Annotated in this window: 333 protein-coding genes and 4 pseudogenes; 157 read left to right on the forward strand and 180 right to left on the reverse strand. The window is 72.3% G+C overall.

What is annotated here, in order from left to right; genetic code table 11:
* Positions 1 to 108: 108 nt before the first annotated feature.
* The 4 genes from AC0NH5_RS08750 to AC0NH5_RS08765 form a co-directional block, all read right to left on the reverse strand.
* Positions 109 to 759 carry a hypothetical protein gene (locus tag AC0NH5_RS08750; protein ID WP_474401734.1) on the reverse strand — a complete coding sequence of 217 codons (651 nt, stop codon included), beginning with the start codon at positions 757 to 759 and terminating at the stop codon, positions 109 to 111.
* 116 nt (positions 760 to 875) lie between these two features.
* Positions 876 to 1,337 carry a tetratricopeptide repeat protein gene (locus AC0NH5_RS08755; protein WP_474401736.1) on the reverse strand — a complete coding sequence of 154 codons (462 nt, stop codon included), beginning with the start codon at positions 1,335 to 1,337 and terminating at the stop codon, positions 876 to 878.
* Entirely contained in the window at positions 1,334 to 2,038 is a 705-nt protein-coding gene (locus AC0NH5_RS08760; RefSeq protein ID WP_474401738.1) for a glycosyltransferase family 2 protein, read from the reverse strand. Before AC0NH5_RS08760 ends, AC0NH5_RS08755 begins: the two co-directional genes overlap by 4 nt.
* A 37-nt stretch (positions 2,039 to 2,075) precedes the next feature.
* Positions 2,076 to 2,720 carry a YdcF family protein gene (locus AC0NH5_RS08765; RefSeq protein ID WP_474401740.1) on the reverse strand — a complete coding sequence of 215 codons (645 nt, stop codon included), beginning with the start codon at positions 2,718 to 2,720 and terminating at the stop codon, positions 2,076 to 2,078.
* Between the two features lie 128 nt (positions 2,721 to 2,848).
* Between AC0NH5_RS08765 and AC0NH5_RS08770 the strand changes: the two genes are divergently transcribed.
* Entirely contained in the window at positions 2,849 to 3,334 is a 486-nt protein-coding gene (locus AC0NH5_RS08770) for a SigE family RNA polymerase sigma factor (protein ID WP_474401742.1), read from the forward strand.
* Positions 3,331 to 4,035, forward strand: a complete 705-nt coding sequence (locus AC0NH5_RS08775; RefSeq protein ID WP_474401743.1) for a hypothetical protein — start codon at positions 3,331 to 3,333, stop codon at positions 4,033 to 4,035. Before AC0NH5_RS08770 ends, AC0NH5_RS08775 begins: the two co-directional genes overlap by 4 nt.
* A 74-nt stretch (positions 4,036 to 4,109) precedes the next feature.
* Here the strand turns inward: AC0NH5_RS08775 and AC0NH5_RS08780 are convergent, their stop codons facing one another.
* Together AC0NH5_RS08780 and AC0NH5_RS08785 are read right to left on the reverse strand one after the other, a co-directional pair.
* On the reverse strand, positions 4,110 to 5,222 hold the full coding sequence (locus AC0NH5_RS08780; RefSeq protein WP_474402378.1) for an epoxide hydrolase family protein: 1,113 nt from the start codon (positions 5,220 to 5,222) through the stop codon (positions 4,110 to 4,112).
* A gap of 11 nt (positions 5,223 to 5,233) precedes the next feature.
* Positions 5,234 to 5,620, reverse strand: a complete 387-nt coding sequence (locus AC0NH5_RS08785; RefSeq protein ID WP_474401745.1) for a cupin domain-containing protein — start codon at positions 5,618 to 5,620, stop codon at positions 5,234 to 5,236.
* 79 nt (positions 5,621 to 5,699) lie between these two features.
* On the opposite strand from AC0NH5_RS08785, the gene AC0NH5_RS08790 reads away from it, so the two are divergent.
* On the forward strand, positions 5,700 to 6,038 hold the full coding sequence (locus tag AC0NH5_RS08790) for a hypothetical protein (protein WP_474401747.1): 339 nt from the start codon (positions 5,700 to 5,702) through the stop codon (positions 6,036 to 6,038).
* Positions 6,039 to 6,133: 95 nt separating this feature from the next.
* On the forward strand, positions 6,134 to 6,619 hold the full coding sequence (locus AC0NH5_RS08795) for a hypothetical protein (protein WP_474401749.1): 486 nt from the start codon (positions 6,134 to 6,136) through the stop codon (positions 6,617 to 6,619).
* Between the two features lie 7 nt (positions 6,620 to 6,626).
* Here AC0NH5_RS08795 and AC0NH5_RS08800 read toward each other — a convergent pair whose 3' ends face one another.
* Positions 6,627 to 7,439 (reverse strand): helix-turn-helix domain-containing protein, encoded by an 813-nt coding sequence (locus AC0NH5_RS08800; RefSeq protein ID WP_474401751.1) that lies wholly within the window; start codon positions 7,437 to 7,439, stop codon positions 6,627 to 6,629.
* 69 nt (positions 7,440 to 7,508) lie between these two features.
* Between AC0NH5_RS08800 and AC0NH5_RS08805 the strand changes: the two genes are divergently transcribed.
* On the forward strand, positions 7,509 to 7,934 hold the full coding sequence (locus AC0NH5_RS08805; RefSeq protein WP_474401752.1) for a DUF6157 family protein: 426 nt from the start codon (positions 7,509 to 7,511) through the stop codon (positions 7,932 to 7,934).
* A gap of 24 nt (positions 7,935 to 7,958) precedes the next feature.
* On the opposite strand, the gene AC0NH5_RS08810 is transcribed toward AC0NH5_RS08805, so the two are convergent.
* Positions 7,959 to 9,053, reverse strand: a complete 1,095-nt coding sequence (locus tag AC0NH5_RS08810) for a winged helix DNA-binding domain-containing protein (RefSeq protein WP_474401753.1) — start codon at positions 9,051 to 9,053, stop codon at positions 7,959 to 7,961.
* Positions 9,054 to 9,188: 135 nt separating this feature from the next.
* Here AC0NH5_RS08810 and AC0NH5_RS08815 point away from each other — a divergent pair, with 135 nt between their 5' ends.
* Entirely contained in the window at positions 9,189 to 10,433 is a 1,245-nt protein-coding gene (locus tag AC0NH5_RS08815) for a zinc-dependent alcohol dehydrogenase (RefSeq protein WP_474401755.1), read from the forward strand.
* 295 nt (positions 10,434 to 10,728) lie between these two features.
* Here AC0NH5_RS08815 and AC0NH5_RS08820 read toward each other — a convergent pair whose 3' ends face one another.
* The 5 genes from AC0NH5_RS08820 to AC0NH5_RS08840 form a co-directional block, all read right to left on the reverse strand.
* A complete protein-coding gene (locus AC0NH5_RS08820; RefSeq protein WP_474401757.1) occupies positions 10,729 to 11,460 on the reverse strand; it encodes a dienelactone hydrolase family protein in 732 nt (243 codons plus the stop codon).
* Between the two features lie 39 nt (positions 11,461 to 11,499).
* A complete protein-coding gene (locus AC0NH5_RS08825; protein ID WP_474401760.1) occupies positions 11,500 to 11,925 on the reverse strand; it encodes a DUF1810 domain-containing protein in 426 nt (141 codons plus the stop codon).
* The gene (locus AC0NH5_RS08830; protein WP_474401761.1) at positions 11,918 to 12,313 is read right to left on the reverse strand and encodes a ChaB family protein; all 396 of its coding nucleotides are present in this window, start codon (positions 12,311 to 12,313) and stop codon (positions 11,918 to 11,920) included. The genes AC0NH5_RS08825 and AC0NH5_RS08830 overlap by 8 nt, the downstream gene beginning before the upstream one ends.
* Positions 12,300 to 13,370 (reverse strand): glycoside hydrolase family 32 protein, encoded by a 1,071-nt coding sequence (locus tag AC0NH5_RS08835; protein WP_474401763.1) that lies wholly within the window; start codon positions 13,368 to 13,370, stop codon positions 12,300 to 12,302. Before AC0NH5_RS08835 ends, AC0NH5_RS08830 begins: the two co-directional genes overlap by 14 nt.
* 131 nt (positions 13,371 to 13,501) lie before the next feature.
* Positions 13,502 to 14,476 carry an SDR family NAD(P)-dependent oxidoreductase gene (locus AC0NH5_RS08840; protein WP_474401765.1) on the reverse strand — a complete coding sequence of 325 codons (975 nt, stop codon included), beginning with the start codon at positions 14,474 to 14,476 and terminating at the stop codon, positions 13,502 to 13,504.
* A 170-nt stretch (positions 14,477 to 14,646) separates the two neighbouring features.
* On the opposite strand from AC0NH5_RS08840, the gene AC0NH5_RS08845 reads away from it, so the two are divergent.
* The 3 genes from AC0NH5_RS08845 to AC0NH5_RS08855 are packed head-to-tail and all read left to right on the forward strand — an operon-like array spanning position 14,647 to position 16,286.
* Positions 14,647 to 14,991: a hypothetical protein gene (locus AC0NH5_RS08845; protein ID WP_474401766.1), complete on the forward strand. Its 345-nt coding sequence runs from the start codon at positions 14,647 to 14,649 to the stop codon at positions 14,989 to 14,991.
* Between the two features lie 43 nt (positions 14,992 to 15,034).
* Entirely contained in the window at positions 15,035 to 15,844 is an 810-nt protein-coding gene (locus tag AC0NH5_RS08850) for a MerR family transcriptional regulator (RefSeq protein WP_474401767.1), read from the forward strand.
* Positions 15,845 to 15,887: 43 nt separating this feature from the next.
* Complete coding sequence (locus AC0NH5_RS08855; RefSeq protein ID WP_474401769.1) at positions 15,888 to 16,286, forward strand: VOC family protein; 399 nt, start codon at positions 15,888 to 15,890, stop codon at positions 16,284 to 16,286.
* Between the two features lie 12 nt (positions 16,287 to 16,298).
* Here AC0NH5_RS08855 and AC0NH5_RS08860 read toward each other — a convergent pair whose 3' ends face one another.
* The gene (locus AC0NH5_RS08860; RefSeq protein WP_474401771.1) at positions 16,299 to 17,210 is read right to left on the reverse strand and encodes a LysR substrate-binding domain-containing protein; all 912 of its coding nucleotides are present in this window, start codon (positions 17,208 to 17,210) and stop codon (positions 16,299 to 16,301) included.
* 72 nt (positions 17,211 to 17,282) lie between these two features.
* On the opposite strand from AC0NH5_RS08860, the gene AC0NH5_RS08865 reads away from it, so the two are divergent.
* Entirely contained in the window at positions 17,283 to 18,209 is a 927-nt protein-coding gene (locus AC0NH5_RS08865) for a DMT family transporter (protein ID WP_474401773.1), read from the forward strand.
* Here AC0NH5_RS08865 and AC0NH5_RS08870 read toward each other — a convergent pair.
* Positions 18,169 to 19,110: an aldo/keto reductase gene (locus AC0NH5_RS08870; RefSeq protein ID WP_474401775.1), complete on the reverse strand. Its 942-nt coding sequence runs from the start codon at positions 19,108 to 19,110 to the stop codon at positions 18,169 to 18,171. The two genes, AC0NH5_RS08865 and AC0NH5_RS08870, sit on opposite strands and share 41 nt — an antisense overlap.
* Before the next feature lie 50 nt (positions 19,111 to 19,160).
* Between AC0NH5_RS08870 and AC0NH5_RS08875 the strand changes: the two genes are divergently transcribed.
* Complete coding sequence (locus AC0NH5_RS08875; RefSeq protein ID WP_474401776.1) at positions 19,161 to 19,523, forward strand: MerR family transcriptional regulator; 363 nt, start codon at positions 19,161 to 19,163, stop codon at positions 19,521 to 19,523.
* A complete protein-coding gene (locus tag AC0NH5_RS08880; protein WP_474401778.1) occupies positions 19,520 to 19,858 on the forward strand; it encodes a VOC family protein in 339 nt (112 codons plus the stop codon). Before AC0NH5_RS08875 ends, AC0NH5_RS08880 begins: the two co-directional genes overlap by 4 nt.
* Positions 19,859 to 19,933: 75 nt before the next feature.
* Here the strand turns inward: AC0NH5_RS08880 and glgX are convergent, their stop codons facing one another.
* The 3 genes from glgX to AC0NH5_RS08895 all read right to left on the reverse strand — a co-directional run bounded on the left by glgX (position 19,934) and on the right by AC0NH5_RS08895 (position 24,872).
* On the reverse strand, positions 19,934 to 22,042 hold the full coding sequence (glgX, locus tag AC0NH5_RS08885) for a glycogen debranching protein GlgX (protein WP_474401780.1): 2,109 nt from the start codon (positions 22,040 to 22,042) through the stop codon (positions 19,934 to 19,936).
* Between the two features lie 246 nt (positions 22,043 to 22,288).
* The gene (locus tag AC0NH5_RS08890; protein ID WP_474401781.1) at positions 22,289 to 22,711 is read right to left on the reverse strand and encodes a hypothetical protein; all 423 of its coding nucleotides are present in this window, start codon (positions 22,709 to 22,711) and stop codon (positions 22,289 to 22,291) included.
* A gap of 943 nt (positions 22,712 to 23,654) precedes the next feature.
* Positions 23,655 to 24,872: an ROK family protein gene (locus tag AC0NH5_RS08895; protein ID WP_474401782.1), complete on the reverse strand. Its 1,218-nt coding sequence runs from the start codon at positions 24,870 to 24,872 to the stop codon at positions 23,655 to 23,657.
* A gap of 91 nt (positions 24,873 to 24,963) precedes the next feature.
* Between AC0NH5_RS08895 and AC0NH5_RS08900 the strand changes: the two genes are divergently transcribed.
* The 5 genes from AC0NH5_RS08900 to AC0NH5_RS08920 all read left to right on the forward strand — a co-directional run bounded on the left by AC0NH5_RS08900 (position 24,964) and on the right by AC0NH5_RS08920 (position 30,663).
* On the forward strand, positions 24,964 to 26,232 hold the full coding sequence (locus tag AC0NH5_RS08900) for a DUF1479 domain-containing protein (RefSeq protein ID WP_474401784.1): 1,269 nt from the start codon (positions 24,964 to 24,966) through the stop codon (positions 26,230 to 26,232).
* Between the two features lie 97 nt (positions 26,233 to 26,329).
* Entirely contained in the window at positions 26,330 to 27,538 is a 1,209-nt protein-coding gene (locus AC0NH5_RS08905) for an alpha/beta hydrolase family protein (RefSeq protein ID WP_474401785.1), read from the forward strand.
* 44 nt (positions 27,539 to 27,582) lie between these two features.
* Complete coding sequence (locus tag AC0NH5_RS08910) at positions 27,583 to 28,245, forward strand: Crp/Fnr family transcriptional regulator (RefSeq protein ID WP_474401787.1); 663 nt, start codon at positions 27,583 to 27,585, stop codon at positions 28,243 to 28,245.
* A 603-nt stretch (positions 28,246 to 28,848) separates the two neighbouring features.
* On the forward strand, positions 28,849 to 29,544 hold the full coding sequence (locus tag AC0NH5_RS08915; RefSeq protein WP_474401790.1) for a hypothetical protein: 696 nt from the start codon (positions 28,849 to 28,851) through the stop codon (positions 29,542 to 29,544).
* A gap of 144 nt (positions 29,545 to 29,688) precedes the next feature.
* On the forward strand, positions 29,689 to 30,663 hold the full coding sequence (locus AC0NH5_RS08920; protein ID WP_474401792.1) for a cation diffusion facilitator family transporter: 975 nt from the start codon (positions 29,689 to 29,691) through the stop codon (positions 30,661 to 30,663).
* Here AC0NH5_RS08920 and AC0NH5_RS08925 read toward each other — a convergent pair.
* Complete coding sequence (locus AC0NH5_RS08925; protein ID WP_474401794.1) at positions 30,641 to 31,699, reverse strand: glycoside hydrolase family 43 protein; 1,059 nt, start codon at positions 31,697 to 31,699, stop codon at positions 30,641 to 30,643. The genes AC0NH5_RS08920 and AC0NH5_RS08925 overlap by 23 nt on opposite strands.
* A gap of 541 nt (positions 31,700 to 32,240) precedes the next feature.
* On the opposite strand from AC0NH5_RS08925, the gene AC0NH5_RS08930 reads away from it, so the two are divergent.
* The gene (locus tag AC0NH5_RS08930; protein WP_474401796.1) at positions 32,241 to 33,029 is read left to right on the forward strand and encodes a response regulator transcription factor; all 789 of its coding nucleotides are present in this window, start codon (positions 32,241 to 32,243) and stop codon (positions 33,027 to 33,029) included.
* An 88-nt stretch (positions 33,030 to 33,117) separates the two neighbouring features.
* Here the strand turns inward: AC0NH5_RS08930 and AC0NH5_RS08935 are convergent, their stop codons facing one another.
* From AC0NH5_RS08935 to lanKC, 6 genes are all read right to left on the reverse strand, one after another.
* Positions 33,118 to 34,881 carry an ATP-binding cassette domain-containing protein gene (locus AC0NH5_RS08935; RefSeq protein WP_474401798.1) on the reverse strand — a complete coding sequence of 588 codons (1,764 nt, stop codon included), beginning with the start codon at positions 34,879 to 34,881 and terminating at the stop codon, positions 33,118 to 33,120.
* Entirely contained in the window at positions 34,874 to 36,562 is a 1,689-nt protein-coding gene (locus tag AC0NH5_RS08940) for an ATP-binding cassette domain-containing protein (protein WP_474401800.1), read from the reverse strand. Before AC0NH5_RS08940 ends, AC0NH5_RS08935 begins: the two co-directional genes overlap by 8 nt.
* Positions 36,559 to 38,646, reverse strand: a complete 2,088-nt coding sequence (locus AC0NH5_RS08945) for a prolyl oligopeptidase family serine peptidase (protein WP_474401801.1) — start codon at positions 38,644 to 38,646, stop codon at positions 36,559 to 36,561. Before AC0NH5_RS08945 ends, AC0NH5_RS08940 begins: the two co-directional genes overlap by 4 nt.
* Positions 38,647 to 38,768: 122 nt before the next feature.
* Positions 38,769 to 38,900 carry a SapB/AmfS family lanthipeptide gene (locus tag AC0NH5_RS08950; protein ID WP_474401803.1) on the reverse strand — a complete coding sequence of 44 codons (132 nt, stop codon included), beginning with the start codon at positions 38,898 to 38,900 and terminating at the stop codon, positions 38,769 to 38,771.
* A 61-nt stretch (positions 38,901 to 38,961) separates the two neighbouring features.
* A complete protein-coding gene (locus AC0NH5_RS08955; protein WP_474401806.1) occupies positions 38,962 to 39,093 on the reverse strand; it encodes a SapB/AmfS family lanthipeptide in 132 nt (43 codons plus the stop codon).
* Positions 39,094 to 39,101: 8 nt separating this feature from the next.
* Positions 39,102 to 41,747: a class III lanthionine synthetase LanKC gene (lanKC, locus tag AC0NH5_RS08960; protein ID WP_474401807.1), complete on the reverse strand. Its 2,646-nt coding sequence runs from the start codon at positions 41,745 to 41,747 to the stop codon at positions 39,102 to 39,104.
* Between the two features lie 502 nt (positions 41,748 to 42,249).
* Between lanKC and AC0NH5_RS08965 the strand changes: the two genes are divergently transcribed.
* Both AC0NH5_RS08965 and AC0NH5_RS08970 read left to right on the forward strand, forming a co-directional pair.
* Positions 42,250 to 43,107: an alpha/beta hydrolase gene (locus tag AC0NH5_RS08965; RefSeq protein ID WP_474401809.1), complete on the forward strand. Its 858-nt coding sequence runs from the start codon at positions 42,250 to 42,252 to the stop codon at positions 43,105 to 43,107.
* A 41-nt stretch (positions 43,108 to 43,148) separates the two neighbouring features.
* Positions 43,149 to 44,174: a LacI family DNA-binding transcriptional regulator gene (locus AC0NH5_RS08970; RefSeq protein WP_474401811.1), complete on the forward strand. Its 1,026-nt coding sequence runs from the start codon at positions 43,149 to 43,151 to the stop codon at positions 44,172 to 44,174.
* 116 nt (positions 44,175 to 44,290) lie between these two features.
* On the opposite strand, the gene AC0NH5_RS08975 is transcribed toward AC0NH5_RS08970, so the two are convergent.
* From AC0NH5_RS08975 to AC0NH5_RS08995, 5 genes are read right to left on the reverse strand one after another with little or no spacing between them, the layout of a single operon-like run.
* A complete protein-coding gene (locus AC0NH5_RS08975) occupies positions 44,291 to 44,926 on the reverse strand; it encodes a hypothetical protein (RefSeq protein ID WP_474401813.1) in 636 nt (211 codons plus the stop codon).
* A 39-nt stretch (positions 44,927 to 44,965) separates the two neighbouring features.
* Positions 44,966 to 45,781, reverse strand: a complete 816-nt coding sequence (locus AC0NH5_RS08980) for an ABC transporter ATP-binding protein (RefSeq protein WP_474401815.1) — start codon at positions 45,779 to 45,781, stop codon at positions 44,966 to 44,968.
* Positions 45,778 to 46,812, reverse strand: a complete 1,035-nt coding sequence (locus AC0NH5_RS08985; protein WP_474401817.1) for a FecCD family ABC transporter permease — start codon at positions 46,810 to 46,812, stop codon at positions 45,778 to 45,780. Before AC0NH5_RS08985 ends, AC0NH5_RS08980 begins: the two co-directional genes overlap by 4 nt.
* A complete protein-coding gene (locus tag AC0NH5_RS08990) occupies positions 46,809 to 47,852 on the reverse strand; it encodes a FecCD family ABC transporter permease (RefSeq protein ID WP_474401819.1) in 1,044 nt (347 codons plus the stop codon). Before AC0NH5_RS08990 ends, AC0NH5_RS08985 begins: the two co-directional genes overlap by 4 nt.
* Positions 47,852 to 48,889, reverse strand: a complete 1,038-nt coding sequence (locus AC0NH5_RS08995; RefSeq protein ID WP_474401821.1) for an iron-siderophore ABC transporter substrate-binding protein — start codon at positions 48,887 to 48,889, stop codon at positions 47,852 to 47,854. Before AC0NH5_RS08995 ends, AC0NH5_RS08990 begins: the two co-directional genes overlap by 1 nt.
* 221 nt (positions 48,890 to 49,110) lie before the next feature.
* Between AC0NH5_RS08995 and AC0NH5_RS09000 the strand changes: the two genes are divergently transcribed.
* From AC0NH5_RS09000 to AC0NH5_RS09025, 6 genes are read left to right on the forward strand one after another with little or no spacing between them, the layout of a single operon-like run.
* Positions 49,111 to 51,924, forward strand: a complete 2,814-nt coding sequence (locus AC0NH5_RS09000) for a WD40/YVTN/BNR-like repeat-containing protein (protein WP_474401823.1) — start codon at positions 49,111 to 49,113, stop codon at positions 51,922 to 51,924.
* Positions 51,925 to 51,941: 17 nt separating this feature from the next.
* On the forward strand, positions 51,942 to 52,799 hold the full coding sequence (locus AC0NH5_RS09005; RefSeq protein ID WP_474402380.1) for a carbohydrate ABC transporter permease: 858 nt from the start codon (positions 51,942 to 51,944) through the stop codon (positions 52,797 to 52,799).
* A complete protein-coding gene (locus tag AC0NH5_RS09010) occupies positions 52,796 to 54,124 on the forward strand; it encodes an ABC transporter substrate-binding protein (RefSeq protein ID WP_474401825.1) in 1,329 nt (442 codons plus the stop codon). Before AC0NH5_RS09005 ends, AC0NH5_RS09010 begins: the two co-directional genes overlap by 4 nt.
* A gap of 4 nt (positions 54,125 to 54,128) precedes the next feature.
* Positions 54,129 to 55,229, forward strand: coding sequence for an ABC transporter ATP-binding protein (locus AC0NH5_RS09015; RefSeq protein ID WP_474401827.1), 1,101 nt, complete (start codon positions 54,129 to 54,131; stop codon positions 55,227 to 55,229).
* Positions 55,230 to 55,261: 32 nt separating this feature from the next.
* The gene (locus tag AC0NH5_RS09020) at positions 55,262 to 56,131 is read left to right on the forward strand and encodes a carbohydrate ABC transporter permease (RefSeq protein ID WP_474402382.1); all 870 of its coding nucleotides are present in this window, start codon (positions 55,262 to 55,264) and stop codon (positions 56,129 to 56,131) included.
* Between the two features lie 58 nt (positions 56,132 to 56,189).
* Positions 56,190 to 56,720 carry a hypothetical protein gene (locus tag AC0NH5_RS09025; protein WP_474401829.1) on the forward strand — a complete coding sequence of 177 codons (531 nt, stop codon included), beginning with the start codon at positions 56,190 to 56,192 and terminating at the stop codon, positions 56,718 to 56,720.
* Between the two features lie 12 nt (positions 56,721 to 56,732).
* On the opposite strand, the gene AC0NH5_RS09030 is transcribed toward AC0NH5_RS09025, so the two are convergent.
* The 6 genes from AC0NH5_RS09030 to AC0NH5_RS09055 all read right to left on the reverse strand — a co-directional run bounded on the left by AC0NH5_RS09030 (position 56,733) and on the right by AC0NH5_RS09055 (position 65,160).
* Positions 56,733 to 57,131, reverse strand: coding sequence for a Fur family transcriptional regulator (locus AC0NH5_RS09030; RefSeq protein WP_474401831.1), 399 nt, complete (start codon positions 57,129 to 57,131; stop codon positions 56,733 to 56,735).
* A gap of 95 nt (positions 57,132 to 57,226) precedes the next feature.
* Complete coding sequence (locus tag AC0NH5_RS09035) at positions 57,227 to 57,979, reverse strand: class I SAM-dependent methyltransferase (RefSeq protein WP_474401833.1); 753 nt, start codon at positions 57,977 to 57,979, stop codon at positions 57,227 to 57,229.
* Positions 57,980 to 58,050: 71 nt separating this feature from the next.
* Positions 58,051 to 59,262 carry an aminotransferase class V-fold PLP-dependent enzyme gene (locus AC0NH5_RS09040; protein ID WP_474401835.1) on the reverse strand — a complete coding sequence of 404 codons (1,212 nt, stop codon included), beginning with the start codon at positions 59,260 to 59,262 and terminating at the stop codon, positions 58,051 to 58,053.
* A 1-nt stretch (position 59,263) separates the two neighbouring features.
* A complete protein-coding gene (locus AC0NH5_RS09045; RefSeq protein ID WP_474401837.1) occupies positions 59,264 to 60,583 on the reverse strand; it encodes a pyridoxal-phosphate dependent enzyme in 1,320 nt (439 codons plus the stop codon).
* Entirely contained in the window at positions 60,580 to 62,013 is a 1,434-nt protein-coding gene (locus AC0NH5_RS09050) for a type III PLP-dependent enzyme domain-containing protein (RefSeq protein ID WP_474401839.1), read from the reverse strand. Before AC0NH5_RS09050 ends, AC0NH5_RS09045 begins: the two co-directional genes overlap by 4 nt.
* Before the next feature lie 198 nt (positions 62,014 to 62,211).
* Complete coding sequence (locus AC0NH5_RS09055) at positions 62,212 to 65,160, reverse strand: glycosyl hydrolase (RefSeq protein ID WP_474401842.1); 2,949 nt, start codon at positions 65,158 to 65,160, stop codon at positions 62,212 to 62,214.
* A gap of 256 nt (positions 65,161 to 65,416) precedes the next feature.
* Here AC0NH5_RS09055 and AC0NH5_RS09060 point away from each other — a divergent pair, with 256 nt between their 5' ends.
* Together AC0NH5_RS09060 and AC0NH5_RS09065 are read left to right on the forward strand one after the other, a co-directional pair.
* Positions 65,417 to 66,157, forward strand: a complete 741-nt coding sequence (locus AC0NH5_RS09060; protein WP_474401844.1) for a GAF and ANTAR domain-containing protein — start codon at positions 65,417 to 65,419, stop codon at positions 66,155 to 66,157.
* Between the two features lie 123 nt (positions 66,158 to 66,280).
* Positions 66,281 to 67,813, forward strand: a complete 1,533-nt coding sequence (locus tag AC0NH5_RS09065) for a diguanylate cyclase domain-containing protein (protein WP_474401846.1) — start codon at positions 66,281 to 66,283, stop codon at positions 67,811 to 67,813.
* Here the strand turns inward: AC0NH5_RS09065 and AC0NH5_RS09070 are convergent.
* From AC0NH5_RS09070 to AC0NH5_RS09080, 3 genes are all read right to left on the reverse strand, one after another.
* On the reverse strand, positions 67,791 to 68,654 hold the full coding sequence (locus AC0NH5_RS09070; protein WP_474401848.1) for an aminoglycoside phosphotransferase family protein: 864 nt from the start codon (positions 68,652 to 68,654) through the stop codon (positions 67,791 to 67,793). The genes AC0NH5_RS09065 and AC0NH5_RS09070 overlap by 23 nt on opposite strands.
* Positions 68,655 to 68,737: 83 nt before the next feature.
* A complete protein-coding gene (locus AC0NH5_RS09075) occupies positions 68,738 to 68,938 on the reverse strand; it encodes a hypothetical protein (RefSeq protein WP_474401850.1) in 201 nt (66 codons plus the stop codon).
* Between the two features lie 123 nt (positions 68,939 to 69,061).
* Positions 69,062 to 69,922 carry a helix-turn-helix transcriptional regulator gene (locus tag AC0NH5_RS09080; RefSeq protein WP_474401852.1) on the reverse strand — a complete coding sequence of 287 codons (861 nt, stop codon included), beginning with the start codon at positions 69,920 to 69,922 and terminating at the stop codon, positions 69,062 to 69,064.
* 97 nt (positions 69,923 to 70,019) lie between these two features.
* Between AC0NH5_RS09080 and AC0NH5_RS09085 the strand changes: the two genes are divergently transcribed.
* The 4 genes from AC0NH5_RS09085 (at position 70,020) to AC0NH5_RS09100 (ending at position 73,469) form a co-directional block, all read left to right on the forward strand.
* The gene (locus AC0NH5_RS09085; protein WP_474401854.1) at positions 70,020 to 70,742 is read left to right on the forward strand and encodes an SDR family oxidoreductase; all 723 of its coding nucleotides are present in this window, start codon (positions 70,020 to 70,022) and stop codon (positions 70,740 to 70,742) included.
* 1 nt (position 70,743) lies between these two features.
* Positions 70,744 to 71,127, forward strand: a complete 384-nt coding sequence (locus tag AC0NH5_RS09090) for an Atu4866 domain-containing protein (protein ID WP_474401856.1) — start codon at positions 70,744 to 70,746, stop codon at positions 71,125 to 71,127.
* Between the two features lie 153 nt (positions 71,128 to 71,280).
* Entirely contained in the window at positions 71,281 to 71,616 is a 336-nt protein-coding gene (locus AC0NH5_RS09095; protein WP_474401858.1) for a hypothetical protein, read from the forward strand.
* Between the two features lie 296 nt (positions 71,617 to 71,912).
* Entirely contained in the window at positions 71,913 to 73,469 is a 1,557-nt protein-coding gene (locus AC0NH5_RS09100) for a flavin-containing monooxygenase (RefSeq protein WP_474401860.1), read from the forward strand.
* Positions 73,470 to 73,531: 62 nt separating this feature from the next.
* Here AC0NH5_RS09100 and AC0NH5_RS09105 read toward each other — a convergent pair whose 3' ends face one another.
* The 12 genes from AC0NH5_RS09105 to AC0NH5_RS09160 form a co-directional block, all read right to left on the reverse strand.
* On the reverse strand, positions 73,532 to 74,155 hold the full coding sequence (locus tag AC0NH5_RS09105) for a DJ-1/PfpI family protein (RefSeq protein WP_474401862.1): 624 nt from the start codon (positions 74,153 to 74,155) through the stop codon (positions 73,532 to 73,534).
* A 36-nt stretch (positions 74,156 to 74,191) separates the two neighbouring features.
* Positions 74,192 to 75,157 carry a GlxA family transcriptional regulator gene (locus AC0NH5_RS09110; protein WP_474401864.1) on the reverse strand — a complete coding sequence of 322 codons (966 nt, stop codon included), beginning with the start codon at positions 75,155 to 75,157 and terminating at the stop codon, positions 74,192 to 74,194.
* Between the two features lie 129 nt (positions 75,158 to 75,286).
* Complete coding sequence (locus AC0NH5_RS09115) at positions 75,287 to 75,967, reverse strand: hypothetical protein (protein ID WP_474401866.1); 681 nt, start codon at positions 75,965 to 75,967, stop codon at positions 75,287 to 75,289.
* A 58-nt stretch (positions 75,968 to 76,025) separates the two neighbouring features.
* Complete coding sequence (locus AC0NH5_RS09120) at positions 76,026 to 77,054, reverse strand: glycoside hydrolase family 5 protein (RefSeq protein ID WP_474401868.1); 1,029 nt, start codon at positions 77,052 to 77,054, stop codon at positions 76,026 to 76,028.
* 33 nt (positions 77,055 to 77,087) lie between these two features.
* On the reverse strand, positions 77,088 to 79,334 hold the full coding sequence (locus AC0NH5_RS09125; protein ID WP_474401870.1) for a rhamnogalacturonan lyase family protein: 2,247 nt from the start codon (positions 79,332 to 79,334) through the stop codon (positions 77,088 to 77,090).
* Between the two features lie 70 nt (positions 79,335 to 79,404).
* The gene (locus AC0NH5_RS09130; protein WP_474401872.1) at positions 79,405 to 80,298 is read right to left on the reverse strand and encodes a carbohydrate ABC transporter permease; all 894 of its coding nucleotides are present in this window, start codon (positions 80,296 to 80,298) and stop codon (positions 79,405 to 79,407) included.
* A gap of 15 nt (positions 80,299 to 80,313) precedes the next feature.
* Positions 80,314 to 81,285 carry an ABC transporter permease gene (locus tag AC0NH5_RS09135; protein WP_474401874.1) on the reverse strand — a complete coding sequence of 324 codons (972 nt, stop codon included), beginning with the start codon at positions 81,283 to 81,285 and terminating at the stop codon, positions 80,314 to 80,316.
* 8 nt (positions 81,286 to 81,293) lie between these two features.
* Positions 81,294 to 82,823: a type 2 periplasmic-binding domain-containing protein gene (locus tag AC0NH5_RS09140; protein WP_474401876.1), complete on the reverse strand. Its 1,530-nt coding sequence runs from the start codon at positions 82,821 to 82,823 to the stop codon at positions 81,294 to 81,296.
* Positions 82,820 to 83,494 (reverse strand): YesL family protein, encoded by a 675-nt coding sequence (locus AC0NH5_RS09145; RefSeq protein WP_474401878.1) that lies wholly within the window; start codon positions 83,492 to 83,494, stop codon positions 82,820 to 82,822. The genes AC0NH5_RS09140 and AC0NH5_RS09145 overlap by 4 nt, the downstream gene beginning before the upstream one ends.
* A gap of 144 nt (positions 83,495 to 83,638) precedes the next feature.
* Complete coding sequence (locus AC0NH5_RS09150; protein ID WP_474401881.1) at positions 83,639 to 84,058, reverse strand: ATP-binding protein; 420 nt, start codon at positions 84,056 to 84,058, stop codon at positions 83,639 to 83,641.
* The gene (locus AC0NH5_RS09155) at positions 84,058 to 84,408 is read right to left on the reverse strand and encodes an STAS domain-containing protein (protein ID WP_474401883.1); all 351 of its coding nucleotides are present in this window, start codon (positions 84,406 to 84,408) and stop codon (positions 84,058 to 84,060) included. The genes AC0NH5_RS09150 and AC0NH5_RS09155 overlap by 1 nt, the downstream gene beginning before the upstream one ends.
* Before the next feature lie 62 nt (positions 84,409 to 84,470).
* Positions 84,471 to 86,696 carry a SpoIIE family protein phosphatase gene (locus AC0NH5_RS09160; protein ID WP_474401885.1) on the reverse strand — a complete coding sequence of 742 codons (2,226 nt, stop codon included), beginning with the start codon at positions 86,694 to 86,696 and terminating at the stop codon, positions 84,471 to 84,473.
* Between the two features lie 22 nt (positions 86,697 to 86,718).
* Here AC0NH5_RS09160 and AC0NH5_RS09165 point away from each other — a divergent pair, with 22 nt between their 5' ends.
* The 4 genes from AC0NH5_RS09165 to AC0NH5_RS09180 all read left to right on the forward strand — a co-directional run bounded on the left by AC0NH5_RS09165 (position 86,719) and on the right by AC0NH5_RS09180 (position 89,734).
* The gene (locus tag AC0NH5_RS09165; RefSeq protein WP_474401887.1) at positions 86,719 to 87,009 is read left to right on the forward strand and encodes an ATP-binding protein; all 291 of its coding nucleotides are present in this window, start codon (positions 86,719 to 86,721) and stop codon (positions 87,007 to 87,009) included.
* A 93-nt stretch (positions 87,010 to 87,102) separates the two neighbouring features.
* Positions 87,103 to 87,909 carry an SAM-dependent methyltransferase gene (locus AC0NH5_RS09170; RefSeq protein WP_474401890.1) on the forward strand — a complete coding sequence of 269 codons (807 nt, stop codon included), beginning with the start codon at positions 87,103 to 87,105 and terminating at the stop codon, positions 87,907 to 87,909.
* A gap of 204 nt (positions 87,910 to 88,113) precedes the next feature.
* Positions 88,114 to 88,608, forward strand: a complete 495-nt coding sequence (locus AC0NH5_RS09175; protein ID WP_474401891.1) for an NUDIX hydrolase — start codon at positions 88,114 to 88,116, stop codon at positions 88,606 to 88,608.
* Positions 88,609 to 89,074: 466 nt separating this feature from the next.
* Entirely contained in the window at positions 89,075 to 89,734 is a 660-nt protein-coding gene (locus AC0NH5_RS09180; RefSeq protein ID WP_474401894.1) for an MSMEG_1061 family FMN-dependent PPOX-type flavoprotein, read from the forward strand.
* A gap of 10 nt (positions 89,735 to 89,744) precedes the next feature.
* On the opposite strand, the gene pdxR is transcribed toward AC0NH5_RS09180, so the two are convergent.
* Entirely contained in the window at positions 89,745 to 91,121 is a 1,377-nt protein-coding gene (pdxR, locus tag AC0NH5_RS09185) for a MocR-like pyridoxine biosynthesis transcription factor PdxR (protein ID WP_474401897.1), read from the reverse strand.
* A gap of 66 nt (positions 91,122 to 91,187) precedes the next feature.
* Between pdxR and AC0NH5_RS09190 the strand changes: the two genes are divergently transcribed.
* Positions 91,188 to 92,366, forward strand: coding sequence for an MFS transporter (locus AC0NH5_RS09190; protein ID WP_474401900.1), 1,179 nt, complete (start codon positions 91,188 to 91,190; stop codon positions 92,364 to 92,366).
* Between the two features lies 1 nt (position 92,367).
* Here the strand turns inward: AC0NH5_RS09190 and AC0NH5_RS09195 are convergent, their stop codons facing one another.
* Complete coding sequence (locus tag AC0NH5_RS09195) at positions 92,368 to 92,997, reverse strand: isochorismatase family protein (RefSeq protein WP_474401902.1); 630 nt, start codon at positions 92,995 to 92,997, stop codon at positions 92,368 to 92,370.
* Positions 92,998 to 93,096: 99 nt separating this feature from the next.
* Here AC0NH5_RS09195 and AC0NH5_RS09200 point away from each other — a divergent pair, with 99 nt between their 5' ends.
* Positions 93,097 to 94,074 carry a GlxA family transcriptional regulator gene (locus AC0NH5_RS09200; RefSeq protein WP_474401905.1) on the forward strand — a complete coding sequence of 326 codons (978 nt, stop codon included), beginning with the start codon at positions 93,097 to 93,099 and terminating at the stop codon, positions 94,072 to 94,074.
* A gap of 9 nt (positions 94,075 to 94,083) precedes the next feature.
* Here the strand turns inward: AC0NH5_RS09200 and AC0NH5_RS09205 are convergent, their stop codons facing one another.
* The 3 genes from AC0NH5_RS09205 to AC0NH5_RS09215 all read right to left on the reverse strand — a co-directional run bounded on the left by AC0NH5_RS09205 (position 94,084) and on the right by AC0NH5_RS09215 (position 96,448).
* On the reverse strand, positions 94,084 to 94,740 hold the full coding sequence (locus tag AC0NH5_RS09205) for a TetR/AcrR family transcriptional regulator (protein WP_474401907.1): 657 nt from the start codon (positions 94,738 to 94,740) through the stop codon (positions 94,084 to 94,086).
* Positions 94,737 to 95,162, reverse strand: a complete 426-nt coding sequence (locus tag AC0NH5_RS09210; protein ID WP_474401909.1) for an ester cyclase — start codon at positions 95,160 to 95,162, stop codon at positions 94,737 to 94,739. Before AC0NH5_RS09210 ends, AC0NH5_RS09205 begins: the two co-directional genes overlap by 4 nt.
* Positions 95,163 to 95,824: 662 nt before the next feature.
* Complete coding sequence (locus tag AC0NH5_RS09215; protein WP_474401911.1) at positions 95,825 to 96,448, reverse strand: maleylpyruvate isomerase family mycothiol-dependent enzyme; 624 nt, start codon at positions 96,446 to 96,448, stop codon at positions 95,825 to 95,827.
* A gap of 161 nt (positions 96,449 to 96,609) precedes the next feature.
* Between AC0NH5_RS09215 and AC0NH5_RS09220 the strand changes: the two genes are divergently transcribed.
* On the forward strand, positions 96,610 to 98,193 hold the full coding sequence (locus AC0NH5_RS09220; RefSeq protein ID WP_474401913.1) for a methyl-accepting chemotaxis protein: 1,584 nt from the start codon (positions 96,610 to 96,612) through the stop codon (positions 98,191 to 98,193).
* Positions 98,194 to 98,349: 156 nt separating this feature from the next.
* On the opposite strand, the gene AC0NH5_RS09225 is transcribed toward AC0NH5_RS09220, so the two are convergent.
* Together AC0NH5_RS09225 and AC0NH5_RS09230 are read right to left on the reverse strand one after the other, a co-directional pair.
* Positions 98,350 to 98,793, reverse strand: coding sequence for an MASE4 domain-containing protein (locus tag AC0NH5_RS09225; protein ID WP_474401915.1), 444 nt, complete (start codon positions 98,791 to 98,793; stop codon positions 98,350 to 98,352).
* A 201-nt stretch (positions 98,794 to 98,994) separates the two neighbouring features.
* Positions 98,995 to 99,690 (reverse strand): MBL fold metallo-hydrolase, encoded by a 696-nt coding sequence (locus tag AC0NH5_RS09230; protein WP_474401917.1) that lies wholly within the window; start codon positions 99,688 to 99,690, stop codon positions 98,995 to 98,997.
* A 3-nt stretch (positions 99,691 to 99,693) separates the two neighbouring features.
* Between AC0NH5_RS09230 and AC0NH5_RS09235 the strand changes: the two genes are divergently transcribed.
* Together AC0NH5_RS09235 and AC0NH5_RS09240 are read left to right on the forward strand one after the other, a co-directional pair.
* Entirely contained in the window at positions 99,694 to 99,846 is a 153-nt protein-coding gene (locus AC0NH5_RS09235; RefSeq protein WP_474401919.1) for a hypothetical protein, read from the forward strand.
* Positions 99,847 to 99,914: 68 nt separating this feature from the next.
* Positions 99,915 to 101,363: an MFS transporter gene (locus AC0NH5_RS09240; protein ID WP_474401922.1), complete on the forward strand. Its 1,449-nt coding sequence runs from the start codon at positions 99,915 to 99,917 to the stop codon at positions 101,361 to 101,363.
* On the opposite strand, the gene AC0NH5_RS09245 is transcribed toward AC0NH5_RS09240, so the two are convergent.
* Together AC0NH5_RS09245 and AC0NH5_RS09250 are read right to left on the reverse strand one after the other, a co-directional pair.
* Positions 101,364 to 103,883 carry an ABC transporter permease gene (locus AC0NH5_RS09245; protein WP_474401924.1) on the reverse strand — a complete coding sequence of 840 codons (2,520 nt, stop codon included), beginning with the start codon at positions 103,881 to 103,883 and terminating at the stop codon, positions 101,364 to 101,366. It abuts the gene before it with no gap.
* Entirely contained in the window at positions 103,883 to 104,647 is a 765-nt protein-coding gene (locus tag AC0NH5_RS09250) for an ABC transporter ATP-binding protein (protein WP_474401926.1), read from the reverse strand. Before AC0NH5_RS09250 ends, AC0NH5_RS09245 begins: the two co-directional genes overlap by 1 nt.
* Before the next feature lie 146 nt (positions 104,648 to 104,793).
* On the opposite strand from AC0NH5_RS09250, the gene AC0NH5_RS09255 reads away from it, so the two are divergent.
* Positions 104,794 to 106,011, forward strand: coding sequence for a sensor histidine kinase (locus AC0NH5_RS09255; RefSeq protein ID WP_474401928.1), 1,218 nt, complete (start codon positions 104,794 to 104,796; stop codon positions 106,009 to 106,011).
* The gene (locus AC0NH5_RS09260; RefSeq protein WP_474401930.1) at positions 106,008 to 106,655 is read left to right on the forward strand and encodes a response regulator transcription factor; all 648 of its coding nucleotides are present in this window, start codon (positions 106,008 to 106,010) and stop codon (positions 106,653 to 106,655) included. The genes AC0NH5_RS09255 and AC0NH5_RS09260 overlap by 4 nt, the downstream gene beginning before the upstream one ends.
* On the opposite strand, the gene AC0NH5_RS09265 is transcribed toward AC0NH5_RS09260, so the two are convergent.
* Both AC0NH5_RS09265 and AC0NH5_RS09270 read right to left on the reverse strand, forming a co-directional pair.
* Complete coding sequence (locus tag AC0NH5_RS09265; protein ID WP_474401932.1) at positions 106,645 to 107,199, reverse strand: hypothetical protein; 555 nt, start codon at positions 107,197 to 107,199, stop codon at positions 106,645 to 106,647. The two genes, AC0NH5_RS09260 and AC0NH5_RS09265, sit on opposite strands and share 11 nt — an antisense overlap.
* Before the next feature lie 23 nt (positions 107,200 to 107,222).
* Positions 107,223 to 108,074, reverse strand: coding sequence for a helix-turn-helix domain-containing protein (locus tag AC0NH5_RS09270; protein WP_474401934.1), 852 nt, complete (start codon positions 108,072 to 108,074; stop codon positions 107,223 to 107,225).
* A 122-nt stretch (positions 108,075 to 108,196) separates the two neighbouring features.
* On the opposite strand from AC0NH5_RS09270, the gene AC0NH5_RS09275 reads away from it, so the two are divergent.
* The 7 genes from AC0NH5_RS09275 (at position 108,197) to AC0NH5_RS09305 (ending at position 115,474) form a co-directional block, all read left to right on the forward strand.
* Positions 108,197 to 108,877: a response regulator transcription factor gene (locus AC0NH5_RS09275; protein WP_474401936.1), complete on the forward strand. Its 681-nt coding sequence runs from the start codon at positions 108,197 to 108,199 to the stop codon at positions 108,875 to 108,877.
* A complete protein-coding gene (locus AC0NH5_RS09280) occupies positions 108,877 to 110,649 on the forward strand; it encodes a sensor histidine kinase (RefSeq protein ID WP_474401938.1) in 1,773 nt (590 codons plus the stop codon). The genes AC0NH5_RS09275 and AC0NH5_RS09280 overlap by 1 nt, the downstream gene beginning before the upstream one ends.
* Before the next feature lie 127 nt (positions 110,650 to 110,776).
* Complete coding sequence (locus tag AC0NH5_RS09285; RefSeq protein ID WP_474401940.1) at positions 110,777 to 111,511, forward strand: SDR family oxidoreductase; 735 nt, start codon at positions 110,777 to 110,779, stop codon at positions 111,509 to 111,511.
* A complete protein-coding gene (locus tag AC0NH5_RS09290) occupies positions 111,511 to 112,401 on the forward strand; it encodes an SDR family oxidoreductase (RefSeq protein WP_474401942.1) in 891 nt (296 codons plus the stop codon). The genes AC0NH5_RS09285 and AC0NH5_RS09290 overlap by 1 nt, the downstream gene beginning before the upstream one ends.
* Before the next feature lie 78 nt (positions 112,402 to 112,479).
* Complete coding sequence (locus AC0NH5_RS09295) at positions 112,480 to 113,616, forward strand: efflux RND transporter periplasmic adaptor subunit (protein ID WP_474401945.1); 1,137 nt, start codon at positions 112,480 to 112,482, stop codon at positions 113,614 to 113,616.
* A complete protein-coding gene (locus tag AC0NH5_RS09300) occupies positions 113,613 to 114,314 on the forward strand; it encodes an ABC transporter ATP-binding protein (protein ID WP_474401947.1) in 702 nt (233 codons plus the stop codon). Before AC0NH5_RS09295 ends, AC0NH5_RS09300 begins: the two co-directional genes overlap by 4 nt.
* Entirely contained in the window at positions 114,311 to 115,474 is a 1,164-nt protein-coding gene (locus AC0NH5_RS09305) for an ABC transporter permease (protein WP_474401950.1), read from the forward strand. The genes AC0NH5_RS09300 and AC0NH5_RS09305 overlap by 4 nt, the downstream gene beginning before the upstream one ends.
* Here AC0NH5_RS09305 and AC0NH5_RS09310 read toward each other — a convergent pair.
* The gene (locus tag AC0NH5_RS09310) at positions 115,420 to 116,322 is read right to left on the reverse strand and encodes a helix-turn-helix domain-containing protein (RefSeq protein ID WP_474401952.1); all 903 of its coding nucleotides are present in this window, start codon (positions 116,320 to 116,322) and stop codon (positions 115,420 to 115,422) included. The genes AC0NH5_RS09305 and AC0NH5_RS09310 overlap by 55 nt on opposite strands.
* A gap of 136 nt (positions 116,323 to 116,458) precedes the next feature.
* Here AC0NH5_RS09310 and AC0NH5_RS09315 point away from each other — a divergent pair, with 136 nt between their 5' ends.
* The 9 genes and pseudogenes from AC0NH5_RS09315 (at position 116,459) to AC0NH5_RS09355 (ending at position 123,095) form a co-directional block, all read left to right on the forward strand.
* Complete coding sequence (locus tag AC0NH5_RS09315) at positions 116,459 to 117,145, forward strand: DUF6081 family protein (RefSeq protein WP_474401955.1); 687 nt, start codon at positions 116,459 to 116,461, stop codon at positions 117,143 to 117,145.
* Positions 117,146 to 117,296: 151 nt separating this feature from the next.
* Entirely contained in the window at positions 117,297 to 117,947 is a 651-nt protein-coding gene (locus AC0NH5_RS09320) for an adenylate kinase (protein WP_474401958.1), read from the forward strand.
* Between the two features lie 44 nt (positions 117,948 to 117,991).
* Positions 117,992 to 118,693 (forward strand): DUF309 domain-containing protein, encoded by a 702-nt coding sequence (locus AC0NH5_RS09325; protein WP_474401962.1) that lies wholly within the window; start codon positions 117,992 to 117,994, stop codon positions 118,691 to 118,693.
* Positions 118,694 to 118,795: 102 nt separating this feature from the next.
* Positions 118,796 to 119,488, forward strand: coding sequence for an SGNH/GDSL hydrolase family protein (locus AC0NH5_RS09330; protein WP_474401966.1), 693 nt, complete (start codon positions 118,796 to 118,798; stop codon positions 119,486 to 119,488).
* Positions 119,489 to 119,575: 87 nt separating this feature from the next.
* On the forward strand, positions 119,576 to 120,262 hold the full coding sequence (locus tag AC0NH5_RS09335; protein ID WP_474401967.1) for a DUF2306 domain-containing protein: 687 nt from the start codon (positions 119,576 to 119,578) through the stop codon (positions 120,260 to 120,262).
* Positions 120,263 to 120,323: 61 nt separating this feature from the next.
* A complete protein-coding gene (locus AC0NH5_RS09340; protein ID WP_474401969.1) occupies positions 120,324 to 121,352 on the forward strand; it encodes a hypothetical protein in 1,029 nt (342 codons plus the stop codon).
* A gap of 364 nt (positions 121,353 to 121,716) precedes the next feature.
* A complete protein-coding gene (locus AC0NH5_RS09345) occupies positions 121,717 to 122,145 on the forward strand; it encodes a DUF6086 family protein (RefSeq protein WP_474401971.1) in 429 nt (142 codons plus the stop codon).
* Between the two features lie 3 nt (positions 122,146 to 122,148).
* A pseudogene (locus tag AC0NH5_RS09350) lies at positions 122,149 to 122,465 on the forward strand (IS701 family transposase); the annotation flags it as partial.
* Positions 122,466 to 122,618: 153 nt separating this feature from the next.
* A complete protein-coding gene (locus tag AC0NH5_RS09355) occupies positions 122,619 to 123,095 on the forward strand; it encodes a hypothetical protein (protein WP_474401973.1) in 477 nt (158 codons plus the stop codon).
* Positions 123,096 to 123,326: 231 nt separating this feature from the next.
* Here AC0NH5_RS09355 and AC0NH5_RS09360 read toward each other — a convergent pair whose 3' ends face one another.
* On the reverse strand, positions 123,327 to 124,091 hold the full coding sequence (locus AC0NH5_RS09360; RefSeq protein WP_474401976.1) for a hypothetical protein: 765 nt from the start codon (positions 124,089 to 124,091) through the stop codon (positions 123,327 to 123,329).
* 209 nt (positions 124,092 to 124,300) lie between these two features.
* Between AC0NH5_RS09360 and AC0NH5_RS09365 the strand changes: the two are divergent.
* Positions 124,301 to 125,255 (forward strand): annotated as a pseudogene (locus AC0NH5_RS09365) (transposase); the annotation flags it as partial.
* Positions 125,256 to 125,306: 51 nt separating this feature from the next.
* Here AC0NH5_RS09365 and AC0NH5_RS09370 read toward each other — a convergent pair.
* Genes AC0NH5_RS09370 through AC0NH5_RS09385 form a run of 4 tightly spaced genes read right to left on the reverse strand, consistent with a single transcriptional unit; the run spans position 125,307 to position 127,508 of the window.
* Entirely contained in the window at positions 125,307 to 126,068 is a 762-nt protein-coding gene (locus AC0NH5_RS09370; protein ID WP_474401980.1) for an ABC transporter permease, read from the reverse strand.
* Complete coding sequence (locus AC0NH5_RS09375) at positions 126,068 to 126,814, reverse strand: ABC transporter ATP-binding protein (RefSeq protein WP_474401983.1); 747 nt, start codon at positions 126,812 to 126,814, stop codon at positions 126,068 to 126,070. The genes AC0NH5_RS09370 and AC0NH5_RS09375 overlap by 1 nt, the downstream gene beginning before the upstream one ends.
* A complete protein-coding gene (locus AC0NH5_RS09380) occupies positions 126,814 to 127,182 on the reverse strand; it encodes a DUF1048 domain-containing protein (RefSeq protein ID WP_474401985.1) in 369 nt (122 codons plus the stop codon). The genes AC0NH5_RS09375 and AC0NH5_RS09380 overlap by 1 nt, the downstream gene beginning before the upstream one ends.
* Positions 127,179 to 127,508, reverse strand: coding sequence for a PadR family transcriptional regulator (locus AC0NH5_RS09385; protein ID WP_474401987.1), 330 nt, complete (start codon positions 127,506 to 127,508; stop codon positions 127,179 to 127,181). The genes AC0NH5_RS09380 and AC0NH5_RS09385 overlap by 4 nt, the downstream gene beginning before the upstream one ends.
* Positions 127,509 to 127,666: 158 nt before the next feature.
* Here AC0NH5_RS09385 and AC0NH5_RS09390 point away from each other — a divergent pair, with 158 nt between their 5' ends.
* The 6 genes from AC0NH5_RS09390 to AC0NH5_RS09415 all read left to right on the forward strand — a co-directional run bounded on the left by AC0NH5_RS09390 (position 127,667) and on the right by AC0NH5_RS09415 (position 132,904).
* Positions 127,667 to 128,209, forward strand: a complete 543-nt coding sequence (locus AC0NH5_RS09390) for an EXLDI protein (RefSeq protein WP_474401989.1) — start codon at positions 127,667 to 127,669, stop codon at positions 128,207 to 128,209.
* Between the two features lie 191 nt (positions 128,210 to 128,400).
* Positions 128,401 to 130,020 carry a sensor histidine kinase gene (locus tag AC0NH5_RS09395; RefSeq protein ID WP_474401991.1) on the forward strand — a complete coding sequence of 540 codons (1,620 nt, stop codon included), beginning with the start codon at positions 128,401 to 128,403 and terminating at the stop codon, positions 130,018 to 130,020.
* A 310-nt stretch (positions 130,021 to 130,330) separates the two neighbouring features.
* Positions 130,331 to 130,762: a hypothetical protein gene (locus AC0NH5_RS09400; protein WP_474401994.1), complete on the forward strand. Its 432-nt coding sequence runs from the start codon at positions 130,331 to 130,333 to the stop codon at positions 130,760 to 130,762.
* Positions 130,759 to 131,361 carry a TetR/AcrR family transcriptional regulator gene (locus AC0NH5_RS09405; RefSeq protein ID WP_474401996.1) on the forward strand — a complete coding sequence of 201 codons (603 nt, stop codon included), beginning with the start codon at positions 130,759 to 130,761 and terminating at the stop codon, positions 131,359 to 131,361. The genes AC0NH5_RS09400 and AC0NH5_RS09405 overlap by 4 nt, the downstream gene beginning before the upstream one ends.
* Positions 131,362 to 131,391: 30 nt before the next feature.
* Positions 131,392 to 132,360 (forward strand): aldo/keto reductase, encoded by a 969-nt coding sequence (locus AC0NH5_RS09410; RefSeq protein WP_474401998.1) that lies wholly within the window; start codon positions 131,392 to 131,394, stop codon positions 132,358 to 132,360.
* Between the two features lie 37 nt (positions 132,361 to 132,397).
* Positions 132,398 to 132,904, forward strand: a complete 507-nt coding sequence (locus AC0NH5_RS09415) for a hypothetical protein (RefSeq protein ID WP_474401999.1) — start codon at positions 132,398 to 132,400, stop codon at positions 132,902 to 132,904.
* Positions 132,905 to 133,003: 99 nt separating this feature from the next.
* Here AC0NH5_RS09415 and AC0NH5_RS09420 read toward each other — a convergent pair whose 3' ends face one another.
* The 4 genes from AC0NH5_RS09420 to AC0NH5_RS09435 all read right to left on the reverse strand — a co-directional run bounded on the left by AC0NH5_RS09420 (position 133,004) and on the right by AC0NH5_RS09435 (position 138,993).
* The gene (locus AC0NH5_RS09420) at positions 133,004 to 133,807 is read right to left on the reverse strand and encodes an alpha/beta fold hydrolase (protein ID WP_474402001.1); all 804 of its coding nucleotides are present in this window, start codon (positions 133,805 to 133,807) and stop codon (positions 133,004 to 133,006) included.
* Positions 133,808 to 133,815: 8 nt separating this feature from the next.
* Positions 133,816 to 134,649 (reverse strand): alpha/beta fold hydrolase, encoded by an 834-nt coding sequence (locus tag AC0NH5_RS09425; protein WP_474402003.1) that lies wholly within the window; start codon positions 134,647 to 134,649, stop codon positions 133,816 to 133,818.
* Positions 134,650 to 134,728: 79 nt separating this feature from the next.
* Positions 134,729 to 137,479, reverse strand: a complete 2,751-nt coding sequence (locus tag AC0NH5_RS09430; RefSeq protein WP_474402005.1) for an ATP-binding protein — start codon at positions 137,477 to 137,479, stop codon at positions 134,729 to 134,731.
* Between the two features lie 113 nt (positions 137,480 to 137,592).
* Positions 137,593 to 138,993, reverse strand: a complete 1,401-nt coding sequence (locus AC0NH5_RS09435; protein ID WP_474402007.1) for a glucose-6-phosphate dehydrogenase — start codon at positions 138,991 to 138,993, stop codon at positions 137,593 to 137,595.
* An 87-nt stretch (positions 138,994 to 139,080) separates the two neighbouring features.
* On the opposite strand from AC0NH5_RS09435, the pseudogene AC0NH5_RS09440 reads away from it, so the two are divergent.
* Both AC0NH5_RS09440 and AC0NH5_RS09445 read left to right on the forward strand, forming a co-directional pair.
* A pseudogene (locus tag AC0NH5_RS09440) lies at positions 139,081 to 139,221 on the forward strand (permease); the annotation flags it as partial.
* A gap of 57 nt (positions 139,222 to 139,278) precedes the next feature.
* Positions 139,279 to 139,956 (forward strand): SDR family oxidoreductase, encoded by a 678-nt coding sequence (locus tag AC0NH5_RS09445; RefSeq protein ID WP_474402009.1) that lies wholly within the window; start codon positions 139,279 to 139,281, stop codon positions 139,954 to 139,956.
* Positions 139,957 to 140,026: 70 nt separating this feature from the next.
* Here AC0NH5_RS09445 and bla read toward each other — a convergent pair whose 3' ends face one another.
* A complete protein-coding gene (bla, locus tag AC0NH5_RS09450) occupies positions 140,027 to 140,986 on the reverse strand; it encodes a class A beta-lactamase (protein WP_474402385.1) in 960 nt (319 codons plus the stop codon).
* Positions 140,987 to 140,993: 7 nt separating this feature from the next.
* Here bla and AC0NH5_RS09455 point away from each other — a divergent pair, with 7 nt between their 5' ends.
* Positions 140,994 to 141,248, forward strand: a complete 255-nt coding sequence (locus tag AC0NH5_RS09455; RefSeq protein WP_474402393.1) for a hypothetical protein — start codon at positions 140,994 to 140,996, stop codon at positions 141,246 to 141,248.
* A 74-nt stretch (positions 141,249 to 141,322) separates the two neighbouring features.
* On the opposite strand, the gene AC0NH5_RS09460 is transcribed toward AC0NH5_RS09455, so the two are convergent.
* Complete coding sequence (locus tag AC0NH5_RS09460; protein ID WP_474402010.1) at positions 141,323 to 142,855, reverse strand: MFS transporter; 1,533 nt, start codon at positions 142,853 to 142,855, stop codon at positions 141,323 to 141,325.
* A 99-nt stretch (positions 142,856 to 142,954) separates the two neighbouring features.
* Between AC0NH5_RS09460 and AC0NH5_RS09465 the strand changes: the two genes are divergently transcribed.
* The gene (locus AC0NH5_RS09465; protein ID WP_474402012.1) at positions 142,955 to 143,437 is read left to right on the forward strand and encodes a CGNR zinc finger domain-containing protein; all 483 of its coding nucleotides are present in this window, start codon (positions 142,955 to 142,957) and stop codon (positions 143,435 to 143,437) included.
* Positions 143,438 to 143,478: 41 nt separating this feature from the next.
* On the opposite strand, the gene AC0NH5_RS09470 is transcribed toward AC0NH5_RS09465, so the two are convergent.
* The 3 genes from AC0NH5_RS09470 to AC0NH5_RS09480 are packed head-to-tail and all read right to left on the reverse strand — an operon-like array spanning position 143,479 to position 145,620.
* On the reverse strand, positions 143,479 to 144,321 hold the full coding sequence (locus AC0NH5_RS09470; protein ID WP_474402014.1) for a DUF1028 domain-containing protein: 843 nt from the start codon (positions 144,319 to 144,321) through the stop codon (positions 143,479 to 143,481).
* On the reverse strand, positions 144,318 to 144,842 hold the full coding sequence (locus tag AC0NH5_RS09475) for an Imm21 family immunity protein (RefSeq protein ID WP_474402016.1): 525 nt from the start codon (positions 144,840 to 144,842) through the stop codon (positions 144,318 to 144,320). The genes AC0NH5_RS09470 and AC0NH5_RS09475 overlap by 4 nt, the downstream gene beginning before the upstream one ends.
* Positions 144,843 to 144,876: 34 nt before the next feature.
* Positions 144,877 to 145,620 carry an SAM-dependent methyltransferase gene (locus AC0NH5_RS09480; protein ID WP_474402018.1) on the reverse strand — a complete coding sequence of 248 codons (744 nt, stop codon included), beginning with the start codon at positions 145,618 to 145,620 and terminating at the stop codon, positions 144,877 to 144,879.
* Between the two features lie 79 nt (positions 145,621 to 145,699).
* Here AC0NH5_RS09480 and AC0NH5_RS09485 point away from each other — a divergent pair, with 79 nt between their 5' ends.
* The gene (locus tag AC0NH5_RS09485) at positions 145,700 to 146,005 is read left to right on the forward strand and encodes an antibiotic biosynthesis monooxygenase family protein (protein WP_474402020.1); all 306 of its coding nucleotides are present in this window, start codon (positions 145,700 to 145,702) and stop codon (positions 146,003 to 146,005) included.
* A gap of 7 nt (positions 146,006 to 146,012) precedes the next feature.
* Here the strand turns inward: AC0NH5_RS09485 and AC0NH5_RS09490 are convergent, their stop codons facing one another.
* On the reverse strand, positions 146,013 to 146,624 hold the full coding sequence (locus AC0NH5_RS09490; protein WP_474402022.1) for a hypothetical protein: 612 nt from the start codon (positions 146,622 to 146,624) through the stop codon (positions 146,013 to 146,015).
* 284 nt (positions 146,625 to 146,908) lie between these two features.
* Positions 146,909 to 147,355 carry a MarR family winged helix-turn-helix transcriptional regulator gene (locus AC0NH5_RS09495; RefSeq protein WP_474402024.1) on the reverse strand — a complete coding sequence of 149 codons (447 nt, stop codon included), beginning with the start codon at positions 147,353 to 147,355 and terminating at the stop codon, positions 146,909 to 146,911.
* 50 nt (positions 147,356 to 147,405) lie between these two features.
* Between AC0NH5_RS09495 and AC0NH5_RS09500 the strand changes: the two genes are divergently transcribed.
* Complete coding sequence (locus AC0NH5_RS09500; RefSeq protein WP_474402026.1) at positions 147,406 to 147,822, forward strand: nuclear transport factor 2 family protein; 417 nt, start codon at positions 147,406 to 147,408, stop codon at positions 147,820 to 147,822.
* 608 nt (positions 147,823 to 148,430) lie between these two features.
* Here AC0NH5_RS09500 and AC0NH5_RS09505 read toward each other — a convergent pair.
* From AC0NH5_RS09505 to AC0NH5_RS09520, 4 genes are all read right to left on the reverse strand, one after another.
* Positions 148,431 to 148,877: an OsmC family protein gene (locus AC0NH5_RS09505; protein ID WP_474402028.1), complete on the reverse strand. Its 447-nt coding sequence runs from the start codon at positions 148,875 to 148,877 to the stop codon at positions 148,431 to 148,433.
* Between the two features lie 44 nt (positions 148,878 to 148,921).
* Positions 148,922 to 151,321: an MMPL family transporter gene (locus tag AC0NH5_RS09510; RefSeq protein WP_474402031.1), complete on the reverse strand. Its 2,400-nt coding sequence runs from the start codon at positions 151,319 to 151,321 to the stop codon at positions 148,922 to 148,924.
* Between the two features lie 39 nt (positions 151,322 to 151,360).
* Entirely contained in the window at positions 151,361 to 151,996 is a 636-nt protein-coding gene (locus AC0NH5_RS09515) for a TetR/AcrR family transcriptional regulator (protein WP_474402033.1), read from the reverse strand.
* An 83-nt stretch (positions 151,997 to 152,079) separates the two neighbouring features.
* Positions 152,080 to 152,748: a ThuA domain-containing protein gene (locus AC0NH5_RS09520; RefSeq protein ID WP_474402034.1), complete on the reverse strand. Its 669-nt coding sequence runs from the start codon at positions 152,746 to 152,748 to the stop codon at positions 152,080 to 152,082.
* 134 nt (positions 152,749 to 152,882) lie between these two features.
* On the opposite strand from AC0NH5_RS09520, the gene AC0NH5_RS09525 reads away from it, so the two are divergent.
* Positions 152,883 to 153,671: a maleylpyruvate isomerase family mycothiol-dependent enzyme gene (locus AC0NH5_RS09525; protein WP_474402037.1), complete on the forward strand. Its 789-nt coding sequence runs from the start codon at positions 152,883 to 152,885 to the stop codon at positions 153,669 to 153,671.
* Positions 153,672 to 153,688: 17 nt separating this feature from the next.
* Here AC0NH5_RS09525 and AC0NH5_RS09530 read toward each other — a convergent pair whose 3' ends face one another.
* From AC0NH5_RS09530 to AC0NH5_RS09550, 5 genes are all read right to left on the reverse strand, one after another.
* A complete protein-coding gene (locus tag AC0NH5_RS09530; protein WP_474402039.1) occupies positions 153,689 to 154,690 on the reverse strand; it encodes a LacI family DNA-binding transcriptional regulator in 1,002 nt (333 codons plus the stop codon).
* Positions 154,691 to 154,775: 85 nt separating this feature from the next.
* The gene (locus AC0NH5_RS09535) at positions 154,776 to 157,331 is read right to left on the reverse strand and encodes an alpha-L-rhamnosidase (RefSeq protein WP_474402041.1); all 2,556 of its coding nucleotides are present in this window, start codon (positions 157,329 to 157,331) and stop codon (positions 154,776 to 154,778) included.
* Between the two features lie 34 nt (positions 157,332 to 157,365).
* Positions 157,366 to 158,199, reverse strand: coding sequence for a carbohydrate ABC transporter permease (locus tag AC0NH5_RS09540; RefSeq protein ID WP_474402043.1), 834 nt, complete (start codon positions 158,197 to 158,199; stop codon positions 157,366 to 157,368).
* 3 nt (positions 158,200 to 158,202) lie between these two features.
* Positions 158,203 to 159,087 carry a carbohydrate ABC transporter permease gene (locus AC0NH5_RS09545; protein ID WP_474402045.1) on the reverse strand — a complete coding sequence of 295 codons (885 nt, stop codon included), beginning with the start codon at positions 159,085 to 159,087 and terminating at the stop codon, positions 158,203 to 158,205.
* Positions 159,088 to 159,148: 61 nt separating this feature from the next.
* Complete coding sequence (locus AC0NH5_RS09550) at positions 159,149 to 160,462, reverse strand: ABC transporter substrate-binding protein (protein ID WP_474402047.1); 1,314 nt, start codon at positions 160,460 to 160,462, stop codon at positions 159,149 to 159,151.
* Between the two features lie 262 nt (positions 160,463 to 160,724).
* On the opposite strand from AC0NH5_RS09550, the gene AC0NH5_RS09555 reads away from it, so the two are divergent.
* Entirely contained in the window at positions 160,725 to 161,744 is a 1,020-nt protein-coding gene (locus AC0NH5_RS09555) for a LacI family DNA-binding transcriptional regulator (RefSeq protein ID WP_474402049.1), read from the forward strand.
* Positions 161,745 to 161,754: 10 nt separating this feature from the next.
* Here the strand turns inward: AC0NH5_RS09555 and AC0NH5_RS09560 are convergent, their stop codons facing one another.
* From AC0NH5_RS09560 to AC0NH5_RS09590, 7 genes are all read right to left on the reverse strand, one after another.
* On the reverse strand, positions 161,755 to 163,656 hold the full coding sequence (locus AC0NH5_RS09560; RefSeq protein WP_474402051.1) for an adenylyl cyclase: 1,902 nt from the start codon (positions 163,654 to 163,656) through the stop codon (positions 161,755 to 161,757).
* Between the two features lie 120 nt (positions 163,657 to 163,776).
* A complete protein-coding gene (locus tag AC0NH5_RS09565) occupies positions 163,777 to 164,676 on the reverse strand; it encodes a LysR family transcriptional regulator (protein WP_474402053.1) in 900 nt (299 codons plus the stop codon).
* A 106-nt stretch (positions 164,677 to 164,782) separates the two neighbouring features.
* Entirely contained in the window at positions 164,783 to 165,967 is a 1,185-nt protein-coding gene (locus AC0NH5_RS09570) for a cytochrome P450 (protein WP_474402055.1), read from the reverse strand.
* 9 nt (positions 165,968 to 165,976) lie between these two features.
* A complete protein-coding gene (locus AC0NH5_RS09575; RefSeq protein WP_474402057.1) occupies positions 165,977 to 166,918 on the reverse strand; it encodes a PDR/VanB family oxidoreductase in 942 nt (313 codons plus the stop codon).
* Positions 166,919 to 167,003: 85 nt separating this feature from the next.
* Positions 167,004 to 167,753: an IclR family transcriptional regulator gene (locus AC0NH5_RS09580; protein ID WP_474402059.1), complete on the reverse strand. Its 750-nt coding sequence runs from the start codon at positions 167,751 to 167,753 to the stop codon at positions 167,004 to 167,006.
* A gap of 84 nt (positions 167,754 to 167,837) precedes the next feature.
* Entirely contained in the window at positions 167,838 to 168,893 is a 1,056-nt protein-coding gene (locus tag AC0NH5_RS09585) for a hypothetical protein (RefSeq protein WP_474402061.1), read from the reverse strand.
* Positions 168,886 to 169,227, reverse strand: coding sequence for a PadR family transcriptional regulator (locus tag AC0NH5_RS09590; protein WP_474402063.1), 342 nt, complete (start codon positions 169,225 to 169,227; stop codon positions 168,886 to 168,888). The genes AC0NH5_RS09585 and AC0NH5_RS09590 overlap by 8 nt, the downstream gene beginning before the upstream one ends.
* A gap of 110 nt (positions 169,228 to 169,337) precedes the next feature.
* On the opposite strand from AC0NH5_RS09590, the gene AC0NH5_RS09595 reads away from it, so the two are divergent.
* Positions 169,338 to 170,129 carry an SAM-dependent methyltransferase gene (locus AC0NH5_RS09595; protein ID WP_474402065.1) on the forward strand — a complete coding sequence of 264 codons (792 nt, stop codon included), beginning with the start codon at positions 169,338 to 169,340 and terminating at the stop codon, positions 170,127 to 170,129.
* A gap of 84 nt (positions 170,130 to 170,213) precedes the next feature.
* Positions 170,214 to 170,636 carry a hypothetical protein gene (locus tag AC0NH5_RS09600; protein ID WP_474402067.1) on the forward strand — a complete coding sequence of 141 codons (423 nt, stop codon included), beginning with the start codon at positions 170,214 to 170,216 and terminating at the stop codon, positions 170,634 to 170,636.
* 276 nt (positions 170,637 to 170,912) lie between these two features.
* Here the strand turns inward: AC0NH5_RS09600 and AC0NH5_RS09605 are convergent, their stop codons facing one another.
* From AC0NH5_RS09605 to AC0NH5_RS09620, 4 genes are all read right to left on the reverse strand, one after another.
* Entirely contained in the window at positions 170,913 to 172,892 is a 1,980-nt protein-coding gene (locus AC0NH5_RS09605) for an APC family permease (RefSeq protein ID WP_474402069.1), read from the reverse strand.
* Between the two features lie 169 nt (positions 172,893 to 173,061).
* A complete protein-coding gene (locus AC0NH5_RS09610) occupies positions 173,062 to 173,841 on the reverse strand; it encodes a hypothetical protein (RefSeq protein ID WP_474402071.1) in 780 nt (259 codons plus the stop codon).
* 41 nt (positions 173,842 to 173,882) lie between these two features.
* The gene (locus AC0NH5_RS09615) at positions 173,883 to 175,088 is read right to left on the reverse strand and encodes a PP2C family protein-serine/threonine phosphatase (protein ID WP_474402073.1); all 1,206 of its coding nucleotides are present in this window, start codon (positions 175,086 to 175,088) and stop codon (positions 173,883 to 173,885) included.
* A gap of 514 nt (positions 175,089 to 175,602) precedes the next feature.
* Entirely contained in the window at positions 175,603 to 176,400 is a 798-nt protein-coding gene (locus tag AC0NH5_RS09620) for a hypothetical protein (protein WP_474402076.1), read from the reverse strand.
* Positions 176,401 to 176,748: 348 nt separating this feature from the next.
* Between AC0NH5_RS09620 and AC0NH5_RS09625 the strand changes: the two genes are divergently transcribed.
* Positions 176,749 to 178,041, forward strand: a complete 1,293-nt coding sequence (locus tag AC0NH5_RS09625; RefSeq protein ID WP_474402078.1) for a GAF domain-containing protein — start codon at positions 176,749 to 176,751, stop codon at positions 178,039 to 178,041.
* A gap of 57 nt (positions 178,042 to 178,098) precedes the next feature.
* A complete protein-coding gene (locus AC0NH5_RS09630; protein WP_474402081.1) occupies positions 178,099 to 178,440 on the forward strand; it encodes a VOC family protein in 342 nt (113 codons plus the stop codon).
* Here the strand turns inward: AC0NH5_RS09630 and AC0NH5_RS09635 are convergent.
* From AC0NH5_RS09635 to AC0NH5_RS09655, 5 genes are all read right to left on the reverse strand, one after another.
* Entirely contained in the window at positions 178,437 to 178,922 is a 486-nt protein-coding gene (locus tag AC0NH5_RS09635; protein WP_474402083.1) for a MarR family winged helix-turn-helix transcriptional regulator, read from the reverse strand. The genes AC0NH5_RS09630 and AC0NH5_RS09635 overlap by 4 nt on opposite strands.
* A gap of 22 nt (positions 178,923 to 178,944) precedes the next feature.
* Positions 178,945 to 180,009 carry an alkene reductase gene (locus AC0NH5_RS09640; protein ID WP_474402085.1) on the reverse strand — a complete coding sequence of 355 codons (1,065 nt, stop codon included), beginning with the start codon at positions 180,007 to 180,009 and terminating at the stop codon, positions 178,945 to 178,947.
* A gap of 107 nt (positions 180,010 to 180,116) precedes the next feature.
* Complete coding sequence (locus AC0NH5_RS09645) at positions 180,117 to 180,692, reverse strand: HdeD family acid-resistance protein (protein ID WP_474402087.1); 576 nt, start codon at positions 180,690 to 180,692, stop codon at positions 180,117 to 180,119.
* A 10-nt stretch (positions 180,693 to 180,702) separates the two neighbouring features.
* A complete protein-coding gene (locus AC0NH5_RS09650) occupies positions 180,703 to 180,939 on the reverse strand; it encodes a hypothetical protein (protein ID WP_474402090.1) in 237 nt (78 codons plus the stop codon).
* A gap of 103 nt (positions 180,940 to 181,042) precedes the next feature.
* Positions 181,043 to 183,715 carry a helix-turn-helix transcriptional regulator gene (locus AC0NH5_RS09655; protein ID WP_474402093.1) on the reverse strand — a complete coding sequence of 891 codons (2,673 nt, stop codon included), beginning with the start codon at positions 183,713 to 183,715 and terminating at the stop codon, positions 181,043 to 181,045.
* Between the two features lie 219 nt (positions 183,716 to 183,934).
* Here AC0NH5_RS09655 and AC0NH5_RS09660 point away from each other — a divergent pair, with 219 nt between their 5' ends.
* Positions 183,935 to 184,333 (forward strand): DUF7144 family membrane protein, encoded by a 399-nt coding sequence (locus AC0NH5_RS09660; RefSeq protein WP_474402096.1) that lies wholly within the window; start codon positions 183,935 to 183,937, stop codon positions 184,331 to 184,333.
* Between the two features lie 14 nt (positions 184,334 to 184,347).
* Here the strand turns inward: AC0NH5_RS09660 and AC0NH5_RS09665 are convergent, their stop codons facing one another.
* Positions 184,348 to 185,307, reverse strand: coding sequence for a formylglycine-generating enzyme family protein (locus AC0NH5_RS09665; RefSeq protein WP_474402099.1), 960 nt, complete (start codon positions 185,305 to 185,307; stop codon positions 184,348 to 184,350).
* Entirely contained in the window at positions 185,304 to 186,806 is a 1,503-nt protein-coding gene (locus tag AC0NH5_RS09670) for an arylsulfatase (protein ID WP_474402101.1), read from the reverse strand. The genes AC0NH5_RS09665 and AC0NH5_RS09670 overlap by 4 nt, the downstream gene beginning before the upstream one ends.
* A gap of 124 nt (positions 186,807 to 186,930) precedes the next feature.
* On the opposite strand from AC0NH5_RS09670, the gene AC0NH5_RS09675 reads away from it, so the two are divergent.
* The 3 genes from AC0NH5_RS09675 to AC0NH5_RS09685 all read left to right on the forward strand — a co-directional run bounded on the left by AC0NH5_RS09675 (position 186,931) and on the right by AC0NH5_RS09685 (position 191,829).
* Entirely contained in the window at positions 186,931 to 187,890 is a 960-nt protein-coding gene (locus AC0NH5_RS09675) for an HAD family hydrolase (RefSeq protein ID WP_474402103.1), read from the forward strand.
* A 64-nt stretch (positions 187,891 to 187,954) separates the two neighbouring features.
* Positions 187,955 to 189,163: an MFS transporter gene (locus tag AC0NH5_RS09680; RefSeq protein WP_474402106.1), complete on the forward strand. Its 1,209-nt coding sequence runs from the start codon at positions 187,955 to 187,957 to the stop codon at positions 189,161 to 189,163.
* Complete coding sequence (locus tag AC0NH5_RS09685) at positions 189,160 to 191,829, forward strand: winged helix-turn-helix domain-containing protein (RefSeq protein WP_474402109.1); 2,670 nt, start codon at positions 189,160 to 189,162, stop codon at positions 191,827 to 191,829. Before AC0NH5_RS09680 ends, AC0NH5_RS09685 begins: the two co-directional genes overlap by 4 nt.
* Before the next feature lie 9 nt (positions 191,830 to 191,838).
* On the opposite strand, the gene AC0NH5_RS09690 is transcribed toward AC0NH5_RS09685, so the two are convergent.
* On the reverse strand, positions 191,839 to 193,173 hold the full coding sequence (locus AC0NH5_RS09690) for a neutral zinc metallopeptidase (RefSeq protein ID WP_474402110.1): 1,335 nt from the start codon (positions 193,171 to 193,173) through the stop codon (positions 191,839 to 191,841).
* Positions 193,174 to 193,394: 221 nt separating this feature from the next.
* On the opposite strand from AC0NH5_RS09690, the gene AC0NH5_RS09695 reads away from it, so the two are divergent.
* Complete coding sequence (locus AC0NH5_RS09695; protein WP_474402113.1) at positions 193,395 to 193,838, forward strand: DUF7144 family membrane protein; 444 nt, start codon at positions 193,395 to 193,397, stop codon at positions 193,836 to 193,838.
* A 153-nt stretch (positions 193,839 to 193,991) separates the two neighbouring features.
* On the opposite strand, the gene AC0NH5_RS09700 is transcribed toward AC0NH5_RS09695, so the two are convergent.
* The 7 genes from AC0NH5_RS09700 to AC0NH5_RS09730 are packed head-to-tail and all read right to left on the reverse strand — an operon-like array spanning position 193,992 to position 199,434.
* On the reverse strand, positions 193,992 to 194,996 hold the full coding sequence (locus tag AC0NH5_RS09700; RefSeq protein ID WP_474402115.1) for a sensor histidine kinase: 1,005 nt from the start codon (positions 194,994 to 194,996) through the stop codon (positions 193,992 to 193,994).
* Complete coding sequence (locus tag AC0NH5_RS09705; RefSeq protein WP_474402118.1) at positions 194,989 to 195,684, reverse strand: response regulator transcription factor; 696 nt, start codon at positions 195,682 to 195,684, stop codon at positions 194,989 to 194,991. Before AC0NH5_RS09705 ends, AC0NH5_RS09700 begins: the two co-directional genes overlap by 8 nt.
* Positions 195,681 to 196,109: a hypothetical protein gene (locus tag AC0NH5_RS09710; protein WP_474402121.1), complete on the reverse strand. Its 429-nt coding sequence runs from the start codon at positions 196,107 to 196,109 to the stop codon at positions 195,681 to 195,683. Before AC0NH5_RS09710 ends, AC0NH5_RS09705 begins: the two co-directional genes overlap by 4 nt.
* The gene (locus tag AC0NH5_RS09715) at positions 196,106 to 197,377 is read right to left on the reverse strand and encodes a molybdopterin-dependent oxidoreductase (RefSeq protein WP_474402123.1); all 1,272 of its coding nucleotides are present in this window, start codon (positions 197,375 to 197,377) and stop codon (positions 196,106 to 196,108) included. Before AC0NH5_RS09715 ends, AC0NH5_RS09710 begins: the two co-directional genes overlap by 4 nt.
* Positions 197,350 to 198,087, reverse strand: coding sequence for a methyltransferase domain-containing protein (locus AC0NH5_RS09720; RefSeq protein ID WP_474402126.1), 738 nt, complete (start codon positions 198,085 to 198,087; stop codon positions 197,350 to 197,352). Before AC0NH5_RS09720 ends, AC0NH5_RS09715 begins: the two co-directional genes overlap by 28 nt.
* Before the next feature lie 31 nt (positions 198,088 to 198,118).
* Positions 198,119 to 198,778 (reverse strand): TIGR04282 family arsenosugar biosynthesis glycosyltransferase, encoded by a 660-nt coding sequence (locus AC0NH5_RS09725; protein ID WP_474402128.1) that lies wholly within the window; start codon positions 198,776 to 198,778, stop codon positions 198,119 to 198,121.
* Positions 198,775 to 199,434 (reverse strand): glycosyltransferase family 2 protein, encoded by a 660-nt coding sequence (locus AC0NH5_RS09730; protein ID WP_474402130.1) that lies wholly within the window; start codon positions 199,432 to 199,434, stop codon positions 198,775 to 198,777. Before AC0NH5_RS09730 ends, AC0NH5_RS09725 begins: the two co-directional genes overlap by 4 nt.
* Before the next feature lie 133 nt (positions 199,435 to 199,567).
* Here AC0NH5_RS09730 and AC0NH5_RS09735 point away from each other — a divergent pair, with 133 nt between their 5' ends.
* The 4 genes from AC0NH5_RS09735 to AC0NH5_RS09750 are packed head-to-tail and all read left to right on the forward strand — an operon-like array spanning position 199,568 to position 203,399.
* On the forward strand, positions 199,568 to 200,605 hold the full coding sequence (locus tag AC0NH5_RS09735; RefSeq protein WP_474402132.1) for an NAD-dependent epimerase/dehydratase family protein: 1,038 nt from the start codon (positions 199,568 to 199,570) through the stop codon (positions 200,603 to 200,605).
* Complete coding sequence (locus AC0NH5_RS09740; RefSeq protein WP_474402134.1) at positions 200,584 to 201,942, forward strand: hypothetical protein; 1,359 nt, start codon at positions 200,584 to 200,586, stop codon at positions 201,940 to 201,942. The genes AC0NH5_RS09735 and AC0NH5_RS09740 overlap by 22 nt, the downstream gene beginning before the upstream one ends.
* Positions 201,943 to 201,952: 10 nt before the next feature.
* The gene (locus AC0NH5_RS09745) at positions 201,953 to 202,495 is read left to right on the forward strand and encodes a redoxin domain-containing protein (protein ID WP_474402136.1); all 543 of its coding nucleotides are present in this window, start codon (positions 201,953 to 201,955) and stop codon (positions 202,493 to 202,495) included.
* A 1-nt stretch (position 202,496) separates the two neighbouring features.
* Complete coding sequence (locus tag AC0NH5_RS09750; protein WP_474402138.1) at positions 202,497 to 203,399, forward strand: cytochrome c biogenesis CcdA family protein; 903 nt, start codon at positions 202,497 to 202,499, stop codon at positions 203,397 to 203,399.
* A gap of 21 nt (positions 203,400 to 203,420) precedes the next feature.
* Here the strand turns inward: AC0NH5_RS09750 and AC0NH5_RS09755 are convergent, their stop codons facing one another.
* The 3 genes from AC0NH5_RS09755 to AC0NH5_RS09765 form a co-directional block, all read right to left on the reverse strand.
* Positions 203,421 to 204,314, reverse strand: coding sequence for a flagellar M-ring protein FliF C-terminal domain-containing protein (locus AC0NH5_RS09755; RefSeq protein ID WP_474402140.1), 894 nt, complete (start codon positions 204,312 to 204,314; stop codon positions 203,421 to 203,423).
* Positions 204,315 to 204,490: 176 nt separating this feature from the next.
* Complete coding sequence (locus AC0NH5_RS09760; protein WP_474402142.1) at positions 204,491 to 206,122, reverse strand: ABC transporter permease; 1,632 nt, start codon at positions 206,120 to 206,122, stop codon at positions 204,491 to 204,493.
* Positions 206,119 to 207,012, reverse strand: coding sequence for an ABC transporter ATP-binding protein (locus AC0NH5_RS09765; protein WP_474402144.1), 894 nt, complete (start codon positions 207,010 to 207,012; stop codon positions 206,119 to 206,121). The genes AC0NH5_RS09760 and AC0NH5_RS09765 overlap by 4 nt, the downstream gene beginning before the upstream one ends.
* A 223-nt stretch (positions 207,013 to 207,235) precedes the next feature.
* Between AC0NH5_RS09765 and AC0NH5_RS09770 the strand changes: the two genes are divergently transcribed.
* The 13 genes from AC0NH5_RS09770 to AC0NH5_RS09830 all read left to right on the forward strand — a co-directional run bounded on the left by AC0NH5_RS09770 (position 207,236) and on the right by AC0NH5_RS09830 (position 224,159).
* The gene (locus AC0NH5_RS09770; protein WP_474402146.1) at positions 207,236 to 207,658 is read left to right on the forward strand and encodes an SPW repeat protein; all 423 of its coding nucleotides are present in this window, start codon (positions 207,236 to 207,238) and stop codon (positions 207,656 to 207,658) included.
* Positions 207,659 to 207,744: 86 nt separating this feature from the next.
* Positions 207,745 to 209,364 carry a methyl-accepting chemotaxis protein gene (locus AC0NH5_RS09775; protein WP_474402149.1) on the forward strand — a complete coding sequence of 540 codons (1,620 nt, stop codon included), beginning with the start codon at positions 207,745 to 207,747 and terminating at the stop codon, positions 209,362 to 209,364.
* 94 nt (positions 209,365 to 209,458) lie between these two features.
* Positions 209,459 to 210,928, forward strand: a complete 1,470-nt coding sequence (locus AC0NH5_RS09780; protein ID WP_474402152.1) for a GGDEF domain-containing protein — start codon at positions 209,459 to 209,461, stop codon at positions 210,926 to 210,928.
* Between the two features lie 94 nt (positions 210,929 to 211,022).
* Positions 211,023 to 212,471, forward strand: coding sequence for a choice-of-anchor M domain-containing protein (locus AC0NH5_RS09785; RefSeq protein WP_474402154.1), 1,449 nt, complete (start codon positions 211,023 to 211,025; stop codon positions 212,469 to 212,471).
* A 67-nt stretch (positions 212,472 to 212,538) separates the two neighbouring features.
* Positions 212,539 to 213,621: a WxL protein peptidoglycan domain-containing protein gene (locus AC0NH5_RS09790; RefSeq protein ID WP_474402156.1), complete on the forward strand. Its 1,083-nt coding sequence runs from the start codon at positions 212,539 to 212,541 to the stop codon at positions 213,619 to 213,621.
* Positions 213,618 to 215,237: a TIGR03773 family transporter-associated surface protein gene (locus AC0NH5_RS09795; protein WP_474402158.1), complete on the forward strand. Its 1,620-nt coding sequence runs from the start codon at positions 213,618 to 213,620 to the stop codon at positions 215,235 to 215,237. Before AC0NH5_RS09790 ends, AC0NH5_RS09795 begins: the two co-directional genes overlap by 4 nt.
* 71 nt (positions 215,238 to 215,308) lie before the next feature.
* Entirely contained in the window at positions 215,309 to 215,959 is a 651-nt protein-coding gene (locus AC0NH5_RS09800; RefSeq protein ID WP_474402161.1) for a choice-of-anchor M domain-containing protein, read from the forward strand.
* Complete coding sequence (locus AC0NH5_RS09805; RefSeq protein ID WP_474402163.1) at positions 215,956 to 216,552, forward strand: choice-of-anchor M domain-containing protein; 597 nt, start codon at positions 215,956 to 215,958, stop codon at positions 216,550 to 216,552. Before AC0NH5_RS09800 ends, AC0NH5_RS09805 begins: the two co-directional genes overlap by 4 nt.
* A gap of 54 nt (positions 216,553 to 216,606) precedes the next feature.
* Positions 216,607 to 218,124: an anchored repeat ABC transporter, substrate-binding protein gene (locus tag AC0NH5_RS09810; protein ID WP_474402165.1), complete on the forward strand. Its 1,518-nt coding sequence runs from the start codon at positions 216,607 to 216,609 to the stop codon at positions 218,122 to 218,124.
* A gap of 17 nt (positions 218,125 to 218,141) precedes the next feature.
* The gene (locus AC0NH5_RS09815; RefSeq protein WP_474402167.1) at positions 218,142 to 219,092 is read left to right on the forward strand and encodes a choice-of-anchor M domain-containing protein; all 951 of its coding nucleotides are present in this window, start codon (positions 218,142 to 218,144) and stop codon (positions 219,090 to 219,092) included.
* Positions 219,089 to 219,823, forward strand: coding sequence for an anchored repeat-type ABC transporter ATP-binding subunit (locus tag AC0NH5_RS09820; RefSeq protein WP_474402170.1), 735 nt, complete (start codon positions 219,089 to 219,091; stop codon positions 219,821 to 219,823). The genes AC0NH5_RS09815 and AC0NH5_RS09820 overlap by 4 nt, the downstream gene beginning before the upstream one ends.
* Before the next feature lies 1 nt (position 219,824).
* Positions 219,825 to 220,679, forward strand: a complete 855-nt coding sequence (locus tag AC0NH5_RS09825; RefSeq protein ID WP_474402172.1) for an anchored repeat-type ABC transporter permease subunit — start codon at positions 219,825 to 219,827, stop codon at positions 220,677 to 220,679.
* A 234-nt stretch (positions 220,680 to 220,913) separates the two neighbouring features.
* Positions 220,914 to 224,159, forward strand: coding sequence for a choice-of-anchor M domain-containing protein (locus AC0NH5_RS09830; protein WP_474402174.1), 3,246 nt, complete (start codon positions 220,914 to 220,916; stop codon positions 224,157 to 224,159).
* 57 nt (positions 224,160 to 224,216) lie between these two features.
* Here AC0NH5_RS09830 and AC0NH5_RS09835 read toward each other — a convergent pair whose 3' ends face one another.
* Positions 224,217 to 227,417 carry a LamG-like jellyroll fold domain-containing protein gene (locus tag AC0NH5_RS09835; RefSeq protein WP_474402177.1) on the reverse strand — a complete coding sequence of 1,067 codons (3,201 nt, stop codon included), beginning with the start codon at positions 227,415 to 227,417 and terminating at the stop codon, positions 224,217 to 224,219.
* A 103-nt stretch (positions 227,418 to 227,520) separates the two neighbouring features.
* Positions 227,521 to 228,579 (reverse strand): tartrate dehydrogenase, encoded by a 1,059-nt coding sequence (locus AC0NH5_RS09840; protein WP_474402179.1) that lies wholly within the window; start codon positions 228,577 to 228,579, stop codon positions 227,521 to 227,523.
* A gap of 110 nt (positions 228,580 to 228,689) precedes the next feature.
* Between AC0NH5_RS09840 and AC0NH5_RS09845 the strand changes: the two genes are divergently transcribed.
* Together AC0NH5_RS09845 and AC0NH5_RS09850 are read left to right on the forward strand one after the other, a co-directional pair.
* Positions 228,690 to 229,493: an MEDS domain-containing protein gene (locus AC0NH5_RS09845; protein WP_474402183.1), complete on the forward strand. Its 804-nt coding sequence runs from the start codon at positions 228,690 to 228,692 to the stop codon at positions 229,491 to 229,493.
* Complete coding sequence (locus AC0NH5_RS09850; protein ID WP_474402185.1) at positions 229,490 to 230,443, forward strand: anti-sigma factor RsbA family regulatory protein; 954 nt, start codon at positions 229,490 to 229,492, stop codon at positions 230,441 to 230,443. Before AC0NH5_RS09845 ends, AC0NH5_RS09850 begins: the two co-directional genes overlap by 4 nt.
* A 161-nt stretch (positions 230,444 to 230,604) precedes the next feature.
* Here the strand turns inward: AC0NH5_RS09850 and AC0NH5_RS09855 are convergent, their stop codons facing one another.
* Entirely contained in the window at positions 230,605 to 230,997 is a 393-nt protein-coding gene (locus tag AC0NH5_RS09855; RefSeq protein WP_474402187.1) for an STAS domain-containing protein, read from the reverse strand.
* A gap of 350 nt (positions 230,998 to 231,347) precedes the next feature.
* Here AC0NH5_RS09855 and AC0NH5_RS09860 point away from each other — a divergent pair, with 350 nt between their 5' ends.
* From AC0NH5_RS09860 to AC0NH5_RS09880, 5 genes are all read left to right on the forward strand, one after another.
* Positions 231,348 to 232,397, forward strand: a complete 1,050-nt coding sequence (locus AC0NH5_RS09860; RefSeq protein ID WP_474402189.1) for an arabinan endo-1,5-alpha-L-arabinosidase — start codon at positions 231,348 to 231,350, stop codon at positions 232,395 to 232,397.
* Positions 232,398 to 232,405: 8 nt separating this feature from the next.
* A complete protein-coding gene (locus AC0NH5_RS09865) occupies positions 232,406 to 233,863 on the forward strand; it encodes a family 43 glycosylhydrolase (RefSeq protein ID WP_474402191.1) in 1,458 nt (485 codons plus the stop codon).
* A gap of 59 nt (positions 233,864 to 233,922) precedes the next feature.
* On the forward strand, positions 233,923 to 236,196 hold the full coding sequence (locus AC0NH5_RS09870; RefSeq protein WP_474402193.1) for a beta-L-arabinofuranosidase domain-containing protein: 2,274 nt from the start codon (positions 233,923 to 233,925) through the stop codon (positions 236,194 to 236,196).
* 104 nt (positions 236,197 to 236,300) lie between these two features.
* Positions 236,301 to 237,749, forward strand: a complete 1,449-nt coding sequence (locus AC0NH5_RS09875; protein ID WP_474402195.1) for a GGDEF domain-containing protein — start codon at positions 236,301 to 236,303, stop codon at positions 237,747 to 237,749.
* Between the two features lie 94 nt (positions 237,750 to 237,843).
* The gene (locus tag AC0NH5_RS09880; protein WP_474402197.1) at positions 237,844 to 238,662 is read left to right on the forward strand and encodes a DUF4142 domain-containing protein; all 819 of its coding nucleotides are present in this window, start codon (positions 237,844 to 237,846) and stop codon (positions 238,660 to 238,662) included.
* Positions 238,663 to 238,668: 6 nt separating this feature from the next.
* On the opposite strand, the gene AC0NH5_RS09885 is transcribed toward AC0NH5_RS09880, so the two are convergent.
* Positions 238,669 to 240,162 carry a hypothetical protein gene (locus AC0NH5_RS09885; protein ID WP_474402198.1) on the reverse strand — a complete coding sequence of 498 codons (1,494 nt, stop codon included), beginning with the start codon at positions 240,160 to 240,162 and terminating at the stop codon, positions 238,669 to 238,671.
* Between the two features lie 330 nt (positions 240,163 to 240,492).
* Here AC0NH5_RS09885 and AC0NH5_RS09890 point away from each other — a divergent pair, with 330 nt between their 5' ends.
* Positions 240,493 to 241,461 (forward strand): quinone oxidoreductase family protein, encoded by a 969-nt coding sequence (locus tag AC0NH5_RS09890; protein WP_474402199.1) that lies wholly within the window; start codon positions 240,493 to 240,495, stop codon positions 241,459 to 241,461.
* 43 nt (positions 241,462 to 241,504) lie between these two features.
* Here AC0NH5_RS09890 and AC0NH5_RS09895 read toward each other — a convergent pair whose 3' ends face one another.
* Positions 241,505 to 242,410 (reverse strand): SDR family oxidoreductase, encoded by a 906-nt coding sequence (locus AC0NH5_RS09895; protein WP_474402202.1) that lies wholly within the window; start codon positions 242,408 to 242,410, stop codon positions 241,505 to 241,507.
* Positions 242,411 to 242,526: 116 nt separating this feature from the next.
* Between AC0NH5_RS09895 and AC0NH5_RS09900 the strand changes: the two genes are divergently transcribed.
* Positions 242,527 to 243,156 carry an SbtR family transcriptional regulator gene (locus AC0NH5_RS09900; RefSeq protein WP_474402204.1) on the forward strand — a complete coding sequence of 210 codons (630 nt, stop codon included), beginning with the start codon at positions 242,527 to 242,529 and terminating at the stop codon, positions 243,154 to 243,156.
* Positions 243,157 to 243,343: 187 nt separating this feature from the next.
* Positions 243,344 to 244,087 carry an ATP-binding protein gene (locus AC0NH5_RS09905; RefSeq protein ID WP_474402206.1) on the forward strand — a complete coding sequence of 248 codons (744 nt, stop codon included), beginning with the start codon at positions 243,344 to 243,346 and terminating at the stop codon, positions 244,085 to 244,087.
* A 7-nt stretch (positions 244,088 to 244,094) separates the two neighbouring features.
* On the opposite strand, the gene fahA is transcribed toward AC0NH5_RS09905, so the two are convergent.
* The 5 genes from fahA to AC0NH5_RS09930 form a co-directional block, all read right to left on the reverse strand.
* Positions 244,095 to 245,321: a fumarylacetoacetase gene (gene fahA, locus AC0NH5_RS09910; protein WP_474402208.1), complete on the reverse strand. Its 1,227-nt coding sequence runs from the start codon at positions 245,319 to 245,321 to the stop codon at positions 244,095 to 244,097.
* Positions 245,318 to 246,175, reverse strand: a complete 858-nt coding sequence (locus AC0NH5_RS09915) for a hypothetical protein (protein ID WP_474402210.1) — start codon at positions 246,173 to 246,175, stop codon at positions 245,318 to 245,320. The genes fahA and AC0NH5_RS09915 overlap by 4 nt, the downstream gene beginning before the upstream one ends.
* Complete coding sequence (locus AC0NH5_RS09920; RefSeq protein ID WP_474402212.1) at positions 246,172 to 247,377, reverse strand: cupin domain-containing protein; 1,206 nt, start codon at positions 247,375 to 247,377, stop codon at positions 246,172 to 246,174. The genes AC0NH5_RS09915 and AC0NH5_RS09920 overlap by 4 nt, the downstream gene beginning before the upstream one ends.
* Positions 247,378 to 247,435: 58 nt before the next feature.
* Positions 247,436 to 248,656, reverse strand: a complete 1,221-nt coding sequence (hppD, locus tag AC0NH5_RS09925; protein ID WP_474402215.1) for a 4-hydroxyphenylpyruvate dioxygenase — start codon at positions 248,654 to 248,656, stop codon at positions 247,436 to 247,438.
* Positions 248,657 to 248,808: 152 nt separating this feature from the next.
* Positions 248,809 to 249,624, reverse strand: a complete 816-nt coding sequence (locus AC0NH5_RS09930) for an SAM-dependent methyltransferase (protein ID WP_474402217.1) — start codon at positions 249,622 to 249,624, stop codon at positions 248,809 to 248,811.
* Positions 249,625 to 249,900: 276 nt separating this feature from the next.
* Here AC0NH5_RS09930 and AC0NH5_RS09935 point away from each other — a divergent pair, with 276 nt between their 5' ends.
* Entirely contained in the window at positions 249,901 to 250,479 is a 579-nt protein-coding gene (locus tag AC0NH5_RS09935; RefSeq protein WP_474402219.1) for an RNA polymerase sigma factor, read from the forward strand.
* Positions 250,433 to 251,158, forward strand: a complete 726-nt coding sequence (locus AC0NH5_RS09940; protein ID WP_474402221.1) for an anti-sigma factor — start codon at positions 250,433 to 250,435, stop codon at positions 251,156 to 251,158. Before AC0NH5_RS09935 ends, AC0NH5_RS09940 begins: the two co-directional genes overlap by 47 nt.
* A gap of 206 nt (positions 251,159 to 251,364) precedes the next feature.
* Here AC0NH5_RS09940 and AC0NH5_RS09945 read toward each other — a convergent pair whose 3' ends face one another.
* Positions 251,365 to 251,568 (reverse strand): hypothetical protein, encoded by a 204-nt coding sequence (locus AC0NH5_RS09945; RefSeq protein WP_474402223.1) that lies wholly within the window; start codon positions 251,566 to 251,568, stop codon positions 251,365 to 251,367.
* 231 nt (positions 251,569 to 251,799) lie between these two features.
* Here AC0NH5_RS09945 and AC0NH5_RS09950 point away from each other — a divergent pair, with 231 nt between their 5' ends.
* From AC0NH5_RS09950 to AC0NH5_RS09960, 3 genes are all read left to right on the forward strand, one after another.
* The gene (locus tag AC0NH5_RS09950; protein WP_474402225.1) at positions 251,800 to 252,297 is read left to right on the forward strand and encodes an N-acetyltransferase family protein; all 498 of its coding nucleotides are present in this window, start codon (positions 251,800 to 251,802) and stop codon (positions 252,295 to 252,297) included.
* Between the two features lie 140 nt (positions 252,298 to 252,437).
* A complete protein-coding gene (locus AC0NH5_RS09955; RefSeq protein ID WP_474402228.1) occupies positions 252,438 to 253,187 on the forward strand; it encodes an alpha/beta fold hydrolase in 750 nt (249 codons plus the stop codon).
* 281 nt (positions 253,188 to 253,468) lie between these two features.
* A complete protein-coding gene (locus tag AC0NH5_RS09960) occupies positions 253,469 to 254,698 on the forward strand; it encodes a L,D-transpeptidase (RefSeq protein ID WP_474402230.1) in 1,230 nt (409 codons plus the stop codon).
* Positions 254,699 to 254,708: 10 nt separating this feature from the next.
* On the opposite strand, the gene AC0NH5_RS09965 is transcribed toward AC0NH5_RS09960, so the two are convergent.
* Positions 254,709 to 255,221: a pyridoxamine 5'-phosphate oxidase family protein gene (locus tag AC0NH5_RS09965; RefSeq protein ID WP_474402231.1), complete on the reverse strand. Its 513-nt coding sequence runs from the start codon at positions 255,219 to 255,221 to the stop codon at positions 254,709 to 254,711.
* Positions 255,222 to 255,264: 43 nt separating this feature from the next.
* Here AC0NH5_RS09965 and AC0NH5_RS09970 point away from each other — a divergent pair, with 43 nt between their 5' ends.
* Positions 255,265 to 255,786: a GNAT family N-acetyltransferase gene (locus tag AC0NH5_RS09970; protein ID WP_474402233.1), complete on the forward strand. Its 522-nt coding sequence runs from the start codon at positions 255,265 to 255,267 to the stop codon at positions 255,784 to 255,786.
* Positions 255,787 to 255,792: 6 nt separating this feature from the next.
* Here AC0NH5_RS09970 and AC0NH5_RS09975 read toward each other — a convergent pair whose 3' ends face one another.
* From AC0NH5_RS09975 to AC0NH5_RS09985, 3 genes are all read right to left on the reverse strand, one after another.
* Positions 255,793 to 256,476: a DUF6069 family protein gene (locus tag AC0NH5_RS09975; protein ID WP_474402235.1), complete on the reverse strand. Its 684-nt coding sequence runs from the start codon at positions 256,474 to 256,476 to the stop codon at positions 255,793 to 255,795.
* A gap of 5 nt (positions 256,477 to 256,481) precedes the next feature.
* A complete protein-coding gene (locus AC0NH5_RS09980) occupies positions 256,482 to 257,480 on the reverse strand; it encodes an RNA polymerase subunit sigma-70 (protein ID WP_474402236.1) in 999 nt (332 codons plus the stop codon).
* A 64-nt stretch (positions 257,481 to 257,544) separates the two neighbouring features.
* Positions 257,545 to 257,976 carry an MmcQ/YjbR family DNA-binding protein gene (locus AC0NH5_RS09985; RefSeq protein WP_474402237.1) on the reverse strand — a complete coding sequence of 144 codons (432 nt, stop codon included), beginning with the start codon at positions 257,974 to 257,976 and terminating at the stop codon, positions 257,545 to 257,547.
* A 132-nt stretch (positions 257,977 to 258,108) separates the two neighbouring features.
* On the opposite strand from AC0NH5_RS09985, the gene AC0NH5_RS09990 reads away from it, so the two are divergent.
* The gene (locus AC0NH5_RS09990; RefSeq protein ID WP_474402238.1) at positions 258,109 to 259,263 is read left to right on the forward strand and encodes an endo-1,4-beta-xylanase; all 1,155 of its coding nucleotides are present in this window, start codon (positions 258,109 to 258,111) and stop codon (positions 259,261 to 259,263) included.
* Here AC0NH5_RS09990 and AC0NH5_RS09995 read toward each other — a convergent pair.
* Positions 259,260 to 259,730 carry a MarR family winged helix-turn-helix transcriptional regulator gene (locus AC0NH5_RS09995; RefSeq protein ID WP_474402240.1) on the reverse strand — a complete coding sequence of 157 codons (471 nt, stop codon included), beginning with the start codon at positions 259,728 to 259,730 and terminating at the stop codon, positions 259,260 to 259,262. The genes AC0NH5_RS09990 and AC0NH5_RS09995 overlap by 4 nt on opposite strands.
* A 73-nt stretch (positions 259,731 to 259,803) precedes the next feature.
* On the opposite strand from AC0NH5_RS09995, the gene AC0NH5_RS10000 reads away from it, so the two are divergent.
* Both AC0NH5_RS10000 and AC0NH5_RS10005 read left to right on the forward strand, forming a co-directional pair.
* A complete protein-coding gene (locus AC0NH5_RS10000) occupies positions 259,804 to 261,543 on the forward strand; it encodes an FAD-binding oxidoreductase (protein ID WP_474402242.1) in 1,740 nt (579 codons plus the stop codon).
* Entirely contained in the window at positions 261,540 to 262,454 is a 915-nt protein-coding gene (locus tag AC0NH5_RS10005) for an LLM class flavin-dependent oxidoreductase (RefSeq protein WP_474402244.1), read from the forward strand. The genes AC0NH5_RS10000 and AC0NH5_RS10005 overlap by 4 nt, the downstream gene beginning before the upstream one ends.
* A 78-nt stretch (positions 262,455 to 262,532) precedes the next feature.
* Here AC0NH5_RS10005 and AC0NH5_RS10010 read toward each other — a convergent pair whose 3' ends face one another.
* Together AC0NH5_RS10010 and AC0NH5_RS10015 are read right to left on the reverse strand one after the other, a co-directional pair.
* On the reverse strand, positions 262,533 to 263,774 hold the full coding sequence (locus AC0NH5_RS10010) for an NAD(P)-binding domain-containing protein (protein WP_474402387.1): 1,242 nt from the start codon (positions 263,772 to 263,774) through the stop codon (positions 262,533 to 262,535).
* A 13-nt stretch (positions 263,775 to 263,787) separates the two neighbouring features.
* Positions 263,788 to 264,336, reverse strand: a complete 549-nt coding sequence (locus AC0NH5_RS10015) for an OsmC family protein (RefSeq protein WP_474402246.1) — start codon at positions 264,334 to 264,336, stop codon at positions 263,788 to 263,790.
* A gap of 88 nt (positions 264,337 to 264,424) precedes the next feature.
* On the opposite strand from AC0NH5_RS10015, the gene metX reads away from it, so the two are divergent.
* The 4 genes from metX (at position 264,425) to AC0NH5_RS10035 (ending at position 271,060) form a co-directional block, all read left to right on the forward strand.
* Positions 264,425 to 265,609, forward strand: coding sequence for a homoserine O-acetyltransferase MetX (metX, locus tag AC0NH5_RS10020; RefSeq protein ID WP_474402248.1), 1,185 nt, complete (start codon positions 264,425 to 264,427; stop codon positions 265,607 to 265,609).
* Positions 265,610 to 265,611: 2 nt separating this feature from the next.
* Entirely contained in the window at positions 265,612 to 266,916 is a 1,305-nt protein-coding gene (locus AC0NH5_RS10025; protein WP_474402250.1) for an O-acetylhomoserine aminocarboxypropyltransferase/cysteine synthase family protein, read from the forward strand.
* On the forward strand, positions 266,913 to 267,392 hold the full coding sequence (locus tag AC0NH5_RS10030; RefSeq protein WP_474402252.1) for a CoA-binding protein: 480 nt from the start codon (positions 266,913 to 266,915) through the stop codon (positions 267,390 to 267,392). The genes AC0NH5_RS10025 and AC0NH5_RS10030 overlap by 4 nt, the downstream gene beginning before the upstream one ends.
* A 155-nt stretch (positions 267,393 to 267,547) precedes the next feature.
* A complete protein-coding gene (locus AC0NH5_RS10035) occupies positions 267,548 to 271,060 on the forward strand; it encodes a hypothetical protein (RefSeq protein ID WP_474402254.1) in 3,513 nt (1,170 codons plus the stop codon).
* A gap of 10 nt (positions 271,061 to 271,070) precedes the next feature.
* Here AC0NH5_RS10035 and AC0NH5_RS10040 read toward each other — a convergent pair whose 3' ends face one another.
* Complete coding sequence (locus tag AC0NH5_RS10040) at positions 271,071 to 271,394, reverse strand: hypothetical protein (RefSeq protein WP_474402256.1); 324 nt, start codon at positions 271,392 to 271,394, stop codon at positions 271,071 to 271,073.
* Entirely contained in the window at positions 271,391 to 272,677 is a 1,287-nt protein-coding gene (locus tag AC0NH5_RS10045; RefSeq protein WP_474402258.1) for a S8 family peptidase, read from the reverse strand. Before AC0NH5_RS10045 ends, AC0NH5_RS10040 begins: the two co-directional genes overlap by 4 nt.
* Before the next feature lie 170 nt (positions 272,678 to 272,847).
* Between AC0NH5_RS10045 and AC0NH5_RS10050 the strand changes: the two genes are divergently transcribed.
* Both AC0NH5_RS10050 and AC0NH5_RS10055 read left to right on the forward strand, forming a co-directional pair.
* The gene (locus tag AC0NH5_RS10050; RefSeq protein ID WP_474402260.1) at positions 272,848 to 273,144 is read left to right on the forward strand and encodes a hypothetical protein; all 297 of its coding nucleotides are present in this window, start codon (positions 272,848 to 272,850) and stop codon (positions 273,142 to 273,144) included.
* A 32-nt stretch (positions 273,145 to 273,176) separates the two neighbouring features.
* The gene (locus AC0NH5_RS10055; RefSeq protein ID WP_474402262.1) at positions 273,177 to 275,057 is read left to right on the forward strand and encodes a RiPP maturation radical SAM C-methyltransferase; all 1,881 of its coding nucleotides are present in this window, start codon (positions 273,177 to 273,179) and stop codon (positions 275,055 to 275,057) included.
* Here the strand turns inward: AC0NH5_RS10055 and AC0NH5_RS10060 are convergent.
* From AC0NH5_RS10060 to AC0NH5_RS10070, 3 genes are all read right to left on the reverse strand, one after another.
* Complete coding sequence (locus AC0NH5_RS10060; RefSeq protein ID WP_474402264.1) at positions 275,008 to 276,621, reverse strand: S41 family peptidase; 1,614 nt, start codon at positions 276,619 to 276,621, stop codon at positions 275,008 to 275,010. The two genes, AC0NH5_RS10055 and AC0NH5_RS10060, sit on opposite strands and share 50 nt — an antisense overlap.
* Before the next feature lie 21 nt (positions 276,622 to 276,642).
* Positions 276,643 to 277,218: an RNA polymerase sigma factor gene (locus tag AC0NH5_RS10065; protein ID WP_474402266.1), complete on the reverse strand. Its 576-nt coding sequence runs from the start codon at positions 277,216 to 277,218 to the stop codon at positions 276,643 to 276,645.
* Between the two features lie 147 nt (positions 277,219 to 277,365).
* Positions 277,366 to 280,215, reverse strand: coding sequence for an AfsR/SARP family transcriptional regulator (locus tag AC0NH5_RS10070; RefSeq protein ID WP_474402268.1), 2,850 nt, complete (start codon positions 280,213 to 280,215; stop codon positions 277,366 to 277,368).
* 203 nt (positions 280,216 to 280,418) lie between these two features.
* Between AC0NH5_RS10070 and AC0NH5_RS10075 the strand changes: the two genes are divergently transcribed.
* The gene (locus AC0NH5_RS10075) at positions 280,419 to 282,848 is read left to right on the forward strand and encodes a M14 family zinc carboxypeptidase (RefSeq protein WP_474402269.1); all 2,430 of its coding nucleotides are present in this window, start codon (positions 280,419 to 280,421) and stop codon (positions 282,846 to 282,848) included.
* Positions 282,849 to 282,917: 69 nt separating this feature from the next.
* Here AC0NH5_RS10075 and AC0NH5_RS10080 read toward each other — a convergent pair whose 3' ends face one another.
* Complete coding sequence (locus tag AC0NH5_RS10080) at positions 282,918 to 283,823, reverse strand: hypothetical protein (protein WP_474402271.1); 906 nt, start codon at positions 283,821 to 283,823, stop codon at positions 282,918 to 282,920.
* A 132-nt stretch (positions 283,824 to 283,955) separates the two neighbouring features.
* Between AC0NH5_RS10080 and AC0NH5_RS10085 the strand changes: the two genes are divergently transcribed.
* Positions 283,956 to 284,363 carry a rhodanese-like domain-containing protein gene (locus AC0NH5_RS10085; RefSeq protein ID WP_474402273.1) on the forward strand — a complete coding sequence of 136 codons (408 nt, stop codon included), beginning with the start codon at positions 283,956 to 283,958 and terminating at the stop codon, positions 284,361 to 284,363.
* 148 nt (positions 284,364 to 284,511) lie between these two features.
* A complete protein-coding gene (locus AC0NH5_RS10090; protein ID WP_474402275.1) occupies positions 284,512 to 284,664 on the forward strand; it encodes a hypothetical protein in 153 nt (50 codons plus the stop codon).
* On the opposite strand, the gene AC0NH5_RS10095 is transcribed toward AC0NH5_RS10090, so the two are convergent.
* The 5 genes from AC0NH5_RS10095 to AC0NH5_RS10115 form a co-directional block, all read right to left on the reverse strand.
* Positions 284,643 to 284,879, reverse strand: coding sequence for a 2Fe-2S iron-sulfur cluster-binding protein (locus tag AC0NH5_RS10095; RefSeq protein ID WP_474402278.1), 237 nt, complete (start codon positions 284,877 to 284,879; stop codon positions 284,643 to 284,645). The two genes, AC0NH5_RS10090 and AC0NH5_RS10095, sit on opposite strands and share 22 nt — an antisense overlap.
* The gene (locus tag AC0NH5_RS10100) at positions 284,876 to 285,739 is read right to left on the reverse strand and encodes an FAD binding domain-containing protein (RefSeq protein ID WP_474402279.1); all 864 of its coding nucleotides are present in this window, start codon (positions 285,737 to 285,739) and stop codon (positions 284,876 to 284,878) included. The genes AC0NH5_RS10095 and AC0NH5_RS10100 overlap by 4 nt, the downstream gene beginning before the upstream one ends.
* A 90-nt stretch (positions 285,740 to 285,829) precedes the next feature.
* Entirely contained in the window at positions 285,830 to 287,113 is a 1,284-nt protein-coding gene (locus AC0NH5_RS10105) for a serine hydrolase domain-containing protein (RefSeq protein ID WP_474402280.1), read from the reverse strand.
* A 23-nt stretch (positions 287,114 to 287,136) separates the two neighbouring features.
* The gene (locus AC0NH5_RS10110; protein ID WP_474402281.1) at positions 287,137 to 287,685 is read right to left on the reverse strand and encodes a hypothetical protein; all 549 of its coding nucleotides are present in this window, start codon (positions 287,683 to 287,685) and stop codon (positions 287,137 to 287,139) included.
* 9 nt (positions 287,686 to 287,694) lie between these two features.
* On the reverse strand, positions 287,695 to 288,843 hold the full coding sequence (locus AC0NH5_RS10115) for a zinc-dependent alcohol dehydrogenase (RefSeq protein ID WP_474402282.1): 1,149 nt from the start codon (positions 288,841 to 288,843) through the stop codon (positions 287,695 to 287,697).
* 125 nt (positions 288,844 to 288,968) lie between these two features.
* Between AC0NH5_RS10115 and AC0NH5_RS10120 the strand changes: the two genes are divergently transcribed.
* Together AC0NH5_RS10120 and AC0NH5_RS10125 are read left to right on the forward strand one after the other, a co-directional pair.
* On the forward strand, positions 288,969 to 289,532 hold the full coding sequence (locus AC0NH5_RS10120; protein ID WP_474402283.1) for an RNA polymerase sigma factor: 564 nt from the start codon (positions 288,969 to 288,971) through the stop codon (positions 289,530 to 289,532).
* Positions 289,532 to 290,506 (forward strand): CU044_5270 family protein, encoded by a 975-nt coding sequence (locus AC0NH5_RS10125; RefSeq protein WP_474402285.1) that lies wholly within the window; start codon positions 289,532 to 289,534, stop codon positions 290,504 to 290,506. The genes AC0NH5_RS10120 and AC0NH5_RS10125 overlap by 1 nt, the downstream gene beginning before the upstream one ends.
* A gap of 119 nt (positions 290,507 to 290,625) precedes the next feature.
* On the opposite strand, the gene AC0NH5_RS10130 is transcribed toward AC0NH5_RS10125, so the two are convergent.
* Positions 290,626 to 291,609, reverse strand: coding sequence for an NAD(P)-dependent alcohol dehydrogenase (locus tag AC0NH5_RS10130; RefSeq protein WP_474402388.1), 984 nt, complete (start codon positions 291,607 to 291,609; stop codon positions 290,626 to 290,628).
* Between AC0NH5_RS10130 and AC0NH5_RS10135 the strand changes: the two genes are divergently transcribed.
* Positions 291,544 to 291,684: a hypothetical protein gene (locus tag AC0NH5_RS10135; protein WP_474402286.1), complete on the forward strand. Its 141-nt coding sequence runs from the start codon at positions 291,544 to 291,546 to the stop codon at positions 291,682 to 291,684. The two genes, AC0NH5_RS10130 and AC0NH5_RS10135, sit on opposite strands and share 66 nt — an antisense overlap.
* A 99-nt stretch (positions 291,685 to 291,783) precedes the next feature.
* Here AC0NH5_RS10135 and AC0NH5_RS10140 read toward each other — a convergent pair whose 3' ends face one another.
* Entirely contained in the window at positions 291,784 to 292,512 is a 729-nt protein-coding gene (locus AC0NH5_RS10140) for an SDR family NAD(P)-dependent oxidoreductase (protein WP_474402287.1), read from the reverse strand.
* Positions 292,513 to 292,626: 114 nt separating this feature from the next.
* On the opposite strand from AC0NH5_RS10140, the gene AC0NH5_RS10145 reads away from it, so the two are divergent.
* Together AC0NH5_RS10145 and AC0NH5_RS10150 are read left to right on the forward strand one after the other, a co-directional pair.
* Positions 292,627 to 293,751, forward strand: a complete 1,125-nt coding sequence (locus tag AC0NH5_RS10145; RefSeq protein WP_474402288.1) for a glycoside hydrolase family 12 protein — start codon at positions 292,627 to 292,629, stop codon at positions 293,749 to 293,751.
* Positions 293,752 to 293,808: 57 nt separating this feature from the next.
* Positions 293,809 to 294,444: a trimeric intracellular cation channel family protein gene (locus AC0NH5_RS10150; protein ID WP_474402289.1), complete on the forward strand. Its 636-nt coding sequence runs from the start codon at positions 293,809 to 293,811 to the stop codon at positions 294,442 to 294,444.
* A 63-nt stretch (positions 294,445 to 294,507) separates the two neighbouring features.
* Here AC0NH5_RS10150 and AC0NH5_RS10155 read toward each other — a convergent pair whose 3' ends face one another.
* The gene (locus AC0NH5_RS10155; RefSeq protein ID WP_474402290.1) at positions 294,508 to 295,410 is read right to left on the reverse strand and encodes a LysR substrate-binding domain-containing protein; all 903 of its coding nucleotides are present in this window, start codon (positions 295,408 to 295,410) and stop codon (positions 294,508 to 294,510) included.
* A gap of 69 nt (positions 295,411 to 295,479) precedes the next feature.
* Between AC0NH5_RS10155 and AC0NH5_RS10160 the strand changes: the two genes are divergently transcribed.
* Positions 295,480 to 296,109 carry a LysE family translocator gene (locus AC0NH5_RS10160; RefSeq protein ID WP_474402292.1) on the forward strand — a complete coding sequence of 210 codons (630 nt, stop codon included), beginning with the start codon at positions 295,480 to 295,482 and terminating at the stop codon, positions 296,107 to 296,109.
* On the opposite strand, the gene AC0NH5_RS10165 is transcribed toward AC0NH5_RS10160, so the two are convergent.
* Both AC0NH5_RS10165 and AC0NH5_RS10170 read right to left on the reverse strand, forming a co-directional pair.
* Positions 296,106 to 296,240 carry a hypothetical protein gene (locus AC0NH5_RS10165; protein WP_474402293.1) on the reverse strand — a complete coding sequence of 45 codons (135 nt, stop codon included), beginning with the start codon at positions 296,238 to 296,240 and terminating at the stop codon, positions 296,106 to 296,108. The two genes, AC0NH5_RS10160 and AC0NH5_RS10165, sit on opposite strands and share 4 nt — an antisense overlap.
* 103 nt (positions 296,241 to 296,343) lie before the next feature.
* Positions 296,344 to 296,991 carry a sensor histidine kinase gene (locus tag AC0NH5_RS10170; protein ID WP_474402294.1) on the reverse strand — a complete coding sequence of 216 codons (648 nt, stop codon included), beginning with the start codon at positions 296,989 to 296,991 and terminating at the stop codon, positions 296,344 to 296,346.
* A gap of 30 nt (positions 296,992 to 297,021) precedes the next feature.
* Here AC0NH5_RS10170 and AC0NH5_RS10175 point away from each other — a divergent pair, with 30 nt between their 5' ends.
* Positions 297,022 to 297,657, forward strand: a complete 636-nt coding sequence (locus tag AC0NH5_RS10175) for a response regulator (RefSeq protein ID WP_474402295.1) — start codon at positions 297,022 to 297,024, stop codon at positions 297,655 to 297,657.
* 37 nt (positions 297,658 to 297,694) lie between these two features.
* On the opposite strand, the gene AC0NH5_RS10180 is transcribed toward AC0NH5_RS10175, so the two are convergent.
* Positions 297,695 to 298,930, reverse strand: a complete 1,236-nt coding sequence (locus AC0NH5_RS10180; protein WP_474402297.1) for an Nramp family divalent metal transporter — start codon at positions 298,928 to 298,930, stop codon at positions 297,695 to 297,697.
* Between the two features lie 111 nt (positions 298,931 to 299,041).
* Here AC0NH5_RS10180 and AC0NH5_RS10185 point away from each other — a divergent pair, with 111 nt between their 5' ends.
* Positions 299,042 to 299,959, forward strand: a complete 918-nt coding sequence (locus AC0NH5_RS10185) for a manganese catalase (RefSeq protein ID WP_474402298.1) — start codon at positions 299,042 to 299,044, stop codon at positions 299,957 to 299,959.
* Positions 299,960 to 300,008: 49 nt separating this feature from the next.
* On the opposite strand, the gene AC0NH5_RS10190 is transcribed toward AC0NH5_RS10185, so the two are convergent.
* From AC0NH5_RS10190 to AC0NH5_RS10205, 4 genes are read right to left on the reverse strand one after another with little or no spacing between them, the layout of a single operon-like run.
* Positions 300,009 to 300,452, reverse strand: coding sequence for a hypothetical protein (locus tag AC0NH5_RS10190; protein WP_474402300.1), 444 nt, complete (start codon positions 300,450 to 300,452; stop codon positions 300,009 to 300,011).
* A complete protein-coding gene (locus AC0NH5_RS10195; protein WP_474402302.1) occupies positions 300,424 to 300,618 on the reverse strand; it encodes a hypothetical protein in 195 nt (64 codons plus the stop codon). The genes AC0NH5_RS10190 and AC0NH5_RS10195 overlap by 29 nt, the downstream gene beginning before the upstream one ends.
* Before the next feature lie 8 nt (positions 300,619 to 300,626).
* Entirely contained in the window at positions 300,627 to 300,812 is a 186-nt protein-coding gene (locus AC0NH5_RS10200; RefSeq protein WP_474402303.1) for a hypothetical protein, read from the reverse strand.
* Positions 300,813 to 300,853: 41 nt separating this feature from the next.
* A complete protein-coding gene (locus AC0NH5_RS10205; protein WP_474402305.1) occupies positions 300,854 to 301,147 on the reverse strand; it encodes a hypothetical protein in 294 nt (97 codons plus the stop codon).
* Between the two features lie 293 nt (positions 301,148 to 301,440).
* Here AC0NH5_RS10205 and AC0NH5_RS10210 point away from each other — a divergent pair, with 293 nt between their 5' ends.
* Complete coding sequence (locus AC0NH5_RS10210) at positions 301,441 to 301,902, forward strand: hypothetical protein (protein ID WP_474402307.1); 462 nt, start codon at positions 301,441 to 301,443, stop codon at positions 301,900 to 301,902.
* Between the two features lie 146 nt (positions 301,903 to 302,048).
* On the opposite strand, the gene AC0NH5_RS10215 is transcribed toward AC0NH5_RS10210, so the two are convergent.
* Complete coding sequence (locus AC0NH5_RS10215; RefSeq protein ID WP_474402308.1) at positions 302,049 to 302,765, reverse strand: hypothetical protein; 717 nt, start codon at positions 302,763 to 302,765, stop codon at positions 302,049 to 302,051.
* A 154-nt stretch (positions 302,766 to 302,919) separates the two neighbouring features.
* Here AC0NH5_RS10215 and AC0NH5_RS10220 point away from each other — a divergent pair, with 154 nt between their 5' ends.
* Complete coding sequence (locus AC0NH5_RS10220) at positions 302,920 to 305,235, forward strand: putative bifunctional diguanylate cyclase/phosphodiesterase (RefSeq protein ID WP_474402309.1); 2,316 nt, start codon at positions 302,920 to 302,922, stop codon at positions 305,233 to 305,235.
* 205 nt (positions 305,236 to 305,440) lie between these two features.
* Positions 305,441 to 307,780, forward strand: coding sequence for a glycoside hydrolase family 9 protein (locus AC0NH5_RS10225; RefSeq protein WP_474402389.1), 2,340 nt, complete (start codon positions 305,441 to 305,443; stop codon positions 307,778 to 307,780).
* A 56-nt stretch (positions 307,781 to 307,836) separates the two neighbouring features.
* Here the strand turns inward: AC0NH5_RS10225 and AC0NH5_RS10230 are convergent, their stop codons facing one another.
* Positions 307,837 to 308,922: a phosphotransferase gene (locus AC0NH5_RS10230; RefSeq protein WP_474402311.1), complete on the reverse strand. Its 1,086-nt coding sequence runs from the start codon at positions 308,920 to 308,922 to the stop codon at positions 307,837 to 307,839.
* 197 nt (positions 308,923 to 309,119) lie between these two features.
* On the opposite strand from AC0NH5_RS10230, the gene AC0NH5_RS10235 reads away from it, so the two are divergent.
* The 3 genes from AC0NH5_RS10235 to AC0NH5_RS10245 are packed head-to-tail and all read left to right on the forward strand — an operon-like array spanning position 309,120 to position 312,316.
* A complete protein-coding gene (locus tag AC0NH5_RS10235) occupies positions 309,120 to 309,797 on the forward strand; it encodes a vWA domain-containing protein (RefSeq protein ID WP_474402313.1) in 678 nt (225 codons plus the stop codon).
* A 48-nt stretch (positions 309,798 to 309,845) separates the two neighbouring features.
* Positions 309,846 to 310,694, forward strand: a complete 849-nt coding sequence (locus AC0NH5_RS10240) for a protein phosphatase 2C domain-containing protein (RefSeq protein ID WP_474402315.1) — start codon at positions 309,846 to 309,848, stop codon at positions 310,692 to 310,694.
* Positions 310,691 to 312,316, forward strand: a complete 1,626-nt coding sequence (locus tag AC0NH5_RS10245; RefSeq protein WP_474402316.1) for a protein kinase family protein — start codon at positions 310,691 to 310,693, stop codon at positions 312,314 to 312,316. Before AC0NH5_RS10240 ends, AC0NH5_RS10245 begins: the two co-directional genes overlap by 4 nt.
* A gap of 832 nt (positions 312,317 to 313,148) precedes the next feature.
* On the opposite strand, the gene AC0NH5_RS10250 is transcribed toward AC0NH5_RS10245, so the two are convergent.
* On the reverse strand, positions 313,149 to 313,523 hold the full coding sequence (locus AC0NH5_RS10250) for a hypothetical protein (RefSeq protein WP_474402318.1): 375 nt from the start codon (positions 313,521 to 313,523) through the stop codon (positions 313,149 to 313,151).
* A gap of 61 nt (positions 313,524 to 313,584) precedes the next feature.
* Between AC0NH5_RS10250 and AC0NH5_RS10255 the strand changes: the two genes are divergently transcribed.
* Positions 313,585 to 316,506, forward strand: a complete 2,922-nt coding sequence (locus AC0NH5_RS10255) for a CHAT domain-containing protein (RefSeq protein ID WP_474402319.1) — start codon at positions 313,585 to 313,587, stop codon at positions 316,504 to 316,506.
* Between the two features lie 118 nt (positions 316,507 to 316,624).
* Here the strand turns inward: AC0NH5_RS10255 and AC0NH5_RS10260 are convergent, their stop codons facing one another.
* Complete coding sequence (locus AC0NH5_RS10260) at positions 316,625 to 317,020, reverse strand: nuclear transport factor 2 family protein (RefSeq protein ID WP_474402320.1); 396 nt, start codon at positions 317,018 to 317,020, stop codon at positions 316,625 to 316,627.
* 42 nt (positions 317,021 to 317,062) lie between these two features.
* A complete protein-coding gene (locus AC0NH5_RS10265) occupies positions 317,063 to 317,518 on the reverse strand; it encodes an N-acetyltransferase family protein (RefSeq protein WP_474402321.1) in 456 nt (151 codons plus the stop codon).
* A 62-nt stretch (positions 317,519 to 317,580) separates the two neighbouring features.
* On the opposite strand from AC0NH5_RS10265, the gene AC0NH5_RS10270 reads away from it, so the two are divergent.
* The 3 genes from AC0NH5_RS10270 to AC0NH5_RS10280 all read left to right on the forward strand — a co-directional run bounded on the left by AC0NH5_RS10270 (position 317,581) and on the right by AC0NH5_RS10280 (position 320,296).
* Entirely contained in the window at positions 317,581 to 318,090 is a 510-nt protein-coding gene (locus tag AC0NH5_RS10270) for a DUF4262 domain-containing protein (RefSeq protein WP_474402323.1), read from the forward strand.
* A gap of 106 nt (positions 318,091 to 318,196) precedes the next feature.
* Entirely contained in the window at positions 318,197 to 319,255 is a 1,059-nt protein-coding gene (locus AC0NH5_RS10275; RefSeq protein ID WP_474402325.1) for a spore photoproduct lyase family protein, read from the forward strand.
* 261 nt (positions 319,256 to 319,516) lie between these two features.
* Entirely contained in the window at positions 319,517 to 320,296 is a 780-nt protein-coding gene (locus AC0NH5_RS10280; protein WP_474402327.1) for a class I SAM-dependent methyltransferase, read from the forward strand.
* A 38-nt stretch (positions 320,297 to 320,334) separates the two neighbouring features.
* Here AC0NH5_RS10280 and AC0NH5_RS10285 read toward each other — a convergent pair whose 3' ends face one another.
* From AC0NH5_RS10285 to AC0NH5_RS10295, 3 genes are all read right to left on the reverse strand, one after another.
* Positions 320,335 to 321,441: an alpha/beta fold hydrolase gene (locus tag AC0NH5_RS10285; RefSeq protein WP_474402329.1), complete on the reverse strand. Its 1,107-nt coding sequence runs from the start codon at positions 321,439 to 321,441 to the stop codon at positions 320,335 to 320,337.
* A gap of 167 nt (positions 321,442 to 321,608) precedes the next feature.
* Complete coding sequence (locus tag AC0NH5_RS10290; protein WP_474402331.1) at positions 321,609 to 322,859, reverse strand: erythromycin esterase family protein; 1,251 nt, start codon at positions 322,857 to 322,859, stop codon at positions 321,609 to 321,611.
* Between the two features lie 50 nt (positions 322,860 to 322,909).
* Entirely contained in the window at positions 322,910 to 323,830 is a 921-nt protein-coding gene (locus tag AC0NH5_RS10295; RefSeq protein ID WP_474402333.1) for a helix-turn-helix domain-containing protein, read from the reverse strand.
* Between AC0NH5_RS10295 and AC0NH5_RS10300 the strand changes: the two genes are divergently transcribed.
* Positions 323,829 to 324,251 (forward strand): hypothetical protein, encoded by a 423-nt coding sequence (locus AC0NH5_RS10300; RefSeq protein ID WP_474402335.1) that lies wholly within the window; start codon positions 323,829 to 323,831, stop codon positions 324,249 to 324,251. The genes AC0NH5_RS10295 and AC0NH5_RS10300 overlap by 2 nt on opposite strands.
* On the opposite strand, the gene AC0NH5_RS10305 is transcribed toward AC0NH5_RS10300, so the two are convergent.
* The 3 genes and pseudogenes from AC0NH5_RS10305 to AC0NH5_RS10315 form a co-directional block, all read right to left on the reverse strand.
* Positions 324,238 to 324,651, reverse strand: coding sequence for an NUDIX domain-containing protein (locus tag AC0NH5_RS10305; RefSeq protein ID WP_474402390.1), 414 nt, complete (start codon positions 324,649 to 324,651; stop codon positions 324,238 to 324,240). The two genes, AC0NH5_RS10300 and AC0NH5_RS10305, sit on opposite strands and share 14 nt — an antisense overlap.
* Positions 324,652 to 324,655: 4 nt before the next feature.
* Entirely contained in the window at positions 324,656 to 325,288 is a 633-nt protein-coding gene (locus tag AC0NH5_RS10310) for a lipoprotein (protein WP_474402336.1), read from the reverse strand.
* A gap of 31 nt (positions 325,289 to 325,319) precedes the next feature.
* A pseudogene (locus AC0NH5_RS10315) lies at positions 325,320 to 325,487 on the reverse strand (VOC family protein); the annotation flags it as partial.
* A gap of 308 nt (positions 325,488 to 325,795) precedes the next feature.
* On the opposite strand from AC0NH5_RS10315, the gene AC0NH5_RS10320 reads away from it, so the two are divergent.
* On the forward strand, positions 325,796 to 327,250 hold the full coding sequence (locus AC0NH5_RS10320) for a glycoside hydrolase 5 family protein (RefSeq protein WP_474402337.1): 1,455 nt from the start codon (positions 325,796 to 325,798) through the stop codon (positions 327,248 to 327,250).
* Here the strand turns inward: AC0NH5_RS10320 and AC0NH5_RS10325 are convergent.
* On the reverse strand, positions 327,184 to 329,127 hold the full coding sequence (locus AC0NH5_RS10325) for a SpoIIE family protein phosphatase (protein ID WP_474402339.1): 1,944 nt from the start codon (positions 329,125 to 329,127) through the stop codon (positions 327,184 to 327,186). The two genes, AC0NH5_RS10320 and AC0NH5_RS10325, sit on opposite strands and share 67 nt — an antisense overlap.
* A 171-nt stretch (positions 329,128 to 329,298) precedes the next feature.
* The gene (locus AC0NH5_RS10330; RefSeq protein ID WP_474402391.1) at positions 329,299 to 329,613 is read right to left on the reverse strand and encodes a type II toxin-antitoxin system PemK/MazF family toxin; all 315 of its coding nucleotides are present in this window, start codon (positions 329,611 to 329,613) and stop codon (positions 329,299 to 329,301) included.
* A 183-nt stretch (positions 329,614 to 329,796) separates the two neighbouring features.
* Between AC0NH5_RS10330 and gndA the strand changes: the two genes are divergently transcribed.
* A complete protein-coding gene (gene gndA / locus AC0NH5_RS10335) occupies positions 329,797 to 331,233 on the forward strand; it encodes an NADP-dependent phosphogluconate dehydrogenase (protein WP_474402341.1) in 1,437 nt (478 codons plus the stop codon).
* A 156-nt stretch (positions 331,234 to 331,389) separates the two neighbouring features.
* Here the strand turns inward: gndA and AC0NH5_RS10340 are convergent, their stop codons facing one another.
* The 3 genes from AC0NH5_RS10340 to pgm form a co-directional block, all read right to left on the reverse strand.
* Positions 331,390 to 332,856 (reverse strand): MFS transporter, encoded by a 1,467-nt coding sequence (locus AC0NH5_RS10340; RefSeq protein ID WP_474402343.1) that lies wholly within the window; start codon positions 332,854 to 332,856, stop codon positions 331,390 to 331,392.
* Between the two features lie 175 nt (positions 332,857 to 333,031).
* Complete coding sequence (locus AC0NH5_RS10345) at positions 333,032 to 335,332, reverse strand: putative bifunctional diguanylate cyclase/phosphodiesterase (protein WP_474402344.1); 2,301 nt, start codon at positions 335,330 to 335,332, stop codon at positions 333,032 to 333,034.
* 87 nt (positions 335,333 to 335,419) lie between these two features.
* On the reverse strand, positions 335,420 to 337,060 hold the full coding sequence (pgm, locus tag AC0NH5_RS10350; RefSeq protein WP_474402346.1) for a phosphoglucomutase (alpha-D-glucose-1,6-bisphosphate-dependent): 1,641 nt from the start codon (positions 337,058 to 337,060) through the stop codon (positions 335,420 to 335,422).
* A gap of 152 nt (positions 337,061 to 337,212) precedes the next feature.
* Between pgm and yaaA the strand changes: the two genes are divergently transcribed.
* Complete coding sequence (yaaA, locus tag AC0NH5_RS10355; protein ID WP_474402349.1) at positions 337,213 to 338,016, forward strand: peroxide stress protein YaaA; 804 nt, start codon at positions 337,213 to 337,215, stop codon at positions 338,014 to 338,016.
* Positions 338,017 to 338,028: 12 nt separating this feature from the next.
* Here the strand turns inward: yaaA and AC0NH5_RS10360 are convergent, their stop codons facing one another.
* A complete protein-coding gene (locus AC0NH5_RS10360; protein WP_474402350.1) occupies positions 338,029 to 338,604 on the reverse strand; it encodes an FKBP-type peptidyl-prolyl cis-trans isomerase in 576 nt (191 codons plus the stop codon).
* 257 nt (positions 338,605 to 338,861) lie between these two features.
* Here AC0NH5_RS10360 and AC0NH5_RS10365 point away from each other — a divergent pair, with 257 nt between their 5' ends.
* The 3 genes from AC0NH5_RS10365 to AC0NH5_RS10375 all read left to right on the forward strand — a co-directional run bounded on the left by AC0NH5_RS10365 (position 338,862) and on the right by AC0NH5_RS10375 (position 345,894).
* Entirely contained in the window at positions 338,862 to 339,743 is an 882-nt protein-coding gene (locus AC0NH5_RS10365; RefSeq protein ID WP_474402351.1) for a hypothetical protein, read from the forward strand.
* Between the two features lie 26 nt (positions 339,744 to 339,769).
* Positions 339,770 to 344,251 (forward strand): MMPL family transporter, encoded by a 4,482-nt coding sequence (locus tag AC0NH5_RS10370; RefSeq protein WP_474402352.1) that lies wholly within the window; start codon positions 339,770 to 339,772, stop codon positions 344,249 to 344,251.
* A gap of 230 nt (positions 344,252 to 344,481) precedes the next feature.
* Positions 344,482 to 345,894, forward strand: a complete 1,413-nt coding sequence (locus AC0NH5_RS10375) for an SDR family NAD(P)-dependent oxidoreductase (RefSeq protein WP_474402353.1) — start codon at positions 344,482 to 344,484, stop codon at positions 345,892 to 345,894.
* 82 nt (positions 345,895 to 345,976) lie between these two features.
* On the opposite strand, the gene AC0NH5_RS10380 is transcribed toward AC0NH5_RS10375, so the two are convergent.
* From AC0NH5_RS10380 to AC0NH5_RS10410, 7 genes are all read right to left on the reverse strand, one after another.
* Positions 345,977 to 346,600 (reverse strand): hypothetical protein, encoded by a 624-nt coding sequence (locus tag AC0NH5_RS10380; RefSeq protein ID WP_474402354.1) that lies wholly within the window; start codon positions 346,598 to 346,600, stop codon positions 345,977 to 345,979.
* A gap of 186 nt (positions 346,601 to 346,786) precedes the next feature.
* Positions 346,787 to 347,659, reverse strand: a complete 873-nt coding sequence (gene yidC, locus AC0NH5_RS10385; RefSeq protein WP_474402392.1) for a membrane protein insertase YidC — start codon at positions 347,657 to 347,659, stop codon at positions 346,787 to 346,789.
* A 176-nt stretch (positions 347,660 to 347,835) separates the two neighbouring features.
* Positions 347,836 to 348,120, reverse strand: coding sequence for a DUF6412 domain-containing protein (locus tag AC0NH5_RS10390; protein ID WP_474402355.1), 285 nt, complete (start codon positions 348,118 to 348,120; stop codon positions 347,836 to 347,838).
* 70 nt (positions 348,121 to 348,190) lie between these two features.
* Positions 348,191 to 348,628: a VOC family protein gene (locus tag AC0NH5_RS10395; RefSeq protein WP_474402356.1), complete on the reverse strand. Its 438-nt coding sequence runs from the start codon at positions 348,626 to 348,628 to the stop codon at positions 348,191 to 348,193.
* A 14-nt stretch (positions 348,629 to 348,642) separates the two neighbouring features.
* Positions 348,643 to 349,641 carry an SWIM zinc finger family protein gene (locus tag AC0NH5_RS10400; protein ID WP_474402357.1) on the reverse strand — a complete coding sequence of 333 codons (999 nt, stop codon included), beginning with the start codon at positions 349,639 to 349,641 and terminating at the stop codon, positions 348,643 to 348,645.
* A gap of 68 nt (positions 349,642 to 349,709) precedes the next feature.
* Positions 349,710 to 352,709 carry a DEAD/DEAH box helicase gene (locus tag AC0NH5_RS10405; protein ID WP_474402359.1) on the reverse strand — a complete coding sequence of 1,000 codons (3,000 nt, stop codon included), beginning with the start codon at positions 352,707 to 352,709 and terminating at the stop codon, positions 349,710 to 349,712.
* 84 nt (positions 352,710 to 352,793) lie between these two features.
* Positions 352,794 to 353,237, reverse strand: a complete 444-nt coding sequence (locus AC0NH5_RS10410; RefSeq protein WP_474402361.1) for a DUF5990 family protein — start codon at positions 353,235 to 353,237, stop codon at positions 352,794 to 352,796.
* Between the two features lie 71 nt (positions 353,238 to 353,308).
* On the opposite strand from AC0NH5_RS10410, the gene AC0NH5_RS10415 reads away from it, so the two are divergent.
* The 4 genes from AC0NH5_RS10415 to AC0NH5_RS10430 all read left to right on the forward strand — a co-directional run bounded on the left by AC0NH5_RS10415 (position 353,309) and on the right by AC0NH5_RS10430 (position 358,624).
* Complete coding sequence (locus AC0NH5_RS10415; protein WP_474402362.1) at positions 353,309 to 354,073, forward strand: arginase family protein; 765 nt, start codon at positions 353,309 to 353,311, stop codon at positions 354,071 to 354,073.
* Between the two features lie 21 nt (positions 354,074 to 354,094).
* Complete coding sequence (locus AC0NH5_RS10420) at positions 354,095 to 355,120, forward strand: alpha/beta hydrolase (protein ID WP_474402363.1); 1,026 nt, start codon at positions 354,095 to 354,097, stop codon at positions 355,118 to 355,120.
* A gap of 28 nt (positions 355,121 to 355,148) precedes the next feature.
* Positions 355,149 to 356,387 (forward strand): ATP-grasp domain-containing protein, encoded by a 1,239-nt coding sequence (locus AC0NH5_RS10425; RefSeq protein ID WP_474402364.1) that lies wholly within the window; start codon positions 355,149 to 355,151, stop codon positions 356,385 to 356,387.
* 80 nt (positions 356,388 to 356,467) lie between these two features.
* Positions 356,468 to 358,624 carry a glycoside hydrolase family 9 protein gene (locus tag AC0NH5_RS10430; protein ID WP_474402365.1) on the forward strand — a complete coding sequence of 719 codons (2,157 nt, stop codon included), beginning with the start codon at positions 356,468 to 356,470 and terminating at the stop codon, positions 358,622 to 358,624.
* The last annotated feature ends 86 nt before the right edge of the window (positions 358,625 to 358,710 follow it).

Here is a 358,710-nt window from a genome sequence, read left to right on the forward strand (position 1 = left end):
ATGCCAGCCGGCTGGCGACCGTCCACGCAACGGCGCCTTGATCACGTGGATGAGCGCCAGCCTCCTGCGGGGCTCGGCCGGTCTTCGCATGACCCGGGGTCGGCAGGGTCAGTGGAGGTCGGCGCCCGCGCGGCGGATGCCGAAGTTGCGGCAGATCAGGTCGGTCACCGCCGTGGACATCGCCTGCGGGTCGCCGCCGGTGGCGCTCCACAGCAGGGCCGCAGCCGTTCCGTCCACCCGCACCGTCACCGCTGGCAGGCTGCGCGTCTCGGCCCACTGCGCGGGAGCGAAATGGGCGGGAGCGAACTGTGCGGGCGCGGGCTGCCCGGGGGCGAACTGTCCGGGCGTCGGCTGCCCGGACGCAAACTGTCCGGGCGCCGACGCGTGGCCGGTGGGGGCCGGTGCGACGGGTGGCGTGACCTTCTGGCAGGTCAGGCAGCCACCGGTGATGCCGGCCAGGACGTAGCCGGTCACCGCCCCGCGGTTCACCGGCTTCCACTGCCGGTCGCCGCACCCGGAGCAGGAGACCCCCGGCAGATATGCCGTCGCGGTGGCGTGCGCCGCCGCCGCCTCGCGCGCGTCCTCGCCGGTGAGCGCCAGCCACCGGGGCTGCGCGCCGCCCGGAGCGCACGCCCAGTAACGCTGGGCGCGTGCGAATCCGTCGGCTCCGGCGCCGGGGCGGCGCCGCAGCGCCAGGGTGAGCAGCACCCGCCCGTCCGGGCCGGTTGTCAGCGTGAAGCGGTCGGCCTGTTCGATCACGGCTGGATCATCGGCACGCCACCGGCCGGGTCGAGGGAAACAAGACACCGGGCAGATCGCGGAGATCAGCCACCGGCCGGGTGGAGCGGCCGAGCCACCGGCCGGGTCGAGGGAGATCAGCCGTCGGACAGTTGCCGTGTCAGGCGCTCCAGGCCGTCGCGGATCAGCCTGCCGTAGTCGTCGTCGCCGAGCGCGCCCATCCCCGCCTCGGCCTGCCGCAGGTGCGCGCGGGCCCGGTCGAGGTCGCCAAGCCTGCGGTAGCAGTCGCCCAGGTTCAGGTGCAGCGACGGATAGAGGCCGGCCACCGGCAGGGTGACCCCGGCCTGCGCCAGCCGGTCGTCGGCGAGCAGCCCGGCCGCCGCCAGCGCACGCTGGTCCCAGAGCAGCTCGTCGTGGACGTCGTCCTGCACGTCGGCCATCGCGTGGGCGAGCACGCAGACGTGCAGCGGGTCGCCCCGTTCCCCGCCGATGTCCGCCCAGATCCGCGTGAACAGGTCGCGGGCGTCGTCCCGCCGGCCCCGGTGGTGGTGCAGCGCCACCCCTTCGTTGACGCGGGCCATCGTCGGGTCGGTGTTCATCGGCGGACGGTGGCCGCCGGCGCGCTGACGGCGTGCCGCATCAGGGTGCTGAGCACCCGCGCGGAGTCCGCGATGCCGCGGAAGTGGGAGCCGGAGTTGCCGTCGAGATAGGTGGTCGCGATGGGGACCTCGGCCAGCCCGCAGCCGCTGCCCGCCACCACGACGAGCGCGTTCATCTCGTAGTCGAAGCGTTCGCCGGGTACCGCGCAGAGGCGTTCCAGCAGCGCGGCGGGATAGGCCCGCAGGCCGGTCTGGGTGTCCGACACGGTCCGGCCGGTGACCGCCTGGAACAGCCGCTGGACGACGTGGTTGCCGAGCCGGCTGCGCGGTGGCATCCGGTCGAACCGGCGTACGCCGAGCACCGTCAGCCCCCGGCCGGTGCGCTCGGCCACGGCGTGGATGTCGGCGACCGCGTGCTGGCCGTCGCTGTCCGCGGTGACCACGTCGAGGCCGGGGTGTGCGGTGATCGCGTGCCGGAAGCCGATCTTGAGCGCCGCGCCCTTGCCCCGGTTGTCCGGGTACCGCAGCACCGTGCAGCCGCGGTCCCGGGCGATCGCCATGACGGCGTCGGCGCCCGGCCCACTACCGTCGTCCACCACCACCACGGTCGCCGGGTCCCGGCCGTCGCGCAGCAGGTCGCCGATCAATGAGACGAAGTGTTCCCCGGGCCGGTGGACGGGCAGCAGGATGACCGCGCTCACATCATCTCCTTCGGTGTTGCTGATGTTGCGAGGGCTGTTACCCCGCCGCGCGGCGCCGGTACCCCCTTTGCTCCGCGTCGCGCAGGAAACCCACCATTCGGCGTTCTCTGCGCAGCAGGACTTCGGGCCGCCGGGCGCCGAGGAACCCGAGCCGAGCGGCGAACAGTGCCCTCCGGTCGTCGTGTTGCTCCCCGTCGCGGGCCGGGATGTCCAGCAGAGCGGGGCCGCGCAGTCCGAGCACCTTCCCGGCGAGGAAACGCACCCGCGGTAGGTGCCAGTCGTGGGTGACCAGGCCGAGTGGCCGCCGCGCGTCGAACGCGTACCCGCTCAGCAACCGGTCCTCGACGGTGTGCAGCAGGTTCTCCAGCGTGCTGCGGGACCGGGTCTCGGCGTACAGGTCGGCGTGGGTGTCGAGGCCGGCGAGCCGCGCGGCCCGCAGCATGAGATCGCCTTCCCGGGCCCCCTCGGGTGGCCGGTCGGCGCCGAGGCTGGCTTCGGCCCACCCACCCGTGAAGATCACTCGCGGCCGGTGCGGCCCGGCGGCCGCGGCGACGTAGCGCTGGGCGGCGCGCACCCGCTCCAGGCCCGGCGCCGTCAGCTCCCAGCCCGCGCCGGTCCACCGGACGCCGCGCCCGAACACCAGCAGCACCGCCGCCGTTCCACCATCCCGACTCGCCGTCACGACGAAGAAGCCTACGTCGCCACCGGGGAGACGCCTGGCGTGCGCCGACGATGCTGGAACTTCGCGGCGGCGGGACTCAACCTTCCGGTCCCCTGCCGCGTTCACCACGCGGGAGTGGGGAGGCCGAATTGAGTGAGGACGACTTCACGGCGTTCGCCGTGGCGAGCGGTCCCCGGCTGATGCGGTTCGGGGTGCTGCTGTGCGGCGACCCGGTGCAGGCCGAGGATCTGACGCAGGAGGCGTTGGCGCGCGTCTACGTGCGCTGGGGCCGGCTGCGTGCCGCCCACCCGGAGGCGTACGCGCGCCGCGTCATGGTCAACCTGCAGACCAGCTGGTGGCGGTCGCCGTGGTCGGCCCGCCGGGTCAGCGGCTCGCACGACCCCGAGGCGGCGGACGCCTACCGCGAGGTGCACGACCGGCAGGTGGTGCTGGCGGCGTTGCGGCAGCTGCCGGCCCGGATGCGCGCGGTGGTCGTGCTCCGCTACTGGATGAGTCTCACCGAGCAGGAGACCGCCGACGAGCTGGGCGTCTCGCTCGGCTCGGTGAAGAGCCAGGCGTCGCGCGGGCTCGCCCGTCTGCGGGACCTGCTGAGCACCGCGGAAGGGGTGCGATGAACGACGAGGAGATCACCGCCCTGCTGGACCGGGCGGCCGGCGACGGCGCCCTTCCCGACGGCTTCGCCGCGCGGGCCGAGAAGAGAGGACGCTCCCTGCGACGGCGCCGGCTTTCTGCCGCCGGCGCGGCCTTGGTACTGCTCATGCTTCTCCCGCTGTGGTACGCCCGGAGCACGGCCCCGCAGCCCGCCCCGGTGGTGGCGAACCCGATCGTGCGGGAGTTCACCGCGCAGCACGGCCGGGCGGCCGACGTGGTGCTGGCCACCTCGCACGGCGCCGCCGAGGTCGTGCTGCTGCGCGAGCAGGCCGGCGAGGTGGACCGCGGCCTAGGCATGGAGGTGGTGTCGGTCTGGTTCCGCTCCGGCGGCGGGCCGTTCCGGCAGGTCTCCAGTTACGTCGCGTACGGCGCGGGCTGTTACGACGACGACCCGGTCTGCCGGGAGCTGGGCCGCGGCACCGGCTTCTTCGCCGCGATCGTCACCGAGGCCGGTGAGGTGTTCGCGGTGGTGATGGCGCCGTCCGGTCGTACCCTCGCCGGTTTCGACTTCCGGGGTGAGCCGAGGCTCGCCGCGACCGGGACGATGACCCGGCTGCCGTTGCGGGATGCCCGGGCGGCCTGGGACCTGCGCCCGGTGGTGCGGCTGCCCGACGGCCGCGAATACCGGATCATGGTGCCGGTCGGCGGCGTGATGCAGGGCTGATCACCGCACCGCCCGCCGGTGCGGTGACACGGGCCGATCACCGCACCGCCCGCCGGCGCGGTGATCCCGGCCGATCAGCGCACCGTCCGGAAGAACTCGCGCAGGTCGTCGACGAGGAGGTCGGGCACCTCGAGGGCCGGGAAGTGGCCGCCGCGGTCGTGCTCGGCCCAGTACCGCAGGTCCGGGTAACGCCGCTGCACCCATCGCCGGGACGGCCGCGGCACCTCGGCCGGGAAGATCGACGCGCCGGCCGGGGTGGGCACCGGGGTGGCCTCGGTGCCGTCGATCCAGGCGGACACCTGGTCGATGCTCTCCGCGTAGAGGCGCGCCGCGGACGCCGCCGTCCCGGTCAGCCAGTACAGGGTGACCTGGTCGAGGATCCGGTCGTGGTTGAGGTCGACGTCACTCCAGGCCAGCATCTTCTCGGCGATCCACGCGCACAGCCCGGCCGGCGAGTCGACCAGGCCGTACCCCACGGTCTGCGGCGCCGTCCGGTGCACCTGCGAGTAGGCCGACGAGTCACGCCCCCGCCGCGCCATCTCGTCGAGCGCCGCCCGCTCCGCATCGGTGAGCTCGTCCGCACCCGCCGGATCCGGCCCGGCCAGCGGCGGAACCAGGTGGATCCCGGCCACGTGGTCCGGGTCGGCGACCGCCAGCTCACTGGAGACGCTGGTCCCCCAGTCACTGCCCGCCGCGCCGTACCGGTCGTGGCCGAGCGCAGCCATCAGCTCGGCCCACGCCGCCGCGATCCGGGTGACGCCCCAGCCCGGTGACGCCGGCTTGCCGCTGAAGCCGTAACCGGGCAGCGACGGGATCACCACGTCGAACGCGTCCGCCGGATCGGGCGGATCGGTGAGCGGCGCCACCAGTGGGAGCCACTCCAGCACCGAGCCCGGCCACCCGTGCGTCAGCACCAGCGGCAGCGCCCCGGGATGCCGCGACCGGGCGTGCAGCACATGCACGTCCAGCCCGTCGACGGTGACCAGGTATTGCGGGAACCGGTTGAGCCGCGCCTCCGCGGCCCGCCACTGGTAGCCCTCCGCCCAGTACCCGCAGAGGTCCTGCACCACCTCGAGGTCGATGCCCTGCCCGGGCGACGGCGACGGTTCCGGCCACCGGGTCCGCGCCAGCCGGCGCCGCAGGTCGGTGAGGTCTCCCCGCGGCACCCGCACCCGGAACGGCTTCATCACGTCACCCATCATCCCTCGACCGGGTCGCCCCACTCCGTCCCGCCGGTGGCGGTGACGGCCAGGTGGACGAAGACGCTGTCCGGGGCCGCCCCGTGCCAGTGCGGCACCCCCGGGGCCACGTGGACCCAGTCGCCCGCCGCCAGCTCGCGCGGCTCGTCCAGGCCTTCCCACTGCACCAGGCCCCGGCCGGAGACGACGACCAGGGCCTGCTCGCCGGAGTGCACGTGCCAGTGGGAACGGGCGCCCGGGGCGTACGCGAACCGGTGTCCCCGCATGCCGCCGGCCCGCTGCCGGGTGAGAATCTCCGCCTGCCAGACGCCCCCGTCGAATTTGCCGGCGTCCGCCGGCGGCGACGGGACCGAGCCCTCCGCGACGATCCTGAATTCTTCGCTCATGCCCTGATCATGCCGCCGCCGCGGTGGCCGGCAACACTGCCCGGGTTGCGCCGGCCCGGCCGGGGGAAGGTAGATGGTCATGGTTCTGGTGAGGAAGGGCACCCGGGTGATCACCGTGGACGGGCTGGCGTACCGCTGGCGGGTCCGCAAGCGCCCGGCGTACGCGCAGGCCGTGGCGCAGTCACCGCTGTCGTTCGCGGTGGAGCGGGCGGACCGGCGGGGCGCCGTGCTGATCGCCACGATGCCGAACGCGCACCCGAGCAACTGGCTGCACGCCGCCTCCGCGCCGGTGGTCCCGGCGATCGTCGCGGCGGTGATCCGGCAGGCCCAGCAGCGGGGCTGGCGGCCGGACCGTCCGGGGCCGGCCTTCTCGTTCGCGGTCGGCGACGACATCTGGTCGGAGACCGCGCGGTCGTAGGGGCCACGGACAGTGAGCGGCAGCTGCCGGGCCCAGATCACACCACACCCTGCCGGGCGGCAGGCGCGACGCGCACATGGGTAGCCTTCCGCCTCATGCGCAGATCCACCACCGCTGCCGTCTTCCTGTGCACCCTTCTCGGGCTGTTCGGCTGCGCCTCCAACGACATCGCCGCCGCACCCGGTGGCGCGCCGACCGCACCGGCCATCACCCCCGGCCTGGACGACGGCACCCGGACCACCTGCATCCTGGCCCGTGAGGCGACCCTCGGCGAGAACGGCCGGGACCTCGACGTGGCGACCGGCAAGGACATCGTCGCCGCCGGCAAGACCTCGCAGAGCAGCCTGATCACCAGCGCGGTCAACGTGCTGGAGTCGGCGGTCCTGCGCGCCGAGGCCGCCGCCGGCACCGCCGACGAGCCCGCGGTGACCGCCGAGGTCAGCCCGGCCATCCTCAAGGTGCAGACGATCTGCCAGGACACCGACTCGCTGAAGTCGAGCATCCAGTCCCCCGGCACCGGCGGTGGCGGCGAGCCGGGCGCCAAACCGGCGCAAACGGCCGCCGCCACCAGCCGGGCCTGAGCGACGGTCAGGCCCGGCGCAGCTCTCTCAGGTATTCGCCGGGTGTCGTGCCCACCGCGGACCGGAAGTCGTTGACCAGGTGCGACTGGTCGGTGTAGCCGAGGCGGGCGGCGATGTCCGCGGCGCCCGCCGCACCGTCGACGGCGAACTGCCGGGCGACCTCCTGCAGGCGCACCCACCGCCGGACCCACGCCGGCCCCTGCCCGATCGTCTCGCGCAGCGCCCGCTGCACCGTCCGGGCCGAGACGCCGGGTGGCAGCGGCTCGTCGCGCTGGATCGCGGCCACCACGTCGTTGGCGAGCAGCTGCCGTGGGGTCGGTGGCCGTTCGGCGGCCATCGCGCTGATCAGCTCGGTGGCCCGGGTGATCCGGGAGGCGACGTCGGGCGCGTCGGCGACCGCCCGCATCAGGGCGTACAGCCGGGCGTCCAGCGCGGGGACGACAGCCAGGGTCCGGTCCGCCACGGCCGCCGGGGTCAGGTCGCTGACCACGGCGAGCCCGGCCGGGCGCAGCCGGACGGCGAACACCGCTCCCCGGCCGGTGATCTCCCGCCGCCACGTCCGGCGGTGCACGCCGGTGACGATCAGTTCGGCGGGGACGTGGCCGGTCTCGACGGTCAGGGTCACCGCCGGGTCGGTGATCACCCGCTGCGAGATCCGTTCGGCGTACGGCAGATGCCACGTCACGGTCCAGAAGTGGTCCACCACCGCGCCGATGCCGGCATCGGCCTCGTGAAAGGTCGCTGCGTAGCGCGGCAGGTTGCCCGGATGCAGCACCCCGGACCGGTCGGCCGGGTCGATCGGCCGGGACGTCGTCGCCATGGCGCCAGGTTGACAGCCCGTGTCGCAGAACTCCAAGACCGCCGGGCCGCGCCGGGACAGGATGACGCCATGCACAGCACCGACTACGTCAACACGTTCATCCTGGTCGCGGAGGACAGCACCGCGCCGGGCGCGTCCGTCCCGCCGGCCCGCGCCACCCCGAGCGTCGCGGAGCTCACGTTCCGCATGATCAGCGAGGGGCCGTACCGGCACACGTCCGACGACGTGATCTTCACGGTGTGGGCGGACCGGCGCGGCATCGCGGAGCAGGACCGGGCGGCGGCGCGGCAGGAGTTCTTCGCGAAGGGCCAGCCCTGCCTGCGGTCGAGCGACCTCGCCAAGCGGTACGGCTGGGGCATCCACGCGGACGCCACCGGGCGGGTCGCGCTGGTCGCCGTGGGCACCGCCGAGTACGCGCAGCTGGCGGCCGGGCGCGCGACGGACGGAACGGCGGTCACCGTCACCCGTGCCATGCGCACCAGCCGTCGCGGCTGACCCGGCGCGCTCCAGCCGCCGGAGCTAGCTCGGCGGCGCGAGTACGACCTGGTGAGCGACGCCCGGCGCGTGAAACGTCAGCAGGGCTGCTCCCTCCTCCTCCACGTCGTGGCGTTCCGCCGCGGTCAGCTGCCGGAACGGCCGGACGGTGAGCACCGCGCCGCCCCGGGACTGCGTGAGCCGCCAGGTGGCCGCGACGAAGCCGTCCACCAGCACCGACCGGGGCTGTTCCATGTTCGCGCCGCCCCAGCCCTGCACCGTGTAGTCGACGGTCACCACCCGGCTGCGGTCGGCGTGTGAGAGCAGCAGGTTGTCGAAGTCGTAGAGGAACCGCACCGGCGCCGGGGTGCCCGGATCGGGCCGCGGCGCGTCGGGCAGGTCGAACAGTTCCCGGCCGGCCGGGTCCCGGAACGTCACCAGCCGGGGCCGCAGCCGGTCGGCGACCTCGGCCAGCCTGGTCAGCCCGGACCACTGCTGCGCGTCCTTCACGGTCGCCGGCCCGAACGCCGCCAGGTAGCGCAGGAACAGCTCGTCCACCGACGGCGCCGCGTCCATCGGCTCGGGGAACGGCACGTGCGCGGGCCGCCCGCTGCGCCCCCACACCCCGCGCGGCGGCACCTGGACCAGCGGCAGCCACGCCCGGGCGGCCTGCGCCAGCGCCGCCGGGTCGTGCCCGGGGAACGACGGCGCCAGCGCCCGGCCCAGCTCACTGAAGATCATCGGCTGCTCGGCGAGCGCCTCCCGCGCCGCCGCCACCAGGCGCTCCCGGTCCACGCCGGTCAGGTGCCGCCCGAACACGCCCATGGTGCTGCGCACGATCACCGGTTCGACGAGCGGCCGCATCCACCGGCAGTCCGCGACCGTGACCAGGTGGATCGTCGAACGCATCAACGCCATCCGGACGAGGGCGCCGTCGGTGAGCAGGCGTGCGGTCGCCTCGGGTTCATACCCGTCGAGGCGGCTCCACAGGCCCACGTACCAGGTGTGCGGGGTCTGCGCCTGCAGCCCGCCGAGCCGGCTCAGCGCCGCCGGCACGCTGAGCGAGGCCCGCCGCAGCAGCATCTGCCGGTCCAGGGTGGCGCGGTTGAGGGCGCGCTGGTCGAGCGTTCGCACGGTCACCCACCGAACGGTAGTACCGATAGCGGTCACTTCCCGGCCGCAAGGAGGGCGCCCGATCCCTTCCCGTCGGCATTGATCGATGGCACCATGCGAGCACGGCATGCCCCGTGCCGGCGCCGACGCTGTGGAGGGTCGATGCGTGCCGTCCTCGCCGACCTGTCGATCCCCCGTTACGTGCTGACCGCGGCCGCGCAGACCCTGCCGCGCGGTGTGGGCAGCCGGGCCGGCTGGGGTCCGGCCGGGCTGCTGTCGCTCCGCGGCGACCTGCCCGAGCCGGCGCTGCCCGACGCGCCCGGCTGGGTGCGGCTGCGGCCCGAACTGTCCGGCATCTGCGGCAGCGACACCGCCGTCGCGCACGCGAAGTCGTCACCGGTGCTGAGCGCGTTCTACTCGGCGCGGCGGCAGATCCTCGGCCACGAGATCGTCGCCGTGGTCGAGTCGGCGGGACCGGGCGTCACCGCGGTCCGCGAGGGGGACCGGGTGGCGCTGGACCCGGTTCTGTCCTGCGTGCACCGGGGTTTCGCGCTTTGCCGATCGTGTCGCGACGGTCACCCGTACGTCTGCGAACGCTTCGATCAACCAGGCACCACCGGATGCGCGTCGCCCACCCAGGGTTTCGACGCCGCCCTGGGCGGCGGCTGGGGTGAGGTGGTCGTCGCCCACCAGACGCAGCTGCACCCGGTCGGCGCCGTCCCGTCCCGCCGCGCGGTCCTCGCCGAACCCGCCTCGATCGCGCTGCACGCCGCGCTGCGCTGGCCCCGCCGCGGCGACCGCGCCGTGGTGATCGGCCCCGGCACGATCGGGCTGCTGCTCGTGGCCGCCCTGCGCCGTCTGCACCCCGACCTGGACATCACCGTCGTCGGCCCGGGCACGGCCGCGCTGGGCAAGGGCGCCACCCGCTGCTTCGGCCCGGGCCCACAGGTGGTCGCGGCCCTGGCCCGCGAACACGGCGGGCGGCTGCTGCGGCCCCGGCTGACCCGCGTGCCGCTGCTCTCCCCCGGCGTCGACGTGGTCTTCGACTGCGTCGGGCAGAGTTCCACCGTCGACCTGTCGCTGCACCTGCTGCGGCCGACCGGGATGCTGGTGCTGGTCGGCAGCGCGGGACGGCAGCGGGTGGACTGGTCGCTGGTGTGGAACCGCCAGCTCACCGTGCAGGGGACCGTCAACTCCGGTCCGGAGGAGTCCCTCGACGGCCGGCCGGCGATGGCGCAGATCGTGCAGTGGCTGGGCGATCCGGGCTTCCCGGTGGACGACCTGGTCACCCACACGTTCGACCTGGCGGACTGGCAGTCGGCCCTGGCCACCGCGTCAGCCGGGCCCCGCGCCGGAGCGGTGAAGGTGACTCTGCGCCCCAACCCTTCCGTCCCGCTCGTCGACTGAACAGCTCCAGTACCGATCCCCCAGCGCTCGGCCCGCTCCCGCGCCCATCGCCCTCCTTCTGCCGCGCCGACCCCCAGCGCTCGGCCCGCTCCGCGCTGACCCTCCAGCCGGCAACGCCCGGCTGACGCCGGCGCATGATCCTTTGGCCCGGGATCGTGCGTGAATGTAAGCCGGCGCCTCCACCGCCCGGCCGCGGCTCAGCCGGAGAGCGGCCGACCGGGCGGTTAGCGGCCGGGCAGCCTGGCGGTGGGCGGTGGGCGGTGGGCGGTGGGCGGTGGGCCCGGCGGACGGGAGGTCAGCGGCCGCTGAAGAACGAGACCGCCTCCGTCAACGCCAGATCAGTGAGCACCGGATCATGCCGCCCGCCCACGTCCCGCATGAACGCATGCTCCCCACCCTGATAAACGTGCAGCTCCACGTCCTCGAGCCCGGCCTCGTACAACGCCGACACCGTCCGCAGCCGCGCCGCAGCCGGCACATGCGGATCCTGCGACCCGAAGACGATCATCAGCCGTCCCTGGATGGCCCCGGCCTGCGCGAGCGACCCCGGATCGTCCGCGCCGAGCCCACCGTTGTGCAGCCCCGTCGGATAGAAGCACACCGTCGCCGCCACCCGTGGGTCCATCGCGGCCCGGAACGCCAGGTGCCCTCCGATGCAGAAGCCGGTCGCGTACAGTTCGGTCACGTCCGGCCGCGCCGACAGGTGGTCGAGCACCGCCGCCCGGTCGGTGTCGAAGTGCGCGGTCGTGGTCGCTGCCGCCCCTTCGAGGCCGGCCTGCTTGCCCGCGTCGTCGAACTCCAGCGCCACTCCCGCCAGCGACGTCCGCGGGTAGATCTCCGGAACGGCCACCACGAACCCGTACGACGCCAGCCGCCGCGCTGTCCGCAACGTGGACTCGGTCAGCTGGAAGATGTCGGTGTAGAGCAGCACCCCGGGCAGCGGCCCGTCCCCGGACGGGCGCACCACGATCGTCCGGATCGAGCAGTCGGGCGCCGGCACCCGTACCTCTTCCTCATGCAGCTTCATGCCGCCGACCTTAAGGCCGCCGCGGTCCCAGGCCCGCGGCTACACCCGATTGAGGCCCAGAAGATCGCGGGTCCGCTGGTCGGGACCGTCGTAGTACCGGTCGAGCACCTGCGTGAACAGCGCGGGCGAGGGGGCCGCCGCGGCGAACAGCGTCATCGACGAGCGCAGCTTCAGGTCGTCGGGGTGTCCGAAGATCTGCGCGGCGGACCGGCCGGTGACCGAGAGCAGCGCCGTGCAGCATTCCTCGAGCCGCGGCCCGAGCACCGGGTGCGCCAGATAGGCCCGTGCCTCGTCCAGGTCCCGGATCGCGAACTCGCGCGCCGTCGGGCTGGACCCCAGTCCGGCCAGCTGGGGGAAGACGTACCACATCCAGTGGCTCCGTTTGCTGCCCGCGCGGAGTTCGCCCAGGGCGCGTTCGTGGACGCCGGCGCCCTGGGCCTGCACGAACCGCTCGAGGTCAGCCACGCGCCCGCCGGGTCGCGCGGTCGTTGGCCTTCTGGATGGCCTCGACCAGCTCCGGCTTGGTCATCCGGGACCGCCCGGTGACGTCGAGCTTGCGGGCCACCTCGAGCAGGTGCTCCTTGGTCGCGTTGGCGTTCACCCCGCCGGCGGTGTCCGCCTCGGTGCCGCGCCCGCCGGCGGCCTTGGCGTCGCTCGGGCCCTTCTCGTCCTTCGGCTCCCAGTGGTCGCCGACCTTCTCGAAGGAGTGTTTGACGGCCGAGAACGCGGTGCGGTGCGCGCGCTCGCCCTCGCCGTACTGGTCGACCGCCGAGTCGTGGGTCTTGATGAAGGTTTCCTGTGCCTTCTTCGGGGACCGCTTGAGGGTCTCCGGCAGTTCGTCACGTCCAGGCATGGGGTCCTGGTTGCCCGGTGCGCCCGCCGCCAAACCGGGCGACCCGCACGCCGGCGGGCCCGGGCGCGGGGCGGCGGGCCACGCCGAGCCCGCTGACGCCTTCGACGGTCACTTCGACGATGTCGGCGTCGGCGAGGACCAGGGTTTCCGCGCCGGCCGGCATCCGCAGGATCACCTGGCCGTTGTCGCGGACCTCGCCACCGGCGGCGGTCAGCCCGCTCGCTCCGTTGATCAGGTAACGGTCGAGGTGGGGATGCGGGGTGGCGATCAGGTGCTCCGCGCGTACCGAAAGGATCCAGGGAAGGCTGAGCGTGCCCGCCCAGGCCGACCCGGACGGTGCCGCCGCGTCTCCCAGGCGGGCCAGCGCGCAGCGGCGCCCGGCCGCGTCGACGAAGGTCACCGCGGGCCCGAGATGGCCGCGGCCGAAGATCCCCCAGTTGCGCGCGGTGAACGCCCGGCCGTCGTAGTCACCGATCGCGTAGGTGGCGCGCTCACCGCTGGTCACCAGCAGCACCCAGGCGCCGTCCAGCGGGAAGAGCCGCGGGCAGCTCCACTCCTGCGCACCGGAGATCAGCGGCCCGTCGTACGCCCAGCTCAGCGTGTTGCCGGACGAGTACTGATGCACCGCGCCGCCGCCTGCCAGCAGCATCCGCCACTCGTCGCCGGTCCACCACACGTAGGGGTCGCGGATCTCCGGCACGCCGTCGGGCATCGGCACGTCGAGCACGTCCTGCCGGCCGGCGAGCCGGGTCCCGATCACCTCGCCGTGCCGCGCCGAGAAGACCGTCGGGCCGTCCGGGCCGGCGACGACGGTGCCGCAGTGCGGCTCGGTGGGCGGCGGGACGACGGCCTGTTCGGTCCAGAGCACCAGGTCGTCGGAGACCGCCGAGCCCCAGCCCGGGGCGCCGCCGGGCACCGCCGGGTCCGGCCGGTGCTCGTAGTAGAGGTGGTACTGCCCGTCCGCCGGCAGCACCCCGAACAGGTCGCCGACGTGACCGGTCCGCGGCGCGAAATGCACCCGCGGGCGCAGGCCCGGGACGCGAGGTGCGGGTTCCATGCCTCTGCGTAACACCCCCGGCGGACGGACACCAGAGGGTCAACGGCAGATTCTTTTCGCCTACGACCGGAGCACCCCTGTGGGCGGTGCGCCGGTACGACCGGAGCACCCGCCCCGGGCCACCGGAACGGTCAGCCGCGCCGCTTCGTGAGCCGTCCCGCCACGAGGACCCCGGCCAGCGCCACGCCGACCAGCGCGCCCGCGCCGGCCCGGCCCCGCCACGGCTGGCCCCAGATTCCGTGCAGGCCCTCGGTCGCCGGCGGCGTGGGCGCGAAGACGTTGCCGTCGTGCGGGGCCACCGCCTCGCGGGACAGCCCGCCGACACCCATCAGCGGCCCGACCAGCGCGTCGTACAGCGCGGGCGTGGCCACGAAACCGAACTGGATGAGCCGGTTCGCGAGGCCGACGGTCACGGTGCCGCGCGGCCGGCGGGCGCACCGCAGGATCGCCGCGGCCACCTTCTCCGGCGAGTCCACCGGGGGCGGCGGCTGGCCGTACCGGCCCGCGAAGTTCGCCGCGTTGCGGTAGATCGGGGTGTTCACCGAGCCGGGCGAGACCAGGCAGACGTGGATGCCGGGGGCGTCGCGGGTCTCCAGCCGCAGCGCCCGGACCAGCGCCCGCAGTCCCCACTTGCCCGTCACATAGGAGCTGGTGTACGGCGTCACGACAGTCCCGAGCAGCGACCCGGTGTAGATCAGCACCCCGCGGCCCTGTGCCCGGAACCGGGCCAGCGCCGCCCGCGCCACCGTCGCTGCGCCGAGCACGCCGGTGGTCACCACCCGCTCGAACACCTCGGCCGGTACGTCCTCGAACCGTCCGTACGCCATCACCGCCGCCGTGTGCACCCACACGTCGACACCGCCGTACGCGCTGACGGCCGTCTCCGCCACCGCGTCCACGGTTTCCGCCTGCATCACGTCGGCGACCGCCACCTGCACCTGCGCCCCCGCGGCCCGGCACTCGGCGGCGACCGCTTCCAGCGGCACCCGGGAGCGGGCGGCCAGCACCAGCCGGGCGCCCTGCCGCGCGTACGCCAGCGCGGTGGCCCGGCCGACGCCGCTCGAGGCGCCGGTTATCACGACTATGGGCTCGTTCCGTACGACCACCGAGGTTCTCCTGCCAGCCGGATTCCCGCCGCACCTCCTGTGCCCTGACGGGCCCTCTTCACACCCGGGTGACGCGGCTCTCAGCTCCGGGGCCGGTCCGCCGATCAGGACGACGAGCACCGAACCATCCATCCACCCGGCCCGGCACCGGCCGCCGCGAGGAGCTGACCATGACCGGCCTGATCTGGGACCGCGCCGTCACCCACCGGGGCGAGGGCGTCGGCGACCGCCACCTGCGCGCCCTGCTGCTGGTGCACGGCATGGTGACCAACGGCGGCGCCGAGCACGCCGCCGCCACGCTCACCGCCGCGAACTTCGAGTCCGCGGCGGCCGCCTGCCACTATTTCGGCCTGCCCGATCTCGCCGCCGTGATGCTGGAGCTGCCGGCCGCCGGGCACACCAGCACCGAGGCCCTGCACCTCAACGACGCCTACCGCACGCTGGTCCCCGGCGACGCGGTGCTGTTCGACGCGTTCGCCCTGCGGTACGCCACCACCCCGCACGATTTCGACTGAACCGCTTGCCTCTCCTGTTACCGCAAGGGTCACGCTGGTGGGCATGTTGTCGATCAGCGAGTTCAGCGAGATGTGCCACCTGACGCCGCAGGCGCTGCGGTTCTACCACGCCGAGGGCCTGCTCGTGCCGGCCGAGGTGGACGAGCGGACCGGCTACCGGATGTACGCGTTCGCACAGGTCGAGCAGGCCATGCTGATCACGCTGCTGCGGGACGCCGGGATGAGCGTCAAGCTGGTGCGGCAGGCCCTGGACGAGCCGGATCAGGCGATCGTGATGCTCGGCCGGCACCGCGACGAGGTGCATCGGCAGCGCGCCGCCCAGGACGAGGCGATGCAGGCAGCCCTGGCGGTCTTCGACGCGCAGCCGCAGCCGGAGCTCCGGCACGTGCCGGCCACGGCCGTGGTGGCCCGGCTGGTGCCCGGGACGCCGCTCGGGCGTACCGCGCAGGAATGGGCACAGGCCGAAATGATGATCGCGGCCGCCGAGGCCGAGCTCGTGGAGGCGGTGCGGAAGGCGGGCGGCACGTGCACCGGCCGGCCGTGGCGGAGCGTCGCACTGGAGAATCCCCGGATCCTCGACGGGGAAGGCCCGTTCTGGCTGGTGAAGGTGCCGGTGGCCGAGGCTGGGCTGCCGGGCGACATGGTCGTGCAGCGGCAGGAGGCCGCCGACGAGCTGCAGATCTTCATGCCTGGGCGGAACACCATGGCCAAGTACTGCACGGTCGTGCTGCGCCTGCTCGATGTCTCGGCGCGGCACGGCGACGGCCGGATCGCGAACCTCGCCCGCCTGCGCATGGAGGTCCACGAGGACGGTGTACTGAGCTGTGCTCCTCTCGAACACCCGCGGTCCTGACCAGGTCCCGCGCCGCCGGCGGCGCAGCCGATAGCATCGGGCGATGGCTGCGATCGCACAGATCTCTCTCGGCGTGACCGATCCGGACCGCGCCGGCGCCTTCTGGGCCCAGGCCCTCGGCTACGTCCGGCGGCAGCCGCGCTGGGCGGGCGACGACTGGATCGTGCTCGAACCGCCGCCCGGCGCGGTGGGCGCCCCGATCGCCATGGACACCAGCGAGAGCCCGGCGCCCGACCTCCCCCGGATCCACCTCGACCTGGACGCCGGCGACTCCGACCTCGACGACGAGGTGGACCGCCTGGTGAAGCTGGGCGCCCAGCGGGTGGACTGGCCCTTCTATCCCGAGCCGGGTGAGCAGCATCCGGAGGAGCCGCCCTACGTGGTCCTCGCCGACCCCGAGGGCAACCGCTTCTGCGTCGCCGGCCGCCGGCACGCCCGATAGCGCGCCGCGGTTCTAGAGCAACCGGCCGGCCCGCGCCCGCACAGCCGTCAGGAAGGCGGTCAACGCCGGGGCCTCCGGGCTCTCCCGGGTGACGGTGAACAGCCGCCGCCCGAGGCGGGACTCGGCCACGTCCCGCACGGCCAGCGCCGGGTCGTGACCCACCGGCAGCGTCAGCTCGGGCAGCAACGCCACGGCGCCGCCGATGCGGACCAGCTCCAGCTGCACGTCGGCGTCACCGGAGCGGTGCCGGATGTCGGGTTCGAACCCGCCGAGTCCCCGGCAGGTGCCGACGACCATCGCGTGATGGCCGGTGGACTCCTCCGACGCCGCCCACTGTTCGTCCCGCAGGGCCGTGATCGGTACCGGCCCACCCGCCGCCGCCAGCGGGTGCGCGGCCGGCAGCACCACCCGCAGCGGCTCCTCGAGCAGCAGCGCGAGCCGCAGGCCGGGCGGCCGGGGCCGGGGATGCCCGTCGTACTCGTCGCTGATCACCAGGTCGACGCTGCCGAGGCGCAATCCCGGCAGGGCCTGCTCCAGCTCCAGCTCGGAGATCTCCACGCGAACCTGCGGATGCGACCGCCGGACGTCGCTCAGCGCGGGCACCAGCAGACGGCGCGCGGTGGACTGCACTCCCCCGGCGCGCACGGTTCCGCGTACCTCCGAAGCCAGCGCGGCGAGATCGGCCTGCGCCGCCTCGGCCGCCGCCAGCAGGATCCGGGCATGCTGCGCCAGCAGCCGCCCGGCGTCGGTCAGCCGGACGCCGCGCCCGGCCTTCTCCAGCAGCGCCGTGCCGGCGTCCTTCTCCAGCAGCGCGAGCTGTTGCGAGACCGCCGACGGGCTGTATCCGAGCGCTGCGGCGACCGCCCCCAGCGTGCCCCGCTCCTCGAACTCGCGCAGGAACCGCAGCCGCCGCAGATCGAACATGCACAAACTCTAACCAATGTTCTCCATGAATCATCACTGGACCTGAACGGTCTGTGGGCCGACGCTGGAGACATGGGACCGTTCCTCTGCCTCGTCTCCGCCGCCTGCTTCGGCGCGATGGCCGTCTTCGGCAAGCTCGCCTACGACGCCGGCGTCACCACCAGCACGCTGCTGCTGATCCGTTTCGGCCTGGCGGCCGTCGCCCTCACGACGGTCCTGCTGCTGCGCCCGGAGCTGCGACCCGGCCGGCCGGTCGCGCGCCGCGCGCTGGTCACGGCCGTCGGCCTGGGCATCTTCGGGTACGCCCTGCAAGCCTCGTTGTTCTTCACAGCCCTGCGGATGATGGACGCGTCGCTGCTCTCGCTGATCCTCTACACCTACCCGGTGCTGGTCACCGTGGCAGCCGTCCTGCTGGGCCGCGAACGCCTCACCCCGCGGCGGGCCGTCGCCCTGCTCGCCGCCTCGTGCGGCACCCTGCTGGTCCTGCTCGGCGCCGGAGCCGTCGCGTTCCACCCGACCGGCGCCCTGCTGGCGTTCGGGTCGGCCCTCACCTACACCGCTTACATACTCGTCGCCGACACCGTGGTGCACCGCATGCCCCCGGTCCTGCTGTCGGCCCTGGTGATGACCGGCGCGGCGGCTGCCTTCGCGGTGGCCTCGGCCCTCACCGGCGGCGCCGACCCCGGCTTCGAGCCCACGGGCTGGCTCTGGCTGCTGTGCATCGCCGGCATCTCCACGGTCGGCGCCATGCTCACCTTCTTCGCCGGCCTGCGCCGCACCGGCCCCTCCACAGCCGCCATCCTGTCCACCTTCGAGCCCGTGGTGACGATGGTCCTGGCCGGCGTCGTCCTCGGCGAGTCCCTGACCGGCGTCCAGCTGGCCGGCGGCGCCCTGGTCCTGGCATCGGTGGCTGTGCTGCAGCTCCGGAACCGGGAGGCCCGCCGGCCGGACGCCACGGTCAGGCCGCCGAGTCCAGCTTGGCGCGCTGCGCGTCGCTGAGCCGCACCTCCCGGGCGCCCATCGCCTCGCTGACCTGGGCGGCCGTCGTCACACCGACGATCGGGGAGACGGCGACCGGCCCGCCGGCCAGCCAGGACAGCACCACCTGGTTGCGGGTGGCGCCCACCTCCGCGGCCACCTCGTCGAGGGCGGCGAGCCGTCGCTCGGTGCCGGGGTGGGCGTAGGCGTCCGGCAGCGGCCGGTCCGGGCGGGTGTATCCCCCGTCGAGGAGCGTGTTGTACGCCCACAGCCATTGACCGGTCGCGGACACGTAGTCGAACGTCTCCGGCCCGGCGTGCACGTGACCGCTCTGCGGCAGCCCCACCCCCGGCAGCGGCTGCAGGTACGACCATCGCAGCTGCATGGTCGTGTACCCCACCAGCCCCCGGGCCGCCGCGATCGCCCGCGCCTGCTCGACCCGCCACGCCGGGTGGTTGGACGCGCCCAGCCGTCCCACGCGCCCGTCCGCGACGAACCCGCCGAGCGTCTCGACGGTCTCCTCCAACGGCGTGGCGCGGTCCTCGATGTGCGCCCAGTAGAGGTCGACACTCTCGGTCTGGAGCCGGTCGAGGCTTTTCGTCAGAGCGTTCCGCAGCGCCGGCCCGGACAGCCCCTCCACGTGGTCGGGGTAGCCGTTCGGGATGCTCGGCTCCGCCCCCGCCTTCGTGCTCAGCCGCACCCGTTCGCGCATCCCGGCGCGCTTGCCCAGCCACCGGCCGATGATCGCCTCGCTCTGCCCGCCGAGGCCGCTCGGGTCCATCCACCACGAATAGTTGTTCGCCGTGTCGATCCACTCGCCGCCGAGCTCGGCGAACTGGTCGAGCAGGTCCACCGACTGAGACTCGTCGATCCGGGTGCCGAACGCCAGCGCGCCGAGGACGATCGTAATCTTCGTTGCCATGACCGATAGCCTGGGTGCTGGAGCGCGCTCCAGGTCAAGGGGGATTGTTCATGCCATACAAACCGGGTGAGGCCGCCGACCGGATCGGTGTCAGCATCGACACGATCCGCTACTACGAGAAGATCGGCCTGCTGCACGGCATCCGGCGGGACTCGGGTGGCCGCCGGGTCTTCTCCGACGACGACCTGGGCCGGCTCGGCCTGCTGCGCTGCCTGCGCGACTCCGGCATGCCGATCGCCCGGCTGCGCCGTTTCGCCGAGCTGCTGCAGGGCGGCGACGAGACCAACGAGCAGCGGGTCGCACTGCTGGAGGAGCACGACCGGGAGATCGACGAGAAGGTCGCCCAGCTGCGCCTGGAACAGCAGCGCGTCCACGAGAAGATCAAGTGGTACAGGTCGGTGACCGCCGGATGAGGGCCTGGGTCAAGAGCATCACCTTCGACTGCACCGACGCGCTGGTGATCGCCCGGTTCTGGGCCGAGGCGCTCGGCGGCGACCTGGACGGCGACTCCACCAGCGAGAAGGCGTTCGTCCGGGCGCCCGGCTGGGGCGGCCCGAACCTGTGGTTCCAGCGGGTCCCGGAGGAGAAGACGGCCAAGAACCGGATGCATTTCGACCTGCGCGCCCCGGACAGCGACGTGCCCGCCGAGGTCGAGCGCCTGGTGAAGCTCGGCGCCACGGTCGTGACGCCGGGCGACATCACGGTCCTGGAAGACCCCGGCGGCAACGTCTTCTGCGTGGAGGGCTGAGCCCCTTCCGGCGGTACGCGTGAACAGTCCCGTCCCCGGCCCGGCCGATCAGGCCGGACCGGGGCGGGAACCCGGTCAGTAGCGGCAGCGCATCACCGCGAGGCTGTGCCGGACCACCTTGATCTGGGAGCCCGCCTTCGCCGTCTTGCGCCGCCCGGCCAGCAGCGGGTCGGCAGTGTTCGCCATCAGCTCCCACGTCCGCCCGTAATCGCGCGCCGGCAAGGTGAACGCCATGTCCTCGTCGAGCGGGTTGAACAGCAGCAGGAACGAGTCGTCGCGGATCTCCTCGCCGAGGCTGTCCCGCTCCGGGATCCCGTGCCCGTTCAGGAACACCGTCATCGTCATGCCGCTGCGGGTGGTCCAGTCCGCCTCGGTCATCACCTCGCCGTCGCGGCGCAGCCAGGCGATGTCCGGCAGCTTCGAGTCGCCGGCCGGCTCGCCGGTGAAGAACCGGCGGCGCCGGAAGATCGGGTGCTCGGCACGGATCTTCAGCAGCCGGTGCACGAAGCCGGTGAGCACGTCGTACTGCCGGGCGTCCTGCCAGTCCACCCAGCTCAGCTCGTTGTCCTGGCAGTAGACGTTGTTGTTGCCCTGCTGGGTGCGGCCCAGCTCGTCGCCGTGGGCGATCATCGGCACGCCCTGGCTGAGCAACAGCGTGGCCAGAAAGTTGCGCTTCTGCCGCTCCCGCAGCGTGACGATCTCCGGGTCGTCGGTGGGGCCCTCCACACCGCAGTTCCAGGACCGGTTGTGGCTCTCGCCGTCCCGGTTGCCCTCGCCGTTGGCATCGTTGCGCTTGTCGTTGTACGACACCAGGTCGTGCATCGTGAACCCGTCGTGCGCGGTCACGAAGTTGATCGACGCGATCGGCCGGCGGCCGTCGTCCTGGTACAGGTCGGAACTGCCGGTGAACCGGGACGCGAACTCGCCGAGGCTGGACTGCTCGCCACGCCAGAAGTCGCGGACGGTGTCGCGGTACTTGCCGTTCCACTCCGTCCAGTTCGGCGGGAAGCCACCGACCTGGTAACCGCCGTCGCCGACGTCCCACGGCTCGGCGATCAACTTGACCTGCGACACGACCGGGTCCTGGTTGACCAGGTCGAAGAAGGCGGCCAGCCGGTCCACCTCGTGGAACTCGCGGGCGAGCGCGGCGGCCAGGTCGAACCGGAAGCCGTCCACGTGCATCTCGGTCACCCAGTACCGCAACGAGTCCATGATCAGCCGCAGCGACTCGTGGTGCCGCACGTTGAGGCTGTTCCCGGTGCCGGTGGTGTCGTAGTAGTAGGACTTGTCCTGGTCGACGAGCCGGTAGTAGGCCGGGTTGTCGACGCCCCGGAACGACAGCGTCGGCCCCAGGTGGTTGCCCTCGGCGGTGTGGTTGTAGACGACGTCCAGGATCACCTCGATGCCGGCCTGATGCAGCGCCTTCACCATGGCCTTGAACTCCTGGACCTGCCCGCCGCCGCCCGGGAACGAGGAATATCCGGCGTGCGGGGCGAAGAAGCCGATCGTGTTGTAACCCCAGTAGTTGGTCAGCCCACGCTCGACCAGCGTGCTGTCGTGCACGAACTGGTGCACCGGCATCAGCTCGACCGCCGTCACGCCGAGGTTCTTCAGATACTTGATCATCACCGGGTGGGCGAGGCCGGAGTACGTGCCGCGCACGTCCTCCGGGATGTCCGGATGCCGGATCGTCATGCCCTTGACGTGCGCCTCGTAGATCACCGTCTCGTACATCGGGATCTTCAGCGGCCGGTCGTTGCCCCAGTCGAAGTACGGGTTGATGACCACGGACTTCGGGGTGAACGGGGCCGAGTCGGCGTCGTTGAACGAGTTCGGGTCGCCGAACTGGTACGAGAACAGCGCCGGGTCCCAGCGGTAGTCACCATCGGTCGCCTTCGCGTACGGGTCGAGCAGCAGCTTGCTCGGATTGCAGCGCAACCCCCGCGACGGGTCGTAGGGGCCGTGCACGCGGTACCCGTACCGCTGCCCGGGCACCACCCGCGGCAGATAGCCGTGCCAGACCAGTGCCTCACGCTCGGGCAGGTCGATCCTGGTCTCCTTGCCGTCCTCGTCGAACAGGCACAACTCGACCCGTTCGGCCGCCTCGGAGAAGATCGCGAAGTTGGTTCCGCCGCCGTCGTACGTGGCACCCAGCGGGTAGGGGTTTCCCGGCCAGATATGCATGACGCCACGATTCCACTCCGCGTCACCCGGGAAACGTCCTGATGTTGTGAACAACATCCCGCGTGTCAACGTCAGTTCCGGACAGTGGGGCCTTCAACCAGCCGAATCGCATCGTCGACGGTCCACTCCATCCCGGTCGGATCCCAGGAGACAATCACCTGGCGTGACCCGCCGCACAGCCCGTAAGCCATCCTAGGAGACTGGGCTGATTGTCTTTGCTCTGCGGACCTGCGGTGCGGGCGTTGTTCAGGAAGCGACGTGGCCCTCTACAACGGACTTCCCCATCACACTCCGGCCCTGGGGATCCGAGTACACGAACGACCAGTTTCCGTGCGGGGAAACGACGGTCTTCAGGGTGACGACACCGGGTATGCGATATGTCAGTTCGCGGCCCGCATTCGACGGTGCACCCCCGCCGAACTGACAATCGACAGTTTCGCCCGCACCGATGTCGTCCACCTGACGCCAGATGCCTCCCTCGCATCGGGCGCCGACGATGCGATGGTAATCATCATCGTCCACGCCGGCACCTGGCTTGACCATCATTGCCAGAGCCACGTCACGATGGACGCTGAGATGATCCACCACGTATGACTCTTCTTCCAAAGAAGCCAGGCGCAGGGCATCCTTCGCTGTGAACGGCGGGAATGTCATCAGCACACCAATCATCACTGCACGTGCCCGGAAGTCCCGTGATCGGGCCGGTTATCCGCCTGGCCTGCGGGCCCTGGGACGGCCCCATGGGACTTCCGGGCATGGTACCTGCGTACCAGCGAAGCGGCCATCGTCAGACGCGTGCCGCCTTGAGGGTCACCAGACAGGCTTCCGACTGCAGATCCGCGAGACACCCGGGCAGTCCCGGAAGAAGGTAGAGCCGGTACGAGCTCGAGATATACCTACACGTGTACTGCGTGTACCTGCCGCTGTTCACATATGCCCTGCCCGAGGCCTGACAGGGGCTCAGAGAATTGAAGCGGAGACCGGTGTACTCCCACGGGGGCATGGGGGGCGGCGGGTCGAGCGTGACGCCACGCTCCGCCGGCGCACTGGACGTAATTGTCGCTGCGATCGCCGGCGAACCTGCGAGAACCGACGTGGCGGAAAGGCCCAGGATGGTGGCGAGCAGTGTTGCGAATAATGCGATGAAGCGCTTCGTGCGATTCACGATTACCTCCCGTGTGGTGAGTTCGTGGCAAGCTCCTGCCCGAATCGATCACCAATCTCTCACTGACGGACATCGATAGTCAACAGTGACCGGGTGACATCCCGATCCGCTTCAATGGTCGCCTACTGCGAGTCATGTGCACTGCTGATACGCATTCATGTTCGTAAATTATTACTGATGAAGGAATCACGCCCGCTCGGGCAACATGATCTCGATAGGGTGAAGGTATGGTGGCGCATCAATCCGCGCCGATGACCACCAATGAGATGGATCGCCCGTATTGCGGCGACTTGCTCTGGTAGTGCTCCCATTCTGGGCGAAGCACCATGTGACTGAAAGTCACGACCCGCCAGGTGGGTGGGCAACTCCGCCCCTGCGATTGCCGGACGCGGTCAGCTGATCACCGTGGACGACAAGAGCGATTTGACCGCCTCCAGGCGCCGGGGCTCAGGAGGTAAGGACTGTGGCGCGCAAGTGGCGCAGCGCGGCGTTTCGCACACCGGCCAGGGCCGGCTCGCCGGTGCGGGCGGTGGCACGTACGGGCACGTGACGTGGCATCCGGCCGATTGCCGCGCGGATGTCGTCGACCAGTGCCGGGCCCCATGAACCGCCGATCACCACCTCCTGCGGGTCGGCGAGCGCGATGATCGCGGCCACCACGCCGGCGACTGCGGTGGCGAGCGCCTCGCGTGTGCCGGGAAGGGCGATCGCTCTGCTCAGCCGATCGACGTCGATGGCGGTCGTCCCGTCGCGCCGGAGTCCGAGGTGGGCGAAGACCTCGATGAACCGGATCGCGGCGCCGCCCGGGCCGGTCGTCAGCAGGTGGGCGATCTCCCCGGTGAGTCCGGACCGTCCGCGCCGGATCTCGCCGTCGTTGACGATCGCGCAGCCCAAACCCTCGCCGAGGTAGAGGTAGGCGAAGTCGCGCAGCCCGGTCGGGCCCGGGCCGCCGACGGGCTCCGGTGCGACGGCGCTGACGCGCTCGGCGGTGGCTGCCCAGTTCACGTCGTTGTCGACGATGACCCGGGTGACGTAGGGGGTCAGGATGGCGACCGGGTCGAGGGCGCCCACCAGGAACGGGGCGTCGGGAAGCTGGACCAGGCGGCCGGTGGCGCGGTCCACGGGGTCGGCGGCGCTGACCACGGCGACCCGGACAGGCTGGGCGACCGCGCCCCGCACCTCGGCTGCGGCCGAGGCCAGCGCGGCGGAGACCTGATCCGGGTGAGCCGGCCGATCGACCGGGCGCTCGGCGCGGGCGAGGGTGTCGCCGAACACGTCGAGGGCTTCGGCGACGACGCCTTCCGGGGCGATGGTGACGGCCAGCGCCACGCCGAGCGCCGGCGCCAGACTGTAGTAGGAGCCCACCCGGCCGCGGCCCCGCCCGCCCGGGGTCCGTTCGCCGGTGTCGGCCACGAGTCCGCGGTCGGTCAGCCGGCGCACGCTCTCCCCCGCGGTCGGCTTGGAGATGCCGGTCTCGGCGGCCAGCTCGGCGCGGGTCAGGCGCCGGTGCCGCAGCAGCGCCCGCAGCACCTGCGCATCGGTCGCCGCCTTGACGAGGTCCGGCGCCGCCTTGAGCAGATCCGGCGCCTCGGCCAGGTCCGGCGCTGCCCTTACCAGGTCCGGCGCCGGCCCGGCGACGGCCGGCGGGAGCTTGGCGGAATCCACGTGCCGATTCTAGTCAGGGGCCTTGCCTGGAAAGCGCGGCACCACCTACAGTCGTTCAAGTAAGGACACTTGACTTGAAAGGAGTCGCGCTGTGACGACGACACTGCCGCACTGGGAGGAGGCCCCCGCCGACCTCCGGGCCGCCACCCGCGAGATCAAGACGGCGCTGCGCGAGCGGATCGCCGCGTCCGGCCGCACCGTCGACGAGGTCTTCGCCGTGGTCGAGCAGCGTGTGCAGGCCGCGATCGACGACATCACCGCCACCCGCCGGCGGGGTGAGCAGGTCTGGCCTGTCATCGAGTTCGCCGACATCGCGGCAGGCGCGGTGACTGCCGCCCAGGTGGCGCTGCTGCGGCGACGCGGGTGCCTCGTCGTGCGCGGGCACTTCGAGCGTGACCAGGCGCTGCGGTGGGATCAGGAGATCGTCGACTACGTCGAGGGCAACCGGTTCTTCGAGAACTACCGTGGGCCCGGTGACGACTTCTTCGGCAGCGTCGGCTCCAAGCCGGAGATCTATCCGATCTACTGGTCGCCGGCGCAGATGCAGGCCCGGCAGAGCGAACGCATGGCGACGGTGCAGGCGTTCCTGAACAGCCAGTGGAAGCACGAGTCGGACGGCGTGCGGTGGTTCGACCCGGAGCGGGACTCGCTCTATCCGGACCGGATCCGCCGCCGGCCCGAGGGCGCCGACTCGGCGGGCCTGGGCACCCATCTCGACCCCGGCACCTTGGACCTGTGGATGACCCAGGCCTACCAGCAGGCGTTCCGGCACTTGTTCGACGGCAGCGTCGAGCAGTACGACCCGTGGGACGCCGCCCACCGCACCGCCGGCCCGCAGTACCCCGGATCGACCATGTGCTCGGCGTTCCGCACGTTCCAGGGCTGGACCGCGCTGTCCGACATGGACCACGACCAGGGGGTGCTGCACACGGTGCCGATCCCGGAGGCGATGGCCTATCTGATGCTGCGCCCACTGCTGAGCGACGTCCCGGACGACGACATGTGCGGCGTCACCGTCAACCAGGTCTTCCCGGCCGGGCACAAGTGGCACGCCCCGCTCATGGAGGCGCTGACGGGCATCCCGGACGTCCGGGCCGGTGACTCCGTCTGGTGGCACTGCGACATGATCCACAGCGTCGCGCCGGTCGAGGCGCAGCGCGGCTGGGGCAACGTCATGTACATCCCGGCCGCACCGTGGTGCCCGCGCAACGAGGAGTACGCGAAGTCGGTGCGCGAGGCGTTCCTCAGCGGGGAGAGCCCGACCGACTTCCCGGCCGAGCACTACGAGCGGGACTGGCCGAACCGCTTCCGGCCCGACGACCTGAACGCGATCGGCCGCCGGGGCCTGGGCCTGGAGTAGGGCGCGGGGCCGGGACGCCGGGGTGGTGCCAGGACTACCCCACAGACTCCACTGCGGGGTAATGCCTGCCCGGGCCACCTCCGGTTGGCTGAGAGGCATGACGACGACATACGATCCCTCCCGCAGAGCCGCCACGATCGTGGCCACGGTCGCGGTGGCGCTGGCCGCCGGCATCGTCCCGCCGGTGCTCACGGCCGGGCCCGCGGCGGCCACCATCGCCGAGCCCGCCACCGCTGGGGCCGGGGCGACCGCATCGCCTTTCGCGTTGCCGGCGCCGTCCGGCCCGTACGCCATCGGTCGTGACGTCCTGCATCTCGTCGATCGAGCCCGGCGCGATCCCTGGGTGCCCGGCCGCCCGCGGGAGCTGATGGTGTCGATGTTCCATCCGGCGGCGCAGCGGCCGGGCCGGCCCGCGCCGTACCTGACCACGACCGAGGCCGGCATGTTCCTCGAGGACCGTGGCCTGACCGGCGTGGTCGCCGCGGAGGCGCTGGCCGGCACCGCCACCACCGCGCGCGGCAAGGCACGCCCCCGGCCCGGCCGCTACCCGCTCGTGGTGCTCTCCCCCGGTTTCACCCTGCACCGGCACACGCTGAGCAACCTGGCCGAGGAACTCGCCAGCCGTGGGTACGTGGTGGCCGCGATCGATCACGCCTACGAGTCGTCGGGCACCGCCTTCCCGGGCGGGCGGACGCTCCCGTGCACCGCCTGCGATCTTGCCGAAGGGCGCGAGGGCTACGCGGCGGTCGCCGAGGGACGGGCCCGGGACGTCTCGTTCCTGCTGGACCGGCTGACGTCGCCCCGGCCCGCCTGGCGGCACGCCGGCCTGATCGACAGGAGCCGGATCGGGCTGGCCGGCCACTCGATCGGCGGCGCCGCGGCCTCGGCCACCATGGCGGCCGACCGGCGGGTCCGGGCGGGCATCAACATGGACGGTACGATCATGAGCCCGGTGCCGGGCGACGGGTTGGACGGGCGGCCGTTCCTGCTGCTCGGCACCCCCGCGCACAGCCCCGGCACCCGTCCCGACGAGACCTGGGACCGGGACTGGCCGAAGCTGGACGGCTGGAAGCGCTGGCTCACCGTGACCGGGACGGGTCACCTGGACTTCAGCGACGTCGCGTTCCTGGCCGACCAGGCCGGGCTGCCGGACGACGGCGGCTCGCCCCTGCCGGGCGCACGGACCGCACAGGTCGTACGCGATCATGTCAGCGCGTTCTTCGACCTGCATCTGCAGGGCGTGCCGCAGCCGCTGCTGGACGGACCGGCGGCGGCCTATCCGGAGGTGGTCTTCCACCGGCCGTGACCACGCCGGTTGCCCGGGAGCCCGATGTGCCCTACGAATAGGGCATGACATGGGCCCCGGGCTCCTTCGTGGACTGTCTCACCGAGTCCGACCGGGGTGAACTGTTGCGCCTCGGCACCTCCCGCCGCCTGCCGTCCGGCAGGCGGCTGTTCGTCGAGGGCGACCGCGACGACCACGTCGAGGTGCTCGAGGACGGCTTCGTGAAGGTGACGACGCTGGTCAGCGGGCCGGAACAGCTCATCGCCATCCGGCTGCCGGGCGACGTGGTGGGCGAGTTGGCCGCCGTCTCCGGCGCCGAGCGCACGGCGACCGTCACCGCCTGCGGCGTGGTCACGGCGACCGTGGTCACCGGCGCGGCCTTCCGGGGCTTCCTGGGCCGGCGCCCGCTGGCGGCGGTGCAGCTGACGGCGGCGGTCGGGCGGCGGTTGCGCTGGGCGAACATCCGGCGAGCGGACTTCACCGCGCATCCGGTCGACGTGCGGCTGGCCCGGGTCCTCGCCGATCTCGCCGAGTGGACCGGCAGGCCGGACGACGCCGGCGGCGTGCGGATCGGCGTGGACCTCAGCCAGGTGGAGCTGGCCGAGCTGATCGGGGCGGCCGAGGACCCGGTGCAGAAGGCGCTGCGGACGCTGCGCGAGGCCGGCCTGGTGCGGACCGGGTACCGGCGGGTGACCGTGCTCGACGGTGACGCCCTTCGCGAGTACTGATGGCCGACCTGCCTGAATGACGGGGCATGAATTGCTTTCCGATTCCGCCGCCCGCCGGCCGGGAAACGCATTTCGAAAAGAACCCGCTCCACAGCGGAATGCCTCCGGTGGCACCCGATCATTCCATGCTGGACCGGCCCGTTCGGCCGACCGGTGCCGTCGATCATCGGGTGGCCCGGTCGCATCGGCTGCAGGTAGAGCTCCACCGTCCGCACCCGTCCGGCTGAAAGGGCGCTCCATGGTGGGCACGCCCCCATTCGCCCTGGTTCCTGGGATAAACACGCTGTTACGCTCACGCGAGCGGGCTCTTGTCAACGATGAGCGAATTGGATTTCGGGGACTGAGGTAAAGATGTCCGATCCTGACCAGTCGCGTGAACTCGGGCCGGCTCCGCGGCAGCCGGAGGAAAAGCCCACCGGGGTCCCGCTCTCGTCCTTCACGCCGTTGCCGTCGACCTTCCCGCCACCACCGGCATTCACACCGCCGCCGCCTGCCTTCACGCCACCACCGGCATTCACACCGCCGCCTGCCTTCACGCCGGCCCCTCCGGGCACGGCGCCGCCCCCGGGTCCGGCTTATCCGCCGCCGCCTTATCCAGGCCCGGTGGCGGCGCCCGGTGCGGGTCGCCGGACCTGGCAGCTGATGGTGGGAGCAGCGGCGGCCGGGGCGCTGGCTGTCGCGCTCGTGGTGTTCCTCGTGATCGAGCCGGGCGATCCGGGCCCGGCCGACAATCCGGCGACGCAGGTGGCCGGTGGCGAGGCGGCGAACGCCGGACCGGGCACGCCGTTGACCGAGGAGCAGGCCACGACGGACCCGGCCACCGACGAGCCGGTTCCCCAGGACACCGTCCCCCAGGACCCGCTGGCGGCCACCGAGGACGCCACGGCGGACGACGCGGCGCTCGCCACCCTGGAGGAGACCTATCGCAGCGACCTGGCGACGGTCAGCTTCAACGGCCAGTTCGCCGCGCAGCTGGCGTCGAAATATCCGGGGATCACCGATGCGCTGCAGGTCACCGAGAGCGGGTCGAACACCTTCCGGGCCGTCGACATCCTGGCCGAGCACCAGCGGCTGCGCACGGACAACAGCGACGCCGAACACCCGGTGGTCCTGCTGAAGAGCACCGATTACGGCAAGCGGCGGACCGACAACGGCAACTTCTACTGGATGACGTTCGCGGTCGGCGAGTTCCCGGACCGGCAGGCGGTGGTGGACTGGTGCGACAACCAGTTCGCCCATCTCGGCGAGGCCGAACGGGCCAACCAGTGCGTGGTCGCCCGGCTGCGGCCGGCGGCATGAGCACCTGGCCGCGCGGTCACCGGGTCAACCTGGTCCGGCACGCGTGGACCGTACCCAGAAGTCTGTTGCCAAGCGAGTGTTTCTGCAGGTGGTTGGCGTTTGCCACATTGTCGCACGCCTAGTCCGCGGCGTACCCTCGTCGGCATGGGCCACCACGGAGTCCCGCATTCCCACGACACCGCCGACAAGGTCGACGACGCCCTCGCATCGTCCCGCGACGGCATGCGAGCCCTGTGGATCTCTCTCGCCGGGCTCGGGGCCACCGCGGCGCTGCAGGCGCTGGTCGTCGTGGTCTCCGGCTCGGTCGCGCTGCTCGGCGACACGCTGCACAACGTCGCGGACGCGCTGACCGCGGTCCCGCTCGGCATCGCCTTCTGGGTGGGCCGGCGGGCGGCGACCCGCGCCTACACCTACGGGTTCGGCCGGGCCGAGGATCTCGCCGGCATCGTGATCGTCCTGGTCATCGCCGGTTCCGCCGCGGCTTCCGCCTGGTTCGCGGTGGACCGGCTGCTCGAGCCGCGCGCGATGACCCACCTGCCGTGGGTGTTCGCCGCCGGCCTGATCGGGTTCGCCGGCAACGAGCTGGTCGCCCGCTACCGGATCGCGGTGGGCCGGCGGATCGGCTCGGCGGCCCTGGTCGCCGACGGCCTGCACGCCCGCACCGACGGGTTCACCTCACTCGCCGTGGTGCTCGCCGCCGCCGGCGCCGGACTCGGATGGCAGTGGGCCGACCCGGTCATCGGCCTGGCCATCACCGCCGCCATCCTGTTCGTGCTCAAGGACGCGGCCCGCGAGGTCTACCGGCGGCTGATGGACCGGGTCGACCCCGACCTGGTGGACCGCGCCGAGCACGCGCTGCGCCACGTGCCCGGCATCCGCGACGTCTCCGGGCTGCGGCTGCGCTGGATCGGTCACCGCCTGCACGCCGAGGCCGCGATCGTCGTGGACGCCCGGCTCAGCCTGCTCGACGCCCACGGCATCGCCGCCGACGCCGAGCACCAGCTGAGCCATCACGTGCCGCGGCTGACCGGCGCCACCGTGCACGTCGACCCGGACAGCCACCCCGGCGACCACCACCACGCCGGGCTGGCCGGGGTCACTCGAAGAACTTCAGGCTGAACCCGGTGTCCGAGGTGGCTCCCGGCACGTTCGCCCGGGAGTACGTGGTGTTGCCCCACCACGCGAACGTGCCGGTGTGCCAGTACCGGTTCGCCCACGCGTACGGCATGCCCTTCGGCACCGCGTGATACATCATCGGGAACCGCGGCCCGGCCGGCGGGCTGGTCGCGATGTCGCCGTTGAGCAGCACGAACGTGTGGTGGCCCGGCCCGTTGGCATACACCGTCGGGTCCCAGCCCGGCATCATCGTGGCCCGGTTCGAGCCGAACAGGCAGCCGTTCGACTTGTACCAGTCCCACACGTTCGCAGGGTCACCGCCGGCCCGTAGCCGCAGATCGGCGAGGCAGTACTGCTCGCTCCAGCTGCCGTTGGCGGAGTACACGATGTGCAGCTGCCCGTTCGGGTCCCGGATCGCCTCCGGCGCCTCGTTGATGAACGGATTGCCGACCACCCGCTCCCAGCCCTCCCGCGGCTGCGAGATCACGAACCGCGGCCCGGTCGTCGCGGTCGGGCTGCTCATCCGGGCGAGGTACAGGTTCTGCTCGACGTTGGTGTCACCCGCCCAGCCGGACCAGACGAACCAGCGCTGCCCGTTGTGCACGACCATGGTGCCGTCGATCGCCCACTTGTCGTCGGGCAGCGCCATCCGGGTCGCGGCGGTGTAGCCCGCGGTCGCGGTGGCCGAGCTGATCACGTACATCCGATGGGCGGCGCCGCGCCCGGCGGCGAAATAGATGTAGTAGCGCCCGCCGTCGTAGTGCACCTGCGGCGCCCAGACCTCGCCGAGGTCTCCGGTGTCGGTCCACACCTGATGGGCCGCGGCGGTGGCGAGGCCGTCCGGCGAGGAGGCCTGCCGGACGGCGATGCCGCGATCGCCGACCGATTGCACCCCGACGTAGGTGCCCCCGACGCGCAACACGCTGGGGTCGGCGGCGCGCAGGGTGGTCCGGCCGGCTGCGGCCGGCCGGGCTTGGAGCAGGGTCAGAGTCAGCAGGGGTACGGCGATGAGGGCGATGAGCCTGCGGGGGATCCTCATACCTCAGCAGTGCAGCACACGCCGGTGTCGCATGGCCAGGCCCACGCCCGGCCGCGCGAACGATCAATTCTGTTCGCCCTTTTCCCGGGCACGGATTCGCCGCAGATTCTCGCACCGCCCGGACATTGGCCGAAGATCGGCATGCTGTCGTCAATCGGACTCCGATCGGCGCCTCCCCGACTTGCGAAATGCGGAACGGTGCGCCGACTCCTTTATCGAGATCCCCGGGGAATCCGCCCTGGAGCGGGATCCGGGCGACACCCTGCCGCTCAGCAACCCGGTTGCACCTGGCCGTATAGCAGATCAATATCGTCAATGGCACCCTGGGGGCAGCCGTCGATGCGGTTGCCTTATCGAGGCACGTAAATTCCGAAGGAACCACACCTGAGCAATGAATTGGACATTTCGGGAATTACAATCCGAACCTGCTGACCGGAACCTCAAAGGAGCGACTTACCGGGCCGGAGAGCCTCTATAGGTAATAGGATCCTCGCAATGCGCAGTACTTTCCCACTGGAAACCACCGTCCGGAGGTAGCAATGTGCGCCCGGAGAACCGTATCCCCCGCTCGACCGGGATTTCCCGGGCCGCGACGAGACGAACCGACGACCCGCGGCGCATCTTGATCTCCGGCGCCCGCAACACCCGGCAGGTGCGGGAGAAGGATCGCGGTTCCGTGCCGCCACCTGGTGCCGCGGCGCCACCAGCGGGAGTCGCACCGATCACGGTCGCTCTGGGGCATCGCAGTCCACTGGTGGCGGCGGCGCTGTCCACCACGCTCACGCAGCTGACGGACATGCATGTCGTCGTGGAGTCGTGCTACGACGAACTGCTGGCCCTGGCGCGGCGCCGGGAACCCCGCGTCGTCGTCATCGACCACGACCTGGCCGACACGGTGGCGGTCACCGAGTTCTGCTGCCACCTGCGCACGGCGCTGCCCGCGACCCGGGTACTGGTGATCACCGATCACAAGCGCTCCGGGGGCATCCTGAACCAGCTGGTCAAGCTCGCGCCCCAGGTGGGACTGATCGACACGCAGGCCGCTCCGGCCGATCTGGTCGCCGCCATCCGCCGGCTCGCCGACGGTGAGCCGGTGCTCGACGCCAGGATGGCGCTGGCCGCCTTCACCGCGGACCGCAACCCGTTCACCGCCCGCGAGCGTGAGGTCCTCCAGCTGGCCAGTGGGGGCGCGCCGGTCTGCGACATCGCCGCCAAGCTCCACCTGAGCAAGGGGACCGTGCGCAACCACCTGTCCCGGGTTCTCACGAAGACCGGCGCCCGCACCAGGATCGAGGCGATCCGCATCGCCCAGGAAGCCGGCTGGGTCTAGGGTCACACCGATATCATGAACCCGACATAAGGGATGAAACACCGCCGCGGATGGCGCGGTGCCGGAACCCCGGGGCGTATCGTCTGTGTCAGCGGGCGTCCCGGGTGACCGACACCCGTCCGGGATGCCCGCCATCGTGGAGCCGCCACGAGCCGGCGGACTCGACCGGCGGCGCCGCTTCCCACCGGCCCAGCAGATCGCGGTACAACGGCGAGGCCGCGGCCACCGTGGCGTGATCGCCGATCACCGCGTCCACGCCGTCGAGCACCAGCACCCGCCGGCCACGCAGCGCCGAGCTGATCCGATGGGCGATGACGACCAGGGTGCCGCGGGCGGCGAACGCCTCCTCCGCGCGCCGCTCCGCCTGATGGTCGAGGTGACACGTCGCCTCGTCGAGGACCACCACCGGGGCCGGCGACAGATGGGCCCGCACCAGGGCGAGCAGCTGCCGCTCGCCGGCCGACAGGTCACCGGGCCGCACCGTGGCACCGAGGCCGCCCAGCCGGTCGACCAGCTCGGTGGCGCCCACCGCCCGCACGGCCTCGTCGATCTGTGGCGGCGCCGCGTCCGGGCGTAGGTAGGTCAGGTTGTCCAGCACCGTCGCGCTGAACACGTACGCCTCCTGCGGGATCAGCACACGGTTGCGGGCGCGGTCGGCGGGCGACAGGTCGGCCGGATCCACGCCGCCCAGCAGGACCGAACCCTCGTCCGGGCGGACCAGGCCGCACAGCAGGGCCGCCAGCGTGGACTTGCCGATGCCGCTGGGGCCGACGACGACGAGGTGATCGCCCTCCGGGATCGTCAGACTCAGCCGGCGCAGCACCGGCTCGGAGTGCGGGCCGTACGCGAACGTCACGTCTCGCAGCCGTATCTCGTGTCCCGCGGGCGGCGGCGTGACGGGGTTGGCCGGCGGCGGCGCCGCCGCGGCGTCCAGGATCCGCCCGAGCGTGATCACCAGGCGCAGGCCGCTGCCGCCGATCCCGTCGATGAACGCCTTGAGTGCGGGCTGGAGGCCGAACAGGACGTACGTCAGGCCGCCCATCACCTCGCCGGCGCTCAGGCCGGTGCCGGTCAGCCGCTCCACGGCGACCAGCAGCATCAGCAGTGGCAGCCAGCCGCCGACGGCGAAGCAGAGGACGCGCAGCACGGCCACCCGTGCCAGGGCCCGCTCGGCGGTGGCGTGCTCGGCGATCGGCGCACCGGTCAGCTCGGCTGCCTGGTCCTCGGCGCCGGTGGCCACCACGTCCCGCAGCCCGGCCAGGACAGCGCCGGACGCGGTGGCGACGTGCTCCTCCGCGTGGACCGAGGCCCGGTACCGGCTGACCGACAGACCCAGCGTGCCGGCGAACGCCGCCACACCGAGCAGGAACGGCGGCAGGATCACCAGCACGATCATCGGCGCGAGCGCGAGCAGGCCGACCACGGCCGCCGCCATCGACACCAGGAAGCCGCGCAGGACGACGATCATGCCGGCGTACGTGTCACGCACCACCTCGACCTGGCGGGTCAGCCGGGCCAGCGCTCCGTCGTCGGCAACGCCGTTCACGCCGGCGTACAGCGCGCCGGAGACCACCCGGCGCACCAGGTCGTCACGCAACGGCTCGACCAGGTCGCCGAGCCGCAGGTAGACCTGACGGGCGCCGAGGGACCCGGCAGCGGCCGCCGCCAGCAGCGCCAACAGCCAGCCGATCCCGGTCAGCGGCTCGCCGGCCAGGAAGCCGTCGTCCACGGCGCGGGCGACGGCGAGCCCGGAGAGCGCGACCGGCAGGGCCTCCGGCACCGACCAGCCGGCCAGCACCAGCAACGGCCGGCGTCGCAGGGCGGCCACGGCGAAGCGGAGCTCCCTACGCATCGGGCACCGCCCCGAAGACCGCCCGATAGGCCGGCCGGCGCCACAACTCGTCGTGGCGGCCCACCGCCCGGACCCGGCCGGCTTCCAGCCACACCACCAGGTCGGACCGGGCGGCGGTGTGCGCACGGTGCGTGACGACCAGGCGGGTACGGGTTCTGGCGCCGGGCGCCGGGCCGTCCGGCGGCTCACCGATCAGCGCCGCGGTCACCTGCATCTCGGTCACCATGTCCAGACTGGACGTGGCGTCGTCGAGCACCAGCAGCCGCCCGGCGTGCCAGGCGCGGGCCAGGCCCAGCCGCTGCGCCTCGCCCCCGGACATCGGCGCCCGGGCCAGTGGCGTGTCGTAACCCTCGGGCAGCCGGCTCAGGAACGCGTCCGCGCAGACCGCTTGGGCCGCCGCGCGGACCGTGCCCGCCGGCCGGCCGGCGCCGATCGCCGCGGCGACCGACGTGCCCACCAGCACGGGGCGTTCGAAGGCACAGCCGACCGCCTCGCGAAGCGCGGCGTGGGTGAGCTCGCCGAGCGGCACGCCGTCGAGCAGCACCGCGCCCGCGTCCGGGTCGCGCAGCCGGGCGGCGAGAGCGGCCAGGACGGACTTGCCCGCACCGGACGATCCGACGACGGCGACGGTGGCGCCGCCGGGAAGGTCGAGGTCGACGGCGGCGAGCAACGTCTGCCGCTCCTCCCGGACGGTCACGCCGCGCAACTGCAGCCGGCCCCGGCCGCCGGGCAGGGTGCGCGTGCCGTAGCGGACCGGCTCGACCGCGAAGACCTCGTCGGCCCGGCGGCTCCCGGCGCGGGCATGGGCGAGCTGCCCGAAGACGCCGGTCATCCCGCCCAGCCCGGCGCCGATCACGGCGTACTGCCCGGCGGCGAACAGCTCCCCGGGGCTGATCCGCCCGGCCACCAGCGCCAGTCCACCGGCGATCAGCACCGCCACGAGCACCGCGGGCCCGGCGATGCCGGCCTGGGCCAGCGACCGCGACAGCACCTCCCAGGTGGCCCGGCCGTGCCGGTGCAGGCCGGGCAGCGGTGTCAGCACCCGGGCTGTCTCCTGGTCCAGGGTTCCGGCGGCGGCGATGGTGCGCGCCCCGGCCAGCGCCTCGGCCAGCAGGGCCGCGAGCCGGCCCTGGACCTGCTGGTAGCCGGTGACCACCTGGGCGGTCCGCCGGGCGTAGGCGCCGAGCACCAGGGCACAGAGCGCCGAGCCGGCCAGGAACGCCGCTCCCAGCCACACGTCCATGAGGGTGAGCAGCACCAGACTGCCCAGCGGGGGCAGCACCGTGGTCACGACCGACACCAGGCTGATGCCGGCGTACGACGCCTCCACCGCGTTCCCGGACACCCGGCTGACCAGGTCGCCCACCTCGAAGCGCCGGGCCCGGCCCGGGCCGATCGCCAGCAGGTGCCGGACCAGCCGCCCGCGCAGCCAGGCGGTGCCGGTGGCGGCACAGGTGGTCATGGTGAAGGACTCGGCCGCCTCGGCCACCGTCCCCGCCACGATCAGGGCGGCTGCCAGGGCGACCCACCGGCTGCCGTTCCCGCCGACGGTGGCGTCCACCGCCCGGCCGAGCACGGCGGGCAGGGCGAGCACGACGGCGCTGCCGGTCAGGCCGGCCACGCCGAACAGCCACAACGACGGACCGCCCCGCCGCAGGACGGCCCGGAACGTCGTGGTCACGGCCGGCCCGCGTACCGGGGCGCGGGGGCCGGCACCGGCGGCCGCAGCCCGGTGTACGACGCCAGGAAGGCCAGCATGTCGGCCGCGAGCCCGACCGACCGGCCGGCCGACCGGGCGCCGTGGCCGACCTGCTCCTCGCGGCGCAGCAGCACCTGGCCATCCCCCACGGAGGCGTGCTGGAGGGCGGCGCACATCTTGCGGGCGTGCAGCGGGTCCACCCGGGTGTCCCCGTCGAAGACGGTGAAGAGCACGGCCGGGTACCGCGTGCCGTCCTGAACGCGGTGGTACGGCGAATAGGCCAGCAGCGCCCGGGCCTGTTCCGGGTCCCGCACGGATCCGTACTCGCCGCGCCAGCGGGCGCCGAGCCCGGACAGCTCGTACCGTGCCATGTCCAGCACCGGGGCCGAGCAGACCGCGGCGGCGAACAGGTCCGGCCACTGGGTGACGGCCGCGCCGACCAGCAGGCCCCCGTTCGACTCCCCGCAGATCGCCAGGTGGGCGGGCGTGGTGAACCCGTCGGCGATCAGCCCGCGCGCCACCGCGGCGAAGTCGTCGAAGACGTTCTGCTTGCGGCCGAGCATGCCGGCCCGATGCCACTGCGCGCCCTCTTCCCCCCCGCCCCGCAGGTGCGCGAAGGCGACGGTGCCGCCGGCCTCGACCCAGGCCAGCGTGTAGGCGGAGTAGGAGGGGGTCAGCGGGATGCCGAACCCGCCGTAGCCGTACAGCAGGGTGGGCCGCGGCCCGTCGCCGGCGTCCGGGCCGGTGAGCACGACCGCCCGGATCCCGGTGCCGTCCGCCGACCGATAGACCGGACGGTGCGTTCGCACCCGCTCGGCAGCCTCGGCGACGGCGCCCCGCGGCCGGCACGGCAGGGTGCGGACGTCGCAGTGCAGCACGCTCTCGGGCGTGACGTGGTCGGTGTAGGTGAACCACAGCTCGTGACCCGGCTCGGGCCGGGTGCACAGCGGTCCGACGGTTCCCGCGCCCGGGATCGGCACGTCGCCGAGCACTTCGCCGGTGTCCAGGTCGTGCAGGGCGATCTCGCCGAGGGCGTGGCGGATGCGGGTGATCGCGAACAGCGGGCGGGGCAGCTCGGGGCCGTCCAGGATCGCGAAGTCCGCCAGCACCGCCGCCGGGTCCGGCGGCACCAGGTCACGCCAGTGGGCGGGCTCCGGCCGCGCGGGGTCGCCGACGCAGAGCCGGCCGCGCGGGGCGGCGAGGTCGGTCAGCACGTAGAGCCGGCCGTCGCGTCCGACGGTCAGCACGGTGCGCGCGTCCGTACCCTCCTGCACCGTCCGCAGCCGGGGTGTCTCCGGGCCGGCCGCCGACAGATCGGCCAGCCAGAGATCGTTGCCGGGCCGGCTGCCGGAGGTGGCCGACACGCTCAGCCAGCGCCCGTCCCGGCTGAGGTCCACGCCGTAGGCGTCGGTGTCCGCCCGGCCCGCGCCGAAGATCAGCACATCGGTGTCGATCGGCGCGCCGACCCGGTGCAGGTACACCCGGCGTTCGCGATCGGGCCGCGGCCCGTCGCTGCGGACGTAGTAGAACGCCGTGCTGTCCGGCAGCCACGCGACCGGCGAATAGCGGCAGCCGCTGATCGGCCCGTCCACCGGTGTTCCGTCGTGGGCGTCGAGAAGGTGGAGCACCGCCTGTTCCGACCCGCCACGGGACAACTGGCAGGCGACGAGCCCGCCGTCCGGCGACGGATGCCACTGGTCCAGCGTGGTGGCGCCGGAGGGGTCGACAGCGACCGGGTCGAGCAGGGTCACCTCCGCGCCGTCCGGCTCACGCACACTCAGCGCGGGATGGTCCCGGCCGCGGTCCCGGCGCAGGCGGAAGCACCGGTCGCGGCGCCACACCGGCACGCCGGCGGTGGGCACAGCGGTGAATTCCGCGATCAGGGCCCGGAAGTGGTCCCTGCCGGGCAGCCGCTCGGCGGACTGGCGCCAGAGCAGATCCTGAGCCGCCTGCCAGGACCGGACCGCCGGATCCGCCGGATCCTCCAGCCATCGGTACGGGTCAGCGACCGCCCAGCCGTGCAGGTCGTCGGCGACCGGCTCCCGTCGTGCGGGCGGATATCGCATGCGTCCCTCCCCTCTCCACGCCGGAGGGTGCCCGGCGAACCGGGCACCCTCTACTGCGACGACGGGTTGCGCACCACCGACACCGCGGTGCGATCCCGACGTGGCGAAGCCTCAGCCGCCGGTCAGTGGCAGGCGGCGACGCTCAGGTTGCTCGGCTTGACCGAGCCGCAGGTCAGCACCGTGAGGGTGCTGCCGCCACCGCCGCCACCGCCGCCGGTGGGGGCTTCGAGTCCCTGCAGGTCGAGAAGTGCCATTGCGTCACGTCCTTGTCGTAGGTGGTGCCTGGATCAGTGGATGGGAAACCAGCGGGTGGTTCTAGTGACAGGCCGCCACGCTGAGGTTGCTCGGCTTGACCGAGCCGCAGGTCAGCACCGTGAGGGTGCTGCCGCCGCCACCCCCACCGCCGCCGGTGGGAGCATCCAGACCCTGCAGGTCGAGAAGTGCCATGTTCGTATTCACCTCCTTTCGTCGCTGGTCGGGGTGAGCCGGTCCGGGGTGGCCGCGGCTGCGACTTGCGGGCCGCTGTCTGCCGGGCCGCCGGACGGCTCGAGGAAGGGAAGGGAGACCGGCCGGTCGTGCAGCACGGTTCCGAGTGCGAAGAGGACTCCGGCCGTCCCGGTTCCGAAGTCCATGGAGAGGCGCATCAGCTGGTTGCCGGGGAAGGCCAGGCCGCCGCCGTACGGCAGGGCGTGCAGGTTCAGCCGTTCGACCTGCTCCGCGATCCCGGCGGTGCTCTCCTCAGGGCGCAGACCCGTCCCGAGGGCGGCGATGATGCCGGCGCGCCCGGTGAACAGGCCGCTCTGCACGAAATATCGGGAGTGGGTGACCAGGCGGGCCGAACGCAGCGCGGACGCGAGCTCGTCGTCCGGCCGGTGACGCAGGTACCGCTCGAGCACCAGCGCGATCCCGATCGAGCCCTCGTCCAGGTAGGGCAGAGTGCGCCAACCCTGGTTGACCTGCAGCGAGCCGTCCTCACCGGGCACACAGCGGCGCAGGTCCTGGCGCAGGGCGACAGCCGCCCGGTCGAGGAACGCCGGATCGCCGGTGGTCTCATGAGCCCGCAGGAACAGCAGGGCCGAGCCGGCCGAGCCGTAGAACAGCCCGGCGCGCGGGTGGGTGCCGCCGCTGACGTCGGGGACGTCCTCCACCCGGCCGAGCCGGTCGGCACACAGGTCCGCCATCCGCAGGCCATGGTCGGTGAAGGTCCGGTCGCCGGTGGCGGCACCGAAGTGCAACAGGTTGAGCGCCGTTCCGGCCAGCCCGGAGAAGAGGTCCTGCCCCAGGGTCTGCCAGTTGCCGCGCAGACAGATGTCCAGCGCGTCCAGCGCGTCCTGATGATGACCGAGGGCCCGCAGGACGTAGGCCACACCGTGCAGGCCGTCGTAGAAGCCCGCACCGGTGCCCGGCGGCGGATCCAGCGCCCGTTTGCGCAGCCAGTCCTCGTGGTCGGGGACGGTACCGGCACCCACCGCGGCCAGCGTGTGCAGCACACCGGCCGCGCCGTACGCCAGGTTGATGCCACCGCCCGGCTCGAACTGGGCGATGTCGCCCGGGAAGAGCCGGTCGTCGCGGCTCGGGGTGGCGGTGACCAGGATGGCGCGCCGCATCGCGTCCCGCAGCGCGGGCCAGGCACCGGGATCGGCCGTGGGCATCGGCAGGCCGGCGAGCGGCGCGCCGGGCTCCTCGCCGGAGGACCCGATGATGGTCCGCACCGCCCGGTCCAGGACGCCGGCCGGCAGCGGGAAGGTGCCGGCGACGAGCTCGGCCAGATGCGCGGCCTTGGCCCGGTGCACCGGCAGCATGATGGTCGTCTGCGGTGCGAACAGTCCCAGATGCAGGCAGGCCAGGGCGTACTCGTCGATCTGGACGCCCTGCCGGTCGCGCGGGGCGCCGTAACCCGGGTGGGCGAGTGCCGACCGGGACGCGTCGGCCGCGAGGGTGGACACCTCGAAATCGATCAGCACCACCCGGCCCTCGGCGGTGACCAGGATGTTGTCCGGATGCAGGTCGCCGAAGACCACGCCACGCCCGTGCAGCAGCCGGACCGCCTCGGCCACCCGGTCGATCATCTCCAGCGCCCAGCGGGTGTACGCGGCGATCGACTCGGGTGAGCAGTCGGCCCGGGTGAGCGGGTACCGCTGCACCATCAGCCGCTGCAGCGGGTTGCCGTCGATGAACTCCTGGACCAGGAACTGGTGATCGCCGAGCGTGAAGTAGTCCACCAGCTTCGGCACCACGTCCAGCCCGGCGAGCTGCCGCAGGATGTCGCGCTCATGAGCCAGCCGGGCGATCGCGTCCCGGTCCGCCACGTCCAGCCCGGCGAACGGTCGGGCCTCCTTCAGCACGACCTGCTGATCGGTGCGCAGGTCCCGGCCGAGATAGACGCCGCCGCTGTTGGAGAACTGCAGCACGCTCCCGATCCGGTACGGCAGGCCCTCGGTGGTGACCGCGTTGCGGGCGGCCAGATGCGGTTCGAGGAACGCGGGCAGCGGCACCCACGGCGGCAGCGCGAACGTGGCGCCGCGGACGTCCGGGACCAGGTCGCCGTCCGGGCCCTCGATCGCCAGGACCCGCTCGCCGTTGTCACCGAGGCAGTGCCGCTCGGTGAAAGCGCCGTACCGGACGAACACCGGGCCCGCGCCGTACCGCAGGTCACTGAGGATGTACGGGCCCTGCACCCCGGCGAGCAGCTCGTCGAGCTCCCGGACGATCGATTCCAGCCGGCTCTCGTCCGGCGGGTAGATGGTGACCAGTTTGCCGCTGGACCCGCGGAAGGCCGACTTGGCGTTGAACATGACCATGACCGGACGGCTGCGCAGGAACTTGAACGGGATCCGGTGTGCCGTGCAGTAGTCCCAGACGACGGCCAGGGCCCGCTCGGCGTCGTCGATGCGCGCCGAGACGTGCACCTTCCAGCCCTGGGGCCGCACCGCCTCGCCGGCCGGCGCGTAGTGCATCCAGGTGTCGGTGTCCTGGTGCTCCCAGCCGGTGGGCAGCGGCCGCGCGCAGACCTCGAAGTCGGGGTGCTGCGCCTGGCTGCGGTCGAGCCGCTCGTAGAAGTGCCGGTCGGTGAGGCAGTAGACCTCGTACTGCTCGATCACGACGCCGCCCTCCCGAGCTCGGCGGGCTGTCCCGCGCCGCGAAGACGCTGCGGCGACGCGACGTCGACCGGCCCGCGCCTGCGGCCGGGATGCGCCATCGCCGGCAGCAGGCAGAACCCGGTCGGGGCCGGCTGCTCGTACGGCTCAGGGAATGTCCCCTGCCTGTCGCCCGCATCGATCATGGTCGCTCGCCCCCTCATCGGCTCTGCCACCATCCTGTCGGCCGCCGAGGGTCACTCCTAGTAGCAGTCGTCAGGACTCAAGCGTGAGAATCACCGGTCCAGCCGTGAATTCCGCACGCATCGACGATGCGCTTCCCAGCCCGACGTGCTACGGGGCGCTCGCTTCATCACGTCATCGACCCGCTGCGCCGGTCCTGAACGCGGGCGGAGGGAGGCATGAAGCCCAGCAGCGGGAGGATCTTCGCCTCGACGTCCCGGGTTCAGAGCGAGGATTCGGTCTACCGCGCGGCGACCGGATGCACGGCGGGTAGCCTGGCGCGATGTCGAGTTGGCAGATGCGGGGCGTCGCGGTGTTCACCCGTCTGGCCTACCGGCGCAGGTTCGCCACCGAGGCGGCCGGGCTGCGCACGCTGGCCCGTGCCAAGGGCCCGTCGGCTCCCCCGGCCCGGCTGACCCGGCGTTTCGACGTCACCCGGGACACCGTCCGGGGCTTCGGCGTCTACCGGGTCGCCGGTTCGAAGCGTGCGGACCGGACGGTCGTATATCTGCACGGCGGCGCCTACACCAGCGAGATCGTCTCCCAGCACTGGTCGCTGGTCGCCCACATCGCCGCGAAGACGGGCTGCGACGTGTACGTGCCGATCTACGGACTCTCCCCGCACCACCACGGCTTGGAGGCCCTCGACCTGGTCACCGAGCTGATCGGCATCCTCGGCCGGCCGTGTTACCTCGCCGGCGACTCGGCCGGCGGCGGCCTGGCGCTGCTCGCGGCGCAGGCGGTGCCCAGCGGTGTCACCGGGTTGACCCTGCTCGCGCCGTGGCTCGATCTGACCATGTCCAACCCGGGCATCGACGCCATCGAACCGTACGATCCCTGGCTCGCCCGTCCCGGTCTGCGCCCGCTGGCCGCCGCCTGGGCCGGGGGTCTGGCCCTGGACGATCCGCGGCTGAGCCCGATCCACGGCGACCTGGACCACCTGCCGCCGTTGCAGATCCTGGTCGGCACCCGCGACATCACTCTCGCCGACTGCCGCACCCTGCGTGACCGGCTCCCGGCCACCGCCGAGGTGACCTATCACGAGGAGCCCGGCGCGTTGCACGTCTATCCGCTGCTGCCGGTGCCGGAGGCGAGGGCCGGCCGCCGCGCGATCGTGGAGCACATCCGCGCGGCCCGGTGATGCGACACTTATCCGTCATTGCCGATGGAACGGGGACATCGATGACGGATGAGAGAGTGACCGGCAAGAAGGTGACCATGGCCGCCATCGCGCGGGCCGCCGGCGTCTCGGTGCCGACGGTGTCGCGGGTGCTCAACGGCCGCGGCGGGATCGCCCCGGACACCCGTGACCGGGTCGAGCGCATGCTGCGGGAGCACGACTACCGGGTGCGCTCGACGCGGCGCCCCTCCTCCACCGGCCTGATCGACGTGGTCTTCCCGGGATTCGACTGCGCCTGGGAGAGCGAGCACCTGATCGGCATCGAGCAGGTCGCGGGCGAGGCCGGCGTCGGTGTCGTCGTCACCACGCTGAACCGTCCGGGCATCCGGGCCGAGCAGATGGTGCGGCTGGTGCGCGCGGGCCGCAGCGACGGCGCCATCCTGGCCGCCGGCAGCGGTGGGCATCCGCTCGGCGCGGCCCTGGAGAGCCTGAGCGTGCCGGTGCTGGCGCTGGACCCGGACGTCGGGTTCCGTTCCGGGCAGCCCGCGATCATCGCGGCCAACCGCTCCGGGGCGCGGGAGCTCACCGAGCATCTGATCCTGCTCGGTCACCGCCGGATCGGCCTGGTCGCGGGCACCGGCCGTCTGGAGTGCACCTCGGCGCGGCTGGCGGGGTTCGAGGAGGCGATGCGCGACGCCGGCCTGCACGCCGACCCGGCGCTGATCGAGTGCGGCGACTTCGAGTTCGACTCCGGGCTGGTCGCGGCCGAGCGGCTGCTGGACCGCGCGCACCCGCCGACCGCGATCTTCGCGCAGAGCGACAACATGGCCGCCGGCGTCTACCGGGCGGCCCGGCAGCGCGGCATCGCGATCCCGGAGCAGCTCAGCGTGGCCGGTTTCGACGACCTGCCGGCGTCGCGGTGGATGTCGCCCCCGTTGACGACGGTGCGCCAGCCGCTGCGGGAGATGGGCCGTCTGGCGGCCCGGACCATCCTGCGGATGGCCGACGGGGAGATCGCCGACGCTTCGCGACGGGAGATCGAGACCCAGTTGATCGTACGCGAGAGCACCGCCCCACCCTCGCGCTGACGACCGTGGTCAGGAAGCTGGTCCCGGCCCGCGCGCCAGAGCCAGGGCGATCGCGGCCGTTCCGGCTGCGGCGGCCAGCCGGACGCCGCGGGGCCGGCCGGCCGTCAGCGCGGTGGTCAGCAGTCCCAACCGGAGGCGAGGGCGAGTGCGGTCCCGCCGCGACGGCTCACGGCGACCGTGCCGGCCACCGCCGCGGACGCGGTCAGCAGCCCGGCCGTGCAGGCGGCCACCGTGCGCGGTGCGGTGCTGTCCGCCCCGGCGGCGACCGCGCCGGCCGCGATGTTGACCGTGCTCGCCAGGGCCGTCCAGCCGAGCAGGAGGCCGGTGGCGGCCGGGGTGGCCGCCACGAGCCCGGTCGCCGGGGGGACCCGCTGCAACCTGGCGTGCGCCGTTGCGGCAAGGGCGGTGGCCACCGGCAGCAGGTACGGCGTCAGCCCGAACTGGTTCCGTCGGGCCGCGACCGACCAGGCCGTGTTCACGGCATAGGCCCCGGCCAGCGGCCAGCCGACCAGCCGGCTCATCGGGTCGCCACGGCCGCCCGGCAGGCACTGGCCGAGTGCCGACACCGCGCAGCCGGCGAAGATCGGCCCCCACACCGCGAAGGCGTAATCCGGTGGCGTGATGACCATGTCGTACCTCCCGGTCTGCTCGCCCTCACCGAGCAGGGCTCCCAGCGTCGGGGTGGTGATGAACGCGGCGCACGAGCCGGCGAGAGCCAGCGTGCGGAGGCGGTCGGTGCGGTCCGGGCTCATCGCACCACCGTAGGCGCTCGGGCCGGCGGCCTCAGCCGCTCACTGTGCCACGTCGGCGCGGACGTGGTGCCGCCCGATCGGCAGCATCAGCGGCTTGCCCGAGACCGGGTCGATGATCACCTGGCTGTCCAGGCCGAACACCGCCCGCACCGCCTCCTCGGTCAGCACCGCCGCCGGGTCGCCGGCCGCGTGCAGCCCGCCGTCGGCCAGGGCGATCAGGTGGTCGGCGTACCGGGCCGCCATGTTGAGGTCGTGCAGCACCATCACGATCGTGGTGCCGCGGTCCCGGTTCAGGTCGGTGAGCAGGTCCAGCACCTCGACCTGGTGGCTGACGTCGAGGAACGTGGTGGGCTCGTCCAGCAGCAGCAGGTCGGTCTGCTGGGCGAGGGCCATCGCGATCCAGACCCGCTGCCGCTGGCCGCCGGACAGCTCGTCGACGGAGCGTTCGGCGAGGTCGGCGGTGTGGGTGGCGTCCAGCGCGGCCGCCACGGCCCGGTCGTCCTCGCGGCTCCACCGCTGGAGCAGCCGCTGGTGCGGGTGCCGGCCCCGGCCCACCAGGTCGGCGACGGTGATGCCCTCCGGGGCGATCGGCGACTGCGGCAGCAGGCCGAGGGTGCGGGCCAGCTCCTTGGCCGGCATCCGGTGCACCTGCCGGCCGTCCAGCAGCACGTGCCCGGTGCGCGGGGCGAGCAGCCGCGACATGGACCGCAGCAGGGTGGACTTGCCGCAGGCGTTGGCGCCGACGATCGCGGTGATCCGGCCGGGCGGCACCAGCAGGTCGAGCGACTCGATGACGACGCGGTCGCCGTACCCGACGGTCAGCTGTTCGACGGCGAGGGAATGGGTGGTGGTCACAGGGAGCCTCCCGCGCGGTTGGTGCGGACCAGCAGATAGATGAGGTACGGGGCGCCGAGGACGCCGGTGATCACGCCGACCGGGTACCGGGTGTCGAAGGCGAACTGCCCGGCGAAGTCGGCGACCAGCACCAGCAGCGCGCCGACCAGCGCCGACGGGATCAGCAGGGAGCCGCCGGGGCCGAACAGCCGGGCCGCGATCGGGCCGGACAGGAACGCGACGAACGCGATCGGGCCGGTGGCCGCGGTGGCGAAGGCGATCAGGCCGACGGCGGCGACGATCACCAGGATCCGGGTACGTTCCAGCCGGATGCCCAGGGCGGCCGCGGTGTCGTCGCCGAGCTGGAGCATCGACAGGTTCCGGGACTGGCTCAGCAGCAGCGGGCCGAGCACGACCATGGCGAGAAGGACCGGCACGACCTCACCCCAGTCGGAGCCGTTGAGGCTGCCGTTGAGCCAGCGCAGCGCCGCCTGGATGTCCCACTGGTCGCCGCGGTCCAGCACGTAGGACGTGGCGCTGTAGAGCATCGCCGAGATGCCGATGCCGATCAGGACGAGCCGGGTACCGGCCACCCCGTCCTTGAAGGACAGCACATAGATGATGATCGCCACGCCGAGGCCGGCGACGATGGCGAACACCGAGACGCCGGTCTCGCCGAGGCCGAGCACGATGATGGCGAAGGCGGCGGCGGCTCCCGCGCCGGAGCTGATGCCGATGATGTCCGGGCTGGCCAGCGGGTTGCGGAGCATGGTCTGGAAGGTGACGCCGCCGATGCCGAAGCAGAGGCCGGTGAGCAGGGCCAGCACCGCCCGTGGCAGGCGTAGCCGGCCGACCGTGAAGGAGGCGCCGGGCACCGTCTCGCCGAGGATCACCCGCAGCACCTCGCCGGGGCGGTAGAAGGTCTGCCCCACCATGAGCGAGACTGCGAAGGCCGCCACGATCAGCGCGGCGATGACCAGCAGCACGGTCCGCCGCCGCAGGGTGCGCCGGACCCGGCCGTGGGTGACGGCCTCGAGGGTCGTGGTGCTCACAGTTCGCGCACTTTCTGCCGGCGGACGACGTAGATGAAGAACGGCGCGCCGATCAGCGCGGTGATGATGCCGACCTCGATCTCGTCGGGCCGGTTGACCACCCGCCCGATCACGTCGGAGGCGGTGACCAGTACCGCCCCGGTGAGGGCCGAGAACGGCAGTAGCCAACGGTGGTCGAGGCCGACCAGCAGCCGGCAGAGGTGCGGGACGATCAGCCCGACGAAGGCGATCGGCCCGGCGACGGCGGTGGCCGCGCCGCACAGCACGACAGCGCCCAGGGCAGCCGTGCCGCGGACCAGCGCGACGTTCTCACCGAGGCCGGCGGCCAGGTCGTCGCCGAGCGCCAGGGAGTTCAGCGGTTTCGCGGCGAGCAGGCAGATGGCCGTGCCGGCGATCAGGAACGGCAGGACGTGCCGGATGCTGTCCCAGCCGGCGCCGCCGACGCCGCCGACCCGCCAGGACTGGAAGTTGTCGGCGATGTCGCCGCGCGGCAGCACCACCGCGGTGACCAGCGAGACCAGGGCGGCGGAGGTGGCCGCGCCGGCCAGGGCGAGTTTCAGCGGGGTGGCGCCGCCGCGGCCGAGCGACCCGACGACGTAGACGAAGACCGCGGCGAGCGCGGCGCCGGCGATCGCGGCCCAGATGTACGAGGTGGCGGTGGCCAGCCCGAACGTGGTCATGCCGATGGCGATGGCCAGGGTGGCGCCCATGTTGATGCCGAGGATGCCGGGGTCGGCGAGCGGGTTGCGGGTGACGCCCTGCATGACGGCGCCGGACAGGCCGAGCGCCAGGCCGACGACCACCGCCAGCGCGGTCCGCGGGATCCGTTTGACGACGGCGGCCTGGTTGAGGGTGTCGTCGGCGCCGCCGAGGGCCGCGGTGATGTCGGGCCAGCCGACGATGCGGGAGCCGACGGCGACCGACGCCACCATGATCAGGAACAGGGCGGCGAGGACGACCAGCAGCCAGGCCGCGCGGAGCCGGGCCGGGCGTCGCAGCGCGGCGACGTCCGGCCCGGCGGTGGTCTCGACGTGCGTCATCAGAGCTTGTCGGCGGCCTTGGCGAGCAGCTCGACGTAGTCGTTGAGCACGAACGGGATGGCGAGCGGGGTGGGGTTGGCGGCGGTGGCCACCGGGGTGCTGCCGGGCAGCGACACGACCGAGCCGCGCGCGACGGCCGGGATCTTGGACAGCAGCGGGTCCTTCTGCAGGGTGCCGAGCAGGGTGCCCTCGGCGTCGCCGTAGGTCACGATGATGTCCACGTCGCTGAGGTTCTGCACCTGCTCGGCGCTCTGGGTGAGGCTGAACTGGTCGGTGGCGGCGGACGCCTTCGCGATGCTCTCCGGCTGCTTGAGCCCGAGGTCGGTGAAGAACTGCACCCGGGTGTCGTGGGTGGTGTAGAAGCTGATCTTGCTGAGGTCGCTCGGGTCGACGTGGGTCAGGAACATCGCCGACCTGCCGGCGAGCTTCGGGTGCTTGGCGACCGCCTCGGTCATCTGCTTCTCGGTGTCGGCGATCAGCTTGTCGCCCTCGGCGGCCAGGCCGAGGGCCCGGCTCTCCAGCTTGATGCTGTCGCGCCAGGCGGTGGCCCACGGCGCCTGCGGGTACGCGACCACCGGAGCGATCTCGCTGAGCTTGTCGTAGTCCTGCTTGGTCAGGCCGGAGTAGGCGGCCAGGATGACGTCCGGCTTGGTGTTCGCCACGCCCTCGAAGTCGATGCCGTCGGTCTCGTCGAACAGCACCGGGGTCGGCGCGCCCAGTTCCTTGAGCTTCGCGGCGTCCCAGGGCAGCAGGCCGTCGCCGTCCTCGTCGCCGAAGTTGGCCTTGGCGTAGCCGACCGGGACGACGCCGAGCGCGAGGGGCACCTCGTGGTTGGCCCAGTTGACGGTGGCCACCCGCTCCGGCTTCTTCTCGATCGTGGTGGTCCCGAAGAAGTGGGTGATGGTGACCGGGAACGACGCGGTGGCGCTGCCCGAGGTGGCCGGGGTGTCGTCGGTGTCGGACGAGCCACCACAGGCGGTGAGCGCCAGGGCGGTGGTGGCGGCGACTATGCCGGCCAGGAACCGGGATGCACGCATATCGACAAGCTCCACTTCATTAGGTAAGGCTGGCCTAAGCTAGCAGCAGACCTGGCACTTCGCATGATCATGTGTTCGAGCTGTGACCTGCGGCACCGCCTGCGGCAAGCGACGGAAGCGGACCAACCCGGCAGAGACATTGGCATCCATCTCTAGATCTGGAATCCTCCGACAGGACGCCCCCGCACTGTGGCGGTGGCAACGGAAGGGGCGATGATCTCGTGACCCGACGACGTCGGCAGATCTTCATCGGAGCACTGATCGGAACCCTGGTGGCCACCACCGGCGTGGCCGGGCTCCATCTGGCCGGGACGCCGGTCCCGGCGGCACGGGCCGCGGCCACCAGCAGCGGCGAGATGCCCGGCGCCATGGGCGCCCACCTGGCCCGCATGCGGCAGGCCGCGCCCAACGGCGGTGTGCTGGACACGCCGGGCGCGCTCGGCCAGGGCGAGTTCGACGAGCGGGCGTTCCCTGCGGAGACCATCTCGGTCGCCCAGGTGGACCGGTCCCGGTCGGCGTTCGCCGCGGCGGACGGCCGGGCCGTGCCGAGCGGCCGCAGCCAGCAGGGCCGCTGGTCGAACATCGGGCCCAGCGAGGCGCTCTACCCGTTCACCGAGTTCCGCAACGCCTACAACTACGTGCCGAACGAATACGTGGCCGGCGGCCGGACCACCTCGATCGCGATCAGCCACCGCTGCCTGCCCGGCTTCTGCCGCGCCTACATCACCCCGGCCGGCGGCGGCGTCTGGGCCACCCTGGACATCCTGGCCGCGAAACCGAAGTGGATCTATCTGGGCGGCCCGCTCGGCATCAACGCGGCCGGTGCGGTCACCATCGACCGCAACGACCCGACCGGCCTGACCATCTACGTCGGCACCGGCGAGGCCAACATCTGCGCCTCCGGCTGCGTCGCCGGGGTGGGGCTCTACCGGTCCACCAACGGCGGGCTCACCTGGCAGGGACCGCTGGGCAAGAAGGAGCTGAGCGGCAAGGGCATCGGCGAGATCATCGTCAAGCCCGGCGACCGCAAGACGCTGTACGTGGCGACCACCACCGCACTGCGCGGCATGTCCAGCGTCTGCTGCAGCGGCATCACCCGCCCGGTGCCGGACGCCGCCAAGTGGGGCCTCTACAAGTCGACCGACTCCGGCCGCAGCTGGAAGTTCGTGCACAACGGCTCGGCCGACCCGGCGCAGTGCACCGGCAGCGCCGAGGAGTGGGCGAACTCCTCCACCTGCTCACCGCGCGGTGTGCGGCACATCGAGCTGGACCCCGGCAACAGCGACATCGTGTACGCCTCGTCGTACGCCCGTGGCATCTGGCGCTCACCGGACGCCGGGACCACCTGGACGCAGATCAAGCCGTCGCTGGCGCCGACCGTCTTCCAGACCCGGGCGTCGTTCGACGTGACCCGGCTGCCGAACGGCAAGACCCGGATGTACGTCTACGAGGGCAACATCGGCACCCCGTACTCGCGGCTGTTCCGCAGTGACGACGTCGCCGCCGGCGCCCCCGCCTTCGCCGACCTGACCAGCCCGAACGTGGCCGACCCGGGCTACGCGACCTACAACCAGTGCGGCGCGCAGTGCTGGTACGACATGTTCGTGCACACCCCGGACGGCCACCCCGACGTGGTCTACACCGGCGGGTCGTACGTGTACGGCGAGACGATCGCCAACAAACGGGCCGTGGTGCTCTCCACCGACGCCGGCGTGAGCGGCACGGACATGACGTTCGACGGCACCGACGAGCTGCACCCCAACGGCCTGCACCCGGACCAGCACGACATCGTCGTCAACCCGCGCAACCCGTTCCAGTTCTTCGAGGCCAACGACGGCGGCGTGATGCGCTCCAGCGGGAAGTTCGTCGACCGCTCCCAGTGGTGCGACGCCCCGGAGCGGGCGCTGACCGCGCCGCAGCTGGTGCGGTGCCGGCAGATGCTCTCGCGGATCCCGTCGAAACTGGAGGACGTCAACGAGGGCCTGTCCACGCTGCAGTTCATGAGCCTGTCGGTCAGCCCGCACGACGCGAACCTGCTGCAGGGCGGCACCCAGGACAACGGCACCTGGGAGAACAAGGGTCAGAAGCGCCGCTGGCTGAACACCATCATCGGCGACGGCGGCCAGTCCGGCTTCGACGTGGCCCGCCCCGAGTTCCGCTTCCACACCTACACCGGCGTCCAGATCGAGGTGAACTTCGACAACGGCGACACCGGCGACTGGATCTACGTCGGTGAGCCGATCGACGCGCAGCCGAACACCCAGTTCTACGCCCCGGTGATCAGCGACCCGAAGGTGAGCGGCACGATGTTCGCCGGCACCGGGCTCAGCGCGTACCGGACGAAGACCTTCGGCCTCGGTGACCGCAGCATCGAGGAGGCGAACCGGATCTGCAACACCTGGACCGGCACGTTCGAGGAGCAGTGCGGCGACTGGGAGCAGCTCGGCGCGACCGCGCTGACCGACGCCATCTGGGGTGACAAGGCCGGCGGCGCGATGGCGGCGATCGAGCGCAACCCCGGAGACACGTCGACCGCGTGGGCGGCGACCACCACCGGGCGGGTGTTCGTGTCCCGCAACGTCGACGCCGAACCGGCCTCGGCGGTGCAGTGGACCCGCATCGACGACGACCGGCAGCTGCCCAACCGTTTCGTCAGCAGCATCTACCCCGACCCGAAGAACCTGGACCGGGCCTGGATCTCCTACAGCGGCTTCAACTCGAACACGCCGGCCACCCCGGGTCACGCGTTCGAGGTGACGGTCGCCGCCGACGGGGCGTCCACCTGGGCCGACCGGTCGTACAACCTGGGTGACCAGCCGTTGACCGACCTGGTGCGCGACGACGTGACCGGCGATCTGTACGCGGCCACCGACTTCGGCGTGCTGCGCCTGCCCAGCGGCACGAGCGCCTGGGTGCGCGCCGCGGCCGGGATGCCGAACGTCGAGGTCACCGGCCTCACAGTGGTGCCGGGTAAGCGCATTCTGTACGCCGCTTCGCACGGCCTGAGCGCTTGGAAGCTGGGGCTGAAGCGGTAGTGCGTTCCACCACGGTGGTGAGGGGCCGGCGGCACGGCCCCTCACCTCTTCCGTCTCGTGCCGCCCGGCTGTGGCGCTCCCTCGGCGCGGTCTTCGTGGTGCTCGTGTTCGTGCCCCCGTTGCTGCTGCTGGTGTCCGGGTCGCTGACCGAGCCGGGGCAGCCGCCGCCACCGACGCCGCAGCTCGTCCCCGATCCGGTGTCCGGCGTGGGATACGAGCAGGCGTTCGCGCTGGGAGGGCTGGCCCGGGCGACGCTCAACTCGCTGGCCGTCGCGGTGCTGGCCGTGCCGTTGAGCGTGCTCGTCGCCTCGTGGGCCGGTTTCGCCCTGGCCCGGGTGTCGCGGCGGGTCACCGCGGTGGTGGTCGCGGCGTCCCTGCTCGCGCTGATGGTGCCGGCCACCGCGCTGCTGCTCCCCCGCTTCGTGATCTTCCGGTCGCTGGGGCTGACCGACACGCTGGTCCCGCTGCTCGCGCCGGCCCTGCTCGGCGCCTCCCCGCTGTACGTGCTGATCTACTACCTGGCGTTCCGGGCCCTGCCGGCCGACCTGTACGACACATGCCGGCTCGCCGACCTGACGCCGATGCAGACCTGGTGGCGGTTCGCGCTGCCGGTGGTCCGCCCGGTGACCGCCGGGCTGACCGCGCTGAGCTTCATCCTCACCTGGTCGAACTTCCTCGACCCGCTGGTCTACGTCTACGACCGCGACCTGTTCACGCTGCCGCTCGCCCTGCGGTCGCTGTCGGTGCTCGACCCCACCAACTTCCCGGTCTTCCTGGCCGGCGCGGTGGTCGCCACAGCACCCCCGGTGATCGTGTTCGTGCTGGCCCAGCGCTGGTTCCTGCATTCCGACGACCCGACGGGACGGCATCCTTGACCAGACTGCGACACGTGGCCGCGCTGCTGGTGTGCGCGCTGCTGGCCGGCGCCTGTTCCAGCCCCGGCAGCGACCAGGAGGCCACGGCGCCGGTGCGCCTGCTCGTGTTCGGCGCGCCGGAGGAGCTGGCGGCGTACCGGACACTCGTCGACGCGTACGGCAAAGCCCATCCGGACCGGCAGGTGCAGCTGGTCGAGGCCAGCGACCGGGAGGACCTGATCGCCCGGCTGGCCACGTCCATCGCCGGCGGTGAGCCGCCGGACGTGTTCCTGATGAACTACCGGTTCTACGGCCAGTTCGCCGTCAAGGACGCGATCGAGCCGCTCGACGACCGCATCGCCGCCTCCGGCACCGTCGAGGAGGCCGATTACTACCCGGTGGCGATGGACGCCTTCAAGTGGCAGGGCCGCCAGCTGTGCCTTCCGCAGAACGTCTCCAGCCTCGCCGTCTATTACAACCGGACCCTGTTCGAGAAGCACGGCGTCGCCCTGCCGAAGCCCGGCTGGACCTGGAACGACTTGCTCACCACCGCGACCTCGATGACCCGTGACGCGCAGGGCGGCGTCATCCGGGCGACCGAGAGCGAGGGCGCAGCCCGGCGGCCGGCCGTGCACGGGCTGGGCATCGAGCCGTCGGTGATCCGGCTCGCGCCGTTCGTCTGGTCCAACGGCGGCGACATCGTCGACGACCCGGCCCGGCCCACCCGGCTCACCCTCGACAACCCGGCCGCCCGCGAGGCCCTGAAGAACCTCGTCGACCTGCGCCTGGCGTACGGGGTGGTGCCGACCGACGAGGAGGTGGAGGCTGAGGACGACGAGTCGCGGTTCAGCAACGGGCGGCTGGCGATGCTGCTGTCGTCACGGCGCTCCACCACCACGTTCCGGTCGATCACCGGTTTCGAGTGGGACGTCGCGCCGCTGCCGGTCTATCGCGAGCCGGTCGGCATCCTGCACTCCGACGCCTACTGCATGACCCGTGGCGGCCGGAACAAGCAGGCCGCGTGGAACTTCCTGGAGTACGCGATCAGCGCGGACGGCCAGCGGACCATCGCGGCCACCGGGCGTACCGTGCCGTCGCACATCGAGGTCTCCACCAGCACCGCCTTCCTCGGCCCCGCCCAGCCGCCGCGCAGCGCGAAGGTCTTCCTCGACGCCATCCCCACGGTGCGCGCGCTGCCCACGGTCTCCACCTGGCCGGAGATCGAGGACGTCACCGGCGGCATCCTGGAGAACGCGATGTACCGCGGCGACCGTCTGGACGACGTGATCCGCCAACTCGACGAACAGACCCGGCCCCTGTTCGCCCGCGGGGAGTATCCGCGATGATCAATTGATGACCGCTGGACTACGTCTGATCAATGTCTCGGCCGCGTACCGGCAGGCGCCGGTGCTGCACGACCTGGACCTGGAGGTGGCCCGCGGCGAGTTGCTCGTCGTGCTCGGACCGTCCGGCGCGGGCAAGAGCACGCTGCTGCGCGTGGTCGCCGGCCTGCACCCGGCCACCGGCGGACGGGTGCTGATCGGCGACCGCGACGTCACCGGTCTGCGCCCCGGGCTGCGCGACGTGTCCATGGTGTTCCAGTCGTACGCGCTGTTCCCGCACCTCACCGCGCTGGACAACATCAGCTTCGGTCTGGAGGTGCGCGACGTGTCCCGCACGGTGGCCCGGCAGCGGGCCGCCGCGGCGGCCGGCATGGTCGGCTGCGCGCACCTGCTGGACCGGCGGCCCGGCCAGCTGTCCGGTGGCGAACGGCAACGGGTCGCGCTGGCCCGGGCCCTGGTCCGCGAACCGGAGCTGTTCCTGCTCGACGAGCCGCTGTCCAACCTTGACCTGGAACTGCGCACCGAGACGCGCGGCGAGCTCAAGGCGCTGCACGCGCGGCTCGGGGTCACCACCGTGCACGTCACCCACGACCAGACCGAGGCCCTGGTGCTCGCCGACCGGATCGCGGTGCTGCGCGACGGCCGCCTCGAACAGCTCGGCACCCCGGACGAGATCTGGCGCACCCCGGCGACGCTCTTCGTGGCCCGATTCGTGGGTTCCCCGGCGATGAACGTGCTGCCCGCGGACGGTCCGATCCGGCCTGACGGCGGGCCGGCGGCTCCGGCGCCGGGACACCGGATCGGCTTCCGGCCGGAGGCGGTCCGGCTGGAAGCCGGCGGTACGCCCGAGGCGGACCGGCACGGAGCCGGCGGCATGCCCGGGGCGGACCGGCACGGGGCCGGGGGCACGGCCGGAACGATCGAACGCATCGACGTGGTCGGGGAGGACGCTCACGCGTACACCCGCATCGCCGAAGGCCTGCCGTTGATCGTCGCCCGGGTGCCGGCGGCGGACCGCCCGGCCGTCGGCGACCCGGTCCGCGTCTCCGTCGGCTGGGCCGGCGTGCACCTGTTCGACGACGCCGGCCGGCGGGTGAACGCCGCGTGACCCGCGACCGGGGCCACCACGGGCTCACCCTGATGCTCGCGCCGTACCTGCTCGGGCTGGCCGGGCTGGTGCTGCTGCCGTTCCTGGTGACGCTCGCGCTGGCGTTCACCGACTACGACCTGATCCGGCCGCCCGAGTGGATCGGCGGCGCCAACTTCACCGCGCTGACCGAGGACCCGATCTTCCGGACCGCGCTGGTCAACTCGCTGGTGTTCGGCGCGATCGCGGTGCCGCTGCGGCTGCTGATCGCGCTCGGCCTGGCGCTGCTGCTGCACCGCCGCGGCCCGGTCGCCGGCACCGCCCGCACCGCCGCGGTGCTGCCCACCGCGGTCCCCGAGATCGCGTACGGCCTGCTCTGGCTGTGGCTGCTCAACCCGCTGTACGGGCCGATCAGCCAGGTGCTGCGCGTCGGCGGGCAGAACGGCCTGACCGTTTTTGGTCGCACCCCGCCGCAGTGGCTGACCGACCCGGTCGACGCCCGCGCCGGCATCATCCTGATGAGCCTGTTCACGATCGGCGAGACGTTCGTGATCCTGCTCGCCGCGCGGCGGGCGCTGCCGCGCGACGTCTATGAGCTGGCCGCGCTGGAGGACGCCACCGCCTGGGACGTGGTGCGCCGGATCACGCTGCCGCTGATCGCCCCGGTGCTGGGGCTGCTGCTGGTCCGCGACGCCATCGGCAGCCTGCAGTTCTCGTTCGTGCCGGCGCTGGTGGTGACCGACGGCGGGCCGCCGCCGTACGCCACCACCTATGTCCCGTTGTTCGCCTACCGCACCGCGTTCGAATACCTGCGGTACGGCTACGCCGCCGCGGCCACGCTGGTCATGCTCCTGCTGACGGTGGCCGCCGTGGCGGTGCAGTGGCGACTGCTGCGGCGTTACGGTCGTTTCACCGGTGGGTGAGAACCGGGAGCCGCGCGGCCGCCGGTCACGTCCAAAGGCGATGGAAGGTGCGAGGGCCATGCGTTATCTGATGATCCTGCTGTTCGCCGGGGGTGTGCTGGCTCCGCTGGCCGGCTGCGGGTCCGGGGATCCCGACCGGACGCCGGCCGCTCCGGCCGGCAGCGCCGGGTCCACGGTCCCGCCGGCCGCGCCGCCGCCGAGCACAGGCGGCACACCGGGCACACCACCGCGGACCGAGGCCACCACACCGGAGGAGCCGGTGGGAACCACTCCGGCGATGCCGCCGGGCACCACGCCGCCGAAGAATCCGCCGGGTACCACGCAGCCCCGCCCCGGCGACCCGCCCGGGCCGGGCGAGCTGCCGGGCGGGCTGCCGCACGGCGAGCGCACGGTGACCGGTGTCGTCGAGCGGACCGGGGACTGCACCACGCTGCGGGTCGGCGCCCGGCGATGGGGACTGGCCGGCACGATCGCGGAGAAACTGACCGCCGGTGACCGGGTCACGGTCGTGGGCCAGGTGACCACCGCCGACCCGGCGTGCGCCGGATCGGACGTACTGCGGACGCTGATCGTGAGCCACGCGAGCTGAGGCCCAGGCTGATCAGGCGGCGCAGGCGCGGCAGTCGCCGAAGATCTCCAGGGTGTGGCCGACGTCGGTGAAGCCGTGTTCGGCGGCGACCTCGTCGGCCCAGCGCTCGACGGCCGGGCCGGCCACCTCGACGGTCTTGCCGCAGCCGCGGCACACCAGGTGGTGGTGATGGGTGCGGCTGCACAGGCGGAACAGCTGTTCGCCGCCGGGGAGCCGGGTGGTGTCCGCGTCGCCGCCGTCGACCAGCATCTGCAGGGTTCGGTACACCGTGGTCAGTCCCACCTTGGCGCCGCGCTCGCGGAGCATCAGGTACAGCTGCTGGGCGCTGCGGGCGCCGTCCACCTCGCGCAGCAACGCCACGACCTCCGCTCGCTGGCGGGTGCTGCGGGTGGCGTTCGGCGTGGTGTTCACGGTGCGGGGCTCCGTCGCGGGTGGGCCACGCGGGCGGCGCGGCGATCCCGCAATTATGCAGTAGTGACGATGTGATCAGCCGTCACCGGCGGTGGTCAGGCGATCGCGGCGATCGCCGCGTGGGCGCCCCACCGCCACACGACGCCGGCCTCGGCGAACCCGGCGTCGCGGGCCGCGTCGCGGTGCCAGTCCACCGGCGGGGCGAACTCGGCGGGGACCCGGTCACCGAAGATCGCCTGCCGTTCCCGCACCAGCGGCCGCAACGACTTCTCCGCGCGTACGGCCTGCCACCACCGGGTCCATGCCATGCCGGCCGCGGCCTCGTCCGCCGCCGGGTGCAGGCGCTCCATGACGGCGCCCAGGCCGGGTTCGGGCATCAGGTCGGCGACGAGCAGCAGGCCACCGGGGCGCAGGACCGACCGTGCGGAGCGGTAGAGGGCGCGGGCCTGCTCCGGAACCAGATAGTGGATGGTCATCACCGTGGTCACCAGGTCGTAGGGGCCGCCGGGAGCAACCGTCTGCGGCCAGGACGCCTCCAGATCGGCCCGGTACAGGTCGATCCGCCCGCCGGCGCCCGCGGCGGCGAGCGCGAGCAGGACCGGGTCGAGATCGGCCAGGCCCACCGCGGCGCCCGGCCAGCGCCGGGCCATCCGTTCGGTGAAGACGCCGGGGCCGCCGCCGAGATCGAGCACCCGTCCGGGCGCCCCGCCGCAGACGGCCTCGGCGACGGCCAGCATCGCCGCCTCACAGCTCGGCGCACCGGGCAGGAAACCGGCCATGACCTCGTCCCAGGCGGTACGCCACCGGCCGACGACCGCCGCGTCGAGAAGCGGGACCACGGGAACCATCGACAACCTCGGTACGGGTGAGCGGACGATCAACGCCGCCTACTGTAACGGATGTCGTTTTCAGTAAGTTGTCATTCGGCGGCCAGGGCGGTCAACAGATCCACCAGGCGGTCGATCTCCTCGACCGTCGTGTAGACGTGCGTGCTCACCCGTACCGACGAGGTCTTCTCGCCCTCCCCTGCCTGGCAGTGGCCGTCGGCCCGGACCAGGAATCCCTCCGCCGCCAGGATGAAGCCCAGGTCGTTGGAGCCGATCCGGCGATGGCGGAAGGTCACGATGCCGTGCCGCTGCTGCACCGGCGAGTCGGCGGCCAGGCTGCGCTGACAGCCGAGCACCTCATACGCGGGCAGGCGGTGCAGGGCGTCGGTCAGCCGGGCGCCGAGCGCGACCGTCCACCGGGCGATCCGGTCCACCCCGGCCGCGTCCAGCCAGTCGAGCGCCGCGGCCAGGCCCACGATGCCGCTGGTGTTCGGGGTGCCGCTCCACCCGCCGGGGGCGAAGCGGGCGCCGCGCCGGTTGGCGGCCCAGACCACGCCGGTGCCCGGCAGCGCCATCGCCTTGTGCCCGGAGAAGACCACGAAGTCGACGTCCAGGCCGGCCACCGACACCGGCAGGTGCCCGACGGCCTGCGCGGCGTCCAGGCAGATGACGGCGCCGGGAGCGGCGGCGCGGATCCGGCCGACGTTCATGTCGCCGCCGTAGACGTGGTGCACGTGGGTGGTGGCGATGAACCGGGTCCGCTCGGTGACCATCGCGGCCAGCGCCCGGTGGTCGTAGTCGCGGGCCGGGTCGTAGGGCATCGGGCGCACCCGCACCGCGACGCCCTGCCGGGCCAGCGTGTCCACCGCCTCCTGCCAGGGCAGCGTGTTCGCTGAATGGTCGGCGAACGGCACGATGATCTCGTCGCCGTCCCGCAGGTGGCCGGTCAGCCAGTCCCGGGCGACCAGCCGCAGCCCTTCGGTGGCGCCGCTGACGAAATGCACGCCGGAGCGGTCCGGCTCGGGGTCGCCGAGGAACCGGCGCACCCGCTGCTCGGTGTCGCGGATCCGCTCGGTGGTCCGGTTGGCCCACGGGTAGGTACCGCGGCCCGCGTTGGCGTTGCCGGTGGTGAGGTATTCCATGACCGCGTCGAGGACGGGCTGCGGCTTCTGCGCGGTCGCGGCGCTGTCGAGGTACGCCTGGCCCGGGTTGCCGGCGATGATCGGGAACTGCGCCCGCAACCCGGCCTGCCAGGTGCGCAACTCGTCCGGGAAGGCCGGGCCGTGGTGGTAGCCGACGGCCACGTCAGTCCCGTACCAGTTCCGCGCCGGCGTCGCGCCAGGCGATCACGCCGCCTTCCAGGGACCGGGTGTCGGGGTGGCCCATCCGGGTGAGCAGAGCGGCGTACCGCGCCGACTTCTGCCCCACCGGGCACACCAGCAGCACCGGGCGGCTGCGGCCGAACGGCAGGCCGCCGTGCAGCATCTCGCCGAACAGGTCGTCGACGATGTTGACCGAGCCGTCGATGTGCAAAGCGCGGTAGGCGAACGGGCTGCGCAGGTCGATCACGACCGGGTTCTCCTTGTCGATCCACTCCTGCGCGTCGGCCACCCCGATGGTCGGCGCGGCGGCGAGGTCGTCCTCGGTGAGGGTGCGCACCGAGTGGGCCCGGTCCGGCTGCTGGAACAGCGCGGGCCGGCGCTCGCGCAGGTAGCTCAGGTAACTCTCGACCCGGTCGCAGACGATGAACACGGCCGTCCGCCGCTCGGTGAGCCCCGCGTCGATCCGGCGCAGGTGGCGCACCGCGCCCTGATAGGCGCCGCCGCCGGTCGGCCCGGCCAGCGTCCCGCAGCGGCGCACCAGCGTGAGCAGCCCGTCGATGGCCTCGTCGGAGCTGACCGCCTCGATGGTGTCGTAGACGCCCGGGTCGAAGAGCCCGACCTCGTGCACCTCGTCGATGTCGCGGATGCCGGGGATGAAGTCGGACTTCTCGGCGACCAGGCCGACCACGGTGACGTCCGGGTTGTGCTCGCGCAGCACCCGGGCCACGCCGGTGGACGAGCCCGCCGTCCCGACACAGGCGATGAAGTAATCGGGCGCGCGGCCGTCCAGATCGGCGATGATCTCGGGTCCGGTGCCGTGCACGTGGGCCTCGACGTTGAGGTCGTTGAAGTACTGGTCGGTGTGCAGGTACCCGCCGCCGGCCGCCGACACGGTCCGGTACATCCGGGTGAGCGGGTCGTCGGTGTCGCTGGGGTCGAGGCATTCCGACTGACCGGGCAACTCGTCGATCTGTGCGCCGAGCAGCAGCAGAAGGTCCTTGATCTCGGGCACCTTCATCCGGTTCGTGACGCTGCGGAACGGCAGGCCGTGCATGCCGGCGATCAGGGCGAGGGCCTTGGCGGTGTTGCCGCTGGAGAGCTCGACCACGGTCTCGCCGCGATCGGCGGCGCCGTCGAGGCGATGCCGGATCATGTTCCAGGACGCCCGGTCCTTCACCGAGCCGAACGGGTTGAACAGCTCCATCTTCGCGTACAGGTCGATGTTGCGAAGGCCGTGCACAGCCGCGTCGATGCGCACCAGTGGCGTGTTGCCGATGACGTCGGTGACGCTGTCGTACCTCACCCGGTCTCCTCCCGGCCCGTGACGGGCCAGTACTGCTCGTCCAGACGCCACCGCCAGCCGCCACCACCGGAGTAGGCCGCGACCGTGCGCGCGGTGGGCTGCATCAGCGCGTCGCCGGCGCTGAAGTCCATGAGATAGCCGGCCGTGTTCGCGAACACCAGCAGATCGCCGGGGCGCGGCCGGTGCGGCAGCCGCACCCGGCGCCGGGTCAGCATGTCGGCCTCCAGGCAGAGGTTGCCGGCCAGGTAGACGCCGGTGGGCTCGGCGGGCCCGGGCGCACCGCGCGGCACCAGCAGCGGGTCCATCAGCACGCCGTGCTGCTCCAGCGCGACGTCACCGCCGTTGGCGCCGACCCGGACCAGATCGTCGCGCACCTCCTCGACCCGCACGACCACGGCGCCGCACTGGTCGAGCAACGCCCGGCCGGGCTCCACGTGCAGGTCGTAGAGGCTGTCCAGCAGCAGCGTGCCGAGCGGGCGGCGCTGCGCGGCGGACTCGGTCGTGAGCAGCCGGTCCAGATAGGCCGGACCGGCGACACTGCGGTGCGCCGGATAGACGCTCAGCGTCCCGCGCACCGTGCCGCCCTCGTTGCGCAGCCCGTACCCATGGTCGTTCCAGGTCAGCGGCGCCCGCCGGCCGAGCACCGCGCCGGTCAGCTCGGTCGTCCAGGCCTCCCACTGCCGGGAGTCGGCCAGGTAGTTGACGCCGAAGCCGCCGCCGGCGTCGATCGCGCGGGGACGGAAGCCGTGCTCGTGGGCCTGTTCCATGGCCAGCAGGCAGCCCTCGAGCGCGGTCGCCTTCTCCGGCAGCCCGACGGTGTCCAGGTGATAGGCGACGCCGAGGAGGTCCAGCCGGTCGCGGTACTTGTCCAGGGTCTGCCACAGTGGACCGAGGTCGTGCGCCGGGATGCCGAAACGGCTGGCGCGGGTCATCACGTTGGTGCCGGTGGAGGTGAAGCCGGACAGGCGGGCCATCACCCGGACAGCGGGCAGGCCGTGCGCCGCGACGATCCCGGCCAGGTCGCCCAGCTCCGTGACGGAGTCGGCGTTGACGATCACGCCGGTGCGTGCGGCCAGCCAGAGGAACTCGCGGCTCTTCGGACCGGTGGCCATGATCCGGTCAGCGGTGAACCCGGCGCCGAGCGCGTGCTGCAGCTCGCCCAGCGATGCCACATCGATGCCGGCGTCGGTGGCGGCCAGGCTGCGGACCAGGGCGTGCGACCGGTTCGCCTTGTGGGCGAAATAGATGCCGCCGCTGAGGTGGTGCGCCCGGTAGACCTCGCGGAAGGCGGCGACGTTGCGGGCCAGCTGGTCGGGGAGCACGAGGTTGAGCGGGGAGCCGAGCATGTCCACCAGCTGGTGCAGCCAGGCGTGTTCGTCCAGGAGGGACCGCAGATCACCTTCGACGCGCGGTGGCAGATCAGGCGTCATCACACTCCTCTGGTCTGCGGTCGGCCCGGCTCCCCCAACGTAATTCAAGATGCCTTGTGGACCAAGAGGATCATGACCCTAAAGTGACCATTCGGCTACGGCATGCAACGTTGCGCATATCGGCACCCGTCACAACGTGCCGGTCGCGGCACGAAGCCGCCCGGGCGCTATGCCCGGGCGGCTCGGTGTCGGACTGCCTTACTGGTACGGCAGGGTCACTGTGGAGAGCGCCCCCAGGGACACTGTGCTGGGCGCGGAGCCGATGGCGCTCCAGATCTCCACCTTGACGGTGCCGTTCGCCAGGTTGCCGAGGGCTCCGGTCGCGGTGACCTGGCCGACGGCGTCGGTGTACCGCTCCCACCCGGTGACCGGGTCGGTGGCGAAGTAACGGTACGTCTCCACCCGGTCGAAGCTGCCGTTGCCGGTCAGGTCGTACGAGACCCGGACCTGGGTGGCGTTGCCCACTGACGCACCGGAGTCCACCGAGAGGCTGAACGCGGTCGCCGCGCCGGACCGGTATGCCAGGTTCAGCCCGCTCGCGGTGAACGTGGTCGGCGAGTGCGGCTGGTTGTCGTTGACGCCCGTCGACCTGGCCACCGTGGCGGTGCCGGCGCTGCCCGCGGCGCCGGCCAGGGCACCGGCGCTCTGCAGGTACCGGACCGCTCCCCCACCGGCCGGCGGCGTGGAGGTGGTCGGCGTCGGTGTCGGGCTGGTCGGCGTCGGGCTGGTCGGGCCGGTGGGGGTCGGGCCGGTGGGGGTTGGGTTGATCCCGCCGCCGGTCGCGTTGCCGCCGGACCAGTTGACCGCGCCGCTCGCCACCGTCCGGCCGGCGGGCACGGAGAGCACCCTGCCGTCCGAGAAGGTCACCGTGAGCGCCGCGTTGGTGATGTTGGAGGCGACGTACGTCCGGGCGCCGTTCTTGCTGAACACCCGGTACAGCGGGTGGTTCGCGGTGACAGTGAGATCGCTCGTCCCGAGCGCGGCGAGGTTGCGGATCCAGTGGAACGTGTGCGCCTTGGTCTCACCCTCCTCGGGGGTGTACCCGCTGTTGGCCCGGAACTTGGCCAGCGCCGCCTCGCCGTCGCCGGTCGCCAGGTACTGCCATGCGATGTCCTGCCAGAGTGCCGGTTCCCGGCCGGCGTTGGTGACCATCTCGGCGTAGTTGCGCTTGACGTACGCCGGGTCGTCGCCGAAGTAGAAGTGCCCGCCGGTGACCGGCAGCATGTTGATGCCGTGGATCTGCTCGGGCGCGGAGGCGAACCAGGTGGAGTACGCGCCGCCGTCACCCCAGACCATCCCGACGGTGCCGTGCCCGAACGCGGCCGGGAAGTTCTCGTTGCGGGTGTCGAACCAGTACTCGTTGATGGCGGCCTGCTGGGTCGTCCAGATCCAGATGCCGGCGTCGCGGATGGTGCTGTTGCCGGTCGCCTGTCCCCACTGGATCAGGGCGTTGGCGAAGTTCATCCCCTCCGACGAGGACTCCTGGTTGTTGCCGGCGAAGAACGCGCCGTGCCCGGCCGCCCAGTCGTGGCCCGCGAAGATGTCGAAGTCACGCAGGTACGGGAACCGGTTGTCGCCGCGGTCGTAGTTGTTGGCGTCGCGGATCAGCAGGTCCACCATGCCGCCGTACCGGGAGTTCGCGGCCCAGGAGGGGTCGAACTTGGCCAGTGTCGCGGCCGCGGCGATGTAGTAGCCGTAGTGGAAGTGGTGATCGTTGAGTTCGGCGTCCGAGCCGTACGACGCGGGGTAGCCGATCAGCGTGCCCCAGTTCCGGTCGTAGTAGAACAGCCGCTGCGACTTGCCCTGGGTGGCGGTGAACCACTCGGTCAGCTGGGCGCGGATGGCGGCCAGCGCGGTGTCCCGCACGTCGGTGCGGCCGAGCTGGTCGGCGATCTCCGCGATCCGGGCGCCGATGCCGAGCGCCTTGCCGGTCCAGTACGTGTCGCTCTTCGTCACGTTCACCGGGTTGTTCCTGACCTGGTCGAGATATCCGTTCAGCGTGCTCAGGTCGGATCCGGCGCCGGTGGCCACGGCGGGCACCTCGGGCAGCACCCCGTTGTAGACCGCGGAGGTGGTGAACGACGAGGCGCCGACGAGGTTCTTCATCGCGCCGCGGGCGGTGACGTAGGTCTGCGGGATCGGCGTCGCGCCGGTCAGGGCCCGCCACTGGTGCGGGTAGAGCCCGATCACGGTTCCGGTGCCGGAGCCCTCGCGGGCGGTGGTGGTGTACGCGTACGTGGTGGTGACCCGGCTGGCGGCCTGGTTGTAGGCGTACGACACCCGGGTCCCGGTCACGTGGTTGTGGGCGTACGTGCCGTAGCTGGTGGCCAGCGCGGTCTTGTCCGCGGTGCTGGTGGCCGGCGTGGTGGGCAGCACGGCGATGGAGAAGTACCCCTTGCCCGCCAGCGAGGAGGTGATCACGGTGCCGTTGACCGACCAGGTGGCTCCGGCCGGCGCGTACGCGACGTAGTCCTTGCCGGCGACCGAGTACCCGATCCGGGAACCGCTGTTCGACCAGATCGTCGGGGTGCTCTTCGCGGTGATCTGCGCGTTGCCGCCGGTGACCTGGAAGTACGCGAACGGCAGCCCGTGGCCGATGATGGCCTTCATGGTGCGGGTGCCGTCGCTCCAGTACGGCGTGACGGTCCAGTCCGTCCAGGAGTCGACCAGGGTCCGCGGCGCGTTCAACCCGGCCACCCCGGCGGTGAAGTTCTCCTGGTAGAGGTAGTGGTACTCCCCCACGCCGGTGGACGAGCCACTGATCTGCGGCGTGGTGGTGTACGAGAAGCCCAGCCCGCCCGCGGTGGTGTCGTAACTCGCCGGGTGGGCGTGCAGGTTCTCGCTGTACGCGCAGTCGAACTTCTTGAACACCAGCGACGACCACCAGTCGTTGGTCGGCACCGGGCCGGCCGGGGCGTTGGCGGTCATGAACTGGCGGGGGTTCGTGGACAGGTCCCCGCAGCCGGCCGGCAGGCTCGCGCCGGCCGGCAGGGTCTCGGTGTAGCTGCCCGCGCCGACGGGGGCGGCGTCTGCCGTGCCGGCGAGGGCGACCGCGGTGAGCCCGCCGGTGATCGCCGCGGCGAGCGCGACCACGAGGGCGCGGCCGGGAGTTCCTCTCGTTCGTGAGCGTCCGACGACAGATCCCATCACGCCTCCACTGATTCCACCTGCGGCAACTGTCCGTGAGAGCGCTCTCTCGTGTCAGGAACTGTAGGGGCGGCAAAGCATGTCGTCAATGTTTCCCATCGATTAACGAAGCGACCCGAAAACGGCGCGGCGCAGCCGGGTGGCGAGCCGGCCGGGACCACGTCCAAAGGTGTCCGCGTCCCGTTGAGACCGTGGACCCGCGTGTCGAATCCTCCCTCCGGGTGATCACCACGGTCCGCTACGGAGGGAGGCCCGGATGACGCAGCGAGCTGAGGGCGCCGGCACTGACGTCGATCCCCTGGCCGAGGCGATCGTCACGCTTGCCGAAACACCCGACGACGTGAGCGGCATCGACCGTCGGCTCGCATCGATCGCCCAGTTGGCCGTCGACCGGGTCCACGCCGCTGACTACGCCTCGGTCACCGTGCTCCGCGACGACACCTACAGCACGGTCGCCGCGAGCAGCGCGGTCGCCCAAGCCGTCGACGACGCGCAGTACGACGAGCAGGACGGCCCCTGCCTGCAGGCACTGGCACAGGGCGTCCCGTTCACCGTGCCCGACCTGACCACGACGATCAGGTGGCCCCATTTCCGCGAGACGGCCGTCGGCCTGGGCCTGCACGCCTCCGTGTCGCTCCCCGTGTTCGTCGGCAGCGGCAGGACCATAGCCGCACTCAACCTCTACGGGCGTGATCCCTTCGCCATGGCTCCACTGATCGTCGGAGTGTGGACCGTCTACCGGCCGGACCGGCCGCTGCCCGGCGACCGTGCGGATCTGCCACCCCTGGACGCCGGCGGCGAGGAACTGATCGCCGGGTTCGCCGAGGCCCTGACCGTCCGGTCGACCATTCAACGCGCCGTCGGCATCATCATGAGCCGCGACCAGGTCACCGCCGAGGTCGCCTACCTCACGCTGCGGCTGCACGCCGCGCAGGAGGGGATCGGCCTGCGCGCGGCGGCCGGCGAGGTCATCGCCGGCGGCGATCACCACCGGTAGTGGCCGTGGACTTCGTATGGGGTACCGCGCCGCGGAGCACTCAAGCCGGGGGCGGCCGTGCCGATGGTGGAGCAGTCAACCGGCACACCCGGGACTGTCGCGCGGAAAGGCTGGGAGGTGGCCATGCGGAAAGATCTTCTTCTGGCCCTCCTGGTCCTGTCGACCGCCGCGGTCCTGCCGGTCTTCGCTTTCGGCAGCGCTCCGGCAGCTGTGCTCCTTCCGCTGTACTGGGTGTTGCTGTTGATCTTTCAGGCCGCGTTCGCCGTCTCGGCGGCGCGGGTCGCGCGGCACTGTCGCGTCGGTGAGCGCGACGAACGGGCCCGCGCCGGACGACGGTTCTGGCGCTACGCCGCGGCGGCCTTCGCGATCATGGCCGCGGGAGATCTGATCCAGCTGGCCCGCGTCGTCCACGGTCCGCCCGACCGCGCGGCGATGATGGGGACCGAGCTGCTGCTGGCCACCGTCGTCGTGGGCACGCTGTTGCTCACCACCGGCCTGCTGCGTCATCCCGGCCGCACCGGCAGCCCGCAGGAACAGGCCCGGCTGCGGCTGGACACCGCCACCGTGCTGGCCGGTGCGGCGACGTTCGGGATCCTGGTCGTCCAGGTCCCGGCCGGCCCGACAGGGGCCGCCTGGGCCGTCCAGTTCCTCATCACGCTGCTGATCCAGCCGGTGCTCTTCCTGGTGCTGATCTTCGGGGTGCTCCGGCTGACCTTCGGCGGGATGAGCCCCTTCAGCGGGCGTGTGGGCACGCTGCTGGGGCTGGCCGCGCTGTCCCAGGCGGTCACGCAGGCCATCCCCGAGGGGGTGTACCTGACGAACGGCCACGCCAACTTCTGGGCGTTCGGGGCCAGCCTCCTCGGTCCCGGGCTGGCCGCGGTCGGCGCGCGGATGCAGGAACGCCACGGCCGGACGACACCCGCGGACCCGGCGATCCGGCCGGATCGCCCGTTCAGCCGGCTGCCGTACGCCGCGATGGCGGCGACCTGGGTGCTGGCCGCCTGCATCCTGATCGGCCAGGGGCTCGGCGCGCGCTCCGTGGCCGTCCTGGCCGGCACGATGGTCACCACCGCGCTGATCGTCTGCCGCCAGCTCCAGGCCTTCCAGCACATCAACCGGCTGCTGCGCGAACGCGACGACCTGGCGGCCCGCCTCAGCGACCTGGCGTTCCGTGACGGCCTCACCGGGCTGGCCAACCGCACGGCCTTCCTCGACACGCTGGCCCGCTGCCTGTCCGGCGGCGCCGCGGTGACGGTGCTGCTGATCGACCTGGACAAGTTCAAGCCGGTCAACGACACCTTCGGGCATGCCACCGGCGACCGGCTGCTGATCGAGGTCGCCCGGCGCCTGCGGGAGCAGGCGGGTGACAGGATCACCGTGGCCCGGCTGGGCGGCGACGAGTTCGCGATGCTCGCCACCGGCCTGACCGCCGGGGCCGTCGGCGAGCTGGCCGCCCGGGTGCGGGACGCACTGTCCGGAACTGTTCACATCGACGCGGCGAGCGTGCCGCTGAGCGGCAGCGTCGGCGTGGCCACCGGCACCGGCGCCGACCACGACGCGGACGGCCTGCTCCACGCGGCCGACATGGACATGTACGCCCAGAAGCACCACGCCGTCCGCGAGCCGGCCGCGGTCAGGCTGACAGGACCGCGGTGAGCTGCCGGGTGGTCTGCGCCTTCACCCAGGGATCGGTGGCCGCATAGGCCCGATAGGCCAGCACCCCGCCGATCAGCGATCGTCCTCTCCCCCGCGCCCAGGTCGCCTCGTCGACGGCCAGCGTCTCGCGGAAGGCGTCCCGGGCCCGGCCTTCCAGCAGGGTGAACGCCATCATCAGGTCCCGGGCCGGATCGCCACGTCCGAGGCCTCCGAAGTCGATCACGGCGCTGACCTCGCCGTCCCTGGTCAGCAGGTTCCCGGTGTGGAAGTCGCCGTGGTACCAGACCGGCGGCCGGTCCCAGGCGGGCGCGGAGACCGCCTCCCGCCAGATCGCCAGCAGCGAACGAGCGTCGAACGCGTGCGCGATGTCCGCGATCGCGGCGCGCATCTGGTCGTCGTGATCGGCGAGCGGCTGGTCCGGCTCGACGGCCGCGGGAAGGTCGGCCGACTGCAGAGCGGTCAGAAACCCGGCGAGCCGCAGCGCCGTCTCGACGGACTCCCCGAGATCCTCGTAACGGGCCACCGCACCGGCCAGCCACCGGGAGACACCCCAGGCCCACGGATAGCCGAGACCGGGTTCGCCGACGGCCACCGGCTCGGGGATCGCCAACGGCAGGCACGGCGCGAGCCGTGGCAGCAACCGCAGTTCCTTGGCCGCCTGGCGGATCGCACCATCGTGGCGGGGAAGCCGCACGGACAGCTCCGACCCGAGCCGGTAGATGACGTGGTCGGACCCGCCCGGCGAGACCCGGCGCAACGGGAGTCCGGCCCATTGCGGGAACTGGCTGTCGACCAGCCGCCGGGCCAGCCGCTCGTCCGCTTCGAAACGTTCGATCGTCACGCACCCATGACAACTGATCTTCGGTGCGGTGTCGACCCCCGGGGGGCAGCCGAGCCCGCTGAGCCCGGCTGCACCCGGCAGGGTCAGCCGCTGCGGCGGTTGCCGTACTGGCGCGGGCTCTGCACCGTACCGGAACGGATCTGGCGTTGTCCGGAAGCGCTCGGGCCGGGCTTGGCCGACGTCTTGCCCTTGGCCCGGCGGGCCGCACGGTTGGCGAAGGGCTCGGGGGTCTCCTCGGTCTCGGTGTCCGGTTCCGATCCGGGGTCCGCGGCAGGCTCGGTCATCGATGTCTCCTTGTGCTGTTCGGAACCGGACGACTCACCACCGGCCGGCGAAACGCGACTTCCGCGATGCGCTGACCGTAACGCAAGCCCGGCCGGCGTCGCGCCCGGAACCACCGGCGGCGCTCACCGGGCCGGCGCCGGTGCCGGTGCGGGGGCCGGCAGCTCGGCGGCGACCGTCCCCAGCAGCGCCAGTGCCTGCGCCGACGGACTTCCGGCCTCGGCCTGGTAGACGACGAGTTGCTGGCCCGCCGCGCCGCCGACGGTGAACGAGTCGTACGTCAACGTCAGCTCGCCGACCTCGTGGTGGTGGAAGACCTTCGCCTCGTGCGCCTTGCCCCGGACGTCGTGCCGGGCCCACAGCCGGCGGAACTCCGGGCTCTTCAGCGAGAGCTCGCCGACGAGCTCGGTGAGCCGGGCGTCGTCGAGCAGGTCACCGGCGGCGGCGCGGAGCGCGCCCAGGGTGGACCGCGCGACCTGCTCCCACCGGGGGTAGAAGGAGCGGGCGGCCGGGCTGAGGAAGACGAACCGGACGAGGTTGGGCTCGTCCTCCGCGAACACCTCGGCGAACAGGGCGCGTCCCAGCCGGTTGGCGGTCAGCACGTCCATCCGGCGGTCGATGATCAACGCGGGGGTGTGCAGCCAGCCGTCCATCAACCGCAGCAGGCTCGGCCGGACGGTCTCCCGCGGGCGCCTGAGCAGCGGGCCGCGACGGGTCCGGGCCAGCCGGTGCAGATGCGCCACCTCCTCCGGATCGAGTCCCAGGGTGCGGGCCAGCGCGTCCAGCACCTGCCCGGAGGGGTGCTGCTCGCGGCCCTGCTCCAGCCGGGTGTAGTAGTCGGTGCTCACCCCGGACAGCTGGGCGACCTCCTCGCGGCGCAGGCCCGGTGTCCGGCGCAGGCCGGACGAGATCACCCCGGCCTGTTCCGGGCTGGTCGTCTCGCGGCGGGCCCGGAGGAACCCGCCCAGCGCATTGGTGCCGTCCATGGCCCCAACATAACGCCGCGACACCTGTCGTCCGGCCGCCGTGCCTGGGTGTGACGCACCCTGCCGGACCACCGCCGGAGGCCGGAGGGTGGGACCCATGGAATCTTCAACGAAGGTCGTGCTGGTCACCGGCGCCAGCAGCGGGATCGGCGAGGCCGTCGCGCTGCGCCTGGCCGGCGAAGGACATCAGGTGCTCGCCGGTGCGCGCCGGGCGGACCGCCTCGCCGCGCTCGCGGAACACCACGACACCATTCGGGTACGCCAGCTCGACGTGACCGACCGCGCGGACGTCGCGGCGTTCGTCGACAGCGCGGTCGCCGAGTTCGGGCGGGTCGACGTGCTCGTCAACAACGCGGGCGTGATGCCGCTGTCCCGGCTCGACGCGCTGCTGGTCGACGAGTGGGACCGGATGCTCGACGTCAACGTCCGGGGCCTGCTGCACGGCATCGCGGCCGTGCTGCCGGTGTTCCGGCGCCAGGACAGCGGCCACCTGGTGACCGTCGCCTCGGTCGGGGCGCACGAGGTGGTGCCCACCTCGGCGGTGTACTCGGCGACGAAGTTCGCCGCGTGGGCGGTCACCGAGGGCCTGCGCCTGGAGGCCGACCCGAGCCTGCGGGTCACCACGATCACGCCCGGCGTCGTCGAGTCCGAGCTGGCCGAGTCGATCAGCGATCCGGTCGCCCGGGACGCGATGAAGGAGTACCGCCGCAACTCGATCCCGCCGGACGCGATCGCCCGCGCGATCTCGTTCGCCATCAGTCAGCCCGCGGACGTCGACGTCAACGAGATCATCGTCCGCCCGACCCGGCAGCGGGGCTGACATGGCCGGCCGGAACCGGCGCGGAGTTCCCGAGGCGATCACCGCCCTGTCCGCGACGATGGCCCTGGCCGCCTGCGGCACGCAGGCCGCACCGGCCGGGACGACACACCCGTACGCCGGGATGTGGGTCACCGTCGACAACCACATCCGCCAGGAGTTGCTCCCCGGCGGCCGGTACGACGAGGCGCGCGGCACCCGGGCGAGCGCCTACACCGGACGGTACGAGGTGCGCGGCGAGCACATCGACTACTGGGACGACAGCGGGTTCACCGCTGACGGCCGCTTCGACGGTGACGTGCTCCACCACGGCGGCTATCTGTTCTACCGCGAGGGCAGCGCGGCCCACCGGCGGGCCGTCGCGACACGCGGGTCCACCGGGCCGTGATCGGGCCGGCGGGCGACACTGCGGGCTGACCGGCACCGTGCGGCGGTTTCGCCACCCCGGGCGGTGGGCACCAGGTTCGCAGCAAGGCGGCGGGCCGACGGTTCACCAGGTAGGACCTCAACCGCCTACTACACACGAGTCGGAGAATTCTTCATGCGTATCGTCAAGTTGGCCGCCGGCCTCGCCGTCGGCTACGTGCTCGGCAGCCGGGCCGGGCGGGAGAAGTACGAGCAGATCGCCGCGACGGCCCGCAAGGTCAGCGCCCACCCGAATGTGGTGCAGGCGCAGGAGAAGGCGAAGAGCCTGCTCAGCAGCGACACGAGCACCGGCGGCGGCCCCAGTGCCGGCACCGGCACCAGCACCGCGACGTTCGACACGGCGGACACCGCCCGGCCGGCCTCCGTGAGCGCCGTCGGCACCGGCCCGGCACCGCGCAAGCGGACTCCGCGCGCCACCGGCTCCGACGTGACGGGCACTTCCTCGCTGTAACGCCGCGGTACCGCAGCCGCACCGCGACAGGCCTGGTCCGGGTTCTCCCCGAGCCAGGCCTGATCCTTGTCGCCGTCCATCCGGCATCCTCCTGCCCGGCGAGAAGAACCTGTGGAATGGTGGGGTCGTCCGCGCGACGGTTGACGGCGGCATCGACCGGTTTCGCTCGATAGCGCTCGGCGGATATGACGTGCGGTCCGCGGATAGCCGCCGCCACGCCGCGCTCGTTAACTTTCTGGGACCGCGGCCGCTCCTGCCGGCGCGGCGGACGGATCGGTCACCGCCGGGAGGTTGTCATGAGGATCGCCGTTGTTGGTGCCGGCTTCGCCGGCCTGAGCTCGGCGAAGGTGCTGCGGCAGTGCGGCTTCGACGTCACGGTCTTCGAGCAGGCGCCGGACGTGGGCGGGGCGTGGAGCCGCACCCGGCGGTACCCCGGACTGTGCACGCAGAACAACAAGGGCACGTACCACCTCAGTGACCTGGCGATGCCCAGGCACTACCCGCAGTGGCCCACCGGCGAGCAGGTCCAGGAGTACCTGGAGCGGTACGTGCAGCTGTTCGACCTCGGCGGGGCGTTGCGCCTGTCCACCGAGGTCGTCTCCGCGGAACTCGTGGACGGCGAGGCGGCGTGGCTGATCACCTCGCGGCCGGCCGGCACCGGCGAACCAGGGACCCCGGAGCGGTACGACCATCTCGTCGTCGCCAACGGCATCTTCTCCGATCCGCTCGTCCCGGATTACGCCGGTCGCGCCGAGTTCACCGCGGCCGGGGGCCGGGTGCTGGCCGCGAGCCGGTTCCACGACCTGGAGTCGGCCCGGGGCCACAACGTGGTCGTCGTCGGTTACGGCAAGTCGTCGTGCGACGTGGCCGTCGCCGTCAGCGAGGTCGCCGCGCGGACCAGTGTGGTCGCCCGGGAGCTGCTCTGGAAGATGCCCCGGAAGCTCGGCGGCGTGCTGAACTACAAATACCTGCTGCTCACCCGGATGGGCGAGGCGCTGTTCCGGTACATCGAGCCGAAGGGCTTCGAGCGGTTCCTGCACGGTCCCGGCAACGGCGTGCGCCAGGCCATGCTGGACAGCGTCGGGTCGATCGCGACCCGGCAGCTCAAGCTGGCCGAGCTGGGCCTGGTGCCGCGCGGCTCGTTCGAGGACATCGCCCGCAGCACCGTGAGCCTGGCGACCGACGGCTTCGTCGCAGGTGTCGCCGATGGCCGCATCACGGTGCACCGCGACCAGGTGATCAGCGAGCTGGTGACCGACGGCGGGCAGCCGGCCGCCCGCCTCGCCGACGGCACGGTGCTCCCGGCCGACCTGGTGATCTGCGGGACCGGGTTCCGCCAGCACGTGCCGTTCTTCGACGCGGCGCTGCACGCCCGCCTCGAGGACGGTGCGGGCAACTTCATGCTGTACCGCCAGATCCTTCCGCTCGACGTCCCGCACCTCAGCTTCGCCGGCTACAACTCCTCGTTCTTCAGCCCGCTCAGCGCGGAGATGGCGGCGGTGTGGACCGCCGCCCATCTGCGCGGCGGGATCACGCTGCCGCCGGCGGAGCGGATGCGCGCGGAGGTGCGGGCCCGCCTGGCCTGGATGGCGCGGCGCACCGACGGCCGGCACGCGCGGGGCACGAACGTCATCCCGTTCTCGATGCACAACATCGACGAGGTGCTCGACGACCTCGGGCTCAACCTGGGCCGTCTGACCCGGGCCCGGCAGTGGCTGTTGCCCGTCGACCCGCGTTCGTACCGGAAGGTGACATCCCGCATGATCCGGCGCACCGCCACGACGGCGAACCGGCCGGCGGCACCCGCACCCGTCGCCGGGGCACCGGACCAGCAGCCCGCGGCACAGGTATAGCGCCGGCGCCCGGCCACCGGATCAGGCTCGGCGCGGTCGCGGCAGGCTCCGGCCGCGCTCCATCACCGGATCAGGCTCAGTGCGGCCTCGACCAGCTCCGGCGCCGCGCCGGCCGGAGAACCGGCCTGGTACGGCGGTTGTGGGTCGTACTCGATCGCGAGTTGCACCGCCTGGGCGGTCCGGTCGCCGGCGGCCGCGCCGAGCAGCGACAACGCCATGTCGATCCCGGCCGACACCCCGGCTGCCGTGAGGATGTCGCCGTCGCGGACGATCCGCTCGCCGACGGGGACGGCGCCGACGCCGGCGAGCCGGTCCAGCAGGCCCCAGTGGGTGGTGGCCCGCCGGCCGGTGAGCAGACCGGCCGCGCCCAGCAGGAACGAGCCGCTGCACACCGACGTGGTCCACCGGGCGTGCCGGTGCGCCGTGGCGATCCAGTCGAGCAGCGCCCGGTCGGCGAGCGCGTCCGTGGTGCCGGGGCCGCCGGGCACCACCAGCACGTCGGGATCCGGCAGGTCCCGGAAGGCGACGGCAGCGCTGATCGTGAAGCTGCCGGCGTCGTCGGTCACCGGCCCCGGCTCGGCGGCGACGAAGCTGACCCGCCAGCCCGGGGCGAAGGCGAAGACGGTGTACGGCCCGATCGCGTCCAGGGCGGTGAACCGGGGGTACAGCGCGATGGCGACGTGCATGAGATCTCCTGTCGTCGAGGCGTGGTGAAGCCGGGCTCATCGAGGCGCGGTGAAGCGCCGCCGGTATTCGCCGGGAGCGACCCGCCACAGTCGCTGGAACGTGCGGAACAGCGTCTCCGGCGTGCCGATGCCGGTCTCCCGGGCGATCCGGTCGAGCGGATGGTCGGTGGTCTCCAGCAGGCGGCGGGCGGCCTCGGCCCGGCTGCGCTCGACGTACCGGCCGGGCGGCATCCCGGTCCGCTCGGCGAAGACCCGGGCGAAGTGGCGTTCGCTGAGCCCGGCGCGCCGGGCCAGCGCCGGGACGCTCAGGTCGGCCCCGGGGTTGCCGTCGATGTAGGCGTGCAGCGCGCGCATCGGCTCGTCCGGGGCCGCCGCGGCCGCCCGCATCGGCGCGCTGAACTGGCTCTGGCCGCCCGGCCGGTGCAGATAGACCACGAGGCCACGGGCCACGTCGCGGGCCAGGTGGGCGCCGTGGTCGTCGGCGACCAGGGCCAGCGCCAGATCGATGCCGGCGGTCACCCCGGCGGAGGTCCACACCGGCCCGTCACGCTGATAGATGCGGTCCGCGTCGACGGTGACGTCGGGGTGGCGGTCGGCGAGCTCGCCGGCGGCCAGCCAGTGCGTGGTGGCCCGGCGCCCGGTCAGCAGGCCGGCCTCGGCGAGCAGCAACGCCCCGGTGCACACCGACGCGGTGCGCCGGGCGAGGGCCGACAACCGGCCGAGCTGCCCGATCAGGGTCCGGTCGGGCAGGTGCCTGCGCACGGACAGCCCACCGACGACGATCAGCGTGTCGATGTCGCCGGTGACGTCCGCCAGCGCCGTCCGCGCGTCGACGCCGATGCCGGTGTTCGCGGTGACCGGGCCGGTCCGGGCGGCGGCGACCTCGATGCGGTACCCGTCCGGCCGGGCCAGCAGCGTGGCGGTCGCGAACACGTCGGCGGGGCCGGCCAGGTCGAGCAGCTGGAATCCGTCGAAGGCCACGAAAACGATCCGGCGTTGCATGGATTCATCGTGGTCGTCCGGCGCGGCAGGCAGCAATGCCGCAGGTATTACGGATTCAGCCATGCCCTGGCCTCGGGTGGCCTCCGGCCATGCTGGACGACGACTGGCGGCCGGGTGCGCATCCGGGCGTCACAGCGCCGGGAAGGCCGCCCCGTCGTTGAGCTGCTTCACGAGGGTGAGAACGGCGTCCCGCCCGCCGTTGGCGTCCAGCCATCGCTGGACCCGGCACGCCGCCTTCGCGTACACCTGCTGGTCGGCGCCGGCGGCCTTGAGCCAGGCGAGCAGCGTCTCCGGCAGGGGGCCGTCGAACGGAACCCGGCACCGGTCGCCGAGATACCGCGGGTCGTCGGAGACGACGACAGCGAGCCCCTCGTCGAACCACTGCGGAACCTCGCCGTCCAGCCGCTCGTGCAGCTCGACGTGCGCCATCTCGTGCGAGGCGATCACTGTGTCGAGCCCGCGCGGGGACAGCATGACGGCACGGTTGAGAACGGCGACGCCTTTCTCGCCCCCGCCGCCGATCCGGTCGTAGCACGCTTCGGTGAAGCAGGCGATCACCCGCGGTGCGGACTCACGGCCGCCGTAGAACTCCTCGACGCGCCGGCCGGCGTCGGCCGCCAGGGCAACGAGCTGATCTTTCTGTACGGCCGTGAGGCCCCGTTCGCTGTAGACACCCTCGCTCACCCGCGTGAGCCGGTAGCAGCCGGGACAGGCCGTCGCCGCGACGGCCGGATAGGCCAGGGCCAGCGCGCCGACCGCCAGCAGCACCACGAGGATGCCACCGGCGGCCCAGCGCAGAGGTTTCCGCATCCGGCGATCGTAGAGTGCCGGGAGCTCCCGCGGGTGCTGGTGAAGGTGGGGCCGGCGCTCAGAGGCCCCACCCGTACCGGACCCGGTCGTGGCCGGAGGGGTTGCGGACAGTCAGGTTGAGGCTGGTCCCGCTGCCGCTGAGGGCGAACATCGAGTACCAGTCGTACCCGGAGCTGCCGGTGGGTTTGCCCCCGGCAGCCGGCCAGTAGGTGCCGCCCATCTGGTTGTCCCGCATGACCTGGGTGACGGCGCGGAGATGGCGGACGAAGTTGTCGGTGCTGTTGGCGTCGGCGTAGTTGAGCCCGTTGTCCATGGGTGAGCCGAACTCGGTCACGACGGCGCGGGAGGCGCAGTTGCCCAGGCGGGTCCGGATGTGACTGCGGAACGCGTCGTAGGTCATCGCGCTGTACATGAAGGCGTAGTGGTGGAAGGAGAGCAGCGTGCCGCTGAAGCGGCTGTCGTTGCACACGTCGCGCAGGTCCTGGCTGTAACCGGTGCCGCCGATCAGGGTCCGGGCGGGCACGGCCGAGTAGTGATAACTGAGCCAGGCGGCGGCGACGTTGCGCCACTCCGCCGAGGTGTAGCCGTGCGGCTCGTTCATCGGCTCGAAGTACACGTTGGTGTTCGCGCCGTACGTGCTGGTCACCCGGGACCACATGGTGTTCCAGGCGGCGACGTTCGTGACCCTGCCGCCGGAGGCCGCGCCGTCCTCCCAGTAAGCCAGGATGACCTTGAAGCCGCGCCCGGTGGCGGCGTCGATGGCGCCCCGGTACGCGTTCCACCACGTGGTGCCCACCGTGTGGGTGTTGATCGGCAGCCGGACGGTGTTGACGCCCATCGCGGCCATGTCGTCGTAGAGGGCGTTGGCCTTGGCCCGCACGGTCGCGTTGCTGTCGGACGAGCTCAGGCCCTGCACGACGAGCGGGCCGGTGCTGAAGTTGTCACCCAGCACCGCCCAGTTCATTCCCCGGAACTGCCGGGTGGCAGCGGTGGCGGGTGCGGCGGCGACAACGACGCCACCCAGTGCTGTCAGCGTGGCCAGCAGGGCCGTCCCCCACCGGCGGCTCCACGATGTGGTCCGTTTCATGGAAGGCTCCATTCCTCGGTCGAGTGCCGGTGGTCAGCGGACGTGGATGTCGGGTCGCGGCGGGGTGGACATGCCGTCGCCGAGGAAGAAGCTCGGGTGCGGCGGCTGGTTGTAGGCGGTGTTCTGCCAGGCGACGGCCACCCGGTACTGAGGGTCGTGCAGCAGGGTGTAGATGCGGGTGCTGGTCGGGTTCGGGGTGCTGTAGACGCGCAGGGCGGCGTTGTCGTCGCGGGGCAGCACGATCTCCTCGCGCCAGTCGCCGAACAGGTCCCCGGACAGCGACGGGGTGGATTTGGTGCCGTTGATCGAGTGCGCGCCGGAGGCGGTGAGCAGGCGCGTGTCGCCGCCGGTGCCGTACTTGTCGACGTGGTTGCCGTCCAGCAGCTCGCGGACCGGGTCGGCGTCCCACCAGGCGAGGAAGTTGTAGCTGCCGGGGTTGCGGCCGACGCTGCTGCCGGCGGCGTTGAACAGGTTGGTCAGGCCGGTGCCACCGCCCCAGAACTCGGCGCCGGGGTTGCCGGCGTAGATGTCGCCGGCCACGCCGCGGGCCGGACCCTCACAGTTGCAGGTGTTGTTCTTCTGCATGATCACGGCGCCGGTCGAGGCGTCGCGCAGGGTGGCCGCGGCGCCGGAGCTCTGTTCGTGGATCTGCCAGATCTCCTTGCCGGTGCGGCCGGGCACGAAGTCACTGACGTGCAGGGCGTCGCCGTGGGCGTAGAAGTTGGTGGTGTAGCGGCCGGTGCCGTTGGCGTTGATCGTCATGCCGCCGTAGATGATCTCGTCGGTGCCGTTGCCGTCGACGTCGGCGACGGACAGCGAGTGGGCGCCCCGGCCGGTCCACTGGCTGCCGGCGCTGCTGGAGTCGAACTTCCACCGCATGGTGAGCTGCCCGTTGCGGAAGTCCCACGCCGCGAGGGTGCTCTTGGCGTAGTAGCCGCGGCCCATGATCAGGCTGGGTCGCTGCCCGTCGAGGTACGCGGTGCCGGCCAGGAACCGGTCGCCGCGGTTGCCGTAGTTGTCGCCCCAGTCGCTGATGTTGCCGCGCGCCGGCTGGAAGTTCACGGTGGACAGCACCGCGCCGGTGAGCCCGCTGAACATGGTCAGATATTCGGGGCCGGTCAGGATGTAGCCGTCGGCGTTGCGGTGGTTGGCGCCGGCGTTGCCGATGACCTGCCCGGTGCCCGAGACGGTGCCGTCGCCGGTCTTGACCGCGAGCTCGGCCCGGCCGTCACCGTCGTAGTCGTACACCTGGAACTGGGTGTAATGGGCGCCGGCCCGGATGTTGCGGCCGAGGTCGATACGCCACAGCCGCTGGCCGTTGACCCGGTAGGCGTCGATGTAGACGTTGCTGGTGACGCCGGACTGGGAGTTGTCCTTCTGGTCGCTCGGGTCCCACTTGAGGAACAGCTCGTACTGGCCGTCGCCGTCAGCATCGCCGACACTGGCGTCGCCGGCGGTGTAGTTGCTGCCCGGCCGGGAGATCGGCACGTCGAGGAAGTTGCCGCCACCGAACCGCAGCGAGGACTCGGACGCCGCCTGTTCCGCACCGTTCACCACGGCACGAACGGTGTAGGAGGCGTCAGCCGGAGCGCCGGCGTCCAGGAAGTTGGTCGAGTTGGTGATCGGCGCGGAGTTCACCCTGGTCGAGCCGCGGTAGACGTTGAACCCGGTGGTCGCGGCCTCATATCCGAACAGCCGCCACGACACCAGGTTGGCCGACCCGGACCGCACGCTGATCAGCCCACGGTTCAGGTCCTCCATCTGCCGTCCGGAGCTGGACGGCGGCTGGCTCGTGGGCGGCGCAGACGAGGGCGGTGCCGAGGAGGGCGGCGGCGCGCTCGTCGTGGGCCCACCGGTCGGCGGGACGGACCCCGTGCAGGGCGTGCCGTTGAGGACGAAGGCGCCGGGGATCGGGTTGCTGCCGGTCCAGGAGCCGTTGAACCCGAAGGTGGCGGTCGCGTTGGTGGCGATGCCGCCGTTGTGGCTCACATTGGTAGCGGTGACCTGCGCGCCGCTCTGGGTGACCTGGGCGTTCCAGGCCTGGGTGACCGTCTGCCCAGCGGTGTACGACCAGGTCAGCGTCCACCCGGCGATGGGGTCGCCGAGGTTGGTGACGGTGACGCCGGCGCCGAAGCCGCCCTGCCACTGATTGCTGATCGTGTAGTCGACGCGGCACCCGGCGGCGGCCGAGGCCACCGTCGCCGTGATGACGCCCGCACCGGTGACCGCCAGCGCGGCTCCGGCGGCGAACAGTGTCGCACCTTGTCTGCGAGAGAACATGTGGAGACTCCAAACCTGGGGATGGCGGGATCCGGGGGCTTCGGGGAAAGCCCGGGATCGTGCGGTGTCGTCACTCCTTGACGGAACCGATCAGGACTCCTTTCGCGAAGTGCTTCTGCAGGAACGGATAGACGAGCAGGATCGGCAGGGTGGCGATCACGACGACCGCGAACCGCACGCCCTGTTCCGGGAAGGCGGTCCCGGCCAGCGTGTCGAGCACGTTCGCCGAGTCCGCGTTCGGTGCGGTGAGCTGCCGGACCAGCACCTGCAACGTCCACTTGTCGCTGTCGGAGATGTAGAGCAGCGGCGACATGTAGTCGTTCCAGATGCCGACCGCGTAGAACAGCGAGAACGTGGCGATGATCGGCTTGGACAGCGGCAGCACGATGCGCAGGAACACGTCGAGGTCGTTGGCGCCGTCGATGCGGGCCGCCTCCTCCAGGGCTTCCGGCAGCGCCTGGAAGAACGTCTTCACGATGATCAGATAGAACGGGTTGATCGCCAGCGGCAGGATCAGCGCCCAGTACGAGTCGAGCAGCCCGAGGTCGCGCACCACCAGGTAGGTGGGGATCATGCCGCCGCTGAACACCAGCGTGAAGATCACCAGGTTGAGGACGAGCGTGCGGCCCGGCAGGCGGCCCTTCGACAGCGGGTACGCCATCGTGAGCGTCAGCGTGACCTGGACCAGCGTGCCGACGGCCGTCACCGCGACGGTGGTGAGCAGGGCGCGGACGAAGGTGTCGGTGCCGAAGACGAAGTCGTACGTGGTCGTGACGACCTTCTCCGGCCACAGGAAGAACGGCCGGGAGGCGATCTCGGCCTCGCCGGCGAACGAGCCGGCGAGCACGTACAGCAGCGGCAACACGGTCACTGCGGCGAGGCCGAGCAGGAACACGACGTTGAGAACGTCGAAGAGCCGGCTGCCCCGGGTGTCGTGGTGGCGGACTCTGCGGTCGACTGTCATGGTCGCTGGGCCTCCTCAGTACAGTCCGCGTTCGCCGAGGCGCTTGGCCAGCCAGTTCGAGCCGAAGATCAGGACCACGCCGATCAGGCCCTTGAACAGGCCCACCGCGGTGGAATAACTGAAGCTGCCCTGGGTGATGCCAACGAGGTACACGTAGGTGTCGAAGACCTCCGCCACCGAGCGGTTCAGCGACGTCGTCATCAGCCAGATCTGCTCGAAGCCGGTGTCCATCAGGTTGCCCGAGGCGAGGATGGCCATGACGACGATCGCCGGGCGGATCGCCGGCAGCGTGATGTGCCAGAACTGGCGCCACCGCCCGGCGCCGTCCACCCGTGCCGCCTCGTACAGCTGGGTGTCCACGGTCGCCAGCGCGGCCAGGTAGATGATCGTGCCCCAGCCGGTCAGCTTCCACAGCTGCTGGATCACGATGATCGGCCGGAACCAGGCCTCCTGCGCGACGTAGTCGAGCTTGCGGCCGCCCACCACCTGATGGATCACGTCGGCCAGCACCCCGTAGTCGACGGAGAGCAGCAGATAGGTCAGCGAGGCCACGATCGTCCAGGACAGGAAGTACGGGATGTAGATCATCGACTGCACCGCTCGTTTGACGATGCTGTTCCGGAGTTCGTTGAGCAGCAACGCCACCACGATCGGCGCCGGGAAGACGAAGACCAGCACGAGCAGCGCCAGAACCCCCGTGTTGATCATCAGCCGGGCGAAGTCGGGGCCGGTGAACAGCGCCTCGAAGTGCTTGAGGCCCACCCAGGGGCTGTCCGCGTACCCGAGGAAGGGCAGGTAGTCCTGGAACGCGATGGTCAGGCCGTACATCGGCAGGTATTTGAAGATCAGGAAGTACGCCAGGCCCGGCAGCAGCATCAGATAGAGCCACCGGTGACGCCAGAACCGGGCCGCGCGGGCGGCGGGCCGTACCGGCGGACCGGTTCGGGGCGTCTCCGGAGCCTTGCCGGGAGCGAGATCAGTGGCCATCGGGCGCGCTACTTGGCCAGTTCGTTGATCTCTTGCACGATCGCGGTGCCGCCGCCGTCGTACCATCGCTGGATCTCGGCCCGCAGCTGGTCCTCGGTGATCGTGCCGGACAGGTACTTGACGCGGGCGTCCGGGATGATCGGATCGAGCGTGGCGCCCTTCGCGACCTGGGTCGGGGCGAGCATCCCCTGCGCCGGGTTGTGCACCGCGGTCCGCAGGTCCTCCTCCATCAGCGGGGTGAAGCGCTCGAGCAGCCGGCGCTTCGGCTCCTCGGCCGGCTTCCACGGATACGTCTCCACCCCGAGACTGCGCCGGGTGCCCAGCTGCACGAAGGCGTTCTGCACGTCGTTCTGGACCATCTTCACGGCCGGGTCGTCCTGGTTGACCGGGACCGCGTACTCACCCTGCAGTTCGTAGTTGCGTCCGGCGATGCCGTTGGTCAGCAGCGCCGTGCCCTCCGGGGACTGGAGCTTGTCCAGCACCTGGAGCAGCTGGTCCAGCTGTTCCTCGGTGCGGATGCGCTGCTTCGAGATCGCCAGCGAGTCGCGGTACCCGGTGAACGGCGCGGAGAACTTCCGGCCGTCGGCCCGCTTCAGGTTGCCGACGATCGTCACCTTGTCGGCGTCCTTCGGGTCCTTCTCCTTGAACAGGTCGAACAGCTGGGTGGAGCGCAGGTTGACGTCGATGATGATGCCGCCCTTGCCCTGGACGAACGGATCCATCCAGTTGGCCGTGTCCAGCGTCGCGAAGTCGGGATTGACCAGGCCCTCGTCGATCCACTTCTTCAGCTCACGGTTGGCCGTGCGGAACTCCTCGGTGTCGAACCCGGGCACCAGCTTGCCGCCGCGGTCGCCCCAGCCGTTGGGCGCGCCGAACCACGTCTCGAACACGTCGTACGGGCTGGAGCTCGCGTAGGCGGCGGTCCACTTCGGAATGATCAGGCCGTACGTGTCCTTCTTGCCGTTGCCGTCCGGGTCCTGCTCGGTGAACGCCTTGGCGACCCGGTAGAGGTCGGGCACCGACTCCGGCTCGGGCAGGCCCACCTTCGCCAGCCAGTCCTTGCGGATCGAGACGGCGGAGCGCAGCAGTGGACGTACCCGGTAGATGCTCAGGGTCTTGCCGTTGACCTCGACGTTGCGGGCGGTCTGCGGATCGGCCGGCCGCAGATGCGGATATCTGTCGAGCTTGCCGGTCAGATCCCAGAAGGCGCCGGCCTCGGCGGTCCGCACGAAGGCCGGCGCCTTCTCGTTGACGACCATGACGTCCGGGATGTCGTTGGACCCGAGCGTCACGTTGACCTTGTCGGGGTAGTCGGCGTTCGGCACCCATGTGACGGCGAGCTTCTTGCCGATCAGCGTCTCGACGGCCTTGTGGATCTCACCGTTCGGATCGGGGGCGGTGCCGAACAACGGCGCCATCACGGTGATCGTGTCGAGTGAGGCCGTCGTGTCGTCGTCACCGCAGGCGGTGAGGGCGAGGGCCGCGGTGAGCGAGAGCGCGCCGGCCAGCAGCCGGCGGCGTGCGGTGTTCGTCGTCATCGGTTCCGTTCCGCTCGTAGACGCGCCTCGTTCTCGGCGAACAGGCGCAGGCAAAGCCAGGTGTTCAGCTGGATCCAGCCGCCGGCCGCGACGGCCGGCAGAAGGAACGGGAACGCCACGCAGGCGTACGCGGCCGCGGTCATCACGAACACCAGCAGGACGGACGCCGCCGGCCGGGTGAGGGCGAACAACGAGGCCTTGGAAAAGCAAGCGGCGGTACGCACGTCGTAGTGCACCGCCATCGGCAGCAGATAGGCCGTCACCACCGCGGTGGCCGCCAGGGCGGCGAGGGTGACCAGCGCAGGCACCCTGGCGGCATCGCCCATCGCGGCGAACCACACATAGTTCGTCACCAGGAAAGCGCTTGCCCCGACGGGCGGCAGAACGAGCGCGGTGCCCCGGAGGAAGTTCCGCCGGCAGGAGACGACGAACGCGGGCCACATTCGAAACGTTTCATCCATGGCGTGCCTGCGGGCCAGATCGTACGCGGCGAAGGTGGCCGGGCCGATGCCCAGCAGACCGAGACCGGCAACCGTGAACAGCCACCAGAGCAGGTTCAGCTTCGCCGCCCAGAGCACCTCGTCAGCGGCCTCGTACAGCCTGATCACCAGAGGCTGCGCGGGCCTGATGGCCGGCCTGCCGAGAAGGCCCTGCACAGCATGCCCTCGCATGACCATCCCCTCCGCGATCGGCGCACACCGCCCAACCACTATGGGAACGCTCCCAGCTGGTGGGTTGTCAGACAGTGTTGCGATTCAATCGAAGGATGTCAATCGGTGTTCGCTGATGTGCGGTTGCCGGGACCCGGTCGGCGCTCAGGAGGCTTCTTCCCGGCGCGACCCGATCACGAAGGCCATCCGCACGATGGTGCCGGCCTCGCCGGCCATGGCGGTCACCTCGTCACACAGGCGCTCGACGATCGGGAGTCCGCGCCCGCCCACCGCGTCCCGGGCCGGCATGGCGCGGCCGAAGGCACGCATCGGCCCGCTGTCGACGACGTCGCAGAACAACCGGCCGTCATCCGCCCAGATCCGCACCTCGCCACCGCCGGCGGTGTGCTGCAGGGTGTTGGTGACCAGCTCGCTGACACACAGGGTGAGACAGCCGGCCCGTTCCGGATCCAGTCCCAGCCGCAGGGCGCGCAGGTGCACGAACGCGCGGACAGTCGGCAGATCGGCGACAGCACTGTAGGCGAAGGTGTCGCCGCGGCGCAGTGCGGGATGCGGTTCGCTCATCATGAGGCTTCTGGTGCGGGGGTACGTGAACCGTCTGTTCCGGTGGGTGGCCGCAGCAGCTCGATGACGCCGGTGATCTCCAGGATCGTCGCGACGGTGCCGGTGGCGTTGACCACGTGCAGGGCGCCGGCCCGGCCGCGCGCGGCCTGGTGCGCGGACACCAGCGCGTGCAGCCCGCTGGAATCCAGGAACCGCACGTCCGCGAGATCGACGACGACCAGCGGGACGGCCTCCACCGCGGCCCGCAGAGTTGCCGTCATCTCGTCGCGACTGCGCAGGTCGCAATCGCCGGCCACGGACAGGATGATCTTCTCCTGATCCGCGGTGGTCCGTACCTGGAAATCCGACATGACGGGCCGCGCGGCTCCCTTCCCGGGAGTGAGATGAGAACGCCAGTGAATCGTCGTCAGCATCATGGGCGTGCGGCGTTGCTGTCAACCGCGCGGCCGGGCTGGTCGGACGGGGTGGCGGCAGCCGCCTCCGCGACGTGCGCCTGCGTGAACCGGACGCACAGGACCACGGTGTCGTCGTCGAGCGGCTCATCACCGGCCATGTGCCGCAAGAGGTGGTCGCACAACGCCTCGGCGTCCGGCAGGCCCGAGGTCGCCGCCGCGTCGGCGAGCCGCCGCAGGCGGTCCGCGACGTGCTCACCGTGACGCTCGATGAGGCCGTCGGTGTACCAGACCAGGACGGCCGACTCGGGCATGACCCGGGTGCTCTGCCGGCGGCCGGCCCGGCCGACCCCGAGCGGCAACGACCGGCCCTCCCACAGGAACTCCGCACCGGCGTCGGTGACCAGCAGCGGCGGCATGTGCCCCGCGCACGCGTAGCGCAGCAGCCGGGAAGCGGGATCGTAGTCGGCGAACCCGACGGTGGTCATCGCCGCGTCGGCGATGAGCATGCTGGCCCGGTCCAGATCCTCGAGCACCTCGGCGGGTCCGGCCCCGGTCTGTGCGACGATCCGCACCGCTGACTGCAGCCGCGCCATCGCGGCGGCCGCGGCCAGGTGATGCCCCACCACGTCGCCGACGGCCAGCCCGACCCGGCCGCCCGGCAGCGGGAACACGTCGTACCAGTCGCCGCCGACCTGATGGGCCACGTCGGCCGGGCGATAGACGGCGCCGACCCGGATTCCCGGCAGGCCGTCGGACAGCACCGGCAACAGCGCCCGCTGCAGCTGCTGGGCGGCGTCCAGCTCCCGCTCGTAGTGCTGCGCCCGGCGCAGGGCCTGCCCGGTGAGACTGGCCAGCGCACCGGCGAAGGCCAGGACGTCGGCGTCCACGCCGTGCTCCCGATGGAAGCTGAACGACAACGAGCCCAGCGGGGTCCCGTCCTCCGCACGGACCGGGACGCAGACACTGCTGTGGATGTCGAGCGCCCGGTACGCCTGCGCCAGGTGCGGGTAGGCCGCCGCGACGTCGTCCCAGCTCTGATGGACCACCGGCCGCCCGGTGCGGATCGCGTCGGTGTGCGGGGTGGCGTCGTCCAGCCGCATCCGCTGATAACGCTCGGCCAGGTCGGCGGGCCGCGGCGTGGCCCACATGACGATCGTGTCGTCGTCGGGACCGATGATCCCGACACTGCCGTGATCGGCGAGCAGGCCGATGCCCTCCCGCACGATGGCCTCGGCGATCGCGTCCGAGGTGCCGGCCTTCGCCAGATCCGTCGTCAGCACCTGCAGCGCGTGCAGCCGCAACCGGGCGGCCCGCTCGATCGAGGTGTCCCGCCGGGCACGGTCCCGTTCGGCCGCGCCGACCGCGAGGAACCAGGCGCCCAGAATCGTGGTGGCCAGGAACACCTGCAGGGTCAGCGTCTTCACCTGGTCGGAGGAGTCCAGCGCCGCCCACGGGCCGTGGCCGGTGGCGGTCATCAGGTTCGCCGCCACCGTGGTCGCCATCCCGGCGCTCAGCGTGACCATCAGCGGCTGGCTGAACGCCAGCAGGAACAGCACCGGGATCGGCAGATAGAACAGCGGCACGTCGTGCGGCCAGAACCCGATCACCGTCGCGGCCGCCGCCGCCCCGGCGCCCAGCACCCAGCGGTCCCAGCGTGGCCGTTGCCCGCGGCTGTAATACCAGGTCAGCACGCACCCGGCCACGGTCAGCACACCCGTGGCGTCGCCCGCCCAGAACGACAGGAACGACTGGGGCCACGAGTGGCCGGGCCCGGCCGCGAGCGTCGTGGCGCCGATCAGGGCGCCGACCACCGGGGCGGCGCCGACACAACAGCCCAGGAACGTCACCAGGGTCCGGCGCTGCAGCAGGTTGACGTCGCCGGTCACGTACCGGCGCAGCAGCAGGGCCCCGACCAGGGGCTCCGCCGTGTTGGCCAGCGCGAAGCCCCACACCCACCGCGGCGACAAGCCGTTGGACACGTCCACCACGATCTCGGTGACCGCCACCGCCGCCAGGATCCACGGCCACCGCCGGCGCGGGTTCAGCACCAGAGCCGACAGGGTGACACCGGCCGGGAGGAACAGCACCACGATCGACGGCGCCCCGAAGCCGAGGAAGGCCAGCGACGCGCCCGCCGCGTAGGCGAGCATCACCACGCCCAGGACCAGCCACAGCGGCCACGGGCGCACCGACGAGGCGCGACCGGCTGTGCCGGTCGTGTCGTCGAGCACGGTCGCAGACATCGGGGCTCCACGGCTGGGCGTGATGGTGCGGCTCACGCTACGGCAGACCGGGCACACCGGGAATCACCTGCCCCCACGCCGCGGTTCTCCCTCGCCTGTCGGCCCGGAACCCGCTCACAGAGTCCTGTCCCGTGTTTGGCTCACAAGGCTCCACCGCTGCAGCGAGACCCGCGAACGGCGCATCCCCGGCGCCGGACTCGGCCTGGCGATCAGCCGGGCGATCATCGAACGCCACCACGGCAGCATTCAGTACATTCCCGGCGAAATACCGGGCACCCGGATCAGTGTCCGCCTGCCCGCCGTCCGGTCCTGACCTCTCCCGGGGGACGCGCGTCCTTTGTGGATCGGTCTATGCTGGCGCCGAATCATCGGATGCCCGGAGTCACAGTCGACCGGGAGTCATGGGATGCCGGAGGAAACACGCGTGCCGAACGACGAGCAGCAGCACCCGACGCTGGACACCTCCGTCCCGCAGACCGCACGGATCTGGAACTATCTGCTGGGCGGCAAGGACAACTTCGCCGCGGACCGGGAAGTCGGCGACCAGATCCTCGTCGGCCAGCCGGCGCTCGCCGAGAACGCCCGCCTCAGCCGGGCCTTCCTCGTGCGCGCCGTGCGCTACCTGGCCGGTGAGGCCGGCGTGCGCCAGTTCCTCGACGTCGGGACCGGCCTGCCCACCGCCAACAACACCCACGAAGTGGCCCAGTCCGTGGCCCCCGAGAGCCGCATCGTCTACGTCGACAACGACCCGCTCGTCCTCACACACGCGCGCGCGCTGCTCACCAGCCACCCCTCGGGCGCCACCGACTACATCGACGCCGACATGCACGACATGGACCTGGTGCTGCGCGAGGCCGGCCGCACGCTCGACTTCTCCCAGCCGGTGGCGGTCCTGTTCATGGGCGTCCTCGGCCACGTCGAGGACGACGCCGTCGCGCGGGCCATGGTGCGCAAGGCCATCGACGCCGTGCCGTCCGGCAGCTATCTGGCCCTCTACGACGGGACGGACATCTCCCCCGAGGTCGTCGAGGCGGCGCGCATCTGGAACGAGTCCGCGGCCCTGCCGTACCACCTGCGCAGCCCGGAACGCCTGGGACAGCTCCTTGAGGGTCTCGAACTGGTCGACCCTGGAGTGGTGTCGGTGACCCGGTGGCGGCCGGATTCGGAGGAGCGGGAGATCGATCAGTATTGTGCGGTCGCTCGCAAGCCGTGAACGGTGCCCGGTGTCCCTGACGGGACCGCTTCGCCTGCGATCTTTGCCTCCGGCGGGAATTCCCCCACCACCTGAGGGCGCTGAGCCGGCGCTGGCGCATGGTCCCGGCCGAAGGATCATGCGTGGTCCCGCACCGACAGGGCGGCGCGGCCGCCGGCACCGATGAGGCACGCGGACCGGCGCTCTTCACCGAGAATGCTCGATGTGTCCTCACTGAATCTGCGTCACTCGGTCCGCGCGATCATCCTCACCGACGACGAGCGTGTCCTGCTCTGCAGGCATCTCCTCGCCGATCCGCCCGGAACAGCGGTGTGGGCGCCACCGGGCGGTGGGATCGAGACGGGCGAGACGCCTCTGGCAGCGCTTCGCCGGGAACTGCGCGAGGAAGTGGGGCTCGCCCTCGACGCCGAGCCACCCCACGTGTGGCACCGGACGGTGATCGCCCCTGGCCATGTGCCGGGACACGACGGGGCGATCAACGACTACTTTCTGGTACGGACCTCGGCGTTCCCGCCGCGGGGCACGATGTCCGCCGAGGAGCTCGCCGAGGAGAACATCGCCGAGCTGCGGTGGTGGCCGGTGCGGGAGATCGCCGGCTATCGCGGCCCCGACCTGTTCGGGCCGCGCGGCCTCGCCACACTGCTCGCATCGCTGATCGCTGACGGCGTTCCGGCGGAACCGATCCCGCTCACCTGGTGAGCCCGCCCGCTCGGCGGCCGCGCCCATCGAATCTTCTGGGTCGCTGCCTGAGGACGAGCCGGCGCGAACGACCGGATCGTTGGGGGGCCGACGCGGCCGCCCGGCGCTGCCCAGACCAGAGGCCGGTCCGGCACGGCCTCGCCGCGCCCCGAGTCGTTGGTGACGGTCAGTGGCACCAGTTCGGGCCCGGCGGCGCTCGCGGTGGGGGCCACCGCCGCGACACCTGCGACAGCGACGGCCGCCACGGCGGCTCGGAGCAGGGATCCGCGGTTCAGGCGCACATGCACTCCACGGTGCGGCCCCCTGGTGGCACGGGCCTGGCGAGCCGGGGTCCCGCGCCGGCCGGGCGCTTCGGAGGCGGACAGGGAAGGGGGATGCGCCCGACCGTGACGCTCCGGTCGAGGGCGAGCTCACTCAGCGTCGCGAGGGGCTGCTGCCGCCGGTACCGTCGATTAGGGTCGGCGGCATGAAACCAGCACTTGATGCCAGTGCCTTCGACTCGCTGCGTCTCGACGCTGTGCCGGACCAGGAGGCGCTGCGCCGGGTCTACGAGCATCCCACCGAGGCGGCCGTGCGGAAGCAGATGACCGACCTCACCGAGGAGGCCCGCCGGCTGATCGCGTGCGCGTCGCTGGTCCTGATCGCCAGCGTGGACGACCGCGGCAACTGTGACGTCACCCCGCGCGGCGGCCCCGCCGGGTTCGTCTCGATCCTGGACGCGCGGACCGTGGCGATCCCGGACGCGACCGGCAACAAGCGTCTGGACACTCTGCAGAACGTCATCGCCACCGGGCGGGCCGGGCTGCTGTTCGTCATCCCGGGACGCGCCACGACGCTCCGGGCGAACGGCCGGGCCTGCGTCTCCACCCGCCCCGAGCTGCTGTCCCAGCTGACCGCCGTGGGCAAGCCGCCGGCCAGCGCGCTGGTGGTGGGCATCGAGGAGGTCTACCCGCACTGCCCGAAGGCGCTGCTGCGCGGCGGGGTCTGGAAGCCGGAGCAGTGGCTGCCGGCCGACGCCCAGCCCACCTCCGCCGAGGTGACACTGGCCCAGCTGCGGATGCCCGGCCTGACGATCGCCGACATCGAGCAGCGGGAGGCGGACGCGCTGAAGTACCGGTACGAGTAACGGGCGCCTGTCAGCCCCGGACCACGCGGGCGAGCTCGTGCACGCCGTCGCGGATCCGGGCCTCGGACATCTGCGCGTACCCGAGGATCAGGGTGGCCGGATGATCCCGGCCGGACCGGTAGTCGGCCAGGGTACCGAGCCCGATCCCGGCCGCTTCGGCGGCCGCACGGATGGCGGCCTCGTCACCGGGCAGCTCGACGGTGACGTGCAGCCCGGCCGCGATGCCGCGCACCCGGGCGGCGGGCAGCTCGGCGGCCAGCGCCGCGATCATCACGTCCCGGCGGGCGCGGTAGCGCAGCCGCATCCGGCGCAGATGCCGGTCCAGGTCGCCGCGGTCCAGGAAGCGGGCGAACGCCAGCTGTTCGATCCGGGCGGTGCCCTGGTCCGACAGCATCCGCTCGTGCCGGATGCCCGCGGCCAGCGCGGGTGGCACGACAGTCCAGCCGAGGCGCAGGGCCGGCGCGAGGACCTTGCTGGCCGTTCCGGCGTACACCACACGGTCGGGGTCCAGGCCTTGCAGCGCGCCCACCGCCGGCCGGTCGTAGCGGTACTCGGCGTCGTAGTCGTCCTCGATCGCCACCGCGTCGTGCTGCCGGAGCCAGGCGATCAGCGAGGCACGGCGCTCCGGCGCGAGCACCACGCCGGTGGGGTGCTGATGGGCCGGGGTCAGCACCACCGCCTGCACGTCCGCGGCGTCCAGCAGATCCACCCGAAGACCACGATCATCAACGGGTACGCGCACCGGCTCCAGCCCGGCCCGGGCCGCGATGTGGTCCTCCTCCCCGCTGCTCGGGTCCTCCAGCGCGATCCGCCGGGCGCCGCGGGCGGCCAGGGCCCGGCAGACCAGCCCCAGGCCCGGCAGGTAGCCGTTGGTCACGACCACGCACGCCGGCTCGGCGACCACGCCGCGGACCCGGCCCAGGTACCCGGCGAGGCTCTCACGCAGCGCGTCCACGCCGAACGGGTCGCCGTACCCCAGATCGGCGGCGGTGATCCCCATGACCGCGTCGTGCAGACACCGGGCCCAGGCCTCGCGCGGGAACGCGGAGACGTCCGGGCGGGCCGGCCGGAAGTCGAAACGGATCGGCGGCGGCGCGGTCGTCGCCGGCCGGGATCGCGGCCGGCCGGCGGGCAAGCGGAACGGGCCGTCGGCCACCCGGGGCCGGGCGCCCTGCCGCAGCGTCAGATAGCCCTCGGCGGCGAGCTGGGCGTACGCGTCGACGACCACTTTGCGGTTGATCCCGAGCTGCGCCGCGAGGTCACGGGTGGACGGGACCGGGGTGGCGGCACGCAGGCTGCCGTCCCGGATCGCGGCGCGGAACTGCCCCTCGATCTGGGTCCGCAGGGTGCCCGGCCGGTCCCGCGACACGGTGAGCAGGAACTCCAACTGGACCCCTCTCTCCGCATCTGACTGGAACTGTTTTTCGGACCAGTCAGCGCCCAGCGTAAAGGCATGCTCTTCGCCACGTCGGTCCTCGCCCGCCTGCCCCTCGCCACCTTCAGCCTCGGCGTCCTGGTGCACGCCGAACAGCTCACCGGGTCGTACGCCGCCGCCGGAGCCACCGCGGGCGCGCTCGCCGTGGCGCAGGGCGCCGGCGGCCCGCTGCTGGGCCGCCTGGTCGACCGGCGGGGGCAGACCGTCGTGCTGCTCGGCTCGGCACTGACCGCCGCCGCGGCGCTCAGCACCATGGCAGCGGTCCCGGACGACGTCCCGCTGGGCGTCCTGATGCTGCTGGCGGCGCTGATCGGGCTGGCCACCCCGCCGGTCGGCGCCTGCCTGCGCACCCTCATCCCGCTGCTGCGGCCGGGCGCGGTGCAGCAACGGCGGGCGTACGCGGTGGACGCGGCAGCCACCGAACTGACCTGGGTCTCCGGCCCGCCGCTCGCCCTGGGCGTGGGCACCCTGGCCGGATCGGGCACCGCGCTCACCGCGGCCGGCGTGGTGCTCGTCCTCGCCACCACCCTGTTCGCCCTCTCCCCCGCCTCCCGGAACTGGCGTCCCCGGCCGGTCACCCGGACCCGCCGCGGCAGCGCCCTGGCCTCGCCGGCGCTGCGCGTGCTGATCACCGTGCTCGGCGGGGTGGGCGTCCTGTTCGGCGCCACCGAGGTGGCGGTGACCGCGGCGGCCGGTCCGGCGGCCGGGCTCATGCTCGGCCTCTGGGGGGCCGGCTCCCTCGCCGGCGGGGTGGTGGCGGCCCGGCTCGGCGGCGGCGCGGCGGCCGGCCGCGGCTTCACCCTGCTGCTGGCCGCGCTCGGTGCCGGCCACCTGCTGCTGATCACGGCGTCGGCCGCCCCGCTCGCGTTCGCGGTGACGATGGTGGTGGCCGGCTCGATGATCGCGCCGATCCTGGCCAGTTCGTACGCCATGGTCGACGGCGCCGCCCCGGCCGGCACCACCACCGAGGCGTTCGCCTGGCTGGCCACCGCGACCGCGGTCGGCACGTCGATCGGCGCCGCCGCCGGCGGGGCGCTGGTCGACGCGGCCGGGCCGGGCGCCGCGTTCACCCTGGCGGGCGCCGCGGCACTGTTGGCCGCGGCGGTGTCGGCGGCGCGCATCACGCCGGCCAAGGCTCCGGAAGCAGCCGGCCAGGTCGCCCGCGACGGGCAGCAGGTCTCGCTGGATCAGCCGTAGATCACGCCTGGCCGGCGCGCTGCGCACCCGTCACGGCGGAGGCACCGAGGTCGGGCCTGGGCAGCGGCTGCTTCGCGGCGACAGCGCCGGCCCAGGTCACGGTGTCGGCGACGGCCGCGAAGTTCGAGTTGAACAGGGCCATCAGCGTCGTGTGCACCGTCTTGGCGTCGGCGAAGCCGGCCCCGTTGGCGATGTTGATCGCGCCGGTGGCGTCGGAGAGCACCTCGGCGGCCAGCCCGTGGGTCTCGGCCTCGGCGGCGGAGGCCAGCACACAGTTGTTGGTCATGTAGCCGACGAGGGTGATGGTGTCGATGTCGCGGTCCCGCAGCCACGCGAGCAGGTCGGTGCCGGCGAACACGGTGCCGTACTGCTTCACGATCGGCTTCCACTCGTCCGTGCGGCGGTTCTCGATCTCCGGGTGCAGTTGGAAGCCGGGCCGGGTGGGGTTGAACACGGGCGCGTCCTCGCCCATCGTGTGCTGCACCACGACGACGGGGAGGCCCGTATCGGTGGCCGTGTCGATCGCCTGCGCGATCCGCGGCAGCGAGTCGGTGTGCGGCGGGTACTGGATCTCCAGCGGGCCACCGAAGTACTCCTGCTGCACATCGACGATGACGAGGGCGCGGTTCATGGCGAGTGTGCTCCTTGGTGTCGGGGACGGCATCACCTCGAGTGTGCGGGCGGGACGCGGCGCGGACCATTGGCACACGTGCGGCGTTACGATGGTTTCGTGCCAACCTCCGGGGACGCCGTGCGCATCGCTGTCTACGCCTTCGACGGCGTCACGATGTTCCACCTGTCCGTGCCGCAGCTCGTCTTCGACGAGGTCACGCGCCAAGGCCTCGGCGACTGGAGGACGGTGCTCTTCGCCGGCCGGGCCGGGTCGATCCGGACCGCTGAGGGCTACCCCATCGGTGAGGTGCTGGGCCCTGCGGCGGCCGAGGAAGCCGACGTGGTGGTCGTGCCGTCCTGGTTCGAGGACGGTCGCGCCACCGATCCGGCACTGCGGCGAACCCTGACGAGAGCCCACGACCGCGGCGCCACGATCGCCGGGCTGTGTCTCGGGGCCGTCGCCGTCGCCGATGCGGGCCTGCTGTCGCGGCGCACCGCGGTGACGCACTGGCAGGCCGTCGACATGCTCGCCGCCCGGCACCGCGACATCGACGTGGACGCCTCCGTGCTGTACATCGACCACGGCGACGTGCTGACCTCCGCGGGCACCGCCTCCGCACTCGACGCCTGCCTGCACCTGGTGCGCGGGAGGCTCGGCGCCGCTGCCGCCAACCGGGTCGCCCGAAGCCTGGTGGTGGCCCCACATCGTGAGGGCGGGCAGGCGCAGTACATCGAACGGCCGCTCCCCGAGCAGACGGTGAACGATCCGATCGGTGCCGTGCTCGACTGGGCGCTGCGGCACCTGGCGGAACCCCTGCCGGTCGAGCGGCTGGCCGGCGTCGCCCACCTGAGCCGGCGCACCTTCATCCGGGCATTTCAGGCCGCCACCGGGGTCACGCCGGCGGTCTGGGTGCGGCACCGGCGCCTCGACGAGGCGCGCCGGCTGCTGGAGTCGACCGACCTGCCGATCGACCAGGTCGCGGCCGCCTGCGGCTTCGGCAGCACGGTCACCCTGCGGCAGTCCTTCGCGGCGGCCTTCGCCACCTCACCGTCGGAGTACCGCCGGCGCTTCGACGCCCGCACCGCAGGCCCTTGATCTGCGGGCTCAGCCCGGGGGTAGCAGCGCGTGGGCCACCGTGTCGGTCAGCCAGGCCTCGTACCGGTCGAGACTCCACCCCCGCTGATGAACCAGTCGAAGGGGAACGTCCGGCGAGGTCAGCGTCCACAGGAGATCGGCCGCCTCGCCGGGGGTCAGGCCGGCCCGCAGACCGAATCGTTCGTGCAGGAGGGCGACGATGGCGGTGGTGCCGGTGGCGCGTTCTTCCTCGATCGTGTCGAGAAAGGCGCGGACCTCGGGGTCGCCGGCCGCTCCCTCGGCGAACATCAGCGGCAACAGCGGGCCCGCCCGTTCGTACATGTCCCGGCCCAGGCGGGCATAGAGCGCGAGGAACCGGCGGGGCTCGGTCGCCGCCCGCATCGCCCGCACAGTCGGCCGCTGCATGATCGGGATGGGCTCGTCGTCACCGGCCAGCAGAGTGTCGTAGACGGCCTTGAGGATTGCCGCCTTGCCGCCGACCGCGTTGTAGACCGTCTGCACGCTCACCCCGGCCCGGCCGGCGATCGCCTCGATCGTCGCGCCGGCGTAGCCCCGGCGCAGCAGCAGCTGCCGGGCGGCGTCCAGGATCCGCTGCCGGGTGGCGCGGCGCTGCTCGGCCCTGATCTCACTCGAATACCGCCGGGCAGCCGCCACGCCTCTGGTCACCGCATCGCGACAGGCTCGGGCGTCGGGAGGGCCCCGACCTGCCACAGCATGCTGAGTTCGTCGCGCACGCCCCAATGCTCGACCAGCACGCCACCGGCCTGCCGGTAGAGGTGCATGGTCGGCATCGCGTACGGCCGGCCGGTCGCGGGGAAGCCGAGATGATCGCTGTTGTGGAATCCGTGGGCGGTGGCCCGGACGGCGACCTTGTCGCCGGCCGCGACCACGTCGTGCACCTCGTACCGCAACCGCAGCACCTCGCTGAGGAAGCCGAGGATCCGCAGGTAGCCGGCGCGGCCCTGCGGCGCCCACGGCGGCGCGCCGTGGTCGACGAAGTCCTCGGCGACCAACGGGCCGGCGCGTTCGACGTCGCCGGCGGACAACGCGTCCAGCAGCTGGCGGGCGAGTTTCTCAGTAACGTTCATGGGTTCCCCTCCGTAACGGTCCGGTGGAACCACGCTCCACCGCATCGTAGGGGACGGGCAATCTCGCTGGAGAGATACGCTGTCGCGTTCCAGCCAATCTGCCGACCGGTGCCGTCTCGTCCCTTCGGTTGCCGTTCGCGATTGCCGAAGAGCCGAGCCTCTCAGAACAACGGGAAGTCGCTCGCCGGCTGTTGAACCGGCACCGCGTCGCTGATCCGGCCGAGTTCAATGAGGTGCCCGGCCAGAACTCTCCGGGAGCCGCCTTGCTGTTCGAGGACGGCGACGGCTTCCTCGGCGCGCCCGGCGCCGGCCGGCAGGGTGCCGGGGACGCTGTTTCCCGGTGGCCGGCGGCCACACAGACCTGTTCCACCTCGTCGCCGGCGACCATCACGAAGCCGGCAACCCGCCCGTCGACCCGCGCCACGGCCGTGTCGGTGACGCGCTCGGCGGCCCGCCGGTGGAACGTGTCCGCGGCGCGGGGCGGCCAGTTCGCCGGGCACGTTGCCCAGATGTCCGTCACGCCACCCGGACTCCCCGACAGCCCGCGACGGCGACGACGTCGTCCTCGGTGGCGGGGCGCAGGTCGACCGGCATCCGCCGGCCCTATCGGGACCGCTCCCGGCCGGGCGGGGAGCATCGGCGGGGCGAGGCGGGCAGCGTGGTCACGGGGTCAGCCGGCTGCTCAGCTCGGGCAGCCCGGCTCCACCGAGGTCCGGCAGGAACGCGCGGCGGCCGGCCATCACCATGACCAGGGACAGCAGGGGCCCGCGGATCTCGGGGCCGGCGCCTTGCTGGAAATCCGCGTCCGTTGCGCGTACGGCCAGGCCTTTGATCAAGGTCTTGCTGTTGACCGCGAAATCCCTGGTGGCGAAGAAGTGAGCGACGGCGAGCAGGCCCGCGGCGTCGGGGTCGTGCCGCAGCCCGAGAGGCTTGCGGATGTCCGCACCGTGGACGATGAGCTCGCCCAGCCCCGCCGGGGAGGACCTGACCGGCAACGCGATGGGGCCGACATGGCGGAACCGTTCCAGCGTCTCCCGCGGGTCGGCGCCGCGAAAATCGTCGAGACGCCGCCGGTTGTGCACGTCCGGATCGAACCGGGCCGCGATCATGCTGCGGATCCACCCCCACCGGGTGGTCGTCGCGGCCGCGCCGAGGTGGGCGACGACCTCCTCGACGTCCCAGTCCCCGCACAACGTGGCCGAGCGCCACTGTTGCGGACCGAGCCCGCTGAGGTCGTCGACGAGCGCGGCAAGCTCACGCTGCTGGATCAGCGAGAAGTCGGTCATGCCGCGACGATAGCGATCTCCCGGGCGCATACCCGTGACGGTGACGAGTCGAGCCTCACGAATCCTCACGGTCGCGGGCCGGGTGCCGATGGGTCGCCTATCCGGATCATGCCGGAGAGCCGAGATCATCAAAAGGTACGAACGGAACAGATATGAGGAATGTGACCATCGGACGTCGCCTGGGGGCGGGGTTCCTGGTGATCGTGCTGGCCATGGTCGCGTTGGTCGTCGTCGGCGTCGCCCAGGTCAACAAGATCAACGGCGAGCTGACCGTCATCAACGACGTCAACGCCGTCAAGCAGCGCTACGCGATCAACTTCCGCGGCAGTGTGCACGACCGGGCCATCGCCATCCGTGACCTGGTGTACGCCACCACCGCCGACGAGGTCGCCCAGGAGAAGGCGCTGATCGCTGAGCTGGCCGGCAAGTACGCCGACTCGGAGTCGAAGATGAACGCCATCTTCGCCGACGCGTCGAAGGTCAACGACGCGGAACGGGCCGCCCTGGCGGCCGTCCTGGCAGTGCAGGACAGCACCAATCCGCTGGTGGAACGCATCACCGAGCTGCGCGAGGACGGCCGGCGCGCCGAGGCGGTCGCGGTGCTCAACAGCGAGGCCAAGCCGGCGTTCGTCGAATGGCTGCGCGTCATCAACGTCTTCATCGACATGGAGGAGGCGCAGAACAAGACGGAGACCGCCACCGCACGCGACATCGCGGACAACTTCCTGATGGTGATGGGCCTGCTGCTGCTCGCCGCCATCGCCATCGCCATCGCCATCGCCTGGCGCGTCTCCCGCAGCATCACCCGCCCGCTCGGCGAGGCCGTCGACGTGATGGCCGCCGTCGCCGGCGGTGACCTGACCCGCCGCATCGACGTCCGCTCCGCCGACGAGGTCGGGCAGATGGGCACCTCGGTCAACACCGCGCTGGAGTCGCTCGGCACCGCCATGCGCCGGCTGGCCACCGGCGCCGAGACGCTCAACACGACCAGCGACCGGATGGGCCGCCTGTCGGCCCAGCTCGCCGACGGCGCCCAGCAGTCGTCGCAGCAGGCCGACCTGGTCGCCGCCTCCGCCGACGAGGTGTCGCGCAACGTGCACACCGTCGCCGCGGGCTCGGAGGAGATGGGCACGTCGATCCGGGAGATCTCGCACAGCGCCAACGAGGCGGCCACCGTGGCCGCCCAGGCCGTCACCGCCGTGCAGACCACCACCGCGTCGGTGTCCCGGCTCGGCGCGTCCAGCCGCGAGATCGGTGACGTCGTCAAGACCATCACCAGCATCGCCGAGCAGACCAACCTGCTCGCCCTCAACGCCACCATCGAGGCGGCCCGCGCCGGCGAGTCCGGCAAGGGTTTCGCCGTGGTCGCCGGCGAGGTGAAGGACCTCGCCCAGGAGACGGCCCGGGCCACCGAGGACATCGCCCGCCGCGTCCAGGCCATCCAGGCCGACACCGCGGGCGCCGTCTCGGCGATCCAGCAGGTCGCCGACGTGATCGAGCAGATCAACGCCTACCAGACGACCATTGCGTCCGCGGTCGAGGAGCAGACCGCCACCACCAACGAGATCAACCGCAGCGTCGGCGAGGCGGCGAGCGGCTCCGGCCGGATCGCCGCCAACATCGGCAGCGTGGCGGCGGTCGCCCGGACCACCACCGACCTGGTCAACCAGTCGGAGCAGGCAGTGGGCGAACTGTCCCAGGTGACCGGCGAACTGCGGGCCCTGGTGTCCCACTTCCGGTTCTGACTCTTCACCTGACGAACGAAGCCCGAGAACGCGGCCGTCGGCCGGTGAGCGGACAGCTCACCGGCCGGCGCCGCTTGTCACACCGGCCCGGTACCGCGTCGCCGTGCTGCTCGGCGGGCCGTCCGGCTACCCCGGCCGGGCCATGACGGCCGCCTGCTATTTCCCGGCGACGTCGGCGATGGTCGCGACGAGGCGGCTCAGGGACTGCCCCTTCGTGAGGTACGCGGCGGCGAGCGGAGCGGCCTCGGCGGCCGACCAGGTGGGCGGTGTAGAAGATCGCCGGGAGGTCGGCGGTGGCCGCGCGTCGGCGGCGCGCAGCTCACGGTTGCGGCCGGCGAACTCGGCGGCGGTGGTGCGGACCTGCCGGTAGAGGCGGGTCACCTCGTGCAGCAGCGCGCTGAGCACCACAAGCGCCGCGATCAGCGCGAGCAGGCGGGCGCCGTACCAGCCGATGGTGAAGCGGGACCGGGCGAGCAGGGTCAGCACCGAGTCACCGCAGGACGCGGTGACCGCGACGAAGGCCCAGGCTTCCAGGCAGCGGGTGACACCCCGGCGGAAGCGGGTCGCGGCCAGCGCCAGAGCGAGGAGCGAACCGAGCACGACGGTTTCCTTCAGCAGCCGAAGGATTCGCCGATGACACACACCGTGTCCCTCTTCGTGCCCTTGTGCTTCCCAGATGCGCGGCCCGACGACCGGCTCGCTGCCGTCATCCCGCCCCCGGGCCGGGTGCACCCACCCGCCCGGAGCCGTCCCGGGACGGAGCCGCCGGACGGCCGGACAGCCCTGCCTGCCGGCCCGGCATCAGGCCTGACCGGCTAGGCGCTCGACCTGCCCCTCGTGCACGTCGCTCACCCACTCCCAGCCGGGTTTCGCCGACGCGCCGATCCGCGGATCGTCGGGCACGGCGCCGTCCCGCAGGGCCAGCATGTACGCGCGGTCCCGCTCGATCCGTGCCTGGATCCGGCCGGCTCCGCCGACTGACCCGTGGCCCGGGACGAGGACGTCGACGCTGCCGGCCACGTCCTCGAACAGGCGCAGCGCCGCGAGGTACTCCTCGATCATCGGGCCGGCAGTGCCGGTCAGGTCGAGCAACGGGATCAGGACGTCGGAGAGCATGTCGCCGGCGACGAGCACCCCGCGTTCCTCGATGAGCAGCGCCGCATGACCCGGTGCGTGCACCTGATGCTCGATGATCCGGACCCGGGGGCCGTCCCACGGGATCCGCGCGACGCCGGGTGGCAGCGCGGTGATCTCGCCGAGCAGGTCCAGCGGCACGTGCTCGGCGATGCCCGTCGGCTCCAGGTGCTCGGCGATGTGGGCCTTCGCGCCCGGCTCGGACAGCTGATCCTGCACCGAGGCCGCACAGCGGGCCGTGCCGTAGCGCGGGGCCGCACCGAACCGGGCGTCCCAGAGCAGGTGATCCCAGTGCGGGTGCGTCGAGAAGCCCGCGACGACGGTATCGCCCAGGCCGGCCAGGTCGTCGGCGAGGCAAACCATCTCGTGGTCCTGCACCCCCAGGTCGACGAGCAGGACGCCGGCGCGGCCACCACGACGACGGCGTTGCTCTGGCAGAACTCGCTCTCGTGGACCAGCACACCGTCAGCGACCTGCGTCAGCACGGCGACCCCTTCGGCTTGTGGTGGCGACCGCTGACCGGGACGCTAGCGCCGAGCGGTTGCAGCTTGCAAGCACTATGGCGGGAAGCGCATAGCTTGGTCCCCGTGGGAGTCCCGACCGGCACCGAACCTCGCGGGCGGCGCCCGTACCTGGTGCTCGCGATCTGCTGTGCCGGCGTGGTCGTCGTGGTGCTGGACATCGCGAGTGTCAACGTCGCGTTGCCCGCGATCCGCCGGGACCTGCAAGCCTCGGTGTCCGGCCTGCAGTGGACCGTCGACGCGTACGTCGTGGTGCTGGCGCTTCTGCTGGTGCCGGCCGGATCCGCCGCCGACCGATGGGGCCGCCGCCGGGTGTTCCAGCTCGGCCTGGCGACGTTCGGGCTCGGGTCGCTGCTGTGCAGCCTGGCCCCGAGCATCGGCTGGCTGATCGCGGCACGCGTGCTGCAGGCCGTCGGCGGCGCCATGCTCAACCCGGTGGCCGCGGCCATCGTCGGGACCACCTTCGCCGACCCGGGCGGGCGAGCCCGGGCCATCGGCGTGCTCAGCTCGATGACCGGCCTGTCCCAGGCGGCCGGCCCGATCATCGGTGGCGCGCTGGTGGGCGGTTTCGGCTGGCACGCCATCTTTTGGATCAACGTGCCGATCGTGGTGGCCGCGATAGCCGGCGCCGCCTGGTTCGTTCCCGAGTCGCGTGCCGCGCGGGCACGCCGGTTCGACCCGGCCGGCCAGGCCCTGGTGGCCCTGACCCTCGCCGGTGTCATCTTCGCGATCATCGAGGCTCCCCGGTTCGGCTGGACGTCCCCGATCATCCTCGGCCTGCTCGCTCTCGCCGTGCTCGCCTTCCTGGGCATCCTCGCCTATGAGCCGCGCCGCGCCGACCCGTTGCTGGACCTGCGCCTGTTCCGCAGCAGGCCGTTCGGCGCGGCCATCGGCATCTCGCTGTTCGGCATGTGTGGTTTCGGCGCCTTCCTGTTCGTCACCACGCAGTACCTGCAGACGGTGCGCGGCCTGTCCCCGCTGACGGCCGGCCTGAGCCTGCTCCCGGTCGGCATATCGGTCGCGATCGTCTCTCCGTTGACCGGCCGGCTGGTCGCCGCCCGCGGCCCGCGGCTGCCGCTGGTGGTGTCCGGCGCCGCGCTGGCCGCGGGCGGCGCCGCGTCGTTGTGGCTGGGACCGGCCACCCCGCTGCCGGCGGTCCTCGCGACATATCTGCTGTTCGGCATCTTCCTGGGTACCGTCATCGCCCCGGTCACCACCACCGCGCTGTCCGGGATGCCCCGCTCGATGGCCGCCTTGGCCACCTCGCTGCCGTCCGCCGCCCGCCAGACCGGTACGGCCCTGGGTGTCGCGATCTCCGGGACCATGGTGGCCTCGGCCCTGACCCGCGGCGGCGCGGCCTTCACCCCCGCCTCGCACACCGTGTGGTGGCTGACCCTCGGGCTCGGCGTCGCCGTCCTGGTCCTGGCTCTGGCCGGCACCGGGCGGCGGGCCGCACACAGCGCCGGCCGGGCGGCGGCCCTCTTCGCGGAGATCGACAGGCCGGGACGCCGTTGACTACTGCCGTCCGTTGATGTCCTCGGCCGGGTCGCGGCGCAGCAGTGCCCGGCCCGGGAGCAGTGTGGCGACCAGCCCCAGCGCGACCGCACCGAGCAGGATCAGGGCGTACGTCCCAGCGGCGAAGCGCGGCGTGCCCGCTCCGACCATCCCGATGCTGAACCCGGTCAGTGTCAGCAGGGCCGCGGCGGTGCCCAGCACCCCGGCGATCGCCACGATCAGGGCCAGTTCCCAGTGCAGCACCTCGAGGACCTGGCGACGGGTCGTACCGATCAGCCGCATCAGGGCGAACTCCCGGGTCCGGTCGCTGATGGCCATCGCCAGCGTGTTGACCACGGCGATCGCCGTGAAGGCGATGATCAGGCCCATGAACACCAGGTTGACCTCGGTGTTGGTCTGCTGCCGCGCGGACAGCGCCTGGTCGTGGCCGGAACGGCCGGTGACCGTGAGTCCCGGGAACCCCTGGAGCTGCGCGCGGATCCGGTCCGGTGACACCGCACCCGTGACGAGGACCGTCCGGGCCAGCGGGTTGTCGACATGGCCGGCGACGTCCTCGTGCGGCAGCAGCACATCACCGAATCCGAGGCCGCGGCGGTAGACCGCGGCCAGCCGGAACTCCGCCCTCGCCCCGTCGCCCATGGTGACCGCCACCGGGTCGCCGATCTGGCGGCCCCGCACCGCCTGGTCGCTCATCGCGATGCTTCCGCGGCCGAAGCGTTCCAGCGATCCCGACGTCACGTCCGGATCGATGGCCCGGGCGAGACCGGCGGACGTCAGCCCGTGCGCCGCGAGTTTGTCCCGGCCGGCCCAGACCGTGGTGGTCAGCACCGCGGTGGTCGCGGTGACGCCCGGCAGGCGGCCCAGCGCATCGGTCGCTGCCGCGGGCACACCGATCCCGTTCGCGAAGACCACGTTGTCCGCCTTCATCCCGGCTCTCGCCTCGTGCTGCGCGGCGCCGCCGAGCGTGACCGGCACGAACAGGATCGTCGAGGTCATCCCGATGAGCAGGGCCAGCGGCGTGACGGCCGACGCGACCCGGCGGCTGTCGGCCCGGCAGGTGAGCGCCGCCAGATATGCCCCGGCCCGGAACGCCCGCAACGGCACACTCAGCAGCGCGACGGCGCCGCGCGTCAGATGCGGGCCGAGGAGCGCCACCGCGATCATCCACGCCAGCACGCTGAGATAGGTCACCGGCATCGCGGCGGGTTCGGTGTGCAGGGCGGTCAGCAGCACGGTGAGGCCGGCCGCCAGCACCGTGCAGAAGGCGCCGGCCAGCACCCGGCCGAGACCGAGTGCCCGCCGCTCGACGGCCGCCTCGGCCAGCGCCTCCGCGGGTTTGATCCGCGCGGTGCGCCGGGCTGTCACCCGGGCCGCGACGAACGCGGCGCCGACGGTCGCCACCATCGCCCCGATGATCGGCAGAGGGCTGCGGGCCAGGTGCAGGGTGTCCGGGATCGCACCCAGCGACACGAACCTCGCCCGGATCACGGCCGCCGCCGGGAACGCCAGCAGCGCCCCGGGAAGCGCGGCGAGCAGGCCCAGCAGCAGCGCCTCCCGGCTGATCATCGTGCGGACCTGGCGCGGCGTGGCGCCGATCGCCCGGAGCAGGGCGAGCTCGCGGTAGCGCTGCTGGATCGCGAGGGCGAACGTGCCGGCCACCACCAGCATCGCCACGATCAGCGCGGTGCCGGCCAGGGCGCCGCCCATGCTGGTCAGCTTCACCCGGGCGGACGCCGCGTCGACGAACTCCACCTGCCCCCGGTCGTCACCGGTCGTGACCACGGCCCCGGTCCCGGCCACCGCCGCCTCGACCTGCTCGGCGCTCACCCCGAACACGCCGTACGCCGCCACCGTGCCGTCATGGCCGGCCAGCGCGCGGGCCTCGGCCGCGGTGAAGAACAACGCCGACTGCCGGCCGGCCGGGCGGACGATCCCGGTCACCCGGTACGACCTCGGCGCGGACGTCGACCGGATGACGGCCCGGTCGCCGGCCTCGAGTCCTGCGCGGCCGGCGAGGTCGGCGTCCAGCACCACGTCGCCGTCGGCGGCCGGCTGCGTCCCGGACACCAGCGTGTACGGGGTGAGCCCGGCCGACGACCAGCCGTGCCCCCACGTCGCTGTGCCGTCGGCGCCGGCGACGAGATCGCCGTCCGCACCGGCCACGCCGGCCGGGAAGATCAGGTCTTCGACCACCCGTGCCCCCGGTAACCGGGTGAGCCGGTCGCCGACGGATGCCGGCAGCCAGGCCCGCTCGCTCAGCGCCTTCGACTTGGTCTTGGACTTGCTCCTCGACTCGCCGTCCTTCTCCTTGGTCTTGACCTCGGTCCAGCGGATCTGCTGATCGGCGGCGACCACGATCGGGGTCCCGGCGTACCGCTGTGCCGGGATCGATCCGCGGATGCCGGTCTCCAGCAGCACGCCACACGCGCCGACGATCAGCGCGGCACAGAACAGCGCGAGGAAGCCCGCGAGCGCGGAACCCTTGCGCTGCCTCAGCGTCGCCATGGTGAGCCGGAACATCAGGATCCTTCCCCGAGGTGCGCGATGCGGTCGGCCACCTGGTCGGCGGACAACCGGGAGGCGACCTCGACGATGCGCCCGTCGGCGAGGAAGACGACGTCGTCGGCACAGGACGCCGCGACGGGGTCGTGGGTGACCATCACGACCGTCTGGCCCATGCCGTCCACCGTCTCGCGCAGCAGGGTGAGGATGTCCCGCGCCGTGCCGGTGTCCAGCGCGCCGGTGGGTTCATCGGCGAAGATCACCTCCGGCCTGGTGATCAGCGCCCGGGCGATGGCGACCCGCTGCTGCTGTCCACCGGAGAGCTGCGCCGGCCGGTGCCCGTCGCGGTGCGCCAGCCCGACCCGGGCCAGGACGTCCGCCAGGTGATCCGGATCGGCCCGGCGGCCGGCCAGCCGCAGCCCGAGGGTGATGTTCTGCCGCACGGTCAGGGCGGCGAGCAGGTTGTACGCCTGGAAGACGAAACCGATGCGGTCACGCCGCAGCCGGGTGAGGCCGTCCTCGGAGAGCTCCGCCAGGTCGGAGCCGGCCGGCCCGAGGTACACCGCACCCGACGTGGGCCGGTCGAGGCCGGCCGCACAGTGCAGGAAGGTGCTCTTGCCCGATCCGGACGGACCCATGATCGCGGTGAACGTCCCGCGCCGGACGGCGATCGAGACGTGGTCCAGAGCGGTGACCGCCGCGGCCCCCGCGCCGTAGACCTTCGTCACCGCGTCCATCCGGACGGCGGCCTCCACTGTGGTGGCTGGTGCGGTGCGGGCCATCGTCGTTCCCCTTCCCCCATGTGCCGGCCGGGTGGCCGCGGTTTTCACTCTTCCCGCCTGCCGGCCCGGCGTCGATCATGGCTACCCATAGGTTTGCGGCCCCGGAGCACCGGGCCACGCCGGTGGTCGCTGTTAGGATTCCGGCGATGCTGCCGGTCGCTGCGAGGTCTCTGCTGTTCCTCGCCGCGGGCCTGTTCTTCGGCCCGGTCGCCTTCGCCTGGAGCCTCGCGTCGACCATCGTGGCCGGTCTGCTGGCGCTGACCCAGCTGGGCGGTCCGGTGTTTCTGGGGGCCACCTGGGTGACCCGCCGCCTCGCCGGTCTCGAACGGTCCCGGGCGTCTTTGGTCCTGGGCGCCCCGATCGACTCGCCCTACGTGCCGGTCGAGGCCGGCACCATCGGCCGGCGGGTGGCCGGTGTCGTGGTGCAACCCGCGACCTGGCGTGACCTGGCCTGGCTGATCGTGGTGTTCCCGGTGAGCCTGGTGTCCGGGATCCCGGCCGTCGTCTGCACGGTGGTCGGCGTCGCCGCGACGACCGCTCCACTGTGGGCCTGGGCGGTGCCCAATCCCACCGCCCCCGTCCCGATGAACCTGATCATGCTGACCTGGCCCGGCCGGTGCCTGCTCGCCGTCGCCGGGCTGCTGTCACTGTTGGTGGTGGCCCGGCTCGTCCACCTGCTGGCCCGCGTCCAGGCCCGGGCCGCCCGGGCCCTGCTGGCGCCGGGCCGGCACCGGCATCTGGTCGACGAGACCGCCCGCCTGAGCGCGTCCCGCCGCCGGGTGGTCGACGCGCAGGCCGCCGAGCTGCGCCGCATCGAACGGGACCTGCACGACGGCGCGCAGGCGCGGATCGTCGCGGCCGGCATGACCCTCGCCCTGGCAGCGCGCAAGCTGCGCGACGGGCACGCCGCGACGCCCGACGTCGACCTGGCCCGCCGGCAGCTCGACGACGCGCTCGGCGAGCTGCGCAGGCTGGTACGCGGCATCCACCCGCCGATCCTCACCGACCGGGGCCTGCACGCCGCGGTGGTGGCTCTGGCCGGCGACAGCCCCCTGCCCGTCGAGATCAACGCTGATCCGGCGGTGCGCCTGCCTGTCGCGGTGGAGTCGGCGGCCTACTTCGTGATCGCCGAAGGCCTGGTCAACGCCACCAAACACGCGGAGGCCACCACCTGCTCCGTCACCATCGGCCGGACCGGCGACCGCGTCACCGTGACCGTCTCGGACGACGGGCTCGGCGGCGCGGACGCGCGCGGATCCGGCCTGGAAGGCCTGCGCCGCCGCATCGAGGCGCTCGGCGGCGAACTGACCGTGACCAGCCCGGCCGGCGGTCCCACCGCCCTGCACGCGGAGATCCCCCTGTGACCCGGATCGTCATCGCCGAAGACCTGCTCCTGCTCCGGGACGGCATGGCCCGGCTGCTCACCGATACCGGCCACACCGTGGTCGCGGCGGTCGGCACCGCCCCGGAACTCATCGAGGCGGTCACCGAGCACCGTCCGGATCTGTCCATCGTCGACGTCCGGCTGCCTCCCGACTTCCGCGACGAGGGCTTGCGGGCGGCCCTCCGGCTGCGCGCCGACGATCCGGGCGCCCGGGTCCTCATCGTCTCCCAATACGTCGAGCGGACGTACGCCCAGGAGTTGCTCGCCGACGGTCGCGGCGGCGTCGGCTACCTGCTGAAGGACCGGGTGACAGCCCTCGACGACTTCCTCGACGCGGTGGAACGGGTCGCCGCCGGCGGCACCGCCATGGACCCCGAGGTGATCCGCCGGCTGGTCGCCCGGACGAGCCGCAACCCGGGCATCGCCGGGCTCACCCCCCGCGAACGTGAGGTCCTCGGCCTGATGGCGCAGGGCCTGTCCAACTCGGCGATCTGCGCGGCCCTGTTCCTGGCGCCGGTGTCCGTGGAGAAGCACATCGGCAGCATCCTGACGAAGCTCGCTCTGCCGCCGGACAACGACGCCAATCGACGGGTGCTGGCCGTCCTCGCGTACCTCAACCAGTGAAGGCCGCCCGCTTGCAGGCCTCCATCTTCGGTGAGCTGATGTCACCGTTCGGGCCGACCGAGGTGAGGCCGAACTCGCCGGTCTCCGGGTCCGGGGCGGTCAGCTGGTAACCCGCCTCCTTCGCGCACCGGTACCACTCGCGCTGGTTGTCCTTGAACGCCGACGGGTCGGTCCGCCGCACATGCTCCTCGAAGAACTCCGGCTGCTGGGGCAGACACGCCTTCACCGCCGGTTCGGTCTCGTCCACGCCCTTGTAGAGCGACAGGTACGTGTCCGGGCCACCGGTGTAGACGGACGGGTTCTCCTTGTGCAGGCAGGCGGCCCAGGGCAGGGCGAGCTTCTTGAGGTCCTCCTCGGTGGCGTCGATCGGCACGATCGGGCGCTGGTTCCCGACGGCGGGGGCGCTGCTGGGCGCGGGTTCGCTGCGCAGGGACGCCACTTGCGGAGCGCCCGCCTGCGCGCCGGGCCGGTCCTCGGCGCCGGAGCAGCCGCCCAGGAGGACGAGCAGGCTCAGCGCCACGAAGGTTCCTTTGATCCGAGACATGGGCGCACGGTCGCAGAGGAATGTCAGGGAAGTGTCAGGTCGCCGCCGGCATTGCGGAACTCGGCGGGTGACAGCCGTCGTTCGGCCCGGAAGGCGGCCGCGAACTGCCCGGCACTGCGGTAACCGCACATCCCGGCGATCCGCGCCACGCTGTAGTTGGTGGTCCGCAGCAGGTCCGCGGCGGCGTTCATGCGCAGGCGGCGCAGATATCGGTACGGGGTGAGCCCGGTGGTCCCCGCGAACGCCCGGATGAAGTGGAACTTGCTGACGTTGGCGACCCCGGCCAGCTCGTCGACGGTGAGGTCGTCGCCGAGCCGGGACCGCATGTACTCGTCGAGCCGCCGTACCTCCGCGGCGCCCAGCGGCAGCGCGGCCGTGGCCGGCCGGAGCTGGGAGCGGGGCAGGCCGAAGGCGAGGTGGGTGACCAGCGCCTGAGCGAGCGAGTCGGCGTACACGGCGGGCGCGCCGGCGTCCAGGGCGCTGCCGAGCGCACGCGCCCCGGCCAGCAGGAACGGATCGTGCACGGTGAGCGCGTCGGGCAGCGCGGCGCCGCCCGCCGCGGCCGGGTCGAGGTGCAGGTGCAGCGACTCCATCGGCGCGCTGCCGGTGCTGCGCCAGCGCAGCACGCTGCGGTTGCCCGGCGCGGTCAGACCCAGCGAACCGGGCCGGTATCCGGTGTGGCGCCAGGACCGGCCGTGCCTGCTCTCGATCCGGTACCGGCCGCTGGTGACCAGCACCAGCAGCAGCCGATCCGAGCCGGACCCGAACTCGTCGGCGTGCGCCGGGTCGGCGTACCGGCGGGCCTCGACGGTGTGCCAGCCGAGGCCGGCACTGGAATGGAGCAGCTTCGCGGGCAGTCCCGCCGACACGTCCATGGCCTCAGCGTGCCAGCGATCCGGATCACCGCAATGACGCCGGTCACGGCCGGCGACGGCGCATCATGAGGAACTTGTTAGGTTTTCCGCGCCCGGTCCACGTCGCTCCTATAGTCGTCGCCGTGTGTGCATATCTGCTGGTCGCGGAGGATGACCGGGGCCAGGCCGAGGTGCTGCGCCGTTATCTGGCCGCCGAAGGTCACGAGACGGTGGTGGTGCACGACGGCCGCGCCGCCCTGGAGCAGGTGCGCCGCCGCCCACCGGATCTACTGGTGCTCGACGTGATGATGCCCGGTCTCGACGGGCTGAGCTTGTGCCGGATCCTGCGCCGCGAGTCCGAGGTCCCGATCCTGATGCTCACCGCACGCGCCGGCGAGGACGACCTGCTGACCGGGCTGGACCTGGGGGCCGACGACTACCTCACCAAGCCGTACAGCCCGCGCGAGCTGCTGGCCCGGGCCCGGGCGCTGCTGCGCCGCAGCCGGGGCGGCGCGGTGGTGCTGACCGTCGGCCGGCTCACCGTCGACACCGCCCGCCATCAGGTCACCGCCGACGGCAGAACGGTGGACTGTACGCCGGGCGAGTTCGCCATCCTGGCCGCGATGGCCGCGCAGCCGGACCGGGTGTTTACCCGCGCGCAGCTCCTGCAGCACACCAACGGCGTCGAGCGGGACTCGATCGAGCGCAGCATCGACGTGCACGTCCTGAACCTGCGCCGCAAGATCGAGCCGAGCCCGCGGCGGCCGGCCCGCCTGGTCACCGTGTACGGCCTCGGCTACAAGCTCACGGCCGGCCTCGCCTGATGCCGGGTGTGCCGCTGCACCGGAGCCTGATCTTCCGGCTGCTGGCCGCCTCGCTGACGATCGCGGTGCTCGCGATCGTGGCCACCTCCTGGATCGCCTCGCAGTCCACCTCCCGCGCCATCCAGCAGCAGCTGGGCCGCTCGCTGAGCGAGGACAAGAGCGTCTACGACCAGTTGCTGGGGCACGCCGCCACGCACCGGGACTGGTCCGGCGCCGGGCCGCTGGTCGCCTCGCTGGCGGTAAAATTGGACCGGCGGATCACCCTGATGACCGAGGACCGGCGTGTCATCGCCGACTCCCACACCGGCCCCGGCCTGGAAACCGCCCGCCCGTCCGCGACGGTCGACCCCCTCGCGGTGGATCTGGCGCTGACCGGCGGCGCCGACCGCATCGACAACCGGGTCGTCGGCCCGTACCGGTTGCCGCCCGCCGAGCAGCGGAAACTGAGCGGCGCGCTGGCGGAGGGCCTCGCCTGCCTTCGCAACAACGGCTACGACGCGAGGACCGTCGCCGGGCCGCACGGCCGCGACCGGCTGGTCGTCACCGAGGTCGGCAAGCCACCCTCGGTGACGTGCACCATCCTCCCGGAGCCGACCAGAACCGAGACCCGGGTGCTGGCGGCCCTGCGCGAGCTGATCGCCGCCTGCGCCGGGGAGAAGGATCCCCGGGACCTGTCGCTGCGGGCGGATCTCCGCGTGGAGGTCCTGAACCCGGTCACGGGGGTCGCCGTCCCGGATCGCACCGCCCGGGCGGTGAAGTGCCGGGACGAGGCCCGTCGCACCCAGCTCCGGCCGTACGTGGCGCCGGCCGCCCTGCTGTTCGTCACCGACCCGGCCGGTCCCACCGCCGAGCGGGTGTTCCCGTTCACCCGGGAGAACCTGATCCGCACCGGCACCGCCACGGCCGTGGTGCTGATCCTCGCCGTCCTGGTCACCATCGCCGTAGGGCTGCGCCTGATCCGGCCGCTGCGGCTGCTCACCGAGGCCGCCCGGCGGCCCTCCGGCAATCCGCGCGTCCCGGTCACCGGCCGCGACGAGATCGCCTATCTCGCGGCGGCGCTCAACGAGCTGTCCGAGCGGCGCGAACAGTCCGAACGGCAACGCCAGGCGATGGTCAGCGACGTGGCGCACGAGCTGCGCAACCCGCTGACCAACATCCGCAGCTGGCTGGAGGCCGTCCAGGACGGCCTGGCCACCGTGGACAGCCGGCTGCTGACGCTGCTGCACGACGAAACCATCCAGCTCCAGCACATCGTCGACGACCTGCGCGACCTCGCCGCGGCCGACGCCGGCACCCTGCGGATGCATCCCGAGCCGATCTACGTCAACGACTCGATCACACAGGTCCTCGACGCCCACCGGCCGAACGCGGCCGCCGCCGGCGTCGAGCTGAGCACGCAGCTCACCGGCGATCCGGAGATCGTCGCGGACCCGCTGCGCCTGCGGCAGATGATCGGCAACCTGGTGTCCAACGCGGTCCGCCACAGCCGGCCGGGCGGCTCGGTCACGGTCCGGACCGGCGTGACCGGTGACACGCTCACCGTCGCGGTGGCCGACACCGGCGCCGGCATCGCGCCGGACGACCTGGACAAGATCTTCGACCGGTTCTGGCGTGCCGACAGCTCCCGCGCCCGCGCGACCGGCGGCAGCGGCCTGGGCCTGCCGATCGCCCGTCAGATCGCCCGCGCCCACGGCGGCGACATCACCGTCACGAGCGCTGTCGGCCGGGGCTCCACCTTCACCGTCACCCTGGGCATCGCGGCAACCGCCTGAGGTCGTACCCCAGGATCCGCAATCGGCGGCGCTCCTGCCGCAATAATCCGTCCGCCTCCTGGTGGTCCGGCGGGCACAGGACCGGGTGGCAGCCGTCCGGCTGCCGGCTCTCGTCCAGGAGGAACCAATGTCCGACAACTCACGGATCGCGCTGGTCACCGGCGGCTCCGGTGGCATCGGCCGCGCGGTGGCGAAGCGGCTCGCCGCGGACGGCCTGAGCGTCGTGGTGCACTACGCCGGCAACCCGGTGCCCGCCGAGGAAGTGGTCAAGGAGATCGCCTACGCCGGCGGGTCGGCCGTGACGGCCCAGGCCGACGTCGGCGAGCCACGCGCGGTGCAGGACCTGTTCGACACGGCGGAACAGCGCTTCGGCGGCATCGACGTCGTGGTGCACACCGCCGGGATCATGCTGCTCAGCCCGCTGGTGGACCTGGACGTCGAGGACTTCGACCGGATGCACCGCACGAACGTGCGCGGCACGTTCCTGGTCAGCCGGCAGGCGGCCCGGCGGCTGCGCCCCGGCGGCGCCCTGATCAACTTCGCGACGTCCGTGCGCAAGCTCGCCCTGCCCACCTACACCGCGTACGCCGCGAGCAAGGCCGCGGTCGAGGCGCTCACCCCGATCCTCGCCAAGGAGCTGCAGGCCCGCGACGTGACGGTCAACGCCGTCGCCCCCGGGCCGACCGCCACCCCGCTCTTCCTCGACGGCAAGCCGCAGAACGTCGTCGACCACCTGGCGTCGATGTCGCCGCTGGGCCGGCTCGGGCAGCCGGACGACGCGGCCGAGATCGTCGCGTTCCTGGCCGGACCGGGCCGCTGGATCAACGGCCAGACCATCTTCAGCAACGGAGGCGTCATCTGATGAGCAGGACCATCATCGTCACGGGCGCGTCGAGCGGGTTCGGCGCCATGATCACCCGAGCGCTCGCCGGCTCGGGCCACCACGTCTACGCCGGGATGCGGGACACCACCGGCCGCAACGTCCGGGCCGTGCGGGACCTCGCCGACTACGCGAGCGAGCACGGCGTCCACGCACAGGCGGTGGAGATGGACGTCGCCGACCAGGCCTCCGTCGACGCGGCCGTCGACCGCGTCGTCACCGAGCAGGGAGGTGTCGACGTCGTCGTGCACAACGCCGGGCACATGACCCTCGGGCCGGTCGAGGCGTTCACTGTCGAGCAGATCGCCGCCGTCTACGACACCAACGTGCTGTCGACCCAGCGGGTGAACCGCGCCGTGCTGCCCCACATGCGCCGCCGGCGCGACGGCCTGCTCGTGTGGATCGGCTCGACCAGCGCGCGGGGCGGCACTCCCCCGTGGCTCGGCCCGTACTTCGCCGCCAAGGCGGCCGAGGACTCCCTCGCGGTCAGCATCGCCGCCGAGGTCTCACGCTTCGGCATCGACACCTCGATCGTCGTGCCGGGCTCGTTCACCACCGGCACGAACCACTACGCCCACGCCGGGCACCCGGCGGACGAGGCCACCGCCAAGGAGTACGACGAGCTGTACGCGGGCGCCGTCGACGACCTGCTCGGCCGGCAGGCCGCGCTGTCGCCCGCCGACGCCGACCCCGGCGAGGTGGCCCGGCAGGTGGCGGCGCTGGTGGACCTGCCCAAGGGACAGCGACCGTTCCGGGTGTACATCGACCCCGCGCAGGACGGCGCCGAAGAGGTGTTCCGGATCGGCGACCGCATCCGCCGGGACTTCTACCGCGCCGTCGGCCACGAGGAGCTGCTGCGGCCGGCCACCTGAGCGGAACACCGGCGGGTTCCCGCGGGGACCCGCCGGAACCTAACAGGATCCTGATGTCGGCTCCCCATGATCGGCGCCATGCCGAAGAGCCGACGGATGGTCGTCCTCGTCGTGGCGGTCCTGCTGCTCGCCGGGGCGTCGATCGGCGGCGCCCGGGTGTGGCGGCGCGACACCGCCACCGCCCCCGGGGCGCCGCCGCCCTCGACCGTGACCGCCGAGCTCGTCCGGCAGGACCTGTCCACCAGCGTCTCGCTGACCGGCAAGCTGGGGTACGGCGCCGCGCGCACCGTGCGCGGCGGCCGTCCCGGCATCGTCACCTGGCTGCCCGCACCCGGCGCGACGGTGCGGCGGGGAGCGGCGCTCTACCGCCTCGACGATCAGCCGGTGCCGGTGTTCTACGGCCGCATCCCGCTCTTCCGGGCGCTTGACAAGATCAACATGATCGGACGCGACGTGCGGGTGGTGGCCGGCAACCTCACCGCCCTCGGCTACCCGGTGGGCCGCCGTCACCAGCGCGGCGACCGGGTCCGCCAGGCGCCGCCCGCCGCCGCGAACGTGCCCGGTTCGCAGCGGGCGAAAGCGACGTGGGCGGAGGTCCGGGCGGGCGAGGACGTGCTCACCCCGGCACTGATCAAGGCGATCAAGAGATGGCAGTACGACGTCGGGCTGCCGGTCACGGGCACGCTCGGGATCGGCAGTGTCGCGGTGCTCAAGGGCCCGGTGCGGGTGGAGAGCACGGCTGTCCAGGTGGGAGAGAGCGCCGAGGCGGCGCTGCTGACGGTCACGCCGACCACGAAAGTGGTCACTGTCGAGGTGGAACCCACCCAGGCGGACGGCCTGAAGCGCGGCGAGCGGGTCCGGGTGCGGCTGCCGGACGACCAGGTCGTACCCGGCGAGGTCGGTCTCGTCTCGACAGCCGTGACCACCGAGCCGTCCCTGCCGCCGAAGCTCGCCGTGACCGTCGAGCTCGACGATGCGGAACAGGCGGGCCGGCTCGACGTGGCGCCGGTCGAGGTGGTGTTCGCCGGCGAGACCCGGCGCGACGTCCTGACCGCTCCCGTCGGGGCCCTCGTCGCGCTCGCCGAGGGCGGGTACGCCGTGCAGGTCGCCGGCGGAGCGCTGGTCGCGGTGGAGACCGGCATGTTCGCCGGCGGGCTGGTCGAGGTCAGCGGCGACGGCCTGGCCGAGGGCACCAGCGTGGTGACCACCGCATGACGAACGCGACCTCCGCCGGGCGGGACGGCACGGTGCCGGTGCTGGCCGTACGCGATGTCAGCATGGTTTATCCCGGCGGTGTCACCGCGCTGGACCGGGTCTCGCTGACGATCCGGGCAGGCGACCTGGTGGGCATCGTCGGCCCGTCCGGATCGGGCAAGTCCACGCTGCTCGCCGTCATGGGCACCCTGGACCGGCCCACCTCCGGCACCGTGCTGCTCGGCGGCGACGACGTGGCCGGCCTCTCCGACCGGCAGCTGTCCGAGATGCGGGGCCGGCGGCTCGGCTTCGTCTTCCAGCAATTCCACCTGAGCACCGGCCTCACCGCGGCGGAGAACGTCGCCACCGGACTGCTCTACGCCGGCGTGCCACGCCGGCACCGGCGCCCGATGGCGCTGGACGCCCTGGCCCGGGTCGGTCTGAGCCACCGCGTCGACCATCGCCCGCACCAGCTCTCCGGCGGCGAACGGCAACGGGTGGCGATCGCCCGCGCCGTGGTCAACGGACCGGCGCTGATCCTGGCGGACGAGCCCACCGGCGCCCTGGACACCCGCACCGGCCGGGCCGTGCTCGAGCTCCTGCGCCGGCTCAACGCGGAAGGCGCCTCGATCGCGATCATCACCCACGACCGGGACATCGCCGCCGAGCTTCCGCGCCGCGTCGAGATCCGGGACGGGCGCCTGGTGGCCGACCGATGAGGATCACCCCGCTGGACCTGCTGGAACTCGGCCTGATCGGCGTGCGCACCCGCCGCCTGCGCGCCGCCCTGTCCGCGCTGGGCATCGCGATCGGCATCGCCACCATGGTCGTCGTGACCGGGATCCCCGCATCCAGCGGCGCGGCCCTGGAACGCCGGCTGGCCGCGCTCGGCGCCGACATGCTGCAGGTCGTCCCCACGCGACAGGACCCGCCCGCGGTGTTCCCGCCCGGGTCGCTGGCCATGGTCCGGCGGATCGGGCCGGTGACCGCCGCCAGCGCAGTGGCCGGCACCGGGGCGATCGTGCGCCGCTCGGACCGCGTCGACGAGAACGACGGCTCCGGCCTGACCGTCCGCGCGACCCAGCCCGACCTGCTCGACGTGCTGGACGGCCGGGTCCGCGCCGGGCACTGGTTCACCGCGGCCGAGCAGCGGTACCCCACGGTGGTGCTGGGCGCGGTGGCCGCCACCCGGCTCGGTTTCGACACGCCGGGGCAGCAGGTCATCATCGGCCGGCACTGGTTCACCGTGGCCGGCATCCTCGACGCGATCCCGCTGTCCCCCGACATCGACCGCTCCGTGCTGGTCGGATGGGAAGCGGCGCGGACGACACTCGGCTTCGACGGCAACCCCACGATCATCTATGTACGGGCCCGCGAGGACGCGGTCGAGGCCGTCCGGCAGGCGCTGCCGGCGACCGTTCATCCGGCACAACCCAATCAGGTGAGCGTCACCCGCCCGTCGGACGCCCTGGCGGCGAAGCGTGCCACCGAGTCGGCCTTCTCGGTGCTCATGCTGGCCCTGGCCGGAGTGGCCCTGCTGGTGGGCGGTGTCGGCGTGGCCAACACGATGGTGATCTCGGTGCTCGAACGTCGCTCCGAGATCGGGCTGCGCCGCGCCCTGGGCAGCAGCCGCGGGCAGATCCGCGCCCAGTTCCTCACCGAGGCGGTGATCCTCTCCGCCCTGGGTGGCGCCGGCGGCACCGCTGTCGGCCTGCTGGTCACCGGCGCCTACGCCGCTCACCAGGACTGGCCCCTGGTCGTGCCGCTGCCGGCCCTGCTCGCCGGCCTGGCCGGCTCGCTGGTCGTGGGCATCGTGGCCGGCGTCTATCCGTCGGTCCACGCCTCCCGGCTCACACCCACCGAGGCGCTGGCCTCCTGACCGGCCACTCCCGCCACCGTGACCAGGCGCAGCTTCGTCTCGTCCTCGGAACCCGGCGTGGCCGACAGGATCACGATCTTCAGCTCCGCGTCGCCGTCGGTCAGCACGTCGCAGTCGATCGTGACCGGGCCGACGGACGGGTGCTCGATGACCTTGCGGTCCTCCCGGTGGGCGTCGACGGTCCCGGCCGCCCACCGGGCGGCGAACTGCTCGTTGCCCGCGGTCAGATCGCGGATGAGCCGCGCCAGGCGGGGGTCCCCCGGGAACCTGCCGCTGGCACGCCGCAGGTCGGAGACGATGGCCGCGGCGGTGGCATCAGCGTCCAGCGAGGTCACCGGCCAGTACGACAACCGTCGCCCGCCCGCGCCGACCGGAAAGGTGTCCCGGGCGAAGTTGCGCAGGTGCGGCGGCGCCGCTGACGGATCGCCCAGCAGCGCGGCCCAGGCCCGGTTCCACCAGATCAGCTGCCAGTCGGCCGCGAAGACGGCGATGGCCGAGTCGGGCAGCCGCCCGACCACCCGCTGCACGCCGGGCGGGATGTGCTCGGAGATGCGGCCGGCGGCCGGCGGCAACAGGTTGGCCAGCCGGAAGAGGTGATCACGCTCGGCGGAGGTCAGCTGGAGGGCCCGCGCCAGGGCGGCCGCGACCTGCGCCGACGGGTTCGTCGCGCGGCCCTGCTCCAGCCGGACGACGTAGTCCACCGACAGACCGGCCAGGTCGGCGAGCTCCTCCCGCCGCAGCCCCACCGCCCGGCGGGCGTGACCGGCCGGCAGACCGGCGGCCACCGGCGACAGGCGCTCGCGCCATGCACGGATCGTCGCGGCCAATCCCGCTCGCGGTGTCGTCATGGTGGTCATTCTTTCGCAGCCACCCGCCCCGGGAGTGGTACTGGCGGTCCCACCGTCGCGCCGTCCCTGGTGCCTCCCCCGGCGGCCGGCAAATGATTGCCGCGTTCCCGTCACCGAAAGAGAAACCCGAGGAAGAATGCCGATCACATCGTACGACCCATTGACCGGCCCGGAACTCGACGCCGATCTGTGGGCGCCGCTCGACATGGGGACCCCGCGGGTGGAGAAGGACGCGGTCACCACGGTCGCGGACGGTGTCGTCACCATCGACATCGCCGAGTTCACCAACGCCGACCCGCTGAACCAGGGGCTGGACAACACCAAGCACGTCATCTTCTCCACCCGCACGTTCGCCGTGCCGGACACCGGCCCGGCCCGGTTCGGTGCCGAGCTCGCGGTCGACCACATCGGCGGCGACTCGGGCGACTACCGGCTCGGCGCCGCGGCGTTCGTCGTGGTCGAGGCCACGACCGGCAAGGTTTTCGACGTGCTGGCGACCGCCGGCCGGATCTACGCCGAACACGAGGAACTGCCCTATCCCGGGGTCGAGGCGCCGTTCACGCGGGTCGTCGACGATCCGATGGGCGGCTTCGGCGGAAGCGGGTTCCACGCCGTCGGCATCGAGATCGACCGGTCCCGCGGGCGGGTCGTCTGGACCTGCGACGGAAAGATCCTGCACGAGGCGAACGGCCTCGACGCGCTGCCGGCCGCCGTCACCATGGGCTTCGGCTTCTTCACGCTGATGCCGATCGCCTCGGGCCGCGGTTCGGTGCAGGGCCAGGGAGCCCGGGCGTCCTGGCGCGACTTCCACTATTCCGTCTGATCGCCCGGGTCGGACGCCACAGCGCTTCCTGGAGGCACCGGCGAGGGGCACGGGCTCTACGATCGTCACCGTAACGACGCCGCAGAGCCTGATCACACCCGTGACCGGGGCGCGACGCCGGTGCCGGTCCATCGGTGAAAGGACATGCGTGATGCGGGTCTTGCTGGTCGCACCGCCGGGAGCGGGCAAAGGCACTCAGGGCGCTCTGATCGCCACGCACTTCGGGATCCCGCACATCGCCACCGGTGATCTGCTGCGCGACCACGTCGCCCGGGGCACCGAGCTGGGCCGGGCGGTGCAGGAGCATCTGAACCGGGGCGAACTCGTCCCCGACGAGATCGTGCTGGACATGGTGCGTGCCGCCTTCGTCGAGGCGAAGGCGGCCGGCCGCGGATACGTCCTGGACGGCATGCCGCGCACCATGGCGCAGGCGCGGAAGCTGTACGAGATGGGCCGCGGTCTGGAGATGACCGCGGACGTGGCCCTGCACCTGCAGGTCGACGACGAGGAGCTGATCCGGCGGCTGCTGGCGCGGGCGGCCCTGGAAGGCCGGTCGGACGACACCGAGCCGATCATCCGGCACCGGCTGGCGCTGTACCACGAGGTGACCCATCCGATCGTCGACTGGTACGCGGCGCGGGGCATCCTGGTGTCGGTGGACGCCTTCCAGCCGGTCGAGCAGGTCGCCCGGCAGATCCTCACCGCGCTGGAGGCGATGCGCGCGCTGGTCCAGCACGTCCCGGAACAGGCGCGGCGCCCGGTGGACCTCACCGGTCTGGGCGCCGCGTTCGGCAAGGGCTGACCGGCGGCCACCGTGCACCCCGGTTCGGCAGAAGAGGTCAGGCAATGAGTGAAGAAGACGCCGCCGTCGCCCAGCTGCGGCGATGGCAGGACTCCGGCGGGCGCTGGCGGGTGCTCGCACGGGGCCCGGAGGGCCTGGTCATCGGGCTGCTGACGTGCGACACCGGCGAGGAGGTGGACCGCATGTCCGGTGCCGGCCCGGCCCTGCTGGCTTTCGTCGGCGACCGTGCCAGCAGTGAGGACGACCTCGCGCCCGCACACCGCCCGGTACAGGCGCCGGCCACTGTCGCCCGTGATCGCGACACTGCCGGCAGGCCGCGCAACTCGCGTCCCCGCGACGCCCTGGGCCGGCCGCTGCCGCCCGGCGCGCCCGGCGTGCCGACCATGCCCGACGATCTCGACCTGGCACCGGCCGACGCGCTGGACCTGGCGCAGCGGCTGCTCGACGACGGCCTGCCGTTCCACGCGCACGAGGTTCTCGAGGCCGCGTGGAAGGCGGCGCCGGCGGGCGAGCGCGAACTGTGGCGCGGCCTCGCCCAGCTGGCCGTCGGGCTCACCCACGCCCGCCGCGGCAACACCACCGGCGCCGCCCAGCTGCTCCTGCGATCGGCGGAGCGGATCAGCGCGTACGACCACGCGGCGCCGCACGGCATCGCGGCTGCCGGGTTGAGTGCCTGGGCACGGGCGACGGCCGCACACATCACCGAGGGCGGCCGGGACGACCCGATGCCGCGGCTCACGGCCTGAGCCGCTCCCCGGTGGGCGGCTGCCGCTCGCGAGCACGGCCGGCTGTGGATCGCCGCCGTAACTTGGGTGCGCGACGCGCGTACCCCCGCCATGATTTTGTTCATGAGCCCGACCTATCTTGCCCTGGGCGACTCGATGTCCATCGACGCCTATGCCGGCGGCCCGGGCCGTGGCGCCGCCAGCCTGCTGCACCGCAACCGCGACGACGACTTCCCCGAGTGGGCGGGCCGCGACCTGCGCACGCTCGGTCATGAGATCACCGACCTGACCCAGGACGGCGCCACCAGCGTGTCGGTGCTGGAGCGCCAGCTCCCGCGCATCCCCGCCCGGCCCGCCCTCGTCACGGTCAGCATGGGCGGCAACGACCTGATGGGCGCCTACGGCGACACCGCCGGGGCGCGCACGGTGATCGCGGCAGTCGCCGGCCGGGCGGAACGCGTCCTGGACACGCTGCGCGCGATGGCCCCGGACGCGCCGATCGTGGTCACCACGGTGTACGACCCGAGCGACGGCACCGGTGAGCTGCCGGCCGGTGGGCTGCCCGCGTGGCCGGACGGGCCACGTCTGCTGGCCGAGTTGAACACCGTGCTGACCGCCGCGGCCGGCCGGCACGGCGCGCTGGTGGCCGACGTGGCCGCGCACTTCCACGGGCACGGCGCCGCGGCCGGCGACCCGGCCCAGCCGCATCCCCGGCCGGACAACCGGGACCTGTGGTTCTGCGGCGTCATCGAGCCGAACGCCTGGGGCGCCCACGAGATCAGGGCGACGTGGTGGCGGACCCTGAACATCGCTTGACGGCGGCTGCCTGTACGCGAATCTGCGTACAGGCAGGGACGCCTCCGAGCGGACGCCGGCGCCGCCGCGCCCCGGCATGCTGCAGCGGTGACCCAACGTGTGACGACCACCGGAACCGGCCAGGTGGCCCCGCGGAGCGCCTGGCTGTTGTTCGCCGCCGCGACCGTCGTCGGCCTCGTGCTCGTCATCCCGTACCTCGGGTTCGACATCGACGACAGCCGCCTCGACGTGAGCGGACGCCTGCACTACTTCACGCTGGTCGCGCACATCTTCACGGCCGCGGTCGCGATCGTGCTCGGGCCGCTGCAGTTCATGCCGAAGGTGCGGGCGCGCCGGGCGGTGCACCGCACGATCGGCCGGGTCTACCTCCTCGCCGGGGTCCTGCCGTCCGCGGTGACCGCGATCCCGGTCGCCCTGTGGTCCGGCCGGCTCGTCACCCAGATCGGCCTCACCACCGCAGCCGTCCTCTGGCTGATCACCGGTGGACTCGCCTACCGCGCCGCCCGCCGCCGGGACTTCGCCGGTCACCGGGACTGGATGACACGCAACTACGCGCTGACCTTCCTCGCCGTCACCGCCCGGGTCCTCACCCCGCTGCTGTTGCTGGCCCAGCTCCCGTTCGCCGGCGACGGCGCCGGACCGGTCGAGGAACGCGTGCAGACGCTGATCCCGATCGGCCAGACCCTAGGCTGGATCGTCGATCTGGCGGTGGCGGAGATCATCATCAGGCGCCGCCGGCGGGACACCGGCGGCCGGCCGGCGCGGCGGGGCTGACTGTCGTACCGAACTCCTATGCTGACGGTCCACAGTGCACGCGGCCCGAGGGAGGCGGTGGATGCGGGCGACGCTCACGTCCGCGGCCGAGCAGAACGGGCTCGGTCAGGTGAGGCGCGTTCATCGCAGCGTTCGCCGAGTGCTGTCGCTGCCGTCCCGCGTCATTCTGGCCGGCGCCGTCGCCGTGGCGTTGTTCTTCGCGGACGACGCCAACTGGCTGGGCGTGGTGCTGACGATCGGTACGGGCACGCTGCTCGATCTCGTCTTCCGGCGGTTGAGCAGCACGTCGAGCCCACACCTGATCGCGGTCTGCGACGGTGGCCTGGTGCTGCACGAGGTCCACGGCGAGACGGTGAGCGTGCCGTGGGAGGCGATCACCTCGGCGACCGGGCCACCGGCTGCGGGCGATGCGGGCGTCCTCGTCATGCGTTACCGGCTCACCACCTTCACGAGCGCCCTGCGCCTGGGTGAGTACACCGCGCGCACGGCGTTGACCCAGTCGATCCGACGCCGGCGCCCGGTGCCCGTGTCGCCGTGGCGGACAGTCGGGTACGCATCGGTCGTGCTGCTCTTCGCCGTCCCGGCGGCCGGCATCGTCGTCTGGCCCGCGTACCTCGCCGGGGTTCCGGACAGCACCGAACTCGACGTCGTGTGCGGCGCGGACGGCCGGGGCTACCGCCAGGCGCCGGCATATTCCGGACCGCCCCCGCACCCGATCTTCGTGGCGCCGGTTCCGCCGGCGCAGCTCCCGGTGGACGCTGTCCCGCAATGGCAGTGGCACGAGGTCGAGGACACCGGCAACCTGCAGCTGATCGCCTGCGTCAGCCTGGCCGGCCACACGTCCTCCGGGCAGGTGTGCGACTACACCAGCGGCTTTCCGCCGGCCCACGAACAGCAGGAGATGCGGACCGGCAGATACGAGATCACGGTGTACGAGCTACGCACGCACCGCGTGATCGACCGTCAGCAGATGATCGGTGGGGACAGCGCCTGTCCCGAATACAAGCGTTCCGGCCGGGCCGTGTACTCGGGGCTGACCGACGCTCAACTGCATGCGGTGTTTGATCGGCACGTCCAGCGGCCCGGGTGACACCGCCGGCAGGCGATCGGCACCGGCGCCCGGTCACCCGTCCCCACCGACGAACGAAATCTGGCCGGCCTCGCGCGGGACGGCACACTCGGGTGATCGCTGCGGAAGCGGTCCCGATCACGCCGGGATCACTTGAGCTTGTCGTTCAACCTCCTGCTCCACCGCGGCGTCGCTGCGGTCAAGGTCGGTGCGTCATAAAGGGTGACTACAGTGCGTGCCGGTCAGCAAGCTGCGCGGGTACGACGGGGACCCAGCGCGCGTTCTCTGCGGCAATAGAGGCCGTTCGACGAGGCACGTAGGCGGCGGCGCCGGAGCGGGCAGAAGTCGACGGTCGCGGTATTCGCGCCACTGCGATCATGACGCGGTGAGTCAGTGCTTCGATGATGCGACGACTGGGGAGACGCTGTGGAACCCGGCTACGAGGGTGGCTCAGCTCTTCTTCCGGATGACCGAGGCGTTGGTGCCGGTTGCTGACCGGCCGTGCGGAGTCGTGGACTTGCACAACGACGAGTACGCGGTCGACCCGCAGGCATTCACCGGGTTCCTGGACGCGCTGGTGGCACAGCATCTCGCGTCGGATCACACGATTTTCAAGGCGATGCTCGCTGGCTACCTGCCACAGGCGGTGGTAATAGTCGAGCGCAGCGGGCGTCAGCTGACGGCGTTGACCGCTCCCATCGAACGTTCCGTCCGGGCGATCTCGCTCAACGTCGACGCTTTCGATCCTGCGGCTGATCAGCGCGACTTGATCCGGCTGGCAGTTGCGGCCGAGCGCTCGATGCCGAGGCGCTAATACTCCAGCAGCGGCCTCGGCCTCGACCAGCACCAACACCGCCGCTGGAAAGCCTGGCACCGCTGGAAAGCCTGGCACCGCTGGACCACCCTGGTCATCGTCGCCCATGCGTTCCTTACCGCCGCAACAACGACCAGCACAGAAACCCCGGACGGCCTGATCGCGATCACCGTCAACGAACTGCGCCGACTGTTCCACGCCCTGGTCATCGACCCTGCACGAAGGGTCGCCGACGCCATCGCCTGGTCCATTTACCGACGGCGGCACCAAGCCGCTGCCAGAACCAGCCACTACGCCGGCAAGCCCTCACGGAGCCCTGAAACGGATCTCCTGCTGGAGTACTAGGGCCGCCGGCACGCCGGACAGCGGCTAGATGAGGGCGCCGGTCTCGCGAGAGCGCCCTCCCACGTTGTCCTGACGGTGCCGCCCTGGACAATGGGCGGCGGTCCCGCGGTACAAGGAAAGGTTTGATCATGGGTTGGAACACCTCGGTGCTTCTCCGTCAGGACGTGACGGCGGACGAGGCTGTTGACGACCTCGCCATCACAGATTTCAGCGGCGAACTGGTCGGAGCCGACCAGGCTACAAGCGCCCTCAAGCCCGACGCCCTCTATGCCGCCGAGTCGGGTGGCTGGGTTCAGGTCTGGAACCCGATGATGGATGTGGTCATGGGCTGGGAGCCGACCGACCCGGCCGACGCTTTGGTGGTCTTCTTCAGCAGCGTTTCGAGCACATACGGCTTCACGCTGTTCACGAATGGCGAACGAACCCGGCATTACGTCTACGCCGATGGTGTGGCCGTCGTGGACGAAGGAACACCACTGCCGGTCGAGGCCGAGATCGCCCTGCCGTCCTGGGGCCCGGACGAGGACTTCCTCTGGTCGATCATCACGGCAGTCACCGGTCTTCAGTACGACGAGAAGCTGCAGTACCGCGTTTACCCGGTGTGACGGGCATGGTTATAGCGCATCACCGACGGCCTGAGCGCGTGCACTGTCATCGGCATCAGTGTGCACGCGATCCTGGCTCGGCAGACACGCACCGTTACGACGGTCTGGCGGCTGCATGCATGCTCAGCGGCAGATCCGGACGTCGACGAACCCTAGGTGATGGCTCCGTCCGCCAGAGTGCGGGATAGGCCGTAACGTATCGATGGGTGACCATCCCCCAGACATAGGTCGCTAGTCGCCGATCTCCTGAAGTCCGATGGCGAGCTGGCGGGTGAACGCGAGATCTGGAAGTTCCCGCCCAACGACCTCGTCGTCGTCAAAGGCGACGCCGCCGCGGAAGCCGCCGCCACGGAAGGTCTCCCGCAGGTAGTCGACAAACCAGTCACCGAACTGGTTCTCCTCATTACAGGTCATCCCGTAGATCCGGAAGTCAGCGCCGTTGTCGGGCAGCAGGACGTGATAATTCATGCCGCCGCTGTAGTTGGCCTTGTGGCATTCGTCCGGGGCCAGGTACCAGGCATGCTTGCCCTGCCTGTCATCCCATTCCGCATCCTCCTGGTCCAGAGACTGGACTACCAAGGGGTCGTACTCTCCGGCGTAGCTGACCTCGGCAACCGGCTCGGGTGCATTCTCCCGCTTATGCCACTGAACTAACTGGTTCGCCGACTGCATGAAGTTCACCGTGCCCACGAACTCGTAGAACGCCCGCAGCGACAACGGCAACGGCCCGTGCCTGCGCTCGAACGCGTCCAGTCGTGCACCGGCGTCCGCAGTCGGCGGTACGTGAGCCCTATCCCGTGCCACCAGCTGGTACCCGGCGTCGATCAGGCGTGCCCGCACCATCTCGACGTTTCCACGCACCCGCCGCATCATCTCCGCGGCGACAGCACGGGCATCGTCGTACTGTGCATGGCCATGCTCCAGCGGCCCGAGTGCTCGCAGCTCCGCCCATACCCGCTCACGATCGCCACTGAGATACCGGTCGAGAAGACTCACGCCGAGTGATCTTGCCGTCCCCCGTCCACCGTCACAAGCAGCGGAGTGCGGCACTGATCGCCGCGGAACATCCGCTCATCGGCAGATCCGTGCATTCGCAGGGCCCGCCTCCGGTGTGGCCGACGGTGACCGCGTCATCCGGTGAGGATGGACGCATCGGGCGCCTATCGACGCTCGTTGTGGCGGTCGTGACGGACACGGCGGAAGCGATCGATGTGTTGGCGGGGTTCCGTGAGCAGCTCTACCGATGCATGACCCGGCGGGCCGACGCCTTGTTCGAGCTGACCGATGCTCTGTTGTGCACCGACGGGCCGATCAAGACGCTGGTCGGGTTGTCGTTGGCGCCGGGGCACCGGCGGGGCCACGGCGCCATGTATGACGCGCTCAACGCGGGGCGCATCGACGTCGAGTCGCTGCACCGGCAGCTGGCCGGCTTGCCGCTCCCGGGGGCGGCGGACGGCCGCTTGGTGCTCGCCGTGGCTACGCCCGGACGGTGACTGCAGTCCGCAGCGCTCGTTCTGCCACACCTACGTCCGGGGCAAGGACGAACACGAGAGGATTCTAGGCCGGCCCTACTCGATCGTCGTTGCACTGGAGACCGAACGCACGTCCTGGACCGCTCTGCTGGACGCGGTTCGCCTTCCGCCCCGGCGCGGACGTCACGACGATCACGTGTGCGCAGGTGCGGCAGCTCGCCGACCGGCTGACCGACGCGGGCCAACGGCAGGCCGGGGGACCCGGTGCCGGCGGGCGTTCCTGCGCCGTTTCGACATCGAGCACACCTTCCGCCTGCTGAAGGAAACTCTTGGCTGGACCGCTCCGCAGCTGCGCGAGCCGGCCGCGGCGGACCGCTGGACCTGGCTGATCCTGGCCGCGCATACTCAGCTGCGCCTCGCCCGGCCCCTCCCCCAGGACCTACACCGATCCTTGGAACGCCCGATGACGCCGGAGCGGCTCACCCCGGCCCGGGTGCGGCGGGGGTTCCGGAACCTCCGCGCGACCAGCGCCTCACCAGCGCGTGCACCTGAGCCCAGCCGCCCCGGTCCCGGACGTCCGCGCGGTTCCCGCAACCGGCAGTCCGCTGTCCGCCACGACGTGGGACTCATCCTGGTCACCGGCCAGGCCCACCAGCGGCCGACCCACCACAAGAGGGCCACCAAACCCGCCGCGGGTCGAATGACAAGCTTCCGCTGGGTCGAGCCGCCCGGGGCCGGCCTAAGAGATCTTGCGGCGGTAGATGACGACGGCGAAGCCGTATGCCATCACCAGGATGCCGACGCACCAGGCGAGGGCGATCCAGATGTCGGCGCCGACCGGCTGCTGGGCGAACAGGTCACGGATGGCGTTGACGATCGAGGTGACCGGCTGGTTCTCGGCGAACGCGCGCACCGGGCCGGGCATGGTTTCGGTGGGGACGAACGCCGAGCTGATGAACGGCAGGAAGATGAGCGGGTACGCGAACGCGCTCGCGCCCTCCACCGTCTGCGCGGAGAGACCGGCGATCACCGCGATCCAGGTGAGAGCCAGGGTGAACAGGATCAGGATGCCGGTGACCATGAGCCAGGCCGTCGGCCCGGCACCGGAGCGGAAGCCCATCAGCACGGCGACGCCCACGACGATCAACAGCGAGATCAGATTGGCGACCAGGGAGGTCGCCACGTGTGCCCAGAGCACGCCCGACCGGGCGATCGGCAAGGACTGGAAGCGCTCGACGATGCCGCTCTTCAGGTCCATGAAGAGCCGGTACGCCGTGTAGGCGATGCCGGACGCGATCGTGATCAGCAGGATGCCGGGGAGCATGTAGTTCACATACTTCTCCGTGCCGGTGTCGATGGCGCCGCCGAAGACGTAGACGAACAGCAGCATCATCGCGACCGGCGTGATCGCGGTCGTGATGATGGTGTCCACGCTGCGGGTGACGTGCTTCATGGACCGGCCCACCAGGATGGTGGTGTCGGTCAGGAAATGTGTCTGCATCACTTGTCCTTGACGACGGCGAAGAAGATCTCCTCGAGGGTGGGCTGTTTCTCGACGTACTCGACGGTGGCCGGCGGCAGCAGCAGCTTGAGCTCGGCGAGCGTGCCGTTCACGATGATCCGGCCCTGGTGCAGGATCGCGATCCGGTCGGCCAGGTGTTCGGCCTCCTCCAGGTATTGCGTGGTGAGGAGCACCGTCGTGCCGCGGGCGGCGAGGCCCTTGACCGCCTCCCAGACCTCCAGCCGGCCCTCGGGGTCGAGCCCGGTGGTCGGCTCGTCCAGGAAGATCACCGGCGGGTCCCCGATGAGGCTCATCGCGATGTCCAGCCGGCGGCGCATGCCTCCGGAGTACGTCGCCACGCGCCGCCCGCCGGCGTCGGTCAGCGAGAACCGGGCGAGCAGGTCGTCCGCGATCCGGCCGGGCTCCTTCAGGTGTCGCAGCCGGGCGATCAGCACCAGGTTCTCGCGGCCGGTGAGGATCTCGTCGACTGCCGCGAACTGGCCGGTGAGGCTGATCGAGGCCCGGACGTCGGCCGGCCGGGTGGCGACGTCGAAGCCGTTCACCGCGGCCGTTCCCGCGTCGGCCTTGATCAGGGTGGAGAGGATCCGCACGAGGGTGGTCTTGCCGGCTCCGTTGGAGCCGAGCAGGGCGAAGATCCGGCCTCGCTCGACCTCCAGGTCAACGCCGCGCAGCACCCGCAGATCACCGTACGACCTGGTCAGCCCGCGCACTTCGATCGCGGCCATCAGACGGTCCCGCCGGTGGACTGTTCGCCGGCGGCGTGGGCGATCGCGTCGTTGAGCCGCTTGCGCTCCCGGACGATCCACTGGCCCTTCGGGTAGTTGCGGATGAACGTCTCGATGAACTCCACCGGGTCGTCGCCGACGACCTGCCGGATCCCGGTGCCGTCCGCCGCGCTCTGCTCGAACAGGTCGAGCAGGTCGACGAGCAGGGGTGTCGGGTCGCCGCCGGTGCCGAAATACATCACGTACCGTTCCAGGGCCTCGATCGACTCCCGGTACGGCTCGGGCAGGCGTCGGGAGCGGGCCTTGTAGGCCCGCCATTGGCGCTTGTCGCCGATCACCGTCTCGATGAGCTTCGCGAACATCGTCATCGCTCTCCTTCGTGGAGCTGTTCGAGCCGTTCGGACAGGAAGGTCCAGGTCGTCCAGAACTCGTCGAGGTACCGGCGGCCCTCGGCGTTGAGCGAATACACCTTGCGGGGCGGCCCCTTCTCGGACGGGACCTTCGCCACGTCGACGAAACCGCGCTGCTCGACCCGGATCAGCAGCGCGTAGACCGTGCCCTCGGCGATGTCGGCGAAGCCCCGCTCCCGCAGCCGCGCGGTGATCTCGTAGCCGTATGCCGGCCGGGCGGCCAGAAGCGCCAGGACGATGCCTTCCAGCACGCCCTTGAGCATCTCGGTCATCTGCTTGCCCACAGAACCACACCTCCCTTCGGTGCTACTCGGTGTCATTGAGTACCGGTACATAGTAACGCTGAATACCGACGGCGCAAGCGATGCGTTTCGGAGCGGTGTACGTATCCATATACGTAGTAGTACACGTATGAGTACACTGGCGTCCAGAGGTGAGACGCATGCCGAACAAGACCATCTACATCGCCGACGACGACCTGCCGCTGCTGCACAAGGCCCAGGAGCTGACCGGGGGCAATCTGTCCGGCGCCATCGTCACGGCGCTGCGCCGGCTGGTCGAGGTCGAGCAGGCCAAGCAGGCCGGCTTCGCCGAGATCACCGTGAAGACCGGCCTCGGCAAGTCCTCGATCAAGCGCTTCCTCGGCATCGCCCTGGGCGAGTGGACGGCGTCGAGCGGCGAGGGGGAGGAGACCTATTCGCTCTTCCGGACCAGCAAGGGCCGCTTCGCGGTGCACCACTCCCGGTCCGAGCTGCAGACGCCGGTCGGCCCCAACGCCGAGCGCAGCCGAAGATGGTCCACCGGGTGGCGCGGCTGGGTCGGCGACTGGTCACCCGACCAGGCCTGGATGCGCACCCCGGCGCAGGCCTCGTTCTCCGTCGTCGACAGCGTCGAGGAACTCGAGCCGCTGCTGCCCGGGGAGCTTTACGCGCTCGCGCTGCAGACCATCCAGGACGAGCCCGTGGTGGAGGACCTCGACATCTGACCGGCGTGCGGCGCCGCATGAGAGGGCGCCGGGCGACGGCCGGAAGGTGCCGCCCGGCTCGTCCGCGGCCGAGTCCGGGACCTGACCAGGTCGTACCAAAAGGTGGCAACTAAGCCGGAAGGCCGGCCGGCCGATAAGGGTCTTGGACCAGTGAGACGTCGCCGGGCCGGCCGAGGACGCGGGAGGACGCGGTGGACGCCATCCGGAACCGCGTCACCTGCGACCCGCAGGTGCGCCTGGACGCCCAGCAGGTGCTGGCGGTCGCGCTGCACGCGTACATGGCCATCGACGCCGCGGGTCACGTGGTGGCCTGGAACGCCGCCGCCGAGGAGATCTTCGGCTACACAGGTGACGAGGCGTGCGGCACCGACATCGCCGAGCTGATCATCCCGTTGCGGTTGCGCGGGGGCCACTGGACCGGGCTCGCACGGCTGGCCGCCGGCGGTCCCGGACGACTGCTGGGCCAGCGGCTGCAACTGCACGCGGCCCACCGTGACGGCCACGAGTTCCCCGTCGAGATGACCCTCGCCGCCACCGAGAGCGCCGGCCGGCGGGTGTTCCACGCCTTCGCCCAGGACGTCACCGCCGCGCACCGTCTCCGCCGGTTCGCCACGGTCGAGGCAGCCGTGTCCCGCGGCATGATCGAGGCCGACACCAGCACCACCGCCGCACGCCGGGTCGCCGAAGCCCTCGGCGCGCATCTGGGCTGGCCGGTCACCGAACTCTGGCTGGCCGACGAGCACCGGCAGCTGGTGTCCTGCGTCGCCCGGCATCACGCCCCCGGCCTGGAACTGGGCGCCTTCGCCGTCGACGAACTGGAACCCGGTGTCGGCCTGCCCGGCCGGGTCTACCAGCAGGCCCGGGCGGTGTGGATCCCGGACCTGGCCGCCGACAACGTGTCGTTCCGCAGCCGCGCCGCCGCCCACATCGGCCTGCACGTCGCGGTCGGCGTGCCGATCAGGACCGCCGGGCACCTCCTCGGCGCCCTGTGCGTCTACGGCGACCGGATCGAGGACCCCGAGGACTCCCTGACCGTCCTGCTGACCGGCATCGCCGCCCAGATCGGCCAGTACCTGGAACGCCGCCGCGCCGAGGAACTCACCGTCGAACTCGCCCGGACCAAGGACGAGTTCCTCGCCCTCGTCACCCACGAGCTTCGCAACCCGCTGGCGGTGATCACCGGCGTCACCAGCATCCTCGACGCCGACCTGGAGACGTTAACGGTCGACGAACAGCGCGAACACCTGCACATCATCAACCGCAACGCGCAGCGCCTCGCCGTCATGGCCGAGGATCTGCTCGATCTGGCCCGCCTGGAGTCCGGGCACCTCGCCCTGGCGCCGGCCGACGTCGATCTGGCCGCGATCATCCGGGAAGCGGTCCAGGCGAACACGGCCGCCGCCGAGGAGCGGAAACAGGCCGTCCTGGTGGAGATGCCGGACCTGGTCACGGTGCACGCCGACCCGCACCGGCTCCGCCAGGTCGCCGACAACCTGCTGTCCAACGCCATCAAGTACACCCCGCCGGGCGGCACCATCACCGTCGCGGTCCACCCGGCCGGCGGCGAACTCGTCTGGACGGTGGCGGACACCGGCATCGGCATCCCCGCGGCGGAGCGCCCGCACCTGTTCCGCCGCTTCTACCGTGCCTCCACCGCCGTCGAGCGCCGCATCCCGGGCACCGGCCTCGGCCTCGTGATCACCCGTACCATCGTCGAACGGCACGGCGGCACCATCAGCCTGGCGGACACCGCCGGCGACGGGACCACCTTCGTCATCCGGCTGCCGTACGACCCTCGACCGGCCCGCTGACGCGACCCTGCGGGGCCGGGACGTCGCCGCGCCGGTTCGTCCGCCGCCTTTCGGGCATATGCGCTTCCCCGCGACCAGGAGGCGCAGTGCCCGGCACCACCACGAGCAAGTCACCCTACGAGGACTTCACCTGCCCGCACTGCAAGGCGCGCGCCGGCCGTCCGTGCACGTTCAAACGGCCGCGCCGGCCCTGCGATCTGCCGTGCCACGCACCGCGCTGGGACAAGTGGCAGCGGGCCCTCCAACGGGGTAAGGCCTTGCAAGGTTTGTCTACGTTGTAAACATACAACGTAGACATACTGGAGGCGGCATGGTCACCATCGCGACACTCGTTCCCTTGTTCTGGCTCGGCTGGCTCGTGCTGATCGACTGGGTGCCGATGTTCCCGCTCAACGACCTGCGGCCGGACAACGTCCGGCAACGGCGCATCGCCGCGGCGGCGAACTATCCCGTGCCTCTGCTGATCGCCGCCGCCGTGGCGCTGCAGCAGACCTGGTCGCTGGCCGTCGGGCTGGCCCTGTGCGCACTCTGCCTCGCCGGCCACCTCTGGAGCTGGTGGCTGCCGTACTTCGGCTTCGGCACCGCGGCACAGCGCGAGGTCTACGACCGTGAGTACCGGCGCACCTGGAAGATCCTTCCGACCGCCGGCAGGGCGGTGGTCATCGACGTCCAGCACATGGTCGTCGGGGTGGGAACCCTCGCGATGGTCGCCACCACCCTGGCTGTCATGCTCGGGGCATGACCGGGCAGGCCACGCCGGCACGTCGCCGCGGCGGCCGCCCGGCCCAGGTGAATCAGCAGGACATCGTCACGGCGGCGATCGCCGTGATCGACGCCGAGGGTCTGGAGGCGCTGACCATGCGCCGCCTGGCGACCCGGCTCGGCGTGACCGCGATGTCGCTCTACCGGCACCTGGCCAACCGCGACGCCGTGCTCTCCGCCGTGGTCGACCACCTGGCCGGACAGGCGGTCACCCGGACGGACCCGCGCTGGTCCTGGCGCCAGGCCGTGCAGGGCTTCGCCGAGCAGTACCGGGCCGTGCTGTTGCGCCACCCCCGGGTCGTTCCGCTGCTCGCCACGCACCCGGTCACCCTCGACACCGGGCTCGCGCTGATCGAGCCCGTGCTGCACCGGTGCGAGAGCGCCGGAGTCGGGCGCGAGGAGGCACTGACCGTGATCCAGTCGGTGATCGTCTACACGCTCGGGCACGCCCTGGCACAGGTCGGCACGCCGCCCGGCATTGACGAGACACCGGCTGCGGCGGGCTACTACCAGCAGTGGTACGAAGCGGGCCTGGAAGCGATGCTCGACGGCTTTCAGACCCGGCTCCCCCGCACCTGAGGATCGCCGCCCACCGAAGAGAGGCACTCCATGGACCACACACGGCTGGGTCGTACGGGCTTGCGGGTGAGCCGCATCGGACTGGGATGCATGAGCTACGGCAGCCCCACCACGGGCCTGCACCGGTGGACTCTCGACGAGGATGCCGCGGCCACCTTCTTCCGGCAGGCCGTCGAGCTGGGCGTCACCTTCTGGGACACCGCGAACGTCTACCAGGGCGGCACCTCCGAGGAGTTCGTCGGCCGGGCGGTCAACCGGTTCTCCCGGAGGGAGGACATCGTGCTCGCCACGAAGGTGAGCGGCCGGATGCACGACGGCCCCGGCGGCGGCGGGCTGTCCCGCAAAGCCGTCCTGGAACAGGCCGACGCGTCGCTGCGGCGACTCGGCACCGACCACATCGACGTCTACTACGTGCACCGCTTCGACCCCGAGACCCCGGTCGAGGAGACCATGGCAGCGCTCCACGACCTGGTGCGGGCGGGCAAGGTCCGCTATCTCGGCGCCTCGTCGATGTGGGCGTGGCAGTTCGCCAAGATGCAGCACGCCGCGCAGCTGCACGGCTGGACGGCGTTCTCGGCGATGCAGGACCAGTACAACGTGCTCAAACGCGAGGAGGAACGGGACATGATCCCGATGTGCCTCGATCAGGGCGTCGGGCTGACGCCGTACTCGCCGCTGGCGAAGGGCCGTGCCGCCCGGCCCTGGGGTGAGCAGACCACCCGGTCCTCCTCCGACGCCGTGGCGAAGGCGTTCGACCGGGACGCCGACGAACCGGTGGTCGGCGCCGTCCAGCGGATCGCCGAGGCCCGCGGCGTCCCGATGGCACAGGTCGCCCTCGCCTGGGTGCTTTCCAAACCGGTGGTCTCCTGCCCGATCGTGGGCGCGACCAAGCCGCACCACCTGCCGGACGCGGTCGCCGCCCTGGACCTCAAGCTCACCGAGGCCGAGTCCGCCGCGCTGGAGGAGCACTACACCGCGCAGGACAACTACTGGTGGTGAGACCCGTTACGCGACCATGGCGGGCCAGCCTCGAGACATGGCCTGGCTGCCGGCGGCCCTGGCCGCCACCGCCGTCCGCATTCTGGCCACCACCGACCTCGGTGGCTCCCACCCGGCCAGCCACCGCTTCGCCGAAGCGCCGGAATCCGACCCCGAAGCAGGTGTACGAGTCAGCGCGCTCGCAGCGGGCCTTCGCCGCCGCGCCCGCCACTGTCTACCGGACCTGATCGCCGCCGCGCTGCACCGGGCCACCGGCCCCGACGCCGCCCTCGTCCCGGCAAGCCGGCACACCACCCGGGGCGCGGTGGACGGCGCGGTCGCGGCACTGGCCGCCGGGCCGGTGACCGAGCTCGACCACGTCTGGTGGAACTGGTGCCGGAGGCCATCCGGAATCAGCACGGCCACGGCGCGCCCCCGCACCACGGCGGTTGCGCCGGTGTTCATCCCCCGCCTGAGCGAGCTGATCGGCCGGGAGATCGAGGCCGAACCCGCCCCGGTGGGATGCCGGCCCGTGGGGGCCGCGCACGCCGTGAGGGCCGGGTGAGAAGTGGCCGGCGCGCGTCGACATGCCGTCCGCCGGGACGACGACGCGCACCGGGCCCCGGCCCCGTGCGGATGTACGCACGGCGGCCGAGGGCACGGGTCAGTTCGCGGCGCGGACGACGAGGTCGGCGACGGCGCCCGGACGCGAGACCGCCACGGCGTGCGAGGCGCCGCCGACGGTCACGGTGGCGCGTGAGCCGGCCCGGTCGGCCATGAACTTCTGCGCCCGCACGGGGATGTTCTTGTCGGCGCCGGCCAGCAGGAACCATGACGGAATGCTCGCCCAGGCGGGTGTACCGGACGCTTCTCCCAGCGCGGCCTCCCGGATCGGGCGCTGGGTGCTCGCCATGAGCGCGGCTTGTCGCGCCGGGACGTCAGCGGCGAACTGCTGCCGGAAAAGCTCGGGCTTGATGTAGAGGTCCGTCGAGCCGTCCGGCAGCGGGACCGCCTCCAGCGTCTCGCCCAGCGTGCCACCGGGGTATTTCGCGGCGAGCTGTGCCGCGGCCTCTCCTGCGGCGGGGGCGAAGGCGGCGACGTACACCAGCGCCTTCACCTTCGGCGATCGTGCCGTCACGTTGGTGATGACGGCGCCGCCGTAGGAGTGGCCGACCAGCACCACGGGCCCGGCGATGCCGGCGAGACGCGCGTCGAGGGCATGGGCGTCGGCGCGGACACCGCGCAGGGGGTTGGCCACGGCGACGGCGGTGAAGCCGCGCCGCTGGAGTCGTTCGATGACGGGGGCCCAGCTGGAGCCGTCGGCGAAGGCCCCGTGGACGAGGACGATGGTGGGCTTGCGCCCGGCCGGATGGGCGGCCCGGGCGTCGGGCGTGCCGAGCAGGGCGAACCCGGCGACCGCGACGAGCGCGGCCAAGGCGGCGGTGATGCGGTGCTTGTGCGTGTGCATGTCTGCTCTCAGCCGGCGAGGAAGGCGATCAGGGCGGCGTTGACCTCGGCCGCATGGGTGAGCAGCAGGCCGTGCGGAGCGCCGTCGATCTCGACGTAGCGCGCGTTCGGCAGGCGGCGGCGGAACTCGCGGGCGGTGGCGTCGATCGGCAGGATCCGGTCGGCGGTGCCGTGCAGGATCAGCGACGGCACATCGATGCGCTCCACGTCGGCCCGGAAGTCCGTCAGCCACGCCGGGACACACGCGTACGCCGCGATGGGGGCCGAGCCGATGGCGGTGACCCAGTTCGCCCGCAGCGCGGCCTCGCTGAGACGGGACCCGAGCGTCTCGTCGGTGTTGAAGAAGTCGACGAAGAAGTTCTCGTACCAGGCGTAGCGGTCGGCCTCGGCCTGCGCGGCGATGCCGTCGAAGACCGACTGCGGCACCCCGGTGGGGTTGTCCTCGGTCTGCAGCAGGAACGGCTGGAGCGCGCCGAGGAAGGCGGCCTTCGCCACCCGCTGCGAGCCGTAGGTGCCCAGGTAACGGGCGACCTCGCCGGAGCCCATCGAGAAGCCGACGAGGACGACGTCACGCAGGTCCAGCTGCGTCAGCACGGTGTTCAGGTCGGCGGCGAACGTGTCGTAGTCGTACCCCGTCATGGTCTTGCTCGACCGGCCGAAGCCCCGGCGGTCGTAGGTGATGACCCGGTAGCCGGCCTTGACCAGCGCGTCGGTCTGCTTCTCCCACGACTGCCCGTCCAGCGGGTAGCCGTGGATCAGGACGACCGGCTGTCCGGAGCCGTGGTCCTCGTAGTACAGCTGGATGCCGGTCGAGCCCTCGGTGCCGACGGTGATGGTCCCCATGATGTGCCTTCCCGCCCGTCCGCCGTGTGCGGACCGGGCATGACACAACCTAGGGAGGCGCTCGGATCCACCGCGTCCGTCAGGTGACGTCTTCGGCGTACGTCGTCGTGTCGCGCAGCACCGCGGCGAGCTCGCCGCGGGACGTCACGCCCAGCTTGGGGAACATCCGCTGGAGGTGGGTGCTCACCGTCCTGGGCGAGACGTACAGCCGCTCGCCGATCTCCCGGTTCGTCAGCCCCCGCGCGGCGAGCTGCGCCACGTGCAACTCGGTCGAGGTCAGCCGGTCGACCACGGCCGGGTCCTGACGAGGGGACGACGCGCCCGCGGCACGCAGCTCCTGCCGGGCCCGTTCCGACCACGCCCGCGCGCCGAGGGCGTCGAAGACCTCGCGCGCCGCCTGCAGGACGACGCGGGACTCGGCGGGCCGCCGCTGACGCCGCAGCCACTCGCCGAGCGCGAGGTGCACCCGTGCGCGCTCGAACGGCCAGTCCACCGGGACGGCGTCCAGGGCCGCCCGGTAGAGCGGCTCGGCGACGTCCGGCGGGCTCAGCAGGGCGCGGGCGAGGCGCAGCCCGCAGAGCAGGGCGGGGGACGGAGTCGACTCCTCGAGCGGGTCCAGCTCCGCCAGGATGTCGCGCACCGCCTCCGCGGCCTCGCTGCGCACGGCGGCCTCGACCAGCTCGGCCACCGCGTAGAAGCGCAGCCAGGGATGGAAGGCGGGATCGGCCGGGTCGAAGACTCGACGCAGATGCCCGTACGCCTCGCTGTAGCGGCCCTGGCAGAGCCCCGCCTGCCCGCGGGCCGTCTGCACGATGGCCAGCGCCGGGCGCGCGCCGCCGGGGAGGGCCACCCGCTCCGCCTCGGCTGCCCACTCCTCCGCCCGCGGGTCGCCGCAGACGGCGGCCAGCTGCGCGCGGATGGCGTGCACCATCGCGTGCACGAGCGGCTGACCGGTCTCCCGGGCCAGCTCGGCGGCCTCTTCGGCGGCGAGGGAGCCGGCGCGCACGTCACCGAGCCGGGCGGCGCTTCCCGCCTGCACGCAGAGGGCGCGGGCCATCATCGACAGCCGGCCCTGCGCCCGCAGGGCGCCCAGCGACCTGGCCGCCAGCCGGCCCGCCAGGGCGGGCGCACCCACCGTCACCGCGGCGCCGCCCAGCAGCTGGTCCCCCTCCGGGTCCTCGGACGAGCGGTCCAGCTGACCGGCCAGCGACTCCAGGACGGCGCGCCCCCGTTCGACCGGCGCGCAGTACGCCCGCAGGGCCACCAGGCCGGCGTTGTCCGCGGGGACGGGCATCTCGTCGGCGGCGGCGGCGACCCGCCGGCGGGCGGCCGGGCCCGGCTCTCCCCAGAAGCAGTGCAGGACCGCGCCCCACAGCATGCGCAGCCCCAGCGCGGGATCGCCGGACGCGGTGATCCCGACGGCGAGCTCGGCCAGCTCGGCGGTCGCGGTCCCCTCGCCCTGCGCGGAACCTTCGACCAGAGCGATGCCCACCCAGGCTGCACGGCCCCGGTCTCGGATCGACAGCTCCAGGGAGCGTGCCTGCGCCAGCAGGTGGTCCACGATGTCACTCTGACCCGACTCCAGCGCCAGCTCGGCCGCGCGGAGCAGCCGGTCGGCGCGCGTGGACGGGTCTTCGGTCAGCTCCGCCGCCCGCCGGAGAGCGGCCAGCGCCGCGGCGACACCACCGCGCCGAAGGGCCCGGCCGGCGGTCGAGTCCAGGTCGCGCGCCGCCTGCTCGTCGAAGCCGGCGGTGGCGGCGGCGCGGTGCCACGCCTGCCGGTCCGGCTGCCCCTGAAGTTCGGCGGCGAGAGCGGCGTGCGCGGCTTGGCGTTCGGCAGCGGTCGCGGCGTGGTGCATCGCCGAGCGGACGAGGGGATGCCGGAAAACCATTCCCCAGGGCTCCAGCAGGCCCGCGCCGACCGCCGGGCCCAGGGCGGCGACGCCGACCGGCGTCCCGAGCATCCGGCCGGCTGCGGCGAGGCACTCGTCCATCGTCCCGTCACCGTTGAGGGCCGCGAGGAGCAGAACCGCCCGGGTGTCGGCCGGGAGACGGGAGACCCGGGCGGTGAAGGTACGTTCCAGCCGCTCGGTCAGCGGCAGCGGACCGGGCGTGAGCGCGTACGCCCCACCGACCGACTGCAACGCGACGGGCAGCTCGGTCAGTGCCAGCGGGTTCCCGGCCGCCTCCTCCAGCAGCCGCCGCCGCACCCGCGGCCCCAGGCCGGGGGCCACCGCGTCGAGCAACTCCCCCGACACCTCGTCCGTCAGCGCTTCCAGGTGCAGCTCCGGCAGGCCGGTGCTGCCGAGCCGCTCGTCCGTGCCCCGGGTGACGGCGACCAGCACCAGAGGGTCGGACTCGATCCGCCGCGCGACGAACCCGAGCACGTCGAGGCTGGCCCGGTCCATCCAGTGGGCGTCCTCGACGACGACCAGCAGCGGTGCCTTGACCGCCGCGTCGGACAGCAGGGTCAGCGCGGCCAGGCCGACGAGGTAGAGGTCCGGCACGGCCTCGTCGACGAGCCCGACGGCGGCGCGCAGCGCGGCACCCTGCGGCCCGGGAAGGTCGTCGATCCCGTCCCGCAGCTGGTGGACCAACTGGTGCAGGCCGGCGCAGGGCACGTCCTCCTCGGACTCCACCCCGACCGCCGTGATGACCCGGGTGCCGCCGCGCGCGGCTCGCGCCGCCGCCTCGGCGACCAGCGCCGACTTGCCGATCCCGGGAGCGCCGCGGACGACCATCGCGCCGCCCGACCCGGCGGCGGCCTGCTCGACCAGGGCGGTGAGTGCGCGGCGCTCCGTCTCCCGGCCCAGCAGCGCCCGTCGTTGCATGCCACGCTCCGCCTTCTCCGATCGGCCATCCGCCCGCAGGCGTATTGGAGCATCGAGCCGGAGGGCACAGGTGCGCACTGTTGATCGACGTGCCGCCTGTCACAGCGGTGATCTCAGGGCGTCAGAAGGGAGTCGGCCGGGCCGTCACTGCCGGCGGGGTACTCCTGCAGCGGCACCTTTCCGGAACGCCACGCCGCCAGCACCGGCTCGACGACGCGCCAGCAGTCCTCCGCGACGTCGCCGCGCACGGACAGGGTCGGGTCACTGTCGAACACGCCGCGCAGCACCTCGCCGTACGGTGGCAGCTCGCCGGGGCCGAACTCCGACTCCAGAGTCACCGGGTCGATGCCGAACGGGTCCCCCGGGCCGTTGATGTTCATGTCCAGCGCCAGCCGGTCCGGGCCGAACCCGATCCGCAACCGGTCCGGCTGCTCACAACCGGTCAATCCGCCGGGCACCCGGGGCGGCTCCCGGAACGTGACCACCGCTTCCTTGCGCCGCCGTGCCACCGCCTTGCCCGAGCGCAACCGGAACGGCACACCGGCCCACCGCCACGTGTCGACGGCCACCACGATCTCGGCCAGCGTCTCGGTCTGCCGGGCGGCGTCCACACCCGGCTCATCGGCGTACGACGGCAGCTCCCGCCCGCCGATCCGCCCGGCGGTGTACCGCGCGCGGCGGCCGGCGGCCACCGGGTCGTCGCCCCACAGCCGGGTGGCGCGCAACACCTGCGCCTGGCGGTCGCGCAGCTCGCGGGCGTCGACGGTGGGCGGTGCGTCCATCGTCAGCAGGGCCAGCACCTGCAACAGGTGGCTCTGGACCATGTCGACCAGCGCGCCGGCACGGTCGTAGTAGCCGGCGCGGCCCTCCAGGGCGAGGTCCTCGTCGAACACGATGTCGACGCTCGCGACGTGGGCGTTGCTCAGCAGCGGCTCGAAGATCCGGTTGGCGAAGCGCAGCCCCAGCACGTTCAGCACGGTCGACTTGCCGAGGAAATGGTCGACCCGGTGGATCTGGTCCTCCGGGACGAGGCGGACCAGCAGTTCGTTCAACGCGCGGGCGGTCGCGGCGTCGGTGCCGAACGGCTTCTCGAGTACCAGGCGCGTCTCCGGCGCCAACCCGATGCGGTGCAGGGCCGCGCACGCCTTGGCGGTGACGGCCGGCGGCAGCGCGAAGAAAATCGCCACCCGTCCCCGGCAGGCTGCCAGCAACCGCCGCAGATCGTCCTCCAGCGTCACGTCGGCGCGCAGATAGCGGGTGTGCTCGACGAGGCCGGACGACGCTTCGGCGCCGCCGAACGAGTCGCGCACCCGGTCACGCCACCGCTGGTCGTCCCAATCGTCCGTGCCGGCGCCCAGGAGCGTCAGCCGGGGCACGCCGCCGGCGGCCACCAGCGCGCCGAGCCCGGGCAGCAGCAGCCGCGCGGTCAGGTCACCACTGGCGCCGAGGATCAGCAGGGTCTGCTCCGGGGCCTGGGGATCGTCGCCGCGGACGGGAGTGGACGGTGCGGTCATGGTCGTCACCATGCCCCGAACAGCCCGGCGGTAAGCACCGGCGCTCCGGCACCGAGAACTGAATACATCAACAAATGAGCCGGCCCGCTGGTGGTCCTCCGCGATCCGCTCACCGGCCTGATCCCGGACCCCCGCCTGCAGACGTGGACCCCCGGGTTCGTGTCGGTGCTGGCCCAGGCGATGCCGTTCCTGGTCTTCGGTGCCGTGCTGTCCGCGGTGATCGCCGTGTGACGGCGCTCTCCCGGCTTGCCTCTCACACCGACGTCAGGTCCTAGCCTGGCCGGCATGCAGATCTCTGGAGCAGTCGCCCTGGTCACGGGCGCGAACCGTGGCCTCGGCAAGCACTTCGCCGAACAACTTCTCGCCCGGGGCGCCAAGGTGTACGCCACCGCCCGCCGGCCGGAGCTGGTGGACCTTCCGGGCGCCACCGTGCTGGCGCTGGACATCACCGACCCGGCGTCGGTCGCGGCCGCGGTGGCCGCCGCGCCGGACGTCACGCTGCTGGTCAACAACGCCGGCGTGGACACCACGACCGGCCTCGTCACCGGCGACCTGGACCGGATCCGGCTGGAACTCGACACCCATTTCTGGGGCACGCTGGCGATGATCCGGGCCTTCGCGCCGCAACTGGCCGGTGGCGCGATCCTCAACGTGCTCTCCGCGATGTCGTGGTTCAACTATCCGGGGCACACCGCCTACGGCGTCGCCAAGGCCGCCGAGTGGAACCTGACCAACGGCGTACGGCTGGAGCTCGCGGAGCAGAAGATACTGGTCACCGCCCTGCACCTGGGAGCGGCGGACACCGACCTCAGCGATTACGACGGGCCCAAGGGCGACCCGGCGGTGCTCGTACGGGCCGGGCTGGACGGGCTGGAGCAGGACCGCGTCGAGGTGGTCGCCGACGAGTGGAGCGCGCACGTGAAGGCGTCCCTGGCCGGCGACCCGGCCGACTTCTACCGCTGAGCTTCGCGGCACCCCCGGGATGGCATCCGGCACCCCGGGGATCCGCTGAGCCGGCCGGGCCACTGTGCCCTCATCGGCGCAACGCCGTGATGACGGCCTTCGTCGCCTCGGCGATCAACGCGTCGCCCGAGGAGGCGTCCGGCACCCCGCGGTCCGACTGGATCGCGATGACCAGTGGGCTGCCGGTGCGCGGCCAGACGACGGCGATGTCGTTGCGGGTGCCGTAGCCCCCGCTGCCGGTCTTGTCCCCGACCTTCCATCCGGAAGGAACACCGGCCCGGATGTACGGGTCACCGGTCGTGTTGCCGCGCAGAAGCTCGGTCAGCTTCTGCCGCCGGGGTTCGGGCAGGGCGTCGCCGAGCACGAACTCCCGCAGGTCGGTGCCGAGCGCCCGCGGCGTACTCGTGTCCCGCCTGTCGCCCGGGGTGGCCTCGTTGAGTGCCGGTTCGTCCCGGCTGATGTCCGTGGTGCTGTCCTTCATCCTGCGCAGTTCCCGTTGCAGTCCCCGCGGGCCGCCGACCTCGTCGAGAAGCAGGTTGGCGGCCGTGTTGTCGCTGTACTGCACGGCGGCGGCGATGAGGGCGTCGACCGACATGCCCGAGGCCACGTGGCGGGACGTGACCGGCGCGTACTCCAGCAGGTCCTTCTCGGTGTATCGGACGACCCGGCGCAGGCCGCCGTCGGACAGGCGATCGAGCAGCACCGCGGCCAGCAGGGCTTTGAACGTCGAGGCGTGCGCGAACCGCTCGTCCGCGCGGTGGGTGACCGTGCGACCGGTGCCCGTGTCGATCGCGTAGACGCCGAGACGGGCGGCGAACCGGCGTTCGAGCTCCCCGAACTCGCGCAGGCCGGCGGCAGGCTGCGCCGTGGCCGACTCTGCGGCGGCCGGCTGCGCGGCGGCCGACGCGGCAGCGGGGGCGGACGGTGCGGGTGACGGGTCGGCCGCGGTCACGCCGCACCCGGTCAGCAGCGCGCTGACGAGGACCAGCGGAAGTGCTCCGAGGGCAGGGCGAGTCATGTCCCCGAGCATGCGGACCGTGATCCATGCAGTCAAAGACACAACCGACAAGATCCATGCATTCTTGGCACCGCATGAGGCCGTCGACCTGATCGGAGCATGCCGGGCCTTCGTCCACGTCGGTGAGCGGGCCGGCTTCACGCTCGGCGCGGCGGCCGCCGGCGTGCCCCAGCCCGTGGCCGGCCGGCGGATCGCCGCCGGCGCAACAGCGGTTCGGGGAACGGCTGTTCGACCGGACTGCCCGGCGTGCCGTGCTGACCGCTTCCGGACGTGAGATGCCGCCGCCGGCGAGACGGCACGCGCCCCGCACGACCACCTCCGCGCCCACCGCACGTGACGACTGCGGCATCATCCTCGACGGGCGGGGGTGCGCAAGCCGACCCAGGCCAGAGCCGCCATCGCCACCATGATGACGGTGGCCACGCCGCTGAGCGTGCCGAAGGCGGTCTCGAACGCCGTTCGGGCGTACGCCAGCAGTTCCGCGCCCTGCGCGCCGGGCAACGTCGCCGCCAGAGCTGCGGCGTCGCCAGTCGTGCGGCCGGCCTCGGCGACCATGTCGGGCGGCAGGCCGGGCACATCGCTCATCCGATGCCGGTAGACCGCGATGCTGAGCGAACCCAGCAGCGCGATGCCGAGCGCGCCGCCCAGTTCCGCGCCGGTCTCCGCGACCGCCGCGGCCGACGCCGCCTGCCGGTCACGGCCGCTGCTGACGATCATCTCGGTGGCGACCGCGTACACCGGGCCCAGGCCCACCGAGAAGAGTGACCCACCGGCGACGACGAGCGCCAGATCGGCGGGCGCCGCCGGTCCGGTGACGGCGACCAGGGTCAGCAGGGCGCAGCCGGCCGCGATGAGGGACAGGCCGGTGACGATGATCGCGGCGGCCGGGAGGCGGCGGACGACGATCGGGCTCAGCGCCGAGGCGGCCAGGTAGGCGAACACGGACGGCAGCGTCCAGAGTCCGGCCTGCAACGCCGACAGGCCGAGACTCCATTGCAGGTATTGCGCGACCGCGACCTGAGTGGCGTAGAGGGTGAAGAACGTCCACGTATTGGCCGCGAGGGCGATCCGGACGCCCGCGGCACGGAACGGCGCCGGGTTGATCATCGGCTGGGCGGTGCGGCGCTGTCGTCGTACGAACGCGGTTGCTGTCGCCGCACCCAGCAGGAACGCCGCGAGGACCTCGACCGTGCCGCCGTTCTCGGCCGCACGTTTGACCGCGTAGACCATGCTCAGCAGGGCGACCAAGCTCTGCGCCGCGCCCAGGGTGTCGAACCGTGCCGCCTCGCCGGGCCGGGACTCCGGCAACAGCCGGGGGCCGAGCGTGAGCAACAGAACGGTCACGGGCACGGCGGGCAGGAAGACGGCGCCCCACCAGAAATGGGCGAGCAGGGCGCCACCGGCGACCGGGCCGATCAGTCCGCCCAGGGAGAAGCTCGCGGTCCACACACCGATCGCTGTGGCACGCTGACGGCGGTCGGCGAACATGGTCCGGATCAGGGCGAGGGTGGACGGCATCAGCGCCGCTCCGGCCAGACCCATCAGCAGGCGGGCGCCGATCAGCTCGCCGGGCGACCGGGCGAACGCGGCGGCCGTCGCAGCCGCGGAGAACACCGTCGCCCCGAGGAGCAGAAGGCGGCGCCGGCCGATGCGGTCACCGAGCGCGCCCATCGCCAGCAGGGCACCGGCCACCAGGAACACGTAGCCGTCGACGATCCACAACAGCTGGGCGCCGCTGGGGTGCAGGTCGGCCGTGATCGCCGGGGTGGCGAGGTTGAGGACGTGGCTGTCCATCGAGACCAGCAGACAGGGCAACACCAGCACGATGAGGCCGGCCCAGTCGCGGGCGGTGGCGGTGGGGATCTGTTCGGTCGTGCGCACAACGGCACCTCCGTAACGTGATGAATGCCGTTTTGACGTTACGGCTCTCGCCGTCAGCATGCAACGCCATTACTTCGTTCATCGCGTTACGATGGCGGGGTGCAGACGCCCGTACGACCCATGGAGATCACCGAGCTGGTGGCGCTCGTCAACGACTGGGGCAGCCGGCCGGTCGAGGTAGGACATCGGGACAGGCCCGGCGCCGACCCCGAGCGGGCCCAGGTCGCCGACCGCGTGCACGCGGTCTTCGCGGACGGTGATCCGGCCGGGCGCGCGGCGGCTGTGACGGCGATGCTCGCCGCCGCCGGGGTTCGGCCCGGGCTGACCGTCACGGCGGACGGACCGGCTGCGTCGTGGTCGGTGCCCCGGGCGCGGGACGCGCTGCTCGCCTCGGCGGCTCTCGCCCTCCGTGGCCACCTCGCCGCCCACCCGGACCGGCTCGGCGTCTGCCATGACCGGCACTGCGCCGACGTCTACGTCGACGCCTCGCCCGCCGGGCATCGCCGGTTCTGCTCGCTCACCTGCCAGAACCGCAGCCGGGTGGCCTCGTTCCGGGAACGCAGGCGCCGCTCCGCGGGGTGACGCACGCGGCGATCACCTGTCGGCGGCCGTCGATCCCGGCCTCAGGCAGTGGTGCCTCCCGAGCGCAACTGGGCCAGCACCAGGGGGTCGATCGACCCCGGCACGATCCGCTCCTCCAGGTTCTCGATGCCGGCCCAGCTCGCCAGCGCCTCGTCCAGGTCGGGGCCGGCATGACCGGCCTTCGCGAGCCTGGCGCGCACCTCGTCCGCCGTCGCGCCGGTGAGCGGGATCAGCGTGGCCGGGTCGGGGCGCTCGAAATAGAGCGAGTGCAGCTCCAGCAGGCGGGCCAGCTCGGCCACCGGGTCCGGGTGGTCGTCGACCCGCAGGTCGGCGACGACGTCGCTGGTGCCGCCGTAACCCATGCCCTTCGCCACGACGAGCAGGGCGGCACTCTGCCGGCCGCGCCGGTCGCCGCCCGCCAGGTCGCCGGCGCGCAGCGCGCTGAGCAGCCGGTACGGCAACCGCGGCTGATCCGCGCCGGCCAGCCACACGGCCTCCATGTCGGCGACCACCCGCGGCCCGGCCAGCATGTTGCCCTGGATCGCGTAGCCGTCGCCGGCCGCACCGCCCGCCCACGGGTGACACCGGTCGCCGGTGAAGGTGGCGCCGGGACCCGCCACGCCCACCACACCGACCTGCCGGTGCGTGACCGGGCCGGCGTCAGCGGCGGTCAGCGCCCGCACCGTGCCGGTCGCGGTCACCCCGGTGCCGAGCAACGACAACGCCTGCGGGCGATAGGCAAGATTCGCGTACGACTGGGTCGCGACCGCTCCGACGCCGGCCAGAGCAGCCGGGACGGCCGCACCGACACCGAGGAACTTGCTGGCCACGGCGACGCCCAGGGCGACGCCGTCGGCGGAGCGGGCAACGATCGAGAAGGTCATGGCGAGACGGTAACCGGAGACCGGGCCGAACGTTCGATGGACCGCGTGGGCTGCAGCTGGACGAGGATCATCCAGTTGTCACCGTCGGTGTGGGTGGTTGCCCGGACGCGGTAGGTGCCCGCCGGCAGAGCGGCCGTCAGGTGGTTGTCGCGCTCCAGCTCCGTGCCGGGCCAGGCGGCGTCGAACATCACGACCGGTCCGTCCGTGACCCAGCGGACATCCTCGTCGGTGTCCCACTCGAGGCCGGCGCTCACTGCCCGGCGCGCGGCGTTCACCAGGTCGTCCTCCCGATCGGCGGCCACCCAGCGGACGAAAAGCCGTTCCGGGGGCAGGTACGTCGTCGTTGCCGGCTCGTCACCCAGCACGAGCGCGTGCTGGTCGCCCAGAGCGACGAGACCGAGGTATCCGTCGATCGCGCAGGCCCGGTCGTAGTCGTCGCCGGCGCCGGACCACAGCGACAGTGCCGACTGCGGTGCGACGAGCAGCGGTCCACCGCCCGAGGACACCCACGTGTACCGCAAGGTCGTACCCCCTGAAGTCGATGGTGGCGAACGCTCAGATGCGGCGCAGGACGAGTGTCACGAAGCCCAGGACGCCGCGGTACCCGCGCAGCCACTGAGCACGGTGCTGGTGAGCGACGGCGAGCGCCTCGGCCGCATCCGGGTGTCCGGGATTGTCCAGCGCCCACTCGGTGAGCGAACCGGTCCACGACCATTCGTAGTCGTCCCACTCGGCGGTGTCGCTGACATGCGCGTACACCGGCGTCCACCCGGCCAGCCGCGCGGCGTCGACCAGGCCAGGCAGGTCGGTGTGGTCCTCAGGTTTCGCATCGAGCGCCGCGAGCGCCTCGGGCGCCGGCGGCATCTGCCAGAACCCCTCCCCGACGATCAGGATGCCGTCAACGGTCACATGTCGGCCGGCTAACTCCAGTGTCTGCCCGAAACCGCCCAGCGCGTGCGTCGACCCGACGCACAGGACCAGGTCGTGATCGCCGTCCGGCACGTACGCCCGGGCGTCCCGCTCGTGCAGCGTGAGCCGGTCGGCGAGGCCACGTTCGGCAGCGGCGGCAGCAGCGCGTTCGAGGGCGTACGGGCTGACGTCGACGCCGTCCGCATGCCCGTCGGGGTGGTGGGCGAGGGCGTGCAGCGCCCAGGCGCCCTCCCCGCAGCCGAGGTCGAGGATGCGGGCGGCCGGGCCGCGCGCCGCCCGGCGCAGGATCCGGTTGAGGTTGACCTCGAAGATCGGGGCCGCGATCGGGTGATGCGAGTGCGCGATGCTGCTGAGCCGTTGACGATCCATCGCCGCAGTCAACAGGAATCCGGTCGGCGCACGCACCCGGATTGCGGCGGGTAGCGGCGGCCCCGGCAGAATCCGATCCATGATCATGCGAATCTGGCGCACGCAGGTAGTCCAGGGCCGTATCGCGGAGTACGAGCGCTTCGCCGCCGAGCAGTCACTGCCGATGTTCGCCGCGCAACCCGGCTTTCAGGGGCTGCTCTTCGGCCGCGACGGCAACCGGTGCACGGTCGTCACGCTCTGGCAGGACGAGGCGGCGGCGGACGCCCTCGAAGTCTCACCGGCGTACCGGGAGACGGTCGCACGCATCACAGCCACGGGGTTCCTCGAAGGGGCGTCCACCGTGGAACGCCTGACGGTGCACGGCAGTCACCTGCCGGCCCGTTGACGCCCGGTCAGCTCTTCGTCTCGATCTCCGCGCGCATGTCCGGGAAGTCGCCCTTGACGTCCACCGCGGTCTCGTAGAAGTACAGGAACATGCCGACGCTGCCCTCGTCGGCCCAGCCGCAGATCGCCACGTCCTCCTTGCCGACGACGGTGGTGCCGCACTGCGCCACCCCGCCGAGCGAGCCGGTGCTGGCAGGCGAGACCCCGGTGAGCTGGTTCTCCCCGCTGAACGACTGGAACACCGTGTCGAGCATCCGCTGCGGGTCGTCGATGTCGACCTCGGCGGCGAGCGCGGCGGTCATCTTCTTGTCGGCGAGGGAGCCGTAGACGGCCCCGAACGCGTTCGCCGCGCCCGGGTAGCCCTCCAGCTCCTTCGCCAGGTCCGTGGTGAGCGAGGACAGCTCCTCGGCCTCGATCTTGGGCTGGCCGTTCAGCGTGTCGGGCTCGCTGATGCTGATCTCGCCCTCCGGCGCCGCTTCGCTCGGACCGGGACTCGGGCTCTCCCCCTGTGCGACGCCGCCGGTCCCGCCCCGGAAGGTCTCACCGACCAGGTAGAACACGACGCCGCCGCCGACGAGGACGACCAGCGCGATCGCCACCGAGAGCAGGGTGATCGCCACGGTCCGCGATCTGGCCGGCGGCGCCGGCGGCATCGGGAACCCGGGCCGGCCGTATCCCGGCGGACCATACGGAGGCGGACCGTAGCCGGGCTGACCATAATCGGGCGGGCCGAGGAACGGCTGCGTGGGCTGCGGTGCGGCGTACGGGTCGACGGGTGGCGGGAGCGGTTCACCGGGTGACGGCGGATACGGCGGAGGGTACGTCATCTACGCTCCAGGACTCGATCTGTCAGTGGATACTAGCGACGCCGTCTTACGGCACGGCCGACACGGGTCCGCGGCCTTCATCTGCCTGCCTCGTCGAGGGCGTTCTGTGCTCGTACCAATCGATCCATGAGGGTTATGAAGGTTGTGACGTCCTCGTCCGGCCACCCGGCGGTAAGCGTCCGCAGCACGTCGTCCTGCCATGCATGGGCCTGACGCAGCAGTTCGGTTCCGGCCGGCGTGCCGGCGACAGTGGACGCCGCCCCGACCCGGTGCGGCGCCTGCCGGGTGACGAGTCCGCGCCGCTCGGCGCCGGACACCATCCGGCTCACGCCGGACTGATCCAGTCCGAGTTCCCGCGCCACATTGTTGATCGAGGCGGGCCGCTGCCGCCCGGCGAGGGCGTGCACCGCCTCCAGCACCATCACGTCGCGGCCGCGCCGGGCGTCGGCGCCCAGGCCGGACCCGGTCCACCGGCGTGACCAGAAGCGGACGAACGAGAACAACGCTTGACCGGTGACCTTCATCAGATTCCTCCGCTGACGCGCGTCGTATGCATTTCGCATATTATTCGCGCATGCAGAACGCATACGAAGAGGCCGGCAAGCTGGAAGACCTGATCAGCGCTTGGCACGACGCGGTCAACACCCGCGATCTCGCCGCCGCGCGGGCCCTGGTGACCGACCCGGTGGAGGTTTCCGGGCCGCGCGGGACACACTCCATCACGGCACAGGCTTTCGCCGACTGGATCATCACGTCCGGGATCCGGCTCCGCCCGCTGTCCGCCCACCGCATCGACGACGTCACCATGCTCATCGAGCAGGAGGCCACCTGGCCCGACAACGTCGACACGGCAGCGGCGGCAACGCCACCCACCCTCGTGGCCACGTTGTTCACAGCGCGCGGCGGCGCCCTCCACAGCATCCGCCGGTTCGACTCGCCGGCCGACGCCCGGAGCGCGGTTCACCCGCAGGCGCCGCGATCCGCGCAGTAGCGGACGCCGGCATGCGTGCCGATGACGTTCGGCGCGCGGTGACCGCCTGCCATCCCCCACCGCCGCGCGAGCGTAGCGGCCACGCGATCCCGAAAGCGGCGCCGGCGCCGAGCGGCACGACCACCACGGCCACCAGGAAACAGAACACCGAAAAGCCGGGCAACCCGCGGGGTACGCCGTTGGCCACCCGGATCGCGCCGGCACGGCCGGCCTGTGCCGGCGCGAACGCAGCGACGACGCTGGTCGCGATCGGCAACGGCAGGTCCCACCACGGCCAGCGCACCCGGCCCGCGTCACCGGGGACGTCCAGGAGATCAGTACCGTCGGCATCCAGCCGAACCACCGCGACAGCCACGCGCAGACCAGGGCGAACAACGCGAACGTCACCAGACCCAGCAGGGCGGCACCCCCCACCGGGACCCTAACCGGACGTGCTGCTCCCGGGCCGGAGCCAGCCCCCGCTTGAGCCGCCCGGTGCCTCAACCTCGACCGGTCGAACAAACCGTCGGCATGCGGCACGTGGCGACCCGCATCGCATCGTTCCGCGACGGGATCACCACCCGTGTCCTCAGGTCTTCCCCACTGACGGCAGCCGGCCCGTCGTCATCTCAAGGCTTCGCGTCCCGGTCGCCGGTCTGGAACGTCGACACGGGGGTGCCCATCTCCACGGTGCGGGTGACGGTGCACAAGCGGTCGTGTGACTGCCGCACCAGGCGGGGCACGATGGCGCGTGCGCGGTCGCCCTCCTCGCCCTCCGGGAAGACGACGTCGAACTCGATCTCCAGGTTCTCCATCCGGTTGATGCCGTCGCCGTCCCGGATCTTGTCGCCGCGCACTTCGACGACGAAACGGACGGGTTCCGCCCGGCGGGCGGCCACCAGGTCCACGTCGATCGCGCTGCACCCGCCCAGGGCGGCGAGCAGCAACTCGACCGGCGTGAACCTGTCGTCCTCACCGGTGCCCAGCGGGATGACTCCGCCGCGTACGTTGCGGACGTCGTATTCGCCGGTGGCGGTACGGGTGATCTCCACCGACCGCACTCGTTCGTTGGTCATGCCGAGCCACGCTACGCGCCCTGCGCAGGTGGCTCGGCTGCCTCCTACCGCTGGAGCTGACGCGATACGAGGACGGGCTCGGGCTCGGGCACGGCCGGGTGCCGGCGTTCCAGGGCGGCGCCCTCGACGTTGACGTTGGGCAGGATCCGGTCCAGCCGGCGGGGGATCCACCAGGCCGAGCGCCCGAGCAGGTGCATGATCGCCGGGATGAGCAGCATGCGGACCAGGAAGGCGTCGGCCAGCACGCCGAAGGCCAGGCCGAAGCCGAGCGATCGGATCATCGTGGTGTGCGAGAAGATGAAGCCGCCGAAGACGGAGATCATGATGATGGCGGCGGCGGTGACCACGGTGCGGCCCGCGTGCAGGCCCCGGCGGACGGCGAGCCGGGCGGGGGCGCCGTGGGCGTACGCCTCACGCATGCCGGAGACCAGGAACAGCTGATAGTCCATGGCCAGGCCGAACAGGATGCCGATCAGGATGGTCGGCAGGAAGCTCAGCACCGGGCCGGGGTCGTGGACGCCGAAGAGGGCGCCGAGCCAGCCCCACTGGAAGATCGCCGTGATGCCGCCGAAGGTGGCGAACAGCGACAGCACGAAGCCGAGGGTCGCGGTGAGCGGGACCAGGATCGAGCGGAAAACGAAGATCAGGATCAGGAGCGAGAGGCTGAGTACGACCCCGAGGTACGTGGGCAGCGCGTCGGACAACTGTTCCGAGATGTCGATGTTGCCGCTGGCGCTGCCGGCCACGCCGAGCGTGACGCCCGTGTCGATCGGTGACAGCCCGCGCAGGTCACGGACGAGTTGAGCGGTGGTCTCGCTGTTCGGCCCCTCGACGGGGACGACCTGGAAGGCGATCAGCGTGTCGTCGCTGGACCGGCCGATCGGGGCGACCGCGGTGACGTTGTCCTGGCCGAGGATCACGGTGCCGATGCGGGCCTGCTCGGCGAGCGCGTCGTCGCCGGTGACCGGGGCCGGCAGCTCGGCGACGACCAGCAGCGGGCCGTTGACGCCGGCCCCGAACTTCTCCTCGATCAGCTGGTACGCCTGGTACTGCGTGGTGTCCTGGCCCTCCGAGGAGCCGTCCGGCAGCCCCAGCCGCATGGACAGCGCCGGCAGCGCCAGCACGATCAGAACGGCCAGGCCGGCGACCGCGGTGAGCAGCGCCCGGGTGGTGGTCATCGGCGTCACCGGGGCGCGGCGGGCGTGGGACTGCCCGATGCGGGCCCGCGCCCTGCGGGTGAGGATCCGCGGGCCGAGCAGCGCCAGCAGGGCCGGGGTGAGGGTGACGGCGATGACGACGGCCACGGCCACGCAGATCGCGCCGACGGTGCCCATCATGCCGAGGAAGCCGATGCCGGTGACGTTGAGCGCGAGCAGCGCGACCAGCACGGTCGCGCCGGCGAACACCACGGCGTTGCCGGACGTGCCGTTCGCCAGGGCGATCGACTCGTGCAGGTCGACGCCGTCGAGCAGTTGGCGGCGGTGCCGGTTGAGGATGAACAGGCTGTAGTCGATGCCGACCGCCAGGCCGAGCATCACGCCCAGCACCGGGGTGATCGACAGCATCTCGACGGCGCCGGAGAGCGCCAGCGAGGCGGTCACGCCGACACCGACGCCGACCATCGCGGTCAGCAGCGGCAGGGCGGCCGCGACGAGTGCGCCGAGCATGACGAGCAGGGTGATCGCGGCGACGACGAGACCGATGACCTCGCCCACGCCGAAGACCTGCGGCACGCTCTGGGTGATCTCGTTGGAGAAGTCCGCCTCGACCCCGGCCGGGACGCCGGCGCCGACGTGGTCGACGACGCCTTCCTTGGTCTCCGGTGTGACGTCGAGTTGCGCCTGCTCGAAGACGACCGCCGCGACGGCGGTGGTGTCGTCGACCGAGACCATGCGAATCTTCGAGGACATGTCCAGCAGCTGCTGCGACAGTTCGAGCTTGGTGGCCTGCGCGTCGAGTTCGGCCCGCTGCGCGCCGAGCTGCCGGCGCTGCGCCTCCGGCAGGCTGTCCGCCGCCTTCTCGGCCTGTTCCAGCTTCGCGCGGCTCGCGGTGATCTGCTGCTGACCGCCCTGGACCTGCCGCGTCTGCTCGGCCAGCTGCTGCCGGGTGACGAAGGGGTCGGTGGTGGAGGCCACGCCGGCCAGGTCACCGGTGCTCTTCAGCAGCGCGCCGATCGCCGTACGCTGATCGGCGGTGAACGCCGAGCCGCCGGCGGTGTGGAACACGATCGTCCCGCTGCCGCCGCTGGCGCTCGGGAACTCCCGCGCGAGCTGGTCGGTGACCTTCGCCGTCGCCGTTCCCGGGATGGTCACCTGCGACGACAGGGTGCCGCCGAGGACGAGGTACGCGGTGACGGACACGCCGAGAACCACCAGCCAGGTGATCAGGGTGGTCCAGGCACGCCGGGCGCAGAGACGCCCGACGCGGTACAGCAGTTCAGCCATGGTGGCATGCTCTTTCGGTTCGGTCAGGGGTGGCGTGGGTCAGTAGCCCGCGCGGATGGTCGCGATGAGCCGCTCCAGCAGCTCGTTCCAGAGGGTCCGGGCCGCCTCGTCGGTGGCCGCGCCGGTCGCCGCGAGCCAGTGCTCGGCGATCACCTCGGTGCCGTGCATGAGGGAGCTGACCAGGAGCTCCGCCTCGAGGGGGTCCAAGCCTGCGTTGCGGTCCGCGAGCTCACGCGCCAGGTCGGTCGCGGTGCGCGCGAACGTCGCCTGCACGATCTGGCGCGGGCGCGGATCGTCGGTCCCGAAGCCGCCGAGGGCCCGCCAGAGGAAGGCGATGAGGCCCGGCACGTCGGTGGCGCGCAGCGCCGCCGCGACGGTCTCGAACATCGCGGTGCGGCTGCCCGGCCCGGCCGGCTCCACGGTGACCAGCGCCCGGAAGTTGTCGATCACGACGGCGAGGACCTCGGTGCAGACCGTGGTGACGACGTCGTCGACGGAGGCGAAGTGGTTGAAGACTGTACGCCGGGAGACGTCGGCCCGTTCGGCGAGCTGATCGACGCTGAACCGGGCGGCTCCGCCCTCGACGATCAGCGCCTTGGCCGCGTCCAGGATCGCCCGATGGTGCCGGGCCTTCAGCGCTGTCCGCCGGTCGGGCGGTACGGCAGCCGTCGTCATGTCGTTACACTAAATGCAACCTTGCACCGAGTGCAAATACTCGCGATGTGATGCTCGCCCGGTTCGTCAGCAGGCTGGGCCGTTCACCGCGAGCGGGGCGCCGTCGCCCATCGAAGGCCGCCCCGCAGGTGATCCACCAGCGCCGGCTCCGCGTACGACTCCACCGTGTGGCCCAGCGCGGTGTAGAACGACCGCCCGCCGAGCCGGTCGTGGCACCAGGCGAGCGGGTGGTCGGCGCCCATCGCACCACCGGCGTACGACTGCTCGTCCACCCGCAGCAGGACCCGCACCGACGGGTCGGGGCGGCCGCGGAAGTCGTACCACTCGTCGGTGCGCTCCCAGACCGCCGGCAGGTGGGCCGTCGCCGGGTGGCCGGGGTCGGCCACGATGACCCGGGCCGGCTGGACCTCCGGGTGCTTGTCGAAACGCGCGCCGACGAGGTCGCCGAAGAACGGCCAGTCATCCTCGCTGGTGGACGCGGCGTGGATGCCGGCGAACCCGCCGCCACCGCGGACGAAGCCCTCGAGCGCCGCCCGGCCGACCGGCCCGCCGCACGTGGCGCCGCTGGTGCTGAGGAAGACGACGGCGGCGAAACGGGCGAGTTCGCCGGCCGTGAGCACAGCAGGATCCTCCGTGGCGACCACGTCGAAGCCGTCCGTGCGGCAGATCTCCGTCATGGCCACGACGCCGGCCGGGATGGACTCGTGCCGATAGTCGGTGGTCCGGCTGTAGACCAGGATCCTCGGGGTCACGACGGCCGGACCGGATCGCCCGGCACGGAAACGTCCCCGGGGTGGTGCAGCCGTCGGCGTGGCATGGCTCCTCCGGGGACGACGGCACTGATGCGGAGCGATTGTAACCACCGGTCTCGGTAGGCTCACCGATCATGACGACCTTTGCCGCCCGTACCATCGCGGCCCTCCGCAGCGAACACGACACTCTCGCCGGCGTGGTCCGCGCCCTCACCGCCGAGCAGCTCACCGGACCGTCCGGCGCCGCCGAGTGGACCATCGCCGACGTCCTGTCCCACCTGGGCAGCGGCGCGGAGATCACGCTCGCCGGTCTGCGCGCGGCCCTGGGCGAGGCCGAGGCGCCCGGCCCGGACTTCAACCAGGGCGTCTGGGACCGGTGGAACGCGCTGAACCCGCAGGACCAGGCCGCCGGCTGGGCGGAGTCCGACACCGCACTGGTGACGGCGCTCGAAGCCGTACCGGAGCAGCGACACGACGACCTCCGGATCGACGTCGGGTTCCTGCCGGAGCCGCTGTCGCTCGCGTCGTTCGCCGCGATGCGGCTGAGCGAGGTGGGCCCGCACGTCTGGGACGTCCGCGTCGGCATCGACCCGGCGGCGACCCTCGCCGAGCCGTCCGCGGCCCTGCTGGCCGAACACTTCTGCGGCGATCTCGGTGTGCTGCTCGGCTTCATCGGCAAACCGGCCGCGGCGCACGAACACGCCGTCGTGGAGATCAGCGGCATGCCGTACCGCATCGTCCTCGAGGACAAGGCGCGGTTCGCCACCCAGGAGCCGGCGGCGACCGCGACGTTCGCCGGGCCGCTGGAGTCGGCGCTGCGGCTGGTCTACGGCCGGCTGAAGCCGCAGCACACCCCCGCGGGCGTCGAGGTGACCGGCAACATCTCCCTCGACGAGTTGCGCGCCGTCTTCCCCGGATTCTGACGGGCCGGTCCGCCGTTTCAGGGACGAGGCGGGACGGTGGACTCGCGGACCGTCAGCTGCGGTTCGAAGACCACATCCTCGGCCGGCTTCCCCGGATCGGTCACCAGGTCGAGGATGAGGCGCACGGCGGCCGCCCCGATCTCGGCCGCGGGCTGGTGCACGCTGGTCAACCCGACGGCGCCGGCCGCGCTGGCCAGGTCGGTGTCGTCGAAGCCGACGACGGCGAGGTCGTCCGGGACGCGCAGGCCGGAGCGGGTGGCGACCTGGACGACACCCGCGGCGATGAGGTCGTTGGCGCAGAAGACAGCCGTCGGGCGCCGGTCCTCATCGAGTCCGGTCAGGTGGCTGCCGGCGGCCCGGCCGTCGGTCAGGCCGGCGCCGGGGGTGCCGATCCAGGTGAGTTCCGCGCCGGCTTCGGCGGCGGTCCGGGCAGCGCCCTGGTACCGCTCGTCGTGGCGCCATCCGGCGAAGGCGAGTCGCCGGTGGCCGTTGTCGAGCAGGTGCCGCGCGGCCAGGACGCCGCCGAGGAAGTCGTCGCTGCGCACGGCGCTGCGGCGGCGGCCGGGGACCTCGCGGGCCAGCACGACCACCGGTGTGCCGCCCTGTTCGATGGTGTCGAGCAGCGGGTCCGCCACGTCGTTCGGGGTGATGATCAGGCCGTCGAGCCGGCGTTCGGCGAGGCGGTGCAGCAGTCGCTGCTCGCGGGCGCGTTCGCCGAGTCCGGTGTGGAACAGGGCGATGTCGGCGCCGGCCCCGGTGGCGGCCTGTTCGGCGCCGGCGGCGACCTCGGCGAAGAACGGGTTGCCGAAGTCGAGGACGACCAGACCGATGGTGCGGGTACGACCGACGCGCAGCGCCCGGGCGGCGGCGTTGGGCACATAACCCGCCGCCTGCATCGCCTGCCGGACCCGCTCGCGGGTCTCCGGATTGACCAGGTGCGGGCGGTTGAGGGTGTTGCTGACGGTGCCGTCGGAGACTCCGGCCAGGCGGGCGACGTCCCGGATCGTTGCGCGCGCCACCGTCGTCCCCACTTGTCTGCTCTGCCTTCGCGGCTACCGCCGTGGGCAGCTCCCGGCCCCCAGCGTACGGGAGCCGCCCACGGCCTCAGAAATGCTCGCGCGCCGGGAGGGGCGCGATGGGGTCGTCCACCGCCGGCCGGTGCCCGGCCGTGAAGGTGTGCTCCCCCGCGCCCACGGTGACCGGCTCCTGTCCGGGCAGCTCGACGACGGCGTCGCAGCCGGGCGGCACGGTCACGTCGACGTGCAGGACGTCGTCGTCGCGGCGCCACCGGACGGCGGCCACGCCGTACGGTGTCCGGTGCCGGGCGGCGGCCGAGGTGAGCCCGCCGCCGGGCTGCGGGCGCACGTGCAGCATCCGGTAACCCGGTGCTGCCGGCGCCAGGCCCGCGACGGTGCGGTGCAGCCAGTCCGCGACGGCGCCGAGGGCGTAATGATTGAACGACGTCATGGCGCCGGGGTTGATCGACCCGTCCGGGAGCATGCTGTCCCAGCGTTCCCAGATCGTGGTGGCGCCCATGGTGACGGGGTACAGCCACGACGGCAACCGGCGCGACAGCAGCAGCCGGTAGGCCTCCTCCAGATGGCCGGCGCCGGTGAGGGCGTCCAGGACGAGCGGGGTTCCGGCGAAGCCGGTGCCGATCCGGAACTCGCCGTCGCGGACCAGTTCGGCCAGCCGGTTCCCGGCGTGCACCCGCTGGTCCGCGGAGAGCAGGCCGAAGCACAGGGCCAGGGCGTACGCGGTCTGGGTGTCCGAGACGCACCGGCCGCTGGCGGTGACGAACTCGCGGCGGAAGCCCGCGGTGACCCGGTCGGCGAGGTCGGCGTGGCGGGCGGCGTCGTCGGTCTTGCCGATCAGCTGCGCCTGGCGGGCGAGCAGCCGCGCGGAGTGGGCCAGATAGGCGGTGGCAACCAGGTACGGGTCGGTGCGCGCCTGCTGCGGCCGGTCCGGCGGGGCGGCCGGGTCCAGCCAGTCGCCGAGTTGCAGGCCCTGCGCGATGACGTCGCGGTCGTCGAGCAGGCGCCGGCAGCCCTCGATCCAGGCGCGGGCGGTGTCGTACCCGCGCAGCACCGGCCCGAGGTCGCCGGCCCGGTCGTACAGCACCAGCGGCACCACCGTGGTGACGTCGCCCCAGACCGCGCAGTGGAACTGCGGGAAGCTCGTGGTGATGTGCGGGACGTAGAGCGGGACGAGGCCGTCGTCGCCGGTCTCGGACGCGACGTCGGTGAGCCAGTCGGCGATGCTGCCGGTCGCGTCGTACAGGAACGCGGCGGTGGGGGCGAAGACCTGGAGGTCACCGGTCCAGCCGAGGCGTTCGTCGCGTTGCGGGCAGTCGGTGGGCACCGAGACGAAGTTGCCGCGCATGCTCCACCGCACGTTCTCGTGCAGTCGCTCGACGAGCGGGTCGGAACACGTGAAGGTGCCGGTCTCGGCCATGTCGTCGTGGCAGACGACGGCGACGACATCGGCCGGGCCGAGGTCGCCGGGCCAGCCGGTGATCTCCGCGTAGCGGAACCCGTGGTACGTGAACCGCGGCTCCCACGTCTCGGGCCCGGCGCCGGCCAGCACGTAGGTGTCGTGGGCGACGGCGGTGCGCAGCGGCCGGGTGCACAGGCGGCCGTTCTCGAGCACCTCGGCGTGCCGGATGCCGATCTCGGTGCCGGCCGGGCCGGTGACGGTGAGACGCAGCCGGCCGGCCAGGTTCTGCCCGAAGTCGATCAGGTGGGTGTCGTCGTCGAGGCGGGTGATGCGGGCCGGCGGCAGGTCCTGGATGCGGCGGACCGGTGGTCCGGCGGGTGCGGTCAGCTCACCGGCCGTCACCTGCTTGGGCTGTACGGGACTCCAGCCGGCCGGTTCGACGCGGGCGTCGTGGTGCTCGCCGTCGTAGATGCCGGACGTCAGGATCGGCCCGTACGCCCAGGTCCAGGTGCCGTCGGTGACGATCTGCTCGACGGTGCCGTCGGCGTAGTGCAGTTCGAGCTGGGCGAGCAGGGCGGTGTCCGGGCCGTACCGTTCGCCGACGCGGTTCCAGCCGTACTCCCCCCGCCACCAGCCGTCGGCCAGCCAGCCGCTGATCGTGTTGGCACCGGGTTCGAGCAGCCCGGTGACGTCGTGGGTCCGATAGGTGAGCCGGTGGTGGTAACTGGTCCACCCGGGCGCGAGCACGTCGTCGCCGACCCGTGAACCGTTCAGCTCCAGCTCGTAGAGGCCGCACGCGGTCGCGTACACCCGGGCCCTGCGCAGTCCCGCCCGGACGGTGAAGTCGCGTCGCAGCAGCACCGGCCGCCGGTCGCCGGGGCTGAGGTCGGCGGAGCCGACGAAGGCGGCCGTCCAGTCGCCGGGCTCCAGCAGGCCGGCCTCGACCGTGGTGGGCTCGCTCCACCCGCTCGGCCCGGGGTGCCCGTCGAGCCAGACCCGCACCCGCACCTCGGCCTGCTCGCGGGAGGCCAGTGCCGGGCCGGGCCACGGCACCAGCACGCTGTCACCGGAGTCGATCCGGCCGCCGGCCCGCCCGTTGATCTCGATCTCGTAGGCCTGCTGGCGCGCACCGGGCCGGCCGGTCTCGATCCGCCAGGACAGGCGCGGGGTGCGTTCGCCGATGCCGAGCGGCTGGTCGTGGTGTTCGATGCGGGGCGCGGACACGCGCACGCCCGCCGGGTTCGTCGCGGACAACGATTCAGCCCTTCACCGCGCCGGCGGCCAGGCCGCGCATGACTCGCTGGTTGAGGAAGATGTAGATGGCCAGGATCAGCAGCACGTTGATGCAGATCGCCGCGAACGTCGGGCCGTACTCCACAACGCCGAACTGGCCGGTGAAGTTGAGCAGGCCGACCTGGACGGTGCGCTGCGCGTCGTCGGTGGTGAAGGTCAGCGCGATCAGCAGGTCGTTCCAGAGGAAGAAGAACTGCACCAGCGCGATGGTGAGGATCGAGTTGCGCATCATCGGGAAGCCGATGGAGACGAACGAGCGGAGGATGCTCGCGCCGTCCATGGTCGCGGCCTCGAACACCGACTTGGGGATGGCCCGGAAGTACGTGGCCATCATGAACACGGTCAGCGGCAGGCCGGTGGCGGTGTACGTGATGATCAGCGGCCACAAAGTGCCGGTCAGGTGCAGCTGGAAGTACACGCTGAACAGCGGCAGCAGGATCATCTGGCCGGGGATCATGATGCCGACCAGGAACAGCAGCAGCGTGGTCTGCCGGCCCCGCCAGACGAGCACCTCCAGGGCGAACCCGGCGGCGGTGCCGAACACGATGATCAGCGCGAGCGCGGGCAGCACGGTCAGCAGCGAGTTCTGCAGGTACGTGGCGACCGACGACCACGCCTGGGTGTAGTTGGCGAAGTTGGTGAAACTGTCCGGCAACGCGGTGGTCGATCCGTTGAGGAACTCCTCCTGGGTCTTGAACGAGCCCAGGAACAGCCAGATCAGCGGGTACACCACGACGAGGAGCAGCAGCGCCACGCAGGCGTGACCGGGCAGCCGCCGGAGGGTGCGGGTGAGTTTCATGGTCTATCCCTGCGCCAGGTCGCGGCGGGTCGCGCGGAAGATGAACACGGTGACGAGCAGGCACAGGACGGTGAGCGTGAGCGCGATCGTCGAGCCGTACCCGTAGTCGCCGTAGGCGAACGAGGTCTGGAACATGTACAGCGTCAGCGGGGTGGTGGCGCTGCCCGGCCCGCCCCCGGTGAGGGCATAGATCGAGTCGAACGCCTTGAGCGTGCCGTTGATGCTGAACACGAGCGAGGACACCAGCACGGGCAGCGACAGCGGGACGATGATGCTGCGGATCAGCCGCCAGGTGCCCGCGCCGTCCATGGCGGCGGCCTCCATCATCTCGTCCGGGATGTCGAGCAGCCCGGCGTACAGCAGCACCGCGTAGAAGCCCATCGAGCGCCAGATGTCCATCAACGCGACCACGAGGAAGGCGTTGCCGCCGGTGGCGAACCAGTCGACGCCGGTGCCGCCGAACGCCTCGATCACCGCGTTGACCGGCCCGGTCTGCGGGGCGTATTCGAAGAACTTCTGGAACAGCAGGGCGACGGCGACGGTCGGCAGGATCACCGGGAAGAACACGAGGGTACGCACGATGGAGCCGGCCCGGCGCAGGAAGAACACGTAGAGCAGGGCCAGCAGGTAACCGACGAGCACCTGGCCGACGGTGATGACCACGGCGTACTTGACGGTGAACCAGAGCGCGCCCGGCAGCGCCGGGTCGTCGGGCAGCTTGCCGAAGTTGGCGCCGCCGGCCCAGGTGAAGCCGGTGATGACGCTGCCGGTGAAGAACGTGTAGCCGAGCGACCACAGCATCGGTACCAGCATGATCAGGGAGTAGACCAGCAGGGCCGGCCCGAGGAGGATGGCCACCGATCGCCGGTCGCCCAGGACGCTGTGCATCAGCTCGCCTTTCTGCTCGCGGCGGCCCCGCCCGGTGGCCGGGACCGCCGCGAGATGGTCATCAGCTCAGGTTGGTGCTGACGGTCTGCATGAACTTCTCGCCGGTCAGCCGGCCGGCGGCGAGCTGGCCACCGTTGCCCTGGCTGACCGTGGTGGCCTTGGCGGAGAAGTACGCCTCGAACCAGAGCACGCTGGTCTGCACGTTGCCGATCTCGTCCTGGATCTGCTTGGTCAGCGCGGGCACCTCGACGCTGCCGTCGGTGCCGAAGCCGGTGATCTGGTTGGAGTCGCGCAGCGCGACCGTGCCGTAGTTCGCGACGATGCACTTGACCCAGTCCTGCGTCTTCGGGTCGGAGTCGTAAGCCTTCTTCGAGACCGCGACGGCGGTGCCGACGTTGGCGGGCATCTGGTCGGCAGTGCCGGTGCCGCCGGTGACCGTCGGGAACTTGAGGAAGCCGATGTTGTCGGCGCCGATCTTGTTCTTGGCGGTGTCGTTGAAGTCCGACAGCGCCCACGAGCCCATGTAGATGAAGGCCGCCTTGCCGGTGAGGAAGGTGTTCAGCGCGGTGGCGTAGTCGATCGAGGTGGGCGACTTGCCGAAGTAGCCCGCCTTGCCGAGGGCGGCGACGGCGTCCGCGGCAGCGACGTACTGCGGGTCGGTGAGCTTGGCCTGGCCGTCGGCGACCTTCTTCAGCGCGTCGGGGCCCTGCTGGCGCAGGATGTAGTTGCCCACCCAGCGGGTGACGCCCCAGCCGTCGCCGCCCTTGCCCGCCTGCGAGATCGGCTGGACGCCGGCGCCCTGCAGCTCGGCGAACGCCGCGACCAGGTCGTCCCAGGTGGCCGGCGGTGTGGTGATGCCGTTGTCGGCGAGCAGCTTCTTGTTGTACCAGATGCCCTCGATGTTGAGCTCGGTCGGCAGGACGAGCTGCTTGCCGTCGTAGAGCGCCTTGATCGTCGACGACGCGGCCGGCAGCACACCGGTCGCGATCGGGGCGGTGTCGAGCACCGAGCCGTTGCCGGCGAGCTGCTTGGTCAGCGACGGCGCGTTGGCCGCGATGAACGTCTGCGGCAGGGCGCCCTGGCCGGCGAGCAGCTGGAGCTGCTGGTCGAGGCTGCCCTGCGCCTGCTTCTTGATCTCCAGCGGCTGCGCCGTGTTCTGGGTGGCGCACTCCTTCTGGCTCAGCGTGGTCAGCGTGGCCGGGACGGTGGTGTTCTCGTTGATCGCGAGGAACGTGAAGTTCTTCGCCGAGGCACCGCCCGAGCCGCCGTCGTCGCCTCCCCCGCCGCAGGCCGCGGTGGTGAGGACGAGCGTGAGGGCGCTGAGCGCCGCAGCGATGTGGGCCGGACGACGGGTCCGTCGGGATATGAGTGCCACAGGTCCTCCTTGACGACCGCGGAATGCCTTCATTTTGAAGCGTCTAAAGCTTCGGTGCGCTGCGCCACAACGTCAAGAAGGTCACTCTGATACTCGCCATTGATCGGCTGGATACACCCGCTTCACCTGCGCGGATGACGTTTATAACGATTCAACACAGCAGAAACACGGCGGTGATCAGCCGCTCCGGCAACGGCCCGCCATCGGCCGTCCGGTCACCCCGGCGGCCCGTCGGTTGAAGCGTCTGACATACCCTCGGCCCATGGCGCGAATCGAGGACGTCGCCGCACGCGCGAAGGTGTCGGTCGGCACCGTCAGCAACGTGCTCAACCGCCCGCACGCGGTGGCGGCCAAGACCCGTGCCCGGGTCCTCGCCGCCATCGCCGAGCTGGGATACCGGCCCAACGAGGCGGCCCGCTCACTGGCCGCCGGGCGCAGCCGCACCATCGGGCTGGTCGTCCCGGACGTCACCAACCCGTTCTTCGCCGACCTCGCCCGCGGCGCCGAGCAGGTCGCCGACCAGCGCGACGTCGTCGTGATGCTCTACAACAGCGGCGAGTCCACCGAACGCGAGCAGCGGTATTTCGGCCGGCTGGAGACCCAGCGGGTGCAGGGCGTCCTGGTCAGCCCGGTGCTCGAGGCGGGGATCGCGGTCGACGACCTGGTCCGGCGCGGCACCCCGGTCACCCTGCTGGACCGGGGCTCGGGGCGGCACGGGCTGTGCTGCGTGTCCGTCGACGACCACACCGGCGGCCGCCTCGCCGCCGGCCACCTCGTCGACCAGGGGCACCGCACCCTGGCGTACGTGGGCGGTCCGCTGTCCGTGCCGCAGGCCGCCGCCCGGCTCGCCGGCGCCCGCGAGGTCGCGCGGGCCGCCGGCGCGACGATCGACGTCCTCGAGACCGGGGCCGTCAACGTGGTGGCGGGCCGGGCCGCCGGAACGGCGATCGCCGACCGCCGCGCCGGTAGCCGGCCGGACGCCGTGTTCTGCGCCAACGACCTGCTCGCTCTCGGCGTGCTGCAGGCGGTCACCCGGCGTGGCCTGCGGGTCCCCACCGACCTGGCGATCGTTGGTTACGACGACATCGAGTACGCGGCCGCGGCCGCCGTACCGCTGACATCGGTACGGCAGCCGCGTGCCGAACTGGGCCGGGTCGCCGCCGAGCTGCTGTTCTCCGAGATCGACGACCCCGGGCAGCACCGGCACCGGCAGGTGGTCTTCCAGCCGGAGCTGGTAATCCGCCGGTCCAGCGGCCACCGCTCAGCACCTCGGCCGGGATAGGAAGCGGGCCTCAGCCGGGGTAGGAAGCCAGCCGGGCGGAGGCCGCGAAACCCGGCACGACCTGGTTGGGCGCGGTCGCGTCGACAGCGGCACCGGCGTCGTTGACGATGTGCCGGATGCCGCCGCCGAATGCGATGACCGCGGTCGTCATCGAGGTGAACCGGACGCTGCTCCGCCGGGGCGCCTCGATGGAGGTCCAGGCGTGCGCCGGCGCACCGGCGAAGGTGGAGTCGAGGAACAGCGTGTAGATCGCCGTGCCGGTGGCCGCATGGGTCGTCACGCCGGGCGAGACCCGGTAGGACGCGTACCCCTGTTTGACGCCGTCCCGCCACGCGGCCTGGTTCGGCGGGTCGTACGGGAACTCGCTCTGGTAGAAGACCGTCCTGCCGCGCTCGCCGTTCCAGACGACCTGGTTCTTCTGGTGGTGCTCGACGAACAGGCCGAGGGCGGTGACGTCCGTGCCGTTGACGACGAGCCCGGTGTCACTGGTGTTGCTCGTCCAGCCCACCCCGCTGCCGTGGTCGGCCCGCCAGAGCCAGGCGTCGTCGAGGATCACCCTGCTCTGGTCGACCCGCACCGCGACCTTGGTGGAGCCGGCCTGCGCGCCGCCGACCCGGACGAACAGGTCGCTGAGCGTGGTCGGGTCGGTGGCGTCACCGAGGTTGACGGCGTTGCCGGTGCCGACCTTGACCAGCACCTCGGCGCCGGGGCCGGCGTCGACGAGCAGCGACGCGACGACGACACCCTTGACGTCGCCGACCTCGATCGCGGCGTGCCCGCCGGTGGGTGCCAGCGTCGCGTAGCCCATGCCCATGACCACCGTGCCGGCCCGGGTCACCCGGATCGGCGCGGTGAGCCGGTAGATGCCGGGCGTGAGGATGAGGTGCTTCCCGGCGGCCAGCGCCGTGTTGATCGTGGCGGCGGTGTCCGTACCGGGCTTGGCGATGTGGAACCGGCTGATCGGGATGCTGGTCCCGGCGGTGCTGCCGGTCGCCCAGTTCACGCCGGAGGCGTTGGTGCGCGCCTTCGGCACGAAGACCGAGTACGCGTCGCCGTTCACCGTGAGGAACGGCGCGGGCCGGGACGCCGGGGTGGCCTGCAGCGTGGTGATGCCGCGGCGGGCGAAGTCGCTCGCCGGCGCGCCCCGCACGCCGGAGAAGACCAGGTTCGCCGAGCCGCCGCTCCAGCTGCCGATCTGGCTGTCGCGCACGTAGTACTGCGCCTGGCCCGGTCCGGCGTCACCGCCGCTGTTGACGTTGCCGCTGATCCGGCTGTCGGCCATCACGGTGCCGAAGAGCGTGGCGCCGTACGCTCCGTTCAGGTCCAGGTCGCCCCGGATGTCGACGCGGCGCAGGGAAGACGCCTGCGAGGTCGCCCACCGCATGGTGTGCGCCGGCGCGACGCCTTCCGGCCGGGCCCGCGCGGCGTCCGCGCCCACCGGCCGCTGGATGGGGTTGATCGAGAGGTTGGCCAGCGACCGGTAGAAGTTGGTCAGCCCGTCGGAGGACCCGTCGGCATTCTGGCGCGGCTCGGAGTGCAGCGCCCCGTTGATCCGGACGCTGGTGGGCGCGGCGCCGAGCCCGGCGATGGCGGTGTAGTAGCCGACCTCGCTGTTGACGATGCCGATGGCGGTCGCCGGATCGTCCTGACCGGCGGCGCTGCCGTAGGTGCCCGGCTTGAAGTACACCGCGTGCCGCGCGGTGCTGAACTCCGGCTCGGCGGAGATGCTCCGCAGGTACGCGTTGATCTGGTCGACAGGCGTACCGGCGTCGAAGATCTTCACGTTCGGGCCGAAGTCGGGGGCGGCCGTGGCCGATGCCGGCGCGGCCGGGACGGCGAACGCGAGAGTGCCGGCGGTACCGAGGGCGGTGAGCGACCTGGCCCACGCCCTCCTGCTGATCGAGCTTGTCACACGGTTTCCTCTCTTCTCGGCGCGGCATGGCGCGCGGTGCGGTCACCGTGCCTCAGTGGGCGAGCACCGGAGAAGACGGAATTGTGTATGCGGTGTATCCGTCGTGTTAATAGAACGTGGTCACTGCTGTACCCGGACGGCGGCCTCGGCGAAGCAGCCGCGCAGCCACTGATGAGCCGGATCGTTCTCGTGCCCCGGGTGCCACCACATCGCTTCGACGATCGGTGCGGTCGGGAACGGGCACGGCACCATCCGGACCCGGCCGGCCGCGGTCATCGCGGCGCCCAGCTGGCGTTGCACGAACGCGACGCGGCCGGTGCCGGCGATCAGCGCAGGCAGGACGGTGTAGCTCTCGACCACCAGCCGCGCGTCGATCTCGACGCCGTGGGTGCGCAGCTCACGGGCGGCGGTGGTGATCGCCGTCCCGTCGTGATAGGTCAGCACCCAGGGCCGCCGGGCGAGGTCCGCGCTGGTCAGCTCCGTGTCGTCGGCGGCGTCGACCAGGCAGGCCCACTCGTCCTGGTACAGGTTGCGATGCGGCAGCCCGGTGACGATGCCGTGCGGCAGCACCAGCAGGTCGACCTCACGCAGCTCGTCGGCGGCCTGGTCGACGTTGCGCCGGGTGGTCGGCTGGACGTGCAGCCGCACCTGCGGAGCCTGCTCGTCGATGAGCGCCGCGACGGTCGCGCCGAGCACGGTGAGGGCGTAATCGGACATGATCACGGTGAAGGTGCGCCGTGAGGTCGCCGGGTCGAACTCCGGCTGGGCGCTGAGGACCCGGTCGGCCGCCGCGACCACCTGGGCGGTGGGCCGGGCCAGGCGCGCCGCCAGCGGCGTGAGTTGATAGCCGTGCCCGGCGCGGACCAGCAGGTCGTCACCGAAGTGCCGGCGCAGCCGGGCCAGGGCGGCGCTCATCGCGGGCTGGCTGATCTGCAGCCGCTCGGCGGCCCGGGTGACACTGCACTCGGTGAGCAGCGCGTCCAGCGAGGTCAGCAGGTTGAGATCGGCATGGCGCGCCATCGCCGGGTGACTCCTTCCGCGTGCCGCGACGTCACGGCACTGGTTCGGCGGTCGGTGTGTGAAGTTCGGGTCGCCATATGGGCGCAACTTCACACAGTGGGGGTGGTTACGGGCTGCGGTGCAGCCGCATCGGCAGGCTTTCCCAGGCCCGCAGGGTGTTGTTGTGATGCCGCCGCACCGGCCCGGCGAGCTCGATCCGGGCCACCCGGCGAGCCAGAGCGGTGAGCAGCGACGCCGCTTCCAGGCGGGCGATGTGCTGGCCGACGCACTGGTGCAGGCCCATCCCGAACCCGACGTGCCCGGACGGGTCCCGGCCCAGGTCGAAGCGGTCCGGGCCGGTCCAGCGGCGCGGGTCACGGTTGGCGGCGCCCAGGAACATCAGGATCTTGGCGCCGTCCGGGATCACCGCTCCCCCGATCGGTACGTCGGTGGTGGCGGTCCGGAAGAACGTCTGCACCGGGGACTCCCAGCGCACCGCCTCGTCGAACGCCACTCTGGCCAGCGACGGCTCCGCGCGGAGCCGTTGCCACTGCGCCGGGTTGCTCGCGAAGGCGTAGAGCACCGCGGACAGCCCGTGCACAGTGGTGTCCACGCCGGCCGACAGCAGCGAACGCACCACCAGCGGCGCCTGCTCGGGCGTGAGTTCACCGCGGTCGGCGGCCGCCCAGACGGCCGCACCGAAGCCGTCCGGGGCCAGCACGTCGCGGGTGCACTGAGCGTTCACCCAGGCCGACAGCCCGGCGATCCGCGGGGCGCCCGCGGCGACGAGATCGTTGGGCGGGCCGAACGCGTTGAACAGGTGGTCGCCGTAGGGCAGCAGGTTCTCCCGGCCGGCTGCCGGGATGCCCACGGCGTCCGGGAAGACGCGCAGCGGGAAGGCCTCGGCGAGCGCCGGGACCGCGTCGATCTCCGGATCGGCGAGCAGCTGATCCACCAGGTCCTCGGCGTCGGACGCCCACCGGTCCCGGAGCCGGTGCAGCGCCCGCGGGCCGACGATCTTCGCCAGGACCCGGCGTGGCGCGTCATGGTGCGGCGGGTCGGCCTCCAGGAGCAGACTCGGCGGGCGCCACGGCTTCTCGTACCGGAAGTTGCTGAGCCCGACCCCGGCGGCGGACTGGAGGCGCTGCCAGTCGGTGAGCGCGGCGTGCACGTGCTCGTAGCGGGCCAGCGCGTAGGTGTCGTACCGGGCGAGACGGACGACCGGGCCCGCCTCGCGCAGCTTCTCGTGCAGGGGACCCGGGTCTTCCAGGTTCTCGTGGTCGAACGGGTCGGCGTCACTGACCGGCAGCATGGTCATCTCCTAGAGGTCGAGGACGAGACGGTCGCTGCGCGAGCGGGAAACGCAGACGAACATGCAGGTGCCGGCTGCGCGTTCGGCGTCGTCGAGGACGCTGTCGCGGTGGTCCGGCTCACCGGCGAGCACGGTCGCCTCGCAGGTGCCGCACACGCCTTGGCGGCAGGAGGAGAGCACGTCGGCGCCGGCCGCGGTGAGCACGTCGAGCACCGAGACGGCCGGTGACACGGTCAGCACCGTTCCGGAGCGGGCCAGCTGGACCTCGAACGGTGTGCCGCGAACCGCGGCGCCATGATCGGTGGCCACGAAGGATTCGGTGCGCAGCGTGTACGGCGGCAGCCCGGCGCACGCCCGCTCGACCGCGGCCAGCAGCGGAGCCGGCCCGCAGCAGTAGACCCGGGTCCCCGGCGAGCAGCCGGCGACAAAAGCCGGCAGGTCGAGCAGCCCGAACCGGTCCTGCGGACGGATCTCGACCCGGTCGCCGTAGCCGGCCAGCTCGGCACGGAACGCGATGCTCGTACCGCTGCGGCCGCCGTAGAGCAGGCGCCAGTCGGCGCCGAGCAGATCCGCCTGCCGGATCATCGGCAGCAGCGGAGTGATGCCGATGCCGCCCGCGACGAACAGATAGCGCTCCGCCGGTACCAGCGGGAAGTTGTTGCGCGGTCCGCCCAGGCCGACCTCCTGGCCGAGATCAACGACATCATGGATGTACGCGGACCCGCCGCGCCCGTCCGGTTCCCGCAGCACCGCGATCCGGTACGAATACGGGTCCCACCGGTCACCGCAGAGCGAGTACTGACGCACCAGCCCGCCCGGCAGCACCAGATCGAGGTGCGCGCCGGGCGTCCAGTCCGGGAGCCGCGCGCCGGCCGGATCGGCCAGGGTCAGCGCCACCACGCCGTCGGCGATCAGTTCCTTGCCGATGACTCGCAGTCGTGTTTCCGCCACGTGAGCCTCCTGTGACACGAGGCCGCCAGATTGCGACCCCGGTCACTGCCGAGACAGCGGGCTTCTCACTCAGCGAGAGACGAATTCACCCGATCCCCCGGGCGATGCCCCGAGCGGCGGCCTGCAACGCGGGCACCAGCAGCGGCGCCCGGCCGTCGTTCGGCACGATCACCGACAGCCCGGCCACCACCGGGCCCGCCGGGCCCGCGCGCACCGGCACAGCGACCCCGGTGGCGTCGGCGTGGATGTGCCCGTCGGCGACGACGTACCCCTGCCGGCGGATCCCGTCGAGCACGCCGCGAAGCCGGGCGGCGGTCGTGATCGTCGCCGGGGTGAACCCGCCGAGCGGGCCGGCGAGCAGCTCTTCCTGCACGTCACGTGCCCACGCCAGCAGCACCAGACCGGCGGAGGACGCGTGCAACGGCAGCCGCCCGGCGATGCGGGTCACGTTGATCACCGCGTCCCGGGCGGAGAGCCGCTCGACGAACAACACCTCGCCGCCGTCGAGCACGCCGAGCTGCACGTGATGCCCGATGACCGCGTGCAGATCCTCCAGGAACGGCATGGCCGCCTCCCGCAGCCCCAGCGTCGGCGAGGCACGCTGGGCCAGCTCCCACAGCCGCATCCCGATCCGCACCCCGCCGCCGGTAGTGCGGGCCAGCAGACCTTGCTCGACGAGGGCGGCGATCAGCCGGGAAGCGGTGGCGACGTGCAGCCGGGCCCGCCGGCCGATCTCCGAGACCGACAGCTCCGGCTCCTGCGGGGTGAAGGCCTGCAGGATCCGGGTGGCCCGGGCGAGCACCGGCTCGCCCCGGGGCCGGTCGTCACTGTGCACAGCGCCATGGTGACACCCGGCGGGGCGCCCTCCGGACGCGATGGCGTGGACCGGTCGTTTCGTCGTACCCCCGCCTTGGTGCTCTCAGCTCCCGGCGGCCTCGTCGGCCGCCGCCGCGTTCCCGGGCCGGAGGCGGGCCGCCCGGGCGATCAGGCCGGCGATGCCGAGAAGCCCCACCGCGACGACGCCGGCAGCCAGCGGGTTGGCGATCTGGTTGGCCAGCGGGTACATCAGGTCCGCGCCGAACCGCACCTGCGCGGTGTCCGGATCCGGGACCATGCTCAGCACGTTGTCCAGCGTGTTGACCGCGCAGGCCACGACCACCGGCAACGCGGGCAGCAGGAGCAGGCGCCGGGCCGGCAGCGAGATCCGGACGGCGCGATGGGCCAGCCGGGTCATCGCCTGCCACGCCACGAGCAGCCCCACGGCGAACCCGGCGATCGCGCCCGCGAGCACCCCGCCCGGCTCGACCGGATAAGCGCCGGCCACCACGGTGGACTCCCCATCATTTCCGGACATCCGCAGCAGCGTCCCGTCGCGGTGTGCCCAGAACACGCCGCCCGGGCTGTTCGCCCCCGCCGGGCGCAGATCACCGGCCGCCCAGCCCGCCGCGATCAACCGCTGCCGCGCCTCGGCCAGCACGTCCGGGACCCGCTGCACCCCCTCGTAGTACCGGCTCGAACCCGTCGGCGCCGGCCGCGGGCCGGCCCACCCCTCGTCGCCGTAGTCCTGGAACTCGCCGGAGGTCCGATAGCTGTAGGCCATGCCGAGCAGGCCGTCGCCCGGACTGCCCGCGGTGGACGACGCCGGGCGGCCGAGGAGCGCGTAGCTGAGGGCCGCAGCGTCCGGCTCGGCGAGGCCGGCGGTCCCCCAGACGGCCAGAGCGCCGGCCCCGCTGAGCACCACGGCCGCCCAGATCGCCACGAAGAAGGCCGCGATCCCGCCCAGCCGGGTGGGCGGCACGAACCTGTACCGCAGACCGGTCAGCACCATCGAGACCGCCTCACCCCGCGACGGCCGGATTTGGCCCGGCGCTGCCGCGTCCAGCAGCGTGGTGAGCATCTCCAGCCCACGTTCGCGCCGGTAGAAGGCCGGGTAGGCGTAGAGCAGGCGGCGGTAGGAGCGCTCCAGCTCAGACATGCTGAACTCCCCCGTTGAAGCCGAACGCCTCGCGCAGCCGGGAGGTGGCCACCCGGGCGTTCGACTGGAGGCGCTCCACCGCGGTCTCGAGCGCCGCGCGGCCGTCGTCCGACAGCACGTAGTACCGGCGCAGCCGGCCGCCCACAGCCTCCTCCCGGTCAACGATGATCAGGCCCTCCCGGGTGAGCCGGTCGAGCGCGGCGTACAACGTCCCGGCCTTCAACTCGACCCGGCCGCCCGACAACTGCTCGACGGCCTGCATGATCCCGTAACCATGCAGAGGGGTGCGCACCAGCGCGGTCAGGATGAAGAACGTCGGTTCCTGCATCGTCATGGCCAGCAATATAGACCATCGCTATATGCAGTCCGTCTGTATATCCGAGGGCGACAGTGGACGGTGGTATCGTCCCGGCCACCGAGGCGCCCGCGACGGAAGGCGGATCAATGAGCGGTTCCGACCCCGACCTGCAGGCCCGCTTGCGTGCCGACCAGCCGCACAGCGCCCGGATCTGGAACTACTGGCTCGGCGGCAAGGACAACTTCGCCGCCGACCGGGCCGTCGGTGACCAGGTCAAACAGGTCTATCCCGAGGTGGTGCAGGTGGCCCGCGCCTCCCGCGCCTTCCTCGGCCGGGTCGTGCGGTTCCTCGCCGGTGAGGCCGGCATCCGGCAGTTCCTCGACGTCGGCACCGGCCTGCCCAGCGCCGGGAACACCCACGAGATCGCCCAGGACCTCGCCGCCGACGCCAAAGTGGTCTACGTCGACAACGACCCGCTGGTGCTCGTCCACGCCCGCGCGCTGCTCGTCGGCCCGGGCGTCACCGATTACGTCGACGCCGACGTGCACGACCCCGGGCGCATCCTCGACGCCGCGGCGAAGACCCTCGATCTCACGCAGCCGGTCGCCCTCATGATGCTCGGCATCCTGGGCAACGTCGCCGACACCGACGACCCCGGCCCCGCCGAGATCGTCACGCGGTTCCTCGCCGCGGTGCCGTCCGGCAGCTACCTGGTCGTCAACGACAGCGTCGTGACCCCCGAGACCGCCGAGGCCGTCCGCACCGCCCGCACCAGCGGCGCCGACTACCACCTGCGCACGGTCGAGCAGATCAACGGCTTCTTCACCGGCCTGGAACTGGTCGAACCAGGTGTGGTGCCGACGCCGCTCTGGCGACCCGACCCCGGCGTCACCCCCGAGCGGCTCAACGTGTACTGCGGGGTCGCCCGCAAACCGTGAGGCCGCCGTCGCGCCGCTCGTCGTCTGCTCTGACCGTCCACGGCCCGGCACAGGCCGTGGACCGAACCGCCTACGCTGCCAAGCATGAGGCCCGCCGCGCACCCGTCCCGGTACCGCGCCGGCCCGTGGCAGGCGGCCGGTTTCGTCGTGGTCGCGGGCCTCGCGGCGCTGTGCTGGTTCGCGTGGCTGGGCTGGGACCAGGAATACCAGATCGACCCGGTCACCGGGGTGGCCAGTGGGCCGTACGAGGCGTGGCAGGTGATCGGCTGCGCGCTGTCGCTGCTGGTCCTGCTGCTCGGCGCCCTGCTCCTCCGGCTGTGGCCGGTGTCGGCGTCGGCCGCGCTCGTACTGGGTTTCACGACGGCCTGGACCGTGGACGCCGCGAGTACGGACGCTACCGGCTTGTACGGGGTGGGGACGGTTCTGCTCCTCGCCGGCTTGTCCATGGCCACAGCGGTGGTGTCCGTCGTGTTCGTGCTGCTCCGCAACAAGTCTCGGTCGAGCTAGCCGCTTCCGCCGGCTGTCGATGACGTCCGGGCCGGCCCCACGCCCGTGCCCGGCCTCGCACCCGGCCTCCTGCCCGGCCTGTTGCCCGGCCTCGCGCCGGCGGGCCGGCCGGCCGCCGCCACCGTGCGGACCGGCAGCACCCTCGGCCCCGGCCTGCGGAACGTCGAACATCTCACCCTCGGCGACCGTCTCAGCCACGTCGACGAGAACACTCGCCCCCGCCAGGTGCACCCACCGGACGCAGCCGACCGGCGCCCCTCGCAGGGCCCCGCACGGTCAGCCGACGTGGATGCCGGGGCGGCGGTCGGGATCCGGCTCGTGTTTGCGGAGGATCTCCCGGACGACCGGGGCGGTGTCACCGCGGCCCAGCAGGAAGTACCGGAACATGTGCACCAACGGGCTGCCCTCCGCCCAGGCGAAGTAGCAGTGCGGTCGTACCCCCGTCGTCTCGGTGAGCGCGAGCAGCACCGCCGCGATGGCGTTGGGCCCGGCCGGGGCGTCGGCACGCAGCACCCGGAATCCGCCGACCTCGACACCACGCACGTGCAGCGTCTCGCTGAACTCCGACGGATCTATCACGTCGATCTCGAGGAACAGCACGTCGGCGGCGCCGGGCACGGGGTTGTGCCGGCGCTGTTCGCGTTCCTTGTCGGCGTACTCGGCGGCGTCACCGGCCTGACGGCGGTTGGCGATGATGTTCAGCGCCCCGTCGAAGGCCAGCGACGCGGTGATGAAGCGGCGGGCGGCCGGGTCGAACTCGATCCGGTCGGCGCGCAGCTCGGTGGTGCGCGACACCCGGGAGACGAGCGACACGACGATGATGCCGGCGATGAACATCCCGGAGATGGCGATCCCGTCCGGCTTGTCGATCACGTTCTTGACCAGGGCGTACAGCAGAACCATCGTCAGCGCGGCGAAGCCGGTGGCGGCCGGGCGCTTCCCGCGGCGCAGGACCGTGACGGTGACGGCGAAGGCGCCGGAGACCATCATCGCCAGGATGCCGGTGGCGTAGGCCCCGGCCTGGGCGTTGACGTCGGCGCCGAAGGCGACCGTGATGAGCACGCACAGCACGGTGTAGACGAGCACCACCGGGCGGACCGCGCGGCCCCACTCCGGGGCCATGCCGTAACCGGGCAGGTAGCGGGGAACGATGTTGACCAGCCCGGCCATCGCCGACGCCCCGGCGAACCACAGGATGAGGATCGTGCTGATGTCGTAGACGGTGCCGAACGCCTCGCCGAGCTGTTCGTGGGCGAGCCAGGCCAGGGCCCGGCCGTTGGCCTCACCGCCGGGCTGGAACGCGTCGGCGGGGATGAGCACCGTCGTGACGAAGCTGGCGGCCAGCAGGTACCCGCTCATGATGAGCGCCGCGGCGGTGAGCAGTTTGCGGGTGTTGTGGATCCGGGACGCCCGCCGCTGCCGCTCGCCGGCGCCGTCCGCCGCGACCAGCGGCATCATGCTGACGCCGGTCTCGAACCCGGACAGCCCCAGCACCAGCAGCGGGAAGGCCAGCAGCGCCGGCCCGACGAGGCCGCCGGCGCCCTGACCCTCCGCGGTGAGCGCGTCGGTCCACGCCGAGAACGCGCCCGGCGTGGTGGCCACGTCGACCAGCCCGACGACGATGATCGTCGCGTTGAGGACGAGGAACACCGCGACGAGCGGGATGGCCACGATCACCGCCTCGCTGAAGCCGAGCAGGAACACCCCGCCCAGCAACAGCAGCAGGACCACGGTGATCGCCACCTCGTGCCCGTGCAGCACGCTGGGGAAGAAGGGGTTCTCCACGATGTGCACCGACGCGTCCGCCGCCGACAGGGTGATCGTGATGATCCATGAGGTGGCGACGAAGCCGAGCAGCACCAGGACGAACAGCTTGCCCTTCCAGAACGGCAGCAGCTTCTCCAGCATCGCCACCGAACCGGCTCCGTGCGGGCTCTCCTCGGCGACCTTCCGGTACATCGGCAGCATCCCCAGCAGCGTCAGCGCCACGATCAGCAGCGTCGCGAGCGGTGCGACCGCCCCGGCCGCGAGCGCGGCGATCGCCGGCACGTAGGCCAGGCTGGAGAAGTAGTCCACCCCGGTCAGGCACATCACCTTCCACCAGGCGTGCGGTTTCGCGTGCCCGGCGCCGGCGGCCGGACCGGTCGGCTGCACCTGGTGCCGCAGCAGCCACTGCGACAGCCGGCCCTCGGCCGGTGGCCGGCGCGCGGGGCTGTCGACCACTGCCGGCACTGCGAACTCGTCGGTGACGCTCATCTGCTCTCTTCCTCACGCACCGGAGAGCACGATGACAGCGCTCCCCGTGGCCGCGAGTCTAGGTTCGCGCCGACCGTCCATAACGGTTGAAAACGGGCCGCCGGGGAGACGTTGACGTTTTATTAACGCGACCGCGACCCTGGTAGGGGCAGCGCCGGGCCCGCTCCGTTCAGCAGCCGGTGGTGTGCTGGACGGTGACGGCGGCACCGTCGTCGGCCGCGGCGACGACGACCGAGACCGGGCCGTCGCGGTAGGAGACGCGGTTGGCGTCGCCGCCGTCGAACCGGCGGGCGCCGGCCGGGACGACAGCGCCCAGCCGGGCAGCGAGCCCCTCGGTCGCCACCGGCTCGCTCACCGCGGCAACGGTGACGATGTCGCCGGTGCGGCAGCGCACGCGCTGCTCGGTGATCCGGGCCGGCCGGGTCCCGAGCCGCTGCAGGATCCCGGTCACGGCGGTGCTGCCGGCGGAGTCCGCGGCGGTCACCGGCCGGGTACCGGCGCCGAGGCTGCACCGGCTACGGACGCTGACGGTCAGCCAGCCGGGGCTGATCCGCCGCACCGCGACCGTCAAGCTGCCGGTGCCGGCCTGCAGCGGCCGGACCCCGGCGACAGCGGTCCCCCGGACGGCCGCGTAAGCCGGCGGCAGACGCTGCTCGATCCCCGTGATCAGCGCCTCCTCACCACCCGGGTCGGTGTAGAGGTCGGCCTTGGCGGTGAAGACGCCGCCCTGCCGGAGGAAACCGAGTTCGCACTGCGCCGACCGGACCACCGGGCTGACCGTGACGGCGGCATCGGCGCCGGCCGCGACGACCGCGTCGGCCACGGCCGAGTTCATCGCCGGCACCACGTCGTCGACCCGTGGCTGCCGTCCGGTGTCCCGGCGCCACCACAGCGCCGCGGCGCCCGCCAGGACAGCGAGGACGGCAACGACCAGGACGATCTTTCTCATCGGGCGCTTCACGGTGCCATTGTGCCGACGCCCGCCGCTTCTCAGGGTGGTCGCCGCACCGTCAGCAGCGCGACGTCGTCGGCGGGCCGGTCGATGCCGGAAGCGGCCATGACCGCGGCGCAGATGTCCTCGGCGGGCGCCGGGCGTACGACCTTGACGAGCCGCTCGACTCCCTCGTCGATGACCTGCCCCCGCCGCTCCACGAGACCGTCGGTGTAGAGGACCAGCACGGCGCCCGCCACGAAGTCGCAGGTGGTGGCGCGACGGGGCGCCCGGAGGCGGTTGACGCCCAGCGGCGGGTCGGTGGGCAACGGCAGCGCGGCGGTGGTCCGCCCCGGCGCCGCCAGGATCGGGGCGGGGTGCCCGGCCGACGACATCCGGATCAGCTGCCGGTCGGGGCTGATCATGGCGTAGACGACGGTGGAGAGGCTGCTGGCCTCGAAGTGGGCGTTCTTGCGGTCCAGCAGCGTCAGCACCTCGGCGGGATCGTCGGAGGTGAGCGCATAGGAACGCAGGGCGCTGCGGACCCGGCCCATCACGATGGCGGAGGCCAGACCGTGCCCGGAGACGTCGCCGATGACGACGCCCAGCCAGCCGGAGGGCAGCGCGAACATGTCGTACCAGTCGCCGCCGATGCCCAGGTCGTGGCCGGGCACATAACGGGCGGCGGCCTCCACCCCGTCGACCCGCGGCAGGCGCTCCGGTATCAGTGCCCGCTGCAGCGTCGCGGCAGCGGCGTTCTCCAGCTTCCGGGAGCGGATCTGCCCGGCGATGCTGGCCCGATCGGCGACGACCTGCAGCAGGTACACGTCGTCGGCGGTGAACCGGCGTGGCCGCAGTGTTCCGACGTGCAGAACCCCGACCAGCTCGCCGTCGAGGAACATCGGCACACCGAGCAGCGACCGCACGCCGGTGGCCAGCAGCACCGGGCTGAGCACGTCCGCCGGGGTGACCTCCTCCAGCGCGACCGGTTCCCGGCGGACGGCGACCCGGCCGGCGAAGCCCGCGCCGACGGCGATCCGGAAACCCTGGCGGACCTCCTCCTCCAGCCCCTTGGTGGCGGTGGCCACGAGCTGGTGGGCGTGCGGGTCGAGCAGCAGGATGGTCGCGGTGTCCGCGGCGAACAGGCCGAGAACCCGGTCGAGGAGCTCGTCCAGCAGGTCCGACACCTCGAGCCGGGACAACGCGACGTCGGTGACGGCGACGATGCGGCGCAACCGCTCGTCGTCGTTCAGCTGTTCCGTCACCGACCAAGTCTAGAGCCAGACTGTTGCCATACAGCAAACAAGTCAGGTCACGTCCGCGTCTCGGCCCGCCGCAACAGCAGGCAGAGGACGGCCAGGGCGACGGCGGCCACCGGCAGCCCGAACGGGCCCACAACAGCAGCCCCAGCCCCCCGGCGTGGCCCGGTGAGCCGTTCCCGCGCTGCCGCCGCTCCGACTTGTACGGCACCAACACCCCGGGGCGGAGACCGCTCCGGGTCTTCTGCCCGGCACGGGGTGCGCCGTGCCTGAGGCAGGCGAATAAAGGCTGGTGACCGTACGCCCGGCCGCTCAGGTTCTGGGGATGTCTTCTGATCCTCCCCTGGTTGCCAGGTCGGGCTCGCGGCGCCGGCGGCGCGCCGACAGGTTCCGGCCGTTCGGCGGCGAGCCGGTGCAGCGTCACGGTCCTGCCGTAACCGGCCGCCGCCACGTACAGAGCCATGCGCACCATTGGCGTACGTTACGCATGCCCCGTACCCCCTGAAGGGTGTTGTGCTCGTTATTCGGTCGCCGCTGCAGTGAAGGCGCACCAGGGTGACCAATCGGACACGCCCGGCCCCTCCTCGAAGCGGGCCCGGAACTGATAACTGCCACCCGGGCTGAACGAGTCGTCCGGCGCGCTGACGCCGTACGGGTTGCCCGCGAACACGAGCGTCTCCAGCCCCGGCCGGGCCACCTCGAAGCGGGCGACCAGGTTGGGGCCCGGCGACCCGGAGGCCGGGCTGACGGCGAAGGTCGGCGCGAAACCGGCGTAGATGACCGGGGCCGCGTCCCCGTCGCAGGGCTGGAACCCGGCATAGGGATAGGCCGATACGCGCAGCGCCGTCGGCGGCGCGGGCACCGCGACGGTGCCGGTCTCCACCGTGAAGGAGCACCAGGGAAGCCAGTCCGAGGTCTTTGCGCCGTCCACCGCCCGAACCCGGAACCGGTACGCGCCGTCGCTGAGCACACCGGCCGGAACGCGATAGATCGCGGGAGAGCCGTCGAACCGGACCGTGCCCCGGGCCACCGCCGGCCGCCCGGCCGGTGCCACCTCGAACGTCGCGGCGAGGTCCGGCCGGTTGGTGTTCCAGGCCGGGGCGCCGCTGCTGACCCCGATCTCCGGGGTGAGCGACCGGGACAACGGCATGCCGTCACGGCAGAACTGCGGCGCGGTCAGCTCGTCCGAGCTGAGGAACGGGCCGACCGGCGCGTGCGGACGGGACGCGGCGGCCGACGCCGGCCCGGGCACGGCTCCCAGGGCGAGCACGGCGACGGCGGTGGCCGCGATGCGGGTGATTCTGCGGATGGGCGTCATCGGGTCATTCCACATCGGAATCCCGGTCGCGTCAGTACCGGGAGGGCGGCCGTAAGACTTTGGTTAGATCAGCCGGCCGGCGTACGGGGTGCATCCCCCGGTGCAACCTGCGCACCGCGGCCGGCAAGGACCCGCAAAGCATGGACCTGCGCGCCGAGCCCGGCCTCACGATGACCCTGTACGCGGCGCGACCCGGCTCCCCCCACCGCGGACGCCCTGCGCCTGCCCGCCTCGTGGACGGCTCCGCACCTGGTCGACACGATCGGGTCCTGAGGAGGCGGCCGTCGCTGCGGCACCCGGCACACCGCTATGCTGCCGATCATTTCCGCGGGCGAGAGGCGCATCACCATGACAGCGGTATCAGGACGGCAGCCGGCCGCCGCGGATCCGGTGGTCGCCGGGCAGGCGGCCGACGAGGACGTGCGTGCCCTGTTCGGGCAGTCCACCGCCGTCCTGGCCTCGCTGGCGGGACCGGAGCACCTGGTGGAGACGGCGAACCCGGCGTTCTTCGCCACCATCGGCGAGGAGCGGACCCGCACCGGCGTCCCGCTCGTCGACCTGCTGCCCGAGATGGACGGCCAGGACTTCATCGCGCTGCTGGACCAGGTCTACCGCACGGGTGAGCCCTACACCGGCCGGGACGCCCGGGTCGTGCTCGGCGCCGGCCCGGACGCGCGGGAGGCGTTCTTCGACTTCACGTACGAGCCACGCCGGGACGCCGACGGCACGGTGACCGGGATCCATGTGCTGGGCGTGGAGACCACCCAGGTCAAGCAGGCTCAACGACTGATGATCGAGCACCGGGCCCTGCTGGAGCAGATCGCCCGGCAGGCGCCGCTGACCGACGTGCTCGACGGGATGGCCCGCAGCATCGAGACCCTGGCGCCGGAGGAGGTGCTGGTCTCCGTCCTGCTCGCCGACCCCGACGGCCGGCACCTGCGCCACGGCGCCGCCCCCAGCCTGCCGGAGTTCTACAACGAGGCCATCGACGGGATTGCCACCGGCGAAGGCGTCGGCTCCTGCGGGACCGCCGCGCACCGGCGGCAACCGGTCATCGTCACCGACATCACCACCGACCCGTTCTGGACCGACTTCCGTGACCTGGCCGGCCGGGCCGGCCTCGCCGCCTGCTGGTCCACGCCGATCCTGGCCCGGGACGGCAGCCTGCTGGGCACCTTCGCGATGTACCACCGCGTTCCGCGCGTACCGCAGGAGACCGATCTCGCGCTCGCCCGGGTCTTCGCCGGCACCGCCGCCCTGGCCATCGAGCGACACCACATCGAGCAGGCCAAGACCGCCGCCGAGGCCCGCGCCAAGGCGGCCCACGACGAGCTTGCCAGGGCGATGGAAGCCGAGCGCAGACTGCGCGGCGAGGCCGAGCAGCGCGCAGCCGCCGCGGCGGAGCTCGCCGCCAGGATGCGCGCCGCCGCCGCCACGCAGGCCGCCGCGCCGCATCCCGAGCACTGCCAGCTGGGGGGCGGCCCGGGGTGCACCGCGGCGGCCGAAATCAAGATCGCCGACTCCTGGGGCGACTCGGCGTGGGGCTGCTCCGCGCACGTCGAGGAGGCCATCATCAACGTGCGGTCGGTGTTCATCGCCAGTGCGGAGCTCGGCGGCCTGGCCGCTTATCTGAACCGCTGACCGCCACCCTTGACCTCGAGCGAGCTTGAAGGTGTTCGATGTCCGCAGGAGGTGGTCATGGAGATCACGAATCTCGGCTGGCTCGGCGTCCGTACCGCGAATGCCGACGCTCTCGCCGATTTCTACGCCCGGGTGCTGGGGCTGCGGCTGACGCACGAGGAACCGGGCTTCCGGGTGTTCACGTTGCCCGACGGGCACCACGTCGAGATCTTCGATGTGGATCACCGCGGCAAGGAGCACTTCGACACCGGCCCGGTCGCCGGGTTCGCCGTGCGTGACCTCACCGCCGCGGTGGCCGAGCTGCGCGCCGCCGGCGTCGAGCTGCTCGGCGAGCCTGGACCGACGTGGCAGCATTTCCGGGGCCCCGACGGCAACGTGTACGAACTGGTCGCTGCCTAGTCGTTGCGCAGGGAGCCCTCGATGGTTCCGGCCAGCGCGACGAAGGCCTGCACCTGCTCGGGTCGCAGCGCCCGGGTGGAGAGCTCCTCCAGCCGGGCCCACATCTGCTCCAGCGGCTCGCGCATGGCTCGTCCCGCATCGGTGAGGTGCACGAGCTGCACCCGGCGGTCGTGGGCGGCGGCCTCGCGGCGCAGCAGGCCGGCCTCCTGCATGCGCCGCAGGGACTTGGACAGGGTCGAGTGGTCGAGCCCGACGGCGGCGAGCAGCTCCGACTGGGTCTGCCCGTCCCGGTCCAGCAACTGCATGAGGATCAGTTCCTGGCCGGGATGCAGGTTCAGCCTCCGGAGCATGGCTGCGGCGAGCCCGCGGTGTGCCCGGGCGAGCCCGAAGATCGCGAAGCTCAGCGGCCCGGTGCGGACGGTCAGGCCGGCGCCGTCCGCGGCCGGCAGCGCGGCGTCCCGCGTGGCGTCGGATGTCGTCACTGGCCCTCCAGGCGGGGACGGGTCACTGGGCCTCCAGGCGGGGATAGTCGGTGTAGCCGCGGTGGTCACCGCCGTAGAAGGTAGCGCGGTCGGGCGTGTTGAGCGGTGCTCCGGCACGCAGCCGTTCGGGCAGGTCGGGGTTGGCCAGCGCCATCGCACCGACCGAGACGAGGTCGGCCAGGCCGCTCTCGAGGTCCGCCACCCGGGCGCCGAGGCCGGCGCCGCCGCGGTTGACGATCAGCGTGCCCGGCCACGCGCGGCGCAGCCCGCGCGCCAGTTCTTCGTCGCCGCCGTGCACGAGGTGCAGATAGGCCAGGCCGAGCGGCGCCAGCGCGGACAGCAGCGCGTGGTGGGTCTCGGCGGGGCGGTGTTCGGTGATGTCGTTGAACGGGTTGCCCGGGGCGATCCGGATGCCGGTGCGCGCGGCGCCGATCTCCGCGGCCACCGCCCGCGCGATCTCGACGGCGAAGCGGATCCGTCCCTGTGCCGATCCGCCGTACCCGTCGGTGCGCTGGTTGGCGTTGTCGGACAGGAACTGGTGGATGAGGTACCCGTTGGCCGCGTGGATCTCCACGCCGTCGGCGCCGGCGGTGACAGCCGCGGCGGCCGCCCGGCGGAAGTCGTCGACGGTCGCCTCGATCTCGGGCCCGGTCAGCGCCCGGGGAGCCGGCATCGGCTGCGGGCCCGCGGCGGTGAACATCACGCCGGCGGGCGCGACCGGTGAGGGGGCGACGGGCCGGCGCCCGTGCGGGGTGTTGGCGGGGTGGGCGATCCGTCCGACGTGCATGAGCTGCAGGAACACGTGCCCGCCGGCGGCGTGGACGGCATCGGTGACCGACTGCCAGCCGGCGATCTGGTCGCGGGTGTGGATGCCGGGCGTGCGCAGGTAACCCTGGCCGTCCGGCGACGGCTGGGTGCCTTCGGTGACGAGCAGGCCGAGGGAGGCGCGCTGGGCGTAGTACTCGGCGGTGAGCTCCGTCGGCACACCGTCCGCCGTCGCCCGCGAGCGGGTCATCGGGGCCATCACCAGGCGGTGCTCGAGCTTGAGGTGGCCGGCTGAGGCCGGGGTCCAGAGCGCGGTGGTCATCGTCGTCTCCTTCTGATCGTGCGACGACGCAACCGTGCCACCGATTTATGTGGCTAGCCAAGCAATCATGACGGAGGACACAAAGGTGGCCAGCCACATATCTCCCCTCAAGCCCGTCGGCGCAGACCCGAGATCCCTATGAACACCAGGCAGGCACCCACGAAAATCATCATCGTGGCGCCGACGAACAGGAACGTGGCCAGGCCGATCCCGGGCCAGACGAGCAGCGCGATCGCGGCCAGCACCGCCGCCACGCCGAGGGCGATCCGCCAGCCGTTGGCGGGGCCGCCGGAGCCGACCGCCAGGAAGATCTCGGCGAGCCCGTCAAGGAGCCAGCCGATCGCGACGATCACCAGCAGCAACGCCACCGAGCCGGCGACGTTACGCAGGCAGACGATGCCGATGATGCCGACGAAGACACCGAAGATGATGCCGAGAGTCCGTTGCAGCATCGGCGCGCCGAAAGACATGAAGGACACCGCGGTCCGGGACACCCCGATGGCCAGCAGGTTGAGGCCGAACAGGAATCCGACCACGCGCAGGGTGGCGTCGGGCCAGGCGAAGGCAGCGACACCCAGGGCGATCGTCAGGACGCCGGCGACCAGGCGCACCCAACTGCCGACGCGGGAGGCCGGCGTCTCGTCGATCGTGTCGCCGGCTCGGTGCTCGGTGGCTTGCATCATGGGCTCCTTCTCACGCGTGGTCGGGACGGGCCGGCGCGTCGTCCCCGGGCAGCCGCCGGACCTCGATCAACCGCAGTCCGAGCCCGTGGATCCGCGAGATCAGCCCCACCACGGCCGACTGGTCGGGCAGCGCTCCGTGCAGCACCGTCGCCGGCGGCTCCACGCTCACCGTCATGTCACGCAGTTCGGCCAGCACCTCCGGCGGGATCCTCCCGGAAACCCGGACCCGGTATGTCGCCTCAGGCATCGCACGCTCCCTGGCTACGGAATCTCCTCCGATGTACCGGCTCAGCCTGGTCCGGTCCGCGCCGCGAAGCCTCATCCCACGAGGGTGAGAGCCGCCCGTGGCCTCAGATCAGGTTGAGCGCGCGGGCCCGGCGGACCGCCTCGTTGCGCCGGGAGGCGGAGAGTTTGCGCAGGATACTCCGCACATGGGTCTTCACCGTGTTGACCGAGACGTACATGGCGGCCGCGATCTCCTCGGTCGGCAGCATCTCCGCCATCCCGCGCAGGACGTCGAGTTCCCGCTTGCTCAGCGCCTCGACGACGAGCGGCTCACCGGTGGCCTGTCCCGGCAGCTCGGCGCCGGGCGCCCGCTGTCGCAGGGTGAGCCGCTCGTCGTCGCGCAGCATCCGGCTGAGCCTGCCCCACACCTGGTTGAACGGGCGGCGGTACGACTCCGGAGCCGCGATCCGCAACGCCCGGCTCACCGCCGCACGCACGCCCGGGCCGTCGTCGTTCCCGGCGGCGATGGTCGCCAGCAGCAGCCAGGCGTCCAGGGCGACGGGCGTCGCCACGTCGGTGGTGCCGGCCACGGCGCGGGCCAGGTCGTACGCCCCGGCCTTCTCGCCGCGCCGCAGCAGGAGCGCCGCCCGGACGACCAGCAGCTCCGGTGCGTCCGGTTCGGGGAACCGGTCGAGGAAGGCGAGCGCCGCCTCGTCCGGCGGGCCGGCCGTCGCCGACATGCCGACCAGCACGAGTTCCACTGCACGGGCGAGCCAGACCGGCGGAGCCGTCTCGCTGCCCGCGGCGGCGCGCAGGACGGCCGTCGCGGCGGGCAGGTCCCCGCGGGTCTGCGACCGGCGCGCCGCCACGATGGCGTAGGCGGCGCCGGCGAGCCCGCCCGCCTCCGGCCGGCAGGTCTCCTCGGCAGCGCGCAGATTCTGGTCGGCGGCCTCGAGGTCGTAGCGTTCCAGCGCCACCCAGGCGAGCACGGCCTCGGCGGCGGCCGGCCAGCGGCCGGGGCCGGCCCCGAGCCGGCGCAGGCCGCACTGACCGGCCAGATCGAGCGCCTGCCGGGCCACCTGGTGGGCGCGGCCCAGCCGGCCCCGGTACGCCTCGATCACCGCCAGGTGCTCCAGGCACCTGATCTTCAGGGATTCGCTCGCGACCGGTACGGCCGCCGCCGCCTCGGTGAGAACGGCCGCTGCCGCATCGACGGCGCCGGCCTGGCTGTGCGCCGAGCCCTCGGCCGCGAGCAGCAGCGCGCGCATCTCGGGGTGCCGGGCCAGCCGGTCCTTCGGGGCCACGGCGAGGAACTTGTCCGCGATCGGCCGCAACATCATCACCCGCGCCGGGTCGGCGCGCTCCGCGGCCAGCAGGATCTGCATGACGAAGCAGGTCAGGGTGAGCCCGTCGGCGCAGTCGCTGCCCTGCACGCTGAGCAGCGTCCCGGCGTGCGCCAGGTGCGCCTCGGCCGGCTCGGTCCGGCCGTCGCCGTAGGCCAGCGCGGCCCGGACCAGCACGACCTCGGGCAGTTCCACGTGCTCCGGCAGCCGGGCGAACAGCCCGCCGAGCCGTCCCGCACCGCCTTCGACCGCGAGCCGGCCGATCGCATAGTCCTCGACCACCATCGCGCCCGCCCGGCCCCAGTCGCCGGCGGCGACGGCGTGGCCGACCGCTTCGACGAGTTCACCGCGGCCGGCCAGCCAATCGGCGGCCCGCTGGTGCAGGACGGCCACGTGGCCCGGCTCCGACCAGGCCAGCTGCGCCTGCAGCAGCTCGGCGAAGAGGCGGTGGTAGCGGTAGAGGTTCGAGCCCTCGGCGACCGGCTGGATGAAGGCGTTCTCCCTGGTGAGGGTGGCGAGCAGGCGGTACGCGTCGGGGCGGGCGGTGACCGCGGCGGCGAGCTCCGGCGTGAACGTGCCGAGCACACTGGTCTCGAGGAGGAACCGTCGCACCTCGGGCGGCTGCAGGCGGAGCACCTCGCCGATGAAGTACTCCGCGATGGCTGCCTCTCCCCCGGAGATGCTGGACACCAGCTGTGCGGCGTCGCCGCTGCCCTGCAGCACGCTGGCACAGAACCGGATGCCGGCCGCCCAGCCCTCGGTGTGCTCCAGCACCGCGAGGAGGTCCTCCGCACCCAGCGTCACGTCGTGCATGGCCATCAGAAGCCCGGTCTCGGCCGGGGTGAACGCCAGGTCGGCGGTGCGCAGCGCCGGAAGCGTCCCGGTGAGGCGGTACCGGTAGAGCGGCAGCGGCGGGTCCCACCGGCCGGTGAGAACGGCTCGTAGCCCGGTCACATGGGTGAGCAGGAAGTCCAGTTCGTCGGCCCAGGCTCGGCCGGGGAGCTGGGACGCCCCGTCCAGGACGAGGACGACCGGGCTGGGATGCCTGTCGATCACGGCGGCGAGCTGCCCGAGGGCGGCCCGGCTCGCCGGTGCGCCGGGCGCGGCCGGAGCCAGTGCCGGCACCGGCACGCCGGCCCGGCGCAGTCCCTCCATGACATAGGTCCAGAAGGTCGACGCATGCTCGTCGCCGTCCTCCAGCGTTATCCAGGCGACCGGCCAGTCCACCGCGCCGCTGCGCACCCAGGAGGCCAGCAACTGGGTCTTCCCGCTGCCGGCCACGCCGGTGATCAGAGTGACCGGGTTGCGGACGGCTTCGGTCACCCACGCCAGCAGGGCGGGGCGGGCGACCATGAACGGCGGGGCGGCCGGGACCGCGAACTTGGAGGCGAGCAACGAGCCGGCCGACTCGGGGAGGGATTTCCGGGGTGAATTCGCGATCAGTTCGATGGTCACGTCGATTCCCTCCGCGGAGCGTCGGCGTTGAACTCCTCGTACAGACTCGCCGCGCTCCGGGTCATCCGCATCACCCGTTTCGGATAACCGTGACCGTCGGTGCCGCGATCGTCACTCTTCGATCCTTCGGGGCGTTCATTCCCTCCGGATGAGGCCCCGGCCCCTCCCACCGGTGAGTCTCGGAGGACAGGTCGCCGGCAGGACGGGCAGGAGAGATCGATGGTCAGGACGAAGCAACCGAGCGCTTGGGTGGGCGTGGTCCTCTACGCCGGTGTGATGCTGCTGATGGTCGGCTGCTTCCAGATCATGGAAGGGCTGATCGCCCTGGTGCGGGACGACTACTTCGTGGTCACCCCCGGTGGGCTGCCGCTCACGGCGGACTTCACCGCCTGGGGCTGGACGCACCTGGCGATCGGGGTGGCCGCCGGGTGCGCCGGGCTCGGCGTGCTCGCCGGCCAGACCTGGGCCAGGGTCGTCGGCATCATCGTCGCCTCGATCAGCGCGCTGGCCAACCTGGTGTTCCTGCCGGCGTCCCCCGCCTGGGGCATCATCACCATCGCGTTGAACGTGCTCTGCATCTATGCCCTCGCGGTCCACGGCCGCGAGATCCGCCACTGACCGCCGGCGGCGGATCAACCCGTGGCGGGGGCCACGCAGCGGAAGCCGATGTGGCTCATGCCGGTGTCCACCATGTGCGGGCGGCGGGCGGCCGGCCGATACCGCAGGCAGTAACTGTCCGCGCACAGGAACGAGCCACCTTTGACGACCTTCCGGGGCACCCGGATCTGCGGCTGCGCCGGGTCGAAGCTGTCCTCCCGCTCTCCCCCGCGCGGGTCGTGCGGCGAACAGCAGGACGACAGGCCGGCCCACCGGCGTTCGGCGTACCAGTCCCGGGTCCATTCCCAGACGTTGCCGGCCATGTCGGCCAGGCCGTAGCCGTTGGCCGGGAACGAACCGACGGGCCGGGTCCGGCCGTAACCCTTCGCCGCGCGCCACGGGAAGTCACCGTGCCAGTAGTTCGCCCTCGGCCGCCCCGGCCGTTCCGGGTCGTCTCCCCAGGTGTAGGCCGCCCCGTCGAGGCCGCCGCGGGCCGCGTGCTCCCACTGGGCCTCGGTGGGCAGGGCCAGCCCGGCCCAGGTCGCGTACGCCTCGGCGTCCTCGTAGGCGACGTGCACCACCGGATGGTCCGCGCGGCCGCCGAGGTGGCTGCCCGGACCCTCCGGCCGCCGCCAGCAGGCGCCCGGGGTCCAGGCCCACCACTGGCTGAGATGGCGCAGGTCGACCGGTCCCGGCGTGCCGACGAACACCATCGAGCCGGCCACCAGGTTCGCCGGCGGCGCGCCGGGGAAGTCCGCCGGGTCCAGCGGCCGCTCGGCGACGGTCCGGTACCCGGTGGCGGCGACGAACGCGGCGAAGGCCGCGTTCGTCACCGTGGTCCGGGCCACCCAGAGGCCGTCGACCCGCACCGTGCGGGCCGGGGCCTCTTCCGGGTAGTGCTGGTCGGAGCCCATCCGGAACGCGCTCCCGGGGACCCACACCATGTCGTCGGCCGGCGCGACACCGGGCGCGTACGTGGTGGCCGGCTCGGTCATGCGCTGCCGATCCCGCTCTGCAGTTTGGCCAGCACCTGCTCCAGGCTGAAGCTGGCCGGCTCCTGGCGGCGCGGGAACGCGGCGAAGCTCTGCAGCATCTTGTTCACGTACGCCTGCATCGGCACGACCAGCCACGCGTGGTCTAGCACCCAGTCGTAATACGTGTTCGAGGTGATGTCCGCCCGCTCGTACGGGTCGGTGCGCAGATTGAAGATCTTCGGCACCCGCAGCGCGGTGAACGGTTCGGCCCACACCCGCAACGTGCCGGGCGCACGCTGCTCCATGAACACCATCTTCCAGTGGTCGACCCGGACCGCTGTCAGGTCGCCGTCGTCGGAGACGTAGAAGAAGTGGCGCCGCGGGCTCTCCGGCACCTCACCCGCGAGGTAGGCGCTCTGGTCATGGCCGTCGAGGTGCACCTGGAAGCGGGTGCCGTCGAGGTCGGCGCCGGCCTTCAACTGATCGACTATGTCCGGCACGCCGGCCGCGGCCAGCAGGGTCGGGAACCAGTCGGCATGGCTGACGATGCCGTTGAACACGGTCCCGGGTGCGACCCGGCCCGGCCACCGCACCACCGCCGGCACCCGGTAGGCGCCTTCCCAGTTCGAGTTCTTCTCGCCCCGGAACGGTGTCATGCCGCCGTCCGGCCAGGTGTTCATGTGCGGGCCGTTGTCGGTGGAGTAGACGACGATGGTGTTCTCCGCGATGCCCAGCTCGTCGACGAGCCCCAGCAACTCACCGACCAGTTTGTCGTGGTCGACCATCGCGTCGTGGTAATCGGACTGCCACCGCCCCGCCTGGCCTCTGCTCTCCGGCTTGACGTGCGTACGGAAATGCATGTGGGTGGCGTTGAACCAGACGAAGAAGGGCTCCTCCGCACCGGCCTTGTCCCGGATGAAGGTGGATGCCGCGGCGAGAAATTCGTCGTCGACGGTCTCCATCCGCTTCCTGGTCAGCGGACCGGTGTCCTCGATGCGCTGGGTGCCGTCCTTCTCCGCCCAGGAGTGGATGACGCCGCGCGGGCCGAACTGCTTGCGGAAGTCGGGCATCTCCTCGGGCGTCGGGTAGTCCGCCAGCTCGGGCTCCTCCTCCGCGTTGAGGTGGTAGAGGTTGCCGAAGAACTCGTCGAAGCCGTGCACCGTCGGCAGGTGCTCGTCGCGGTCGCCGAGGTGGTTCTTGCCGAACTGGCCGGTCGCGTACCCGTGTGCCTTCAGCGCGGTCGCGATGGTCGGGTCCTCCGCCTGCAGCCCCACCTCGGCTCCCGGCATCCCGACCTTGGTGAGTCCGGTACGGATCGGGTTCTGCCCGCAGATGAACGCCGCCCGCCCGGCGGTGCAGCTCTGTTCGCCGTAGTAGTCGGTGAACCGGGCTCCCTCGGCCGCGATCCGATCGATGTTCGGGGTCCGGTAACCCATCAGCCCGTCGCTGTAACAGCTCAGGTTGGAGATTCCGATGTCGTCACCCCAGATGACGAGGATGTTGGGCCGATCCGTCGGCATCGTCAGCCTCCGCGTTGTTGACGTCGAGTGGCGCTTTCTCCGGCAGTGAACGCCGCCGCCCCGGCCGGTCGCCTCATCCCTCGCGGGTGAGGACCGGCCGGGTGTCCCGGCTGATGCTGGGCCGGTGACCACTGACGACATGAGACATGCGACCGAGCCACCGCTGGCCAGTTGGCGGGACACCGGCGCGAGGGGCGCGGTGCTGGACTTCGTCCGGCGCGCGGTGCGTGAGGTTCCGGCCGAGGAACGCGTGGCCGTCTTCGACAACGACGGCACCCTGTGGTGCGAGAAGCCCCTGCCGATCCAGCTCGACTTCATCCTGCGGCGGCTCACCGAGATGGCCGGGGCCGATCCCGCGCTGCGGACCCGGCAACCCTGGAAGGCGGCGTACGAACGGGATTACGCCTGGCTCGACGCCGTCATGGTGGAGCACTACGCCGGCGACGACCGCAACGTCGGCGTCGTCGCGGCGGGCATCCTGGCCGCCTTCGGCGGGATGGACGTCGAGGAGTTCGAGGACCGGTCGGCGGCCTTCCTGCGCACCACCGACCATCCGACCCTGGGCCGGGGTTATCTGCGTTGCGCGTACACCCCGATGATCGAGCTGCTCGACCACCTCGCCGCCAACGGCTTCGCCAACTACATCGTGTCCGGCGGCGGCCGGGACTTCATGCGGCCGATCAGCCAGGAGGTGTACGGCATCTCGCGCGAGCGGGTGATCGGCAGCGCCGTCGCACTGTCCTACCGCGCCGGCGAGCGCGGCGGCTCGATCGTCCGCCGGGCCGAGGCCGACTATCTGGACGACGGCCCGGAGAAGCCCGTCCGGATCTGGAACCGCACCGGCCGGCGGCCGCTGCTCGCCGCCGGCAACTCCAACGGCGACATCCCGATGCTGCATTTCGCCCAGGACCCGGCCAAACCGTTTCTGCGGCTGCTGGTGCGGCACGACGACAAGGAGCGCGAGTTCGCGTACACCGCCGGCGCGGATGAGGCCCTGGACGAGGCCGATCGCCATGGCTGGACGGTCGTGAGCATGCGGAACGACTGGTCGACCGTCTTCGGGGAGGCCGAGACAGGATCTTGACAGCGATCTTGCCAGCCCGGTGCGGACCCTGGATAGTCCAGCAGGGATGCCGGGGGTGGCACTGATGGCAGTGGATCAGAGCTCGCCGGCGCTGAGGAGCGGGCCGGACCGCCGCGCGATGCTCGCCGTCGCGGTGCTGGGTTACGTGCTGGCGTCGTGGGCGTGGGCGATGATGGCGCCGCTGGCGCCGTTGCTGGACGACCGGCTCGGGCTGACGTCGCCGCAGCAGGCGCTGGCGGTGGCGTTGCCGGTGCTGGTGGGCACGCTGGGCCGGGTGCCGGTCGGCGCGCTGACCGACCGGTTCGGTGGCCGGTGGGTGTTCGTGCTGGTGACCGCCGCGACGGTCGCCGCCCTGCTGCTGCTGGCCACCGCCGGGATCCGCTCGGTGCCGGCCCTGTTGCTCGGGGCGTTCCTGCTCGGGGTCGCCGGCACCATGCTGACCGTCGGGGTGCCGTTCGTCAGCGCGTGGTTCCCCGGCCGGTACCGAGGGCTGGCCATCGGCGCGGTGGGTGCCGGCCTGTGCGGCAACGCGATCGGCGGTTTCACCGCTGTCCGGCTGACCCAGGAATACGGCCTGGCGGCCCCGTTCCTGGTCACCGCCACAGCGCTGGCCGTGTTCGGCGTGGTGGCGGGGGTGGCCGCCCGGGACGCCCCGGCACAGCCGCCGCCGGAGACGCCGGTGCGGACCGGCCTGCGGGCGGCGGTACGACTACCCATCACCCGGCAGGCAGCCGTCTGGTACACGGTCAGCCTGGCCCTGTTCGCGACGTTCTCCGCCACCCTGCCGTTGTACCTGGTGAACACCTACCGGCTGAGTCCGGTCCGGGCCGGCGACGTGCTGGCCGTGTTCGTCCTGCTCTCCGTTCTCACCCGTCCCTTCGGAGGATGGCTGGCGGACCGGTTCCGCCCGCGCCGGCCACTCGCGACGGCCATGGTCGTGCTGACCGCCGCCACCGCGACGCAGGCGACGACCCCGCCGCTGGCGGTGACGCTGGCCGTCACCCTCCCGGTGATCGCGGTCGGCCTCGGCGTCGTCAACACCGCCGTCATCGCCCAGATCGCCGCGGTGGCCCCGGCCTCCATGATCGGCCTGGTCACCGGGGTGGTCTGCGCCCTCGCCGGGCTCGCCGGCTTCGTCAGCCCACTGCTGATGGGTTACTCGTTCAGCTGGTACGGCGGCTACGGCCCGGCGCTGGCAGTGCTCGCCGCCGGCAGCGCTCTCGCGGCGGTCACCGCCCTGCGCAGGATCAGCCCCGGTACCGCGGCGCCATGACCGCCTCGCGACACCCGGCCGGCCCGGTCGTGCTCTCGCCACTGGTCGTCGCCAAGACCGCCCCACCGCGGCAGATCCGTGCCGGCGTCGACCGGCGGCGCCTGTTCGAGCTGCTCGACGCCGGGTCCCGGCGACCGGTGACCCTGGTCTGCGCGGGCGCCGGCTGGGGCAAGACCATGCTGGTCTCCGCCTGGGCCCGGACGCGACCGGCGCCGGTCGCCTGGCTCAGCCTGGACCACCACGACAACGACCCGCAGCTGTTCTGGGAATACCTGTTGGCGGCGCTGCGCGCCGCCGGCGCGGTCCCGCCCGGCCACCCGTTCGCCGAGCTGGTGTCGGTGCCCGCGGACGAGCGCGGGCGCGGGCGCCTGTTGTCCGCCGGGTTCGGCCGGCTCCCGGGCCCGGCGGTGCTGGTCCTGGACGACTTCCACGAGATCGACGACAGGCAGATCCTGCGCGAGGTGGGTGACCTGCTCCGGCACCCACGGGCGTCGCTGCGCGTCATCCTGATCAGCCGGCTGCCGCCCGCGCCGGCGCTGCGCCTTCCCCGGGGGAACGACCAGATCACCGAGATCCGGGCGGACGACCTGGCGTTCACCGGCGCCGAGGCGGCCGCCATGGTGCACGGGCACGGCCTGCGCCTCGCTCCCGGCGAGGTGGACCAGTTGCTGGCACGCACCGAGGGCTGGGCTGCCGGGCTGCGGCTCGGCGCCGGCTTCCTGGCCGCCGGTGACGGTGTCCGCTCCGTCACCGACTTCGCCGGTGACGTCCGCGGCGTCGACGACTATCTGACCAACGAGGTCCTGGGCGGCCTGCCGCCGGCGGAGCGGCGGTTCCTGCTGCGTACGAGCGTCTGTGAGCGGATCTGCGCCGACCTGGCCAACGCCATCAACGGGGAGCCGGACGGGCAGCGCCGGCTGGAACAGCTGGAGGAGGAGAACGACTTCGTCGTCCGGCTGGGCCCGAAACCGCTCTGGTTCCGCTATCACCATCTGCTGCGCGACGCGCTGGCACACCGACTGGCGCTCGAGGACCCGACCGCGGTGGCCGAGCTGCACCGGCGTGCCGCCCGCTGGTACGCGGCGAACAACTCCGTCCTGGAAGCGCTGAACCATGCCGTCACGGCCGGCGACTGGCCGTACGTCGGAGAGATCGTGGCCACCCATGGCGCTCCGATGATCCTCTCCCCACAGCAGGGCGCCCTCCTGAAGATCGTCCGGCGGGTGCCGCCGGAGGCGGCGTCCTCGACGCCGGAGCTGGTCTTCTGCACCGTGGTGCTGCTCTTCCACGCCGGCGACTACGCGGCCATCCCGGAACGCATCGCCCGGGTGCGGGCGATGCTGCGCCACCGGGACGACGCCGCCCGGCGCCGCACCGAGGCCATGCTGTTCACCCCCGAGATGCTGGCGGAACGCGTCGTGGGCAACATGCCCGGGGTGATCAGCGTCAGCACCGGCCTGCTCGACCTGCTCGCCACCGGTGTCTCGGGCGACGGCGTGGTGGCGACCCAGCAACGCGCCATCGCGCTGAACCACCGCGGACTCGCCCTGTTGTGGAACGGCCGGCCCGAGGCGGCCGCCCGCGACCTCCGGGCCGGCGTCAACGCCGCCCGCACAGCCGGCCTGGAACTGACCGAGATCAACGCCGCCGGCCATCTGGCGCTGCTCCAGGTCCTGTGCGGCTCGGTCGACGAGGCCGCTCAGCTCGCGGCCGGCGCCCGCGCCCTGGCCGAGCAGCGGGGCTGGCGGTACACGCTCCAGGCGGTGGCCGCCCATTTCGCGCAGGCCCTCGTGGACCTGGAACGCCAGGAGCTCGACGCGGCCCGGGAGGCCCTGCGCCAGGGGGTCCGCGCCCATGACAGCAATCCGGAGGCCGCGCAGCGCGTCGTCTCGCTGGTCATCGAGGCGCGGCTGGCGGTGGCCTGGGGCGAGCCCGGCCGGGCGCGGCTCTTCCTGGACGAGGCCCGCCTCGGCCGCGGCCCGGCGCTGCGGGCGCCCACCTTGGACCGGTGGCTGTCGCTGATCGACGCCGAGGTGGAGCTGGCCGCCGGCGCCGCCGAGCCGGCCGGCCTGCGGAACGCCCCGCTCCCGTCGAACACGGCCCTGGACCAGGCGCACCGCGTCGCGCGCGCCCGGTTCGCGTACGCCGCCCACGATCTGTCCCGAGCCGAGGAACTGCTGGATCTCGGGCCCAGCACGCTGTCCCCGGCCGTCGTCACCGTCGAGGCGGACGTGCTGGGCGCCCTGGTGGCCGAGGCGCGCGGACACGGCGCCCAGGCGGTCGATCGGCTCGGCCGCGCCGTCGCCCTGGCCGCCCGGGAAGGTGTCCGCCGTCCGTTCGCCGCCCTGGCCGGCAGCCGCCTCGACGGCCTGCTGCACCGCCTGCAACTGCTCGGCGGCACCTCCGCGTTCCTCGATCAGCTGCCCGGCCACCTCGGTCCGCGCGGGAGGCAGGCCGGCGACGTGGCTGCCGAGCAGGGACTCAGCGAACGCGAGATCGAAGTCCTGCGGTACCTGCCCACCATGTTGACCGCCGCCGAGATCGCCGCCGGCCTCGGCGTCTCCGTCAACACCGTCAAGGCCCACATGAAAGCCATCTATCGCAAGCTCGGCGCGGCCCGGCGCAGCGAGGCGGTGGCCCGGGCCCGCCGGCTCGGCATCCTCTGATCCGGCTTCTCAGGTGCAGGCGGCAAGACCTTCGAGCACCCCTTCCCGGTACGAGGCGATGCGCTCGAATCCGGTCGGGCCGCTGCCGGCCGTGGCCCGGCCGAACGCCAGCAGCGTGGCCACCGCCTCGTCCAGGTCGCCGGGTGACAGCTTGATCGGCGCGGCCCCCTCCCGTTTCAGCAGATCGTTGACCCACGACCCGTTCAGGCAGTCCACCGTGAGCTGGCCGTCCGCGCCCTGGGTCGACGCGCCCCGGCGATGCTGGGCGGCCCGGGCGTACAGGTCACCGAGCAGCATCCCGACCGCGTTGTCGCCGGCGCTGTCGTACAGCGTGGGCCCGAGTTTCTCGTTGTCGAAGGCGATGAAGTCGCCCTCCGGGCAGTAGAACGCGGCCCCGTCGGCGATGCTGTCCGGGTTCGGGCAGTCCGGCGGCGACCCGGTGGCGAACGGCCGCACCGGCAACGTTTTCCACGGCTGGCCCGCGAGCCGGGGATAGGCGCCGCTCCAGTACTCCGCGGCCGCGGTGGTCAGGATCTCGACCGCCTCCGGGTACGGCAGGTTGCCGCCGCTGGCGGCATCGCGTTCCTCGATGAACGGCACCTGGGTGACCGGCAGGTTGCCGGCCCGGTACCCGGCACACACGGTGGCGCCGTTCTCCATCCCGTCCTGCAGTGCCCGGATCCGGTCGAAGGCGTTGCCGTGCGCGCCCGCCGAGGTCGCCGAGGTGCCCGGCTTGTCACGGATGCTCAGCATGCCGGCCAGGGTGCTGTCGAGCTGCTCGGTGGTGATCGCGGGAAAGGCGGTGGACCGGCCGGCCAGTGCGTCGGCCAGCCAGGCGCCGGCATAGCAGTCGGCCTGCTGCTCCAGCACGATGGTCGGCTGGTCCGCCATGCCGAGCCGGAACTGGACGGCGTGGCCGTACTCGTGCGCCATGATCAGTCCGGTGGTCAGCCGGCCGAACTGGCTCTCCATCTGCGGGATCAGCCGTTCCTCGTCCCAGGCGATGAAATCGCCGGCCGGGCAGTAGAAGGCATTGGGCTCATAGACGGCCACCTCGCCGCCACACGCCGGTGGCGGGTTCGCCTCGCTGTAGGGGTGATAGCCGCCCTGCACCGGTGTGAAAGCGGCGCCGCCGGCGATCGTCGGATAGGCCTCCGCCCAGAACCGCTCGACGTCCTTGAGCGCGTCCAGGGTCGGGTCGCCGGTGCTCGACGGCGGGATCCAGGCCGTGGCGCCGGGGCCGGGCTCGGCCGGTTCCGAGCACGCGGTCACCGCCAGCATCAGGGCGAGCCCGGCCAGCAGGATCTTCCCGCCACGTCGGCGACCACACCGTTCCGATCCCATCACCGGGCCCCCTGCCTCGATCCGTCAGTGCGGTGAGTGTCGGCCGGGACGGGCGGCTCCGCGTCATCCCCGGCGGACGAGCGGACGCCGCGCTGGTGGCGCGCTCGGCCGGCCGTGGCTGCGGCGGCCCGTTTTCATCCGCAGCGGATGGCGCACCGGGAACCACCCGGCGTGACACTCCTGGGTGAACCCCTCATTTCGCCTCCAGCAAGGAGAACGGCATGTCCGAGACACAGCAGCGGGCGACATCCGAGACCCCGTACGAGCCTCCGGACCGCTCCCGGGCCACCGGGTGGGTGGGCATGATCTTCTTCGGGTCGATCATGCTGATGCTGATGGGCTCGTTCCAGATCGTCGCCGGGCTAGTCGCCCTGTTCAACGACGAGTACTACCTGGTCACCAGCGGCGGCCTACTCGTCAGCATGGACTTCACCGGATGGGGCTGGCTCCACCTGATCATCGGCATCGCGGCCATCGCGGCGGCCATCGGCCTGCTGGCCGGCAAGACCTGGGCCAGGATCATCGCGGTGATCGTGGCCGGCCTCAGCGCCCTCGCCAACCTCGCCTTCCTCTCGGCGTACCCGATCTGGTCCACCATGATCATCGCCTTGGACGTCCTGGTGATCTACGCGGTGACGGCACACGGCCGCGAGGTCACCTACTGATCCGTCGACAGCCGGCCCGGACGGTCCGGCCTTGCACCGTGCCGCCGACCACGGAGGCGTCGGCCGGCGGCCGGCTCCGGGCGGATCGGTTCTGCCGTCGCGTGTGTTGATTTCGGGTTCGGTTCGAACCCGAGATCAACACACGAGCTTGTGTCAGGCCGGTAGGCGGACCTCGAACCGGCATCCCCCGTCGACGTTGCCGGCCCGCACCTGCCCGCCGTGCGCCTCCACCAGGCCCTGCACGATGGCCAGGCCCAGCCCTCCCCCGCCTGCGCCGTCCGGGGTACGGGCGCGGGTGCCGCGGAACGCCACGTCGAAGAGGCGGGGCAGGTCGTCCTCCGGGATGCCGCCGCAGCTGTCGGACACCGCGAACCACACGCCGCGCCCGTCAAGGCCGGCGTCGATGTGCACCAGGCCGTTCGCCGGGGTGTACCGCAGCGAGTTCGTCAGCAGGTTGTTGATGATCCGGTTGAGCTCGGCCGGCCCGGCGACGACCACCGGCCAGGGGCAGTCCGCCGCCACGATCTCGATGCCCCGGCCGGCCGCGAGGGGCCGGACGGCGGCGACGGCGTCGGAGATGACGTCGGCCAGCGGCAGCGACGTCGGGGTGAACCGCAGCGCGCCGGCGTGGATGCGGGACAGTTCGAAGAGGTCGTCGACCAGGCCGCTCATCCGGTCGGTCTCGGCGCTGATCCGCCGGTGATAGTCGGCGACCGTGTCCGGGTCGGCGACCACGCCGTCCTGCAGGGCCTCGGTCATCGCGCGCAGCCCGGCCAACGGGGTGCGCAGGTCGTGCGACACCCAGGCGACCAGGTCGCGGCGGCCGGCCTCCATTCGTCGCTCCCGGTCGCGGGCCTGCGCGGCCCACACCGCGGCGGCGGCCAGCCGGCGCCCGAAGACGGTGCCGACGGCGAGGCTGACGGTGGCGGACGCGGCCACGGTCACCAGGACGACCTGCAGGTCGTGCCCGGAGAGGAACATCGCCTGGGCGACGGTGACCACGCCGGCGACGACCGCGGCGACCGTGATGGCCAGCAGCACGCAGATGTGCACGGTGATCGATCGGCCGCGTAGGGAGCGCAGCACGGCGGCGCCGAGCAGGCCGACGACGGTTCCGGCGGCCAGCGCGTAGAGGCCGATGAGCGCGATGTCACGCATCGGCGGCCGGTTCGTAGCGGTAGCCGACGCCCCACACGGTGACCAGGCGGGCCGGTGCCGCCGGATCGGTCTCGATCTTCTCGCGCAGGCGCCGGACGTGGACGGTGACGGTGGACTGGTCGCCGAACTGCCAGCCCCAGACCTGGTCGAGAAGCTGGGCCCGGGAGAAGGCCCGGGCCGGGTTGCGGAGCAGGAACTCCAGCAGGTCGAACTCGCGGACGGTCAGGGCGAGCGGCCGGCCGGCCAACTCCGCGGTACGCCGTCCGGTGTCGGCGACCAGGTCACCGTCGCGCAGCAGCTGCGAGCGCCGCGGGGTGGCCGGCGCGGTCCGGCGCAGCACCGAGCGGACCCGCAGGACCAGCTCGCGCGGGCTGAACGGCTTGGTCACGTAGTCGTCGGCGCCGACCTCCAGGCCGAGCACCCGGTCGCTCTCCTCGCCCAGCGCGGTCAGCATGACGACCGGCAGGCCGGGCCGGACCTGCTGGAGGCGCCGGCACACCTCCAGGCCGTCGAGCCCGCCGAGCATCAGGTCGAGCACGACCAGGTCGGGGCGCTCGGCGTCGACGGCGGCGAGCGCGGCGAGGCCGTCGGCGGCCAGCCGCACCCGGCAGCCGTCCTGTTCGAGATATCGCCGCACGACGTCGCTGACGGTCGGGTCGTCGTCGACGACCAGCACCTGGTGGCTCATGGCGGCAGGCTACCCACACCCCGCCCGCGGCGGCGGCCCCGCAAGCTTTCGATTCCCTTACGGCCCACGACGGCGGTCACGCCGACCACCACCACGATCAGGAACAGATTCCGGGTGTACGGGTGAGCCGGCGCCGCATCCGCGGATGCACGGCCGGCGCCGAGGGCCAACGGCACGGCGACCACGGTCACGGCCAGGCACACGACCGCTGTGATCCGCACAGTGCGCTGCCAGATTACCGGGATCGTCCGGCGGATCAGCCCGCCGGCGGCGAGCACGAGCGGCATGAGGACCGCGTCGTGCACCACCACCATCGCCACCAGGAACACCAGCACGCCGAGCCGGTCCAGCCGGTCGTCCACAGCCGCGCCGATCATCGCGTACGCGAGTACGAGCGCGCCGGAGACGATCAGCGCGCGCCTCACCGGCTGCTCCGGACCGTGATCCGGGTGACCCACTTGGTCTGCAGCACACCGGGCCGGTTCGGCGCGATCAGCCGGGCCGGATAGCCGTGGTCGAGGGCGAGCGGCTCGCCGCCGAGCCGCAGCGCGAGCAGCGTGAGGCCGTCGGCCAGGTGCGGGGTGGCCACTGTGGAGGCGCGGTACCGGCCGGCGGCCTGCAGCGACTCGACCTCCGCCACGCACCCGCCCGGGTCGCCGCCGACCAGGGCCGCGAGGTCCCGCAACCGGATGCCGGTCCAGGTGCCGGTGGCGCTCCAGCCCTCCACGCAGGCGATCGGGAGCACGGCGGTGTGCTGCGGCAGCGCGGCCAGCTCGGTCAGGGACAACGCGACCCGGCGGCCGAAGCCGGTGACGGTGAGCCGATATCCGGCGTCCAGGGCGGCGTCGCGAACCCCGGCCGCGGCGGCGGTGCGGTTGACCGGCAGGTTCTGCGGCCCGGTGCGCGGATCGCGGGGCGCCAGCAGCGCGATCCCCGCGAGCGGGCCGACGGTCTGGCCCACCGTGGTCACGGTGATCACTCCGGCGGCCGCACCGACAGCGGTCAGCACCTGCCGCCGGCCCACACTGCCGCCCGGTGCCTCCACAATCTGCCGCTCACCCACACTGCCGGCCGGTGCCGTGACCGCTGTCTCCGGCGTCGGCCGGCGGCGCAGCGCTGCACGGATCGCGGGCAGCTGGACCCCGATGTGGATCAGCAGCGCGCCGGTCGCCAGCCAGGCGACCCGGTAGTGGCCGGTGGTGAAGAAGAACGGCATCGGGGTGTACCAGCGGGCGACGTTGAGCACCCCGCTCACCACCTGGAAGAGAGCCGCACCGACCAACAGTGCGACCGACAGCCGCTCGGCGGCGTGCGCGCCGGTGCGCACCGGCGGCCAGGTGAACAACCTCGGATAGACCGACCACAGCTTCGCCCCGAGCAACGGCACGACGGCCAGGCCGGTCGCCACGTGCAGGCCCTGGGTGAACCGGTAGAGGCCGACCGGCCGCGACGGCCACCGGAACCACCCGGGCGGCTGCTGGATCAGGTGGCTGAGCACGCCGGTGAGCAGGCAGACGGCGAACGCGACGCCCAGGGCGACGCCGAGCAGGCCGGCCAGTCGCGCCGAGCGCAGCGGTGACGGGAAGGCGCCGGGGCGCAGCGGCCCGCGACGCAGGCGATCCGGTGGCGCGGGGATCGGCTCGGCGAGCCAGGTGACGAGCCGTTTCACCCGGTGGCGAGGGTCGCGAACCATCGGCCGGCCTCCGTCCAGGTCGACAGAATGCGCAGGCCCGTGGTCCGGGCCAGCGGCGCGAGGTCGCCGGCGGCCACCTGGGCCCAGCGCAGAGGCGCACCCGCCGAGCTGCCTTGTGGGAAGGCCGCACCGTGGTGCCAGGTCGGCTCGCCCCCGTGCACAGCGGCCGGGCCTTCGTGCAGGGTGGCCGTGCCGGACCAGCTGCCGGTCCCGGGCGGTTGCAGCTCGGTGTGGATCCGGCCGTGCGGGGCGAGCAGCTCGCGGCACCGGTGCAGCAGCCCGGCCGGGTCGCCGCCGATGCCGAGGTTGCCGTCGGCCAGCAGCACGTGTTCCCAGCGGCCCTGCCCGGGCAGTGGGGCGAAGACGTCGCGGCGCAGTGCCGGCGCGCCACGGCGCCGGGTCAGGCGTACGGCCGTGGCGCTCACGTCGATGCCCAGCGCGGGCCGCCCGCGTTCCAGGAGGGCGCCGGTGAGCCGGCCCGGCCCGCAGCCCACGTCGAGGGTGGCCCCGGTGCAGCGACCGAGGAGCCCGGTGTCACCGGGCAGATGCGTCCGGCACCATCCGGCCGCGTCGAACCGGTGCTCGCGGCCGGTGGTGTCCCGCAGAACGAGCGGGGACGCCGCGCCCAGGGCCGCGCGGGACAGCGCCCGGTCGTACATGTCCAGGGCGGCCTGCTCCCCCGGCGGGCAGACCACCGCGGTCGCCGTCATGCCGGCACCGTCGAGACCATCGAGGCCGCGGTCACGCCGACACCGCCGAGGCCATCGCGGCTGCGGCGCCGCCGATGAAGTGGGTGACAGCCGCCGGGAAGCGACCGTCCGGCGGGCAGCAGGTCGCCACCGCGATCGCGTCGGCGGCGGTGTCGACGTCACGCAGGCGTGGCAACGGGTGCGTGCGCACCCCGCGGTCGCGCAGCGCGGCGAGAGTCAGCTCGCCGGTGGCCGAGGTCGACATCGGCACTCCGGTCAGCACCGTGGCGGCGCGCGGATCCCGCAGCCCCAGCGCCCACCACCCGCCGTCGTCGGCCGGTCCGAGCACCGCCCCGGTACGGCACAAGTCGTCGCCGGCGGCGGCCAGCAGGGCGGCCGTGACCTGCGGCGTGTCCATGCCGATGAGCAGTGACGGCACCCCGGGCAGGGCGGTGTCGGTGAACGCGTGGGCCAGCCGCTCCCCCAGGCCGGCGCCGCGCTGCGGCACGCACGACCAGCCCGGCGGCGCCGGATGGTCGCCGTCGAGGACCAGCGTGTGCCGCACGGCCGGGACCGCACCGGCCGCGCCGAGGGTGTCGGCCAGCGCGGCCGCCGCGATCACCGCGGCGGTCTCCGGGGTGCACGGCGGGCACAGCCGGGTCTTCACCCGGCCCGGCACCGGCGCCTTGGCCAGCACGAGCAGCTGGATCATCGGGCCAGCACCGCCCGCATGTCGTGGATCGCCCGCATCGTGCCGCGCACGGTGCCGGTCACCTTCGACCGGGTCCCGGCGGCCCGCGGGTGATAGTCCACGTCGATCTCGATCACCCGCCAGCCGGCCCGGCCCGCGCCGATCAGCAGCTCCAGCGGATATCCGAAGCGGCGGTCACGCAGGTCGAGGGCGAGCAGGGCGTCCCGGCGGGCGGCGCGGATCGGCGCGATGTCGTGCACCGGCAGGCCGGTGTCGCGGCGGATCCGGCGGGCGAGCACCGCGTTGCCGAGGCGGGCGTGCACCGGCCAGGCCCCGGCGGTGATGGGCCGGCGGCGCCCGCAGACCAGATCGGCGTCGCCGGCGCGCACCGGCCCGGCCAGCAGCGGCAGCTGGGCCGGGTCGAACGAGCCGTCGGCGTCCAGCACGCACACCACACCGTCGGCCGGGTCGGCGGCGAGCACACCGGCGTGCACGGCCGCGCCGTAGCCGCGCTGCGGCACCTCGACGACCAGCGCGCCGTAGCGGCGGGCCACGGCGGCGGAGCCGTCGGTCGAGGCGTTGTCGGCGACGATCGGCCGGAATCCGTCCGGCATCCGGGTCAGCAGCCACGCGAGGGCCGCGGCCTCGTTCAGGCAGGGCAACACCACATCGGTCATGAACCGGAAGTTATCCCTGCTCAGGGCCGGCAGATCTTACGGAATGAGAACGCCGGCGCGAGTCCTTACGAACCGCTGACGGATCGGCCCCGGTCGCTGCCGGCACCCGGTTCCCGGGTCTACGGTCGCCGGCGTGACCCACATTCTCGTGACCGGCGGCGCCGGCTTCATCGGCTCACACGTCACCACCGCCCTGCTCGCCGCGGGCCATGACGTGACGGTGCTGGACTCCGGTCATCCGGCCGCGCACGACGAGCCACCGCGGGCGCCGGCCGGCGCCGTGCTGCGCCGGGCCGACGTGCGGGACCGGGCGGCGGTGCTCGGCGCGCTGCGCGGCGTCGGCGCGGTGGTGCATCAGGCGGCGTTGGTCGGGCTCGGCGCCGGGCCGCGAGACCTTCCGGAGTATGTCGGCTGCAACGACCTCGGCACCGCGGTGCTGCTGGCCGCGATGGCCGAGGCGGGGATCCGGCGGCTGGTGCTGGCCAGTTCGATGGTGGTGTACGGCGAGGGGGCGTACCGCTGCGGGCAGCACGGACCGGTCCGCCCCGAGCCGCGGGCGGCGGCCGACCTGGCGGCAGGACGGTTCGAGCCGGCCTGCGGCGGATGCGGGCAGGCGCTGACCGGCGGCCCGGTGGACGAGGACGCGCCGCTCGACCCGCGCAGCGTCTATGCGGCGACCAAGGTGGCTCAGGAACACCTGGCGGCGATCTGGGCCCGGGAGTGCGGCGCCGCGGTGGCCGCGCTGCGCTACCACAACGTCTACGGGCCGGGCATGCCCCGGAACACCCCGTACAGCGGGGTGGCGGCGATCTTCCGGTCCGCGCTGGAGCGGGGCGAGGCGCCGCAGGTGTACGAGGACGGCGGCCAGCTGCGGGACTTCGTGCACGTCAGTGACGTGGCCGCGGCCAACGTGGCGGCGCTGGGTGTGCCCGGCGGGTTCCGGGCGTACAACATCGCCTCGGGCCGGCCCACGACGGTGGGTGAGATGGCCGGTCTGCTGGCCGGCGCCTTCGGCGGGCCGGGCCCGGAGGTGACCGGCCGGTTCCGGCTCGGCGACGTGCGGCACGTGGTGGCGTCGCCCGCGCGGGCCGCCGCGGAGCTGGGCCTCCGGGCGGCCGTCGCGCCCGCCGACGGGCTGCGGGAGTTCGCGTGCGCCCCGCTGCGCGGCTGAGGGCGCCTCGGCCCGAGAGCAGGCTCGGCGGCTGGCCGTCGTCGCGTGGGGACCGATACGCGCTGCTGGCCGTGGCCGGATTGATCGCGACGGCGGCCGTGACGGGTGCGCTGCTCGGCTGGGCCGGGCGGCCGGTTCACGCCGGCGCAGCGCCCCTGTTCGGGCACGTGCTGCCGCATGCCGGCCCCGGCACACCACTGGCCGTCCTGGTCGCCGCGGCGGTCGTCAGGTGGGGTCCTGAGCTGGCCGGGCGCCTGGCGTGGCGGCCGCTGCTGCTGGCCGGCTGGGCGACGTCGGTGGCGTGGACGCTGGCGCTGGCCCTGGTGGACGGCTGGCACCGGGGGCTCGCCGGACGGTTGACCACCCGCTTCGAATACCTCAGCGAGGTGCCGGGGGTGACCGACGTCCCGGCGATGCTGCGCGGGTTCACCGGCCGCATCCTGGACGGCACCGCCGACGCGTGGACCACCCACGTGGCCGGTCATCCGCCCGGCGCGCTGCTGGCCTTCGTCGGCCTGGACCGTCTGGGACTGGGCGGGGGTGGGTGGGCGGCACTGGTGTGCGTGCTGACCGGCAGCGCGGCGACGGCGGCGATCGCCGTCACGGTGCGGCGGCTCGGCGACGAGGCGGCCGCCCGGGTGGCGCTGCCGTTCCTGGTGCTGGCCCCCGGCGCGGTGTGGGTGGGCGCCTCCGCCGACGGGCTCTTCGCCGGACTGGCCGCGGGTGCCCTGGCCCTGCTCGCCACGGGCCTGTCCCGGTCGTCCCGGTGGGCCGTCGCGGCCGGCGGGGCGGGCCTCGCGGCGTGTCTGTACCTCTCCTACGGACTGATCCTGCTGGCTCTGCTCGCCGCGGCCGTCGTCGTGGTGCGGCTGCACCGATATCGGCTGCTGATCTGGGCGCTGCTGGGCGCGGCAGTCCCGGTGGCGGTGATGACCCTGCTCGGCTTCGACTGGTGGCAGGGCTACGAGCTGGTGCGCCGGCGGTATTACCAGGGCCTGGCGAGTGATCGGCCGTACGCGTACTGGATCTGGGCGAATCTGGCCGCGCTGGCTCTCTGTGCCGGACCAGCCGCCGCCGCGATCCTGCGCCGCGCCGCCGTCGCGGCCCGGGCCACCCGCACGCCGGTGGCCCTGTTGTGCCTTTCCGCGGCCTCCGCCATGCTGGCCGCGGACCTGTCCGGGTTGAGCAAGGCCGAGGTGGAACGCATCTGGCTGCCGTTCGCCGTCTGGCTGCCGGTGGCCGCGGTGCTGCTGCCCGAACCGGACCGGCGTGGCTGGCTGTGCGCGCAGGCCGGCACCGCGCTGCTGGTCAACCATCTGGTGCTGACGGCATGGTAGGCGCGCCGGTATGACAGTCGAGGAGGGCTGGATGATGATCCGCCGAGCACTGGGAATCCTGATCGTGTCGGCGTTGCTCGCGGTGGCCGGCTGCGGTGCGACCGGCGGTGACCGGCCACCGGAACCGGCCGGCACCGGCGCGGTCGGCACCGGCGGTTACGACTTCACCGTGCCCACCCTGGACGGCGCCACCTTCGACGGCCGGAGCCTGGCCGGCAGGCCGGCCGTCCTGTGGTTCTGGGCGCCGTGGTGCCCGACCTGCCTGGGCCAGGCGAAACAGGTGAACGCGCTGGCAGCGGACTACGCCGGCAAGGCGGCCGTGGTGGGGGTGGCCGGGCTCGACACCGTGCCGGCGATGCGCGACTTCGTGGGGTTGGCGAAGCTGTCCGGGTTCCCGCAGCTCGCCGACGAGCAGGGCGTGGTGTGGAAGCGGTTCGGCATGACCGAGCAGAGCACGTTCGTGGTGCTCGACGAGAAGGGCGCCGTCGCCGCGTCCGGCCGGCTGGACCCGGCGGAACTCCCGGCCCGGCTCGACAAGTTGCCGGCCGGCTGACGTGCCCGACGCCTCCTTGGTGCTCACCGTGGCGGCCGGCGCCGCCGACGCCCCGTTGGCGCTCGCGGTGGCCGCCGGGATGCTGGCCGCGGTCAACCCGTGCGGGTTCGCGCTGCTGCCCGCCTACCTGTCGGTGCTGATCGCCGGGGGCGGCGGCCGGGGCGCCGCGGTGGCACGGGCGCTCGGCACGTCCGCGGCGATGACCGCCGGCTTCGTCGCCGTGTTCGGGCTGTTCGGTCTGGTCGTGGCCCCGGTGGCCGGGTCGGTCCAGCGGCACCTGCCGTGGGTGACCATCGGGGTGGGACTGCTGCTGGCGGGCACCGGCTGCTGGCTGCTCGCCGGCCGGCAGCTGCCCGGCGCGGGCCTGACGGGGTCGCGGGGCCCGGCCGCCCGGCGGACGTTGCCGTCGATGGCGGTGTTCGGTGCCGCCTACGCGGTGGCGTCGCTGTCGTGCACGGTCGGCCCGTTCCTGGCGATCGTGGTCAGCAGCTTCCGCGCCGGGTCGGCCGGGGCCGGCGTCGCGCTGTTCCTGGCGTACGCGATCGGGATGGGTGTGACCGTGGCCCTCGCCGCCGTCGCGGTCGCGCTGGCCCGGGTCGGACTGTTGCGCCGGGTCCGCCGCGCCGCGCCGGTGCTGTCCCGCCTCGGCGGTGTCATGCTGGTCGCCGCCGGCGCCTACGTGGCCTGGTACGGCTGGTACGAGATCCGGGTGCTCAGCGGTGCGACGGTCGACGACCCGGTCATCGATGCCGCCGCCGCGATGCAACGGTGGCTGTCCACCGTCCTCGACCATGCCGGGGCGGGTGCGATCACCGCTGTCCTCGTCGCCGTCGTGGCCGCGGCGGGGGTGCGCCGGCTGACACGCCGTCGCGCCGCCGGCCCGGACCGGACGGCCGGAGCGTGAACCGCCGACAGCGGGGCGGGCTCACTTCTCGGTCCAGTCGCGGAGCACCGCGGCGGTCCGCTCGGCATCGGCCCCGATGCGCTGCCGGTTTCCCTGCCCCCGTGGCGTGATCTCCGCCGTGGCCCTTATCGAGCGCTGCACGTCCACGGCGGCGCGCAGCCGTCGCAGGTGATCGCGCTCCGCCGCCGTGCTCAGCTCGCGCTTGCGGTGCCGCCGGGCGGCCAGCACCAGGATCAGGATCAGGAGGACCAGCCCCACGCCCCACAGGACCGGCTCCGGGCCGGACGCGGGTGAGGCAGCCGTGTCGCCGGGAGCGGCCGCTGCCTCCTTGTGCATCGGCATGGCTTCGATCACCACCAGGTCGCCCCGCGCGAGGTCGACGCCGGCCGCCACGCTCACCAGCGTCTCCAGGTCCCCCAGGTCGATGTTCCGGCCGGCGGTCGCGTCCACGACGACCGCGATGCTCAGTCTCTTGACCCGGCCCGGGGCGTCCCGGCGGGTCTCTCGCAGCGAGTTCAGCGCGTTGGTTCGCACGGTGCTGGTGCTCTCGTACCCCCCGTCGTTGCCGTCGGTGGCGAACCGGCGGCTCAGATCCTCCGCCAGCGCACCGGTGGCCGGGTCCCCGCTGTACGTGGTCCGGACGGTCTCGACCTGATCGAGGTCCAGCTCCGCGGCTGTGGTGACGACAGCGTTGCCGGGACCGGTCACCGCGTCCAGCAGCCTCTGCAGCGCACCGTTCAGCCGGTTCTGGAACGCCACGGTGTCCGCCTCGATCCGGCTGACCGCGTTCCTCGGCAGCTCCGGAGCGCCGGGAGCGGCCGCGGAGGCCGGCCCGGCGTGCAGGCAGACGCCGGCCGCCAGGGCGACCACCAGAGCGGCGGCACGCCGTGCTGCGGCGAGGCGGACCTTCGTCATCGGCCTGGCTCCTCAAGTTTCGGCGAACGCCGAGGAAGCCCGGCGACCCGGCCACACCGGCTCGGATCCGGTGCCCTCGAACAGCCCTCACCGATCGGCCGGCCGCCGGGCCCGCCCACCACTGCGCCGGGTGCGACTCGGTTGCTCTTTCCGCACCGGCGCCCGCGGCCTTCGCCTCACACGCGCAGATCTCGCCGGCGATAACCGGCCATCCCCACGACGGTCAGCGCCACCGCGAGCCCGGTCATGACCAACGCCGCGGGCCGGTTCACGTTCTCCAGAGGCACCGGGGCGAGGTGTGCGAAAGGTGAGATGTCGCGTACCCGATCCGGTGCGCCGACACTCTGTGCGGTGACGAGCAGCAGAAAGCCACCGGTCGCGGGCACCGCGCCCACCAGCCCGGCCGCCCGTGGCAACCACCCCGCGGCGAGGGCGGCCGCGCCCAGGCTGAGCAGGACGATCGGCAGCGTGTTCCAGGTGCCGCGCAGGGCCGCGGGCAGGCTGAGGTCCCCGCCGGCCGCGACCACCCCCGACCAGGTGGCCACGGCCGCGACGGTGACGAGAACGACGGCGCCGCACATCGTCACGAGCAACTCGGCGCCCAGCAGGCGCGACCGGCTGACCGGCTGGGCGGCGGTCAGCGTCAGACGCCGGTCGGTCTCGGCAGCCATCAGGGCGGCCACGCGGATCGCGGTGAAGCCCCCGACGGGTAGCGCCAGGATGGCGAACAGCGTGGCGGTGAATCCTTCGACCGCGCCGATGCCGGCGAAGCCCGCCCGGGCCGCCTCGCCGGCCAGGGCCGGATTGCCGGCCAGGAACTCGATGATCGACACCGTGGTCATGCCGATCAGGAGGAAATAGGCGCCGATCCCGAGGGCCCAGCCGGTCAGCGGCCGCAGCAGGCGCCGGACGGCGAACATCTCGGTACCGCCGAGCAGCCGCAGCCGCGGCTGCCGGCCCCCGCTCGCCGCGACCAGGCCGCCCCCGGCATCCCGGTGCGCGACGGCCAGGACAGCGGTGGCGCCCACCGCCACGGTCGCGCCGAGCAGGACGATCAGGGGCAGGATCCGGTCGTGGTGATAGGGGCCGCTCAGGTCGAGCAGCCCGAACGGGGACAGCCACCGCAGCCAGGCCAGGTCGGTGATGCCGTCGCCGATCATGCGCAGCAGCAGACCGGTGCCGAGGACCCCCACCGCGGCCCCGGTCGCCGGCGCCCGTGCGGGGAACACCTGCGCGGCGAGCCCGGCGATCGCGACGAAGTACAGGCCGAGCAGCCCGATGCCCGCACCGTGGACCAGGGCTCCCGCCGGCCGGGTACCGGCGAGCAGAAGCGTCGCGCCGACCGCCCCGCCGGTCGCGAGCACGGCGGCCATGACGACGGCGACATGCCGCATCACAACCGTACGCAGGGAGAGGCGGCCGGCCAGCAGCACGTCCCAGCGGCCCGCGTCCTCCTCGCCCCGGGTGATCCGGGTGGTGGCCAGGATCGCCCACGCGGCGAGCAGGACGGCCACCACGGTGCCGACCCGCCACACCGTGAATCCGCCCGCGGTGTCCAGCCCGACCGGCTCGCCGAACAGGGTGCGCACCGCCGGGTTGCCCGCCAGCGCCGCCAGGCCGCCCGCGGCCGCCGGATCCGCCATCACGGTGTCGTAGGTGGCAACGACCAGCGCCGGAATGCCGGCGGCGACAGCCACCACGATCAGGGCGCCACGGCGGATCTGCCGCAACGCCAGGCGGGTGACGGCGCGATCGGGCGCGGCCGGGAGCACGACGCCGGTGGCCGGCGCCATCGTCGCCGCGGTCATCGGACGCTCTCCGTGCCGTAGTAGTCGAGGAAGATCTCCTCCAGGCTCGGCTCCCGCACAGCCAGAGCGGTGATGTCCGCGGCGGCCAGCGCTTTCAGGGCCGGTGCCGGCGGGCCGGTGAGGGTGAATCGCAGCCGGCCCTCCCCGGCCGGCTCCACCACGCCGACGCCGGGAATCGCGGACAGCTGTGGCGGGGCGCCGGCGTAGGTGAGCGTGACCTCCGAGCGGTGCAGGCCGCGGAGCTCGTGGATCGGGGCCACCTGGATCAGCCGGCCGGCCCGCAGGATGGCGACCCGGTCACAGATGGCCTCCACCTCCGCCAGCTGGTGGGAGCTGAGGAAAACGGTCTGCCCACGGTCCCGGGCGGCGGCGACCGCGGTGCGGAACTCCCGTTCCATCAGCGGGTCGAGACCACTGGTCGGCTCGTCGAGCACCAGCAGCGGCGCCCGGGTGGCGAACGCGGCGATCAGGGCGACCTTCTGCCGGTTGCCGGTCGAATAGGTGCGGGCCGGCTTCGACGTGTCGAGCCGGAACCGCTCGACGAGCTCGTCCCGGTACGCCAGATCGGCGCCCGCGCCGGTGGACGCCTGCAGATGCAGGATCTCCGCGCCGGTCAGCTGCGGCCACAGGGCGACGTCGGCCGGCACGTAGGCCAGCAGCCGGTGGGCACGGGCGACATCCGCCGCACCGGCGTCGAACACCCACGCGCGGCCGGCGGTCGGGCGGGCGAGCCCCAGCAGCAGCCGGATGGTGGTGGACTTGCCGGCGCCGTTCGGCCCGAGGAACCCGAACACCTCGCCCGCCGCGACATCAACGGTGAGATCGTCGAGAGCGGTGAGCCGGCCATACCTTTTGGTGAGCCCCACTGCGCGCAGCGCCAAGTCACTCATCACGGGAGTCCTTCCGGTCGTGCGGATATGACCGCCGACCAGACTTCCCGGCACACCTGCGACTCACCGTACGCCGCCCCGCACCGCCCGGGAAGGTCCCGCGGACAGGTGCCGGCGAGTGCCCGGAACCGTCAGACAGGGCGCCGGCCCGGTGCCACACTCGTCAGAAGGGTCCGGCCGTGCCGGCCCTGGCAGGGATGACGCACACGGGGAGGAGCTCGAGATGAGTGCCCATTCCTATCGTCCTTCCGACCGGCACCACTTCCTGAGCGCGGCGCGCCGCCTCGGTGACGAGATGGCGCACACCCCCGGCGAGCTGATCGCGGTGGCCGGGCTGTGGCTCACCTGCGCGCCGCTGGTCTTCGATCACGAGGCGGCCGGGACAGCGTTCGCCGGCTGGAACGACGTGATCGTCGGTCTGACGATCGTCGTGCTTGCCTTCATCCGCGTCGTCGCACCCCGGCAGACCGCGCCGTTGAGTCCGGTGCTGGTGGCGCTGGGAGCGTGGCTGCCGGTGGCGCCGTTCGTCCGTGGTCACGAGTCGGTGACCGGCGCGACCGTCAACGACATCCTCGTCGGGCTGGCCGTCATGGTGCTGGCCGGGCTCAGTTGGCGCGGCTCCACCAGGGAGGCACGCTCGCGCTGACGGTTACCGGGCCGCTGCCGCGGCTCAGCGGTTGCCACCTGGTTGCCGATCATCCAGCTGTAACGCCTGGATGAAGGAGAACCCTGATGGATCAGACTCGCGCCGCCGCGGCACCGTCTTCGGGCTGGTTCGCTGACCTGAGCATCAACACCAGGATCCTCTGCGCGGTGGCGACGGCCGCGCTGGTGGCCATGGCGGTGGGGGTGCTCGGTTTGCAGGCGTCGAGCACGGCCAGCGCGTCGGCGCAGAAGATCTACCACGACAACGTGACCAGCATCCAGGCTCTGGGTGACCTTCGCGCGGCGGTGCTGCAGGCCCGGCTGACCGTGGTCGACCACGCGGTCTCCCAGGACCGGCAGACCATGCAGCGGTACGAGCAGGCCCTCGACGACGACTTCCAGGCCATCGAGGAGGCGTTCGCCGCCTACCGCAACAGTCATCCGGCCACCGGTGAGGCCGCCATCGACGAGCTGTTCGCCGACTACGAGGCGTACTCGCAACTCGCGAAGGACAAGCTTTTCCCGGCCAGTCGGCGCAACGACATCACCGCGTGGCAGAGCATCCGCGACACCGAGCTGACCCCGTTGATGGCCGAGGCGATGCAGGACATCACCGACATGACCGGCACCGAGGCCGACGCCGCGGCCGGGAACGCCGCCGAGGCGAAGTCGTCGTACGAGTCGCGCCGCACCACCTCGCTGATCCTGCTGATCGCCGGTCTGCTGCTGGCTCTGGGCGTCGCGGTGTTCGTCTCTCGCGGCATCGTCGCCTCGCTCCGGCGGGTCCAGTCGGTGTGTGAGAGCCTCGCCGCCGGGGATCTGACCCGCACGGCCGGGCTGACCGGCCGTGACGAGCCGGGCCGGATGGGCCGCGCCCTGGACACGGCCGTCGAGCACCTGCGGGCGACGGTGACCACGATCGGCGGCTCCGCCGTGGCGCTGGCCGGCGCCGCCGAGCAGTTGTCCACGGTCAGCTCGCAGCTGCGGTCCGGGGCGGCCGACACCGCGGCCCGCGCGGACACCGCGTCGCACGGCTCGGAGCAGGTCAACAGCGGTGTGCAGAGCATCGCGGCCGGAGCCGAGCAGATGAGCGCCTCGATCACCGAGATCGCCAGCAACGCCGGGCAGGCCGCGCAGGTCGCCCAGCAGGCGATGGCGGTCGCCCAGCGCACCACCGACGAGGTGGCCCAGCTGGGCACGGCCAGCGCGGAGATCGGCGACGTGGTCCGGCTGATCACCAGCATTGCTGAGCAGACCAACCTGCTGGCGCTCAACGCGACCATCGAGGCGGCCCGCGCCGGGGAGCTCGGTAAGGGTTTCGCGGTGGTCGCCGGCGAGGTGAAGGAGCTGGCGCAGCAGACCGCGAGCGCCACCGAGGAGATCACCTCGCGGATCGCGGCGATCCAGGCCTCCAGCGGCGGCGCCGCGCACGCCATCAGCGAGATCACCGGGGTGATCCAGCAGATCAGCGACTACACCACGACGATCGCCTCGGCCGTCGAGGAGCAGACCGCCACCACCGCCGAGATGAGCCGGTCGGTGGCCGACGCGGCGGCCAGCAGCGGCGAGGTGGCCGGCACCATCTCCGGCGTCGCCGAGGTCGCCAACGCGACCGCGGCCGGCGCCGAGACCACCCAGCGGGCCGCCGCCGACCTCACCCGGCTGTCCGGTGACCTGACGGCCGTGGTCGACGGTTTCCGTCACTGATGCCGCTGGCCCCGAGCTGCAACTTGGTTGCGCGCGCACGGTGATCCCCGTTCCGGTTCAGCTCGCTCGGCCGGGGACCGATATCCCTCTCGTGGTGATTACCGGTGTCCGCAGGCTCTGGGCCGGCTACTGCGCCGTCAGCGTGGTGCTGACGGTCGCCCGCATCCTCGTGCCCGAGGGCTCGGCGGCCGCCGCGGCGATCACCTTCGGCTACCCGGTCCTGACCGTGGCCGCGATCGGGCTCGGGATCCGGTTCAACCGGCCGGCGCGAAAGCTGCCCTGGATCCTGCTGCTGATCATGAGCATCGCCGGCGGCGCGGGCAACGTCGTCATCTCGGTCTACCTGTTCGCCGGCCGTGTGCCGTTCCCCTCGCCGGCGGACGCCTTCTTCCTCGCCTGCTACCCGCTCTTCCTGGCCGGGCTGATGCTGCTGGTGGACGGACTGTCCTGGCGCCGTGACCGGGCCGGCATCCTGGACTCGCTGATGGTCACCGTGGGTCTCGGGCTGGGCGTGTGGCTGCTGTTCCTGCGCGACCTGATCGGTCCGGCCATGGCCCTGGAGGCCCGGCTGGTCACCATGGCGTACCCGCTCGCGGATCTGCTGCTGCTGGCCGGCGTGATCCGGATGTTCATCTCGCCGGCCCGGCGCGGCCCGGCGTTCTGGCAGCTCGTCGCCTCCCTGGCCGTCCAGGGCCTGGCGCACGTCGGCTGGGTCTGGCAGTCCTCGCACGGGATCAACCAGAACGAGCTGGCCCCGGCGTTCGTGTTCAGCGCCCTGCTGCTCGGTGGCGCCGCGCTGCACCCGTCGATGGCGACGGTCGGCGGCGAGGGCGCCCGGCCGTCCGCCGGCGTCTCCCGGCGCCGGGTGCTGCTGATCAGCTCGGCCTGCCTGCTGTGCCCGGCGCAGCTGATGGCCAATGGGGTGCTCGCCGACGGCCTGGTCGACTGGCTGGCCGCGTCGATCTGCTCCATCCTGGTGTTCCTGCTGCTCATCGTCAGGATCCTCGGTCTCGTGCGCACGGTGCAGGAGCAGGCCGCCCGGCTCGAGTCGATGGCCTATCTGGACGGGCTCACCGGGATCCCGAACCGCCGCGCCTGGGACGCCGAGCTGGAGCGCCGGCTCGCCGTCGCCCGCCGGGCCGGGGACACGCTGGTCGTGGGCATGGTCGACCTCGACCATTTCAAGCGGTTCAACGACGTGCTCGGTCATCCGGCCGGTGACGAGCTGTTGCGCGCCGCCAGCTCCGCCTGGCAGGAGCAGCTCCGGGCCGACGACATGATCGCCCGGTACGGCGGTGAGGAGTTCGGCCTCATCCTGCACTGCCGGCTGAAGGACGCGGCGATCATCATGGACCGCCTGCAGGAGGTGACGCCGGACGGTCAGACGTTCTCCGCCGGGCTCGCCCAGTGGACCGGCGACGAGTCGGCCGAGGAGCTGAGCGCGCGCGCCGACTCGGCGCTCTACGTGGCCAAGCGGGACGGGCGGAACCAGTTCTCGGTGTGCGGCCACCCGGGGCACACCGACCTGAAGGCCGACTTCGTCGGCGCGCCGGTCATGCATTAGCGCGCATGTGATCAATACACCGTCGCTCTCCGAAGTGCTAGCGTCCCGCGTGAAAACGGGAGTCGTTTTCAGCTAGCACGGAAGGAGACGATGTGTGAGAACACTTGTCGCCGGTCTCGTCGCCGCGACCGCTGTCCTGTTCACCCCCACGGCAGCGCTCGCCGCGGAGCCGGCGGTGCTGTCCCGGGGGCACGCGGACGCCATCGACGTGCACTACGAGAACGGCGCGCTGAAACTCAAGGTCAAGGACGACACCGTCAGTCCGGCTGTGGTGCGCGACCCGGCCGACGTCACCTTCCAGGTCCTGCCCGCCGCCGAGACGGTCGTGCCGGACCTGCCCGCCTTCGCGTTCCTCGGCGCCCCGGGCCGCAGGATCTGGATGCTTCCGCAGGTCCAGGACCCGAACCTGCTGTGGCCGGGCTGGAACACCGGGCAGCTCAGGTCCGGCCTCCTGGCCGGCGACAAGGTCGCCATCAGCCTGGTCGGTGTGGACGGTCCCGGCGACGTGACCCTGTTCGACACCAACTCGCTCGGGGTGCCGAACATCAAGTTCCGCAGCGACGACGGGCTGCCGGACCGCCTCGACGTGCCGGTGCACACCCACGCGCACGCCGGCTGGGTGTTCTCCGCCGAGGGCGCCTACACGCTGCAGTTCCGGGCGGACGCGACACTGGCCGACGGCACAGCGGTGACCTCCGGGCCGGTGGACTACACGTTCGTGGTCGGCGACCTCCAGCCCGGCGGCGGCGACCTGAGCCTGACCGTCTCGGGCATGGCCGAGGGCGAGTACCAGCCCGGCGACACGGTCACCCTCCAGGCGGTGCAGACCCCGCAGGGCTCGCTGAGCGGCTACCAGTGGTTCAGCAAGAAGCCCGGCGAGGACGACTACGCACCGATCGAGGGCGAGACCGGCGCGTCGTACAGCTTCACCGCGACGCGGGCGCTCAACGGCAGCCAGTACATCGTCAAGCTGCGCGACGGCGACAAGGTCGTCGCGACCAGCGCCGAGGTGTGGCTGTGGGTGGCCTTCCCCCAGGAGGGCAGCAGCACCGCCAAGTCGGTGACCGCCACCATCAACGCCTCCGACGGCGCCCTCGTGATCAGCGTCGATCCCGAGCATCGTGCCGTCACCCTGCCCGCGGCCGAGCTGTCGGCGGGCGGTGACCGGTGGGAGAGCGCCGGCTCCCTGCAGCCGGTCACGGTGACCGACACCCGCGCGGCCCAGCCCGGCTGGACCGCTTCCGGGCAGGTGGCGGACGGCTTCCGCACCGAGGACGGCAAGACGTTCACCGGCGGTTACCTCGGCTGGACGCCCAGGATCACCACCCAGGGCGGCCGGCAGGGTGCGGTCCCCGGACCGATCTCCCACCCGTACGGGACCGTCCAGCCGCACACCGGCCTCGGCGGCAGCGCGGTCCTCGCGTCCGCACCGGACGGCAAGGGTCTGGGCACCGCCGAACTGGACGCGGCGCTGAAGCTCAGCGTCCCGACCGACACGGCGGCCGGCACCTACACCGGCACGCTGACCCTGACCGCCATCTGAGACGTCGCGGGGCGGCCGCCGTGACCCCTCCGGCCGCCCCGCGACCCGGTCCGACGGAAAGACCCCTATGCGTACCCGCGTCATCGCGGCCGTCCTGGCCGTACTCCTGCTTCCCTCACCCGCACACGCGGCGCCCGCCGGCGGGTCACTGACCTGGTCCGTCGCCCCGTCGGGTCCGAAGGGCCCGAACGGCCGCCCGGCGCTGGACTACAAACTGGACCCCGGCGCGACCGTCACCGACCACGTCGCCGTCACCAACCACTCGCGGCAACCGCTCACCCTGCGCCTGTACGCCAGCGACGCCTTCACCACCGCGAACGGCGGCTTCGACCTGCTCGCCGGCAAGACCGAGCCGACCGGCGCCGGCCGCTGGATCAGGCTCGGCCGGAATCAGGTCACGCTGCCGGCGTCCTCACGGGTCGTCGTCCCGTTCACGATGACGGTGCCGCCGAACGCCACGCCAGGCGACCACGCGGCCGGGGTAGTCGCCTCGCTCGCTGCCGGGGGCGCCGACGCCGACGGCAACCGGGTCACCGTCGACCACCGGGTCGGCACCCGCGTCTACCTGCGCGTCACCGGCGCCCTGCGCCCCGAGCTGAGCGTCACCGACGTGCGGCTGAGCACCTCGGCGCCGTGGAACCCCCTCGAACTGCCGAGGATCACGGCGAACTTCACGATCAAGAACTCCGGCAATGTACGCCTCGAAGCACTCCCGTCAGCCCGCGTCACCGGCCCGTTCGGCCTCGGCCGGGCCTCCGCCGACGGCCCGCCGGTCGCCGAGATCCTGCCCGGCGGCTCGGTCGGGGTGTCGGTGCGCCTCGACGCGGTGCCGCCGCTCTTCCACGAGCAGATCACGCTCGCCGTGCAGCCGTCCCCGGCCGACGGGCGCGACATCAGCCCGGCCCCGGTGAGCGCGCAGTCCCGGCACACCCTGTGGCTGATCCCGTGGGCCCACCTCGCGCTGCTCGCGCTGGTCGCCGCGCTCGCCGCCGCCCGGGTCGCTGCCCGTCGCCGCCGCCGGCGCCGGATGCGGGCCGCGCTCGCCGCCGCCGAACAGCGCGGCCGCGACCTGGCCACCCTCTCCACCGAGAGCCCCGCCTCCACGCCCGCTCCCGCTGCCAGTACCCCGGCCGCGAAAGGAACCTCATGAGCCGACACCGCCTGCGGAAGACCGTCGTGACGGCCACGGCCTCGTTCGCCGTCCTGCTCCCGGTGGCCGCGCCGGCCCACGCGGACACCGCCGCACCGCTCGCCGACGGCGCGGACCTCGTCGACCTGTCGCTGAGGTCCGGCGCATTGCGGCTCGCCTTCGATGGCCCGGGCCGGCCCGTGGACCCGGAAGGCTTGCGGTTCACCGCCCGGGACAGCCCGGTCGGCGTGGTGCCGGACGACCCCGCGTTCGCGTTCCTCGGCACGGCCGGCACCCCGGTGTGGTCGCTCGCGGGCGAGGATTTCCCGGCTTTCGACATCAGGGGCGTGGACCCGGGCGAGGTCACCGGCGGCACGGTCACCCTGGACCTGGTGTCGGTCGACGGCCCCGGCGCGTTCGCCGCCTACACGCTGTCGGCGTGGGGACGGCCGGCGCTGCTGCTCGACAGCGACGGCCGGACCGGCACCGAGCTTCCCGCCGGACGCCGGATCGGCGGGGTGGCCTGGTTGTTCGACGCTCCCGGCGAGTACCGGGTGAAGTTACGCGCGAGCGCCCGGACCGGCGCGGAGACGCTGCGGGACGAGACGACCTACGCGATAACCGTGCCCGGCAACCCGGCCACGGACGGGCCGGCGGCAGGTGGAACCCCGGCGGCCGACCCTACGGCCGGCGCCCCGCCGCTGCCGCAGCGGGCGGCCGCGGAGAACGCCGGGGCGCAGGCGCAGGCACAGGCGCAGGCGCCGAAGGCCGCGGCGCGGACCACCCCCGCAGCCGCCGCCACCGGCCGGAAGGTCATCTCCGACGGGCACGTCGACATGGGCCCGCAGCTGACCGGCACCTCCCTACGGATCCGGCTCAAGGACGACTCCACCTCACCGCCCACCTGGCGGGAGCTGTCCGACGTCACGCTCAAGATCACCGACAAGGCCCGCATCGACGTGCCGGCCGGCCCCGGATACGCCTTCCTCGGCAAGGCCGGCGACAAGGTTCACCTGCTCCCCCAGTCCCAGCAGTCCGGCATCGTCTGGCCCGGCTGGAACACCCAGCACGACTCGATCGTCAAGGGCACCCGCGGCAACGTCACCATGCGGCTCAGGACCGTCAGCGGGCCCGGCGCCTTCAAGCTCTTCCTCACCGGTTCCTTCGGCACACCCGAGGTCGTCTTCGATTCCGGCAAGAAGCTTCCGCAGCAGCTGAGCGTCGCACCGAACACCCACGCGCACGGCAACTGGGCCTTCACCCGGCCCGGCGTCTATCGGCTCGGCGTGGAGATGACCGCCACCACCACCGCGGGCCGCAGCGTCTCGGACACCAGGACGCTCACTCTCGCCGTGGGCGACGCGACGGACACCGGTCGCGGCACGGACGACAGCGAGACCGGCGGCGGCTCGGACGGCGACGGCAAGGGCGACGGGGGCGCGGGCACCGGCGGTGGTGACGCCGGCGGCGACGGCAAGGACGACAGCGCCGGTGGCGACCTGGCCCGGACCGGCGTGAACGTCGTGTCGATCGCCGCCGGCGGCGCGGCTCTGCTGACGGCCGGCGTGGCCGCCGTCGTCCTCACCCGGCGCCGCCGTAGCGACGAAGCTCACCCGTCCACACCGGACCCTTCCTAATGAAAATGAAAACCATTACGCTCAGGATCGTTCCGGCCGTCCCGTGCCGGGCGAATCCGAAGGAGACCCCCTTGCGTAAACCCGTCCGCCTGCTGCTCGGCAGCGGCCTCCTGGCAGTCACGCTGCTGGGCACCGCCGTCCCGGCCCAGGCCACCGCCGTCGTGCTCAGCGCCGGCCACGTCGACGCCGTCGACATCGCGTACGAGGACGGCGCCCTGGAGATCGGCGTCCACGACGAGACCGTCGAGCCCGACGTCGAGCGCGAGGTCGGCGACGTCGTCTTCGCGGTGAAGCGGGCCGCGAAGACCGCGGTCCCGGCCGACCCGGCCTACGGCTTCCTCGGCACCGCCGGCAAGCCGGTGTGGATCCTCCCCGAGATCGAGAACGAGGAGCTGCTCTGGGCCGGCGTGGCCGCCGAGGAGGTCGAGCCGGGCGTCTTCGCCGGTGACACCGTGACCCTGCAGGTCGAGAAGGTGACCGGCGCCGGCCGGTTCGCGATCTTCACCGAGAACGCCGTCGGCGCCCCGCAGGTGCTGGTGAACAGCGGTGACGGCCTGCCCGATGCCCTGAGCCTGACCGCCGGCACGCACCAGCACGTCAGCTGGGCGTTCCAGAAGGCCGGCGTCTACCTGGTCAAGGTTCGGGCCACCGCGACGCTCGCCGGCACCGGCGCCACCGTCACCTCGGAGCCGGCCGTTTACAAGTTCGTGGTGCAGCCGTGAACGCCCTCCTCGCCCTCACCCTGGGCCTCGCCCTGACCTCGCCGGTGACGCTGAGCAGCGGCCACGTCGACGTCCTCGACGTCGACTACTCCGCCGGCGCCCTGGCGCTGACCGTCAACGACGACACCGCGGAGCGCGACCCGGCCGACGTGATCTTCCAGGTGCCGGCCGCCGCGAAGGTCACCGTGCCGGCCGGCAGCGCCTGGTCGTTCCTCGGTGCGGCGGGCAGCACCGCCTGGGTGCTGCCCCAGGCCAACACCGCCGGCCTGCTGTGGGCCGGCTGGAACACCGCCGAGATCCCGAGCGGCGTGCTGCAGGGCAACAGCGTGACGTTCCGGCTGACCAGCGTCACCGGCCCCGGGAACGTCAGCGTCTACACCGTCTCGGCCGGCACGCCCACCAAGCTGTACGACTCGAGTGACGGGCTGCCCGACACCCGGACCGTGGCGCGCAACGTGCACGCCCACGCCAACTGGGGCTTCACCGCGGCCGGCACCTACACCGTCACCTTCGAGGTGACGGGCCGCCTGGCGAGCACCGGTGCCACCGTCACCACCGGCGCCAAGCCGTTCACCTTCACCGTCCTGCCGTAACACGACGTGGGCCCGCTCCTGCCGCAACGCTGAGCGGGCCCGCCAGGAGACCCGATGATCCGCGCCACCGCCGCGCTCGCCGCCTGCCTCGCCCTCGGCGCGTGCGCGGCCCCGCCCGCCCTCTCCGACTCCGACGACCGCCTGCAGGTCGTCACCACCACCGGTGTCCTCGCCGACCTGGTCCGCAACGTGGGCGGCGACCGGGTGCTGGTCGACTCGATCGTGCCGGCCGACGCCGACGCCCACGCGTACGAGCCCACCCTCCGCGACGTGCGCAACATCGTCTACGCCGACGTGGCGTTCAGCAACTACCTGCTGCTCGAGGCGCAGAGCGTGATCAAGACGCTGGACGCCAACCTGCCCGACGGCGTCCGGCAGATCTCGCTCGCCGAGGGCGCCACCAAGTACGCCGCCGAGATCATCCCGCTCGTCGAGGACGTCTCCCTGGACACCATCTGGCTCGGCCTGCGCGCGAAGGGGGCCGGTGCGGAACACGGCGTCGACCGGTCCTCCGACATCCGCCTGTCGGCCACCGGCGCCGAGGGCCCCGGCCGGCTGGTCGCCTATCTCACCGAGTCGTTCGGCGACCCGGAGATCGCGTTCGACTCCGGCGACGGCTTCGATGCGTCCAACGGCTTCCGCGACGACACCATGACCCTGCCGCCGGACGCGCACACCCACATGAGCTGGGCGTTCACCGCACCCGGCAGCTACCGGCTGCACCTGCGGGCCGAGCTGGCGGTGGCCGCCGGCGCCAAACCGATCCCGATGGGCGAGACCACGCTGACCTTCGCGGTCGGCGTCAACCCGCCGGAGAGCACCACGGTTCTGCGTGACGGCCACACCGACGTCACCGTCGACATCGACACCGGCGAGATCTACCTCTACAGCGACGGCCGCCGCGACGACGCCGGCGAGACCGTGATCGAGGTTCCCGCCAAGGCGTTGCGCGAGGTCCCCGCCGGTTCCGGCGTCCGCTTCCTCGGCCGGCCCGGCACCCGGATCCACCAGCTCCCGCAGGCCGTGCTCGGCCGGCACGTGCACGGTGAGATCGACCCGCACCTCTGGCAGGACGTCGGCAACGCCCAGTCCTACACCGAGCTGATCCGGGACAGCCTGATCGCCGCCGACCCGGCCGGCACGGCGGCCTACCACGCCAACACCGACCGTTACCTGACCGAGCTGACCGAACTGGACGACTACGTCCGGCAGCAGATCGCCGCCATCCCCCGGCCGCGGCGCCATCTGGTCACCACGCACGACGCCTTCGCCTACCTCGCGAAGGCCTACGGCATCCCGGTCGCCGGTTTCGTCACCCCCAACCCCGCCGTCGAGGCCAGCCTCGCCGACCGGCGCCGCCTCACCGAGACGCTGCGCAACCTGCACATCAACGCCGTCTTCCTGGAGCCCAACCTGCGCGCCCGCTCCTCGACGCTGGTCGAGGTCGCCGAGCAGGAGGGCGTCCGGGTCTGCGACATCTACGGCGACGCCTTCGACGACCGCGTCACCAGCTACACCGCCATGATGCGCTTCAACGCCGACTCCCTGCGCACCTGCCTGACCCGAGACTGAATCACCTGAGGAACCCCGTGATCAACTATCTACTGGCGCTCACTCTCGCGGCGGCTCCCAGCCCGTCCGCCGGCCTGGGCCAAACCCTCGACCCCGGCCAGTCCCAGGCCACCGGCCGCGCCGTGCTGGAGACCGGCCACGTCGACGTCGGGCCGCGTCTGCGCGACGGCAAGTGGACCATCCAGATCCACGACGACCACGCCGCGCCCGCGGTCTGGCGCGAACCCGCCGACACCGTCCTGCGCATCCGCGACACCGCCCTGCAGCGGGTTCCGGACGACGAGAACTACGCGTTCCTCGGCGCGCGGCCGGGCGAGCAGGTCCACGTCGTACCGCAGACCGAGAAGCCCGGCGTGGTCTGGATCGGCTGGAACACCCAGGACCCCGGCGTCCTGCGGGCGATCAGCCGCGGCGTCACCATGAGCTTGCGCGGCGTGCAGGGGCCGGGCGACCTCACCGTGTTCCTGCAGTCCGGCAACCTCGGCGCACCCCAGGTCCTGTGGAGCTCGGCCAAGCCGTTCCCACAGCCGATGTGGGTCGAGACCAACACCCACACCCACGCCAACTGGGTGTTCGGCAAGCCCGGCAACTATCAGCTCGCCGTCGACATCACCGCCGATCTCGCCGACGGCTCCACCGCCTCGGCCACCACCGTCCTGCGCCTCGCGGTCGGCGACGCCACGAAACCCGACTTCGACACCGCTTTCACGGCACCCCTACCGTCCGCTTCCGCTGCCGCCGCCACCTCCGATCACACTTCTTCGGGTACGACCGGAGCACTCGCCCTCACCGGTGCCGGCCTGCTGGCCGCCCTGCTCGTCGCCGCCCTGATGATGCGCCAATCCGCGGTCCGCCGCCGCGCCGAACGCGAACGCGCCACCTCGTCGCCCGTCGCCTCCCCCGGCACCGCCGCGTCCGAGGGCGACAGCGCCGCCGGGACCGCCGGAGCCGCCGGGGCCGGCCGATGACCGCCGCCGCCCTGGAGCTGACCGGGGTCACCGTCGAGCTGGGTGGCCGTTGCGTACTGCACGACATCAACCTGCGCGTCACCCCTGGCGAGCTGGTCGCCCTGCTCGGCCCGAACGGAGCCGGCAAGACCACCCTGATGCGCGCGGCCCTCGGCCTGGTCCGGCTGCGCACCGGCCGGGTGACGGTCGCCGGTGCCGCCGCCGGTTACGTCCCCCAGCGTCACGAGTTCGCCTGGGACTTCCCCGCCTCGGCCGAGGACGCCGTGCTCAGCGGCCTGGTCCGCCGGATCGGCCTGTTCCGCCGCCCGTCGGCCGCACACTGGCAGGCCGCCTGGGACGCCCTCGATCAGGTCAACCTGGGTGACCTGCGCAAACGCCCGGTCGGCGAGCTCTCCGGCGGCCAGCGTCAGCGGGTCCTCGTCGCCCGGGCCCTGGTCCTGCAACCGCCGGTGCTGCTGCTCGACGAGCCGTTCACCGGCCTGGACATGCCGGCCCAGGAGAACCTGACCGAGCTGTTCACCACGATCGCGAAGGACCACGCCGTGGTGATGGCCACCCACGACCTGACCGCCGCCGCCTACACCTGCGACCGCCTGATCCTGCTCAACCGCACGGTCGTCGCCGACGGGCCCGCAGCGGACCTGAAGGACCCGGCGATCTGGATGCGCACCTTCGACGTCGGCCCGAACAGCCACCTGCTCAAAGCCCTCGCCCTGCCGGCCGGAGTCTGACATGTCGCCACTCCAGTTCCTCGCCGACCTGCTCAACCCGGACCTCGCATTCCTGCCGAAAGCGCTGGTCATCGCCGTACTCTCGGCAACCATGTGCGGCGTCGTCGGCTGCTACGTCGTACTGCGCGGGATGGCCTTCATCGGCGACGCCGTGGCGCACGCCGTCTTCCCCGGCCTGGCCATCGCCTTCCTGTTCTCCGGCAGCCTGGTCGTCGGGGGCACCGTCGCCGGCGTCGTCACCGCCCTGCTGGTCACCGTCTACGCGCAGAACCGGCGGCTCAAGGAGGACGCCGTCATCGGCGTCTTCTTCGTCGCCGCCTTCGCGCTCGGCATCGTGGTCATCTCGCGGGCGCCCGGTTATGCGGGCTCGCTCCAGCAGTTCCTGTTCGGCTCCATCACCGGCATCCCGGACCGGGACCTGTTCATCGTCGGCGGCACCACGATCGCCGTGCTGCTCGCGGTGTTCCTGCTGCACAAGGAGCTGGTCGCGGTCACCCTGGACCGGGAGACGGCCCGGGCGCTCGGCCTGCGGGTCTTCTGGCTGGACCTGGTGCTCTACGTGCTGGTCACGCTGGCCGTCGTGATGGCCGTGCAGACCATCGGCAACATCCTGGTCCTGGCCCTGCTCGTCACGCCGGCCGCCACCGCCCGCCTGCTCACCGACCGCCTGCCGGTGATGATGGCGCTCGCGCCGCTGATCGGGGCCGGGTGCGCGCTGATCGGCCTCTACCTCTCCTGGTCGTGGGACCTCCCGGTCGGCGGCACCGTCGTGCTCACCCTCACCGCCGCGTTCCTGCTGGCGCACCTGCTCGCCCCCCGCCACGGCCTCCTGGCCCGAGCCCGGCCCAGCGTGTGAAGTTGCGCCCCCACACGCACCCCACCTTCACACACCTGCTCGCTCCCCAACCAGCGTGTGACGTTGCGCCCCCACACGCACCCCACCTTCACACACCTGCTCGCTCCCCCACCAGCGTGTGAAGTTGCGCCCAGATATGGACCACAACTTCACACGCGGTCAGCCGTGGCCTTGATCGGGATGCGGCTTCCACTTCTGTCGCCCGGTTCGGGCGTGCCCATGGAAGGACGTTCAGTGACGACCATCTCCCGCCCGCGCCGGCGTGCGGCAGCCCTGGCGCTGATCACGATCGGGGCCGGCGCCGTCCTGGCGCCGGCGTCGACCGCGACAGCCGCCGAGGGCCCCGCCCCGCAGCCACGGGAGCACCGCGTCATCGCCGGGGTGCACACCGACGCGGTGTCCACCTTCCTCGACGACGGCCGGCTGGCGCTGGCGTCGAGGGCCGACGTCGACGAGGGCAACGGCACCCGGTTCGACGCCGGCGACATCTGGTTCCACCTGGCCGACGACGCGAAGGCCACCGTCGCGGCCGGGTACGAGTTCATCGCGCCGGCCGGCAGCCCGGTGTGGATCGCCCCGGAGTCCAACCCCGGCGCGGGCCGGCTCTGGCCCGGCTTCTCCACCGAGTCGGTGCCCGCGGGCGCCGTCGAGGGCAACCAGACCACGTTCACGCTGACCGGGCTGCAGGGCCCCGGCAGCCTGGAGCTGTTCACCGCGGCCGGTTTCGGCGGCGCCGAGCGACTGTGGTCCTCCGACGAGGACACCTTCAGGTCCTTCACCGTCGGCCGCACCCACATGCACGCCAACTGGGCGTTCAGCGCGGCCGGCACGTACCGCATCGGCGTGGAGGCCGCCGTCACCGCCGGTGGCGCCCGGCAGACCGCCCGGGCCACCTACACCTTCGTCGTCGGTGGCCTGCCCGCCGCCACCGGCACGACCACGGTGCTGACCACGAGCGCCACCGTGATCGCCGGTGACCGCGTGACGCTCGACGCCACGGTCACCCCGCCGGACGCGGCCGGCTTCGTCGAGTTCCTCGACGGTGACACCGTTCTCGGGCATGCGGCGGTCTCCGGCGGGCGGGCGTCCCTCGACGTCACGACGCTGCCGCTGGGCAGCCGCTCGGTGACCGCACGCTTCGTTCCGGGCGTGCTCAACCAGTTCGCCCGCTCCACGTCCGCGCCGGTGACCGTCACGGTCACCGAGCAGGCCGGCGGCGACGTCTTCGCGATGACCGGCCTGGCCGACCGCTACCGGGCGGGCGAGATGATCGACCTGCGCTTCACCGGCGTCACCCTGGGCGAGGGCGACCAGGCGCTCTGGCTCGTCCGCCCCGCCGGGCAGACCACCGCCTATCTCGCGACCACCGGCGAGCGGTACACCCGGGACGCCACCGTCGCCCTCGACGGCGCGGAGCTCAAGGTGCAGATCCGAAACGCGGGCAACAAAGTCGTGCAGGAGACCGGCTACCGCGCTTTGAAGGTGGACGGTCCCGACATCGGAACAGGTGAGTCCATCGCGCTCACCGGAATACGCGACAGCTACTACGTGGGAGACCCGGCACGGGTCTCCGTCGAGCACCGTGCTCTGGCCGACGGTGAACGGGGCCGGTGGTTGATGCGGTCTGTGCCGGGTGGCACCGCGTGGGAGGAAGTCGGCGAATGGGCGCTGCCCACGGCGGTTCCGGGCAGCCCGAACACGTACCTGATCGACACCATGTGGCTCAACCAGAACGAGTGGGCGTACGAGATCGTCACCGCGGACGGCGCGGTCGTGGGCCGCTCCCTCGCTGTCACCGCGAAAGTCACTGACCGGGAGCTGCTGCTCTCCGGTGTCCGCACCGTCTACCGGACAGGAGACACGCTGACGGCGGAGTCGGAGCTCTACCCCGCACGTGCGGGCCTCACCTACGAGTGGGGCATCGCGGACGACCAGTGGACCCCGATCCCCGGTGCCACTTCGCCCTCGATCGAACTGCCGGTCACCGCGGACCTCGACGGCAAGACCCTGTACCTGACCGTCACCGACGCCGCCACCGGCTTCCACGTCGCCGGAGCCCAGCAGGAGCTGCGGGTCACCGACGCCGCACCCGGCGAGCAGCTGCTGTTCCTCGAGTCGCTGTCCGGCCATTACCACCAGGGGTACCCGATCCGGCTCAACGCCTTCGCCGACCCGGTGGCGAGCGACACCGACACCTACCGGTGGCTGTGGAAGCGCGCCGACCAGGCCGATTTCGGCGTCATCGACAAGGTCACGACGGCGAGCCACGAGCTGCGCGCCGAGCAGGCTCTCGACGGTACCCAGGTCAAGGCCGAGCTGTACTCGGCCGGCGGCGAGCTGCTCGCCACCAGCGAGCCGTCCACCATCTACGTCGACGACCACGGCGCCGCGCCCAAGGAGAAGGTGACCCTCAACGGTCTCGCCGACAGTTACCGCGCCGGCGATCAGGTGGAGCTGACCGCGTCGGTCGCGCCGGCCTCGGTGCTGACCCGCTGGGAGTGGTACGTCCAGAAGCGCGGCGAGGACACCGCCCAGGTGCTGGCCGGCCGGCATGACAGCCGGCTGTCGCTGACCGCCGCCGCCGACCTCGACGGCGCCTCGGTGTTCGCCCGTCTCACCTTCGACGACGGCCGCAAGTACGTAGAGTCCGCCCCCGTGGTCGTGCACGTCGGTGCCGCCGGCGAACCGGGTGACCTCGCCCTGGCGGTGTCCGGCCTGGCCGGCGGCGGGTACCGGCCCGGCGACGCGGTCACGCTGCAGGCCGTCCAATCGCCGCGGGGCCCGCTCACCCGGTACCAGTGGTTCGTCGAGCAGGACGGCGGCTTCACCCCGGTGACCGGCGAGACCGGCGCATCCTACAGCTTCACCGCCACCCGGGCGCTCGACGGCAGCCGGATTCTCGTCAAGCTCTACGACGGCGGGACCGTGGCCGCCACCAGCGCCCCGGTCACCCTGAAGGTGGCCGCCGCCGAGCCGGGCGGTGGCGCCGCCAAGTCGGTGACCGCGAGCATCAACGAGACCGACGGCGCTCTCGTGATCAGCGTCGCCGCCGCCGACCGCGCCGTCACGCTGCCCCCGGCCGCCCTGAACGCCGCGGGCGACCGCTGGGAGGCCACCGGCGCGATGCGGCCGGTGACGGTCACCGACACCCGGGCCGCCCGGCCCGGGTGGAGCGCCTCCGGCCAGGTCGCCGGCGGTTTCCGCGCCGGGGACGGCACGTCCTTCACCGGCAGCTACCTGGGCTGGGCGCCCACCGTGGTGCGGCAGGCCGACCGGCAGGGCGTGGTGGCCGGGCCGGTCACCGCCCCGGACCGCGACGGCACGCGCGGCATGGGCCTGGACGGCAGCGCACTACTCGCGACCGCCCCGGGCGAGGCCGGCCTGGGCACCGCCCAGCTCGACGCCGAGCTGCGGCTCAGCGTGCCGACCGACACCACGGCCGGCACCTACACCGGCACGCTGACGTTGACGGCCATCTGAGCAGACCGCAGAGGGCCCACCCCGAGCCCCGGGGTGGGCCCTTGTCGTCCGCGGGGGTCAGGGCGCCTCGGCCGTGTGCAGGGCCGCGATCTCCGCGTCGGTCATCGCCCGGTCCACCACGTGCACCTGGTCGATCGCGCCCGACCAGAAGTCGACCCGGTTGCCCGCGTACTTCGCGCGCCCGACGGACAGCGGCCCGGTGCTGATCGCGTCCGGGCCGGCCGGCGCCGCGGCCACCCGCTGACCGTCCAGATAGAGCCGGATCTCGCCGGTGGCGTGGTCCCGCACGCCGGCCAGGTGGTACCACCGGTTCAGTTCGGGGGTGACCACGTGCCGGGCCCGGTTCCCGCCGGGCGTGCTGAACGCGAACGCGCCCTGCCCGTACTGCAGGTAGAACGGGTTCTCCACCCGGCGGCCGTCCTGGCTGACCGCGGTGGCGTAGTTGCCCGGCACCTCGTCGAGGGTCACCCAGGCCGACACCGTGTAGTCCTTCGTGGTGTCCAGCACCGGCGCCGCCGTGTCCGCCGAGTCGCCGTCACCGTCGAAGGCCAGCGCCGAACCGCTGACCCCGGGCGCCCACCGGACGTCGCCGGACAGGGTCAGGTCGCTGTCCCCGCTGCTGTCCCGGGCCGTCGTCCCGCTGCCCTCGTCCAGGTTCCAGTCAGCGCGCCCGGGGAAGACCGCGTCCGCACCGGCCGTGGCGCCGGCCGCGATCACCTTCTCGTTGATCGCCCGGACCGGCGCCGGATCGACCTTGATGACGCGCCGGTCGTACGTCCAGAGGCCGTTGAGTTCGGTCTCCAGATCGGTGATCTGGGTGTACACCGAGCCGGACAGTTCCGCCCCGGCGCCCTCCAGGTAGTACCGCTCGGTGTTGTCGACGTACTTCGCGGTGAGCGCCGCCTTGTCGGCCACCCCGCTGTAGATCGCCGCGGGCGGCCCGGGCCACATGTGTCCCGGCGTGCGCAGCGTGAACCCGCCGTGCTCACCGTCCATCGCGATCCGGGTGGCGTCCGGCCACGGCGGGTCGTTGTTGACGTAGTCGTGGTGGTCGATCACGTCGCCCTTGCCGGCGTCGCCCTTGGAGTTGCAGCAGTTCACCCCGCTGTGCGCGTTGAGGATGCGGGACGGGTCGGCCGCCTTCATCTGCTCGGCGATCTGCCCGGTCGCGGTCCGGTCCCACTCGCCCCAGCCCTCGTTGAACACGATCCAGCCGATGATCGACGGGAAGTTGTGCAGCTCCCGCATCATCTCCCGGCCCTGGCTGAGGAACGCCTGCTGACCGGCGGCGCCGGTGATGTCCGCCGAGACGAAGTCCTGCCAGACCAGCAGGCCCAGCTCGTCGGCGTGCCGGTACCAGCGGGCGGATTCCACCTTGATGTGCTTGCGGACCGCGTTGAACCCGAGCTTCTTCGTCTCCACCAGGTCGAAGCGCAGCGCGGCGTCACTGGGCTGGGTGTGCAGGCCCTCCGGCCAGAACCCCTGGTCCAGGGTGGCGAGCGAGAAGATCGGCTTGCCGTTCAACACCAACTTCGGGAAACCACCGACATTCTGTACGCCTACGTCGCGCATGCCGAAGTAGGCGCGGACCTTGTCGACGGCGCGACCCTGCGTGAGCGTGACGTCCAGGTCGTACAGGTGAGGGTCGTCCGGGCTCCACAGCCGTGGCTTGGCGATCTTGATCGTCAGCGGGGTGCCGGCCCGGCCGGAAGCCGACCCGACGGTGCGGCCCCTCGCGTCCCGGGCGATCACGGATGCCTGCGCCGAGGTGGACGCCGACTCGACCGTCACGGCGACCGACCCGGTCGCCACCTGCGGCGTCGCGACGACCTGGTCGACCGCGACCGGCGAGACCGGCTCCAGCCAGACCGTCTGCCAGATGCCCGAGGACGGCTCGTAGACGATGCCGCCCGGATTCAGCGACTGCTTGCCCTTCGGCTGGTCCGGCCCGGTGACGTCGGTGACCGCGACGATGATCTCCTGGGGCCCGCGGCCGCGCAGCGCGCCGGTGATGTCCGCGGTGAACGCGTCGTACCCGCCGGTGTGCTCGGTGACCAGCGTGCCGTTCACCCAGACTTTCGCCTGGTAGTCGACGGCGCCGAAGTTCAGCTTGACGCGCTTGCCGGACCACTCCCGCGGCACGGTCACCAGCTTGCGGTAGAACATGTGGTCCTCGCGCCGCTCGATGCCGGACAGCAGCGACTCCACGGGGAACGGCACGATGATCCGCTCGTCGAGCCGCTTGCCGAAGACGGGCTGCTCGCCGGCCTGGGCCGGAGCGAACTCCCAGGGCCCGTTGAGGTTCAGCCAGTCCTTGCGGACGAGTTGCGGCCGCGGGTACTCCGGCAGCGGCTTGTCGACGTTCAGCTTCTCGCCCCACGGGGTCAGGAGCCGGTGCGCCGAGGTGTTGGCCGCCGAGCGGATCACCTGCGGAACCGTCTCGCCGCCGACCACCAGGCCGCCGGCGCCGTCGTAGTTGACCCGGACCCGCTGCTCCTGCTGGATCGCCGCGTCCAGGGTGATGACGACCTTCGACCGGTCGCGGCGGTCGACCCGCACCGACCTGACCGGGAAGCGGGTGGTGTCCACCTCGACTGCCAGGTGCGCCGCGAGATCAGCGAGATCGTTCACGGGTGCGGCGAAGTCCGCGACCACGCTCCTGCCGTCCTGGCTGACGGTGAAGTCGACGGGGAAGATCTGGAAGCCGTCCGGCGGCGTGAACGCCGACTCCGGCACGATCTGCTTCTCCAGCCCGTCGGCCGCCCAGCGCAGGAAGAGGTTCGCGCCGCCGATGTCCTGGAACATCTCGATGCGCACAGTGCGCGCCTCCCCGGCAACCAGCCGCACCGGCGCGCTGGTCTGCTCGCGGTCCCAGTCGCCGACCCAGTGGTCGATCACCGGCTGGTCGTCCAGGAAGAAGCGGAAGCCGTTGTCGCCGATCATGGAGAACGTGTAGTCCCCGGTCGCCGGCGCGGTGAGCCGGCCGGTCCAGCGTGCGGTCGTGTGTTCGGTGCGCCCGAGCAGCGACTCGAACGTCCCGGCCAGGCCCGGCAGGTCGATGTTCGGATCGAGCAGCACGCCGCCCAGCTCGGCGAAGTCGCGGGCGCCCGGCGCGGACATCCGGAAGTACTCACCCTTGAGACCGTGGACCGCCGCCGCTTCCGGCGCCCGGGCCGATGCGGCGCCCGCGGGTGCGACGAGGACGGAGAGGGCCAGCAGAACCGCGAGCAGCAGTGGTCGTAAGGGTGATCGTGGCATCGAGTGTTTCCCTTCGATCAACGACACATTGCGCTCACATTGACGTAGTGACATGTGTGATGTCAACAGAAGCCAACAGGAATCGACATTTTCGCTAGTGCGATTAGTTCCTCACCCGGTCCAGCGCCGCTCGGGTGAACGCCGCCGTGTCCGCCGAGCCGCCCAGGTCCCGCGTGCTCGTCCCGGCGGCCAGCGCCCCGAAAGCCGCGTCCACCAGGTCCGTGGCCGCCTCCGGATGCCCCAGATGGTCGAGCATCATGGCCGCCGACCACATCGCGCCGAGCGGGTTCGCGACACCCTGACCGGCGATGTCCGGCGCCGACCCGTGCACCGGCTCGAACATCGACGGGAAGTCGCGCTCCGGGTTCAGGTTCGCGGCCGGCGCGACCCCGATGCTGGCCGCCACGGCGGCGGCCAGGTCGCTGAGGATGTCGCCGAACAGATTCGATCCCACGATCACGTCGAAGCGCTCGGGCGCCAGCACCAGCTTGGCCGCGAGGGCGTCGATGTGCTCCTTGTCGCTGCGGACCCCGGGGTGCTGTGCGGCCACCGAGGCCACCACCTCGTCCCAGAACGGCATCGTGTGCACGATCCCGTTGCTCTTGGTCGCCGACGTCACATGGCTGCGGCGGGTCGCGGCCAGCTCGTACGCGAACGACGCCACCCGGGTCACGCCGCGCCGGGTGAAGACCGCCTCCTGCACCGCGAGTTCGTCCTCGGTCCCCCGCCCGAGCCGGCCGCCGATCTCCGAGTACTCCCCCTCCACGTTCTCCCGCACCACCACGATGTCGACCTCCCCGGCGCGGGCGCTGCGCAGCGGACTCGGCACCCCGTCCAGAACCTTGACCGGCCGCAGGTTCACGTACTGCCGGAAGGAGCGCCGGATCGGGATCAGCAGCCCCCACAGCGAGACGTGGTCCGGCACCCCGGGCCACCCGACCGCGCCCAGCAGCACGGCGTCGTGCCCGCGGATCCGGTCCAGCCCGTCGGCCGGCATCATCGCCCCCTCGGCCTGGTACCGCCGGCAGGACCAGTCGAAGGAGTCGTAGGTGAAGTCGATGCCGTGCCGGCGGCCGACGGCGTCGAGCAGCGCCGTCGCGGGCGGAAGCACCTCGGCGCCGATGCCGTCACCGGGGATGAGTGCGATGCGATAGTTGGTCACCGATCGAGTAGACGACCGTCACTGCCCGCGGACAAGACGCGAGGCCGCCTCCCGGGAAAGTGCCCCCTCGGTGCCGAAAACGGCGTACGGTCTTCGGCTACTGTTGCCGGGTGACGATCAAGGCCGGGCACCTGTGCTGGGCGTACGACGACCCGCGGGCGTTCGACGGCCGCGCCCGCGAGCTGCTCCGCGCCGGGCTCGCCGCGGGCGAGCAGGTGTGGTTCGTCGGTGGCCTGCGGTCCGGCGCGACCAGCGACTGGCTCCAGGACGTCGTCGCGGCGCGGCGCCCCGGCACGGCCCGGATCGTGTCGATGGAGGACGCCTACGGCAGCAGCCGGGTGATCGACCCGGCCGCGCAGGTCGCTGCCTACGCCGCCGCCACCGAAGCGGCCCTGGCCGACGGTTTCACCGGGTTGCGCGTGGTCGCGGACGCCACGACGCTGGTGGGCACCGACGCACAGCGCGAGGCTTTCGCCCGCTACGAGTACCTGATCGGCCGGTACATGCGGGACGAGCCGATGCAGGCGGTGTGCGGGTACGACCGCACCCGGCTCGGCGACCGGGCGGTGGCCGAGCTGGCCTGCCTGCACGAGTCCACCAACCACGCCGCCGTGACGTTCCGGCTGCACCCCGGCGGGACCAGCGCGGCGACAGTCCTCGACGGCGAGCTGGACATGTCCACCGAAGACACGTTCGCCGACGCCCTGCAGCGCACCGACCTGGCCTCTGCCGACGGCGAGGTGACGGTGGACGCGCGCGGACTGCGCTTCGTCGACCACCGCTCCCTGATGATCCTCGACCGGTTCGCCCGGACCCGCGACGTCATCGCGGTCGTCCGCACCCGGCTCGGCTCGACCGCCCGGATCGCCGAGCTGATCGACCTGTCCCACGTGCGCGTGGAGGTCCGGCGATGAGGACCGGAGCGGCCGCCGGACATGTCGGCTACTACCACGAGGCGGTCTGTTACGCCTCGGACGACGACTTCCTCGCGGTCGCGGTGCCGTTCCTGCTGGGCGGGGTCGAGGCCGGCGAGCCCACCGTCGTGTCGCTGGGCGAGCGCACCGCCGGCCTGCTCCGGGCCGTGCTGCCGGCCGGCGCCCCGATCACCTTTCAGCCCGGCGGCTCGCTGTACGCCCGCCCCGCCGCGGCGATCCGCTCCTACCGGGACCTGCTCGCCGGGTACGTGGCCGGCGGCGCCGCGCAGATCCGGATCATCGGCGAGATCCCGCCGGCCGGACTCGGGGTGACCTGGGACTGGTGGGCACGGTACGAGGCCGCGATCAACCACGCGTACGACGAGTTCCCGCTGTGGAGCATGTGCGCGTACGACACCCGCAGCACCCCGGGGCCGGTACTGGCCGACGTGCTGCGGACCCACCCGCGCACCGCTCTCCCGGACGGCCGGCACCTGCCGAACGAGACCTACGTCGACCCGGTCACGTACCTGAGTGAGCCCCGCCCGCCGGTCACCGACCCGTTGCAGCTCACCGAGCCGCTGGCCGATCTGCCCGGCCCGACCGCGGCCCAGGCCCGGCAGGCGACCCGCGCCGCCGCCCTCGGACTCCCCGATCAGGACGTCGACGACCTGCTCGTGGCGGTCAGTGAGGCCGTCTCCAACGCGCACCGGCACGGCGCCGGGCCGGTGCGGCTGCGGCTCTGGCGCGGCAGCGACCGCGTCGTCGTGGCGGTCACCGACGCCGGCGCGGGCCCACGGGATCCGTTCGCCGGCCTGCTGCCGGCCCGGGAGCGGACGGACGGCGGGCTCGGCCTGTGGATCACCCACCAGTCCTGCAACCACGTCGCCCTGCACCGGCACGCCGACGGCTTCACCATCCGGATGACCGCCGGCAACCCCGGCCGCTGAGCACCGGCGTGTGTGAAGTTGCGGTGCACAACGCACCCGAACTTCACACACCCGTCGCGACCCCGGCGTGTGTGAAGTTCCGGTCCACAACGCACCCGAACTTCACACACCCGTCGCGACCCCGGCGTGTGTGAAGTTCCGGTTCGGATCGCACCCGAACTTCACACACGGGGCTGGCGGACCTGGCGGGGCACGGCTCCCTGGGTGGCGGTGAGGGCCTGGGGCACGGTCTCGAACACCCGGAACGCGGTGTGCAGGCGCATCGTCCGCAGCACCGTCTGCACGAACCGGGACGGCCCGACGAGCAGCAGTTCGCCGCCGTTGCGGCGGGCCGCGTTGCGGCCCCGGACCAGCGTGTTGAGACCCAGGGAGTCGACCGCGGCGGCCGCGGTCAGATCGACGATGACGTACGGGCGGAGCGCCACCGCGTTGTCCAGCGCCGTCCGCAGGTCCCCCACCACGTCCAGGTCCACGTCCCCGGACAGCCGGACCACCACCGCCGTGGTCGTCAGCGTCAGGCCCACCCGCACCGGCGCCTCGTTCTGTGTCTTCACGTCTCCGGCCCGCCTCCCGCTCGTCGGTTCCTGCTTACCAGCGTCACGCTGTGATTCTCCGATGATCCCGCAGAGTCATGACGATCCCATGACAACCGGCTTCGCGCCCCAGCTCAGCAGCTACGTTTACGCTAACAACGAGCATCTCCCGCACAATGCAGCGCTGAAACTGCATGCCGCGCAATATGCTTATCCATCTTGACGGCCTTGGATGTTAACGAGAACATCGAGGCGTCCCCGATCCGTCACACGTCGGTCATCCCCCGGCAACACCCCCTCGCCGGACCGGCACGGATCACAGCAGCGCCGGCGGTCCCCCTACGCCGCCGGCGCCCCATCGAAGGACCGTCATGAGCACCTCCACCTCCCCCGTACCCCGGTCCCGTACCCGGTTCGCCGCGGTGTTCACCGGCCTGGCCGTCGTCGCGGCGGCCGGCGTGGCCCTGGCGACCCGCCCGTCCGACGCCGCCACGGTCGCCGCGCCGCTCGCCGCGGCGACCCCGACCACCCCGCCCGCGGCCTACCCGAACCCGGGGGCGGTGACCGGCAATGTGGACGCCCACGACCCCACGATCGTGAAGCGGCCGAACGGCGGTTACCTGCTCGCGCACACCGGGCACAACATCGCCCTGAAGACCTCGGCGGACCGGACCGCCTTCCGCAACGCGGGCGCCGTCTTCCCCGGCGGGGCGCCGTGGACCACCACCTACACCAACGGCGACCGGAACCTGTGGGCGCCCGACCTCACCCATCGCGACGGCCGGTACTGGCTGTACTACTCGGCCTCCAGCTTCGGCTCCAACCGGTCGGCGATCTTCCTGGCCACCAGCACCACCGGCGAGTCCGGCAGCTGGACCAACCAGGGCCTGGTCATCGAGTCACGCACGTCGGACAACTTCAACGCCATCGACCCGAACCTGTTCGTCGACTCGGACGGCCGCTGGTGGCTCAGCTTCGGCTCGTTCTGGTCCGGCATCAAGCTGATCCCGCTCGACTCCGCGACCGGCAAGCGGTCCGGCACCACGATCCACAGCATCGCCGGCCGCAACGGCGGCGCGATCGAGGCGCCGGTCATCACCAAGCGCGGCTCCCACTACTACCTCTGGGTCTCGTTCGACCGCTGCTGCCAGGGCGCCGCCAGCACGTACCGGGTGATGGTCGGCCGCTCGACCAGCGTCACCGGCCCGTACGTCGCCCGCAACGGCACCGCGATGAACTCCGGCGGCGGCACGCAGATCCTGGCCGGGCACGGCGACATCCACGGTCCCGGCCACCAGGCCGTGCTGACCGACACGGACGCCGACGCGCTGGTCTACCACTACTACGCGAACAACGGGGCGGCCCGGCTCGGCATCAACCTGCTCGGGTACGACTCCGCCGGCTGGCCGTTCGTCTACTAGGAGCGATCATGAGGAAACGTATCCTGACGGCGGCGGCCGGCATGGTCCTGGCAGTCACCGGCACGGTGGTCGTGACGACCGCCGCCGACGCGGCCACGGTCCAGGCCGGTACGCCGTACGTGCTGGTCAACCGCAACAGCGGCAAGGCGCTCGACGTCTACAACCTGGCCACCGGCGACGGCGCCGCGATCAATCAGTACACCCGCAACGACGGTGCCTGGCAGCAGTGGAAGTTCCTGGACGCAGGGTCCGGCTGGTACCGGGTGCAGTCCGTGCACAGCGGCAAGGTCCTCGACCTGCCGACCACCGCCGACGGCGTGCAGCTGGTGCAGAACACCGACCGCAACGACGCGCGCCAGCAGTTCCGGCTCGCCGACTCGGCCGGCGGCCACGTCCGGCTGATCAACCGCAACAGCGGCAAGGCCGTCGAGACCTGGGAGTGGTCCACCGCCGACGGCGCGATGGTCTCGCAATATCAGGACATCGACGGCGCCAACCAGCAGTGGCAGCTGATCCCGCTGACCAGCGCGGCACGCACCTTCACCAACCCGATCAAACGTAACGGCCCGGACCCGTGGCTGCAGCACCACAACGGCTACTACTACCTGGCCACCACCACGTGGAACTCCACCATCACGATGCGCCGCTCGGCGACGCTGGCCGGGCTGGCCACCGCCGCCGACCAGGTGATCTTCAACTTGGCCGGGCGGCCGAACGGCTGCTGCAACATGTGGGCGCCGGAGTTCCACCTGATCAACGGCCGCTGGTACTTCTACTACACCGCCGGGCAGAACGTGTCCGACTACAACCCCACGCAGCGGCTGCACGTGCTCGAGTCGGCCGGCACCGACCCGATGGGCCCGTACACCTTCAAAGCCACCCTCGGCAGCGAATGGGCTCTCGACGCCAGCGTCCTCAAGGTCGGCAGCAACCTGTACCTGATGGGCACCTACAACGGCGGAACGAACGGGCAGAGCAACTTCATCCAGCGCCTGTCCAACCCGTGGACCCTCACCGGCTCGCGGGCCCGGCTCAGCTCACCCACCCTGTCCTGGGAACGCCAGACCCACCCCGTCAACGAAGGCCCCGAGCCGCTCTACCGCAACGGCAAGGTGATGGTCGTCTATTCCGCCTCCGCCTGCTGGGGCCCCGACTACAAACTCGGGCTGCTCACCCTCACCGGCACCGACCCGCTGAACATCAACCACTGGACCAAGAGCCCGAACCCGGTCTTCCAGCGCAACGACGCCAACAGCGTCTTCGCCCCCGGCCACAACGGCTTCTTCAAGAGCCCGGACGGCACCGAGGACTGGATCGTCTACCACGCCAACGACTCGGCCGGCGGCGGCTGCGACATGAACCGCTCCACCCGGGCCCAGAAGTTCACCTGGAACGCCGACGGAACCCCGAACTTCGGCACGCCGGTACGCCTCGGCGTCACGCTGACCGCCCCGTCGGGCGAATGATCCCCCGCCTGCCCCGGCCCACCGCCGGGGCAGGCGGCCCCTTTGATACCGGAGGTCCCGTGTCCCCGCTCCCCGTGACCCGTCGCAGCCTGCTCGGCGCCGCCCTCGCGTCGGCCGCCGGGTCGGCCCTTCTCAACCGCTCACCCGCCGCGGCGGCCGTCGTCCCACCCGTCCGCGCCGACCTCGGCGTCGCCGCCTACCAGTTCGAGCTCGGCCAGGTACGCCTGACGGCCGGCCGCCTCCTGGACAACCAGAACCGCACCCTCAACTACCTGCGGTTCGTCGACGTCAACCGGCTCCTCTACGTGTTCCGCGCCAACCACGGCGTCTCCACCGGCGGCGCGGCGGCCAACGGTGGCTGGGACGCGCCCACCTTCCCGTTCCGCAGCCACGTGCAGGGCCACTTCCTCACGGCGTGGGCGCAGGCCTGGGCGGTGCTCGGCGACACCACGTGCCGCGACAAGGCGAACTACATGGTCGCCGAGCTGGCCAGGTGCCAGGCGTCGAACGGATACCTCTCCGGCTTCCCCGAGGCCGACATCACCGCGGTCGAGAACCGCACCCTCAGCAACGGCAACGTGCCCTATTACTGCATCCACAAGACCCTCGTCGGCCTGCTCGACGTGTGGCGCCTGATCGGCAACAACCAGGCCCGCGACGTGCTGCTGCGGCTCGCCGGCTGGGTGGACACCCGCACCGCACGGCTGTCCACCGCGCAGATGCAGGCCATGCTCGGCACCGAGTTCGGCGGCATGAACACCGTGCTCGCCGACCTGTACCAGCAGACCGGCGACGCCCGCTGGCTGACCGTGGCCCGGCGCTTCGACCACGCCGCCGTCTTCGACCCCCTCGCCGCGAACCAGGACCGGCTCAACGGGCTGCACGCCAACACCCAGGTGCCCAAGTGGATCGGCGCGGCCCGCGAGTACAAGGCGACCGGCACCACACGGTACCGCGACATCGCCGCCAACGCCTGGAACATCACGGTCGGCGCGCACACGTATGCCATCGGCGGCAACAGCCAGGCCGAGCACTTCCGGCCGCCGAACGCGATCGCCGGTTACCTCACCAACGACACCTGCGAGCACTGCAACACGGTCAACATGCTCCAGCTCACCCGGGAGCTGTGGCTGATCGACCCGAACCGCGCCGCGTACTTCGACTTCTACGAGCAGGCGCTGCTCAACCACGTGGCCGGCGCGCAGAACCCGGCCGACAACCACGGCCACGTCACCTACTTCACCCCGCTGCGGCCGGGCGGCCGCCGCGGCGTCGGGCCGGCGTGGGGCGGCGGGACCTGGAGCACCGACTACACCACCTTCTGGTGCTGCCAGGGCACCGGTGTCGAGGTCAACACCCGGTTGATGGACTCGATCTACTTCCACAACGGCACCACGCTGACGGTCAACCTGTACGTCCCGTCGACGCTGAACTGGTCGCAGCGCGGCATCACGGTCACCCAGAGCACCACCTTCCCGGCCGGCGACACCAGCACGCTGACGCTCTCCGGCACGATGAGCGGCTCGTGGACCGTCCGGGTGCGGATCCCGTCCTGGACCAGCGGCGCCACGATCAGCGTCAACGGCCAGGCGCAGAACGTCACCGCCACCCCCGGCAGCTACGCCGCGATCACCCGCACCTGGGCGGCCGGCGACACGGTCACCGTGCGCCTGCCCATGCGGGTGGTGCTGCGGGCCGCCAACGACAACCCGAACGTGCAGGCGATCACGTACGGCCCGGTCGTGCTGGCCGGCAACTACGGCAACACCGCACTCAGCGCCATGCCGACCCTCACCACGTCGTCGGTCACCCGGACCAGCGCCGTGGCCAACGGCGCCACCGTCAACCTCGTCCCGTTCTACGACGCGCACGGATTCAACTACACCGTCTACTGGTCGACCTCGGCCGCCGGCGCGACGTACAAGCTGGTCAACGCCGCCTCGGGGCTGGTCCTCGGCATCCAGGACATGTCCACGGCCAACGGCGGCGCCGCCCTGATCTGGGGCGACACCGGCACCGCCGACCACCGGTGGACCAGGATCGCCGACGGCGACGCGGTGCGGTTCCGCAACGTCAACAGCGGCAAGGTGCTCGGCGTGGACGCGATGTCCACCGCCGACAACGCCCGCGTCCTGCAGTGGGACGACAACGGCACCGCCGACCACCGCTGGCAGCTGATCGACGCCGGCAACGGGACCGTCAAGATCCGCAACGTGAACAGCGGCAAGCTGCTCGGCGTGGCCGGCAACGCCACCACGCAGGGCGCCTTCGCCGTCCAGGAGTCCGACAACGGCACCGCCGACAACCTCTGGCGGCTCGTCGCGGTCGGCTGACCACCGCGCGGCCGGCCGGCGCCCCGACGGCCGGCCGCGCGGATGTGACACACCCCATCGGCGTCTTCATCAGATCGGCGGGCCACCCGCCGATGCCTGCCTCCGTGGATCATCTGCGTCGACGCCCGCTGTGGCAGTGGTGGCTGTTCGGCGGCGGTCTGACCGCCGCCGTCTATCTGGCTCTGCCGTCCGGCAATCCCTGGACCTGGGCCGTCTACAACGTGTTCGGCTTCGCCGCCGCGACGGCGATCGTCGTCGGCATCCGCCGGAACCGGCCTCGCCGGCCCGGCGTGTGGCTCTGGTTCGCCGCCGCCCTGGCGCTGTGGGCGGTCGGCGACGTCGTCTACGAGCTGCAGTACTTCGCCTGGGGCTGGGAGACCTTCCCGGCCCCGGCGGACGGGCCGTACCTGCTGGCCTACCCGCTGTTCGCGATCGGCGCCTACCGCCTGATCAAGGGCCGCATCTCCGGGCGGGACCGGGCCGGGCTGCTGGACGCGGCGATCGTCTCCACCAGCCTCGCGCTCCTGTCCTGGTCGTTCCTGATGCGGCCGATCGCCGCCGACGAGTCGCTCGGCGTGCTCCAGCGGGTGGTAGCGCTCGCCTACCCCACCGGCGACCTGCTGCTGATGGTCATGGTGGTGCGGCTGATCACCACTCCCGGCGCCCGGACCGCGAGCTACCGCCTGCTGATCGCCGCGATCGGCGCCCAACTGATCAGCGACGTCGGCTACGCGGTGGTCAACATGTTCACCGTCTACACCGACGGCATCCTCGACGCGGGCTGGCTCGCCATGTACCTGCTGTGGGGAGCCGCGGCCCTGCACCCGTCGATGCGGGCGCTGTCCGAGGTGGCGCCGGACCGGGCGGAACGCTTCACCCGGGGCCGGCTCGCCCTGCTCGCGATCGCGTCCCTGCTCGCCCCGGTGGTGCTCACCGTGCAGGGCTTCACCGGCCCGGCCACCATCGACTGGGCCGCCATCGCGCTCAGCTCGGTGCTGCTGTTCCTGTTGGTGCTCTGCCGGATGGCCGGACTGATCTCCCGGGTCCAGGACCAGGCCGCCCAGCTGCGCGCGCTGGCCCACAACGACGGGCTCACCGGGGTGCCGAACCGGCGCGCGTGGGACCTGGAGCTGAGCCGGGAGATGGCCAAGGCGGTCCGCAGCGGCGAGCCGGTCGCGGTGGCGCTGCTCGACCTCGACCATTTCAAGCGGTTCAACGACACCCATGGGCACCCGGCCGGCGACCGGCTGCTCAAGGAGGCCGCGGCGGCGTGGCGTGATCAGTTGCGCACCGGCGATCTGCTGGCTCGCTACGGCGGCGAGGAGTTCGGCGTGCTGCTGGTCGGCCAGTCACTGGAGGCCGCGCTGCCGGTCCTGGACCGGATGCGCGCCGCCACCCCCCACGGCCAGACGTTCTCCGCCGGGGTCGCGCTCTGGGACGGCCAGGAGATCCCGGAGCAACTCGTCGGCCGGGCGGACGAGGCGCTCTACGAGGCCAAGCGCGCCGGCCGAGACCGGGTGACGGCCGCCGCAGGGAAGCAGGCCGTCATGTGACCGGACGATGGTCTGACCGAAATCGAACACGTATTGATCCGATCTCGCCGTCCATCCGTTCTTCTGCACAACAGCTGCTGAGAGGGGTGGACGCGTGAGCGCCGTCGATCGGGTGTGGAACTGGCGCCGGATGACCGGCTTCGCCTTCGCGGCGATGGTGCTGGTGTTGATCGAGCCGCGCGCGGCCCGGGCCGAACCCGGCGTGCCGCTGCCGCCGAACCAGCTGATCACCGACACCGGCGAGGGCGCCGTCTCCGAGGCGGACAAGGACTTCGCCGTCAAGGTGCGCCTGGCCGGGTTGTGGGAGATCCCGGCCGGTGACATGGCACAGGACAAGTCCGAGGACGCCCGCATCCGCAAGATCGGCAAGGACATCGCCGAGCAGCACAAGGTGCTCGACAAGATGGTGCGCGAGGCGGCCACCAAACTGAAGATCAAGCTGCCGAACGAGCCGAACGAGGACCAGCAGGGCTGGCTCGACGAGATGCGGGACGCCAAGGGCGGCAAGTTCGACCAGGTCTACATCGACCGGCTGCGGGCCGCGCACGGCAAGATCTTCCCGGCCATCGCCACGATCCGGACGAGCACCCGCAACGACACCATCCGCAAGCTCGCCCAGCGCGCCAACCAGTTCGTGATGACGCACCTCACCCTGCTGGAGAGCAGCGGCATCGTCGACTTCGAGGCGCTGCCCACCGCGCCGCCGCCCGCCGCGGCCACGAACACGAACGCGAAGGCCGCCGCCGATGACACCGATCCGGTCCTCTCCTCGGCCGGCGCGGGCAGCCCGACCACCGGCGTGAACCTTCCGCTGGTCGGCGCGGTGGTGATCGCCGGGATCGGCGCTGCGGTCCTCGTCACCCGCAGGCTCGGCCAGGACCCGCGCCGCCGGCGACGCCGGCGCTATTACTGAGGATCTTCACCAGGGCACCGAGCCGAGCCGCAGATGACCGAAACCGAACAGGTCGTTCGGGCTGTACCAGGAGAAGACGAACCGGTCCGCGGTGCTGAGTTCGGCGTGCCCGGCGAGCGCGTAACACCCGTAGCCCTCCGCCGAACACGCATCCGGCACCTTCCCGGCCGGCCCCGCACGCCACGGGCCGGCCGGTGCGTCCGCCTCGAAGATCTGGAACCGGCCGTCACCGAACCCGGTCTGCACGACCATCGCGAGCCGGTGCGCGCCGAGCCCGCTGTGGTCGGCCACGTGCAGCGACCCGGCGAACGGCACGGCCACGATCGGCGTCGCCCGCCCCGGATCGGGTGTCCACGAGCCGTCCCACCAGCGGTAGTTCGCCGGATCACCCCACGCCGACGGGTCCGCGCCGACCCGGGCCACCAGGATGCGCCCGTCGGCGGCGTCATGCGCGTACAGGTACAGGTGCCCGTCACCGCCGAACACCGGTGACCCGAGCCGCATCGCGACCGGCAGCCCGGCTTCGAGAGGCTCCGCGGCGAACGGTGTGACAGTGTGCTCGAACCGGTTGGCCACCGGGTCGTAGACGACGAGCGTCAACCGCTGCGTCCGCAGGTCGGTCGAGGACAGCACGCAGGTCTGCGCGTACGAGATCAGAAGTCGATCCCGGCCGGGAACGCGCGCGACGCCGGTCGGCCAGGACGCCGGATAGGGTTCGGCGCCGTCGCAGCTCTGCCACGGCCCGGCCCGCAGACCGGTCGGCGCCGGCAGAAACGGCTGCGGCTCGGCGGGCGACGCAGGGACGGGCTGCGCGCCGGCAGCCGGCGGGACAGTGGGCTGCGGCTCGGTGTGCGCGGCCGCGTGCGGCGCGGGCGGCGTCGGCACCTCGCGCAAGGCGATCGGCGAGGAGCCGCGGTGGTACGACCCGAGCGCCGCCGTTGTTCCCGGAAGGAACGCCGGGCCGTTGCGCTGCGACGTGTCGCCGAACAGCCACAGGCTCATCGCCGGTGACCAGGCCGCGCTGAGCCCGGCGTCCCGGGAGATCGGCCGGGCCGCCGTGTCCGCGTCCGACAACGGGCGCCCGAGATCGGTGGTGGCCGCGGTCCCGTCGCCGGCGGTCCGGAAGTTGCGGGTGGCACTCGGGTTGCCGGCCGCCGGCCGGTCCCCCGGTGTGGTCACCGGCTCACCCGGCTGCCCGGTGCACACGCCGGGCAGCGCGACGTCGCCGTAGGTGCAGAACCGGCTGCGATAGACGGTGTCCGCCGCCAGCCCGCCGATCGTCTCGGTGACCTGACCGGAGGCGGTCGTCGTGCGCAGCGGCGTAGTGGTGGTCGTCTGGGCGCCGTCCGGCCAGTACTCGAACCAGTGCGTGCACCGGGTCGCGCAGGACAGCTCGGCGTGCAGGGTGGCGGTGACACCCACCGGCCGGGGTGGGGCGGGCGGCGAGGAGCAACTGCTCGCCATGAGGGCGGTGCACAACACCGCGGCGGCCACCCTCATCCATCCATGGTGGCACTCGGTGGGCGACGCGGCGAAGCAAAGCGGCCGCGCAAGGAGCGGCGGCGGGGCCGGAGCGGGCACTTCGACGCGGTGCGCGCGGCCGTGGCGGTGCGGCCGAGCGGGCACGTCGATCCGGGCCGGTGTGGGTGGGGTTACAGCAGAAGTGGGCAGCTCAGCCCGGTGGTCGACCGCCGGGCCCGGCCAGGCGGGCAGCCGTCACCTTCGCCGGGGCGGGACGCGTGGGGCGTACCGCACGAGGGTCTTGAAGAAGGTCTTGGGCCGTGGCCGTGCGGGTAACGTCGATCTTTTACCGGCCGGTAGGGAGCGTGGATGAAAGCGGCGGTGTTCTACGAGAACGGTGGTCCCGAAGTCCTGCGGTACGAGGACGTGCCGGATCCCGCGCCGAAGGCCGGGGAGGTGCTGCTGCGGGTCGAGGCGGTCGGGGTGCAGGGCGGGGACCTGCTGCATCGGCAGGGCACGCCGCAGCCGTCGACACCGCACATCGTCGGTTATCAGGCGGCCGGCACGGTGGCGGCGGTCGGTGCCGGCGTGACGTCGGTGCGCGAGGGGCAGCGGGCGGTGGCGTCCATGTTCGCCGGGTCGCACGCCGAGCTGGTCGCGGTGCCGGCGGGAAACGTCTACGTGTTGCCGGACGGGCTGGACCCGCGGCACGCGGCCGGGATCCCGATCGAGTTCGGCACCGCGGACGACTGCCTGTTCGCGTTCGGCCGGCTGCGGGCCGGGGAGACCGTGCTGGTGCAGGCCGCGGGCGGCGGGGTGGGGCTGGCGGCGGTGCAGCTCGCCAAGGCCGCCGGCGCGACCGTGCTCGGGACCGCGTCCAGCGACGAGAAGCTCGCCCGGCTGGCCGACCACGGGCTGGACCACGCGATCAACTACAAGGACGCGAACGTCGTCGAACGGGTCAAGGAGATCACCGGCGGCCGTGGCGTCGATCTGGTCGTCGACCCGGTCGGTGGCCGCACGCTGGAAGGCAGCATCGCGGCGCTGGCCTATCGCGGGCGGGTCAGCTGGGTGGGCCAGGCGGGGCGAGACGCGCATCCGCCGCAGATCGGGCCGCTGATGGGCAAGAGCGCGTCGCTCACGGGCGTCTACTTCGGCGCCGAGATGCAGTTCGACCCGGCCCGCACCCGGGCGCTGGTCGAGAAGCTGATCGGGCGGGTGGCCGCCGGGGAGCTGACCGTCGTCATCGATCGGGAGTTCCCGCTGGCGGAGGCGGCCGAGGCGCACCGGTACATCGAGAGCCGGGCCGCGTTCGGCCGGGTGCTGCTGATCCCGTGACGGGGTGTCCGGCGCCGCCCTGACGAGGGGCGGCGCCGGTCGTTCATCGTGCCGGGGACGCCGGGAGCGTGAGGAAGGACGACACGCCCATGTCGGCCGCCACCGTCCGGGCGGCTTCGAGCGCGGTGGCGTTGAGGGCCCGCACCGCGTCGTGCTGCGGTGGCGGCGCGACGACCGTCCGGAGCGGCCGGTGCCCGGCCGGCGTCTCGATCAGCTCGACGATCGCGTCGGCGACCACTCGCGGGTCGGCCGGCGCCTGCCCGGCCGGCGGCGCCTGCGTCTGGGCCGCGGTGAGCTCCGCGACGAAACGGCCGAAACCGTCGCCGTACGCGCCCAGCCGCGACGTGTCGGCCGGCATGACGGCGTTGGCGCCGATGTTCGTGGGATAGGGCGCCGCGTCCACGATCACCGACTCGACGCCGAACGGCGCCAGCTCGTGGTGCCAGGCCTCGGTCAGGCTGCCGAGGGCGGCCTTGCTGGCCGCGTAGAGACCCGAGTACGGGATCGTCACCCGGCTGGAGATCGAACCGACCTGGAGGAGCACGCCCTCCCGCTGCCGGCGCAGGTGCGGCAACGCTGCCCGGTTCACCCGCAGCGCGCCGAGCACGTTGACGTCGAACTGGCGGTGCGCCTCCTCGGCGGTGAACGCCTCGACCGGTCCGGGGAAGATCATTCCGGCGTTGTTCACCACGGCGTCGAGGCGGCCGGCGGCGGTCAGCACCGCCTCGACCGCCCGGCCGGCGGACGACTGGTCGGTCACGTCGAGCTCGACCACCCGCAGGTCGATCCCCTCGGCGGCGGCGAGCGCCGTCACCTCGGCGGCGGCCTTCTCGTTGCGGCCGCCGACGTCCCGCAGCCCGGCGAAGACCCGGTGGCCGCGCCGGGCCAGCGCCTCCGCGGTCAGGCGGCCGAACCCGGTGCTCGCGCCGGTCACCAGCACAGTGCTCATGGTTTCTCCTCGGACGATTAAGCGGGGTGGCACCCCGCTTTCCTGCCGTACGATATGGGGGGCCACTCCGCTTTTCAAGGAAAGTGGGGTGTCCCACCATTTCTGGAGGTGGCCACGTGCAACGGCCGAGGCGAGCGGACGCGCGCCGCAACTACGACCAGATCGTGGCCGCGGCCGAGGCGGAGATCGCGCGGCACGGGGCGGACGCGTCGCTCGAGGAGATCGCGCGCCGCGCCGCCGTGGGCTCGGCGACCCTGCACCGCCACTTCCCCACCCGGCAGGCGCTGCTCGAGGCGGTGTTCCACGACCGGGTCGTGGCGCTCTGCGAACGCGCGCGGGAGCTGGCCGGCGACGCGGAGCCGGGGGCCGCGCTGGCCGGCTGGCTGCGTGCGGTCACCGTCTACGGCGCGACGACGCGGGGCCTGGCCCGGTCGCTGCTCGGCGGCGGACGCGAAGCCGGCGGGCCGCGGGCATCCGGGCGCGAGCGCGGCGGGCCGCGCACGTCGGAGGGGCGCGAGCTTGGCCCGGACGCGGACAGCACCTGTGAGGCGATGCTGGTCGACGCGGGCGGAGCCCTGCTGCGCACGGCCCAGCAGGCCGGCGAGGTCCGCCCCGAGGTGTCCATCGTCGACCTGCTCACACTGGTGAACGCTGTCTCGCTGGCCACCGAGGGCACCGCCGACGCGGCCACCGAGGCCACCCGCCTGGTCGATCTGGCCCTCGAGGGCGTCCGCCCGCACGGGTGACCCGGTGACTGCGGCGGGTGCCTGTTCTCGGTGTTGCCCCATGACATCGCCCGGAGGCGTGGACTTTGCTCAGGCCCCACGACAGGTGACGACGGCGGGTTGCGATCTACCGCCGAGGGGGCGTTGGGTGGTCGAGGTATGCCGGCAAGTCAGCACGGTCCGCCGACGACATCCCGACGAGGCAGAGATGCTGAGAACAACGACCGACCGCGATCCGGAGACCGGCGTCATCTCGGTCGCGCTCATCGGTGATCTCGGTTTCGGCACCCACGTCACCGCCCGCAACGCCGTCGGTAAGGCCGCGGCGGAGTGCCCCACGGCGGTTCTGGTGGACCTGTCCGCGATGCGCAGCGCCGACAGCGCCCGGCTGAGCATCTTCCCGGCGATCACCTATCAGGCGCAGAAAACCTGGGGTGTGCCGGTGCTGTTGTGCGGGGCGGACGCGCACGTCCGTCAAGCGCTGGCGGCCTTCCGCACGTTCGTGGCCCTCTACGAGCATCCCGCGCAGGCACTGGTGGCGGTCCGCGCCCACGTGCCGCGCTGGGTGCGGCACGCCCTCCCACCGGTCCCGGCGAGCGCCGCCGCGGCCCGCGACGTGATCGACGAGACCTGTGCAGCCTGGGGGCTCGCGCGGCTGCGGGACACCGCGCGGCTGGTGGCCTCGGAGTTGGCGGCCAACGCGATCGTCCATGCCGGCACCGAGTTCGACCTGCTCACCGGCTATACCGGGCGGTTTCTGCGGATCGCCGTGCAGGACGGCAGCCCGGAGTTGCCGCGGATCAAGCCGCAGACCCCCGCCCGGAGCGCCATCATGACGCCCGGCTCCGGGCGCGGGCTGCGTATCATCGCCGCGGCCGGGACGCACTGGGGCGTCACCAGGATCGGCGACGGAAAGATCGTGTGGGTGCTGATGCGCACGGGCGACCGCTGAGAGGGCCTCAGACCCCCCGGATCCGGCCGCGCACCTCGCCGAACCCGATCACCGCACCGTCCGCGCCGAGGGCGGTCGCCGTGATCACCACTTCGTCGTCGTCGAGCAGGAAACTCCGGCTCGACCCGTCCGGCAGCCGCAGCGGCTCCTGCCCGCCCCAGGACAGCTCGATCAGCGAGCCGCGCTGGTCGGCCCTCGCCCCACTGATCGTTCCGGACGCGTAGAGGTCGCCGGTTCGCAGCGACGCACCGTTGGCGGTGAGGTGGGCGAGCATCTGGGCGCCGGTCCAGTACATGTCGGCGAACTCCGGCCGCGACACCGGATGCCCGTTCAGCCGCACCTCGAGGTGCACGTCGAGGCCCCACGGCGGGGTCGCGGCGTCGTCCAGATAGGGCAGCAGCTGGTGGGTGCGCGCCGGCGGGGCCACCCGGGCCTGGTCCAGCGCGGCCAGTGGCACCACCCAAGGCGACACCGACGTGGCGAACGACTTGCCGAGGAACGGGCCGAGTGGCACGTACTCCCAGGCCTGGATGTCGCGTGCGGACCAGTCGTTGACCAGGCACACGCCGAAGACGTGCTGCTCGAAATCGGTCAGGCTGACCGGCCGGCCCAGCTGCGACCCGGCGCCGACGACGAACCCCAGTTCGGCCTCGATGTCGAGCCGCTGCGACGGCCCGAAGGTGATCTCGCCGTCCGCGCCGCGCCGCTGCCCGCTGGGCCGCACCACGTCGGTCCCGGACACCACCACCGTGCCGGCCCGGCCGTGATAGCCGATCGGAAGGTGCTTCCAGTTCGGGGTGAGCGGCTCCTGGCCGGGCCGGAACATGCGGCCGATGTTGGAGGCGTGCTGCTCGGAGGCGTAGAAGTCAACGTAGTCGGCGACCGTGAACGGCAGGTGCATGATGGCGTCACGGCGTGGCCGCAGGTGCGCGGAGATCTGGTCGCGGTGAGCAGAATCGGTCAGCCAGGTGGTGAGCCGGGCACGCACCTCCGCCCAGGCCCGCGGCCCGGCGGCCAGCAGCGCGTCGAGGGCCGGTCCGGCGACTGCCGGGCTGAGCTCCGGAGCCAGCAGGCGTACGACCGGAGCAAGGTCGAGGACCATCTCGCCGACCGCCACCCCGACCCGTGGGTCCGGTTCGGCGGCCGTGCTGAACACCCCGTACGGCAGGTTCGCGACGCCGAACGGGTGGTCCGCCGGAAGGTCGAGCCAGGTGGCGGGCGTGACAGTGGTCAACGCGGTTCCTCCGGGAGTAGTCCGTGGCGCAGCAGGCCGTCGACCGGCTCGGTGATGCTGCAGGTGCCGAAGCTGACGAAATGGCGGCGGATCCGGGCCGCCAGCTCGGTGTCGATGCCACCGACCGCGGTCGCGACCCGGCCGGCGTCCTGGTCGGCCAGGGCGGCCGCGACGACGGGCACGCCGGCGCCGTCGAAGGCGCGGGCGGTGGCCAGGATGACGTTGAGGAAACCGTGGTGCTCGAAGCCGGTGGCCGGGTCGCGGTGCCGGACCGGGTCGTGCAGCCCGGCGGTGAGCTTGAACGCGACGCCACCCTGCACGGCCGTGTGCAGTGCCTGGGCGAGCTGGTGCTCGCCGGGGAACGCGCCCGCGGTGACGCCGCCGGTGCGGATCTTCAGGCGGAGCCCGGCGTCGGTGAGCGTGGCGACGTGCCGCGCGGTGATGTTGGCCCAGGGCAGCTCGACGTAGGTGGGCACGATCTGCCGGTCGACCTTGTCCAGGGCGTCGGCGGTGGCCGGGACCTCCAGCGCGACCAGCTCGGCGCGGGGTTCCGCGGCCGCCCGGGCGAGCGCCTCGGGGATCTGCTCGGCGCCGCCGGGAACGGTCAGCGAGACGGGCAGCGCCGGGCCGTTCGCCGGCGGGGCGGCCGGCGCGGGGCCACCGGCCGGCGGGGCGGTCAGCGCCGCCGTCAGCTCGGCCCACCGCGGCAGGGCGCAGACGAACGAGCCGACCAGCGGCGACTGCCGGGCCTGGTACGCGGCGACCGCCTCGGGCATCGGCACGTTGCCGGGCGGGAAGATCGCCGCGTCGTCGAAGAGGCCCCGGAACAGCACGGGGCCGAACGGCGCGGTCACGAAACCGGTCCCCGGCCCGCCCAGGTCCAGGCGTACACCCCGTCGTCGCTCGCCTGTCCGCCCTCGCCGAGCCCCAGCGGCCGGAAGGTGTCGACCATGACGGCCAGTTCCTCGAAGCGCTCGGCGCCCAGGCTGGCCTCGATCGCGGCCGGCTGCGGGCCGTGCGGATATCCGCCGGGGTGCAGCGACACCGAGCCGACGTTGATGCCGGAGCCCTTGCGGGCCTCGTAGTCGCCGCCGACGTAGAACATGACCTCGTCGCTGTCGACGTTCGAGTGGTAGTACGGCACCGGCACCGCGAGCGGGTGGTAGTCGACCTTGCGCGGCACGAAGTTGCAGATCACGAAGTTCGCGCCCTCGAAGACCTGGTGCACCGGCGGCGGCTGGTGGATCCGGCCGGTGATCGGCTCGAAGTCGGCGATGTTGAACGCGTACGGGTACAGGCAGCCGTCCCAGCCCACCACGTCGAACGGGTGGTGCGGGGTGACGTGCACCGAGCCGGCCAGCCCGGCCGGGCCGTCACCGCGGTGCTTGATGTAGACCTCGACGTCCTCGCCGTCGACGATCCGGGGCGCACCGGGCAGGCGCAGGTCACGCTCGCAGTACGGCGCGTGCTCCAGGAACTGCCCGTACCGTGAGAGGTAGCGCTTCGGCGGGGCGATGTGGCTGTTCGCCTCGATGACGTAGAGCCGCAGCGGCTCGTCGCCGCCCGGGACCCAGCGGTGCGTGGTCGCCCGCGGGATGATCACGTAGTCGCCGGTGGCCACGTCCAGGTCGCCGAAGACGGTCTCCACGGTACCGGAGCCGGCCTCGATGTACGCGCATTCGTCGCCGGTGGCGTTGCGGTACAGCGGCGACGCGGTGCCCGCCACCACGTAGTTGATCCGCACGTCGCCGTTGCCGAGCACGAGCCGGCGGTCGCGGACCGCGTCGGCGGACTTCCACTCCTGCCCCTCGAACAGCGTGTGCAGCTTCAGGTGCCGGGGCAGCAGCGGGTGGTTGGCGACGACCGACTGGTCGGGCAGCTGCCAGATCCGGGCGCCGACCACAGCCGACGGGACGTGCCGGTGGTAGAGCAGCGAGGAGTCCGAGGAGAAGCCCTCCTCGCCCATCAGCTCCTCGTAATAGAGGCGACCGCCTGCGTCGCGGTGCTGGGTGTGCCGTTTGGCCGGGACGTCGCCGGCCCGCTGATAGTGCGCCATCTGGTCGTCCTTTCCCGCGACTGATCCGCCGGCCGGGCCGGCCGGCGGAGGGAACCGGTCAGAAGTTGCCGCGCCGCTCCTGCTCGCGCTCGATCGCCTCGAACAGCGCCTTGAAGTTGCCCTTGCCGAAGCCCAGCGAGCCGTGCCGCTCGATGAACTCGAAGAACACCGTAGGCCGGTCCCCGATCGGCTTGGTGAAGATCTGCAGCAGATAGCCGTCCTCGTCGCGGTCCACCAGGATGCCGCGCTTCTGCAGCTCCTCGATCGGCACCCGCACCTCGCCGATCCGGGCCCGCAGCTGCGGGTCCTCGTAGTACGAGGCCGGGGTGTCGAGGAACTCGATGCCCTCGGCGCGGAGCACGTCGACGGTGCGCAGGATGTCGTTGGTGGCCAGCGCCAGGTGCTGGGCGCCCGGCCCGCGGTAGAACTCGAGGTACTCGTCGATCTGCGACTTCTTCTTGCCCAGGGCCGGCTCGTTGAGCGGGAACTTCACCCGGTGGTTGCCGGAGGCCACCACCTTCGACATGAGCGCGGAGTAGTCCGTGGCGATGTCGTCGCCGATGAACTCGGCCATGTTGGTGAAGCCCATGACCCGGTTGTAGAAGTCGACCCACTGGTCCATGTTGCCGAGTTCGACGTTGCCGACGATGTGGTCGAGCGCCTGGAACACCCGCTTCGGGGCGCCGTCACGCTTGCGGAACGTCGAGGTGCGGGCCACGTAACCGGGCAGGTAGGGGCCGGTGTAGTGGGTGCGGTTGACGAGCGTGTGCCGGGTGTCGCCGTACGCGGCGATGGCGGCCGTGCGCACGGTGCCGTGCTCGTCGGAGACGTCGTGCGGCTCGACCAGGACGGTGGCGCCCTGGGCGCGGGCGTGCTCGACGCACTTGTCGACGTCCGGTACCTCGAGGGCGATGTCGGTGATGCCGTCACCGTGCCGGGCGTGGTGGGCGATGATCGGGCTGTCCGGCTGCACGCCGCCCTGGATCACGAACCGCACGGCGCCGCTCTTGAGCACGTACGACATGTGGTCGCGGTTGCCGGTCTCCGGTCCGGAGTACGCCACCAGCTCCATCCCGAACGCGGACTGGAAGAAGTGCGCGGTCTGCGTGGCGTTGCCGACGGCCCACACGACCGCGTCCCAGCCGGTCACCGGGAACGGGTCGCTGCCCGAGTCGTACTCGACCAGACCCACGAGTTGCTTGAGCGTGTCGAGATCGAGCTCGGCGAGACGTTCCTCGTCGGTGAGCACGGTATGGATGGGCATGGCGTTGATGGACATGGCGCTGGGCTCCCCTCAGCTGGTGGGCTGACGGATCCCAGCTTGCGAGACGGCCGTGAGGTGCACAACAAGCACAGTTTTGGTGAGGCAATCTGCTCAGATCTGCTCGGCGGACGCCCCTTGCGCTGGTCAGATTGCGCAGCGACCGCGCGTCACGGCTTGCGGCCGACCGCCGTCCAGATGTTGATGTCGGAACGCTCCGGGATCTCGGTGCCCGGCTCGGGCCGCCACTCGCTGGCCGGCACGACGCCCGGCTCGATCAGTTCGAGGCCCTCGAAGAGCGCGGTGAACTCGGCCTTGTCGCGGGTCCACACGTCGGAGCGGCCCTGCGCGATCAGCTGCTGGTAGAGCGCCTGCTGCTCGGGCGTGCCGAAGTCCGAGGTGGCGTGGGTGGCGACCAGGAAACTGCCCGCCGGCAGCGCCTCCAGCAGGCGGCGCACGATCGGCTGGGCGGCGCCGTGCCCGTGCACGAAGTGCAGGACGGCGATCAGCATCAGGCCGACCGGCTGCTTCAGGTCGAGGGTCTCGGCGAGCACCGGATGGCCGAGGATCGCCTCCGGGTCGTTCAGATCGGCTTCGATGTACGCCGTACGCCCTTCCGGGCTGCTGTTGAGCAGTGCCCGGGCGTGCACCATCACCAGCGGGTCGTTGTCCACATAGACGATGCGGCTGTCCGGGGCGTACCGCTGCGCGACCTCGTGGGTGTTGTCCGCGGTCGGCAGGCCGGTGCCGATGTCGAGGAACTGGCGCACCCCGGCCTCCTCGGCGAGGAACCGGGTGGCCCGCCGCAGCAGCGCCCGGTTGGCGAGCGCGCCGAGACGCACCTTCGGGAAGAGCCGCTCCAGTTCGTCACCGGAGGCCCGGTCGGCAGCGAAGTTGTCCTTGCCGCCGAGCCAGTAGTTGTACCGCCGGGCGGGGTGCGGCTGGGTCGGGTCGATCCCCGGTGCGACAGCGCTCGTCTCGTCCACAACAGAACGATACCGGACGATGATCACCCACCCATCCACCGCCCGCACCACCGCCGGCGTGGGGACTTGCGGCGCGCTCCGCACCCGAACCTCACACACCACAACGCCGCCAACCGACCGTGGGGACTTGCGGTTCGCAGCCCACCCGAACTTCACACACAACAAGCGGGCGGGGGGTGCTCAGGTCGTACGCCGGAAGTTTCTTGCTCGGGGTGCATCCGCCGAGGCCGCCGGGAGCGAAGCAGGGAGGGGAACCCATGTGCGGAAGGGAGGTCGATGAGCTCCGACGAAGAGCTCGCCGAGCGCTTGCGCGACGGCGACGAGAAGGCGTTGCGGACGGCCTATGACCGGCACGGCGCCGCCGTCCTGTACCTGGCCCAGCGGGTGCTGGGCAACCGGGCGGACGCCGAGGACGTCACCCAGTTGACGTTCGTGGCGGCCTGGACCGGGCGCGACGGTTACGACCCGCAGCGCGGCACGATGCTCGGCTGGCTGCTGGGCATCGCGCGGCGCAAGGCCATCGACCGCCTGCGGTCGGCGGCACGCGAGGACCGGACGACAGCGACGGTACGCGCGAGGCTCACACCCGTCGACGAGGTGGAGACACCGGAGCGGATCGTGACGCGGCTGGTCGTCGCGGACGAGCTGGGACGGCTCCCCGATGAGCAGAGGAGGACCCTGGAACTGGCTTTCTTCGACGATCTCACGCATCCACAGATAGCGGCCGTCACCGGACTGCCGCTCGGTACCGTCAAGAGCCATATCCGGCGCGGAATGGCGAGCCTGCGACGACGTTGGGAGGTGGAAGGTGCAGCATTTGGAACCCGATCGGCTGGTCCTTCTCGCGCTCTCTGAGGAACAGCAGGAGCTCAGCGAGTCCGACCACCTGGCAGAGTGCGCCGGCTGCCGCATCGACTTCGAAGGCCTGCGGGAGGTCGCCGAGATCGGCGCCTCGGCCCAGGAACTGCAGGACCTGCCCGCCCCGCCGGAGCATCTCTGGCACGCCGTCGAGGCCGAGATCGCGCGGCCCCCGGAGCACTCGGCGGCGGCGCCCATCGTCGACCTCGGTGAACGCCGCCGCCGAACCCATCGCGCCCGGCCGTCCTGGCGGGCCCCTCTGATCGCCGCGGCAGCCGCCGCGGTGCTCGCGATCGCCGGGACAGCGGTGGTCGAGCGATATCTGAACCGGCCCCCGGCCGAACAGGAGCTGGCCCGGGCCACCCTCACACCCCTGGAAACGGTCCCGGCTGACGCCGCCGGCAGCGTCCGGGTGCTGACCGACGGCGCGATGCGCATCGACGTCCGCAACCTGCCGCTGACCACCGGCTTCCACGAGGTGTGGCTGATCGACCCGGACGACCTCACGAAGATGGTCCCGCTCGGCAGCCTCTCCGACCGGCCGGACGCCGAGCTGCCCGTGCCGCCCGGCGTCGACCTGAACCGGTACCGCCTGGTCGACGTCAGCGACGAGCCGCACGACGGCGACGCGACCCACTCGGGCCGCAGCCTGCTGCGGGGGACATTGACGTCCTGAGCGCACCGGGGTGGTGGGCCCCCTTCAGCCACCACCCCGGACACCGGCCGGCTCCTCGCGGCAACCGCCGTTGACGCGGACGCCATCGAGGCCGAATTGGCGCCGCCCGGGCACGGATTGGTGGTAAAGGCTCGAGGACCGTCGGCGACCGGATGTCGGCGGCTCGTCACTGCGGTCCGAACGGCGTCCGGTGCCGGCGGCCCGCGTCAGCGAGGCGGGTGCCCGGTGGCGGGGATCGCCGTGTCGAGTTCGGCGAACAGCGCCTCGGGCACGGGAAAGCCGGCGCGGCCGGCCAGGTGTCGCCAATAGCGCCGGCCGTGCACCCACGACGCGGTGACGGCCGCGTCCAGCGACGGGCGGCGGACCATGCCCGGGAAGAACACCACGTGCGAGCCGAACTCGTTGACCACGACGTGCCGGATCTCCCCGATCCGGGCGAGGCAGGCCCGCTCCTCCAGCGGCGGCGCGGCAGCCGGGTCGGCGAAGAGCCAGAACTCGATGTCGCTGTACGCGTCGGCCTAACCGGTCACGAACGATCCGTAGGTGGGCGCCGCGACGTGCCGCCGATGGCGAGGCAGAGTTCCCGCACCCGGGCGATGAGGTGTTCCTGGGCCGGCACCCCGCCAGGCTAGATTGGCGCGGTGCGGATACGTGAAGCCGGCGCCCCGGACCTGCCCTTCCTGGAACTGGTCGTGCTCGAGGCCTACAACTGGTCCGGGCCACGTTTCACCCTCGACCAGATCCGCGCCGACGAGATGGCGCGCCGCTATCTCGACGGTTTCCCGGCCGCCGATGACCTGGGCCTGATCGCCGAGGTCGACGACGTCCCCGCCGGAGCGGTGTGGGGGCGGGCGCTGCCGGCCGACCGCGCCGGTCACGGCTTCGTGGCGCCGGAGATCCCCGAGCTGACCATCGGTGTCCGGCCGCACGCGCGCCGGCGCGGTGTCGCGTCGAGCCTGCTGACCGCGATCGTCGAGCTGGCCGGACGGCGCGGTCTGCCCGGCCTGAGCCTCAGCGTGGAGGAGGGCAACACCGCCCGCCGCCTGTACGAGCGGGCCGGCTTCGAGGTGACCGGCCGCAACGGCGGCTCCGACACCATGCTGCTGCGGCTGGGCGCGGGCAGGACGAGCAGCGCGTGAGCCGGACCGCGGAAGTCGTTGTTCTGGCCGACGAAGCCGACGACGGCGAGCTCGTCGAGGTGCCGTTGCCGCGCACCCGGCGGGAAGGTGGCAACCTCTACCGCACGGATGGGTAAGACGCGGATGGGTAAGAACAGGCGGTGACCGATCTTGAGAGCCGCTGGACGACGGTGCGCGGAGTGCGTACCCATGATCGCTTCTCGTCCGGGGCCGAAGGCCTGCCGGTGGTTCTGGTGCACGGCCTGGCCGTGTCGCACCGCTACCTGATGCCCACCGCCGCCGCCCTGGCCGATCGGCATCCGGTGCTGGTGCCGGATCTGCCCGGCTTCGGTCTCAGCGGCAAACCCCGGCACGCGTACGACGTAGGTGAGCACGCCGAGCACCTGGCCGCGTGGCTCGACGCGATCGCCGTGCCGCGGGCCTGCCTTGCCGGGCACTCGTTCGGCGCCGAGGTGGTGGCCCGCCTGGCGGTGCTGCGACCGGATCTCACCGCCGCCCTGGTGCTCGCCGGCCCGACCAGCGACCCGGCGGCCCGGACCCGGCGCGCGATGATCGGCCGTTTCGCCGTGGACGTGTTCGCCGAGAAGGCGTGGGAGGCGCCGGTGCTGGCACGCGACGTCGTGGACGCGAAACCGTGGCGGATCATCAAGACGCTCGGCCACTCGGTGCACAACGCGATCGAGCGTGACCTGGCGCGGCTGCCGGTGCCGCCCCTGGTGCTGGGCGGCGCGCGCGACCCCCTGGCGCCGCTGCGCTGGCGTACCGAGGTGGCCACGATGACCGGCGGCGTCTCGGTCACGATCCCGGGTGCCGCCCATAACGTCATGACCACCGCGGGCCGGGCGTCGGCCGACGCTATCGCCGCGCATCTCAGTCGCGTCGCGGGGTAAGCCACCGCCCATGCGCATCGGAAACACTGAAGTCAGGTTCCTCGGCGGCGCGAGCGGCTGCCTGTTCATGCTGCTGCTGTCGGTGCTGCTCTCGGTCGCCGGCACCGTGCTGCTGAACTGGATCCTGTAACGACCGGCACGTCGCCGGGCCTACCGGCGGTGGTCAAGATCTGTCACGATGATCTCCCTTCGGAGAAGGAAGCAACGTTTTCGGGTCCCGCCGACGTCTATCTTGCAGGGCCACGGATGGCGTCGGTCGGCACCTTTCGATTGTGAGAGTCATGATTCAGCGACGTAAAGTGATCATCGGCGCGGCGGGTGTGGCGGCGGCTGCCACGGCGGCCGGCTGTTCCTCCTCCGGCAAGGCGGCCGGCGGTGACACGAGCTGGGTCGAGCCGGCGGCGAACATCGAGAAGGTCACTGTCGCGCCCGTCCGGCTGAGCGTGACGCCGGCCGACGGTGGCGCCGACGTGTCGCCGGTGGAGCCGATCGTGGTCAGCGCCGCGGACGGCACCCTGAAATCGGTCACCGTGACCGCCGGCAAGGCGAAGATCGACGGCGCGATGCAGGACGACGGGACCTGGCGGTCCACCGAGGACCTGGCGTACGGCAAGAAGTACACGGTCACCGTCACCGCCACCGACAGCGCGGGCGCCACGACCACCGAGAACAGCACCTTCACCACGCTGAAGCCGGAGAACATCGCCCGGGTCACCTTCCAGGCCAACGCCATGGTGGCCCTCGACGAGGGCGAGACGTACGGCGCCGGGCAGCCGGTGATCGTCGCGTTCAGCCGCGCCGTCAACAAGAACGCGGCGGAGAAGGCGATCGAGATCACCACCTCGCCGGCAGTGGAGGGCAAGTTCTACTGGCGGGACGACAGGACCGTGCACTGGCGCCCGGCGAAGTACTGGACTCCCGGCACGAAGATCAAGGTCAAGGTCACCGCGTTCGGCGTCAAGCTCGGCAAGACGACGTACGGGGCGAAGAACGCGTCGACCCACTTCACCATCGGCCGGCAGCTGATCGCGATCAGCGACAACCGGACCCACCTGACGAAGGTCTACATCGACGGCAAGCTCGTCCGGACGATGAAGAGCAGCCTCGGCAAGGGCGGCGGTACGACCGGGGCGAACGGCGAACGCATCAGTTACTGGACGGCGGGCGGCCCGCACGTCGTGCTCGGCCGCAAGCGCAAGCACACGATGAGCTCGGCGAGTTACGGCGTCACCGACCCGAAGGACCCGAACTACTACGTGTCGGAGAACATCGAGTACTGCACGCGAATCAGTTACTCCGGTGAATATCTGCACGCCGCCCCGTGGAACAAGTCGCTGGGCCGGGCGAACCTGTCGCACGGGTGCATCAACCTCAGCACGGCCGACGCCAAGTGGGTCTACAACAACTTCCTGATCGGCGACATCGTCGACGTCAAGAACACCCCGCGCAAGCTGCCGATCTGGAACGGTCTCGGGGACTGGACCGTGCCGTTCGACAGGTACGGCCGCTAGGCCGTACCCATCAGGCTGGTGGGGTGATCAGGAGCCGGGCGTCGGTGACGTTGCCGAACCGGCTGTCACCGCCCCGGACCAGCACGAAATGCTTGGTGATCACCGCCTGGTAGACCCGCAGTGGCCCCGCCGGTTGCAGATCTGCCGGGCCCAGCTGCTGACGGTCCGGCAGACGGGCGTTGAGCAGGGCCAGGGCAGCGGCGCCCGCGTCGTCGGCCACCGGAGTCGCGGTCGCCTCCAGATAGAGCGCCTCCGCCCCGCCGACCGGCGCGTGCGAGTCGAACACCGTGACCGCGACCTCGGGACGCACGCCGAGGTTGCGGGAGTGCCGGCTGTCCGGTGCGGACACCCACACGATCCGGTGCTCGCCGTCGGCCGCGAAGAACACCGGGGTGGCCCACGGCCGGCCCTGCTCGTCGGCGGTGCCGAGCACGGCGTACCGATGCTCTGCCAGAAGTTCCGGAACGGTGGCCCACATCGACGCGCGAACCGCCCCCTGATCGGGCTGCTCCAGCCGTACCATCGCTGCTCCTCGGGTCGTGCGGTGAGGGTTTAGTCTCGCCGTGGTGGACATCGATGATGTGCGACTACGCCCGGTCCAGGAGTCCGACCTGGACTTCCTCTGCCGGTTCGACGTCGAGCCGGGCCTGATCGGCCCGAACTGGTACGGGTTCCGCGACGCCGGAAGACAGCGCCGCCGCTTCCAGGCCGACGGCTGGCAGGGCGACGAGGACGGCAAGGCCATCGTCACCGTGCGGGACGAGGTCGTGGGTTTCGTCGGCTGGTTTCCGGCCGGCCACGGCGCCGGCCGGTACCGGGAGATCGGCGTGGTCCTGCTGCCGGAGTGGCGCCGGCGGGGTGTGGGAACCCGTGCCCAGCTGCTGCTGTGCCGGTACCTGTTCGCCCACACCGCCGTCCACCGCATCCAGGCCGGCACCCAACCGGAGAACGTGGCAGAACGGCGAGCCCTGCAGAAGATCGGCTTCCGGCAGGAGGGCGTGCTGCGGGGAGCCGAGTTCCGGGACGGCTCGTGGCGTGACATCGTCGTCTTCGGGCTGCTCCGCGACGAGCTGCCGCCGGCCGGGTGAGCCGGCTCAGCCCGCGCGGGTGCGCAGGCTCCGCGCCAGCGCCGGGATCATCACCGCCGCGGGGACCAGGTGCAGCCCGACGAGGGCAGCGATCGTGGCGGTGTTCCCCCCGGCGAGGAACGGCGGCACCAGCGAGATCGCGGTCAGCGCCACCGCGGTCCACACGAAACGTTCGGCGGGGCGCGCGCTCCAGCGGAGCAGCGCGCCGGCGAGGACCACGCCGACGAGCGAGAAGAAGCCGGTCACCACGGCGAACCCGGCCGGCGGGATCGTCGCGCCACCGTCGGGGATCTCGAAGTCGACGCCGGCGGCCCGCACGAGAGCGGCGGCGAGAGTGGTGGCCACCGTCGCCACCAGGGCGGCGATGAGGCCGCTGCCGGCGAGCCCGCGGAGCCGGTGGGCGTGGCCCGCGCCGATCGCGGTGTCTTCGATGCTGCTCATGTCGTCCTCCATGGTCCGGTGAATGGGGGTGGCGATACATACCCGCGCCGTGCGCCGGCCGGGGTTGCGCAGGGCGCGGACGCCGGTGCCGCGGAGCCAGAACCCGGCGTCACGGCCGAGGATCGGCCCCGGTTCGCCGTCGCGCAGCTCCAGCTGGACCCGCCCGTGGGTGACGACGCCGAACGCGTCGCGCCACTCGTCCGCGACCACCGCGACACGCGCGCCACCGCGCAGCGCGAGCGTCCGCACCGGGGCTACTCCGTGCCGTCCGCCGGCAGGCGGTCCGGCAGCCCGAGGCCCGCGAACCGGTCGCTGTGGAACGTGGTGATCTCGGTGATCGCCCCACCGGTGACGCGCAGGACGTCGAGCGTCAGCGGCAGATAGGCGCCTTCCGGCTCCCGCCGGTGATAGAAGGCGACGGCGGGCTGCCGGTTCACCGAGGTGGGGATCGCGCGCAGGTGCTGCATGCCCGCGAAACCGCTCTCGATCCAGTAGTTCACCACCGTGTCGCGGCCGGCGTACATCCCCGGCGTGGGCGGCATCGAGGTGCGGACGTCGTCACGCACCATCGCCGCCAGCCGGTCGATGTCCGTGACCACGCTGGCGTCGGCGTACCGGCGCACCAGCTCACGCGTCGCGGTGTCCCCCGCTCCGCCGGTCCAGTCCTGCCGCTCGGCGGGCAGATGCTCCCGCATGCCGGCGCGGGCCCGTTGCAGCGCGCTGTTCACCGAGTTGACGGAGTCCCCGAGCAGCTCCGCGACCTCCTTCGCCGGCCAGCCGAGCACGTCGCGCAGGATCAGCACGGCCCGTGGGCGCGGCGCGAGGTGCTGGACCGCGACCAGGTATGCCAGCTCGATCGTCTCCCGCGCCACGGCGACCGTCTCCGGCTCGTCCGCGCCGCCCGCGGGCAGCTCGTCCAGCAGCCGGTCCGGGTACGGCTGCAACCACAGCACCTCGCCGCCGGTGGCCGGCTCCGGGCGGCACTTGGCCAGCAGGTCCAGGCAGGCATTGGTGGCGATCCGGTACAGCCAGGCCCGGAACGTCGACCGCCCCGCGAAGGTGTCCCGCCGCCGCCACGCCCGCAGGAACGTCTCCTGCACGGTGTCCTCGGCGTCCTCGAACGACCCGAGCATCCGGTAGCAGTGCACGTGCAGCTCCCGCCGGTGCCGCTCGGCCAGCCCGGAGAACGCCGACTCGTCGACCTCACCCAGCCCGCCGGCGCCGGGCTCCTCCAGCCGCGTGTCCGCCCTCATCCCGTCATCCTTCCGCGTCGTCGTGTCCCGTCACAGGTATGACTGGCCCGGACGCGGAAACTCATCACCGGTCCTTTCGACTGTGCGGAGGGGCGGACACGACTCGGGCGACGAGGAACTTGGGGGCCGTCTCGCAATAGCTGTCGGTGACCAACTCGGCGATCTCGTTCCAGTCGGTGCGATCACCGAGGACGACACCGACGACGTTACGACCCCACTCGGCACGGAAGAACGGAAGCCCGCCGGCGGTCAGCCCGAGCAGGTCGTCGGGCGGCGCCCGGAACGTCAGCACGGTCTGCGGCTCGCCGGAGGCCAGGTGCCGGGCGTAGACCCGATGACGTCGCGGGTCCGGCGTGTAGAGATGGGCGAACGTCCGCGTGCGGATGCGCCAGCGAAGACCGATCCAGGCCGGTTCCTCGTACGCCTCGGGCAGCCCGCGGCAGACCGGCCGCAGCCGGTCCAGAATCTCCGGCGGCACGTCTCCCGGGCTGGACACACGCTGACAGTAACCGAATCCGTGGTGATGCCTGATAGGTGGCTGACAGCGCTCCTGCGCGCAGTCGCCTACCGTGTCGTCGTGGCCGCATCATCGCGCCGCCACCCGGCACCGTCCTCGTCAGGAGGCGACATGGGCCACTCCCTCACACCTCGCCGTTCGCTGCTTCTCGGCGCGGCCGGCGCCGCGGGCCTCGTCGCCGCCGGCGTGCCGCCGGGCCCGGCAGCGGCTCGCGGCACGGCCTCACTCGGGGAGGTGGCCCGCGGCCGGGGCATCGCCTTCGGCTCGTCGATCGCCACCTGGCAGTTCGATGCCGACTATCCCGCGTTGTACGCGCGTGAGGCCAAGCTGCTGTTCACCGAGGACGACCTGCTCTGGTACCGCCTGAAGCCCGCACCGGACGCCCCGCTCGACTTCTCGTACGCCGATCGCGTCATCGGTTTCGCCGAAGCCAACCGCATGCGGGTCTTCGGCGCCCACCTGGTCTGGGATCAGGGCTTCGGCGATGGTTGGCCGGACGACCGCCTCTGGTCCCTCGACCCGGCGCAGGCGCGCGACCTGCTGTTCGGCACCCTGACAGCGACCGTCCGCCGTTACCACGGCCGGGTCGACGCGTGGAGCGTCGCGAACGAGGTGACCGGTCCCGACGGCGTGCGTGGTTTCCGCACCGACGTGCCCTGGTGGGCGACGATCGGGCCGTCCTACGTGGCCGAGGCTTTCCATCTGGCGCATGCGGCCGATCCGAGGGCGCTGCTGGTCCTCAACGAGTTCGGCTTCGAGACGGTCAACGAGTGGGGCGACGAGCCGGAACCGCGACGGCGGGCCACCTTGCAGGTCCTCGACCGGCTGCTCCGGGACGGCGTCCCGGTCCATGCCCTGGGCGTACAGGCCCATCTGCTCGCCGACCGGTTCGCCGAACGGTTCGACGCGCGGTCCTACCTGCGCTGGCTCGATCGGGTGGCCGACCGCGGACTCGACATCCTGATCACCGAGCTGGACGTGCTCGACGACGGGCTGCCGGCTGATGTGGGTGCTCGCGACAGCGGCGTCGCCGACGTCTACCGGCGGTACCTCGATGTCGCGCTCTCGCATCGGGCGGTCAAGGCGGTGGTGAGTTTCGGCCTCACCGACCGTTACACCTGGCTCCAGGAGGATCTGCCGCGCGAGGACGGTGCCGCCCGCCGGCCGCTGCCGTTCGACGACGAACTCCGGCCCAAGCCGGCGTACCGTGCGGTTGCCCGGTCATTGGCGCAAGCGCCGCGCCGCGCGCCCCGCTGGAAGTCCTAGCCCTTCAAGGCCCCTTCGACGACCGCGCAGGCTTCGGCGGTGTGCATGGCCCGGCTTCCGGCCGCCTTGCTGAGCAGCCCTCGGAACACCGCCCGTTCCTCCTCGTCGAGCGCGCCCAGCGCCGCCTCCTCCGCCGCGACGACCTGCCGGCAGCGGGCCGCCAGGGCGTCCCGGCCGCGGTCGGTGGCGACGATCCGCCGCTGCCGCCGGTCGTGCGGGTTGAGTTGCCGTTCCACCAGGCCGGCGGACACCAGGTCGTCGATCAGGTAGGTCATCATCGTGCGGTCGATGCCGAGCCGGCCGGCCAGCGCCGCCTGGCTCGGCTGGTCGCCGCGCACCACCTCGCACATCGTCTGATATCCGCGGGCGCCGTGCGGGAAGCCGTCCAGTGTCGGCGTCACGGCGTCCGCGTACGACCTCAGCAGGATGCCCAGCGCGGCCCCGAAGTCAGATGTCGCTTCACTCACGCCGCCATACTATCTCTTGGCAATACCGTCTTCTAGACATACTGTCTTCTCAGAAGACGATATGGAGGAGCAAGTGACCGAGGACCATGGGATCGCGCTGACCCTGTCCCAGCAGGACGACGAGGGCGGGGCGCATCTCGAGACGCTGGCCCGGCGGGCCGAGTCCGCCGGTCTCGACCTGGTCGCGCTGACCGGCGACGGCCTGGACCCGTGGACCACGGCTGTCTGGCTGGCGGGCCGCACCGACCACATCCCGATCGCGGTGACCGGCGCACCCACCGGACTGACGCCGGCGATGGCCGACAAGGCTCACGACACCCTGACGCTGCTGGCCGGGGCCCGCGTGATGACGTCGAAGCTGGACGACGCCACGGTCGTCACGCCCGCCGCCACCACCGCGGACGTCGACCGGGCCGCCGCCGGGCGGACCCCGGCCGACCGGCCCCGGCGCACCGCTGCCGCCCGGGCGCTGCGCCGCGACGGCATCGACTACGACGGCGTCCCGGACACCCTGGCCGCCGTGGCTGTCGAGCCCGGCGACCCCGGCTACCCGGCCCGCCGCTCCACCTATATGCGCGGCGGCTCGCCCGGGCTGGTCCTGCGCCCGCGCACCCCGGCCGAGGTCGCCGACGCGCTCGCGTTCGCGCGCCGGCACCGGCACCTCCCGCTCGGCCTGCGCAGCGGCGGGCACGGCGTCAGCGGCCGCTCCACCAACGACGGCGGCCTGGTCGTCGACGTCGGCGCGATGAACGCCATCGAGGTGCTCGACGAGCGGCAGCGCCTGGTCCGGATCGGTCCCGGCGCGACGTGGAAGCAGGTGGCCGCGGTTCTGGACCGGCACGGCTGGGCGCTCGGCTCCGGCGACTACGGCGGCGTCGGCGTGGGTGGCCTGGCCACCGCGGGCGGGATCGGCCTGCTGGGCCGCCGGCACGGCCTGACCATCGACCACCTCCGCGCGGTCGAGCTGGTCCTGGCCGACGGCACCGGAGTCCGGGCGACCGCCGAGGAGAACCCCGACCTGTTCTGGGCGGTCCGCGGCGCCGGCGCCAACTTCGGGGTCGCCACGGCGTTCGAGTTCCAGGTCGACGAGGTGGGTGAGGTCGGCTGGGCGCAGCTGACGCTGGTCACCACGGACCTGGAGCAGACGCTGCGGCAGTTCGGCGAGGCGGCCCGCACGGCACCTCGCGACACCACGGTCTTCCTGGTCGCCGGTCCGCCACGGCAGGGCCAGTCGGTCGTCCAGCTCTACGGCCTGGTCGACGACCCGGATCCGGACGTGGTGATCGAGCGGCTCACCCCGTTCGCGTCGATCGGGCTGCTCGCCCAGCAGCGGGTGGTGCTCACGTCGTACGCCGGGGTGATGGCGGAGGCAGCGGACGTGGGCCCGAACGGTCACCACGGCGCCGGTGAGCCGATCGCCCGCTCCGCGTTCCTGCCGCGGCTGACCGACGACTTCGCCCAGGATGCCGTCCGGCTGCTCCGTTCCGGCCGGGTGTTCTTCTTCCAGCTGCGGCACATGGGCGGGGCGATCGCCGACACGCCCGCCGACGCCACCGCGTTCTCGCACCGCACGCCGGAGTTCCAGGTCACCGCGCTGGGCGGCGACCGGGAGAGACTGAACGCGGTGTGGGATCCGCTGGCCCGCCACTTCGACGGGCTCTACCTCAGCTTCGACACCGACACCCGTCCCGAGCGGCTGCACGACGCTTTCCCGCCCGAGGTCCTGACCCGGCTTCGAAAGATCAAGAAGCGGTACGACCCGGACGGCCTCTTCCGCGACAACTTCGCCATCACGCCGGAGACCACACCATGACCGATTACGGACACGACCTGCTGTTCGGCACCTTCGTCACCCCCAGCGCGCGGGACGCCCGCGAGGCCGTCGGCCTGGCGGTGACCGCCGACCGGGCGGGGCTGGACCTGGTCACCTACCAGGACCACCCGTACCAGCCGAACTTCCTGGACACCTGGACGCTGCTGGCCTATGCCGCCGCGCGCACCGAACGGGTGCGGCTCAGCGGCAACGTGCTCAACCTGCCGCTGCGCCCGCCCGCCGTGCTGGCCCGGGCGGCCGCGTCGCTCGACATCCTCAGCGGCGGCCGGATCGAGCTCGGTCTGGGCGCGGGCGCCTTCCCGGACGGCGTCGCCGCGATGGGCGGCCCGCGCCTGTCCCCCGCCGAGGGCGTCGACGCGCTCGCCGAGGGCATCGCGATCATCCGCGACCTCTGGGACACCGGCACCCGCGAGCGGGTCCACCACGACGGCCGGTTCCACCAGGTCAGCGGCGCGAAGCGGGGACCACGCCCGGCGCACGACATCGGCATCTGGGTCGGCGCGTACAAGCCGCGGATGCTGGCGCTGACCGGCGCGCTCGGCGACGGCTGGCTACCCACCATGGAATACCTGCCGGACGGCCCCGGGTCGCTGCCGGCGGCCAACGCCCGGATCGACGAGGCCGCCGCCGGGGCCGGCCGCAAGCCCTCCGACGTGCGCCGGCTGATGAATTTCATGCGGGTGGACTTCGCCGGCTCCGGCCGCGGCCTGCTGGACGGCCCGCCCGCGCAGTGGGTGGACCAGCTGGCCGATCTCACGCTGACCCATGGCATCACCGCCTTCCTCATCGGCGGCGACGACCACACGGTGGCCGAGCGGTTCGCCGCCGAGGTCGCCCCGGCGGTCCGCGATCTGGTGGCCCGGGAGCGCGGCGGCCGGGACGCCGGCTGACCGGACGGCAGCCTCCGCGCAGCGCGGCGCGGGGGCTGCGTCTTTCCTGGTGGTACGACCGAAGCGCGCCCGTGGCGCTCAGCGGCGGACGGCGGTCAGCTCGCTGGCCAGATGCGAGATCACGAAGCGGGCGTCGTCCTCGATGCCGTGCAGGAACGTCGAACGGCGCCGGCGCAGCACCGGCAGGCCCAGCGCGTACAGCCCGGGGCTCTCGGTGACGACCCCGCCGTCGTGGCGCAGCCGGCCCTTCTCGTCGACGACCGGCACGTCCAGCCAGCTGTAGTCGGGCCGGAACCCGGTCGCCCAGACGATCGTGGTGATCTCCCCGCCGGTCAGGTCGAGCCGCAGCCGGGTGGTGGCGGGCACCCGGGTCGGCGCGAGTTCCTCGGGCGGGCCCACGTCGGCGTCGCGCCCGGTGGCTGCCGCCCACTCGTCGAAGCCGGCCAGCAGGCGCCGCATCTTGAGGTCCGCCAGCGAGCACACGTTGCGCAGGCCCCCGGAGAAGAGCGCGTGCCCGTCGCGCACCGCGGCGAAGCGCCCGGCCAGCTCGACGCCGGCGCCGGTGAGCGCGTTGAGGTCGAGGGTGCGGCCGGGGTCACCGACCAGTTGCGGCGACGGCAGCCGGCGGGCCCGGGTCAGGTCGTCGACCTCGTCGTAGCGCTGGGCCCAGATCCCGGCCGCGTCCATCCACCACAGCACGTCGCGGCCGCGGTGGAGGCGGGGCAGCCGGACGTGCTCGCCGACCGAGAGGATCACCGGCCGGCCGGTGCGCCGGATCTCCGCGGCGATCTGCACGCCGGTCGCCGAGGCGCCGACGACCAGGACGCCACCGTCGGCGAGCCGGCCGGGGTTGCGGTAGTCGAACGGCGTGAGCTGCTGGACGCCCGCCGGCACCGCGGCGCTGACCGCGGGGACGACCGGCACGTTGCAGGCGCCGCCGGCCAGCACCACCGCCCGGGCGCGCAGATCGCCCCGGGTGGTCGCGACGTGATAGCCGTCACCGTCGCGGCGCACCGAGGTGACGGTGGTGCCGGTGCGGACCGGGGCCCCGGTGACGCCGGCGAAGCGCTCGAGGAACCCGATCACCTCGGGCATCGTCATGTACCCGTCCGGGTCCGGCCCGGTGTAGGGCTGGCCGGGCAGCCGGTTCAGCCAGTTGGGGGTGAGCAGCCGCAGCGAGTCCCAGCGCTCGTGCCGCCACGAGTTGGCGACCTCGCCGCGCTCCAGCACCACGTGGTCGACGGCGTGTTCGCGGAGGAAGTGACTGGCGGCCAGCCCGGCGTGCCCGGCGCCGACGACGGCGGTGGTGACGTGTTCGATGGCTCGGCCCGCCTCAGGCGACCTCGACCGTGACGTCGGTCGGGTTGGTGAGCGCGTCGAAGACCGCCGAGCGCTTCTGCGACTGGGCCACCAGGGCCTCGATCTCCTCCTTCGACGCGTCGGCGTCGATGGAGAAGGTCACCTTGATGTCGTTGAAGCCGTTGCGGACGTCACTGTCGGCGCCGAGGATGCCGCGGATGTCGTGGTTGCCCTCGACGGTCGAGGTGACCGAGCGCAGCTGGATGCCGCGGTTCTGGGCGACCGAGGCGACCCCGGCGGTCAGGCAGCCGGCGAGGCCGACCAGCAGGTACTCGATCGGGGTGATGCCGTTGTCCTCGGCGGCGAAGACCTCCGGGTGGTCGGCCGAGAACACCGTCTCGTTCTTGTGCGCCTGCTCCTGGCCGAGGCCGAAGAAGTTCTGGATCGTGGTGGTGCTGTGCACGCCCTTCTCCCATCGGGAGGTGGCCCGCCAGGTGAACTGCGCCGCTTCCGGGGCGCCCTTCAAAACCTCGCGTGCGTCGAGCAGTGCCTGTACGTTGACTCCGTTATCCGTGGTGGTCATGCCTGGATCCTTCCTGTGCGTGGCCGCCTCTACAACACCCATCGGGATGCTAGACAATGATCAACAGCTCGCATAGCGTTGTCCCACTATGAAGAGCGTCGGTGTGGTGGAAACCCGGTTCCTCGACCTGCCCGGGCCTCTCCCGCTCGACTGCGGGCGCGAGCTGTACGGGGTCCGGGTGGCCTACGAGACGTACGGCACTCTCGCCCCCGGGCGCGACAACGTGATCCTGGTCTGTCACGCGCTCAGCGGCGACGCCCACGCGGCCGGCATCGCGGCGACCCCGCCCGAGGAGAGCACCCGCGACGGGTTCGGCGCCGGCAGCGGCGTCAAGGGCCTCGGCTGGTGGGACGGCATGATCGGGCCCGGCAAGGCGTTCGACACCGACCACTACTTCGTGGTCTCGACCAACCTGCTCGGCGGCTGCCGCGGCACCACCGGACCCTCCTCGATCGACCCGGGCACCGGCGAGCCGTACGGCGCCGATTTCCCGGTCGTCACGGTCGCCGACATGGTCCGCTGCGAGCGGGCCTTCCTGGACGAGCTGGGCATCGACCGGCTCGCCGCGGTGGCCGGCGGCTCGCTCGGCGGGATGCAGGCCCTCCAGTGGGCCGTGCAGTACCCGGACCAGGTCGACGCGATCGTGGTGATCGCCTCGACGCACGCGCTGCAGCCGCAGGGCGTGGCCTGGAACGCGATCGCCCGCGAGGCGATCCTGCGGGACCCGGACTGGCAGGGCGGACGCTATTACGGCACCGGCCGGGCGCCGGCCGCCGGGATGGGCGTGGCCCGGATGGTCGGGCACATCACCTATCTCTCCGCGCCGGGCCTTGCGGGCAAGTTCGGTCGCCGGTTCCAGAACGCCGACGACGTGCGATACACGATCACCGAGCCCGAGTTCGAGGTGGAGAGCTACCTTCGTCATCAGGCGGCCTCGTTCGTGCGGCGCTTCGATGCCAACACCTACCTCTACACCTCCCGCGCGCTGACCTACTTCGACCTGGCCCGGTCGCACGGCGGCGGCTCGCTGACCAAGGCCCTGGCGGGCGTCACCGCGCGGACGCTGCTGATCTCGTTCAGCTCGGACTGGCTCTACCCGCCGGCCGCCTCCCTGGAGATCGAGGCGGCGCTGCGCGAGCTGGACCGGCCCGTCGAGTGCCACGTGATCGACGCTCCGTACGGTCACGACTGCTTCCTCCTGGAGGAGGCCCGGCAGATCCCCCTGGTCCGGCGCTTCCTAGGCTTGACCGTGACCGGCGACCACGAAAGTTGATCATGCCAAGAAGAGAAGAACAGCCGCACGACTTCGGCTTCGAGACCCGGCAGCTGCACGCCGGGCAGCGGCCGGACCCGAACACCGGCGCCCGCGCGGTGCCGATCTTCCAGACCACCAGCTACGTCTTCGAGGACCCGGAGTCCGCCGCGGCGTACTTCAACCTCCAGGAGTACGGCAACACGTACTCCCGGATCATGAACCCGACCGTGGCGGTGTTCGAGGAGCGGGTGGCCAACCTCGAGGGCGGCAGCGGCGCCGTGGCGTTCTCCAGCGGCATCGCCGCCCAGGCCGCCGCGCTGTTCACGCTGCTCGAGCCGGGCGACCACGTGGTCGCCTCGTCGGCGCTCTACGGCGGCACGGTCAACCAGCTCAAGCACCTGCTGCGCAAGATGACCGTGGAGCTGACCTGGGTCGACCCGGACGACCCGGAGGCCTGGCGCAAGGCGGTCAAACCGAACACCAAGGCGTTCTTCGGCGAGACGATCGGCAACCCGGGCGGCAACGTCCTGGACATCGAGACGGTCGCGGGCATCGCGCACGAGCACCAGCTGCCGCTGATCGTGGACAACACGTTCGCCACGCCCTATCTGTGCCGGCCGATCGAGTGGGGCGCCGACATCGTGGTGCACTCGGCGACCAAGTTCATCGGAGGGCACGGCACCAGCATCGGCGGCGTGGTCGTCGAGTCCGGCGCCTTCGACTGGTCCAACGGCCGGTTCCCGGTGATCGCCGACCCCTCCCCGGCGTACCACGGCCTGAAGTTCCACGAGACCTTCGGCGTGTACGGCTACCTGATGAAGCTGCGCGCCGAGTCGCTGCGTGACCTCGGTGGCGCGCTGTCGCCGTTCAACGCGTTCCTGTTCCTGCAGGGCCTGGAGACGCTGTCGCTGCGGATGGACCGTCACGTGGCCAACGCCCGCCGGATCGCGGAGTTCCTCGACGGGCACCCGCTGGCCTCCAACGTCACCTACGCCGGCCTGCCGGACAGCCGGTACCGAACACTGGTCGAGAAATATCTGCCGCTCGGCCCCGGCGCGGTGTTCTCCTTCGACGTCGAGGGCGGCCGCGAGGCCGGCCAGGACCTGATCCGGGGCGTGTCGCTCTGGTCGCACCTGGCCAACGTCGGAGACGCGAAAAGCCTGATCATCCACCCGGCCAGCACCACGCACCGCCAGCTCAGCGACGACGAGCTGCGGGCGGCCGGCGTCGGGCCGGGCACCGTGCGCCTGTCGGTCGGCACCGAGTCGGTGGACGACCTGATCTGGGACCTGGAGCAGGGATTCACGAAGGTGGCGCAGCGATGAGCCTCGCGAAGTACCAGGATCCGCTGACCATCCAGCGGGTGCTCAACTCGGTGAAGACGATCGCCGTGGTCGGGCTCTCCGGCAACGAGCTGCGCGCCAGTTACTTCGTCGGTTACTACCTCAAGCGCCACGGTTACCGGGTCGTCCCGGTCAACCCGCGGGAGTCGGAGATTCTCGGCGAGACGTCCTACCCCAGTCTGGCCGACGTGCCGGTCCCGATCGACCTGGTCAACGTCTTCCGGGCGCCGAGCGCACTGCCGCAGATCGCCACCGAGGCGGTCGCGGCCGGCGCCGGGGCGCTGTGGACCCAGTTCGGCGTGATCAACGCCGAGGGCGCCGACATCGCCGAGGCCGGCGGCCTCACCGTGGTCATGGACAGGTGCCTGAAGGTCGAGCACGCGCGGTACATCGGCCGGATGAACTGGCTCGGCTTCAACACCCAGCGGATCACCTCGGTCCGCACCGGCCTCCAGTAATCCTCAGCCTGGTGATTCGAGGCGCGCTACCCGCCTCGAATCACCACGCCAGGCACTCCCCGGGGTGACGCCGGTGTCCGGTCCCGGACTGACCGGCGGCCGGCCGGCGGCCCGCGGGAAGACTGGGTTGGCCGAACCACCCGTCGGGAGGGGTGATGAGCCGACCGCGTCCCCGGACGACCGATGTGATCGACGCCGTCGGGCAGGTGCTGCAACTCGCCCTGACCACGCTGATCGCGCCGTTGCTGAGCATCGGGCCGTGGCTGGGCCGCCATCCGCGGCACTGGCTGAGCCGGCCCGCCCGGGCCCCGGGTCCCCAGCCGCCCACCGCCGGGCCCCAGCCGCCCACCGCCGGGCCCCAGCCGTCCGCCACCGGGTCCCCGCTACCCGCCGCCGGGGCCCTGCCGGAGCCGCTTGTCGCGCTGCTGGCCGCGGGCCGGCGCGAGGCTGACCACTTCGCGCCCCGCGACTGGCGCCTGGTGCTCGCCGGCGCCGCGCTCTACCTGCTCGCTGTGGTGGCCGCGGCGGTCCGGGCGATCCTCGGCCGGGTCGACTCGGCGTTGCAGCAGATGGCCGTCGGCGACACCCGGCCCGGCGGCGGGCTGGGCTTCCCGGTGCCGCTGAGCAACGTGGGTGAGGCGCTCACCCGGTCGGCCCAGCCGTCCGTCGACGCCACCCGTGCGGCCTGGCAGGGGTACGAGACCGACGTCGCGGCCAGCACCCTGCTGCACAGCCCGTTCACCGTCGCCCGGCAGCTGGTCCTGCTGGACCTCTGCTTCATCGTCGTCTACACGCTGCTGCTGACCGGCCTCGTGCTGATCCTGCGCCGGGTCAACGCGAGGAGCACCGACACCGAGCGCGACCGGCGGGACCGGATGCTGCGCGGCGCGCTCGGCGTGCTGCCGCTGCTGGTCGTGGTCGATCTGGTCGAGGACTGGCAGCTCTACCGGTCCCTGGTGTACGGCGCGGACCTGGCCCGGCTGCCGTTCGACATCGCGGCCGGGCCGTTGATGTCGCTGGTCAAATGGCCGCTGACCGCCGCGGTCCTGGTTCCAGTGATCTTCGTGACGGTCGTCCTCGTCGCCCGTCGCAGGGCGCTGCTGACGGCCCTGACGTCGATGCGCGGCGTGCTCTACGCCGTGGGCGCGCTGCTGCTGCTGTTCTCGGTGGGGATCGGCGCCGCGCAGGTCGACGACGTGATCCGGGCCTGGGACGGCTGGCGTGCGGCGGCGGCCGTCCTCACCGGGGCGGCGGTGTGCCTCACCGTCGCCGGCGTGGCCCGGCATCTCAGCGGGCCGGCCATGGAGCGGGTGGCCCCGGACACCGGCCGCAGCGCCCAGGGCCTCCTGCTCGGCGCCGCGGCGCTGCTCGTCGTCCTCGGGCAGGTGCTGCGGATCGCCGGCTGGGGTTGGGGGCTGACCGCCGCGGGCGCCGTCCTGGCGCTGCTCTGGCTGATCGGCAGCCTCCTCGACCGGCCACCGATATGGCCGCCCGGACCGGACGGCGCCGGGCCGGGCCGGCGGAAGCCGGCCGCCGCGGCGGCCGGCCTGATCGCCGGTGTGGCCGGCACGGTCCTGCTGGGCGGCAACATCGTCATGGGCGCGGTCGTCGGCGCGTTCTCCGGCCTCACCGTGCTGGCCGCCTGGTGGACGTGGCGTGCGCCGAGGCCGCCGAGACCGGCCGCCGCCGGGCGTACGACGGACGGCGTGATCGCGGCCTGGGGTGACCGGGCCGGCCGGTTCGCCGGTGGTGTGGTGGCGGCCGTGGTGGTGGCCACCATCGCCCGTGCCACGGCCCTCGACGCCTATGTGCGGGAGGACCCGGGCCAGGTCGTCCGGTGGCCGGTGCTGGCGGCCGTGGCGACCGCCCTCGTCGGGGTGGTGGTCTTCTCCTACCGCGTCCGGCGCCCCCGGCCGCTCGTGCGGTCGCTCTGGTTCCTGGTGACCCTGGTCCTGCTGGCCGGCGGGCTGCTGCTGGTGCCCGACAGCAGCGCCGTGCGCTGGCCGCAGCGGATCGGGACGGTGGCCGTCTTCCTGGCCGGATTCGCGCTGGGTGTGGGCCTGCTCGCCGTCCTCGCCACGGCCGTGCGCCAAGGACCGGTGTCCGAGTACAGGCTGATCCCGGCGCTGCGGGCGTTGCGGTTCAAACGGTTCCCGGTGGTGCTGTTCCTGCTGCTCTGGACGCTCGTGGTCTCGCTCGCCGACGCCGGCGGATACCACGACGTGCGCCGGACCACGACGGGGCCGGCGGTGGCGCCGACGCTGGGCGAGGCGTGGCAGGCTTATCTCTCCCCGGCGGCCGGTTCGTCCCGGGCGCCCCGGCCGGTGGTGCTCGTCGCGGCGCAGGGTGGCGGCCTGCGGGCGGCGGTCTGGACCGCACTGGTGATGGAGTGCCTGTTCGGGCCCGGGCCGGTGCGTACCGACGCCGCCTGCGCGCGCGGTTCCGGGGAGCCACACCGGCCGGACCTCGCCGTCGAGGCCGGGAAGCCGACCCCGGTCTTCCTGGCGAGCGGCACCTCCGGCGGCAGTGTCGGGCTCGCCGCCTGGACCGCGCGCCGCGCCGACCTCCTTCAGGACGGTGCCGGCAGCACGACCCCGCTGATGGTGGAGGACGCGCTCCAGCACGACTTCGTCGCCGCCGACGTCGCCCGGCTGTTCCTCGGCGACGTGCCGCACGCGTTCCTGGCCTGGGACCGCGACGACCGGGCCGCCATGCTGGAACGCGCGTGGGAGGAGCCGTGGCCGGCGGGCCGGGGACTGTCCCGCGGCCTGCGCGAGACGTGGGCGCTGACCCACGCCGGTGGCTGGCACGCCCCGGTGCTGGCGTTCAACGGGGTGAGCGTCGAGGACAACTGCCGCCTGGTCACCAGCGCCGTCGACTTCACGCTGCCGCGGACGGCGGGGACGGCCGTCAGCTCCCGCGACGACCGCCCCAACGACGCGGCGTGCCGTGGTGTCGGGACCGCCGGGGGCCGGGCCGCGGACATCCTGCCGACCACCAACGAGGTGATCGACTATCTCTGCCCGGGCGAGGACATCCCGATGTCCACCGCGGCGCACCTGTCCGCCCGGTTCCCGTACGTGTCGCCGACCGGCCGCCTCGAACGCCGGGAGTGCGCGGACGGCGCCGGCCTGGTGCCCGGGCCCGCACTGTCGTACGACGCCGACGGCGGGCTGTTCGACAACTCCGGCGCCGGCACCGCCGCCGATACCTGGCGGGCGCTGGCGCCGCTGGCCGCCCGGCACGAGCGCGACACCCGTGGCTGCCTGGTGCCGTTCTTCCTCCAGATCGACAGCTCACCGCCGTCCGCCGCGGTCAGCTCGGTGGCCGACGCCCGGCCGCACGAGATGTTCGCGCCGCTCACCGCGACCCTGAACCAGATCTCCAGCCGGGACCGGTACGCGAAGGCGGGCGCCGCCGCCATGTTCCAGCGCGCGGCCTCCGCGGGCGGGCGTGCCGTCACGGTCGCCGGCGCGCCGGGGCGGCCCGCCTGGTTCCACATCGCCCTGTACGGCCAGCCGGGACCGGAGCCGCCGCTCGGCTGGACCCTGTCCCGGCAGACGGTCGACGACATGCGGTCCCAGCTGAACGCGACGCCGAACGCCGAGCAGATGCGGGCCCTGAGCGACGCCCTGCGCCCCGGCAGCCTCGCCTGCGCCGCGTCCTGACACCAGGACGTCAGGTGGTGACCCGGTGCGGCTCGTCCAGACGGATCCGCAGCACGTCGTCGCGCCGCGCGACCGCGGCGATCTGATCGCGGGTCAGCGCGGCGAGCACCGCGTTGGCCAGGGTGAGGCCGCGCGCCCCGGTCACGCCGAGGCTGCCGAGGTGATCGAGCAGTCCGGCCTGGAGCCGGCCCGTCCGCGCGACCAGGCCGGTCAGGCCGGACTCCCCCGCCTCGGCCGGCGCCACGAGCTCCACGACGACCGGCGCCCGCGCGCCCTCCGCGAGCCGGTCCAGCTCGCGGAGGACGCCGGGATCCACCTTGTCGTCAGGTGTCACGAGGCCTTGGCCTGGCCCGGCAGCATCGCCGCCATCGCGTTTACCAGGCCGTACCCCGCCTGGTTCGGACCGAGCGTGAGTCGTTCGGCGGTCTCCTCGAGCAGCTTCTTGACCCGCGCCGGGCGCATGCCCGGATTCTGCTCGATGATCAGGGCGGCCACCGCGGCGACGTGCGGCGTCGCCATCGACGTGCCGCTGAGTGCCGCGAACCCGCCGCCGAGGACCGACGACATGATGTCGACGCCGGGGCCGGCCAGGTCCGGCTTGGTCAGCCGGATCGGTGACGCCGGGCTGACCCGCCCGCTGCCCGGGCCGAGGCTGGAGAACGGCGCGAGTTCCTTGGCCTTGTCCACCGCGCCGACCGTGACGACCCGGCGGGCCGCACCCGGGTGACGGATGTTGGACTGGCCGGCCTGCGCCCGGCCGCCCTCGTTGCCGGCCGCGACCACGACCGTCACCCCGAGGCGGGAGGCGTTGTCGGCGGCCTGGCAGAGGATGCAGTCCGCGTCGTTGCACACCCAGCCGTGGAAGATCTCGCTCCAGCCCAGGCTCAGGCTGGCGACCTGGGCGTTGCGGCGCACGGCCTGCTCCAGGCCGTCCACCACGAAGGCGGGCGAGCCGAACCCGGCCGCGGTCAGCACCTTGATGTTGATCAGGTCGGCCTCGTACGCGACGCCCCGGAACACGGCGTCGTTGCTGGCGATCGTGCCGGCGCAGTGCGTCCCGTGGTCACCGGGCACCGTGGTCGGCTCGCCGGCGGTGCTGAACTCGTCGACCACCTTGCCGAGCAGCGCGGGGTGCGTGGCGTCGATGCCGCTGTCCAGGACGGCGACCCGGACACCGCGGCCCGCGGCCCGGAACTCCTCCCAGGCGTCCCGCGCCTCGATCACCGTGGTGCTCTCGTTCATCGCGGTGACCTTGTCGAGCTGTTCCAGCCGGACCAGCTTCACCTCGTCGAGTTCGGCGACCCGCTCGATCTGGGCCGGCGTCAGGGTGGCGGTGACCGCGTTGGTCAGCGCGTGTTGCTGGACCCGCGCCCCGGGCAGCGCCTCGCTGATCCGCCGGACGATCGGCTGCTGGCTCTGCTCGGCCCGCTCGCGCAGTTCGTCCAGGCCGGTCAGGCCCCTGCCCTCCGGCGCGACCAGCGACTCCTCGTGCGAGATGGTGACCTGGAACGTCTCGTTCTCGTTGACCTCCGCCGCGGTCACGCCGCGCCGGTCCGCGCGGATCTCCTCGTCGCCGATCGCCTGCACGAGGCGTGGTTCGAACTTGTTTCTGGACATGCCGTTTCCCTCCGGTGCGCCGGCCGGCCGGAATTCCGGCCGGACACCGGCTCTGAGGCCCGGACCGGGGCGGCAGATACACCGGGGGGCCGGTCAGTCGCCTGAGTGACACACCCGCGGTCACCATCCGATTACGATCGGCCTCGCACACCCGCTCAGGGGAGGTCCGGATGGGCACGACATACACCAATCAGGACGTCCGCCAGATGTGGGACGACCTCAACCTGCTCACGCCGAAGAACCAGCGGCTGGCCCGTGCTCTGATCCTGCTCGGCCTCTATTCCGCCGAGCCCGGCGACGAGGACATCCAGGTGGATCTGGACGGGCCGGGTCACTCCGGCGGGCTCGATCTGACCCCGCTGTTCGAGAACGCCTTCGCTCCCGGCACCCTGCCGCAGGGGCAGCGGCCGCACGCGATGAAGGTCGGCAACATCATGCGGGTGGAACTGCCCGGGCCCGATCAGTGACACCCGGGCCCGGCAGCCGGGCCGCTCTACCGGTGGCGCTCGTCGCGATGCCTTTCGCCGACCTGTTCCGCCCGTCGATCCAGCTCGGGCTGCTGACGGCGATCGTGGAACGGCACGGTTTCCCGGTCCGGGCGCTGCACGCCAACCTGGAGTTCGGCGCCCGCATCGGCGCCGGGCTCTATCAGTCACTGGCGCTGCACCGGGGCCGGATGACCGGCGACTGGCTCTTCTCCGCCGCGGCGTTCGGCGCCGCCGCGCCCGACCCGGACGGGCGGTTCCTGACCGACTTCGCCGGCGAGTTGCCCGCCTCACCGGAAGTCCTGCGCGAGCTGCGAGCGGTCGCCGTGCCGGCGTTCCTGGACCACCTGCTCGACCTGATCGACTGGCAGTCCGTCCGGGTCGCCGGGTTCACCTCCACCTTCCAGCAGAACGCGGCGTCGTTCGCCCTGGCGCGCCGGCTCAAGGAGCGGAACCCGGCGATCGTCACCGTGTTCGGGGGCGCCAACTTCGACGGCACGATGGGTGCCGAATATCTGCGCCGCGTCGACTGGGTGGACGTGGTGGTGGCCGGTGAGGGCGATGCCGTGCTCCCCCGGCTGCTGGACGCCCTGGCCGCCGGTGACGACCCCGGCTCGCTGCCCGGCGTGGCGCACCGGCTCGGCGCGGGCCTGACCGGCACGCCGCCGGCCGCGCCGGCCGACCGCCTCGACGACCTGCCGTTCCCTGACTACACCGAGTATTTCGACCGGGCCGAACGGCTGGGCCTGCTCACCGCCGCCGCGCGACGGGACGTGGAGATCCCGTTCGAGTCGGCCCGCGGCTGCTGGTGGGGCCAGAAGCACCACTGCGTGTTCTGCGGACTGAACGGCGACACGATGCGGTTCCGGGCGAAGTCGCCGGACCGGGTGCTGGCCGAGCTGTCGCACCAGGCACGGAAATACCGTGGGTTCCGTTTCGAGGCGGTGGACAACATCCTCGACGCCGGTTACCTCACCACGCTGCTGCCCCGGCTGGCCGCGGAGACCACCGGCTTGGAGCTCTTCTACGAGGTCAAGGCGAACCTCACCCGCGACCAGGTGCGGGTGCTCGCCGACGCGGGGGTGCGGGCGGTGCAGCCCGGCATCGAGTCGCTCAGCTCGCACGTGCTGCGCCTGATGCGCAAGGGTGTGGGCGCCGCGCAGAACGTCAACCTGCTGCGCTGGGCCCGCCACTACGGCGTCGACGTGGCGTGGAACATCCTCTGGGGCTTCCCCGGCGAGCGCGACGAGGACTACGCCGGGCAGGCGGCCGCGGTGCCGCACCTGGTCCACCTGCAGCCGCCGGACAGCGCCGGGCGGATCTGGATGGAGCGGTTCAGCCCTCTCTTCACCGACCGGGCCGCCTTCGGCGTACACCGGCAGGAACCCGAGAGCAGCTACCGGTACGTGTACCCGGCCTCGATCGACCTGGCCGAGGTGGCCTACTTCTTCGAGTACGACCTGAGCGGCGCCCTGCCCGACGAGTCGTACGCGGAGCTGGGCCGGGCAGTAGCGCAGTGGCGCGCGGCGTGGACGGCGGACCAGCCGCCGGTGCTGCGGTACTGGTCGGCGCCGGGGTTCGTGCAGATCTACGACGGGCGCCGGGCGGGACACGAGGGCACATACACCTTCGAAGGGATCCTGGCCGACATCTACCGGGCGGTGAGCGACCGCCCGGGCACGGTGGCCGGGATCGAGCGCCGCCTCGGCCGCCGGACGCGCCACGAACTGATCGGCGAGGCGGTCGCGGAGTTCGGCCGGCGCGGGCTGATGTTCGTCGACGACGGCACGGCAGTAGCGCTGGCCCTGCCCGCCACTGCACTCCCCCGAGCGATGACCGATCCGCTCAGCTGCGATCCGCCTGCTCCTGCAGGATCCGGGTGCCGAACGCGATGAGATCGACGTTGCGTTCCAGCAGGTCCCGCCTGGTCATCCGGTACCGGACGTCCGGCTTCACCCCGAAGTCCTCCACCAGCCGCCCGTGCTGCACCCCGATCCGCAGCGACCGGCGCACCGCCACGCTCAGCCGGGCGTCGCGGGGCAACTGCCGGAACGGGCCACCTGGCCAGGTCTGACGCAGCAGGCCGTGGCTCCAGACGTCGGCGCCGCCGGCGCCGGTGGTCGCGTCCACCCCCAGCACCGTTCCCAGGCCGTTGTCCTGGAAGCCCGCGGCCAGCATGTCGGTCGCGCTGTAGCTCAGCGCGTCGGTCACCAGCACCACCGGACCGGGGTACGGCCGTCGCGCCGGACTCAGCCGGGAGAGCGGGAACGCGGCGCTGAACTGGGCCCCGGTCTCGCCCGACTCGGCGATAGACGGCCGCCACGGCAGCAGATCCCGGGACCGGCCGCACAGCTCGTACGTGGCCGGCGAGTTGATGAACTGGGCCGGCTCCGGGGTGACCGGGCGCTCGCTCAGCAGCTGCAACAGGCCCTCGGCGACCTCGATGTAGCCGCCGCCGTTCCCGCGCACGTCCAGGATCAGCCCGTCCGGGGGCAGGTCGCCGAGCAGCCGGGCGATCTCGGCGAGGAACTCCGGCACGCCGGCCCGTTCGGTGTGGAACGTGGTGATCCGCAGATGGCCGACGCGGGAGCCGTCGGGGTTCTTGACGATCCGCGCCCTGATCTCGCGATCGAGGAACGTGTCCAGGACGGCGGCCGGGTCCGCCGAGGTGTCCCGCAGCATCTCGGTGCGCAGCTGACGGGCCAGTTCGGTACGCAGGCTGAGACCCCGCGCCCGGGTGGGCGCGCTGCCGTCACCGGCGTCCGGCGGCAGGGCCGGCGCCGACTCCACCCACCAGTGGGCCCGGCAACTGCCGGCCGAACCGGTGGCCGGGTCCTGGTATTCCACGTGCACCCAGTCCTCGGCCGGCAGCGGCGACAGGGCCACGTTGCGGGCGGTGAGGCTCTCCAGACCGCGGGCGAAGCGGGCGGCCGGGTTGCCGCCCGCCTCGGCCTCGGCGTTCTGCCGCACCGCCGCGTCGATCGGCATGCCGTTCCAGTGGGTGATCTCGGCCCCGAACGGGATCGTCCGGCCGTACCCGCCGGGTCCGGACTTCGACACGATGAAGTGCGGCCGCCGCTCGGGGCCGGTGTCGAAGTAACGCTCCAGAGAGAACCCGAGCAGTACCCGTCCGCGGTGCGGCTCCGGCGGGATGTACGTGGTGTGCATGTCGCGCAGCCCGTCGAAGACACGCTGCAGGTCGCTGTGGAACGCCGCCTCGGTGAGGCCGGGCTCCCGGCGTTCCATCAACCGCAGCTGCTGGCTCGCGTCGATGCCGTACATGGCCCGTTTCTGCGGCAGGTGGGCATAGACGTCGTCGACCAGGACACGGGCCTGCCCGATGATCAGCCGCCGTTCGGCGGGCGTCAGCGGCTGCTTGTCGACCAGCTCGCGGAACTCGGCGAGCGGCATCCGGTGCACCGGGCCGCGGGACGGGTCCAAGGTCGATGTGGTTGACATGACGGGCACCTCCGGTGTTTCTCAGGCGCACAGGCCCAGGTCGGTGGGGACGACGCCGCTCTCGCCGAGCAGGTCGGCGAGCCGGCGCAACGCGCGCTGCCGGACCGGGCCGATCGCGCCGATCGGCATCGACAGCGCCGCGGCGATCTCCTGGTACGGCCGCTCGCGCTCGGCGAACAACGCGCGCAGCAGCAGTGCCTGACGGGGCGGGAGCCGGCCGACCGTCCGCCACAGCACGTCGGCCAGGTCGGCGCTGACAACGGCGCGGTCCACGGCCGTGGCGGTGTCGGCGAGCACGGCCGGCACGTCGTCGATCGGCGCCTCGTACCGTTGCCGGCGCACGATCCGCAGGCAGTGGCGGCGCATGGTGGTGGCCAGCCAGGCGCCGACCCGGTCGCGCGAGCGCAGCGCGCCCACGTTCGTCATCAGCGAGATCCAGGTGGCCTGCATGGCGTCCTCGGCGTCGCTGCGGCTCAGCCGGAAACCGGCGGCGACCGCGCGCAGCCGCCCGCTGTGCTCCCGGACGAGCCGCTCCCACGCCTGCTCGTCGCCCGCGGCCGCCCGCTCGACGACCCGGGCCAGTTCGGTGTCGGACATGATCTCTCCCGGCTGTCGGTCTCGCGTCCCGTGTCCTCACGGAACCGACAGCAGCCTCGCCGGGAGCGCTGGAGCGATCACTGGACCGCGCCCTGGAACGCCAACCCCCACAGTGTGTGAAGTTGGGGTTCGATTCGGACCCGAACGTCACACGCTCGGTTGCGGGCCCACCAAGACGTCGCTTACGCCGTCGAGTTTGGCGCGTACCCGATCCAGGTCCGGATGCCGCAGCCGCCGGAAGATCATCTGAGCGTGCTGCCAGGCCGCGGCGGCGGCCGCGGTGTCCCCGGCCGCCATCGCCGCGTCGCCCAGCGAGGCCAGGGTGTCGGCCTCGTTGTACCGGTCGCCGAACTCGCGGTACAGCTCCAGGGCCCGCTCGTAGCAGGCGGTGGCCCGGCGGGCCTGGCCGGCGTGCCGGTACGCGTACCCCAGGCTGTCCCATGTCTCCGCCTGCCCGAACCTGTCGTCGGTGGACAACTGGAGGTCCAGGGCGGCCCGGCACTGCGTCAGCGCCTGCTCGTGGTCGCCCAGCTTGATGTGGAACCAGCCGACCGCGTTGAGCGCGCGGGCCTCGCCGCTGCGGTGCCCGGCCGCCCGGAACAGCGTCAGGGCCCGCTCGGCGTGATCCAGCGCCGCCTCCGGCCGGTCCAGGTGGTCGAGCCGCCAGCACATCTCGCGGTGCGTGTGCGCCTGCCCCGCCAGGTCGTCCAGGTCGGTGTAGAGCCGCAGGGCCGCCCGCAGGTGCCGCTCCGACTCGTCGTGGCAGCCCAGCCGGATGCAGGCGCGGCCCAGCAACCGCTCCAGCAGCGCCTGATTCTGCGGGCCGCCGTCCTGCCGGGAGGCGGCCAGCGCGTCCCGCCACTCGTGCCAGTGACCCTGGTATTCCAGGAACGGGCTCAGCGCGCAGACCAGCTGCCAGCGGTGCGGCTCGATGCCGGCCTCCCCGGCGGCCAGCACAGCGGCCGTCAGGGCGGGGCGTTCGGTGACGAACCAGTCCAGCGCGGCCTGGTGCCCGATGATCCGCTCCGGATGCACGCCCGCCGCCAGCGGGGGCAGCTCCAGCGCCACGTCGACGTGCGGGTTCAGCAGGCGCTGCGCCTGCGCGCCGGTGTGCAGGTAGTGATCGAGCAGACGGCGCACCGCGGTGTCCCGCTCGGCGGGCGCGTCGTGCTCCTCGGTCAGCTCGGCGGCGTACGCCCGGAGCAGGTCGTGGAAGGCGAACCGGCCCGGCAGCCGCTCGGTGACCAGGTGCGCCCGGGCCAGCTCGTTCAGCGGCCGGCGCGACTCGGCCGGTGGCACGCCCGTGAGGCTCGCCGCGGCGGCCGCCGAGATGTCCGGGCCGGGGTTCAGCCCGAGCAGCCGGAACAGCCGCGCCGCCGGTGGGGTGAGCGCCTGGTAGGACCAGGAGAAGACGGCCCGGATGTCGGTCATCGGGTCGCCCGCGTCGAACGCGTCCAGGCGTCCCCGGATCTCCCGCAGCTCGGCGGCGACCAGCTCCAGCGGGAAGGTGCGGCGGGTGGCGGCGTGCGCCGCCGCGATCGTCAGCGCCAGCGGCAGCCGCGCGCAGGAGCCGATGATGTCGTCGACCGAGGCGGGTTCCGCCCGGGTGCGGTCCGCGCCGAGCCGCCGGTCCAGCAGGTGCCGGGCCTCGCCCGGGGAGAGCAGGTCGAGGGCGACCGGCGCCGCGCCGGCCATCACCAGGCCGGGCAGCTCGTTGCGGCTGGTCACGATCACCAGGCAGCCCGGGCCGCCGGGGATCAGCTGCCGCACCTGGTCGCCGTCGCGCGCGTTGTCCAGCAGGATCAGCGCCCGGCGGTCGGCCAGCAGGCTGCGGTAGAGGGCGAACCGGCTCTCCGGGGCGCTGGGCTGCCGGTGGGCCGGCACCCCGAGGCGGTCCAGGAAGCCCTGCACCGCCTCGGCCGGCGCGGTGGCCGCCGACGCGCGCGCGAAGCCGTGCAGGTTCACGTAGAGCTGGCCGTCCGGGAAGAGGTGACGCACCCGGTGTCCCCAGTGCACGGCCAGCGCGGTCTTGCCCACCCCGGCGGTGCCGGTGATCGCCACCACCGCGGTGCCGTCGTCCGTGGCCGGGCTCCGCGCGAGCAGCGCGTCGAGGCGGTCGAGGTCCGCCTCCCGGCCCACGAAGTCGGGGAACCGGCGGGGCAGCTCGGCCGGCACCGTCGGCAGGTCCGGCCGGGCCGGCGCACCGGTCCGGGCGGCGGCCGTGCCCAGTGCGGGGTCACCGCTGAGGATCTGCTGGTGCAACCGGCGCAGGTCCGGCCCGGGGTCGACGCCCAGTTCGTCGGCGAGGTGCCGGCGCGCCTCCCGGAACGCCTCCAGCGCCTCGGCCTGCCGCCCGCAGCGGTAGAGGGCGTGCATGAGCAGCCCGTGCAGCCGCTCGCGCAGCGGGTGCTCGCCGGCCAGCCGGCGCAGTTCCATGATCGGATCGGGCGCGCCGCCGGTGATCAGGTCGACCTCGATGCGCTCCTCGATCAGCGTCAGGCGCAGCTCGGACAGCCGCTCGCGCTCGGCGTCCAGCATCGGACTGCTCAGGCCCTCGAAGGCGGGGCCGCGCCAGAGCGCCAGCGCGGCGTGCAGGGCGCGGGCGGCGCCGGCCAGGTCGCCGGCGGCGCGCGCCGACCGGGCCGCGGCCACCAGGGCGGCGAGTTCCTCGAGGTCCAGGCAGCCGGGCGGCACGGCCAGCCGGTACCCGGCGTCACTCCAGGCCAGTGCGTGCTCGGCACCCGGTGGGCCGGCCTGGAGCATCCGGCGCAGGCCGGAGATGCGTTTCTGGAGAAGATTGACGGCATACACCGGTACGGCGTCGGCCCACACCGCGTCGATCAGGCGTTCCCGGCTGATCCGCTGGTTGGGATGCAGCAGCAGCACCGCCAGCACGACGCGCTGCTGCGCCGGACCCGGGTTCAACTCGGCGTCGCCGTGCCGGACGGCGAGAGAACCCAGGGCGGCGAATTGGATGGCCCCCTCGGGATCGCTCATGATCGTCTCCTGCCGCTGAGCAATCGAGTCCAAGCTATCCCGTTCGGCGGCGGCAGTCAGTCGTATTACCGGTGTCCGACAGCCACCGGGCGGCCGACCTCCCCCGGGCCACCCGGAGGCCGGATCGTAATGCCTAGTCCGCCTATAGGCTACGTGTGCTACGACATTGACAGTCCTGGTTGGACGCGCCAACGATCACCGGCATGTTGCGAAGACTCGCCGCCTCCACCGCGGCTGCCGTCCTCCTCGTCACCGGATGGTCCCCGCCCGCCGCCGCCGACGCCCTGCCGGCCGTCCCGCCCCGGGCGCCGGCCATCGGCGAGATCACCGGTTATCCCCGGCAGAACGTGCTGCCGGTTAGGCCGGACGACCCGGCCGACGCGTCGATCCCGATCGGCGTCATCCCCTACGACGACATCGCGCCGAAGCTGAACGCGCTCCAGGCGGCCAGCGACCGGGTCTCCGCCCGGGTCGCGGGCCGCTCGGCCGGCGGCCGCGACCTCTACGTGGTCACCGTGACCGCGCCGGAGTCCCGCGCCGAGGCGCAGCGCCAGGAACGCTGGAAGCGCCGGCTCGAGGACGACCCGGTCCGCGCGCGCCGCGACCGGCAGCTGCTGCGCGACTACAAGACGCCGCTGTTCGTCAACGCCAACATCCACGGCAACGAGTGGGAGGGCACCGACGCCGCGCTGCGGGTGATCGAGGAGTACGCCACCAGCACCGACCCCGCGGTGGCCACGCTGCTGCGCCGCAACCGGCTGGTCTTCAACGTCACCGCCAACCCGGACGGCCGGGTGGCCGGGACCCGGGCCAACGGCAACGGGTACGACCTCAACCGCGACCTGACCATCGTGTCGCAGCCCGAGACGAACCTGATCCGCGAGCTCGCGGTCGACGTGAAACCCATCATCACGCTGGACCTGCACGGGTACGTCAGCCCCACCCTGCTGCACCCGAGCACCCCGCCACACAACGTCAACAACGAGTACGACCTGTTCATCAAGCACGCGCTGCCCAACGCGCTCGGCATCGAGCAGGGGCTCAAGGACCTGGGGTACGCGGAGACGCAGAGCGCCCGGATCCCGTTCCGCGACGACGAGCCGGGCGTGTGGGACGACTTCCCGCCGATCTACGTGCCGTCGTTCTCGCTGTTGCAGAGCAGCATCCCGTACACCATCGAGGCGCCGCTCAACCCGCGCGGCAACCTCACCCCGGCCGAGAAGCTGCGCCGCTCGGGCATCAACACCGACGTGCACGAGGTGGCGATCAAGAAGTCGCTGCAGTACGTCCAGGACCACCGCGCGCAGGTGATCTTCGACCAGGCCGAGGTGTACCGCCGCGGCTGGGCCGGCGAGCCGCTGCGCGACATCCCGGACGGGTACGTGCCGGGCTGGGGTCCCGAGGACGACTACCGCACCGTGTTCCCCCGCGCGTACGTGATCCCGGTCGGCCCCCGGCAGCGCTCCGAGGCCGCGGCGTCCCGCCTCGTCGACCTGCTGATCGGCAGCGGCGGCCGGGTGTGGCGGGCGACGCGCGCGTTCCAGGGCTATCCGGCCGGTTCGTACGTCGTCGACCTGCACCAGCCCAAGCGCGGCATCGTCAACTCGCTGCTCGAGCCGGGCGCGGACATCACCGACCGGGTCTCCGACCTCTATGCCGGCCCGGCCGCCTGGAGCCAGGGCCTGACCTGGGGTGCGACAGTGGACACCCGATGGTCCGCGCTGCCCCGGGTGCCGTTGCAGCGGATCTACGACGGCGCGCACCGGGGCTCGTACCCGTCGGGGCGCACCGACTATCGGATCGACCCTCAGGACGCGACCGACCTGCGCGCGGCCAACCTGCTCCTGGAGCGGGGCGCGAAGGTGTACCGCCTCGCCGACGGCTCCCTGGTGGTGCCCTGGTCGGCGGCCCACGAGCGGCTGGTCGCGGCGGCGGCCCGGGCCTTCGGCGTGACCTTCACCCGGGCGCCGCGGCGCCGGCAGGGCACCCTGGTCGACCCGGTCGTGGTGGGTTACGTCGGCTCGGTGGAGGCCCGCGACACACTGGCCGACACCGGCTTCCCGGCCCGTGCGGTGACCCCGGCGATGCTCGCCACCACGCTCACCGCGGACATCGACGTGCTGCTCGTCGCCGGCACCCTCGACCCGGCCACGCTGTCCACCGGGAACCGGGCGGCGCTGTACGCGTTCCTCGCCCGGGGCGGTGGCGTGGTCGGCCTGGACACCGCTGGTCCCGCGTTCACCACCGCGGCGGGGCTGCTCAGCGTGACCGCGCACACCGGGCCGGGCCTGGCCAGCGGCGTGGCCAACGTGGTGAACAACGGTGGCCCGGTCACCGCGGGCGCGCTGCCGCACTCGTTCATCGCCCAGCCGGTCTGGTACACCGGGCTCGGCACGGGCGTGACCGTCGAGCAGTCGTACGCCGCCGACCCGCTGCTCTCCGGCTGGTGGGCGCCGGGCACCGGAGGGGCCGGCGGCCAGGCCGACGCGGCCGGGCAGGCGTCGATCGTGCGCGGCACGGCGGCGGCCGGCAACCCGGTGGTGCTGATCGGCACCGACCCGATCTGGCGACTGCACGCCAAGGGCCTGCAGAGCCAGCTGGGCCGCGCGCTCCTCTGGGCCTCGCAGAGCTGACCCGGCGGCCGGGCGGGCGGCATGCGATCAGAGCCTCCCGCCCGCGTCGCGCAGGCAGGCGGCGCTCGCTCACACCCGGCGCAGCGCGTCGACGAGGCGGGCGGCCCGGTTGCCGCGGTGCGCGACCAGGCGGGCCAGCAGTGCCCCGGTGTCCTCGGTCCAGTCCGGGCCGGGGCGCAGGATCAGGGCGGGCGGCACCTCGTCCGGCTGGTCGTCGAGCTGCGCCGCGCGTACCAGATGGTGGTCGATCTGCTGGGCGAGAAGCGACCGGCCGGCGCTGTAGTCGCCGAGCGTGCCCCGCGTCAGGTGCGGATAGGCCGCCGCGACCTCGTGGGTGACCAGCAACGCCAGCAGCACGTCGTCGCTGCGGGTCGCCCGGCCCTGCTCGCGGGCGCGCTCGTCGGCCTCCAGGCGGGCCCAGAGCACCGGCCGTGACGCGTGGTTGAGGTGCCGGGCCAGGACCGTGAAGAGCAGCCAGTCGCGCAGGCCCCGCCCGCGATAGCGGACCCGGCCGATCAGCGCGTCGCGGGCCGGGCGCAGCTCGGGGGCCAGCCGGTCCGGGCGCTGCGGCGGACGGCGGTCCTGCAGCGCGCGGCGCACCTCGGCCGGGTCCTCCCCGCAGTCGCGGATCATGTGCGAGGCCTGCGTGGCCTGGTCGTCGAGCATCGCGGCCAGCAGCGCCGCCGGCGAACCGTCCGGGACGGTGCGCAGCGCGGCGGCCGCGGGGGCGGTGACCGGGATCGCCCGGCCGTCGGTGTCGCGTGCGGACTCACCGCCGGCCGGCTCGGTGGTCTCCGGCAGCACCGCGCGCACCACTCGCGGCGTGATGTCGAAGGCGTCCAGCAGCGGCGCGACGTCCGCGTCGTGGGCCACCGAGAAGAGCAGGTGGCCGGTGCTGATCGGGCGGTCGGCGACGCCGCGCACCCGGGTGAGGATCTCGGTGAGCCGATCGCCGACCCTGAGCTCGTCCGTCATCTCGTCTCCTCGTCCGTGTTTCGCATCGAGGATCACGATAGGGATTTCCCGAGGTCAGGCCATCGGTCCGCGGACGGAGCCGGGCTATGCCCCAGGGCATAGGCACCGCCGGTCCCGGGCATGATCGTCGGGGTGACGACCTTCGGCGGAGTGGACGAGCTGCTGGCGCGGGCGCGGGCCGGGGTGCGCCGGCTCGATCCGCACGAGACCTGGGCGGCGGTGACCGCCGGCGCTCTCCTGATCGACACCCGCACCGACCGGCAGCGGGCGCGGCAGGGTGAGTTGCCTGGGGCGATCGTGGTCGACCGCACGGTGCTGGAGTGGCGGCTCGACCCCCGGTCGGCCAGCCGCATCCCCGAGGCGACCGGCCACGACCTGCGGATCGTGGTGGCGTGCCGGCAGGGGTACAGCTCCAGTCTGGCGGCGGCCGGCCTGCGCGCGATCGGCCTGCACCGGGCCACCGACCTGGTGGGCGGGGTGGAGGCGTGGCTGGCGGCCGGCCTGCCGACCACGGCCGGGCCGGCCGACGTCCGCGAGTGATCGGCTCGCCGGTTCACCTGATCCGGCCGGGCGGGACGAGCTGCGCCCGGAGGACCTGCTGGGCACGGTACGGCGGCGAGGAGTTCGCCGCGATCTTCGACCAATCCCGGCTCGCCGACGCGCGGACCGGATCCTGGAGTGCCTGCAGGTGGTCACCCCGCTGGGTCAGACCTTCTCGGCGGGCGCCGCGCAGTGGGACGGCTGCGAGACCGCCGACGAGTTGCTGGCCAGGGCCGACGCCGCGCTGTACGCCGCGAAGCGCGCCGGCCGCGACCGCGTCTACATCTCCGCCACCCGCTGACCGGCGCTCACCCGGGCGCCGTCACCCTGCACGGCCAGCATCAGGCAGGACCGGACCTCGTCGCCGTCGACCAGCACCCCGCAAGCGCCGCAGGTGCCGTCGGTGCAGGCGATCCGGCAGCCGGCGACCCCGCAGTCGTCGCGCAGCACCTCGGCCAGGGTCCGGTGCGGCGGCACGTCGAGGTCGTGGCGTGTCCCGTCGACAGTCAGCGTCACCCGCAACTGCCGGCCCTCTCCCGGGCGTTGCTGAGGGCACGGCGGGCCAGGACCCGGAAGGCACGACGCTGCCGCGGCAGGGACGCGTCCTCCGCGAGACGGTGGGTGTCCTGGTCGGCCGCGACCTCCGCCGCGGCGGCGATGGTCGTGTCCGAGAACGGCGTGCCGATCAGGGCCTTCTCGGTCGCCCGGGCCCGGACCGGGCACGGCCCGGAGTTCACCAGCGTGATCGCCGCCGAGCTGATCACGCCGTCGGTCACCGTGACCGCCGCCATCGCGGCCGCCTGCGGATAGATCGAGGAGCGCCGGTCCTCGGCGTACCCGATGCCGGTGCCGGCGGGCAGCGTGGGCAGCCGCGCCTCGACCAGCATCTCGTCCGGCCGGCGGGTGGTGGTGAAAGGGCCGGTGAAGAAGCCCTCCGCCGGCACCGTCCGCCGTCCCCGCGCGCTCTCCAGCACCATCTCGGCGCCGAGGGTAACCGCCACGGCCGGCCACTCCGCCCCGGGATGCGCGTACGCCAGGCTGCCGAGCATCGTCCCCCGGGCCCGGATCGGCGGGTGCCCGATGTGCCGCACCACCGCGCGGAGCAGGTCGCCGAGCGCGCCGCCGACCGTCCCGGACTCGAACACCCGGTGCCGCACCAGCGGTCCCACCCGCAGCCACCCGTCCGCCTCGGCCAGCATGTCCAGCCCATCGACCCGGTTGATGTCGACCAGCCGGCAGGGCGACGCTCCCGGTCTGGTCACCTCGGGCACCAGACTCTGGCCGCCGGCCAGCACCGACGTCTCGTCGTCGGACAGGGCGGCGAGCACCTCGTCCACACTTCTCGCGGCGATGTATTCCACGGCCGCAGCCTTCATGCTCGCTCCTCCACTGTCTTGTGTGGAGTTGTATCGACAGACGTACGCTGCGTCAAACCTCGGCAATCCGAAAGGATGAATGCCAACTACTCAGAGGTACGACGCGATCACGTTGGCGACATCCGCGCGCATCGGGTCCGGGTTCGCCCAGCTCCAGTTCGGGTGGGCGCGGTTGGTCAGCAGGGCCAGCACCAGCTTCCGTTCCGGGGCGACCAGCAGTGACGTGCCGGTGAAACCGGTGTGCCCGAAGGCGGCCGCGGACGACAGCCGGCCCATGAACCACGGCTGGCGCAGGGTGACGCCGAGACCGTGGTCGGACGGGCGGCGGGGCCGGTCCGGGTCGATCGCCGGCAGCCCCCGGTTGTGGTTGGTGAGCATCTCCTCGACGATCCCCGCCGACAGCACCCGCTTGCCGCCGTAGGTGCCGCCCGCGAGCAGGAGCTGCCCGATCACCGCGACCTCCCGGGCAGTGCCGAAGACACCGGCGCTGCCGATCACCCCGCCCATTTGGTGCGCGACGTCGTCGTGCACGACACCGCGCAGCAGGCCACGGGAGGTGCGGGCGTCGGTGGCGACCAGGCGCCGGGCCCGGTCGGCCGCGCTCATCCGCTTCAGCGGGGTGAAACCGGTGTCGCGCAGGCCGAGCGGGCCGGTGATCCCGGCGGCCAGCGCGGCGGCGAGACCGGTGCCGCTGACCTTCTCGACGAGCTGGGCGGCGACCATCAGGCCGACGCTGGAATACCGGTACGCCCGGCCCGGCGTGGCGCCCCGGACCAAGGGTGTGGCCAGCACCGCGGCGCGCTGGGCGGCGCGCGACGGCAGGCCCTTGACGGAGGCGCCGACCGGCAGGCCGCTGGTGTGGGTGAGCAGCATCCGGACGGTGACCGCCGGCTTGCCGGCGCCACGGAAGCCGGGCAGGTACCGCGCGACCGGCGCGTCGAGGTCGATCCGGCCCCGGTCCACCTGCTGCAACAGCAGGATCGAGGTGTAGACCTTGGTCAGCGACGCCAGGTCGAAGACGGAGTCGGCGCGCATCGCCACCCGCTCCGCCGCGGGCAGCTGGACCGGGCCGGCCCGGTAACGCAGGGCGTGCCCCACCGCGACGGTCGCCGTGACCTTGCCGTTCAGCATGACCACGGCGACCGCACCGGCGTAGGTGGGGTGACCCGGATTGGCCCTCGTCGGCTTCAGATGCCTGGTGAGCACCGTCCGGAGCGGCGCCGCGTACGGCACCGGCGCCGCGGCGGCGAGAGGCTCGACGGCGACCTGGGCCGCACCGTCGACCCACTCGCCGGCCGGGGCGCGGTCACACCCGGCGACCGCCGCCGAGACGGCGGCGAGACCAGCACCCAGCACACTGCGACGAGACGGCACAACCGCAGATCATGCCCAGCAACTCAGCGGCTGGCAATCCGGCGCAGCAGCACGTAGCCCAGCGCGGCGCCCACAACGTAGGGCGCGGCGACGATCAGCGGGTCGAGCACCTGATGCCGGTCGGTCCGGTTGCCGCCCCGGCCGCCGGCCAGCTCTCCGGCGATCCCGGTCTCGGCGACCACGTTGTCCGGGCGGCCCTTCAGCACGCCCAGCAGGCGGCCCTCCACCACGTCCACCCGGTCCGCGGCGAGCAACAGCAGCCAGTGCGCGGCCCGCCCCTCGCTGTACTTCGCGTACGAGTACCGGCGGATCATGCCGGAGAGCCCGCGCGGCGGGCAGGACGTGCCGAAGACCGGGGTGAGGAACGCGTGCTCGATCGAGCGCTCCCGCGGCCACCGCTCCGGTTGCCGTTCCGGGAACTCCCAGTGCGCGCCGCTGAGGCCGGGGTCGAAGATCTCCTGCGGCACCGACGGCCGGTCCTTCGGGTCCAGGTCGGCCCCCCAGCCGGGGATGCGGGCGCGCAGCTCGTCGCTGGACTCGGCCAGCTTGGGCTTGTCCGGGGTGTACGCCATGATGCTCTCCTACGCCGCGCTCGGGACGATGATCGGCTTGATGCAGCCGTCGAGTTTCGCCGAGAAGATGTGATAGCCCTCGGCGATGTGCTCGAGCGGGATCCGGTGCGTCACGATCTCGCTGGGCTTGAGGTAACCGTTGCGGACATGCTCGAACAGCCGCGGCCACTGCCGCTTCACCGGGCACTGGTTCATCCGCAGGGTCAGTCCCTTGTTCACCGCGTCGCCGAACTTGACGGCGCTGAACATCGGGCCGTACGCCCCCATCACCGAGACGGTGCCGCCCTTGCGGACGGAGTCGATGGCCCAGTTCAGCGCGATCGGGGAGCCGCCCTGCAGCTTCAGTTTCGCCGCCGTCACGTGCTGGAGCAGGTTTCCGTCGGCCTCCGCGCCGACCGCGTCGATCGCCACGTCCGCGCCGAGATGCTCGGTGATCTTCTTCATGTGGACGACGATGTCGTCGTACTCGGTGAAGTTGTAGGTCTCGGCGTGCGCGAACGTCCGGGCCTTCTCGAGCCGGTAGTCCAGGTGGTCGATGACGATCACCCGGCCGGCACCCATCAGCCAGGCCGACTTCGCGGCGTACAGCCCGACCGGTCCGGCGCCGAAGACCACCACCACGTCACCTTCGACGATGTCGCCCAGCTGCGCGCCGAAATAGCCGGTGGCGAGGGCATCGGTGAGCAGCACCGCGTCGTCCTCGTCCAGCCACTCCGGGAGCACCGTCGGCCCGACGTCGGCGAACGGCACCCGGACGAACTCGGCCTGCCCGCCGTCGTAGCCGCCGGTGGTGTGCGAGTAGCCGTAGATGCCACCGACCGCGGTGGCGTTCGGATTGACGTTGTGACAGTTCGAGTACAGACCTCGGGCGCAGAAGAAGCAGCTGCCGCAGAAGATGTTGAACGGCACCATCACCCGGTCGCCGGGCTTGAGCCGTTCCACCGACGAGCCCACCTCGTCGACCACGCCGACGAACTCGTGACCGAAGGTCGTGCCGACCCGCGTGTCCGGCATCATCCCGTGGTACAGGTGCAGGTCCGAGCCGCAGATGGCGGCACGGGTGACCCGTACGATCGCGTCGTTGGGATGCTCGATCACCGGACGGTCCTTCTCCTCGACCCGCACCCGGTACGGACCGCGATACACCATTGCTCGCATCTGTCGCCCTCCTGAACGCCAGATCCGTGGCTACCCGGCGGCAAGCCCCGCAAACCGGTCAGGCGGAGCTCGCGAACACTTTCCTCCGCTGCGGCGAAGTGGGGGCGAGAGGATGGTGACAGCCGATGGACACGGACGTTGGGGTAGTGACCGACGCCGAACTGATCGCCGGCGCCCGGAGATCGCCGGAGCACTTCGCGGGGGTGTTCGACCGGCACTACGGCCGGATCTACGCGTACGCGGCACGGCGGCTCGGCCGGGACCTGGCCGAGGACGTGGCCTCGGAGACGTTCCTGATCGCGTTCAGCCGGATCGCCGGGTACGACACCGGCCGCCCGGACGCGGCCCCGTGGCTGTACGGGATCGCCTCGAACCTGATCGCCCGGCACGGCCGTGCCGAGTCACGGCGGTACCGGGCGCTGGCCAGGCTCGGCCCGGACCAGCCGGTCGGCGCCCACGACGACGCCGTCGCCGGCCGGCTCGACGCCGCGGCCGCGCGGGGACGGCTCGCGGCGGCGCTGGCCCGGTTGTCCGGCGGCGAACGCGACGCGCTGCTGCTCGTCGCCTGGGCCGGCCTCAGCCAGCCCGAGGTGGCCGCGGCGCTCGACATGCCGGCCGGCACCGTCCGGTCGCGGCTGCACCGCGCACGCCAGGAGATGCGTACGGCTTTGGGAGAGGGAGACCTGTGATGAACGAGATCGACGTGCTGGCGCAGGCGTTCGGGCCGGACGAGATCCCGGCCGCGGCGACTCGCGACCGGGCCCGCGCGGCCCTGCTGCACCGGATGGAAGGCCCCGCTCCCGCGCGGCGGCGCCGGCCCCGATGGGCGGTCCGGATCACTGCGGTGGTGGCCACCGCGGCAGCGGCCGCGGTCGGGGTGGTCGCGCTGGAGAACGCCGGCACGGTGAGCCGGCGGAGCGTCGAGAATCCGGTGGTGGCCGCGCTGCCGTTCGCCAGGCCGGCCGGGGCCGCCGAGGTTCTGGAGAACGCCGCCTGGGCGGCCGCCCGCAAACCCTGGGTGGCGCCCCGGCCGGACCAGTTCATGTATGTGCGGACCACCGCCACCCTGAACAACCGGAAGCTGCTCGAGGCGGAACCGAACGGCCCGCTGGTGGACGGGAGGACCGAGACCGTCCGCGAGGAAGCCTGGACGCGCGTCGACGGCGATGTGATGGCGTCGCGCAAGGGCGGCGGCAAACTCGTGGTGACCGAGCGCACCCCGGAGGCCTACTGGTTCACCATCCCGTACCCCGATCTGGCCGCGCTGACCACCCCGGAGAAGGTCGCCGCGTGGATCGCGGCGCCCAAGGCCGTCGGCGCCGACGTGGACGCCCTGCTCATGCAGCAGGTGCTTCCGCCGGATGTGGAGGCCGCGATGTTCCGGTGGCTGGCCCGGCAGCCCGGCGTGCGGGCGGACCATCAGTCGGTGAACCTCGACGGCCGCCCGGCCATCGCGCTGACCTGGACCGTCGAGGGCTACCTGAAGAAGGACCTGCTCTTCGACCCGGCGACCTACGCCCTGATCGGTGACCGCCTGGTGGCCGTGAAGAACCACGTGAGCAAGGGGGACGACGGCACCCGGCGGATCAGGGCCGGCGACGTCTTCCGCCTGGTCGTCCGCGACAGCGCCGGCATCGTCGACGCCCCCGGCGAGACCAGCTGACACCCAGCGTGTGAAGTTCGGGTCGCCATACGGGCCGAACTTCACACACTGCGTCACGCCACCAGTGTGTGAAGTTGAGGTCGCCATACGGGCCGAACTTCACACACTGGTGCTCGGCGTCAGCGCAGGGTGTCGACGTCGATGACGAAGCGGTAGCGGACGTCCGAGCGCAGCACCCGCTCGTACGCCTCGTTGATCTGGTCGGCGCTGATCAGCTCGACCTCCGGGGCGATCCCCCGCTCGGCGCAGAAGTCCAGCATCTCCTGGGTCTCGGCGATGCCGCCGATGCTGGAGCCGGCGAACGAGCGCCGGTTCGCGAACAGCGAGAACACCGGCACCGGCAGCGGCTCCGGCGGGGCGCCCACGCTCACCAGCGTGCCGTCGAGTCGCAGCAGCCCCAGGTAGGCGGCCATGTCGATCGGCGCGCTCACGGTGTTGACGATCAGGTCGAAGCTGTTGCGCAGCGCCTCGAACGTGGCCGCGTCCCGGGTGGCGTGGTACTGCTCCGCGCCGAAGGCCAGCCCGTCGTCCTTCTTGCCGAGGGTCTGCGACAACACGGTCACCTCGGCGCCCATCGCCACAGCGATCTTGACGGCCATGTGCCCGAGGCCGCCCATGCCGACCACGGCGACCTTCTTGCCGGGGCCCGCCTTCCAGTGCGACAGCGGCGAGTACGTGGTGATGCCGGCGCACAGCAGCGGCGCCGCGGCCTCGTACGGGATGCTCTCCGGCACCCGCAGCACGAAGTCCTGGTCCACCACGATGTGCGTCGAGTAGCCGCCCTGGGTGACCGTGCCGTCCCGGTCGACGCCGGCGTAGGTGCCGACGTTGCCGTTCAGGCAGTACTGCTCCTGCCCGCTCCGGCAGTTGTCGCACTCACGGCACGAGTTGACCATGCAGCCGACGCCGACCCGGTCGCCCACGGCGTGCTTGGTGACCTCGGCGCCCACCTCGGTGACCTGCCCGGCAATCTCGTGTCCGACGGTCAGCGGGTACGCCACCTCGCCCCACTCGCCGCGCACGGTGTGGATGTCCGAGTGGCAGATGCCCGCGTACCGGATCTCGATCAGAACATCGCGCGGGCCGACGTCACGCCGCTCGATCGTGGTGCGGGCGAGCGGTTCGGTGGCCGACGGGGCGGCGACGGCGTTGACGGTGAGAATGACGTCCTCCAGTGAAAGGGTCGTGACCTGCGGTCCCTGGTGAACTCTAGGAACCGCTCCCCTGGTAATACCACCGAACGCGCGACTGAAGCCTCTCGAGGCATGTCCGGCCGGTCACGGGCCGGGCCGCAGCTCCACCCCGGTCTCCTCGGCCAGCGCCCGCAGCAGCCGGTCCTGGAACGCCACGTCGTGCACCGCGCGGTGCGGCTGCTGCCGTTCCCGGTGGAACCAGTACTCCCCGCTGGTCAGCGCTTCCGGATCATCGCTGGTGGCGAGCCACTCCTGCGTCCGGTGGCCGAGCTCCAGATCGTCCGGGGCGCCCGGTCCGCCCATCTTCGTCGGCACCCAGCCCGGGTCGACGGCGTTGCTGCTGACGCCGGACCGGAGCCGGGCCACCGCGAACGCCAGGGCGGTGACGAACAACTTGCTGTCGGCGTACGACCCGGCCCGCTCCCCGCGCCAGTCGACCCCGTCGAGGGCCGGCCGCCCGCTGAAGTGCGACCCGCTGCTCAGGTAGACGAGCCGGCGCGGCCCGGGCAGCAGCACCGTTAGCAGGTACGGAGCAATGATGTTCACCGGCATGACCGCCCGGCCGGTGTAGACCCCGGCGTTGTGGATCACGACGTCGAGCGGCTTCACCGAGGCGGCGATGTCCCGGACCGCCTCCCGGTCCTCCAGGTCGCCCACGACGACCTCCGCGCCGCGCCCGGCCAGCTCGGCCAGGGCCGCGGCCCGGTGCCGACTGCGGGCGTGCACCACGACGTCGTGCCCCTCGGACAGCAGGGTCTGCGCGGTGAGACGGCCGAGGCCGTCGGCGGACCCGGTCACCAGGATGCGAGTCACGTCCTCCACGGTAGGCCGCGTGACGTTGTTCTCATGTCCGTCGATATGTTGTACCGTCGACTGGGAGCGCTCCCAACATCCCCCCTGGGTTTCCCGGCCCCCGAGGAGCACACGATGAGACGCATTCTCCGTGCCCTGACCGCCGCCGCGCTGTTCGCCACCGCGGGCGTCGCCGCGCTGGTCATGACCGGCCCGGCCCAAGCCGACACACTGATCTGCGAACAGTACGGCGCGACCACGATCGGCGGCCGTTACGTCGTCATGAACAACCGGTGGGGCGGCACCGCCGAACAGTGCATCAACGTCACCGACACCGGCTTCCGGATCACCAGCCAGCAGAGCGTCGGCAACACCAGCGGCGCACCGGTGTCGTACCCGGCCGTCTACTTCGGCTGCCACTACACGCGCTGCTCGCCCGGCACCAACCTGCCGATCCGCGTCGGCTCGATCACCAGCGCCACCAGCAGCGTCAGCTACACGTACGTGTCCGGCGCCACGTACAACGCCTCCTTCGACATCTGGCTCGACCCGTCACCGCGGACCGACGGCGTGAACGCGCAGGAGATCATGATCTGGTTCAACCGGCAGGGCTCGATCCAGCCGATCGGCTCCGTCGTCGGCACTGCCACGGTCGGCGGCCGCACCTGGGAGGTGTGGCGCGGCAGCAACGGCTCCAACGCGGTGGTCTCGTACGTCGCCCCGTCCCCGATCAACAGCTGGACCTTCAGCGTCCTGGACTTCATCAACGACGTGAAGAACCGCAGCTCGGTCACCGACTCCTGGTACCTGACCAGCATCCAGGCCGGCTTCGAGCCGTGGATCGGCGGCGCCGGCCTCGCAGTGAACTCCTTCAGCGCCTCCGTCAACGGCGGCGGCACCGGCACCCCGCCCACCTCGCCGTCCACCCCGCAGCCCGGCGGCACGTCCTGCCGGGTGACCTACGCGACCAACGTGTGGAGCAACGGCTTCACCGCGAACGTGACCGTCGCCAACACCGGCACCAGCGCGGTCAACGGCTGGTCGCTCGGCTTCACCCTGCCCTCCGGCCAGTCCGTCACCAACTCCTGGGGTGCCACCCTGAGCGGCTCCTCCGGCGCGCTCACCGCCCGCAACGCCGGCTACAACGGCACCGTCGCCGCCGGCGCCAACGCCAGCTTCGGCTTCCAGGGCACCTACACCGGAACCTTCGCCGCACCGTCCGCCTTCACCCTCAACGGCACCACCTGCACGCGGGCCTGATCACTTCCACACGGGTCGCCGCCTCCCGGCGGCGGCCCGTGTGCGACAACTGTGGGCATGTCCCCCGACGTCGCGGTGCACGTGCTCGAACTGGTCGGCCTCTACGTGTTCGCCACCTCCGGCGCTCTGATGGCGATCCACAAGGGCTTCGACCTGGTCGGCATCATCATGCTGGCGATGCTCACCGCCCTCGGCGGCGGCGTCATCCGCGACCTGATCATCGGCGACACCCCGCCGGCCGCCTTCACCAACGTCATCTACCTGCTGATCCCGCTGGCCGCCGCCACGGTGACCTTCTTCGCCCACCAGCTCGTGCACCGGCTGGCCTTCACCGTCCTGGTCTTCGACGCCGCCGGCCTGGCCCTCTTCTGCGTCACCGGAACCCTCAAGGCCTTGGCGTACGGTCTGGGCGCCGTCCAGGCCGCCCTGATGGGCGTCCTCACCGCCGTCGGCGGTGGCCTGCTGCGCGACATCACCGCCCGCGAGACCCCGACCCTGGTCCGCGCCGACAGCGACCTCTACGCCATCCCCGCTGCGGCCGGCGCCATCATCGTCGTCATCGCCGAACGCGCCGACTGGCCGATGCCGATCATCGCCACCGCCGCCGCCATCGGCGTCTTCACCCTGCGCATCCTCGCCATGATCCACCACTGGACGGCCCCCGGCGCCCCCAACTGGCACCCCACCCCCTGACCATCGCCTCCCACCAGCCCCGCGAACCGGCCGCATCCATTCAGCCGCCTCGAACAGCACCAATCACCCCGTCCGCCGCGCCAGCGCCTCCCCGATACACCGCACGACTTGCTGCACGGCCCCCGACTGTCCCCCCGCACGGGTAGTCGCATAAATCTGCCGTGCCAGCCCACCCGGCCGACCCACCGCCAGATATCCCACCCCCGGCTGATCGACAGCCGCCAGCGCCGGCACCAGCGACACCCCGAACCCCGCCGCCACCATCGCCAGCACCATCGGATAGCTGTGCACCCGAACCTTGATCCGGGGCTCGAACCCCGCCGCCCGGCAGGCCATCTCGGTGGCCGCCTGGAATCCGGTGCTGGTCAACGCCCCCACCCACTCGTCGTCGGCGAAGTCGGCCAGCGACACAGGCTCACCCGAGGAAACCATCCCCTCGGGCACAGCGAGCAGCATCGGTTCCCGATAGAGCCCCCGCTGGGTCAGCCCTCGCAGGTCGGGCCGGGACAGCGGCGCGTACTCATGGGTGACCGCCACATCGATCTCCCCCGCCCGTATCCGCGGCAGCGCCTCCGCCGACTCCAGCTCAGCGAAGTGCAGCTCCACCCCCGGGTACCGCCGCCGGAACGCCGCCAGCGCCGGGATGACGAAGCTCGTGCTCGCGGTGGCGAACGCCGCCACCCGGACAGTCCCCGCGCGCATCCCCGCGACATCCCGAACCGCCCGCCGGGCCTCGGCCAACGACGCCAGCACCGGCTCGGCATGGTCTGCGAGAACCCGGCCCGCCTCGGTCAGCCGCACGCTGCGCGCCGATCGTTCGAGCAGCGCGGTGCCCACGTCACGTTCGAGGGCGGCCAACTGCTGCGAGGCCGCCGCCGCGGTGCACCCGGCTCGGGCGGCCGCACCGGCGATGGTCCCGGTCACCGCGACATCGCGCAGCAGGATCAGACGACGGGGATCGAGCACAAGGAGAACTTACGCTGAGCTGTTCGAGCACGCATTGATCCGCATGCTCGCCCGTGCCAGCCTGATCCGGTGCCCTTGGATCCGCACCTGCTGGCCGCCTTCACCGTCACCACGATCGTCGCCACCCTGGCTCCCGGCCCGGACATGCTGTTCGTGCTGAGTGCCGGGATGCGTGGCGGCCCTCGAGCCGGCCTGCTGGCCACGGCCGGGATCGCCACGAGCGAGGCGATCCATGTCCTGGTGGCCGCCGCCGGCCTCAGCGCCCTGTTCACCGCGGTGCCCGAAGCTTTCACCGCGCTTCGGGTCGCCGGCGCCGTCTATCTCGCCTGGCTGGGCATCCAGATGATCCGCCACCGCGGCGATCTGACCCTGGCCACCGCCGACGGCGCGACGATCTCCGGTCGCCGGGTCTATGTGACCGGCTTCCTGACGAACCTGTCCAACCCCAAGATGATCGCCTTCTCGGTGGCGTTCCTGCCCCAGTTCGTCGACCCGGCGCTGGGTTCGGTCTGGGTTCAGTTCACCGTGCTCGGCGCCATCCTGATCTTCCTGGAGTTCCTGATCGACGGCGGTGTGGGCGTCTTCGCCGGCCGGATCGGGACATGGCTGCGGCACCGCCACAGCTTGCGCCGCTACATCGACACCGCGACCGGCGGCATCCTCATCGCCCTGGGCCTGCGCCTGGCGGTGGAGAACTAGGGGGTCAGCCGGCGGCCGTCACGGATCAGGGGCAGGATCCAGACAGCGACCAGCGCCGCCCCCAGTGCGGCGGTGGCGGCCGAGGCGTCGCCGTGGAGGATCAGAGCGAGCAGCCAACAGGCCACGATCACCGAGCGAAGCATCAGGCAAGGCATGTGAAGCGTGTTCCCCTTCTCGGGACCCGGCGGGGCCAGGCAGTGTCCTGCCCGGGCCACCCGCCGGAAAAGGCAAGCCTCAGGCGCGATAGCGAGGCACCATCACTTCCACACTGAGCCCGGAGGGCCCGCCCCGGGCCCGGATCGACCCGCCACGCGCCTCGATCAGTCGCCGGACCACCCAGATCCCCAGCCCTCGATCAGTGGGCGGTGGCGTCCGCCGCCGCAGCGCCGCCAGAAGCGCCGGCGTAGGGCCTCCGCAGTCGGCCACCTCCAGCCGCAACCGGCACCCTCGCCGACGGGCGACGAGCCGAACCGGCCCGTCGGAGTACCGCACCGCGTTACCCACCAGGTTGATCAGGATCTGCCGGGTGTGCTGCGGATGCACCGGCCACCGCCCGGCCGTCGCCCCCGCGTCCACCACGAGTCGCCCAGACGGGGCGGTAGCGGCGACGGCGGGCAGGATCCGGCCGAGCGGAACGGCCGGTGCGGCCACGGTGGACAGTCCGCTCGCCGCGGCCGCCGCCTGCCCGAGCACCGCCTCGGCATGGGCGGCGTGCTCCGCCGCCAGCCGGGCCAGCTGCCCGCGGCGGTCTTCCGGCTGCTCCCGTTCCAGGGCCCGGACCAGCGCAGACAGCGTGGCCATCGGCGGACGCAACTCGTGGCAGACGCTGCGCAGCAGAACGACCGCCGGGTCCGGGGCCCGGCGTGAGCGAATCAAACGCATGAGTGGGCTCGCGAGGGGCATCCGCTGGGCATGGGCAAGGCGATTCGGGTGGCGGTGGTCGATGACCACGAACTTTTCACGCGCGGTCTCGAGCTTCTGCTGCCGGAGGTGAGCGGCGGCCGGGCAGTGGTGGTGGCGACCACGACTGACGCGGCATATGCCACGAGCCTGGTCCGGCACGCCGTGCCGGACGTGGTGCTGGTGGACATCCACATGCCGCGGCCGGGCGGCATCCAGTCGATCGCGGCGATCCGGCGGGCCGCGCCCCGGGCCCGGGTGCTGGCCATGTCCGGCGACGAGGAGCCGTCGGTGGCGCTGGCGGCGCTGCGGGCCGGCGCGGTCGGTTTCCTGCCGAAAAGCAGCGACCCGGCCACGCTGTTGCAGCCGCTGCTGGCGGCCTTGGAGGGGTGGGCGGTGCTGCCGGCCGCGCTGCTGCCGTCGATGACCGCGGCGCCGGAGACCAACCCGGTCGCCGCGACGCTCGGCGACGCGGACCGGCGGTTGTTGCGCCTGATCGCGAACGGCGCCTCCACCGGGGAGATCGCCACCGAGCTGCACGTGTCCGACCGTACGGTCAAGCGGTTGACCGCCGCGCTCCTGCGCAAGTTGCGGGTCTCCAGCCGGACCGAGGCGGCGGCCCTGGCCGGCAGCGCCGGACTGATCTGAGCAATCATGTCGCGGCGGATTCCCTTATGGGAATGGTTCAACCAAGCGTTTGGACGAGCAGGAAAACATTGAGGGTGATGATCAAGGCGGCCGCCGCGACGGCGCACGCGGTCGTGACCGGGTGGTTGACATGCTCGCCCAGCACATCGCGCCGCCGGGTCAGCCAGATCAGCGGGATCAGGGCGAACGGCACGCCGAACGAGAGCACCACCTGTGACCAGATCAAGGCGACGGTGGGGTCGACACCGAGCATCAGCACGATCATCGCCGGGGCCATGGTGATCAACCGGCGCAGCGTCAGCGGGATGCTGCGATTGATGAAGCCCTGCATGACCACCTGCCCGGCGTAGGTGCCGACGCTGGACGAGGCGAAACCGGACGCCAGCAGCGCGATGGCGAACGCGAACGCCGCGGGCTGATCGAGGACGACGCCAAGCCCGTGGTGGATGCCCTCCAGGGTGTCCGTGCCGGCGATCCCGGAGTTGTGGAACAACGCCGCCGCGATCACCAGCATGGACAGGTTCACCAGGCCGGCGGCGCCCAAGGCGATGATCGTGTCGGCCCGCTGATAGCGCAGCGCGGTGGTCCGCATGCTGGGGTCGGGAGTCGCCCGGGAGGTGGTCAGTGCCGAGTGCAGGTAGATCACGTGCGGCATCACGGTGGCGCCGAGGATGCCGGTGGCCAGCAGCATGCTCTCTGATCCGGAGAACGAGGGAACCATCCCGGCGGCTACCCCGGCCGGATCGACACCGGCGCGGAGTCCGTTGTAGAGGAAGCCGAGCGCGATCACGCCGAGCAGTCCGGTGATCGCCAGCTCGAACCGCCGGAATCCTCGCCGGTGCAGGCCGAGCAGGGCGAACGCGACGACACAGGTGATCAGGCCGCCGATCGGGAGCGGGATGCCGAAGAGCAGGTAGAGCGCGAGCGCCCCGCCGATGATCTCGGCAAGGTCGGTGGCCATGGCGACCAGTTCGGCCTGCACCCACAGCCCGGCGCTGACCGGGCGCGGCAGCCGCTCCCGGCACCACTGCGCCAAATCACGGCCGGTCACCAGGCCCAGCTTCGCGGAGAGCGACTGGATCAACACGGCCATGATGTTGGCCGCCACGATCACCCACACCAGTTGATAGCCCAACGTCGCGCCGCCGGTGAAGTTCGTGGCGAAGTTGCCGGGGTCGGCATAGGCGATCGCGGCCACGAAGGCGGGGCCGAACCACGGGGCCACCCGGGCCACCCGGCGGCGCAGCGGCTGTGCGAGATCGAGAACCACCATGCGGCGGGAGTGCCCGGGGGCGGTGGCCTCACCAGGCCCCGACTGACCTCACCGGGCCGATGCACCGGGTAGCCAGATGCTCGTGCCGAACCCCATCGAGAGGAGCTAGACGTGTTCAAGCATGTTGACTACCTGCAGTTCCAGGCCAAGCCGGAGAAGCCGGACCCGGTGCTGGCCGCCAAGATGCAGGAGCTGGTCGGCGGTCAGTTCGGTGAGATGACCGTGATGATGCAGTACCTGTGGCAGGGCTGGTCGTGCCGGGTGCCCGGCAAGTACAAGGACATGATCATGGACATCGCGACCGAGGAGATCGGTCACGTCGAGATGCTCACGACCATGTTGGCCCGCCTGCTCGAGGGCGCGCCGAACGAGGCGACCGAGAAGGCCGCCGCCGCCAACCCGCTGCTGGGAGCCGTGATGGGCGGGATGAACTTCCAGCACGCCATCGTCACCGGTGGTGGCGCGCTGCCCCGGGACGCCGCCGGTGTCCCGTGGAACGCCGGTTACATCGTCGCCAGCGGCAACCTGCTCTCGGACTTCCGGTCCAACGTGGCCGCCGAGGCGCAGAGCCGGCTGATGACCAGCCGGGTCTACAACATGACCGACGACCGCGGGGTCAAGGAGATGCTCCAGTTCAACCTGGCCCGCGACACGTACCACCAGCAGCAGTGGCTGCTGGGCATCGAGCAGCTGATCCAGGACGGCTTCACCGAGAACGGCATCGAGGACTCGAACGCGGAGTTCGAGCACCCCGAGGCGAACCACACGTTCTACAGCTTCGACCCGGCCAGCCGGGCGGGCGAGGGCCGGTGGGCGCAGGGGCCGACGCTGAACGGCAAGGACGAGATCGTCTACGTTCCGGACGCGCAGCCGCTCACCGACGACAAGCCGCTGGGCCCGGCGCCGGACCCGAAGCTCTACGTCACCTACGACGGGTCGATGGGCAAGGGCAAGCCGGGCACCGCGGCGGGTTCCACCGCCCAGGGCGCGGCGAACATCGTCAACAAGATCAAGGGCGCGCTGGACTGAAGCTGATGGTTGAGGGCCGGCTCCGGGACGCGGAGCCGGCCCTCAGGTCTTACAACTGCCGGATCGCGGCGAGCTGACGGCGGGTCACGAAGGACGGGTTGGCCGCCTGCGGTTGCCGCAGCACCTCCAGGCCGGCGAGCTCCCGATGGGCGCGCAGCTCGTCCCGGCTGATCCAGCCCGCGGGTTCCGTGATGGTCAGGTCGAGCGGAACCCACCAGCCGTCGCCGTCCTCCGCAGGCTGTGCGGGGCCGGTCAGCATCCCCGATCCCCAGACGCCGTACGCGATGTCGCGGCGCCGGCTACCGCTGCCCCAGAAGAGCACCGGCTGGCCGGCGGCCATCAGCCGTGTCCGGTAGCTGGGCTGGACGCACCACCGGCGCACCAGCGGATCAGCGGCGAACCGGCCGGGCAGATCGGCCCGGTCGGCGTTCCCCTTGATCAGCCAGGCGCCGAGGTCGTCCGGATCAACCGTCCTGGGCGGTGCCGGTGACACGGTTCGCTCCGGTCGTGTTGACGCCCTTGTTGCTGCTGCCGTGCGACGGCGTGTCCGCGGTCGGCTCCTCGTCGACCGGGAAGTCCCCGGTCTCCTCCAAGCCGCTGACGAACTGGTCGGTGCTGCTGCCCGCGTCGACGATCCGTTCCTCGTTCGGTTCGGTCATGATTCTCCTCAGTCCGGGCGGTACATCTCGCTGTCGCCTCCGGTCGTACCCAGATCGGTGGGGTCTGTCTCCTCGTCCCCGGCGTCCTCGCCGGCGACCGACTCGCCCGGCGCCCGCAGCGAGGCGGCGTAGGCGGGGGTGCCGTCGGGCTCGTCGGTCGGGTGCCGGTCGGCGCGGTCTCGATCATCAGTCATGCCACCGCGACTTCCCGCCGGACGCGACCGCAAACTTGCCGTCACGGCCGGGGTGAGGTGCGCGTCCACGACCGTTCCCCGCGCCGGCTGGTGGCGGCCACGCAGCGCGGGCAGATGTGGCGGACCTGGTCCTGTGCGGTGACCACGTCGGTGGCCCGGAAGTCGAACGGCACGTGCGGGAACCGCCGCAGCCGCGTCCGGCTCAGTGCCAGCCCGCACACCGTCTGGTTCAGGCCCGGTGTCCAGCCGTGCACCTCGCCGCCCGGCTGCCGGACGCCGTCGTCGTCGACCCATTCGCTGGATGCCGCGACCGACGCGGCTCGCGTTCTCGCCATGCCGTCCGCATTCCCGTTTTTGCCGGGACATATCCGGCCCGCCGCGGGCTATCCGCGCGCCGACCAGCAAGCAGCGCACCGAGGACGCGAACCCGACCGAGGCGCCGCACGGCAGCCCGGACCGGAACGCGAATCGGCCGACGCCGGTGGATCAGGAGTCGCCCTACGGCCCGTCCGGGAAGACCGCGGGGTAGTTATCGACAGCCGCCGCTGAAACAGTTATGGTGCAGGGCTGGTGGGAGCGCTCCCACCAGCTGGTTCCCCGCCGTCCCCGTTCCCCCCGGGAGTGCACCATGCGCAGCACCGTACCTACCCTCGCCGTCGCCGGCCTCCTGCTGGCCACCGCAGCCGCCTGCGGCACGGCGCCCGCCCCACCCTCGGCCGCCGGAGGCGCACCGTCCGCCGCCAGCGCCGCGCCCCCGGCGGTGGCCGCCACCTGCGAGGCGCTCTCCGAGGCGTACGGCAAGAACATGGCGCCGTTCGCCCAGTCGCTCACCGAGGTCGTCGCCGACCGCAAAGCGGTCCCCCGCGCCCAGCAGGCCCTCGAGACCTTCGCGGTCGCCGTCGACAACGCCACCCACGCCAGCGACGACCCCGACCTGCGCGCCGACGGCAAGAAGGCCGCCGACGAACTGCGCGCCAAGGCCGCCGACCCGAAGTTCTTCGCCACCATCAAGACCGCCGACGACGTCGACAAGACCGTCGGGCCCACCCTCAGCGCCTGGCTCGCGCCGATCTCGAACCACTGCAAATAAGAAGAGCCCGTGATCGTACGAGTCTGTGCCAGGTCCCGTCCGGTCCGCGCGAGCTGATCGCCCGGTCGCGGCTCTGCCGCGACCGCCGGGCTGACCTGCTGGGGCGAGCCGACCGGACCTGGCCGGCGCCGGCGCGCAGCCACTGCTCAGGAGATCGAGCCGGCCCGCTCCACCGCCTTGCCGAGCAGGTCCCGCACCAGATCCTCGGAGCCGCCCAGGTTCTCCCAGCCCTGGTCGGCGACCACCACGATCACGTCGTCCACCCGGGCCAGACCGGCGTACCGGCTGACCCGCGACGCCTCCTCGTCGGCATAGCTCTCGTTCGTCTCGATCCGGACGACGACCGACTCGTCCCCGGCGCCGCCGGTCCCCAGGCTGGTCCACCGCCGCTCGTTCTCGCCCAGCGAGCCCGGGCACTTCGCCAGGGCTTCGCGCACCTGGGCGAACTGCTCGGCCGCTCCCCCGGGCTCGTGCCGCCCCACGAACTCGGTCACCACGCTCGGTGTGCTGCCCGTCTCGCCCCGCTCGACGGTGAACCGAACCGCTACCGCGTCGGTGCGCGAGCTGTCGCTCGGGTACGGGTCGTCGCCGCACGGCCGCAGCGGCCGGACGTGCGAGAACTCGCCCTGCGGCAGCGGCTCGGCGGGGGCGCCGTTGACGTCGGCGGGCTGCAGCAGAGCGCCGGCCGGGATGCCGGACGCCGAGGCCGAGCCCTCCGGCGCCGGCCCACCCGAAGCCGGCGCCGCGGCCTGCGTCGTCCCCACCGCCTCGGGGGTTCCGCCGTCGCCCGAGGTACAGGCGGCGAGCGACAGGGCGAGCAGACCGGCGCTCATCGCCACGCCGGCCGGGAGGGTCCTGTTCATGCGGCTCCTGTCGTCAATGATCGGATCGGACTTGTCTCCGGCACTGCCCGCTGAGACCATCCACCAACCGTTCCGGGGCGGTTGGCCTCAACTTCGGCGGCCGGCGGCCGACTTTTCTGCTGCCAGGAACTCCGGACCACAGGGAGAGATGGACGTGCCGCGACCCCAGCTCGCAGGCCGCGGCAGCGGCCTGGTGCTCACCGCCGCGAGCCTGGTGCTGGCCACCGGCGCCTGGCTGGCCGTCGGGCTCGTTCACGTCTGGGCACACCCCTGGGTGGGCTGGCTGGCCATGCCGGTGATCCCGGTGCTGGCCGGGTCCGCGTGCTGGACCGCGAGCCGGCAGCCCGAGCTCGACGCGGGCACCCGCCGGTTCTGGCGGCATCTCACCCTCGCCTGCGGGTTCTTCACCGCGGGCATCCTGGCCAACATCGCCGACGCGTTCGGCGGCGGGACGCCGTCCCAGGCTATCGGCCCGGTCACGCTCGCCTGCTACCTGGCCGTCCTCGGTGTGGTGCTGTGGGCGCTGCTGCGCCTGCCGTCCTGGGAGCGCAGCCGTGCCGACTGGGTCCGCTTCCTGCTCGACGCCGGGATCGTGGTGCTGACCGTCGGCGCGCTCGTCTGGCACTTCTCGCTGCGGCACCACCAGCAGTGGGTGGCGCAGACCGGCTCCTCCGGGCCGATGATCGCGATCAGCGTGGTGGCCTGCCTGTCGATGGCCGCCTTCGCCAAGGTCGGCTTCGCCGGCGCCGGGCGGCTGGACCGCCGCGCCACCTACATCCTGGCGATCGGCAGCGCGGTGAGCGCCTGTTTCGGCAGCCTGTCCCCGCTGCTGGTGGACCGCCCGTACCTGTCCACCAGCCAGATCTCGGTGCCGTTCGCGGCGTTCAGCATCCTGCTGGCCGCGGTCAGCCAGCAGCGGGCCGGCAGCCGCGAGCCGAAGCCACGCTCCAACCGGCGGCGGATCAGCGTGGTGCCGTACCTCTCGGTGGCCGTCACCAGCGGCCTGCTGCTGTCCACCGCGCCCAGTGACACCGAGCAGGTCCGCACCATGCAGACCATCGTCGTGGCGCTGACCGCGCTCGTCGTGGTCCGCCAGATCATCGCGCTGCGCGAGAATCAGCGGCTGCTCGCCACCGTCGACGGCCACCTCGCTCAGCTGCGCGAATACCAGGACAAGCTCACCCACCAGGCCACCCACGACAGCCTCACCGACGCCGGCAACCGCGCTCTGTTCGAACAGCGCACCCGGGAGTTGCTCGGCGACGGCCGCCCGTTCGAGGTCGGCCTGCTCGACCTCGACGACTTCAAGGACGTCAACGACCGGCTCGGCCACCGCATCGGCGACCAGCTCATCCAGGAGACCAGCCGCCGCCTCACCCGGGGCGTCGGCGACCGCGGCCTGCTCACCCGGCTCGGCGGCGACGAGTTCGCCATCATCCTGGAACCCGCGGACAACCTGCCCGCCCTCCTCGACCTGCTGCTCGACGCGATCGGCCAGCCTGCGGACCTGGACGGCACCGTCGTGGTCACCGGCGCCAGCCTGGGCGTGACCGCCGCGCACACCGGCGACGACCCGGCCGAACTGCTGCGCCGCGCCGACGTGGCCATGTACGCCGCGAAGGCGGCCGGCGGCCACCGCTGGCAGCGGTTCGACCCGCGCATGGACCAGACGGCCGCCGAGACCGCCGAGTTGGCCACCGACCTGCGCCGGGCCCTGGCCGACGACCAGTTCTTCCTGGTCTACCAGCCGATCGTGAGCCTGCCCGACGGCGGCCCGGTCGGCGCCGAGGTGCTGCTGCGCTGGCGGCACCCCGACCGCGGCCTGGTGCCGCCGGACGTCTTCATCCCGGTCGCCGAGCGGATCGGCGCCATCAGCGCGATCGGTGCCTGGGTCTTCGAGCAGGCCTGCCGGCAGAGCGCGGACTGGACCCGGCGGCTCGGCCCCGTCGCACCCGGCAGGATCAGCGTCAACGTCTCCGCACGGCAACTGGCCGACCCCGGTTTCGTGGACGCGGTGGCCGCCACGCTGCGGGCCACCGGCGCCGACACCGGCCGCCTGCTCGTCGAGGTCACCGAGACCGCGGTCCTCAACGCCGAGACCGCCGTCGAGCAGCTGCACCGGCTGAAGGCGCTGGGCCTGCGTATCGCCCTCGACGACTTCGGCACCGGGCACTCCTCGCTCAGCCTGCTGCTCACCTGCCCCGTCGACGTCCTGAAGGTCGACAAGTCGTTCGTCAGCGGCGACACCGCCGGCCGGGCCGGCGCCATCATCGTCAAGAACATCATCGGCTTCACCACGGACTTCGGCATCGAGGCCGTCGCCGAGGGCGTGGAGACCGCCGACCAGGCCGAGCGCCTGCACGAGGCGGGTTACCGGCTGGCGCAGGGCTATTTCTACGGACGCCCGATGACGGCCGACGCCTTCGAGGCGACGCTGGACAGGGAGCGCGCGTTGCCGCTCGCATCCTGACCCGTCCAGATCCCGCGTGTGAAGTTGTGGTCGCTATGTGGGCGCAACTTCACACGCAGCGGTTGCGCCGGGACGGGGAGCGGCACGGGACGGTTGGGTCGGGCGGCGCTGCGGCACGTTCTGCGACGGGCGGGACACACCGTTGTAATGGGAGCGCTCCCATGTAACGATGACGGTCACTTTCTTACCAGAGGGACCGCCCATGATGAAGAAGATCGGGGCCATCCTCGCCGCCGCCGCGCTCGGTGCCGGCGTCTTGTGGGTGGCCACTCCCTCGGATGCGGCAGCGGCGCCGCCCTACAGTTACGGCGAAGCGCTGCAGAAGTCACTTCTCTTCTACGAGGCCCAGGTCGCCGGGAAGAAGCCGGACTGGAACCGGGTGTCCTGGCGCGGCGACTCGGCTATGCGGGACGGCTCGGACGTCGGGCTCGACCTGACCGGCGGCTGGTACGACGCCGGCGACCACGTGAAGTTCGGCCTGCCGATGGCGTTCACCACCACGATGCTGGCCTGGGGCGCCGTCGAGAACAGGGCCGCCTACGCGAGCAGCGGGCAGCTCACCCACCTGCTCAACAACCTGCGGGTGCCGAACGACTACTTCATCAAGGCGCACCCCTCGGCCGACGTGCTCTACGGGCAGATCGGCAAGGGCGACGACGACCACAAGTGGTGGGGGCCGGCCGAGGTCATGCCGATGGCGCGTCCGTCGTACAAGATCGATGCGACCTGTGGCGGCAGCGAGCTGGCGGCGGAGACCGCGGCCGCGATGGCAGCCAGCTCGATGGTCTTCCGGCCGACCGACCCGGCGTACGCGGACACCCTGCTCGGCCACGCGAAGCAGCTCTACTCGTTCGCCGACCGGGTGCGCAAGAGCTACCACGAGTGCATCACCGACGTGACGTCGTTCTACCGGTCGTGGAGCGGGTACGCCGACGAGCTCGTGTGGGGCGCGATCTGGCTGCACCGGGCCACCGGCGACGCCTCCTACCTGGCCAAGGCCGAGGCGGGGTACGACGCGCAGGGCAACGAGAACCAGACCACCACCAAGATGTACAAGTGGACGATCTCCTGGGACAACAAGCAGTACGGCAACTACGTGCTGCTGGCCCGGCTGACCGGCAAGCAGAAGTACCTGGACGACGCGAACCGGTGGCTGGACTGGTTCACCGTGGGCGTGAACGGCGAGAAGGTGCGCACGTCGCCGGGCGGCATGGTGGTGGTCGACTCGTGGGGCGCGCTGCGGTACGCGGCCAACACCGCGTTCGTCGCGCTGGTGCACAGCGACCATCTCGACGATGCGGTCCGCAAGCAGCGCTATCACGACTTCGCGGTGCGGCAGATCAATTACGCGCTGGGCGACAACCCGCGCAACTCCAGCTACGTGATCGGGTTCGGCGCCAACTCCCCGAAGAACCCCCATCACCGTACGGCCCACGGCTCCTGGTGGGACAGCCAGCTGGTGCCGGAACAGACCCGGCATGTGCTGTACGGCGCGCTGGTGGGCGGACCGTCGTCCCCGAACGACGCATACACCGACAGCCGGGGCGACTACGTGATGAACGAGGTGGCGACGGACTACAACGCCGGGTTCACGTCGGCGGTCGCGCGGCTGTACGGCGAGTTCGGCGGGGCGCCGCTGGCCGGGTTCCCGGTGCCGGAGAAGCCGGACATCCCGGAGATGTCGGTGGAGACGACGGTCATGCAGAACGAGACCCGGTCGACCGGGGTGAAGGTGGTCGTCTACAACAAGTCGGCGTTCCCGGCGCGGGCGCTGACCGCGGGCCGGTTCCGGTACTACTTCACCCGTGACGACGACTCCGCCCTGCAGGTGAGCTCGCCGTACACGCAGGGGTGCCCGGGACCCGCGGCGGCGAAGCAGCACGCCGGCAACGTGTGGTATGTGGAGGTGGACTGCAGCGGGTACACCATCGCGCCGGCCGGGCAGTCGGCGCACCGGATGGAGGTGCAGCTCAAGATCGGGGTCGCCGAGGGCGGCGTGTGGAACCCGGCGAACGATCCGTCCTATCAGGCCGCGGCCGGGGCGAACCCGGGTGTGCCGCTGTGGGACGGGATGACGCTGGTGTGGGGCGCGGTGCCGGACGGATCGTCGCCGTCGCCGTCCCCGTCGGTCTCGGTGTCGCCCTCGACGTCGCCGTCCCCTTCGGTGTCGCCGTCGGTCTCGGTGTCGCCGTCGGTCTCGGTGTCGGCATCGCCGTCCAACCCGCAGCCGGCCGGCTGCCGGGTGGTGTACACGGTGAACAACTGGAGCAGCGGCTTCACCGCGACGGTGACGATCACCAACGGGTCCACGGCGGTGAACGGGTGGACGCTGACCTTCCCGTACGCCGCGGGACAGAAGGCGACGCAGGGCTGGTCGGCGACCGTGACACAGACGGGTAGCCAGGTGACCGCGGCGAACACGGCCTGGAACGGGAACCTGGCGGCCGGCGGGACGGTGAGCTTCGGCTTCAACGGCACGCACACCGGCTCGAACCCGGCGCCGACGTCGTTCGCCCTGAACGGCACCGCCTGCACGATCAGCTAGGACTGCTCGGCGGGGCCGGGGCGGGCTACTACCGTCCCGGTCCCGCACTGTGCCGGTCAGTCCGTCGCGGTCTCGAGGTATCCGGTGAGGTGGGTCAACGCCGCTGCGGCGTCCTCCCCGTCATCGTGCGGGCGGCGGAGGTCGTCGACGAAAGCCGCCACATCGGCGAGCACCCACCACTGCCGATAGAGGGCGACCGCGGCCGGCGTGATGCTCCGGCCCATGACCCCGGCATACAGCGCCGCCGCGTCGTCCTCAGCGCCGGCCGGACCGGCGGCGGCCGGACCGGCGGCGGCCGGACCGGCGGCGGCCGGACCGGCGGCGGCCGGACCGGCGGCGGCCGGACCAGGGCTGATCAGGCTGGTGAAGGCTGTGGTCAGCATCCACAGGTCGCGTTCCGGCGGGGCGGTGCGGACGGTGGTCCAGTCGACGAGTCGCAGACCGTGGGACGTCCGGATGAAGTTACCGGGATGCGGCTCGCCGTGGGTGACCACCCAGCTCGGCGTGGTCTCCCGCACCGCGTCGACGAGCCGGTCGAAGTCGGCCAGCCGGCGCAACACACCGGCCCGGTGCCGGGCCAGGAGCCTGCGGGCAGGCTCGGCGTGCGGGCCGCTGCGCCACGGACGGTCCACATCGCGCAGCGCCTCGTGCAGGCGCGCCCGGCCGGGCAGCCGCAGGCCGGTCCGCGGGGCGAGGTGTGCGACTGCCGGGGTGGCCCGGTGCAGGCCGGCGAGCAGCCCTACCAGCTCCGTCAGATCCTCCCGCCGATGCGGCCCGAAGTCGCCGGAGGTGCCGTCGACCATGGGGAAGACCGCCAGGGCGTGACGGGGGCCGAGCCGCCGCAGCACCGCTCCGTCCGCGGCCGGGACCGGGGCGACGACGAAGTCCAGTCCCACGTCGCGACGCAGGGCCGACGCGGTCGCGAAGGACCGGTGGAGGTCCTCGAAGGTGTCGCGGGGTGAGCCGTCGCCGAGGTCGTCGACCTTCACGAACCAGGTGATGCCGTTCTGGTCGAGCAGGGACCAGTGGTAACTGCCCGCGCCCACCGGCAGGTACTCGATGGAGCGGGTCTTCAGACCCCAGCCGTCGAGAAGTGCTGCTGACAGCTCGCCGTCGGTCAACCCCGTCGGCTGGTCACGCATCGGGCGGCATCGCTCCTGGTTGTGCCGGGACCACCGCTCCTCCCCCGGCGGCCGCGCCGCGGCCCGGAGTGGGCAGCGGGTCGCGGTGTGGCGCGGGACTCGGCCTGTCTCGTACGAAAACCGGAATTTGAAGTTCGATGCTACCTTGAGCGCTTGTCCACTCTCGAGTGTCGTTCTTCCGAACGTTGGGGGGCCACATGTCCGAATCCGCTGGTCGGGTGCTGCCGGTCTATCTGGTGGCCGACGAGTCGCGATCGATGACACCGGTGGTCGACGAGCTGAACGCGGGGCTGCGGTCGCTGCACGACGCCCTGCTGCGGGAGCCCTTGGCGGCGGCCAAGGTGCGTTTCTCGATCATCGGCTTCTCGGACGACGTGATCGTCCACTCGGCCCTCGCCGATCTGCGCAACATGCCGGCGCTGCCGCAGCTGGGCGTGCGCGCGGGGACCGACTACGGAGTCGCTTTCACCCTGCTGCTCGACCGGATCCCGGCCGACGTCCGCGCCCTCAAGCGGGAGGGCTTCGCGGTGCACCGGCCGGCGGTGTTCTTCCTCAGTGACGGGCAGCCGACGGACCCGGGGCAGTGGGAGTCCGTTTATGACCACCTGATCGACCGGGAGCGGCATCCCACCGCGCCGAACATCATCGCCTGCGGCATCGGTGAGGCGCGGGCGGACACGATCCTGCACGTGGCGACGCGGCCCGAGTTCGCGTTCGTGGCGACGCCGGGCGTCGAGGTGGGGCTGGCGATCGCGGAGTTCTGCACCGCGCTGACCAAGAGCGTGATCAAGTCCGGGCAGGCGGTCGGCGGCGACGCCGCGGAGCTGGTGGTCGAGCGGCCGGACAGCTTCCGGATGGCTGTGGACGTGGTGTGAGCTACATGGATGTGGACGTGGCGTGCGCGACGTGACGGCGGACCTGGTGTGAGCGCCGGGTTCGACTGGGCGCCGCCGGCCGTCGGGGAACCCGGGCCGGCGTCGCCGTTCCGCGCCCCGCACACCCAGCCCTACCGGCCGGACACCGTGATCGACGGCTGGTCGGCGGAGGGCTTCGACGTGTGCGCGGCCTCGGTGCGCGGCCCGGCGCACCGGGCGTCAGGGGTGCCCCGGCAGGACGAGTTCGCCTTGGCCACCCGATCGGACACGGTCATCGCCGTGGTCGCGGACGGGGTGTCCAACGCCTCGCTGTCCCACCTGGGCGCCACGATGGTCTGCCGCACCGTGGTCGATTATCTGCTGCGCGCCGACGCCGGGGTCGACTGGCCCGACCTGTTGCGGTGTGCGGGCTGGGCACTGGTGGACTACGCGGACCGGCAGCTCGGCGGGGCGGACGCGGCCCGGGCCGAGTCGCTGCTGGCCAGCACGGTGGTGATCGCGCTGGTGCGCGCGGACGGACCGGGACGGGCGGTGGCCCAGCTGGTGCGGGTCGGTGACTCGGCGGCGTGGCGGCTGCGCGCCGGCACGTGGGAGGCGTTGTTCGAGCAGCCCGGGGGTGAGCTGCTCCCGGACGGGGTGGAGGCGCTGCCCCGGGTGCCGGTCTCGGTCACGCCGGTCGAGGTGTCGCTGACGCCGGACGACGTCCTGGTCCTCGGCACGGACGGGTTCGCGGAGGCGCTCGGCGAGGGGGACGGGCAGCTCGGGCGGCTGTTCGGCGCCGGCCTGGCGACGCCACCACCGCTGGGGCGGATGGCCTGGATGGCCGACTTCACCGGCGGCCTCTTCGACGACGACCGGACCGTCGTCGGCATCTGGACGACGCCTGACCGATCATGACCAGGCCGCTGCCCCCGCCCGAGGTGAGCCTGGCGGACCTGGGGCCCCGCACCCGGATCGGCGCCGGCGGGCAGGGCACGGTCTACGCGCTCGACGAGGAGCCGCGCCTGGTCTACAAGGAGTACACGACCCGGTTCGTCGACGACGTCGACGTGGCGACGCTCAACCGGTTCGTGCGGCTGGCCGCCGGCGCCGCCGAGCCGCTCCTCGACCTGGCCGCCTGGCCCACCGCGATCGTCCGCAAGGAGGGCGTGGTCCGCGGCTTCCTGATGCCCCGGGTGCCGGAGCGGTTCACCGTGCGGATCAAGCTGCCCGGCGGGCCCGACACGGTGCTCGCCCAGGTGCAGTATTTGCTGAACAGCGACGCCTATCTGCGTGACCGCGGGCTGTGGGTGGACGACCTGACCCGCCTGGAGATCCTGCGGGACACCGCCGAGGTCCTCGACCACCTGCACGGCCTCGGCGTCTGTGTCGGCGACCTGTCGCCGAACAATCTGCTGTTCAGCCTCGAGTCACGGCCGCGGTGCTACTTCCTGGACTGCGACGCCATGCGGCTGGACGGGGACTCGGTGCTGACGCAGGCGGAGACGCCGGAGTGGCACGTGCCGGACGCCGAGGCGGAGGAGCTGGCCACCCCGGCCAGCGACGCCTTCAAGTACGGGCTGCTCGCGGTGCGGCTGTTCGCCCGGGACCAGCAGGTGCGCGACGTCCGTGCGGTACGCCGCGGAATGAACCGGCCCCTGCTGCGGCTGGCGGAGAGCAGCCTCGACAGTGATCCGGCGCTGCGACCCGGCCCGGCGCGGTGGCTGAAGCCGCTGGACCGGGCGATCTCCCGGACCCCGCCCGCTCCTCCCCCGCCGCCGGCTGCCGGCGTCGATCCGGAGCCGCCGACGGTCGTGGCGGCCGAACCCCCGCCGCGCCGCTTCGTCCCGGCGCCGGCGCCGGCCCGCCCCCGGGTCCGTGGCTCCTGGGCTTTCGCCGTGTCCTTCGTCGCCTTGGTCGTCGCGGTCGTGGCGGGCCTGCTGAACGGCGGCTCGGACCCCTCGAGCACCGCTGGGCCGCCGGGTTCCGGCGTGCAGGCCGACTCCACCTATCGCCCCTGGCTGGACGCGCTGCCGACGGCCACCGGGTACCCCCGGCAGCCGTATCCGCCGGCCACCGGGCTCCCCCGGCCGGTGACTCCCACCGTCAATCCCGTGCCGGGGCTTCCCAACCTTTACCCCCAGTTGTTGCAGCCCTCGGTGCCGTGGGAGGTTCTGCTGTGCCCGTACAGCCCGGTCGAGGTCGGATCGGGGATCAACCCGGGCAGCGCCCGGGTGAAGACGGCGGTCACCGCGGTCCAGGACTTCCTCTGCGACCTTCGCACCGAGGACGAGGAGGAGGCGCTGGCCCCCGCCTCGCCGAGCGAGGCTCAGCTCGCGCGTTTCCGGGCCCTGAGCGCCAAGGGACCGTTCGGCGGCGCCACCATCATCGGGGTGCGCACCGGGCCGAACGGGAAACCTCAGGTCAACGTGGTGTTCGAGTCGACCGGCACAGGGTCCGGCTGCTGGCGTTCCCGGCTCTCCCTGACCGGGGAGAGTGTCGCCTCGATCGGCGCGGTGTCCCGTAACTCCTGCCCGTGACCGCTGGCACCCTTGTGCAACAGGTCGTTGATCGCGTCGGCGGCGGCCGGGCTCAGCGTCCGGCCCTCCTCGACCGGCAGGCCCAGTTCGGCGGCGAGGCCACGGTGCCGCAGGTCCACGGTGGCCTCCACGACGTCGGCGAACAGGGCGGCCGCCGCCCGGGCCCGCCACCAGGACAGGGCGCCCAGCAGGAGGCCCAGCACGATCGCCGGCCACCACCAGACCACCAGCGCCGCATAGAGCACCGCCCAGCCGGCCAGGATCCCGGCCTGGTCCAGCCGGTCGCGCGCCTGCGTCACGTCGGCGCGCGCCTCCGGGGGCAGCAGCAGCCACAGCCGCGGCCAGATCAGGCCGAGGCGCAGGCCGTACTGCGCGGCGATCCGGTCGTCGGCGAGCCGGATCCGGTCCGCGATCCAGGTCGGGCGGGCCGGCAGGTACACCGCCGGCAGCACCCGCTGCTCGGCGGCGAGGCGGCGCTCGGCGGCGCCACGGCGCCGGCGGGCCAGCGCGCCGGCGAGCCGGGCGGCCGGGCCCGGCCAGCGGCCCAGCCAGACGAAACGGGCCGTCGCGCCGAGCGCCTGGGCGGTGACCGCGACGAGCACCGCCACCGTGAGCAGCAGCAGCGCGCAGAGCACGGCCAGGCTGAGCCGGTCCTTGAAGCTGTCGATCGTCCGCGCCAGCGCCAGCACGGCGCCGCCCACGTCCCCCACCGTGGCGCGGCCCGGCAGCACCGCGAACGCCGCCACCGCGCACCACAGCAGGCCCGGGCCGAGCGCGCGGGTCAGCCAGCGGTCGGGCAGCCGTCGCCCGATCTCCCCCAGCAGTACCTCGATCATGACCCGGACCGGAACGTCATCGGCGCCTCGGCGAGCCCGCAGACCGGGACCCGGCCCCGATCGTCGCGGTACGCCCGGCGCCCGCACCGGTTGCCCGGGCAGCGGTAGTCGCCGTTCAGGACGACCGGCCCGAGGCCGTCGAGGTGGGCGCCCTGAACACCACCGGGCGGCACCGCCCCGGGCTCCACGGTGCGCTTGGCGTCCTCCTCGGTCAGCAGGCCCAGGCGTTTGCACACCGCGGCCACCGGCTCCCCGGCGGCCAGGTCGGCGAGCATCTCCTCCAGCTCGTCGGACCAGAGCCCGGCATCGGCGCGCTCCCGCAGGGTGGGCAGCGCCGCGCAGAGCGACGCCAGCAGGCGACGGTCCTCCACTCAGGACACTCCCGTCGTTTCGATGGTTGACGGCTCGGCTGCCCTCGAATGTACTGAACCGATGCCTCCCGATCCGGCCGAGTTGGTGGACCAGCTGCTCGCCGCGTTCGACCGCGGGGGCGACGAAGCGCCGCTGGCCGAGGCGGAAGACCTGCTCCGGCGGCTGTTGACCGACGATCCGTCCCGGGTGGACGCGCTCCTCTCCCTCTCCACCGTGACGTTGCAACGGGGCCGGGCCTCCGGATCGCTCGCGCGTGTCGAGGCCGCGATCGCCTCGGCCTCCGGCGCGCTGGCGCGGGCCACGCCCGACGATCCGATGTGGGCGTACGCGCATGCCCAGCTCTCCTGGGTGCTGAGCGTCCGCTACGAGATGGAACGCCGGCCCGCGGACCTGTCGACGGCGAGGGAGCACGCGGCCGCGGCGGTCGCCGTCACCGCCGACCCGGACGTCCTGTCCCGGTGCGTCAACGCGTACCGGCTCGGGTTCGAGAGGTTCGGCCGGCTCGCCGACATCGACGCCGCGGTGCGGATCGGCCGGATCATCGCGCGGTCCCCCGACCCCGGCCACGTCGCCGCCTCCCGGCAGGCCCTCGCCATCTGCCTCACCTCACGGTACGGGCGCACCGGTGACCGGGCCGACATCGACGAGGCCGTCGACCACTGCCGGACCGCCCTGGAAGGGGTGCCCCGGCGGCACATCGACCGGATCGCCCTGGGCAGCGCGCTCGTCTTCGCGCTGCTGCAGCGATGGATCCGCGGCGACGGCACACCGGAGGACCTGCGCGAGGCGATCCAGACCAGCCGTGAGCTGGTCGCGAAGCTGCCGGCCGGCGACACGATGCGCGCGCAGCTGCTGGCCAACCACGCGATGTTGCTGTTCCTCCAGTCGCTCGAGGGCGACTCGGCGGGCCACATGGACGAGGCCGTCCGCCGGGCCCGGGAGGCGGTCGACACGCCGAGCAGCGGCACGCTGCGGGCCGGGCATCTCGCCAACCTGGCCAACGTGGTGCTGGTCCAGGCCCGGCTGAGCAGCCACCCGGACGGCGTACGCCAGGCTGTGGAGATCGGCAAGGCCGCGCTGGCCGAACTGTCGCCCGGCAACCCGGAACGGGCCCGCGCCCTCAACGTGCTCGGCCAGGCGCTGCGGGTGCGTTACCTGCTCGACCGGGACCCGGCCGACCTGGACGCCGCGATCGGCATGTGGCGGTCGGCGTCCGGCTCCCGCGTCGGGCAGATCGAGATCCGGATGTCAGCGGCCCGGAACTGGGGGCGGGCCGCCGCCGACGCCGGTGACGCCGGGCGGGCGCTCGAGGCGTACACCACCGCGGTCGGCCTGCTGCCGCTGCTGGCCTGGCGCGGCCTGGACCGCGCGGTGCAGGAGAAACGGCTGGCCGCGGTGGCGGGCATGGCGAGTGAGGCGGCCGGCTGCGCGCTCGCCGCCGACCAGCCGGAACGCGCGGTGGAACTCCTCGAACAGGGCCGCCAGGTGCTCTGGTCGCAGGCCCTGCAGACCCGCAGCGACTTCTCCGTGCTGGCCGCCGCCGATCCCGCGCTCGCCGACGAGCTCGACGCGGTCCGCCGGCAGCTGGACGGCACCGAGGTGTCGCTCACCCTGTTGCCCGCCGACCCGGGCGGCCGGCAGATCTGGGAGATCGGCCGCGAACTGCTCACCACCGGGGTGGGCGCGCCCGCCGGGGCCGACCTCGCGGACGCCGGCTACCGCCGCCGGCTGGCCGAGCGCTGGGAGGAACTGGTGGCCGAGGCGCGCCGGCGGCCCGGCCTGGCGGACTTCCTGAGCCCGCCGTCGTTCGCCGCCCTGCGGGCAGCGGCGACCGGCGGGGCGGTGGTCCTGGTGAGCGCGACGGATGCGCTCAGTTTCGCGCTGATCGTCACCACCGAGGGGGTACGACCGGTGCCCCTCCCCTGGCTGTCCGGCGAAGCGGCGCAGCGCCGGGCGTCCGCGCTGCTCACCGCCCAGCGCGAGGTGGAGCGCGGTGGCGGGGCGGTGGCCGGCGCCGCGCTCCGCCACACGCTGGTGTCGATCCAGCGCTGGCTGTGGGACACCGTCGCCGAGCCGGTCTGCACGGCGCTCGACGAGATCGCCGGAGCGGACCGGCGGCACCGCGTGTGGTGGTGCCCGACCGGCCCGTTGACGATGCTGCCGCTGCACGCGGCGGGCCGTTTCGGGGCGGCCGCGCCGCTGGCCGAGAAACGCCGGCCGTCGGTGGCGGCGCGGTGCGTGTCGTCCTACACCTCGTCGTTGTCGGCGCTGCTGCGCGCCCGGGCCGGGCCGGCTGTTTCCGGGCCGGTCCCGGCCGCACCGGCTGTTTCCGGGCCGGTCCCGGCCGCGCCGGCTGTTTCCGGGCCGGTCCCGGCCGACTCGGTGGCGCCCAGGCCGGTCCGGGCGTTCGCGGTGGGGGTGGGCACGCTGCCCGGGCAGGCGCAACTGCCGGCGGTCAGCGACGAGTTGCGGGCGGTCAGCTCGCACGTGCCCGGCCTGCGGGTGCTGACGGGGCGCAGCGCGACGGTCTCGGCGGTGCTGGCGGCCCTGGAGGGCAACAACTGGGCGCACTTCGCCTGCCACGGCGAACAGGACTTCGACCGGCCCAGCGCGGGCGCGTTGCGCCTGTCCGACGGCCGGCTCAGCGTGCTCGACCTGGCCGCCCACGCCCGCGGCGGCGACCTCGCCTATCTGTCCGCGTGCCGCACCGCGGCCGGCGGGCGGGACCTCCCGGACGAAGCCATCCACCTGACCGCGGCGCTGCAGCTGGCCGGTTTCCGGCACGTGATCGGCAGCCAGTGGGCAGTCTCCGACCGGACAGCGGCCCAGGTGGCGGACGACGTCTATGCGGCCCTGGCGGGCGCGGACGGGCTGGACGCGGACCGGGCGGCGTACGCACTGGACCGGGCCGTCGACCGGGTGCGGCGCGAGCACCCGGACCGGCCGGACCTGTGGGCGGCGCTGATCCACACCGGACCGTGACAGGCAGCCACCCGGACCGGGCTTGCTCGTAGGGCTGTTCTGAGCGCGTTCGGGCAGCTCTGGGCGCCGGCTGGTGTCGGGGGTCCGCCGGAGGCAAGACCCCTGGCTGATGGGGCAGCTAGGCCAGCGCCTCCATCAGCGGCAGCGGGTTGATGTAGTCGCGGCAGGACAGGACCTGCCCGTCCCGCACCCGGAACACCGCGATCACCGTCTGCTCGAACGGCTTGCCGGACGACACCGTCCCGACCGCCTGGTATTCCACGATGACCACCTCGGGATCGGTGGTCTCGTGCACCTCGACGTCACGGTGTTCGGAGATCCGGACCAGGCCATCCGCCTGGATCAGGTGCCGGCGGATCTCCGCGCGCCCCTGGAACCGCGGCGGCACGCCCGGCGGCCGGAACGGCCACTCGAGGTAACCCTCCGGCGCCATCAGCTCCACGAAAGCCTCGATGTCGCCCGCACGGCCGGCTGCCAACAACCGCTCCACGGTCTCGCGTGAGGTCCCAGTCATCCGCCGACCGTAGACCAACCGGCGCGGCGCCGCTGACCCTGATCAGGAGCCGCGGTGCATGATGTGGCCGGTTGCGGTGAACCGCTCATTGCCGACCAGCGGCCCGGTCCGGGTCTCGGTGACCGTGAAGCCCTCGCTCAGATACAGCGCCAGCGCGGCCGGGTTTCCGTCGAGCACGGTAACCTCCACCCGCGGCCCGGCGGCGGCCACCGCGTGGCGCAGCAGCGCCCGCCCGACGCCCCGCCGATAGCGCCCCGGGTCCACGTAGAGCCAGGTCACCTCGTCGTCGTCGAGCGCGACGAACCCCGCCACCTCGCCGTCCGCCTCGGCCACCCACAGCTTTCCGTCGAACAGGCCTTCGCCCTCGGCGGTCTCGGCGAGCGTCAGGAACGCCTCCACGCCGGCCGAGCCGCGAAGCTCGTCGAGGCGGGCGGCGTCATGGATACGCGCGATCGCGTCCCAGTCGTCGTCGGCATAGCGGCGCACCTTGATCTCCACAGCCGCATGCTCACGGGCCGCCCGGAATCAAGGCAAATGAATTATCACCGTACGATCTCCCGGTGCCCGATCGTGAATGCCACTGCCTGATCTGCGAGGGTGACGGCACCCCGAAGCGCTGGTGGCGGTCCGCGGAGGCGTCGTGGCCGGCCCGGGAACGCCGCAACGCCCGGATGGTCCGCGAGTACGGCTGGGGTGTCACCGGCGTCTTCGGCACCACCATGCCCGACTGGGCGTACTCGATCGGCCTGTGGCACAGCTTCGGCAGTGTCGAGGTCTGCCTGCTCGGCGTACCGCAGCAGGAGGCGATGACCGTCGTGAACAACGTCGGCGACCTGATCCGGGACGGCCTGGTGCTGACCCCCGGCCTCAGGCTGACCGGCGTCGACGGGGATCGGGAGCTGACCCTGGCCCCGGTGCACGACAGCTGGTACGACCGCTTCTTCGGCGCGGCGATCGACTTCTACCAGCGCTCTCCGCTTCCGGTGGTGCAGCTGCGCCGGCCGGACGTCGATCAGCCGTCGCTGTGGCTGCCGGTCGACGAGCACCCGCCGAGCGTCTGGAACGGCTGAAACCTGCTGCGGCACGCGCGCTCCGCCGGGGCCGGGTGCCGCAGGACACGCCCTCGCCGATCATCGTGGCGCGGTCGAACGCGCTGCTCTGAGGCACAATCGAGGCGTGGGGGAACTTCTGGACATCCGGCGCATCTATCTCGAGCCGGCGGCGGCCGAGCTGCCGCGCGGACGGGAGATCCTGGACCGCTGGCCGGACGCCACGATCGTCGAGGTGGCGAGCCATCAGCGGATCCCGGAGGTGCACGGCGACGAGACGAACGTGCGCCGGTGGGTCCGGATCAAGCAGGAGGCCCTGGTCGTCGGCGTGAAGAAGACGCTCACCGCGCGGCCCAACGGGCGGTCGGCGGACTTCATCGCCCCGTCCACCTCCAACGGGTGCGCGATGGCCTGCGCCTACTGTTACGTCCCGCGCCACAAGGGATACAGCAACCCGATCACCGTGTTCGCCAACATCGAGCGCATCTCGTCGTACCTCAGCGGGCACGTCGCCCGGCAGGGCAGCAAGCCGGAGCCGAACCACTGTGATCCGGTGGATTGGGTCTACGACATCGGCGAGAACTCGGACTGCTCGGTGGACGCGCTGGTCAGCGACAACGTCCGGGATCTCGTCACGCTCTTCGGCGGGCTGCCGACCGCCAAGGCCAGCTTCGCCACCAAATATGTCAACCGGGACCTGCTCGACTGGGATCCGCGCGGGCGCACCCGGATCCGGTTCTCGCTGATGCCGGCCGCCGACGCGAAGGTCCTGGACATCCGCACCAGCGGCATCGCGGAACGGATCGCGGCGATCGACGACTTCGTGGCGGCCGGGTACGAGGTACACGTCAACCTCAGCCCGGTGGTGGTCCGCGACGGCTGGCTCGCCGACTGGTCCGAGCTGCTCGACCAGTTGGACGCCGGCATCGGCGCGGAGGCGAAGAAACAGCTCGCCGCCGAGGTCATCTTCCTGACCCACAACCGTGACCTGCACGAGGTCAACCTGGGCTGGCACCCGCGCGCCGAGGACCTGCTCTGGCGGCCCGACCTGCAGCAGGTGAAACGGTCCCAGAACGGCGACCTCAACGTCCGTTACCGCACCGGCGAGAAGGGCGGCTACGTGCGGGCGCTCACCGACCTGATCGCCGAGCGCACCCCGTACCTGCGCGTCCGCTACGCCTTCTGAGCGCTCCCGCCGGGCACACGCTCAGCCGACGAGCGGTCGTCGGCCCTTGAGAGCCGGCCGAGACAGGAACCGTGGACGCCCCCAACCAGTGTGTGAAGTTCGGGCGCGATCCGAACCGCAACTTCACACGCTCACCCCCCAACCAGCGTGTGAAGTTGGGGTGCGATCCGAACCGCAACTTCACACGCACCAGTGGGGTGCGCGCGTTGCGAGCCGGGCTGGGTGGTCGGGACGGTGGCGGCCGTCTGGGAGGCTGGGGCGGTGAGCAGACCGATCGATGTTTTCGACGAGGCGGCTTCGGAGTACGACCGGGTGGGTGTGGCGTTCGCCGCGCCGATGGGTGAGGCGCTCGCGGCGGCCGCCGGGATCCGGGCCGGGGACCGGGTGCTGGACGTGGGGTGCGGGCGGGGGGCGGTGCTCTTCCCGGCGGCGCGGGCGGCCGGGCCGGACGGGCGGGTGACCGGAATCGATCTGGCGCCGGGCATGGTGCGCCTGACCGCTGGGGAGGCCGAGGGACTGCCCCAGGTCGACGTGCGGGTCGGCGACGCGCAGGAGCCGGGGTTCCCGGACGGGAGCTTCGACGTGATCACGGCGGGGCTGCTGTTGTTCTTCCTGCCGGATCCGGGTGCCGCGCTCCGCGCGTACCACAAGATCTTGCGGCCGGGCGGGACGCTGGCCTTCAGCGCCTTCGCCCGGATGGATCCCCGCTATCGCGCGGCCATGCAGGCGACGGCGCGGCACGCGATCGACCCGCCGCCGCAGCCGGTGCTGGCCGAGATGTTCCAGGACGCCGACCGGATGCGGGCGGCGGCGGAGGAGGCCGGTTTCGCCGGCACGCGCGTCGAGGAGCTGGCCGTGCGCAGCGAGTTCCGGGACCTGGACCACTTCCTGGCCTGGGTCTGGTCGCATGCGGGTCGCAACGTGGTGAGCCGGGTGCCGGCCGAGGGCGTCCCGGCGCTGAAGGACGAGCTGGCGACGATCCTGCCGGACCCGCCCGAGATCACCACCCGGATCTACCTGATCGTCGCGACCAGGCCGTGACCCGGCGGGATCGCCGCCGGGTCACGGGTGGTGGGGTCTCAGGCGAGGCGTGCCTCGATCCAGTCGGCGACCAGATCGACCGACTGGATCACCGCCCCGTCGTGGTTGGCGCCCTCGATGGTCTCGAAGGTGACCGGGATGTCGTAATCCGCCTCGAGCTGCGGGACCAGCAGGTCGGCGGAGAGGAAGTACGGGACGGCCTCGTCAGCGGTGCCGTGCACGATCAGCACCGGGGCGCTCGGTGAGGTCTGCCCGGGGTTGGCGTACTTGCGGAGGTAGTTGATGACCGAGGCGGGCACGGTGCCGCCGGGGAAGAGCTGCGCCGCGGTGAGGTCGTCGTAGGCGTCGAGGATCTGATAGAGGCAGCCGGTCTGCAGGACGGCCGTCCGGGTGCGGGCCGGTGTGGCGAGCGCGAGCTGCGGCACGAAGCCGGGCTCGACGGCCTGGATGCCGTAGAGGGCCATCACCAGGTAACCCTGGGCGGCGGTGCCGGGGATGAACGGCGCGAGATAGTCGGCGTTCGAGAGCGGGGCGATGCTGGCGGTGCCCTTGAGGACCAGGTTCCCGTCGTAACTCGGCGCCAGCTGGCTGGCGAACAGGGCGCCCTGACCACCCTGGGAGTGGCCGTCCACGGCGTACGACGTGGACAGTGCCGCGTCGAGGTTGCGGGCCGCCTTGACGCTGTCGATGATCGACCGGCCCTCGCTCTCCCCGATCAGATAGGGGTGGGGCAGCGCGGTGCCGAGGCCGGGGTAATCGGGCGCCGCCACGGTCCAGCCGCGGCTCAGCAGCTCGGCGACGGCGAGCCGGGCCTCCTCCCAGAAATAGGTCTGATTCGTCGACGGCGTGCACTGGTCGGCGAGCCCGGTGGTGCCGTGTCCCCAAGCGACGATCTTGTTTTTCTTGTTCGTGCGTGGCGTGAGGATCAGCCCGGTCGCGGGGATCAGACCACCATTGAGGTTGGTCGTCAGGTATTGCACACGCCGCCCCGTGGCCAGCGTGGACAACTGGGCGGGAAGGGAAGCGGCCGTGTTGGTCAGCACATGGCCCGGTAGTGACGCGGCGCCGGCCGCGCTGCTGGTGGCGGCCACTGTACCGGCCACGGTCAGCAGCACGGCGAGCAGCAGCCTCGAGATCGTTTTCATGGCACCCCTTTTGGCCTTCGATCCGATTCGGTCATCGGTGGAGGCCAAGCCTAGAACTGATCCCACGCCGCGCGTATCCGTATCCAGGTACACAACTACGTGGCCACGAATCCGATGTGTACTCACCGTTTGCGGCAATAAGAAGATCCTTTTAAGCGCCCCTTTATCTACACGCCGCTCGGGAATGTCTCCGGCTCCCGGGTGTCGACCCGCAGGGTGTGCACCGGCCGGACCGCGTGGCTCTCGTCGAACCAGAGGAAGGCGTCGTACCGCTGCCCCACGACACTCGGCACGTAGTTGGCCCAACGCTCCCGTTCCGGCCGGTAGACGACCCCGATCGCACGGTGCGGAAGGACGGTGGTGAGCAGGTCAGGGCCGTCCGGGCCGGGCGGCAGGACCATCAGCGCGCACGGCGGCGCGGTGAAGTGGAGGATCTCCTCGAGCGAGCCGGCGCGGGCCGGCGGCACGATCATGGCTTCCATCGGCGCACCCCAGGACGGGCCGGCGACCACGCTGCCGCGGTACGTCCCGAAACCCACCAGCAGCACCTCGTCGTCGCCGTACCGCTCGCGGGCCAACTGACCGAGGGTCACCTCTCCGTAGTCGGCCTGGTCAGTCGCACGGGCGTCGCCCACATGGGTGTTGTGCGCCCAGACGACCCCTTTCGAGTCCGAGCCGTATCGGTCGAGCAGCCGGTCCAGGGTCTGGTCCATGTGCCGGTCGCGGATGTTCCAGGCCTCCGGGCCGCCGTGCACCATGGTCCGGTAGTAGGCCTCCGCACCGGCCACCACCTCCGCGTTCTGCCACACGCCGAAGTCGCGGTCGCGCACCTCGGCGAGCATGCTGATCACCTTGTCCTCGCAGGCGGCGGGGACGAACTGGGTGGCCCACCCGTAGGCGTTCGGGTCCTCGGCGTACGGCTCGAAGCACCGGTAGGCGTCCAGCGCGGCCGGCACCAGGTCCGGGTCGTGCTCGCGCAGCCAGGTCAGGATCTCCCGCATCGATTCCCACAGCGAGTACACGTCGAGCCCGTGGAACCCGGCGGGCCGGCTCCGCCCGCGGTTGTGGTCGTGCAGCCAGCGGGTGAAGTCGACGGTCTCCTCGTTCGCCCACATCCAGGTGGGCCAGCGGTCGTACCGGACCAGGGCCTCCCGCGGGTCGGCGGCGCCCCGGACGGCAGCGTTCACCCGCTCGCAGTCCGGCCAGTCGCCTTCCACGGCGACGAAGTCGAAGCCCCGCTCGGCGATCAGCCGCCGGGTGAGCGCGGCGCGCCAGGCGTAGAACTCGTGCGTGCCGTGGGTGGCCTCGCCGATCATGACGACTCGCGCGCCGGCTGCCCTGTCGAGAAGGATCTCCAGGTCGCCGGCGTCGCGCAGCGGCCGGGCGATGGACGCCACCTCGTCCCCGTACCGGATCATGCGTTAGCGGTACCCGGTGGCATTTACCCCATACGTCTGACTTTGTGGTGCTACCACGTGACGAGCTCCGTCAGCGCGGCACTCGTCGCCTCGTCGGCCGGCAGGAACGCCTCCAGCCGCAGCTCGGCGATCGTGACGTCGGTGGCGGTCCCGAAGTGGGTGAGCGTGGTGATCAGCCGCAGCTCCCGGTCGTCCGGCCCACCGGTGCGCAGGTGCAACGGCACCGCGAAGCCGAGATGGTGCGGCGCGACCTGCCGGGGACGCGGCGGCACCAGAGCGGCGAGCTCCCCGGCGAGGCCCCGGAGCCGGTCGCTCGGATTGCGCCGGCTCTCGGCCTCGACACGGTTGATGATGTGCCACGCCCACTCACTCAGGTTGACGATGCGCGGCGCGAGGCCTCGCGGGTGCAGCAGGACCCGCGGGACGCACACCGGCGGGCTGAGCAGGTCAGGGTCGACCCCGCGAGTGATCATGTGGAAGCCGGCATTCGCCGAGACCAGGTCGCCGTGCCGATCCACGATCACAGCCGGGTACGGCAGATGGCCGTGCAGCACCCGGTCCAGCGCGGCCCGGACCGCGGCCAGCTGCGGTGCGCCCAGGTCGCTGTGCGGATAGGCGGGCGCGAAACCGGCCGCCAACAGCAGCTCGTTGCGCTCGCGGATCGGCACCTCCAGCGACTCGGCCAGCCGGATGATCAGCGACCGGCCCGGCGCCGACCGGCCGCTCTCGACGAAGCTCACGTGCCGCTGCGTGGTGCCGGCCCGCGCCGCCAGCTCCAGCTGGCTGACACGCCGCCGGGTGCGCCACCCTCGCAACGCCCCCGCGATGTCTCCGCCGGCCGGATCGCTGATCACCCGTCCTGTGTACCGGGTACGGCGCCGCTCCGCGATTCCCTGCGGGGAATTGCCGCGTCCCGCGGGGCCCAGCACAGTCAGGACCGCAACGACCGTCCCGAGACGAAGGATCATCATGGCCGACACCGACCTGACCGCGCTGACCGACCGTTACGTCGCCGTCTGGGGCGAGCCCGACGCCGAACGCCGCCGCGACGCCGTCCGCCGGCTCTGGGCGCCGGACGGCGTCCACGTCCTGCAGCCACCGCAGGAGATGCGCAAGGCCGCGGAAGGGCTGGGCTTCGATCATCTCGTCCTGGAGGCGCGCGGCCACGACGCCTTGGAAGCGCGGGTCAAACGCGCGTACGACGAGTTCGTCGCCCCGGGCACGTTCGTGTTCCGCTCGCGCGGCGACGCCGACCGGCTCCGGGACGTGGTCAAGTTCCGCTGGGAGATGGTGCCGGCCGAAGGCGGCCCGGCGGCCGGCGTCGGGCTGGAGGTCCTGGTGCTCGGCGCCGACGGGCGGATCGTCGGCGATTACCAGTTCATCGAGGGCTGACAGGGCTGACCAGCGCCAGCGTCGCGGGCAGCTGCGAGTGCAGCGGCGCCGGCAGCTCGTCCGGCCGGAACCAGCCCAGCTCGTCGAACTTGTGCGGCTCGCCGATGCGGGCCGTCGCCGGGTCCACCCGCACCGCGAACACGATCGCCACCCAGTGCGAGGGCGGCGACGAACGCAGCACGTTGCGCACGCCGAGCTGGGTGATCTCCAGGGGCGCCGTCGCGTACTCCTCGCCGACCTCCCGGGTCACCGCCTCCTCGAACGTCTCCCCGAACTCCAGGGCGCCCGCACCGCAGTCCCAGGCGCCCGGCTCGTCCCGGGCGGCGGCCGACCGCCGTGCGAGCAGGATGCGGCCGGAGCCGTCGTGACACACGAAGACACACGAGACGGAGGGCTGCATCACGTCACCGCACCGTCAGGGTGCTCTTAGCCAGCTCGTACGCGGGCAGCATGGCTTCGTGCTCGTCGTTGTCGAAGCTGTCCAGCGACACGATCACGGTGGCCCCGCCGGTGGTGTCGACGGCGAACGCCCGCTCCTTCTCGGTGCCCTCGCCGAGCTCACTGTTCACCTCGTAGGCGACCTCGACCACGCCGGCCTGCGCGTCGGTGTAGGCGGGTTGCAGCGCCTTGCCGCCCACGTACTGCTCCAGCACCTTTCGGGCGTCCGCGCCCTCGGCGGTCCAGACCCGCAGGAAGCCGAGGTTGCCGGCCGGCTTCGCGTCGATCTCGCAGGCCATCGTGGCGGGACCGCGGCGGGCCAGGGCGGCGAGCGGGTCGTCCGCCTTCACGGTGACGGCCTTCGCCGTCCAGTCCGCCGCCGCGTCGAACTCCACCGGCAGTTCGCAGGCGCTCCCCGCCCCGCCGATCCGGATGCCCTTCGCCGCCGGCTCGGCCCCGGCGCCCGGCGCGTCCCCGGCCGAGGCGGCCGGCGCCGCCGAGGGAGCCGCGGCCGGCGAACTGCACGCGGTGAGCGCCAGAACCGGGAGTGCCAGGACCGCGGCCAGCACACGCCGCTCGAAGATCATCGTGGGAAGCACGGGAGCGAGCATAGAGCCTCGCGCCGGCCGGTCAGCGAGGCGCCAGCACATGGAACTCGTTGCCGTCGGGATCGGCCAGCACGACCGCCCCGGGCGCGGCGCGCGGCATCAGCGGCGGGCCACCCCAGGTGATCTTCGGGCCGCCGCGCGGCGACTGGATCGCGGTCTCCTCGTCCTGGTCCCAGACGAGAGGCCGGCCCGCCCCAGGACCGTGGACCAGAATCGAGCAAGCTGTTCCGGCCGGTGCGCGGCGATGCAGAGCGCGAAGAGCTGAGCGGTCATGCCGCAGTTCTACGACGCGACCGGGGCGCCACGCACCTGAGTTTCCGCTCTGCCCCGAGGGGCCGTGCACCCTCCTGGCACGCCGCAGTCATTGCCGACCGGCCGGACGACACTTACCGTCGTCGATAGAGGCCTCGCCGCGACCAGCCCGGCATCTCAACGACGATCCGCCACCGGACGAGGCTCCCTTCCGGCTTGAACGCCCGGAGAAGTGGAAGGCCCCCCATGCGCCCTGCCGCCTGTTTCCGTGCCGCCGTCCTGGCCGGCGCCGTGCTGCTCAGCACGGTGCTGCCGGCCTCCCCCGCACACGCGGCGCCCACCCTGGCCGACCGGATGACCGAGGTCCGCACCGCGAAGACGATCAACTACTACCCGTCGAACGCGGGCTGGACAGCGATGTGGACCGGCTTCGATCCGGTGCGCATCGACGCCGACCTGGCCCGGGCCGCGGCCCTCGGCGCGGACAACGTCCGGGTCATCGTGTTCCCGCAGACCTTCGGCTATCCGGCGCCGACACTCGCGTACACGCAGAAGCTCGGTCAATTCGTCGGCATCGCCGACGCCCGCGGCCTCAGCGTCAAACTGACGCTCTTCGACTGGTGGTCCAGCTATGCCGACACGGCCAACAGTCTCGCCTGGGCCCAGAGCCTGCTGACGCCGTACGCGAACGACCCCCGCGTGATCGCCGTCGAGCTGAAGAACGAGTTCCCGCCGGGAGACGCCGCCGCGGTCGCCTGGGTCCGTCAGCTCATCCCCGCGGTCCGCGCCACCGCCCCGGCCATGCCGCTCACCCTGTCGGTCGACGCCGGCACCGGCGCCACCGGGATGGCGAGCCTGAGATCACAGCTGGCCGGCACGCCGCTGGACTACTACGACTTCCACTTCTACGGCTCCTCGGAGCGGTCCCTCGCCGAGATCCGCCGCGCCCAGGCCGCCGTCGCCCCCGACCTGGTGGTGATCGGCGAGACCGGGCTCAGCACCCACGCGGCCACCGACGGCGAACAGGGCGCCTATCTGGCCCGGGTATTCCGCGCCGCGCGGGAGGCGGGCGTCGGATCGGTGGCGCCGTGGATCCTCAACGACTTCGCCCCCGGCGCCATCCCGGCGAACTCCGCGGTATCCACCCAGCCCGCGCAGTACAAGTACGGCCTGTACCGCACCGACGCCACCCCGAAATTCGGCGCGTCCGTGGTCGGCCCGGCGTGGACGACCGGGGCCACACCGAACAGCATCCTCAACCTCAGCTTCGAAGCCGCCGCGATCGACTCGCCGTGGCGGCAGTTCCTGCCGCAGGCCGGCGCCGCGGTGATCACCGCCGAGTCGCCGCGCACCGGCGCGCAGTCGGCGCGGTTCGCCGGCACGGCCCGGACCAGCAGTGGCCTGCCGTCGCTGGTGACGTCGCCGATCACGCCGGTTCAGCCGGGGTACCGGTGGCGGGCGGAGGCGTACGCCCGTGGAGTTGCCGCGACGGGAGTCACCGAGATCGCGTTGAGCTGGTTCGACGCGAACGGGGCGTGGATCAGCCAGAACTCGTCCAATCGCCTGCCGGCCGGGAACTCGAGTTGGACGAAACTTGTCGTGGAGACGGTGGCCCCGGCGGGGGCTGCGGGGGTTCAGCTGCACCTCAAGTGTGGTGACAACACCGGGACGGTGTGGTTCGACGACGTCGCGGTGTCGTGAGGCGACGCCATCCCGGTCGGTGCGGGGCGCGGGCAGGTCTCCAGTGGGCGGGCCGCCAGGATGCAGGTGTCGTCGTCGGGGTTCGAGCGCCGCAACCGGCCCAACAGCTCGGCCAGTGGTTGCTGCGGGGCCGCCCGCACCGCGTCGTCGACTGTGGCGATCACCGCGTCCAGGCCCACGTCCATGCTCCGCCGCCGGTGCTCCACCAGGCCGTCGGTGTAGAGGAGCAGCAGGTCGCCGGGGCGGAAGGTGGTCACCGCGGCCGCATAGCGGGCGTCGTCGAGCACACCCAGCATCGGCCCGGACGGGCGGGTCAGTGCCGTCGTGCGGCCGGCCCGGCTGAGCAGTGGGGGTGGGTGGCCCGCCTGCGCCCACACCAGTTCGCGGCGGCGCGGGTCGAACCGGGCGATCACCGCGGTGGCGGCCAGCTCCGGTGTCTCCCGTTCCAGCTCGCACATCAGCCGGTTGAGGTGGGACAGCAGCATGCCGGGGTCGCTGGTCAGCGTGGTCAGTGCCCGCAGCGCGTGGCGCAGCTGCGCCATCGTGGTGGCCGCCTGGGTGCCGTGCCCGGCGACGTCACCGACCGCCAGCAGCACCGAACCGTCCTGGAGGGCGGCGGCGTGGTACCAGTCGCCGCCCACCATCGCCTCGTCGCCGGCCGGTAGGTAGCGGATCGCCGCCTTCAGGCCGGGCAACTCGATCGGCTCGTCCGGGATGGGCAGGATGATGCGCTGCAGCCGGGCCGCCAGGGCGTGTTCGGCGGCCAGGCTGCGCCGCTGCTCGTCCAGCTGGTGCTCCACCTCGGCCAGCCGCTCCGCGCCGGCCTGCTGCTCGGTGACGTCCTGCACGATCCCGTAGATCCGCAGCGGACGCCCCTCGGCGTCCCGGATCGCGTCGGCGACCGTGCGCAGATGCTTGATCCGCCCGTTGACGCGGATCCGGGTCACGATGTCGACCCGCTCGGCGCGGCCGAACGCCTCGATCGCGGCGGCCCGCAGCGGCTGGTCGTCGGCCACGCGCAGCTGCTCGGCCTCCTCCTGCGACAGCGGGCCGAGCGCCGGGTCCCGCTCGTAGATCCGGTACACCTGGGGTGACCAGTAGATCTCCCCGCTGACCAGGTCCCACTCCCCCCAGCCGAGGTTGCCTAGCTGCTCCATCCCGTCGAGGCGTCCGCTTTCCCGGTTCGGGTCGTCGCGGCGTTCCCAGCTGAACAGCAGGCCGGGGCCGAGCGGCCGGGCCCGGATCACGAAGTCGCCCCCGCCCGAGCGCAGCGGCCCGAGGTCCGCGGGCTCACCGGTGTCGAGGACCCGCTGATAGGTCTGCCAGCGCTCCTCGCCGAGCACCTGCGGGTAGTGGGCGCTGACGGTCTGCCCGATCAGCTGGGTGCCGCGCCGGCCGTCCGGGGTGAGCGCGCCCGGGCTGGCGGCCGCCCAGCGCAGGTCGATCAGGCGGCCGTCGTCGTCCCGGATCGGCGTGAGGTAGCCGGCCATGCCGGGCAGCGCGTCCAGGACACCCTGGACGGTCGCCAGCCACGGGGTGAAGCGGCGCCCGGACGTCTCGGCCCTGGTGAGCGCCGGGGACGGGCCGGCCGGGTCCGGATGGGACAGCGCGGACTCCACCAGGCGCGGCAGTGTCTCGGCGGGGCCGTCGGCGCGGTCCAGCAGCCGGATCAGCCGGGCGGCCACGTCAGCCACGTCGCGGTTCTGCTCGGCGGCCATCCGCAGCAGCCGCCGGTGCGCCTCGGACAGGCGGCAGCGGGCCCGGCCGGCGAGCAACCCGACCGCACGGTCGACTGTGGCCCGTGCCGCGTCCGGCGAGTCGAGACCCGCGCCGGGACGCAGGCTGCTCAATGCCCGCGCATATGCCTGACGTCCCACCGGCGACCTCCACGTGTGTGGACTCCTGCTTACGCCAGCGCGCCACGGGCCGACATCCCCCGTTCATCCGGCCACCCGCCCGGCCTGCGGTGTCAGGTCGCGCAGGTCACCCGGTCGGGCGTCCTACTTTCACCGGATCGACGACGCCGATCATCGAAGGAACGCGACGGATCAAAGTTCGAAGAGGTCGCGCATCGCCTCGGTGAGCCGCGCCATGCTCGAGCCGGTCACCATGCCGATCCGTTCGGCGCCGGTCGACGCCGGCAGGCGCCGCATCCGGTTGACCACCACGACGCCGGTGATCGGGTCCTGCTCGGTGAGGGCGACCGCGTACGGCGGAAGTTCGGTGACCCCCCGCTGGCGCACGATGGGCGCGCAGATCGGCGAGGCGTTGTCCCGTTCGTTGTAGCTGTCGGCGGAGAGCACGAGGACGCGGTACCGCAGGTCGGCGCGGTCGCCGATGGTCCAGATCTCGCCACGTCGCATGATCAGCACGACCCCGCGATGGAGGCGGTTCCGGTCGGCATGGCAGGAAGCGTACCGCCGCGCGGATCTCCAGCACGTGGCAGGCTGGGGCGGACCGCCGCGTGTTCACCACGTGGACGTGATCGAACTCCGGGGCCGCGTTTCCCGTAGAAATATGCGCAGGGCAACGAGGAAGGACTACGCATGTCGCAGAAGGCGCAGATCGGTGTCACCGGCCTGGCGGTGATGGGCCGCAATCTGGCTCGCAACTTCGCTCGGCACGGGCACACCGTGGCGTTGCACAACCGGTCCTACGGCCGCACCAAGGACCTCGTCGAGGAGTTCGGCCACGAGGGCACGTTCCTGCCCGCCGAGACCGCGGAACAGTTCGTGGCCAGCCTGGAGCGCCCGCGCCGCGTCGTCATCATGGTGAAGGCCGGCCCGGCCACCGACGCCGTGATCGACGAGTTCGCCCCGCTGCTCGAAGAGGGCGACATGCTCATCGACGCGGGCAACGCGCACTTCGCGGACACCCGCCGGCGGGAAGCCGCGCTCAAGGCGAAGGGCCTGCACTTCGTCGGCGCCGGCGTCTCCGGTGGCGAGGAGGGCGCGCTGCACGGCCCCAGCATCATGCCCGGCGGCCCGAAGGAGTCCTACGAGGCGCTCGGCCCGCTGCTGGAGGACATCGCGGCGAAGGTGGACGGCGAGCCGTGCTGCGTGCACGTCGGCCCGGACGGCGCCGGCCACTTCGTGAAGATGGTGCACAACGGCATCGAGTACGCCGACATGCAGCTCATCGCCGAGGCCTACGACCTGCTTCGCCAGGTCGGCGGGCACGCCCCCGCCGAGATCGCCGACATCTTCCGGGGCTGGAACGAGGGTCGCCTCGGGTCGTACCTCATCGAGATCACCGCCGAGGTGCTCAAGCAGGTCGACGCCGGCACCGGCAAGCCGTTCGTCGACGTCGTGGTCGACCAGGCCGAGCAGAAGGGCACCGGCCGCTGGACCGTGCAGGCCGCCCTCGACCTGGGCGTCCCGGTCTCCGGCATCGCCGAGTCGGTCTTCGCCCGCGCGCTGTCCGGCGGCGCCGACGTGCGCAAGGCCGCCGCCGACGCCGGGCTGCCCGGCCCCTCCGCCGCGCCCGCCCACACCGGCGACCTGCGCGCCGACGTCGAGCAGGCTCTGTTCGCCTCCAAGATCGTGGCGTACGCGCAGGGCTTCCAGCAGATCCAGGCGGCCAGCGCGGAGTACGGCTGGGACATCGACCCCGGCGCGATGGCCAAGATCTGGCGGGCCGGCTGCATCATCCGGGCCAAGTTCCTCGACTTCATCAAGCAGGCGTTCGACAAGAACCCGGCGCTGCCGAACCTGCTCGTCGACCAGTACTTCCTGGACGCGGTCAGCGGCGCGCAGGACGCCTGGCGCCGGGTGGTCGTCACCGCCACCCAGCACGGCATCCCCGCGCCGGGCTTCACGTCGGCGCTGGCCTATTACGACGGCCTGCGCGCGGAGCGCCTGCCGGCCGCGCTGATCCAGGGTCAGCGCGACTTCTTCGGCGCCCACACCTACCGCCGCGTCGACAAGGAGGGTTCGTTCCACACCCTCTGGGCGACCGACGACCGGTCCGAGGTCGACGCCTGATCTTCCTGCGACACCGGGCCGTCCGCCTCTCACGGCGGACGGCCCTTTCTTCAACCCCTGTTCGGTACGCCCATGACAGGTCCCGGGGCTACCCCGCGGCCTCACTGCCGGGTCCGGGCCGCGGCGCGGCCGCCGGGCTGAAGCGGCCGGTCACCCTCACGACCCGTCCACCGCCGGCTCCTTGCCCAACGGCGTCAGCGACGAGGGCACCTTGCCGGTCGGCGCGTCCTCGTCCACCGGCGGTTCCTGCGCAGGCTGTTCCTGTGCCGGTTGTTCCTGCCCGTCCACCGGCGGCTCCTGCACCGGCTGCTCGGCCAGTCGCTTGCTCAGACGGCGGTAGGGCGCGCTCAGCAGGGCGAGCCCCGTGGCGATCACCCCGATCACGCCGGTGATGACGAACACCAGCCCGAGTCCCCGGTCGGCGCCGGTGCCGAACCACGGGCCCAGGATCCGCGCCCCCGCGCCGTCAGTCATGAACGGGATGAACACGAACTGGGCGATCGGCGAGATCAGGAACGCGGTCAACGGCGACGCCGCCTGCTCCGCGCTCTGCGCCAGCCCGAACACCCGGCCCTGCCGCTCGTACGGCACCACCCGCTGCAGGATCGTCTGCTCGGTGGCCTCCGCGTAGGGCACCAGCACCATGTAGATCATCATGCCGATCGCGAACGGGATGATCGACGCCCAGAGCGGGAAGATCACGATGATCGTCCACAGCACCATGTTGATCAAGAGGAGCAGCCGGACCGGCTTGCTGCCCAGCCCGGTCCGCGACACCGCGATCCCGCCGATGATGAACCCGGTGCTGACCACGCCCCACAGCAGACCCCACGCCTGGACCGAGACCAGCGACAGCCCGTACGCGTCGGCGAGGGCCATGAACACCCCGCCGAGGAAGTTGTTGAACGTGCTGAACAGGATCAGCGCGGTCAGGCCCGGCACCCCGGCGACGATCCGGATCGTGCCGCGCAGGTCGACGCCGCCCTTGCCCACGCCGTCCTCGGTGTGCACCACCTCCCGCTCCGGGATGGTCACGAAACTCAGATGCACCAGCGCCGCCCCGAGCACCACCAGGGCCAGGATCAGCACCGACCGCATCCCGTCGAACGCCACCAGCACCCCGCTGATCACCGAGGTGACCAGGAAGGTGGCTCCGGAGACCGTGCCGACCAGGCCGTTCGCCCGGTCCCGGGTCCCCTCCTCGATCAGCAGCGTGACCAGGGTGGGCAGCGCGATGGTGCGGATGTTGCCGGCGATCACACCGAACATCAGCAGCAGGATGAACCCCCAGAGCTGGACGCTCGCCGGGTCCTTGAACTCCTCGGCCGGCACCGCCAGCTGGAGCGCGAACGCCGCCACGTAGAGCAGCAGCGACGCCAGCGCCGACCCCTGCAACGCGACCTTCTTGCGGTGCCCGTCGACGAGGCTGCCGAACCAGATGCCGGTCAGCGCGGTCAGGACCAGAAAGATGCCGGAGATGACGCCGGTCGCGAACACCGAGCGGGTCTGCAGGTAGACCCAAAAAGTGACGGCGAACCAGACCGTGAAGTTGATGACCGACACCAGCAGGGTGTTGGCGAGCAGGCGATAGAAGGTGCGAACGTTCCCCCGGATGACGGACATGCCGACCACCGTACGACCTCAACCACCCTCAAGGTCCACCCCTTTACCCGTGTGTGAAGTTGGGGTGCGAATCGAGCCGCAACTTCACACACTCTGAGCGGCCCCACAAGCCGCGCGAACGGAACCTGCGTGTGAAGTTGAGGTGCGAATCGAGCCGGAAGTTCACACGGTGCGGTCAGGCGGCGCGGACCGGGTCGGCGGCCATCAGGGCGCCGCACTCGTCGGCGGGCAGCGGCTTGGCCATGTAGAAGCCCTGGCCGTACCGATATCCCATGTCCCGCAGCCGATCCACCTGCTCCTGGCTCTCGATGCCCTCGGCGACCGCCTTGAGCTGAAGGTGCTCGGCCAGCTGGGCGACGGCGGCGGCCACCGCGAGACGGCCGCGGTCCTCACCGTCGGCGATGCCGTCGACGAACGACTTGTCCAGCTTGAGGACGTCGACCGGGAAGGCACGCAGCAGGCTGAGCGACGACTGGCCGGTGCCGAAGTCGTCCAGCGCCAGCCGGACGCCCATCTCGTGCAGCGCCTGGAGGGTCTCCCGAACCTGCCAGCCGTCGACCACCGACGACTCGGTGATCTCGATGATCAGGTCGGTCGGCAGCAGCCCGGTGTCGCTGAGCACCCCGGCGACCTCGTCCACGAAGCCGGCCTCGCGCAGCTGCCGGACCGCCACGTTCACGTTGATCGCCTCGATGGCGTTGGGGTGTTCCCGGCGCCACCGGGCCAGCTGGGTGCACGCCTCGCGCAGCACCCAGGCGCCGAGCGGCACGATCAGGCCGGACCGCTCGGCCACCGGGATGAACTCGCCCGGCGAGACGAAGCCGCGGCTCGGGTGCTGCCAGCGCACCAGCGCCTCGGCGCCGTGCAACCGGCCGGTGACCAGGTCGAACACCGGCTGGTACAGCAACCGCAGCTCGCCGCGGATGATGCCGTTCTGCAGCTCACTGGCGAGCCGGGCGTGGTTGACCATGTCCTGCCGCATCCGCGGCTCGAACCGGACCCAGGACGCCTTGCCGGACCCCTTGGCCGCGTACATCGCGATGTCGGCGTTGCGCATCACCTCGTCGGCGATCTCCCCCGTCCCGGCCAGTGCGAGGCCCGCGCTGGCGTGCACCAGCAGCATCTGGTCGGCCACCCGGAACGGGTCGGCGAGGGTGAGCAGCAGCCGCGCGCAGGCCGCCTCGGCCGCCTCCGCGTCGTCGACCGGCAGCAGGACCGCGAACTCGTCGCCGCCGAGCCGGGCCGGCACCTCGCCGGCCTCGCACCGGTCCCGCAGCCGCTGGGCGACCTGGAACAGCAGCTGGTCGCCGGCGGACGGGCCGAGCGTGTCGTTGATCATTTTGAAGTCGTCGACGTCGATCAGCATCACGCTGGCCGGCTGGTGGGCGGCGATCCGCTCGGCCAGCACCGCACCGAACCGGGCACGGTTGGGCAGGCCGGTCAGGGAGTCGCTGAGCGCCATCCGCTCCAGCTCGGCCTGCTGGTCGCGGATGCCGCGCAGCGCGACGGTGTTCTCCCGGAGGCTGAGCAGCTGCCGGGCCACCACGAAGCCGGCGATCAGCACCGCCCCGATGATCACGGTGCGCTGCTTGGTGGTCATCTCCTGGGAGCTGACGCTGACCACCAGGGCGGCGGTCGCGGTGACGGCGAGGAACGGCAGCAGGTTGAACAGCGATCGGTGGGTCAGCTCGGCGGCCGCGACGTGCTCGTCCGCGCTCAGAGCCCGCCGCTGCAGCAACGCGGCGACCGCCATCGCCACAGCGACGATCGGCATCACCAGCACGGACAGCGCCAGCCGGGCGAAGTCCCCGCCGGCGATCAGCTGGATCGTGCCGATGATCGCGCACAGCGGCGCGAGGCTGAGCACCCGCAGCGCCGCCGGGTGGACCATCGTCTCCGGCCGGGCCGCCGCCTTGCCGATCACCACCAGCAGCAGCGTCCCGCCGACCCCGACCACGGCCGCCGCGGCGCGAGCCGTCAGCGAGGTGCCCTCGGGGGCCATGTCGAGCACCACGTACCAGAAGACCAGAGCGCTGGCGACCGCCACGGTGGCGCCGTCGAGGAACGCGCGGATCCAGGCGGTGCCGGTGCGCTTCGGGCTCGGCAGCGTCAGGAACGTGAACATCAGCAGCAGCACGCCGGCCAGCACCGGCACCGCGACCGTCAGCGACAGGCCGGTGTTGTTGTTGGCCCCGACGACCGACATCACCGAGGCCACCAGCAGGCAGATGGCGGCACGCTCCAGGTGCCGCCAGAAGTAGCGCACCGGCCGGGGCAGCTGCACCTGGCGGGCGAGCCGCTGGCAGGCGAACACCCCGGCGGCCATCGCGACCGGGCCGCCGAGAAACCCGATCCGCAGCACCGACGGATCGACCAGCAGCCACACCAGCACCGCGGCGGTGGCTGCGACAGCCACCACCACGGGCGTGAGCCCGCCGGCTCGATGCCGGGAACCGGCGGTCTCGGGTGTGCTCATCGGGTTCGTACGGCTCCTCGCCAGAGAGGGGATTCCCTTGCGGGATACCAGTCGGCGGAACCGAACGGAACCTGAGATAAACCCCGGTCAGCTCCCGAGGGCCGCCGAGACCACGGCGCGGGCCTCCTCCTGGATCCGGGCCAGGTGGTCCGGGCCGTGGAAGGACTCGGCGTAGACCTTGTAAACGTCCTCGGTGCCGGACGGGCGGGCGGCGAACCAGCCGGACTCGGTCACGACCTTGAGACCGCCGATCGCCGCGTTGTTGGCGGGCGCGTTGGTCAGCACCGCGGTGATCCGCTCACCGGCCAGCTCCTTGGCGGTGACCTGCTCCGGCGAGAGCTTGCCGAGGACGGCCTTCTGCTCGCGGGTGGCCGGCGCGTCGATCCGCGCGTACGCCGGCTCGCCGAACCGGGCGGTCAGCTCCCGGTAGTGCTCGCTCGGGGTCTTCTGCGTGGTCGCCAGGATCTCGGAGGCCAGCAGGTTCAGCAGCAGGCCGTCCTTGTCGGTGCTCCAGGCGCTGCCGTCACGGCGCAGGAACGAGGCGCCGGCGCTCTCCTCGCCGCCGAAGCCGACCGAGGCGTCCAGCAGGCCCGGCACGAACCACTTGAAGCCGACCGGCACCTCGTCGAGGCGGCGGCCGAGATCGGCGGCCACCCGGTCGATCATCGAGGAGGAGACCAGCGTCTTGCCGATCCCGGCGCCCGCCGGCCAGTCGGTGCGGGCCCGGAACAGGTAGCCGATCGCCACCGCCAGGTAGTGGTTCGGGTTCATCAGGCCGCCGTCGGGCGTGACGATGCCGTGCCGGTCGGCGTCGGCGTCGTTGCCGGTGGCGATCTGGAAGCGGTCCTTCTGCTCGATCAGCGAGGCCATCGCGTACGGCGACGAGCAGTCCATCCGGATCTTCCCGTCCCAGTCCAGCGTCATGAACCCGAAGCGCGGGTCCACAGCCGGGTTGACCACGGTGAGGTCCAGCCCGTGCCGCTCGGCGATCGCACCCCAGTACGCGACGCTCGCCCCGCCCAGCGGGTCGGCGCCGATCCGCACCCCGGCTCGCCTGATCGCCTCGATGTCGATCACCGAGGGCAGGTCGTCCACGTACGTCGCCAGGTAGTCGTACCCGGAGACCGTCGCCGACTCCCGCGCCCGCGCCGCGCTCACCCGCCGCACGTCCTTGAGACCGCCGGCGATCAGCGCGTTGGCCCGGTCCTGGATCCACTTGGTGGCGTCGGTGTCGGCCGGGCCGCCGTTCGGCGGGTTGTACTTGAAACCGCCGTCGTCCGGCGGGTTGTGCGAGGGGGTGACCACCACGCCGTCCGCCTTGGCGGCCGACGACCGGTTGAAGGTCAGGATCGCGTGCGACAGCGCGGGCGTCGGCGTGTAGCCGTCCCGGCTGTCGATCAGCACGGTGACGTCGTTGGCGGCGAACACCTCCAGCGCGGTGATCATTGCCGGCTCGCTGAGCGCGTGGGTGTCCCGGACCAGGAAGAGCGGGCCGGTCGTGCCCTGCTCGCGCCGGTACTCGACGATCGCCTGGCTGGTCGCGGCGATGTGGTCCTCGTTGAAAGCCGAGCGCAGGCTGGAGCCCCGGTGTCCGGAGGTGCCGAACGCGACCCGCTGCCCGGCCTGTTCCGGGTCCGGGTGCTCGGTGTAGTAGCGCGAGACGACCTTGGGCACGTCGATCAGGTCGTCGGGTCCGGCGGGCCGGCCGGCGCGGGGGTGGACAGACATCGAGGGCCTCCTCGGGAGCGTGGACCTGTGCCGGATCGTATCCAGGAGTGACCCGATCGAACCCTCGGGTGACGCCGAAGACGCGCTGGGGGCAGAAGCACGGCCGGCCCCTCCCGGACCGGGCGGGGAGTCCCCGAGGTTAATCTCGCCGGGTGCTCATCCTGCTCCCTCCGTCCGAGGGTAAGACCCCGGCCGTCGCCGGCGACCCCGTTGACCCGGCGAGCCTCTGGCTGCCCAAGCTGGCCACCGCCCGGACCCGGGTGCTGAATCGCCTGGTGGCGCTCTGCCGCCGCACCAGTGAGCGGTCGATCAACGACTCGCTCGCCACGCTCGGGCTCAGCGCCGGCCAGCGCGCCGAGATCGCGCGCAACGCCGCTCTCCCGGAAGCACCGGCCGCGCCCGCCGCCGAGGTCTACACCGGGGTCCTCTACGAGGCGCTCGGCCCGGACACCCTGGACGCCGCGGCCCGGGAGTGGCTGGACCGTACCGCCGTGGTCTTCTCCGGCCTGTGGGGCGTGGTACGCCTCGCCGACCGCATCCCCGCGTACCGCTGCCCGGTCGGCGTCACGCTGCCGGCGCCGGTGGGCGGCCTCACCGCGTACTGGAAGAAGGCGCTGCGCCCGGCGCTGGACGCGGCCACCGCCGGAGCGCCGGTGCTGGACCTGCGCTCCGGCGCGTACGCCGCGATGTGGTCTCCGCCCGCCGGCGCCCACGCAGCGACGCTGCGGGTCCTGCACGAGCGGGTGGTCGACGGGGTGGCCAGGCGGTCCGTGGTGAGCCACTTCAACAAGGCCACCAAGGGCCGGCTGGTCCGCGCCCTGGCCGCGGACACGGCCGCCCCCACGTCGATCGACGAGCTGGTCACCGCCCTGCGCGACCTCAAGTTCACCGTCGAGGAGTCGCCCGCGCCGGCCGGCCGGCCCCGCTCGCTGAACGTGATCGTCACCGGCCTCTGAGCGGCCGGCGGGCTACTTGGCGTCGAGGATGTCGACGACGAAGCGCAGGTCACCCTGCTGCGGGCCGTAGGCGAGCGCCGCCGGCACGTCGAGCTGGATCCGGCTGCCGACCTTCTGGCCCGGGATGGCCTGGTCCCAGCCCTTGATCAGCTGGCCGACGCCGATCTGGGTCTCGAACGGCTGCTTGCCCCACGAGGAGTCGATCAGGTCACCGGTCGAGTACTGGATCACCTTGTAGTTCACCGTGATGGTCTGGCCGCTCTTCACCTCGGGGCCGGTGCCGGGCACGATCTCGGTGATCGCGATCTTGCTGACCGCGCCGGTGCCCGGCTTCACGTCGGGCTCCTTCTGGAGAGCTTCCGCTCCGCCGGCCGCGGGCGGCGGGGCGGCAGCCGCCGACGAGGAGGGCGCGGGCGGCGTGGTGGTGGCCTGCTGAGTGGCGGCGGCCTGCGAGGTGGCCGGCTCGTCGCCGCCGGAGCGGACCATGAAGAAGATCGCCGACAGCACCGCGAAGACCAGCGCTCCGGCGAGCACCCCGGCGATGGCCTGACCCCGGCCCTTGCTGGTCGAACCGGTCTGGTCACTCATCGTCAAACCCCTGTCGGTGGCGAGTGGGAAACTTCGGACACGGTACTCGGCACCGGGAGGAAAGCCACCACGAACCTCCTCCGAATCGCCGAGGTGGATGATCACCCGTCCGTCTCCGACCGGCTACCCCCTCTTCTCCCCCACCGCCCAAGATGAGATCGTTTCATGGCCTTCACGGCGGCGCCGCCGGCGGAAGCCCCCTCGACCACCCGCGTTGCCCGGCGGAGCAGCGCCCCACAGCCCGATCTGGAGGGTGCGTGCCCGATCAGACGCACGGGCCTGATCGGACGCCGGCGCATCAGCGCGACCGGCGTTCGGAGTTGGTGCCGTACCGCCGGGCCGGCCTGCCCGCCCGGCGGCCGGGCCTGCCCGCGTCGCTGCTCGAACCCGGCAGCCGCTGGCAGGAGCACCTGGCCCCGGCCGCGGTGATCCTGCTCGGCGTGCTCGCCGTCCTCGGCGTCGGCCTCGTCATCCGGGCCCGCTCGGCCGACCAGCCGGAGCTGACGGTGGCCGCACCGCAGCCCGGCCCGACCGCCGAGCAGGTGCCGATCCCGCTGCCCAGCGCCTCGCCGTCGCCGATCATCCGGCCGGTCAACTCGATCAGCGTCGAACGCGTCGCGACGCCGGACGTGGTCGACCTGCCCGAGGAGGGCTCCTCCGACTGGGTGCACTGGGGCGAGCAGGGCCGGTACGCCATGGAACGCAAGGCCGACGGCGGGTTCGCGATCCTCGAGGGCACCCCGGACGCGCCGCGGACCCGGGTGGACTCCGGCCCGCAGAGCTTCCGCTGGACCGGCGGCAGCCCGCTGGCCACCGCCAAGCGGGTGACCAGCGGCGTTCGGCTCTGCGACGAGGGCGACGGATTCACGCTCTCCGCGCCGGCCGGGACGGTCGGCGGCAAGCTCCGCCTGTTTGTCGGCGTCAGCAACGGGCAAGGGCTGCTTCAGCTGCGGCTCTCCACCGGCGGGAAGGTCGAGACCTCCCGCATCACCAACCGTGGCAGCGAGATCACCACAGCTACCTACACGGTGAACTACAGCGCCACCGGTACTGGCAAGATCTCGGTCAAGTGGATCACTGAGGAAACCTTCGGCGGGGATTGCGGCGGGGTCGTGCTCTACGCCGCCGCTCTGAGCTGATCGCGGGACCCAGGAAAGGGGAATCTGTGTTCGCGGGCTGGGGATCGCGGGTCGCCCGGCTCCGGTGGTCGGTGCTGGCCGTCGCGCTCGTCGCGGTGATCAGTTCCGGCGTCTGGGGCTTCGGCGTGTTCGGGCAGCTCTCCGAGGGCGGCTACAACGACCCGTCGAGCGAGTCGGCACGAGCCGCCGACATCGTCGCCGAGTCGCTCGGCGGGCAGAGCGGTGACGTCATCGCGATCTACACGCCCGACCGGGGCACCATCGACGACGCCGCGCTCACCAAGCGGATCACCGAGCGGCTGGGCGCGCTGCCCGAGTCCTCGGTGAGCGCGCAGACCTCGTACTGGGCGGCCGAGGGCGCGGCGAAGGCCCGCTTCGCCGCCGAGGACAAATCCAGCGCGGTCGCGGTCATCACGCTGACCGGCGAGGACGACGCTGCGAAGCTGGAGGCGTTCGACGAGATCGCCGAGGACTTCACCGTCCCCGGCGCGCGCGTCGAGCTGGCCGGCGGCATCCCGCTCGGCCACGCCTCGTCCGAGCTGTCCACCAGCGACCTCGCCAAGGCCGAGATCATCTCGCTGCCGATCGTGCTGATCCTGCTCCTGCTGATCTTCGGCTCGCTGGTGGCCGCGGCCCTGCCGGTGCTGGTCGGTGGCTGCGCGGTGCTCGGTGCGCTCGGCGTGCTGAACGCGGTCGCCCTCACCCACGAGGTCAACTCGTTCGCGGTCAACGTGGCCAGCCTGCTCGGCCTCGGCATGGCGATCGACTACGGCCTGTTCATGGTCGGCCGGTTCCGCGAGGAGCAGGCCGCACACCCCACCGCCGAGGCCGTACGCCGGACTGTGGCAACCGCAGGTCGTACCGTCGTCTTCTCCGCGACCCTGCTGATGACCGCCCTGGCCGGCCTGCTGCTGTTCCCGCAGGGCTTCCTGAAGTCGCTGGCGTACGGCGGCCTCGCCGCCGTCTTCCTGGCCATGCTGCTCTCGCTGACCCTGCTCCCGGCGATCCTGGCCATCCTCGGCCCCCGCGTCGACAAGATTCCGATCCGGCTGCCCGGCAGCAACGCGTCCGGCTCCACGTCCGGATGGGAGCGGCTCGCCGGCTTCGTCCTGCGCCGCCCGATCCTGGTGGCGATCCCGATCATGGCCGTGCTCCTGCTGCTGGCATTCCCGATCACCGAGGCCCGGTTCGGCGAGAACGACGAGCGGGTGCTGCCCGCGGGCGACCCGTCGCGGGTGGCCATCGAGACACTCAAGGCCGAGTATCCGCAGTTCAGCACCGACGGCGTACAGATCGTGGTGCGCGGCACCGACGGCGAGCGGCCGGACGTCCGCGGGTTCACCGAGGCCGTCGGCAAGGTCGCCGGCGTCACCGAGGTCAGCCCGTCCGGCACCGGCAAGGGCGTGGTGGTGCTCAACGCCGCCCTGGAGAGCCCCGACGAGTTCAGCCCGGAAGCCCGCCAGGTGGTCGAGGACCTGCGCGGACTCGCCGGGCCGTCCGGCGCCGAGGTCATCGTCGGCGGGGCCACCGCACGCAACGTCGACAGCCTGGAGGCGATCGCCGAGAAGCTGCCGCTGATGATCGGGCTGCTGGTCGGCGCGACGCTGCTCCTGATGTTCCTGGCCTTCGGCTCGATCCTGCTGCCGCTCAAGGCGGTGGTGATGAGCGCGCTGAGCCTCGGCGCCACCTTCGGCATCCTCGTCTGGATCTTCCAGGAGGGGCACGGCGCGGGCCTGCTGAACGTCACGCCCGCCCCGTTGGAGGCCGGGATCGTGGTGCTGATGGCGGCCGTCGTGTTCGGCCTGTCCACCGACTACGAGGTCTTCCTGCTGTCCCGGATGGTCGAGGCGCGGATCAAGGGCTCAACGACCACCGAGGCCGTCACGGTGGGCCTGGCGCGTACCGGCCGGGTGATCAGCGCGGCGGCGCTGCTGCTGATCGTGGTGACCGGGGCCTTCGCCCTGTCGTCGGTGACCACCATGCGCTTCGTCGGCGTCGGCATGATCGTCGCGCTGCTGCTGGACGCGACGATCGTCCGGATGTTGCTGGTGCCCGCCGTCCTGGCGCTGCTCGGGGATGCGGCCTGGTGGGCGCCGGGGCCGCTGCGGCGCCTCCAGGAGCGTGCCGGGCTCGCCGAACACGCGGGCGAGGACGAGTTCCCCGGATCGCGGCACCCGGTCTCCGCGGTCGACGCGACCCAGGTCATCACGGGGACCATCGCCCTGCCGGCCGCGCCGCAGGCGGCGGCCCTGACGGCGGGCGCACCGCCGGCGACGGTCGTGCTGGACTACAACGCGGTGCTCGACTATCTCGCCGAGAAGGAACAAGGCCCGCACCTGCCCGGCCTGGCTGCCGGGCCGGGCGAGGTGACGACGCGGCTTCCGGTGGTGGGAGCTTCGCGGGGTACGGGTGAAGCGGCGCCGCCCTCGGTGGATGCGCCGGTCTCCGTGTCCGCTCCGACCAGCCCCGCCCCCGAATCCAGCGCTGCCCTCGACGCCGAGCCCACGCCCGACGCCGAACCCCTGGCCGATTCCGAGCCCGCGCCTTCCCCCGAGCCCGCGCCTTCCCCCGAGCCCGCGCCCGACGCCGAGCCCGTGGCCGACGCCGAGCCCGTGGCCGATTCCGAGCCCGCGCCTTCCTCCGAGCCTGCGCCCGACGCCGAGCCCGCGCCCGACGCCGTCCGGGCTCCCGAGCCGGCTCTCGCCCCCGCTTCCGACTCCGCCCCGGATGCTGCGGCCGACGAAGACGCCGTCGAAGCGGCGACCCACTCGCCGCTGGAGTTGTCGCCAGTATCTCCCGCGCCGGACCCGGCTGTCCCGGTGCCGGCACCGCCCGTGCCGGCCCCGGCCGAACCGGACGACGACGAGGTCCAGCCCATCCTCGCCGAGGTGGAGTTGCAGATCGCCGCCCAGGCCGAACCCGCGCCGATCCTGGCCGAGGTGGAGGCCCACATGGCCGCCGAGTCCGAGCCCAGCATCGATCCTGAGCCGGCCCTCAGCACTGAACCCGAGCCTGCTCCCGACACTGAGCCGCTCCCCGAGCCTCAGCCCAGCGTCGAGCCGCTCCCCGAGCCCGAACCCAGCTTCGAGCCGCTCCCCGAACCTGAACCCAGCGTCGAGCCGCTCCCCGAGCCCGAGCCGCTCCCCGAGCCGGAGCCGGAGACCAGCGTCGAGCCGGCGACCGACCCGGCGCCGGTGGCCGAAACATTGGCGAACGCCGAGCCCACGCATGCTCAGGACGAACCGGCGGACGCTGAAGAGGAGCCGGCCCGCGCCGAAGAGCCGGCGCAGGCCGACGAGGACCTGTTCGCCTGGCGTTCCGACCCCCGCATCGCGGCCCTGTCCGCCTCCGAGGCCGACCGTTTCGGCTGGCTCGACCGTTCCGCGATGACCGCCGACAAGCCGAGCATCCCCGCCCTGCACACCCCCGAGGCGGAACCCGTCGCTTGGTCCCCCGAGCCCCGGACCGACGACGTCCCGGTCTCCGGGCAGGCCGAGGCATCCACTCCGGAAACCTCAGCCCCCGGGCAGCCGGAGACCCCTGCCCCCTGGCAGCCCGCAACTTCGTTGCCGGACGCCGCCCTGCCCTACCCCTTCCCCGAGCGCACGTCCGGCTCCCGTCCCGAGACCCTCGGCGACTGGCTCGGCAAGGCCCCCGCCCGCGACCAGAACCGCCCGAACACCCTCGAAGACGTCTCCACCAGCGCGAACTCCGAGCGCCGTCCGCAGACCCTCGAGGACCTCTCCACAGCCGAACCGAAACGCCAGGACCCGCCGCGCCCCGCCACGGAGCCGGAGAAGGAGCCCGAGCCGGAGCCCGTGGTCCCGGCCCCGACGCCCACCCCGGAACCCGAGCCGGTCAGCTACCCGGCCGAGCAGGACGCCCCTACCGGCGACCACCCCCGGACCGTCCGGGCGGTCGCTCCGGTCAGTTCGGGCGCTCCCGGCTACATCCGCCGCCCGCAGACTCTCGACGAGTGGCTCAACGGCGGCCCCACCACCCCCGAACGCCCTCGCACCCTCGGTGACCTCTCCACCGCACCCACCTCCGCGACGCCGTCCTCCAGCGTCCCGTCCTCCGGGGCGCCCACCTCAGGCGCCCCCACGTCGAGCATCCCGACGTCCGCAGCGCCCACATCCGGCGTCCCGTCCTCCGGCGTCCCCACGATCCGCCGCCCGAAGACGCTGGACGACTGGCTGACCGGCACCACGCCGGACGCCACACCAGGCACCACACCGGACGCCACGTCAGGTGCCTCTCCCGGCACCACGCCGGACGTCACGCCGGGCGCCGAACCGGAGCCACCCGCCCGCCCCACCTCTCTCGCCGACGACCTCGACGCGGGACGCACCCGCCGACCCGGGAACGGCCGCACCCGGTCCTGGAATCCCGGCCCCTCCGACAACGCCCGCGACAGCCGGCCCGCTTCTCTGGCCGACCACCCCGGCCCGAACCGGCGCCCGGACCGCACCATGGCCGACGACCAGGACCCGACCCCGCACCCCTGAACCGGGAACCCCACCGGCAGCGGCCCAGCGCACTCCGGGAAACGCGAGGGACGCCCACATGACGAAACCGGCCGCGGACCAGCAACGTCCGCGGCCGGCTCCGACCCGTGACCCGCGCCCCTTGCTTCGCGCCTCCCGCGGCCGATAGGACGGCGGGGAAAGTACAGTGCCTGCGGTAGAACGACCGCCGGGAGCGATGCCCGCGGCGGGAAGCAGAGGGGACGCAAGAAATGGGTGACGGTGCCGTGGGCGTGGATCCGGCCCGCCTGGAGGCCTGTCTCGCCGTGCTGGCCGAGGTGGAGGCCCTGCCGCCGGAGCATCCGGACGCCATCCGGGTGCGGCGTGCGGTCGGCGCGATGTTCAAGACCGTGAAGTTGCAGCGGCGCCGCGAGCGCCGGGAGGCGGTTCTGGCCAACGACCGGGAGGTGACGGAGTCGACCGCGACCGGCGCGCCGGGGCGGATCGACGACGAGACCGCCGGGATCCCGCTGCGCAGCACGGTGCGCGGCGCGACGGCCGGCGTGCTGAAGCAGGCGCGCGGCTGTTACGTGTGCAAGCAGCGTTACACCGTGGTGGACGCGTTCTATCACCAGCTCTGCCCGAGCTGCGCGGAGCTGAACCACGCGCGCCGCGACGCCCGCACCGATCTGACCGGCCGGCGGGCGCTGCTGACCGGCGGCCGGGCCAAGATCGGCATGTACATCGCGCTGCGTCTGCTGCGCGACGGCGCGGATCTGACGATCACCACGCGCTTCCCGCACGACGCGGTCCGCCGCTTCGCGGCGATGCCGGACAGCGCCGACTGGCTGCACCGGCTGCGGGTGGTGGGCATCGATCTGCGGGACCCGGCGCAGGTGGTGGGTCTGGCCGAGTCGGTGGCGTCGCGCGGGCCGCTGGACATTCTGATCAACAACGCGGCCCAGACGGTACGGCGTACGACCGGCGCCTACGCCGAGCTCGTGGCCGCCGAGTCCGCGCCGCTGCCGGACGGCCCGATCCCGGAGCTGGAGTTCTTCGGTGGCGCCGCGACGCTGGGCGCCGCCTCCCCGGCCGCGGTGCTGACCGCGCCCGGCCGCCTCTCCGCGGCCGAGGTGACGTCGCTGGCTCTGACCGCCCGGTCCGCGGCGATCGACGCGGGCGGCCTGGTGCCGGACATCACCGCGACGAACAGCTGGAGCGACCGGGTGCACGAGGTCGACCCGCTGGAGCTGCTCGAGGTGCAGTTGTGCAACGTGACGGCCCCGTTCATCCTGGTCAGCAGGCTGCGCGAGGCGATGATGAAGTCACCGTTCCCGCGCCGTTACGTCGTGAACGTCTCGGCCATGGAGGGCATCTTCACCCGCGGCTACAAGGGTGCCGGTCACCCGCACACGAACATGGCGAAGGCCTCGCTGAACATGCTGACCCGCACCAGTGCGGACGACATGTTCGCCGACGGCATCCTGATGACCAGCGTCGACACCGGCTGGATCACCGACGAGCGGCCGCACCCGACGAAGATGCGCCTGCACGAGGAGGGTTTCCACGCCCCGCTCGACCTGGTCGACGGCGCGGCCCGGGTGTACGACCCGATCGTCCGCGGCGAGCTCGGCGAAGACGTCTACGGCTGCTTCCTGAAGGACTACGTCTCGGTCGCCTGGTAGTCCGGCGACGGCAACGGGCCGCACCGAAGGGTGCGGCCCGTTGTCGTCTGCAGGTCAGTGACCTGCCGGTCGAGGCATCGCCTCAGTGCTTCGGCCCGTCCTTGACGTGGTCGTGCCACGGCTTCGGGCCGGGCTTCGGGCCGGGGTTGGGGCCGTCGAGGTCGTCGATCGGGTGCGGCAGCGGCATCGGCCCCGGCTTGGGCCCGTCGTGCTTGTCACCCCACGGGCCGTCGTGCTTGTCGCCCCACGGGCCGTCGTGCTTGTCGCCCCACGGGCCGTCGTGCTTGTCGTGCATCCACGGCTGGCCCTTGTGCTTCCACGGCTTGCCGCCGATGTGGAACGGCCCGCCGATGTAGTCCGGCTTGTACGGCCAGCCGCCGGGCCAGCCGCCCTTCCAGCTGTCCCACTCCCAGTGGTCCTCTTCGACCTCGAGCTCCCAGACCCAGCCACGCCAGGCCCGGACCGGATCACAGTCGTAGTCGCCCCACGCGCCGACCTTCTTGCCCCACCAGCCGGCCTTCTCGCACTGCCACTCACGCTTGTAGTGGCCGACCACGTACTCGTAGTCGCCCTTCCAGGTCTGCACCCCCGAGCCACCGGCCGACTGGCCCGCGGACGGGGCCGCCTGAACCGGGCTGGTCGCGAGCATCGCACCGGCGGCCACGCCGGCACCGGCCAGCGTCAGCAACCGCATCACTTTGTTCATGTCGCACCTTTTCAGGACAAGTTGCCATGACGTGAGTAGCTCATCACGCACGGCGACCGCCCTCCGGCGTTTGCCGGAATGTCGGCCGTTCGGCCGATCCGCCCCGGGGCCGTAAAGCCAACCCCGGTGGCGGTACCAGCGTCTCGTCTGCGCAGGTCAGCACCTTATCGGACAGAGCGCCGGAACTCATCGGACTGACTTTTTGCGAACGGGCCGCGCACCCACCTTCGGTGCCGCGACTGTCCGCCGTGGCCGTTCCGCGGGACTGCCGGCGGCCGCGGCTGTGGGCGGGGCGACCGCCGGTGGCGGGTACTTGCGCAGGATCCACGCCTGCTGCCCGATGGCGAAGACGTTCTGCACGAACCAGTACAGGAGCACGCCGATCGGGAAGAAGAACCCGGAGATCAGCAGCGACGCCGGGAACCCGTACAGCATGACGCTCTGCATGATGCGGCCCTGCTGGTCCTGCGCCGGCCCGGTCTTGCGGATCATCTGCCGGGTGGTGAGGTACGTCGTCACCGTCATGGCCAGGATCAGCACCCCGGCGACCAGCTTCACGGTGAGGCCGCCGGCAGTGAACCCGGCGACGATCGGCGCGCCGAACAGCTCGGCGTGCACCGCGCTGTCGAACTGGGTGAGCGTCCAGCCGTACAGCGTGCGGGAGGTCTCGCTGGTGATGCTCGGCCGCAGGTGGCGCAACACGTGCAGCAGACCGAAGAGGATCGGCGCCTGGATCAGCAGCGGCAGGAAGCTCGCGAACGGACTGATCTTCTCGGTCTGGTACAGCTTCAGCAGCTCGGCCTGCATGGTCTCGCGGTCGCCGCGGTGCTTCTCCTTCAGCTCCCGCATCCGGGGTTGCAGCCGCTGGATCGCACGTTGCGACCGGATCTGGCGGGCGACCAGGGGGAACAGCGCCATCCGGACGGTCAGGACCAGGAGGACGATGCCGAGCACCCAGGCCCAGTCGGTGTCGAGGGTGTCGGCGGCCCCGAGCACCCGGTACCAGGCGGCGTGCCAGAAAAGCAGGATCGCGGAGATGGCGGTGTAGACGGCATCCATCATCGGAGGGCCGCCGTGACGGATCGGGACATGCTGAGGGTGCTGGACCGGGACATGCTGAGGTCGCTGGATCGGGACGCGCTGGAGTCGCTGGATCGGGACATGCTGGAGTCACTCCTGACGGGAGCTGGGACGTGGACGGCCTCCAGCGACCGGCAGAGCAGCGAGAAGTGTGCTCAGACGGCCGCGAGGGCCGTCGTCGGCCCTCGGGGCCGGGTGCGCCCGTCAGCGTCGGGGTCGCGATGACGCGGGATCCCGGTCCGGCGTGCGCGCTCGCGCAGCACCCGGCGGCTCACCGCGGGATTGGTGACGGCGGCCCAGCCGCCGACGAGCACGCTCGCCGTCAGCACCGTCACCAGCAGCACACCGGCGACCGCACCCGCACCGAGCAGCAGACCGGTCGGGCCGGCCTCGGTCAGCAGCACGCCGACCAGGCGCCACAGGGCCTCCAACCAGATCACCCGCCGACTGTAACCCCGGCGCGCAACCCCGCGCCGCCCCGGCAGCCGGCGGATGCGGGCGCTGGGAGGCTCAGCCGACCCGTTCGGCCAGCGAGACGACGATTCCCTCCGGCCCGCGGACGTAGGCCATCCGCCAGGCCCCTTCGTACTCGCCGATGCCGCCGACCAGTCCGTAACCCTCGCTCGCGGCCCAGGCGACAGCAGCGCTCAGGTCGTCGACCTCGAAGGACACGTTCCGTAATCCCAGCTCGTTGGCCATCGCGGCCGGTGAGCCCGGCACGGAGTCGGGCCGCACGAAGCGGGCCAGCTCCAGGCGGGCGCCGTCGGGTGACCTGAGCATGACGATCTCGGTGCGGGAGCCGGGAATGCCGCAGACCGTGTCCAGGAACTCGCCCTCGACGAACGTCCTGCCCTCGACCTCAAGGCCGAGCGCCACGAAGAAGGCGGTGACGGCATCGAGGTCCGCGACCGTGATGCCGACATGGTCGAATCTTCGTACGAATGACATGGCTCGGCTCCCGTTCATGAAGGTGCCCCGTCGTCGTCCGGCAGGGCGAGATATGCCTCCCGCAGCACCTCGACCACCGGTTTCCCGTGGTGGCTGAGCGCAGGTGGGTCCAGCTGATCGAGGAGCGCATCCGGGCGTACCCCCGCAAGGCTCTCGGGTGAAGCCGGCGCCTCCGTCCCCCAGAACGCGCCCGGATCAGCCGGGTCCACCAACGGCTCTCCAGCCGCCCGCCGCCCACCCACAGCCCCCGCCGACCTTGCAGCGCCCGCAGCCCCCGCGCCCGCAGCCCCAGCCCTCGCGCCCGCAGCCCCAGCGGCCGCGCCCGCGGCTCCCACACCGGCTCCCGCCGACCCAGCGCCCGCAGCGCCCGCCGGCCCAGCGCCCGCTGCGAAGCCCGCTGCCGCGCCCGCCGCGCCCGCACCCGCCGCGCCCGCACCCCCCGAGCCCGCACCCGCGGCACCCGCGCCGGCTGCCTCGGCCACCGCCGCCGACTCCCGCAGCCGGCGCAATCGCATCAGCAGCTCGTCGCGCGACCGGCCCCGCCACGTGAAGACCTCGAACGGGTCGCTCTCGAAGGCACGCGCCAGCGCGTAACACGTGGCCGCCAGGTGGACGCACGGCATGGGCCAGCGCTCGCAGGTGCAGTCCATCGCGACCTCGTCGAGCGAGAGCGGCAGCAGGGCCAGCCCGGCCTCGGCGAAGACCGCCTCGATCCCGGCCGGCATCCGGCCGTCGAGCAGGCCGGCGACGAACCGTGCCTCGGCGACCAGGGCACGCTCGACGCGGGACCAGTCAGCGGCGCCGAACGCGCGGACGGCGATGCGCGAGCGGAACGCGACCGGGTCGTCGGGGCCGCGGACCAGCGCGACGACCAGGCTGCCGGAGACGGTCAGGCTGCGCACGTGGCCGGCGCGCTCGTCGCGACGGCCGCGCGCAAACGTGGGGCCCATCCGCAGGGACTCGAACATGCCGAGGAACGCGAGGGCGAACTCCTCGGGAGGCTGCTCAGTCACGGTCGCCTCCCAGCCCGGGTCGCGCGCGGTCAACGATCGCCTCCGGAGCCGGCGTGATCAGCTCGCGCTCAGTCAACGATCGCCTCCGGAGCCAGGGTGATCAGGTCGCGCAGCTCCTGGGTGGACAGCGTGCTGAGCCAGCCCTCGCCGTTGCCGACCACCCGCTCGGCGAGCACTCCCTTGTCCGCGACGACCTGGTCGATGCGCTCCTCCAGGGTCCCGAGGCAGACCAGGTTGTGGACGTGCACGTCGCGGCGCTGGCCGATCCGGTAGGCCCGGTCGGACGCCTGGGTCTCGACGGCCGGGTTCCACCAGCGGTCCACGTGCACGACGTGGTTGGCGGCGGTCAGGTTGACGCCGGTGCCGCCGGCTTTCAGCGACAGCACGAAGATCCCGGGCCGGTCCGCCTGCTGGAAGTCCGCGATCATGGCATCGCGCGCCCCGCGCGCGGTGCCGCCGTGCAGGAACTTCACCGGCACGCCGAAACGGGCCGCCAGGTGCGGCTGGAGCATGGCCCCGAACCGGGCGAACTGGGTGAAGCACAGCACGCTCTCCCCCGCCCCGAGCGCGTGGTCGAGGATCTCCTCCAGCCGGTCGATCTTGCCGGAGCGGCCGGGCAGCGGCGAGCCGTCCTTGAGCACCAGCGCGGGGTGCACACAGACCTGTTTCAACTTGGTCATGGCCGCCAGCACCAGGCCTTTGCGCTGCTTGTCGCCCGGCTCGTCGAGCCGCTGCTCCAGATCGTCGAGAACCGCTCGATAGAGGCTGACCTGCTCGGTGGTCATCCCGCACAGGTGCCGCACGTGCCTCTTGGCGGGCAGCTCGCCGGCGATGACCGGGTCGAGCTTGGTGCGGCGCAGCAGGAACGGCCGGGTGGCCTGGCGCAGGCGGGCGGCGGCGTCCTCGTCGAGATAACGCTCGATCGGCACGGCGAACCGGGCCCGGAACGTGTGCGCCGACGCCAGCACGCCCGGATTGAGGAAATCCAGGATGGACCACAGCTCGGAGAGCCGGTTCTCCACCGGCGTGCCGGTCAGCGCGATCCGGTTGCGCGCCGGGAACCGCCGGACCGCCTTCGCGGCGCCGCTTCCGGCATTCTTGATGTGCTGCGCCTCGTCGAGCACCACCCGGTCCCACTGGATCCCGGCGAGCGTGTCGGCGTCGCGGACGGCCGTCGCATAGGTCGTCAGCACCAGGTCGGCGCCGTCGGCGAGCGCCGCCGCGTCCTCCCGCCCGGCGCCGTGCAGCACCCGGACGGTCAGTGACGGAGCGAACCGCGCCGCCTCGCGCTGCCAGTTGCCCAGCACCGAGAGCGGGCAGACCAGCAGGGCCGGCCCGGCCCGGTGGTGCAGCAGCAGCGCGAGCAGCTGCACGGTCTTGCCCAGCCCCATGTCGTCGGCCAGGCAGGCGCCCAGCCCCAGCCCGTCGAGGAAGGCCAGCCAGGAGAAACCCCGTTTCTGGTACGGCCGGAGCACACCCACCAGCCGCTCGGGCACCTCGAGGATCTCCAGCCGCTGGTCGAGGCGCCCGGTCAGCAGGTCGGCCAGCCAGCCCTGGCCCCGCGCGTCGGTGACCGGCAGCGGCAGCTCCTCGGGCGGCAGCAGCCGGGTCACCTTCAGCGCGTCCCCGGCGGTCATCCGGCCCCCGCCGCGCGCCAGGAACCGCAGCCCGGCAGCGAGCCGCTGCTGGTCCAGGAAGACCCACCGCCCGCGCAGCCGGATCAGCGGCACCTTGGCCCGGGTCAGGTCGGCCAGCTCGTCGGCGGTCAGAGTCCGCCCGCCGAGCGCCAGCCCCCACCGGTAGTCGACCATCTCCCGCAGCCCGACCGCCCGGTCCCGCAGCACGGTGGAGACCGGCTCGCGCCCGCGCACCTCGAGAGAGAGCCCGAGGCCGGGCCGTTTCTGCCACCAGGCCGGGAGCAGCACCCCGTAACCCGCGTCGTCGAGCAGGGCCGCGTGGCTGAGGAACCGGTGCGCCCCCTCGGTGTCGAGCAGCATCTCGGCCGGGCGTGCCGCGCGCAGCGCCTCACCGATCTCGGGCCAGAGCCGCGCGGCCCGGCCGAGCCCGGCGAGCAGCCGCTCCTGCGGGTGCGAGGTCCAGCGGCTCAACGGCGCGTACTGATCGCGCCACACGTCGGCGGCGCTGACCAGCACACTCGGCTCGTCGGCGGCCTGGAGCAGGAACTCCAGCCGCCACGCGTCCTCGGGCAGCGGCACGTCGTCGGGCAGGACCGGCTCGTGCTCGCGCGGGTCGCTCAGCCGGAAGCAGACGCGCACCTCGGCGCCCCGGGCGGCCTGCGCGAACCACCCGTCCAGCCGCCCGATCAGCTCGTCGGCCAGCGCGGGCGCCGCCTCGAACTCCGGCTCCCCGGTGAGGGCGGCGAGCCATCCGTAGTCGGCCAGGGTGACCCCGGCCTCGGCCAGCCGGGTCCGCACCAGGCCGTCGACCAGCCGCTCCAGCGCGACGTCGGCCGGCGAACGGTGCCGGTGCGGGCCGGCCACGGCCAGCTCGCGGCCACCGGCGGCGGTGGTGGACTGCTCGGACCGGCAGGCGGGCGGCATCCGGTCGGCGAGCGCGGCACAGCGCACCGCGTCGGCGCCGACCAGCACCGGCCGCCACCACGCCGACGGCCGGGGACCCTCGATCCGCACGCCCGGCAGCACGCGGCCACGGCGAACCAGACCGGCCGCGAACGCGCACAGCTCGGCCAGCCAGCCCACCGACGGCGCGGCCCGGCCCTCGAACTCCGCGACCAGGTCGGGATCGACGAACGGCACCCGCACCGCCGGCACCCGCCAGCTGCGCGGGCGGACTGTGCCCCGCCGTGGCGGCAGGCCGAGCTGCGGCGAGGCCAGCGGCCCGGCGCTGGTGGAGGGCAGCACCAGAGTGGCCGGCGGGCGCTCCTCCCCCACCGGCAGGTCGCCGGCCGGCACCGCGAACGGGTGGTCCCGGGGGCCGCCGCGCCGCTCGCCGGCCGTCTCGTCGGTCTCGGCCCACAGCGAGATCGAGCCGTCGGCGCCCAGGAAGCCGTGCAGCACCCGGACCCCGGCCTGCGCGGCGGCGGTCACGCGAACCACCCCCCACCCGGCGAACCACGGTCCTTCAGCACGCCGCCGACTCTAGGCCGCCCCCCTGACAAGTTCTGCCGCGGCTCACTCGAGAGTCCAGACGAGGTCCGGCGGGCGCACCCGCGCGCACCGCGGCCCGCCGTCGGCGCCGGTCAGGCCCAACCGGCCGACCAGCGTCCCCGGCCCGGCGACGGCCTGCCGCAACAGGTCCCCGGGGATGTCGCCGAACATCAGTTTCGCCCGGCGGAACATCGCGAAGTCGTCCCCGTCGACGGCGCCCCAGCTCAGATAGAGGAACCGCGCGCCGGGCCGCCCGTGCACCCACGGCCCGCCCACGTCGATCAGCCCGTCCACGTCGCGCGAGTCGACGTCGAGCTCCCAGACGGCCTCGTCGGCGTGCACCGGCACCCGGCCGACCACCTCGGCCCTGCGCTGCACGCCGACGTGCACCCCGCCCAGGCGCAGCCGCTCGGCCTCGGGCGCGCCGGGGCGTCCCGGCAGGTCGTACCCCTCGATCCTGATTCGCACCCGACCGACTCTAGGCAACCGGGCCGGCCGGACCGTCGCGGAAGGCGGCGCATTGAGGCACGCTGATCGATGTGACCACCATTCTCGTGCCCTATCACCAGGATGTGCTTCTGCCACCCGCCGAGATCCCGGTGTCCGCCACCCGCATCGTGCGCGCCGATCCGCAGGGCCCGGACCGGTGGGAGCGGATCGCCACCGTCCAGAAGGCGGTGGCCGCCGCGGTCGAGTCCAGCGCCGGCCGGCCCGTCGTCTTCTCCGGCGACTGCCTGATCGCCGGCGGCGTGGTGGCCGGCCTGCAGCGGGCCGGCCACGACCCGGGCGTGGTCTGGTTCGACGCGCACGGCGACGTGCACACGCTTGCCACCTCGATGTCCGGCTATCTCGGCGGGCTCTCGCTGCGGCTGGTCACCGGCGCGCACCCGGACCGGTTCGCGGACCGGTTCGGCCTGCGCCCGATCCCGCCGGACCGGGCGCTGCTCGTCGACGCCCGCGACCTGGATCCGGCCGAGGCCGAATATCTCGCGACCGGTGCGATCCGGCGCGTGCCGGTGGCGGAGGCGGGCGCGGACACCGCCCCGGCCGGCCCGTTCCTGCTGCACATCGACGTCGACGTGATCGACGACGGCGAGATGCCCGGGCTCCGGTTCCCGGTCTCCGGCGGGCCGGCGGCGGCCGAGGTCCTCGACGCGGCCGGGCGTCTGCTGGCCACCGGGCGCGTCGCCGGGGTGCACGTCGCCTGTCCCTGGCGGCCGGCCGGCACGCCGGAGACCCAGCGGATCCGCACCGGCCTGCTCCGCCGGATCGTCACCCTGGCCGCACGCCCGGCGGGCGGCTGATCACCGGGTTAGGGTGCGTTCATGGAAGCTGCGGGCGGGGCGTGGTGGGAGGGGAAGACCCTCTTGTTCCGGTACGCGGACGCGGGCCACGACCTGGCGAAGGTCAGGGTCCTGGCCTCCACCTTCCACGACGATCTCACCTGGTCGGCGGCCGGGTGGGAGCTGCGCCGCGACTGCCCGCCGGTGCGCCGTGTCGAGTACAAGTTCGAGCTCACCCGCCGTGACGGCACCCGGGAGACCGTCTGCGACCCGGCCAACCCGCTCCGCGTGCCCGGCGGTTTCGGCGACTCGTCGGTCGTGCAGGACCCTGCCTATCAGCCGCCGGGCTGGCTGGACGAGTCATCCGACGCCGGCTCGTGGGCGACCGTCGACCTGCCCGCGCGCACTCTCGGCACCACCCTCAGCGCCCGCGTCTGGTCGCCCGGGACGCCCACCGACCGGGTGCTGATCGCCCACGACGGCCCCGACTACGAGCAGTACGCGAGCCTCGGCCGCTACACCGCCGCGATGATCCGTTCGGGGCGCGTCCGGTCGTACCACCTGGTGCTTCTCCCTGCCGGTGACCGCATGCAGTGGTACTCGGCCTGCCCCCGCTACGCCCTGACGCTGGCCGGCGAGATCATCCCGCAGCTGCGGCTGCGCCTGGGCGCGGGCCCGGTGGTCGGCGCCGGCGCCAGCCTGGGCGCGCTCGCGATGCTCTACGCGCAACGCCGCCACCCGGCCGGTTTCGCCGGGCTGTTCCTGCAGTCCGGAAGCTACTTCCAGCCGCGGTACGACAGCCACGAGTCCGGTTTCGAGCACTGGGCGCGGATCGTCCGGTTCACCCGGCGGACCCTGCGCACCCGTCGCGGCCCCGCCGTGCCGGCCACGCTGACCTGCGGCGCCGCCGAGGAGAATCTCGCGAACAACCGCGACATGGCGGATGCGCTGGCCGAACAGGGGTATGCGACCGCCTTCGCCGAGAACCCGGACGCGCACACCTGGGTCGGCTGGCGGGACACCTTCGATCCGCACCTGGCCGGACTGTTGCAGCGGGTGTGGCCCTAGATCCTGATCCGAACCGAAGGAGGCGGCCGTGGCCGACGTCGAGCACACCATCGGACTGTTGCTGGGCACCGAGGACGACTGGCCGCGCGCCTACGAGGCGCTCCTGCACCGCCTCGGCACGATCTCCGCGCCGGACGGGCGCACCCACCGGGCCCGGTCCGAGCGGGTCACCATCGAGCCGTTCAACCTGCGCGCCAAGCCGCGGCACGGCCTGGTCATCGACCGGCTGGCGCACTGGTACTACCACCCTCGCGAGTGGCTCAAGAAGATCGCGCTGATGGACGACGTGTACCTGTTGAACAGCCCGTTCACGTTCCAGTCGATGGAGAAGCACGCGGCGTACTGCGCGATGATGCGGCTCGGGCTGAAGGTCCCGGAGACGGTCCTGGTGCCGTACAAGAACCCGCTGGAGAACTCCCGCTGGGCGTACACGGCGGCGCGTTACAACCGGCCGTTCGACCTGGAGGCGACGGCCGCCTCGGTCGGGTACCCGCTCTACATGAAGCCGTACGACGGCGGCGCCTGGGTCGGCGTCTCGAAGATCCGCAACGAGATCGAGTTGCACGCCGCCTACGACGCCTCCGGTGAGCGGCTGATGCACCTGCAGTCCTCGGTCGAGGGTTACGACGTGTTCGCCCGGAGCCTGAGCATCGGCCCGGAGACGATGGTGATGAAGTTCCGGCCGGACCAGCCCATGCACGCCAGGTACGAGGTCGACCACAACTTCCTCTCGCCGCCCGCCGGCGACGAGGTGGTCACCATCTCGCGGCTGGTGAACGCGTTCTTCCGGTGGGAGTTCAACTCGTGCGAGTCGCTGGTACGCGGCTCCGACGTGCACCCCATCGACTACGCGAACGCCTGCCCCGACGTCGCGCTCACCTCGCTGCACTACTACTTCCCGTGGGCGATGACCGCGCTGCTGCGCTGGAGCGTGTACTGCGTGGTCACCGGCCGCCGGGCGCGGCTGGACACCGACACCGCGGAGTACTTCGCGATCGCCGACGACCCGGACCGCACCTACGCCGACAAGCTCGCCGGTTACCGGGAACTCGCCGACGACTACTTCGAGATCGACCGCTACCAGGAGTTCTGCGACAAGCATCTGGCCAACGTCGACAGCCTGGTCTACGACTGGGTGACCTCGGACGAGTTCCGTTCGCTGCTGCGCGAGACGGTGCGCGCGATGTACCCGGTGCACGAGCACGAGAAGTTCCTCGCCCACTTCGGTGGCCTGATTGACGCATGGATCCGTGACCAGGGGCGTTGACGTAGTAACGCCCAGGCAATAAACATGTGTCCATGTCCTTATGGGAGCGCTCCCGCATCATCGGCCTCACAGCCTTGCTCATGACACTCGGCGCCGCCGCGCCGGCCCAGGCCGACGAGGTGGAACAGATCATCAACGGTGGCTTCGACGGCACCGCCGACCCGTTCTGGACCAACGCCGGCATGACCATCGACATCACCGACGGACGTGCCTGCGTCGACGTGCCCGGCGGCACCACCAACCGCTGGGACGCCACGGTCGGGCAGAACGACATCGACCTGGTCGCCGGCGAGACCTACCGGTTCAGCTTCGACGCGAGCGGAGACGCCGGCCATGTGGTCCGCGCGATCACCGGCCTCGCCGTCGACCCCTACGACACCTACTTCGAGCAGTCGCCGGTCCTGGGCGACACGCAGCACTACGAATACACGTTCACCGCCAGTGCCTCCACGGCGCAGGGCCAGGTGGCGTTCCAGGTCGGCGGCAGCCCGGACCCGTGGCGCTTCTGCGTGGACAACGTCTCCCTGGTCGGCGGCGTCCCACCCGAGGTCTACGTGCCGGACACCGGGCCCCGGGTCCGGGTCAACCAGGTGGCCTACATCAAGGACGGCCCGAAGGCGGCCACCCTGGTGACCGACGCGACGACCCCGCTGGCCTGGGAGCTCAAGGACCGCGGCCGGGTGGTCAAGCGCGGCAGGACCACCCCGCGCGGCGTCGACGTCTCGTCCGGCCAGAACGTCCACACGCTGGACTTCAGCGGTTACCGGCGCAACGGCACCGGGCTCACCATCACCGCGGACGGCGAGACCAGCCGGCCGTTCGACATCGGCGGCGACGCGTACGAGCGACTGCGCACCGACGCCCTGAAGCTCTACTACTCGCAGCGCTCCGGCGTCGAGATCCGCGACGACCTGCGCCCCGGGTACGGCCGCCCGGCCGGTCACGTCGACGTGGCCCCCAACCAGGGTGACGGCAACGTGCCCTGCCAGCCCGGCGTCTGCGACTACACCCTGGACGTGCGCGGCGGCTGGTACGACGCCGGCGACCACGGCAAGTACGTGGTCAACGGCGGCATCTCGGTCTGGGGTCTGCTCAGCGAGTACGAGCACCTGCGCGGCCCGCGCAAGGTGAACCTGACCATCCCGGAGAGCGGCAACCGCACCCCGGACATCCTGGACGAGGCCCGCTGGGAGCTCGACTTCCTGCTCAGCATGCAGGCGCCCGCCGGTACGCCGTACGCCGGCATGGTCCATCACAAGATCCACGACGCTGCCTGGACCGGACTCCCGCTGCTGCCCCACCTGGACCCGCAGCCGCGCGAGTTGCACCCGGTCTCCACCGCCGCGACCCTGAACGTCGCCGCGACCGCGGCGCAGGCCGCGCGTCTCTACAAGCCGTTCGACGCGGCGTTCGCGAAGCGGGCGCTGGCCGCCGCACGTGTCGCGTACGACGCTGCCAAGGCCAACCCGGACCGGCTAGCGCCGGAGTCGGACAACATCGGCGGCGGCGCCTACAACGACACCAAGGTCAGCGACGACTTCTACTGGGCGGCCGCCGAGCTCTATCTGACCACCGGCGAGAAGAAGTACGCCGCTGACATCCTCGCGTCGCCCGAGCACACCGCCGACGTGTTCGGCCCGGTCGCCTTCGACTGGGCGTCCACCGCCGCGGCTGCCAAGATCGACCTGGCCCTGGTGCCGAACCGGCTCCCCGGCCTGCACTCGGTCAAGACCCAGGTGGTCCGCGGCGCCGACAAGTACCTGGCGATCCAGCGCGCCCACCCGTACGGCGTCGGCTACGCGCCGGCGAACAACGTGTGGGACTGGGGCTCCAGCAGCATCATCGCGAACAACCTCGTGGTGATCGCCGCCGCGCACGAGCTGACCGGCCGTGACCGGTACCGCGACGGCGTGCTGACCGGCCTGGACTACCTGTTCGGCCGCAACGCGCTGAACATCTCCTACGTCACCGGGTACGGCGAGGTCAGCTCCCAGAACCAGCACAGCCGCTGGTACGCCGCCCAGCTCGACCCGAACCTGCCGCACCCGCCGGCCGGCACCCTGTCCGGCGGCCCGAACTCGTCCATCCAGGACCCGATCGCCCAGCAGAAACTGACCGGGTGCGTGGGTCAGTTCTGCTACATCGACGACATCCAGTCGTGGTCCACCAACGAGCTCACCATCAACTGGAACGCGGCCATAGCGTGGGTCTCCGCCTACGTGGCCGAAGTCAGCTAGACCGGGCCCGGGGGGGGGGGGGGGGGGGGGGGGGGGGGGGGGGGGGGTGTGGGGGGGGGGGGGGGGGGGGGGGGGGGGGGGGGGGG

The sequence above is a fragment of the Actinoplanes sp. 13 genome (assembly GCF_056134165.1).

Coding starts and splice junctions, on each gene's coding strand:
- AC0NH5_RS08755 (WP_474401736.1), bottom strand. CDS start 1,337: ATGAACACCGACCCGACGATGGCCCGCGTCAACGAAGGGGTGGCGCTG.
- AC0NH5_RS08775 (WP_474401743.1), top strand. CDS start 3,331: ATGAACGACGAGGAGATCACCGCCCTGCTGGACCGGGCGGCCGGCGAC.
- AC0NH5_RS08780 (WP_474402378.1), bottom strand. CDS start 5,222: ATGAAGCCGTTCCGGGTGCGGGTGCCGCGGGGAGACCTCACCGACCTG.
- AC0NH5_RS08785 (WP_474401745.1), bottom strand. CDS start 5,620: ATGAGCGAAGAATTCAGGATCGTCGCGGAGGGCTCGGTCCCGTCGCCG.
- AC0NH5_RS08790 (WP_474401747.1), top strand. CDS start 5,700: ATGGTTCTGGTGAGGAAGGGCACCCGGGTGATCACCGTGGACGGGCTG.
- AC0NH5_RS08795 (WP_474401749.1), top strand. CDS start 6,134: ATGCGCAGATCCACCACCGCTGCCGTCTTCCTGTGCACCCTTCTCGGG.
- AC0NH5_RS08800 (WP_474401751.1), bottom strand. CDS start 7,439: ATGGCGACGACGTCCCGGCCGATCGACCCGGCCGACCGGTCCGGGGTG.
- AC0NH5_RS08805 (WP_474401752.1), top strand. CDS start 7,509: ATGCACAGCACCGACTACGTCAACACGTTCATCCTGGTCGCGGAGGAC.
- AC0NH5_RS08815 (WP_474401755.1), top strand. CDS start 9,189: ATGCGTGCCGTCCTCGCCGACCTGTCGATCCCCCGTTACGTGCTGACC.
- AC0NH5_RS08820 (WP_474401757.1), bottom strand. CDS start 11,460: ATGAAGCTGCATGAGGAAGAGGTACGGGTGCCGGCGCCCGACTGCTCG.
- AC0NH5_RS08830 (WP_474401761.1), bottom strand. CDS start 12,313: ATGCCTGGACGTGACGAACTGCCGGAGACCCTCAAGCGGTCCCCGAAG.
- AC0NH5_RS08835 (WP_474401763.1), bottom strand. CDS start 13,370: ATGGAACCCGCACCTCGCGTCCCGGGCCTGCGCCCGCGGGTGCATTTC.
- AC0NH5_RS08845 (WP_474401766.1), top strand. CDS start 14,647: ATGACCGGCCTGATCTGGGACCGCGCCGTCACCCACCGGGGCGAGGGC.
- AC0NH5_RS08850 (WP_474401767.1), top strand. CDS start 15,035: ATGTTGTCGATCAGCGAGTTCAGCGAGATGTGCCACCTGACGCCGCAG.
- AC0NH5_RS08855 (WP_474401769.1), top strand. CDS start 15,888: ATGGCTGCGATCGCACAGATCTCTCTCGGCGTGACCGATCCGGACCGC.
- AC0NH5_RS08860 (WP_474401771.1), bottom strand. CDS start 17,210: ATGTTCGATCTGCGGCGGCTGCGGTTCCTGCGCGAGTTCGAGGAGCGG.
- AC0NH5_RS08865 (WP_474401773.1), top strand. CDS start 17,283: ATGGGACCGTTCCTCTGCCTCGTCTCCGCCGCCTGCTTCGGCGCGATG.
- AC0NH5_RS08870 (WP_474401775.1), bottom strand. CDS start 19,110: ATGGCAACGAAGATTACGATCGTCCTCGGCGCGCTGGCGTTCGGCACC.
- AC0NH5_RS08875 (WP_474401776.1), top strand. CDS start 19,161: ATGCCATACAAACCGGGTGAGGCCGCCGACCGGATCGGTGTCAGCATC.
- AC0NH5_RS08880 (WP_474401778.1), top strand. CDS start 19,520: ATGAGGGCCTGGGTCAAGAGCATCACCTTCGACTGCACCGACGCGCTG.
- glgX (WP_474401780.1), bottom strand. CDS start 22,042: ATGCATATCTGGCCGGGAAACCCCTACCCGCTGGGTGCCACGTACGAC.
- AC0NH5_RS08890 (WP_474401781.1), bottom strand. CDS start 22,711: ATGATTGGTGTGCTGATGACATTCCCGCCGTTCACAGCGAAGGATGCC.
- AC0NH5_RS08905 (WP_474401785.1), top strand. CDS start 26,330: ATGACGACGACATACGATCCCTCCCGCAGAGCCGCCACGATCGTGGCC.
- AC0NH5_RS08910 (WP_474401787.1), top strand. CDS start 27,583: ATGACATGGGCCCCGGGCTCCTTCGTGGACTGTCTCACCGAGTCCGAC.
- AC0NH5_RS08920 (WP_474401792.1), top strand. CDS start 29,689: ATGGGCCACCACGGAGTCCCGCATTCCCACGACACCGCCGACAAGGTC.
- AC0NH5_RS08925 (WP_474401794.1), bottom strand. CDS start 31,699: ATGAGGATCCCCCGCAGGCTCATCGCCCTCATCGCCGTACCCCTGCTG.
- AC0NH5_RS08935 (WP_474401798.1), bottom strand. CDS start 34,881: ATGCGTAGGGAGCTCCGCTTCGCCGTGGCCGCCCTGCGACGCCGGCCG.
- AC0NH5_RS08945 (WP_474401801.1), bottom strand. CDS start 38,646: ATGCGATATCCGCCCGCACGACGGGAGCCGGTCGCCGACGACCTGCAC.
- AC0NH5_RS08950 (WP_474401803.1), bottom strand. CDS start 38,900: ATGGCACTTCTCGACCTGCAGGGACTCGAAGCCCCCACCGGCGGCGGT.
- AC0NH5_RS08955 (WP_474401806.1), bottom strand. CDS start 39,093: ATGGCACTTCTCGACCTGCAGGGTCTGGATGCTCCCACCGGCGGCGGT.
- AC0NH5_RS08965 (WP_474401809.1), top strand. CDS start 42,250: ATGTCGAGTTGGCAGATGCGGGGCGTCGCGGTGTTCACCCGTCTGGCC.
- AC0NH5_RS08970 (WP_474401811.1), top strand. CDS start 43,149: ATGACGGATGAGAGAGTGACCGGCAAGAAGGTGACCATGGCCGCCATC.
- AC0NH5_RS08975 (WP_474401813.1), bottom strand. CDS start 44,926: ATGAGCCCGGACCGCACCGACCGCCTCCGCACGCTGGCTCTCGCCGGC.
- AC0NH5_RS08990 (WP_474401819.1), bottom strand. CDS start 47,852: ATGACGCACGTCGAGACCACCGCCGGGCCGGACGTCGCCGCGCTGCGA.
- AC0NH5_RS08995 (WP_474401821.1), bottom strand. CDS start 48,889: ATGCGTGCATCCCGGTTCCTGGCCGGCATAGTCGCCGCCACCACCGCC.
- AC0NH5_RS09020 (WP_474402382.1), top strand. CDS start 55,262: ATGCTCGCGCCGTACCTGCTCGGGCTGGCCGGGCTGGTGCTGCTGCCG.
- AC0NH5_RS09025 (WP_474401829.1), top strand. CDS start 56,190: ATGCGTTATCTGATGATCCTGCTGTTCGCCGGGGGTGTGCTGGCTCCG.
- AC0NH5_RS09035 (WP_474401833.1), bottom strand. CDS start 57,979: ATGGTTCCCGTGGTCCCGCTTCTCGACGCGGCGGTCGTCGGCCGGTGG.
- AC0NH5_RS09050 (WP_474401839.1), bottom strand. CDS start 62,013: ATGACGCCTGATCTGCCACCGCGCGTCGAAGGTGATCTGCGGTCCCTC.
- AC0NH5_RS09055 (WP_474401842.1), bottom strand. CDS start 65,160: ATGGGATCTGTCGTCGGACGCTCACGAACGAGAGGAACTCCCGGCCGC.
- AC0NH5_RS09060 (WP_474401844.1), top strand. CDS start 65,417: ATGACGCAGCGAGCTGAGGGCGCCGGCACTGACGTCGATCCCCTGGCC.
- AC0NH5_RS09065 (WP_474401846.1), top strand. CDS start 66,281: ATGCGGAAAGATCTTCTTCTGGCCCTCCTGGTCCTGTCGACCGCCGCG.
- AC0NH5_RS09075 (WP_474401850.1), bottom strand. CDS start 68,938: ATGACCGAGCCTGCCGCGGACCCCGGATCGGAACCGGACACCGAGACC.
- AC0NH5_RS09080 (WP_474401852.1), bottom strand. CDS start 69,922: ATGGACGGCACCAATGCGCTGGGCGGGTTCCTCCGGGCCCGCCGCGAG.
- AC0NH5_RS09085 (WP_474401854.1), top strand. CDS start 70,020: ATGGAATCTTCAACGAAGGTCGTGCTGGTCACCGGCGCCAGCAGCGGG.
- AC0NH5_RS09090 (WP_474401856.1), top strand. CDS start 70,744: ATGGCCGGCCGGAACCGGCGCGGAGTTCCCGAGGCGATCACCGCCCTG.
- AC0NH5_RS09095 (WP_474401858.1), top strand. CDS start 71,281: ATGCGTATCGTCAAGTTGGCCGCCGGCCTCGCCGTCGGCTACGTGCTC.
- AC0NH5_RS09100 (WP_474401860.1), top strand. CDS start 71,913: ATGAGGATCGCCGTTGTTGGTGCCGGCTTCGCCGGCCTGAGCTCGGCG.
- AC0NH5_RS09105 (WP_474401862.1), bottom strand. CDS start 74,155: ATGCACGTCGCCATCGCGCTGTACCCCCGGTTCACCGCCCTGGACGCG.
- AC0NH5_RS09110 (WP_474401864.1), bottom strand. CDS start 75,157: ATGCAACGCCGGATCGTTTTCGTGGCCTTCGACGGATTCCAGCTGCTC.
- AC0NH5_RS09115 (WP_474401866.1), bottom strand. CDS start 75,967: ATGCGGAAACCTCTGCGCTGGGCCGCCGGTGGCATCCTCGTGGTGCTG.
- AC0NH5_RS09120 (WP_474401868.1), bottom strand. CDS start 77,054: ATGAAACGGACCACATCGTGGAGCCGCCGGTGGGGGACGGCCCTGCTG.
- AC0NH5_RS09125 (WP_474401870.1), bottom strand. CDS start 79,334: ATGTTCTCTCGCAGACAAGGTGCGACACTGTTCGCCGCCGGAGCCGCG.
- AC0NH5_RS09130 (WP_474401872.1), bottom strand. CDS start 80,298: ATGACAGTCGACCGCAGAGTCCGCCACCACGACACCCGGGGCAGCCGG.
- AC0NH5_RS09135 (WP_474401874.1), bottom strand. CDS start 81,285: ATGGCCACTGATCTCGCTCCCGGCAAGGCTCCGGAGACGCCCCGAACC.
- AC0NH5_RS09140 (WP_474401876.1), bottom strand. CDS start 82,823: ATGACGACGAACACCGCACGCCGCCGGCTGCTGGCCGGCGCGCTCTCG.
- AC0NH5_RS09145 (WP_474401878.1), bottom strand. CDS start 83,494: ATGCGAGGGCATGCTGTGCAGGGCCTTCTCGGCAGGCCGGCCATCAGG.
- AC0NH5_RS09150 (WP_474401881.1), bottom strand. CDS start 84,058: ATGAGCGAACCGCATCCCGCACTGCGCCGCGGCGACACCTTCGCCTAC.
- AC0NH5_RS09155 (WP_474401883.1), bottom strand. CDS start 84,408: ATGTCGGATTTCCAGGTACGGACCACCGCGGATCAGGAGAAGATCATC.
- AC0NH5_RS09160 (WP_474401885.1), bottom strand. CDS start 86,696: ATGTCTGCGACCGTGCTCGACGACACGACCGGCACAGCCGGTCGCGCC.
- AC0NH5_RS09165 (WP_474401887.1), top strand. CDS start 86,719: ATGGTGCGGCTCACGCTACGGCAGACCGGGCACACCGGGAATCACCTG.
- AC0NH5_RS09170 (WP_474401890.1), top strand. CDS start 87,103: ATGCCGGAGGAAACACGCGTGCCGAACGACGAGCAGCAGCACCCGACG.
- AC0NH5_RS09180 (WP_474401894.1), top strand. CDS start 89,075: ATGAAACCAGCACTTGATGCCAGTGCCTTCGACTCGCTGCGTCTCGAC.
- AC0NH5_RS09190 (WP_474401900.1), top strand. CDS start 91,188: ATGCTCTTCGCCACGTCGGTCCTCGCCCGCCTGCCCCTCGCCACCTTC.
- AC0NH5_RS09195 (WP_474401902.1), bottom strand. CDS start 92,997: ATGAACCGCGCCCTCGTCATCGTCGATGTGCAGCAGGAGTACTTCGGT.
- AC0NH5_RS09210 (WP_474401909.1), bottom strand. CDS start 95,162: ATGAACGTTACTGAGAAACTCGCCCGCCAGCTGCTGGACGCGTTGTCC.
- AC0NH5_RS09215 (WP_474401911.1), bottom strand. CDS start 96,448: ATGACCGACTTCTCGCTGATCCAGCAGCGTGAGCTTGCCGCGCTCGTC.
- AC0NH5_RS09230 (WP_474401917.1), bottom strand. CDS start 99,690: ATGGTTTGCCTCGCCGACGACCTGGCCGGCCTGGGCGATACCGTCGTC.
- AC0NH5_RS09245 (WP_474401924.1), bottom strand. CDS start 103,883: ATGTTCCGGCTCACCATGGCGACGCTGAGGCAGCGCAAGGGTTCCGCG.
- AC0NH5_RS09250 (WP_474401926.1), bottom strand. CDS start 104,647: ATGGCCCGCACCGCACCAGCCACCACAGTGGAGGCCGCCGTCCGGATG.
- AC0NH5_RS09255 (WP_474401928.1), top strand. CDS start 104,794: ATGCTGCCGGTCGCTGCGAGGTCTCTGCTGTTCCTCGCCGCGGGCCTG.
- AC0NH5_RS09265 (WP_474401932.1), bottom strand. CDS start 107,199: ATGTCTCGGATCAAAGGAACCTTCGTGGCGCTGAGCCTGCTCGTCCTC.
- AC0NH5_RS09270 (WP_474401934.1), bottom strand. CDS start 108,074: ATGGACGTGTCGGCGGGACTGCCCGCGAAGCTGCTCCATTCCAGTGCC.
- AC0NH5_RS09280 (WP_474401938.1), top strand. CDS start 108,877: ATGCCGGGTGTGCCGCTGCACCGGAGCCTGATCTTCCGGCTGCTGGCC.
- AC0NH5_RS09285 (WP_474401940.1), top strand. CDS start 110,777: ATGTCCGACAACTCACGGATCGCGCTGGTCACCGGCGGCTCCGGTGGC.
- AC0NH5_RS09290 (WP_474401942.1), top strand. CDS start 111,511: ATGAGCAGGACCATCATCGTCACGGGCGCGTCGAGCGGGTTCGGCGCC.
- AC0NH5_RS09295 (WP_474401945.1), top strand. CDS start 112,480: ATGCCGAAGAGCCGACGGATGGTCGTCCTCGTCGTGGCGGTCCTGCTG.
- AC0NH5_RS09300 (WP_474401947.1), top strand. CDS start 113,613: ATGACGAACGCGACCTCCGCCGGGCGGGACGGCACGGTGCCGGTGCTG.
- AC0NH5_RS09305 (WP_474401950.1), top strand. CDS start 114,311: ATGAGGATCACCCCGCTGGACCTGCTGGAACTCGGCCTGATCGGCGTG.
- AC0NH5_RS09310 (WP_474401952.1), bottom strand. CDS start 116,322: ATGACGACACCGCGAGCGGGATTGGCCGCGACGATCCGTGCATGGCGC.
- AC0NH5_RS09315 (WP_474401955.1), top strand. CDS start 116,459: ATGCCGATCACATCGTACGACCCATTGACCGGCCCGGAACTCGACGCC.
- AC0NH5_RS09320 (WP_474401958.1), top strand. CDS start 117,297: ATGCGGGTCTTGCTGGTCGCACCGCCGGGAGCGGGCAAAGGCACTCAG.
- AC0NH5_RS09325 (WP_474401962.1), top strand. CDS start 117,992: ATGAGTGAAGAAGACGCCGCCGTCGCCCAGCTGCGGCGATGGCAGGAC.
- AC0NH5_RS09330 (WP_474401966.1), top strand. CDS start 118,796: ATGAGCCCGACCTATCTTGCCCTGGGCGACTCGATGTCCATCGACGCC.
- AC0NH5_RS09340 (WP_474401969.1), top strand. CDS start 120,324: ATGCGGGCGACGCTCACGTCCGCGGCCGAGCAGAACGGGCTCGGTCAG.
- AC0NH5_RS09355 (WP_474401973.1), top strand. CDS start 122,619: ATGGGTTGGAACACCTCGGTGCTTCTCCGTCAGGACGTGACGGCGGAC.
- AC0NH5_RS09370 (WP_474401980.1), bottom strand. CDS start 126,068: ATGCAGACACATTTCCTGACCGACACCACCATCCTGGTGGGCCGGTCC.
- AC0NH5_RS09375 (WP_474401983.1), bottom strand. CDS start 126,814: ATGGCCGCGATCGAAGTGCGCGGGCTGACCAGGTCGTACGGTGATCTG.
- AC0NH5_RS09380 (WP_474401985.1), bottom strand. CDS start 127,182: ATGACGATGTTCGCGAAGCTCATCGAGACGGTGATCGGCGACAAGCGC.
- AC0NH5_RS09390 (WP_474401989.1), top strand. CDS start 127,667: ATGCCGAACAAGACCATCTACATCGCCGACGACGACCTGCCGCTGCTG.
- AC0NH5_RS09400 (WP_474401994.1), top strand. CDS start 130,331: ATGGTCACCATCGCGACACTCGTTCCCTTGTTCTGGCTCGGCTGGCTC.
- AC0NH5_RS09405 (WP_474401996.1), top strand. CDS start 130,759: ATGACCGGGCAGGCCACGCCGGCACGTCGCCGCGGCGGCCGCCCGGCC.
- AC0NH5_RS09410 (WP_474401998.1), top strand. CDS start 131,392: ATGGACCACACACGGCTGGGTCGTACGGGCTTGCGGGTGAGCCGCATC.
- AC0NH5_RS09415 (WP_474401999.1), top strand. CDS start 132,398: ATGGCCTGGCTGCCGGCGGCCCTGGCCGCCACCGCCGTCCGCATTCTG.
- AC0NH5_RS09420 (WP_474402001.1), bottom strand. CDS start 133,807: ATGCACACGCACAAGCACCGCATCACCGCCGCCTTGGCCGCGCTCGTC.
- AC0NH5_RS09425 (WP_474402003.1), bottom strand. CDS start 134,649: ATGGGGACCATCACCGTCGGCACCGAGGGCTCGACCGGCATCCAGCTG.
- AC0NH5_RS09430 (WP_474402005.1), bottom strand. CDS start 137,479: ATGCAACGACGGGCGCTGCTGGGCCGGGAGACGGAGCGCCGCGCACTC.
- AC0NH5_RS09435 (WP_474402007.1), bottom strand. CDS start 138,993: ATGACCGCACCGTCCACTCCCGTCCGCGGCGACGATCCCCAGGCCCCG.
- AC0NH5_RS09445 (WP_474402009.1), top strand. CDS start 139,279: ATGCAGATCTCTGGAGCAGTCGCCCTGGTCACGGGCGCGAACCGTGGC.
- bla (WP_474402385.1), bottom strand. CDS start 140,986: ATGCTCGGGGACATGACTCGCCCTGCCCTCGGAGCACTTCCGCTGGTC.
- AC0NH5_RS09470 (WP_474402014.1), bottom strand. CDS start 144,321: ATGACCTTCTCGATCGTTGCCCGCTCCGCCGACGGCGTCGCCCTGGGC.
- AC0NH5_RS09480 (WP_474402018.1), bottom strand. CDS start 145,620: ATGGATCGTCAACGGCTCAGCAGCATCGCGCACTCGCATCACCCGATC.
- AC0NH5_RS09485 (WP_474402020.1), top strand. CDS start 145,700: ATGATCATGCGAATCTGGCGCACGCAGGTAGTCCAGGGCCGTATCGCG.
- AC0NH5_RS09495 (WP_474402024.1), bottom strand. CDS start 147,355: ATGAAGGTCACCGGTCAAGCGTTGTTCTCGTTCGTCCGCTTCTGGTCA.
- AC0NH5_RS09500 (WP_474402026.1), top strand. CDS start 147,406: ATGCAGAACGCATACGAAGAGGCCGGCAAGCTGGAAGACCTGATCAGC.
- AC0NH5_RS09505 (WP_474402028.1), bottom strand. CDS start 148,877: ATGACCAACGAACGAGTGCGGTCGGTGGAGATCACCCGTACCGCCACC.
- AC0NH5_RS09510 (WP_474402031.1), bottom strand. CDS start 151,321: ATGGCTGAACTGCTGTACCGCGTCGGGCGTCTCTGCGCCCGGCGTGCC.
- AC0NH5_RS09515 (WP_474402033.1), bottom strand. CDS start 151,996: ATGACGACGGCTGCCGTACCGCCCGACCGGCGGACAGCGCTGAAGGCC.
- AC0NH5_RS09525 (WP_474402037.1), top strand. CDS start 152,883: ATGACGACCTTTGCCGCCCGTACCATCGCGGCCCTCCGCAGCGAACAC.
- AC0NH5_RS09540 (WP_474402043.1), bottom strand. CDS start 158,199: ATGAAACTCACCCGCACCCTCCGGCGGCTGCCCGGTCACGCCTGCGTG.
- AC0NH5_RS09545 (WP_474402045.1), bottom strand. CDS start 159,087: ATGCACAGCGTCCTGGGCGACCGGCGATCGGTGGCCATCCTCCTCGGG.
- AC0NH5_RS09555 (WP_474402049.1), top strand. CDS start 160,725: ATGGCGCGAATCGAGGACGTCGCCGCACGCGCGAAGGTGTCGGTCGGC.
- AC0NH5_RS09565 (WP_474402053.1), bottom strand. CDS start 164,676: ATGGCGCGCCATGCCGATCTCAACCTGCTGACCTCGCTGGACGCGCTG.
- AC0NH5_RS09570 (WP_474402055.1), bottom strand. CDS start 165,967: ATGCTGCCGGTCAGTGACGCCGACCCGTTCGACCACGAGAACCTGGAA.
- AC0NH5_RS09585 (WP_474402061.1), bottom strand. CDS start 168,893: ATGTCTGAGCTGGAGCGCTCCTACCGCCGCCTGCTCTACGCCTACCCG.
- AC0NH5_RS09590 (WP_474402063.1), bottom strand. CDS start 169,227: ATGACGATGCAGGAACCGACGTTCTTCATCCTGACCGCGCTGGTGCGC.
- AC0NH5_RS09595 (WP_474402065.1), top strand. CDS start 169,338: ATGAGCGGTTCCGACCCCGACCTGCAGGCCCGCTTGCGTGCCGACCAG.
- AC0NH5_RS09600 (WP_474402067.1), top strand. CDS start 170,214: ATGAGGCCCGCCGCGCACCCGTCCCGGTACCGCGCCGGCCCGTGGCAG.
- AC0NH5_RS09605 (WP_474402069.1), bottom strand. CDS start 172,892: ATGAGCGTCACCGACGAGTTCGCAGTGCCGGCAGTGGTCGACAGCCCC.
- AC0NH5_RS09610 (WP_474402071.1), bottom strand. CDS start 173,841: ATGAGAAAGATCGTCCTGGTCGTTGCCGTCCTCGCTGTCCTGGCGGGC.
- AC0NH5_RS09620 (WP_474402076.1), bottom strand. CDS start 176,400: ATGACGCCCATCCGCAGAATCACCCGCATCGCGGCCACCGCCGTCGCC.
- AC0NH5_RS09625 (WP_474402078.1), top strand. CDS start 176,749: ATGACAGCGGTATCAGGACGGCAGCCGGCCGCCGCGGATCCGGTGGTC.
- AC0NH5_RS09630 (WP_474402081.1), top strand. CDS start 178,099: ATGGAGATCACGAATCTCGGCTGGCTCGGCGTCCGTACCGCGAATGCC.
- AC0NH5_RS09640 (WP_474402085.1), bottom strand. CDS start 180,009: ATGACCACCGCGCTCTGGACCCCGGCCTCAGCCGGCCACCTCAAGCTC.
- AC0NH5_RS09645 (WP_474402087.1), bottom strand. CDS start 180,692: ATGATGCAAGCCACCGAGCACCGAGCCGGCGACACGATCGACGAGACG.
- AC0NH5_RS09650 (WP_474402090.1), bottom strand. CDS start 180,939: ATGCCTGAGGCGACATACCGGGTCCGGGTTTCCGGGAGGATCCCGCCG.
- AC0NH5_RS09660 (WP_474402096.1), top strand. CDS start 183,935: ATGGTCAGGACGAAGCAACCGAGCGCTTGGGTGGGCGTGGTCCTCTAC.
- AC0NH5_RS09665 (WP_474402099.1), bottom strand. CDS start 185,307: ATGACCGAGCCGGCCACCACGTACGCGCCCGGTGTCGCGCCGGCCGAC.
- AC0NH5_RS09670 (WP_474402101.1), bottom strand. CDS start 186,806: ATGCCGACGGATCGGCCCAACATCCTCGTCATCTGGGGTGACGACATC.
- AC0NH5_RS09680 (WP_474402106.1), top strand. CDS start 187,955: ATGGCAGTGGATCAGAGCTCGCCGGCGCTGAGGAGCGGGCCGGACCGC.
- AC0NH5_RS09685 (WP_474402109.1), top strand. CDS start 189,160: ATGACCGCCTCGCGACACCCGGCCGGCCCGGTCGTGCTCTCGCCACTG.
- AC0NH5_RS09690 (WP_474402110.1), bottom strand. CDS start 193,173: ATGGGATCGGAACGGTGTGGTCGCCGACGTGGCGGGAAGATCCTGCTG.
- AC0NH5_RS09695 (WP_474402113.1), top strand. CDS start 193,395: ATGTCCGAGACACAGCAGCGGGCGACATCCGAGACCCCGTACGAGCCT.
- AC0NH5_RS09700 (WP_474402115.1), bottom strand. CDS start 194,996: ATGCGTGACATCGCGCTCATCGGCCTCTACGCGCTGGCCGCCGGAACC.
- AC0NH5_RS09705 (WP_474402118.1), bottom strand. CDS start 195,684: ATGAGCCACCAGGTGCTGGTCGTCGACGACGACCCGACCGTCAGCGAC.
- AC0NH5_RS09715 (WP_474402123.1), bottom strand. CDS start 197,377: ATGGTTCGCGACCCTCGCCACCGGGTGAAACGGCTCGTCACCTGGCTC.
- AC0NH5_RS09720 (WP_474402126.1), bottom strand. CDS start 198,087: ATGACGGCGACCGCGGTGGTCTGCCCGCCGGGGGAGCAGGCCGCCCTG.
- AC0NH5_RS09725 (WP_474402128.1), bottom strand. CDS start 198,778: ATGATCCAGCTGCTCGTGCTGGCCAAGGCGCCGGTGCCGGGCCGGGTG.
- AC0NH5_RS09730 (WP_474402130.1), bottom strand. CDS start 199,434: ATGACCGATGTGGTGTTGCCCTGCCTGAACGAGGCCGCGGCCCTCGCG.
- AC0NH5_RS09745 (WP_474402136.1), top strand. CDS start 201,953: ATGACAGTCGAGGAGGGCTGGATGATGATCCGCCGAGCACTGGGAATC.
- AC0NH5_RS09755 (WP_474402140.1), bottom strand. CDS start 204,314: ATGACGAAGGTCCGCCTCGCCGCAGCACGGCGTGCCGCCGCTCTGGTG.
- AC0NH5_RS09760 (WP_474402142.1), bottom strand. CDS start 206,122: ATGACCGCGGCGACGATGGCGCCGGCCACCGGCGTCGTGCTCCCGGCC.
- AC0NH5_RS09765 (WP_474402144.1), bottom strand. CDS start 207,012: ATGAGTGACTTGGCGCTGCGCGCAGTGGGGCTCACCAAAAGGTATGGC.
- AC0NH5_RS09770 (WP_474402146.1), top strand. CDS start 207,236: ATGAGTGCCCATTCCTATCGTCCTTCCGACCGGCACCACTTCCTGAGC.
- AC0NH5_RS09775 (WP_474402149.1), top strand. CDS start 207,745: ATGGATCAGACTCGCGCCGCCGCGGCACCGTCTTCGGGCTGGTTCGCT.
- AC0NH5_RS09790 (WP_474402156.1), top strand. CDS start 212,539: ATGCGTACCCGCGTCATCGCGGCCGTCCTGGCCGTACTCCTGCTTCCC.
- AC0NH5_RS09795 (WP_474402158.1), top strand. CDS start 213,618: ATGAGCCGACACCGCCTGCGGAAGACCGTCGTGACGGCCACGGCCTCG.
- AC0NH5_RS09810 (WP_474402165.1), top strand. CDS start 216,607: ATGATCCGCGCCACCGCCGCGCTCGCCGCCTGCCTCGCCCTCGGCGCG.
- AC0NH5_RS09820 (WP_474402170.1), top strand. CDS start 219,089: ATGACCGCCGCCGCCCTGGAGCTGACCGGGGTCACCGTCGAGCTGGGT.
- AC0NH5_RS09825 (WP_474402172.1), top strand. CDS start 219,825: ATGTCGCCACTCCAGTTCCTCGCCGACCTGCTCAACCCGGACCTCGCA.
- AC0NH5_RS09835 (WP_474402177.1), bottom strand. CDS start 227,417: ATGCCACGATCACCCTTACGACCACTGCTGCTCGCGGTTCTGCTGGCC.
- AC0NH5_RS09850 (WP_474402185.1), top strand. CDS start 229,490: ATGAGGACCGGAGCGGCCGCCGGACATGTCGGCTACTACCACGAGGCG.
- AC0NH5_RS09860 (WP_474402189.1), top strand. CDS start 231,348: ATGAGCACCTCCACCTCCCCCGTACCCCGGTCCCGTACCCGGTTCGCC.
- AC0NH5_RS09865 (WP_474402191.1), top strand. CDS start 232,406: ATGAGGAAACGTATCCTGACGGCGGCGGCCGGCATGGTCCTGGCAGTC.
- AC0NH5_RS09885 (WP_474402198.1), bottom strand. CDS start 240,162: ATGAGGGTGGCCGCCGCGGTGTTGTGCACCGCCCTCATGGCGAGCAGT.
- AC0NH5_RS09890 (WP_474402199.1), top strand. CDS start 240,493: ATGAAAGCGGCGGTGTTCTACGAGAACGGTGGTCCCGAAGTCCTGCGG.
- AC0NH5_RS09895 (WP_474402202.1), bottom strand. CDS start 242,410: ATGAGCACTGTGCTGGTGACCGGCGCGAGCACCGGGTTCGGCCGCCTG.
- AC0NH5_RS09905 (WP_474402206.1), top strand. CDS start 243,344: ATGCTGAGAACAACGACCGACCGCGATCCGGAGACCGGCGTCATCTCG.
- AC0NH5_RS09920 (WP_474402212.1), bottom strand. CDS start 247,377: ATGGCGCACTATCAGCGGGCCGGCGACGTCCCGGCCAAACGGCACACC.
- hppD (WP_474402215.1), bottom strand. CDS start 248,656: ATGTCCATCAACGCCATGCCCATCCATACCGTGCTCACCGACGAGGAA.
- AC0NH5_RS09935 (WP_474402219.1), top strand. CDS start 249,901: ATGAGCTCCGACGAAGAGCTCGCCGAGCGCTTGCGCGACGGCGACGAG.
- AC0NH5_RS09960 (WP_474402230.1), top strand. CDS start 253,469: ATGATTCAGCGACGTAAAGTGATCATCGGCGCGGCGGGTGTGGCGGCG.
- AC0NH5_RS09965 (WP_474402231.1), bottom strand. CDS start 255,221: ATGGTACGGCTGGAGCAGCCCGATCAGGGGGCGGTTCGCGCGTCGATG.
- AC0NH5_RS09980 (WP_474402236.1), bottom strand. CDS start 257,480: ATGAGGGCGGACACGCGGCTGGAGGAGCCCGGCGCCGGCGGGCTGGGT.
- AC0NH5_RS09990 (WP_474402238.1), top strand. CDS start 258,109: ATGGGCCACTCCCTCACACCTCGCCGTTCGCTGCTTCTCGGCGCGGCC.
- AC0NH5_RS10005 (WP_474402244.1), top strand. CDS start 261,540: ATGACCGATTACGGACACGACCTGCTGTTCGGCACCTTCGTCACCCCC.
- AC0NH5_RS10015 (WP_474402246.1), bottom strand. CDS start 264,336: ATGACCACCACGGATAACGGAGTCAACGTACAGGCACTGCTCGACGCA.
- metX (WP_474402248.1), top strand. CDS start 264,425: ATGAAGAGCGTCGGTGTGGTGGAAACCCGGTTCCTCGACCTGCCCGGG.
- AC0NH5_RS10025 (WP_474402250.1), top strand. CDS start 265,612: ATGCCAAGAAGAGAAGAACAGCCGCACGACTTCGGCTTCGAGACCCGG.
- AC0NH5_RS10030 (WP_474402252.1), top strand. CDS start 266,913: ATGAGCCTCGCGAAGTACCAGGATCCGCTGACCATCCAGCGGGTGCTC.
- AC0NH5_RS10035 (WP_474402254.1), top strand. CDS start 267,548: ATGAGCCGACCGCGTCCCCGGACGACCGATGTGATCGACGCCGTCGGG.
- AC0NH5_RS10045 (WP_474402258.1), bottom strand. CDS start 272,677: ATGTCCAGAAACAAGTTCGAACCACGCCTCGTGCAGGCGATCGGCGAC.
- AC0NH5_RS10050 (WP_474402260.1), top strand. CDS start 272,848: ATGGGCACGACATACACCAATCAGGACGTCCGCCAGATGTGGGACGAC.
- AC0NH5_RS10060 (WP_474402264.1), bottom strand. CDS start 276,621: ATGTCAACCACATCGACCTTGGACCCGTCCCGCGGCCCGGTGCACCGG.
- AC0NH5_RS10065 (WP_474402266.1), bottom strand. CDS start 277,218: ATGTCCGACACCGAACTGGCCCGGGTCGTCGAGCGGGCGGCCGCGGGC.
- AC0NH5_RS10070 (WP_474402268.1), bottom strand. CDS start 280,215: ATGAGCGATCCCGAGGGGGCCATCCAATTCGCCGCCCTGGGTTCTCTC.
- AC0NH5_RS10075 (WP_474402269.1), top strand. CDS start 280,419: ATGTTGCGAAGACTCGCCGCCTCCACCGCGGCTGCCGTCCTCCTCGTC.
- AC0NH5_RS10080 (WP_474402271.1), bottom strand. CDS start 283,823: ATGACGGACGAGCTCAGGGTCGGCGATCGGCTCACCGAGATCCTCACC.
- AC0NH5_RS10100 (WP_474402279.1), bottom strand. CDS start 285,739: ATGAAGGCTGCGGCCGTGGAATACATCGCCGCGAGAAGTGTGGACGAG.
- AC0NH5_RS10110 (WP_474402281.1), bottom strand. CDS start 287,685: ATGGCGTACACCCCGGACAAGCCCAAGCTGGCCGAGTCCAGCGACGAG.
- AC0NH5_RS10115 (WP_474402282.1), bottom strand. CDS start 288,843: ATGCGAGCAATGGTGTATCGCGGTCCGTACCGGGTGCGGGTCGAGGAG.
- AC0NH5_RS10120 (WP_474402283.1), top strand. CDS start 288,969: ATGGACACGGACGTTGGGGTAGTGACCGACGCCGAACTGATCGCCGGC.
- AC0NH5_RS10125 (WP_474402285.1), top strand. CDS start 289,532: ATGAACGAGATCGACGTGCTGGCGCAGGCGTTCGGGCCGGACGAGATC.
- AC0NH5_RS10145 (WP_474402288.1), top strand. CDS start 292,627: ATGAGACGCATTCTCCGTGCCCTGACCGCCGCCGCGCTGTTCGCCACC.
- AC0NH5_RS10150 (WP_474402289.1), top strand. CDS start 293,809: ATGTCCCCCGACGTCGCGGTGCACGTGCTCGAACTGGTCGGCCTCTAC.
- AC0NH5_RS10170 (WP_474402294.1), bottom strand. CDS start 296,991: ATGCGTTTGATTCGCTCACGCCGGGCCCCGGACCCGGCGGTCGTTCTG.
- AC0NH5_RS10175 (WP_474402295.1), top strand. CDS start 297,022: ATGGGCAAGGCGATTCGGGTGGCGGTGGTCGATGACCACGAACTTTTC.
- AC0NH5_RS10180 (WP_474402297.1), bottom strand. CDS start 298,930: ATGGTGGTTCTCGATCTCGCACAGCCGCTGCGCCGCCGGGTGGCCCGG.
- AC0NH5_RS10195 (WP_474402302.1), bottom strand. CDS start 300,618: ATGACCGAACCGAACGAGGAACGGATCGTCGACGCGGGCAGCAGCACC.
- AC0NH5_RS10200 (WP_474402303.1), bottom strand. CDS start 300,812: ATGACTGATGATCGAGACCGCGCCGACCGGCACCCGACCGACGAGCCC.
- AC0NH5_RS10205 (WP_474402305.1), bottom strand. CDS start 301,147: ATGGCGAGAACGCGAGCCGCGTCGGTCGCGGCATCCAGCGAATGGGTC.
- AC0NH5_RS10210 (WP_474402307.1), top strand. CDS start 301,441: ATGCGCAGCACCGTACCTACCCTCGCCGTCGCCGGCCTCCTGCTGGCC.
- AC0NH5_RS10215 (WP_474402308.1), bottom strand. CDS start 302,765: ATGAACAGGACCCTCCCGGCCGGCGTGGCGATGAGCGCCGGTCTGCTC.
- AC0NH5_RS10225 (WP_474402389.1), top strand. CDS start 305,441: ATGAAGAAGATCGGGGCCATCCTCGCCGCCGCCGCGCTCGGTGCCGGC.
- AC0NH5_RS10230 (WP_474402311.1), bottom strand. CDS start 308,922: ATGCGTGACCAGCCGACGGGGTTGACCGACGGCGAGCTGTCAGCAGCA.
- AC0NH5_RS10235 (WP_474402313.1), top strand. CDS start 309,120: ATGTCCGAATCCGCTGGTCGGGTGCTGCCGGTCTATCTGGTGGCCGAC.
- AC0NH5_RS10245 (WP_474402316.1), top strand. CDS start 310,691: ATGACCAGGCCGCTGCCCCCGCCCGAGGTGAGCCTGGCGGACCTGGGG.
- AC0NH5_RS10255 (WP_474402319.1), top strand. CDS start 313,585: ATGCCTCCCGATCCGGCCGAGTTGGTGGACCAGCTGCTCGCCGCGTTC.
- AC0NH5_RS10260 (WP_474402320.1), bottom strand. CDS start 317,020: ATGACTGGGACCTCACGCGAGACCGTGGAGCGGTTGTTGGCAGCCGGC.
- AC0NH5_RS10285 (WP_474402329.1), bottom strand. CDS start 321,441: ATGAAAACGATCTCGAGGCTGCTGCTCGCCGTGCTGCTGACCGTGGCC.
- AC0NH5_RS10290 (WP_474402331.1), bottom strand. CDS start 322,859: ATGATCCGGTACGGGGACGAGGTGGCGTCCATCGCCCGGCCGCTGCGC.
- AC0NH5_RS10300 (WP_474402335.1), top strand. CDS start 323,829: ATGGCCGACACCGACCTGACCGCGCTGACCGACCGTTACGTCGCCGTC.
- AC0NH5_RS10295 (WP_474402333.1), bottom strand. CDS start 323,830: ATGATGATCCTTCGTCTCGGGACGGTCGTTGCGGTCCTGACTGTGCTG.
- AC0NH5_RS10305 (WP_474402390.1), bottom strand. CDS start 324,651: ATGCAGCCCTCCGTCTCGTGTGTCTTCGTGTGTCACGACGGCTCCGGC.
- AC0NH5_RS10320 (WP_474402337.1), top strand. CDS start 325,796: ATGCGCCCTGCCGCCTGTTTCCGTGCCGCCGTCCTGGCCGGCGCCGTG.
- AC0NH5_RS10330 (WP_474402391.1), bottom strand. CDS start 329,613: ATGCGACGTGGCGAGATCTGGACCATCGGCGACCGCGCCGACCTGCGG.
- gndA (WP_474402341.1), top strand. CDS start 329,797: ATGTCGCAGAAGGCGCAGATCGGTGTCACCGGCCTGGCGGTGATGGGC.
- AC0NH5_RS10340 (WP_474402343.1), bottom strand. CDS start 332,856: ATGTCCGTCATCCGGGGGAACGTTCGCACCTTCTATCGCCTGCTCGCC.
- AC0NH5_RS10345 (WP_474402344.1), bottom strand. CDS start 335,332: ATGAGCACACCCGAGACCGCCGGTTCCCGGCATCGAGCCGGCGGGCTC.
- pgm (WP_474402346.1), bottom strand. CDS start 337,060: ATGTCTGTCCACCCCCGCGCCGGCCGGCCCGCCGGACCCGACGACCTG.
- AC0NH5_RS10360 (WP_474402350.1), bottom strand. CDS start 338,604: ATGAGTGACCAGACCGGTTCGACCAGCAAGGGCCGGGGTCAGGCCATC.
- AC0NH5_RS10375 (WP_474402353.1), top strand. CDS start 344,482: ATGGGTGACGGTGCCGTGGGCGTGGATCCGGCCCGCCTGGAGGCCTGT.
- AC0NH5_RS10380 (WP_474402354.1), bottom strand. CDS start 346,600: ATGAACAAAGTGATGCGGTTGCTGACGCTGGCCGGTGCCGGCGTGGCC.
- yidC (WP_474402392.1), bottom strand. CDS start 347,659: ATGGATGCCGTCTACACCGCCATCTCCGCGATCCTGCTTTTCTGGCAC.
- AC0NH5_RS10395 (WP_474402356.1), bottom strand. CDS start 348,628: ATGTCATTCGTACGAAGATTCGACCATGTCGGCATCACGGTCGCGGAC.
- AC0NH5_RS10420 (WP_474402363.1), top strand. CDS start 354,095: ATGGAAGCTGCGGGCGGGGCGTGGTGGGAGGGGAAGACCCTCTTGTTC.
- AC0NH5_RS10430 (WP_474402365.1), top strand. CDS start 356,468: ATGACACTCGGCGCCGCCGCGCCGGCCCAGGCCGACGAGGTGGAACAG.